The organism is Pseudomonas sp. GL_103, from assembly GCF_057835175.1.
This window is the reverse complement of the sequence record NZ_CM174420.1, coordinates 2,674,188-3,135,560: the sequence shown is the minus strand read 5'-3', so window position 1 is coordinate 3,135,560 and position 461,373 is coordinate 2,674,188. Positions and strand designations below refer to the sequence as shown.

At 58.9% G+C, this 461,373-nt stretch carries 368 protein-coding genes, 1 tRNA gene and 3 pseudogenes (2 of these 372 running past the window's edge); 185 read left to right on the top strand and 187 right to left on the bottom strand.

Translation table 11 applies throughout. The features are described 5' to 3' along the window. The 6 genes from AC3IP0_RS14190 to AC3IP0_RS14165 form a co-directional block, all read right to left on the bottom strand. Positions 1-242 carry the 5' end (the start) of an FAD-dependent oxidoreductase gene (locus tag AC3IP0_RS14190; RefSeq protein ID WP_489325037.1) on the bottom strand. Its footprint begins 1,015 nt before the window's first position, so only the first 242 of its 1,257 coding nucleotides appear in the window; its start codon is at positions 240-242; its stop codon lies beyond the left edge, outside the window. After that, positions 239-475 carry a 2Fe-2S iron-sulfur cluster-binding protein gene (locus AC3IP0_RS14185; protein ID WP_007994312.1) on the bottom strand — a complete coding sequence of 79 codons (237 nt, stop codon included), beginning with the start codon at positions 473-475 and terminating at the stop codon, positions 239-241. Before AC3IP0_RS14185 ends, AC3IP0_RS14190 begins: the two co-directional genes overlap by 4 nt. Next, positions 468-1,583, bottom strand: coding sequence for an NAD(P)/FAD-dependent oxidoreductase (locus AC3IP0_RS14180; RefSeq protein ID WP_489325035.1), 1,116 nt, complete (start codon positions 1,581-1,583; stop codon positions 468-470). The genes AC3IP0_RS14185 and AC3IP0_RS14180 overlap by 8 nt, the downstream gene beginning before the upstream one ends. Further along, positions 1,580-2,512 carry a 4-hydroxyproline epimerase gene (locus AC3IP0_RS14175; protein ID WP_489325033.1) on the bottom strand — a complete coding sequence of 311 codons (933 nt, stop codon included), beginning with the start codon at positions 2,510-2,512 and terminating at the stop codon, positions 1,580-1,582. Before AC3IP0_RS14175 ends, AC3IP0_RS14180 begins: the two co-directional genes overlap by 4 nt. Positions 2,513-2,626: 114 nt before the next feature. Continuing rightward, on the bottom strand, positions 2,627-3,310 hold the full coding sequence (locus tag AC3IP0_RS14170; protein WP_007994315.1) for a GntR family transcriptional regulator: 684 nt from the start codon (positions 3,308-3,310) through the stop codon (positions 2,627-2,629). 170 nt (positions 3,311-3,480) lie between these two features. Next, on the bottom strand, positions 3,481-4,395 hold the full coding sequence (locus tag AC3IP0_RS14165) for a LysR family transcriptional regulator (RefSeq protein WP_095942189.1): 915 nt from the start codon (positions 4,393-4,395) through the stop codon (positions 3,481-3,483). 270 nt (positions 4,396-4,665) lie between these two features. Here AC3IP0_RS14165 and AC3IP0_RS14160 point away from each other — a divergent pair, with 270 nt between their 5' ends. From AC3IP0_RS14160 to pgm, 4 genes are all read left to right on the top strand, one after another. Then, positions 4,666-5,688, top strand: coding sequence for a zinc-dependent alcohol dehydrogenase family protein (locus AC3IP0_RS14160; RefSeq protein ID WP_489325031.1), 1,023 nt, complete (start codon positions 4,666-4,668; stop codon positions 5,686-5,688). Positions 5,689-6,241: 553 nt separating this feature from the next. After that, positions 6,242-7,732 carry a hypothetical protein gene (locus tag AC3IP0_RS14155; protein ID WP_489327771.1) on the top strand — a complete coding sequence of 497 codons (1,491 nt, stop codon included), beginning with the start codon at positions 6,242-6,244 and terminating at the stop codon, positions 7,730-7,732. 40 nt (positions 7,733-7,772) lie between these two features. Next, a complete protein-coding gene (locus tag AC3IP0_RS14150; RefSeq protein ID WP_489327770.1) occupies positions 7,773-9,173 on the top strand; it encodes an aminotransferase-like domain-containing protein in 1,401 nt (466 codons plus the stop codon). Positions 9,174-9,286: 113 nt separating this feature from the next. Beyond that, the gene (gene pgm / locus AC3IP0_RS14145; RefSeq protein WP_489327768.1) at positions 9,287-10,933 is read left to right on the top strand and encodes a phosphoglucomutase (alpha-D-glucose-1,6-bisphosphate-dependent); all 1,647 of its coding nucleotides are present in this window, start codon (positions 9,287-9,289) and stop codon (positions 10,931-10,933) included. 133 nt (positions 10,934-11,066) lie between these two features. On the opposite strand, the gene AC3IP0_RS14140 is transcribed toward pgm, so the two are convergent. Further along, positions 11,067-11,762 (bottom strand): pirin family protein, encoded by a 696-nt coding sequence (locus tag AC3IP0_RS14140; protein WP_008002066.1) that lies wholly within the window; start codon positions 11,760-11,762, stop codon positions 11,067-11,069. Between the two features lie 279 nt (positions 11,763-12,041). On the opposite strand from AC3IP0_RS14140, the gene AC3IP0_RS14135 reads away from it, so the two are divergent. Further along, the gene (locus AC3IP0_RS14135; protein WP_489327767.1) at positions 12,042-14,516 is read left to right on the top strand and encodes a UvrD-helicase domain-containing protein; all 2,475 of its coding nucleotides are present in this window, start codon (positions 12,042-12,044) and stop codon (positions 14,514-14,516) included. 142 nt (positions 14,517-14,658) lie between these two features. Here the strand turns inward: AC3IP0_RS14135 and AC3IP0_RS14130 are convergent, their stop codons facing one another. Further along, positions 14,659-14,931 carry a DUF1652 domain-containing protein gene (locus AC3IP0_RS14130; protein ID WP_150755521.1) on the bottom strand — a complete coding sequence of 91 codons (273 nt, stop codon included), beginning with the start codon at positions 14,929-14,931 and terminating at the stop codon, positions 14,659-14,661. 266 nt (positions 14,932-15,197) lie between these two features. Between AC3IP0_RS14130 and AC3IP0_RS14125 the strand changes: the two genes are divergently transcribed. Genes AC3IP0_RS14125 through AC3IP0_RS14110 form a run of 4 tightly spaced genes read left to right on the top strand, consistent with a single transcriptional unit; the run spans position 15,198 to position 19,001 of the window. Further along, positions 15,198-16,013: a helix-turn-helix domain-containing protein gene (locus AC3IP0_RS14125; RefSeq protein ID WP_489327765.1), complete on the top strand. Its 816-nt coding sequence runs from the start codon at positions 15,198-15,200 to the stop codon at positions 16,011-16,013. A gap of 50 nt (positions 16,014-16,063) precedes the next feature. Further along, complete coding sequence (locus AC3IP0_RS14120; protein ID WP_489327764.1) at positions 16,064-17,470, top strand: NAD(P)/FAD-dependent oxidoreductase; 1,407 nt, start codon at positions 16,064-16,066, stop codon at positions 17,468-17,470. A gap of 43 nt (positions 17,471-17,513) precedes the next feature. Further along, positions 17,514-17,855 (top strand): cupin domain-containing protein, encoded by a 342-nt coding sequence (locus AC3IP0_RS14115; RefSeq protein WP_008050088.1) that lies wholly within the window; start codon positions 17,514-17,516, stop codon positions 17,853-17,855. A 60-nt stretch (positions 17,856-17,915) separates the two neighbouring features. Next, positions 17,916-19,001: a polyamine ABC transporter substrate-binding protein gene (locus tag AC3IP0_RS14110; RefSeq protein WP_489327761.1), complete on the top strand. Its 1,086-nt coding sequence runs from the start codon at positions 17,916-17,918 to the stop codon at positions 18,999-19,001. A 45-nt stretch (positions 19,002-19,046) separates the two neighbouring features. Here the strand turns inward: AC3IP0_RS14110 and AC3IP0_RS14105 are convergent, their stop codons facing one another. Continuing rightward, positions 19,047-19,718 carry an MliC family protein gene (locus AC3IP0_RS14105; RefSeq protein ID WP_489327759.1) on the bottom strand — a complete coding sequence of 224 codons (672 nt, stop codon included), beginning with the start codon at positions 19,716-19,718 and terminating at the stop codon, positions 19,047-19,049. A gap of 137 nt (positions 19,719-19,855) precedes the next feature. Beyond that, positions 19,856-20,083: a YgdI/YgdR family lipoprotein gene (locus AC3IP0_RS14100; RefSeq protein ID WP_150723809.1), complete on the bottom strand. Its 228-nt coding sequence runs from the start codon at positions 20,081-20,083 to the stop codon at positions 19,856-19,858. Positions 20,084-20,278: 195 nt separating this feature from the next. Between AC3IP0_RS14100 and AC3IP0_RS14095 the strand changes: the two genes are divergently transcribed. Together AC3IP0_RS14095 and AC3IP0_RS14090 are read left to right on the top strand one after the other, a co-directional pair. After that, entirely contained in the window at positions 20,279-21,946 is a 1,668-nt protein-coding gene (locus AC3IP0_RS14095) for a VRR-NUC domain-containing protein (RefSeq protein ID WP_489315803.1), read from the top strand. After that, entirely contained in the window at positions 21,943-24,303 is a 2,361-nt protein-coding gene (locus tag AC3IP0_RS14090) for an ATP-dependent DNA helicase (protein ID WP_489327757.1), read from the top strand. Before AC3IP0_RS14095 ends, AC3IP0_RS14090 begins: the two co-directional genes overlap by 4 nt. 62 nt (positions 24,304-24,365) lie before the next feature. On the opposite strand, the gene AC3IP0_RS14085 is transcribed toward AC3IP0_RS14090, so the two are convergent. Continuing rightward, the gene (locus tag AC3IP0_RS14085) at positions 24,366-25,520 is read right to left on the bottom strand and encodes a MalY/PatB family protein (protein ID WP_489327756.1); all 1,155 of its coding nucleotides are present in this window, start codon (positions 25,518-25,520) and stop codon (positions 24,366-24,368) included. Between the two features lie 254 nt (positions 25,521-25,774). On the opposite strand from AC3IP0_RS14085, the gene fdnG reads away from it, so the two are divergent. The 7 genes from fdnG to AC3IP0_RS14050 all read left to right on the top strand — a co-directional run bounded on the left by fdnG (position 25,775) and on the right by AC3IP0_RS14050 (position 34,869). Next, positions 25,775-28,840, top strand: a complete 3,066-nt coding sequence (gene fdnG, locus AC3IP0_RS14080; RefSeq protein WP_489315800.1) for a formate dehydrogenase-N subunit alpha — start codon at positions 25,775-25,777, stop codon at positions 28,838-28,840. Beyond that, positions 28,841-29,776: a formate dehydrogenase subunit beta gene (gene fdxH, locus AC3IP0_RS14075; RefSeq protein ID WP_489315799.1), complete on the top strand. Its 936-nt coding sequence runs from the start codon at positions 28,841-28,843 to the stop codon at positions 29,774-29,776. Continuing rightward, positions 29,773-30,438, top strand: a complete 666-nt coding sequence (locus tag AC3IP0_RS14070; protein WP_489315798.1) for a formate dehydrogenase subunit gamma — start codon at positions 29,773-29,775, stop codon at positions 30,436-30,438. The genes fdxH and AC3IP0_RS14070 overlap by 4 nt, the downstream gene beginning before the upstream one ends. A 3-nt stretch (positions 30,439-30,441) precedes the next feature. Further along, positions 30,442-31,368, top strand: coding sequence for a formate dehydrogenase accessory protein FdhE (fdhE, locus tag AC3IP0_RS14065; protein ID WP_489315797.1), 927 nt, complete (start codon positions 30,442-30,444; stop codon positions 31,366-31,368). 51 nt (positions 31,369-31,419) lie between these two features. Next, positions 31,420-32,850, top strand: a complete 1,431-nt coding sequence (gene selA / locus AC3IP0_RS14060) for an L-seryl-tRNA(Sec) selenium transferase (RefSeq protein WP_489315796.1) — start codon at positions 31,420-31,422, stop codon at positions 32,848-32,850. Beyond that, positions 32,847-34,754: a selenocysteine-specific translation elongation factor gene (gene selB, locus AC3IP0_RS14055; protein ID WP_489327754.1), complete on the top strand. Its 1,908-nt coding sequence runs from the start codon at positions 32,847-32,849 to the stop codon at positions 34,752-34,754. Before selA ends, selB begins: the two co-directional genes overlap by 4 nt. A gap of 19 nt (positions 34,755-34,773) precedes the next feature. Beyond that, positions 34,774-34,869: transfer RNA gene (locus tag AC3IP0_RS14050), tRNA-Sec, on the top strand. Between the two features lie 99 nt (positions 34,870-34,968). Here the strand turns inward: AC3IP0_RS14050 and AC3IP0_RS14045 are convergent. Next, the gene (locus AC3IP0_RS14045) at positions 34,969-35,259 is read right to left on the bottom strand and encodes a type II toxin-antitoxin system RelE/ParE family toxin (RefSeq protein ID WP_489315794.1); all 291 of its coding nucleotides are present in this window, start codon (positions 35,257-35,259) and stop codon (positions 34,969-34,971) included. Continuing rightward, positions 35,252-35,497, bottom strand: coding sequence for a type II toxin-antitoxin system ParD family antitoxin (locus AC3IP0_RS14040; protein ID WP_046043337.1), 246 nt, complete (start codon positions 35,495-35,497; stop codon positions 35,252-35,254). Before AC3IP0_RS14040 ends, AC3IP0_RS14045 begins: the two co-directional genes overlap by 8 nt. A gap of 318 nt (positions 35,498-35,815) precedes the next feature. Here AC3IP0_RS14040 and AC3IP0_RS14035 point away from each other — a divergent pair, with 318 nt between their 5' ends. Continuing rightward, a complete protein-coding gene (locus AC3IP0_RS14035; RefSeq protein ID WP_489315793.1) occupies positions 35,816-36,547 on the top strand; it encodes a hypothetical protein in 732 nt (243 codons plus the stop codon). Between the two features lie 74 nt (positions 36,548-36,621). On the opposite strand, the gene AC3IP0_RS14030 is transcribed toward AC3IP0_RS14035, so the two are convergent. From AC3IP0_RS14030 to AC3IP0_RS14020, 3 genes are all read right to left on the bottom strand, one after another. After that, on the bottom strand, positions 36,622-38,112 hold the full coding sequence (locus AC3IP0_RS14030; RefSeq protein WP_489315792.1) for a DUF1254 domain-containing protein: 1,491 nt from the start codon (positions 38,110-38,112) through the stop codon (positions 36,622-36,624). A 14-nt stretch (positions 38,113-38,126) separates the two neighbouring features. Beyond that, positions 38,127-39,617: a DUF1254 domain-containing protein gene (locus tag AC3IP0_RS14025; protein WP_489315791.1), complete on the bottom strand. Its 1,491-nt coding sequence runs from the start codon at positions 39,615-39,617 to the stop codon at positions 38,127-38,129. 114 nt (positions 39,618-39,731) lie between these two features. After that, positions 39,732-40,799: an alpha/beta fold hydrolase gene (locus AC3IP0_RS14020; protein WP_489315790.1), complete on the bottom strand. Its 1,068-nt coding sequence runs from the start codon at positions 40,797-40,799 to the stop codon at positions 39,732-39,734. A 353-nt stretch (positions 40,800-41,152) separates the two neighbouring features. Between AC3IP0_RS14020 and AC3IP0_RS14015 the strand changes: the two genes are divergently transcribed. From AC3IP0_RS14015 to AC3IP0_RS14000, 4 genes are all read left to right on the top strand, one after another. Further along, positions 41,153-41,662, top strand: a complete 510-nt coding sequence (locus AC3IP0_RS14015) for a cupin domain-containing protein (RefSeq protein ID WP_489315789.1) — start codon at positions 41,153-41,155, stop codon at positions 41,660-41,662. A gap of 1,311 nt (positions 41,663-42,973) precedes the next feature. Then, positions 42,974-44,272 carry a tyrosine-type recombinase/integrase gene (locus tag AC3IP0_RS14010; protein WP_489327752.1) on the top strand — a complete coding sequence of 433 codons (1,299 nt, stop codon included), beginning with the start codon at positions 42,974-42,976 and terminating at the stop codon, positions 44,270-44,272. A 170-nt stretch (positions 44,273-44,442) separates the two neighbouring features. Beyond that, positions 44,443-44,847 carry a hypothetical protein gene (locus tag AC3IP0_RS14005; RefSeq protein WP_489327751.1) on the top strand — a complete coding sequence of 135 codons (405 nt, stop codon included), beginning with the start codon at positions 44,443-44,445 and terminating at the stop codon, positions 44,845-44,847. Positions 44,848-45,002: 155 nt separating this feature from the next. Then, entirely contained in the window at positions 45,003-45,764 is a 762-nt protein-coding gene (locus tag AC3IP0_RS14000) for a hypothetical protein (RefSeq protein WP_489327750.1), read from the top strand. A gap of 246 nt (positions 45,765-46,010) precedes the next feature. Here AC3IP0_RS14000 and AC3IP0_RS13995 read toward each other — a convergent pair whose 3' ends face one another. From AC3IP0_RS13995 to AC3IP0_RS13980, 4 genes are all read right to left on the bottom strand, one after another. Then, positions 46,011-46,769 carry an HNH endonuclease gene (locus AC3IP0_RS13995; protein ID WP_489327749.1) on the bottom strand — a complete coding sequence of 253 codons (759 nt, stop codon included), beginning with the start codon at positions 46,767-46,769 and terminating at the stop codon, positions 46,011-46,013. Between the two features lie 74 nt (positions 46,770-46,843). Then, a complete protein-coding gene (locus AC3IP0_RS13990) occupies positions 46,844-48,385 on the bottom strand; it encodes an AAA family ATPase (protein WP_489327748.1) in 1,542 nt (513 codons plus the stop codon). Positions 48,386-48,740: 355 nt separating this feature from the next. Further along, a complete protein-coding gene (locus AC3IP0_RS13985) occupies positions 48,741-49,202 on the bottom strand; it encodes an antitoxin Xre/MbcA/ParS toxin-binding domain-containing protein (protein ID WP_489327746.1) in 462 nt (153 codons plus the stop codon). A 728-nt stretch (positions 49,203-49,930) separates the two neighbouring features. Then, positions 49,931-50,299, bottom strand: a complete 369-nt coding sequence (locus AC3IP0_RS13980; protein WP_223616280.1) for a hypothetical protein — start codon at positions 50,297-50,299, stop codon at positions 49,931-49,933. Positions 50,300-50,500: 201 nt separating this feature from the next. Between AC3IP0_RS13980 and AC3IP0_RS13975 the strand changes: the two genes are divergently transcribed. Continuing rightward, the gene (locus AC3IP0_RS13975; protein ID WP_489327745.1) at positions 50,501-52,072 is read left to right on the top strand and encodes a hypothetical protein; all 1,572 of its coding nucleotides are present in this window, start codon (positions 50,501-50,503) and stop codon (positions 52,070-52,072) included. 630 nt (positions 52,073-52,702) lie between these two features. After that, positions 52,703-53,593, top strand: a complete 891-nt coding sequence (locus tag AC3IP0_RS13970) for a Fic family protein (protein WP_489327743.1) — start codon at positions 52,703-52,705, stop codon at positions 53,591-53,593. Positions 53,594-53,760: 167 nt separating this feature from the next. Here the strand turns inward: AC3IP0_RS13970 and AC3IP0_RS13965 are convergent, their stop codons facing one another. After that, positions 53,761-54,384: a hypothetical protein gene (locus AC3IP0_RS13965; RefSeq protein WP_489327741.1), complete on the bottom strand. Its 624-nt coding sequence runs from the start codon at positions 54,382-54,384 to the stop codon at positions 53,761-53,763. 223 nt (positions 54,385-54,607) lie between these two features. On the opposite strand from AC3IP0_RS13965, the gene AC3IP0_RS13960 reads away from it, so the two are divergent. Both AC3IP0_RS13960 and AC3IP0_RS13955 read left to right on the top strand, forming a co-directional pair. After that, positions 54,608-54,811 (top strand): hypothetical protein, encoded by a 204-nt coding sequence (locus AC3IP0_RS13960; RefSeq protein WP_489327808.1) that lies wholly within the window; start codon positions 54,608-54,610, stop codon positions 54,809-54,811. Between the two features lie 137 nt (positions 54,812-54,948). After that, entirely contained in the window at positions 54,949-55,116 is a 168-nt protein-coding gene (locus AC3IP0_RS13955) for an SH3 domain-containing protein (RefSeq protein ID WP_489327807.1), read from the top strand. A gap of 133 nt (positions 55,117-55,249) precedes the next feature. Here AC3IP0_RS13955 and AC3IP0_RS13950 read toward each other — a convergent pair whose 3' ends face one another. From AC3IP0_RS13950 to AC3IP0_RS13940, 3 genes are read right to left on the bottom strand one after another with little or no spacing between them, the layout of a single operon-like run. After that, the gene (locus tag AC3IP0_RS13950; RefSeq protein ID WP_489327739.1) at positions 55,250-55,462 is read right to left on the bottom strand and encodes an AbrB/MazE/SpoVT family DNA-binding domain-containing protein; all 213 of its coding nucleotides are present in this window, start codon (positions 55,460-55,462) and stop codon (positions 55,250-55,252) included. After that, the gene (locus AC3IP0_RS13945) at positions 55,459-57,129 is read right to left on the bottom strand and encodes a UvrD-helicase domain-containing protein (RefSeq protein ID WP_489327737.1); all 1,671 of its coding nucleotides are present in this window, start codon (positions 57,127-57,129) and stop codon (positions 55,459-55,461) included. The genes AC3IP0_RS13950 and AC3IP0_RS13945 overlap by 4 nt, the downstream gene beginning before the upstream one ends. Then, the gene (locus AC3IP0_RS13940) at positions 57,126-59,081 is read right to left on the bottom strand and encodes an ATP-dependent nuclease (RefSeq protein ID WP_489327736.1); all 1,956 of its coding nucleotides are present in this window, start codon (positions 59,079-59,081) and stop codon (positions 57,126-57,128) included. Before AC3IP0_RS13940 ends, AC3IP0_RS13945 begins: the two co-directional genes overlap by 4 nt. 636 nt (positions 59,082-59,717) lie before the next feature. On the opposite strand from AC3IP0_RS13940, the gene AC3IP0_RS13935 reads away from it, so the two are divergent. The 3 genes from AC3IP0_RS13935 (at position 59,718) to AC3IP0_RS13925 (ending at position 60,997) form a co-directional block, all read left to right on the top strand. Continuing rightward, positions 59,718-60,413, top strand: coding sequence for a hypothetical protein (locus AC3IP0_RS13935; protein ID WP_489327734.1), 696 nt, complete (start codon positions 59,718-59,720; stop codon positions 60,411-60,413). 63 nt (positions 60,414-60,476) lie between these two features. Beyond that, complete coding sequence (locus tag AC3IP0_RS13930) at positions 60,477-60,686, top strand: hypothetical protein (RefSeq protein WP_489327733.1); 210 nt, start codon at positions 60,477-60,479, stop codon at positions 60,684-60,686. Positions 60,687-60,784: 98 nt separating this feature from the next. Beyond that, positions 60,785-60,997 carry a DUF7693 family protein gene (locus tag AC3IP0_RS13925; RefSeq protein WP_489327732.1) on the top strand — a complete coding sequence of 71 codons (213 nt, stop codon included), beginning with the start codon at positions 60,785-60,787 and terminating at the stop codon, positions 60,995-60,997. A gap of 166 nt (positions 60,998-61,163) precedes the next feature. Here the strand turns inward: AC3IP0_RS13925 and AC3IP0_RS13920 are convergent, their stop codons facing one another. Then, positions 61,164-61,871 carry a hypothetical protein gene (locus AC3IP0_RS13920; protein WP_489327731.1) on the bottom strand — a complete coding sequence of 236 codons (708 nt, stop codon included), beginning with the start codon at positions 61,869-61,871 and terminating at the stop codon, positions 61,164-61,166. Positions 61,872-62,287: 416 nt separating this feature from the next. Between AC3IP0_RS13920 and AC3IP0_RS13915 the strand changes: the two genes are divergently transcribed. Together AC3IP0_RS13915 and AC3IP0_RS13910 are read left to right on the top strand one after the other, a co-directional pair. Next, the gene (locus tag AC3IP0_RS13915) at positions 62,288-63,487 is read left to right on the top strand and encodes a hypothetical protein (RefSeq protein WP_489327729.1); all 1,200 of its coding nucleotides are present in this window, start codon (positions 62,288-62,290) and stop codon (positions 63,485-63,487) included. A 45-nt stretch (positions 63,488-63,532) separates the two neighbouring features. Next, complete coding sequence (locus tag AC3IP0_RS13910) at positions 63,533-63,712, top strand: DUF7693 family protein (RefSeq protein ID WP_489327727.1); 180 nt, start codon at positions 63,533-63,535, stop codon at positions 63,710-63,712. Positions 63,713-64,261: 549 nt separating this feature from the next. Here the strand turns inward: AC3IP0_RS13910 and AC3IP0_RS13905 are convergent. Next, positions 64,262-64,609, bottom strand: a complete 348-nt coding sequence (locus AC3IP0_RS13905; protein WP_489327806.1) for a reverse transcriptase domain-containing protein — start codon at positions 64,607-64,609, stop codon at positions 64,262-64,264. Positions 64,610-64,779: 170 nt separating this feature from the next. Here AC3IP0_RS13905 and AC3IP0_RS13900 point away from each other — a divergent pair, with 170 nt between their 5' ends. The 4 genes from AC3IP0_RS13900 (at position 64,780) to AC3IP0_RS13885 (ending at position 67,319) form a co-directional block, all read left to right on the top strand. Beyond that, on the top strand, positions 64,780-65,493 hold the full coding sequence (locus tag AC3IP0_RS13900; RefSeq protein WP_154909181.1) for an NYN domain-containing protein: 714 nt from the start codon (positions 64,780-64,782) through the stop codon (positions 65,491-65,493). Positions 65,494-65,571: 78 nt separating this feature from the next. Then, entirely contained in the window at positions 65,572-65,763 is a 192-nt protein-coding gene (locus AC3IP0_RS13895) for an antitoxin Xre/MbcA/ParS toxin-binding domain-containing protein (protein WP_489327726.1), read from the top strand. A 48-nt stretch (positions 65,764-65,811) separates the two neighbouring features. Continuing rightward, entirely contained in the window at positions 65,812-66,021 is a 210-nt protein-coding gene (locus AC3IP0_RS13890) for a hypothetical protein (RefSeq protein ID WP_261754472.1), read from the top strand. A 431-nt stretch (positions 66,022-66,452) separates the two neighbouring features. After that, positions 66,453-67,319 carry a patatin-like phospholipase family protein gene (locus AC3IP0_RS13885; protein WP_489327724.1) on the top strand — a complete coding sequence of 289 codons (867 nt, stop codon included), beginning with the start codon at positions 66,453-66,455 and terminating at the stop codon, positions 67,317-67,319. A 732-nt stretch (positions 67,320-68,051) separates the two neighbouring features. Here the strand turns inward: AC3IP0_RS13885 and AC3IP0_RS13880 are convergent. The 4 genes from AC3IP0_RS13880 to AC3IP0_RS13865 form a co-directional block, all read right to left on the bottom strand. Continuing rightward, positions 68,052-69,326 carry an OprD family porin gene (locus AC3IP0_RS13880; RefSeq protein WP_489327723.1) on the bottom strand — a complete coding sequence of 425 codons (1,275 nt, stop codon included), beginning with the start codon at positions 69,324-69,326 and terminating at the stop codon, positions 68,052-68,054. Positions 69,327-69,437: 111 nt separating this feature from the next. Beyond that, on the bottom strand, positions 69,438-69,917 hold the full coding sequence (locus AC3IP0_RS13875) for a DMT family transporter (protein ID WP_489327722.1): 480 nt from the start codon (positions 69,915-69,917) through the stop codon (positions 69,438-69,440). A gap of 12 nt (positions 69,918-69,929) precedes the next feature. After that, on the bottom strand, positions 69,930-71,231 hold the full coding sequence (locus AC3IP0_RS13870; protein ID WP_489327721.1) for an amidohydrolase family protein: 1,302 nt from the start codon (positions 71,229-71,231) through the stop codon (positions 69,930-69,932). Further along, positions 71,200-71,334 (bottom strand): hypothetical protein, encoded by a 135-nt coding sequence (locus tag AC3IP0_RS13865; protein ID WP_489327720.1) that lies wholly within the window; start codon positions 71,332-71,334, stop codon positions 71,200-71,202. The genes AC3IP0_RS13870 and AC3IP0_RS13865 overlap by 32 nt, the downstream gene beginning before the upstream one ends. 113 nt (positions 71,335-71,447) lie before the next feature. Here AC3IP0_RS13865 and AC3IP0_RS13860 point away from each other — a divergent pair, with 113 nt between their 5' ends. Further along, positions 71,448-72,350, top strand: a complete 903-nt coding sequence (locus AC3IP0_RS13860; protein ID WP_489327719.1) for a LysR substrate-binding domain-containing protein — start codon at positions 71,448-71,450, stop codon at positions 72,348-72,350. Positions 72,351-72,717: 367 nt separating this feature from the next. On the opposite strand, the gene AC3IP0_RS13855 is transcribed toward AC3IP0_RS13860, so the two are convergent. The 6 genes from AC3IP0_RS13855 to AC3IP0_RS13830 all read right to left on the bottom strand — a co-directional run bounded on the left by AC3IP0_RS13855 (position 72,718) and on the right by AC3IP0_RS13830 (position 78,194). After that, a complete protein-coding gene (locus AC3IP0_RS13855; protein ID WP_489327718.1) occupies positions 72,718-73,101 on the bottom strand; it encodes a hypothetical protein in 384 nt (127 codons plus the stop codon). Between the two features lie 217 nt (positions 73,102-73,318). Further along, positions 73,319-74,302: a zinc-dependent alcohol dehydrogenase family protein gene (locus tag AC3IP0_RS13850; RefSeq protein WP_489327805.1), complete on the bottom strand. Its 984-nt coding sequence runs from the start codon at positions 74,300-74,302 to the stop codon at positions 73,319-73,321. 535 nt (positions 74,303-74,837) lie between these two features. Continuing rightward, the gene (locus AC3IP0_RS13845) at positions 74,838-75,155 is read right to left on the bottom strand and encodes a LysR family transcriptional regulator (RefSeq protein ID WP_489327716.1); all 318 of its coding nucleotides are present in this window, start codon (positions 75,153-75,155) and stop codon (positions 74,838-74,840) included. Positions 75,156-75,738: 583 nt separating this feature from the next. Then, positions 75,739-76,533 carry an SDR family NAD(P)-dependent oxidoreductase gene (locus AC3IP0_RS13840; RefSeq protein ID WP_489327714.1) on the bottom strand — a complete coding sequence of 265 codons (795 nt, stop codon included), beginning with the start codon at positions 76,531-76,533 and terminating at the stop codon, positions 75,739-75,741. 74 nt (positions 76,534-76,607) lie between these two features. Continuing rightward, entirely contained in the window at positions 76,608-77,609 is a 1,002-nt protein-coding gene (locus tag AC3IP0_RS13835; protein WP_489327712.1) for a quinone oxidoreductase family protein, read from the bottom strand. Between the two features lie 147 nt (positions 77,610-77,756). After that, positions 77,757-78,194, bottom strand: a complete 438-nt coding sequence (locus AC3IP0_RS13830) for an LLM class flavin-dependent oxidoreductase (RefSeq protein WP_489327711.1) — start codon at positions 78,192-78,194, stop codon at positions 77,757-77,759. Positions 78,195-78,438: 244 nt separating this feature from the next. On the opposite strand from AC3IP0_RS13830, the gene AC3IP0_RS13825 reads away from it, so the two are divergent. Further along, positions 78,439-79,365 (top strand): LysR family transcriptional regulator, encoded by a 927-nt coding sequence (locus AC3IP0_RS13825; protein ID WP_489327709.1) that lies wholly within the window; start codon positions 78,439-78,441, stop codon positions 79,363-79,365. A gap of 24 nt (positions 79,366-79,389) precedes the next feature. Here the strand turns inward: AC3IP0_RS13825 and AC3IP0_RS13820 are convergent, their stop codons facing one another. The 8 genes from AC3IP0_RS13820 to AC3IP0_RS13785 all read right to left on the bottom strand — a co-directional run bounded on the left by AC3IP0_RS13820 (position 79,390) and on the right by AC3IP0_RS13785 (position 87,998). Beyond that, positions 79,390-80,484, bottom strand: coding sequence for an iron-containing alcohol dehydrogenase (locus tag AC3IP0_RS13820; protein ID WP_489327707.1), 1,095 nt, complete (start codon positions 80,482-80,484; stop codon positions 79,390-79,392). A gap of 204 nt (positions 80,485-80,688) precedes the next feature. Next, positions 80,689-81,399, bottom strand: a complete 711-nt coding sequence (locus AC3IP0_RS13815; protein WP_489327706.1) for an enoyl-CoA hydratase/isomerase family protein — start codon at positions 81,397-81,399, stop codon at positions 80,689-80,691. Positions 81,400-81,449: 50 nt separating this feature from the next. Next, positions 81,450-82,217 carry an enoyl-CoA hydratase/isomerase family protein gene (locus tag AC3IP0_RS13810; RefSeq protein WP_489327705.1) on the bottom strand — a complete coding sequence of 256 codons (768 nt, stop codon included), beginning with the start codon at positions 82,215-82,217 and terminating at the stop codon, positions 81,450-81,452. A gap of 90 nt (positions 82,218-82,307) precedes the next feature. Further along, the gene (locus AC3IP0_RS13805; RefSeq protein WP_489327704.1) at positions 82,308-83,372 is read right to left on the bottom strand and encodes an acyl-CoA dehydrogenase family protein; all 1,065 of its coding nucleotides are present in this window, start codon (positions 83,370-83,372) and stop codon (positions 82,308-82,310) included. Between the two features lie 8 nt (positions 83,373-83,380). Continuing rightward, positions 83,381-84,562: an acyl-CoA dehydrogenase family protein gene (locus AC3IP0_RS13800; protein ID WP_489327702.1), complete on the bottom strand. Its 1,182-nt coding sequence runs from the start codon at positions 84,560-84,562 to the stop codon at positions 83,381-83,383. Next, entirely contained in the window at positions 84,559-86,184 is a 1,626-nt protein-coding gene (locus AC3IP0_RS13795; RefSeq protein ID WP_489327701.1) for a class I adenylate-forming enzyme family protein, read from the bottom strand. Before AC3IP0_RS13795 ends, AC3IP0_RS13800 begins: the two co-directional genes overlap by 4 nt. Positions 86,185-86,246: 62 nt before the next feature. Then, positions 86,247-87,350: an LLM class flavin-dependent oxidoreductase gene (locus AC3IP0_RS13790; protein WP_489327699.1), complete on the bottom strand. Its 1,104-nt coding sequence runs from the start codon at positions 87,348-87,350 to the stop codon at positions 86,247-86,249. Positions 87,351-87,476: 126 nt separating this feature from the next. After that, a complete protein-coding gene (locus tag AC3IP0_RS13785; protein ID WP_489327698.1) occupies positions 87,477-87,998 on the bottom strand; it encodes a flavin reductase family protein in 522 nt (173 codons plus the stop codon). Between the two features lie 1,078 nt (positions 87,999-89,076). Between AC3IP0_RS13785 and AC3IP0_RS13780 the strand changes: the two genes are divergently transcribed. Beyond that, positions 89,077-90,738: a DUF1302 domain-containing protein gene (locus AC3IP0_RS13780; protein ID WP_489327697.1), complete on the top strand. Its 1,662-nt coding sequence runs from the start codon at positions 89,077-89,079 to the stop codon at positions 90,736-90,738. A 61-nt stretch (positions 90,739-90,799) separates the two neighbouring features. On the opposite strand, the gene AC3IP0_RS13775 is transcribed toward AC3IP0_RS13780, so the two are convergent. The 3 genes and pseudogenes from AC3IP0_RS13775 to AC3IP0_RS13765 all read right to left on the bottom strand — a co-directional run. Beyond that, a complete protein-coding gene (locus AC3IP0_RS13775; RefSeq protein ID WP_489327695.1) occupies positions 90,800-92,569 on the bottom strand; it encodes an acyl-CoA dehydrogenase C-terminal domain-containing protein in 1,770 nt (589 codons plus the stop codon). A gap of 277 nt (positions 92,570-92,846) precedes the next feature. Beyond that, on the bottom strand, positions 92,847-93,242 hold the full coding sequence (locus tag AC3IP0_RS13770) for a hypothetical protein (protein ID WP_489327804.1): 396 nt from the start codon (positions 93,240-93,242) through the stop codon (positions 92,847-92,849). 718 nt (positions 93,243-93,960) lie between these two features. After that, positions 93,961-94,161, bottom strand: a pseudogene (locus tag AC3IP0_RS13765) (efflux RND transporter permease subunit); the annotation flags it as partial. Between the two features lie 105 nt (positions 94,162-94,266). On the opposite strand from AC3IP0_RS13765, the gene AC3IP0_RS13760 reads away from it, so the two are divergent. After that, positions 94,267-95,166: a LysR family transcriptional regulator gene (locus tag AC3IP0_RS13760; RefSeq protein WP_489327694.1), complete on the top strand. Its 900-nt coding sequence runs from the start codon at positions 94,267-94,269 to the stop codon at positions 95,164-95,166. Between the two features lie 673 nt (positions 95,167-95,839). On the opposite strand, the gene AC3IP0_RS13755 is transcribed toward AC3IP0_RS13760, so the two are convergent. Together AC3IP0_RS13755 and glcC are read right to left on the bottom strand one after the other, a co-directional pair. Then, positions 95,840-96,484 (bottom strand): glutathione S-transferase family protein, encoded by a 645-nt coding sequence (locus AC3IP0_RS13755; RefSeq protein ID WP_489327693.1) that lies wholly within the window; start codon positions 96,482-96,484, stop codon positions 95,840-95,842. A gap of 246 nt (positions 96,485-96,730) precedes the next feature. Then, entirely contained in the window at positions 96,731-97,501 is a 771-nt protein-coding gene (gene glcC, locus AC3IP0_RS13750) for a transcriptional regulator GlcC (RefSeq protein ID WP_489327691.1), read from the bottom strand. Positions 97,502-97,705: 204 nt separating this feature from the next. On the opposite strand from glcC, the gene glcD reads away from it, so the two are divergent. The 6 genes from glcD (at position 97,706) to AC3IP0_RS13720 (ending at position 105,676) form a co-directional block, all read left to right on the top strand. Further along, entirely contained in the window at positions 97,706-99,205 is a 1,500-nt protein-coding gene (gene glcD / locus AC3IP0_RS13745) for a glycolate oxidase subunit GlcD (protein ID WP_489327690.1), read from the top strand. After that, positions 99,205-100,263 (top strand): glycolate oxidase subunit GlcE, encoded by a 1,059-nt coding sequence (glcE, locus tag AC3IP0_RS13740; protein WP_489327689.1) that lies wholly within the window; start codon positions 99,205-99,207, stop codon positions 100,261-100,263. The genes glcD and glcE overlap by 1 nt, the downstream gene beginning before the upstream one ends. A 2-nt stretch (positions 100,264-100,265) precedes the next feature. Continuing rightward, positions 100,266-101,498 carry a glycolate oxidase subunit GlcF gene (glcF, locus tag AC3IP0_RS13735; RefSeq protein ID WP_489327688.1) on the top strand — a complete coding sequence of 411 codons (1,233 nt, stop codon included), beginning with the start codon at positions 100,266-100,268 and terminating at the stop codon, positions 101,496-101,498. Beyond that, complete coding sequence (locus tag AC3IP0_RS13730) at positions 101,495-101,896, top strand: heme-binding protein (protein ID WP_489327687.1); 402 nt, start codon at positions 101,495-101,497, stop codon at positions 101,894-101,896. Before glcF ends, AC3IP0_RS13730 begins: the two co-directional genes overlap by 4 nt. An 11-nt stretch (positions 101,897-101,907) precedes the next feature. Beyond that, the gene (locus AC3IP0_RS13725; protein WP_489327686.1) at positions 101,908-104,094 is read left to right on the top strand and encodes a malate synthase G; all 2,187 of its coding nucleotides are present in this window, start codon (positions 101,908-101,910) and stop codon (positions 104,092-104,094) included. Between the two features lie 685 nt (positions 104,095-104,779). Then, entirely contained in the window at positions 104,780-105,676 is an 897-nt protein-coding gene (locus AC3IP0_RS13720) for a LysR family transcriptional regulator (RefSeq protein WP_489327684.1), read from the top strand. A gap of 167 nt (positions 105,677-105,843) precedes the next feature. Here the strand turns inward: AC3IP0_RS13720 and AC3IP0_RS13715 are convergent, their stop codons facing one another. Further along, positions 105,844-107,391, bottom strand: a complete 1,548-nt coding sequence (locus AC3IP0_RS13715; protein WP_489327683.1) for an MFS transporter — start codon at positions 107,389-107,391, stop codon at positions 105,844-105,846. 671 nt (positions 107,392-108,062) lie between these two features. Here AC3IP0_RS13715 and AC3IP0_RS13710 point away from each other — a divergent pair. Beyond that, positions 108,063-109,127, top strand: a complete 1,065-nt coding sequence (locus tag AC3IP0_RS13710) for an SDR family oxidoreductase (protein ID WP_489327682.1) — start codon at positions 108,063-108,065, stop codon at positions 109,125-109,127. 101 nt (positions 109,128-109,228) lie between these two features. Here AC3IP0_RS13710 and AC3IP0_RS13705 read toward each other — a convergent pair whose 3' ends face one another. The 5 genes from AC3IP0_RS13705 to AC3IP0_RS13685 all read right to left on the bottom strand — a co-directional run bounded on the left by AC3IP0_RS13705 (position 109,229) and on the right by AC3IP0_RS13685 (position 116,915). After that, complete coding sequence (locus tag AC3IP0_RS13705) at positions 109,229-110,737, bottom strand: efflux transporter outer membrane subunit (RefSeq protein WP_489327681.1); 1,509 nt, start codon at positions 110,735-110,737, stop codon at positions 109,229-109,231. Between the two features lie 10 nt (positions 110,738-110,747). Further along, positions 110,748-114,017, bottom strand: coding sequence for an efflux RND transporter permease subunit (locus AC3IP0_RS13700; protein ID WP_489327679.1), 3,270 nt, complete (start codon positions 114,015-114,017; stop codon positions 110,748-110,750). Between the two features lie 15 nt (positions 114,018-114,032). Continuing rightward, positions 114,033-115,217, bottom strand: a complete 1,185-nt coding sequence (locus AC3IP0_RS13695) for an efflux RND transporter periplasmic adaptor subunit (RefSeq protein WP_489327677.1) — start codon at positions 115,215-115,217, stop codon at positions 114,033-114,035. A 163-nt stretch (positions 115,218-115,380) separates the two neighbouring features. After that, complete coding sequence (locus AC3IP0_RS13690; protein ID WP_489327675.1) at positions 115,381-116,028, bottom strand: gamma-glutamylcyclotransferase; 648 nt, start codon at positions 116,026-116,028, stop codon at positions 115,381-115,383. Between the two features lie 539 nt (positions 116,029-116,567). Further along, complete coding sequence (locus tag AC3IP0_RS13685; protein WP_489327673.1) at positions 116,568-116,915, bottom strand: antibiotic biosynthesis monooxygenase; 348 nt, start codon at positions 116,913-116,915, stop codon at positions 116,568-116,570. Positions 116,916-117,223: 308 nt separating this feature from the next. Between AC3IP0_RS13685 and AC3IP0_RS13680 the strand changes: the two genes are divergently transcribed. Continuing rightward, a complete protein-coding gene (locus AC3IP0_RS13680; RefSeq protein ID WP_489327671.1) occupies positions 117,224-117,844 on the top strand; it encodes a glutathione binding-like protein in 621 nt (206 codons plus the stop codon). Positions 117,845-118,075: 231 nt separating this feature from the next. Here AC3IP0_RS13680 and AC3IP0_RS13675 read toward each other — a convergent pair whose 3' ends face one another. The 7 genes from AC3IP0_RS13675 to tnpA form a co-directional block, all read right to left on the bottom strand. Next, positions 118,076-119,221, bottom strand: coding sequence for an epoxide hydrolase family protein (locus tag AC3IP0_RS13675; protein WP_489327669.1), 1,146 nt, complete (start codon positions 119,219-119,221; stop codon positions 118,076-118,078). A gap of 762 nt (positions 119,222-119,983) precedes the next feature. Then, entirely contained in the window at positions 119,984-120,349 is a 366-nt protein-coding gene (locus AC3IP0_RS13670; RefSeq protein ID WP_489327668.1) for a histone-like nucleoid-structuring protein, MvaT/MvaU family, read from the bottom strand. Between the two features lie 272 nt (positions 120,350-120,621). Continuing rightward, on the bottom strand, positions 120,622-121,224 hold the full coding sequence (locus AC3IP0_RS13665) for a hypothetical protein (RefSeq protein WP_489327666.1): 603 nt from the start codon (positions 121,222-121,224) through the stop codon (positions 120,622-120,624). Between the two features lie 573 nt (positions 121,225-121,797). Beyond that, positions 121,798-122,082: a hypothetical protein gene (locus tag AC3IP0_RS13660; RefSeq protein WP_489327665.1), complete on the bottom strand. Its 285-nt coding sequence runs from the start codon at positions 122,080-122,082 to the stop codon at positions 121,798-121,800. Positions 122,083-122,131: 49 nt separating this feature from the next. Continuing rightward, a complete protein-coding gene (gene tnpC / locus AC3IP0_RS13655; protein WP_489327034.1) occupies positions 122,132-123,679 on the bottom strand; it encodes an IS66 family transposase in 1,548 nt (515 codons plus the stop codon). A 62-nt stretch (positions 123,680-123,741) separates the two neighbouring features. Beyond that, positions 123,742-124,077: an IS66 family insertion sequence element accessory protein TnpB gene (tnpB, locus tag AC3IP0_RS13650; protein ID WP_489327032.1), complete on the bottom strand. Its 336-nt coding sequence runs from the start codon at positions 124,075-124,077 to the stop codon at positions 123,742-123,744. Further along, positions 124,074-124,397, bottom strand: a complete 324-nt coding sequence (tnpA, locus tag AC3IP0_RS13645; protein WP_489327031.1) for an IS66-like element accessory protein TnpA — start codon at positions 124,395-124,397, stop codon at positions 124,074-124,076. The genes tnpB and tnpA overlap by 4 nt, the downstream gene beginning before the upstream one ends. A gap of 272 nt (positions 124,398-124,669) precedes the next feature. Between tnpA and AC3IP0_RS13640 the strand changes: the two genes are divergently transcribed. Next, positions 124,670-124,753: a type II toxin-antitoxin system CcdA family antitoxin gene (locus AC3IP0_RS13640; RefSeq protein WP_489327802.1), complete on the top strand. Its 84-nt coding sequence runs from the start codon at positions 124,670-124,672 to the stop codon at positions 124,751-124,753. A 744-nt stretch (positions 124,754-125,497) separates the two neighbouring features. Here the strand turns inward: AC3IP0_RS13640 and AC3IP0_RS13635 are convergent. From AC3IP0_RS13635 to AC3IP0_RS13620, 4 genes are all read right to left on the bottom strand, one after another. Next, positions 125,498-125,854: a hypothetical protein gene (locus AC3IP0_RS13635; RefSeq protein ID WP_489327663.1), complete on the bottom strand. Its 357-nt coding sequence runs from the start codon at positions 125,852-125,854 to the stop codon at positions 125,498-125,500. 39 nt (positions 125,855-125,893) lie between these two features. Then, a complete protein-coding gene (locus tag AC3IP0_RS13630; protein WP_489327662.1) occupies positions 125,894-126,334 on the bottom strand; it encodes a DUF6957 family protein in 441 nt (146 codons plus the stop codon). Between the two features lie 77 nt (positions 126,335-126,411). Further along, positions 126,412-127,140 (bottom strand): metallophosphoesterase, encoded by a 729-nt coding sequence (locus AC3IP0_RS13625; protein ID WP_489327660.1) that lies wholly within the window; start codon positions 127,138-127,140, stop codon positions 126,412-126,414. Between the two features lie 17 nt (positions 127,141-127,157). Beyond that, positions 127,158-127,649 (bottom strand): hypothetical protein, encoded by a 492-nt coding sequence (locus AC3IP0_RS13620; protein WP_489327659.1) that lies wholly within the window; start codon positions 127,647-127,649, stop codon positions 127,158-127,160. Between the two features lie 320 nt (positions 127,650-127,969). Between AC3IP0_RS13620 and AC3IP0_RS13615 the strand changes: the two genes are divergently transcribed. After that, positions 127,970-128,437 carry a helix-turn-helix domain-containing protein gene (locus tag AC3IP0_RS13615; protein ID WP_489327657.1) on the top strand — a complete coding sequence of 156 codons (468 nt, stop codon included), beginning with the start codon at positions 127,970-127,972 and terminating at the stop codon, positions 128,435-128,437. 469 nt (positions 128,438-128,906) lie between these two features. On the opposite strand, the gene AC3IP0_RS13610 is transcribed toward AC3IP0_RS13615, so the two are convergent. The 15 genes and pseudogenes from AC3IP0_RS13610 to AC3IP0_RS13540 form a co-directional block, all read right to left on the bottom strand. After that, positions 128,907-129,713 carry a hypothetical protein gene (locus AC3IP0_RS13610; RefSeq protein ID WP_489327656.1) on the bottom strand — a complete coding sequence of 269 codons (807 nt, stop codon included), beginning with the start codon at positions 129,711-129,713 and terminating at the stop codon, positions 128,907-128,909. 166 nt (positions 129,714-129,879) lie between these two features. Then, positions 129,880-130,083, bottom strand: a complete 204-nt coding sequence (locus AC3IP0_RS13605) for a hypothetical protein (protein ID WP_489327655.1) — start codon at positions 130,081-130,083, stop codon at positions 129,880-129,882. Next, positions 130,080-130,541 carry a hypothetical protein gene (locus AC3IP0_RS13600; protein ID WP_489327653.1) on the bottom strand — a complete coding sequence of 154 codons (462 nt, stop codon included), beginning with the start codon at positions 130,539-130,541 and terminating at the stop codon, positions 130,080-130,082. Before AC3IP0_RS13600 ends, AC3IP0_RS13605 begins: the two co-directional genes overlap by 4 nt. Before the next feature lie 112 nt (positions 130,542-130,653). Beyond that, a complete protein-coding gene (locus AC3IP0_RS13595; RefSeq protein WP_489327652.1) occupies positions 130,654-131,157 on the bottom strand; it encodes a hypothetical protein in 504 nt (167 codons plus the stop codon). A 990-nt stretch (positions 131,158-132,147) separates the two neighbouring features. Beyond that, positions 132,148-132,942, bottom strand: a complete 795-nt coding sequence (locus tag AC3IP0_RS13590; RefSeq protein ID WP_489327650.1) for a hypothetical protein — start codon at positions 132,940-132,942, stop codon at positions 132,148-132,150. Between the two features lie 30 nt (positions 132,943-132,972). Next, entirely contained in the window at positions 132,973-133,863 is an 891-nt protein-coding gene (locus tag AC3IP0_RS13585; RefSeq protein ID WP_489327649.1) for a TniB family NTP-binding protein, read from the bottom strand. A 302-nt stretch (positions 133,864-134,165) separates the two neighbouring features. Then, positions 134,166-135,962 carry a Mu transposase C-terminal domain-containing protein gene (locus AC3IP0_RS13580; RefSeq protein WP_489327647.1) on the bottom strand — a complete coding sequence of 599 codons (1,797 nt, stop codon included), beginning with the start codon at positions 135,960-135,962 and terminating at the stop codon, positions 134,166-134,168. An 814-nt stretch (positions 135,963-136,776) separates the two neighbouring features. After that, positions 136,777-137,675, bottom strand: a pseudogene (locus AC3IP0_RS13575) (IS3 family transposase); the annotation flags it as partial. Between the two features lie 346 nt (positions 137,676-138,021). Beyond that, positions 138,022-139,056: an arginine N-succinyltransferase gene (gene astA / locus AC3IP0_RS13570; protein ID WP_489315788.1), complete on the bottom strand. Its 1,035-nt coding sequence runs from the start codon at positions 139,054-139,056 to the stop codon at positions 138,022-138,024. Beyond that, positions 139,053-139,991, bottom strand: coding sequence for a citrulline utilization hydrolase CtlX (gene ctlX / locus AC3IP0_RS13565; protein WP_489327645.1), 939 nt, complete (start codon positions 139,989-139,991; stop codon positions 139,053-139,055). Before ctlX ends, astA begins: the two co-directional genes overlap by 4 nt. Before the next feature lie 253 nt (positions 139,992-140,244). Beyond that, a complete protein-coding gene (locus AC3IP0_RS13560; protein WP_007974731.1) occupies positions 140,245-140,724 on the bottom strand; it encodes an Lrp/AsnC family transcriptional regulator in 480 nt (159 codons plus the stop codon). 12 nt (positions 140,725-140,736) lie between these two features. Next, positions 140,737-141,498: an ABC transporter ATP-binding protein gene (locus AC3IP0_RS13555; protein WP_007986657.1), complete on the bottom strand. Its 762-nt coding sequence runs from the start codon at positions 141,496-141,498 to the stop codon at positions 140,737-140,739. A 56-nt stretch (positions 141,499-141,554) separates the two neighbouring features. Continuing rightward, a complete protein-coding gene (locus tag AC3IP0_RS13550) occupies positions 141,555-142,265 on the bottom strand; it encodes an ABC transporter permease (RefSeq protein WP_223448337.1) in 711 nt (236 codons plus the stop codon). Continuing rightward, positions 142,262-142,987 (bottom strand): ABC transporter permease, encoded by a 726-nt coding sequence (locus AC3IP0_RS13545; protein WP_150755302.1) that lies wholly within the window; start codon positions 142,985-142,987, stop codon positions 142,262-142,264. Before AC3IP0_RS13545 ends, AC3IP0_RS13550 begins: the two co-directional genes overlap by 4 nt. 59 nt (positions 142,988-143,046) lie before the next feature. Further along, the gene (locus tag AC3IP0_RS13540; protein WP_150755301.1) at positions 143,047-143,826 is read right to left on the bottom strand and encodes a transporter substrate-binding domain-containing protein; all 780 of its coding nucleotides are present in this window, start codon (positions 143,824-143,826) and stop codon (positions 143,047-143,049) included. Between the two features lie 634 nt (positions 143,827-144,460). Between AC3IP0_RS13540 and ocd the strand changes: the two genes are divergently transcribed. Both ocd and AC3IP0_RS13530 read left to right on the top strand, forming a co-directional pair. After that, positions 144,461-145,507, top strand: coding sequence for an ornithine cyclodeaminase (ocd, locus tag AC3IP0_RS13535; RefSeq protein WP_489315785.1), 1,047 nt, complete (start codon positions 144,461-144,463; stop codon positions 145,505-145,507). A gap of 325 nt (positions 145,508-145,832) precedes the next feature. Then, entirely contained in the window at positions 145,833-149,885 is a 4,053-nt protein-coding gene (locus AC3IP0_RS13530) for a glycosyl hydrolase family 28-related protein (RefSeq protein WP_489327643.1), read from the top strand. Positions 149,886-149,961: 76 nt separating this feature from the next. On the opposite strand, the gene AC3IP0_RS13525 is transcribed toward AC3IP0_RS13530, so the two are convergent. After that, positions 149,962-150,846: a LysR family transcriptional regulator gene (locus AC3IP0_RS13525; RefSeq protein WP_489327641.1), complete on the bottom strand. Its 885-nt coding sequence runs from the start codon at positions 150,844-150,846 to the stop codon at positions 149,962-149,964. 147 nt (positions 150,847-150,993) lie between these two features. On the opposite strand from AC3IP0_RS13525, the gene AC3IP0_RS13520 reads away from it, so the two are divergent. The 8 genes from AC3IP0_RS13520 (at position 150,994) to AC3IP0_RS13485 (ending at position 156,978) form a co-directional block, all read left to right on the top strand. Then, positions 150,994-152,094 carry an alkene reductase gene (locus AC3IP0_RS13520; RefSeq protein WP_489327640.1) on the top strand — a complete coding sequence of 367 codons (1,101 nt, stop codon included), beginning with the start codon at positions 150,994-150,996 and terminating at the stop codon, positions 152,092-152,094. A gap of 151 nt (positions 152,095-152,245) precedes the next feature. Then, entirely contained in the window at positions 152,246-152,533 is a 288-nt protein-coding gene (locus AC3IP0_RS13515) for a LysR family transcriptional regulator (RefSeq protein ID WP_489327639.1), read from the top strand. Continuing rightward, positions 152,514-152,810, top strand: coding sequence for a LysR substrate-binding domain-containing protein (locus tag AC3IP0_RS13510; protein WP_489327637.1), 297 nt, complete (start codon positions 152,514-152,516; stop codon positions 152,808-152,810). The genes AC3IP0_RS13515 and AC3IP0_RS13510 overlap by 20 nt, the downstream gene beginning before the upstream one ends. A gap of 137 nt (positions 152,811-152,947) precedes the next feature. After that, complete coding sequence (locus tag AC3IP0_RS13505; RefSeq protein WP_489327636.1) at positions 152,948-153,706, top strand: SDR family oxidoreductase; 759 nt, start codon at positions 152,948-152,950, stop codon at positions 153,704-153,706. Positions 153,707-153,772: 66 nt separating this feature from the next. Continuing rightward, positions 153,773-154,174 (top strand): nuclear transport factor 2 family protein, encoded by a 402-nt coding sequence (locus AC3IP0_RS13500; RefSeq protein WP_489327635.1) that lies wholly within the window; start codon positions 153,773-153,775, stop codon positions 154,172-154,174. 144 nt (positions 154,175-154,318) lie between these two features. Further along, positions 154,319-154,774, top strand: a complete 456-nt coding sequence (locus AC3IP0_RS13495; RefSeq protein WP_489319699.1) for a glycine zipper 2TM domain-containing protein — start codon at positions 154,319-154,321, stop codon at positions 154,772-154,774. A gap of 201 nt (positions 154,775-154,975) precedes the next feature. Further along, the gene (locus AC3IP0_RS13490; protein WP_489327633.1) at positions 154,976-155,791 is read left to right on the top strand and encodes an AraC family transcriptional regulator; all 816 of its coding nucleotides are present in this window, start codon (positions 154,976-154,978) and stop codon (positions 155,789-155,791) included. A gap of 113 nt (positions 155,792-155,904) precedes the next feature. Beyond that, positions 155,905-156,978 (top strand): threonine aldolase family protein, encoded by a 1,074-nt coding sequence (locus tag AC3IP0_RS13485; RefSeq protein WP_489327632.1) that lies wholly within the window; start codon positions 155,905-155,907, stop codon positions 156,976-156,978. A gap of 91 nt (positions 156,979-157,069) precedes the next feature. On the opposite strand, the gene AC3IP0_RS13480 is transcribed toward AC3IP0_RS13485, so the two are convergent. Beyond that, positions 157,070-157,807, bottom strand: coding sequence for an SDR family oxidoreductase (locus AC3IP0_RS13480; RefSeq protein ID WP_489327630.1), 738 nt, complete (start codon positions 157,805-157,807; stop codon positions 157,070-157,072). A gap of 235 nt (positions 157,808-158,042) precedes the next feature. Here AC3IP0_RS13480 and AC3IP0_RS13475 point away from each other — a divergent pair, with 235 nt between their 5' ends. Continuing rightward, complete coding sequence (locus tag AC3IP0_RS13475; RefSeq protein WP_489327628.1) at positions 158,043-158,501, top strand: metallophosphoesterase family protein; 459 nt, start codon at positions 158,043-158,045, stop codon at positions 158,499-158,501. A gap of 21 nt (positions 158,502-158,522) precedes the next feature. Here the strand turns inward: AC3IP0_RS13475 and AC3IP0_RS13470 are convergent, their stop codons facing one another. Beyond that, complete coding sequence (locus tag AC3IP0_RS13470; RefSeq protein ID WP_489319694.1) at positions 158,523-158,981, bottom strand: winged helix-turn-helix transcriptional regulator; 459 nt, start codon at positions 158,979-158,981, stop codon at positions 158,523-158,525. Between the two features lie 135 nt (positions 158,982-159,116). Between AC3IP0_RS13470 and AC3IP0_RS13465 the strand changes: the two genes are divergently transcribed. Further along, positions 159,117-160,349 carry an MFS transporter gene (locus AC3IP0_RS13465; RefSeq protein ID WP_489319693.1) on the top strand — a complete coding sequence of 411 codons (1,233 nt, stop codon included), beginning with the start codon at positions 159,117-159,119 and terminating at the stop codon, positions 160,347-160,349. A gap of 89 nt (positions 160,350-160,438) precedes the next feature. Here AC3IP0_RS13465 and AC3IP0_RS13460 read toward each other — a convergent pair whose 3' ends face one another. From AC3IP0_RS13460 to AC3IP0_RS13450, 3 genes are all read right to left on the bottom strand, one after another. Further along, positions 160,439-161,017 (bottom strand): eCIS core domain-containing protein, encoded by a 579-nt coding sequence (locus AC3IP0_RS13460; protein WP_489319692.1) that lies wholly within the window; start codon positions 161,015-161,017, stop codon positions 160,439-160,441. Positions 161,018-161,050: 33 nt separating this feature from the next. After that, on the bottom strand, positions 161,051-163,948 hold the full coding sequence (locus tag AC3IP0_RS13455; RefSeq protein WP_489319691.1) for a sensor domain-containing phosphodiesterase: 2,898 nt from the start codon (positions 163,946-163,948) through the stop codon (positions 161,051-161,053). A 192-nt stretch (positions 163,949-164,140) separates the two neighbouring features. Continuing rightward, complete coding sequence (locus tag AC3IP0_RS13450; protein WP_008053401.1) at positions 164,141-164,386, bottom strand: hypothetical protein; 246 nt, start codon at positions 164,384-164,386, stop codon at positions 164,141-164,143. 331 nt (positions 164,387-164,717) lie between these two features. On the opposite strand from AC3IP0_RS13450, the gene AC3IP0_RS13445 reads away from it, so the two are divergent. Next, positions 164,718-166,040, top strand: a complete 1,323-nt coding sequence (locus AC3IP0_RS13445; RefSeq protein WP_489319689.1) for a DUF1329 domain-containing protein — start codon at positions 164,718-164,720, stop codon at positions 166,038-166,040. Between the two features lie 140 nt (positions 166,041-166,180). Here AC3IP0_RS13445 and AC3IP0_RS13440 read toward each other — a convergent pair whose 3' ends face one another. Further along, complete coding sequence (locus AC3IP0_RS13440; RefSeq protein ID WP_489319688.1) at positions 166,181-166,342, bottom strand: DUF2986 domain-containing protein; 162 nt, start codon at positions 166,340-166,342, stop codon at positions 166,181-166,183. 57 nt (positions 166,343-166,399) lie between these two features. Continuing rightward, positions 166,400-166,966, bottom strand: coding sequence for a nucleotidyltransferase family protein (locus AC3IP0_RS13435; protein ID WP_489319687.1), 567 nt, complete (start codon positions 166,964-166,966; stop codon positions 166,400-166,402). A gap of 227 nt (positions 166,967-167,193) precedes the next feature. Between AC3IP0_RS13435 and AC3IP0_RS13430 the strand changes: the two genes are divergently transcribed. Beyond that, a complete protein-coding gene (locus tag AC3IP0_RS13430; RefSeq protein WP_489319686.1) occupies positions 167,194-168,531 on the top strand; it encodes an MFS transporter in 1,338 nt (445 codons plus the stop codon). A gap of 93 nt (positions 168,532-168,624) precedes the next feature. On the opposite strand, the gene rimI is transcribed toward AC3IP0_RS13430, so the two are convergent. Next, entirely contained in the window at positions 168,625-169,737 is a 1,113-nt protein-coding gene (rimI, locus tag AC3IP0_RS13425; protein WP_489319685.1) for a ribosomal protein S18-alanine N-acetyltransferase, read from the bottom strand. 92 nt (positions 169,738-169,829) lie between these two features. On the opposite strand from rimI, the gene AC3IP0_RS13420 reads away from it, so the two are divergent. Both AC3IP0_RS13420 and AC3IP0_RS13415 read left to right on the top strand, forming a co-directional pair. Further along, positions 169,830-171,416, top strand: coding sequence for a RimK family ATP-grasp domain-containing protein (locus AC3IP0_RS13420; RefSeq protein ID WP_489319684.1), 1,587 nt, complete (start codon positions 169,830-169,832; stop codon positions 171,414-171,416). Between the two features lie 66 nt (positions 171,417-171,482). Continuing rightward, the gene (locus AC3IP0_RS13415) at positions 171,483-172,433 is read left to right on the top strand and encodes a magnesium transporter CorA family protein (RefSeq protein ID WP_489319683.1); all 951 of its coding nucleotides are present in this window, start codon (positions 171,483-171,485) and stop codon (positions 172,431-172,433) included. Between the two features lie 59 nt (positions 172,434-172,492). On the opposite strand, the gene AC3IP0_RS13410 is transcribed toward AC3IP0_RS13415, so the two are convergent. From AC3IP0_RS13410 to AC3IP0_RS13390, 5 genes are all read right to left on the bottom strand, one after another. Further along, complete coding sequence (locus AC3IP0_RS13410) at positions 172,493-174,394, bottom strand: potassium transporter Kup (protein ID WP_489319682.1); 1,902 nt, start codon at positions 174,392-174,394, stop codon at positions 172,493-172,495. 267 nt (positions 174,395-174,661) lie between these two features. Beyond that, positions 174,662-175,567: an amino acid ABC transporter substrate-binding protein gene (locus tag AC3IP0_RS13405; protein ID WP_489319681.1), complete on the bottom strand. Its 906-nt coding sequence runs from the start codon at positions 175,565-175,567 to the stop codon at positions 174,662-174,664. A 48-nt stretch (positions 175,568-175,615) separates the two neighbouring features. Continuing rightward, positions 175,616-176,956: a putrescine-ornithine antiporter gene (gene potE / locus AC3IP0_RS13400; protein WP_150723891.1), complete on the bottom strand. Its 1,341-nt coding sequence runs from the start codon at positions 176,954-176,956 to the stop codon at positions 175,616-175,618. A 131-nt stretch (positions 176,957-177,087) separates the two neighbouring features. Further along, on the bottom strand, positions 177,088-179,271 hold the full coding sequence (gene speF / locus AC3IP0_RS13395; protein ID WP_489327626.1) for an ornithine decarboxylase SpeF: 2,184 nt from the start codon (positions 179,269-179,271) through the stop codon (positions 177,088-177,090). 224 nt (positions 179,272-179,495) lie between these two features. After that, a complete protein-coding gene (locus tag AC3IP0_RS13390) occupies positions 179,496-180,368 on the bottom strand; it encodes a DNA/RNA non-specific endonuclease (RefSeq protein ID WP_489327624.1) in 873 nt (290 codons plus the stop codon). Positions 180,369-180,698: 330 nt separating this feature from the next. On the opposite strand from AC3IP0_RS13390, the gene pdxR (AC3IP0_RS13385) reads away from it, so the two are divergent. The 3 genes from pdxR (AC3IP0_RS13385) (at position 180,699) to AC3IP0_RS13375 (ending at position 184,707) form a co-directional block, all read left to right on the top strand. Then, positions 180,699-182,207: a MocR-like pyridoxine biosynthesis transcription factor PdxR gene (pdxR, locus tag AC3IP0_RS13385; protein ID WP_489319678.1), complete on the top strand. Its 1,509-nt coding sequence runs from the start codon at positions 180,699-180,701 to the stop codon at positions 182,205-182,207. 112 nt (positions 182,208-182,319) lie between these two features. Then, the gene (locus AC3IP0_RS13380) at positions 182,320-183,390 is read left to right on the top strand and encodes a sugar phosphate isomerase/epimerase family protein (RefSeq protein ID WP_489327623.1); all 1,071 of its coding nucleotides are present in this window, start codon (positions 182,320-182,322) and stop codon (positions 183,388-183,390) included. A 51-nt stretch (positions 183,391-183,441) separates the two neighbouring features. Continuing rightward, entirely contained in the window at positions 183,442-184,707 is a 1,266-nt protein-coding gene (locus AC3IP0_RS13375; protein WP_056724954.1) for an MFS transporter, read from the top strand. Between the two features lie 67 nt (positions 184,708-184,774). Here the strand turns inward: AC3IP0_RS13375 and AC3IP0_RS13370 are convergent, their stop codons facing one another. Further along, the gene (locus AC3IP0_RS13370; RefSeq protein ID WP_489327622.1) at positions 184,775-186,565 is read right to left on the bottom strand and encodes an acyl-CoA dehydrogenase C-terminal domain-containing protein; all 1,791 of its coding nucleotides are present in this window, start codon (positions 186,563-186,565) and stop codon (positions 184,775-184,777) included. Between the two features lie 83 nt (positions 186,566-186,648). On the opposite strand from AC3IP0_RS13370, the gene AC3IP0_RS13365 reads away from it, so the two are divergent. After that, entirely contained in the window at positions 186,649-187,566 is a 918-nt protein-coding gene (locus AC3IP0_RS13365; RefSeq protein ID WP_489327621.1) for a LysR family transcriptional regulator, read from the top strand. Positions 187,567-187,657: 91 nt separating this feature from the next. Here the strand turns inward: AC3IP0_RS13365 and AC3IP0_RS13360 are convergent, their stop codons facing one another. The 7 genes from AC3IP0_RS13360 to AC3IP0_RS13330 are packed head-to-tail and all read right to left on the bottom strand — an operon-like array spanning position 187,658 to position 193,952. Further along, positions 187,658-189,025, bottom strand: a complete 1,368-nt coding sequence (locus tag AC3IP0_RS13360) for a sensor histidine kinase (RefSeq protein WP_489319673.1) — start codon at positions 189,023-189,025, stop codon at positions 187,658-187,660. Next, entirely contained in the window at positions 189,022-189,684 is a 663-nt protein-coding gene (locus AC3IP0_RS13355; RefSeq protein ID WP_056724962.1) for a response regulator, read from the bottom strand. The genes AC3IP0_RS13360 and AC3IP0_RS13355 overlap by 4 nt, the downstream gene beginning before the upstream one ends. Before the next feature lie 11 nt (positions 189,685-189,695). Continuing rightward, complete coding sequence (locus tag AC3IP0_RS13350) at positions 189,696-190,340, bottom strand: tetratricopeptide repeat protein (RefSeq protein ID WP_489319672.1); 645 nt, start codon at positions 190,338-190,340, stop codon at positions 189,696-189,698. Next, the gene (locus AC3IP0_RS13345; protein ID WP_489319671.1) at positions 190,337-191,146 is read right to left on the bottom strand and encodes an SDR family oxidoreductase; all 810 of its coding nucleotides are present in this window, start codon (positions 191,144-191,146) and stop codon (positions 190,337-190,339) included. Before AC3IP0_RS13345 ends, AC3IP0_RS13350 begins: the two co-directional genes overlap by 4 nt. Beyond that, positions 191,133-191,807, bottom strand: a complete 675-nt coding sequence (locus AC3IP0_RS13340) for an iron-containing redox enzyme family protein (protein ID WP_489319670.1) — start codon at positions 191,805-191,807, stop codon at positions 191,133-191,135. The genes AC3IP0_RS13345 and AC3IP0_RS13340 overlap by 14 nt, the downstream gene beginning before the upstream one ends. Continuing rightward, entirely contained in the window at positions 191,804-193,285 is a 1,482-nt protein-coding gene (locus AC3IP0_RS13335; RefSeq protein ID WP_489319669.1) for an AMP-binding protein, read from the bottom strand. Before AC3IP0_RS13335 ends, AC3IP0_RS13340 begins: the two co-directional genes overlap by 4 nt. Continuing rightward, positions 193,275-193,952, bottom strand: a complete 678-nt coding sequence (locus AC3IP0_RS13330; protein ID WP_489319668.1) for a thermostable hemolysin — start codon at positions 193,950-193,952, stop codon at positions 193,275-193,277. Before AC3IP0_RS13330 ends, AC3IP0_RS13335 begins: the two co-directional genes overlap by 11 nt. 322 nt (positions 193,953-194,274) lie before the next feature. Between AC3IP0_RS13330 and AC3IP0_RS13325 the strand changes: the two genes are divergently transcribed. After that, positions 194,275-194,553, top strand: a complete 279-nt coding sequence (locus AC3IP0_RS13325; RefSeq protein WP_489319667.1) for a DUF2790 domain-containing protein — start codon at positions 194,275-194,277, stop codon at positions 194,551-194,553. 138 nt (positions 194,554-194,691) lie between these two features. On the opposite strand, the gene AC3IP0_RS13320 is transcribed toward AC3IP0_RS13325, so the two are convergent. The 3 genes from AC3IP0_RS13320 to AC3IP0_RS13310 form a co-directional block, all read right to left on the bottom strand. After that, positions 194,692-196,818, bottom strand: coding sequence for a TonB-dependent siderophore receptor (locus AC3IP0_RS13320; protein ID WP_489319666.1), 2,127 nt, complete (start codon positions 196,816-196,818; stop codon positions 194,692-194,694). A 229-nt stretch (positions 196,819-197,047) separates the two neighbouring features. Further along, positions 197,048-198,403, bottom strand: a complete 1,356-nt coding sequence (locus tag AC3IP0_RS13315; protein ID WP_489319665.1) for a dicarboxylate/amino acid:cation symporter — start codon at positions 198,401-198,403, stop codon at positions 197,048-197,050. Between the two features lie 106 nt (positions 198,404-198,509). Then, on the bottom strand, positions 198,510-199,565 hold the full coding sequence (locus tag AC3IP0_RS13310; RefSeq protein ID WP_489319664.1) for a tartrate dehydrogenase: 1,056 nt from the start codon (positions 199,563-199,565) through the stop codon (positions 198,510-198,512). A 136-nt stretch (positions 199,566-199,701) separates the two neighbouring features. Here AC3IP0_RS13310 and AC3IP0_RS13305 point away from each other — a divergent pair, with 136 nt between their 5' ends. Together AC3IP0_RS13305 and AC3IP0_RS13300 are read left to right on the top strand one after the other, a co-directional pair. Continuing rightward, positions 199,702-200,625 carry a LysR family transcriptional regulator gene (locus AC3IP0_RS13305; RefSeq protein WP_489319663.1) on the top strand — a complete coding sequence of 308 codons (924 nt, stop codon included), beginning with the start codon at positions 199,702-199,704 and terminating at the stop codon, positions 200,623-200,625. 376 nt (positions 200,626-201,001) lie between these two features. Further along, positions 201,002-203,917: a multicopper oxidase domain-containing protein gene (locus tag AC3IP0_RS13300; protein WP_489327620.1), complete on the top strand. Its 2,916-nt coding sequence runs from the start codon at positions 201,002-201,004 to the stop codon at positions 203,915-203,917. A 159-nt stretch (positions 203,918-204,076) separates the two neighbouring features. Here AC3IP0_RS13300 and AC3IP0_RS13295 read toward each other — a convergent pair whose 3' ends face one another. The 3 genes from AC3IP0_RS13295 to AC3IP0_RS13285 all read right to left on the bottom strand — a co-directional run bounded on the left by AC3IP0_RS13295 (position 204,077) and on the right by AC3IP0_RS13285 (position 212,845). Next, positions 204,077-204,841: a tetratricopeptide repeat protein gene (locus AC3IP0_RS13295; RefSeq protein ID WP_489327618.1), complete on the bottom strand. Its 765-nt coding sequence runs from the start codon at positions 204,839-204,841 to the stop codon at positions 204,077-204,079. Positions 204,842-205,067: 226 nt separating this feature from the next. Continuing rightward, complete coding sequence (locus AC3IP0_RS13290) at positions 205,068-212,468, bottom strand: beta strand repeat-containing protein (protein ID WP_489327616.1); 7,401 nt, start codon at positions 212,466-212,468, stop codon at positions 205,068-205,070. An 89-nt stretch (positions 212,469-212,557) separates the two neighbouring features. Further along, the gene (locus AC3IP0_RS13285) at positions 212,558-212,845 is read right to left on the bottom strand and encodes a PilZ domain-containing protein (RefSeq protein ID WP_489327615.1); all 288 of its coding nucleotides are present in this window, start codon (positions 212,843-212,845) and stop codon (positions 212,558-212,560) included. Positions 212,846-213,046: 201 nt separating this feature from the next. On the opposite strand from AC3IP0_RS13285, the gene AC3IP0_RS13280 reads away from it, so the two are divergent. The 3 genes and pseudogenes from AC3IP0_RS13280 to AC3IP0_RS13270 form a co-directional block, all read left to right on the top strand. Then, entirely contained in the window at positions 213,047-213,712 is a 666-nt protein-coding gene (locus tag AC3IP0_RS13280) for a LuxR C-terminal-related transcriptional regulator (protein WP_489327614.1), read from the top strand. Positions 213,713-214,002: 290 nt separating this feature from the next. After that, positions 214,003-215,034, top strand: coding sequence for an IS110 family RNA-guided transposase (locus tag AC3IP0_RS13275; RefSeq protein ID WP_489327613.1), 1,032 nt, complete (start codon positions 214,003-214,005; stop codon positions 215,032-215,034). Between the two features lie 348 nt (positions 215,035-215,382). Further along, a pseudogene (locus tag AC3IP0_RS13270) lies at positions 215,383-215,615 on the top strand (molybdenum cofactor guanylyltransferase MobA); the annotation flags it as partial. Positions 215,616-215,643: 28 nt separating this feature from the next. On the opposite strand, the gene AC3IP0_RS13265 reads toward AC3IP0_RS13270, so the two are convergent. Further along, entirely contained in the window at positions 215,644-217,188 is a 1,545-nt protein-coding gene (locus AC3IP0_RS13265; protein WP_489327611.1) for a hypothetical protein, read from the bottom strand. Positions 217,189-217,770: 582 nt separating this feature from the next. Further along, entirely contained in the window at positions 217,771-218,001 is a 231-nt protein-coding gene (locus tag AC3IP0_RS13260) for a hypothetical protein (protein WP_032828974.1), read from the bottom strand. 175 nt (positions 218,002-218,176) lie between these two features. Between AC3IP0_RS13260 and AC3IP0_RS13255 the strand changes: the two genes are divergently transcribed. Continuing rightward, a complete protein-coding gene (locus tag AC3IP0_RS13255) occupies positions 218,177-219,838 on the top strand; it encodes a SulP family inorganic anion transporter (RefSeq protein WP_489316114.1) in 1,662 nt (553 codons plus the stop codon). Positions 219,839-219,859: 21 nt separating this feature from the next. Here the strand turns inward: AC3IP0_RS13255 and AC3IP0_RS13250 are convergent, their stop codons facing one another. Further along, positions 219,860-220,048: a ribbon-helix-helix protein, CopG family gene (locus AC3IP0_RS13250; protein ID WP_046043116.1), complete on the bottom strand. Its 189-nt coding sequence runs from the start codon at positions 220,046-220,048 to the stop codon at positions 219,860-219,862. Between the two features lie 460 nt (positions 220,049-220,508). Between AC3IP0_RS13250 and AC3IP0_RS13245 the strand changes: the two genes are divergently transcribed. Then, positions 220,509-221,975: a flavin-containing monooxygenase gene (locus AC3IP0_RS13245; protein ID WP_489319660.1), complete on the top strand. Its 1,467-nt coding sequence runs from the start codon at positions 220,509-220,511 to the stop codon at positions 221,973-221,975. Positions 221,976-222,284: 309 nt separating this feature from the next. Beyond that, complete coding sequence (locus AC3IP0_RS13240; RefSeq protein ID WP_489319659.1) at positions 222,285-222,749, top strand: hypothetical protein; 465 nt, start codon at positions 222,285-222,287, stop codon at positions 222,747-222,749. A 132-nt stretch (positions 222,750-222,881) separates the two neighbouring features. On the opposite strand, the gene AC3IP0_RS13235 is transcribed toward AC3IP0_RS13240, so the two are convergent. From AC3IP0_RS13235 to AC3IP0_RS13205, 7 genes are all read right to left on the bottom strand, one after another. After that, positions 222,882-224,378, bottom strand: coding sequence for a multiheme c-type cytochrome (locus tag AC3IP0_RS13235; protein ID WP_489327610.1), 1,497 nt, complete (start codon positions 224,376-224,378; stop codon positions 222,882-222,884). Positions 224,379-224,833: 455 nt separating this feature from the next. Then, positions 224,834-225,706, bottom strand: a complete 873-nt coding sequence (locus AC3IP0_RS13230) for an SDR family NAD(P)-dependent oxidoreductase (protein WP_489319657.1) — start codon at positions 225,704-225,706, stop codon at positions 224,834-224,836. Between the two features lie 74 nt (positions 225,707-225,780). Further along, positions 225,781-227,181 carry a DUF1329 domain-containing protein gene (locus AC3IP0_RS13225; protein ID WP_489319656.1) on the bottom strand — a complete coding sequence of 467 codons (1,401 nt, stop codon included), beginning with the start codon at positions 227,179-227,181 and terminating at the stop codon, positions 225,781-225,783. Positions 227,182-227,202: 21 nt separating this feature from the next. Next, the gene (locus AC3IP0_RS13220) at positions 227,203-228,765 is read right to left on the bottom strand and encodes a DUF1302 domain-containing protein (RefSeq protein ID WP_489319655.1); all 1,563 of its coding nucleotides are present in this window, start codon (positions 228,763-228,765) and stop codon (positions 227,203-227,205) included. 156 nt (positions 228,766-228,921) lie between these two features. Beyond that, positions 228,922-231,324 (bottom strand): efflux RND transporter permease subunit, encoded by a 2,403-nt coding sequence (locus AC3IP0_RS13215; protein WP_489319654.1) that lies wholly within the window; start codon positions 231,322-231,324, stop codon positions 228,922-228,924. 17 nt (positions 231,325-231,341) lie between these two features. Next, positions 231,342-232,406 (bottom strand): WD40/YVTN/BNR-like repeat-containing protein, encoded by a 1,065-nt coding sequence (locus AC3IP0_RS13210; RefSeq protein WP_489319653.1) that lies wholly within the window; start codon positions 232,404-232,406, stop codon positions 231,342-231,344. An 88-nt stretch (positions 232,407-232,494) separates the two neighbouring features. After that, positions 232,495-233,502 (bottom strand): helix-turn-helix domain-containing protein, encoded by a 1,008-nt coding sequence (locus AC3IP0_RS13205; RefSeq protein WP_489319652.1) that lies wholly within the window; start codon positions 233,500-233,502, stop codon positions 232,495-232,497. Positions 233,503-233,690: 188 nt separating this feature from the next. Here AC3IP0_RS13205 and AC3IP0_RS13200 point away from each other — a divergent pair, with 188 nt between their 5' ends. The 3 genes from AC3IP0_RS13200 (at position 233,691) to AC3IP0_RS13190 (ending at position 235,712) form a co-directional block, all read left to right on the top strand. Next, positions 233,691-234,035, top strand: coding sequence for a hypothetical protein (locus AC3IP0_RS13200; RefSeq protein ID WP_489319651.1), 345 nt, complete (start codon positions 233,691-233,693; stop codon positions 234,033-234,035). Continuing rightward, the gene (locus AC3IP0_RS13195; RefSeq protein ID WP_489319650.1) at positions 234,025-234,669 is read left to right on the top strand and encodes a Dabb family protein; all 645 of its coding nucleotides are present in this window, start codon (positions 234,025-234,027) and stop codon (positions 234,667-234,669) included. The genes AC3IP0_RS13200 and AC3IP0_RS13195 overlap by 11 nt, the downstream gene beginning before the upstream one ends. Positions 234,670-234,737: 68 nt before the next feature. After that, the gene (locus tag AC3IP0_RS13190) at positions 234,738-235,712 is read left to right on the top strand and encodes an NADP-dependent oxidoreductase (RefSeq protein WP_489327609.1); all 975 of its coding nucleotides are present in this window, start codon (positions 234,738-234,740) and stop codon (positions 235,710-235,712) included. A 63-nt stretch (positions 235,713-235,775) separates the two neighbouring features. Here AC3IP0_RS13190 and AC3IP0_RS13185 read toward each other — a convergent pair whose 3' ends face one another. From AC3IP0_RS13185 to AC3IP0_RS13160, 6 genes are all read right to left on the bottom strand, one after another. Then, positions 235,776-236,234: a MarR family winged helix-turn-helix transcriptional regulator gene (locus tag AC3IP0_RS13185; protein WP_008051025.1), complete on the bottom strand. Its 459-nt coding sequence runs from the start codon at positions 236,232-236,234 to the stop codon at positions 235,776-235,778. Positions 236,235-236,361: 127 nt separating this feature from the next. Continuing rightward, on the bottom strand, positions 236,362-236,814 hold the full coding sequence (locus AC3IP0_RS13180) for an Ohr family peroxiredoxin (RefSeq protein WP_489327608.1): 453 nt from the start codon (positions 236,812-236,814) through the stop codon (positions 236,362-236,364). Between the two features lie 78 nt (positions 236,815-236,892). Continuing rightward, a complete protein-coding gene (locus AC3IP0_RS13175) occupies positions 236,893-237,333 on the bottom strand; it encodes an Ohr family peroxiredoxin (RefSeq protein ID WP_489327607.1) in 441 nt (146 codons plus the stop codon). 571 nt (positions 237,334-237,904) lie between these two features. After that, on the bottom strand, positions 237,905-239,326 hold the full coding sequence (gene ltrA, locus AC3IP0_RS13170) for a group II intron reverse transcriptase/maturase (RefSeq protein WP_489319647.1): 1,422 nt from the start codon (positions 239,324-239,326) through the stop codon (positions 237,905-237,907). Positions 239,327-239,837: 511 nt separating this feature from the next. Next, positions 239,838-240,488 carry a hypothetical protein gene (locus AC3IP0_RS13165; RefSeq protein ID WP_150724312.1) on the bottom strand — a complete coding sequence of 217 codons (651 nt, stop codon included), beginning with the start codon at positions 240,486-240,488 and terminating at the stop codon, positions 239,838-239,840. 255 nt (positions 240,489-240,743) lie between these two features. Further along, the gene (locus AC3IP0_RS13160; RefSeq protein ID WP_489319646.1) at positions 240,744-241,118 is read right to left on the bottom strand and encodes a hypothetical protein; all 375 of its coding nucleotides are present in this window, start codon (positions 241,116-241,118) and stop codon (positions 240,744-240,746) included. Positions 241,119-241,220: 102 nt separating this feature from the next. Between AC3IP0_RS13160 and AC3IP0_RS13155 the strand changes: the two genes are divergently transcribed. Continuing rightward, positions 241,221-242,636, top strand: a complete 1,416-nt coding sequence (locus tag AC3IP0_RS13155) for a DUF2252 domain-containing protein (RefSeq protein ID WP_489319645.1) — start codon at positions 241,221-241,223, stop codon at positions 242,634-242,636. A gap of 100 nt (positions 242,637-242,736) precedes the next feature. Here the strand turns inward: AC3IP0_RS13155 and AC3IP0_RS13150 are convergent, their stop codons facing one another. Next, complete coding sequence (locus tag AC3IP0_RS13150) at positions 242,737-243,528, bottom strand: cysteine hydrolase family protein (protein ID WP_489327605.1); 792 nt, start codon at positions 243,526-243,528, stop codon at positions 242,737-242,739. Between the two features lie 193 nt (positions 243,529-243,721). Here AC3IP0_RS13150 and AC3IP0_RS13145 point away from each other — a divergent pair, with 193 nt between their 5' ends. Next, positions 243,722-244,711 (top strand): GlxA family transcriptional regulator, encoded by a 990-nt coding sequence (locus tag AC3IP0_RS13145; RefSeq protein WP_489327604.1) that lies wholly within the window; start codon positions 243,722-243,724, stop codon positions 244,709-244,711. A 30-nt stretch (positions 244,712-244,741) separates the two neighbouring features. Here the strand turns inward: AC3IP0_RS13145 and AC3IP0_RS13140 are convergent, their stop codons facing one another. Then, positions 244,742-245,437, bottom strand: coding sequence for a tRNA (adenine(22)-N(1))-methyltransferase (locus tag AC3IP0_RS13140; RefSeq protein ID WP_489319642.1), 696 nt, complete (start codon positions 245,435-245,437; stop codon positions 244,742-244,744). 111 nt (positions 245,438-245,548) lie between these two features. Then, positions 245,549-246,505, bottom strand: a complete 957-nt coding sequence (locus tag AC3IP0_RS13135; RefSeq protein WP_489327603.1) for a threonine dehydratase — start codon at positions 246,503-246,505, stop codon at positions 245,549-245,551. Between the two features lie 96 nt (positions 246,506-246,601). Between AC3IP0_RS13135 and AC3IP0_RS13130 the strand changes: the two genes are divergently transcribed. Beyond that, positions 246,602-247,423 carry a helix-turn-helix transcriptional regulator gene (locus AC3IP0_RS13130; protein ID WP_489327800.1) on the top strand — a complete coding sequence of 274 codons (822 nt, stop codon included), beginning with the start codon at positions 246,602-246,604 and terminating at the stop codon, positions 247,421-247,423. 157 nt (positions 247,424-247,580) lie between these two features. Here AC3IP0_RS13130 and AC3IP0_RS13125 read toward each other — a convergent pair whose 3' ends face one another. Then, positions 247,581-248,006: a DUF2628 domain-containing protein gene (locus AC3IP0_RS13125; RefSeq protein WP_489327601.1), complete on the bottom strand. Its 426-nt coding sequence runs from the start codon at positions 248,004-248,006 to the stop codon at positions 247,581-247,583. Between the two features lie 448 nt (positions 248,007-248,454). On the opposite strand from AC3IP0_RS13125, the gene AC3IP0_RS13120 reads away from it, so the two are divergent. Then, positions 248,455-248,970 (top strand): eCIS core domain-containing protein, encoded by a 516-nt coding sequence (locus tag AC3IP0_RS13120; protein ID WP_489327798.1) that lies wholly within the window; start codon positions 248,455-248,457, stop codon positions 248,968-248,970. 54 nt (positions 248,971-249,024) lie between these two features. Here the strand turns inward: AC3IP0_RS13120 and AC3IP0_RS13115 are convergent, their stop codons facing one another. After that, positions 249,025-249,981: an AraC family transcriptional regulator gene (locus AC3IP0_RS13115; RefSeq protein WP_489327599.1), complete on the bottom strand. Its 957-nt coding sequence runs from the start codon at positions 249,979-249,981 to the stop codon at positions 249,025-249,027. A gap of 199 nt (positions 249,982-250,180) precedes the next feature. On the opposite strand from AC3IP0_RS13115, the gene AC3IP0_RS13110 reads away from it, so the two are divergent. Then, the gene (locus tag AC3IP0_RS13110; protein ID WP_489327597.1) at positions 250,181-251,131 is read left to right on the top strand and encodes a diiron oxygenase; all 951 of its coding nucleotides are present in this window, start codon (positions 250,181-250,183) and stop codon (positions 251,129-251,131) included. 78 nt (positions 251,132-251,209) lie between these two features. After that, positions 251,210-251,632, top strand: a complete 423-nt coding sequence (locus AC3IP0_RS13105) for an MAPEG family protein (RefSeq protein WP_489319636.1) — start codon at positions 251,210-251,212, stop codon at positions 251,630-251,632. Between the two features lie 11 nt (positions 251,633-251,643). On the opposite strand, the gene AC3IP0_RS13100 is transcribed toward AC3IP0_RS13105, so the two are convergent. Together AC3IP0_RS13100 and AC3IP0_RS13095 are read right to left on the bottom strand one after the other, a co-directional pair. Continuing rightward, positions 251,644-252,036: a GFA family protein gene (locus tag AC3IP0_RS13100; protein ID WP_489319635.1), complete on the bottom strand. Its 393-nt coding sequence runs from the start codon at positions 252,034-252,036 to the stop codon at positions 251,644-251,646. 34 nt (positions 252,037-252,070) lie between these two features. Continuing rightward, positions 252,071-252,871, bottom strand: coding sequence for a transporter (locus tag AC3IP0_RS13095; RefSeq protein ID WP_489327797.1), 801 nt, complete (start codon positions 252,869-252,871; stop codon positions 252,071-252,073). Positions 252,872-253,179: 308 nt separating this feature from the next. Here AC3IP0_RS13095 and AC3IP0_RS13090 point away from each other — a divergent pair, with 308 nt between their 5' ends. The 14 genes from AC3IP0_RS13090 (at position 253,180) to AC3IP0_RS13025 (ending at position 278,293) form a co-directional block, all read left to right on the top strand. Then, complete coding sequence (locus AC3IP0_RS13090) at positions 253,180-253,860, top strand: DUF3313 domain-containing protein (RefSeq protein WP_489319634.1); 681 nt, start codon at positions 253,180-253,182, stop codon at positions 253,858-253,860. Between the two features lie 115 nt (positions 253,861-253,975). Then, complete coding sequence (locus AC3IP0_RS13085) at positions 253,976-254,437, top strand: hypothetical protein (protein ID WP_489319772.1); 462 nt, start codon at positions 253,976-253,978, stop codon at positions 254,435-254,437. Between the two features lie 656 nt (positions 254,438-255,093). Beyond that, positions 255,094-255,915, top strand: a complete 822-nt coding sequence (locus AC3IP0_RS13080; protein WP_489319633.1) for a winged helix-turn-helix domain-containing protein — start codon at positions 255,094-255,096, stop codon at positions 255,913-255,915. Next, a complete protein-coding gene (locus AC3IP0_RS13075) occupies positions 255,912-256,394 on the top strand; it encodes a hypothetical protein (protein ID WP_489319632.1) in 483 nt (160 codons plus the stop codon). Before AC3IP0_RS13080 ends, AC3IP0_RS13075 begins: the two co-directional genes overlap by 4 nt. A 193-nt stretch (positions 256,395-256,587) precedes the next feature. Next, positions 256,588-256,878, top strand: coding sequence for a hypothetical protein (locus AC3IP0_RS13070; protein WP_489319771.1), 291 nt, complete (start codon positions 256,588-256,590; stop codon positions 256,876-256,878). A 177-nt stretch (positions 256,879-257,055) separates the two neighbouring features. Continuing rightward, positions 257,056-257,388: a hypothetical protein gene (locus AC3IP0_RS13065; protein WP_489319631.1), complete on the top strand. Its 333-nt coding sequence runs from the start codon at positions 257,056-257,058 to the stop codon at positions 257,386-257,388. Between the two features lie 127 nt (positions 257,389-257,515). After that, positions 257,516-258,529 (top strand): helix-turn-helix domain-containing protein, encoded by a 1,014-nt coding sequence (locus AC3IP0_RS13060; protein ID WP_489327596.1) that lies wholly within the window; start codon positions 257,516-257,518, stop codon positions 258,527-258,529. 263 nt (positions 258,530-258,792) lie between these two features. After that, positions 258,793-260,388 (top strand): EAL domain-containing protein, encoded by a 1,596-nt coding sequence (locus AC3IP0_RS13055; RefSeq protein WP_489319629.1) that lies wholly within the window; start codon positions 258,793-258,795, stop codon positions 260,386-260,388. A gap of 70 nt (positions 260,389-260,458) precedes the next feature. Then, a complete protein-coding gene (locus tag AC3IP0_RS13050; RefSeq protein WP_150758085.1) occupies positions 260,459-260,959 on the top strand; it encodes an outer membrane beta-barrel protein in 501 nt (166 codons plus the stop codon). Positions 260,960-261,177: 218 nt separating this feature from the next. Next, the gene (locus AC3IP0_RS13045) at positions 261,178-272,487 is read left to right on the top strand and encodes a cadherin-like domain-containing protein (protein ID WP_489327595.1); all 11,310 of its coding nucleotides are present in this window, start codon (positions 261,178-261,180) and stop codon (positions 272,485-272,487) included. A 44-nt stretch (positions 272,488-272,531) separates the two neighbouring features. Further along, entirely contained in the window at positions 272,532-274,067 is a 1,536-nt protein-coding gene (locus AC3IP0_RS13040) for a TolC family protein (protein WP_489327594.1), read from the top strand. Then, complete coding sequence (locus AC3IP0_RS13035) at positions 274,048-274,854, top strand: efflux RND transporter periplasmic adaptor subunit (RefSeq protein ID WP_489319627.1); 807 nt, start codon at positions 274,048-274,050, stop codon at positions 274,852-274,854. Before AC3IP0_RS13040 ends, AC3IP0_RS13035 begins: the two co-directional genes overlap by 20 nt. After that, a complete protein-coding gene (locus AC3IP0_RS13030; RefSeq protein WP_489319626.1) occupies positions 274,851-276,197 on the top strand; it encodes an efflux RND transporter periplasmic adaptor subunit in 1,347 nt (448 codons plus the stop codon). Before AC3IP0_RS13035 ends, AC3IP0_RS13030 begins: the two co-directional genes overlap by 4 nt. After that, entirely contained in the window at positions 276,197-278,293 is a 2,097-nt protein-coding gene (locus AC3IP0_RS13025; RefSeq protein ID WP_489327592.1) for a site-2 protease family protein, read from the top strand. The genes AC3IP0_RS13030 and AC3IP0_RS13025 overlap by 1 nt, the downstream gene beginning before the upstream one ends. A gap of 97 nt (positions 278,294-278,390) precedes the next feature. Here the strand turns inward: AC3IP0_RS13025 and aspT are convergent, their stop codons facing one another. The 4 genes from aspT to AC3IP0_RS13005 all read right to left on the bottom strand — a co-directional run bounded on the left by aspT (position 278,391) and on the right by AC3IP0_RS13005 (position 283,030). After that, the gene (gene aspT / locus AC3IP0_RS13020; protein WP_489327590.1) at positions 278,391-280,082 is read right to left on the bottom strand and encodes an aspartate-alanine antiporter; all 1,692 of its coding nucleotides are present in this window, start codon (positions 280,080-280,082) and stop codon (positions 278,391-278,393) included. A gap of 25 nt (positions 280,083-280,107) precedes the next feature. Beyond that, the gene (locus tag AC3IP0_RS13015; protein ID WP_489327588.1) at positions 280,108-281,718 is read right to left on the bottom strand and encodes a mechanosensitive ion channel family protein; all 1,611 of its coding nucleotides are present in this window, start codon (positions 281,716-281,718) and stop codon (positions 280,108-280,110) included. Positions 281,719-282,006: 288 nt separating this feature from the next. Continuing rightward, the gene (locus AC3IP0_RS13010) at positions 282,007-282,462 is read right to left on the bottom strand and encodes a hypothetical protein (RefSeq protein WP_489327587.1); all 456 of its coding nucleotides are present in this window, start codon (positions 282,460-282,462) and stop codon (positions 282,007-282,009) included. 205 nt (positions 282,463-282,667) lie between these two features. Continuing rightward, complete coding sequence (locus tag AC3IP0_RS13005) at positions 282,668-283,030, bottom strand: DUF6124 family protein (protein ID WP_489319622.1); 363 nt, start codon at positions 283,028-283,030, stop codon at positions 282,668-282,670. Positions 283,031-283,553: 523 nt separating this feature from the next. Here AC3IP0_RS13005 and AC3IP0_RS13000 point away from each other — a divergent pair. Then, positions 283,554-284,624 (top strand): RHS repeat-associated core domain-containing protein, encoded by a 1,071-nt coding sequence (locus AC3IP0_RS13000; RefSeq protein ID WP_489327585.1) that lies wholly within the window; start codon positions 283,554-283,556, stop codon positions 284,622-284,624. Positions 284,625-284,707: 83 nt separating this feature from the next. On the opposite strand, the gene AC3IP0_RS12995 is transcribed toward AC3IP0_RS13000, so the two are convergent. The 14 genes from AC3IP0_RS12995 to AC3IP0_RS12930 all read right to left on the bottom strand — a co-directional run bounded on the left by AC3IP0_RS12995 (position 284,708) and on the right by AC3IP0_RS12930 (position 302,486). After that, the gene (locus AC3IP0_RS12995; RefSeq protein ID WP_489327583.1) at positions 284,708-285,412 is read right to left on the bottom strand and encodes an NAD(P)H-dependent oxidoreductase; all 705 of its coding nucleotides are present in this window, start codon (positions 285,410-285,412) and stop codon (positions 284,708-284,710) included. Positions 285,413-285,499: 87 nt separating this feature from the next. Beyond that, on the bottom strand, positions 285,500-286,915 hold the full coding sequence (locus tag AC3IP0_RS12990) for an aldehyde dehydrogenase family protein (RefSeq protein WP_489327581.1): 1,416 nt from the start codon (positions 286,913-286,915) through the stop codon (positions 285,500-285,502). After that, on the bottom strand, positions 286,908-288,098 hold the full coding sequence (locus tag AC3IP0_RS12985) for a pyridoxal phosphate-dependent aminotransferase (RefSeq protein WP_489327579.1): 1,191 nt from the start codon (positions 288,096-288,098) through the stop codon (positions 286,908-286,910). The genes AC3IP0_RS12990 and AC3IP0_RS12985 overlap by 8 nt, the downstream gene beginning before the upstream one ends. A gap of 24 nt (positions 288,099-288,122) precedes the next feature. Then, on the bottom strand, positions 288,123-289,730 hold the full coding sequence (locus tag AC3IP0_RS12980) for a 5-guanidino-2-oxopentanoate decarboxylase (protein ID WP_489319769.1): 1,608 nt from the start codon (positions 289,728-289,730) through the stop codon (positions 288,123-288,125). Between the two features lie 10 nt (positions 289,731-289,740). Then, positions 289,741-291,840, bottom strand: a complete 2,100-nt coding sequence (locus AC3IP0_RS12975) for an acetate--CoA ligase family protein (protein ID WP_489319617.1) — start codon at positions 291,838-291,840, stop codon at positions 289,741-289,743. Between the two features lie 18 nt (positions 291,841-291,858). Further along, positions 291,859-293,019 (bottom strand): acyl-CoA dehydrogenase family protein, encoded by a 1,161-nt coding sequence (locus AC3IP0_RS12970; protein ID WP_489319616.1) that lies wholly within the window; start codon positions 293,017-293,019, stop codon positions 291,859-291,861. Between the two features lie 40 nt (positions 293,020-293,059). Then, positions 293,060-293,851 (bottom strand): enoyl-CoA hydratase/isomerase family protein, encoded by a 792-nt coding sequence (locus AC3IP0_RS12965; protein ID WP_489327577.1) that lies wholly within the window; start codon positions 293,849-293,851, stop codon positions 293,060-293,062. 355 nt (positions 293,852-294,206) lie between these two features. Further along, positions 294,207-295,631 carry an amino acid permease gene (locus tag AC3IP0_RS12960; RefSeq protein WP_489319614.1) on the bottom strand — a complete coding sequence of 475 codons (1,425 nt, stop codon included), beginning with the start codon at positions 295,629-295,631 and terminating at the stop codon, positions 294,207-294,209. 208 nt (positions 295,632-295,839) lie between these two features. Continuing rightward, on the bottom strand, positions 295,840-298,095 hold the full coding sequence (locus AC3IP0_RS12955) for an ATP-binding protein (RefSeq protein WP_489327575.1): 2,256 nt from the start codon (positions 298,093-298,095) through the stop codon (positions 295,840-295,842). Beyond that, the gene (locus AC3IP0_RS12950) at positions 298,092-298,865 is read right to left on the bottom strand and encodes a substrate-binding periplasmic protein (protein ID WP_489319612.1); all 774 of its coding nucleotides are present in this window, start codon (positions 298,863-298,865) and stop codon (positions 298,092-298,094) included. The genes AC3IP0_RS12955 and AC3IP0_RS12950 overlap by 4 nt, the downstream gene beginning before the upstream one ends. 5 nt (positions 298,866-298,870) lie before the next feature. Then, entirely contained in the window at positions 298,871-299,587 is a 717-nt protein-coding gene (locus AC3IP0_RS12945; RefSeq protein ID WP_489327574.1) for a response regulator, read from the bottom strand. A 92-nt stretch (positions 299,588-299,679) separates the two neighbouring features. Continuing rightward, positions 299,680-300,327 carry a TetR family transcriptional regulator C-terminal domain-containing protein gene (locus AC3IP0_RS12940; protein WP_110659255.1) on the bottom strand — a complete coding sequence of 216 codons (648 nt, stop codon included), beginning with the start codon at positions 300,325-300,327 and terminating at the stop codon, positions 299,680-299,682. 245 nt (positions 300,328-300,572) lie between these two features. After that, entirely contained in the window at positions 300,573-301,361 is a 789-nt protein-coding gene (locus tag AC3IP0_RS12935; protein ID WP_489327572.1) for a class II aldolase/adducin family protein, read from the bottom strand. A 75-nt stretch (positions 301,362-301,436) separates the two neighbouring features. Next, positions 301,437-302,486, bottom strand: a complete 1,050-nt coding sequence (locus AC3IP0_RS12930; RefSeq protein ID WP_489327570.1) for an ABC transporter substrate-binding protein — start codon at positions 302,484-302,486, stop codon at positions 301,437-301,439. Positions 302,487-302,701: 215 nt separating this feature from the next. Between AC3IP0_RS12930 and AC3IP0_RS12925 the strand changes: the two genes are divergently transcribed. Both AC3IP0_RS12925 and AC3IP0_RS12920 read left to right on the top strand, forming a co-directional pair. Then, positions 302,702-304,663 carry an oxidoreductase gene (locus AC3IP0_RS12925; protein ID WP_489319608.1) on the top strand — a complete coding sequence of 654 codons (1,962 nt, stop codon included), beginning with the start codon at positions 302,702-302,704 and terminating at the stop codon, positions 304,661-304,663. Between the two features lie 162 nt (positions 304,664-304,825). Next, positions 304,826-305,422 carry a cupin domain-containing protein gene (locus AC3IP0_RS12920; protein ID WP_056725067.1) on the top strand — a complete coding sequence of 199 codons (597 nt, stop codon included), beginning with the start codon at positions 304,826-304,828 and terminating at the stop codon, positions 305,420-305,422. Here the strand turns inward: AC3IP0_RS12920 and AC3IP0_RS12915 are convergent. Continuing rightward, complete coding sequence (locus AC3IP0_RS12915; protein WP_489319607.1) at positions 305,419-306,351, bottom strand: helix-turn-helix domain-containing protein; 933 nt, start codon at positions 306,349-306,351, stop codon at positions 305,419-305,421. The two genes, AC3IP0_RS12920 and AC3IP0_RS12915, sit on opposite strands and share 4 nt — an antisense overlap. Positions 306,352-306,513: 162 nt before the next feature. On the opposite strand from AC3IP0_RS12915, the gene AC3IP0_RS12910 reads away from it, so the two are divergent. From AC3IP0_RS12910 to AC3IP0_RS12900, 3 genes are all read left to right on the top strand, one after another. Further along, positions 306,514-307,872 carry a glutamine synthetase family protein gene (locus AC3IP0_RS12910; protein ID WP_007974329.1) on the top strand — a complete coding sequence of 453 codons (1,359 nt, stop codon included), beginning with the start codon at positions 306,514-306,516 and terminating at the stop codon, positions 307,870-307,872. A gap of 183 nt (positions 307,873-308,055) precedes the next feature. Continuing rightward, positions 308,056-309,144, top strand: a complete 1,089-nt coding sequence (locus AC3IP0_RS12905; protein ID WP_489327569.1) for a polyamine ABC transporter substrate-binding protein — start codon at positions 308,056-308,058, stop codon at positions 309,142-309,144. Beyond that, positions 309,141-310,442, top strand: a complete 1,302-nt coding sequence (locus tag AC3IP0_RS12900) for an NAD(P)/FAD-dependent oxidoreductase (protein WP_489319538.1) — start codon at positions 309,141-309,143, stop codon at positions 310,440-310,442. The genes AC3IP0_RS12905 and AC3IP0_RS12900 overlap by 4 nt, the downstream gene beginning before the upstream one ends. A gap of 79 nt (positions 310,443-310,521) precedes the next feature. Here AC3IP0_RS12900 and AC3IP0_RS12895 read toward each other — a convergent pair whose 3' ends face one another. Beyond that, positions 310,522-312,174, bottom strand: coding sequence for an arylsulfatase (locus AC3IP0_RS12895; RefSeq protein WP_489319537.1), 1,653 nt, complete (start codon positions 312,172-312,174; stop codon positions 310,522-310,524). 371 nt (positions 312,175-312,545) lie between these two features. Between AC3IP0_RS12895 and AC3IP0_RS12890 the strand changes: the two genes are divergently transcribed. From AC3IP0_RS12890 to AC3IP0_RS12815, 16 genes are all read left to right on the top strand, one after another. Beyond that, positions 312,546-313,142 (top strand): paraquat-inducible protein A, encoded by a 597-nt coding sequence (locus tag AC3IP0_RS12890; RefSeq protein ID WP_489319536.1) that lies wholly within the window; start codon positions 312,546-312,548, stop codon positions 313,140-313,142. After that, entirely contained in the window at positions 313,139-313,795 is a 657-nt protein-coding gene (locus AC3IP0_RS12885) for a paraquat-inducible protein A (protein WP_489319535.1), read from the top strand. Before AC3IP0_RS12890 ends, AC3IP0_RS12885 begins: the two co-directional genes overlap by 4 nt. Continuing rightward, positions 313,776-315,452, top strand: coding sequence for a PqiB family protein (locus tag AC3IP0_RS12880; protein ID WP_489319534.1), 1,677 nt, complete (start codon positions 313,776-313,778; stop codon positions 315,450-315,452). The genes AC3IP0_RS12885 and AC3IP0_RS12880 overlap by 20 nt, the downstream gene beginning before the upstream one ends. 17 nt (positions 315,453-315,469) lie before the next feature. Continuing rightward, entirely contained in the window at positions 315,470-316,027 is a 558-nt protein-coding gene (locus AC3IP0_RS12875) for a PqiC family protein (protein WP_489319533.1), read from the top strand. Positions 316,028-316,309: 282 nt separating this feature from the next. Beyond that, entirely contained in the window at positions 316,310-316,960 is a 651-nt protein-coding gene (pmrG, locus tag AC3IP0_RS12870; protein ID WP_489319532.1) for a lipopolysaccharide core heptose(II)-phosphate phosphatase PmrG, read from the top strand. Between the two features lie 182 nt (positions 316,961-317,142). After that, positions 317,143-318,864, top strand: coding sequence for a lipid IV(A) 4-amino-4-deoxy-L-arabinosyltransferase (gene arnT, locus AC3IP0_RS12865; RefSeq protein ID WP_489327568.1), 1,722 nt, complete (start codon positions 317,143-317,145; stop codon positions 318,862-318,864). Positions 318,865-319,016: 152 nt separating this feature from the next. Then, positions 319,017-320,261, top strand: coding sequence for an MFS transporter (locus AC3IP0_RS12860; protein ID WP_489319530.1), 1,245 nt, complete (start codon positions 319,017-319,019; stop codon positions 320,259-320,261). Between the two features lie 78 nt (positions 320,262-320,339). Then, positions 320,340-320,855, top strand: coding sequence for a sigma-70 family RNA polymerase sigma factor (locus AC3IP0_RS12855; RefSeq protein WP_489319529.1), 516 nt, complete (start codon positions 320,340-320,342; stop codon positions 320,853-320,855). Further along, positions 320,856-321,833, top strand: a complete 978-nt coding sequence (locus tag AC3IP0_RS12850) for a FecR domain-containing protein (protein WP_489319528.1) — start codon at positions 320,856-320,858, stop codon at positions 321,831-321,833. Between the two features lie 99 nt (positions 321,834-321,932). Further along, positions 321,933-324,365, top strand: coding sequence for a TonB-dependent siderophore receptor (locus AC3IP0_RS12845; protein WP_489327566.1), 2,433 nt, complete (start codon positions 321,933-321,935; stop codon positions 324,363-324,365). Between the two features lie 65 nt (positions 324,366-324,430). Beyond that, positions 324,431-325,612, top strand: a complete 1,182-nt coding sequence (locus AC3IP0_RS12840; protein WP_489319526.1) for an ABC transporter substrate-binding protein — start codon at positions 324,431-324,433, stop codon at positions 325,610-325,612. Continuing rightward, on the top strand, positions 325,609-326,670 hold the full coding sequence (locus AC3IP0_RS12835) for a FecCD family ABC transporter permease (RefSeq protein WP_489319525.1): 1,062 nt from the start codon (positions 325,609-325,611) through the stop codon (positions 326,668-326,670). The genes AC3IP0_RS12840 and AC3IP0_RS12835 overlap by 4 nt, the downstream gene beginning before the upstream one ends. Further along, positions 326,664-327,419 (top strand): ABC transporter ATP-binding protein, encoded by a 756-nt coding sequence (locus tag AC3IP0_RS12830; RefSeq protein WP_489319524.1) that lies wholly within the window; start codon positions 326,664-326,666, stop codon positions 327,417-327,419. The genes AC3IP0_RS12835 and AC3IP0_RS12830 overlap by 7 nt, the downstream gene beginning before the upstream one ends. Positions 327,420-327,618: 199 nt before the next feature. Next, complete coding sequence (locus AC3IP0_RS12825; protein ID WP_489319523.1) at positions 327,619-328,632, top strand: iron ABC transporter substrate-binding protein; 1,014 nt, start codon at positions 327,619-327,621, stop codon at positions 328,630-328,632. Between the two features lie 3 nt (positions 328,633-328,635). After that, positions 328,636-330,234 carry an ABC transporter permease gene (locus AC3IP0_RS12820; RefSeq protein WP_489327565.1) on the top strand — a complete coding sequence of 533 codons (1,599 nt, stop codon included), beginning with the start codon at positions 328,636-328,638 and terminating at the stop codon, positions 330,232-330,234. Further along, positions 330,231-331,301: an ABC transporter ATP-binding protein gene (locus tag AC3IP0_RS12815; protein WP_489327563.1), complete on the top strand. Its 1,071-nt coding sequence runs from the start codon at positions 330,231-330,233 to the stop codon at positions 331,299-331,301. Before AC3IP0_RS12820 ends, AC3IP0_RS12815 begins: the two co-directional genes overlap by 4 nt. A 4-nt stretch (positions 331,302-331,305) precedes the next feature. Here AC3IP0_RS12815 and AC3IP0_RS12810 read toward each other — a convergent pair whose 3' ends face one another. After that, the gene (locus tag AC3IP0_RS12810) at positions 331,306-332,244 is read right to left on the bottom strand and encodes a site-specific integrase (RefSeq protein WP_489319520.1); all 939 of its coding nucleotides are present in this window, start codon (positions 332,242-332,244) and stop codon (positions 331,306-331,308) included. A gap of 387 nt (positions 332,245-332,631) precedes the next feature. On the opposite strand from AC3IP0_RS12810, the gene arnB reads away from it, so the two are divergent. The 12 genes from arnB to AC3IP0_RS12750 all read left to right on the top strand — a co-directional run bounded on the left by arnB (position 332,632) and on the right by AC3IP0_RS12750 (position 345,803). Continuing rightward, positions 332,632-333,780 carry a UDP-4-amino-4-deoxy-L-arabinose aminotransferase gene (arnB, locus tag AC3IP0_RS12805; RefSeq protein ID WP_489319519.1) on the top strand — a complete coding sequence of 383 codons (1,149 nt, stop codon included), beginning with the start codon at positions 332,632-332,634 and terminating at the stop codon, positions 333,778-333,780. Continuing rightward, complete coding sequence (gene arnC / locus AC3IP0_RS12800) at positions 333,777-334,796, top strand: undecaprenyl-phosphate 4-deoxy-4-formamido-L-arabinose transferase (RefSeq protein WP_489319518.1); 1,020 nt, start codon at positions 333,777-333,779, stop codon at positions 334,794-334,796. Before arnB ends, arnC begins: the two co-directional genes overlap by 4 nt. Then, complete coding sequence (gene arnA, locus AC3IP0_RS12795; protein ID WP_489319517.1) at positions 334,793-336,799, top strand: bifunctional UDP-4-amino-4-deoxy-L-arabinose formyltransferase/UDP-glucuronic acid oxidase ArnA; 2,007 nt, start codon at positions 334,793-334,795, stop codon at positions 336,797-336,799. Before arnC ends, arnA begins: the two co-directional genes overlap by 4 nt. After that, positions 336,799-337,683, top strand: coding sequence for a 4-deoxy-4-formamido-L-arabinose-phosphoundecaprenol deformylase (gene arnD, locus AC3IP0_RS12790; RefSeq protein ID WP_489319765.1), 885 nt, complete (start codon positions 336,799-336,801; stop codon positions 337,681-337,683). Before arnA ends, arnD begins: the two co-directional genes overlap by 1 nt. Next, a complete protein-coding gene (arnT, locus tag AC3IP0_RS12785; protein WP_489327561.1) occupies positions 337,680-339,329 on the top strand; it encodes a lipid IV(A) 4-amino-4-deoxy-L-arabinosyltransferase in 1,650 nt (549 codons plus the stop codon). Before arnD ends, arnT (AC3IP0_RS12785) begins: the two co-directional genes overlap by 4 nt. Beyond that, positions 339,326-339,670, top strand: coding sequence for a 4-amino-4-deoxy-L-arabinose-phosphoundecaprenol flippase subunit ArnE (gene arnE / locus AC3IP0_RS12780; RefSeq protein WP_489319515.1), 345 nt, complete (start codon positions 339,326-339,328; stop codon positions 339,668-339,670). Before arnT (AC3IP0_RS12785) ends, arnE begins: the two co-directional genes overlap by 4 nt. Further along, positions 339,667-340,068, top strand: coding sequence for a 4-amino-4-deoxy-L-arabinose-phosphoundecaprenol flippase subunit ArnF (arnF, locus tag AC3IP0_RS12775; protein WP_489319514.1), 402 nt, complete (start codon positions 339,667-339,669; stop codon positions 340,066-340,068). The genes arnE and arnF overlap by 4 nt, the downstream gene beginning before the upstream one ends. Then, positions 340,065-341,444 (top strand): UDP-glucose dehydrogenase family protein, encoded by a 1,380-nt coding sequence (locus AC3IP0_RS12770; RefSeq protein WP_489319513.1) that lies wholly within the window; start codon positions 340,065-340,067, stop codon positions 341,442-341,444. Before arnF ends, AC3IP0_RS12770 begins: the two co-directional genes overlap by 4 nt. A gap of 215 nt (positions 341,445-341,659) precedes the next feature. After that, entirely contained in the window at positions 341,660-342,838 is a 1,179-nt protein-coding gene (locus tag AC3IP0_RS12765; protein WP_489319512.1) for an MFS transporter, read from the top strand. Positions 342,839-342,998: 160 nt separating this feature from the next. Continuing rightward, a complete protein-coding gene (locus AC3IP0_RS12760; protein WP_489319511.1) occupies positions 342,999-343,706 on the top strand; it encodes an HPP family protein in 708 nt (235 codons plus the stop codon). Positions 343,707-343,803: 97 nt separating this feature from the next. Further along, complete coding sequence (locus AC3IP0_RS12755) at positions 343,804-345,276, top strand: nucleobase:cation symporter-2 family protein (protein ID WP_489319510.1); 1,473 nt, start codon at positions 343,804-343,806, stop codon at positions 345,274-345,276. Positions 345,277-345,332: 56 nt separating this feature from the next. After that, complete coding sequence (locus AC3IP0_RS12750; RefSeq protein ID WP_489319509.1) at positions 345,333-345,803, top strand: LEA/WHy family protein; 471 nt, start codon at positions 345,333-345,335, stop codon at positions 345,801-345,803. 35 nt (positions 345,804-345,838) lie between these two features. Here the strand turns inward: AC3IP0_RS12750 and AC3IP0_RS12745 are convergent, their stop codons facing one another. After that, positions 345,839-346,855 (bottom strand): AraC family transcriptional regulator, encoded by a 1,017-nt coding sequence (locus AC3IP0_RS12745; RefSeq protein ID WP_150724318.1) that lies wholly within the window; start codon positions 346,853-346,855, stop codon positions 345,839-345,841. 721 nt (positions 346,856-347,576) lie between these two features. After that, on the bottom strand, positions 347,577-348,920 hold the full coding sequence (pssA, locus tag AC3IP0_RS12740) for a CDP-diacylglycerol--serine O-phosphatidyltransferase (RefSeq protein WP_489319508.1): 1,344 nt from the start codon (positions 348,918-348,920) through the stop codon (positions 347,577-347,579). Between the two features lie 216 nt (positions 348,921-349,136). On the opposite strand from pssA, the gene AC3IP0_RS12735 reads away from it, so the two are divergent. From AC3IP0_RS12735 to AC3IP0_RS12725, 3 genes are all read left to right on the top strand, one after another. After that, positions 349,137-349,700 (top strand): TetR/AcrR family transcriptional regulator, encoded by a 564-nt coding sequence (locus AC3IP0_RS12735; RefSeq protein ID WP_489319507.1) that lies wholly within the window; start codon positions 349,137-349,139, stop codon positions 349,698-349,700. A gap of 55 nt (positions 349,701-349,755) precedes the next feature. Then, positions 349,756-350,232, top strand: coding sequence for a nuclear transport factor 2 family protein (locus AC3IP0_RS12730; protein WP_489319506.1), 477 nt, complete (start codon positions 349,756-349,758; stop codon positions 350,230-350,232). A 190-nt stretch (positions 350,233-350,422) separates the two neighbouring features. Continuing rightward, positions 350,423-351,202 (top strand): TSUP family transporter, encoded by a 780-nt coding sequence (locus tag AC3IP0_RS12725; protein ID WP_056727498.1) that lies wholly within the window; start codon positions 350,423-350,425, stop codon positions 351,200-351,202. Here AC3IP0_RS12725 and nudC read toward each other — a convergent pair. Continuing rightward, positions 351,170-352,000: an NAD(+) diphosphatase gene (nudC, locus tag AC3IP0_RS12720; RefSeq protein WP_489319505.1), complete on the bottom strand. Its 831-nt coding sequence runs from the start codon at positions 351,998-352,000 to the stop codon at positions 351,170-351,172. The two genes, AC3IP0_RS12725 and nudC, sit on opposite strands and share 33 nt — an antisense overlap. Before the next feature lie 6 nt (positions 352,001-352,006). After that, positions 352,007-352,819, bottom strand: a complete 813-nt coding sequence (locus AC3IP0_RS12715; protein WP_489319504.1) for a crotonase/enoyl-CoA hydratase family protein — start codon at positions 352,817-352,819, stop codon at positions 352,007-352,009. Between the two features lie 558 nt (positions 352,820-353,377). Between AC3IP0_RS12715 and glgA the strand changes: the two genes are divergently transcribed. The 8 genes from glgA to AC3IP0_RS12675 all read left to right on the top strand — a co-directional run bounded on the left by glgA (position 353,378) and on the right by AC3IP0_RS12675 (position 366,201). Next, entirely contained in the window at positions 353,378-354,961 is a 1,584-nt protein-coding gene (gene glgA, locus AC3IP0_RS12710; RefSeq protein WP_489319503.1) for a glycogen synthase GlgA, read from the top strand. A gap of 12 nt (positions 354,962-354,973) precedes the next feature. Beyond that, on the top strand, positions 354,974-356,770 hold the full coding sequence (treZ, locus tag AC3IP0_RS12705; RefSeq protein ID WP_489319502.1) for a malto-oligosyltrehalose trehalohydrolase: 1,797 nt from the start codon (positions 354,974-354,976) through the stop codon (positions 356,768-356,770). Further along, positions 356,767-358,845, top strand: a complete 2,079-nt coding sequence (gene malQ, locus AC3IP0_RS12700; protein WP_489319501.1) for a 4-alpha-glucanotransferase — start codon at positions 356,767-356,769, stop codon at positions 358,843-358,845. The genes treZ and malQ overlap by 4 nt, the downstream gene beginning before the upstream one ends. Next, a complete protein-coding gene (locus AC3IP0_RS12695; RefSeq protein ID WP_489327559.1) occupies positions 358,842-361,637 on the top strand; it encodes a malto-oligosyltrehalose synthase in 2,796 nt (931 codons plus the stop codon). Before malQ ends, AC3IP0_RS12695 begins: the two co-directional genes overlap by 4 nt. A 21-nt stretch (positions 361,638-361,658) precedes the next feature. After that, positions 361,659-361,976: a DUF2934 domain-containing protein gene (locus tag AC3IP0_RS12690; RefSeq protein WP_489319499.1), complete on the top strand. Its 318-nt coding sequence runs from the start codon at positions 361,659-361,661 to the stop codon at positions 361,974-361,976. Positions 361,977-362,168: 192 nt separating this feature from the next. After that, a complete protein-coding gene (gene glgX / locus AC3IP0_RS12685) occupies positions 362,169-364,331 on the top strand; it encodes a glycogen debranching protein GlgX (RefSeq protein ID WP_489327558.1) in 2,163 nt (720 codons plus the stop codon). A gap of 214 nt (positions 364,332-364,545) precedes the next feature. Further along, the gene (locus AC3IP0_RS12680) at positions 364,546-365,304 is read left to right on the top strand and encodes a PIG-L deacetylase family protein (RefSeq protein WP_489319497.1); all 759 of its coding nucleotides are present in this window, start codon (positions 364,546-364,548) and stop codon (positions 365,302-365,304) included. A gap of 96 nt (positions 365,305-365,400) precedes the next feature. After that, positions 365,401-366,201, top strand: a complete 801-nt coding sequence (locus tag AC3IP0_RS12675) for an endonuclease/exonuclease/phosphatase family protein (RefSeq protein ID WP_489319496.1) — start codon at positions 365,401-365,403, stop codon at positions 366,199-366,201. A 151-nt stretch (positions 366,202-366,352) separates the two neighbouring features. On the opposite strand, the gene glgB is transcribed toward AC3IP0_RS12675, so the two are convergent. The 3 genes from glgB to AC3IP0_RS12660 are packed head-to-tail and all read right to left on the bottom strand — an operon-like array spanning position 366,353 to position 373,982. Further along, a complete protein-coding gene (gene glgB, locus AC3IP0_RS12670; RefSeq protein WP_489319495.1) occupies positions 366,353-368,584 on the bottom strand; it encodes a 1,4-alpha-glucan branching protein GlgB in 2,232 nt (743 codons plus the stop codon). A gap of 2 nt (positions 368,585-368,586) precedes the next feature. After that, positions 368,587-371,928: a maltose alpha-D-glucosyltransferase gene (gene treS / locus AC3IP0_RS12665; RefSeq protein WP_489327557.1), complete on the bottom strand. Its 3,342-nt coding sequence runs from the start codon at positions 371,926-371,928 to the stop codon at positions 368,587-368,589. Between the two features lie 56 nt (positions 371,929-371,984). Beyond that, on the bottom strand, positions 371,985-373,982 hold the full coding sequence (locus tag AC3IP0_RS12660; protein WP_489327555.1) for an alpha-1,4-glucan--maltose-1-phosphate maltosyltransferase: 1,998 nt from the start codon (positions 373,980-373,982) through the stop codon (positions 371,985-371,987). Between the two features lie 546 nt (positions 373,983-374,528). Here AC3IP0_RS12660 and AC3IP0_RS12655 point away from each other — a divergent pair. From AC3IP0_RS12655 to mapR, 3 genes are all read left to right on the top strand, one after another. Continuing rightward, complete coding sequence (locus AC3IP0_RS12655) at positions 374,529-374,765, top strand: hypothetical protein (RefSeq protein WP_489327554.1); 237 nt, start codon at positions 374,529-374,531, stop codon at positions 374,763-374,765. Positions 374,766-375,023: 258 nt separating this feature from the next. Further along, positions 375,024-376,436, top strand: coding sequence for a cytochrome c oxidase accessory protein CcoG (ccoG, locus tag AC3IP0_RS12650; protein ID WP_489327552.1), 1,413 nt, complete (start codon positions 375,024-375,026; stop codon positions 376,434-376,436). Positions 376,437-376,580: 144 nt separating this feature from the next. Beyond that, positions 376,581-377,990, top strand: coding sequence for a GntR family transcriptional regulator MpaR (gene mapR / locus AC3IP0_RS12645; protein WP_489327551.1), 1,410 nt, complete (start codon positions 376,581-376,583; stop codon positions 377,988-377,990). A 152-nt stretch (positions 377,991-378,142) separates the two neighbouring features. Here mapR and AC3IP0_RS12640 read toward each other — a convergent pair whose 3' ends face one another. From AC3IP0_RS12640 to tpx, 7 genes are all read right to left on the bottom strand, one after another. Then, complete coding sequence (locus AC3IP0_RS12640; RefSeq protein ID WP_489319489.1) at positions 378,143-378,889, bottom strand: SDR family oxidoreductase; 747 nt, start codon at positions 378,887-378,889, stop codon at positions 378,143-378,145. An 85-nt stretch (positions 378,890-378,974) separates the two neighbouring features. Continuing rightward, positions 378,975-381,092 (bottom strand): putative bifunctional diguanylate cyclase/phosphodiesterase, encoded by a 2,118-nt coding sequence (locus AC3IP0_RS12635; protein WP_489327549.1) that lies wholly within the window; start codon positions 381,090-381,092, stop codon positions 378,975-378,977. A gap of 235 nt (positions 381,093-381,327) precedes the next feature. Continuing rightward, positions 381,328-382,809, bottom strand: a complete 1,482-nt coding sequence (locus tag AC3IP0_RS12630; RefSeq protein ID WP_489319487.1) for an efflux transporter outer membrane subunit — start codon at positions 382,807-382,809, stop codon at positions 381,328-381,330. Then, positions 382,806-385,913: an efflux RND transporter permease subunit gene (locus AC3IP0_RS12625; protein ID WP_489327548.1), complete on the bottom strand. Its 3,108-nt coding sequence runs from the start codon at positions 385,911-385,913 to the stop codon at positions 382,806-382,808. Before AC3IP0_RS12625 ends, AC3IP0_RS12630 begins: the two co-directional genes overlap by 4 nt. Beyond that, positions 385,910-389,014 (bottom strand): MdtB/MuxB family multidrug efflux RND transporter permease subunit, encoded by a 3,105-nt coding sequence (locus tag AC3IP0_RS12620; RefSeq protein WP_489327547.1) that lies wholly within the window; start codon positions 389,012-389,014, stop codon positions 385,910-385,912. The genes AC3IP0_RS12625 and AC3IP0_RS12620 overlap by 4 nt, the downstream gene beginning before the upstream one ends. After that, positions 389,011-390,327, bottom strand: coding sequence for an MdtA/MuxA family multidrug efflux RND transporter periplasmic adaptor subunit (locus AC3IP0_RS12615; protein WP_489319484.1), 1,317 nt, complete (start codon positions 390,325-390,327; stop codon positions 389,011-389,013). The genes AC3IP0_RS12620 and AC3IP0_RS12615 overlap by 4 nt, the downstream gene beginning before the upstream one ends. A 179-nt stretch (positions 390,328-390,506) precedes the next feature. After that, positions 390,507-391,007: a thiol peroxidase gene (tpx, locus tag AC3IP0_RS12610; protein WP_103393591.1), complete on the bottom strand. Its 501-nt coding sequence runs from the start codon at positions 391,005-391,007 to the stop codon at positions 390,507-390,509. Between the two features lie 308 nt (positions 391,008-391,315). Here tpx and AC3IP0_RS12605 point away from each other — a divergent pair, with 308 nt between their 5' ends. The 15 genes from AC3IP0_RS12605 (at position 391,316) to AC3IP0_RS12535 (ending at position 411,075) form a co-directional block, all read left to right on the top strand. After that, positions 391,316-391,741 carry a YciI family protein gene (locus tag AC3IP0_RS12605; protein ID WP_489319483.1) on the top strand — a complete coding sequence of 142 codons (426 nt, stop codon included), beginning with the start codon at positions 391,316-391,318 and terminating at the stop codon, positions 391,739-391,741. Between the two features lie 303 nt (positions 391,742-392,044). Next, positions 392,045-392,836, top strand: a complete 792-nt coding sequence (locus tag AC3IP0_RS12600) for a hypothetical protein (RefSeq protein ID WP_489319482.1) — start codon at positions 392,045-392,047, stop codon at positions 392,834-392,836. Between the two features lie 10 nt (positions 392,837-392,846). Continuing rightward, a complete protein-coding gene (locus AC3IP0_RS12595; RefSeq protein WP_489319481.1) occupies positions 392,847-394,298 on the top strand; it encodes a DUF1254 domain-containing protein in 1,452 nt (483 codons plus the stop codon). Between the two features lie 26 nt (positions 394,299-394,324). Next, positions 394,325-395,725, top strand: coding sequence for a DUF1254 domain-containing protein (locus AC3IP0_RS12590; RefSeq protein ID WP_489327545.1), 1,401 nt, complete (start codon positions 394,325-394,327; stop codon positions 395,723-395,725). 12 nt (positions 395,726-395,737) lie between these two features. Next, entirely contained in the window at positions 395,738-396,688 is a 951-nt protein-coding gene (locus AC3IP0_RS12585) for a SphA family protein (protein ID WP_489319479.1), read from the top strand. A gap of 8 nt (positions 396,689-396,696) precedes the next feature. Then, positions 396,697-397,677, top strand: coding sequence for an AAA family ATPase (locus AC3IP0_RS12580; protein WP_489319478.1), 981 nt, complete (start codon positions 396,697-396,699; stop codon positions 397,675-397,677). Next, positions 397,674-398,609, top strand: a complete 936-nt coding sequence (locus AC3IP0_RS12575) for a DUF58 domain-containing protein (protein ID WP_489327544.1) — start codon at positions 397,674-397,676, stop codon at positions 398,607-398,609. Before AC3IP0_RS12580 ends, AC3IP0_RS12575 begins: the two co-directional genes overlap by 4 nt. Then, positions 398,606-399,199 carry a DUF4381 domain-containing protein gene (locus AC3IP0_RS12570; protein WP_489327543.1) on the top strand — a complete coding sequence of 198 codons (594 nt, stop codon included), beginning with the start codon at positions 398,606-398,608 and terminating at the stop codon, positions 399,197-399,199. The genes AC3IP0_RS12575 and AC3IP0_RS12570 overlap by 4 nt, the downstream gene beginning before the upstream one ends. Beyond that, positions 399,186-400,178: a vWA domain-containing protein gene (locus AC3IP0_RS12565; protein ID WP_489327541.1), complete on the top strand. Its 993-nt coding sequence runs from the start codon at positions 399,186-399,188 to the stop codon at positions 400,176-400,178. Before AC3IP0_RS12570 ends, AC3IP0_RS12565 begins: the two co-directional genes overlap by 14 nt. Before the next feature lies 1 nt (position 400,179). Further along, the gene (locus AC3IP0_RS12560) at positions 400,180-401,760 is read left to right on the top strand and encodes a VWA domain-containing protein (RefSeq protein WP_489327540.1); all 1,581 of its coding nucleotides are present in this window, start codon (positions 400,180-400,182) and stop codon (positions 401,758-401,760) included. Next, positions 401,757-403,202, top strand: a complete 1,446-nt coding sequence (locus AC3IP0_RS12555; RefSeq protein ID WP_489327539.1) for a BatD family protein — start codon at positions 401,757-401,759, stop codon at positions 403,200-403,202. Before AC3IP0_RS12560 ends, AC3IP0_RS12555 begins: the two co-directional genes overlap by 4 nt. Continuing rightward, entirely contained in the window at positions 403,199-404,227 is a 1,029-nt protein-coding gene (locus tag AC3IP0_RS12550) for an HAD family hydrolase (RefSeq protein ID WP_489327538.1), read from the top strand. The genes AC3IP0_RS12555 and AC3IP0_RS12550 overlap by 4 nt, the downstream gene beginning before the upstream one ends. Positions 404,228-404,302: 75 nt before the next feature. After that, a complete protein-coding gene (locus tag AC3IP0_RS12545) occupies positions 404,303-405,883 on the top strand; it encodes an arylsulfatase (RefSeq protein WP_489327536.1) in 1,581 nt (526 codons plus the stop codon). Positions 405,884-405,991: 108 nt separating this feature from the next. Next, positions 405,992-408,505: a spermidine synthase gene (locus tag AC3IP0_RS12540; protein ID WP_489327535.1), complete on the top strand. Its 2,514-nt coding sequence runs from the start codon at positions 405,992-405,994 to the stop codon at positions 408,503-408,505. Positions 408,506-408,714: 209 nt separating this feature from the next. Beyond that, positions 408,715-411,075: a tetratricopeptide repeat protein gene (locus AC3IP0_RS12535; protein ID WP_489327533.1), complete on the top strand. Its 2,361-nt coding sequence runs from the start codon at positions 408,715-408,717 to the stop codon at positions 411,073-411,075. Between the two features lie 103 nt (positions 411,076-411,178). Here AC3IP0_RS12535 and AC3IP0_RS12530 read toward each other — a convergent pair whose 3' ends face one another. Beyond that, positions 411,179-412,081 carry a universal stress protein gene (locus AC3IP0_RS12530; protein WP_489319468.1) on the bottom strand — a complete coding sequence of 301 codons (903 nt, stop codon included), beginning with the start codon at positions 412,079-412,081 and terminating at the stop codon, positions 411,179-411,181. 273 nt (positions 412,082-412,354) lie between these two features. Here AC3IP0_RS12530 and AC3IP0_RS12525 point away from each other — a divergent pair, with 273 nt between their 5' ends. Genes AC3IP0_RS12525 through AC3IP0_RS12515 form a run of 3 tightly spaced genes read left to right on the top strand, consistent with a single transcriptional unit; the run spans position 412,355 to position 416,333 of the window. Further along, positions 412,355-413,650, top strand: a complete 1,296-nt coding sequence (locus AC3IP0_RS12525) for a sialidase family protein (protein ID WP_489327532.1) — start codon at positions 412,355-412,357, stop codon at positions 413,648-413,650. After that, on the top strand, positions 413,647-414,264 hold the full coding sequence (locus AC3IP0_RS12520; protein WP_489327531.1) for a hypothetical protein: 618 nt from the start codon (positions 413,647-413,649) through the stop codon (positions 414,262-414,264). Before AC3IP0_RS12525 ends, AC3IP0_RS12520 begins: the two co-directional genes overlap by 4 nt. A 32-nt stretch (positions 414,265-414,296) precedes the next feature. Continuing rightward, on the top strand, positions 414,297-416,333 hold the full coding sequence (locus AC3IP0_RS12515) for an LTA synthase family protein (RefSeq protein ID WP_489319466.1): 2,037 nt from the start codon (positions 414,297-414,299) through the stop codon (positions 416,331-416,333). 64 nt (positions 416,334-416,397) lie between these two features. Here AC3IP0_RS12515 and AC3IP0_RS12510 read toward each other — a convergent pair whose 3' ends face one another. The 4 genes from AC3IP0_RS12510 to AC3IP0_RS12495 all read right to left on the bottom strand — a co-directional run bounded on the left by AC3IP0_RS12510 (position 416,398) and on the right by AC3IP0_RS12495 (position 419,177). After that, positions 416,398-416,892, bottom strand: coding sequence for a hypothetical protein (locus AC3IP0_RS12510; protein ID WP_489327530.1), 495 nt, complete (start codon positions 416,890-416,892; stop codon positions 416,398-416,400). A gap of 186 nt (positions 416,893-417,078) precedes the next feature. Next, on the bottom strand, positions 417,079-417,600 hold the full coding sequence (locus AC3IP0_RS12505) for a GNAT family N-acetyltransferase (RefSeq protein ID WP_489327528.1): 522 nt from the start codon (positions 417,598-417,600) through the stop codon (positions 417,079-417,081). 82 nt (positions 417,601-417,682) lie between these two features. Continuing rightward, positions 417,683-418,663 carry a LysR substrate-binding domain-containing protein gene (locus AC3IP0_RS12500; protein ID WP_489327527.1) on the bottom strand — a complete coding sequence of 327 codons (981 nt, stop codon included), beginning with the start codon at positions 418,661-418,663 and terminating at the stop codon, positions 417,683-417,685. A 73-nt stretch (positions 418,664-418,736) separates the two neighbouring features. Further along, a complete protein-coding gene (locus tag AC3IP0_RS12495) occupies positions 418,737-419,177 on the bottom strand; it encodes a carboxymuconolactone decarboxylase family protein (RefSeq protein WP_489304272.1) in 441 nt (146 codons plus the stop codon). A gap of 205 nt (positions 419,178-419,382) precedes the next feature. On the opposite strand from AC3IP0_RS12495, the gene pdxR (AC3IP0_RS12490) reads away from it, so the two are divergent. The 5 genes from pdxR (AC3IP0_RS12490) to AC3IP0_RS12470 all read left to right on the top strand — a co-directional run bounded on the left by pdxR (AC3IP0_RS12490) (position 419,383) and on the right by AC3IP0_RS12470 (position 423,494). Beyond that, positions 419,383-420,816 carry a MocR-like pyridoxine biosynthesis transcription factor PdxR gene (gene pdxR / locus AC3IP0_RS12490; protein ID WP_489327525.1) on the top strand — a complete coding sequence of 478 codons (1,434 nt, stop codon included), beginning with the start codon at positions 419,383-419,385 and terminating at the stop codon, positions 420,814-420,816. 123 nt (positions 420,817-420,939) lie between these two features. Next, positions 420,940-421,233 carry a putative quinol monooxygenase gene (locus AC3IP0_RS12485; protein WP_046037161.1) on the top strand — a complete coding sequence of 98 codons (294 nt, stop codon included), beginning with the start codon at positions 420,940-420,942 and terminating at the stop codon, positions 421,231-421,233. Positions 421,234-421,393: 160 nt separating this feature from the next. After that, on the top strand, positions 421,394-421,804 hold the full coding sequence (locus tag AC3IP0_RS12480; protein WP_489327524.1) for a cupin domain-containing protein: 411 nt from the start codon (positions 421,394-421,396) through the stop codon (positions 421,802-421,804). 228 nt (positions 421,805-422,032) lie between these two features. Continuing rightward, positions 422,033-422,743, top strand: coding sequence for an ATPase (locus AC3IP0_RS12475; RefSeq protein ID WP_489327522.1), 711 nt, complete (start codon positions 422,033-422,035; stop codon positions 422,741-422,743). A 184-nt stretch (positions 422,744-422,927) separates the two neighbouring features. After that, on the top strand, positions 422,928-423,494 hold the full coding sequence (locus tag AC3IP0_RS12470; protein WP_489327520.1) for a hypothetical protein: 567 nt from the start codon (positions 422,928-422,930) through the stop codon (positions 423,492-423,494). Positions 423,495-423,611: 117 nt separating this feature from the next. Here AC3IP0_RS12470 and AC3IP0_RS12465 read toward each other — a convergent pair whose 3' ends face one another. Further along, on the bottom strand, positions 423,612-428,507 hold the full coding sequence (locus AC3IP0_RS12465) for an NAD-glutamate dehydrogenase (protein WP_489319458.1): 4,896 nt from the start codon (positions 428,505-428,507) through the stop codon (positions 423,612-423,614). 504 nt (positions 428,508-429,011) lie between these two features. Here AC3IP0_RS12465 and AC3IP0_RS12460 point away from each other — a divergent pair. From AC3IP0_RS12460 to AC3IP0_RS12415, 10 genes are all read left to right on the top strand, one after another. Beyond that, complete coding sequence (locus AC3IP0_RS12460; RefSeq protein WP_489319457.1) at positions 429,012-429,365, top strand: hypothetical protein; 354 nt, start codon at positions 429,012-429,014, stop codon at positions 429,363-429,365. Between the two features lie 289 nt (positions 429,366-429,654). Further along, the gene (locus tag AC3IP0_RS12455) at positions 429,655-430,614 is read left to right on the top strand and encodes an AAA family ATPase (protein WP_347912281.1); all 960 of its coding nucleotides are present in this window, start codon (positions 429,655-429,657) and stop codon (positions 430,612-430,614) included. Between the two features lie 5 nt (positions 430,615-430,619). Then, positions 430,620-431,564: a DUF58 domain-containing protein gene (locus AC3IP0_RS12450; RefSeq protein ID WP_489319456.1), complete on the top strand. Its 945-nt coding sequence runs from the start codon at positions 430,620-430,622 to the stop codon at positions 431,562-431,564. Further along, positions 431,561-432,055: a DUF4381 domain-containing protein gene (locus tag AC3IP0_RS12445; protein WP_489319455.1), complete on the top strand. Its 495-nt coding sequence runs from the start codon at positions 431,561-431,563 to the stop codon at positions 432,053-432,055. Before AC3IP0_RS12450 ends, AC3IP0_RS12445 begins: the two co-directional genes overlap by 4 nt. Continuing rightward, positions 432,048-433,130 (top strand): vWA domain-containing protein, encoded by a 1,083-nt coding sequence (locus tag AC3IP0_RS12440; RefSeq protein ID WP_489327519.1) that lies wholly within the window; start codon positions 432,048-432,050, stop codon positions 433,128-433,130. The genes AC3IP0_RS12445 and AC3IP0_RS12440 overlap by 8 nt, the downstream gene beginning before the upstream one ends. Next, positions 433,127-434,866, top strand: a complete 1,740-nt coding sequence (locus AC3IP0_RS12435) for a tetratricopeptide repeat protein (protein WP_489327518.1) — start codon at positions 433,127-433,129, stop codon at positions 434,864-434,866. Before AC3IP0_RS12440 ends, AC3IP0_RS12435 begins: the two co-directional genes overlap by 4 nt. Then, positions 434,863-436,512, top strand: a complete 1,650-nt coding sequence (locus AC3IP0_RS12430; protein WP_489327516.1) for a BatD family protein — start codon at positions 434,863-434,865, stop codon at positions 436,510-436,512. Before AC3IP0_RS12435 ends, AC3IP0_RS12430 begins: the two co-directional genes overlap by 4 nt. A gap of 54 nt (positions 436,513-436,566) precedes the next feature. Continuing rightward, positions 436,567-437,811 (top strand): exonuclease SbcCD subunit D C-terminal domain-containing protein, encoded by a 1,245-nt coding sequence (locus tag AC3IP0_RS12425; RefSeq protein WP_489327514.1) that lies wholly within the window; start codon positions 436,567-436,569, stop codon positions 437,809-437,811. Continuing rightward, complete coding sequence (locus AC3IP0_RS12420) at positions 437,808-441,449, top strand: AAA family ATPase (RefSeq protein WP_489327513.1); 3,642 nt, start codon at positions 437,808-437,810, stop codon at positions 441,447-441,449. Before AC3IP0_RS12425 ends, AC3IP0_RS12420 begins: the two co-directional genes overlap by 4 nt. Beyond that, positions 441,446-442,042: a glutathione S-transferase gene (locus tag AC3IP0_RS12415; RefSeq protein ID WP_489319450.1), complete on the top strand. Its 597-nt coding sequence runs from the start codon at positions 441,446-441,448 to the stop codon at positions 442,040-442,042. Before AC3IP0_RS12420 ends, AC3IP0_RS12415 begins: the two co-directional genes overlap by 4 nt. Before the next feature lie 11 nt (positions 442,043-442,053). Here AC3IP0_RS12415 and AC3IP0_RS12410 read toward each other — a convergent pair whose 3' ends face one another. The 6 genes from AC3IP0_RS12410 to AC3IP0_RS12385 all read right to left on the bottom strand — a co-directional run bounded on the left by AC3IP0_RS12410 (position 442,054) and on the right by AC3IP0_RS12385 (position 444,815). After that, entirely contained in the window at positions 442,054-442,311 is a 258-nt protein-coding gene (locus AC3IP0_RS12410) for a hypothetical protein (RefSeq protein ID WP_489319449.1), read from the bottom strand. Beyond that, positions 442,308-442,520 (bottom strand): hypothetical protein, encoded by a 213-nt coding sequence (locus AC3IP0_RS12405; RefSeq protein WP_489319448.1) that lies wholly within the window; start codon positions 442,518-442,520, stop codon positions 442,308-442,310. The genes AC3IP0_RS12410 and AC3IP0_RS12405 overlap by 4 nt, the downstream gene beginning before the upstream one ends. A gap of 115 nt (positions 442,521-442,635) precedes the next feature. Beyond that, entirely contained in the window at positions 442,636-442,761 is a 126-nt protein-coding gene (locus tag AC3IP0_RS12400) for a hypothetical protein (protein ID WP_256357088.1), read from the bottom strand. A gap of 217 nt (positions 442,762-442,978) precedes the next feature. Then, entirely contained in the window at positions 442,979-443,158 is a 180-nt protein-coding gene (locus AC3IP0_RS12395; protein ID WP_007979950.1) for a hypothetical protein, read from the bottom strand. A 156-nt stretch (positions 443,159-443,314) separates the two neighbouring features. After that, entirely contained in the window at positions 443,315-444,484 is a 1,170-nt protein-coding gene (locus AC3IP0_RS12390) for a lactonase family protein (protein ID WP_489319447.1), read from the bottom strand. After that, complete coding sequence (locus AC3IP0_RS12385) at positions 444,477-444,815, bottom strand: DUF5629 family protein (protein ID WP_489319446.1); 339 nt, start codon at positions 444,813-444,815, stop codon at positions 444,477-444,479. Before AC3IP0_RS12385 ends, AC3IP0_RS12390 begins: the two co-directional genes overlap by 8 nt. A 205-nt stretch (positions 444,816-445,020) precedes the next feature. Between AC3IP0_RS12385 and AC3IP0_RS12380 the strand changes: the two genes are divergently transcribed. Together AC3IP0_RS12380 and AC3IP0_RS12375 are read left to right on the top strand one after the other, a co-directional pair. Then, positions 445,021-445,740: a FadR/GntR family transcriptional regulator gene (locus tag AC3IP0_RS12380; protein WP_489319445.1), complete on the top strand. Its 720-nt coding sequence runs from the start codon at positions 445,021-445,023 to the stop codon at positions 445,738-445,740. Positions 445,741-445,882: 142 nt separating this feature from the next. After that, positions 445,883-450,772 carry a dermonecrotic toxin domain-containing protein gene (locus AC3IP0_RS12375; protein ID WP_489319444.1) on the top strand — a complete coding sequence of 1,630 codons (4,890 nt, stop codon included), beginning with the start codon at positions 445,883-445,885 and terminating at the stop codon, positions 450,770-450,772. A gap of 90 nt (positions 450,773-450,862) precedes the next feature. Here the strand turns inward: AC3IP0_RS12375 and AC3IP0_RS12370 are convergent, their stop codons facing one another. From AC3IP0_RS12370 to AC3IP0_RS12335, 8 genes are all read right to left on the bottom strand, one after another. Beyond that, positions 450,863-453,247 carry an efflux RND transporter permease subunit gene (locus tag AC3IP0_RS12370; RefSeq protein WP_489319443.1) on the bottom strand — a complete coding sequence of 795 codons (2,385 nt, stop codon included), beginning with the start codon at positions 453,245-453,247 and terminating at the stop codon, positions 450,863-450,865. Positions 453,248-453,289: 42 nt separating this feature from the next. Next, on the bottom strand, positions 453,290-454,342 hold the full coding sequence (locus tag AC3IP0_RS12365) for a WD40/YVTN/BNR-like repeat-containing protein (protein ID WP_489319442.1): 1,053 nt from the start codon (positions 454,340-454,342) through the stop codon (positions 453,290-453,292). A 1,274-nt stretch (positions 454,343-455,616) separates the two neighbouring features. Continuing rightward, on the bottom strand, positions 455,617-458,274 hold the full coding sequence (pepN, locus tag AC3IP0_RS12360) for an aminopeptidase N (protein WP_489319441.1): 2,658 nt from the start codon (positions 458,272-458,274) through the stop codon (positions 455,617-455,619). Positions 458,275-458,284: 10 nt separating this feature from the next. After that, positions 458,285-459,115 (bottom strand): DUF2797 domain-containing protein, encoded by an 831-nt coding sequence (locus tag AC3IP0_RS12355; RefSeq protein ID WP_489319440.1) that lies wholly within the window; start codon positions 459,113-459,115, stop codon positions 458,285-458,287. Then, entirely contained in the window at positions 459,112-459,372 is a 261-nt protein-coding gene (locus AC3IP0_RS12350) for a YeaC family protein (RefSeq protein WP_489327512.1), read from the bottom strand. The genes AC3IP0_RS12355 and AC3IP0_RS12350 overlap by 4 nt, the downstream gene beginning before the upstream one ends. A 32-nt stretch (positions 459,373-459,404) precedes the next feature. Continuing rightward, positions 459,405-460,274, bottom strand: coding sequence for a rhomboid family intramembrane serine protease (locus AC3IP0_RS12345; RefSeq protein WP_489319438.1), 870 nt, complete (start codon positions 460,272-460,274; stop codon positions 459,405-459,407). After that, positions 460,271-461,245 carry a metallophosphoesterase gene (locus AC3IP0_RS12340; protein ID WP_489319763.1) on the bottom strand — a complete coding sequence of 325 codons (975 nt, stop codon included), beginning with the start codon at positions 461,243-461,245 and terminating at the stop codon, positions 460,271-460,273. The genes AC3IP0_RS12345 and AC3IP0_RS12340 overlap by 4 nt, the downstream gene beginning before the upstream one ends. Beyond that, positions 461,242-461,373 carry the 3' end of an NAD(+) kinase gene (locus AC3IP0_RS12335; protein WP_008016128.1) on the bottom strand. 759 nt of this gene lie beyond the right edge of the window, so only the last 132 of its 891 coding nucleotides appear in the window; its start codon lies off the right edge, out of view; its stop codon occupies positions 461,242-461,244. Before AC3IP0_RS12335 ends, AC3IP0_RS12340 begins: the two co-directional genes overlap by 4 nt.

Below are 461,373 nucleotides of genomic sequence, written 5' to 3'. Positions count from 1 at the left end.
GGGTCGGCGATCACCCGAGTACCGGCGTGATGGCGGATGTTGTTGCACGACGCCAGACGCTCGCGCAGGCGCCGGGCCTGACCGGGCACGTTGGCTTGAGGTCCGTCGCGCCAGATTTGCCCGCCCGGCAGCGGGTTGTCGTCGAGCATGACAATGCGGGCGCCGCTGGGGGCGGCGGCAAGGGCGGCGCTCATCCCGGCAGGGCCAGCGCCAATGATCAACAGATCAGCGTATTCATTCATGGGCGAGTCTCCACCTGCATGCCGTCACGGCACAGGGTCTGGCAAGCCAGGCGACGCCGGCCATCGATGGTCACCCGGCATTCCTGGCAAATGCCCATGCCGCACAGCGGCGCACGGCGCTGACCGCTGACTGAGGTGCGCGTGCAGCCGTCACTGGCCAACGCCAGGGCCGCGGCGACGCTGGTGCCTTCGGCGACTTTCAGGGCGTGGCCGTCCAGCAACAATTCAGGCATAGACCGGTTCTCCAAGAAAACGCTGGGGCAGATAAGGTTCTGCGGCCAGTGGCGGGGTTTCGTTGAACAGTTGCGCCACCAGTAAATCGGCGGTGCCGGGGGCGGTGGTTACGCCCAGACCTTCGTGACCGACTGCCAGCCACAAGCCTTGACGTTGTGGATGCTGGCCCACCAGCGGCAAGCCGTCGGGGCTGGCGGCGCGCAAACCGGTCCAGGCACGGATGCCATTGAGCCGGGCCAGCCCCGGCATGTACTCGGCGGCACGCTTGAGCATTTTCGCGACCATCCAGCCTTCGACCTGCGGGTCGGTGGTGCCGAATTGCCGCGAGGCGCCGATGAACAGTTGCCCGGTGGGGCGCGGCTGGATATTGCAGGCGGTCGACGGCCCCGTGGCGTTGTGGGCACTGGTGACGTAACCCAGTTCCACCAGCGTATGGGTAACGCTGCCGGGGTAGCGGTCAGTGATCAGCAAGTGGCCTTTTTTCGGTTCGATGGGCAATTCCGGGCACAGCTCGCTGGCTTGAACACCGTTGGCCAACACCACGGCATCGGCACTCAACCAGTGACCATCATCGAGGCAGACGCGGTTGCCATCGACCGCACTGACCCGTGCCCGGCGCTGGCGGATGTTCGGTGTTTCGAGCATCCATCTGGCCGTCGCCGGGGCGTATAGAATGCCGTCGCCATTGATCAGCAAGCCGCCTTCCAGTCCTTCGCTCAGTTCCGGTTCGCGCTGGCGCAGGGCACTGGCGCCGATCAGTTCGCAAGCCACGCCCTGGGCTTGCAGGTTCAGGAATTTTCTGTGGGCCACCGCCATTTCTTCGGCATTCGCCGCCAGCCACAGCGTGCCGTTGCAGCGGTAGGCACAGCTGTCGGGCAGGTCCGCGCCCAGTTCGCGCCAGCGCTGCAACGAATATTGACTCAGGGCCAGTTCGGCGGGGTTGTCGTCGAGTACCAGCAAGTGGCCCATGCCGGCGGCGGTGGCGCCGTGCAGGCCGGCGTCCAGCACCAGCACCTGCAAGCCGCGACGGGCCAGCGCCTGGGCACAGGCGGCGCCGATAATGCCGGCGCCGATCACGATCACATCGGCCACCTGGCCCTCGTTCATGGACGAATGCCCCAGGCGAACGGGTCGTCCTGTTCGATGATCAGGCTCGCCTCGGCACTGATGAACGCGCGACCACGAATGGTCGGCACGATGCGCTCACCCTGCAGTTCGTAGGAACCCTCGAACTCGCTGCCGATGACGCTGGCCTGGCGCCAGATCTGCCCCGGTTGCAACTTGTCGTCGGCCGCCAGGCATGCCAGTTTGGCACTGGTGCCGGTGCCGCATGGCGAACGGTCATAGGCTTTGCCGGGGCAGAGCACGAAGTTGCGGCTGTCGGCGTGATCGTCATCGGCGAACAACTCGACGTGATCGATCAAGCCGCCGTCTTCACCGCGAATGCCTTGGGCTTGCAGTGCTTGCTGCACGGCGAAGGTGTAAGCGGTCAGCGCTTCGAGGTTGTCGCCGGCCACCCGCAGGCCATGCTCAGCGATCAGGAAAAACCAGTTGCCGCCCCAAGCGATATCACCGACCACTTGGCCGATGCCCGGCACCTGCACCGCCAGCGCCTTGCGATAACGGTAGGCCGGCACGTTGCGCACGCTCACCGAATGGTCTTCGTGCAGGGTTGCCTGCACCGTGCCCACCGGCGTTTCGATGCTGTGCACGCCGGGGCCGATCTTGCCCAAGTGCGCCAACGACGCCACCAGGCCGATGGTGCCGTGGCCGCACATGCCCAGATAACCGGTGTTGTTGAAGAAAATCACCCCGGCACAGGCGCCAGGGTCCACCGGCGTGCAGAGCAGGGCGCCCACCAGTACGTCACTGCCCCGTGGTTCCAGCATACAGGCGGCGCGCCATTGGTCATGCTGTTCGGCTAATACCTTGCGCCGTTCGGCCATGCTGCCAGTGCCCAGGTCAGGAAAGCCGGCGGTCACCAGGCGGGTCGGTTCGCCGCCGGTGTGGGAGTCGATCACAGAGATGCGTTTCATGGGAGGGCCACGTCCATTCGGTTGAGTGAACGCAAGAGTGGCCCGTGCGGCGGGGTGTCGGCTTGATGGATTTAGTCTGTGTCGATGACGAAATCGGCACAGCATCCGCAGCGGTCAGTGGGTGTGGGGCAGGTGCTCGAACAGGGTCGTGCAGACGCCGGCAATGTGCTCGTCCAGAAGCTTCACTGCCAGGTCCACATCCCCGGCGCGGCAGGCCGCCAGGATCTCGCGGTGTTCGTGATCGGCCCGTTCCTTACCGGCCGACAAGCTCATCTGCATGCGTAGATAACGCTCCAGCTTGTCGTTGACCGAACGGATCAGACTTACCAGAAACGGTCGCTGCGCCGGCTCGTACAGGCAGGAATGCAGCTCCCAGTTGAGCTCGGCCCAGCGCCCCACGTCGTCCTCGCCGATGAACTCCTGACAGATGCGCTCGGCACGGGCGAAGGTCTCTTCGGTCATGTTCGGAATGGCCAGGCGCAGAATCTTGTCCTCCAGCAACATCCGCACTTCGAACATCTGCGCCAGTTCCGCATCGGAAACCCGCGTGACCATCGCCCCGCGATTGCGCTGGAACATCACCAACCCTTCGGCCTCCAGCCGCTTGAGGGCTTCGCGCACCGGGATCTTGCTGACATTGAACTGGCGGGCGATGTCGTCCTGGCGGATCGGCTCATCCTCGGCAAAATGCCCGGCGACAATCGCATCCCGCAGATGACGGGTGATGATTTCCGAAGTCGAAGGCGTGTTACCAAGGTCGGGTGCGTTGAGTTTGGGTAGGTTCACGGCGGCGGTCATTTGGAGTGAGATAGCGCTAGGGTATACGAAATTCTTTTGCTGATCTTCCCCGGTTCGACGTCGGTGCACCCGTTTTCATTCAGGCCTGCGCCGCGCCCACTTCACCGTTTGCCATGGTTTTACGCTGGAAGGATTGCCCGCTGCATAGCCGATCAGGCAGCCAATCCTTCTCAGAGGCTATCCGGATCCCCGAAAAACATCTGGATCCGCGAGCGCAACCAGCGTTCACCCGGATCATTATCCTGCGATCCGCGCCAGGCCATGTGTAGTTCAAAGCTGCGCACCGGCAATGGCGGATCTTCGGCCCGAACACCGCCGGCGGCGGTCAGTGCATCAGCTGTGTAGTCCGGCACCGTAGCCACGATGTCAGTGCCAGCGAGCAGGGTACTCAACCCGTTGAACTGCGGCACGGCGAGTACCACATGCCGTTTGCGCCCGAGCTTTTCCAGTTCTTCATCGATGAAGCCGCTGAGGTCGCCGGCGAACGACACCAGTGCATGGGGGCGAGCGCAGTAATCATCCAGGCTCAACGGCCCCGGCACGGTGTCGGCGCGCAACAGCTTCGGCTGGCTGCGGCGTAGTACCTTGCGCTTGGCGTTGGCCGGCAGGTCGGTGGTGTAACTGACACCGATGGAGATCTCGCCGGATGCCAGCAACCCCGGCATCAGGATGTAGTTGACGCGGCGCACCACCAGCACAATCCCCGGCGATTCGGCACGCAGGCGCTTGAGCAGCATGGGCAGCAAGGCGAACTCGACGTCGTCCGAAAGGCCGATGCGGAACACGGCGGTACTTGTGGCAGGATCGAACTCGGCCGCACGGCTGACGGCGGTGGAAATCGAATCCAGCGCAGGCGAGAGCAGGGCGAAGATCTCGACCGCCCTGGCGGACGGCTCCATGCTGCGGCCGGTACGTACAAACAAAGGGTCATCGAACAACCCGCGCAGGCGCGAGAGCGCCGCACTGATGGCGGGCTGGCCGAGGAACAGTTTTTCCGCAGCACGGGTCACGCTGCGTTCGTGCATCAATGTTTCGAAAACGATCAACAGGTTCAGGTCGACACGACGTAGGTCATTACGATTCATCTGGAGTCCTGGCAGAGTCAGCAAGCTTGACGTGGGCGGCCATATGAGAACAATGGCCAGCAGGAATATTACGGGGAAAGGCTGGTACTCTGCACCGGGTAATTCAGTTTTTCCTACATGGGCTGCTTCGGTTTCTTACGACATTTGACGATGTTGCCGCCGCTGCGGAATCAATGACAGGCATGTCGACTATTAATAGCCACAGATAGTGTTGGGTTGAAAGCCCAGCTAGAGTTCAAGGCATTAGAGGTTCATTTGGCGAGGTTTGCGATGTCCCGCACGATCCGTTTTCACAAGTTTGGTCCAGCCGAGGTGCTCAAATGCGAAGAGCATGCGACGGCTCAGCCTGCACCGGGCGAAGTGCAGGTGCGCGTCGAAGCGATCGGCATCAGCTGGTATGACACTCTCTGGCGCCAGAACCTGGCCCCGTCCCATGCCCGTCTGCCTTCGGGCCTTGGCCAGGAGATGGCCGGTATCGTCACCGCTGTCGGTGATGGCGTCGATGACCTGGAAGTCGGTGACAAGGTCGCCAGCTTCCCGGCCCAAAGCCCGAACGACTACCCGGTCTACGGTGAGCTGATCGTTCTGCCACGCTCGGCGGTCACCCGTTATCCGGATGTGCTCAGCCCGATTGAAGCCAGCGTGCACTACACGCCGTTGTTGATTGCCTATTTCGCCTATGCCGATCTGGCTCGGGTCAAACCCGGGCAGTTTGCCCTGGTGACTGACGCGAGTCATTGCGCCGGACCTTCGTTCGTACAGCTGGGCAAGGCCTTGGGTGTTCGAGTGATCGCCGCGACCAAGACCGAGGAGGAACGTGAATACCTGCTGTCGCTGGGTGCCGAGAAAGTGATCGTCACCGAGGAAGAAGATCTGCTGATGCGGATCAACAAGATCACCGATAACCGCGGCGTGGACGTGGTGTTCGATGGTTTGGGCGGTCCGCAGATGTCGTTGCTGGGCGATGTGCTGGCACCTCGCGGCAGCCTGGTGCTGTACGGCCTGCAAGGTGGCAACCAGACGCCTTTCCCGGCCTGTGCAGCGTTCCAGAAGAACATTCAGTTCTTCGTGCACTGCATCGGCAACTTCACGGGCAAGCCGGAACTGGGCATCACCCAGGACCAGGCCGCACTGCAACGTGCCTTGCGCGACATCAATCAGCTGACCGCCGACCGCGTTCTGCTGCCGCTCAAGACCCGGGTCTTCCCGTTTGCCGAGTTTGTCGAAGCACACCGCTACATGGACGAATGCCCGTGTCGCGAACGGGTCGCGCTGCAGGTCGAACCGGCGTAATACTTGTTCAAGAGCCTGTCCAAGAGTCCGTGCCCGCACGGACTCTTTCGTTTCTGCCCCCCGCAATCCGTCGATCCGCAGACCGGTCCAGCAACTGAACTGGTTTTTGCCCGTAATCTGTAGCTTCTAATCAGCCACTAAGCCCTGATAATTGAATGATTACTTTCATCTCAAGGAATGAGTCATGGCTGGCTGTCAGGCTGCAACTTTTCACTGTGCGCTATCGGTGCAAATCTCCAAATTGGTTGGTTGTTGTTTAGTTGCCAAAAAGACAGCGACAACTTCCTTCCTTATTTCTTGTATTAAGTGTCTGTGGGACTTTGTCGGACATTTCCTAGGACTCCGGTTTAAAACGAGCAAACCCTTGCCAGTCGGGCGCTCTAGCCTCGCCTTTGTCGTTAAAACGAGGGGGTATTGCGATCGTTTCAAATGATTTCAAGAAAATTCAAGTGTTAGCATTTGGCAATAAAGTCCATGACTCCATTCGCGCCGACAGTCCAACGGGATTTGCTGTCTGCACGATATTGAACTTACGAGTATCAGGTAAATAAAGATGACCAGCATCCATGACCAAGCGATGAACTATGTCTATCAACAAGTGCTGCAGCGATTGCTGGGTTTTTTCTCCCGTGCCGAACGCACTGCATTGCAATTGTTGATTCAGCGCCTGGCAGTCGCGGCCGGGGGCATGGAGCGCATTGGCGATTACAAGGTATTGGCGATCCAGTCCGGGGCCCGAGACAACTGCTACACCCTGGCACTGTTGCGTGCTGCGCAGTTGACCATCGCCACCCGCACGCCAGCGACATTCCAGTTGCGCATCGCCTCGTTACGGTTGAACGGGGCAAGCGGCGCGGCCGTGGAAAACATGCACCGGACCAACAGCGCATTGTTTGTCTATGACGATCCCCGGGTCGAGGTGTTGATGGTCGATGATCGGGAGGTGTTGCCGTTCAACCACCTGACGCCGATCTCCGACGCCGGTCGCGAGTCCAGCCGCCTGAATCTGTTGATGATCGGCCATCGGCGGGAATGGCGCGACGGGTTCGACCTGTGGGATGACGGTTATCTGGCCACGGGAGAGTTCTACGGACAAATCGCCCGCTGGGACGCTGGTGTCGATGCCTTGCTCATCAGTGACACGCCGCGTCAGCAGAAGCAGTTCATCGAGGGTTTGAAACGTGCCGCCACCAAGGCAGGTCTCCAGCCTTCGCATACGGGCGAGGCCGGTTATGCGGGGTTGTATGCATTGCTCGATGAACTGGGCAGCGACTGTTATCACCGGTTCTACGCCGATTACGGCCAGGCCCCGTGGCGCCCGCAAGAGCGTTTCGAGACCTGTCGTCGTACGGCCTGCATCGACATTCACGACTTGCTGGTCAGCAACCTGGAAGAGCGCTGGCCGTTGCTGACTGAATTTCTCGGCTTCCAGCCAGACGAACTGTCCGCGCAGATCAGCGACAACGAATTCGTCAGCCCGTCGATCTCGGCGCACGTCAGGGGGTTGCAAGCGTGCTTCGTGCAGGGCCGTAACTACGAGTCCGGCATTGCGCAATACCTGCAACGTGCCTTGGTGATGATGCGTCGCAAGCGCTTGCCCGAGCGCTTGTGCGAGCAGGCCATCGAGCAATTCGGCAATCCGGCGACAATGACCGAACTGCGCGCCCGGGCGGCGGCCGAGGCACAAAAGAACCTCGGACTGAGCGAAGCACAACTGGTGTGCCTGCTGTTTGCGCCCTTTATCGAAAAAGGTGCGGGGCTCGAGCGTTTTCTGCGTCAGTGCCATCCGGGCATGCTGGTGGCCATGCCCGAGCTGCACAAGGCCATGCAGGGGCACCCGGTCGCCGAACAGATCATGCAATGGATGACTGATGTCAGCGGATTGCCCGTCAGCCTGATCGGCCAGCTTTACCGCATGGAGTGGACGCCCACAGGCGATGGCAGGGGGCCTGAAGCAATCATACAAAGGGCCGCGTCGCAAAATACGCCGGACGATCCTGATGCTGGCATCACGCTGGAGGATGAATGGTCAGCGGGCCACTGAACGTGGGTGGATTTTCAGCCAGTGCGGTTGGCTTTCGCCCATGAAAGGTCCACGAGAAACGGATTTCGCCTATCAGGCGGTGTATCGATACCTGGTCAGCCTGATCAACGAGTCTGAAGGGGATTCGCGCATCCGCCTGCCGTCGCTGCGGCACCTGGCGGAGCGTCTCAATGTGTCGATCTCGACCATTCAGTACGCCTATTCGCTGCTGGAGAAAGAAGGGCGGGTCTATTCGGTGGCCAAGTCCGGCTACTACGCGTTGCCGGTGTCCTCGATCAACCTGCAGGACAGCGGCAGCGATTTGCTGGAAGCGGTCTACGTCAATGCCAGGCGCCCGGGAATGCTGGTCCTGAGCACCGATGAACCGGCGTTGCTGCAACCGCTGGACAGTCCTTTGCTGCTGCTGGAGCGAGAGTTGCTGCGCCAGTATCCCCGCCAGCCGCAGTCGCCTTCGCAGCCCTGTGGCGAACTTGAATTGCGCACCGCCCTGGCAGCACGCTACACCACGTCTCCCATGCGTTACTGGCACGCCGACGATGTCTACATCGGCGCCGACCTGCGCGGTGTACTGGAAATCCTGATCGCTGTGCTGGGCTTGAAAGACGCCACGGTGGTGGTCGAATCGCCGTGCGACTGGACGATCCTGCGCTTGTTTCAAGCCGCCTGCGTGCGGGTGATCGAGTTGCCTGTGCAAGCCGATGGCGGCCTCGATCCGCAACGTCTGAAGTTGCTGCTCGATACCGAGCCGGTAAGGCTGGTGCTGCTGTCATCGGCCCTGAACATGCCCCGTGGCAGCCTGGCGCCTGACGAAAACAGGCAGGCCATTGCCCGGCTGTTGGCCGCGCATGGCAGCTGGGTGCTGGAAAACGACTGTTGTGGCGAACTCGGATTCGACCTGAACGCCGTGCGCTTTCGAGACTTGCTGGACCCCGAAAGGCTGATGGTGTTTTCCACGTTCGAGAAAATCATCGGGCCTGAGGCGCCCTATGGTTATCTGCTTTCAAGGCATTTGAGCGCTGAACTGCAACGGCATTTTCTGCTGCGTTCCTTCCGTCTCTCGCCGATTCGCCAGAAAGCCATCGCCCGCTTGTACAGCAGCGGTCGCATCGATCAACACCTGCTGGTGCTGCGCCGGCTGCTCAAGGAGCGCAAGAGTCAAATGACCCTGTTGTTGCAGGAACGATTGGGTGATGCCTTGCATTTCGTCGAGCCGCAAGGTGGTGCAACGGTCTGGGTGCGCTCGTTGCGACGGGTCAATGTCCGTCGAGTGTTCCAGCGCCTGCTGGCCCATCAAGTGGTCATTGCGCCGGGCGAGCTGTTCAGCCTCCACGGTCTGCACGGACAGCATTTGCGCCTGAGCCATAACTTCGGCGGCGATTACAACCTGGCGGCGGCACTGGGATTGCTGGGGGATGCGCTGCGCCTGGAATCAATCGAGTGAGTGAGACAAAAAATAACAACCTCCACTGCGTTGGATCGATCCCATCGCGTTGCGGTCAAACTGCCAGTAAACTGCGACCCAATTCCTGAACCACTCTATTCCAGAGGTTTTGCATGACACTCAGTCCTTTTGCGGGTAAACCGGCACCGGCACAATTGTTGGTCGACATCCCGCGACTGGTAACGGCCTATTACACCGGCCAGCCTGATGCCGCGATTTCGACCCAGCGCGTTGCCTTTGGCACGTCCGGGCACCGGGGCAGCTCGTTTGACTTGAGTTTCAACGAATGGCACGTGCTGGCGATCAGCCAGGCGATTTGCCTGTACCGCGAAGCTCAAGGCATCGATGGCCCGCTGTTTGTCGGTATCGACACCCACGCGTTGTCCACGCCGGCCGGCGCCAGTGCCCTCGAAGTGCTGGCCGCCAACGGCGTGACCGTGATGATCGCCGAAGGTGACGAGTACACGCCGACCCCGGCCATTTCCCATGCGATTCTCTGCTACAACCGCGGTCGCACCAGCGGCCTGGCGGACGGCATTGTCATCACGCCGTCCCACAACCCGCCGCAAAGCGGTGGCTACAAGTACAACCCAACCAACGGTGGCCCGGCCGATACCCACATCACCAAGTGGATCGAAGCCAAGGCCAACGAACTGCTGGCCAACAAGCTCGCTGGCGTCAAGCGCATCAGCTACGAGCAGGCACTGAAGGCCGGCACCACCCATCGTCACGACTTCCTCAACACCTATGTCGCCGACCTGATCAACGTGATCGACTTCGACGCCATCCGCGATGCCAAGCTGCGCCTGGGTGTCGATCCGTTGGGTGGTGCGGGGGTGCGCTACTGGTCGGCGATTGCCGAGCATTACCGCCTGGACCTGGACGTGGTGAACAAAGAAGTCGACCCGACCTTCCGCTTCATGACAGTCGATTGGGACGGCCAGATCCGCATGGACCCATCGTCCAGCCACGCCATGCAAGGCCTGATCGGCCTGAAAGAACGCTTTGACGTGGCGTTTGCCTGCGATCCGGACCACGACCGTCATGGCATCGTCACGCCGTCCGGTGGTTTGCTGGCGCCGAACAACTACCTCGCCGTGTCCATCAACTACCTGTTCCAGAACCGTCCGCAATGGCGCGCCGATGCCGCCGTGGGTAAAACCGTGGTCAGCAGCGGCCTGATCGATCGCGTGGCCAAGCGCCTGGATCGTCGCCTGTACGAAGTGCCGGTCGGTTTCAAATGGTTCGCCGACGGCCTGTTCGATGGATCCCTCGGTTTCGGCGGCGAAGAAAGCGCCGGTGCCTCGTTCCTGCGCAAGGACGGCAGCGTCTGGAGCACCGACAAGGACGGTTTGATTCCGGCCCTGCTGGCCGCCGAGATGACGGCCCGCACCGGTCGCGACCCGAGCCAGGCGTACCGTGCCTTGACCGACGAACTGGGTGAGCCGTTCTCGGTACGGGTCGACGCCAAGGCCAATCCGGAGCAGAAAGCGCTGTTGAGCAAACTGTCGCCGCAACAGGTCACCTCGACCCAACTGGCCGGCGAGCCGATCCAGAGCATCCTCAGCCACGCACCGGGCAATGACCAGGCCATTGGCGGTCTCAAGGTCATGACCGAGAACGGCTGGTTCGCGGCGCGTCCGTCGGGCACGGAAGACATCTACAAGATCTACGCCGAAAGCTTTGTCAGCGACGACCACCTCAAGCAACTGGTGGCCGAGGCGCAAACGCTGGTGGATGGTGCCATTTCCGCGAAGTGAGCGACGTAAGTCCTACTGGAGCTGCATATAACCCTGTGGGAGCGAGCAAGCTCGCTCCCACAGGGGGGGCGCTGCAGCCACTAAAAAGGGGCGACCAATACGGTCGCCCCTTTTTTGGATTGCACTCAGAAGATCAAGCCAGGTCCACCAGAACAATCTCGCTGTCCTCGATGGCCGTCACCCGCAGCACTTGCTCATCGGCAACCGCGACACCATCTCGAGCTTGTGCACGCAAGCCATTGACTTCAATGACCCCGGTGGCCGGCACCAGGTACGCACGACGGCCCTTGTCCAGCGGGTATTCGGCAGACTCGCCGGCCTTCAGGTTGGCCGCTACCAGCCGGGCATCGGCGCGGATGCGCAGGCTCTGATCGTCGCCTTCCTTGCCGCTGGCCAGGGTGACAAAACCTTCGCGGTTGCCCTTCGGGAACGGCTTGGCGCCCCAGGACGGGGCCAGGCCGGACTCGTTCGGGATGATCCAGATCTGGAAAATCCGGGTCGGCGTCGCTTCCAGGTTGTACTCGCTGTGGGCGATCCCGGTGCCGGCACTCATGACCTGGACGTCACCGGCTTCGGTGCGGCCCTTGTTGCCAAGGTTGTCCTGATGGGTAATGGCGCCTTCACGGACATAGGTGATGATTTCCATGTCCCGGTGCGGGTGTTGCGGGAAACCGGTGCCGGGAGCAATCACGTCGTCGTTCCAGACCCGCAGGTTGCCCCAGTTCATGCGCTTGGGATCGTAGTACTCGGCGAACGAAAAATGGTGGTGAGCATCCAACCAGCCGTGGTGAGCGCCGCCGAGCGAGTTGAAAGGTCTGAGTTCAAGCATGATCGTCTCCAGAAAAGGTTCGTCATGGGGCGATGCGCCTGGGCCACGAAGCGAGACCGGTGAGTGATGACGGCCATCATCCAACAGGCAACAATCGATAAAAAGCGTAAAAAACGCAGCATTCCCATCGAATGGATTGATATAAAACGAGCTCGAAAGTTTCTCATCCAGCTTTCACTTCATCGCATAAGCCAATGAGTCATAAGCAATTGACTAGAACTCGACGGCAAATGCAGACACCATAGCGCTCAACAGCCTCACACCCTGGAGTCAGTCCGCGTGCCGCAACACACCCCCGATCTTCCTCCTGAACTTCGCCCCCTGGCCGAGATGCCGCTGATCAAGCGATTGCTAGCCCGATTCTTCGGCTACAGCCTGACCCGCCTGCACGCACAGCATCGTGCGTCGTGGTTGCATGGCCAGGCCGACGGTTTTCGCAGCGGTCACAGCGCCGGGGTCGATTACGGCTACAAGGAAGGCAAGCTCGAAGGGCTGGAGGAGGGGCGGCAGGTCCTGCTGATCCGCGACTCGCGCTGCACTGAACACCGACCGCCGAATGTCGATGACCTGCTGTTCGACGATTGGCGCCTGCCATTGAGCGCCGAGTTGAAGAAGCGCATGAAGGCCGATGTCGCCCGCTTGTTGCCGGCCCATGCCCAACCCAGCGCCGCACAGTGGAAAATGATCTTCAGCGATACCCCGTCCACTTCGGTGATCGCGGGTGCCGGTGCAGGCAAATCCACCACCCTGGTGCTGCGTATCTTGCTGTTGACCCATTACCTGGGCTTTGAACTGAGCTCGATGACGGTGGTGACCTTCACCCGTGAGTCGCGCAAGGACTTCATCAACAAGCTGATCGAACTGTTTGCGCTCTGGGGCCGTGCGATCAGTTTCAAGGAGGCGCGGGATCTGGTGCGTACCTTTCACTCGCGAATCCTGCCGATGGTGCGCAGCCTTCCGGGCTTCGAGCGTTTGCAGGCTTTTGAAAACCTCAACCTGCGGGCCGCACAGGGTGATGAGGAGGTCGACAGCAATCCGTTCGATCTGCGCATCAACGACGCTCAACGCCAGCAGCTCAACGCCTGCTATCACCGGCTGCACAGTGACGATGAGCGTTTTCGCGGGCTGATCAAGCCATTGTCCCGGCATGCCCTGCAACTCAAGGAGCTGGAGCGCGATCACCCGGATGTGCAGAAACGCATGGGCGTTACCGAACTGGCGGCCAAACGTGATGAGGAACTGTGCGACGCCATCGAGGACCTGTGGTTTCGCGCCGGTGCCTGGCCCATCAAGGGCATCGAACCGAATCGCCAGTCGTTCGATATCAATGGTTCGACATTCCATTGCCACGGCTACATCCCGTCCCTGGATGCCTGGGTGGTGCTGGGGTTCGATCCTCGGGAAAACCCACAGGTCACGCGACCGAACGCCAAGCTGACGGTGCGTGCAGAGTGGGCAGTAAAGCGCACCCTGTTTCAAGCTTTCTGTCGTAAGCCATTGATATGGCTGGATAGTTACGAATCATCAAAGCGTGTCTTGGCCTCGCTCGCCGGCGATGCCAGCGCCGGGCCGGGCTTCGATTACAAGGTCAAGGGCGAGCTCGCTTCCGCGCCGCTGCTCGATTGCTTTGTCGCCGCCGCCGGGTTCATCGAAAACCTCGGGCTGGATGTGCCGAGCGCGGTAGGCCAGATGAGTTTCGCCAAGGACGATCCCGACCGGTTCTTCTTCGAAGCCTTGAGCCTTTACTGGCGGGCGCTGGACGATCACTTGCTGGATCAGAAGCCGCCGATCATGACCTACAACCGGATGTTCGCCCTGTTCAGCGAGCATTCTCCGGAGAACCTCAAGCTGCTCGGCGATGAACTGCTGCGGCCGCTGTCACACCTGATGATCGACGAATTCCAGGATGTCTCGCCGCAGATCGTCTCCTGGATCAGGGCCAGCCTGGCAGAGATCCGCAGTCGCGGGCCGGCCATGCACGTCGGGCGCGGAGCCCAGCGCTCCTCGCTGCTCTGTGTGGGCGATGACTGGCAGTCCATTTATGGGTGGCGCGGCAGTTCGCCGACCTACTTCATGGAGTTCAACAAGGAGTTCCCGTCGCCGAGCACCACCAAGGTCATGCTCAGCGACAACTACCGCAGCCACCAGCACATCATCGATGCCGCCGAGCACATCGTGCGTGCAGCACCGGCCATTGCCGGGAAGAAAGCCAAAGCCAGCGGTGAACCCAAGGCGTTGTTGCCGGTGAAGGTCCTCGATCGTGATGACCAGGGCATGGCCCAACGCCTGATGGAGCATTACCGAAAGGGAGATTCGATCTTGATGCTTTATCGAAAAAGTAGCGATAAGTTATTGATAGAAGAGCATATTCAGCCTGTAGTTAATGCTGATTCTAGCTTGCCGTATGAGGCTCGCAGGCTCAAGCAACTGACGTATCACAGCGCCAAGGGCCTCCAGGCCGATGCGGTGTTTTTGCTGGGCGACTGCCAGCACCTGACCAGTTCGCCTTACAAGAATCAGGTTTACCGGATGGCGGGCCTGGGCAAGGCCGGTGACAGCGAACCCTACGACAATGCCCAGAAGGACGAGATCCTGCGGCTGGCCTACGTCGGTATTACCCGCGCCGTCAGCCATTGCTACTGGTACGTCGATGCCCAAGACACCCAGGCCGCGAACATGCCCAAGGCCTCCGACCGGATCGGCAAGGGCAAGGCGTTCTTTGTCGACCATCGACAAGGCAAGGCCTCGGCCTGAATTGCAAAGATCGCAGCCTTCGGCAGCTCCTACGAATGAACGCAACCTTATGTAGGAGCTGCCGAAGGCTGCGATCTTTTGATCTTTTCTTTACCCACAAAAAAGCCCATCTGACGTGGGCTTTTTTGTGGCCGTTCAGCCTTCAGGCATAACTCCTGAACGCTTCTGGTGGAACGAAGGCTTCAAGTTCATCCTCCACCGCTTCGATTATCAGTTCTACATCCGCGGCATTCATGACGGTGGCGCACGGAATACCGGCAATGGCGATCATGGTCTCGCCAGTGGCACGATCAAAAAGACGGGCAATCATGCTGCCCGGCGCGTCCATGCTCGCCTCGAAACCCATGGGATGAAAATGCCAGCGCATCAGCTGGCAGGCGTTTGGAAATGTAACCTTGCTGAACCCTTTATTCATGTGTTGCCCGCCTTCATTATCGAGCGCGTCCGTTAGCTCATGGTAGGAGGGAAGAACCTTCATTGGTTCAACCAGTGACAGTTTTTAAAAGTAGCATCCGGATGTGAAAATAATGTGGAGTTTTCAGGTCGTTTGGCGATTGCCGGCGTTTTTTTTGATCCAGCTCACGCATATCGGCCGTTTGCGGGCACCCGCCATCATCGGTTTAGTCGTTGAAGACAAAACGGAAGTTGGGCAAGCTCGGTGTTTTTCCGTCGAGATGTCCAATGCACGCCGATGATGATGGCCCGCTGCAAACCCAGGTCACGGGCGAGACGGTCATGCGCTATCACTTGCGCTGGAAGCACCGGGATCTGGACGGCGTCATGGCGCTTTATCACCCTGAAGTGCAGTACAACGATTTCTTCCAGAACAAGGTCATGGGCCTGGCCGAGTTGCGCGATTACGTGCGCAGCAGCATGCCCCGGGATCCGGATGAGGCGCTGGAGCATTCCGACCGCATTCGACTGGACGGCAATACCGCGTTCATTCAGTACCGCATCACCCTGCGCGGCGGTGAAGGGCTGGTGTCGTTCCGCGCCAGCGAAGCGATCACCGTCAAGGACGGGCTGATCTGGCGGGTCAATGAATATGCTTCATTGGTGCACGAACAACCCGGTAGCAAAACGTCCGGCAATCAGCGCCCGGCGGTCAGCCGGCTCGGCCTGTCGCCGCGCCAATTGAGCTTCATGGCCGATGACCTGCAGCAGTATTTCCAGGGTCAACAGCCTTATCTGGACCCGGAGCTCGATCTGCAACGAGTGGCGAAGGAGTGTGGTTACAGCCGCAACCAGATTTCCTACCTGTTGAACCAGGTGCTGGGCCAGAGTTTCTATCGTTACGTCAACCAGGCGCGTCTGCAACATTTGCTTGCAGCGCTGGATGCCGCGACGCCGCCAGTGCGTATCGATGAACTGGCCTTCGCTGCCGGATTCAATTCACTGTCGGCGTTCTACAGCTGTTTCAGCCAGCACACCGGCCAGTCACCCAAGGCCTACGTCAAACAAATTTCTTTGCGTGCACGCGCGCAAGACAGCGCCTGAGCCCACGCACTAGGATCGACGCCATCGAAGTTTGAGTGGCGGAGTCTTGCATGCCGGCGTGGCGCACTATCAGTTTGTGGATGGACCAGCTCGACGAGCCGCTGTTGGCGCGTCCGGCGCTGGAGCGGGATCTTGATGTCGACGTGGCGATCATCGGCGCGGGCTACACCGGGCTCTGGACCGCGTACTACCTCAAGCAACACAAACCTGACCTGAACATTGCCATCGTAGAAGCGCAAACCGCCGGTTTCGGCGCGTCGGGGCGCAATGGTGGCTGGCTGATGGGCAATTTGCTGGGTGAAGATCGCCTGCTGGCCAAGCTGTCGGCCGAAGAACGCCGTGCCTCCTACGATTTGTTGCACAGCATTCCGGATGAAGTGGAGATTGTCCTCGAACGCGAGGGGATCGACTGCGATTACCGTAAAGGCGGGGTGCTGTATTGCGCCGCACGCTATCCGGAGCAGGAGGCCAGCCTGCGTCACTACCTGGACGATCTGCACCGCCAGGGCCTCAACGACAGCCACTATCGCTGGCTGACCCCGGAGCAACTGGCGCAACAGATCCGCGTCGCCAAACCCTACGGCGGTATCTACGCGCCGCACGTGGCAACCATTCACCCGGCCAGGCTGGTACGGGGGCTGGCCCGGGCGGTGGAGCGCCTGGGCGTCAGAATCTACGAAAACAGCCCGGTCACCCATTGGCAGTCCGGCAGCCTGCGCACGGCGAAAGCTTCGGTGCGCAGTCGCTGGGTGGTGCCGGCGGTAGAAGGCTACTCGGTCACGCTGCCGCCATTGGGGCGTTATCAGATGCCGGTGCAGAGCCTGATCGTCGCGACCGAGCCCTTGTCGGCGGCTACCTGGGACGAAATCGGCCTGAGCCGCGGCCAGGCGTTCAGCGAGGCCAGTCGCCAGGTCACCTACGGTCAGCGCACCGCAGACAACCGATTGATCTTTGGCGCCCGAGGCGGGTACCAGTTTGCCGGCAAGCTGCGCCACGACTTCGACCTGACCACTGACGAAATACAGCTGCGGCGCTACCTGTTCGGCGAACTGTTCCCGCAGTTGAAGAACGTGCAGATCACCCATTCCTGGGGCGGCAACCTGGGCATGTCCCGGCATTTCCAGCCGCACATGCTTTGCGACCGGGCCAATGGCATTGCCTTGTCTGGCGGCTATGGCGGGGAGGGCGTTGGCGCCAGCAACCTGGGAGGCCGCACGCTGGCCGACCTGATCCTTGGACGCGACACCGAACTGGTGCGCCAGCCGTGGGTCATCCCCCAGCGCGGCCTCGACGCACTGCGGGCCTGGGAACAGGAGCCGATCCGCTGGCTCGGCTACAACGCGATCATCCGCAGCTTTGTCCATGAGGACCAGACCCTGGCCAACCCGGCCACTGCGCCCTGGCGGCGCAAGCTGGCCAGCGGGGTCGCGGGTTTCATGGAAGGTTTCATGCACTAAACGGCGCGCTCTTCATCTACAGGCTACATCGACAGGTATTCCCATGAGCATCACGCAATTCAAGAACACCGCAACCCTGAAACTGGACGAATCCAATCCGGTCGCCGTGCCCCTGGGTACCCCGGTGGCCGTGGCTTCGACCACCAGCGTCGAACGCGACGACGGCGTCGAGACCGGCGTCTGGGAATGCACCCCCGGGCGCTGGCGGCGGCAGATCGTCGCCCAGGAGTTCTGCCACTTCATCCAGGGGCGCTGCACCTTCACCCCGGACGGCGGCGAGCCCCTGCACATAGAAGCCGGCGATGCACTGATGTTGCCGGCCAACAGCCTCGGCATCTGGGACATCCAGGAAACCGTGCGCAAGACCTACGTTCTGATTTTCTGAATATTCATTTTTGATCCTTTGATTGCCTGCCAACAAAAAAAACCCTACAGGAATCGACCCATGCTGCGAAAGACACTGACTCTGGCCCCGCTGATGCTGGTTGCATCGATCAGCCAGGCCGCCGAAACCGTCAAGATCTACAACTGGTCGGATTACATCGCGCCAGACACCACGAAAAACTTCCAGAAAGAAACCGGCATCGGCTTCACCTACGACGTCTACGACAGCAACGAGACCCTCGATGGCAAGTTGATGACCGGCAAATCCGGCTACGACGTGGTGTTCCCGTCCAACCACTTCATGGCCCGGCAGATTGAAGGCGGCGCGCTGAAGAAACTCGACAAGAGTCAGTTGCCGAACTGGAAGAACCTCAACCCGGTATTGCTCAAGGCATTGCAGACCAACGACCCGGGCAACGAACACGGCTTCCCGTACCTGTGGGGCAGCACCGGCATCGGCTACAACATTGCCAAGGTCAAGGCCGTGCTGGGGGACAACGCCCCGGTGGATTCCTGGGACCTGATCTTCAAGCCCGAGAACATGCAGAAGTTACAGAAATGCGGCGTGGCCATCCTCGACAACGGCCCCGAACTACTGCCGGCCGCGTTGAACTACCTTGGGTTGCCGCCTCACAGCAAGAACCCGGAAGACTACAAGAAGGCCGAAGCCCTGTTGCTGAAAGTGCGGCCGTATGTCAGCTATTTCCACTCGTCGAAGTACACCAGCGACCTGGCCAACGGCGATATCTGCGTCGCGGTCGGCTTCTCCGGCGACATCCTGCAAGCGGAAAACCGCGCCAGGGAAGCCAACAACGGCATCGACATCGGCTACTCGATTCCCAAGGAGGGCGCTGCGATCTGGTTCGACATGGTTGCCATGCCGGCCGATGCCCCGGATGAAAAGGCCGGTTACGCCTTCATGAACTACCTGCTGCGCCCGGACGTCATGGCCAGCGTCAGCAATTACGTGCATTACGCCAATGGCAACGAGACGGCCGACAGCCTGATCGACCCGGCGATCAAGAACGACACCAAGGTTTACCCAAGCCCGGAAATGATGGGCAAGCTGTTTGCGCTGGAAGCCATGCCGCTGAACATCGACCGGGTGCGTACCCGGGTCTGGAACAAGATTCGCACCGGCAGCTAAAGCGGTGAGCGGCCATCGGGACAGGACGTCCCGATGCCATCGTCATCAGCCGACCGGCTCGGCTGCGCAACTCATCTGGCCTGAACCGGGTATCTGGAAAAATACGTCATCGTCGATTTGCCAGAAGCTGTAGCTGCCTTTGTAGTCCTTGCCCGTGTACTGGGTTCCGGAATTGTTTGGCACCTGGTTCAGCGTCACCGAGGTGTTGGCCCATTTCAGGAACACCACGCCCGGCTCGACCGTAAAGAAGGTGGCGGCAACCAATGCGTTAAACCCTGCGCAACGATAAGCCAAGGGGCCTTCGGTGAGTCTGCTGGGGTCCTTGGTTCTCGCAATGGCCGAGCCCTGGCGCAGTTGGAACGCACGCTCGGCATAACTTCGCACGACGCACGCCTTGGCTTGAGTCCCGCCACCACATTGGTTACGGGACTCAAGCCAGAACCGCTGATCGATCTCGACTTTGTTAGGGCGCGGCACTGAATGTTCGTCGGTGAGCGCCAGGAGATAAAGACGATCGAGTTCCAGGTCCATGCGCGCCAGTTGAGCGTCGTGACAGATAAGCTTTTCGGCGGATGCCTGGGGCGTGGCGCAATCGAAACTGGTTTTGTACGTTGGCAAGGGCTTTGGCTTGGCCTTTTTGGCGGCTTCACACACGCTCGCCGTCACGCACGCGCTGACGGCGAGCACAGAGGCCAGAAGTGGCATGACCATTTTCATTTCGGCGTCACCTGAGTCTTTGCGTGATGCCCGTATTGCAACGCCTGTGTCGAAGCGTTGCACAGTCATTCGGTCGCACGGGGTCTATCGAGTGTAAAGCAGTGCTCGAAACCTGCCACATCGTGCCAGGAGAAACGTCAGTCTTCTTCTTCGCGAATCGTCGCCACTTCATCGGCCCTGACTTTCACCATCGCACCCGAAATGTCCTCAAACTCAAAGAACCCGTCCTTGGTTTTGGTTTTCGGTATGTCCTTGGTCAGGTATTGAGTGCCGTTCTGCAGCGTCACCACCGTTGGCGTCGAGCAACCGGCCAGCGCCAGCAGGGCCGCTGCAGCCAGGGGCAAGCCCAATGTCTTGATGTCCATGATCACCTCCCGTTCGTTTAAAGCAGCGCCATCAGCCCGAGGCTGTCACTGCACCTGTATGGCGGTTGGTGCCGCCAGTGGGCAGAAAGTTCTACTGCCCGGGGAAAATTCCGTACAGCGCCGCCATTTATCCTTTTCCGATTGCGCCACGCGGCGTGGAACTGGTATCTGTATGCATAACCAGTACCTATCGCCATGGCCCATTTCCCAGTGACCGCAAATCCCCTCGACGATCCGTTCTACTACTTGAACAACTTCATGCAAGTGCTTGATTGGCTTGAGCAACGCTTTGCCGATGTGCTGAGCGTCGAAGAGCTGCGTTTCATTAATCAGTTTAAGCGGTTGCCCCGTGAATCGCAGGCACTGCTGGTCAGAATGGTCATGCGCAAGGGCGTTCATTTCAGGGCGAGCAAACTGCATTACGAGGAAATTGGCGATACCGGCAGCGCTGTCAGGCCGCTGCTGGCGCTTGGTTGGGTCGATGAGCAAATGCCTTTGGCGGTCGAAGCGCTGTTCGAGGTGCTGCTCAAGGGTGAAATACTCCAGGCCTTTGGCCCGGTCATCGATCAACCCAAAGGCAAGAAAGCCGATTGGTTGCCAGCGCTGTGCGAGCAGTTTCCCCAGGTGCAAAGCTTCAACGACTGGTGCCCGACCCTGGACGAGCGGCTATTCAGCCTGACCATCATGCAATTGTGCGATCGCCTGCGCCTGATGTTTTTCGGCAACCTGTATCAGGACTGGTCGGAGTTCGTGTTGGCCGACCTCGGTATCTACACCTACGAAAAAGTCGAATTCTGCGCCGAGTCCCGTGGCTTGCGCAGCCGCGAAGACGTGGATGCCTGCGTCCTCCTGCACGCGTACCAGCAACAATTCGAGGCCGGTGAAGCGCTGGAGGAGGTGGCGGAGCGGATCAAGGGCCTGGCGCTGGATAATCCGTGGTTGCAACGCCGGCGCGGCAAGCTGCTGTTCCAGATGGCCCAGTACTGCGAACGCATCGCGGATTTCTCCCTGGCCCTGAGCCTGTACCGCGAATGCGCTTATCCGGGCGCGCGTGCGCGGCTGATTCGCGTGCTGGAACGCAGCGGCCAGTTCGAGCAGGCCATGGACCTGGCCGTGCAGGCCGAACAGGCAGCGGAAAGCGCCGCCGAACACCAGCAGTTGCTCCGCGTGCTGCCACGCCTGCGGCGCAAGCTCGGCGGGCCGCCCATCAAGCGGGCAGCGCCTCGGGAAATGCAGCGCCTTGACCTGCAATTGCCCAGGACAGACCCGGCGTTATCGGTGGAGTTCTACGTTCAGGCGCATCTGGCGGAGGATTCGGCACCGGTGCACTACGTGGAAAACAGCCTGGTCAATTCACTGTTTGGCCTGCTGTGCTGGCCAGCGATCTTCGCGCCGTTGCCGGGGGCGTTTTTTCACCCGTTCCAGCGCGGGCCGGTGGACCTGCTCAGCGAAGACTTCCAGGTCCGCCGGGCCGAACTGTTTCAGGCGTGCCTGGCCGAACTCGACGACGGGCGCTATCGGCAGACCATCCACGAACGGTATGCCGCCAAGTGGGGCGTGCAGTCACCGTTCGTGTTCTGGAGCGTGCTCAGCGAAGAGTTGCTGGAGCAAGCCCTCGATTGCCTTCCGGCCGAACACCTCAAGCACTGGTTCAACCGCCTCCTGCTGGACATCAAGGCCAATCGCGCCGGCATGCCGGACCTGATCCAGTTCTGGCCGCAGCAAAAGACCTACCGCATGATCGAAGTCAAAGGCCCGGGCGATCGCCTGCAGGACAACCAGTTGCGCTGGCTGGAGTTCTGCCACGAACACCAGATGCCGATCGCCGTGTGCTACGTGCAATGGGCGGAGCAGGACGATTGAGCTACAGCATTGCGGTGCGTGCGCTGTGCGAGTTCACCGCCAAGGTCGGCGACCTCGACCTGCGCTTCACACCGTCACCGACTGCGCTGGAAGGCATCGTCGGTCACCGTACGGTGGCCTCGCGGCGCAGCGACAGTTACCAGAGCGAAGTCGCCCTCGAGGGCCAGTATCAGACCTTGACGGTCAAGGGCAGGGCGGATGGCTATGACCCCGGGCAAAACTGCCTGGAGGAGGTCAAGACCTACCGCGGCGACTTGAGTAAACAACCGGCCAACCACCGTCAATTGCATTGGGCCCAGGTGAAAATCTACGGCTGGTTGATGTGCCGGAAACTGGATCTGGCACGGATCAATCTGGCTCTGGTGTACTTCGACATCGTCAGCGAAAAGGAGACCTGCCTGGTCGAGCCTTTCGACGCCACCGAGCTGCAACAATTCTTCGAACGGCATTGCGCGCGGTTCCTGCAATGGGCCGAACAGGAAGTCGCCCATCGAGAAGGGCGCAATCGGGCGGCCCAGGGCCTGGCCTTTCCCCATGCCGGTTTTCGACCGGGGCAGCGCCATCTGGCCGAATCGGTGTTCAAGGCCGTCAGCACGGGGCGCTGCCTGATGGCCCAGGCGCCCACGGGCATCGGCAAGACCCTGGGCACCTTGTTCCCCATGCTCAAGGCCCTGGCGCCGCAGCAACTGGACAAAGTGTTCTTCCTCACCGCGAAAACCCCGGGACGCCAACTGGCCCTGGACGCCGCGCAAGTGATACTTGCCAGCGCCGATGCGCCGCCGTTGCGGGTGCTGGAGATGATCGCCCGGGACAAGGCCTGCGAACACCGGGACAAAGCCTGCCACGGCGAGTCCTGTCCACTGGCCCGGGGCTTCTACGATCGCCTGCCCGCCGCACGGCAGGCGGCCAGCCAACTGAGCCTGTTGAACCAGAGCGCCTTGCGTGAGGTTGCCCTGGCGCACGATGTCTGCCCGTATTACCTGAGCCAGGAGATGGCGCGTTGGGCCGACGTGGTAGTTGCCGACTACAACTATTACTTCGATTTCAGCGCGTTGCTGTTCGGCCTGGCTCAGGCCAACAACTGGAAGGTCGCGGTGCTGGTCGACGAAGCCCACAACCTGGTGGAACGCGGCCGGCAGATGTATAGCGCCAGCCTTGATCAGGCGACCTTCAACGGCGTGCGCAAAACCGCGCCCGACGTGCTGAAAAAACCGATGCAGCGGGTCAACCGCGAGTGGAATGCCCTGCATAACGCACAAACCGGCGCCTATCAGGCTTATGACAAGGCGCCGGAAAAGCTCCTTCAGGCACTGTCATCGTGCAGCGCCAGCATCGGTGACTACCTCAACGATCACCCTCAAGGCCTGGACAGCGCGGTGCAGGGGTTTTACTTCGACATGCTGCACTTTTGCCGGGTCGCCGAACTGTTCGATGAGCAGTTCCTGTTCGACATCAGCAAGCGCGACCTCGAGCGCCAGCGCAACCTCTCGCAACTGTGCCTGCGCAATGTGGTCCCCGCCGGGTTCATCCGTCCGCGCCTGACCGCCGCGCGTAGCACGGTGCTGTTTTCCGCGACCCTCAGCCCCCGGCACTATTACGCCGATTTACTGGGAACACCGGTGGACACGGTGTGCATCGACGTCGAGTCGCCGTTTCACGCCGATCAACTGCAAGTGCACATCGTCGACCAGATCTCCACGCGGTTCGTACATCGCCAGGCGTCTCTGGAACCGATCGTGGACTTGATCGCCAGGCAGTTCTGCGAGCGCCCCGGCAATTACCTGGCGTTTTTCAGCAGTTTCGATTATTTGCAGCAGGTAGCGCAGTTGCTGGCCGAGAAACATCCGCACATCAGTCTGTGGTCGCAGTCCCGAGGCATGGGCGAAGCGCAGCGTCAGCAGTTTCTCGATCAGTTCCACGCCGACGGCCAGGGCGTCGGCTTTGCGGTGCTGGGCGGGGCCTTCGGTGAAGGCATCGATTTGCCCGGCGCCCGATTGATCGGCGCATTTATCGCCACGCTGGGGCTGGCGCAGCTCAATCCGGTGAACGAGCAACTGAAACGGCGCATGGCCGCGATTTTCGGTGCCGGTTATGACTACACCTACCTTTATCCCGGTGTGCAGAAAGTGGTGCAGGCCGCTGGACGGGTGATCCGTACGCAACAGGATCAAGGGGTGGTGATGTTGATCGACGACCGTTTTGGCGAGAGCAAGGTCAGGCAGTTGCTGCCGCGTTGGTGGGCCATAGCAGGCTTGCATCGGTTCAATCAGTCGGAGCATCACAGCATCGGGTTGTCGCCCTGTGGGAGTGAGCTTGCTCGCGATAGCGCAGGGTCAGGCAACATCATTGCCGACTGACAGGACGCCATCGCGAGCAGGCTCGCTCCCACAAGGAGATAGGCTATGGCTTGAGGGGCGGATCAGCCCTTGAGATGGCGCAAGCTGCGCTCCATCCGCGTAATGCCTTCTTCCAGCAGCGACCGTGGGCAGCCGAAGTTCAGGCGTACGAACTGCTTGCAGTCATCGCCGAAGTCCAGGCCGGCGCTCAAACCGACCTTGGCCTGTTCCAGGAAGAACTGCTGCGGGTCGTCCAGCCCCAGTGCCGTGCAATCGAGCCACGCCAGGTAGGTGCTTTGCGGCAGGTTCATGGTGATGCCCGGCAGGCGGGTGCGTACGGCCTCGGCCAGGAAGTCGCGGTTGCCTTGCAGGTAGTCCTTCAGCTCGGCCAGCCATGGCGCGGCTTCGCTGTAGGCGACGCGGGTGGCTTCCATGCCCAGCGGATTGACGCTGTCGACCATACCGCAACGGGCGTGGTTGACCTTCTCGTGCAGGTGGCGGTCCTGGATGATCATGAACGAGGTCTTCAGGCCGGCGATGTTGTAGGCCTTGCTCGCCGACATCAGCGTGATGGTGCGCTGGGCGACTTGCGGGCTCAGGGTCGCCATCGGAATGTGCTGGCGGCCGTCGAAGCACAACTCGGCGTGGATCTCGTCGGAAATGATCCAGGCACCGTGCTCAAGGCAAATGTCGGCAATGGCTTGCAGTTCTGCGCGGGGGAAGGCCTTGCCCAGCGGGTTATGCGGGTTGCTCAGCAGCAGTGCGCCACCACCTCGCAGCGACTGGCTCAGGGTATCCAGCGGCGTGGAGTAGGTGCCGTCGGCTTGCGCATCGAAATTCAGTTCGACCTTGTTCAGGCCCCAATGCCCGGGTGCATGGCGCAGCGGCGGGTAGTTCGGCACCTGCACAACGACATTCTGTGGCGCCTGCACCAGTGCCTTCAGTGCCATGTTGAAACCGGACTCGACGCCCGGCAGGAAAATCAGCTCCTGGGGCTCGACGCGCCAGGCGTATTTGTTCCAGAGGTCGGCAACGATCGCCTCGCGCAGGTCATTCTGGGCCACGCTGTAGCCGACCATCGGGTGTTCCAGTCGCTTTTGCAGGGCCTGGATAATCACCGGCGGCGCGGCGAAGTCCATGTCGGCGACCCACATCGGCAACACGTCGGCCGGATAGCGGCTCCACTTGGTACTGCCGGTGTGGTGGCGGTCGAACACCTGATCAAAATCGAAAGTCATGCGCAAATCTCATAAAGGCCGGGTTAAACATGGCTGCCATGATAAGCGCCAATCCCTGTGGGAGCGAGCCTGCTCGCGATCACTGACACCACAGGTTTTGTGTGTGCTGCAGGATTAGGGGCCGACGGTCGGCTGTCATGGTGAATTCGACAGCATTGACTACAGTTTGTAGTGTCGGCAGCCAGACTGCCCCGACCGTGGTTGTTCAAAAAAGCCCGGCCATGTACCGGGCTCCACCTGATCAGGAGTGCACGATGGATATCAGCCGTCGTCAGTTCTTCAAGGTCGCCGGTATCGGCCTTGCAGGCTCTAGCCTGGGCGCGTTGGGCATGGCCCCGACGACAGCCTTTGCCGAACAGGTGCGTCACTTCAAGCTCGCCCACACCCATGAAACCCGCAACACCTGCCCGTATTGCTCGGTCGGTTGCGGCTTGATCATGTATAGCCAGGGCGATGCGGCGAAGAATGTCGCGCAAAACATCATCCACATCGAAGGTGACGCCGACCACCCGGTCAACCGCGGTACCCTTTGCCCCAAAGGCGCAGGCCTGCTGGACTTCATTCACAGTCCCAGTCGTCTCCAGTACCCGCAGGTGCGCAAGCCTGGCACCAAGGAGTGGATACGAATCTCCTGGGATGAAGCCCTCGATCGCATCGCTGACCTGATGAAGGCCGACCGCGACGCCAACTTCATCGAGAAGAACGCCCAGGGCCAAACGGTGAACCGCTGGCTGACCACCGGTTTTCTCGCGGCGTCGGCCTCGTCCAACGAATCGGGTTATATCACCCATAAGGTGATTCGCAGTCTCGGCATGCTGGGGTTCGATAACCAGGCGCGTGTCTGACACGGTCCGACGGTGGCAAGTCTTGCCCCGACGTATGGCCGTGGTGCCATGACCAACCACTGGACCGATATCGCCAACGCGAATCTGGTTCTGGTGATGGGCGGCAACGCAGCAGAAGCGCACCCGTGCGGTTTCAAATGGGTGACGGAAGCCAAGGCGCACAACAAGGCGCGGCTGATCGTGATCGACCCGCGATTCACCCGAACCGCCTCGGTGGCCGACTATTACGCCCCGATCCGCACCGGCACCGACATTGCCTTCATGGGCGGGCTGATCAATTACTTGCTGACCGAGGACAAGATCCAGCACGAATACGTGCGGGCCTATACGGACGTGTCGTTCATCGTCAAGGCCAGCTACGGTTTCGAGGACGGGTTGTTCAGCGGTTACGACGCGAGCAAGCGCACCTACACCGACAAGTCCGGCTGGGGTTACGAAATAGGCGAGGACGGTTTCGCCAAAGTCGACCCGACCTTGCAAGACCCACGCTGCGTCTACCAATTAATGAAGCAGCATTACAGCCGCTACACCCTGGAGCTGGCCAGTCAGGTCTGCGGCATGCCCGTGGACGCGATGCAGAAAATCTGGGAAGAGATCGCCACCTGCTCGCAACCGGGCAAAACCATGACGATTCTCTACGCGCTGGGTTGGACCCAACATTCGACCGGCTCGCAGATGATCCGCAGTGCGGCCATGGTGCAACTGCTGTTGGGCAACGTCGGCATGCCGGGCGGGGGCGTCAACGCCCTGCGCGGGCACTCCAACATCCAGGGCCTGACCGACCTGGGCTTGCTGTCCAACCTGTTGCCTGGTTACCTGACCTTGCCGGCCGAGGCCGAACAGGATTACAACGCCTACATTGCCAAACGTGCACTCAAGCCGCTGCGTCCCGGGCAGATGTCCTACTGGCAGAACTACGGCAAGTTCCACGTCAGCCTGATGAAGGCCTGGTACGGCGCCAATGCCACCGCCGAGAATCACTGGGGCTACGACTGGCTGCCCAAGCTCGATATCCCCGGCTACGACATCCTGAAGATGTTCGACATGATGGGTAAGGGCGAGGTCAATGGCTACATGTGCCAGGGCTTCAACCCGATTGCCGCGTTGCCGGACAAGAACCGTGTGATGAAGGCGCTGGCCAAACTCAAGTGGCTGGTGGTGATGGACCCACTGGCTACCGAAACCTCGGAGTTCTGGCGCAACGTCGGGCCTTACAACGACGTGGAAACGGCCAACATCCAGACCGAGGTCATCCGCCTGCCCACCACCTGCTTCGCCGAAGAAAACGGTTCGCTGGTCAACAGCGGCCGCTGGCTGCAATGGCACTGGAAAGGTGCCGACGGCCCGGGGCAGGCGCGCACTGACGTGAAGATCATGAGCGAGCTGTTCTTGCGCCTGCGCAAGCGTTATCAGGCCAACGGCGGTGCCTGGGCCGAGCCGATCCTCAAGCTCAACTGGTCCTACAAAATACCTGATGATCCCACGCCGGAAGAGCTGGCCCGGGAATTCAACGGCTACGCCATCGCCGATGTCACCGACGCCTCGGGCGCGGTGGTCAAGGCCGGTCAGCAGCTGTCCGGCTTCGCCCAGCTCAAGGACGATGGCAGCACGGCGTCCGGTTGCTGGATCTTCTGCGGCAGCTGGACCGAGCAGGGCAACCTGATGGCCCGGCGTGACAACAGCGATCCTTTCGGCATGAAGCAGAACCTGGGCTGGGCCTGGGCCTGGCCGATGAACCGACGGATTCTCTACAACCGCGCCTCTTGTGACCCCCAAGGCAAACCGTGGGACGCGAACAAACGGCTGGTGTGGTGGAACGGCAAGGTCTGGACCGGCACCGACGTGCCCGACTACAAAGCCGATGCACCGCCGGAAGCCGGAATGAACCCGTTCATCATGAACCCCGAAGGGGTGGCGCGTTTCTTCGCCCTCGACAAGATGAACGAAGGGCCGTTCCCGGAACACTATGAGCCGTTCGAGACGCCCATCGGTATCAACCCGATGCACCCCAACAACAAGCAGGCGACCAGCAACCCGGCCGGGCGGATCTTCGATTCAGTTTGGGAAACCCTCGGGCAGGCCAAGGACTTCCCGTATGCGGCGACCAGCTACCGGCTGACCGAACACTTCCACTTCTGGACCAAGCATTGCCCGATCAACGCCGTTACCCAACCCGAACAATTCGTCGAAATCGGCGAGGTGCTGGCCAAGGAGAAGGGCATTGCTGCCGGTGACCGAGTAAGGGTCAGCTCCAAGCGCGGGCATATCGAAGCGGTGGCGGTGGTGACCAAGCGGATTCGTCCTCTGCAGGTCAACAATCAGGTAGTTCACCAGATCGGTATCCCCTTGCACTGGGGCTTCACCGGCGCCACCCGTCACGGCTACCTGACCAACACCCTGGTGCCGTTCCTCGGCGATGGCAACACCCAGACCCCGGAATCCAAGTCATTCCTGGTCAACGTGGAGAAAGTCTAAATGGCCAGCCAAGACATCGTCGCCCGTTCGGCCACCACCACCGTGCCATCCTCGGTACGCCAGCAGGAGGAAGTCGCCAAGCTGATCGACACCACCAAATGCATCGGCTGCAAGGCCTGCCAGGTCGCCTGCTCGGAATGGAACGAGTTGCGCGACGAGGTCGGCCATAACCATGGCACCTACGACAACCCGCAAGACCTCACCGCAGAAACCTGGACGTTGATGCGCTTCACCGAGCACGAGACCGACGCCGGCAACCTGGAATGGCTGATCCGCAAGGACGGCTGCATGCACTGCGCCGAGCCCGGTTGCCTGGCGGCATGCCCCAGCCCGGGGGCGATCATCAAGCACGCCAATGGCATCGTCGATTTCGATCAGGATCATTGCATCGGTTGCGGCTATTGCATCACCGGGTGTCCGTTCAACATCCCGCGCATTTCGCAAAAAGATCACAAGGCCTACAAATGCACCTTGTGCTCGGACCGGGTGGCGGTAGGCCTGGAACCGGCCTGCGTGAAAACCTGCCCGACCGGTGCCATCGTGTTCGGCTCCAAGGACGACATGAAGGAACATGCGGCCGAGCGCATCGTCGACCTCAAGAGCCGGGGCTTTGAAAACGCAGGCCTGTACGACCCCGAAGGCGTCGGCGGCACTCACGTGATGTACGTGTTGCACCACGCCGATACGCCAAGACTGTACGCCGGCTTGCCCGATCACCCGGCGATCAGTCCGTTGGTGGGGTTGTGGAAAGGCATCAGCAAACCCTTGGCGCTGCTGGCCATGGGCGCAGCGGTGCTGGCCGGGTTCTTCCACTACGTGCGCGTCGGCCCGCAAATCGTCGAAGAGGATGAACATCCGGAGCCGCCGGACAACGCCGTGCACGAAGTCGATCCGTCGGTGCACACCTTCGATCCCCGCGGGGAGGGCAGGCCATGAGCAACAAGACGATCCTGCGCTATACCAGCAACCAGCGCACCAATCACTGGCTGGTGGCGCTTCTGTTCCTCATGGCCGGGCTGTCCGGGTTGGCGCTGTTCCACCCGGCGCTGTTCTGGCTGAGCAACCTGTTCGGCGGCGGGCCATGGACACGCATCCTGCACCCGTTCATGGGCGTGCTGATGTTCGTGCTGTTCCTCGGCCTGGTGCTGCGCTTCTGGCGCGCCAACTACTTCATCGCCAATGATCGCCTGTGGCTCAAGCGCATCGACCGAGTGATGAAAAATGAAGAGGAGGGCGTCCCGCCTATCGGCAAATACAACCCCGGGCAGAAGCTGCTGTTCTGGACTTTACTGCTGTGCATGCTGGTGCTGTTGTTCAGCGGGCTGGTGATCTGGCGTGCGTACTTCAGCGAGTATTTCGGCATCACCGCGATACGCTGGGCGATGTTGCTGCATGCGCTGGCCGGTTTCGTGCTGATCCTGAGCATCATCGTGCACATCTATGCCGGCATCTGGATCAAGGGTTCGGTCAGCGCCATGTTGCACGGCAGGGTCAGCCGCGGTTGGGCCAGGAAACACCACGAACTCTGGTATCGCCAAGTGACTCAAGATGAGACCCGCGACGAATCTCCCGAACGACCGATCACCAAAAAGGGCTGACATTTGCCAACCATCCTGGAACCTGGAGAAATCGAAGCGGCGGCCAGTTCGCCGCCGTTTCTGTACATGACGCCGCCTAACCTGTTCAGCCTGCGCGCGCAGCGCCTGGAAACCCTGGCTGAAGGGCACCCGCTGGCCGATTACCTGCGCCTGATCGCCGGGTTGTGCCGGGTGCAGCAACAGGTGCTGGACGACCCGCCGTCAAGCGAACCCCTTGACCGACAACGCATCGAGTTGTGCCAGCAACACGGCTTGCCGCCGTTCGCGGCCGACAGCCTGGCGCGCGAAGACGATTGGCAGCTTTACCTCGATGCCTTGTTACAGCGCTATAACGCACCGCCACAATCCGCCGTGGCCGATGCCGTGGAAACCTTGCGCCTGGCCGGTGCCGGGCAACGTCGTGCCTGGGCGGTGGCGTTGGTCAGCGGCCAGTATTCGCTGGTGCCGGCAGCGCTGGTGCCGTTTCTCGGCGCGGCGCTGCAAATAGCCTGGAGCCATTGGCTGTTGAGTACGCCGAACCTGGCACTGACCGCCGGCGACAGCCTCAGCCAGTGCCCGGCCTGTGGCTCGCCGGCCATGGCCGGAGTGATCCGCCATCGCGGCAAGCACAACGGCTTGCGTTATCTGGTCTGTTCGCTGTGTGCCTGCGAGTGGCATGTGGTGCGGGTCAAGTGCGTGTATTGCGAGCAGAGCAAGGGCCTGGAATACCTCAGCCTTGAAGATGACCGCCATGCCGCCAACCAGGCGCCGTTGCGCGCCGAAATCTGCCCCGGTTGTAACTGTTATCTGAAGTTGCTCTATCTGGAGAACGATGCGGACGCCGAAGCGCTGTCGGCAGACCTGTCCAGCCTGATGCTCGACATGCGCCTGACCCAGGACGGTTATCAGCGTCTGGCACCCAATCTGTTGCTGGCGCCGGGAGACGAGTAACCGCAGCGTCTACACTCTGGCGCGAGGGTCATTCGTTTTCAGGAGCGCCAGATGTCTGCACGCAGTGCCAGCCACCCCCTGCGTCTACCTTCCATCGACAGTCTGTTGCGTCACTCGGCGTGCCAGCCGTTGGCCGAGCGCTATGGACGCGACGCCTTGCTGGGCGCCTTGCGGCAATTGCTGGATGAATTGCGCGAAGGAGTACGGCAGGGTTTGCTCGAACCTGCAGAAGTCGGCGCCGACGTGCTGGCGGGCAGGGTCGGCGAGCGATTGGCAACCCAGCATCGCAGCCAGGTGCGTCGGGTGTTCAACCTCACCGGCACGGTCTTGCACACCAACCTCGGCCGGGCGCTGTTGCCCGAAGAAGCGATTGAAGCGGTGCAAATGGCCGCGCGCTATCCGCTCAACCTCGAATTCGACCTGCGCAGCGGCAAACGCGGAGACCGCGATGACCTGATTGAAGGCTTGATCCGCGAACTCACCGGCGCCGAAGCGGTGACCGTGGTCAACAACAATGCCGCAGCGGTGCTCTTGACCCTCAACAGCCTGGGTGCGCGCAAGGAAGGGATTATTTCCCGGGGCGAACTGATTGAGATCGGCGGCGCCTTCCGCATCCCCGACATCATGGCCCGCGCCGGGGTGAAGCTGGTTGAGGTCGGCACCACCAACCGCACCCATGCCCGCGACTACGAGGCGGCCATCGGCCCGCGAAGTGGTTTGATCATGCGCGTGCATGCGAGCAACTACAGCATTCAAGGCTTCACCACGAGCGTGCCGACTGCCGAATTGGCGCAACTGGCCCACCAGCACGGTTTGCCGCTGCTCGAAGACCTTGGTAGCGGCAGCCTGCTGGACTTGACCCGCTGGGGTTTGCCGGCGGAACCGACGGTGCGTCAGGCCCTGCTGGATGGTGCGGACATCGTCACCTTCAGTGGCGACAAACTGCTCGGCGGACCACAGGCCGGGTTGATTGTCGGGCGCAAGGAACTGATCGCCAGGATCAAGAAAAACCCGCTCAAGCGGGCACTGCGGGTCGACAAAATGACCCTGGCCGCCCTGGAAGCAGTGCTGGGTTTGTACCGCAACCCGGACCGACTGGCCGAGCGCTTGCCGAGCCTGCGCCTGTTGACCCGGCCACAGGCCGATATCCTCGCTCAGGCCGAGCGTTTGCGACCAGCGCTGGCCCAAGTGCTGGGTGATGGCTGGAGCGTCAGCGCCATGCCGGCACTGGGCATGATCGGCAGCGGCAGCCAACCGGTGGCACGGCTGGCCAGTGCAGCACTGTGTCTGCGCCCGCTGACGTCCAAACGCTTGCGCGGGCGCTCCCTGTTGACGCTGGAAGAAGCCTTTCGCGCCTTGCCGATTGCGGTCCTCGGGCGCATCGACGATGACGCCCTGTGGCTGGACCTGCGGCAACTGGACGACGAACCGGCATGGTTAGCGCAGCTCGATCAATTACAGGTGGAGGGCCGGGCAGGGTGATTGTCGGCACAGCAGGGCACATCGACCATGGCAAGACGGCGCTGCTCCAGGCGTTGACCGGTCAGGCGGGTGACCGGCGCCGCGAAGAGCGTGAGCGCGGCATGACCATCGACCTCGGCTACCTGTATGCCGCGCTGGAGGCGGATGCGCAGCTGACCGGTTTCATCGACGTTCCCGGGCATGAGCGCTTCACCCACAACATGCTCGCCGGGGCGCAGGGCATCGATCTGGTGTTGCTGGTGGTGGCCGCCGATGACGGGGTGATGCCGCAAACCCGCGAGCACCTGGCGATTGTCGAGTTGCTGGGTATCCCTCGGGCACTGGTGGCGATCAGTAAGTGCGACCGGGTCGACAGCGCCCGGGTACAGGACGTGAGCGAGCAGATCCGTACCTTGCTGGCGCCCGGACCCTATGCCGATGCACCGTTGATTGCGCTGTCGAGCATGACCGGCGAGGGCATCGAAACCTTGCGCCAAGAATTGCTGCAAGCCCAGCGTGAAGTTCAGCAACGCAGTACCCAAGGTGGTTTTCGCCTGGCGATTGACCGGGCCTTCAGCGTCGCCGGGGCCGGTATCGTGGTGACCGGCACGGCGCTGTCCGGCCAGGTCGCAGTGGGCGATACCCTGCTGTTGGGACCACAAGGCAAACCGGTGCGCATTCGTGGCCTACACGCGCAAAACCAGGCCGCCGACCACGCCATTGCCGGCCAGCGCGTAGCGTTGAACCTGAGTGCCGAACGGCTGGCCCTCGAACACATCCATCGCGGCCACTGGTTACTCGCCGAAGGCCTGTATGCGCCCACCCAGCGCCTGGACATCGAAATGCAACTGCTGGCCGGCGAACCCCGGGCCTTCGAGCACTTTCAACCGGTGCATGTACACCTCGGCACCCAGGACGTCACCGGGCGAGTCGCCTTGCTGGAAGGCACCAGCCTGGCACCCGGTGGACGGATGTTCGCGCAACTGCTGCTCAACACAGCGGTGCATGCAGTGAAGGGTGATCCGCTGATCCTGCGTGACCAGAGTGCCCAGCGAACCCTGGGCGGCGGTCGGGTGCTCGACCCGTTTGCCCCTGATCGGCAACGCCGAAGCCCCGAACGCCTGGCTCAACTGGGTGCGCTGGCGAACAGTGCCGGGCTGGAAGATGTTTTGCCGGCATTGCTGGCCCATAGCGACACAGGGCTCGATCCGCAGCGCCTGGAGCGGCAGTTCAACCGACCGCGCAGCAGTTGGGTGTTGCCCGCTGACGTGCGCCTGATCGACACCCGCCAAGGCCCGTTGCTGTTCAGTGCCAGCCGTTGGGAAGCCTTGAAAGCGCCTTTAGTGGACCAGCTCGCGCGTTTCCATGAACTCGAACCGGATCAGATGGGCCCTGACCGGGACCGCCTGCGTCGATTCAGCGGCAGCACGCTGGAACGCCCGACCTTTATGAGCCTGCTCGACGAGTTGTTGGCTGGCGGCGACATCGCCAGCAGCGGACCGTGGTTGCACCTGCCCGGGCATCAGGTGCGCTTGAGCGAAGAGGACGAAGCCCTGTGGCTACAATTGCAACCGCTGTTCGACGCGGCGGAGTTTAATCCGCCCTGGGTGCGTGATCTGGGGCACGACGAAGCCACCGTCCGCGCATTGCTGCGCAAAATGGCGCGGCTGGGCTTGATGCACCAGGTGGTGCGCGATCTGTTTTACACCGACAGCATGATCCACCGATTGGCGGCTATGCTGTTGCAACTGGCGGACGCCAACCCGGTGATCCAGGTGGCGGCGTTTCGTGATGCGGTGGGCCTGGGGCGCAAGCGCAGCATCCAGATACTGGAGTACTTCGACCGTATCGGCCTGACCCGGCGCTTTGGTGATCGTCGGCAGATTCGCCTGGACAGTGCGTTGGCCCAGCGCACAGAGCACTGATTCAGATGCATGACTTCAAGGAAGGCAATCGCGCCCGGTGGCGCGGCCGGGCTTCAAACCCGGTTGGGGACGGCATCCGTTCCCGGGCAGGTTCGACTCCGGCTGCCTTCCGCCAATCAATCCTAATCCCCTGTGGGAGCGAGCCTGCTCGCGATGGCAGTTGGTCGAAGCAACACATTCGTCCACTTTTTCCACGAGGTTGTGAAATGGGTCATCAGAGATTGTGCTGCGCTTCCATCCGATCATGAAGGACCCTGATGATCGCAATTCCGTACGCAGTGATTCGAAAATAGATCATGTGCCGCTCCACACTGCAGCGCCGATAACCAGGACGGATAATGTCGCAGGCTGGCGCCTTTTTCGGGTGCTCGGCCAATTGCGCAAATGCTGAGATAAGGATGTCAATGTAGCGATTGGCCTGATCCAGGCCCCACTGGCGAGCGGTATAACTCCAGATTGCCTCAAGGTCACCCTCTGCGGCAGGCGTTAGACGATATTCAGCCATGCGCGGTTAACATTCTCTGTTTGAATGCCGCTGGATCGAATGGGCGAGGTTTTCCGCTGGATTCACCTTCCCGAAGGGCGGCACGGATCGTTTCGAGTTCAGCGCTGCGCTCCTGTTCACGACGGATCAGATCGCGAATATATTCGCTGTCGTTGGTGTAATGGCCCGCTTCTATCTGCGCTTTGATCCAGTTGTCTTGCTGGTCAGTCACAGTGATGGTTTTTCGTACGGTTCCCATGATTGGGCCTCCACGGAGATGGTCGACTGCGTGCAAATTATCATACTATTGGTGCGGTATCGAGCAATCGAGCCTCTATTGCGATCCATCCAATCCGAACAGAATTTGCAGCTTTGCGGCAAGCCCGCTCCAACAATTGAATGCATTCCAAACATTGCCGAATGCTTTCCTCAGAACCCCAGCGGGTACTGAATCACTACATATATCCGGTCTATGTCATCACCCGCCTGCGCCTCATCGGCCCGGTCCTGCATGCGGCCGGCTATCGATTATTCTGGTAATGATGCAACCGCTACCGGGCGAGGAGGGGACGCAATCATGTCTGTACAGGATCGCGAACTACTGGACCAGGTACTGACCGCCCATGGTGGCCTGGTGCGCTGGAACAGTTTCAATAAAGTCTGCGCCACGATCGTCACCGGCGGCTCGCTCTGGGGCATGAAAGGGTTGACCCAGGACAGCGCGCCACGCCAGATGACCGCGTGGCTGCATGAACAAAGAGCCTCGGTAAAACCCTTTGGCTCGCCGGAGCAATTCACGGCCTATACGCCGAACCGAATCGCCATCGAGAATACCGCGGGCAAGGTGATTGCCGAGCGCCAGGCGCCCCGGGCATCCTTCAAGGGCCATGGGGAGCACACGGCCTGGGACCCATTGCACCGCGCCTACTTCAACGGCTATGCGATGTGGTCCTACCTGACCATGCCCTTCCTGTTCACCTTGCCGGGCGTCACCTGCGAGGAAATCGAGCCCTTGCAAGAGGGCGCCGAGCTCTGGCGGCATTTGCGGGTGCACTTCCCCGACAGCATCGCAACCCACAGCGCCATCCAGGACTTCTACTTCGGCGATGACTTTCTGCTGCGCCGCCACGACTACAACGTCGATGTGAGCGGCGGCATGCCCGCTGCCCAATTGGTTGATGACTACATCGAAGCCGGCGGATTGCGCATGCCGGGCAAGCGACGAGCCTATCGGCGCAAGGCCGATGGGCAGGTCAACAAGGAGGCGTTGCTGGTGTCGATCGACCTGAGTAAGATCCATTACTCGTAGCAAAAGTCGTGTGTTGGCGTAATCCAAACGAAATGAGCGCCACCTGGGCGCTCATTTATTCACGGCATCACGGGTTACTGCTTGTGCAAATCGCCGGGTTTCCAGGCTTTGTCGAAAAACGCCTTGGTCGGGCCATACAAACGCAGGATCACGAAGAAGCCTTTGCCCGGCAGGGTGCGGATCCAGTTCTTGCCTTCACCCGGTGAATCCGGCCCGAAGTGCACGTCAATCGAACCGTCGGCATTCACCAGTGGCTTGTCCATGGCGTTCAACGACGGGAACGGCTGGCCGTTGTCCACGCCCGAGGCAGTGATCGAGTCGTACACGGTAACCGACCAGAACAACGCCGCCGGAATGCCTTTGGGCAGGTTCAGCGTGTAGGCATTGCTGCCCGAGAGGAACTCACCCTTGGCATCGACGAAGGTGGCCGGGTACTTGGCGCCGACGTTCTCCATGTTCACCGCCATACCCGGGCTGGCCGAGTAGGCATTGGTGAAGAAACCGGTGCGCGGGTCGATGTAGTTGAAGGTGTCGGCGGTGAACGTGGCGTTGCCCGGGAAGACGTTCAGCCACTTGCGGTCCGGATACCAGGTGCCGTTGGCGACGATGGTTTGCGGAGTGTAGGAAGTGGCGTGGCCCATTTTGCTCGCGGTCTTCGCGGCCTTGTCGAGCAGGTCGCGGGTCGCTGCATCCGGCTGGAACGGCTTGCCCTTGATGATGCCCAGGGCGGCAAGCATGCCACGCATTTCCATGTCCTGCGGGTCGACATATTCATGGTCGATAAAGCGCGACAGCATATCGAACGCGCTGCCATCGGTGGGGTAGAGCATGTTGACCGGGGTTTTCGAGGCGTTGGGGAACTCCATCTTCTTCGCCGTGGCTTCTTTGCCCAGCGGATAGATGCGCGTCTGCTCCATGAGCTTGACCGGTGCGTCGAGCTGTTTCGGGTCCTTGAAGAAGCCGCGCCAGAACACAAACACGTTGTAGGTGCGCGAACGGTAGGTCAGGTAGCCCGCAGGCACGTCACCCTTGTAATCCGGTGGCAGCACCAGGTACTTGGCACCCTTGCCTTTGTCCGGGCCGGGCAGGCCGACATCGCCGCACCACTGGCGACCTTCGATCTGGCCTTCGGAGCAGATCGGGCGCTGGAAGAAGTCGTCGAGAATGCCCTGCATTCCCGGCGGCACTTCAATCACCATCGGACCGTCCTGCTTCAGGTCCAGATAGCCCATGGCATAGATCACGTCGGAGTTCGGCGTAGTCACCAGCGTCTTGGCGTTGAGCCGGTCTTTCCAGATCGGCAGCACGTTGTAGCCGGCGCCGAAAGTTTTTTCCGAGCCTTCCTTCATGGCGTACATGTTCAGTGCCGGCAGTGCCCAGATGTAGGACTGCACGGCGCGCTGAAACAACAGCTCGTTCTTGAGTTGAGCCACGCCTTCCAGGGTTGGATAACCGCCGGCGAAGGGCAGGTCGGCCAGTTGTTCATAATGCGTGGCCGCCTGGGCACAGAAGCTGACCGAAACGGCCAACGCCAGTGCGGTCAGCGTTTTGCTGGCTGCGTTCATCGTCGAAGTCCTTTTCAATTGGTTTTCACTACGGCCGGTGGAGTCCAGTCGCCGTCGAGGGCGTCGGCTTGCGGCCAGTAGGCGCGGATGTACAGCGAAAATTCAGCGCCTTTGGGCGAGGGCAGCCAGTTGCTTTCCTTGTCCTTGCCCGGTGATTCGCTTTGCACGTAGATAGTCAGCGAGCCGTCAGGGTTGGTTTGCAGGGATTTGTTCTTGGTACCGATGGAGTAACGCTTGAGCTCGTTCGGCGAGAAAAAGTGCTGTTCGTTGTACAGCGTCAGCGACCAGAACCCCTTGACCGGCGGCAGCTTGCCTTTGGCGAACGTGACGCTGTAGCCGTACTGGCCGTTGAGGCGCAGGCCGTTCTCATCCAGGTCCTGGTAGAAGTATTTGGTCTCTTTCTGCTGATTGACGAATATGTTCGAGCGCGCGACGGCGGTACGGGTGAAATAGTCGGTGCCGAACGCTGCACCGTTGCTCACGGTGCTCCAGTGATTGGGCAATTGCAGGCCGTAGTTGCGGAACTGCAACAGCGGGTCGATCACTTCTTTGTCGGCCTTTTTCGCCTCGTCGATCATCGCGGCGCGTAGTTGCGGGTCGGCCTTGGCGATGGCCGCGAGGGCGGCCATTTGCCCGTAGCGGGCTTCTTCGCCCGGCAATGGCTTGGCGTCCTTGAGCAGGGCCGGCAGTTCATCGAAGAACTTTTCCGGCACTACCCATTTGGTTTCGGCATTGCCTTCAGAAGCCTGGGCCGGGAATTTCGGCAGCCTGGCCCAGTTGCGCTTCTTCATCTTGCCGTCGTATTGCGACAGCGGGTACATGTCGATGCCCGACAATGCCGGCTGCACGGCCTGGCGGTCGGCGGCGGTGTCGTCCTGGAATACCCGAGGGATCACGAACCCGGTGTTCGTGCGCGCCCGGTATACACGCTTGATGCCGGGCGGCACCTTGCCGTTCCAGTCCGGGCCGACCAGCAGGTAGAAACCCGGCTGGGTGTTATACATTTTGCCCATCTCGGCGAAGCTGTCGGAGCGCAGGTCGACCACCTGATACACCCAGAAGCGGCCGTCGAAGTCTGGTACTTGCAGCACCACTGGCTCAAGGTCCAGGGCGATGCTGCCGGCGCCGTACACCACGTCCTGGTTCGGGCAGGCCACCAGCCGCTCGGCCGGGTCGATGTAGTCGCTGAGCATCGACAGCCGATTGATCGGGGCCACGGGTACGATGCCGCCCATCAAGCCGGGCTCGGGCAGGTCCTTGAAGGCCTGGCGACGATTGAAGATGTTGGCCATCGGCCAGGCCCAGAAATACGCCTCGCGCGCCATCATGCGTACGTACGGTTCAGTTACTTTGGTGCCGGCGACAGGGCCTGAGACAGGGCTGGCGACCGGAGCGGCGCCAGTGGCTTGCGCTGCGTAACCCGGAGTACTCAATAGCGCTGCGGCTGTGAGTGTACTGGCGAAAGTCAAGGCGAAGAGGGCATGGCGCCGGGGCAAACGATTCATGAAGCGTCCTTACTTGTTGGCAGTCACCTGATGCAGGTGAGTCGCTGACAAGATAGCCCATCTTTACTCCGATGTTGTTGATGCGCATGGTGAATAATCGTCGATAGATCGACCTCAAAGATGATCGGCATCAATCACCGCCTTGGCGAACGCCTGCGGATCTTCCTGCGGCAGGTTGTGGCCGATGCCGCCGCTGATCAGCCGGAACTGGTATTTGCCGGTAAAGCGCTTGGCATAGTCTTCAGGCGCCTGGTGCGGTGCGCCGTTGGCATCACCTTCAAGGGTAATGGTCGGCACGCGGATGGACGGCGCCGTGGCCAGTTTCTGCTCCAGCGCTTCGTATCGGCTCTCGCCCTGGACCAGGCCGAGGCGCCAGCGGTAGTTGAACACGGTGATGTCGACATGGTCGGGGTTGTCCAGTGCCTTGGCACTGCGGTCGAAAGTGGCATCATCGAACGCCCATTTCGGCGAAGCCAGTTGCCAGATCAGCTTGGCGAAGTCGTGGGTGTTTCTCTCGTAACCGGCGCGTCCGCGGTCAGTGGCGAAGTAGAACTGATACCACCACTGCAATTCCGCCTTGGGTGGCAGCGGGTTCTTGCCGGCCGCCTGGTTGCCGATCAGATATCCGCTGACCGAGACCAGTGCCTTGACCCGTTCCGGCCACAGCGCCGAGACAATGTCGGCCGAACGCGCCCCCCAGTCGTAGCCACCGAGCACCGCTTGCTTGATCTTCAGGGCATCCATGAAGTCGATGACATCACTGGCCAGCGCAGCCGGTTGGCCATTGCGCAGGGTTTTGTCGGACAGGAAATGCGTATCGCCATAACCACGGGCATAGGGCATCAGCACCCGATAGCCCTTGGCAGCCAGCAACGGCGCGACCTCGTCATAGCTGTGGATGTCATACGGCCAGCCGTGCAGCAGGATCACCACCGGCCCGTTGGCCGGGCCTGTTTCAGCGTACGCCACGTCCAGCAGTCCGGCGTTGACATGCTTGAGCGGGCCGAACGGCGAGGGCGCCGCCTGGGTGGTACCGGCAGGGGGCACCGCCGGCTGCGCAGTGGCGGCCGTTTGTGCGTGGGCCGCGCCGAGTACGCCGAACAGCGTCAGCGCGAGGATCGAAGGGCCGACCAGGTGGCGGCGTGTCTTGCAGGGTTTGCTGTTGCGCAGTGCCATTTTCATGGGATCTCTCCTTTACCAGCCATGGGTCAGGGGTTCCGTCCGAGCCCCTTCAAACCTTGCTTGCATTGAAGCGCGGCAACGTATCTGGCCTGTGTCCAATCGTCGGCCGGATGAAAGTCTGTGTATCGAGGTGTCGTGCTGACACACTGTGATACACAGCGGGTCAGCAGAAACGCAGCCAGCTTTACCAATAACAGCCCATGAGGTTGCAGGAGAGGGGCTGACCATACAGTTGGCGGGCAGGGTGCCGGGCCAGGATAAAATCCAACTCGACTAAAGCACTATTTAGTCGAGTTATGTCGATAAATGCAGCGATTATGTCGTTAATATCAAAAAAGCGAGGGGCACGGCAGATGACTCAAAGCACCCTGAAAACTGGAGAAATCATCAAAGCCCTGGACCTTGAGCCCCATATCGAAGGCGGTTTCTTTCGCAGAACCTACCAATCGGACGACCAGAACATGATCCTGACGTCCGTTGGCCAACGACATTGCATGACGTCGATTTTCTATCTGTTGACCCAGGATTCTCCGATAGGCCATTTCCATCTCAACCAGTCAGACATCGTTCATTACTATCATCTGGGCGATCCGATTCAATACACGCTGATTTTTCCGGACGGCACATTGAAAACCATCGTGATGGGTCACGACGTTCTCGCCGGACAATGCTTGCAGTTGCACGTGCCCGGTGGCATCTGGAAAGCTTCGCAGGTGACGCACGGCGCGGCAGGATTCGGCTTGATCAGTGAAGCGGTTTCGCCAGGCTTTGATTTCGCGGATATGGAAATGGGTGACCGGCAAAAGCTCGGACAGCAGTTTCCCGAGCATTGGGCATTGATCGAAAAGCTGACGCGAGGATGAGGTGGTTGCTTGCTTCAAGATCTGTGTGTGTCGGGGTCAATCTGGTCATATCTCATTACGTGTAATGTATATTATGTTAAATTCTGTATTGAAGCAGATCCCCGCTTCAGGTTCTGAGGTCCAATCTCAAAAAATCGCAGCCGGCGGCAGCTGAGGCAATCGCGAAATAAAGAGACTTCACCTCGAAAAATGCTTAACTGATTGATTTTAATAGATATTACGAAAAATGTAGTGCGGGTCTCACCATCTGTTGCAACGTAATCATGAGACTGCCACGTAGCCGACAGTTGGCCTGTAAGCCTTTATTTACGAGGGTTTCAGCCGATTCCATCATTTTTGTTACTAGATCAGCGTCTATCAATTAATCGTGAGACAGCATCGTGTAACCACGCTTGCGAAATTGAGATAAAAACTAATAAATACAATCAGTTAGCTAGGTTTTAACGAAATCGCGAGACATAACCTGCAGCGTTTTTTGTGAAGATTTAACGAGACACATCTGGGCCCCAACCGCTCTGGTGGCGTAGGCAGAATTCCGCGCCAAACCAGCGCTCAGATTGCCGAAGACCAAGCCTGACGCGGGCTAGCAATATTTGCCCAAAATGTTTTTCGGAAAAACTGGGCTGAGAACTGCTCTGCACTAGACCCCTCCTGGGGCTGCGGCTTTGGCTTTCCGGACACGAAATCGTGAGATCTCACCAGTGGACTTACACCACCTGACTGCCCGCCACCCAGAAATTCCGGGCATTGGCGGGAGTGCGACGTTTTCACGATATTTAACCGTACCTACGGCGGGTAACGGAATCACGAGACTAAACGAGATTTTTTAACGAAACTACGAGCAATAACTAGAAGGTATGCGAAGAAATTACGAGACAAATTGGCGGCCTCATTCGCAACCTGGTTTTCTGTAAAAGGTGTGTCGTTCTAAATATGACCCGAGCCAGAGGTGGACGGCGCGTTGCTCCGTTCGGTTAGTGTTACTCGCGCGCCCGAATCTCCGCACGCCCAATGAATAATGATGTATTCGCAGATGCCACGTTTTCATCAGAGACGTCCGGCCCAATATCTGTAAAATAATCGGGAGACAAGTACTGGCTATTTAATGAAACTTTGAGATAAGTCTAGAAAGTTTGGGGTGGTAAGGAGCCATGGTTGCGCGATAGACACGCGCGCGATACCATCGGGCATTCTTAAATCCAAGTTGCATGAGAAGAGAGGCTGATTATGAAGAATAGGTCTCCGACTTCCGATTACTGCTATAACTGGAAGTCTCTTAATAGCACTAACTAACGTCTCTGGTGGTCATGAATGTCTCGCTCGCCGAAACCCTTATTCAATACATACGAGTCTTTCCTTGATCAGGATTTCAGTTGCAGCGAGCCAAGTACCCCGTGCGTCAAAGCTTACCTTGCTTCGTTCCCCCCTGCGCTAGGGGCTGTACGTGGTTACTTGGCTGTACGGTCTTTCCTGAGGGCATTTTCCGATAATGCTCAGACCTTCAGCTCATATCGCATCCATATTGAGCGGATGCTGTTGTGGTCATTGTTGATTAACGAGAAACCGCTGAATCAACTTAAACGCCAAGACGCCCAGGATTATTTGAATTTTTGCCGTAATCCACCTCGAGACTGGGTTGGGCCTGTGACGCGTAGCCGTTTCGTGAAAAATAATGATGCGCAGAGTACGCTCGAAGACCCTATTATCCCTAATCCTAGCTGGCGCCCATTCAACATTAAATCGTCGAAGCCGCTGATTGGCTCCGATGATCAAGAAAAAGCAATAATCGAGAACAAATACAGCGCAGCCAAAGGCACGATAAATCAAGTTTTCTCGATTTGCAGTCGCTTTTTCGAATTTATGGTTGAAGATGGTTATGCAGCGGCAAACCCTTTCCGAATGATCAAAAAGTCCGGCCGTTATAGCGAAGATGTGCAAGATGAGGGCGTTACGCGTGCATTGACGCCGCTGCAATGGAACTACGTGCTTGAAACGGCTGAAAAAATGGCGGAGTCCGAACCTGCTCGCCATGAGCGTACACTGTTTATACTTTCAACATTGTTTGCCATGTATCTACGCGTGTCTGATGTTGTCGGGCGACAAAACTGGAAGCCCTCTATGGGTGACTTCCGCCAAGACCCTGAGGGCAACTGGTGGTACCACGCCGTAGGCAAAGGTAACAAGGTCGGCAAGATTGCCGTCAGGGATGAATATATCAATCTCCATCTGAAGCGCTATCGTCGGTTCTTGGGTCTGCCCGAACTTCCTGAAATCGGTGAGACCACACCTCTGATCAAGACCCTCAGAGGACGTTCTGGCCTGTCGGATCGACAGGTACGCGCCCTCCTCCAGGTTGTCTTCGACAAGGCTCTTGAAAGTATGCGCATCGAGGGTCGTGCGGTTCACGAGATGGAAAGCTTAAAGGTGGCTTCTCTGCACTGGCTGCGCCATACCTCTGCGACCTTCGACGCGCCCTTGCGGAACGCCAAAGACCTGCAGGTCGATCTGCGTCATAGCAATCTCAGCACTACCCAGAACACGTACTACCACTCTCATGATCAAGAGCGTGCGCACTCGGTCAAGCGCTTGAGTTTACGCGACCGAGGTTGAATGCAGTCTCTGCAAGATCGTACGCGCTGAGAACAAACACCGCACCTGTATACACGTAGGGTGCGCTAATATTCGATCGGTATGCTGATTGATCCCCATGTAGACATTATGGAGGACGAACTCACGGAAGCATGGGATAGCGGACAGCTTGGCAACGCCAAGGAGAAATGATGATTGACACGAATCGTCTCTGGCAACGCGAAAGGAAACGACGCTACGCCTTGTGGGATTTAGAAAGGCTGCAGCCTGGATCTGATCGGGCTATTCAGTACCTTGCGATTCTAGATGAAATTGAGCGCGAAGATCGAGATGACCCAATTGGTGATGCAGTCGCAATGACAGTTGAGGAGCTACGAAAATGTGTCCCAGAAACCGAAATCGTGGGAGTCAGCGGATCCCACTTTGTAGTCGTGCTTGACGAGCACATACCAGAACCGTGGAAGACTCGTTTCGAAGAAGCTAGCACCGGCTCGACTCGATTGCGGCAGGGCAGTTATGCGAGAGATTGGCGCCGTTTTTTACGGATATGGGTACTTGAGATGCAGCACCTCTCAGCGCACAGGGAGATGCGCTGATGGGTACGGGCTGAAGACCTCATCATGACTCAGAATTGCAGCAAGGTAAGACTATCGCGTTTCGACTGCCGTAGATCATGCGTAAAGAGGAAGTGTTAAAATCCCCATTCTCCATTACCTGTAAGCCTCGAGCTCACCTACGCGGATCGAAAAACATGCTTCGATTGGTTGGTCATACCAAGGACGTTTCTTCTGCAATCAACGAGTTCAGATCGTCTTACCATGCGGATTTCGCGAATGTTCGAGCCGTCGCCAAACTCTATCTCGGTTCTGAACTGCCCGAGGATCATGCGCCGGTTCTGGCAGAAGCGCTTTACAGCGCACTCAGTAACTGGGGTGCCGGCTCGCGCAAGGCTCCTACCCTTCGCCTACCTCAACAGGCCGCACACAAGCTGGCAGACAAAGACCTACATCTTAAGCTTGCCACATTGAGCCGTTGCGGACTCGATTCGCTCAGCCTTGATGCCAAACGAGACCGTGTATTTACTCGCGGTACTACGTTCAAATCTTTTGATGCATTCGATATCGAGCTGCTAGACGTTCTACACACCTTGGCCGACGCCCTTTTTATCAACAACACCAATGTCACCTATCCGATGAAAGCGCTGCTTCTGATCACTGGACTGATGCCGGCACTGGATAGCCAGGTCAGGAAGGGATTGAAACGTGCTGGTATGGCGGGACTCAGTGGCACGCAGTTACTTCTGCCCAGAGATACCTCTAAGGCATTGGGGCAACGAATCTGCTGCCTTCCCTTCTACCTAGGACATTGTTGGCAGTTGAGCCAAGACGTCCTTCGCGACGCAATCGCGCAGAGTGATCATCCTGGCTTGAGCACCGAGCCTGGCCGGGTGTTCGACGTGCTGCTTTTCATGCAGCAAGAATCACATCGTGCTCCAATCCTGCAATTTGGGTGAAAAGCTTGCAGGCGCCTTGACGAAACTTAAGGGCGCCTCAAACCGTTGATCGCAAGCCGACCTATGGATCGGTGGCCTGATGGTAATACTCGCGTTGACAGTATTGCTTGGTTACAGGTCTCGCCGTTGCACCTTGTAAGAGCTTTGGAGCGCTTCAGTCAGCACCGAGCGTAGACTCTCAACGAAGCGGCATGTGAGCATCTTGAATGCATAGCCAGTTCAACCCTGGTACTGGCCAATAAGCTTTTAGCGAAGAGCGAATCCCCCATCACAAAACCAGGCACTCAAAGCGAAGCTTTCGTACGTTACTGCACGCCAGCCATTCAACTGTGCAACGCGAGCACTTTCGTAGCGGGCTTCAAGTTCTTCCCTGACGCCCTGAAGTCCTTCCCTCTGGTAAATTCCCTCTAGCTGATGACGAATGGACAGGAGCTCGTCAGCTGCCTCTGCGGAGTAGAGGTCTGCCAAGCTAAGTCCGTCGAAATGCAACCGAACACGGTTCGCAAGCTGTGGTGTCCAGACCGCAGGGGGATCGACCCGGAATTGAACCACAGCCGGAGTGCCAGGCATGACGCAGCCGTATAACCAGCGCGCACCATCAATGCTATCAAAATACGGGTGCAAAGCTGCCTCATCTGCACTCGCTGGGATGCTTGCAAGCTTCGCTTTGTTACAGCTTGCACATGCAGGGATTAAGTTGACGGGGGTTACCGCCAGAACTGGGTAATGAGCCTTGGGCAGATGATGATCAAGGGTGTCCACTTTTCGCTGAGTACAAAGGAGACATTTGGCCGAGGCATTGAATATCTTGTCATATGTAGCCCGACCTGGCGCGTTCTTACCAGCCATACGCTGGGTATACACTTTTTCCAATTCAGCCGTAGTTACACCTCCAACGGTTGAACGACGAACGATCTCATGCAATCGGTTATTGCGGGCCTTGTCGACGTAGTCGTCCGATGCCACCGTCACCTCAGTGGTTATAGCTGTCAGGCGTGCTTTCAATGCTACGTCCCGGACTCTACTGATACAGGTAGTAAAAACGTCGCCGGCATCCAACGTAGGGGGATCTATGGAATTCATTGAGTGCTCGCCTGGTTCAATACCAGCGCCCGTATCAGTGCCCTAGCCTCTCCACCTAACTCACCATCAAACTTGGCTAAAGCTTGCGCTAATGTGTCGGTACTTTGCACCGACTCCCGCAGCAGTCGATGAAAGCCAGCATCAGTCACCTCTAGGCCAAAAATCTCTCGGGTGAGAATCCCTACGTTCTCTCCAAATGTTTCAATTTCAGGCCGCTCTGCAGCCACAGAACGACCACTCCGCCTAATCTTCCACACGCAACTTTTCGGCACCTCTTGGACGACCACAGGCGAGTGGGTCGCAATGATGGCCACACCATTACGATTAACCAGCAGATCGGACAGTGATCTGACAAATGCAGAAAGCAGTGGCGGGTGAAGATGAGCTTCTGGCTCATCTAACAAGACAAGCGTGCGCTCTTCAACCGTCTCCACTAGCCTGGTGATCGTTAGTAGTACGATTTTGTGGCCAGAGCTTAATTTCCCGAACAGCTTACGGGCCGCGAATCTAATCTCCTTTTCATCCTGTGTGTCGTCGGCCAAGGATGCAACGTAGTTGGCTTTGAAAATCGGATCTGTCTCGAGCATTTGTAAAGCGCGGCGCCACCTTGAGAGTCGTGCACCTTGACTGCACACAAGGACGCTTGCGCCGAACTCTTCGGATAGCTTTTCGGGAGATTTAGGCGGCAGGGGGCTACCCTTTGCCGTTTTACCCGGCCGCTTCAGTCCGACGTAGGCACAAGGCAACCCATCCAAGCGATCTTTACGATTGGGTAGAGGCTCAAAGGGATCGAAGGCGCTAAACGTCACCGAGACAAGGTTGGCAAAAGAAGATTTATCGTCAGTCACACACTCGAAGATACCAACCTTGGTCTCATCAGGATTCTTTTCGATGATCGCTTTGGACATGTTGTTAAGCATGTGAGTCTTGCCCACGCCGTTGCGGCCGATCAACACATGAATGTTTGTAGGGGGCATAGAGTCTGGTTTGACCTCAAATGACAAGGTCGCCTGTTCAGTGGCAGGTCTCCGAACAGGGGGCGTGGTATAAACAAAGCGAAATTCATTAAGCCTGGCGCCCCCGGTCGCTAGGCGGCGAAACTGCCCTTCTACTGTTGAACGTGTTACTGACCGCAGGAGAGAAATACCTGTGACCTTCTCTTCCATGGCCCTCAAAAATCGATCAGCGTCTAGCGCGATATCCCCAAGCCCTTGAAGCACTCGGTCACGCGTATCCGTACCAAGTTTGGACAAGTTTTCGTAGTATTCATCATCTTGTCCGAGCGAGAAAAATTCATCCCCAATGTGCTCAAATTCGTCCGGCAAGTTAGGACGGCGCTGGTCTGGTTTCATACCAAATTGACCAATCTTCACGTTGCCGATTCGGTGGCGTGCTCCGTTGTCATCAAAGACGAACACTACATACTGGGTACTATAGGTAAACCAGTCATCCCAGTTATCTGTCCAGAGCAGCACCTGGCTTTTGCCAGTAGAGGGAAGGCCCGAGGCCACAGCTACAACTTTGAAATTTTCGAGCATTCACCGCCGTCCATGAGGTTTCTGATGTCAAAGAGGGCCTAAGCGAGCGGTTTAAGGCAGTTGCTCGCGGCAGGCCGATGGTTCATGCGCTCGAAGCTATCAAAATAGTGACATTTCAGTCTACTGGGCATCTTCACGGCAAAAGAGCATGAGCCGTCCATGATTAATCGAAGCTCGACGACACGCCATCCTTAGCGATGTTTTGCCGCACGACAAGGTATTGATGAGAGGACAGCGGAAGCACAACGTGGAAGGCCACATAACGTGAAGACGTGAGGTCAAGCCGGGCTTAAGCCCGAAGGAGCGATAGCCAATGTCGCTTAAGCTCCCCTATCCGACAGACCGTTGGTGAATCTCATACGAGCGCTCCCCTCTCCAGTCGACCGATAAGATCGAAGACGGCCCTCGTTTCCACCCTCGTCCCCATCATATCCAGAGGACGCTTCGAACCAAGCCCACGAACGGGCGTGCTGATCCATTCCGTTGCAGCGGCTTTATCGTTTTCGAAGAGGGATAAGGCTTCGTCAAAAAGAGTTACCAATGCAACTAGGCGGTCGCTTTCTATGGTGTTGAACCGCCCTGTTTTCTCCCTACGGGCCACCATTGTGAGTGACATGCAAATAGCTTTGGAGACAACCCCTCGCTGCACCTGCAAGAGGCTCGCTATCCGCTCGAGGTATTCGAAAGGCAGTCCTTCGTGAACTAGGTTATGAAGCCTGGTGCCGCGTGACGGCAGACCGAGGGTCATCCAAATGCTCGGTGGGATCTTGGGCTCGGGTTGGTATTCCTTGATCGATGACAGCACTTTCACCTCCATCTGAAAAACCTACCACCGAGCCGGGCCAGGTGGCCCGAACCAGCGACATCTCCAACCGTGCAGCAAACCTATAGGTTTATCCAAGTGTCGAGCCTACAAATTCAGGCTGGCAGCAGGTTTTCACCTCCAACCGTGCAATGAACCTACAGGTTTTGCCGGGCAGCGGGCCTAGAGATGCTGCTTGCCAGTAAGTCTTCACCCCCAACTGTGCAGCAAACCTATAGGTTTCGCCGGGTAACAGCGGGTCTGCATCTCCAACCGTGCAACAATCCTATAGGTTTTTCCGGGTCGCGGGCCTGCAAATACGGGCGATCAAATACAGGCGATCAGCGGGTTTTCACCTCCATCCGTGCAATGAACCTACAGGTTTACCCCAGCAAATTCTCCCCGCCGTAATCGTCGTTGTGGCACGTGCAGGCAATCCTGCTGCATCTGCAGCACGCTCGCTATCCGCTTGAGGAATTCGAAAGGTAACCGGGGCGAATGAAAAGCGCTTCAAGCACGGATGTATCCCGGTACAAGGCACCGGAATCCTGTGTACGCCGACCGCAATTTGCCGAGCGTTTCCTGGCCGAAGCAACCACCGGAATTTGGTGAGCGGCCCGGTTTACGTGGCCCGTAGCCGGCCCGAATCGAATATCGGGGGTTTTATCTCCCACCCTCCATCAGCACCATTCGCCTTCCATTCACCACTTAATGTGAGGGCCTCTAACGCAAAAGATTGTACGTTACTGGGTGGCTACACTCGAACCAGGAGATGGGCCTTCGCTGAAGGTGTAGTTGATGACGACATCATTTCTGATCAGGACATCCAGAGTTTTCTGAGTACCCGTTGTCGTAACCTTCATCGTCACGATATAGCTTTGCGCATGAGCTGAGCCGTTCGTGTATGTGTAGATCCACTTCTCGTCGGTTTCACTTACAGCACTTTTCGTGTAAGGCTCACCAAAGAGCGATTTCAGCTCCGTAGTTGTCGTCTTCCCCTTCTCTAACCTAGTCACATTTTCCGAGGAGAAGTCTCGGCCAGCGGTGTAGTGGGAAGTGGCGCAGCCCCCGAGGATGAAGCACATTCCAATTGCTACGATGAGCTTGTTCATGGTCGTCCTTGATGAAGTGAAAACTGGAGACTAACGTGCTCAGCACCAAAATGCCATTACGTAAAGGCAAGTTTTGACAGGTGGCAAGCACCCTTCGGGGTTGACGAAAGCGCCCGAAGTTACTTGGGCTTTTCCTAGGGGGTCAGGTCAAATTTTAATCGGTATAATCCACCTTATTGAGCATAGGGATGGATAGCACTGTTGGCCAAGAAGAACCGGGACGATTTCCTTCAATCTACTATCACAGTTATGCGTCAGCGAGCGGGCGAAGTTTGCTCAAACCCCGAATGCCTAGTACCTACCGCCGCTCCGTGCGGTAGTGACAAGGTCACGAGCATTGGCGTGGCGGCTCACATTCATGCGGCAGCACCTGGTGGAAAACGCTATCTCGCAGGAATGACCCGAGAAGAGCGGATACATATAGATAACGGTCTCTGGTTGTGCTCGAACTGCTCGATCATGATCGACAGGGACGTTGAAGTGTTTCCCGCAGAACGGCTTTTTGAATGGAAAGTAGCCGCTGAAAATAGGGCCACTGAGGCACTGGGCAAAAGACCCGAACGATCTGAGGATACGATAAGCAAGTTGATTGAGGCCCTGGATAACAGGCAACCTAAGCTCAGCCTCGCACAGGCAATCGCTAAAGCCCACCGTGATCAGGAAGAGTTCCTTGAGCGGCTAGATCCTCGCTTTGCTGTCACATCCCATCTTATAGATGGCAGGCCCTGCATCGAGATCAAGGCCAAGGAAACCGTAAACGTACGACTCGAAGTAAGCACGTCGCCAAGTAAAAGGTACGCAGAGGGGTTCAGGAATCTTTTCGACCATGGTAAGAAGTTTGAGATTGATCTGCTAGATGCTTCCATCCATGGTTCTGATCTTCTCTCTCACCTTTTTGCCGAAGACGCCAAGGAGGGCGGAAAGATGGTCTTTAGCCCATCAACCCGCACTGCATCTGCCCGGATCGAGCTCGTCGATCCGAAAACCAATCTGGTCGACCACGTGACAGAGGTGACTGGTGAGATTACTGCTGGCAAGAAGTCGATGCAGTTTGAGGGCAAAGCCTTTGAGGGTTTATTCACCGTTGGCTTCAATAAAAATCTTGTCGACGATGGTTCACCACAAACCATCACCATGCATATCGACCTTGATCAATGGGAGAAGCGACCACTTGCCTCCCTTCCGTACCTATCGAAGGTGGCAAAACTTTACCAACGCCTGGCAGACGGCTGGGAGCTCTCACTAATTATGGAGCACAAGGGCGACGTTGTTTTCAGTGGCACTGGTGATTTCAAAGCCTGTGCAGATGACATTCAGGTACTCAACGCCTTAATGATTTACACAACGAGAGCCCGCAGTGTTTCGATGCTGCTGCAAAAGCCGATCACCTTCACCAAAGGCATCACGTTCGACAGTCAGGAATTGACCAATCTCGAAGACATTCGCTTAATCCTAGAGAATCAAGGCCAGGTTCCAAGGGAAAATCTGACTAAGCCAATGATCGTCGATGTGATCTATGACGACAGCATCGATCAGCTTGAAATCTTGGGGGGAAACAGTCCGGGAACCTTGCGATTCATTGAAAACGAGCATGGGGCGGTTGCGGTTTTCGGTCAGGTAATCAGGCTGCCAAAAAGGGTTCTGCTTGTCGAAGGGTTTATTCCTCAGATCAAGCAGAAGAAGAGAAAGTGGAAGAACGGAGACTTCATCAAGCTGACCCTAAAGCCTATCGAAGGCTACGCTGTGACTAATCTCTACGATCAAGGTATTTGACAGAGTTGAAATCGGTGTAGGGTCAAGCTTTGCTTTGCGGATATCTGGCACCGTTCGGCGTGCAACAAACCAAACTATCGACATAGGGCACTGGAATCCTTTGTTCGCCGACCGGAATTTGGTGAGCGCTTCCTGGCCGAAGCAACCACCGGAATTTCGTGAGCGTCCCGGTTTACGTGGCCCGCAGCCGGCCAGAATCGAATACCGGGGGTTTTATCTCCCACCCGCCATCAGCAGCTTCTCTGGCACCGTTCGGTGTGCAATCGACCTCGGCACCGGAATCCTATGTACGCCGACCGAAGTATGCTGAGCGATTCCTGGCCGAAGCAACCACCGGAACTTGGTGAACGGCCCGGTTTACGTGGCCCGCAGCCGGCCAGAATCGAATATCGGGGGTTTTATCTCCCGCCCTCCATCAGCAGCATCTCTGGCACCGGATCGAAATAGGGCACCGGAATTCTGTGTACGCCGACCGGAATTTGCTGAGCGTTTCCTGGCCGAAGCAACCACCGGAGTTTGGTGTGCGGCCCGGTTTACGTGGCCTGCAGCCGGCCCGAATCGAATATCGCCCCAAACTCATCGGTGATGGCGGATGATGAATGAAACAATATCCTTTTATAGATATCTCACATGACCGCTGATCAATGGCTTATTCCGCCCCTGCCCGATTCGATTCCTCCGTCGATACTGGCGAAAGCAGACGTGCTTGTAACGAAACCAGCTTTCCTTGCCGGCCTGCTCGCACCTGAAACTGCAGCATGCTTGAGCAGACAGCTGAAGGTCTCTGACGCTGAGTACTCGAGGATCGTCGACGGGCACAACACTGACCTGGAGGTGCTGGAAGACGCAACCAACTTGGCTAGCACGCAGTCCACGTTGGGGGAAATCACTGAGCTTCGTCGACGTCTCATTGCGGCGCTAGCCCACCACTATCACCTTGTACAAACTCAACCGCTATCTGACGGTAGCGGGGCTGTGGCGAGGTTGATCGTTCATATGCATTTCGCTCAGATCGGACTGCATCCGCAGCTATGGTCGTTATCTCGCGGTATAGCTCGTAGACAGGAGGAGTATCACGCTGCGCTGGGCATAACTGGTGGCACGCAAGAGAGACAACTTGATGGTGGTTTCCAGCGAACAGACAAAGCCCTTCTCGGCTTCATCACGTTCATGCTTGATGTATGCCATGAAGAGGTCGACTACATGACTGCTGCCCTGAATCGCCGCAAGCTTCGTGTCTCTGTTACGAATGCGTTCAACACAAACTCACGCTTAACAGAGGCCGGGATCAGAGCAGAAATTGCACCAGCTTTCCTGGCGCTGTTGATCCAGGGCGCGCTTCCTCGCTCTGAGTTCAATACCTTTACTGGACTTCAGTCTGAAGCAGCAAGCAATCAAGTCGGCAGGTTGATCAACATCGGCCTGGTGGTGAGTCCGCCATCTGATCTCCTCACACTTGAGATCGCCTTACCAGACTGGTTTGTAAGGGAGCTTCTTCCGGATTTGCACGAGATTTGGTAGCTCTGATCGTCAAGATGCAGCCTGGCAGATACGACAGATGCTTCGGGCAGCATTGCCGTTCAGGGTTTACGTCGAGCCGGGCCATGAGGCCCGAAGCAGCGACATTTAGAAATGCCTCGACTAGCCACACATCGTACCTGCAGGCCCCCACGGCCCCGTCCTAATAGCTAGTAGCAAATGAGATGGCCGTCTTCGTCTATATACGGAGCATTCATCGTGGAGACAGTCGGTTGCTCGATCTGAGCCGCCAGATACCCAGCAACCCATAGCTGCTCCACCAGCCAGAACGCTTCCTCAAAGTTGAGCCGGAATGTCCTATCGTCAATGCCCAAGCATGGAAGATCGAGATCATCATCCAAAGCAATCACGAGCTTGTAATAGTCAGGCTCGCAGTGAGGAAATTCTGGGCGCCGAAAAGACCCAGATGCGCAGAACTCAAATCCTTTGTTCCTTGATTCATAAATTTGCAAGGAATCACGTTTAGTCGATAACGTTCGCGATTGGATCAATTGATACCAGGTAGCATAGGTTGCCAATCGCGATATAGATTCCGCACTACCTTCGCATATTCCGAGGTTCGAGTAGGTCAATAACATCTTCGCCAGACTTTTAGACACCTCAGCACACTGCTGCGCGGTGAAGCAATATTCGGAATCGTCAATGAGGAATGACACTTGGCCATCTATCACTTCGAGCGATGCCAAGTACTCTCCATCAGTACAACCGTGCCGCTTCATCGAGTGCTCGACCACAAAGACGACTTTGTTTTCATCAAAATTCTTAACCGTCATGAATCATCCACCAAGCAAGATCACATAAATATGTAATCGGCTCGCTGCCGATCAAACTTTAATAAAAACTAATAAATTACAGTTCACTGAACAAGCACACCCACTATCGTTCATACTGCATTTAATATAATGCAAAAGATGAAAACTCGTTATTACAGATCTGTCGATCTTCTCGCCCATGGAGCGTAGAGTTTTGAACGCTTGATCTCACCATCAACTAACGATTCAGGTAACGACTTATGCAGCCCAGCCTGTACCTAACCGAAAACCGTACACCAGCAAACCCACGGTTCAGGACAAGGCATTTCACAAAGAGCTCGAGCAGATGCGTGCAGATGCCGAAGCTGGGGTGATACACACGCCTAAGCGCGAGCCGGAGGACGGAGGCGCTCCTAGCCTTAGGCTTGATGATTATCCGGATCTGTAAACGTGCCACTGAGAACCTACAGGCGGAAACGGCTTACCAGTTCCTAACAACGGAGATCACATGTGAAAAAGCCACCTACGAAAATAACCATCGAAGAATGGGATGGTGACGGTGCAATTCGAATTCCCGATTAGGCGCTGCAGGAACTGGAGTTCGAAGACGGCGACCTGCTGTACCTGATCGAGGAGTTTGTCGGCAATACGCGCTGCCTTGTACTATCAAAAACGCCTCAAATTGCGGATCGAATAGACGAGCTCACTGAAGCTTGGACTAGCGGACAGCCAAGCAACGCCGAGGTGAAATAAAGCAGTCAATCGATGAGCCGGGCCTTAGGCCCGAAAACGCGAAAGCAACAACCCGTCTCAGAAGCTACCTTGGATGAAACGCGAAACAAACCTTAGCAGGCCTTTCTCATTGTGAAACGCTAGCGACGAGCATTTACGCCTTCATCGCAAAAACTGCGTTCATGTCATCGATGCTCACGGTGATCTTCTGCTTGCGAATCATGCCCTTCAGTCGCTCAACGGAGTACGTTGCTGCCACGATGGAGAACTGACCATTCTTTAGGTCGATGAACTCGATTTCATCCCTTGGTCGCAGGTCAAGAGAAGCTCTTACCTGGACAGGGATTGTGATTTGGCCTTGGGTCATACCCCCGCCGTTTGCCATTTCTCGACATACCCAAGAAACTCCCCATGTGGCCTACGAGCGGCACGCCAACTGTTGATGTCAGCAAGCTTGTCTCTCGTCTTAGCTGTCGTGACCACGAGTCGCCTCTTCGCGCGAGAGATGCCCACGAAGAATGTACAGCGGACTTCATGAGTGTCGTTACCCCAATATGCCTCCTGCTCCACACCGAGCAAGATGACCGAATCAAACTCAAGCCCTTTGCTCTTGTGGACGGTCAAGATCCGGATCGATTGATCATCAGACAGTTGGGAAAGGGCCTTGATCAAGTCGGGCTCCTGCTCCAGTGCCGCATCGATGTGTTTCTTAAGATCGCGGATGATTTCCTTCAAACGGTCACGAGATTCGTAATCATGGGAGAGCCCCGTCAGAAGGCTCACCCCCACCATGGACAGGAACTCTTTCAGCAAACTCCACCTCTGCGCATAGCTCTTGGCGGCCAGATCCTCGGCGGCAGATTTACGCGCCTCCTTGATGAACCTGTTCCAATCGCTTCGAACGGAGCCACCATGCTCGTCATCATCTGCAGGAATGATCCTCCGCAACAACCTTGTCCAGGCTTTCGGCTCACGCGAACCATAAAGGCATAGAAGAAAGTCCACGACCACCAAGGCAATTGGCTCAGTGGTTATGTCTTGCATCTGATTTTCGTTGCGGTACGCGATGCCCAGCGCATCAAGGGCAGAGGTCAATCGGGCTGTATAAGCCTCAGGATAGCTTCTCACCAATACTGCAATTTCGGCAGGGGCAACGCCTTCGACACTGATCCAGGTGTTGATTTGCTCTGCAAGGTTAAGGGCTTCTTCAGTGCAATCGTTGAATGCTTGTAGCAAGATTTCACCGCCTCGCCCGTCCAAGAGATCTTTGGACATTTCAGAACCTGGATCGAGGACTCTTATGAGCTCGTTCTGCAGCCTCAAAAGCTGCGGTTGCGAACGAAAGTTGCGGTAGATGTTAAGGTGGGCTGCTGCAAAATCTGCTTCAAACGTTGCGAACACGCCGTCAAGCGCGCCGGCCCATCCCATGATTTTCTGCTTAACGTCCCCAACCGCAGTAACACGGCGTGCCGTACCAACGAAGATTTTGCTGACCAGCGCGTATTGCTCGTTCGTACAGTCCTGGAACTCATCAAGGAACACGTCACTGTAGGTCTGCCTAATGGCAGTCACCGCCATCGGATAGGCGTCCAGTATTTTGAGGGCCAACGGGATGAGTAAGCCGAATTCAGTCTGTACAGGGTGTGCCTTCCCCTTATTCACAACCCGAAAGCCAGCGTCCAACGCATCATCGCCGGTGAGAACAGGGCGAAATCTCTCGATAATCCGCTTGGCGAAGCCATGGAATGTGTAGCTGTCGAAGCGGCTGGCGTATTCGGGCCCGCATCGCCGCCAAACCCGCTCTTTGAGGTTATTGCTTGCATCCACTTTGAAAGCGATTGCCAAAATCCTCTTCGGATAACGACAGGCCCCCGTGGTCAGCAAGAAGTCAGCCCGCTGGGCAAGCAGCTCAGACTTGCCGGCGCCTGGGCCGGCTGTCAACGCCACGCACCGATCGGTCTCCCTAACTGCTGCCTCCGCATTAGGTTCTAAAACGATGCCTTCGGACGACGTCCAATCACCTGGCAAAATCATTCCGACAGACCCGCAACTCTGGCGATCACAAAATCTGCCAAACGCTTCAGTGACGCCGGCATAGCTGCCGCCAGTTCCTCATCTGTAAGCTTGGAAAGCGCTTCGATATGCGACTTGGGCTTGCTGTCGAGCTTGAAGAGCTTGTGGTAGGCGACGAAGTGCTTACGCTCCTTCAATGAGTATTGAAAACGGTCGTGATGGCTATCGCCAAGCACAGACCTGGTTTGGGCCTGCTTCGGAACAACCAGGCCTTCAGGAGCCAAACCGTAGGCATGCGGATATGCCTTGAGCATCGAAAAATCCAGATCCATTGGCGCTGAAAAAAACACGCCCATAGGCTCAAGATTTGCTATGTAGGATTTGTATTTCGGATCTTTCTCAACCTGCAAAATTCCATGGGTAGGATGATTCCATATGGGTAGATTCTTTAGCTGATCGTCTGTCAGGTAAAGCTCGTCGGGGCGATGCTTCTTCAGCTCTGTGGCAACATATTTAATCCGGCCCCATCCACCGTTGTGCCGCGCCACATCCAGATCCAACAGCGTGACATAAGGGATCTTGAGGCCACTTAATAGCCTCCAGAAGTGATTGATATGGCGTCCCCCCAGAGGAGCGATGGTAATAGCTGCTTCGTCGACCAATAACCCCCTAGCAGCCAACAACCGTGGTAGCACGATCTCCTCGCTGTCCCCTTCTCCCAAGATAACCAGGCGCGAAAAATAGACCTCCGGATAGGCTTGAACGGCCTCCCTCACGAACTTGTACGCCTCGCCCTTCGTATTGGATGGCATTTGAATTGTCGTCACCACCGTGCAGCGAGATTCGTTCAACCTCAGATACCTGATGGAAGTAGGGTCAACGCGTCGGAGCATAGAAGGCGCATGAGTCGCAATGAGCGCCTGGGAGTCGGCAAATTTAGAGTCGCCTACAAGCGCTTTGAGAGACGATACGATTCGACCCAGGTAGTGAGGCGACAGGCTGTTCTCCGGCTCTTCCAATGCAACGATGGTAAAGACCGCAGGCCGAAGTTTTTCGGCGTCAAAGGAATCATCATCGCCATTGAGTACCGCTCTCCCAACAGCCTGTGAGGACAGAACCAGCGAGAGGTAAAGCATCGATTTCTGACCATCACTGAGCCTTGAGAAATCAACCAACTGCTCGCCATGGCCTGGGGAAAAGGACACTGAAAGATGGCGCAGGAGCGACTCGATTTCGTTGGCCATGAATGTCACGCTGGGTTGCGTGAAAAACTGGCCCTTATGAAGCTCTTTCCAAGTCTTGGACAGACCAGCGCTGAGGCTGAGCACCGACTCGTTCTCAGTTAGGCTTTGGGAGATATCGGTGGTGAGCTGCTGAATTGTCTCGCGTTGCTCTGACCAGTTCACCGCCCGTAGCAAACGGCCCAGCAAAGCATTTGCACCATATGCGATGTGATCGGCCGGATCACGACGTGCTGGAAGGTAGTGAACTTGGATGAAGTTTCGCTCGTCCCTGGGCACCGGGGAGGTCTCGACTGGATCGTCATCTTCATCTACGTCCAATACGTAGACGAGGCTTTGCTCAATTTCGTCATCAATGCCAATCGATGCATCTAGGCGATACCTCACGCGGGGCACACCATCCGGGACATCCAGCCGCATATGCCCAAAGTGGGTGGGGATCGTTGCGTGCTCATTCTCATCGTCACTGAGTTCAGGAAATGTGAACTCAGCCTCGATCCACAGCACTCGCTCGTCTGGAATCTCTGTTTCATCGTGTGGAACAGAGAAATCCGACTTACGTAGTCGCCGCTGATTGGGGTCAAATGAAAAGAGTCGGCAAAGCGCCTGGAGGGTTGCGGTCTTGCCAGAACCGTTGGGCCCGATCAGAAATGTGAGGTCAGACAGATCAACAGTGACTGGCTCTGCACCAAATGACTGAAAACCACAGATACGAACGAACTGAAGCTTCAAAATAGAATCCTTTCCACGTTGGGCAATCTGCGTTGAGAATATACGGATTCATCCTAAGCAGGCGCGAATTGTACCTTGGGATACGACGAGCAGTTGTTCGTAAGGTTGAGACGGTTTGATCGATAACAGCACCACACTACCATCGTTATTCAGCGCCTGAACGTTAAAGCTTCGAAGTCATTCAAGCTGGCTCAGCCGGGCCCACCGGCCCGAAGCAGCGACTTAAGGAGAAATTCATCGACACGCCACCTACTGCTGAGCCGGCCTCCCTGCAAAGACAAGCGCATTGCACCGTCATAAACTGTTTCAGTTGAAGCCCGTCCCGTTCTTGAAATCGTCTCCTTTTGCCGCTACTTGTAAGACACCAATCTCATGCACGGAAAGCAACCATGCACGCAAGATTCAGAGTGATTGAAACCACCACGCTGGACGATGGTAGCAAGCGATACAGGGTTGTCGACCTTGTACAGGGAGGCTCAGCCAGCAAGCATGGAGTGTTCAAGGTTAGGACAGAAGCAGACGCTGTTTGCTCGACACTGAATGCTGAAAATCCGAAGCAGTTGGCAGTGCGCGACGTTGCACCGCATAGCAGCTATTGAGCAGGTGCAACTGATATTGCTATAGGAGCGTCGCCTAGTGGGAAATCTGATTGGAGAGTTGGATGGTCAGCTCCTTGATGGCTTAGAGTTTTGCGCCAAAGCCTATGCATTGTTCGAGGCGCTGAGAAGAGAACCTGGTGGCATTGAGTGCCTACGGCTGAGAACCGGCGAGGATGAGAAACGTCTATTAGACGAGATTTTACCAATCTGCCGATACGTCCAGACCTACTACAGGCCCGGACGCTACATTTCCGTTCGTTGGGTCAACGGAAGACAGTCCTACGATGCTGAATTAACCCAGTCCGGAGACTACGTCACTCACGGGTACTACAAGCAGGAAGCCTTTCTCGAAATCACTAGCGCGATGCATCCAAACGAGCATTGGACATGGAAGCTTTTGAACCAAGGAAAAACAGTGTTTGCGCCCGAAGGAGTCGATGCACAAAGAGGAACACCTCTTACGTCGGAACCAGTGGTTTTCACCAACGCCGAGCATGTGCTTGGATTCGCTCCTTTTGTCGTTTCTTCTATTAGAAAAAAAATGGACATCACGTACCCAGAAAATACGTCGCTGGTCGTTCAGTGCCATCTGAATAATTTGTACGTGCCAAGCGATTGGCAATCACTCGTTTCTGAAGTTGAGCGTGCAGTAGTCGCAACGCCATTTTGCGAGGTACTTCTGATCGATAGTCTTACGCAGCGCGCGACTCCATTGGCATTGCAGGCACTTTGACTCAAGTCTTCCCTTCTTAAGTTTTTCCCCTGCTACGCTGACCTCTTCCATGGAGGAATCACAATGTCGAACGCAGACCTACTCCCTTCCCTACTCTTCAAGATCAATCAAAACCAACTCGCCCTCGAAGCCGCGATCATGGAGCTGACGCTCTGGGTCGAACAACGCGGCTCAGCAGAGGTCGCCGGCAATGTACGCGGTGCTTTGGCCACAATCAGCAAGAATGAAGAGTTCATAAACATGACGCTTGCGGTGCTGATGTCGCCGGAGTGAGTAGCTCTCGAACTTGTAGACTAGCCGGGCCCATCGGCCCGAAGGATCGACCTCCCCGTTGACGCCACTTCATACCGCAGCTTAGCTATGGGCACGCGATGACTCGAGCGCAGAATGGTTTGAACACAACCCCTCTCCTCCTGGCCGGCGAGGTTAGCCAAGTTCTGACGGACGTCTCCCTCGGCAATCGCATCATGATTCGAAGCTCCATCCAATCATGGAATGAGATCTATCATGGCCTCATACCCGTGAGGACTAGCGGTTGGCAGCTCATGCTTTTCAATGACTGTGACACCCTGGGCTACTGCTAGTACGGCGGATCGCCGATCGCAGATTCGGGGCACCCGAGCTTGGACAGCGTGCCGGAAACGATTCCGGCGATCTGTTTAATGCTTGAAAACGTAAGTATCTCGAGCATTTGTTCGTATCGTGGCGGGCCAGATGTGAAGTGGCTCGCCCGATACAGGTGAGACTTCATCAACCCTTAAGTGGATAACTTACATAGCTGCATATCAGCTGCGATATGATGGGTTCTTGAACATACGAGACCATCGCACTCAACAGAGCCATACCAATCACTGTTGAAAGGATCGCACGAATCCAACCGAAGTCATGCACTGAACGCTGCATTTTGGCGATGGCAAAGCCGATGAACATTACATAACCGATCAGCACTATATCATCTGAAGTCTTTGCCATTGTGCTTTGCTGGATTGCCGACGTGACCGCCTCGTCATAGTTGAAGGCACTACAACTCTGCGCCATTGCTTTAAATCGTGCACCCAAAGCGGGCATTTCGAATAACTTTAGTACCACCAGCCAACCCGAGACGTAAAAGAAGGTGTTAACGCTGACCAACATCTCGCGGTCACTTCCGAGTAGCCGAGATCCTATTGCGAAGCAAACCCCGTAGAACGCAACGAGGAGCCAGTTCATCATTGTCATCACGCCCGCAAACTCAAGGTTTGGAGTAATGCCTGCAGACCGAGACGCTGGCAGCCCTAGAACCCCCAAGCCAATCGCCACGAAGATGCCGAAGAGCCAGGCATTCGCGCAAACACCCTTGCGATCTCTCATGGTTGCGAAAAAGGATGAGTTCGACTGAATGAGCTCCCGCGCGTCCTGAGCGGATGCGCACAAGGCTGGCCAAATCTTCTCCAAGAAAAACCCTATTACTTTTTCCATCTTCTTATTCCTCTTAACTTCAATGGCCAGTCACCCAATAGCTGATGATCCAATCCTTGCCCTCTCATCATCGAAAAGCCGGAATTTAAAAAAGACAAGTACACGGATAGGGCATCACCTCAGTCGGTTGAACTTATAGCATCAATTTACATGAGAACCAGATCAAAGCATCTCATCTGGCTTACTTGGGCGGATGACCATAATGATCGAAATGAGAAGTTTGTACAGGCTACATTATGACGTTCTGGTGCTCTAAACGAAAAGCAATGAGGCATGCGCCAGATGTTCAAAAATGCATTACTGCCTAACGTGCGTCCTTGGGTCGAGCTACACGACATCCCCGACAGAGCGAACGGAGGCCCGACTGATCCGGGTGATTCGGGTTATTCCGGAGGCCTAGAAATCGAAGAGTCAATGTGGACGCGCGTAGCGATTACCCTGCCCTTTTTGCTCGTAAACGGTGTGCTGTTGAGCTTGATCGGTGGGTAGCAGATATGATGGCATCATTCGCAGGCCATTTTTCCGGAATCTCCATGCATTCATTTGAATTTCAACGCACCATCGAACATTTCTTCGGCGAATCCGAGAAATTTCAACCATTCATTACGGTCGTAGCTGAGCTTGCGAAAGCGGCAGATGGCATGACTGATTTTATAAAGAAGATTTCGCTCGGTGGAAGCTCACAAAACGATGGTGCAGCACACCTCCACAACCACCTTGCACGAGTACACCAAGCAACCTCCAGCATAAGTCAGCGACAATTCTTCAAGGCTCTAGAGCACTTCCAGAGCGCCCTCTCTCAGTTTCAACCTGCTCAATCGCAAAACTCAGACCTGATCCCTGACTTAAGACACGAGATTGAAAGATTTTCAGACCTTTATGATGTATTCATCACCAATGGCTCGGGCGTCAATGCTCTTCCGGTAATTCTCGCTGCTCGAGACCTGAACAACAAATTTCTGACACTGATGGGCTCACTCCAGATGGTTGATGAGTTTGTCGGCAACCATGACATTGCAGGCAGCGCCGAAGCAGCACTAGCCATTTGGTTGCCTGCACACTTCGATCTTGGGGATTTCGCCCGCCGTTTACTCGCGGTGCAGGGTCTCTACAGCGAGCTGTGCATGTTGCTTTCGGTGTCTGAGAGCGAGCATCCATTGCGCGTTTCGAAAATCGAGTCGGGAAGTTTATGGGCAAAGCTTTTCGGAGAGTCTCGAGTGATTGGCCTGCTCGTGTCTTTCGTCCAAGAAACAGCTTCGTGGATGTACCGAAATTTTACTGCAGAAGGAAAAGTCTCAGCGATCCCTTTAAAGATTGAGGCCATCGACGCCTTGCTAGGGCTTACATCCAGACTTAAAGAAGCCGGTATAAACACTTCAGAGATGGAGGCACATATCGAGAAATCTGCGTTCAAAATCTCTAGAGATCTGACCGCTCTCTTGGACGGACAGGCAAGTATTACTGTGAACGATAAAACCATTTCTGCAGGTGCCGAACTCACCAAAGCTATAAGTCAACAAGCTATGACACCCCGGATAGGCAGTTCGGGAATCGACACTCCGACCGGGGAATCGTCGCTCCTTGCATTAGATGACGCGAATGCTAACGGTAAGTAGTTATGCTGATGCCAATGCTCATTCGCTTCGACAGGTACGATAGTGATGATTGAAGCCCCTCCTCTCGCTGCCCAAGAGGTTTCCCTGGTTCTAAAGGACGTAGCACTGGGCGTGCACACGATGCACAGAGTCGGTCAGCAATCGTGGCGCGAGATCTATGAAGGCAACATGTCCGTTGAGGTCGACGGTGGCTTGTCACGCTATTCAATGACTGCAACACCCTAGATTACTGCGAAGAGTGGTCGCGGTAGGGATGGCAGTTACCTGCCACCCCCCGCACAGATCCGTACGTGCGGAACTACCGCATACGGCTCCTGCCTCAGGTACGTGACGCGAAGCGTTCTTCTGGGTAAGGATGAATGGTTCTGGGCCTTGGTATATAGAGGTCAGCAAGGCGTCCATATCGCGACCACTGAAGCCTGTTTCTCTGGCTACGTCGTTTGAGGGCTTGCCGCCATAAGCGGCAGACCGCAACTCGAAAACCATCAAGACGTAAGAGGTTTCCTGGCACAGCGTGATAGTTGAAGTATCCCCCAACAACACTGCTTAGCCATTGGCCTACAGCTTGAATAGGTTCATGTCGACGGCGATTTAGGGCGATCCTAATGGATTGTAATGTTGCACGTATTCGCTTCTTGACCGTCAGTCGCAGTATTTGAAACCCACCACTTCTGTTGGTAGTACAACAGTGCGTGAAGCCCAGGAAGTCAAATGTCTCCGGTTTACCTAAACCTCGCTTTCTACGATTTCTCGCAGCAAAACGACCAAACTCAATCAGTCGTGTTTTCGAGGCATTGAGGGACAATCCGAACCTGGCCAAGCGCTCCTGCAACTGCACCAGAAACTGCTGAGCCTCCATTGCGTCCTGAAACCCACCACACTGTCGTCCGCGTAACGCACAACGATTACATCGCCACGGGTGTGGCGCTCGCGCCACTGCCTTGCCCATAGATCCAGCACGTAGTGAAGATAGATATTCGCCAGCAATGGCGATATCACTGCGCCTTGGGGAGTCCCCTTGATCGCAGCCACCCTCCGGCCATCCTCCACAACACCCGCCTGAAGCCATTTGCAGATAAGTCCGAGCAGGCGTCGGTCTGCAACCCGGTGTCCTAGAAACATCAGCATCCATTCATGGTCGATCTCATCAAAGAACGACGTGATAGACGTTTGTGTTCAGTAGACTTCAACTCCGAGGTATCCGCCAAAGAGACGGCAGGATCGAGGTAGACGCCTCGGCGATTCAGCACCTAATATCTGGCAACACGCCATCATTCGAAAAGGAAATCATCTTGGCCTTATCTGACTCTCTTCGCCTCGCCGTACTCATCGATGCTGATAACGCGAGCTCGTCCGTCGTCAAAGAGCTCCTGGAGGAAGTAGCGAAATACGGTACCGCTACGATCAAACGTGCTTACGGCGACTGGACAACGCAAAACTTGGTTGGCTGGAAGAACCATCTGCACAAGCACGCCATCCAACCAATGCAGCAGTTCGCATACACCCAAGGAAAGAACTCCACCGACTCAGCCTTCATCATCGACGCCATGGATCTGCTGTATGCCGGCAACGTGGATGGGTTCTGCATCGTCTCAAGCGACAGTGATTTCACACGCCTGGCAACCCGGCTGCGGGAGGCAGGCAAGAAAGTCTACGGGCTCGGCGAACGCAAAACACCGGAGGCATTCATCGGCGCCTGCGACAAATTCATTTTCTTCGAAGTGCTGAAGAAACCTGCCCAAGATGAAGCACCGTTGGCCATGGATAACCTCCCTGACCTTAGAGAGATCCTTACACAAGCTATCGAAGAAAAGGCTCGAGATCACGGCTGGGCGCCGCTGGGAGCAGTAGGTGGCTACATCTCCAAAAACCATACCTCCTTCGATGCCCGTAACTATGGCTTCGCCAAGCTAGGGGCGCTTGTACGTGCTCAAGACTACATCGAAATCAAAGAAATACCGGATGGAGAAATCACACACATTCACGTGCGGCTGAACAATCACTAGCCTCAGCGCTTGCCTAGGATAAAAGCAGATTCAGAGTGATCGAAACCACGACACCAGAAAACTTCATGAGAGCCAGTGATGAATTACGTTGAGATGATTCGGCTTCAGGCCAAGCAGGTCTTTGGCAACAAAGCGAAAGCGGATATTTGGCTAAACCAACCGAAAACTGCCTTCGATGGAAGCACACCATTGGAGCTTGCTCACACTGAAGAGGGATACGAACTCGTAAAGGCTGAACTTGAGAGAGTCAGTCACGGCTACGCCTGTTAGCACGAGCCCCTTCCTTCAAAAACTGGGCTCTTCCACGGAGGAATCATAATGCCGAACGCAGACCTGCTCCCTTCCCTACTCTTCAAAATCAATCAAAACCAACTCGCCCTTGAAGCCGCGATCATGGAGCTAACACTCTGGGTGGAGCAGCGAGGCTCAGCGGAGGTTGCCGGCAACGTGCGCGGCGCTTTGGACACAATCAGCAAGAACGAAGAATTCATCAATATGACACTTGCGGTGCTGATGACACCGGAGTAATTCGTTTGCGCCAAATGATAGGTTTCGACCTAGCGGGTTAGAGAGGAGATCAGCGCGGCGAAGTTGGTCTGCGCGATCTGGCTGATGAAGCCCCCCGGCCTTGCCCTGAACTGGCCTAATGATTTTGGACACTTCCATCGGGCGCTATGATTGCGCCCAACTGGAGGCAGAATCAGTGCGAAAGTCTTACTCGACCGAATTCACAATCAATGCCGCTGAAATGATGCTAGACGCCGGAAAATCAGTTCCTGACGCATGCAAAGCACTTGGATTTGGGCACACATCGCTTCGTCGAGGGCTCGGAACGTACTAGACCGGCATCACTCGGAACTCGAGGCTTGCGCCATCTCGATCATGTGGCGAGCACCCGGAAGTAGCGCTGATCCGTCGACTACACTAATTCGATACATTTCTGCATTGAGACTTCGACCATGGCGACCAAAACCGCAATCGTATTCGCTGGCGGCGGCAGTTTGGGGGCGGTGCAGGTGGGCATGTTGCGGGCCTTGGTCGAGGCCAATGTTCGATTCGATATGGTGGTTGGCGCTTCGGTAGGCGCTATCAACGGTGCCTACTTTGCCGCAAGGCCCGATTCCGACGGCGTCGAGGCGCTCGCCGGTTTCTGGCGCGGGCTGTGTAAAACTGACATCTTTCCCCTCTCCTGGCTCGATACCTGTAGAGGACTGATCAAACAGCGTGGATTTCTGTTGCAGCCGGCGGCCTTGAACCGATTGCTGGGTCAGGCACTACCCATTCATCGTATTGAGGAGGCGGCGCTGCCCCTTCATATCGTCACCACCGACCTGCTCAGTGGTGCCGAGACCGTTCTGTCCAGTGGCGAACTCGAGCAGGCGTTACTGGCCAGCGCTGCCATCCCGTTGGTGTTCCCCTGCGTACAAATCGCCGATCAGTTCCTAGTTGACGGCGGCGTGGCAAGCAATACACCTATTTCGACTGCCGTAGCCTTGGGAGCCACCAACGTCGTGGTAATCCCCACCGGAGTGAGTTGCGCCCTAACACAACCGCCCCGAGGCTTGGTCGCCTTAGCTCTGCACACCGTCAATCTGATGAGCATGCGTCAACTGGTGAGCGACATCGAACACTTCCGCAATCTCACCAGCCTTCACATCGTCCCGCCCTTGTGCCCTGTGGATGTCTCGGTGTTCAACTTTGCACAGACCGAGTCTTTGCTGCAGCGCGCCTATAAACAGACCATCTGGTGGCTAGAAGGTGGGGGGCTCGAGCGCACCAAGGTACCGGGTGCCCTAACCATCCATTCACATGCCCATGAGCATTGAGGATGTGAATTACCTATAAAAGAGGCCCTCAACATCACTCAGTGCAATGTTGCGAGAGTACCTGGAGAGGTTGAGCATGCGCCACTTCAATGTTGACCTATTCCGGGTGTCCCGTGAGTACTACATCACTGGGAAAGCTGCGATCAATTTTCCAGCCACTGGAAGCACCACAGGCGGATGGCACTTACTACCTTACTTTGATCGAGAATCAGGCATTGCCAAGGTCTCGTTAGCTTGTATCCATTACCCGGACACCACAGGATATTTTGGTGCAACGGGGGATCTTCGATAGCACTGACCTGCTCGCTCGACGCGGATGGGCTTCAGAGGGGCGACCTCTGTTCATGGCAGATCACTGCCGGGCCGCAGCGGACATGACCGTAAGATGGGCACTTAGCGAGTTCCAACACTGCAATGTTGAGATCAACGAGTGGTTCTCGGCAGAGATGAATAGGTTGCTCGAACTCCTGGAAATTGGAAGGCCGAACCTTTGCGTTCTACGCAAGCAGGAAAAGGTAGACGCGTGCCTGCATCGCTGTCTCGGTATTAGTTTGGATCACCTCCGACTCAAGCCAATCACCTGTCGATACATATCAACGCGCCTAACTTGCGCGCTCAATATTGTGCTCCGAGCGTCTGAAAGCGTTACATCGAGCCGGGCCTTGCCCGAAGGAGTGATCCGGCATGGTCTGGTTTCGAGCTTCCTCGCCCTGAATCAGCTGTTTGTCTCGGTTACCGCAACGCGTTTGTGTACGTCAGCAAAATTCGGGTTTCATCAGCATCTCTAGCGAAAGACGATCGATAGGTCGCACTGCGCAAACGCAACGCCAGGTTCTTGAACGTGCCATTCTGGATTACATAGCGCACTTCGGTATTGCGCTCCCATTCGTTGCCCTGCCCTGTCGTGCCCGGTACTTCTGCGTTGTTGCCGGAGATGTAACGGCTCATGAAGGTAAGCCCCGGTATGCCCTCTTTTGTGAAGTCGTAATCGTAGCGGGCTTGCCAGGAACGCTCCTTGGCTTCAGCGAAGTCACCGATATGGGCGAAGTTGACCAAGTAAGCATCACAGCCCTCGATGTAAGGGAAAGCACTCTTCCCAGACATCTTCTGATAGCCGGCACTGAATTTATGACCGCCGATGGCGTAGCTGAACATGCCGTTAAGTGCCCGATTACTGATCTGCCCGCCTCTCACCTGACCTTGATCTTCGCTGGTGGAAAAACGCAAGTCGCCGCTCAAGGTGCCGGAGCCCAGTGGATGAGTTGCGAGTAGACCCAAAAAATGCTGGCTATAAACATCACTCAGGGCCGCGTAGTGATAGCTAAACTTGAGTTGCTCGGTCAGTTTCTGGTCGAAGCCTGCCAGGCTCAGGTGATCACCTGTTGCATTTCGGGAGAAACGTTTGTTTTTGTTATTCAGTGCAATGTCTTCGCGGCTCGTATCGTTACGCGCGATGACCTTCTGCAACTGACCTGCCGTCACTGTTAACCCGGTAAGTTCCTGTGAGGTAAGTAGCGCCCCCTGGAACGATTGAGGCAGGATCATTCCATCGTTGGGGCGTAGAGTCGGCAACGACGGAATCAATGTGCCAACTTTCAACTCCGTTGCTGAGACCTTTACCTTTGCGGTCAACCCCAGTTTGCTGTATTCCGACTCGGCGCGGCCGTTCGAGCCAACCGGCAGCAGACCACTGCCCGCCCGATCGGGGCTCGAATCCAGCTGCAACCCCATCATGCCGATCATATCCAAACCGAACCCGGCCATGCCCGGGGTGTAGCCCGACTCGAACTTGAGAATCAGGCCTTGAGCCCACTCCTCTCGCTTGGATTGTTGAGTGCTCGGCCCGTCTCTGAAGTCACGATTGAAATATACGTTACGGGTTTCGAACGACGCGTGGGAGTCACTTAAAAAGTCGGCCTGCACCCAAGGACTGAAACCCGCCAGCACAAGCGAACAGGCCAGCGCAGGTAAGACTTTGTGGGCGCCGGCACGAAGCAACGAAGCCATGACAACACCTTCATCGTTATCGGAGGCGAGAGCGTCCGAGGCAGAAGGCTCAGCCTCCGGCTCTAGTTCCATGAAAGGGGTATGAGGCCAGGCTGAACGCCCGGCCTCGATTCAAAATGCTCTGGCGAACAAGGCGATCATTCGTTCACCGAACAGCGTCACTGAAACGCCCAGCAGCATCACGCAGGCGCCGACAATCTTGACCGCCGCCGCAGGCCGCACCACCGTGCCCAACAAGCCGAAGTGATCGATCGCCACGGAAGACAGCAACTGCCCGGCAATGACCAGCACCAACAAGTTCGCCAGGCCGATGCGCGGTGCCAGCCACACGGTGCAGAAAATCGCACCGGCACCGAGGATGCCACCCACCAGGCGCCAGGACGGTTGGCTGGGAACAATACTGAGCGATTCAGCAAGACCTCCTCGAAAGAAAGCGATCACACCCAGCGCGATCATGCCGGTCAGGAACGAGTAAAACGCAGCGGCCATTGCGTTACCCGACATCGCACCTGCTAACTGACTGTTAACTGCCGCTTGGACTGCAATCGCGATACCGGCGATAAACGCTAACGCAAAGGAAACCAGGAACATGGCCATTGCCCCTTAGTGTGAGTGCAGAGGAGTGAACGATTCGGCGAACGGATCCGCTGTGTAACCCGCTACGTCAAACAGATACGCACGGGATTCTTCGGTGGCGACTTCCAGCTGTTGGCGATTGACGCCCAGCACCACACCGCCCTGCTTGCGGATCCGGCCCGCGATAATCACGGTATTGATGTCGCCCCGCTCCGCGGCGTGTACAACGGTGCCGAGTGCATTGTTGGACGGGTAGATGCTCAGGTTATCGGTGCGGATCAGAACGATGTCCGCTTGCTTGCCCGGTGTGATGCTGCCGATCTTCGATTCCATCCCGGCGCAGGCCGCGCCATCTACGGTGGCTGCCTTGAGCAGTTGGCGAGCGCTGACCAAATCAGAAACAGGCTGATTCCCGTGGAAACGCGCACTGTGCGCCGCTGCACGTTGCAGATAGAACGCCACGCGCATTTCTGTGAACATGTCGCCGCTGTAAGAGCTTTCGTTGTCCACGCTCAACCCGGGGTTCATGCCGTTGTCGACCGCTTTCTGCCAGGCGAATACACCGTCTTCGAGCCCGTAGTGCGCATCCGAACGTGGGCAGACGTTCACCTTCACCCCAGCGTGACGCAGGATCGACCACCCCTGATCCGGCATGCTGGTACAGTGGTTGAAGATATTGTCCGGCCCCAACAGACCCTCTTCCTGTAATGCGCCGAGCTCGGCGGCCATGCCCGCGCCAAAGAATTCGGTAACGATGTTAAGCCCCAGCTCACGAGCAACGGCCCATTGTTCCCGGTCGATCTGCGACATCATCGCCAAGGTGACCAGTGAATCCGACTCGGTGGCGTATTTGCTTTTCAGACGGCGAAGATCTCCGGGCCACTGAGCTGTCTCCCACTCGCCGGACAGAGGTGCCCCCGGTGCATGGATGGCTCGTATCCCAGCGTCCTGAAGCGCTTCGATTGCGGCGTCGGAGTGAGCGCCGCTGCGAGCGTTATGGGAGTTATCGATGATGGTAGTGATTCCGGAGTTGATACATCCGAGTGCCGTCAGCATGTTGCCGACGTACATGTCCTGAGGGCGGTAATACTTTGCAAACGAGAAGTGCGTAGCGTTGCAATAATCCTCGAGCGTAGGCGAATTGGGATTGATGCGACGCAACTGCCCCTCCCAAGCGTGACGGTGGGTATCGACTAGACCAGGAATAACGATCATGCCCTTGGCATCCATGACTTCGGCACCTTCGGTGGAGAGGTCGGTGCCGACTGAAATAATCTCAGTGCCGCGAATCAGCACATCAGCACTGGCAAAAATTACCCAGGCTGTCATCCATGGTGACTACCATTCCACCCTTGAGCAGCAGCAAACGATCGGCACCAGGCAGCGCACCGAGGGGTAAATTGATGGGGTCAAACTGCGCCTGAACTGACATGACGTCTCCTTGAGATATGCGGGCAAAATTGCCGGTAAATCGCATTGTCGGACTCAAGGGATTTATTTAGAATATCGCATTGACTTCAATCATTATGAAGAGGGCTATGCATAATGCGCGGAAGTGAGTTCGCAAATCTCAAAGCGTTTTTAGCAGTAGCTCACGAATGTAATTTCTCTCGCGCCGCGCAGTCCCTCGGCATTTCTCCTTCCGCCTTGAGTCAGACTATCAAGAACTTGGAAGAAGGATTAGGCGTGCGTTTACTCAATCGCACCACGCGAAGCGTTTCAACGACCGCTGCGGGGGGAAGGTTATTCGAACGGCTGCAAGTGGTTTTTACCGATCTAGATTCTGCGCTTGAGGAACTGAACGAGTACCGTGACACGCCAGCAGGTACGCTGCGCATCAGCGCGCCACAGGTGGCCATGCTTCACTTTATCCAGCCCATCCTGCCTGCCTTTCAGCTCGCTTATCCGAACATCAAGCTCGACCTCACCACCGACGACAGCACCACCGACATCGTTGCCCAAGGCTTCGACGCGGCCATCCGTTTGGGCGAGTTCATCGAGCAAGATATGATCGCGCTCAAGCTTAGCGAACCACTGACACAAATTGCCGTCGCCTCTCCCAAGTACCTGAAACTTCGCGGCACTCCGCAAAAACCTGTAGAGCTTCTACAGCACAGCTGCGTGAACTGGCGCCGATCGGGCGAAGCCGGCCTGTACAAATGGCGGTTTCTCAACGGCGATACGCCATTCGAATTGAGCGTGAAAGGCTCGTTGGTCGTCAGTGATTGTGCGGTGGCCTTGCAGTCCGCTGTTGATGGCCTTGGTATCACGGTATGGATTCGTGAATGGATAAAAGCTGAGCTGGACAGCGGAAAGCTGATTCCCTTGTTGGAAGAATGGTCGACCCCATTTCCAAGTTTTTACCTGTACTACCCCAGTAGTAAGCAGATGTCATCGGCATTACAAGTCTTTATTGCAACATTGCGATCACTGCACCGACCCATATAGCGTCAAGCTCTCTGATGGCAAATCACTCCTTCGATTTTCTGCATAACCGGCGTCAGAATTTTTGCAGTACGGCGAGCTCCGCTGGTAAGCTTTTGCTCAAGCGATAAACCTAGATTAATCATTATTTTATCTCGCCTGTCTTTTTTGTTCTTACTTCGCCTTCACCCCTGCCCAAAGTATAAATTCACGTAACAAAGACATCGATCACTTCTTAGAAAGAGCTGGCTAGCTATTCTTTTGGCCGGAATCATTAGTATCCCCACCTACGATCCAGCATAGAGATGTCGTAAGACATCCAAAGTTGCGAAAGATCATTCGTGACCCGCTTGCAAATTAAAAAGGTGAGAGGCGTCGGTAATATTATGCGTTACGCATCAATCTCAAAAGCGAACGCCCTCAAATTCCCAATCATACAAAAAGCCGTAACTATCTCGTACGACAAGTCTTCTTTGTTTACAAATATCTCTTCCAACTTGTTCCTCAACTCATCCTCTGCCTTCGAGACAAGCTTGTCTGTAGAGTCATTCCGTTCACCAAAATAGGCTTGCCAGTAAATCGTCGTATCTACGCACTCAATTTTCTGAAGGTAAAGACTGCTTTCTATGACACTGCGCACATGGCTATCTATCTTAGATCGCACCCCACTGATATCATAGGAAATGGTGATATGCATGTACTCCCCCCCATTTTGAGCGAGGTGCTCACCAGGCTCCCATGAGCTTTCTAATAGATCTATTTTGCGAATTGCCATGATCCCCCCATTGGAACCTTTCGGTGATTACATAGATGAAGATATTACTCTCTGCGTGAATTATGAAACATTTCCGCATAGCACTACGACTAACACGCACAGACAAATCCACGCAGATATAGCTACCAGTTGTGTTTTGAATTTAGCTCGCCGAGTGGAATCATTGGGAGGACTTCTCCCAACGATTTGCACCACCTTAATTGGTAGGGCCTAGGTATCAGACGATATCAATTACTAGTTTGCCGATAGTGTTTCCGGATTCTTGGTCGTCGTGTGCAGCATGTGCGTCAGCCAAACTGTAGTGACGTGAATCCAGCAATGGTTTCACCTTACCCTCCTCCACGAGTCGCGTAGCTTCTCGTAGAATGTCGCCATGGTGAGAGCGTCCTTCACCACTGAGCAGTGGCAGCAAAACGTAAATCCCAGAAAGCGTTACACAGCGAAGCGAGCCAGGCGCCAGATTGTGCGAACTGAACGCATAACAACTGAGCACGTGGCCGTAGGTGCGTATTGCAACAAGCGAGTCGTCCAGTGTTTGCCCGCCTACAGTGTCGTACACCACGTCGAAGCCAACACCATTGGTGTGTTCCGCGACATACTCTTCCACGGTGCTGCTGCGATAGTCGATTGCCGTTGCACCAAAGGACTCGACGATCTCACGTTTTTCAGCGGAAGCAGTAGCAAACACCTGCGCGCCATGAGCGCGTGCAATCTGCACGGCCATATGACCCACACCGCCTGCGCCGCCCTGGATCAAAATACGCTGCCCAGGCCGGACGCCGGCACGATCAACAAGACCTTCCCAGGCGGTGAGAAAAACCAACGGGATGGCAGCAGCCTCACGCATGCTCAAGTTCTTTGGCTTGAGTGCCAACATATCGGCATGTACCGCCGCGTATTCAGCAAGAGAACCTGGCAGACCGCGAATGCCACCGGTCATGCCATACACCTCATCCCCAACCTTGAAGTTTGTAACGCCCTCCCCGAGCACTTCGATTACGCCCGCCAAATCGGTGCCCAGAATCGCCGGCAATTCTGGCTCTGCGTAAGGTGCCACACCCGTGCGAATTTTGTAATCGATTGGGTTAACACCGCTCGCCATGATACGGACAAGCACTTGGCCAGGCTCTGCAACCGGCCTTGTAATTTGCATTTCGGTAAATTGACCATCGGCGTAGTCATTTAGTATCTGTGCGCGCATCTTTGGATGGTTATTCAAATCAATCTCCTTAAAGCACTCGGAATCTAAGACTCAAGTGAAGTTACTTTTTTGCCGACATAGATATCACCATGAAGCTCGGCTAGGAAATATGCGGAGGTAACAAATATGATAGGCAAGCAACCTCTCGGTAGAGAGCAAGCCCGGCTCGACGCCGGAGCGAGAGGTTCATAACCAAGCATTTAACTTAATCGAATGCTGGATTGTAAATTTAAACATAAGTCCTGGCACCGCTCAATTATTTTCAGGGCAATGGCACTCCACTTAAAATGCTACTTAGTTCCGTTTCAGAAATAAACCTTCCACCGAGCGACGCTCTGTCTCGCAAAAGGCGACGATCGGCAGCCCTATCGGCGTTTACTATTGGCCCTGCTCTATTCCGTCCAAAGGAGTTCCAAGACGGATGGCACGGCTCAAAAAAGGAAAGTATGGTGTGTCATCCCCCAACACCTAGCTCGTCCAAACATATATTCCATCTCTCAAGCAGCCAATATTCTGTTGATACGGACATGAGTGGTCACGGCTGGCAATGCTCCTCCTCGCCTGCTGTGAGATGAAGCCCCCCCGTTATTACGGCCTCAATTCTGCTTAATGCAGGCATTAGACTCTCCGCAATTTCAAACGCCTTCGCTGTTGGACGCACGCCTCTTCCCGTCCGAAGAAACAGAGGGTCGTCAAAATGCGCTCGTAACCGCGCCAGGGAGCCACTAACTGCAGGCTGCCCCACCTTCAAAAGTACTGCCGCTCGCGTAACATTTAGCTCACGATACAGCACCAAAAACGTCACCATCAGATTGAGGTCGACGTCATGAAAATTTCTCTCATTGATCGCCATAATCCTCTTTCCCCCCCTCTGAGTGAATAAAACCATGCATGGTTGTGGCAGACTGTGGAGGGGCAGTTTTTTCAGCGATTGAGAGCTACTGCCAATTTCGTAATGACTGCAATCCCAGTAAGCGCGCTTCAATCACTGAGCTTGGACATCTATAGTCTGCACCACCATAACGTAATCTGATTGTGCTCTAGGAGATGTCGCAGATAAACTGCCAAAATCGAAACGATTAGTAGTAGCACAGGAGACAATAGAGCAGTACCTTCATACTCGTCCCTACAGTACGACCCATGTTTCATTGCGGTACGAAACACTCTGTCATCATTTAAGAATGACGGCGACAAAAACCTTCATTGAAAACAATAGGCGCCATGTCACCCCTATCAGGATACCTACAAAAAGTACTATGGCGGCCCTAACTTAAACGAGATTCGGCATTCATCGAGCACCCTCTGGAAATACTTCGAGGCGTTGCGCCGGCTACGCCGGCGCAACCTTTACTGCATAAACATGATCGTTTAACCGTGGTACGAGCGACCCGCCACAATAGCGGCGGGGTCACTCGGCAACCAAGCATACGAAGGTGTTATGCAATGGAATCGACCACGCCCCCATCAACACGCAAGGCGGCTCCCGTCGTAGCAGATGCCTGCGTAGAAGCAACATAAATCACCATGTTCGCCACCTCCTCCATGCTTGATGCACGGCGGATTAGTGAACTTGGACGATGCTTCACCACAAAGGCCGCGGCCGTTTCTTCCATCGAGAGCCCTGACGCTTCTTTTTCATCCTGCAGTAACGCCTGCACCCCTTCGGAAAGCGTTGGCCCCGGCAACACCGCGTTGACAGTCACCCCCGTCCCAGCTACGCGTTTTGCCAAACCTCGTGAAACCGCGAGGTTGCTGGTTTTGGTGGTCGCATAGTGGATCATGTCCATCGGAATACACAATGCGGCCTCCGAAGATATGAAGACCACCCGCCCCCATGCACGCTCGATCATCGCCGGCAGATAGGCGCGTGATAAGCGCACCCCGGACATGACGTTGATATTGAAGAACCGAAGCCAGACATCGTCAGGTGTTTCGAAGAAGTCCTCCACACTGTAGACCCCCACGCTGTTGATCAAGATATCCACTGTTGGCACCTGCGCGACTAAGTCGGCACAACCTTGCGCAGTACCCAAATCCGCGGCCACGCCCTCAACCGTTGCCGAGGGAAATTCGGCTCGCAACTGAGTAACCGCTTTTTCTACATCACTATCCAAGAGGTCATTGATGACGACCTTCGCTCCTGCGTTGGCCAACCCCTTAGCAATGGCAAAACCAATCCCTTTGCCGGAGCCAGTGACTAAAGCTGTTTTTCCTGACAGTTCGATTTTCATAAATATCCCAGATAAAAGTAGAGGCCAAAAAGATGGCCTCTGACGTGGGGGGCTGACACTATTTCTGTTTGAAATTACACAGCTTCAGGCAACAGGATCAGCGAGCCCTGAGTGGTTCCGCTTTCCAGCGCTCGATGGGCTTCGGTCGCATCACGCAATGCAAAGCGCCCACCGATATGTATCTTCAATTGGCCGCTGAGAATCCGACCAAACACCTCGTCCGTTACACCCTGCACATTTGGGTGGTTGTTCAGATAAGGAGTCAGACCAGGAACCGAAACAGTCAGCGAGCGCATTGGCCCGAGATCCGCAATATTTACTTGCGGCAAACCTTCGGCGACCTGGCCAAGGTTGATCAGATGCCCGAATGGCTTGAGGCACTCCAAGGACTGATGGAACACCTTTCCGCCAAGACCTTCGTAAACGACATCAACGCCCTGCCCGTCAGTGAGTCGCTTTACCCCATCTACAAATGGCTCTTCTTTGTAGAGAATCACGCTCTCACAGCCGAGGCTGTAAGCTCGCTCTGCTTTCTCGCGAGAGCCAACGCTACCAATAACGCGGACACCCAACGAACTTGCCCATTGGCAAATAAGTGAGCCCAAGCCACCTGCGGCAGCGTGAACCAACACCGTCTGCCCGGCTTGCAGTGGGGCCACGCGATTGATCAACATGTGCGCAGTAGAACCCTGCAGAATGGCCGCAGCTGCAACCTCATAGCTGATGCCATCAGGTAGGTGCACCAAATAACGCTCTTCCAGATTGCGCATTCCCACGTAAGCTCCAGTCGGAGAACGCGGGTAAGCAACACGCTGGCCGACTTGGAAGCGAGTAACGCCCTCGCCCACAGCAATGACCTCACCAGCACCCTCTACACCTGGAGCTCCCGGTAATGCAGGCAAAGCGAACATGCCCCGACGGTGGTAGGTATCGAGGAAATTCACACCGATTGCATGTTGGCGAATCTGAACTTCACCAGCAGCGGGTGGAGGAACTTCGATCGAGGTGTACAGCATTTTCTCAAGGCCTCCGTACTCGTGAATCAGTATGGCCTCGGTGGTTTGTTTCGTATTCATTGAAGTTACCTGCCTGGTTAGAAAGTAAAATTTTGCAAAAGGTGCAAACACCTTTTGCGGTTGGAACGCCTACGTTAGCTGTGCCGCTGTGCCGCTGTGCCGCTGTGCCGCTGTGCGTCCAAGCGACGCGATATGTAGTCCCTTAGCTCAGGCTGCGCCATCAGTTCCATCGAGCGGCGCCACAATGCCCGTCGTCTCGTCCATGGAGTTGTTGTCATCAACGTACCAAACGGGTTGCCTTTTTCGCCGAATACCACCAACTGTTTTACGACGAGGTTTGAGTCTCCCCTTTGACATATGGTCAAACTTAGCGATAACCGTCGCGAGTCGGGCAGCCAAGCGCTTTGGCAAATTCACCACGCCGGTACACAATTTGATGCACCCGATAACCGGTATCAGACTGGACAGGAACTGCAAAGCGATCGTAATTGGCCCAGGGCGCCGCGAAGTATGTTTACCTACCCATACTTCATCGAACCTCACCTTGTCCGCATGTAAGACGCAAGCAAGCTCTTGATCATACATTTTTTGATACATCCAGCTCTTCGGGTGCGTAGGCTGCATAAACAACATAGCGAGCTTCATACATTCGCCCCTATTTTTGTCTTTCACGAGGGCGATTAATAAAGCCCTCAGATCTCATATTTACCACTATCACCGCGCAACCACTTGAAGCAATTCGTGTTTTCTTTAACATAGCACTCAATATTTCCGAAAACACCTAGTTTAATCCTGCGATAAAAATTTCCAAAAATTTACGCATCCGCTACAATATTATTCAATAGACGAGATCCGAACAGTAAAAAACAAAAAACTGAGTGAATCCATCATGGTTGACCGAATTCAAGATATGAAATTGTTCAGGCTAATTGTTCAAACAGGCTCACTTTCAGCGGCCGGTCGGCAACTAGGTCTTTCTCCAGCGGCCATGAGCGGACGCCTAAAAGCAATGGAAGACATGTACGGTTTACCTTTGCTTAATCGCAACACTCGCAGTTTGACGCCAACCGAAGAAGGCCTTTACTTTTATGAAAAAGCACTACTTATAATCGAACAGGTCGACATCCTGGATACCACAATTAAAAATGGTCAAACGGATCTCTCAGGCACTATTGGTTTGACATGTCCAACCGACCTCGGGCGACAAATAATCACTCCATTGATTGATGCTTTTATTAAGAAACATCCTCACATTAGTTTTAGATTGTTTCTGAGCGATCGTGTACTTAACTTTGTGGAATTCGGATTGGATCTCGCGATACGCTGGGGAACGCCTCCTGATAGCTCTCTCACTGCCTACCCTCTCGGTATCGACCGCCCTATGGTTTGCTGCTCTCCAACTTACATTGAAAACCATGGCACTCCTCGTCGTATTGAAGAGCTCCAGTTGCACAACTGCTTCGTCCAATTGCGCGCCGACGAACCGTTGGATCGCTGGAGCTTCATGCAAAATGGTGTTCAAACCGCTATACAGGTTAAGGGCAATCGGCTGACAGACGACGGCTCCACATTGCGAAGCTGGGCAGTGCAAGGCCTGGGAATCATTAGAAAAGGTGTCTGGGAAATAGCCGAAGATCTTGAGACCGGACGCCTTGTGCCACTGCTGGAAGAGTTTCGCTGCCCCTCCAGTGCCTTTCATTTGGTCACTAACGGCGGACGCAAGCTCCCTACTCGCGTCAGAACGTTCGTCGACTTCACCGTCGATTACTTCAAGCATCTCAATACTCCTGCGCGTCACCTTCTTGTCGCCGGTTAAATTGGAAGTGCCGAGTTCGCTTGGTCAAGCGCCCAAGGACATGAGCCGGGTCGCGGAACGCTTTTCGATCCCTTGCATGGCGCTGACCAACGCCATGCGGGTCGTTGATTTCGGAAAATTTTCACTGTATGAAGCCTCTAGAGCGATATCCGCGATCTGAGCAAAATCTTGTTCATTGGCCAGTTTTCCCGAGAGCGCGAACAACGAGGTCGGCAAACCAACCGCTTCGATAAAACCGGCGAGGTCGTCAAAAAAAGCTCTGGTGCGGCCTTCGACCCTGACTTGCACCAATACGCCATAAGCAACGTGTTCACCGTGGGTTGCATGTACCCCATGACGGGACTGAGTCAACCCGCGAGTTACAGCGTGCGCTATAGAGAGCCCACCATTCTCAAAACCTAGGCCTGACATCAACACGCAAGCCTCAACAAGCCTTTCAAAAGCTTCATCTGGCTCACCAAGCCCCATTGCAGCGAGTCCCGGCAGCGCGTTCTGCCGAATGGTGTCGAAGCACGCTCGCGCGATAACTTTGGCTAACGCAGGTGGTGTGCTACCTAACATATTGCTGCCACTTACATTCCACGCCGCCTCGGCTTCGAAAGTTTTTGCAATCGCATCACCTATGCCTGACCTCATAAAACGCAGCGGCGAATTAATGAGTAGTTTGGTATCCACGACTACCGCCATTGGACTTTCTTTCATACGCTCAATGGCAACGAGACGATGCTCGTCATCATAAACCGCATAAACTCGGGCTGTAGGCCCATCATTCGACGCAACTGTCGGCACTGAAATCATCGGGATATTTTTTGCGTCAGCCATGCCCTTGGCCATATCTATGGCTTTACCGCCTCCCAGGCCAATAACGACCGTTGTGTTCACCGGCATACGTGAACAGAGCGACTCGATCGCTGCGTAGGTGACCTCTGGGCCAATAAATATAATTTGCGGAGTCACTTCGCTACTAAATGCGGTAAGTAGTTGTGACCTGACTTTTGCAAGCACGATTTCGTCAGTAACGATTACAGCCATGCCACCCGCTTGCCTAGTAAAAAAGGGCAATCGAGATAGCACGCCTGGCCCTTGTATGTAGTCACCTGGAGCAACGAAATGAATCATACCGCCCTCCCTCTTTAAATTGGACGCGTGATACTCACCTGGTACTGGTAGTTTATCGAGCGAAATAGTCTATCGCTACGGAAGAGTTTCGCCCGATAATATCGCCACCTTAATCCTACATCGTATATAAACGTTGATAGAAGAGCATCCAGCGGATGCTCCACTGCTATAACTTATTACCGAATTTAATTCTCTTCGGCGCGGTCAGTTGCTGCTGGCTGTTCCCATGATGCGCGAAGCAAATTCACGCTCTAGCTCATACGAATCCCACAGAGAATGCTGTTCCTGATTATTCATCACAGCCTTAATTTCGTTACCCAAACGACCGGTCAACGTCGATGCAATCTCCGCCGCGAATGCCAATGCCTTTTCCAAGACGGCCGGTGCGTTGTCAGCGAGCTCCTGCACCATTCCTAGCTCGAAGGCTCGTGCGCCACTGATTGGTTTGCCCGAGAGCGTCATCGAGCGGGCTTCCCCTCGTGGTAGTGTTTCGCGCAGCATTGCGAAACCGCCATAACTGTTGACCTTAACCTCTGGAAGACCCAGGCGGGCATCTGCTGTTGCTAGTCTGATATCGCAAGCACAAGCCAAAATCAGGCCACTGCCCATAACCGCTCCGTGGAGCGCAGCGATGGCAGGCAAACGGCTTTCATGCACGGCTTTCACGGCAGCACGTACAGTAGCAATCCCACGCAACGTGTCTTCCGGAGTCAGATCTTTGAATTCGCGGACATCGTTACCGGCACAAAAGTGCTTATGGGGCTGCCCGCTGAACACAAGGGCCTTTGCACCTTGTTGCTCAGCTTCACGGATCAGGTCAGGTAACGTAGCCCAGCTGGCAAACGTCATGGCGTTAACGGGAGCGGCGTCCAAGTGAACGACGGCGATGTCGTCTGAAAATTCGAGTCGAAACATGGAGAAAACTCCTGATTAAGTAACCCTAAAAAATGAAAGTAGTCACTGTTTTAGCGACCAAACACCGGCTTGCGTTTCTCTGCGAATGCCTCGATGGCTTCGGCGTGATCAGCACTGAGGTTCGTCAAGCACTCGTACGCGGTGCCTGCATCCATATGTCCATGAGCCATCTGCCGCAATGGAATGGTGTAAGCCGCTTTCGTCCAACGAATAGCCTTGGTGGCGCCCTGCCGCAGTTTGTTGACCAGGTTTTCGACTTTGGCATCCAGTTCGCCCTCGGCGACCACGTGGCCAATGGCACCCAATCGATGCGCATCGTTGGCGCTGAGCAACTCGCCTGTCAGCAACAACTCCCGAGCCTTACCAAAACCTATTGCCTGAGGCCAAAGGAAGCCACCACCATCAGCGGCGTTGAGCCCAACACGCACATGAGGGTCGCCAATGCGGGCGCGATCGTCAGCCACCGTGATGTCACACAACAGTGCCAGGGTTGCCCCTAGGCCGACTGCATCACCGTTAATGCGGCCGATGATTGGGATTTCGCAGTCCAACATCGCGTAGACGATGCGCTTGGCTTCCCAAGTAATGATTTCGAAGCTTTCCGGATTGCGCACGCCGTCACGCATCCACTCAATGTCCCCACCTGCGCAAAATGCGCGACCAGCGCCGGTCAGTACGATGGCGGCCAAGTCACGGCGCTCACCCAGGTCGATAAAGATCCGCGACAGCGCCGTGTGTAATTCGGCGTTTACGGCATTCAGTTCATCCGGACGGTTGATGGTCAGGTAAGCAACGCGATCACGGACTTCAAGCAGCAAAGAGTTGCTCATGGCAGTTCACTCCAAATCATTCAGTTTTGTTTTCAGTTGCTAAGCCGGCCCGAAAGCCTTGTGTGGAACTTCTGTCGTTCAAGCACTCATCAACAGTGAGCGCGGATCAATACGGTGCAATTGTTCTTCAGCGTCGCCATAGACGGTGGAGGCGACCTGCAACCTGCGATAAAAATGACCAAGCTTGTACTCCTCGGTCATCGCAATACCGCCGGAGAGTTGGATCAATCGACCCACTCCGCGCAGCATGCGTCGGCCGACAAAGCTCTTCGACGCGGCAACCATCGGTGCGGCTTTCACCGGATCCTGATCCAGCTCATAACCCAGTCGCTGCATCAGGCTGATCGACAGTTGAAGATCACAAAACACGTCCGCCATCAGCTGTTGTACTGCCTGTAGACGCGACAACGCTTGTCCGAATTGCGTCCGTTGCTTGAGATAGTCCAGGGTCAACTCGAACGCACTTTCGAACGCACCAACCGAATCAGCGACCTGTCCAGCAGCGGCGAAATCGAGTGCACGTTGTCCCAACCCCGCTCCTTCCAATCCAACCCACTGCAATGGTGTTTGGTTAAAACTCACCCACCGGCTATCACGGCCGTCCAGCAATCGACCAGGCTGTACTTCAATACCGTCGGCGTCCCGGCTGACCAGGGCTAGCCGTAGGTCGTCACCTACTCGAATTGGAATCAACCAATCGGTCACGGTCACTTCATTGCCGAGCAAAAGTCCGCGCCCTGAGAGCAGCTCATTCACTTGCAAATCGAGCTTCCCTTTGGTTTGCAGTAGACCCAAACGTCGAGTACCGGTGCTAAGGCTCGCAGCCAACGCGGAGACTTTGGTGCGCTCCACATGGTTAAGTAAAAAAGGTGCAAGCAGCCAATGTTCTGACAGCGACTCCGGACGAGCCTCGCGGCCAGCCACGCGTATCAACGACAAACAATTTCTGACTGATGCACCGAAACCTTCCAGGTGTTCCGGGAGTGACAGGCCCAGCCAACCGAGAACCGCCATGTCCTCCCAGGTGCCCGCCGCTTCTTTGTGCCCTTGCTGATAGTTCGTGACCCGCTGCTCCAACGGTTGATGGTCACGATAAAAGCGCCGCATCGTATCGCTCACGGCATCAAGTGTTTCCTGATCCATGTTCGCTCCTACATGCCCAAAATTGACTTGGCGATGATGTTCTTTTGCACTTCATTGGCTCCGGCGTAGATCGTTACAACACGCCGAAACAAATGTCGATTAACCCAGCCCTTGGCCGCTGAATCCTCGGCACCAGATCCATATTCGAGCCCCAGTACCAAACCTTCAGTACCGAGTATCTGCATGGCGGTTTCGGTGATTCGTTGCTGAAGTTCCGAGCCGCGAATTTTCAACGTAGAGACCTCGGGGCCTGGAGCTTTGCCTTCAGCTTGATCCGAGAGGGCCTGGAGAACTGCAGATTGCAGCGCAATGTAGTCAACACAGAGCGACGCCAATCTGCGTGCTATACGAGGATCTTGATCCAAGGGCTTACCGTCACTATCACAGCGTTCTCGGGCCAAATCACATAACGCCAAAAGATCCCGCTTGGTTCTGGGCGCTTGGGCGTTGTTGGTACGCTCGAGGGCAAGCAAGTACTTGCCGTACGTCCAGCCCCGTCCCTCCAATCCAATAAGAGCATCACCAGGTAGTCGCACATTGTCGAAGAACACCAGGTTGACGCTGTGCCCTTCCTCCAGGGTGTGGATCGAGTGCATGTCAATGCCAAGCAATCGCATATCAACGATAAACAGTGACAATCCGGCTTGAGGTTTCACCGTGATGTCGGTGCGCGCCAGGAGGATCATGAAGTCGGCTTCGTGGCCATAGCTCAGCCATGTTTTTGAACCGTTTACGACCCACCCGTCACTGTCTCGCAGAGCAGTGGTTTTCAGCGAAGCCAGATCCGAACCGGCATCTGGTTCCGAGTAACCCTGGCACCAGTACTCCGTGCCATTGACAAGAGGCGGAAGGTAACGCTGTTGTTGAGCTAGGCTGCCAAACGCCATGAGTATCGGGCCGATCATGTAGAGGCCAAAAACGCTCAAGGACGGAGCATCTGCAATCGCGCACTCTTCCTCGAAGATGTAGCGCCGCGCTGAGTCCCAACCCGTGCCTCCGAACTCCGAAGGCCAACTCGCAGCTCCCCAGCCGCGGCTATCAAGGATGGCTTGCCACCGAGCGCTGCTAGCCCTAGGAATGTGCGAACAGGTACGTGTTTCTTCAGCCAACTCAGCTGGTAAGTTGTCACGAATAAAGGCGCGTACCTTCTCGCGAAAAGCGAGGAGCTCGGGTGTGTTTAATAGACTCATAACGCAATCTGACGAGCCATGGTTTGAACAACTCCGGGCGACAAGTCCGTAGGCGTCAGCACACTGATTTGATCACGTAGCTCACGTTTGAGTACTTTGCCCATCGGGTTTTTTGGCAACTCGGAAAGCACGTGCCATTGCCGTGGTCGTGCGAAATCGGCGAGATGCTGCGCGCAGTGTTCCGCCAGTGCTTTAAGGTCTAAGGCCTGGCCAAGACCTGAAACTACGCATGCGGCAATATCTTCGCCAAGCCCCGCATGTGGGATAGCGACAACAGCCGCCTCACTGATTCCGGGAAAGCGATAAAGCACCTCCTCGACAGAAGCGGACGAAATTTTCAGCCCACCTCGATTGATGATGTCTTTTTTGCGATCAACAAAGTGCAGCAGTCCTTCATCATCGAAGCGACCAATATCTCCCGTGTATACCCAACCATCCACGAAGGATTCAGCCGTAGCCTGTTCATTACGGTAGTATCCCAGCGCCATAGATGGGCCGCTGAACGCAATTTCACCCAGTTCACCCTGGGCCACCGGCGCGCCTTCGTCATCGACTACTCGCACCGAACAACCGGGCATGGGCTGGCCAATTGCACCCGCTTTGCGAGGCAAAAAGTGCGGAGCCAAATACGTACCTGCCGGGCCTGTTTCAGTCATACCCCAAACGTGAACCTGGTCGACCCAAGGGACTCGTTTGCTGATTTTTTCGATCACTTCGACAGGCATAACTGCCCCGCCATAACTGAAACGGCGCAACCGACTTAGGTCATAGGTGTCGCGTTGGTATTCATCGATCAGGAAGTGAATGATCGATGTCACACCGTGATATACCGTGGTCGCCTCTGTCTCGATCAAACGAAGCCGCTGAGCATTGCTCAAGGTAGCCTCCTCGAAGACCACACCGGCACCCGTCACCCAAGCAGACATACAGGCCATGCTCAGAACCGAACTGGTGAAGAACGGCCACGCTCCCTGATACTGATCACCCGATTCCAACCCGAGCGCCGCACTCATGGTTCGCCCAGCATGCAGCATGCTTCGATGGGTATGCATAACAGCCTTCGCTCGTGCCGTGGTACCAGAGGTAAACAGCAAGCAAGCCAGATCATCCGCCTTCGGTGCACTGGAAACCGAACTTGATTCAAAGGTGTCTATTGGATCAGGCCAACGCTGGTCGGCCGAGATTTCCGAAGCGTCACTTGCCCCCAATAGGAGCAACCTTGCAGATGGATAAAGCGCTTGGACGCGACCGGATTGATCCAGGGTGGTGACCACTGCAACCGGCTCCGTCAACGTCAGCGCATGATGTAACTCTTCGTCCGAGGAGCGGGTGTTGAGTGGCACAACCACCGCACCAATGTCCATGCAACCCAGCGCCGTAAGTACGCATTCACGTATCGCGTCGTTGGTCAGCAAGATGGCGACGCGTTCGCCTTGGCGAACACCCCGGGCATGAAGTAAGCGCCCCATACCCTGCATCCGCGCAACCAACTGGACGTAGCTCAATCGGTCACGTTGTCCGTGCCAGGAATGACCAGAGAACGCGAGCCGGAAAGGTTGGTTTGCCGCTTGCTGGCGCAGTAAGGCCGGAATGGTCAGACCCTGCAATGATTTGAGATTCATGGATACCCCTGATTTTCAGAAAGAACACGGGCGCAGCTTCGGGCTACGCCACTTAAGTCCCGTCACTGCGCGTCCAAAAGGGGCCCCATGTGGTCACTCAGGCGCGGCATTACGTGTTGCGCGGTCAGCTCCATCGAGCGTTTCCACAACGTTTCGTTATCCCACTCGTGGAAAGTGGTCATCAGAGTTCCGAACGGGCCGGTTAGCTCACTGAGTGCAACCAGTTGTTCGGTCACGGAATTCACATCACCGTAAATGACCATTTCTTTGAGGCAGTGCTCAATGGTCACTTCTGCATCAAGCATGTCGGGACTGGTTTTGAAGGCGCTTATCAGGCCAATAGTGCTCAAGTTTTTGACCATGAATTCAAAGCAGTAACGAACGGAGTTGCTTACATCAGCCATGTAATCCTCAGCCTGCGCCTGGGAGTCCGCAACAAATACCGATCGACCCACCTTCCAGTTACGAGCATCAGGCTTTATGCCTGCACTCTCTGCTCCTTGGATATATGCCTGCCACTGGGAGGCAACTGCGTCCTTGGTGCAGAAATAGGCCGACATTAGATCCCAGTCTTTGGCTCCAGCCAGCTTTGCAGTGCTGGACGCATGGGACATGGCTGAGGTGGCCACCCGAGGGAACGGGTTTTGGTACGGAACGGGCATGTAGCCGAGCTGCAGCTCGTGATTCACCGTATGTTGGATGCTGACCTTGTGATGGGCGGTGGCAAGGTCATAGGGAGGCATAGTGTCCCAAATGGCGCGAATCATCTCATAACAAGACAGCATCATTTCGGCCCCCAATTTGCGATCGCAGCCATAAACTTCAACATCAGAGGCCAAACCGCCAGGGCCAATTCCCATGAGGAACCGCCCTTTGGACATGTGATCGAACATCGCCACGTCGGCCGCAATACGAGCAGGATAGTGCTGAGGCAAGTTCAGCACACCCGTGCACAGTTTCATGTGTTTGGTCTGCGGAATCAGCGCGGAGAGAAACTGCAGAGCGTTAGTGATGGGTTCAGTGCGTTGTGTCGTATGTTCACCAACCCAAAGTTCATCAAATCCCACAGCATCAGCATGGACGGCGCCAGCAACATCCTGATCGTACATTTCGTGGTAGGACTGACCAGTCCGATGTAGAGGCTGCATAAACATGGCAAGTTTCATTTTTATTATCCTGCGGAAGTAATGAATACACAACTGTGAGCAACGTACATGCGCACTCGCACACGCCTGGGATACGCCACCCACTGCGAATACTGCTAATGAAGATTAGAACAACTCGTCAAAAGATCATTGGTTGTTATAAAGAGATCTGTACCGCCCCGCCATATAAAGCAACGGCTGCTCGGCGAGCTGAGTCACAACCTCAATCACATTACCAACAATGATGGTATGGGTTCCATGCTCAATTGTTTTTACGACTTCGCAAAAAATCGCTGCTTGGGCATCGGCGAGATAACGAATACCGTTAACTCCTGTTTCCCAATCACCTTCAGTGAAACGTAACTCTCGAAGATCCGCCTGACTAAAAATCTGACAGATTCTCTCATGCTGACTTTGCAGCATGTTAATGCAGAAAAAACCAGATTTTTTTATCACTGGAGAAGCGCCAGCCGTTCTATTGACACAAATCAAAACGGAAGCGGGATCCATGGACACAGAAGAGAACGCGGTAGCAGCTAAACCGTGCGGCGCATCAGCATCATCACTAGCGGTCACCAATGTAACCGAAGAGGCGAAACGACCCATCGCAGATTTAAAGCTGGCTACCATGCCGTCGCTTCCAACCTCATTTTTTAGAGTCGTAGACATTTTCTTCTACCTTATACTTGTTGTTGAAAAAAACTGTACGAGACAATTAGTACACTTCCCCTAGACACCCAGCTATTCATATTTTTCGTCGTCACCCTTCAGGAGAATTGAAAAGTTAAGGCCCTCACTCGAATAAAAAACCTGCCAACCCGCTTGTTTCATGGGCTTGAGCCACCCCCACCAACTCCATTCACTAACCCGATATAACTGATTGTCCATTTGGAGGCGCCTATCTGTATCCCTGGTAAATACAATCAAGGACTAGGGAATAAGAAACCGACTCTAATCAGGAAAATTCGAACAAATGGCAGACAAGACCGTAACGCGTCGGCTAAGCGCCTGAGAGACGCTCCCGCGGCGACTGTCTGTATCCAAGAAAGATATAATTGCACCGTGCAATTACTTTTTTTTGCCCCTTGAAAGCCACGAAATCAATACCGCCCTGGACAATCAAGGGTGAACTAAAAAACACCCGACGCTGTCTGGAACAACCTTTTCATTAACCAATCAGCTAAAAATTGCGGCGATTCTCTATCGACTCACAGAAAGCAGAACCTGTCACTTGCCTACCTATCTAATATTAAAAAACCGCCGACCTCCGACCAGCGAGCCGCTCGCCGGCAGTTGCGCAATATTATGCGACGGGATATCAATGTGTTCGCTAGGTCAATCCACAAATTTGACCTGGTGCATAAACAAAAAGATGAGACAGCGAGTCACGCTGTTCACGCCGGAGTAGCGGAAGATGCTCATATCAAAAGACAGCTCACTAACAAGCATTGGTATTCAGCAGTACCTTTTTGCCCCCCACCTAAAGCATATTCTTCTGAACGAATGCGGTCGGGGAACTTGTAGACCGCCAAATATTTCCCCATAGACGTCTTCTATTTTGTTCAATCGGGTCTACCTCAGCCGTCGATCGGTATCTGCGAGGCAAACGACGTTTGTTTAGCACGCTATTGCGTTGCCCGCAAAACAGACCACGGCATTTCCTCTGATCGCCAACACGTGAATGTGTATCAAAAAAGATAACGCACACACGAGCCATGACAAAAATAATAAAACTTAGGTCGGCGCAATGAATTCAAAAGTCAGAAGTATCAGTCCTTTGCTGTTTTTTGGTGGCATCAGTGCCCTAAGCTCCCCCCAGGCTACCACTTTATTCGAAAGTGAGACGGCATCAGCCCATCTAAACACTTCACTCTCCTATACGCTTGGTTGGCGAGCGCAGTCGCGAGACAGTGCCATCGGGAACAACTCCAACTATGATGAAAGTGACTATAAATTTAACCGCGGCGATATGGTCACCAATCGAGCTGAGGCGCTTGTCACCTTGGAAGGCAAGGCGACCCCACAGACTGCGTATCGTCTATCGGGTCTGGCGTGGAAAGACTTCGCGTACGACGATCACGTCGAATCCAATCCTGCGTATGTGGATCAAAAAAGTTATTCGGATGGCCGCTATGACAGTGGAACAAAAAAGTCCTTCTTACAGGGGGGCGAGCTTTTTGAGGCCTTCGTCACTCATGACCTTGCGATCGGACAAACTCCCTTCAATCTGAAAGCGGGCCGACTCACCGAACAGTGGGGCAACGCCAAGTTCTTCTACCTTTCCAGTATCGGCTATTCACAAAGCCCTTTCGATTACCGAAAGGCTTTTGGGACGCCGGGGCTTGATTCCAGCATGCTCTATCTCCCACGCACCCAAGTCATGGCCACCGTAGGCTTACGTCCCGATTTGTCTGTTTCTTTTCAATACATGCTTGAGTTTCGGCCTATGCGGTATGGCGAAGGCGGTACTTACCTGTCCCCACTGGACTTCGTTTTTTCCGGCCCCGACCAAGCCCCGGCACTAAACAGTGCCTTTGGCGGGCCTGTCACAGCGGGTGATGAGAATAGACCCAAGGACATCAACGATAATTTTGGTATCAAAGTCGTCTGGTCGCCGCAATGGGCACAGGGTCGTATAGGCCTGTATTACCGTCAGTTCGACGACGCCCATCCTTGGGTGCTTGCCGACTTGCATGAAGGTGGCGGTGCTCGCATCCATCAGGAATACGCAAGGAAGACAAAAATGTTCGCGGCGAGTTATGACCGAGCCATCGGCCCTGTGACTACGGGCTTCGAAGTGGCCTATCGCAAGGGCACCGCCTTGAGCAGCTCGCTCCAGAATGGGCAAGTGGGTGTTCCTTATACCAGAGGTGCGACTGGCGATTTGATCACAGCCATCATCAATGGAGTCTATTCCACTGGATCAACAGCGATGTGGGATGACGCGACAGTTATTGGTGAAGCAACCTATGCTCACTTAGTCAATGTGACGGGAAACAAATCGGTCTTCAACGGCGTAGGTTTCGACTGCGTAGCTGGCGGTTCACAGGCGGATGGTTGCGCCACCGTCAATGCCTACAACCTGGGTATTTACTTCGAGCCGCAGTGGAAAAATGTCATTTCAGGAATAGACCTCAGCGCTCCAGCATCCTTCTTCGTCGGACTTAAAGGCAATCCGGCCTTTGCTGCAGGCGGTTTTGTTGCCGAGGACTCAAAGGTTTACACGATCGGCATCAAAGCCACCTATCGCCAGTTACACTCCGCCACGCTGCAGTACAACGGGTTCCACTTCAACACCCAGCATAAACAGACCATACCGAATGTCGGGGAGGCCTATAGCGGGGGTAATGGCCCTATAGGTCTCAACGACAAAGGTTGGATCTCACTGCAGTTCAAGACATCTTTCTAAAGGCTCCATTCCAGGCCGCGACACGCGAAAAAAGTGAAGCGGCCAATTCAAGTGCATAGGCTCAGAACTGCTCGGCCTTTAACCCGTAGAGCGAGTCACTGCCCACCATGATTACGGCTTCTAGGGTCAGCACGCGCGGCAATACTCGGTCAAAGTAAAATGCAGCAGTGGCTAGTTTGGCACCGTAAAACTCCGGATCTCGGTCAAGGTTGATTTGCGCTACCATCGCCATCCTTGCCCACATATATGCATATGCCACATAACCAAACAGATGAAGATACTCAACTGAAGCGGAACCAATACGGTTGGCGTCATGGCTGGACTGTAGCTGCAACCAACGACTCACCTCTTCAAGCATCACCAATACATGGAACAATTGCCGGGCATAAAGCCCATCATTTTTGCAGAAGGTTTTGACTTCAGCCGTAAAGCTCTCCAAAGCCACACCGTCATCTGCAATGACTTTACGCCCAAGCAAATCCAGCGCCTGAACACCGTTAGTCCCCTCATAGATCTGAGCAATACGCACATCGCGTACCAGTTGCTCCTGGCCCCACTCGCGGATGTAACCGTGCCCGCCAAATACTTGCTGGCCGAGTACGCAACTCTCAAGCCCCGTATCGGTGAAAAAAGCTTTTGCCACAGGAGTCAACAAGGCCACCCGTTGGAGTGCAGCATCGCGCTCGTCAGCATCCTCGGTATACTTACTGATATCCAATTGCTGCCCGACATAGGTCGCAAAGGCACGCCCTCCTTCGGTCAAGGCACGCATGGTCAACAACATGCGACGCACATCGGGATGGACGATAATTGGATCTGCAGTTTCACCAGGCACCTGGGCACCCGTTGGTGCGCGGCCTTGGGTACGATCGCGAGCATAGTAGGCTGCGTTCCGGTATGAAGCTTCCGCGCAGCCAACACCCTGGATACCGATAGACAAGCGTTCGTAGTTCATCATCGTGAACATCGCCGATAGGCCACTGTGCTCTTTACCTACCAGATAACCGATAGCTCCCTCAAAATTCATCGTGCACGTGGCTGACGCTTTGATTCCCATCTTTTGCTCTACTGAGCCGCAGCTCACAGAGTTGGCGTCACCAAGTTGACCGTCGGCATCCACGAGAATTTTTGGTACAAGGAACAACGAAATCCCTTTGGGGCCAGCTGGCGCACCAGGAAGCCGTGCGAGTAGCAAATGGATAATGTTGTCGGTTAGATCGTGCTCGCCTCCGGTGATGAACATTTTGGAGCCAGTAACAGCGTAGCGGCCATCCCCTAACGGTTCGGCCCTGCATCGTATGATGCCAAGGTCTGTGCCTGCATGTGGCTCTGTAAGGCACATGGTTCCTGACCAGCGTCCGTTATACATCCGTGGAAGATATGTGGATTTCAACTCTTCGCTGCCATGGGCATCAATTGCCAAGCAACACCCCGCACTTAGGGACGAGTACAAACTGAAGCTGCTGTTTGCGGCGTACATCATCTCTTCAAACTGCACCGCCAACATCTTCGGCATTCCCATTCCTCCAAACTCTGGGTTGCCAGCAAGTCCGACCCAGCCGCCCTCTCGATACGTGCGGTAGGCGTCTTTGAAGCCCTTTGGCGTAGTCACCACCCCGGATTCAAAGTGGATGCCCTCTTCGTCACCACTTCGATTGAGGGGGGCAATCAGCAGCGCGGTGACTCTGGCTGCCTCGGCCAATATTGCGTCGGCGGTGTCGGCATCAACAGCCTCGGCCAAGGCGGGAAATCGAGACCAAAGCGCTGGCCCCTCAAATACTTCATGGAGAACAAAACGCATATCACGCACCGGTGCGTCGAACGTAGGCATGGTCGACCTCGTCATAGACCTGCGAACAGGTCATTAATGAACAGTTGGATTTGAATTTATTGTTTTCTCAGTCTGTCCCATCAGCCTTTTGTGCACTCACTGGTTCCGCAGACTCCGCTGAGGCGCAAATTCTGGTGGGCGGTTCACCTCGAAAGTGACCCCGGAGTATGCTGACCCACTACATCTCGATAAATGCTGAATTGGAAACAGACTGTCACTTCAAACAAGACAACAACACCGCACCGCTCTGCTAATTACCAGTGTGACCGGATCCTGTTCAAGCTATTGCTTGGCCAGTGTGGGATCCCTCGGAGCCTGCAAGAATCCCCACCCTTCCCCCAAGTCTCGGATTAGGTTGACTGTCGCTGCGGCTTGCGCCCCCTGCAATTGAACCGCTGTGCTCTGCACTTGCAGCACCGAACGCTGAGCATCCAGTACGTTGAGATATAGTCCGTCGACGCTGCACGCTTATGGCATCGAAACGGGCGGCGGCCAGCTTGGCTTCTGCCCGGGACACGCTTAGATTACTGAGGTCGCCCAACTCGTACTCTTGATGCACCAATCTCAACGCCTGCTGACGTAGGTCGACCGCCCCTTTAAGCAACTGGGTTTCGGCATCCAGTTTACGGAGAGCGAAGTAGTTCTGCGTCACGTCGGCTTGTACCGCCAGCATCACCGAATGCAACAACGCTTAGCCGCGTTCGATCTCAGCGTTGGTGGCGTCAACCGTATTGGCCACGCGGCTGAAAAAATCGACCTCATAAGATATCCCCCGCCTGCGCACGCCACATCGTTTGTTGCGCGCCATTGCCGCTGTCAGGCTGGAACTGTGAGGCCAGCGAGACTTTTCGCGGGTTGGGTCGAAACCTGCCGTCTCCGTAGGGAACAGGCCGGCGCGGGCGCTCTGGTTCTGCCCTCGCGACTCCCTCAAACGGGCAGCGGCAGCTTGCAAGTTCTGGTTGGCAGCCTAAGCCTGAGTTTTCAAGCCGTTCAATTCCGCGTCAATGAATACCACCTCGGATTACTGCTTCGGAGGGCTGGGATGTTTTCCAACTTCCTGCCACGGAGGGCTTGAGCGAGAGATCGGTATGCACCTACTTATATGCCGGCGGCATCGATAGCGGGGGCCTCTTGTAATTCGGTGTTAGAGAACACGCCGGAATGGCCAACAGCATGCTCGCGAGCATAGCTTGAACAGATTGGCTGATAAACGATTCATCATATCCTCCTAACTCGACAAGAACGGCACGTGCGTGGTGCGCAGCCATTTGCGGTTTAAACGCAGCGGCGTGAGGGCCAACCGTTGAGTCGGTATCGTCTTGGTGACCAGAACCAACTGTTGGGTCGGTTTCGTTTCGGTGACCACGGACTCCGTGCTTGTCTACCAGGTGTTCGACACCCGACAGTTTGCGCAGCAGTACATAGAACACCGGGGTCAACATCAGACCAAACAGGGACATGCCGAGCATGTCGAAGAACGCTGCAATACCAAAGGCCTGGCGTATTTCTGAACCGGAACCACTGGAAAACACCAGAGGAACGACACCGATGATGAAAGCGAACGACGTCAGATTCGGCCGCAGGCGCAGACGGGTGAAGAAGCCGAGCCATGCTTGGGCCGGTGAGTAGAACTTGATCTCCCCCAGTAGACTGATAAGCTCGCAGAAACGAGACTTTCTGTAGTTCCGGAGGCGACAATGATTGAGCGCACCGACGGCCCTATTCCGGACATTGCAGCCTTCGCCGCCGTGGCACGAACCGGCAGTTTTACCAAAGCTGCGGAAAACCTGGGCACCAGTAAATCCAACGTCGGCAAGGCCGTACAGCGACTAGAGGCTCGCCTGAGCACGCGGCTATTCCAACGCACCACCCGCGCAGTGCGTCTGACCGAAGACGGCGAAACGTACTTGGTGGCAACCCAGTCGGCGTTGGATTGTTTACGCGAGGCAGAGCAAGCTTTGGCGGCGCGTAGGGAAGAACCTATCGGTCGCGTACGCGTGGATTTGCCCGCCGGATTTGGGCGCCTGTTACTTCCTACTTTCTTACAGTTGCGGCAGCGTTATCCGAAAGTTACGTTGGAATTGAGCTTGACTGACAGCATGTCAGACGCGGTGGGCGAAGGCTGGGACATCGTGGTGCGTATCGGCGAGCTTCCCCAAGACAGCGAGATGACGGTTCGAAAATTATGCAATCTCCGCTTGGGTCTGTACGCCGCTCCCGAATATCTGCAACAACGTGGCGAACCGCAAAACGTATCAGAGTTAAGTGAACACGACGCGGTGATCTTCCGAGCCGCATCTGGTCGGTTGCGTCCCTGGACGTTACAAGATGGCAACATCGTGCGTGACATCAGCATCAACCCGGTGATGGTGTTGGCCGACGGTCATGCATTGGTGCAGTCCACCGTTCTGGGTTTCGGTATCTCGCAGATTTTTGACCACGTGGCAAAGCCCTATGTCGATACAGGAAGGTTGATACACGTGCTGCCCTTCACAGACGTCAATGGCCCACCGGTGCATGCAATGATCCCCCTAGGACAGAAAATGGGTGCAAAGACGCGCGCAGTGCTGAACTTCATCGCAGATAATTTGCGCTAACCAAAGCCGGATATTTGCTAGCGTATTATGGTGCTTCTGCAATGACAGGAACGTAATGGGGGCTTGCTTATGCATCCGATGAGGCAACGGCATAATCACTCATACCCAGCTCCCAACCGAAGTGTACATGTCGGACGATCCACAATCAGCTCACCCCGAAATGAACGACTAAGCGCCATCCCCGTTTTCTCCTCTTTGTAGCCTGGAGGCATCGATAGGGAGGGTAGTTCGTGGTTCAATGAAAGGGAGCAATTCACGATAATCAGCAGGGTAGTCAGAACAAGAAAATTTGGATGTGAACCGCTGGTCAGCACTTTCATTGCCTCTTTTCTCGAATAGGGATGAGCGTAATTAATGGCGTCGTCAACAGGTTGTTCACCATTGTGAAGCCCTGAGACTAAAGGACGATTATGAGATGCAAACACGGCGACAATTCCCTCATTCCACTCACTTGGTTTTCACGCCATTGAGCAAATTTTGGATCAAGCTGCGCAGAGGATAAACGAGGGTATTGGAGACGCTTCGTCGCGGTTGTTGCGACAATCTCTTCGGCCCATGACAGCCACTTTAACAACTGAGCAATGCTGTTCGCGTTACCTCGTGACATGCTTGAACACAACAAAAAAAGGGCCTCAGCTTTCGCCGGGCCCATTTGCGGTTGTGAAACCAATCATCAAGCAGTCGCTTGTGCCTTGTGAATAGCCACCATCTCGGCTTCATCTTTCAGAGCTTTTTGCACGGATGGGCGAGCGTCTACACGAGCTTTCCATGCCATTAGGTTTTCCAGATGACCAATCTCGGTACCAGAGCGCTCTTGCCACATGGTTGCCCATACATAAGCGTCAACAACGGAGAAGTTGTCACCAGTGAGGTAAGCCCAACCGTCCGCAAGACGTGCGTCAAGGGTGGTGTAAGCGGCAACCAATTTGGCACGAGTCCATTCAGTACCGAATTCGGTCATTAGTTTGCGCATCAGCGGGATATGTTTCTGCGCAATTTCAGTCGCAATAAAGGTCAGCAGTTGATCAATTTTGACACGATCCAAGGTGCCGCGTGCCGGGATCAGTCCTGACTCGGGATGCTGGTCGGCCAGATAGGAAGTAATAACGATTGTTTCGGTGATCTTTTCCTGCTGATCATGATCAAGGGTCAGCACAGGTACGTAAAAAAGCGGATTTACTTCGGCAAAAGAGTCGCCATTCGAAGTGGACTGATCGAACACGTCGTAGTGAACCAGCTCTGGATTCAGACCGATCTCATTTGCGATGATCTGGACGGCTTGAGAGCAGGTTTGATCGGCGATGTACAGCTTGGTCATGATTGCATTCCTCGGGAGACAGTCGTTTTCCGCGCCCTGAATCTGGGCTGGTAACCAAAGTCTGAGCCTCCCTCCGAAAATGATAAACCGCCCACAAGGATACGCTCTGTAGCTCGCTCAGATACAATCATCCCTTCGTTTTTAGAGATGCTGCTCGTCTATTAGCACTACCGGATGCCTGGTTCATTTCAGTGGAGTAAAGAAATCGCTAATTACCTGACATTGTTTTACACCACCACTGTGAGTTCACGTCCAGCCCTCTAATCGAAGAGTCGAGCGCACCAGACGCTGCTCTTCGTTCTCGATCTCCTTCAGGCTCTCGCTGATGCTCTGAATATGAGCCACAGCAGCCTTGCGCGCCTGCTCAGGCAAACGCCCTGTCACTGCGTTGTATAGGCGCGCGTGCTGTCGATCAATCTGACGTTTTTGCGCTTCTCGGTGATAGAGGTTGTTGACTGATGCGAACACCGAGCTGAGCAGCAAATCAGTTAGAGAGCCTAATGTCTGCACCAGTACCGGATTGTGCGAAGCCTCGCAAATGGCCAGGTGAAAAGCGTGATCCAGCCGCGCGTGGCCTGAAGCATCGTGCTTTTGATCATGCCCAGCCAGTAGCGCTTCATAGGCACGGGTGATCAACACAAAGTCCGCATCCGTACCACGTAAAGCCGCCAGGCGAGCAGACTCACCCTCTAACAGCGTGCGCACTTCAAAGAGGTCATACAGCGTTCGTGGTTGGGAGCTGAAAAGGTGCATCAGTGGAGACGTTGTCGGATGCCCTGATAGCTGTGCGACAAATGATCCTTTTCCCTGTTCGGTCTCGATGATCCCGCGTGCGCGGAGCAGCTTCAGACCTTCACGCAGGGCGGTGCGCGAAACTCCGAGCTTTTCTGTCAGACGCCGCTCCGAGGGCAACAGTTGGCCAGTCTTCAAAACGCCGTCGACGATAAGTCGCTCTATCCGCTCACAGACCACATCAGCCACTTGGGCAACACGCACGTCACTGGTATGACCAGTCATAACTAATTGCTCCTAACTTTCAAGCGCACTATGTAAACCATTGTTTTGATAGTTATTTATTACCCAATCACGCAATCAAACCGAAAAAAACTGGTTCGACCAGCACTTAAGAACGTAGACAGTATTCCCCTTGCCATCAATGATGCAAGCGCGCCCACATGGGCTGGCCCGTCATAACAATAAGCAAGGGATGTCTGCCCAGATATGAATATCCTTTACGACGAACGCGTTGATGGGGCTCTTCCGGCCACTAATAAACACGCGCTTTTACAGGCATTGCGTGAGCAAATGCCAGACTTGGAAATCCTTCACAGCGAGGAAGAACTCAGACCGTATGAGTGTGATGGTTTATCCGCTTACCGTACCACTCCGATGCTGGTGGTTCTGCCCCGCGAGATTGAGCAGGTTGAGACTCTACTGAGAATCTGCCATCAACACCGTGTTCCGGTGGTTCCTCGCGGTGCCGGCACTGGCCTGTCCGGTGGGGCCCTACCCCTGGAGAAAGGCGTCCTATTGGTGATGGCGCGTTTCAACAAGATTCTCGAGATCGATTCGGGTGGGAGGTTTGCACGTGCTCAACCGGGAGTACGCAACCTGGCCATTTCTCAGGCTGCCGCCCCCTATGGCTTGTATTACGCGCCAGACCCCTCCTCGCAAATCGCGTGCTCAATCGGCGGCAACGTCGCGGAAAACGCCGGGGGGGTGCACTGCCTGAAATATGGCCTGACCGTGCATAACTTGCTGAAGGTGGAAATGCTCACGGTTGACGGCGAACGCCTGACCCTGGGTTCTGACGCCTTAGACTCACCTGGCTTTGATCTACTTGCGCTCTTCACCGGCTCCGAAGGCATGCTCGGGGTTATCACCGAGGTGACAGTCAAGTTGCTACCCAAACCGCAGTCCGCCAAGGTGCTACTGGCAGCATTCGACTCCGTGGAAAAAGCGGGCCGTGCAGTAGGCGATATCATAGCCGCCGGCATCATTCCTGGTGGTTTGGAAATGATGGACAACCTGGCCATTCGCGCCGCCGAGGACTTTATCCACGCTGGTTATCCAGTAGATGCCGAAGCCATCTTACTGTGTGAACTCGACGGCGTTGAAGCTGATGTCAACGACGACTGCGAGCGCGTCCGACAAGTGCTGGAACAAGCCGGCGCCACTGAAGTGCGCCAGGCCAAAGATGAGGCCGAGCGTGTGCGTTTCTGGGCCGGACGCAAGAATGCATTTCCTGCAGTAGGTCGCCTCTCGCCGGATTATTACTGCATGGATGGCACGATCCCCCGTCGCGAACTGCCCGGCGTACTGCGAACAATTGCGGAGCTTTCCGCCGAATACGAGCTTCGGGTGGCCAACGTCTTCCATGCCGGAGACGGCAATATGCATCCGTTGATTTTGTTCGATGCCAACAAACCTGGAGAGCTCGATCGCGCCGAAGCCTTAGGCGGAAAAATCCTGGAATTGTGCGTGAAGGTCGGTGGCAGTATCACCGGTGAACACGGTGTCGGCCGCGAAAAGATCAATCAGATGTGCGCCCAGTTCAATAGCGACGAACTAACCGTTTTCCATGCGATCAAGGCGGCATTCGATCCTAGCGGCCTGCTCAATCCCGGCAAGAACATTCCAACCCTTCATCGCTGCGCGGAATTCGGTTCCATGCATGTGCACATGGGTAAGTTGCCCTTCCCTGAGCTGGAGCGTTTCTAATGACTGGTGAACATTCCAACGACGCTAGTACCTACCTTTTGCGCCAGGTTGAGCATGCTCTGCACAGCCGTACTCCATTACGTATCCAGGGCGGCAATAGCAAGGGCCATCTTGGCCGCAACGTATTAGGTCAGCTGCTTGATACTCGCACTCATCGCGGCATCATCACCTATGACCCCACCGAACTGGTGATCACCGCCCGCGCCGGTACACCGCTGGCCGAGCTGAATGCTGCTTTAGACGCCGCTGGGCAAATGCTGCCGTGTGAGCCCCCTCATGGTGATGACGGAGCGACCCTTGGTGGAATGGTCGCAGCCGGACTCTCCGGGCCACGTAGACCCTGGGCCGGATCAGTTCGCGATTATGTTCTGGGTACCCGTGTCATCACCGGCCACGGCAAGCACCTTCGCTTCGGCGGTGAGGTGATGAAGAACGTGGCGGGCTATGACCTGTCGCGCTTGATGGCGGGTAGTTTTGGTTGCCTGGGACTGTTAACTGAAGTCTCTCTCAAGGTACTGCCAAAGCCGCGACACAGTCTAAGCGTTTCACTAGAAATCAGCCGCGAAAAAGCCTTGCTGAAGCTAGCCGAATGGGGGCAGCAACCGATTCCCATCAGCGCGGCCACTCACGACGGACAAAAGCTGCACCTACGCTTAGAGGGTGGCGAAAGCTCGGTGACCGCTGCGTGTATCCGATTGGGCGGCGAGTTGCTTGACCCCCATTACTGGAACGAACTGAACGCCCATCGCCTGCCATTCTTCTCAGATATTCGTCCGCTCTGGCGCCTGTCACTGCCAACCAACACCGGCCCACTGCCCCTACATGGCGAACAATTGATTGACTGGGGTGGCGCTCAGCGCTGGCTCAAATCCAACGCAGAAGCCAAAACTATCCATGCTATCGCCACGCAGGTCGGCGGTCATGCCACCTGCTACGAAAATTGTGATCGTCCCTTCCAGCCGTTGGCAGCCTCGCTATTGCGCTATCAACGATACCTCAAGACGCAACTTGACCCGCTAGGGATATTCAACCCGGGCCGAATGTACGCAGAGATCTAATCATGCAAACAACCTTGAGCGAAAAAGCCCTGCGTCTGGAACGTGCTGAAGAAGCCGAGCGCATCTTGCGCAGTTGCGTTCATTGCGGCTTTTGTAATGCCACCTGTCCAACCTACCAAATCCTGGGCGACGAGCTGGACGGGCCGCGCGGACGAATTTACCTGATCAAGCAGGTTCTCGAAGGTAACGACGTCACAGCCAAGACACAGAAGCATCTGGATCAATGCCTGTCGTGCCGGAACTGCGAAACCACATGCCCATCCGGGGTGAAATATCACAACTTATTGGACATCGGTCGTGCCGTCGTTGACGAGGCAGTTCCTCGCAGCACCGGTCAGCGCCTGCTTCGCCAAGGCCTACGAGGCTTGCTACCGAATCCAGTGCTGTTCAAACCTCTGATGAAAATCGGAGAAATCCTGCGCCCCGTTCTACCGCAATCAGTGCAGCTGAAATTACCTCGGCGGATTACTCCGGCGAAACGCAGGCCAACTCGGCAGCTCGCACGAACCATGTTGATGCTCGAAGGGTGCGTGCAGCCGAGTCTATCCCCTAACACCAATGCCGCCGCCGCACGGGTATTGGATCGGCTGGGGATCAGTATTATGCCAATTACCCAGGCGGGCTGCTGTGGCGCAGTTGACTACCACCTCGACGCTCAGCAAGCAGGTTTGGACAGAGCTCGGCGCAACATCGATGCATGGTGGCCGGCAATCGAAAGCGGTGCCGAAGCGATCATTCAAACCGCCAGCGGTTGCGGCGCATTCGTCAAAGAGTACGGCCACCTGCTCAAGAACGACCCTCTGTACGCGCAGAAAGCCGCCCGGGTCAGCTCAATGAGCAAGGATCTCGTTGAGGTACTGCAGGAGGAACCCCTGGAACATCTTGGCGCCCGCAGTGACCTGCGTTTGGCGTTCCATTGCCCATGCACCCTTCAGCACGCCCTTAAGCTCGGCGGTGCAGTCGAAAGTGTATTGACTCGTCTGGGATTCCAACTCACGACAGTACCCGACAGTCACCTTTGCTGCGGCTCCGCAGGCACCTACTCCATTACTCAACCAGAGCTGTCGCGACAGCTGCGCGACAACAAGATGAATGCGCTGGAGAGCGGCAATCCCGATCTCATCGCAACCGCGAACATCGGTTGCCAAACCCACCTCGACGGTGCAGGCCGGACTGAGGTGCGGCACTGGATTGAAGTGCTGGAAGACGTCATTCACTCACAGGAGAGCCTATGAACAGCAAAGCCGTATTAAGCCAAAAAGAAGTCAGTCAGATTCTCGCCGCCGCGCGATCTGAGGCCCAAGCGAACCAATGGGAGGTCAGTATCGCCATCGTTGATGATGGCGGCCATCTCCTGGCTTTTGAGCGACTCGACGGTTGTGCACCGATCGGTGTCTATATCGCCACCGAGAAAGCCCGGACTTCCGCGCTCGGCCGACGCGAGTCCAAAGGCTACGAAGATATGGTGAATGGTGGCCGTAGTGCATTCCTATCCGCACCTCTGGTGACCTCCCTAGAAGGAGGCGTGCCCATCATTGTCGATGACCAAGTGATCGGTGCAATCGGAGTTTCTGGCGTCAAGGCGGATCAGGATGCACAAATCGCTAAGGCTGGCGCCCAAGCACTGAAATGAGAGAGAACGTGATGACAGATTACGCAAACCTTCATGGCCTGCAAGTCGCAGCTACTTTGCAGTCGTTTATCGAAGAAGAAGTCCTACCCGGTACCACCATAGACGCAAATACTTTCTGGAGCGGGTTTTCCGAATTAATCCAGGAATTGGCGCCCGTCAACCGCACCCTGTTGGCTGAACGTGACCGCCTGCAGCTCGAACTGGACAGCTGGCACAAAGCCAACCCTGGGCCGATTGCTGACATGCAGGCGTACCGAGCGTTCCTGACCTCCATTGGCTATCTGCAACCACAGCCCGTTGAGGTAAAAGCCAGCACTTCCAAGGTCGACAGCGAAATTAGCCAACAGGCCGGGCCACAGTTGGTGGTGCCTGCCATGAATGCGCGATACGCCTTGAATGCTGCCAATGCACGTTGGGGCTCATTGTATGACGCCCTGTATGGCAGCGACGTGATTAGCGGCGACAACGGTGCAGAGGCTGGAACCAGCTATAACCCCGTGCGTGGGGCCAAAGTGGTGGCCTATGCCAAAGCCTTTCTGGATGAAGCTCTGCCATTGGAATTAGGCTCGCACGCCGACGCCGCTTCATACCGCATCGAAGGTGCTGCATTGTCTGTAACGCTCAAAGATAATCAGTCAACTACACTGCGTCAGCCAGAAAAACTGGTCGGCTATCAAGGTGAAGCAGCCGCGCCAACAACGATCGTTCTAAAGAACAATGGATTGCACATCGAAATCCAGATTGATCCGGACAGTCCAATTGGTCGAAACGATTCTGCATCGGTGAAAGACCTGGTGGTCGAGTCGGCACTGTCGACGATCATCGACTGCGAAGACTCTGTCACCGCCGTCGATGCCGAAGACAAGGTGCTGGTTTACCGCAATTGGTTGGGTTTGATGAAGGGCGACCTGTTCGAGGATCTGGAGAAGAACGGTAAGCGTGTGACGCGTCGACTCAACCCGGATCGTGAATACACCGGTACCGATGGAGCTCCAGTTAAGCTGCACGGTCGCGCCCTGTTGCTCATTCGCAACGTCGGCCACCTAATGACCAGTTCGGCCATACTGGACGATAGCGGAAGGGAAATCCCCGAAGGTATTCTCGACGGCGTCGTCACCAGCTTGATCGCGCTGCATGATTTAAAGCGCCAAGGTAACTCGCGCACCGGCAGCATTTACATCGTCAAACCGAAAATGCACGGGCCAGCGGAAGTCGCATTCGCCGAACGCTTGTTCAGCTGTATCGAAGACCTGCTGCGGCTTGAGCGCCACACGCTGAAGATGGGCATCATGGACGAGGAGCGTCGCACGAGCGTCAATCTCAAAGCCTGCATTGCCGCGGCTGCGGCACGGGTAGCATTCATCAATACAGGCTTTCTCGACCGAACCGGCGACGAAATCCATACCGCTATGGAAGCCGGCGCCATGCTGCGCAAAGGCGAGATGAAAAGTACCGCTTGGATTCAGGCCTATGAGCGCAACAACGTGCTAGTGGGCTTGAATTGTGGGCTGCGCGGAAGAGCCCAGATCGGCAAGGGCATGTGGGCCATGCCCGACATGATGGCTGCCATGGTAGAGCAAAAAATCGCGCACCCAAAGGCGGGTGCTAATACTGCATGGGTACCCTCCCCCACGGCGGCGACTTTGCACGCATTGCACTACCACAAGGTCGACGTAGCGGCGATTCAACAAGAGCTGGAGGGGATTGACCAGGCAGCCGTCAGCAACGACCTGCTCGATGCCCTGCTGACCGTGCCGGTAGCCGTTGACGCCAAATGGACGGCGGAGCAGATCCGCGAAGAAGTCGAAAACAATGCCCAAGGTTTACTCGGATATGTGGTTCGTTGGGTGGAGCAAGGTGTGGGCTGCTCCAAGGTGCTGGACATTCATGATGTCGGCTTGATGGAAGACCGCGCCACTCTGCGCATATCCAGTCAGCATTTAGCTAACTGGCTGCGTCATGGGGTGGTAGACCAGCAACAGACGCTGGAAATACTTCAGCAAATGGCTCGCGTGGTGGATCAACAGAACGCGGGAGATCCAATCTATCGTCAGATGGCGACAGACTTCGATAACTCTGTGGCCTTCCAGGCAGCGTGTGCTCTGGTGTTTGAAGGCGCCAACCAACCGAGTGGATATACCGAGCCACTTCTCCATCGGTTCCGCGCCAAGTTCAAACGACAAAGTGAATCGGTATAGGCGGGCACTCTTAAAGTTGAAATAACTTGCAGAGACACCCCTTTAAAGCTGAGCGCTGTGTAGAGTACCTTCACCTCCAAGTCACCAGCGTGGCCAACACTGCCAGGCTGGTTGCACTTGCGCGCAACACGCCATGCCTGGCGCCCCCCCAAAAAAAAGCATGCGCGCGGGCCTAAATAACTAAATCAGAGCAGCGGGGGCAACGAGCGAACCGGGCCTGCAATCGGTCACTCAACTATCCGCGGGGAAACATTCTACCGATTACAGCCATCCATAAAAACATCGCCAATAATTCGTACTATCAAAATCAATCCCTCCACCAAAACCAACCTATAATTTCAATGTATGATTTTATATGATGGAGAGAGAGATCTCATGATCAATCTTTGTTATTGCTTTCATCGAAATCAATGCATCACCTGCACCCTATTGTCACTACTCTAGTGCCACTTCTGCGGCGACATCCTGTAAGATTTATAGTCCTAGGGTACACACGATAATAGTGACCCGGTCAAAATGGTTGCTTCAAGCCCCTAAATTAAAATCTGGCACATTAGCGATTTAAACTGGAGTATCACTAGGCACATTCGATATTTTGTGCTGCTTTCGGAATCTAAGCCATAGTTGATCCAGCGAACTCCGTGCGTCACATCACAATGATTAGACCGTTAAAAGAGAAACCGTAATGGAACGAGCCGACACTTCATTTCCAGACATCGCCGCCTTCGTTGGTGTCGCGCAGACCGGCAGCTTCACCCGAGCCGCTGAAAATCTCTCAACAAGCAAATCCAACGTCGGAAAGGCAGTTCAGCGCCTTGAGGTAAGGCTTGGTACCAAGCTTTTCCAGCGCACCACTCGCGCCGTACGCCTAACGGAAGACGGAGAGACCTATCTGAATGCTGCCATTGCTGCGCTGGATGGACTCCGAGACGCGGCCCGTGAGCTGGCAGCACGAAAAGATGAACCTATAGGGCGTGTTCGATTGGACATTCCATCCGGTTTCCGTCAATTGTTTCTTCCAACCATATCTGAGCTTCGTCAAAGGTACCCACAGGTAACGCTGGAATTGTCCATGACGGATAGGATGTCGGATGCTGTTGGTGAAGGATGGGATATCGTCGTTCGAGCTGGTGAATTACCGCAAGACAGCGAGATGACCGTCCGCAGGCTATGCAATATTACGCTCAGCCTTTACGCATCTCCCGACTACCTGACCCGTCACACGCCGATAGAGTCAGCAGCTGATCTGGTCAATCATGAGGCAATAATTTTTCGCGGCTTTAGTGGCCGATTACGACCTTGGTCGATTGCAGAAAATGGCCATATTCGGGAGTTTTCTCCGTCACCGGTTTTGATTGTATCGGATGGGCAAGCAGTGATTGATGCTACCGTCGTTGGGCTAGGTATTGCCCAGATCTACGACAAAGTGGCTCAACCCTACGTAGATTGCGGGAAACTTGTGCGCGTACTTACTGCGGTAGATTCACTTGGCCCTCCTGTCCATGCTCTCATTCCCTTAGGTAACCGGATGCCAGCAAAGACGCGGGCGGTACTGAATTACCTTGCGGATCGCCTGCGTTAGCTTGAACTCATTTCTGCAACCTTGGGATTGGCAGCCCTCATTACCCCTTAAAGACTAACCGAAAACGTAAAAAGCTCTCGGAGCAGAAGGAAGGCTTCTACTGCGAGAGCTTGAGAGCTCAAAGGTATTTCCCAGGTCAGCATCAACGCGGGCAACCTACCCAACTATTAAGCCGTCTCGCTAACACCATCATCAGCAACAGCGCGATTTTTACTCAGTAGTCCCAGCACTACAGCAGCGGAAGCTAACGTGATGATGGTCAGGATGTGCAACAAATACTGGAACGCCGAGGCATAACCTTGTACCAGACGCTCGTTAGCCAGACCTGGGACGGTGTTGATTGCGTGCACCATGTCGCCAGTAGTCACGCGGTGCGCTGTTTCTGCAATCAGCGCAGCATCGGCACTGCCAGCGACCACTTGCACCGCTTCAGACAGATTGGAATGCAACAATGAAGCAAGCGTTGCGGCAACACTCGCCAGCGCGATGCCTTCACCTGCCACACGGACAGTGTTGAAGATACCGGCAGCCATACCTGCACGTTCTTTCGGCACGACGCTGACCGAGAGACCATCCATTAAACCCCACGGCAGGCCTGCACCGATACCGATCAATAGCATTGGGACAACAAGGCCAAACTTCGGCTCGCCAACGTTGTACAGGCTCAACCAGTGCAGACCAATTGCAGCAATTAGGAAACCCACACCCGACAGGACACCGGCCGAGATAAAACGGGTCATGGAAGCAGCCAACATCGGCACCACAAGCATTGGCGCGGAAAGCGCCAGCAACAGCAAGCCCGCATCGATTTCACTCAGGCCTTCTACACCAATAAATCGTAGAGGCAACATTACTACCAGCACGATGTAGCAGTAGCAGGTACCGATCGGCAGTATTTGCACACCGATAAAACGCGGGAAACGAAACAGCGTCAAATCCAACATCGGGCGCTTAACGCGCATTTCGATCATCACAAACGCGACCAACAATATCGCCGACGCAGCCAACAGACCAACTACCAATGGGCTACCCCAACCGCTGTCTGGCGCCTGGATTACACCGAAGGTGAACAGTGCTAGAACTGCGCTGAAAGTGATGGTGCCAGGCCAGTCCAACCCCATCGCACCAGGATCACGGGTTTCACGCATGCGCGGCAGGCCAAAGACCATAGCTATAACACCAATCAACGCGGTAAAGACGAAGATCGCGCGCCAGCTAAAGGCTTCGATCAGCACACCCGCAACCAATGGGCCGAAGGCAAGACCAATACCAAAGGTTGTCCCCAACATACTGAACGCACGAGTTCGGGCATGCCCCTCAAACTCTTGCGCTAATGCAGCAGAACCACTGGCCAAAGCCGCAGCACCGGCAACACCTTGGATTGCCCGTAGGATGTCAAGCCAGAACACGGAAGGTGCCATGCTTTGTGCCACGGATGCGGCAGTAAATAGCATCATACCAATAGTGAAGAGACGCTTACGTCCATAAACGTCAGCCAAAGCACCTGCTGCCATCAGCAAACTGCCAAACGACAGCATGAATGAGTTGGTGATCCAGGTGAGAGCAACGGGGCTGCCCCCTAAATCTCGGCCGATGGCGGGCGTAGCAACAGCCCCTCCTGTAAAGCTCAATGGTAATACGAGTGCGGAAAGACAAATTGCTGCAAGAATGAGCAGTTTGTCTCTCGCCTTAGCGTCGCGATCTATTGATGTCATGATTTCACCGTTAGTGGGGTGGAGAGAGCTGCATGTACAGCATTTGAAGATCCGCACACGGGCGGGCGGCTGGCGGTCAAAGCCAGCCGTGCTGTCGTTCTTAGTTCTTCACTTTCCCGATTCCCTATGGGCATTGGCACGATACGAGCGACTGTTCGAGGCAGGTATCTGCTAGATGGTTGATCGCGGACTTTTTGAAACAGAAACACGTCCTACGATTGGGAGCAATTGTTACTTAAGGGAAGAAGCCAATAAACTCACCTTCGTGAGACACTTCGTCGCTCGGAGAGATACAATATTCCATCGCGCAAATATCTATCATTCACCCAATCTTGCTGACGAAATAATCACCACCTCTGTGAAGATTTCCCTGTGAACTAACCAGGACACAAAAAAAGCTCTCCATCACCCCAAGCGCTCCGCCTTTAAAATTCTAGTGTTTAAAACTCACTGTGTGTCGCCAGATGCAACCACAAACATCCCGCTCACACTTATATAAAAAGCACAACAGCGCACTGTCTCCCATAACGCTACACAGTGTCTCCGCCGGCTGGTTTATTAATCGCCATCTAGCGACTAGGTTGGTATTCGACTCAAGTAGCAATAGTCATTAATGACCATGCTTCATTCAATTCTGGTCACTTTGCATACACTCAAGATGAGGTATCAAGATGAATAGAAAGGCTTTGATTGTTGGAGTAACCGGCATTATCGGAAACAACCTGTCGCGACACCTGCTGGATAACGACTGGGAAGTCTTCGGGATTGCCCGCAAACCCGATGGCGTTGTCGATGGGGTCAAGCACATCGCTGCTGACCTGCTCGACGCATCGGATGTGAAGGCTGCTTTGGAGGGTGTTAATCCTACCCATGTGTTTTACACAAGCTGGAAACGCCATGAGACAGAGGCGGAAAACATCAAGGTTAACGGCTTAATGATTCGCAACCTGCTGAACGCCTTGCGAGGAAGCGAAACAGTGGAACATGTGGCCCTGGTGACAGGTCTGAAACACTTCCTTGGGCCATTCGAGGTGTATGGCAAAGGCGTAAACATCACCACGCCCTTCCGCGAAATCATGACCCGTCTCGACATTGAGAACTTCTACTATGAGCAGGAGGATGAACTGTTTGCCGCCGCTGAGCGCGAAAGGTTCACATGGACGGTTCACCGGCCGCACACCGTCATTGGCTACGCTCTCGGCAACGTAATGAACATGGGCATGACGCTCGCAACGTATGGGGCAATTTGCAAAGAAACCGGAAGACCGTTCATTTTCCCGGGCAGCAAGTCGCAATGGAGTGGTTTGACGGATGTCACCGACGCTCGCCTGCTCGCGGAACATCTTGAGTGGGCCGCGATCACCCCTGACGCTCACAACAAGCCATTGCACGTGGTCAATGGCGATACCTTCCGGTGGAGTTGGATGTGGGGGCGCATCGCAGAATGGTTCGACCTCGAAGCCGTGCCATTCGATGGCAACGGCATCTTGTTGGAAACCCAGTTGGCAGACGGTCATCAGGTATGGGGCGACATCGCTCGCAAGCATCAACTGGTGGAGGGTAAATTTGACCGCATGGCATCGCCTTGGCACACCGACGCCGACCTTGGCCGAACTTTTGAGTGCCTGACCGACATGTCTCACACTCGCGAGTTGGGCTTCACCGGATACAAAACCACCGATAAGGTGTTCTTCGATCTGTTCAACCGCCTACGCAACGAGCGCATTATTCCTTAACCCCACATAAACAAAAAAGCGTGCCCAAGGGCATGCTTTTTTTACAGCAGGGGCTGCAGTTGTCAGTGCAATTTTGGATCGCTTGATCGCGACAGGCTGATTTACCTCTGCGTGACCTCCTGAGATTTCACAGGCGAAGCATTACCCCAACCGCCTCCCAACGCGCGAATTAGGTTCACGGTTGCCGCAGCCTGTGCACCTTGCAACTGCACCGCTGCTCGACGAGATTGCAAAGCCGTACGTTCGGCGTCGATAACCGAGAGGTAGATGACATCACCTTCGGTGTACTGAGCTCGCGCTACTTTAGCGGCTCGGCCGGAAGCATCCACCGCTCGTGACTGAGTCTGGATTTGCTCTTCCAGCACGCGTAGATCAGAGAGGCTATCCTCCACCTCACGGAACGCCACCAACACCTGCTGCCGATAATTGGCTACATCTTCCTCATACTCGGCCCGTGCTTTGGCCAGGTTGCCCTCGCGCAGACCGCCATCGAAAATCGGCAGGTTCAGCGCCGTCCCGGCCAATGGGCCTAGCAGAAAGGTACGGCTGCTCCAGTGGAACAGATTACTCAGCGAGCCTGATTCGAAGCCAGCGTTGCCTGTCAGCGTCAACGACGGGAAGAAGGCAGCTTTTGCTACACCAATCCGCGAGTTGGCCGCTGCCATGGAGCGTTCAGCCGCAGCGATGTCCGGACGACGTTCTAACAGCGACGACGGCAATCCTGCAGGGATTCTGAGGTTAACCGGCTGCAATGGATTGGCCGCCATCGAGAACTCTGCCGGGGTCTTACCCATCAACACGGCAAGGCTGTGCTCAGAGGCAGCGCGCAAGCGCTTCACCGTCATGGCATCAGAACGTGCAGTCGCCAACTCGGATTCCGCCCGGGCGACGTCCAACTCGCTGATATCCCCAAACGAGTATTGCTGATGCACTAACTTCAGCGCTTGTTCCCGCAACTCGATCGCATGGGTGTATACCTCGATTTCTGCGTCCAGCTCACGCAACGCGAAATAGTTCTGCGCGACATCCGCCTGCAAGGCCAACAACACCGAGTGGTACAAGGCTTCGCTGCGTTGTGTTTCCGCGTCAGCCGCATCGACTTTGGAGGCCACGCGACCAAACAAATCGACTTCGTAGGACACACCGGCCTGGGCACGCCACATCGTTTGGCTGGCCCCTTGCCCACTATCCGACTGGAATTGCGAGGCTGGGGAAACTCTCTGTCGGGTCGGGCCGAAACCTGCGTCCACGGCTGGGAACAAAGCAGAACGAGCCGATTGATTAAGTGCCCTCGCCTCCTTCAACCGGGCAGCCGCAGCGACCAGGTTTTGGTTGGCATCCTGAGCCTGGCTTTCCAGGTGATTCAGGGCTTTGTCATTGAACACTCGCCACCACTCGCCCCTTGCGAACTCTTCCGACGGTTCAGCGGTTTTCCAGCTGCCTGCCTCTGAAGGCGTCAATGGAGACTGAGCCTTCTCCTCCTTGTAAACCTGAGGTGCCGACACTTCAGGTTCCTCGTAGATCGGTGCTAGTGAACAGCCCGCTGTCACCAACATCGTAGCCACCCACATTGACCCCAAAAGCATCCGATTCATTGCAAACACTTTCATGTCGTTCTCCTTACTTCAGGAACGCGGCTTTAGGCACGCGAGCTGACGTTTGAGTGTGATGACCATCATTCGAGTGGGACGTGTGATCTTGGCTGATGTCGAAACTGGAATTGAGATCAGCACCCAGGTGTGGGTGTTTACCGTGCTTATCTACCAGGTGCTCTACCCCAGACAGCTTGCGCAGCAACACATAGAACACAGGGGTCAACATGAGTCCGAACAGGGTCACGCCGAGCATGCCGAAGAACACCGCGATACCCATTGCTTGACGCATCTCTGATCCAGCCCCGGTGGAGAACACCAGTGGTACTACGCCCATGATGAATGCGATAGACGTCATCAGAATTGGGCGCAGCCGCAGGCGACTTGCTTCGATGGCAGCTTGCACAATGGTGCGGCCCTGCATTTCCAGTTCACGGGCGAATTCGACGATCAAGATCGCGTTCTTCGCTGACAACCCCACCAGCACCATCAAACCGATCTGGGTGAAGATATTGTTATCGCCATTGGTCAGCCACACACCTACCAGAGCAGAGAGAATGCTCATCGGTACGATCAGTATGATTGCCATCGGCAAGGTGAGGCTTTCGTACAGCGCAGCCAGTACCAGGAACACCAACAGCACGCTGATCGGGAAGACCCACAGTGCTGCATTGCCTGCCAACACCTGCTGATACGTCAAGTCAGTCCACTCGTACCTGATCCCGCGTGGAAACACTTCTTTGGCAATGCGGTCGACTGCAGCCTGGGCCTGTCCGGACGAGTAACCTGGTGCTGGGCCACCGTTGATGTCGGCGGCGGTGTAGCCGTTGTAACGTACAACCATTTCCGGCCCGTAGGTGGTGGTCACTTTAATCAGCGACGACAGCGGCACCATTTCACCCTTGTCGTTGCGAGTTTTCAGCACGCCAATATTTTCTGCGGTAGCACGGAACGGGGCATCGGCTTGCGCACGAACCTGATACACACGGCCGAAGGCGTTGAAGTCGTTGACGTACATCGAGCCCAGGTAGATCTGCAGCGTGTCGAATACATCTGTCACCGACACACCCAGCTGCTTGGCTTTGATCCGATCCAACTCAACGTTGAGCTGTGGCATGTTGATCTGAAATGTAGAGAATGCTGGGCCCAGTTCAGGAGCCTTTGCCGCTGCGGCTAGGAAGTCTTGGGTCGCCTTGTTCAGCGCCTCGTAGCCCAGAGCACCACGGTCTTCGATCATCAGTTTGAAACCGCCGACGGTTCCAAGCCCCGCCACTGGCGGTGGTGGGAATACGGCAATCGCGGCGTCCTTGATCCCGGAATATTTGGCATTCAACTGCGCAACAATGGCCGAGGCCGATTCCTCTTTGGAGCGGTACTTGGAAGGCTCAAGCACAGGGAATACCAGCGCACTGCTCGGGGAGTTGGCCAGGCTGACCGACAACCCTGGGAACTGCGGCAGGTTCTTGACCCCTGGAATGGCCAGGGCGATATCACCCATTTCACGGACGACTTTCTCGGTGCGATCGAGGGTGGCGCCGCTTGGCAGCTGTGCGATGGCGACCACGTAGTCTTTGTCCTGCGCTGGCACAAAACCGCCAGGAACAATTTTTCCCATCCAAACCGCGCCGCCGAGCAAGACGCCGTAGATCACCAGCATGACCAGTTTGCGGTTGACCACGCGGCGAACGCCATGGCCATAGCTTTCCGAACCTCGGTTGAAGACACGGTTGAAAACTTTGAAGAAGCCGCCGAACAATGCGTCCATGATCCGCGTCAAACGGTCTTTCGGCTCGTCATGTCCTTTAAGCAAAATGGCAGAAAGGGCTGGCGACAAGGTCAGCGAGTTGAACGCCGAGATCACGGTCGAGATCGCAATGGTCATCGCGAACTGTTGATAGAACTGACCGGTCAGGCCTGACATGAATGCCAGAGGTACGAATACTGCAACGAGTGTCAGCGCGATTGCGATGATCGGCCCACTGACTTCCTGCATGGCCTTGTAGGTCGCGTCGCGAGGCGTCAGTCCGTCAGCAATGTTCCGCTCGACGTTTTCCACTACCACAATGGCGTCGTCCACGACGATACCGATCGCCAACACCATGCCGAACAGAGACAACGCGTTGATGGTGTAGCCAAACCCCAGCAATAACGCAAACGTACCAATGATCGACACCGGCACAGCCAGCAACGGAATCAGCGAGGCGCGCCAGGTTTGTAGGAACAGGATGACCACCAGCACCACTAGGGCAATCGCCTCAAGCAGTGTCTGGATCACCGCGTGGATGCTGTCACGCACGAATTGGGTCGGGTCGTACTTGATGCCGTAATCGACACCGTCAGGCATGTCCTGCTTGATCTCTTCCATGACTTTGCGAACGTCATCCGAGATCTGCAACGAGTTGGCGTTAGGCTGCTGGAAGATGATCATCTGCACGGCAGGCTTGTTGTCGAGCAGCGCACGCAGGGTGTACTCGGAAGCCGCCATTTCAACGCGAGCGACATCCGCGAGGCGAGTGATCGCACCACCAGAGGACTTTAGAATGATGTCGCGAAATTCCTGCTCGGTTTTCAAACGGCCCTGGGCGTTGACGCTCAGTTGCATCGGAACGTCGGTCAGCATTGGAGCACCACCGACAATACCGGCCGCTACCTGCACGTTCTGCTCACGAATGGCTTTCACCACATCGAGGGCGGTCATGTTCAGGCGCGCGACTTTTTGCGGATCGAGCCAGATCCTCATCGAGTAATCGCCAGCGCCCCACATCACGACTTCACCAACCCCTGGAATTCGCGCCAGGCGATCCTTGACGTTGATCAGGGCGTAATTGCGCAGGTAGGTCAGGTCGTAACGCTGATTAGGCGACAGGATGCTCACGCCCATGGTCAGGGTCGGCGATGACTTGACTGTGGTCACGCCCAAGCGCTGCACATCTTCGGGCAAGCGCGGCAAGGCCTGAGCAACGCGGTTCTGCACGAACTGCTGCGCCTTGTCTGGGTCGGTGCCGAGCTTGAAGGTCACCGTGGTGGTCAACTTGCCATCGCTGTTGGCCAGCGACTGCATGTAGAGCATGTTTTCTACGCCGTTGATCTGTTCCTCGATCGGCGACGCGACTGTTTCAGCGATGACTTTCGGGTTGGCGCCAGGGTATTCAGCGCGCACCACGACCGAGGGCGGTACCACTTCAGGGTATTCGGCGGTAGGCAGTTTGGTCAGCGCAATAAGCCCCGCCAACACGACCACTACCGACAACACTCCCGCGAAAATCGGCCGGTCAATAAAGAATTTAGAGATATTCATACCGATCTTCTCTCGTTAAGCCGAAGGCTTTGCAGCGCGGCCGATGTTCGCCATCTCAACGATGTTGGCATGTACGGTGTCGTTAGGCCGTACACGTTGCACACCGCTGACGACCACACGATCACCTGCTTTTAATCCGGAGGTGATAATGCGCAGTCCCTCGTGCAGGTTGCCCAGCGTGACTTCGCGGTACTCGACAACATCACCGTGGCCAACCAACAGGACGAATTTTTTCGCCTGGTCAGTCCCTATTGCCGAGTCATTTACGAGCACAGCGTCAGTCGGCTTACCGCCACCAACCTTGATACGTGCGTATAGTCCTGGCATGAGAGCGCCATTGACGTTATCGATACGCGCACGAACTCGAATGGTTCCCGATTGTGTGTCGAGTTGGTTATCGATCGAATCGACCACGCCCGTGCGCGAATAGCCGGTTTCGTCAGCCAAGCCAAGTGATACTGGGGCAGGCTTGGTGGAAGCCTGATTCAGGTAGCGCAGATAGGTCTGTTCATCGACATCGAACGAAGCGTAGATTGGCGAAATCGATACCAAGCTGGTCAGCACAGGTGCAGCTATGCCCGCCGAAACAACGTTGCCCGCGGTCAGCTCTGCGCGAGAAACACGACCCGAGATGGGTGCCGTGATTTCGGTGTACGAGAGATTGACCTTCGCAGCGTCGAGTGCGGCCTTCGCGACCTTCACGTTGGCAATAGCTTCGCGCGAGGCATTTTGCTTTTCATCAAAATCGCGCTTTGAGATGGCGTTCGAATCGATCAGTCGCGCTGCACGAGCGGCATCGGTCGCAGTGTAAACAGCGCGGGATTCAGCAGCAGCCAATTGACCCGCCGCACGATCCACTTCCGCCAAGTAAGGGCGCTGATCAATGGTGAACAAACGATCACCTTTATTGACCAGAGCACCGTCTTTGAAATGCACAGCGACAATGGTGCCTGGAACCAGTGGACGAATGTCTACCTTGCCCACCGCCTCCAGGCGACCGGAGTAGTTCTGCCATTCGCTTACCTGCCTGAAGACGACGGTAGCGACGTCGACTTCTGCTTTATGGATTGCCGGCGCCTCAGTCGCATGAGCCGACTGAACCGGAAAAAAATGATCGCCATACTTCACGGCGATCCCGGCAGTGCCGGCCACTAAGAGCGCACTCAACGCAACGGAAAGACGTTTGTGATGGGCGATCATTTTTTTCTCCTACTTAGTAAAATTTCGTTAGAAAGGTAGTGATCGAAAAACTGCTCAGTTCTCCTGCTGCACTTCAAAAAGCCAACTGCACATATTTCTGGAGTAAAAACTATCTACCCGGAGCCTGACTAAGCGATATAACCTTCAAAAAAAGTAACTTGCTTCACGGCATTATCCCTGCCGACAGTGCTCCTATGTATTCGTCTACAACACCGTTTTCGCATAACGCATTATTAAGCTTGTGAACATAATCGGCATTCGTACCCATCGGCCCGGATGCGCCAGCAATGTGTTGACTAACTAGCTCAACACTCGCATCCTTCTCATATAATGGATGATCCGGCTCAGCTACAAATACAAGCGCCATTGTTTCAGTGCCATCATCCAGCGATAAAAGTGCCCAAACCGGACGATATGCGCCTGTGGGCATTTCACGTACCCAAAGCAATATTAATTCTTCCTGTGCGACCTGTTCAGTCAGTCGGAATGCTATGCCCTGAGTAGAGCCTCCTGGCTCTAGTGCTAACATGCGTCCCGGGGCTTCTACGGTGGCTCGTCCCGCAATTATTCGCATGCAAAAACTTCTGTGCCAACCATGTAACGTTGCGCGTTGTTGGCCCGCAAAGTTTAGAAGTGGATTCCAGAGTAATGAGCCGTAACCAAAGATCCACAAATCTCCACAAGTGGGTCGAATCGCTAGCGTTTCCTCCATGGATCGCTCGATCTGCTCTAGCGTCCACATGATTTCTCTTGGCACTTCACAAAAGTTTTCAAGGTAAGCACCGGAGGTAATTTGGTGTTTCGTCAACATCGCCACTGCCTCAGATTCTGCGCCAATTCTAGGAATCGATCCGGTTCAGCTTCCTTCCTGGAGCGCATAACGTGCGGCAGCCCAGATGCGAACCTTGTCGGCAGCCCAGTAAAAATCTGCCCATGGATAAATACTGCCGCAAGGCTACACTCCGATAAATAACGCGAATTTCTACTGTTAGTAGCTATAGAGGAGACAATCCATCGAGCAGATACCGCTTTCGCCGCACCTCGACAAAACAAGGGCCCGCTACTCCTTGTGTCATAGATAAATCGGAAGCATGACAGAGCTCTCAAATTTTTTACTCGTATTTTGAGCAATAAAAACTCGATTTTTTTCGAACACGGGAGGAGTAAATCGATTTGTAGCTCTTCTAACTATCATTGTCGAGTGTATGGTATTACTATCGCACACAACTGAGACTCAGCAACTGCCACCAGTCGCTCCCATGAGCAACTGGTGGAAGTCTGAGTTAGGCTTAGGATGTTTTCGTGCTACACACATTCACACTCAATACATGAAATACACCAGCATAAAACTCAATTTAGACCACCGGCAGGGGTGCCATCCATTTCCGTGACGAGATCGTCATTCGGATCGACAACAAAGCTATTGAAGTTAATTCGCCTCGCCATACCACTGCTTAACATGTCCATAAAACCAGCCAACTCTGGGTGATCAAAGTGCGCACGCATTTGACTTTCTGACTTCCAGTAACCGCTGACAATCCAAGAGTTTTTAGTCGCACGATTATCGGTCACTGCATAACCAACACACTCTGTACTGCTAAGCAGTGCATGGACTATCTGCGGGAGCTTCATGCAGACCTCACCCACCCATCCTGGGGCGGCATCTATTTCGACGGTATTGATTGCTGAAATTAACATCTTCAACCCTCCTACATGAGCTGCCAGAATTATGACTCCCGGCCAAACTCTCATAAATAACGCCGCAGTTATTTCACAGTTGCCACTGAAGCGACAATGCATTCCTGATGATTCGACAGCATCAAGCAATCTTCGTGTGGCCGCCCTCTACCGCTGCCAAGAGCACGGACAACAAAACCTCCAATAAAGCAGGTGTATAGCTGCGCTCCCTCGAGACCCAGAGCTTCTGAGAAAGCAATTCGACCGCGATATTTTCCCCCAGCGAGCTATCCTTTTATGTCCAACAACGTGTAATGAGAGCCCCATCTATGAAGCTCTATTTCACTCCCGAAGCCTGTTCAATGGCCCCCCATATCGTTCTGCGCGAGTTGAACCTGCCGTTTGAGTTAATCCAGGTTAACCACGCTACTAAGACCACCTCTGCGGGAGAGGATTACTGGAGCATCAATCCTCATGGATACATCGCAGCCTTGAAGCTCGATAATGGCGAGGTATTGACGGAAGGTTCGACCATTCTCGAATTTCTCGCCGACCTCAAACCAGAAGCAGGCTTGGCCCCCCCGATTGAAAGCTGGCAACGAGTGCGTCTGCGTGAGTGGCTGAGCTTCCTTTCATGCGAGCTGAACTGCGCGATGAGTCCCCTCTTCCGGGACATCCCGCAACAGGTGCGCGATCAAATCTTCACTCGCCTCTTCAGACGTATTGACTCGCTCAATGAAACGCTAAGCCAGCAGCCGTACTTACTAGGTGAGACGTTCTCCGTGGCGGATGCGTACCTCTACACGTTGTTAAGATGGCTCGCCTGGTTCTCGATAGATCTGGGGCGTTGGCCGGCTTTGGTGTCCTACCAAGAGCGTATCGGCACCCGACCTAGCGCTCAGGCTGCATTGGCTGCGGAGTTGAATGGGAAAAACCCGCGAACGCATTAAGTTCTCTCGTAGCGAACAGCAAATAAATGCCAGCATTTTTCCATCCGTGCCAGTGGCCGAACGATAGGTGCACACGCAACTCAGGTAGCGGCGCCTCCGCAAAGACCGGATGGGGATGGGGAGCAAAAGGCTTGACATGTAGAGGGTTGTTTTCACCCTCTGCACGTCAGACGCGACCTCAACGTTCAGCTGCCGAAGCGCGATCGCTTCGTGCATCAAGTCCATGGCCCATTAACGGACGCTTGAGAACGCCGCTCGTACTTCATCAACGAAAATCGCAGGCTGTTCAAAAGCTGCGAAATGGCCGCCCTTCGCCGTCCTGTTCCAGTAAATCAGATTGCTGTAAGCCTGTTCAGCCCACGCCTTCGGCGGCGTATAGATCTCTCCCGGAAACACCGATACGGCAACGGGCAGATCGAGTGGAACTGCACTGAAGTTAAGACCCGGATGCTCGGCGTACATACGCGCCGACGATGCACCGCTGTTAGTCAACCAATACAACATGATGTTGTCCAGAATCTGATCGTAGGAGAAAACACTCTCCGCTTGACCACCACTGTCGCTCCAAGATGCGAGCTTCTCGTAGATCCACGCAGCTTGGCCCACAGGGGAGTCCGCCAGAGAAAAGCCGATGGTTTCTGGACGAGTTGTCTGCAGGTCGTGGTAAGCGATACCGTCCGAGGCAAACAGCACGCACTGGTCGAGTACCTCTTGCTCTTCGGAACTCAACTCCGCTGGCAAATTGGCAGGGAGGATGAACGGCAGGTTCACATGAATAGCCGCCAAACCATCAAGCTTCTGGCGCCCCATCTCGGTCGTTACCACACTCCCCCAATCGCCACCTTGAGCAACATAGCGAGGGTAGCCAAGGCGCTGCATCAGTTCGTGCCAGGCGTTGCCGATGCGGGTGCGGTTCCACCCTTTACAAGTGGGCTTGTCGCTGAAACCGTATCCAGGAATCGACGGCAGAACCACATGGAAAGCGTCTTTCGCTTCCCCACCATGTGCAGTCGGATTAACCAACGGATCAATGGTATCGAGGAACTCGACTATAGAACCCGGCCAGCCGTGGGTCATGATCAACGGCAGGGCGTTTTCATGTGGAGATTTGATGTGCAAGAAGTGGATGCCCAAACCGTCTATTTCGGTTTTGAACTGTGGGTAGCTGTTCAAGCGATCTTCCAGTCGACGCCAGTCGTACTGGGTGCGCCAGTACTCAACCAAATCTTGTACTTTGGACAGTTGCGCACCTTGGGATTGGTCGGCAACGGTTTCTCGATCCGGCCAGCGAGTTCCATTCAGACGCCGCATCAACTCATCGAGTTCGACCTGTGGGATCTCAATTCTAAAGGGCGTCAATTGAGTGCTATCGGACATCGTGCATACCTCTGTGTCATCGTTTCATCGACAACCGTTTTGCTGTCGATTCAGTCGAGATCACTTTGCCTGTGCCGGTGGAAAGAATAAGCCCACCGGAAAGCAACGCTCTGTCGCAACAAAGGATACAAACGCCTATACGAGGCTCACACAATCAACAGAGGCTGCCACAGCAATACTCTCAAAGATGGACAGTAAAGAATCCGAACCTGCTAAGCAGGAGCGCTTCATTATTTCCACTGGGCCGGTCATGAATGATCGCCCATGTCCTGCGCAGTCCAAAGTTCCCTAGAAAATGCCGCGGGCACTGCGAGTCGTTCGACCTAACGTCTGACTTCAACCTTGTAGAAGAGGTTTTCTATCATCAGGCGACGCCGATCGGAAATGACCGCTCCCTTAATTTGACTCGCCAATCGCACATAAAACTTGCACTCTCGCTGATTGGCTAGATCAGAGATGGGACGTTCTGCTTGAAGAGAATCCTCATATTCCCGAGTGGTGTTTACCATCAATGCGGAGAAATTGTGGAGCGCTTCGGCGTCAGACTTGCGCGCCTGCTCGGTGGCAAGCGGGAAACCTTCGTTTGCGGATTAATGGCTACCCCAGGTGTTCAATTAGGCTAGTGCAAAACAGGGCTCCACAAGAAGCCAGCATTTACGTTCAGCTTCGGCGTATCACCTCCCCCCCCCAAAAAGGTCTTACGTGGCCCTGCATCGCTGCACAAAAAGGGCCCTCTCGGGCCCTTTTGTACTCAAACCAAAATCACTTGGTCAGCCAGGACTCGACAGTGTCAGAGCCATGTTCTGCTTTCCACTCTTTCAGAGTCTTGTGGTTGCCGCCTTTGGTTTCGACGACTTCGCCTGTATGCGGGTTCTTGTAGACCTTCACCTGGCGTGGCTTACGGCTGCCGGGTTTGGACTCGACGGTTGGAGCGCGACGACCAACCTTCGGATCAAGCAAGTTGATCACGTTCGGCAGGCTGTAGCCGTACTCGGCAAGCAGAGCGCGCAGCTTGGTTTCAAATTCGATTTCTTTCTTGAGGCCAGCGTCGCCTTTCAGCGCCTCTAGAGCTTGGAGTTGCTCGGCCAGGTGTTTTTCGAGCTGACGGAATTCTGCGAGTTTGGACATTGGAGAATCTCAAGGTGATTAGTTGCCTAACAGTACACCAATATAAACAGTTAAATCAGGAGTTTTGGCAGACTTCCGTTACTGCCTGCCGAAGTAAAAAGGACGCCTGTTGAGTGACCTCTTGGCTACGCGTCGTGTCGTAAACGCTGCTAAAGCTCAAACGATCCCGAGCAATAGTCGTCAGCAAGGGCGAAGGCTCAAGAGGCCAAGGCCGCGCTTGGGGAGCGTGGCCTGGTGTGCTGGGATGGTGGAGGGTACGCCCTCAACAAATATCAGGTCGCGTATGCTCCTTTTGCGTACTCCTGATTAATCTGCACTTTAGGCTTTGTTGCTAAAAAAACCGCAGTCCAAAGCTGCTCAGCTAACCACTGTGCTTCACTTCGGCTGAGACTCCAGCCAACCCAACCAAAACACATTAAGACGTATTGGCCATCTAGTCTGATCTGAAAATCATATATAGGCTCTTCACCGCCCTCAAACTCCACCACCGGCTCGGGATCAAGCAAGGCCCCTTTCATTAGGAAATTTCCACCAGTCATCACAACTTGAAGCAGATCAGATGTCTCCTGTGATCCAAACGACTCATGGCGCTCAATGAGAAAAGTCCAATGGTCGTGAGTTGTCTGGATATTAGACTTATCCTGCTTTGGGTGATTCTGATCAAACGAGTTAATTACTGCCTTGATTAGACCAGACGCTACATCATAAGCTTGCCGTGTGGTGAAGCATGCTTTGAAGTCGTCTAGGACTACACGAATGATTCGAGACGGGGTGAGTTTGACTGTCGCACGAAAATGCTCATCGGTTCCCGGAAAGGTGAAAATTTCGGTGGCCTTGAAGGTGAGGCGGGATTTCAAACGGTCGTGGTTGCTCATGGCATTCTCGAAAGATTGGCTTACTAAATCAAATTCGGCTCGATCCCGAAGAATTTTAACAATGTCAAAAATTTATTTAGTGGGTTAGCCTTCGGAGTAACCCGCCGCCCAGACTGATATAGATGCTTAAAAGAGTCGTAACGCTCTGGCTCCATCATCTCCTGACGCATTCCCCAATCTGGATTGGTCGGCACACTGGCCAAGCGCAGTGTTGCCCTACTCCTTCTGAGTGGCGACCGGCTCCGAGATCGAGGGAAGGTCTTCGGTGCACTCGCCTTTTTGACAGAGGGTGACGAAGAGAACTTCAGCCTTGCTGTATTTAAAAATCAGGTCGGTAATGCGATACGCCGCCTCCACGGCAGCTATTGTCATCAGCCGGACATCGTCGGTTGGGTTGCTGTCCGCTGCCTCTCCCTATGCGTTCACCAATTTGAGTATCTGCTCGAGTGCATGGAGCTCCGAATCAGTAAGGAGTTGTTGGCGCTGATGGGTCATTTGCTTTAGTCACTGCCAGCGGAGCGGTTGCCAGCAGTGCTGAGGCCCTTGCGTTTGGAATTGGAAGTCTAAAGGCAGTCAGTCATCTGACCAAGGATCGAATTTATCCCCGTACTTGGCGCGTAAGGCTCGATGGCGGTTGATCCGCCAGATCCATGGATCGTAGTCCTCGGGTAATGCGGCCAGTTTGTCGCTGATGATCATTTGCACCGCGTCGTCGCGCAAAAGCTGACTAGTCATCTCGCGGTATTCACCAAGCGTAGTCAAACCATAAATGGCGTGATTTTCTTTCACGTAAAGGTCGGTCATACCCACGCGCATATGGCCGTAGTCGGCTACGTCGCCGGGATAGATATCCTCCAAGCTGAGATGTCCCATATCGGTATGCGTCCGGGCATCACGTCTTGCGTGATTAAACCGGCTGCCACTTATGCGGAAGTAACTGCTCGATTTCGCTCGCCCGCTGCGTCGGCAGGCGCGTGAGAACATCCTTTAGATAGGCGTATGGGTCATGACCATTCAGTCGCGCAGACTGGATCAAACTCATGATCGCCGCAGCCCGTTTTCCGCTGCGTAGAGACCCGGCGAAGAGCCAGTTCTTGCGCCCAAGAGCCCATGGCCGGATCTGGTTCTCTGCCCAATTATTATCAATGGGTACAGCGCCGTCATCGAGGTAGCGCGACAGCGCTGCCCAGCGTTTCAGGCTGTAATCGAGTGCTCTGCTGATAGCCGAACCTTCGGGCACAAGATCACGCTGGGCGATCATCCAGGCATGCAGCCTATCCATCACGGGGACGGCTTTTTCTTGCCGTATTCGGCATCGTAAATCCGGCTCCAGGTCGCGCACTTCGCTCTCGATTTCGTACAGCAACTGGATGTAACGCAGGGCCTGCTCGGCGAGCTGGCTTTTATTCGTGGCGTGCAGTTCGAAGAACTTGCGCCGCGCATGGGCCATGCAGCCGATTTCGGTAACACCAAGTTCAAAACTGGCTTTGTAGCCGCCAAAATCATCGCAGACCAACTTACCTTTCCAGCCTTGCAGGAAGTTGCGAGCATGCTCACCGGCGCGGCTGGGGCTGAAGTCGTAGACGACAGCGGCGGTTTCGCAAAACTGGCTAGTGGCGTACGCCCAAACATAAGATCGGTGGGTTTTCTTCGAGCCCGGAGCGAGCATTTGCACGGGTGTTTCATCCGCGTGCACGACCTGCTGTCCGATCACTACGTCACGCAGGGCATCGACCAAGGGCTGCAACTGCACGCCCGTAACGCCCACCCATTGAGCCAAAGTCGAGCGTGGAATCGCCAAGCCTGCGCGACCAAAAATCGATTCCTGACGGTAAAGCGGAAGATGATCAGCGAACTTCGCGATCATGACGTAGGCAAGTAACCCGGCAGTCGGGATGCCCTTGTCGATGACCTGCGCCGGTACGGGTGCCTGGATCAGCGTTTCGCAGTCATCGCAAACCCACTTGCCACGAACATGGCGTTCAACGGTAAACACGCCCGGCGTGTAGTCCAGCTTTTCGCTGACATCTTCACCGATGCGCTTGAGTGCGCAGCCGCATGGGCAGTGGGTGTTGTCCGGTTCGTGGTGGATCAACGTGCGTGGGAATTCTGCCGGCAATGCCGTGCGCTTGGGCTTTTGCTTTTTCTCGGTCGCCGCTGGCGCTATTTGCAAGGCTTGAAGCTCGGCCTCAATCGCCGCGATATCGGTATCGATCAGGTCATCAAGCAGGCTGGCCTGCTCAGGATTCATCTGCTCGCTGCGCTTGGCAAACTTCAAACGCTTGAGTTGTGCGATCTCGTGGGTCAGCTTCTCGATCACCGTTTGATCGCGGTTGATCTTCTTGCCCATGGTTTCGACCGTCTTGCCCATGGTCTCGACTTGCGACAGCAACTGCGCAGCGAATGCACGCAGTTGGTCGGGAGTCATTTGATCGAGATTGGGCGAGAAAGTCATGCCGTGGATTTTACCAAAGCAGATCGCTTGCGGCAGTAGGCCAAGGCGCTAATTACAGCTTCTTAAAGCAGTGTGATTGCACCGCCAGCTCCAACACGTTGCCAAGGTAGGCCGAGCACCAAGGCCTGAAGTTGTTCGGTATCCAACTGCATTTCGCTGCCTGGTCGAATTCCTGGCCAGTGAAACTTGCCTTGGTTCAAGCGACGTGCAGCCAGCCAAACGCCAATTCCATCGTGTACCAGCACTTTCATCCGAGTCGCGCGGCGATTGGCAAACAGATAGGCACAGTGCGGCTTCGCCGCACCAAACACCGCGATCACCCTGGCCAGCGCCGTTTCAGTGCCGGCGCGCATATCCATGGGCTCGGTGGCGAGCCAGATGGCGTCGATGCGGATCATCGCACCAGGTCTCGAAGGAAAGCGGCGCAGGCAGCAGCACTATCGGCTGGCCAATTCACTTTGACAGTGCCGCGTGGGTGCAGAATCTCAACGCTGATATTCGATGAAGATACGTGCGCCGTTGTTTGCATAGGCAATGGGATGAATGCAGGTGGCAGCGCCGTGCTTTTCTGCGCGTGCAACCGAATCCATTTGTGGACGAGGTTTGCGTTAAGGCTGTGGCTGAGCGCGATACTGGCAATCGAAGCGCCGGGCTGGGCGCACTCTTGAATGACCTGGGCCTTGAAGGATTTGGAATAGGAACGGCGTGTTGGCTGCATGAAATACCCGCTTAAAAGGCTAGAACTGGTGCCCACTTAAATTTAAGTGCACACCATGTCTGGGCTTTGCAGGGCTAGGTAGATGACTTGGCCGGACGCATACCCATATCGAGCCCCAAGGCAAAATGTACCCGCTGGAAAGTAATGTTTGCGCTGTACATTTTCATTGTGCCGCCGGCGGAAAAGCAATCGCTATTCCGCGCGAGCGGCTAGCAGTACGGACTAAAAAATGAGGCTCTGGCCGAGGCCCTGAATACGATACAGCGCGAGAAATAGAAAACGGGGAAGCCGTAAATGCCTACAACGAAGACGTAGAAACTCACAGCGTTTTCAGCGACGACATACGGAGCTTCTGAAGCCTATCTCTCGCTACGTGGCTGTTTTTTAGCCTGCGACAACGGGCCTCAGATGAATATCGAGGGTTTCATCTCTCCCCACGTGACACGGGGCGAATTACCTGACTGATGCGAACATCGAGTTGTCTTTCCGCTTCAAGGCTGCTGCGACTCGCAACATGGGGTTCGGACGAATATCGGTAGGTTCATCTCCCACCTGGAGCGGCGTGCCGAATCAGCTGGCTAATAAGAATTTGGAGGGTTTTATCTCTCACCTCTCCATGGCCGTTTGACCCACAAACGAGGGTCTCAGGCGAATATCAGGAGATTCATCTCCGACTGTCTGGAGCGGGCCGAATCAGCTCGCTGAGACGAATACCGAGCGTTTCATCTCTCGGCTCTCCATCGCAGTTTGAGCCAGGAAAACGCGAGCATCAGATGAACATCAGGAGCTTCATCTCCCGCCAGCTGGTGCGGGATTAATCAGATGGCTGAGGCGAATATCGAGTTTCATCTCTCAGCTCCTCCCATGGCCGTTTGAGCCAGAAGACGCGGGTCTCAGACGAATATCAGCAGATTCATCTCCCGCCTGTGGAGCGGCTCGAATTAGCTAGTTCATACGAATACAGAGGGTTTTATCTCTTGGAGGCGAGGCTGTTGTCAGCAACACAAAAGCCAGTTACAGCCGTTTTATTAAACGCGTGACAGCCGCCGACCTACAGTGATTTAACAATCAACCCATCATAACGTTGCTGCATTTACCCCTCAGCAACGCTCACCTGATCGAAGCAAATCGCAAAAGCTACGCCGCCCAAAGCCTCGTAGGAAACTGCCAAGGACGTAGTTGCCATTTTGAGTCTCGAGAAGCCAGTAATCTCCCTCTTTCCATGCCCTTTGAATTTTCCCTGTTCGAATGAGGCCGCCATCTGCGGGGCGAAAAGCGTCACCTAGCCCAACGTGATCGAAAGAATCGCCAAGGCATGTGTCATTTGCGATGAAGGCATCACTGATAAACGCAGTGACCGGTACCGAATACTTTCGAGTGCTCGCTCGCCCGAGTCGACATAGCTGAAAGTCACTCAGCTCTTTACTATAAAATTCGACTTCGATGACTTCAGTCATTCAACCAATGCTCCAAACGACTCCAAAATGAATTTCCGCTTACCCGGCCGACATCGAAAAAGCAGCTCCCACAGTCGCTTCTTTTCGCTGGCCTGGGCCCCAGAGGAGGTACACGGTGTTCTTGGTTTCAAAAATACAGCCTTCAGTGAATGATTTTCCGAAGTAGCTGCGTGCCCACATGCTCGGCTCGAATCGGCCGGTGCTGTGCAGGACTACTTCGTGAGCAAACAGCGTCGCAGGAAACAGACCGAGCCTAGTCAGCTTTTCCTTTTCCTCAGGTGTCACGGTGAGGTCGATCAATATCCACTGCCGTACAATGCAAAATGCTTTTCCTGGGAATGACTTTGCTGCCAAAGAGATCAGGTCTTCCTGAGAGCCTTCCCAGCCCGGTGTCTCACCCCCTGCCCCGTAAAAGAGCTGAGAGATTTCATCCAGCGTGACCATATCAATCGCCTCATTCTTCCGCGGTAAAAACCACACTGGCGCTCCTTGCCCCCTGCTGCTTTGTACGCGAGAGAACAAGGCCGTGACGAAGGTTCATCCCTGAACCGATGCTCTCAAATCTCGATCAATAAATTCGGATCAAAACCTGTTTTTTGATTGGGGTACCCGCGTGGATTGGAAACCACACGGCAACCATTCTTGAGGAAATCGGCTGCGACGTGGGTATGCCCGTAGATCCAAAGATCCGCCTTACCCAAGAGCTCCGGCCAGTCGTTGGCATAGGCTGCAATCAGGTGCGCGGGATGATCATCACCCACGTAATCCAATGCTGGCGCATGGTGCGTAACTACAACGGTTTTGCCATCGAATGGCCTGTCCAGTTCCTTGGTGAGCCAGGCATAAGCTGCTTTAGATTTAGCGACCAAGTCATCGGGACGGAGGCGACGGTAACTCTCATCTGTTCTGATGACGGTGAAGTCGCTCATCCATTCCCACGCGACGCGCTTCGCGGCGTTAACGTCTCCAGTCGAGGTGTAATCTGTCCACGCTGTCGTGACCAAAAACCTAGTTTGGTTCAGGATCAAGGCTTCGTTTTCGAGGACGTGGACATGAGCCGCTGCTGCAGCTTTCATTTTGCGGAGCGTGCGCTCGGTGTGGCCGCCGTAAAACTCGTGATTGCCACACACGTAGATCACAGGGCACTGAAACACATCATTCGCCCAAGCCACGCCGCGTGATTTGATATCGATGTCGCCAGCAAGGATGACTAAGTCCTCGTCACTCAAGCAGGCATTGAACGGATCAAACTCGATGTGCAGATCTGAAAAAATTCTGAGTTTCATATCGTATCGGTCTCGAGTTACTCCGGATTTTTTGGCATCAATTCTGTGGAATATTCCGGAACTGTCGATGCGTTACGCTTTGGGTCTTCGTAGATGGTTTTCGCTTCCCTGAGAAGACTTGGGCCGCTCACACCACCAAAAGAGGTGCTATAAACCAAACCACACTCGACTTTGTGAAGTAACACGTACTCGCCTCTATGGTCGTAACCAGCAGTCAACTCGACCAAAGTCTCCATACGATCTAACGCGGTGGCGTTCATCCAGGGTGGGGTTATGACCTGAACGACCTCAACCGAATTGGATTCATTCCTATCCTCGAGTATACCGACCAACACAGAGGCGCTAGTCGCTAGCAATTTCTCAATGCGGTGCCCTGATCCTTCGCAGATCCGGCGTACGACTTGATACCAAGGATCCATCGATTGCCGCTCAAGCATTCTCCAAGCCGATTGCCCGTTTCCAAAAAATCCAGGCAAACGAACTGAGTAAGACTCATCTGAGATAAACATTTTTTAGATACTCGTCTGTGGTACGCACGTGCGCCACCACACTTGAATTTTCGCTTCCATGCCCATTTAACAATCAGCCCGCTGCTTCCATGACCGAAAGAAATCCCTACGCTTGCTTGATTGAGTCGCGTCAATTCATCTAATACGTTTACGATCCATCGAACTCGATTAGGTCAATGCGAGGCTCCATCGGACGCCTAGAGGCAGATACAACGGCAGCTCACGGGGCTTTCAATTGGCTTCGTCCAGAATAATAACACTAGTCGACGTTTATTTAAACACTTCGAGTGTGGCCCTATCCTCGCTTTTTAGGGGCAATCATGTCGCTCAAGAAAGAGATTGCCGCAACGATCCGGGTAATCCGGTCGGTGCGTGGGCTGGCATACGAAGACTTGGCGCCCGTCACTGCGCGCACGAACATCAGTGCCCTCGAACGTGGAAAGATCAACATCACCGTTGATAAATTGATCGAGCTTTCCGCGCCGATGAATTTCGACCCAGTGGCTCTTTTGGCCATTAGCATTTCCATGAGCAATGGCGAGCCTCCAGAAGCGGCTTTGGAACGAGCACGCGTTCAGTTGGAGAGTTTCCGATCAGAAGGAGGCCTAGGTCTTCTGGCAACGCAGATCGTTGACGAAACGCTTGTACAGCGGTCTCGGGGAAAGCCAGAAGGCTCTAAAAATGCCCAGGCTATCAAGGAGCTCAAGGCGGCAGGATTTAGCCGAAGAGAAGTGATGGAGCAGCTCGGTCTATCTAGGTCTACGGTGTATGGGCATTGGAAGGCATAAGGCAAGCAGGCATCGACCTGCCTCCTTGCTACTTTATGAAGCAATGGCGATCAGTGCCCACAGAAACGCAATCAACGTGCTCCCTGCCGAGTAGTTGCGGCTTGTTTTCGTGGTGTTCTGTTCGCCAACTGCTGAAGCAATCCCGCAATATCAGCCGAAGCGAACATTTCTTTCAGACGCTCATGGGAGTACTTCAGGCTTGGCTGGCCAGGAAGCCAAATAGCTCTAGCTATGTCTGCGCTTTTCATTAAGCCTCTCCTTTATTGTTGGCCGGAGCTTGGGCCCGTTTCGGGCCGTATGCAAAGATCTGGAGCAGCAAGCCCTTCGCCTGAAGGAGCTAGTCGGCAGCTTCCGGATTTAATCCTGGCCGAACGAAAGCCCCCCCTTTTGGGGGATTTTTTTGGATGCAAATTACGAAACACCGAGGCTGCGCGAGGTCACTGTGCGGAGATCGCCACAATTAATGCAGTTATGGGGTGGTTGTCGTCATAAATAGCGCGTAGGCGTCTTTGATGGCTTCCACATTCTTGGCACAGCCGGAATACGTTTTGCACTCTCTGGGCAGATCCGGCATCGGGATCGCCGAGTCGGGGGAACCAAGGCCGAACATATTGTGGTTGTTCAGGAAGACTTCCTTGCTGCCATCCATGGTGATGAACCAGCAATATTGTTCCAACTTCTCGCCGACAAAACGGGAAGCGCAGGCGGTGGCGACCAAGGGATTGTCGGCGGAAGACGCCAGGTTAAACTTGCCATCAGGGGCGGTCTGCGCCGTTAAGTATGGTTTCGGCAGCGCATTGACATAAATTTGTACATTGGTCTTCAAGAGTAGGGCGAAGTAGGCATCGTCCCGCTCGCTCTGTTTCTTAGACCAGGTATCCAGGGCATGCATCAGCTTCTTTGTGGAAGCTTTTTTACTCATTTTTTTATAGGCCTGATAGACAACCTCCTCGGCTTTTACTTTGTCTTCAAACACCAGCACCAGTTCTGCGACATCCTTGCCAATCTTTTGATAGATGCTCGGCAGCAGCTCCTGGAACTGCTTACTGGGGTAAAAGGACACGATGACCCCACCGAGGGGCACGCTCTCGCCGCCACGGGTGACGATGAAGATCTGTCCGCGAAAGTTCTTTTCCGCCTGCACTGGGCTCGGAGAACTGCTGTGGTCGGATGAAGTGCTGAGCTGGTTGCCATCTACCTTGAGGTACAACAGCACGGTGGTTGCGCCGAAGAGCACCATCAGTGTGCCAAATACGATCAGCAGAGCGTTTTTCATCGCTTCAATCCCCAGCATGAGCTGATTGAAGCCTAGCCAAGGATCTTAAAAAGGAGTGGCCGTCGCCGAGAAATCACGTCGGCATTGAAAGGTGTGGCGATGCTCGCCGAGAGAGGCGTTTTTTGTGGTCAAGACCTGTAGTTCTAGCGTGTCTGGATGGTGAAAACTACGCACTGCCATGCTGATCCATCTTCTGCCGTAACTGCGTGAGTTCTACAGAGAACTCTGTCAGTTGCCTCTTGGCTTGAGTCACCTCTTCAGCTGCCAGCGCTACCTCTTCTTCAAGCCGCTTGGCCTCATCACGTGATTGATCGAGCTGCTGCTTCAACATTTCCTTTGCCCCGTCCGCCTTAGCAACAGCTGTCTTCATCGAAGTGATTTCGCCCTGAGCTCATCCTGTTTGATGATGAGGGTCTGCTGAAGGTGACGTAGTTCAACCTGGACTTGCTGCACCTGCCCTTCGTGGCGGCGTTGCTCTTGATCACGCTGCTCCTTTACCGCGTTGCGGTAATGCTCAAGCGCATCCCGCGAGTGCAGGTGTTTTTCTTCCAAGGAGCGGTTCTGCTCATCTTTCTCCTGAACACGAAGCTCCAAGTCAATGCAGTTCTGACTAAGGCGTGCATTGCGGGTGATCTCAGCTTGCAGGCTTGTTTGACTGGTCTGCAACTCGGCAGTTTGAGTCTCCAGCGCGCTCCCTTGACTTTCAAACTGACGCCGCAGTGAGGTGAGCTCTGACTGCGACGCTTCTAATTTTTGCTCTAGGTCGGCTCGCTGCTGATCGAACGTCGCCTGGGCATTGCTAACGGCCGCCCCAGACTCCTCCGTCATGCGCTCGAGTACCCTCCGGCTGCAGATCCCCGAAGTACTCAGAGCCATCACCATTACCATGTAAGCAGTCTAAGGAACCCCCGCTGCGATGCTGCTTTTCATCGAGCGACTATCAAAGCTGGTTCATTCGCGTAACCGTGGCCGACAGGATCTTGAAAAGTGCTTCCAAACTGATGTTATAGGGATCGTTGATCAAAGCTAATTCATCGCGCCCCCAATCAAAAAAACAACGTAGCAAGCGGTTCTGAAACACACGCTCGTCGATCAAATTCAACTTTCGGATGTACCTCCAGTTGAGGGAGGCACGTAGCCAATCTGGCTCTAGGTACCGAGTCGAGAAATCAGGATCTACCGGCATAACGCCGGAGAAATGTCTGGCCAGCCGGGATACAGTTGAAGGCCATGAATGCTTCCCTAACTCCTGCCCTCGAATAGCGAGCAATGCTCGTTGGTAGAGATCCACACCCGGATAGCCGAATGATGACGAGTAAGTGAGGATGTGTCCGGTTCTCGCGTCTCCTACAAAGCACAGAGTCACTTGGCGTGTGTCGAAGCTCCTTGGTAATCTGACACGGATGGATGTCGTCAGATAAACAGGAAACAGATAAGTCAGCATCATTTCCTTCCGCATCGCGCTTAAACGCCTATGTCCGATGGTGCGAGTAGACCGGTCTCATACAACTCTAACTGCTGATGTAACCAGCTACCTAGCCGCGAATTTTTTTCGATGGTGCGCCATATCTGCGCGCGATCAGTGACCATATAATAGTCCGTCCCCCTTGCTGCTTTAGCATCGCAGGGTTCGATCCAACCGAGCAATAGCCCACTTAGATAAAGCGCCCTAGCTCTCGCACTGCACGACACCCTGTACACCTCGAAATACAGTTTCACATAGAAACTATGGCCATGCTTTGGAAAACAATCAGGGCCGCACCATCCCGACATATCCACATTGCGGTACGAAGAGCAGAAGCAAGGTAGAAGCATCGCCCTGATGAGAGTGAGCATAAAATTGTCCATCTGCTGGGCCACATCCCTATGGGGCGCCCGTAGCCGGAGATCCATGTACCGCCGCTGCACATCCCAAGACAGCCTCAGTAACTCTGAATCAGCCTCACATGCCAGATCATATTGGTCGAAAATCCTCACTCTATTATGGTGCGACATGAAAAGCCGGAGTCCAAAATCTTTGTTGGTGCAGTATTCCCCAGGTGCGTCTCGCAAAAGCACTCGGTGCGCAGCACAAAAGGGTTGAAGAAGATATCGCCACTCCAACTTGCACACAAAGTTGCGGGTGGCCTTCAGACCTTCTTCAAAACATGCATAACAATAAGAGCGCCGATATTGAATCGGGACTAACGGGTGCTCGCAAGGGCCGAATTTTTCGGTCAAGCGATCTCTCGCAATACCGTGGCGGCTAATGAAATATGGCAACTCCATGTTAGTCTCCAAAAAATCAGGATCGCCTGCCGCTGAAATCATTACATGCCCCCCCGTCTGGCCGCCCTCAAACTCCCCAATGCAACTCATCTCGTCATGCCTATTACACTTTCTCTGCAAAGCAACTCGAGACATCCAGGACGATAGGCTTTCTCCCTCCGAAACCTCAGGAATAGACATTGGATTGAACCTCAAATTTGATATCTTCCCTTGACATACATCTATCAATAATCTGTTGCGCGCGCTTCCCAAATAGAACTCCGAGCACATAAAAATCTTGAAGGATATCGATAACGTGATCAACCTCAAACTCTACCTCTTTGCAGAGGGTTAAAACTGAGCTGATCATGGGAACTTTTAACCGAAATTTTTTGTTATTCCAACTCCAAAAAGATTCGATTATTTCAGAGCAGCTAGAAATATTAAGTTGTCGCTTCAGCCCTACTCGGAAAAATTTTGAACTACTAATCTCTATCTGATGTTGCAACTCTGTTGAGCGTGTTGAGACAACAAAGCAGAACCGTGCGCGACAATCCGTCATTTTTTTTATCTGACCTGCGATATGCAGTAAGTCTCTATCATTTCGCACAAATAGATCCAAGTCGTCGATGGCGATCACTTTCCTGCCAGTAAGATATGAAAACTCTGCCAAGTAAGCTGGCACATCTTTCTGGGAAACGGAAGGCTCTATATATGAAAAGGCAGCACAGACTCTATCTATCAAAGTTACATCATATTCATATAAATCATACGTCACACTAACCCCAGAGAAAATAGGTTCGGACACCACAGCCCTTAAAAAGGTCGTAATGCCGCTTCCTGCAGGGCCGTCAACCAGTATCACTTGTCCACCCTCTTCGCCCTCAAAAAACTTTAGTATCTTAGAAAAAGCGATACGCCACGCCTCGCTAACATACTGGAAGCCGTGACGGCCTTCCAGTACAGTGCGAGCAACTTCCATGGAGTGCTCTAGATTCAAAATATACTCCCACTATGCTTCAGTATCTTCGGCTCGTAGGGCGAAGCTGAAGTCTTCCATGATCGATTCGATATTATCGATATGGGAATGAGTAATGTGCTCGCTCCCGTCGATGACCGCTGCCATCGCTGCACTCTGGAGAATCTTCACAATGTTGTCAGTCAAACCCAAACTTTTATCCATAATTTTCAAATACAGGATCTGGTCTTTCAGATTGGTCGATTTCTTCAAAGGCAGCCGATGGATGTAACTGGCGACAAAATTTCGGAACTCGGCGCCGTGTTGCCAACTGGCAAAATGTTTTACCGCATAGCGACGTTCCAATTGGGGATCGCGGCGAAGAACTTCCGCAGCATCTTCTACACCAAATGCGAAGACCGATAGCCCATAAATATCACTAGAAAGATTCTTCAAAAGTGACAAGTTCGCGCGTTGCTGTGCGGGCGTCAACGTCAACGCATCATGCACCTCATCGATAACAATGCCTCTGATGTTCTGCGATTGGATCCTGTTTTGTAGTTGTGGCGTAAGATTGCCACCTTGGCGTGCATTTTTGCCGACTCCAAGCCCCATCGCAACTAGAATTAAATCTCGCAGACTATAGTTGTTTGGGTTCTGATGCATGGTCACAAATATCAACTTGTCATCAGCGTATGAGTTACGCTCTTTAAGTTGATTGACCATAGCGGATTTGCCCGTGCCGCCCGCTGCCGCAATGATCATACAGGGCGCTACAATCCTGTTTTTCATTTTCATAGAGAAGTGGATCTGGCTGATAACTCGTTCCGCTGCAGGGTACGGTACCCAAAAATCGTTAGAGCACGCGATCATTCGATCTTCATCGGAAAGCTCAAAATGGTGCTGACCAGCCAAATGTACGTGCGGGTAAATAATTTCACTCACAATAGATATTTCCATTTAAATATGGTTTAAAAAATCGGATCGCCGTTACAGCCTATCTGCCATGGTAGTGCACACAAAAGTGGCCTCGAACAAGTAAGCCCCTTTCTTTAATTCTCGACATCTACATTAATGCGACACTCCTAATTAAAAATACAGACAATAAAAATCCCTGCTCGCAGAACTTGATCATGCAAGCGTTTGACGCTTTTAATTTAAGTCATAGATGGCGTTATTATGAATTATCTCATTTCAAAATTTTGGGGCAGCCGTCTGACTCGGGATATTCAAGCTAAGCTGTTGTCTCACCACCGAATCGGGGTGCTGTCGTAGATAACCGGGGACTCATCATCGCAAGCGAATCGCTGCTTACGCTGCAAGAACGATGTGACATCATAAACATTCGATTTTATCGTCGTGCCGACTCTTCCCGACTTCGGCTGTGTTTTGGGGCTGCCGGAAGTATGGGATTTTTCCGATTCAGTTGCTTTGTCGGAATTGGTCGCAACAGAGCCTAATTTAGCGTTTTGCTTTCTGTAGTCCTCCAGTCCTTTCTCACGCTTTTTCCTCGATTTCTCTTGGCGCGTAAGCTTGGATTCCTCTTTGGCAGCTTGGTGAAACTTCCCAGCCGACTGCGCCCCTGCTGTGCTCATGGTTCCATCTCGCTCTCCTCTCTGTTGACGCTGCCAACGATAAATTTCTAAGTCGGTGCTCCGGTTAAATTTGTTCCTTACGCATGGAATTTTCTCCCATTCACCATCAAACTTAACCATTACATAGCTCATATCGTAAGGGTCATATTTGACTAAAACCTTCTGTCGAACTTTACCCTTCAAGACTGATGAAGAATATTGCCTACGAAACATACCGATTCCGTCAGGGGTGATTTCCTTATCTGAGACTTCAGGATAAAAGGTATACTTAAAATGCTCATGCTGAGCTACTGGCAGGAGTCTATAAGCTGGATGCTTTTCGTAATACTTGTTCCAAGCTTGGCTAGGACTCTGATCTAATGCTGAGTGCTTCGTCTCATGATAAGCATGTATGGCATATACCATCATCTGACGAAGCCTTGTTAGCGTTATGCTGGCAGTTTTCTCACTGCTAAGTGACTTGCGTTGAACCGTGTTCGAACCAGTACTACCAGGTAGTTGGTGGATCAAATGGATCATCTGTTTGCCAATCAGGCTTTCAATGTGCCCACCCTGATGCTTCTTTCCAATCATCCTATGCTCAACCGTGATACCGAAGCCTTTCGCATTAAGAACGAAAACGTCCGACGTGAACTCCTTCGCGTTGTCGGTATGGATTGTCTCCGGCAACCCATGCATGGGCCACAAATACGCCGGTAATCCCCACCTTTCCAGCACTTCATCTTTCGGCAGGACGCAATTCTCCAATAACATGGCGACTGTCACAGCACTGGGAGGCAGGAAGGACAGGTAGAAACCAAGAATTACGCGGGTATGGATACAGATTGCCAAGCTGATGTAGGGCCGGCCAATGATTTTTGTCCGATCTTCCTCATCGACCAACAGCATATCCACGACCGTATGGTCAATCTGTACCCATTCCAACGGGCGTTTCGTTACCTTGTAGCCGGGACGAAGCTCAAAACGCTGAACGGCCGCTTCCTTCCCGTGCTTCATCTTGTAGAGAAGCTTATACGGTTGCTTTTGAATCCATCGTTTGACCGTATGGTAGCTCGGTCGCAAAATTTGTCGGTTGTCTCCCTCGGTCTGACAAGCTTTCCAGACCGCTGAATAGGTTCTCGCCTCTGGGTAGTGCTTAAGGAACATGTCCTCGATGAGCCTCTCCACGTCATTATGGATCGTATTTGCGCCGAATTTTCTTCCGCTTCGGTCAGATACAATGGCGCGGTAGCTGAGCGCCCCCTTTGTCCGTTTGAGCAATTTATAAAACTGTGACCGGCTAATCGAAAGGATTTCTAGAGCCTGCTGTAGTTCAAGTGCGCCCGCTTTGAAATCTCGAATGACCGTGTAACGATTGCTCGCCAACTCATGTCGTGCTATATCTGAGTCGAGGCTTCGTGAGTCTAAAGGGGGTGTTTCATGTAGCTTTGCGCTTTGGGATTCGTCCATTAACTTTCCTTCCATTATTTGCTCGACGTGGCACGTCATATTGCTCCGAAGAGCAGCAAGCGAGCGCACATCTGAGTCTGTACTTAGTTTTTAAAGAGCAAGGGTTGCAGCCAAAAGCAGCGCGTTACCGTCTACTAATTCTGGTATCTAAGGGCTAGCAGTGTCTAACCGAAGACCCGTATATTCGACCTAAGCGATGCCCTCGAACTTGAGCGTCGTCCGGCTTTTGGTTTGTGGTCTTTGAAGTTCCTACTCAACGTTTTCCTCCTCATTTAAATAATCTCTATTTTCTGCCAAATGGTATAATTTTCTTGCGAATTCGAAACCGAATGCATGGTCGCATCTAAGATAATTAACTTTTTCAGAGCACCTCTGAAGTCTAAAGTATTGTGCATCCGCCTGTCCTCATGTCGTGAAAGCCAATCTAGTAAAACTTTCGATAGCTCGACTTGTCAACTTTGACTTGCCGATCGAAATTCGACCGTTATCGATTTTTTTATTTATGTATGTATTGACTTAAAAGGCAATTTATACAAATTATTTTAAGACCCCAATCCCCGTAATCCGGGGCTTCTAGGATTTTTTGTTGAATATTCGACTCGAATAAATTCATCTATCACGACGATCCGATTATGACTTCCATTTTAAAAATTTGCACGATCAGGTATCGTAATCTGGCAAACAAATCGAAAAGTTCTATATAAAATTTTTTTCGCGACACCTTTCAGAATCGAGAGGAATATTTACCTATATATTGACAACTTAACGACTGAAACTGGCCAGGGGCGCTATGAACATTTAGTGTTTAATGACACCGAATGAAAGAGATCAATTTTGATAAATTGACGCAGTTACCTCGACGGCTCAGGCAGGCGACCAGGTTGTTGGCACTCGGAAAGAGGCGCGAATAAGAGCTGCTGCACTGCCTATCCTGATCAAAGTAAACCATTACCTACTGGTTGGGCTTACGCCTCCACACTGCCATCAACAGCTCAAATCGCTAGTCGCTTGTGACTTCATTGACCAATACTTGGCGTGGAACAGGTCGAGCATCACGACCAAATACAGTCAGCCTTCATATATTCGATGTAGGTGACCCAGATTTTGTTGGGCTCTCTGACATTGAACAGGAGCATGCCGCAGATTTTCCTAGTAGCCGCCGATATTGATGCGAACGCAGACTTCAACGCGCATTAACCTAGACCCGATGGTGGCCGCAGCTCTCGTCAACCTAGCGTAGGTCATCATGATCTTGCGATAGCCATAAACCCACCGCTTTCCAACCAGGAATGCATGATCAAAATGAGCAATTGTTGATCGTGGCTCGGGCACTTGATTCGGATAGCCACGCATAGTAGCCGCTGGGATGAACCTGCGACGTCAGACGAAGCCGTAAGACGGAGTAGTCACCTGCAAGCCTTGATAAAGGCGTACTTCTGCTGCACTCATTGGCAAAGTACGGGACGGCCTTTTTAAGATGTCTCGCTCCTCCGTCACCCGCTTTAGCACAGCACGTAAGCGGCGAAGTTCAGCGCTCTGATCGTCCTCCCGAAGGTGCTGCTCCTGGGGCGTGGTGTAGTGCTTAATTCAGGCATAGAGGCTGTACACGGACGCACCCAATCGTGCCGCCACCTCCGAAACAGGAAGTTACTTTGCGGTCACTTGGTTGACCACCTGGATTTTGAATTCTTCGGGATAACGCTGGTTGCTCATGGCACCTCCTAATGAGCCTCACTTTAAGGCTTGGAGGTGTCTACGAAACCAGGGGCGATTCAGGGGGCGTTAAAAATCATGTCAAACAATCGCGAGACTTTTTTGTAGTGCGGAGAGACAATGGCGAGAATTATCCGAAGAAATGGCTCTCTTCGTGAGACAAAACCAGAAAAAGTCTCAAGGTTAGTGCATTGGGGGGCTGAAATCCCCGGAATTCAGGGCTTAGGCAATGTCTCATGATTTCGCGACTGCCTCAGCAGCTCCATTCACGGCGCTCACCTCTAAAACGAGATGAACGCGGACATGCAGGAGCTGCCGCCGGCTGGGATCTTGTTCTGTTCGTTATCTAAGCCGCTGACTGTTGCAAGGCAGGCACTGCCAGACTCACCGCCCGCACCGAAGCCCCTGCACTCAAGCCCAACGCCTTGGCGACTTGAGCGTCGACAATCAGCGTACCGGCTGCAACTCGCGCCGCTGCCGCAGTGATCCGGCAATCGGCAAACTGACGGTTATGAATCAAGTAAGTCGCCGCGTGCTCACCCGGTGTGCCAATGCTCAGTTGCAGCACCTGGCTATCGCGCACCGCACGAATATCCCCGGTGGCGCACTCGATCAGCGGACCACCGTCGAAGATATCGATGTAGTCTCGATGCTCAAAACCTTCTGCCTTGAGCATACCCAGCGCCGGCTCTGTGCTGGGGTGAACCCTTCCGATGACCGTTCGTGCCCCCTCCGGCAACAGGCAGGTTGGCAGCGGAAACTTGGGCATCAGTTCCGCGATGAAGGTCTTGTTGCCCAGCCCTGTAAGGTAGTCGGCATCGGCAAAATCCATCTTGAAGAAGTGCCGTCCCAGGCCTTCCCAGAACGGTGAAACACCCTCTTCATCCGAATAACCGCGCATTTCCGCAATAACCTTGTCACCGAAGCGATCGCGAAACTCCGCCAGAAACAGGAAACGCGCCTTCGACAACAAACGACCATTCAGACCACTGCGGTGATCGGCGTGTAAAAACAGTGAACACAGCTCGGAATGGCCGGTCATGTCGTTGCCTAGAAACAACGTTGGCAGCTGTTGATTGATACCCAGGTTTTTCGACGCCGCGACGAACAGGCCCAAGCGGTAGTTGTACCAGGGCTCCCGCAGGCCGACAGCACCCGCCAGGGCACAGATACCCACCGCTTTATTGTGTTCGTTCTCCAGCACAAACAGGTAATCGGCATCGGCGCGCTCGGCTTCGCCGGCGAAGGTTTTGGCCGCCCATTCCAGGCGCTGGCGCAGTCGTGACGCATCAGCCGGCAAGGTGGTCAATCCGGTGCCGGCACTATGGGCCAAGGCCAGCAGAGCCGGCAGATCGTCAGGCGTTGCAGGGCGGATGATCATCGCACTTGTTCCTGGGTGGACGAATGCTTGGGCAGGAACACCTCGGCCAGCATGCAGCGCGCGCTGCCGCCACCGATGCGCTCGATGGTGTCGATGTTCACCGGCAACGGCGTGGTGTGGGTTTCGATCAAGCGACGCTGATCGGCGTCCAGCGATTGCCAGGCTGTGCGCGACATCACCAGCAGCGGCTCGCCCGCTGCGTTGTGCACTTGCAGCATGTTGCCGGCAAAGGACTCCAACTGTGCCCAGTTCAAATCAATGAGCTGTTTGTCGCTGGTTTCGAGCCGTTTACGCAACGCCGCACGCTCGTCCGGATGGGCTACCGACGCCAGGCAAACCACCGCCAGGCGGGTGCCGACGCTCATCATGACGTTAGTGTGATAAATCGGCACGCCCTGGCGGTCCACCGCGTTGAACGCACACAGTTCATAGCCCAGATGGGTGACCAACTGATCCAGTGCCCGGGCGTGGGTGCGGGTCGAGTACCCGGCGTAGCAGATCCGCTGTTGCCGATCCAGGACCATGCTGCCAGTGCCCTCCAGGAATACCTCCTGCTCTTCGAGGCTGGACAGGTCCAGCAACTGCTCGACCCGGTATTCACCCAGCAACCCGTCGAGTACACCTTTGTCCCGCTCCAGGCGCCGGTTGTGGCCTTGCATCGGATACAGGACCAAGGTGCCATCCGGGTGGCTGCTCCACCAGTTGTTGGGGAAGATCGAGTCCGGGGTATACGGCGCTTCGCGATCGTTGTGCACCAGGACTTCAACGCCGTGCCGACGCAACGCGGCGACATAGCCATCGAACTCGGCAAGGGCCTTGAGTTGTACGTCTTCGGCAACTGTTGCCGGACGCTGGAAACGGTTGTTCGCCGCCGTGTCCTGATTGAAGGAGAAACGTGTCGGGCGAATCATTAATACCGTATTGGTGGTTTGCATGGGCACAGACTCAATGAGGGGCGAGAGAGGCTCATTGTCTGTTTCGAAGCGGGAAAAACCCGGTTGATGACGGCTTTTACGCAGATGAAAACGGCTGAAGATTCTGACCCCTTCAGCCGATTCGGTGAACGACACAAATCAAATGTGGGAGCGGGCTTGCTCGCGAAGGCGATGTGTCAGTCGACATTGATGTTGGATGACACTCCGCCTTCGCGAGCAAGCCCGCTCCCACAGGTTGTACGTCGTTCGATGCCTATTCCATCGTGGTCTTGACCATCGCCAGCTCCGGGTGGCTGACGAGTTTGTCGATGTGCAAATCCGGGTCGTCAAACCAGACTTCGGTCAACACCCGGTAATGCTCCATGTCACGGCAGCGCATGCGCAGGCTGTAATCGAACGCGCCGCTGATCAGACGACATTCCAGCACCTGCGGGCAGGCGCGGACCTTGGCTTCGAAGGCCTTTTGCGCCGCGCGTCCGCTCTGGTTCGACAACGCCACCAGCACCAGCAATGACAAGCCCGGCGTCAGTTTCTTCTCATCGAGAATCGCGCCATAGCCGCGAATGACCCCTAGCTGTTCCAACTTGCGCACTCGTTCCAGACACGGCCTGGGGGTCAGGTGTACGCGTTCGGACAACTTTTGATAGGTGATGCGCCCTTCGTGGCGCAACACTTCAATGATTGCCTGATCGATACGATCAAGCACGATCGACAGATCGCGGATATCCGCCATGTACGCCTTGCCTCACTTCAAACGACCCGATAGAAATTGCTGCAAACGTTCACTGTTTGGCCGGTCGAGTATCGTAGCATCACCCTGCTCCTCGACCCGCCCCTGATGCAAGAACAACACCTGGCTTGAGACCTGCCGGGCAAACCCCATTTCGTGGGTCACCATCAACATGGTCCGGCCTTCTTCGGCCAGCGCCTGAATCACCTTCAGCACTTCACCCACCAGTTCCGGATCGAGCGCCGAGGTTGGCTCGTCAAACAACAGGATTTCGGGTTCCACCGCCAGGGCACGGGCGATCGCCACCCGTTGTTGTTGCCCGCCCGACAGAAACGCCGGGTACTGATCGGCCACCCGTTGCGGCAAGCCGACTTTGTCCAGATACGCCCGCGCGCTCTCCTCGGCGGCCTTGCGACTCATGCCCAGGACTCGACACGGCGCCAGCACGATGTTCTCCAGCACGGTCAGGTGACTCCACAGGTTGAAATGCTGGAACACCATCGCCAGTCGCGTACGCAAACGCTGCAACTGTTTTGGATTGGCAACGCGCATGCCACCAACGCCCTGACGGGTGAGAACTCGCTCGCCATCCAGAGCAATGGCGCCTTCGTCCGCCCGTTCCAGAAAGTTGATGCAGCGCAGCATGGTGCTTTTGCCCGAACCGCTCGCGCCGATCATGCTCACCACGTCCCCTGCCCTCGCGTTTAACGAGACGCCCTTGAGCACTTCATTGTCACCAAAACGTTTGTACAGATTTTCAACCGTGAGTTTGTACATGCGAATACTCCTGGAGCGGCACACTTATCGGCGCCGCTCTGGATAAAGAATGGAAGTCAGTGGGCCGGGCCGAGAAAGCTCAGCCAGCGTTTCTCAGCCAGGCGGAACGCACCGACCAGCCCGAACGACAGCACGAGGTACAGCAGACCGGCAATGCCGAAGGCCTGAAACGTCATGAAGGTCGCGGCATTGGCGTCCCGGGCGATTTTCAGGATGTCCGGAATCGTTGCGGTGAACGCCACTGAAGTCGCGTGCAACATCAGTATCACTTCGTTGCTGTAGTAAGGCAGCGCGCGGCGCAGCGCCGAAGGCAGGATCAGTTGCAGATACAGGCGCCAGCCACTCAGGCCATAAGCATGTGCCGCTTCGATTTCACCGTAGGGAATGCTGCGGATCGCTCCGGCGAAAATTTCCACGGTGTAGGCGCAGGTGTTGAGGGTGAACGCCAGCAAGGTGCAATTCATTGCGTCGCGGAAAAACGCTTCGAGCAATGGCTGCGAACGGACCACAGCAATGCCGTAGATCCCGCTGTAGCAAATCAGCAACTGGATATACAACGGCGTGCCGCGAAAGATGTAGGTAAACAGCTGAACCGGCCAACGCAAAACGCCCCAGCGCGAGACGCGCAAGATCGCCAGGGGCAACGACAGGAAAAAGCCCATGGCAATACTCGCCACCAACAGCCACAGGGTCATGGCCAACCCGGTGAGGGTCTCGCCGTCGCTGAACAGAAAGGGCCTCCAGTATTCGGCAATCAACTCGATCATCGCGCCATCCCCCGCACACCCTGGTTGTAGCGCCGCTCCAGCACGCGCAAGACATAGTTCGAAGCGCTGGTGATCAGCAGGTAAAGCGCTGCGGCCAGCAGCAGGAAATCAAGCATATTGAACGTGCTTTTGCCGGCCTCCTGCGCGACTTTGACCAGGTCCGACAAACCGATGATCGATACCAGCGCCGTGGCCTTGAGCAGCACCAGCCAGTTATTGCCCAGGCTTGGCAAGGCGAAACGCATCATTTGCGGGAACACCACGAAACGGAAGCGCTGCCAACGGTTCAGACCAAAGCACGCCGCGGCTTCCTGCTGCCCGCGTGGCACACTCAGAATCGCCCCGCGAAAGGTCTCGGTGAAATACGCCCCGTAGATAAAACCAAGGGTGATGATGCCGGCCACGAATGGGTCGATTTCCATGTAGGGCCAGCCCATGGACTCGGTCAGGGCGCTGAGCCAGCCTTGCAGGCTGTAGAAAATCAGCAGCATCAACACCAGGTCGGGCACGCCACGGATCAGTGTCGTGTAAATGGTCGCCGGCAGATTCAACAGCTTCAGCGGCGACAGCTTGGCCGCCGCGCCGAGCAGTCCCAGCGCCATGCTCACCAGAAGCGCGAGTGCCGACAGTTTGAGGGTGACCCAGGTGCCGTGCAGCAACAAAGGGCCATAGCCTTGCAGGGCCGAAAGATCGACCCCCAGAACATTCAGGAAGGAATTCACGCCAGTCACCTGTCTTGATGCGCCCCGCTCGCTGCAACACAGCGACCGGGGCGCGAGGATCAGTTGTTGTAGAGGTCCAGGTCACCGAAGTGTTTCTGCTGGATCTGCGCGTAGATACCCTTGTCGTGCAGGGCCTTGATGGCGGCATTGAGCATGCCTTTGAGCTCTTCGTTGTCCTTGCGCACACCAATGGCGATTTCTGCCGGCACCAACGGGTCGCTGATGCCTTCACTGTTGTGGAAGTCCGCCCCTTGTGGCGAGGTCAGGAAACTCATCTGCGCTTGCAGCTTGTCCTGGATCGACGCATCGAGACGGCCAAATACCAGGTCGGCATAGACCTGATCCTGATTCTGATAGGCCCGCAGTTTCACCCCGCCCGGCGCCAGTTTGGCCTTGGCGTAGGTTTCCTGAATCGTGCCCTGCATGTAACCGATGGTTTTGCCGCGCAGCGACTCGGCGGTAGGCAGCAGTCCGGAATCCTTGCGGGTAACGATGGCGGTCGGTCCGGCGTACAGGCGATCGGTAAAGTCGATCTGTTTTTTACGCGCGTCGGTAACGGTCATCGAAGATTCGATGGCATCGAACTTGCCGGCCTTGAGCCCCGGAATCAGCCCGTCGAAATCATTGCTGACCCACACGCAGGTCAGCTTCAGCTCGGCACATATTGCATTGCCCAGATCCACGCCGAAGCCCTGGACCCCACCATCGGCCGTGGTGGATTCAAAGGGTGGGTAGCTTGGGTTGACGCCAAATCGCAGCTCCTTCCATTCCTTGGCACTGGCGCCCGTGGTGCAGCACAGCAACGCGAGTGCCGGCAAAGTCAGCCATTTGATGTTCATTTTCTTGAGTCCCGGATTATTTGGATTTATCGCGATCCGGCGCCTGCGTCGGACCACACTTTTTGACAGGGGCAGAGAGTCGATGCGGTTTTCACCGCAGCCGTTTTTGTTGTTGTTATCGACTGGAAGCAGCCAGTCGTCGGAGTTGCACTCCATTTCAAGCAGCGATCAACAAGCGCTTGAAACGGACCGTCAGAATGCCAATTGCCGGGAGGGTGCTGGTGTCGTAACCCCACGTTCAAACAGCGTGCCTGTGCTGAACGAAGGGCTTTCACAGCCGATTCTGTCGTCTGCCGTAAGTCACTGTTTCTCCACTTAAAGGGAGCGGCACAGGAAGTGTGATTGTCTTTGAGGCCGTCTACTTCATCTGCATAGCGATGCGTCGTGAAGCACATTGCGCTTGAGCCGCGCGAGCGAGGTGCGACTGGTCAGTGTCTCCCGGCCGATTCCGCTGTGCGCCCTCTGTTTTTCGACTTCTCTCGCTGTGTCCAGGGTCGGTATTGGCCGAAATCCTCTCTCCATTGCCTCGACAATAGGTCGGTAGCAAATACATGGACCACCTCCTGAGTCTCAGCCGCCAAAGCGCAAGGTAGTCCAGACCGGCACACCAAAAAAACGCCCAAAGGAACCCAATATGACCCGTTACATTGACGTCAATGATCTGAGCCGTCTCGTCCAGGAAAAAGGCTTGCCCCGTTGCCTGATCGAAATGGCCGAGTACATCCGTCAAGACTACGTACGCTGGCCGGATTTCGAAAAATGCGCGCGCCTGGCGAACCACTCACCCGAGGGCGTCATCGAGCTTATGCCTGTGTCTGATGCCTCGCTCTACGCCTTCAAGTATGTCAACGGACATCCGAAGAACACCCACAACGGCATGCTGACGGTCATGGCGTTTGGTGCACTGGGAGACGTCGATACCGGCAAACCTGTTTTACTGAGTGAAATGACGCTGACTACCGCCATTCGCACCGCTGCCACTTCTGCACTCGCGGCCCGCTACCTCGCCCGACCGGACAGTCGCCGAATGGCACTTATCGGCAACGGCTCACAGAGCGAGTTCCAGGCCCTGGCATTCCATACATTGCTCGGCATTACTGAAGTCAGTCTCTACGACATCGATCCTGCCGCGACGGCGAAGCTGGTAGCCAACCTGCGGGCCTACCCCGCCTTACAGGTGACGGTTGCCAATAGCGTCGCGCAAGCGGTACATGGCGCCGATATCGTGACCACGGTCACGGCCGACAAAGCCTACGCAACGATTTTAACCCCTGAGATGATCGAGCCCGGGATGCACCTCAACGCAGTGGGCGGCGACTGTCCCGGCAAGACCGAACTGCACCGGGACATCGTGGAGCGTGCGCGGGTCATGGTTGAGTACGAACCACAAAGCCGCATTGAAGGCGAAATTCAGCAGATGCCCGTCGACTCACCGGTTATCGAGTTCTGGAAAGTCATCAATGGTCAGACTCAAGGTCGCCAGCATGCCGAGGAAGTCACCCTGTTTGACTCGGTCGGCTTCGCCATCGAGGACTACTCCGCCTTGCGCTATGTGCTGGATGTTGCAAGAACGCTCAACATTGGCAGCGACATTCAACTGGTGCCGGAGTTGCAGGATCCCAAGAACCTGTTCTCGCTGCTGCAGCCTTCAGCAACTGACGATGTAAGGCTTCGGGCCTGACTCTACCGGCACTTCAACGCGTTCACCTGGCGGCCCCTTCGGCTGCCAGGCGCAACCCTGAACAATCCCTCGGTCGTTTGAGCCTTTTTTACAGCGCCATCCGCTGCGCGAGCCGCCCGGTCCAATTCGACCTCGCTACCCGAGCGGGCGTCAACAAAGCGTTATTTTTTCGAAACATCTCATAACCGCTAATCAGTTTGATCTGTTTTTTGACGCCTCACCGATATGCGGTCACAACTTTTGCGCTCCGTTGGGTCATAACACGGTAGCTGCCGATGGAATATTGGCATCTGCCGAGGTTTTCGCCTGATACGGAGCTAAGCTCATGATTTTCAATGTAAAAGATTTTGGCGCCAAAGGAGATGGCCTCACTGACGACACGGCGGCGATTCAAAATGCAATTGATGCGGCCGCCGCTGCAGGCGGGGGGCAGGTGTACATGCCGACCGGAACTTATATCGTTTCGGGAGGTGAGGAGCCCTCCGACGGCTGCCTGATGCTCAAGAGCAACGTCTACCTGTACGGCGACGGCATGGGCGCAACCACCGTCAAGGTGGCTGACGGCTCCGACACCAAGATCACCGGAGTCATCCGCTCCGCCTATGGCGAGCAAACCCACGACTTCGGTGTCAGCAACCTCACCATCGACGGCAACCGTGACAACACCACGGGCAAGATCGACGGTTGGTTCAACGGCTACATTCCCGGCGAAGCGGGCTACGACTCCAACGTCACCCTCGACAGCGTCGAGATCAAGGATTGCTCCGGGTACGGTTTCGACCCCCACGAGCAGACCGTGAACATGGTCATCAAGAACAGCGTGTCCCACGGCAACGGCCTGGACGGTTTCGTTGCCGACTTCCTCAGCGACAGCACCTTCGAAAACAACGTCGCCTACGACAACGACCGGCACGGTTTCAACATCGTTACCAGCACCCACGACTTCACGCTCACCAATAACGTTGCCTACAACAATGGCGGCACTGGCATCGTCGTGCAGCGCGGCAGTGAGGACATCCCCTCCCCCAGCAACATCACCATCACCGGAGGCGAGGTGTACGGCAACGGCGCCGAAGGGGTGCTGATCAAACTGTCCAGCGAGGTGACCGTCAGTGGCGTCGACATTCACGACAACGCCGGCGCCGGGGTGCGCATCTACGGCAGCAACCACGTCGAGATCATCGACAACACGCTCAACAACAATTCCCTGGGCAACCCCGTCCCGGAGATCATCATCCAGTCCTACGACGACACCCTGGGCGTGTCCGGCAAGTACTTCAACGGCAGCGATAACACCATCCAGGGCAACCTCATCAGCGGCAGCGACCTGTCGACCTACGGCGTTGCAGAGCGCAATGAAGACGGCACCGATCGCAATGCCATTATTGGCAACATCATCAGTCACACCAGCAACGGCGCCACGCTGATCTATGGCGACGGCAGCTACTTCAGCGCCACGGTGCCGATGACCATCGTGCAAGGTACGGCTGGCAACGACACCCTGCCGGGCAGCGCCGCCAGCGAGATTTTCTTCGGCGGTGCCGGCAACGACACTATCAATGGCGGGGCCGGTGGCGACATTCTGGTGGGGGGTGCTGGCATCGACAAACTCACCGGCGGTACCGGCGCCGATACGTTCCGTGTCGTCGCTCAGTCCGACAGTTACCGCAACGCAACCACAAGCTTCGATGACACCCTCACCGACTTCGACGTCACCCAGGACAAGATCGACCTCGCCGGCCTCGGTTTCACAGGCCTGGGCAATGGCCGTGGCGGCACCCTGCAGGTCAGCTACAGCGCCAGCAGCAACCGCACCTACATCAAGGACTACGATGCCGATGCCAGCGGCAATCGCTTCGAATTGATTCTCTCGGGTAACTTCACCAGTACCCTGACCGCCAGCCACTTCATCTTCAATCGTGTGATCACCGGCACCAGCGCCAGCGACTCGCTGCTGGGTAGCGATTCGGCCGACACCCTGCTAGGCCTGGCGGGTAACGACAGCCTCAGTGGCGGCGCTGGCGACGACAAGCTAGACGGCGGTGCCGGACGCGACTCGCTGTACGGCGGCGCCGGTGCCGACACCTTCCGCTACAGCAACGCGCTCGACAGCTACCGCGACTACGACACCGGTGGTATCACGGCCACCGACACGATTTATGACTTCACCGCGGGCGTCGACAAGATCGATGTTTCGGGCCTGGGCTTGCTCGGTCTCGGCGATGGCAGCAATGACACGTTGTACATCACCCTCAACGCGGCCGGCGACAAGACCTACATCAAGTCCGCCGAAGCGGATACCGATGGCAATCGTTTTGAAATCGCGCTCATCGGCAACTACCTCAACACCCTGACCGCCAGCGACTTCGTGTTCGGCGAGAGCGCCCAGCAGGACATCCTCTACCTGCCCACCCTCGGCCAATCCAATGCGCGCCTGCTGCGCATGACCGAGGACGACGGTCAGTCCGGCACCTCTATGCTGGTCAACGACCTGGACCGCTACACCCCCTATGACGTGCGCAGCCAGTTCACCGATGCCAATGGCAACGGCATCGACATCGCGGTGGGCGGCAGCACGGTCACCGGCCTGTCGACGCTCAGCGCCGGGGAACTCGAGTTGTGCTGGTGGCTGACCGACACCAACCAACCCGGGGCCGCGTTGTTGCGCGCCGTGACGCTGCTGCGGAACCAGCTCAGCGAACTGCAATCGATCAATAACGTCACCATGGGCATCATTTGGGGCCAGGGCGAGGAAGCTGCCCAGGAGATCGCCCGCGCCACGGACAAAGCCGCGGCAGCAGCGGCGTACAAGGCCGCGACCCTGAAGGTGTTTGATTACCTGCATGCCCAGTTCGGCAACTTCAGCGTGTACATGATGGAAACCGGTCACTACGATCAGGACGCGGCGCGTGCCCGTGGTTATTCGCAAGAGAAGATTGCCTCCATCGTCGAGGGGGCTGGCTATGTCCGCGCCGCCCAGGAAGCCATCGCCGCCGAGCGCACCGACGTCAAGCTCGCGGTGGACTACACCGACCTCCCCTTGCGCCACGAAGTCGATCCGCTGGCGTATCCCGACGACGTCTGGCACCTGCACGAGGAATCGGCGGAGATCGTCGGCCAGCGTTTGGCCGACTACATTGCCGGTGACCTTGGCTTCCAGGGCGACCCCAGCGACAACAACAGCGTGCAGGACATTTTCGACAACGCCCGGAACATGATTTCCGGCACCAACCAGGCGGATACCCTGGTGGGCAGTTCGGGCAACGACACACTGGATGGATCCCTTGGCGCCGACACCATGACCGGTGGCAATGGCAACGATATCTATGTGGTCGACAACGCGTTCGACCGCGTGGTGGAAACCAGCACCTCGACCTCGCAGATCGATACGGTGCAAGCCTCGGTCAGCTGGACCCTGGGCGCCAATCTCGAAAACCTGGTGCTCACCGGCGTGTCGGACATCAACGGCACCGGCAATGAGCGGCACAACTTCATCACCGGCAATGCCGCCAGTAACGTACTCGACGGTGCCGCAGGGGCCGACAGCATGAGCGGCGGCGATGGCAACGACACCTATTATGTCGACAACGCCGATGACACCGTGATCGAGACCAACAGCAATGCGGTGCCAGGAGGAGTCGACAGTGTGTACAGCAGTCTGGCGGCCTATACCCTCGGCAACAACGTCGAGCATCTGTATATCGACAGCGCTGGTGCCGCCAATGGCACGGGCAATGCGCTAGACAACACGCTGTTCGCCGGTGCCGGCAACAACGTGCTGGACGGGCGCGATGGCATTGACACGGTGTCCTTTGAGCGCACCTTGTCCGGCGTTACCGTAAACCTCTCGACCTCCGCGCAACAAAACACCACGGGTTCCGGGCTCGATACCTTGAAGTTCTGCGAAAACCTCACGGGAAGCGCCTACGCCGACAGTCTCTCGGGCAACAGCGCCGCGAACGTTTTGAACGGTGGTGCGGGCAACGATACGCTGGTGGGCGGTTCGGGCGATGACCGGCTGATCGGCAGCGCAGGCACCGACAACCTCACCGGTGGCACTGGCGCAGATACCTTCGCGTTCAGTGCGATGTCGGACATGGGCGTCGGGGCTTTGCGCGATGTGATCAACGGTTTCAAGAGCACCGAGGGCGATCATCTGGATTTCACCGGCCTTGACGCCAACCCGCTGACCGCCGCTGTCGACGCCTTCACCTTCATCGCCAGCAACGCCTTTGACCCTGCCAATGCCACCGGCCAACTGCGCTTTGCCGATGGCATTCTCCAGGGCAGTGTCAACGCCGACGCCACCCCCGAGTTCGAAATCCAACTGGTGGGCGTCCAGCAGCTGCACGCCAGCGATTTCACAACCTTGGGTTAAGCCCACACCCTGCGGGAGCGGGCTCGCCCTGATGCCGGTCAGTCAAGGGTGATACTGAACCTGCAGGCGTAAGCAATCAGATGCGCAAGTGCGCACTCATGTAGTCAATGAAAACGCGCAACTTGGGCGAGGCATAACGGCTGGCTGGCCACAGCATCCAGAAGACGACCTGACGGTCAATGTAATCATCCAGCACTGTGACCAGTTGGCCGCTTTCCAGCGCTTCGCGCACCAGGAAAGTCGGTAGAAAGGCAATGCCCCTGCCCCGGATTGCGGCATAGGCAAGAGGCTCGATCGTGTTCGACGTCATCGTGGCGGGCAGCACCAATTCAGCCTCGGAGGCTTCGAGCCGCAGCGGCCAACGCTCCAGCTTTCCCGTTGCGGGGAATTTGTGTTGCAGGCACAAATGACGTTCCAGTTCACGCGGATAAGTGGGTACACCCTGCCGCTTGAGATACGCGGGCGACGCCACCAGCACATGTGCGCAGGAACCCAGGCGGCGCGCGGTCAAGCGAGAATCGTTTTGCTCGCCGGTCCGAATCACCGCGTCGAACCCCTCCTCGATCACATCGACCATGCGGTCGCAAAAATCGATATCCAGTTCGACTTCCGGATACCGCTCCATGAACCCGTCAAAGGCCGGCATCATCAGGTCGCCCAGTAGCGGCGTGCCCACGCGAAGTCGTCCTCGTGGACTGCCAGCCAGGCCTGACAGTTCGGACTCGGCAGCGGTGACCTCGCTGAGGATGCGCCGGCATCGCTCAAGGAACAGGGTGCCCTCGGCCGTCAGCGTGATACTGCGTGTGCTGCGATGAAACAGCCGCACATGCAAGCGCTCCTCCATGCGGGCGATGGTTTTACCCACGGTCGAGGACGACACCCCCAACTGGCGGGCGGACTCGGTAAAGCTGCGCGTTTCGGCAACCTGCACGAAAATTGAGATGCCATTCAGACTTTCCATCACTTTTCCTGCCTGCTCCGGTAGACCCCCGCCAACAAGACGGGATTACGGAAAAAACATCCGAAATGTTCGGCATCGCGGGATATTTTTCTCCGCGAATTTTACGCCTACATTGGCCCCATCCCACCACTGATAGGTATCGTTGTCATGTCCAGATTGCATACGAGCATCCAGATAGGCCCACACCGGATTTCCCATCGCGTCGTTCTGGCGCCACTTACCCGTATGCGTGCCGAGCCGGGCGCAATCCCTGGCCAGTTGATGGCCGAGTACTACAGCCAACGTACCACCGCCGGTGGCCTGCTGATCGGCGAGGCCACTATCGCCGCCGCCAATGGTAATGGCTACCTCGGTGCTCCCGGTCTGTATGACGACAGCCAGATCGCCGGCTGGAAGCTCGTGACCGATGCGGTTCATGCCAAGGGCGGCAAAATCTTTCTGCAGCTCTATCATGCGGGGCGCCAGTCCAATGTCCTCTTGCAACCGGGCGGCGCCCAACCAGTGGCCCCTTCCGTCGTGGACCACGGCGGCCTCGCCTTCACCGAGACCGGCTGGACCCCCGGCTCCCCGGCGCGCGAACTGACCGTCACTGAAATCCGCGACCTGGTAGAAAGCTTCCGCGCCGCGGCCGAACGCGGTATCGCAGCCGGATTCGACGGAGTGGAACTGCACTCGGCCAACGGCTACCTGTTCGATCAATTCCTCCAGGACGGCAGCAACAAACGTACGGATATCTACGGTGGCTCGTTCGAGAACCGCAGCCGGTTCCTGCTCGAAGCAGTAGAAGCGGTGATCTCCGTCTGGGGCAGCAATCGGGTGGCGGTGCGCCTGGGGCCGAGCGGCAATTTCGGCGATATGTCCGACAGCGACCCCATTGGCCTGTTCACCTATGTCGCGCGCGAACTGAACAAGCTCGACCTCGCCTATCTGCACCTGATCGAGCCGCGCATCCTGGGTGTCGCCGAAGACGAGCGCCGCGACCAGAATCCGGTGGCGTCCCAACTCATCCGCCAGCACTACAAGGGCACCCTTATCGCGGCGGGCGGCTTCTCCGGTGAATCGGCCAACGCGATCCTTGAGGCCGGCGATGCAGACCTGGTCGCGTTCGGCCGCCACTTCATCGCCAACCCTGACTTGCCGGAGCGCCTGCGCAACGGCTGGCCGCTGAACCCGTACGACCGCGAGTCGTTCTTCGGTGGCACGGAAGCGGGTTACACGGACTATCCTTTCCATACCGAAGTTGCGTGATCATTTGCACCACTGGTAACTGGGGTCATAGTGCCCCAGCTGCCTCCCCTCAAAAAAAACACTCACCCAAGCAGCGATGCGCCAGCTTACTGTCCGTTTCACCGTAGCTTTTGCCAGCGGGGGCATTCTGACTGTTGGAGGGAGCTAACGCATGAAGGACCTTTTCTCCTACAGGCTTTTCACAAGGGTGGCGCGACTGGGCAGCTTTTCGGCCGCGGCACGCGAAGTGGGTCTTTCTCAATCCCAGGTCTCCAGGATTATCGCCGAGCTCGAAGCCGATCTCGGCACCCTGCTGCTGGCGAGATCGACACGTGCCGTCGTACCAACTGAAGCTGGGGCGGACTTTCTGGCTCGCATGGAACCCATCCTCGCCGCGGTGGAAGAAGCCGAGCAAAGCGTTCGCGGTGGCCTGGAGTTGCGTGGAGACCAGGACCATTGAGCTCGATGCGCACTTCTCGACCGACGAAAACGAGGGCGCTGTCGCAGCGGCAACGGCCGGGTTGGGGATCACCTCGACAACGGCATGGGCGTGTCGACGGGAGCTCGAAAGCGGTGAACTCGTCGCGCTGCTCACCGATTGGGAGACTGAATCCGTACCTGTTCATGCCTACTTCCCCCACGGCTCGCGGACCCGCAGAGCCGGCCGCGCCCTGATCGAACACCTTATCGCCAGCCTGCTTGACGATGCCGGCGGTGCTTATGCATCCGACGCATAGAAGATAGCCAGCCACAGCGTCTACTCCTATCCCGCCGAAGCTGCCAATTTAGCGACATACCCCGCGACGCAGCGGTCGAGCTGATCGACCTGGCAGCGTGGCGGACGCCCAGACTTTTCCGTTCAAGGAAATCCCTCATGCGCAAGACTGGCAACACGATCTTCATCACTGGCGGCGGCTCCGGCATCGGTCAAGGCCTGGCCGAAGCCTTCCACAAACTGGGCAATCGAGTGATCATCTCCGGACGGCGCAAGGAGAGACTGCAGCAAACACTCGACGCCAACCCCGGCATGGCCGCCATCGAACTCGACATCAACGACACGGCCAGCATCCAGGCAGCCGCGCAACAGCTCATCGCCAATGACCCTGAGCTCAATGTGCTGATCAACAATGCCGGCATCATGCTGCTCGATCATGCAGAAGGTCCGGTGGACGATGAGCTTGCCCTCTCGACCGTCACCACAAACCTGCTGGGTCCGATCCGCATGACCTCGGCGCTGGTCGAGCATCTGAAGGCCAAGCCGGATGCGGTCATCGTCAACGTCTCCTCGGTGCTCGGCTTCGTGCCAATGGCCGTGACGGCGGTCTATTCGGCGACCAAGGCAGCGTTGCACTCCTACACCTTGTCACAGCGCTACCTGCTGCGCGAACACGGCGTCCAGGTGGTCGAGATCGCACCACCATGGGTACGTACCGAGTTGCTCGACAGCAGCGAAGAGGAACGCGCCATTCCCCTCGACCAGTTCATCACAGAAGCGATGAAACAGTTCGAAAGCGGTGCCGACGAAATCCTCGTCGCTCCGGCCGAAGCCATGCGCGCCAATCCTGGCCCGAACGAGCATGCCTGGGTGAACGCGTTCAACGACATGATTGCAAACGGACCGGCTTTCGGCTGAGACCACAAGGCGATATTGGGCGGCCCTGCAGCCGCCGACCTTTTACATTGCAAGCAGGATCAGACCATGACTTCACGTACCCCCGCCGAGAACAAGGCCATCGTCCTCGAAGGCTTCGCAACCCTGTTCAATCGCAAGGATCTGGCTGCGGCCGAACGCTTCTGGTCACCCTCCTATATCCAGCACAGTGCCCATGTGCCCCCTGGTCGCAAGGGTCTGTTCGAACTGGTCGCCGCAGGATCGCCCGATATGCTTTACGAATGCCAGCTGGCGGTAGCTGAAGGCGACTTCGTCATGTTGCACGGTCGCTTCACTGGCCTCGGCCAACCGGCGAACTGGGTCGTGGTCGATATCCTGCGCCTTGAGGACGGCGTGCTGGTCGAGCACTGGGATGTGATTCAGGACGAGGCGAGGCGCGAAGGTTCCGCCGGCGGGTACCCTATGTTTGGGGATCAGTTCCCAGGCTAATGTTCCATACCACCTCGCCTGGCGTTCTGATTTACCAACCTCAAGCACTGTGCGCAGCCAAACAAGCGCATGAACCGGACTTTTTCGTCTAACGTCATTGGATGCGTTTGCATGATCCACTTCCTCTGAAAATGGAGTTCGACGATGAAAACAATCGCTTCCTGGCTGACGATTACGCTTTTTGGTCTGGTGCTTGGCGGCTGTGCCGCTGTGGGCGCCGGGAGCGGGGGCGCTGGCGAGATGGAAATTCGCTCGGGGAAAATCGAGCAGATTACACAGACCCAGATGCAGACCAATCACGATAGCGGCGTCGGTGCCATAATGGGGGGTATTGGCGGTCTGGCCCTGGGAAGCCTGATCGGCCAGGGTACCGGCCGGGATGTGGCCATGGTCGCCGGTGCCCTCGCGGGTGCGGCAGGCGGCAACTACGTCGAAAAGAAAAAATATGATCAGCCCGTGGACGCACAGCAGATCATCGTTCGCACCCAGAGCGGCGTACTGGTTCAGGTGACCCAGCCGATCAACCCGGTGCTGAGAAAAGGCATGAACGTGTATGTCGAGGGTGCCGGAAACGAAGCGCGGGTGGTGCCACAAAGCTAGGGGTGGCTACCGGATGTTGCGCAGCGGACAAATGAGCCGTCGTCACTTGCTGCGCAACATCATCATGTCGAGCAAGTTCGGTTGACACTCAATGACTGATGCACGACCTCAGGCCAGTTGCTGGCACCCCATGGATCTATGCGTCCTGTGGACCTAAACTGTGTGGTCCCTGCCCTCCTCGCCGATTGTTGAACGGGTTTCATGACTGAGCATGCCAAGTACCATCACGTGTCCGAAGTACCTGGCCTGGTGCTGGGGTCCGCACGTTTTGCGGATGTCGGCTTCGATCGTCATTACCACCTCGATTTCCACATCGGCTTTGTCACCGAAGGCATCCAGCGTCATCGATCGAAGGGCGAGTCGTTTCTTTTAGGTCCGGGAAGTGTTGCCCTGATGCCGCCGGGTGAAATCCACGATGGGATGTCCGAGGGCGGCGGCGCTTATACGCTCAAGACATTCCGTCTGTCCCAGGCGTTGGTCGCAAGCCTGTGCGAAGAGATCAGCGGTCAACCGAAGGAGCTTGAATTGGCCGGTGTGTTGCTCGAAGACCCCGGGCTTACTGGCAACCTGCTCGGGCTGCACGAAGCGATGCAGCAGGCCATTGGCCCCGGCAGCCTCGCGGTGCAGACGCAATGGTTCACCCTGCTTGAACACCTGTTGAGCCAGTCACGGGCGATCAAGCCCGAAACGATTACCGGCACACTATCGCCCCTGCAATGGTCTCGCGTCAGGGACTATTGTTTCAGCCACATCGATCAGCGAATCACCCTCGATGATCTCGCCGGACTCTGTGGGCTGGGCCGCTTCCCGTTTCTCAAGCAGTTCAAGCGGACCATCGGCATGACGCCCCACGCGTGGCTGCTTCGCCTGCGTCTCGAACGGGCCTGTGGCCTGCTGTCTGGCAGCGAGCAACCGATCATCGATGTCGCCCACGCCGTCGGCTTTTACGATCAAAGCCATTTCAACCGCGCCTTTCGGCAGGCATTCGGCGTCGCGCCATCGCGCTACAGGACTTAGTCCGTCGTCCACCAGGCGACCGTCAATTTTTTACAAGCGCAACAACCTTCCCTCTCCATAGGATGCGCCAATCCGGGCGAAACACCTTCGCCTGGGCAGCCGAGAACTGGATGATGAACGGTGAGACAAACAGACCGCCCGCGCTGGGCTTTTCAAGTGACAACATCGCCGGTGCATCGCCGGAGGTGGCACAAGCCCTCGTCAAACACAGCACGGGCCAGGCGAGTCCCTATGGCACCGACGAGTTGACGGCGCAGGTCCAGCGCAAGTTCTGCGAGATCTTCGAACGTGACGTTGATGTGTTACTCGTACCCACCGGCACCGCCGCCAACGCCCTGTGCCTGAGCGCGATGACGCCACCCTGGGGCAACATCTACTGCCATCCGGCCAGCCATATCAACAACGATGAATGCGGCGCGCCGGAGTTCTTTTCCAACGGCGCGAAGCTGATGACCGTCGACGGCCCGGCGGCCAAGCTGGATATCGTCCGACTGCGCGAGCGCACTCGCGACAAAGTCGGCGACGTACACACGACCCAGCCCGCCTGCGTCAGCATCACCCAGGCCACTGAAGTCGGCAGCATCTACACCCTGGACGAAATCGCAGCCATTGGCGACGTCTGCAAGTCCTCATCCCTGGGACTGCATATGGATGGGTCGCGCTTTGCCAACGCCCTTGTGTCGCTTGGCTGCACTCCGGCCGAGATGACGTGGAAGGCCGGCGTGGATGCGCTGTCGTTCGGTGCCACCAAGAACGGCGTGCTGGCGGCGGAAGCCATCGTCCTGTTCAACACCTCCCTCGCCACCGAGATGAGTTACCGGCGCAAGCGCGCAGGCCATCTCTCTTCCAAGATGCGTTTTCTGTCGGCGCAGATCGATGCGTACCTGACCGACGATCTCTGGCTGCGCAATGCACGCAAGGCCAACGCTGCCGCCCAGCGACTGGCGCAGGGACTTGCCGGCCTGAGCGGGGTTGAGGTGCTCGGCGGTACCGAGGCGAACATCCTGTTTTGTCGGTTGGACTCGGCAATGATCGATGCGCTGCTAAAGGCCGGGTTCGGGTTCTATCACGATCGTTGGGGACCGAACGTCGTTCGCTTTGTCACCTCGTTCGCCACCACCGCCGAGGATGTCGATCACCTGTTGAACCAGGCAAGACGTGCTGTTGACCGGCCACAAGAACGATAGTCGATGGCAGGTGGCGGCTGTGCTTGCTCTGGTTCCAATTCGCAGCCGCCACTACAGCGCTCGGCTTCTAAGGCTCGCGAAAAAGAACGATTCAGAACGGGCTGGCCGTTGGACGGACAATCAGTTCACTGACGTCCACATCGGCAGGCTGCTCGATGGCATACGCGATAGCGCGAGCAACGGCCATTGCAGGGATGGCGATCTTGCGGAACTCGCGCATCTCGGCCCGCCCGCCTTCATCGGAAATGCTCTCGGCCAATTCGGACTCGGTCACGCCGGGCGAAATCACCGTGACACGAATGTCCCCGCCGACCTCCTGACGCAATCCTTCCGAGATGGCGCGCACTGCAAACTTGGTCGCGCAGTAGACCGATGCCGTGGGGCTGACGGTGTAGGCGCCAATCGACGCGATATTGATGAACTGGCCTGATCGCTGTTTTTGCATCAAGGGCAAACCGGCCGCGATACCATGCAAGACGCCGCGAATATTGACGTCGATCATCTGATCCCATTCGGCGACCTTCAGTGCCTCGAGTTTCGACAGCGGCATCACCCCGGCGTTATTGACGATCACATCGACCCGGCCATGCAGGTCCAGGGCAAAATCGACAAACCCTTGAACATCGGCTCGCCGGGTGACATCCAACGCCTGAAAGTGGGCACTTCCACCGCTGGCGTTGATCTCGGCACAGAGTATTTCGAGGCGCTCCGTACGACGTGCGCCGAGTACGACATGCGCGCCCTTGCTGGCTAACAGACGTGCGGTCGCTTCGCCTATACCGCTGCTCGCGCCCGTGATCAGAACGACTTTTTTCGAGATGTTCGACATGACCCTGATTCCTCACTTGAGTGCCTGGTGACGCGAGAGCGGTGTCTCGCTGCCAGTCCAGAGTAGGGATAATGCCGGTCAGCCAGTTAGTCAGATCCTTCCGACAACTTGCCTGATCCTGTCGGGGATCGTGCCAGGTATCAACGACGGCGCTTCATTTTTGAATTCGCCGAGCGCGGCAGGAAACTTCACGGATACCCGGTTAATATTGGCCGATACGTTCGAGGAAACAGGCATGAAAATCGGCGTCATCTCCGACACCCACGGCTTGCTCCGCCCCGAAGCCATTGCCGCCCTGCAAGGCTGTGATCGCATCCTTCACGCGGGCGACATCGGCAGCGCGGCGATCCTCGACCAATTGGCCGCAATCGCGCCGGTGGATGCGGTGCGTGGCAACAATGACCTGGACGCACCCTGGGCGCGGGAGTTGCCCGATTGTCTGCGCCTGGAGCTCAACGGCTGGACGGTTCTGCTGGTGCATGACATCGCCGACGTGGCGGCCGATCCTGATGACGGTATCAAGCTGGTGATCACCGGTCATTCGCACAAACCGTGCATCGACTGGCGCGGTGAACGGCTGTTCCTGAATCCAGGCAGCGCCGGACGTCGCCGCTTCAAATTGCCTGTCACCCTGGCGTTGCTGGAAGTGGTTGGGCAGTCAATCGAACCGCAGCTGGTGTCGCTGCTCGACTGACTCGCCCTTCAACCGTTCGATTCACGACTCGTCGGCAACCACCCTCACTCGGTGGCAGTCGGACGGTCCAAGTTTTTGACCGCTCAAGGAGCGAACTTCAATCGGCATCAGGGACTGGCCGTACTCATTGTCCAGCAACACCGAACGGGTCTCGTCCCGCGTGAACAGGAACCGTTCGCCCCACTGCCTCATACTGACCACCACTGGAAAGATCTCCCGTCCTTTTTCCGTCAGGACGTATTCCTTGTAGGCACTTCCATCCGACGCAGGTTGAACGTCGAACACACCGACCTCAACCAGCGTCTTCAGGCGCGATGCCAGAATGTTCCTGGCCACCCCCAGGCTTTTTTGAAATTCGCTGAATCGGCGAATGCCGTCAAATGCGTCGCGAATGATCATGAGCGACCAACGATCCCCAATGGCTTCCAGTGTTCGTGCTACCGGGCATTCGCTGCCTTGCGATGAAGGGTCTACGACCATCGTGTTTACCTTTTGGATAAGGACAGCCAGGTCTGTCGTCTGGCCTTGAGCAACGTGGTTGCAATTTGAAACCTGATTCGATAACAATTGAATCAGGTTGCTAATTGAAACCAGTTTAGCGCCACGGAGGCTCACGTGAAAGCAGATACCGATTCAGCCACCCATCCTTTCGTCGCGCAGACTTCGGGGCTTTCTGCGCAACTCACGTTTCTGTTTTCTGTCACCTGTGCGCTTGCCGTCGCCAACGTCTACTTCGCACAACCCTTGCTCGATTCAATGGCCCGGAGCCTGGATGTTGCCCCATCAATGATCGGGTTTGTGGTGACGGCGACTCAAGTCGGTTACGCGCTGGGGTTGCTGTTCATCGTCCCTCTGGGCGACTTGTTGAACCGTAAAGGGCTGATTTTGACGCAAATGCTGCTGTCTGCGATTGCGCTGGCGGGAGTCGGCGCCGCACAGCAATGGCTGACTCTGTTGGGGACCATGATCGCTGTGGGTTTGCTGGCAGTGATGGTTCAAGTGCTGGTGGCCTGCACCGCCGCGCTGGCAACGCCGTCACAGCGCGGCCAGGCTGTGGGGACCGTCACCAGCGGCATTGTCCTGGGCATTCTTCTGGCGCGGTTCACCTCCGGGCTGATCGCCGATCTGGCGGGCTGGCGCGCCGTGTATTTCGTTTCCTCGGGATTGATGCTGACCCTCGCTGCGGTGTTCTGGAAAGTCTTGCCTCCCGCAGCGACGCCACGCAGTCGATACACCTACCCGGCACTCATCCGCTCGCTCTTCATGCTGTTCATGACCGAACCGGTGTTGCGAACCAGAGGCCTGTTGGCCTTGCTGATCTTTGCCGCTTTTTCCGTGCTATGGACATCCATGGTGCTGCCGCTGAGCGCCCCACCGCTGTCGCTATCACACACGGTCATCGGCCTGTTTGGCCTGGCGGGCGTCGCCGGCGCCCTTGCTGCCAGAAGATCCGGTCGCTGGGCCGACCAGGGGCTGGGGCAACGCGTCACCGGCATTTCGCTGGCGATCCTGACGCTGTCCTGGCTGCCCATCGCCTTTGCACAAACATCACTGATCGCGCTGGTTGGCGGGGTGGTCTTGCTCGACTTCGCGGTGCAAGCCGTACACGTCACCAACCAGAGCCTGATTTTCGCGGCCCGGCCCGACGCGCAAAGTCGCATGGTCGGCGCCTACATGTGCTTTTACTCGGTGGGCAGCGCGCTGGGTGCCGCCGCCGCGACGCAGGTGTATGCGCTATGGGGCTGGATTGCCGTCAGCCTGCTGGGCGCCTTGATCAGTGCGACTGCCCTGGTGCTGTGGTTTCTCACATTTCATTTCTCAACGAACCATCAAGGAAGATCCCTATGAAAGCCCGGACTGCTCGGTTCTGTCACGATGTTCAATGAGAACCTGTCGCTCAATAAAATCATTGCAGTTGTTTTTAAGTACGCTGCCCTTCAGTAAATCCCCGCCCGCACCGAGCGCCTGACCTCAGCCTGTATGGCATAAGCCGGCGCCTCTACCGCATTGAAATCCTGCGTATACCGTTGGGCAAATCCCAGCACCCCCCACTCCTGATACTGCTGCACATGTTTGAGTTCGTGAGCCCAGAGCGCGATGTCCTGTTCTGCGGATTGCGCGTCCCGGAACAGGATGATGTCGATCAGCGTCACGGCACCGACATCGGGGTTTTGCAGCATGGCGGTGGCGGCGTTGAATTGGCCGTCGTCGATGATTTTGTAGCGCGCGGTATCGAGGACTCCGGGCTCGTACCAATGCAGCAGCTGCTCGCGGATGTGCGGTGGAATGGGTTGGGTGCCGGCGTTCGCTGTTTCAGCACGGGCCTGGGTCAGCCACAACGCCAGGGCAGGCGCCGCGATCTGGTCGATGCCATCAGGCACCACGTCCGGCAGGCAGATGCAGCCATCCAGGCACACTGGCTTCTCGCCAGCCGGGCAGTCGTTGGTCTGGGCCGGCACTTCAAGCGCCAGGCAAAGAATCAGCAGCGCCAGCAGGCGCGTGATGATGGGCGACATTGGACTCTCCAGGTCGCGGACAGTGGTGAACCCCTAGCGACCGAGCAGTGAACTGGCCAACAGTGCCTTCAAGCTCATCGGCTTGGCAAAATGATAACCCTGGGCCTGCCCTGCCCCGATTTCACGCAGCAACTCCAGCGTCGCTTGATCCTCGACGCCTTCGGCCACCACACTCAGGTCCAGCGATTCGGCCATCCGTACAATCGCCCGGACGATCGCGCGACTGCGGGGGCTGGTGGTCAGTTCGAAGATAAACGACTTGTCGATTTTCAAGCCGCTGAAACGGTATTGATGCACATAGCTCAGGGATGAAAACCCTGCGCCGAAGTCATCGAGCACCACTGACATGCCGTTGTCGGCCAGTTGTTGCATGGTCTGTCGGGCAATCGCGGGCTCGGCTACCAGTGCCCCTTCGGTCAACTCCAGGCAGATTCGCGATGGCGAAACCCGGTGCTGCGCCAACAGTGCCAGCACCTCACCGGCGAATTCGGGACGGGTCATGCTGTAGCTGGAGCAATTGACATGCACCGGTGGCCAGTCGGCGTGTTCGGGCTGTGCGAGGATTGCGGCAATGCTGGCGAGCATGTACAGGTCCAGTCGACCGATCAGGCGCAACCCCTCGACATCCGGCAGGAACTCGCCCGGTGCGATCACCCGGCCGCCCGGCTGGTGCCAGCGGATCAGCGCTTCAAGGGCCAACAGTTCGCCGGTGTCGACGCTGACGATCGGCTGGAAATACGGCAGCAGTTCGTCGGTGCGTTTGAGTGCGTTGCGCAAGGCCCCTTCTCGCTCGACCTGGTCCGAGACTTCACGGCGCACTTCCTGGTTGAACACCGCGTAGCTGTCGCGCCCGGCACTCTTGACCCGGTACATCGCCGCATCGGCATCGCGCAGCAAGTCAGCGGGCTCGTGATGGAACTGACTGTCGGCGCTGACGATGCCGATACTGCAGGACGAAAAAACCTCATGGCCATTGATGAAGAACGGCAGGTCGAATGCCACCAGGATCCGTTCGGCGATTTCAATCACCACCTCCAGCGACGCCTCGGGCGCCAGCACCGAAAACTCGTCGCCCCCCAGGCGCGCCAACATGTCGGTGTCGCGCAGGCAACCGCGCAAACGGTGGGCGGCCTGCATCAACAGCAGGTCGCCAAAATGGTGGCCGAGGCTGTCGTTGACCATCTTGAAGCGGTCGAGGTCGATGAACATCACCGCCAGGGGCCCGGCTTCGCGGCCGAACCGCAACCAGGCCAGGTTGAGGCGCTGCTGCAGATAGGTGCGATTGGGTAGCCCGGTCAGCGCATCGTGAGAGTTTTCGTGCTGCAACTTGGCATTGGCGTGATCGAGTTCGCGGGTGCGGCTCTGCACCCGGGCTTCGAGCTTGAGGTTGGCGGCATGAATCGCTTCGGCGGCCGTGCGTCGCGACAACGCCGTGTCTATGTGCCGCGACACGAAGGTCAGCAGTTCCTGGTCGCGCAGGGTATAGCGCACCTGCGAGGTATAGCTTTGCACCGCCAGCACACCGCGCACCACGTCGTCTTCGAACAAGGGAATGCCCAGCCAGGAGAAGGAGCGCACAGACTCATGGGCAATTTCGATTTCACCTTGCGCGGACAATCGTTCAGCCTCCACGACGTCAATCAGGCAGGGGCGGCGCTGACGGATGACGTACTCGGTCAAGCCCCGGCGCCCTCGGCGTGCCGCCGGGCAGGTCGTCTGCCGTTCATCCACATAATAGGGAAACGTCACTTCGCCGGTCGCGTCGGCAAACAGCGCAATGTAGAAGTTCTGCGCGAACAGCAGCTCACCGACGATGCCGTGCAGGGTCCGGAACAACTCGGCCATGTCACCCGGCTGGCTCGACAGTTCTGCAATCTGGAACAGCGCGCTTTGCAGATGTTCGGCACGCTCTCGGTCTGTGACTTCCTGGCGCAATGCGTCGTTGACTGCCGAAAGCTCCAGGGTGCGACGCAACACCGTTTCTTCCAGGTCCTCCCGGTGCAGAATCCGGTCCAGCGCCATGGCCACGTGGCGGGCGACCACCAGGAACAGCGCGCGGTCTTCAGCGCTGTAGACACGAGAAACGTCGTAGACCTGCATCGCCAGCATGCCAAACACCTCGTCCGAGGCATTTTTCAACGGTGCGCCCATCCAGAACTCGGGACGATCACCCACGCAGTGGAAACGGTTCTCGACCTGGGCCGCGAGAATACCGGCGGCATCGATCAACAACGGCTGGCCGGTGGTCAACACCTGGCCCGTCAGCGACAGGCGCGAGGGGTCAAGGTATTCGTAGTTTTCGGACTCCAGGGCATCAACGTCGATGATGTCGACGTAATACGGGTAGTCGATCTTGCCAGTGTGCGGGTTATACAACGCGAGATAGAAGTTCTCGGCGTCGATCAGGCTGGCCAGCAGCCGGTGAGCCCCCACCAGGAACTCTGACCGGTCACGGGTCGAGCTGGCCAGATAGGTAATTTCATACAGCACACGCTGAGTGATCTGCGCACGGGCCAGGGTATTGGTCTGTAGCTCAATGCCCAGGCGCTGGGCAAGTTCAGCAAGCGCCGGTTCTGCAGCATCGGCGACCGGCGCGAGCAGCCAACCGAGCTCACTTTCGCCCCTGCCGGTGGGCCAGCGATGCAGGTTCGAAGCCAGGCAAAAGGCTTCAAACTCGTCATTCGCAACGCTTGAAGGCCAGTGTCCCCGTGGGTCGCCCTGACCAACCCGATGCAACTGTTCACCGGCGCGGTAAAACACCCACGCGGTGGTGTGGGCCCAGTTGCGCGCCGAATCCAGCAGTTGTCCGATCCTGTCCTCGTTGCCGGGGCAAGACACGCCGACAGTATCCGGGTTCCCTGGGGGGTGAAATGCGGCAACTGCGTCATTGCTCGATTGCCGCGGAGAGCCGGTCAATGTACGAAAACTCATCAGCGCTCCCTGAGCCAAAACGGCTGAAACTCACTGGCTGATTGCTTGCAATGTGCCATTTGGCTTTCCGTTTAAAGCTTATGGCGGCTTTTTTCAATGATTTTATTCACTTTAGTGCCAGGTATGAGACGGGCCACTAATTATTCGCGGTGTGTAGTCCAGACCTGGCTTCCATCGCTCGAAGTCAACGTATCAATCGTCGTTGTCATCGCGATCACGGTAGCGACGGTGATCGCGATCATAGTCACTGCGATCATAGCCACGACGATCATAGTCACGGTCATAACCTCGGTCATCGTCCCCTCTCTGGTCGTAACCACGTCGATGGTCATGATCGTGATATCGCCCGTACCGTTCTCCGTCATCCCAATGCGGGCCGCAGCCTCCCAACAAGACGGCGCTGGAAATGGCCACGATCAAGATTACTGCGCGATTCATAAAAACGTCCTAAACGTCGGAGGTATGGAAGGGGCATGGCTGCTCGAAACTTTCATCCGGGCAGTGTTCAGCCATGGCTATGACCATTCGGTAACCCGATGATTCCTCTGTTAAATACAAACAAGTGATGGTCACTCTCCCCATCGAATGCCCGCCGAGACAGCCCGGGCCTGTCATCAATAGCCAAGGGGCTGTCGTCGAATGAAAAGCGCCCCTGATATGGGGGCTATCTAATGGCAGTACTGAAAAGGTCTCTGGCGAAGAGCAGACGTAAGCGACTGCTGCGCCTGAGTCACGAGTTGCCTGGTACGCCAGGCAGGAGAATAACAATATGAAATTCGTGAAAAGTCTTCTGGCTGCTGTACCCCTCATGGCGCTGGCCATCGATGCCCAAGCCTATGTATCGAGCCAGGAAGCCGCCCGGCTGGGCACCAGCCTGACGTGGGTGGGAGCCGAAAAGGCCGGTAATGCCGACGGCTCCATTCCGCCCTACAACGGTGGCCTGACCACGGCCCCTTCCAGTTTCAAGACCGGCGACAGCATGCGCCCGGACCCCTTTGCGGGCGAAAAACCGCTGCTGGTGATCAACGGCAGGAACGTCGACGCGTACAAAGGCATGCTGACCGCCACCACAGTGGCGTTGGCCAAGCGCTACCCCGACTTTCGCATCGACGTCTATCCGACCCACCGCACCGCATCGCTGCCACAGGCGATACTGGACAACAGCCGCAAGAATGCCACCAACGCCAGGTCCCTCAACGGCGGGATTGCCATCGACAATGTGATGCCCGGGGTGCCTTTCCCGATCCCGCAATCCGGCGCCGAAGCGATGTGGAATTTCCTGCTGCGCTACCAGGGCGTCAACATCCATTCCAAGTACGACTCCTGGAGCGTCGACACGGCGGGCGTACCGAGCCTGGCGGTCACCGGCGAGGCATTCATCTCCTTCCCGATCTACGAGAACCTGTCGAAGCCGTTCAACAGCTCCGACATCTACTATCAGTTGAAACTGTCCTATACCGGACCTGCGCGCCGAGCCGGCGAGTCGATCATGCTCAAGAACGCCACCAACCCGACGCAGTTCCCTGGCCGCGCCTGGCAGTACATGCCTGCCCAGCGCCGGGTCAAACAGATTTCGATCCTGGCCTACGACACCCCCAACCCCGGTACCGCCCGTGCGCTCGAGCTGTACGACTGGACGCTGGTCGGCAAGCAGGAAATGATCGTGCCCTACAACACGTACAAACTTACCTACGCTCGCGCTGCCAAGTCGCTGACCACGCCCAACTTCATTGCCCCGGACTTCGTACGCTGGGAAAAGCACCGGGTCTACGTCGTGGAGGGCAACCTCAAGCCTGGGGCGAAGCACATCTACCAGAAGCGCCGCTTCTACCTGGATGAAGACACCTGGGCCGCGGTGGCCTCCGATCAGTACGACACCCGTGGCCAGCTATACCGTGGCTCCTTCGCGTTCTTCAGCCAGAGCTACGACCAGCAGGTCCCGGACGCCACTCCTTTCATGACTTACGACCTGTCGAAAGGCACCTATAACATCAATGGCGTGGTGGGCCCGCATGGCGGTATCCGCTACATCGAGCCGCTATCGACGGCGCAGTGGGTGCCAGAGTCCATGGCGGGTGCTGGTATCCGCTAGGTCCGTAACGACTTTCGAGACGGCAGAAATCGTCCCGAAGTAGCCGGTCAAATGTAACGAGGGGATCTGGTCATTCAAAGCCGCGAAGCGGCTTCGACTTGAAGGAAGGGGTCGACCACGTCTACGCAGTCCGACCTGAATCAGCTCTCAGAGGCGATCGTTGACTCGTCACTGGTTTGTGCAGCCAGCTTCAATCGGTCCGCTTTACTGATGTAGGTCGACTTGCTCTTCGGTGCCAATTTGGCACTGGCCTTTTTGGCCTTAGCCTTGAACAGCTGCTTTAGTTTCTTTTGACGGTTCATGTTGTTCTACTCAGCCTGTAATTCTTGAATGATATCAGCTTGAGACATTTAACCGATTCAACTTTGCGGCTCCATGATCCTGAGCCAGGGCCAGCGAGCCTGATAACTTCTCGCCTTCTGATCGAACAGCTCTGGCTTGGAATTTTTTGGATTGATCCGAAGTAACCCGTGCTCTGTGTCGGCCAGGCCGTTGGGCGCATAGATCTCGCCAGTTTCGATGTCCAGGCCAATGCAGGTGCCGGCAACCAGGTAGCGATCAATCCCGTCTTTTGCCGACTCAAGCCTTGGATAATCCCCGCCAAAGCGCTGGCCGTACCACAAGTGGACGCGAGCCTGATTCTTGATCTCAATGTTCACGTCGAGGTCCTGGAACAGACGCTGACCTGATTGGATGACCTCATTCTCTGCTTCCCACGACAGGTCATCATCGAAGTAAAAGACGTCGTAATCCTTCACGCCCCACTCTGGCGGTCGCTGAGCCTGATGATTCCAGACGGCCTGGAACAGGCAACCGGCCGTGAGCAGGCATTGGTTCAAACCGAGCTCAGGCAAGCGAGTGGAAATTTCTACGTTTACCGGATTGGTCATTGCGATCCTGACCAGGCTTTCGACAGTCAATGTCATTTTCGTCCCTTCTGATTGATCTGATCCTGGCGACCGACAATACCTCGACGCTTTTCAGATTTGCGAAAAAATCGCCCGTTTCTCTCCCTCGGCCAATCTGGCGCGAATCCTGCCTCATTCAACGGCATGAAGTCGGTACTGACTATGTGGGTGACACTTTTGAAGTGAACCACCTCAGGGCCAACCCCGATAATCGATAGCTTACTGACGAATTGTCGAGGTCAAGCATGACGAACGCAACTATGGAACAAGTCAGCCCGCAAACGCTGAGAAGAGTGATTGTGGCCGCCGGCATCGGCAATTTCGTCGAGTGGTTCGACTTTGCCGTCTACGGTTTTCTGGCCACGACCATCGCCCAGCAATTCTTCCCCAGCGGCGATGCCAGTGCCGCGCTGCTCAAGACCTTTGCGGTATTCGCCGTGGCCTTTGCGTTTCGGCCCCTTGGCGGGATTTTCTTCGGCATGCTGGGCGACAGGATCGGCCGCAAGCGTACCCTCGCGATGACCATTCTGCTGATGGCCGGTGCCACGACCTTGATCGGTCTGCTGCCTACTTATGCGGCGATCGGGGTCATGGCGCCGATCCTTCTGTCCCTGATCCGTTGCGCCCAAGGCTTTTCCGCCGGCGGAGAATACGCAGGCGCCTGTGCCTACCTGATGGAGCACGCACCGAGTGATAAACGCGCCTGGTACGGCAGCTTCATTCCGGTGTCGACATTTTCCGCCTTTGCCGCAGCCGCCGTGGTGGCCTACGCGCTCGAGGCGTCATTGCCGGCCGAAGCAATGGGGAGCTGGGGCTGGCGCCTGCCGTTCCTGATTGCCGCGCCCCTGGGCCTGGTGGGGCTTTACCTGCGCTGGAAGCTCGATGAGACACCGGCATTCCAGGCGGTGACGCAGGAACATGCTGTCGCACACTTTCCACTCAAGGAAACCTTGCGCAACCATGGTGCGGCAATCTGTTGCCTGGGCGCTTTTGTGTCACTCACGGCACTTTCGTTTTACATGTTCACCACCTACTTCGCGACCTACCTGCAAGTCGCCGGTGGCCTGAGTCGCGCAACAGCCTTGCTGGTGTCACTGATTGCATTGCTGTTCGCTGCGGCAATCTGCCCGCTGGCCGGGCTGTATTCGGACCGGGTCGGACGGCGAATCACGGTGATGACCGCTTGTGCGCTGTTGATCGTGGTCGTGTATCCATCGTTCCTGATGGCCAGCTCCGGGTCGTTCGCCGCGTCCATCGTCGGCGTCATGCTCCTGGCGATTGGCGCGGTGTTGTGTGGCGTGGTGACCGCGGCCTTGCTCTCGGAAACCTTCCCTACCCGTACTCGATACACCGCCTCGGCTATCACCTACAACATGGCGTACACCCTTTTCGGCGGCACCGCGCCGCTGGTGGCGACGTGGCTGATCAGCACCACCGGCAGCAACCTGTCGCCGGCGTTCTACCTGATTGCGATTGCATTGCTCGCATTGGCGGGCGGGCTGGCATTACCGGAGACTTCAAGGATTTCCCTGCATGACGTTGCGGCGCAGGAGAAAGCCGAAGGCTTGGGCGCATCCGCCTGAAAACACGAAACGAGCCGGCAGAACAGGCAGCAATCGGCCACAATGTGGCCCAGCCGCGACACCCCATCACCGAAACGGGGGTTGGGTATCGCTTCATTCCTTGCCGGACTGTTCGCGCGCGTAAAGCGTCACTGAGGCGCGCAGCTTGTTGCCGCCGAAAACACACATCTTGTCGAACGCCTTGTGACTGACGGGTAGATGCTGGCAGTCGAGTGCCTGACGGTGCTGACTGTGATCGATGTCCGGGTCATGCAGGTAGACGAAGTCTTCATCGTAGTCAGTGACAATGACCCAGTGCGGGGCTTTGGAGCGGGTCAGACGGTAGCTGCTGATCAACACCAGGGGCTGACCACCGGCCTTCAGCGTGAGCGCCAGATCCAGCTGGTTGCTGCTGACATGCTCCACATCGCTGTGCCGAAGTTCCATGCAGAACTCTTCGTGTACCAGGCGAATGACCTCCTTTTTATGTTCGTCGCGCACCCCGTCGAGAAATAGCGGGCCGGCGATACTGACCTGCAGGCGCACTCGAAACCCTCGGCGCCAGGCCGCCAATGCCAATCCTTGGGGACTGCACCCGCCGTGTCCCGACGTCATGAACACCGTCGTGGCTTCACGCCAGATTTGCAGTTCGTCCCTGCGCTCGATCAAACGATCGGGTTGCAACGCCCTCATGGCCATCAAGAGGCACGCCGGGCCGCAGGTAAACTCAGTGGTTTGTTGGTAGTAAGGCACCTGGAATTCACGGCTTTCGCGATGTTGCAGAATGCGCTTCTCCAAACGCAACGCATGCGCATGGTCTTCGTAATAGTCGTGAACCACAGCGAAACGTCGGTAACCGTTACGCTCATAAAGACTGATAGCGACGGGATTATCCGGGCGCACTTCCAGTCGCAGGTAGGCGCAGTCGTGAGCGCGAGCGCAATCTTCCGCCTGATCCAACAGCTGTTTTCCAAGACCGAGGCCGCGACTGTGGGTGGCGATAGCGATTGAATACAGACGCGCCAAAGAGGTGCCACGGTGAAACAGGACCAGACAGTAGCCCATCAGTTGGCTCCCGTTCTGCGCAACGATCAGGCTGGCATGGGCTCGGCTGATCATCCACTGGAAACTGCGCGGAGTCAGTCGATCAGAGGTAAAGCATTGGTTCTCCAGTTCCAGCAGAGACTTCAGATCATCCTGTGTAGCATTGCGAAATAACAGACTCATGGCCCCACCGTAAAAGTTGCGTAACGAAACGAGACTTTTTAAAAGTACCGTGCTTAATAGATAAGGACTTGTTCTCCAACGGACCTTTTCATATGTCAGCGGTACAGGGTGGCTTGCGTGAAGTATCAGAGCAAAATCGGTTAGCGGCAATATCAAACCTGACTTATTTACCGGAGGCACCGGGAAGATCCAGCCAGGTGATTATTATTGTTGAACGAAAAGAAGACTGGGCCTCTTACTTCCCATCAGAGGATGTGATGAGTGCGCAGGAGTACCTGGAACAGCCTCTTGAAATCGAAGCCGGCAAGCGCGTCCAGGTTATTAATCTGTGCCGAAGCTACAAGTATCTGGGGCACGGGTATTACTGTTCACTGCTGGCAGAAGCACGCGGCCATAAAGTTATTCCGTCTGTGCGTACTATCAGCGAACTTACCAAAAAATCACTGTATGGCCTGGCGCTGGATGATCTGGGCAAAACACTGGACAAAGCACTGAACAACCATATTTACAGTAATACCGAAGGATTCACGCTTACCTTGTACTTCGGTAAAACCAACCTTGAACCATTACAGGATCTGGCGCGGCAAATCTTTGAAATCTTCCCATGCCCGATCCTCCTGGTAGAGTTCCGTAAAAGTAATAGTTGGCGGATCGACGGAATAAAGTCCGGCGTCTTGCAAAAGTTGCGCGAAGACCAGGAAGATCAGTTTTCCAACTCGCTGGACAGCTTCAGCCGCAAGATATGGCGTATGCCACGTTCACCCCGCGTGGCCCGCTACGACCTGGCCATTTTGCATGACTCGCAAGAAGCGCTGCCGCCTTCCAATGCCAAGGCCCTGGAGAATTTTATCCGGGTCGGCAAAGGCTTGGGTATTGATGTCGATCTGATCGAAAAGAAAGACTATTCACGAGTCGCCGAGTATGACGCCCTGTTGATTCGCGAAACCACCAGCGTGGATAACCACACCTATCGCTTCGCCAAGAAGGCGGAAAGCGAAGGTCTGGTAGTGATGGACGATCCCGCTTCAATCCTGCGCTGTACCAATAAGGTTTACCTGACTGATCTACTCAAAAGCCATCAATTGGGTATGCCGGCAACCGAGATTCTCTACAAGGAACGACCGGAAGACTTCGAGCGAGTGGGTGAACGCCTGGGCTTCCCATTAGTGCTGAAGATTCCCGATGGCTGCTTTTCCCGGGGCGTAATCAAGGTCGAAAGCCAACAGGTACTGCTCGAAGCCACCGCTGAGCTATTCGAACACTCTGTGCTGCTACTGGCTCAGGAGTTCTTTTACACCGAGTACGACTGGCGCATTGGCGTGCTCAACCGCAAACCGATTTTCGCCTGCCAGTACTTCATGTCCAAAGGTCACTGGCAGATCTACAACCACAAAGCCAAGGGCCAGGACATCAACGGCGAATGCCGCACGCTGGCGGTTCACGAAGCTCCCCGGGCGGTGGTCGAACTGGCGGTGAAGACAGCCAACCTCATTGGTGATGGTTTGTACGGGGTCGACCTGAAACAGTCGGGGGATAAGGTGGTGGTAATCGAGGTCAATGACAACCCGAACATGGACGCGGGCATCGAAGACGCTTACTTGCAGGACGACCTGTATTGCCTGGTTCTGGAAGAGTTCATTCGCCGTCTCGAGCTGAAACGTCGTGGCCAGGCGTGGTAAACGCATGCTCCGATACCAGCTTGCATGACACTGATTTTTCCAAGTCGATAACGCCATAGGTCAGACGTGATCAAGAGTTTTCAACTCGCCAATGGGGCGCTGGTATCGGTTGAACACCTCGATACCGATGTGATGTTGTTCAGTAATCCCGATGCGGCAGAACGGGATCTATTGCGCAGCGATTTCAAACTGGATGATCACGCGCTGGCTTCGGCGCTGGACCCGGACGAAGTTTCACGCATCGAATTCCATCCGGATAACCTGTTCTTGATCTGGAAGCGTCCAGAGAGTTACTCGGGCGGAGATAGCCTGGCCTTCGAGGTCTCGTCGTTCGGCTTGCTGTTCTCTCAATCACGCTTGCTGGTAATCGCGACTGACGATTCCCAGTTGAGTGGCCTGGGGCAGCGGCTCCCCTTGCACACACCGCAGGATGTGCTGCTGGACATACTGTTCAACAATCTCCACCACTACCTGGGTCACCTCAAAGTGATCAAGATGGTGGCTCGCGAGTTGCAGCAGAAGTTCAACGCCTCGATGGAGAATCGGCATCTGATCCAGATGTTTAATCTGAGCGAAAGCCTGATCTATTACATCAATGCGATTCACAGCAATGGTGCTGTCCTGACCCGGCTGCGCAATCATGCAGAAAAAGAGCACTTCAGCGTCGAGGCGATCGCGCTGATCGACGATCTGATCATCGAGAACACCCAGTGCAACAAACAGGCGGAAATCTACTCCAGAGTGTTTGCCGGCTTGATCGATGCACGCGGCAACTTGATGAACAACACCATGAACAACCTGCTGCGCAAACTGACGTTGATCAATGTGGTGTTCCTGCCTCTCAACCTGATTGCCAGTATTGGTGGCATGTCAGAGTTCAGCATGATGACTTCCGCCGTCCCCTGGTGGGTTGCCTATCCGCTTTTTCTCACGGGAATGCTGGTTGCAGGGGGCCTGATGGTCCTCGCGCTCAAGCGTCTGACGCGGGGTTCATCCAGCATGAATGGTCCGCATTGAACGCGGCGGCTTCGAACTTCTCGCGCCGCCCCCTGCCCCCTCGGATACTCGATGACTCTTTACATCTCAACCTGTGTGCCCAGCTCAATCACCCGATTCAACGGCAACTTGAAGTACCTCAGGTTGCTATTGGCGTTCTTCAGCAAAAACGCGAACAGGCCTTCTCGCCAGCGGGCCATACCTATTCGTTTGGTCGGGATCACCGTCTCTCGGCTGAGGAAATAGGTCGTGCGCATTGGACTGAAATCCAGCTCAGACAAATGACAGAGACTCAACGCCAAGGGGACATCGGGCTCCTCGATAAAGCCAAAGTGCAGACTGACCCGGAAGAAGCCTTCACCATAGGCCTCAACCTCGAACCGCCGTTCAGCACTCACGCGAGGGCTGTCTTCAGACACTACTGTGAGCAATACCACTTGCTCATGCAAAACCTGGTTATGCAGCAGGTTGTGCAAAAGTGCATGAGGAACAGCATCGGCCCTGGCCGTCAGAAACACCGCCGTGCCTTGCACTCGATGGGGAGGTTGCGTACGGATGCTGCCGATGAACAGCGGTAGAGGCAGCGCGGTTTCATCCAGCCGTTCAACAATGATCTTGCGGCCCCGTTTCCAGGTGGTCATCAAAATGAACAGGCCAATACCGGCAATCACCGGGAACGCACCGCCCTGGAAAATCTTTGGTGCGTTGGCCGCGAAGTACAGGCCATCGACCAGCAAAAATCCCAGCAACATTGGAATGGCCAACCAGCGCGGAGTTTTCCATAGGAGCAGGACCACCGCCGAGGACAGGATTGTTGTGATCAACATGGTCCCCGTCACCGCGACACCATAGGCTGCGGCCAACGCACTGGACGACTCGAAACCGATGACCAGCAGAACAACACCGACCATCAATGCCCAGTTAACCGTGCCAATGTAAATCTGTCCCTGCTCCTGACTGGAGGTGTGCTGGATAAACATGCGGGGGACATACCCAAGCTGGATGGCCTGGTGAGTCAGGGAAAATGCGCCGGAGATCACGGCTTGAGAAGCGATGATGGTCGCCAGTGTGGAGAGTGCGACCATCGGCAGCAGGGCCCAGCCCGGTGCGAGCAAATAAAATGGATTGCGCACCGCCTCCGGATTCTCGAGGATCAAGGCACCTTGGCCAAAATAATTGAGTACCAGTCCTGGCAACACCAATATGAACCACGCGCGGGCAATGGGCTTGCGACCGAAGTGCCCCATGTCGGCATACAGTGCTTCGGCGCCCGTCAGCGCGAGTACCACTGCACCAAGGATGGCCACACCGATTCCCGGATGAGCGATAAAGAAATGCGCTCCCCAGTATGGATTGAGCGCTTGCAGTACTTCCGGCCGCTGCAAAATCCCGTAGATCCCCAGCGCACCCAGCACTACAAACCACAGCACCATCACTGGGCCGAACAAGATACCGATGCGTGCCGTACCGTGTTTCTGTATCAAGAACAGCGCCACCAGCACGATCACTGACAAGGGCACAACCCAGTGCTCGATTCCGTCAAACGCCAGCTGTAGTCCTTCAACCGCAGAGAGCACCGAAATAGCCGGGGTAATCATGCTGTCCCCGTAAAAAAGTGCCGCACCGAAGAGGCCAAGCAGAACGAGTATTTTACTCATGTGCGGATAAGGTGTGGCCGCGCGGCGGGCTAACGCCGTCAACGCCATGATGCCGCCTTCGCCCTGATTGTTGGCACGCAGAATAAACAGCACGTATTTGATCGAGACCACCCAGATCAGCGACCAAAAGATCAACGACAGAATGCCCAGCACGCCGTCGTGATTGGCCTGAACGCCGTAGTGGCCGGAAAAGACTTCTTTCAGCGTGTAGAGGGGGCTGGTACCAATGTCCCCGTAAACCACTCCAACGGCGGCGACGAGCAAGCCCACTCCTGACGTTCTGGATGGGGAATCTGCATGCGCACTGGTCACATTTTCACTCAAGGGTCGCTTCTCTCAAATTGCGGGGGGAGAAAGTTCACGCCATCCTTGGGCGATACATTGCCAGCGTCATTAGAAACGCAGACGCATGGACGGTCTGAAAAATCGCGGCCAGTATCGTTGCGGACAAAACCGCCTACCGTAAAGAATGCGTAAAAATTAAACGGTGAGCGGACTCGCGAAGAAGTCGGCCGCCAGTGGCCCGATGACGCGTGCGAATGCGCGCGCTCTGGAAGGCCGCCCGCAGGCGGCCTTTGATTCACGATGGCATCAGGGCAATGCATAGACCCTGAACAGTCTCTTCACGGTAAGGTTGCTCCCGCCCAGATACTGGTCGTAGGCCTTTTCTACAAAGCCCGAGTAATAGGCTTCACTCAGGGCCGTATCGACCAGCAAGCGGAAGTCTTCGTCGTTGCGATCCACGATCATCGCCACCGGCGAGTACTCGAAGATGCGGTCCAGGATCATCAGGTTTTTGGCCGCACCTTCCTTGGCGATTTCGTTGCGCAGCAGCATGCGTTCGGAGAAGAAGGCATCGGCCTTGCCCTCGGCGACCAGCTTGACGCCTTCGTCGTTGTTGGCCACGGTCACCAGCGAGGCGATCACGTTGAGCAGACGCATCTGCTCGCGAATCCAGTCTTCGGTCACGCCCCCTTCCAGGGTCGCGTAGGTTTGGTTGGCCAGGCCGTTGTTGATGCTGGCACGCCAGGTCGGGCCGGCATTGGCGACCTTGCCATTGAGCACATTGAGCAAGGGTTCGCCAGCATCGTTGCGCACCACCACCGAGAGGCCGGCGGTGTAGACCGGTATGGAGTAGCTGATCATCTTGCGCCGTTCCAGGGTAGGCGCTGTCGGCGTGCAGAGGATATCAACCTTGCCCTGGCTCACGGCACTGACCTGGTCCGAAACCGTTACGGGCTGATAGTGCACTTGCAGGTCAGGCAGGCCCAGTTCGCTCTTGAGCTTGTCAGCGACTTTCAGGCACAGGTCGATGGCATAACCGCTGGCCTTGTCGCCCTCCTGTTTGCTGAAAGGGGCCAGGTCAGGCAGGTAGCCCAGGGTAAAGGTGTGGCTGCTGCGCACGCGTTCGAGGGTGTTGGCTCCGGCCACTAGCGGCAGCGTCGAGAGTGCGAAGGCCAGCAGCAGTCTGGTGGTTGTGGCAAATGGTACGTTCATGTCCGGTTTCCCCGTATGCAGATGTCTGTGCAGTCCTGTTGGCCACGCCTAAGGGTTTGCGGCCCTGGCCTGGTTGGCCGCTGGCGCTTCGGTGAAGCGCTTGGCGAGGAATCCATAGAGCAGGTAGCCGACAGCGAGCACCAGGGTGCCGCCCATCACTGCATCCTTGCCGCAGGCATACAGGGCGTACAAGGAGTACGTTATGGCAATCAGCAAGACCACCAGGTTACGCGAGTATATGGCCGACGAGACCCCGGCCTTGTGCATGATCACCAACAGGCCGGTCATCGCCGTTATATAGGGGATCAGGTTGGTGACCGCCGCCAGGCTGACCAGCTTGCTGAACTGGGCGGCGGCATCGGGCGAGATGGTCGACAGGGCCATGAGGGTCTGCAGCACGCCGCAGACAATCATGCCGACGACGGGCGCATTCATCGAGTTGACCTTGCTGAACAGCTTGAGGAACAGGTTCTGGTCAGCCGTCATCTTGGCCGTTTGCGCCAGGGTGAATTGCCAGCCCAGCAGCGAGCCGACACAGGCCATGACCGCCAGCGCCATGACGATATTGCCCACCATCGGGCTGAACATCGTGGCGTAGACCAACGCGAAGGGCGCCGAGGATTTGGCCAGTTCGTCATTGGGAATGATGCCCTGGATGACGGTGGTCGACAGCACATAGACCACGGCGGCCCCCAGGGTGCCGAACAGGCAGGCCAGCGGCACATTGCGCTTGGGGTTTTCCACGGCATCAGTGGCCTGGGCCGCCGATTCCATGCCCAGGAAGGCCCACAGGGTCAGGGGTATGGCTTTGCCGATGGCTTCGGAAATCGGCAGGCTGTTGGGGTTCCAGGCGGCGGCCAGCACATCGGGCTTGAACCAGAACCAGCCGATGATGCTCAGGCCCGCGACCGGAATGATCACCCCCCACACCGTGAACGCACCGATCTTGCCGGTAATGCCAGGGCCACCGAAGTTGGCGAAGGTGGTCAGCCAGATCAGCCCGATCGTGCCGACGCACAATGGAATGGCACCCGTGCCCAGCCAGGGCACGAAGGCCGTCATGTAGCCCACCGCCGAAATGGCCACGGCCACGTTGGCGATGGCCAGTGACAGGAAGTACAGGTACGAGCAGAGGAAAAACCCCGACTTTGAATGAGCTTCTTCGGTGTAGGCGGACAAGCCGCCGGAGCGCGGACAGAAGACCCCGCACTGGGCAAAGCAGTAGGCGATGGCCATCGAACCGATCGCCGTGAAGATCCATGACAGCAGCGAGACGGCACCCAGTTGAGCCATGTTGGTGGGCAACATGATGATGCCCGAGCCCATCATGTTGACCGTTACCAGCGTCGTGAGCCCCATCAGACCCATTTTCTTGCTTGAATCAGCCATCGCAAACTCCTTGCCTTTTGCAGAGTTTTGAACCTGGGTCTGACGACGTGCAGCACGCGGCCGGACAGGGGCTAATGCTTATTGCTTGACCACATGAACTTTGTAGGTTGGGCGCTCTGACCCGTGCAGCATCAGGCCTTGAGCACGTACCCATACGCCCGGGTACGACCGCCCTCCTGCTTCAGGTACACCCCCTGCAACTCCGGGGTGAAACCGGGCAAGCGGTTGATGCCTTCTTCCAGGGCCAGGAAGTACTTGAGCACCGCGCCGCCCCAGATCTCCCCGGGCACCACGCACAGCACACCCGGTGGATACGGCAACGCGCCTTCGGCGGCGATACGCCCGTCGGCCTCCGCCAGCGCCACCAGTTCGACGTTGCCGCGGATGTACTCGATCTGCGCTTGCTGCGGGTTCATGGCCTTTTTCGGGAAGTGCTCCTTGCGGAACATGTCCTTCTGCAACTGCTGCACGTTGTGATGGCGGTACAGGTCGTGCATTTCCTGGCAGAGCTGGCGAATGGTGTAGTTTCGATAGCGTTCCTGATGCTGCGCGTAGATGGCCGGCAGCACCCGGCTCATCGGCGCGTCATCGCTGATGAAGCGTTCGAAACGGGCGATTTGCGCGGCCAGGTGAGTCATCTTCGCCCAGTCTTCGGCCGGGGTGAGCAGGAACAGGATCGAGTTGAGGTCGCACTTTTCCGGGACGATGCCGTTCTCGCGCAGGAAGTTGGCGAGGATGCCGGCGTGAATCCCGAAGTCGGTGTAGCTGCCGTCCACCGGGTCGATGCCCGGCGTGGTGAACAGCAACTTGCACGGGTCGATGAAGTACTGCTTCTCGGCGTAGCCGGCAAAGGCGTGCCAGCGATCCTTCGGATGGAACTCGAAGAAGCGGATGTCGTTGGCGATTTCTTCCGTCGGATAGTCTTCCCACGCGCGGCCTTCAATGGTGTGCGGCACGAACGGGCGGACCATGGTGCAGGCTTCGAGGATCAACTTGCGCGCTTCGATGCCGAACTTCACGCAGTCTTCCCACAGGCGCAGGCCGCTACGGCCCGAGTGAATGCGCGCATTCACATCCAGCGAGGCGAACAGCGGGTAGAAGGGGCTGGTGGAGGCCTGGGCCATGAACGCGTTGTTGAGCCGGTGATGGTTGCAATAGCGCGCCTGGCCTTTGATGTGGCGGTCCTTCTTGTGCACCTGGGAAGCCTGGGAAAAACCGGCCTGCTGCTTGTGCACCGACTGGGTGACAAAGATGCCCGGGTCGTTCTCGTCGAGATCGAGCAACAGCGGCGAGCAGTCTTTCATCATCGGGATGAACTGCTCATAGCCGACCCACGCCGAGTCGAACAGGATGTAGTCGCACAGCTTGCCGATGCGGTCGACCACTTGCCGGGCGTTGTAGATGGTGCCGTCGTAGGTGCCCAACTGAATGATCGCCAGGCGGAACGGCCGTGGCAGCTGCGCCTTGTCCGGGGCGACTTCGGCGATCAGTTCGCGCAGGTAGTCTTCTTCGAAACAGTGGGCGTCGATGCCGCCGATGAAGCCGTAGGGGTTGCGCGCGGTTTCCAGATAGACCGGCGTGGCACCGGCCTGCAACAGCGCGCCCTGGTGGTTGGATTTGTGGTTGTTGCGGTCGAACAGCACCAGGTCACCGGGGGTCAACAGGGCGTTGGTCACCACTTTGTTCGAGGCCGAGGTGCCGTTGAGCACGAAGTAGGTTTTGTCCGCATTGAACACTTGCGCGGCGTGTTTCTGCGCCAGCAGCGCCGGGCCTTCGTGGATCAGCAAGTCGCCGAGCTTGACGTCGGCGTTGCACATGTCGGCGCGAAACAGCGTCTCGCCGAAGAAGTCGAAAAACTGCCGACCCGCCGGGTGCTTGCGAAAGAACTGGCCGCCCTGGTGACCGGGGCAGGCAAAGGTGGCGTTGGCCGCCTCGGTGTAGTGCTTGAGCGCATCGAAGAACGGCGGCAGCAGGCTTTCTTCATAGGCCTTGGCGGCGGTTTCCAGTTGGTTGCCGTGGTATTCGGCATTATTGCTGGATAAGTCGAAGACACCATTGACCTGCAAGATGACATCCTGCAGTTGCTTGTAGATCGCCAGGGAGCGATTGCTGCGGCCCTGAGAGGCCACCAGGAAGATCGGGATGTCGAAACCGGTACGCTTGATGGCATCCAGCGCCCCGGCTGCCAAATCATCTTTCGAGAGTACGGCGACAGCGACATCGGTAAAGTCAGTCTGGTCGAGCCGGACGATTTCACGGGAATTACGAAAGCAAGCTCGAACCGCATCGCTGGCAGCGATTTTCAAAGCGTTCATAACCAGAATCTCTCGGTCTGTCTGACGTTGAAGTTCCTGGGACGAGTATTTGTGGAGGCATCATGTCCCGGGGTCAGGAGCGATTGCCCTATTGGGTATAGTTCATTTTTACTAATTGTTACTTCTTGCTGAATTTATTTCCTTGACCTTGTTTTTGCGTGGTTCATGGCAATGAAACACCCCATCGGTTGCCTCCAACCTTTGGGGTGCTGCTCATCCAGCCATCAACTGCGCCCTGCGGAACCTGTAACGGGCAGGTTCCCGAGCAGCTTGAGCCCGGTACTCTTCACGAACGTCTCATAGTCCATCGGCTTCTCGATCCGGGTTTCTGCGTTAGGCAGCACGTAGGCCCAGGCACGTTTGGACGATGCGTCGTACACCAGCTTGAACAGGCGGGTCGGCACCCAGACCTGGTTGTCGCCGATGGTCGAGTGACCCGGGTCAAAGAGCGGACCGGTAAAGACAAACACGTTGCCATCGGCGCGCTTGGCAAACTTGCGGACATCAGACTCGACCTTGCTCCAGATCTTCCGGTTGTTGGTCGGGTCTTGCGGCACCATGTTCGACAGCGCAAAGGATTGGGCCATTGCCTTGGGGTTCGGCGCATCGGCTGCCGGGGATTGATGGCCACGGTCCACGGCCGGATGCTGGCTGCGGTAGTCGCTCAACTCGGCGCGCCCACTCTTGGGAATGCGTGGGTCCGGGTAGAACTGGTTGGTGCGCTCCTCCCCTTTGGCATCCTGCAACTGGGCCGCATTCAGGCGTTCGACCACCACCAGCGGGGTCTTGCTGGTTTGCGAGTACAGCACCGCGAAGTTGTCGGAACACAGCGCCAGGGGTTTCATGGAGGCAGGCACTGTGGCCGTGTTGATCGGTTTCGCTGCCGGGAACAGGTCTGCGCAGCCGTCAAACGAAGCCTGTTTCTGTTTGCTTGAATAGAGGTCCAGGGCCGCGTTCTGGCTGATCGAGCCGGAGCGGGATGTTTGTTCATGTTGCGCGGTGGGTGGCTTGAGGATGTCCAGCAGACTGCGGGCTTGCGCCCCGGTCGAGAGCAAAACAAGGGCCGACAGCCCAACTGCAATTTTGCGTAGGTACATGGGTTAAATCTTCGAATGGAATTGAGGGATAAACGTACGGCGAGGCCCGATTCACGGAACCCGGTGGAGGGCGTTGCTGATTATGTGGCGGCGATCATGCTTGCGCTGTCCTTGATCAAGTTACCGATGTGGGGCCGGTCGGTTCGACCGCTGAGAGTCGTGCGGGGTGTATGGACCATGACAAGATCGGTTAGTGCAATGGCGTACTCGACAGCCATATTATTGTGACGCTGTGGTGGATGACTTATCCAGCACCCCTCGATACCCTTTCGCACCCGGGTGCCTGACGGCAGTTCAGGCCAAACCACATTTCTTCCAGACGAACCAAAAATGAAATCCTCCGCAGGTTTGCTGTTGTCAGGTATCGAGCTGGACCGTGCCAGTTCCATCCCCTTGTACCGCCAACTCTACTTGCAGATTCGCAAACAGATTCTCAGCGGCAGGATTCAGGGCGGCGTGCGCCTGCCTTCTACCCGGACCCTGAGCAAGGAACTGCAGCTGTCGCGAATCAGCATTCTCAATGCGTTCGATCAACTGATTGCCGAGGGTTTCCTGACGTCGCGGACCGGGGCCGGGACCTATGTCGGCCATGAATGGGAAAGCCGCGGTATCGATGACGATGAGCACAAGCGCCAGCCTCCTCGCCTGTCCGACCTGAGCCAGTCCATGCTGTCATTGCGCAGCGATCATTTCCGTGGCGTTTCCTATGCCGACTGGGCGACCGGCAGCCCGACCTCGTTCCTGCCCAGTCACAGCGCCTACGATGCGTTCCCGCAATCGGTCTGGAAGCGGCTGTTGAACCGCCACCTGCACAAGCCGACCAAGGCCATGCTCGGCTATGGCGAACTACAGGGATTGCTGGCCCTGCGCGAGGCGATTGCCGAGTACGTCTTCGATGCCCGTGGCATTGATTGCAGCGCCGATCAGGTGGTCATCGTTTCCGGGGCCCAGCAAGCCTTCAACCTGCTGGGCATGCTGTTGCTCAATCCGCAGGACAGCTTCTGGATGGAGGATCCGGGGCATATCGCGGCGCGCATTGCGCTCCAGGCCCAAGGTGGCCGGGTCGTGCCGTTGCGTATCGACGAACAGGGGATCGATGTCCGGCAAGGCCTGGCCCTGTGTCCTGACGCCCGCCTGGTGTTTACCACTCCTTCTCGCCAGCATCCCCTGGGCGTCACCATGAGTTATGGGCGACGCCAGGAACTCATCGACTGGGCCGCGCAGAATCAAAGCTGGATCATCGAGGACGACTGCGACAGCGAGTTTCGCTACAACGGTCGCCCCCTGCCGGCACTCTATGCCATGGACCAATGGGCCCGGGTCATCTACGCCGGAACCTTCAGCAAGGTGCTCTTCCCCTCGCTACGACTGGGTTACGTGATACTGCCGAACGCCTTGATCGAACCCTTCTGCACCCTGCGTGCGGTCATGGATCGCAGCCCGCCTACCCTGCTCCAGGCCGTCACGGCGGACTTCATGCGCGAAGGCCACTTTCTCGGCCATATTCGTCGAATGCGTGCCCTGTACCAGGCTCGCCAGCAGGCACTGGTCGAACAACTGCAGAAACGCCTGGGGACTTTCTTCAGGATCACGCCGGTGGAAGCCGGCATGCACCTGATCGCCTGGTTACCCGCGCATCTCGATGACGACGCCCTGGCCAGGGAACTCGGCCAGCATGGCATTCATACCTATCCCCTGAGCGACTACTGCGTCGAACATGTCTTACCGCCGGCGCTGCTGATCGGCTTTGCCAGCACCCCTGAGGACCAGGCCGAAGCGCGTGTCGAAGCGCTGGTGCAGGCCCTGGACAAAATGGGCTACCTGCAGCCGGCCACTTGACCCAAGGCAAGTGGTCTTATGATTTAACTGATAATGGATCTATCGAGAGTTCCTGACTGGCGCGATAAAGGCTGCGCCGGTAGACCCGGTGTCTGAACCAGGAACGACTCGAATGAACAATAAGATCCAGGAACGATTCAACGCCTTGCTCAGCCATAAGGCTGTCGAGGCCGAGGCTCCCCCCCTACTGACCGAGGCACTGGCCCGCCAGTTGCTCGACCGACTGGCGCAACTGCGCCTGTTTGCCCATGCCTATCCCTTGCTGACCAACCTGACCCACGGCCGTGTCACCCCTGGCGACCTGCTGGATTTTGCCTATCGCCACGAACTGCAGGGCCTGAGCCTGCACTTGCTCGACGGTGAGGAAAACAGCCTGAGTCAAATGACAGCCGCGCAGCTTCAGGCGTTCGCTGCCAAGGCCCATGCACTCGGGCTGGACGTGCATCTGGAAATCAGCAGCACCCTGAAAAAGGATGTCGATCAAGTGATCGCCATTGCCAAGGCGCTGGGTACCCGCAACATCCGTGTCTACTCACGCTACGAAGGGGCGCTGTCCCGGGTCATGGACGTGATCGAGTCAGACCTGCACTACCTCGCACAACAGGCAGACAAGCACGACCTGTTCTTCGACTTCGAGCAGCATGAAGAACTCAAGAGCGCCGAGATCGCGCAATTGCTGAGTCGGCTGAACCACCCTCGCCTGCACGCCCTGTTCGACTTCGGCAACATGATCAACGCCTGCGAACAGCCCCTGGCGGCACTGCGCGCCTTGGCGCCGCACATACGCCAGACCCACCTCAAGGGCGTGCGCATCGTGCCTGAGCAAAACGGCTTCGGGCATTACGGCGTGCTGCAAGGCTGTGCCGAAGACGACCTGCCCAACGCACGCATGTTGTTCGAATTGCTGATGCTCGGCGAATCAACCCCGCAGGTGATCGCCTTCATTCTTGAGCAGGAAAACCACTACGTCGCCCCGGCGTTCCGCCAGTTCGACGAAGCCGCCGACCCGTTCATTGCGTACCGGGAAATGAGTGACACCGCGCTGCCGGAAGGCTTCTCGCTGGAGCGAATGCTGGCCGATGAGCACCGCTGGGCAAACAACCAGGTGGCCTACGTACGAGGTCTGCTGGCCGAGTTCCGCACCCTGGCCGAGTTGACCCTGGCCCAATGCCCTAACGCCTGAACCTGACGTGCCCATCGGCACTGCCTACCCAACTACGCCTGGAGAACAATAATGACATCCCAAGACAAGGCCAAATGGCTCAGATTCCTGATACTCATCCTCGGTGGCGGCACCATCTACAAGCTGGCGAATCTCAAAGACGCCTTCTACATCCCCATGCAAGAATTCATGGGGCTGTCCCACACTGAAATCGGCGTGCTGCTGAGCGCCAACGCCATCATCGCCACCGCGCTGTTCGTGGTGGGCGGCATGCTCGCCGACCGGTACGACACGCGCAAGCTGATCCCCCTCGGCCTGATCGGTACCGGCGGCCTCGGGCTTTACCTGGCGACCTTTCCGCCCTTCAGTAATCTGCTGGTGGTGTTCTGCCTGCTGGCCGTGTGTGCCGACTGCCTCTTTTGGCCTTCGCTGCTCAAAGCCATCCGCAACCTGGGCGACGATAAGGAACAGGGTCGCCTGTTCGGCCTGCTCGAAGGCGGGCGTGGCGTCATCGATACTCTGGTCGCCTTCTCTGCGCTGGGCGTCTTCGTCGCCATGGGCTCCGGTGAAAACGGCCTGAAATCGGCGATCCTTTTCTACTCGGTCATCGACATTCTTGCCGGCACCCTGACCTGGCTGCTGCTCAAGAGCGGCAAAACCCAGTCGACCGTCAAGCCAAAGAACGGGTTGTCCAACCTGCTCGAGGCCATCAAGGTGCCGGGCATCTGGCTGGTCAGCCTCAACGTGTTCATGGTCTACATCGTGTACTGCGGCCTGACCTATTTCATTCCCTACCTCAAGGAAATGTACGAACTGCCCGTGGCCCTGGTGGGCGCCTACGGCATCATCAACCAGTACTTCCTCAAGATCCTGGGCGGCCCTGCCGGTGGCTTCATCGCCGACAAACAGTTCAAGAGTTCCAGCCGCTATCTGAAGTGGGCATTCCTGGCGTTGTTGCCGCTGATGGGCGTCATCATGCTCATCCCGAAAAGCCCGGATTACATCTACGCAGGCATGGCGGCCACCCTCTCCTTCGCGCTGATTGTGTTTTCCATGCGCGGCGTGTTCTGGGCACCCATGGGTGAAGTCGGCATTCCCCAGCACATCACCGGTTCAGCCTTCGGGATCGGTTGCCTGATCGGCTATGCGCCGGGCATGTTCGCCTACGTCATCTATGGCGCAATCCTTGACCACTTCCCGGGTCAACAGGGCTACAACTACGTGTTCTCGTTGATGAGCGTGTTGGCCATTGTCGGGTTCATGGTGTCCAGCCTGCTGTATCAAGCGGTGCGCAAAAACGCCACGATCACTGGCAAGGTCAGCGCCGCGCAAGCCTGAACATAGGTGGGTGTACGCGCTGCGGCGGTAACCGAAGCCTCTCGGTTATCGCCGCACTGCGCCGTCATCAAAATGCGAAATCGGCCTCGTCCATGGCCATCAGGCAATGGGCTCCGCCCTGCAGGCTTTCGCGGTGGCCACTGGCACGGGGCAGCACCCGGCGCCAGTAAAAGTCCGCCGCTTGCAGCTTGGCCCGATAGAACCCGGGTTCGTCGGTGCCTGCATCCAGTGCGGCCTGGGCACGCACAGCCGCCTGCAACCACAGCCCGCCCACCAGCACGTAAGCGCTGTACGCCAGGAAGTCCACCGACATGGCGCCGATTTCCTGCACATCACGCTGGCAGGCCTCGACCACCTCGGCACCCAGTTCACGCCACTCGGCGAGACGCTGCTGCATGGCCTCGGCCATTTCCCTCAGCGCTGCTTGCGAGCCGGCCGCGTCGACATGCACGACCAGTTCATCGATCAGGGCGCCCAACTCGGTGGCGCCATCGCCCAGCACCTTGCGCCGAAGCAGATCCAGCGCCTGGATACCGTTGGTACCCTCGTATAGCTGAGTGATGCGGCTGTCGCGCATCAACTGCTCCATGCCCCACTCGCGGATGTAACCGTGGCCGCCGTACAACTGAACGCCCAGGCTGGCGACTTCCTGGCCGACATCGGTGAAGAAGGCCTTGACGATCGGAATCAGCAGCGCCGCCCGACGACTTGCCTTCTGGCGCGCCTCGGGTTGCGGGTCGCCGTGTTCGAGGTCCAGTTGCAGGGCGGTGTAGGCCGCGAGCAAGCGGCAGCCTTCGCTCAAGGTTTTTTGCGTCAGCAGCATGCGGCGAACATCGGGGTGCACGATGATCGGGTCGGCACTCTTGTCCGGCGCCACCGGACCGCTGATGGCCCGCGACTGCAGGCGCTCGCGGGCATAGGCGAGACCACCCTGGAAGGCGGCCTCGGCGATGCCCAGTCCCTGCAGGCCAACCTGGAAGCGTGCATCGTTCATCATGGTGAACATGCAGGCCAGCCCCTGATTTGCTTCACCGATCAACCAGCCTTGTGCGCCGTCGAAATTCATCACGCAGGTGGACGCACCCTTGATGCCCATCTTGTGTTCCAGTGCGCCACAGCTCAGCGAATTGCGCAGCCCCGGTGTCCCATCGGCCGCGGCAATGAACTTGGGCACCAGGAACAGGCTGATGCCCTTCACCCCGGCCGGTGCATCCGGCAAACGGGCAAGGACCAGGTGAATGATGTTGGCGGTCAGGTCCTGCTCGCCGCCGCTGATGAAAATCTTGCTGCCGCTGACCTGATAGCTGCCGTCGGCTTGAGGCTGGGCACGGGTGCGCAACAGGGCAAGGTCGGTACCGGCCTGGGGCTCGGTGAGGCACATGGTGCCGGACCATTCACCGCTGACCATTTTTTCCAGATAAGCCTGTTTGAGCGCCTCGCTGCCATGGCGATGCAGAGCCAGCACCGCGCCTTCGGTGAGGCCGGAATAAATGCGAAAGGACAATGAGGCGGCCATCAGCATTTCGTGGAAACTGGCCGAAATCAGCTGCGGGAAACCCTGGCCGGCGAACTCCAGCGGTCCGGTCATGCTCGCCCAGCCGTTATCGACGTACTGCCGATAGGCGTCGCGAAACCCCTGGGGCGTGGTGACGTGGCCGTCGATCAGCTGACAGCCCTGCTCGTCACTGTTGCGGTTCAGCGGTGCGACTACTTCGGCGGCGAAGCGGGCAGCTTCTTCGAGGACGCCGTCGATGGTTTCCCGGTCCAGGCCGTTGTTCAAGCGTTCGCAATGGCCGCTGACATCGAACAGTTCGTGGAGCACAAAACGCATGTCGCGCAGGGGAGCTTGATACTTCATTGCGGGCCTCATGGGTTGGCTGAGTGGAAAAGATTGCCGTCACCCTAAGCAGGCGCCTACTATTTTTGAAATTTCATTTTCATATGCCTGGTATTTGTAATTTGAATTTAAAAAGCTTCGATCTGAATTTGCTCCGGGTACTCGATATGCTGCTGCGCGAACAGAACGTGTCGCGAGCGGCCGAGCGCCTGGCACTCAGCCAGCCCACCGTCAGCAATGCCCTCGCCCGCCTGCGTTCACTGTTCGACGACCCCTTGCTGGTGCGGGTTGGCCGCCACATGCAACCCACCTCCCGGGCGCTGGCGCTTGAAGGGCCGATTCGCGCGGCCTTGCAACAGATCGAACAGACACTCAATGCCGGGGAATCCTTCGACCCACGCCTGAGCCAGCAGCAGGTGCGCATCGCCCTGACCGACTTTGTCGAACAGCTGTGCATGCCGCCCTTGCTGGCGCGCCTGGGAGAACTGGCGCCAAACCTGCGTATCGACGTTGCTCACCTCGCCCCCAGCCTTCCTGCCGAGTTGCTGGATCGGGGTGAACTGGACATGGTCCTGGGACGCTTCGAAGAAGTGCCGGCGCGTTTCACCCGCCGGGCGTGGCACAGCGAAACCCTGCGACTGGCGGTGCGCAAACAGCATCCGCTGGCACACGACACACTCACGCTGGATGACTTCCTGGGGCTGCGCCATCTCTGGGTGAGTGGCGGCCAGTCGCGCGGCATGGTCGACCAATGGCTGGGCAAGCAAGGCCTGTCGCGGAAAATCGTCTACACCACACCCAACTACCTGCAGGCGGCGCACCTGGTCGCCCATTCAGACTTGAGTGTCGTCCTGCCGACCCAGTTGGCCAATCAATTCGCGCAGTTGTTGCCGCTGCAGGTGTTTGAATTGCCCTTCGACGTCGGCTCGTTCCACCTCGAACTGGTGTATCTGGCGCAACGCCAACATGAGCCGGCACTGGCGTGGCTGATCGAGCAAATCCTGGCCGTGCAGCCGGCTTGAACGGACGCCCGGCATAACGCCTTGCCTGAGCCAGCACCAGGGGGTTGCCGAAGTGATTTTTCGGTTGCGCCAGACAACATCAGGCACAACGTCAAAAGCGACGAATTTCCAACGTAGCGCGTAACCCTCCAGGGCTGCGGTTCTCCAGTTTGATCCGCCCACCAAAGCGATCGGCAATGGCCTTGACGATGGTCAGCCCCAACCCTGCACCCTGGTCATTTCCGCGGCTGTAGAAACGCTCGAAAAGCCGATCGCGATCCTGCTCATTGATGCCCGGCCCCTCATCCTCGACAGACAGTTCGTAGCTGGTTTCCTTTTCGACCAGCCTTACAGTGATGACTCCGTTCTGGGGGGAGAAATTCGCCGCATTGGTCACCAGGTTGTTCAAGGCAATATCGATCGCGGCCGGGTCGACTCTCGCAAGGCTGATGTCGTCGCTGACATCAAAAACCAGTTCAAGCCCCTTGCTCAGCAACCAGGGCGTCAACTGAACCAGGCTGCCGCGAACGGTGCTGGCCAGATCAATAGGTGCAGGCGGTTCAGTCCCTGCTCCAGGCTCAATACGAGCCATCGTCAGCAATTGATTGACCAGTCGGCTGGTACGGTCAACGCCGGCAATCAGGAATTCGAGCGATGCGCGACGATTCTCTTCACTCCCCGCCTCCATCAGGTTTTGCGCGTGGATCCTGAGCACGGCCAGGGGTGTACGCATTTCGTGGGCGGCGTCGGCGATAAAGCGTCGCTCGCGCCCCATGACTTCCTGAATTTGCGCGAGCATGCGATTGAGGGCTGCCTGCATGGGCTCAAGCTCAGTGGGTAGCGGCGTCAATTGCAAGGGTTCGAGTGAGCCGGGCTTCCGGGCCCGCAGCGTTGCAGCCATATTGACCAGCGGTTTCAATCCCCAGCCGATGGCCAACCAGATCATGGCGGCCAGCAACAGACTCCCCAGGATATTGGGCCACAGCGTGTGGCGTACGATCCGGTCCACCAGGTCCATTCGCACGTCGTCCCGTTCACCCACCCAGATGCGCAGGTTGCTCTGCTTGTCTTCAAGCAGGAAGGCGCGCCAATGCCGGTTGTTCAGGTCAACTACATCGCTGAAACCTGGTTTGACCGCAGGTGTGCTGAAGGACGGAGAACTGGCCGTATGTACCAGCACTTCGTTCCTGGCGTTCCAGACCTGAAACGCAATCTTCGTTTCATACGGATGCCCCTCGGCCCCGGGTGTCGCCTCGTTGAGGGCCTGGTTGAAAGCCTTGTACAGATCCGCATGGTCCTTGCTCACCATGGGCATACGCATGACGCCTTGCAGCAGGCGAGCGTTCTGGGCCAGATGGGCATCATAGACTTCGGCGATTTCGTGGTTGCTGTCGTGCAGATTGAACACACTGATCACGGCCAGTCCGGCGAGCATCAGGCCGATGATCAGGACCAGGGTACGACGCCGGATCGAGCTCATCGACGCTCCTCCACCAGGTAACCGATACCACGGACGGTGCGGATCAGATCGGTGGAGAATTTCTTGCGCAGGTGATGGATGTGCACTTCCAGGGTGTTGCTTTCGGCCTCCTCGTTCCAGCCGTACAGCAACTGCATCAGATGATCGCGAGTCATTACCCGGCCCGGTGGCGAAAGCAGTTCGTGGAGCAACTGGTATTCCTTGGGTGTCAGGGCCACCGGCTCGCCTTTGTAGCTGACTTGCTGGGTGCCGGGGTTCAGGCTGATACCGGCGTGCTCGATCAGCGATTGTCCACGCCCGGCGCTGCGCCGAAGCAACGCACGTATGCGCGCCTTCAATTCTGCCAGGTCGAAAGGCTTGATCAGGTAGTCATCGGCGCCGGCATCCAGGCCGGCGATGCGGTCTTCGGTGGCATCGCGCGCGGTCAGGATCAACACCGGCAGGTTGGAACCACTGTCGCGCAAGCGCCTCAGCACTTCGAGGCCGTCCATGCGTGGCAGGCCAAGGTCGAGCACCGCCAGATCGAAGATTTCACTGAGCAACGAGTGCAAGGCGCTGTTGCCGTCCTGCAACCAGTCGACGGTATAACCTTCACGGCCGAGGGCCTGATGAATGCCCTCGCCGAGCGCCACGTCATCCTCTATGAGTAATAAACGCACAGGGTCTCCTGTCAGCCGAGTTTCTTGTTCACGTCCACCAACAGCGTCTCGATCTCCTTGCGGCGCCCGGCATCAGCGCTCTCGCGGCCAGGTCGAGGCGCAGCCAGCAAGGCTTTTTGCAGCGCTGCCCTAGCTTCGACATAACGCTTCTGACGGTAGAGGTGATCGCCCCAGAAGTACAGGCTATCAATGCCGTTGGGGTTCATTTGCAATGCCAGCTTGAGCAACTGCTCGGCCTTGTCCGAATCGCCGAAACCGATGGGCCAACCCGGTACGCGGTCATAGAGTGCCCCCAGGCTGGTATAGGCTGAACCTTGCAGGGCCTTGGGGTCCAGCGTAAGCGCTTTTTCCAGGTCAGCTTTGGCATCCTTGACCTTGCTCAGCGCACCCAGCCCTCCCTGGGCGCCTGCCCAGCTACTGGTGACAATGCCAGACCAGATCCAGGCCTCAGCCACCGTTTGGCGTTCCTGCTTGAAGCTCGAAGCCTGGGCGGCCAGTTTTTCAAAAGCGTCGGTTCGTTGCCCTTCGGGCAACTCGTACTGAATGTGCGCCCAGCTTTGCTGGATACCGTTGAGACGCTGCTGGTCGGCAGCATCCAGTGCCCAGACACTCTGGCTCAATGCGCCGAGCAGCAGGCAAGCGATGATCTTTTTCATGGTTCGAGATTCTCCTGGTCGGGTTTCTGGCTCAGGCGGCGGATCAGTGGCAATTGTTTACGTAAACCACGGTCCACCAGATGGGGCAGGAGGCTGTTCAGGCGTACAAAAAAACGTTCAGGCCAGCCCAGGTACAAGTCGCGACGTTCACCGGCAATGGCGTGAATGACCGCAGCCGCCACGGTTTGCGGATCGTCGACATTGGCTTTGAGCGCATCGTTCAGCGCCTGGGCTGCCGGGCTGTTCATGCTGGTACGGGTCGCTCGCGGGGCGACGTAAAGCACGCTGACCCGCGTGTCCGCCAGCTCCCGGCGCAATGCTTCAGAGAACCCGCGCAGGGCGAACTTGGTGGCGCAGTAACTGGCGTAGCCGGGGTAGCCAATGGAGCCATAGGTCGAACCGACGTTCACCACCATGGCACTGTCGGCTTGCTTGAGCAGAGGCAACATCAGTTTTGTCAGGCACATCGGCGCACTGATGTTCACCGCGAGCATCGAATTGATCTCACTGTCGTCCAATTGTTCGAGCATGGCGAAATGGTTGACCCCGGCGGCATTGATCAGCAGGTTGATGCCGCCGATGCCCTGGGCCCGCGCCAGTACCTCGCGGCGGTCGGTGAGCAGCGTCAGGTCCGCACGGACCCAACTCAGGTTACCGGGATAAAGCTCAAGCAGCGGCACCAAGGGTTCCCGATGCCGAGCAACCGCCAGCACCTGGGCACCACTGGCGCACAGTGCGGTGGCGATGGCCAGGCCGATGCCGCCGCTGGCACCGGTCAACACGACGCGAGCTTCAGACAGGCGCATGCAGGTTCTCCCCGTTACGCGGCAAGCCACGAAACATATCGGCGTAGAGCCGGTACACCACTTTGGAGGCGTGAATGACGGCGGCCTGGTCGCCCGGGTCATCCAGACTGTTCATCAGCCGACGGTAGGTCTGCATATGTTCGATATCCAGCGAGCCGTGGGAGCTGAGGTAGCTGAAGGCGCTTTCCGGCAAGTCCAGGCGCTGGCGAATGCTGCCGGCGGCGTGTGTGGCCAAGGCGATGCTCGTGCCTTCGAGTACATTGACCATGCCAAACAATCCCACCGGATTGTCCCTGGCAATCAGGTCGTAGAGGAAGCTGACCATCAACTCGATCGGCAATGACGGGCGCCCGTCGCGTACAGCGTCCCTGTCACCGCCGCAGGCTTGAATGTCATCGAGTACCCATTGTTCGTGGCCGTATTCGTCCTCGATGTATTCACATACCGCTTTGCGCAGCCATTCCAGACGTGGTGGCAGGCGCGCACCGCAGGCCATCATCAACGGCACGGTATGGCGCACGTGGTAATAGGCCTGTGCCAGAAAGTCCCGATAACTTTCCAGGCTGACATCGCCCTGCAGTGCATCACGGATGATCGGCAGGTTGAACAACTCATTGCGTTCTTGCTCAGTGGCTTGTTGCAGCGTGTCAAAAAAACTCATGGTGCGGATTCCTCGGAAAATGCAGATTCGGTGAGTTGCCCCCGGTAGCGTTCGACGATGGCATCGCGGCGGGGCCGGCCATTGGCGGTGAGCAAGCCGTTGCCGGGAGTGAAGGGTTGGTCGAGCCGGCTCCAGTGATGGACCTGGGCGTACTCGGGCAACGCCTTGTTGGCCTGGGCCACCGCGGCGGCCAGTTGTTCGTCGGTACAGTCCGGGCGATGGGGCCAGAGCAACGCATGGTTGTGAGGCATCGCCTCGCCATAGACGAAGGCCTGGGCGACAGGCCCGCGCTGGGTCAATTCGGCTTCCACCCACTCGGGGTTTACGTTGCGTCCGAAACTGGTGACGAATTGATGTTTCTTGCGTCCCTTGAGGTAGAGAAAACCCTCAGCGTCGAACTCGCCGAGATCGCCGCTGGGCCACCACTGGGCGGTGTGCGGCGCCTCTCCCAGATAGCCCAGCAAGGTTGAACCCTTGATCAGCACTTCGCCGTCGTCCGCCAGGCGAATCTCCACATGGGGCAATGGCCGTCCGACACTGCCGGGGCGCCGTGCTTGCGGGCGATTGAGGCACACCACGGATGCGCATTCCGACAGTCCGTAACCCTCGTAAACCGGTACACCCACGCGTTGAGCGCGATGCAGTAGATCTTCGCTGACCCGGGCACCGCCCACGGCGGCAAAACGCAGGTGCTGTGGGTCGAAAGCCTTCTGCTCGGCAGCACTGACCAGCATCAGCAACAACTGCGGCACCAGAATCAGGCTCTGGGGCGATCGGCTGGCCAGGCAACCCAACAGTTTCGGCACATCCACACCGCTGGCGCCTTGAATCCCCAGGGTTTTCTGGCTGGGCAGGCTCAAAGTTGCGCCGGCATACAGCGCGGCGTAACAACCGATGTTCTCCAGCAAAATGGCCAGCGGCAGCAGCGCCAAGTGGTGTTGCGGGTCGGTGGGTTTGCTGGCCAGATCCAGCTCGCGAGCGACCCGCAGAATGCTGTCGGCACTCAAGCACACGCCCTTGGGTGTGCCTGTGGTGCCCGAGGTGAAGGTCAACTTGGCGGTGCCTTCAGGCATCCGGTTCGGGCCACTGAACGTGCGGTGCCAGAACTCGCCACACGTCTGATATCCAGCCGCTTGCAGTTCGTCGTGCAGTTGCGGTTCGGCAATGACGTGTTCGGCCTGGCTCTGCTCCAGGCAATGCTTGCGTTGCGCCGGACTGAAAAAAGGCGGCAAGGCCACGCAGCTCAACCCCTCGAACAACGCGGCCAGGTCCCACAACATGGCTTCGACACCATTGTCCAGCGCCAGGGCGACCACCTTGACCCGCTCATCGCGCAGGCGCTGCTGGCGATAAATGACCTCGGCATACAGCGTGGCGTAGTCCAGCTTCAGATGATCGCCCCACAACGCAATGGCATTGTTTTTTTGCTCCGCATGATGACGCAGGGTCTGTTTGAAACGCTCCATTTCAGGCGACATGGCAGGCCCCTTCAATAGAGGTTGGCAAGCCCAGGCGACTGAACAGGCCAATGTTGCGCAAATGAATGAATCCGGAGCGGATATTGCCGACGTGAACCCACGGTTTGCTTTCGTAGTAACTGCCCCAGGCGTGGCGGTCGTCGCCCAGACGCGCCGGGTCGGCAGCACACAGCGTCACGGGCTTCAAGCCAAGGCGATGAAAGCTGTTGACCAGCCCCAGGTTCCCGGTGAAGGCGACCCACTCCAGCCCCCCCATGGCGAGCAGGTAGGTCATCGCGATGATGCTCATCCGTGCGCTTCCGGTGTCGCTGGCAGCCAGGTTGCCTACCTCGACGATGGCTGACCGGCCTACTGGGTGGTCGGCCGCGGCACTGATCAGCGGATCAATCGCCTCGTCCAGGTAACCTTCCAGAAACAGCGGCCCGGCGCTCGCCAGACGTAACCCGACCACCGCACAAAGCGCGCCGGACGCATCGCTCATGCCAAACAGCTCCGGCATGAAATGGCGAATATCGGCACCGTGGGCCTTACGAAAACGTTGCTGGATAAAGGCTTCGAAGGCGCACCGTTGCGGAGCGTCCGGCAAGGCCCTGACGAGATACATCTGTTGTGCTTCGGCCAGGCCAAAGTGCAGCGGCAACTGAACGTTCCAGTTGAAATCGGACATTGAAAAACATCTCCCCCGGATCTATTGGGGAGAAGTATCAAAGGCATTTCTTAACGAAGTCTGAAGGTGACAAAACGATTGTCGCCTTGGGTGACAGTCCGTCATGACATGTCATGACCTCCTTCAGGAACGGACTTTGGCCAACAAATACGGGGTTTAAAGGACGAATGGTCGAGAGGCGTCAAGCGCGGGGAATTGCCGGGAGCTTGCAGCCACTACAGGCTTTTCAGGCAGGCACGTTCGTCGCGGTGAAGTGAACTTCACTTTCATCGCGTGCCACATTAGGTCCCTGTCAGGCGAACTTCAGTAGAGGTAAAGCCTTATGAGCATGGCCACAATTGTCAGTGCCGTGATTTCCAGTCTTGCACCCAGTGTCTTCGACCAGAACAGCCTGCAAGAACCCGGCGCGCATGTCTCAGCCGTCGATTACCACTACGGAATGGAAATCGATGTGAAACAGGTGCTGCAGCGCACCGATACATCCGACAAGACCGGCGTGGTACCAGTGACTGTGGTCTACCTGGACAGCCAGGGCGAGGTTCACAAGATCCGTTTCCTCGAATGGGGTGGAAGCCCCGCCGACCCTACCAGCATTGCCTGATCCGCTCGCCGAATGGGTTCCAGGCCAAGCTTGCGCGGCGCAGGCCGGAACCCCCGACTGGTTGGCCACGAGAGACTCGTGGCGCGGATGGTCCGGGAGCAAGCCTGAAGGCGCCGCAACGCGCGGCATTCATCCGGACTACAACGTGTAGGAAACACCGACCTGCACCGTTCTCGGTGCCCCTGGATAGGCGTAAACGTTGCCGAATGCGCCCTCCTCATAGTCTTCGTCCGTCAGGTTCTTCACATCCAGGTTGAGCCTGATCCTGTCGTTCACCTTGTAGTAGCCCAGCAGGTCGACAACGGTGTAGCTGCCCATCGAAAACGCCGTGTTGGCCGTCTGCCCGGCACGCTCATCGACGTACTTGAGCCCGGTGCCAAGCCCCAGCCCCTTGAGCGCGCCATCCTGGAACTCGTAGACGTTGAGCAGGCTGAAGCTGTTTTGCGGAATGTTCATCAGCCGGGTGCCGGACTTGATGACGTTGTCCTTGGTCACTTCGGCATCGACATAGGCGTAACCGCCAATCACCCGCCATTGCGGGGAAAGGTTGCCAGCGATGTTCAGGTCGAAACCACGGCTGCGCACCTCGCCTGCCGCCACGCTGAACGTGGAGTCCACAGGATCGGTGGTGAGTACGTTGCGCTTTTCGATCTGGTAGATCGCCGCGTCGACACTCAATTGACTGTCCAGCGCTTCCCACTTGATACCCAGCTCATAGGATTTGCCCTTTTCCGGTTCGAAACCACCGCCCTGGCGACTGGCACCGGTATTGGGCTTGAACGAGCGAGCCGTATCGGCATAGATCGCCACGGTGTCGGTGAGGTCATAGGTCACCCCAACGCGCGGGGTCACCGCGTTGTCGCTGGCCTCCCAGCTTCTGCCACCCGGCACAAAGGTTTGGTAATCATGCTCGAAGCGCTCGAAACGGGCCCCGGCCAATACTCTCAAACGCTCGGTCAAGGCCACCTGATCCTGGACGAATGCCGCGTAGGTCTTGAGGTTTTCCTGGTCGTTGGTCGGGGTACGGGTCAAGGCTGGACGCGGCTGGCCATACACCGGGTTGAAGATATCGATCGGGTAGGCACTCACGGCCCCGCTGGAGCGCTGGATGATCGACTGGTAGTCGTAATCCTCGTACTCGACGCCGGTCAGCAGGGTGTGATCGAAACCACCTGCGGTGAAATGTCCGGTGAGGTTGAGCTGGGTATCCTTGTCCGTCCACTCCAGCTTGCGGTAGTTGAAGTTACGGCCCAGGGTGCGCCCGTCCGCGGCCACACCGTTGGCTTCGACTGCATTCCCCTCGAGGGTGCCGTCGAGCCATTGGAATCCGCCGCCCAACGTCCAGTTATCGCTCAGCAGATGCTCGAATCGTAGCTGCGCCATGTTGTTGTCGTTGTGCAATTTGCCAACGTCTTTTTCGCCGAAGAAGGTGTCGCGCGAGGCTGTGCCGATCTGGTTTGGAAAGCGCGTCAGGCCGCGGTCGAGCGGGTGATTGTTGCGCATGAAGTCGCCTTCGAAAATCACCTTGGTGTCGTCGGTGGCCTGCCAGGACAGCACCGGGGTCACGCCGTAACGTTCGGTTTCGACATGATCGCGGAAGGTATCACCGCCCTCGCCCACCACGTTCAGGCGATAGGCCAGACGGCCCTCTTCGTCCAACGGGCCGGAGGCGTCCAGCGTGCCACGCTTCATGCCCTGGTCGTCGAGTTGGCTACCCAGGGTCACAGTGGGCACGGCCAGGGGTTGTTTGGAGATGACGTTGAAGGTGCCACCCGGATCGCCTCGGCCATAGAGCATGGTCGCCGGCCCTCGCAGTACTTCCAGCCGCTCGATGGTGTTGGCATCGGGCATGTTCGGATAGCCACGGTTGATCGGGAATCCGTTGCGATAGAACTCCCCGGTGGTAAAGCCACGCACGGTAAAGGTGGTCAGGCCCTGGCCGCCGAAATTGTTGGCCCGCCCCACCCCGCCGGCGTAATCGAGGGCGTCCTGCAGTCGGGTGGCACTGATGTCTTCCACGACATCCCTGGTGACCACACTGATGGACTGTGGCGTTTCGTGGATCGAAGTGTCGGTGCGCGTGGCGCTGGCCGAACGCGTCGCGCGATAGCCGTCAACTGGCCCCAGGGCGGTTTCAAAGTCTGCTGTGCCAACGATGTCAGTCGCTTGCAACTCCAGACTGGATTTATCGGTAGTTGCTTGCTCCGCCCAAGAGGAAGCGGAAAACGCCTGAAGCACGCAGATAGACACCAGAGTACGACGCATCTAGGAAACCTTGTGGAAATAGCCAAATGGGACGGCATACATGCCAATAAATCGCGGCGCATGGTATACCGTATCACTATGTTTTGATACGTATTCTCATTTGTATTTTCTGAACGCGACCTGCTCCATTTCAACTCGTGATGGTTCAAGCCTCCCTGGCGTAATCAAAAAGGGCCCCGAAGGGCCCTTAGTACTCAAACCAGATCCACTGGGTCAGCCAGGCCGCGAGTTACACTCGTGAAGCTTGGTCAAGGCCGGGCAGCAAGGGACTGCTCGTTGCCGATGAATGGGCATGAACCACCTCCGCCCGCACTTCCTCGGGCTTTTGCTCCTCGATCTCACCATTGAGTGCCTTGTGCATCTTGACGGTGTCCAGCGCCCCGACCCATTTGGCGATCGCCATGGTGCCCACACCATTGCCGATGGTATTGGTGATTGCCCGCGCTTCCGACATGAACCGGTCGACGCCCAGCAGCAACACCATGCCCGCCACCGGTATGGTGCCCAGGGAAGACAAGGTGGCGGCCAGAATGATGAACCCGGAACCGGTGACACCTGCCGAGCCTTTGGAGGTGAACATCAGCACCGCCAGCACGATCAGTTGATCGGTCAGGGTCAGCGGCGTGTTGGTGGCCTGGGCAATGAATATCGCGGCAATGGTGTAGTAGATCGCTTGCCCGTCCGGGTTGAAGGTCAGGCCGGAGGGAATGATCATCCCGGCGACGGGTTTGGACACACCAGCCTTCTCCATTTTGGAAATCATCTGTGGCAGCACCGACTCCGAAGAACTGGTACCCAGCACGGTGAACAATTCTTCCTTGATGAACTTCAAGAACTTCCACAGGCTGAAGCCGCTGTAGCGGCAGATCGGGCCGAGGACGAAGATCACGAACACGGCACAGGTGAGATAGACGCAAGCCATCAACTTGCCCAGGGAGAACAGCGAGCCGAAGCCATACTTGCCGATCGTGAAGGCGATGGCACCAAATGCGCCGATCGGTGCCAGGCGCATGACCATGTTGACGATGCGGAACATACCCTGCATCAGGCTATCCAGCGTATCGACGAATGCCTTGCCCCGTGGCCCTACATGAGCCAGGGCAATACCCAACAGAATGGAAAACAGCAGGATCTGCAGCACATTGCCCTTGGCGAAGGCATCCACGATGGTGTCAGGGATGATGTTCATGACGAAGTCCATGAACGATGCATGTTTCACCGCCGTGGTGTAGGTGGCCAGGCTGGAAGTGTCCAGGGTGGCGACATCGATGTTCATGCCGGCACCGGGTTTGAACACATCGACCACCACCAGGCCGACCACCAGCGCCAGGGTCGAGACCACCTCGAAATAGAGCAAGGCCCGAAAGCCCACACGCCCCAGTTCCTTCATGTTTTCCATGCGGGCAATCCCTGTGACCACGGTCAGGAAGATCACCGGAGCGAGGAGCATCTTGATCAATTTGATGAAGGCATCGCCCAAGGGTTTGAGCGCAGCGCCGGTTTCGGGAACGAACACCCCGACGATGGCGCCGAGGATCACGGCGATCAGCACTTGCACATAGAGTTTGCCGAATATTCTTTTCATGACAGGGCCCTGATTTTTTATTGTTGTCAGGAAATGCCAAGGAGTCAGATCAACTGACCTGCCCCTTGGCGTTGTGCCGCAGTACTGCCTGGAAGCGCTGTATAAATCAGCGGTTGATCAATGCGATGACCGCATCCGTGATCTGGCGGGTGGTGGCGTTGCCGCCAAGATCCGGGGTATGCAAACCACTTTCGGTCACCGCTTCGATCGCGGACATCAACTGCTTGGCGCTGGCATGTTCGCCGAGATGCTCGAGCATCATTGCCGCCGTCCAGAACGTCGCGATCGGGTTGGCCACACCCTTGCCGGTGATGTCGAAAGCCGAGCCGTGGATCGGTTCGAACATCGACGGGAACTGGCGTGACGGGTTGAGGTTGGCGGTCGGTGCGATGCCCAGGCTGCCGGACAGTGCCGCGGCCAGGTCAGACAGGATGTCGGCGTGCAGGTTGGTGGCGACGATCACATCCAGCGTCGACGGTTTGAGCACCATGCGCGTGGTCACCGCATCGACCAGTTCCTTGTCGATCCTGACGTCCGGGAAATCCTTGGCCACTTCGTAGAAAATCTCGTCCCACAACACCATGCCATGACGCTGGGCGTTGGACTTGGTGACCATGGTCAGGTGCTTGCGCGGACGACTGCGCGCCAGTTCGAAAGCGAAACGGTGAATGCGCTCGACGCCGGCACGGGTGAATACCGAGACTTCGGTGGCGACCTCTTCCGGCAGGCCACGGTGTACACGACCACCGTTGCCGGAGTACTCACCTTCGGAGTTTTCCCGCACCACCACCCAGTCAATTTGATCGCCGTTGTGCAGCGGGCTTTTCACCCCAGGCAGTACCCTGGCAGGACGCACGTTGGCGTATTGGTCGAAGCCCTGGCAAATCGGCAGGCGCAAACCCCAGAGTGAAATGTGGTCCGGCACGTTGAGCGCGCCCACTGCACCGAAGAAGATGGCATCGAAGGTTTTCAGTTCTTCCAGGCCACCTTCGGGAATGTAGTAGCCGTTTTTCAGGTAGTTATCCGAGTTCCAGTCGAAGTGTTTGAAATCCAGCTGGAAGCCGGACTTTTTCGACAGGGCTTGCAGCACCTCGACGCCAGCGGCAATCACTTCGACACCGATGCCATCACCTGGAACCGCTGCAATCTTGTATGCGCTCATGGTCAACTCCACTCTCGTAAGTTTCTTGTTGTGCCTGTCGAACGGGCTGTTCAATCAGGGTGTGAGCGGAGTATATGTAGTGAACAAATAGGTGTGAGTTACTCATAATCACTACATAAATAACTTTGAGTTACGAATGAGCCAGACCCTGGATTTGTCGTTTTTCTACCTCTTGGCCAATAAAGGCAGTCTCGCCGCGACCGCACGGGAACTGGGTATCACGCCGCCGGCGGTCAGCAAGCGTCTCACCGCGCTGGAGGCCCGACTGGGCATCCGCCTGGTCAATCGCACCACGCGCTCCATGAGCCTGACCTCGGAAGGTGAACTGCTGTTTTCCCACGCCGCCCGAATCCTGACGCAGATCGATGAGGTCGAGCAGTTGATCCACAGCAGTCGGGCTACCCCCAAAGGCCTGATTCGGGTCAACGCGTCGCTGGGATTCGGTCGCCGATACATCGGCCCTGCCCTGGGTGCATTCTTCGCCCAGTACCCAGAGGTAGAGGTGCAGCTGGAAATCAGCGATCACCCCCTGGACCTGACGACCCATGGGTTTGACCTGGGCATACGCTTCGGTACCCTGCCGGACGCCGCCTTCCATGCACGCAAGATCGCGTCCAATCGCCGTCTTCTATGCGCTTCGCCGCTGTACCTGGAAAAGCATGGTGTGCCGCAACGCCTGACAGACCTGCAGCAACACAACTGCATCTTTCTCAGGCAAAACGAAACGCCCTACGGTGTGTGGAGTTTCACCAACGGGGGGCGCACGCAAAACATCAAGGTCCGTGGCGCACTGGGCTGCAACGACGGCGAAGTGGCCCTGAATTGGGCGCTTGAAGGCTACGGCATTCTGTTGCGGGCCGAATGGGACATCGCCCGATACGTGCGCAGCGGCCGCTTGCGACTGGTGCTGGAAGACCAGACCCCGACACGCGCCGACGTTTATGCGGTGTACCCGCAACAGCTACACCTGTCAGCCCGTGTGCGCAGCCTGATCGATTTCCTGGTCGAGCGTTTCAGGCACATTGACCACCTGGATGAAACGGCAGGCCTGCACGACTGAACAGCCTGGGCCCGCAGCCGCTTCGGCCAATAGCGAACACCGATGAAGTCGGTGCGAATGACAGCAGTCAGCCATCGATACATTCAGAAAGTGGCCACGTCTCTTAACCCGGACACCCCGCACAATTGCACCCGGTATTGGGGGATATTCCCCGTCATCGGGGCTTTCATCCTGGCTGCTCATACGCCTGCTTGAAGCCAGCAGACAAGGGGAACGCGGCGTAGAGCCATCAGTCACCTCCTGTCACTTTCGGCGGGAAATATGCATCGTTCCCATCCCGGCTCGAAATCAAACGTTTCGCCAGCCGGGCCAGGAGCAGTGGCTCGTTGCCGATGTATTGCCACGCGCTCCGAGGAACCCGTCAGAGGTGATTGCGATGAAACTGGATACCGGAAGGTTGAATCCTAGTCCATTGTTCAAAACCAGGCTGGCGCTGAGTATCTCTGCTGCCGTGATCATGTTGGGGCTGGGCTTGTCCCAGACCCAGGCAGTGCCCCTCGACAACACCGACCCACCGCCTCCTACCGACCCATCGGCGTTCACCAATCCGCCCGCCGACCCCGATGCCGCATTGCGGGACTTGCTCAAGCTGCCTCCCGCAAACGTCGGCGCTTTTGACTTACCCAATGGAGTCGTCGGTAACCGCCAGACCCCCTTGGTCGACAATGTGCTGCCACCCGACCTGCAACCCAGCTTCAACATCCCCACTAACGGTAATGCCAGCCCGGTGTTCGGGGTTCAACCGTTCTCCCAGAAGCTTGAACTGTTCGAGGAATTCGGCTCGAACAAACTGGATGCGACCGACCCGCCATCACCCGTTCCGTTTCCGGTTCCGACGCTGGGCCCCGCACCGGCGCAAGATCCATTGAACGTGGCGCGTAGCGGCCCGTCGCCGGCTGCGCTGGACGCCTTTCTCAGGGAGCCAGCCTTGACGCCCTTCCCGACAGAATTCTCCAATGTACTGGACCGCAACCCCTGGAAGGCGCAGATCGAGCTTTTCCTCAACCGCCGAGTCGATTCGCCCGCAGAAGGCCGGCCACCGGGAAAAGGCTGGTCGCACCAGCGTTTCAATGAGTTTTTCCCGCGCGACGCCTTCAAGACTGTGCAAGCAGGCGCACACGTCAACAGCGGCCTACGTGATCGGATGCAACGGCATAACTACGCCGTGGGGGAATTTGCGCCAGGCGGGCTCTATCACAATCCCAACGGCAACCCGGCCAACGAGGGCACCACCAAGGGCATTCAAGTGCAGTTTCACCCCAACTTCCCTGTCCAGGACCATAATGCGTTGTGGACATTCGACGGCACCTTTCCGCCAAAACTGCTTCTAGTACGCTATGGCCAGGCGATGCTGATGCGTCATTACGATGCCTTGCCCATTGACCCATCGGCCAACCGGGGCTTTGGCCTGCACACCATCACCACCCATGAACATAACGGCCACTCGCCCGCGGAAAGCGACGGCTTTGCCAACGCGTTCTTCTTCCCGGGCCAGTACTACGACTATCGCTGGCCGATCCAGTTGGCCGGTTACGACAGCATCAACACCACTGCGCAGGACCCACGGGCAGCGTTCCCGTGCGACCCCGGTGAAATCCTTTTCGTCAACGACGCCACCCCCGGCTTCAAGACCTGCGACAACGGCACCATCAAGATCCGAGGCGACTGGCGCGAAACCATGAGCAGCCACTGGTTCCACGACCACATGCTCGATTTCACCGCGCAGAATGTCTACAAGGGCAATGCCACGATGATGAACTACTACAGCGCCGTGGACCGTGGCAACGAGTCGGTCGACGACGGGGTCAACCTGCGCTTGGCCAGCGGTTCGGGACTGGGGTGGGGTAACCGCGACTATGACGTCAACCTGACGATCGCCGACAAGGCCTGGGACCAGGCCGGCCAATTGTGGTTCAACCCCTTCAACACCGACGGTTTTCTCGGTGACCAGATGCTGACCAACTGGGAGTACAAGCCCTTCCTGGATGTACGTGCCCGCCGCTACCGTTTCCGCATTCTCAACGGATCGGTGTCTCGCTACTTCAAGCTGGCGGTGGTGCGTCAGGTCAATGGTAATGGTGGGGAGTTTCCTGGCCCGAACAGCTCCGGGGTTTCATACAACCGGGTGCCGTTCCACATGATTGCCAACGACGGCAATATCATGGAGCACGCGGTGCCGTTCGATGGCAGCCTGGACCTCGATGGCGACGGCGACACGCAGGACCACAATGCCATTCTGCCGATACAGGGCATTTCCGAACGCTATGACATCGTCGTCGACTTCGCGACAAACGGCATCAACCTGGGTGACAAGATTTTCTTCGTCAACATCGAGGAGCATGAAAACGGCAAGCGTCCCGAACGTGACATTCCATTGGCGGATGTACTCTCCGGCAAGTACCTGCCCGTTGTCCGGCAAACCAGCCACGGGCCACAGTGGGTCAACGGTGACCCGGGCGTGGGCCTGTTCCTGCAACTGAACGTCCAGCCTTACACCGGCCAGGATGTCAGCATGAATCCGGTCGACTTCGAGCCCGCCAAGCCTGGCAAGCCCGAGGGCAAGTTCATGATCCCCCTGCCCTTGAACCGTGATGACCCTGCCGATATCGCCCGGCTTGCCCAGGCGCGGCACCGCACCTTTATCTTTGGCCGCTCCAATGGCACGGATTTCAAGCCCTGGACGATCAAGACCGATGGCGGCGAAGGTTTCACCATGGACCCGCGCCGGATTTCAGCCGCGCCACAACTGGCCACTGGCCCGACGCCGGCGGGGTTCAAGGGTGAAGGCACACTGGAAGTCTGGAAGATCGAGAACGGCGGCAATGGCTGGAGTCACCCGGTGCATGTGCATTTCGAGGAAGGGATCATTCTCACTCGAGGTGGAAAACCACCACCAGAATGGGAAAAAGGCGCGCGCAAGGATATCTACAATGTAGGCCGCCATCCCGAGAGCCTCGACAATGTCGAAATGGCCATACGCATCCGTGAGTTTGCCGGTACCTACATGGAGCACTGCCACAACACACAGCATGAGGACACGGCGATGCTGCTGCGCTGGGACTCCGAGCACCCGGGCCAGTTCCAATTGATGCCCACGCCATTGCCCAGCTGGGACGGCGTGAAATTCGTGGCCTCGGTTGCGTTACCGACATTCCGTACGGGAGATGGCGTCGGGCCACAGGTCGAGGTCGACAATGACCAGGAAGATAGCAGTGGCAGCGGCAGCGGCAGCGGCAGCGGCAGTAACGGTAGCGGCAGCGGAGGCAGCGGAGGCAGCGGAGGCAAAGGCTAGCGTCGTCTATCAAACGGCTGGTCATGTCGTCAGCAAACGCAAAGAACCGCTTGCATGATCGTTTCAATCCCAAAGCCGCCTGTCATCACGGTCGGCTTTGGGTCGTTTTCGGCCCTTCGCGACGGATAGCCCCCTAGCCAGAAGTGGACACTCAGAAACTCAACCGCGCACCAGGTAGGCCCCTGAGGGAACCCGATATCGCAGCTTCTTGCATTTGCCGGGTGCGGGCTGATGCCCCGGCGAACGATCAGGAAACCAGATTCGGCATTTGCCCGGAGGCGGCATATGTCCGCGGGGAATCTCAACCTCAACGTACGCCCGCTCTGGTTCGACATTAGCCATTTGTAATTTTCCTTCGGGCCTGGCTCTGCCAGCCGTCGGCGCATCCGAAACCCGATCTGTCTCTGCGCTAGCGAAGTTGCCAGCGTCGCGCCCAGTGTCCGGAGTGGATTGCTCAACAACCGCCATTTCCGCTTCGCGGCGCCTTTGGGTCTCCGCTTCACGCCCCTTCTGCACTGCGATCAGGTCCTCTTTGGCATTGGGTGGGGTACCCGAAGCCTGGGCCTGCTGCGCCGCCTGGATCAGTTGGAAGTTGCGGTTGCGTAACTCGACATTGCGACCAACCCGCATGTTCGAGCGCGCCGCCAGGGTTTCAGCCTGCTGGTACTGCCCCTGCTGAAGACGCAACACACCGAGGTAATGCAGCGTCGCGGGATTGTTCGGCTGGATATGCAGGGCACGCTCCAGCGTGGCGGCGGCTTGGTCCAGTTGGCCATTTTCATACTGCCGCGAGGCGGTTTCGATCAGGGTGGTTGATGCGCTGTTGCTTTGCGCGGGCGCTCTTCGCTCGGCAGCAACCGAACAAAACGACGCGACGGCGCAGAACGCCAGGATGAGACCCGACAGAAAACTCTTGGTTGGCATCAGGGGGGCGAACTCGACTGATCTCGGACGGCACTTAAGTAAAACAGGCCAAAGCGCTGTTCGGCATCTGCGATACGGGGCCCCAATTGACCTGACCAGTACCCTGAAGTTCCCGCTGCAACGGCCACCGTAACCGGGACTTTACCGCCCACAAACCCCATCGCGGATTTGTTCGCGATGGGGTCTGCAACCCCGTAGCAACGTGCGGCCAGCAGCAGCAACAGCATCATGTCATCAGGATAAAGTCCGCCTGATCGATACCTGCACTGTTAACACCGACAAGGCGAATAGTGTCCACTCCGATCCCGATCACTGTGTCCGCCCCGTCAGCCGCAATGCTCACGTTGGCAGCGAACGTCTCGCTGCTGATCCCCAGCCCCGCGATATTGAGCAAGTCCTGCCCTGTGGCCGGATCGATATCGAAGTCCTGGATCGAGTCGTTGCCGAACCCTGGCGCAGCAAACATGAAGGTATCGTTGCCGAAGCCGCCGTTGAGTGTGTCGTTACCCAGCCCGCCGAAGAACAGATCATCACCCGCACCACCGACCAGAATGTCGTTGGCCTGGCCGCCCAGCATCGTATGGTTAGCCGACGCTGCATCGTAGGCCAGCTCACTGCCGCTGCCCTCGGCGTTCGCCTGCAAACCCGCCGCCGCGTATTGGCCATTCATCGCGAGCTGCGCCACATGCGCACCGTCGCTCACGCTCAGCATGCCGCCGGTGCCTGTGTCATTCGCTGCATAGGTGATCTGCGTATTGGCGCCGAACGCAACATCGCCAAAGTCCAGCTTGTCGCCCGAGGCAAAACCGCTGACGCTGCCACTGAACGTCGTCGACACATCAAGCTTGAGCGTGCCTGCCGCGCCGCTGTCGAACGTCACATGCTGATCGGAGGCAGCACCGAATTCCAGTATCGCCGAACCGCTGATTGTCGCGCTTCCCGCGCCACTGGCATCTGCGTGGATGATGATGTTGCCATCGTTCGCCCACAGGCTGCCGCTGTTGACGAGCGCACTTTCAATCACCAATCCGCCGCTGCCGCTGGCTTGCAGCACACCCGTGTTGGTGACGGCGCTGCTGCCGGTATCGATCACCAACGCATTGACGCCGCTGGCAAGGATCAGGCCGGAGTTGACCAGCATCATCTGCCCCGCTCCCAACTGGCCGGCACCCGAGATGGTGTTGTTGGCATTGGTGAGCACCGTGTCGGCGCTGCCGCCGAAAATCACGTTTTGCTCGTTGTCGGATAGCAGCACCTGGCCGCCACCGGTCAAGGTCGCGCCACGGAACAGAATCTCAAGGTTGGTCGCGCTGCCGGTGGAGCCGAGCTCGATGGTGCCGCTGTTATGGATGCTGCCACCGAACGGCATGATCGCGCCGTCGGCAATGGTGAGGGTACCGGCGTTGTTGGTGATCGGGTCCACATCGAACTGGAAGTTCGCTTCGCTCAAGTTCGCTGCATCGACACCTTTCAGGGTGATCGTCTGGCCGGAGCTTATGCTGACCAGTGCATTGCCATTGGCGTCGTTAGTGATGCTCAAGTCAGCAAAACCGGTGACACCCGTGAAGCCGATCATGTCGATCTTGTCTGCCATGGCATCGAAACTGTAGATCTGATTGTTGCCGATCGGCTGGGCGAAGACGAAGGTGTCGGCACCGGACGAACCGGTCAGGTTGTCGTCAGCGGACAAGGCGAAGATCGGCGTGCCGGGGGCAAAGGCCTCGACGTTATTGAATACATAGGAACTGCCCACACTGCCGTCGGCGTTAGTCCAGGTCATGTTGATGTGGAGTACCGCAGCGCCCGCGAAGCCTTCTGGTGTTGTCACGGTCAATGCTCCGGGATCGCTGGTCTGCACGGTCCAGGTGCCGTCGCCGTTGTTGATTCCGGCGTTTAGAGTCCAATTTGACGGAACGTCGGCAATTGTGACAACAAAGCTATCGCTCAGGCCTGCCGATGGATCAGCAATCGCAAGGTTTATTGCTTCTCCGGACACTCCCGCAGGGTAAGTCAGGTTAATGCTTGTTGCAGCACTAACGTTGCCTGCCGCGTCCATAGCCGTGACAAATAGCGTCTTGGCACCCGTAAACTTGCCAGTCAAATCAATATTGGCGAATTGACCGCCGGTATTGGTCGTTCCGGTCCCAATTTCTGTGTCGCCGGCGCCAAACACGCCATTGCCATTGTCCAGGTAAACCTTAATGAATGAATTAGCTTCGGCGCTCCCTGAAAGCTTATGGTTTGTACCGGAGTTGTTGTAAGTCAGCCCAGTCGGTGACGCTGGCGGTGTTGTATCAATCGGAGTTTCAACGACGTTCTGCACGTTTACCGTAATCGTCTGCGTATCGATTCCGCCACTGGCGTCGGCCACCTGAACATCCACAACGTAGGCGTTGTCGCCATCGGTACCACCGACATCCTGGGGATTCTCGTAATCGGGCGCCGAATTGAACGTCAGCACCCCGCTCGAACTGATCGAGAACTTGCTGAAGTCCGTCCCGGCCGTATTCAGGAGCGAGTAGCTCAGCGTCTGCGCCGGCAGATCAGCATCGGTCGCCGCCACCGTCGTGACCGCCGTGGTGTTCTCCGCCACGTTGATCGAAGCCGTCGCACCACCGCCGTTGGAGGTGATCACCGGGGAGTTATCGTTGACTCCCGTCACGGTTACCGCGATCGCCTGGTCGTCAAACAGCGTGCCGTCCGACGCCCGCACAATCACGTCATAAACGTTGTTCGCTCCCGAATCAGTCGGCGCTTCAAAGTTGGGCGCAGAGACAAAGCTCAGTACGCCTGTGCCTGAAGCGATCGAGAACTTCGCGGCATCCGCTCCGCCGAAGATGCTGTAGCTCAGCGTTTGCGCCGGCAGATCAGCATCGGTCGCCGCCACCGTCGTGACCGCCGTGGTGTTCTCCGCCACATTGATCGAAGCCGTCGCACCGCCACCGTTGGAAGTGATCGTCGGTGAGTCGTTGCTGCCGGCGATATGCACGGTGACCGAAGTGAGGGTGCCGTCGGCACTGCTCACCGCGAAGGTGTCGGTGTAGGTGGTGCCGGCGGCGAACTCGTTGTGGGCGGAGTTGGCGACGTAGGTCCAGGCACCGCCGGTGCCGATGGAGAACTGGCCGTAGCTGCCGGCGGTGTTGGACTGCGCCTGGAAGCTTTCCGGGCTGTCGATATCGCTAATGGTCAGGCTGCCGCCGGTGGTCAGCGGAGCATTGGTTTCGCTCAGCGTAACGCTGGCCGAGGACAGCACGGCGGCGTCGTTGCTGCCGGTGACGGTGATAGTCACCAGTTGGGTGTCGACACCGCCGAGGCCATCGCTGACCTGCACCGTAAACACATCCGCATGACTCTCGCCCGCCTTCAGTGACTGCACCGCACTGGCGACACCGTCGGTGCCATTGGCCAGGGTGTAAGTCCATTGGCCGGTGCTGTCGACGGCGATCGAGCCATAGGTTCCAGTTGGCGAACCATTGATGGTCCAACTGGCGGTGGCATTGTGATCGATGTCGGTCGAGCTGAACTGGCCATTCACGCTGAGTATGGTGTCTTCCTGCACCGCGCCGGCAGCATTGCCGGTCGCGAAACTGAGCACGGGTGCGTCGTTGCTGCCGCTGACGGTGATGGTCACTAGCTGGGTGTCCACGCCGCCCAGGCCGTCGCTGACCTGAACTGTAAACACCTCATCATGACTCTCGCCCGCCTTCAGCGACTGCACCGCGCTGGCGACACCGTCGGTGCCATTGGCCAGCGTGTAGATCCACTTGCCGGTGTTGTCGACTTCGATCGCGCCGTAGATGCCGGTGGACGAGCCATTGATGGACCAGGTCGCCGTGGCATCGTGATCGATGTCGGTCGAGCTGAACTGGCCGCTGACGCTGAGCTTGGTGTCTTCCTGCACCGCGCCGGCCTCGTTGCCGGTCGCGAAGCTGAGCACGGGCGCGTCGTTGCTGCCGCTGACGGTAATCGTCACCAGCTGGGTGTCCACGCCACCCAGGCCGTCGCTGACTTGCACCGTAAACACATCCTCATGACTCTCGCCCGCCTTCAGCGACTGCACCGCACTGGCGGCACCGTCGGTGCCATTGGCCAGCGTGTAGGTCCACTTGCCGGTGTTGTCGACTTCGATCGCGCCGTAGATGCCGGTGGACGGGCCATTGATGGTCCAGGTCGCCGAGGCATCGTGATCGATGTCGGTCGAGCTGAACTGGCCATTCACGCTGAGCGCGGTGTCTTCCTGCACCGCGCCGGCAGCATTGCCTGTCGCGAAGCTGAGCACGGGCGCGTCGTTGCTGCCGCTGACGGTAATCGTCACCAGCTGCGTGTCGACGCCAGCCAGGCCATCGCTGACCTGCACGCTGAACACTTCATCGTGACTCTCGCCGGCCTTCAGCGATTGCACGGCACTGGCAACGCCATCGGTGCCATTGGCCAGCGTGTAGATCCACTTGCCGGTGTTGTCGACTTCGATCGCGCCGTAGATGCCGGTGGACGAGCCATTGATGGACCAGGTCGCCGTGGCATCGTGATCGATGTCGGCCGAGCTGAACTGGCCATTCACGCTGAGCGCGGTGTCTTCCTGCACCGCGCCGGCCTCGTTGCCGGTTGCGAAACTGAGCACTGGTGCATCGTTGGTGCCGGTCAGGGTGATCGTCACCGTCTGCGGTGCCGAGGTCGCATTGCCCGTGCTGCTGTCGTCGGTGGCCACCACGGTGTAGGAGAAGCTGATGGTTTCACCGGTGCTTAGGAAGTCCAGGTTCTGGTTGCTGCTGTAGGTCCAGCCGGTCTGATCGACCGAGAAACCGGCGACCAGCGCCGCGGCTTGCGCCGCACCGAGGGTGCCGCCGCTCCAGACGAGGTCGTTGTTGGCGGTCTGGCTGACCGTCACCGCGTCATTGCTGTCCAGATCGGCGAAGCTCAGCGTACCGCTGTCGCTCAGTGTGGCTGCGTCGTTGCCTTCGTTCATCGCCCCGGTCGTGTCGTCGATGGTCAACGTCGGCTGGTCGTTGGTGCCGGTCAGGGTGATCGTCACCGTCTGAGGTGCCGAAGCGGCGTTGCCCGTACCGCTGTCGTCGCTGGCCAGCACGGTGTAGGAGAAGCTGATGGTTTCACCGGTGCTTAGGAAGTCCAGGTTCTGGTTGCTGCTGTAGGTCCAGCCGGTCTGATCGACCGAGAAACCGGCGACCAGCGCAGCGGCTTGCGCCGCACCGAGGGTGCCGCCACTCCAGACGAGGTCGTTGTTGGCGCTCTGGCTGACCGTCACCGCGTCATTGCTGTCCAGATCGGCGAAGCTCAGCGTACCGCTGTCGCTCAGCGTGGCTGCGCCGGTGCCTTCGTTGATCGCCCCGGTCGTGTCGTCGATGGTCAGCGTTGGCTGGTCGTTGGTGCCGGTCAGGGTGATCGTTACCGTCTGCGCTGCCGAGACCGCGTTGCCCGTACCGCTGTCATCAGTGGCCACCACGGTGTAGGAGAAGCTGATGGTTTCACCGGCGCTCAGGAAGTCCAGGTTCTCGCTGCTGCTGTAGGTCCAGCCGGCCTGATCGACCGAGAAACCGGCCACCAGTGCTGCGGCCTGCGCCGCACCGAGGGTGCCGCCACTCCAGACGAGGTCGTTGTTGGCGCTCTGGCTGACCGTCACCGCGTCATTGCTGTCCAGATCGGCGAAGCTCAGCGTACCGCTGTCGCTCAGCGTGGCCGCGCCGTTGCCTTCGTTCATCGCCCCGGTCGTGTCGTCGATGGTCAGTGTCGGCTGGTCGTTGGTGCCGGTCAGGGTGATCGTCACGTCCTTGGTCACCGTCGCCCCGAAGTCGTCGGTCAGTGTCACCGTGAACACTTCGGTCTTGGTCTGGCCCGCGGCCAGGTACTGCGCCGCGCTGTTGTTCAGCGTATAGGTCCAGCCCACGCTACCCGCCGCGTCGCCGGTGACATTGGCTACCAGCGTACCCAGCGCACCGGACGGCGCGCTCACGCTGGCCACATGTGCGTCATCGGCCAGGTCCACGTCGCCGAAGGCGAAGCTGCCGCTGACCACTGGGTTGCCGTCTTCGGTCACCGCAGCGCTTTCGATTTCTGCCGCCGTCAACGTCGGCGCGTCGTTGGTGCCGGTCAGGGTGATCGTCACGTCCTTGGTCACCGTCGCCCCGAAGTCGTCGGTCAGCGTCACCGTGAACACTTCGGTCTTGGTCTGGCCCTCGGCCAGGTACTGCGCCGCGCTGTTGTTCAACGTATAGGTCCAGCCCACACTGCCCGCCGCGTCGCCCGTGCTCTCGTCGCTGACATTGGTCACCAGCGTACCCAGCGCACCGGCCGGCGCGCTCACGCTGGCCACATGCGCGTCATCGGCCAGGTCCACGTCACCGAAGGCAAAGCTGCCGCTGGCCACCGTGGTGCCGTCTTCGGCCACCGCAGCGCTTTCGATTTCTGCCGCCGTCAACGTCGGCGCGTCGTTGGTGCCGGTCAGGGTGATCGTCACTTCCTTGGTCACCGTCGCCCCGAAATCGTCGGTCAGTGTCACCGTGAACACTTCGGTCTTGGTCTGGCCCGCGGCCAGGTACTGCGCCGCGCTGTTGTTCAGCGTATAGGTCCAGCCCACGCTACCCGCCGCGTCGCCGGTGACATTGACCACCAGCGTACCCAGCGCACCGGACGGCGCGCTCACGCTGGCCACATGCGCGTCATCGGTCAGGTCCACGTCGCCGAAGGCAAAGCTGCCGCTGGCCACCGTGGTGCCGTCTTCGGCCACCGCACCGCTTTCGATTTCTGCCGCCGTCACCGTCGGCGCGTCATTGGTGCCGGTGATCGTGATGGTCACATTCTGCGTAACCGACGAACCATGGCCATCGCTGATGGTGACCAGGTAAGTTTCGGTTGCTGTCTGTCCCTGGGCCAGGTACTGCGCCGCCGCATTGCTCAGGTTGTACGTCCATTGCACCGAACCGTTGGCCGCGTTCGCTGCTTCGCTTACCGCCGAGAGCTCGAACGTACCAAGATGCGTAGCGTTGCCCCCCGCCGACGCGAACGTCGCCGTGTGCGCGTCGCTCAGGTCGACGTCATTGAAGGTAATCGTGCCGCTGGTCGTCAGCGAGTCGGTCGTGCTCGCAGTGGTGTCGGCGTCTTCGGTCACCATGCCGGCCTGCGCGCCGAGGCTGAGCGTCACACAATCATTCTCGCCCGAAAAACGCACTGTCGCGGTGGCCCAACTGAGCGTTCCGTTGCCCAGACGCATCGCATAGGTAAAGCTGTCCGTCAGGAACTCGCCAGTCGCAAGCGCCTGGAGTTTTGCCTTGAAAGCAGTGGTTAAAGTAGCGTCGTCGTAGCCGACCTTGCCGTCCGAGGTGATCCAGATCTTTGCACCATTCAAACTGGTGTCAGAACTCGTCGCCTCAGCCCCCACCGTATCCTGGGTCAGGAGGTCGGCCGGAGCATAAACCTTGGTGGCAGTAGGATCGCTCACCGCATTGTCGAGTGACCAGAGTGTCTTCGCGTTACCGCCGAGGTCATTGGACATGACGTCCCAATACCTGACCCCCAACAGATTTTCAGTGGTGGTAAGTACGTCATCCTTCGCCTGCGGCGTGTTGGAAAACGAGGTAACGGTTCCGCCGCTGGTAGTTGTAGTGCTAGCCATGTCTTTCTCCCTAAGAAGTCACCCTGAGCAAAAAGCCGCTGTGGTCCGCTGACAGCCACAAGCCGATTCTTCCTCAACCCACGAACACTTCACTCCACCGGTACCAGCCGGCTGGCCAGCAGCTTCACACCCACCCCCGCCCTGCCGCCCTGCGGCTCAATGCGCACGATTTGCCCTTGCGCCTTGAACTTCATGGGGCCGCCGGGAGTGTCGAACTCGATCTCGAAGTCAATCAAGCTACCCACCTGCTGCTCGCTATCGGTTTCGAAATACAAACCGGAGGCGCTGATGTCACGGGTGACACCGTTGCCCCCGCCGATCAGTTGCAGCGACAGGGTGACTTGTTCACGGGGCTCAATTCGGTGTGTGTCTTTCATGGTTGCAGTCTAAAAACGACCGCTGTGTTTTACATGAGTGCGCTATCCCTTTTTTCTGGGAGTCAATCACCCATGAAAACAGTGTTTTACGGGACAAATGTCATGGGAGGGGGTGCCTGAAGCGCTATAGAAAAAGCCAGGATCTGCAACGATTGCTATCATGATCAGCTAACACAACCGCCTAAAGAGGCAGCGAGCCGCATGCCAATTCAAGTCCTGTTAGTAGCTCTACCGCTCGTGGCCTGGGGCCTTGAGCGTCTGGTGGAAAGCGCTCAACCGAAGTTGATGTTGGCGGGTTCGACGGCGTCGGTGGCGCAATACCTGCTTTCGCTGCACCTATACACACCAGATGTGGTGGTATTGGACCTGGACAGCGAGGACTGTATCGAGTCGCTGGCCGAACTGCACAGCCGGACCAAAGCCAAGATTCTGGTAGTGACAGGGTCGAGCGACGAGGCACTGCATGACCGTGCGGTGCTGGCGGGCGCACGTGGCGTGGTGGATAAGCGGGAATCGGCATCCGCATCAACCTTGCTCAAAGCCATAGAAAAAGTGCATGAAGGCGAACTCTGGATTGACCGCAATGCGACCAGCCGTATCTTCCTTGAACTGGCGCGCAAAAAAAACGAGCGCGATATAGACCCGGAGCAACACAAAATCGCCAAGCTGACGCGCCGCGAGCAGCAAACCATTGCGTCGCTGGCCAGCGACCCCTCTGCCCCTGGCAAGTTGGTGGCCGAGAAACTGCACATCAGCGAGCACACGCTGCGCAACCATTTGACATCGATCTACAGCAAGCTGGGCCTGACGAACCGCGTAGATCTCTACGCCTACGCGCACAAGCATGGGCTTTCCACAGGCGACTGAGGACTGCGGCAACACGCCCGACCTACCCCACCCATCTCCTGCATTGGGCCACAGTGGGAGGCACCACTTCATTCCAATCGGTGGCGACCAGACTCTCGCAACAGGTTGTTGCAAGCCATACGCCGGGAATCGGATTGCGAGCGATAGGCACGACATGCCAATGGGGGTTAGCTGAATGTTGACAGACAGTTATCGGCCAGAAGCAATGGGATGGACTCCTCCTCACCTCGGCATCTTGAGTGCCAGACTGAAAGTGCGAACCACAGTCAACAGTGAGAAGGAGTCCACATATGAAGCTTATGCGCATTGGGGTCGACCTGGCCAAGAACGTGTTTCAGATCCACGGCGTGGATTGTCATGAGCGGCCAGTCTGGCGACAACGTTTACCTCGTGATCGCTGGCTGCAAACGGTGCTGGAGAAGATCGAACCGGGCTGTGAGATCGGCATGGAAAGTTGTAGCGGTGCGCACCATTGGGCGCGGCAACTACAAGCACGTGGATTTCGGGTGAGGCTGATTGCGCCGCAGTTCGTCAAACCGTACGTCAAGAGCAACAAGAACGACGCCAACGATGCCGAGGCGATCTGCGAAGCGATGAGTCGCCCCAGCATGCGCTTCGTCGCCGTCAAGACCATCGAACAACAAGATATCCAGGCGACGCATCGCATCCGGGCCGGCTTGATCGAACAGCGGACGGCCAAAGCCAATCAGATTCGTGGGCTGATCGCCGAGTACGGCCTCGTTGCGCCGAAGGAAATACTGATGCTGCGTCGCGCAATACCGTGCTGGTTGGAAGATGCAGATAACGGTTTGACGGCACGCTTTCGTCGTCTTCTGAATGGCTTGTGGGACGACCTGCGCGTACTTGATGAACGCGTGAGCGAACTCGATGGCGAGATATCTACGATCGCGGCAAGTGAGCCAACGGCCGTCCGTTTGCAACAGCTGCGTGGTGTCGGCCCGATGATTGCCACCGCGCTCGTTGCTGCCATCGGTGATGCCAGTCAGTTTGCTAATGGCCGACAGTTGGCCGCTTCGCTGGGACTGACGCCGAAGCAGCACAGCTCCGGTGGTAAAGATCGGCTACTTGGCATCAGCAAACGTGGCGATGCTTATCTGCGAACACTGATGATCCACGGTGCGCGCTCGGCCCTGCGTACAGCCAAATCCAAAGACGATCGGCTCAGCCAGTGGGCTGTTCGTTTGGCCGAGCGATCACATCCCAATGTGGCCGCTATCGCGCTGGCCAACAAAACCGCACGCATGGCTTGGGCGATGCTGCGCAACGGGACCGATTACCAACCGGATCGGGCTGCGGCCTGATCTACCAAACCGTCACGTCCAGCGAGTAAACAAACCGTCTACCCAGATTGCTAAGCAACCCGAACGATGGCAAACCGGTCGAACCGGCGTCGGCAAAACCCTCAAATGTCCAGGTGCGTAAAGCACGTAGAAGCGATTGGGAGCCGACGCGCGAATAGCCCATCATGGCCCTGCATCGAATCGATGCCGAAGTCAGAGGCCGAATATACGTGTGCAGTCGGCACGGGGGCCAAAGCGAAGGGGCTTGCAATGAGGAGGAGTCCATATACGGACATTCGAGGCGTATTAAACGCCTGTTCCGGAGAGTTGTCGTTTCGCAGCCAACATCTCTACCCACCTTCGATTAACCTGCTCAGCGCCCTGCTCAGTCTTGCAGCGACTCGTGACAGCGCTGCCATGGTGTGTCAAGGCGGTTACTGGCAGCCGATGTTCAGCGTGTTGCCGCGCCGGTTTCTATCTGGGCTCGTGCAAGGGTGGAATGCCGGAGAGCGCAGCCTGCAGAAAGCCTTGTCCTGCGAAGGTGTGGCCGGGCTGGAATGCCCGGATGGCGATACTCGCTGAGTAACTTCAACACCCCCTAGGCCCTGCAAGGCTGAGCGCCTCTTCAAATCATAGGTAGTCTTCATAGACGCGCATTTGATAGGTCAGGCTTTTCAACAACTGAGGATCAAACGACAGTTGGAAAAGGCTCTTTGGCAAGCGCTGCGGTGACTCGATCACGCTTGCCGATATCCGCCCTGTGTTCGCATCGCGCCAGGTCGCGCTAAGCCGATGCCCCCCTGGAACGGTTTCAACCCTCAACCACACCTGGCCACGCACGTCGCTGGCGCCGACGGCACCCTGTTGCGTCAGCAGGCGGTCCTTGTCTCGAAGCGTTAGTTGCAGCGTCGCCAGTTCGTAACCTTGGTCATTGACCTGGAAGAACGAGACCACCCTGGCCAACCAATCAGGTGAAAGTGGCCGATGTCGGATAATCGCACCAATCACGCGTGGCTCATCGAGCCAGCGGCCGGGCTCGACCAGCGCCGCGTAGCCTCCATCCAACTCGAGCGCCAAGCGTCTGGAACCTAACAGATCAGTCAGGCGAATGCCTGCCCCCAGCAGCACGCTATCACCGATCAGGGCGCTGATATCCTCCAGCGGCAACTCACCAGTGCTTGGCAAGATTCCACCCAGGCCTCCCACCAGTTCCAGAAGATCGGACTGCCACAGCTCTGGCTTTGTCTGGCGCAGGAACTGTGCATATTCGTTCACCGCCGCATAAGACCCTGTCTTCTGCGCGATATAGAGCGCCAGCTTGGAGCGATAGTAACGGTCCACCTTGCCCACATTGGCTTGGGCGAACGCCAAGGCCATAGGATCTTCGAACAGTTTGAGGTTATCGAATGCCAGCATTTTCATAGACCAAACGTTATCTGCGTCAGCGATGAGGGTGCGCGAGAACGGTAGGAAAGCACGGTCTAATTTCAGCCGCTCCAGCAGCAACACCCGCTTGTGCTGGCTCAAAGATGAGTCGTTTACCAGTTGGGCAAGGGCTTTACCGGTTGGGTCCTCCATCCAGGCCGGTGCGAACAGCCCACGACTACGGGTAATGATGGTCAACGCGTCGGAGAACTGCCCGACGTCCGATGAGGGATCTTGAAGGATCACGAGTAGACGCTGCCGCTCAGCTTCTGTCAGAGACAATGAACCATTGCGCCCATCCAGACGCTCACGCGCGAAACGCACCATGTAGGCGTCCAGCAGCGCTTGGGTGCGCATTGCATCAAGCGCCTTGCTTTCATCGCTATCACCGTCCTCGAAGCGTAACCACCGATCAACCTTGTTCGTGAAGGTGTTCGTCAGGCTGTCGGCAAGGTTCTTGTAGCCAAAGAATGCTCCCACGGCCAATGCCAGGGTGATGAAGGTTCCGACCGCGAGAATCCACTGCTTGATGTGATGAAGAATCGACAGTGTCTTCTCAATGGCCCGCTCGGAGACCTTCGCCTCGGCATTGCCGATCTGGCTCTGGACTTCGTGGAGCAGACGAGCGCTGGACGCCTTGAGCTCTTGCAACTCCAGGTGGAGGGCCCGGTTTTGCTCAAGCGCCTCGGCACGCAGTTGCGCCGCTGCCTTATCCAGGTGCAGGGAAATGAGGTCCTTGGTAGCAGACAACAGCATTCTTCCTTATATATTCGGAGCGACCAATAATTCCATATCCACCGCTCTATTGACATCCTGTAACCAGCAGCAGTTATTCAGTGCCGGCGGGGGAGTGAATCGCCCCGGAGTGTCTAGACACATCGAACGGCTGCTTTTGGCCGATTTCTGCCTGAGGCCAGGGGGCAGCAATCGACCCTAAGCGGCCTGTCATGTCAGGCATCAATCGGTAAAAAAACAGTCACTCCCTTATAGTTACACACCTATATGACCGGTGATTAAGCTACTCGGCCTTTTTACCGGAAGTCACGAGTTCAATCGGATCCGTTATGTAGAACAAACAGGTAGATATGCAGGGTGAGGTTCAATCTGCCTGTACCGATCAACTAAGATTTTTCGCTGGCGGATCACGTTGAGGGTAAACATGCGGAGCCTCGATTCTCTCCTTGAGCTTGGCAGCAAAGTCGTGAGCACTTTTTTCATGCCGAAACTGAACTCGTCTGATGCCAAAACATACAGACCAAAGAGCTTTGCTTTGACTGGATAGGTACTCGATTTTCACTGACATGATCATGTCTCCAAGGCGCGATCCAAGGGTTAAAAGTGGATTTCAGCGGTCTTGAGGCCCAAGTCTCGAAGCTCGGCGATCAGGTCATCCAGATGCCCGAAGGACTCGACTTCCTCGTTGTCATCAACCAAGAAATAACTTCTCCCGGCGTCCTTCTTGAAAAACACGATCCACTCCTTGGGGTTGGTCGGGTTTGCGATCACATGGGTGTCAAAGGTCACGCCTTCGGCGTGTTTGCTTTTCACAGCTTTACGATTCATATCAGTCACCACGCTACACGCGCTCTCAAGATTCTCTATTTGCAGTGCATGCCCGCCCAGCTCCATCTGAACTTTCTCTATAAACATTTCCAGCCGCCCGAAGCGGTGGATCAAGGGCATTTCAATTATCACTGTATGTTAATATTATGCACATGCATCCACTGAGGAGCTAGCCATGATTGCGATAGGTGAGGCATGGAAGGCGGGGTTGTTGGGGCGAGAGCATTGGCTCCGCAATTTGGTGTCTGGCGTGATCGTCGGGGTCGTGGCGCTCCCTCTAGCAATGGCGTTTGCCATTGCATCTGGCGTCAAACCTGAGCAAGGCATCTACACCGCAATCATCGGTGGCCTGCTGGTTTCGCTCTTTGGGGGAAGCCGCTTGCAGATTGCCGGGCCGACAGGTGCGTTCATCGTGATTCTGGCGGGAGTCACGGCCGAGCATGGTGTTGACGGTCTGCAAATCGCCACGATGATGGCAGGTGCCATGTTGTTATTGCTGGGGATGGCCCGGCTCGGTGCAATCATCAAGTTTATCCCCGATCCGGTGATCGTCGGATTCACCGCAGGCATCGGCGTGATCATCTGGGTCGGACAGTGGAAAGACTTTTTCGGTTTACCGAAGATCAGTGGAGAGCATTTCCATGAAAAGTTCTGGCATTTGCTCCAGGCGCTCCCGGATCTTCATATGGCCACAACCCTGCTGGCTGTTCTTAGTCTTTTCCTGGTCATCACCGCGTCCAAAATTCCCGGACTCAAACGGGTACCTGGCCCATTAGTCGCAATGGCGGTAGCTACAGCGATACAGTCAACCTTTCATTTCGAGGGGGTAGCCACGATTGGCAGTGCATTTGGGGGCATACCTCAAGGCCTTCCAACGTTGAGCCTGCCTGAAATCACGTTGTCTCGCGTCATCGATTTGATTGGTCCGGCGTTCACTATCGCCATGCTAGGAGCAATCGAATCGCTGCTGTCCGCAATGGTGGCCGATGGCATGGCGGGCACTAAGCACGATTCCAATCAGGAACTGATCGGTCAGGGAGTGGCTAATCTGGTCACGCCATTGTTTGGTGGCTTTGCAGCTACCGGAGCCATTGCCCGTACTGCAACCAATATCCGTAACGGCGGCACGAGCCCGCTGGCCGGCATTACGCACGCGGTCACGTTGGTGCTTATTATTCTGTTTCTGGCACCTCTGGCCTCAAACATCCCACTGTGCGCTCTGGCCGCCATTCTTTTCGTGGTCGCGTACAACATGAGCGAGTTGAAGCACTTCAAACGCATGGTCCAGCGGGCCCCACGCGCAGACGTAGCTATTCTGCTCATCACTTTCAGCCTCACAGTGTTCAGTGACCTGGTGATCGCCGTGAATATCGGTGTCATTCTTGCGATGCTGCACTTCATGCGCCGCATGGCCTCATCTGTGGAGGTGCAACAGGTAATCGAGCACGAGCTTGAAGAAGAGCTGAGGGCCAATGGGCACACTCGCCTGCCGCCAGGGACATTGATCTATACGATTGAAGGGCCATTGTTCTTTGGCGCGGCTGAGACCTTCGAGCGAGTCTTGGCACAGACCCATACCGATCCACGTCTGCTGATTATTCGCTTGAAGCGTGTACCGTTTATGGATATCACTGGCTTGCAGGTGCTGGAGGAGGTCATTCAGCAACTGCACAAGCGCAATATCGTGGTGAAACTCTGCGAAGCGAACACGAAGGTGCTCAACAAGCTCGATAGGGTGGGTATCTTGCAAGAAATCGGCACGGAGCATTACCACGCCGACTTCAACACCGCGCTGGCTAAAGCGGTCAGCCTCGCAGAGAGTCCGTCGACCCTTTAGAGGCTTGCTGCCCGTGTCAGGTTATGACTTGGTACTGGCGGCATGCTTACTTTTGGTCGAATAGGTGGCACCGTGGGTGTCCAGGTAGTCACGAATCAGTTGACGGACCACCTGAGAAGGCGTCAGGTCTTGTGCTGCACAGAGTTCCTCGAAGGCTTTTTTCTTGACGGGATCAATGAGCACAGTGAGGCGTGCAGTCTTGCTTTCCATGGGGTATTCAATCGCTCAAGTCGCTAGATGTTAATCAAATTGTAATTGCCTTGTCCGGTGCTGTCACTGTGCTGCTCGTTACTTCGACTTTACTCACAAGAAAAGATTTGGCTCTCACGGTGGGTGATGAGGCGGATCTGCTTCGACTCAGCGTGGATAATCCCCATCCGCGAGGAAGGGAGCAAATTTATTCTAAGCTAGCCGACTGCCTGCAACGGGTAGACTGTGGGCAGTCACGAGCGACCGGATATGGCCGTTCTCAGCCCATCATGGTTACAACGCGTGCTGGTCAAACCCGATGCAATCGGGCGGTCAGAACGAATGCAAATGAATGCTCAGATCGAATTAAAACGGGTGGACAAGTGTGCCGAACATACTACTTGCGGCGAATCTGGCAGGTATCGGGCTTGTGGTCTTGAATCCATGGATCGCACCCAGGCCCATCGACCGAGGAACCCCCATGTTTGTTGAACATCTGGACGTACTGATCATCGGCGCCGGCCTGTCCGGCGTCGGTGCTGCCTACCACTTGATGCAGCAGTGCTCCGGCAAGAGCTTCGCCGTCCTCGAAGGGCGTTCCGCTCTCGGCGGCACCTGGGACCTGTTCCGCTACCCGGGCATCCGCTCCGACTCGGACATGTACACCCTCGGCTACAACTTCAAGCCCTGGAGCGACCCGCAGGCCATCGCCGACGGCCCGTCGATCCGCAGCTATATCGAGCAAACGGCGCGGGAAAACGGCATCGACCGCAAAATCCGTTACCAGCACAAAGTGCTCAAGGCCGACTGGTGCACCGACAGCGCGACCTGGACCCTGGAAGTGCAGCGCGGCGACGAGCCAGAGCCGCTGCGGCTCAGCTGCCAGCACCTGCTGATGTGTACCGGCTACTACCGCTACGAAGCCGGCTACACCCCCGATTTCCCCGGCCGCGAACAGTTCAAGGGCGAACTGATCCATCCCCAGCTGTGGCCCGAGAATTTCGATTACACCGGCAAAAAAGTGGTGGTGATCGGCAGCGGCGCCACCGCCGTCACCCTGGTGCCGGCGATGACCGACAAGGCCAGGCACGTCACCATGCTGCAACGCTCGCCCTCCTACGTGATCAACCTGCCCAAGGAAGACGCGGTCTCCAACGTCCTGCGGCGCTTCCTGCCGGAAAAATGGGTTTACCGCTTGGCGCGCGGGCGCAACGTGGCCCTGCAGATGGTCTTTTTCTACCTCTCCAAAGCCTTCCCCGACCAGGTACGCAAGGCGCTGCTGGACAAGGCCCGGCGCCAACTCGGCCAGGGTTTCGACATGCGCCATTTCAGCCCGAGCTATAAACCGTGGGACGAACGCGTCTGCGCGGTGCCCGACGGCGACCTGTTCAAGGTATTGCGCCAAGGCAAGGCTTCGGTGGTTACCGACCATATTGACACCTTTACCGAAACCGGCATCCGCTTGAAGTCTGGCCAAATGCTCGAAGCCGACGTCATCATCACTGCCACCGGCCTGGACCTGGTGTTGTTCGGCGGTATGCAAGTGGCGGTGGACGGCAAACCCTTCGATGCCGCGCAGAGCATGGGCTACCGCGGCATCATGCTGCGCGACCTGCCCAACGCCGCAGTGGTGCTCGGCTACACCAACGCCAGCTGGACGCTCAAGACCGACCTCTCCAGCGAATACTTCTGCCGCCTGATCAACCACATGGACGCCATCAGCATGCGCCAGTGCACGCCGTGCAACACCACCGGCGAGGTCAAGACAGCCCCCTTCCTCAACCTGAACTCCGGCTACATCCAGCGCGTAGCGCACAAGCTCCCCAGCCAGGGCGACCGCGCACCGTGGAAGCTGTACCAGAACTACGTCCTCGACCTCGTCCTGTTGCGCTTCGGCAAAGTCGAGGATGGCTACCTGGTGTTTTCCTCGCCGAAGGGGCAGCCATAACCGCGAGCTGCGCTGTTGGTTCCCACACTCCGCGTGGTAACCCAACCGTTCTACGGCTACTACCCCATGTCTGCCTCAGGCGGCAGTTCTGCGACGGTATCTGCATTTTCACCTACTGCCGCATCCATACGTTCACCTCTGCGCTCTGCCCCTGATCAAGAGCTACTGCTGCGAGCGTAGACCGGGAATTTATGGACGAGCTATAAAACTCTTAGTTCAAAATGCTATCACGGCATTTTATGTTTAGAGCCGATCATTGCTCGTCCGCTGCACTTCTACACCGCCATCGTCAGCGACCACGGGCGCCTGATGAACTTCTACATCTACGCCGACAACGGCAACCGCCCGATACCCACTGGCAACAGCGGCGGTTCCTCGACAACGGACCACGACAGCTCCACCGCAACCGCCATGGCCAACGGGCTGATGTTGCAGGCCTACCAGAACCTGATGCCGCTCTTCTGGGCAATCGCCTGGGCCTGCTCCGATCCGCTCGACGGCCCGGGATATAGTTCTTACTCGACACTCACCATTCCCGAAGCGCCCGAGGGCACCTATGTCGAGGGGACGTATTACGAGTTCGCGATCATCTGGAGCAGCAGTGGCATTATCAAAAGCTATCCGACGCCGGCGATGATGACGGACCTCACCGGCACACTGAACGTCAACCTGATGGACATCATGGCGCGGACCGATCCCTGGCTCGGTGTCGCCTCCTGGTTTGGCTGGTTCCTTGGCACCCAGGTCAACTTGCAAGGCCCCTATACGCGCTGATCCGTCATCGCTGCCCCCAACGACGCGGCGGCCGCGCCGTTGGGGATCTAATTCGCCATGGTAATAGCGCGAGTTACTGGATGCGGTCGCTGTCCGGGACGCGTTGCCTGTTCGATGACGGTAATGACATGTTCATTCTTTGTAGTAGGCGCTAACGTCGTCGAGTTTCAACTTCGCGGGTACCGTCCGCTTCGCCGTCTCGGATCCGGTCGACAGGGGTACGCTCTGCGTGACGTTAGCCATCCGGGTGATTTCCACCTGCACTTTATCCTTGCCGAGCAGATAGTCGGCCAGTTTCTGGGAAAACGGCCAGTAGTTCAGATCGGCCATCAGGGTCAGCGGCCCGACGGCGTCGGCCGGCACCAGGAAGGAGAACTCCCCGATATCGTAGCCCTTGGGCAGAATGCGGTTGTCCGAGAGAATCTGCGTGGCATTCCAGACCTCGACGTCCAGCGGGTTGCCATCCTTGTCGCCGATGTGCACCTTGAAATTTCGCGTGTTGACCTCGGTCTTGCCGTCCTTGATCGAACCCAGGCGATAGATCTCGCGACCATTGGCATCCTGTACCCGAAAATCGATCCACATTTCCCGACCCTCGGGAAAGCCGGTCGGCAGCTTGTGCCCGGCGCCGACGTTGGTCACTTTGACCGCTACCGAGGTGTATTGCCCGGGCGTCATGGCTGCCGGCACTTGCTCGAACTTTATGTCGCCGGCGCTCGCGAGCATGTCCCGTGCGCGTTGCGCGCCCTCCTCCTGACCGAGATGCTGGAGCATCATCGCATTGGCTCCGCTGAACCAATGCGAGGCGACCGACTCGCGGTCTGGCCCCATGATCGCGGCCTTGCCCGCAAAACCCGGCATGTGGCAGCTCTGGCAGGTCACATTGTTGAGGCTGTAGGTGCTCTCCTGCCATTCGTCATAGGTGCGCTCCACCGCCACGCTGCTGAAGGGGTGCGTGACGTTGTGGCAGGTGCCGCAAAAGTCCGAGCGCGTGTGCAGGGCGGAATACACGGTGTCGTGATAAGGCGAAACGGCATCCCTGCGCGGGCCGAACTTGGTCGGTTTACCGTTCGCTCGAGGACTCAGGACATAGGCGCCGTTATCGAGGCCCGTGCGGGCACTGATGTTGTGGCAGGTCTCGCAATCGACACCGGGCATCGGATGATTCTTCGCACTGTCTTCAATCGAAGAGCGGTTGACTTGCGAAGTGATCTGCCCGGTCGTGAGACCGATCGGGGTATGGCAGCCGGTGCAGAAGTTATCGACCTTGCCCTCGGTGGCCGTACTCGCACGCTTGAGCAAGGCCCGATAGATGGGTTCATCCCAGGCCTGGGACATCATCGATGAACGCCACTGCCTGTAGATCTCCGTATGGCAAGCACCACAGACCTGGGCATTGTCGAAGTCCTTCACATTCAAGACCAGGTTGCCGGTGGTATTGGCCCGATGGGGAAAGAACGGCATCCCGCCAATCACATGCATGAGCCTGGAGCGCGCCGGCTCCACCCACTTATCGTTACTTTGACTGTCATTGCCCTGAGGTTCGTCTGCCGCAACCAGCGTGGTCGTCAGCAGGCAAACCAGCAAGCACAACAGACGGCGCAGCAGCACTACCTTGGAGTGGTTCATAACGACTTCCCCTGGACAGTTGCAGAGGATGACCGCAGCACTTCCATTGAGTCGCCAGGGGTATTTCGTGATGCAACCCGACGGTCACATCAATCACTCAATGGGGGTACTTGCAGCTCCACGGCGTCCCGACACCTTTCATGAACGGGATAGCCTCGCTCAGCAATTACCCTGCCATCGATGTGACAATATTTGTCGACATACCTGAACGCCCCGCAAACATTGCTCGGAATTTGAAATGCCTGAGCTGATGCAGACGCTAATCCTGCTGGGGAATCGCGCCCACTAGCGGGGGGAGTTCACTCCGAAAGCGGGGAGATTCAGATCAAGGGCCAGTCCTGCGGTACAACCGCCGCACAACATCCGATAGCCGAACTGCTCCCCCGGATTTAATGAGCCGCTCAGATCTGAACCATCACCTGGGCCGCCAACTCCATCGCTGCAACCTGCTTAACTTATGCACCTGTCGGTTCGATGGCCGGATGCGCCCATGCAGGAATGACCGGCGCCGGCAGCCTCTCGCGGCCGTCCAGGGTGAAGACCGGCAACCCGTGAACCAGGGGAAAGTGCAGGCTGTGGGTGATCAGTCCGGTTCGGTCGCGAGCAGGTAAATGGCACAACGCCAATGCGCTTTCCACCAGGTATTCGACGGGCTCGGTCGGGTAGTCGTCGGGGATATAGCGCCCGCCACCCGGGGTACGAATCGCGGTGCTCGGCCCCACGGTGTTCACCGCAATATTGTCGGCCTCAAGCTCAGCCGCCAGGCTCTGGGTGAAGCGGTTTATGGCCGCCTTGACCGCGGCATAGACGGAAATCCCGCCGAATCGTTCGAAATCGCCATAGGGGCGCAGCGGTGGCAGAGCTGTAACCGATCCCAGGTTCAGAATCCAGCCGCCACCCCGAGCCCGCATCAAGGGTATTGCGGCCTGGCTCAGCGCGAATGGCACCCGCAAATAATGATCGAGCGTGCGCTCGAACACACTGAACTTCATCGTTTCAACGTCGCAGTACTCGGCGAAACCCGCGTTGTTGACGAGGATATCCAGGCCGCCCGCGACGGCAACGGCGCGAGCGACCAAGGTGTCGCGCTCGGCGGGTAGTTCCAGGTCGGCCGCCAATGGAATGGCCTGGCCGCCGGAGCGCCTGATCAGTTCGACCGTCTCGGCCAATGTCCCCGGCAGGCTGGCCGTCTGCTCAAGGCTGCGTGCGCTCACCACCACGGTCGCCCCTTCTGCCGTGAAACGCTGGGCGATGGCGCGGCCGATACCCCGGCTGGCACCGGTGACCAGGGCAACCTTCCCGGCCAGTTTTAGAGATGTTTGAGTCATGGGTACTCCTTGGGATCAAGTCGAGTGCAAAGCCATCCCCGTATCGAGCCGATGGCTTTGCTGTTGCGTGAAGATCAGTGTCCGGCCCGGGCCGCCGCTTCCGCGGTGAACATCGCCGGCGTCCAGTCCTTGCCGGCGTTGAGCAACGGCGCACCCCGTTCGTTCGGCACGTTGTCGATCAGGTAGGCACCGGAGATCAGGTCCTGGTGAGCGGCGATGCCCCAGTACGGCGTTTGTGTTTCGTAGGCCCACATCCAGTTGCCCAACACCGTGCGCCACAGCTGGCCGCGACCGTCGTACTGGTCTGTCATCACCGCCGACCAGGTGTCCTCGTTGATGTAAAACACGCGCTTGGAATACTGATGACGGAAGCCTTCCTTGAGCGTGGCTTCCAGCACCCACACACGTTGCAGTTCAAAGCGCATGTAGTCGGTATTGATGTGGCCCTTGTATTTGGCCAGGTCAGCCATTTTCACATCGCTCTGATTGGTGCTGTAGGCGTTCCAGGGAATGTAGATTTCCTTCTTGCCGACGATCTTCCAGTCGTAGCGCTCAGGCGAGCCGTTGAACATGTGGTGTTCGTCCACCACCCGGAAACCACCGACGCCCAAGGGCATGTCAAAACCAAACGAAGGCGCCTGTCGAACCCGTCGTGTTCCGGGGTTGTAGAGGTACACGTCACGCGGGCTTTCCTTGTAGTTGAAGGACTCCAGCGAGACGTTCACGCTGCCCTTGTCGCGCAGCGGCAGGATGGTTTTGGTCAGCGACAGTGCATTGAGCCTGCCGTACTTTGCGCCGGCATCGGCGGTATCGCGCATGACCCCGGGGTCACTGCGCAGCCCGAGGAATCTGGACAGGGTTTCACCCCATGCCAGATTGCCATCCGGGTACACAACCAGTTCCTGGGTGGTGACTTCCGTGGTGTAAGGCTGGGCACCGGTGTTGTTGATGTTCCACAACAGTTCCAGGCCGGTTTTCGGGATAGGGAACGGACTTGATCCAGTGACCGCTGCCAGGCCCAATCCATCGTCGACCAGTTGTGCCGTGACCGCGTTTTTCTTGAACGCTGTACACACCCACTGCGCAAAGTCGAAATCGCGATGGCTGGTGTAGACCGGGATGTGGAAGGTATCAGGGTACTTCGTCAGCAAGGCCTTCTGGCCATCGGTGAGCTTGTCGGCGTACTGCGACATGTTCCTGGCGGTAATGTCGAACAGCGGTTTTTCGGCGGCGTAAGGGTTCGGCCAGAAATGCCCGGTGCCCTCGTATTTCACGGTGTCGGGCTTGCCTACCCACTTGCCGGAAAAAGCCGGGATCGTGCCCTCGGCATTACCGGCACGTTCCGCGCCAGCGCAGGTCAGTTCGTGCCCAAGCCTGGCCGCTTCTTCGGGAGAAACCTTGGCCCAGGCCGATGGACTCAACGCGGTCAGAACACCGACAGCGAGCAGACTTGCACGGAAAATCGAAGCCTTCATCACATGCTCTCCTGATGGATCTTATAAGTTGTATTTGAAGTTAATCGCCACGAAATCGCGGTCGGCCAGCGGCTTTTCCAACGGGTCTGCCGAGCCGAGATAGGCGTTGTAGGTCACACCCACCTGGAAGTTGTTCAGGTACTTGAACACGCCACCGAGGCTGGCGCGTGAGTCCCCGTCTCCGCCGAAACCAAAGGAGCTGACAGCGGACTGATTGAAGGAGCGGCCATAGGTGAAGGGCACGTCCATGTCCCAGCCCACGAAAACGTTGGGGTACGTCAGGGTGACGTTGAACTGGCCAAATTGGGCGTTGCGATCGTAGGCCAGACTGGAGAGTCCACCCTCGTCGACGTCGTTGACGTGGACCGCGCCAAGCTCGCCGGAAAAACTCGCTTGAGGTGAAATCCAGGTATTACCCCAGGTTTTCAGCGCCGACACTTGCACCTGAGTGGCGTTGCCGCGAGAGACACCGGTTTTGGTCACCAGCGGCGTGCCGTCCTTGTAGCTGACCTCGCCGGACACCTGCCAGTCGCCCAGCCGGGTGGAGAGGCTGGCGCCGGTCAGGTCGATGTCTTCAAAGTATTTGAGGTGATAGCTCAGCGTCGCAAAATCGGTGATCACACTGGGGGTGCGATCGTGGTAGCGCAGGCGGTACACCCCCACTTCGGTAAACGGCGTGACCTTGTAGCGAGCACCGACGCCCCACTCCCCGCCATCACGGGCATTTTCGCTCGGCCCTCGGGTCAGCGCCCCACCATTGCTGACCAGTGTCGCGAGATCACCGGGCGCCAACCGTATGAAATCAGAGCCCGGCCCGATCATGTCGGCATAGGAAAAATAGTCGCCTCCGGGTGACAACTCATAAGGATGATTTTTGAATTGGGTATAGCCAAGCAGGGTCAAGTCATTGATCGTGAACTTGCCGGAGGCTTGCAGTTCTGGCAGCAGGACTTCCTTGATCTCGGTGCCTGGAATGTTGGTCTTGGTGGCATCGACGGGGCCCTGCACCCCGGAGATGCCGGAGATGTAGAGGCTTTCACCCCAGGCGACAACTTGATTGCCCAGGCGCAGGTCAAGGTAGCCATTGTCGCCGACGGTCTGGGTCGTGTAGGCATAGGCGTCGAGCAGGCGTGTGCGCGTGCCGCTACGATCTTGCGCCTGGGAGGTGAAATGATCGACCGCGCCCAGTTTGTTGATCGTCGCGGCCGAGTTGTTGTCGTTGGAACTGTTGTAGGCAAAATCGTAGAAGGTCGAGCCCCGCAGCAGGACACCATTGTCACCCTTGTGAATGTTCAGTTCGCCAAGGGCGCTGACGCGATTGTTGAAGAAGTTGCCGCGGTCAAAGTTGCGATCTCCGTCATCACCGTTGATGTTGCCCAGCAGCTTGTCGGACTGCTTTTGCGTCCGGGTGTTGAGGGCATAGTTAAGCGTCGTGAGGTAATCCGCTTCGATCCCGTCACCAAACTCGAATGTTCCTGCCTGTACGGATGGCAACGCAAACGTGGTCAAGGCACACGTCACGCAGCTCAGTTTGAAACGGCGCGACAGCATGCGACGCCTGTTCTCAGGTTTTGTATCGTTCATCTAGACAGCTCCACTGGGACATTCTTGTGAGTTGTTGTTGTCCTGTATCAACCGTGATCTGCTTTTTTTTGGCGCAGCGACGCCCACGGTCAGGACGCCATTGCGCTACCGGAAAAAGGTGTTGTCGGAGGAGGTTTTTTGTAGCGTGTCGCCCGGCTAGCGAGCGACGGGTGTTCGTGTCCGTGCAGCAGAAGCCGTGTGCCGGCGGCCCACGTTCAGCCAACAGGCCAACGCCGGTAGCAACAGCACCGCCGCAAACACATTGACCAGGAACATGAAGGCCAACAGCAGGCCCATGTCCGCTTGAAACTTGAGGGGGGAAAAGGCCCAGGTCGCCACGCCAATCGACATGGTCACAGCAGTGAACACCGCGGCAGTGCCACGCTGGCGAAAGGCTTCATAAAAGGCCGTGCGCAAATCCTGCCCTGCCCGTTCGAGCTGATGTTCGACCCGTTCGAACAGATAGATCCCGTAGTCCACCCCTACCCCGACGCCCAGGGCTACCACAGGTAGCGTCGCCACTTTCAGACCGATCCCCAACAGGGCCATCAAGGCATTGCACAGCACCGATACCACCGCCAGCGGCGCAATGATGCACAACACCGCCTTCCAGGAGCGAAAGGTCAAAAAGCACATCAGGGTGATTGCACTGAAGATCGCTACGAGCATTTCGACTTCAGCTTTTTCGACGGCTTCATTGGTCGCCGCCATCACCCCGGCGTTGCCGCCCGCCAGTTGGAAGGCCTGGTCGACGCGAAATCCCGTAGCGGCATCATCGTGCGCTTGCAGGGCGATGTAGCGCTTGATCTCCCGGGTCAGGTGGCCAAGTGTCGCGCCCTCGTGGTTCCGGGTGTAGATCAACACCTGCATGGCCGAACAACCCTGGGTGTTCATGCCCATGTCCGGGTTGTAGGCCTCGGCACCTTGTTGCAGGGCCTGGCTGCTGCGTGGCAAGGCCGACCAGCGCGGATTGCCTTCGTTGTTGGCGGTGATGCCGACCTTGGCCAGGTCCGGCACACTGACCACTGACTGCACACCCGGCACACCGCGCAAAAAGGTGGCGAACTTGTCCACGGCGTTCATCACGTCGTAGTGCAGGCAGGCGTCATCGCCAGCGAATTGTTTCGCTTCGACCACCACCGTCAGCACGTCCACGCCAATCGCGTAGCGGTCGACGATGCTGTGGCTGTCGACGTTGTACCGCGAGCCGTCGCGCAATTCCGGTGCGCCGCTGCCGATGTCCCCGACCACCAGTTTGCGCGACTCGACAATGCCCACCGCCAACAGGCACAGGGACACACCGATCACCAAAAGCGCCGGCCCCGGTCGGGTCACAGTGGACAGCGCCCACCAGAACGGATGGCGCCCGCCCGCGGTAACCCTGGCACGCCGCGCGGAATCTTCCAGGCGCATGTTCGACAGCAGGATCGGCAGCAGCATCTTGTTGGTGACGATCATCAGCAACACGCCCAGGCACGCCATGATCCCCAACTCACGGACGCTGTCGATCTGAATGCGCATGATCACCGCAAATCCCAAGGCGTTGGCCAGCAACGCCAGGGCGCCGGGCACGAAGATACGGCGGAAGCAGCTGTGGGCTGCCGTCAGCGAATCGGCACCGGCCAACACTTCAAGTTTCCAGGCGTTGGTCATCTGTACGGCATGAGAAACACCGATGGAAAAGATCAGGAACGGCACCAGGATCGACATCGGATCGATGCCAAAGCCGATCAATGGCAGCAACCCGAGCAACCAGACCACTGGCAGCAGCGCCACGGTCAGCGCCAGCAGGGTCAAGCGCAGGGAGCGACAGTAGAAAAACAGCAACACCGTGGTGATGACAAAGGCCACCAGGAAGAAGGTGAAGACGCTGGACAGGCCGCTGATGATGTCGCCGATCAGTACCGGAAAACCGATGACGTTTACCTCGATCTGCTCGCTGGCGTACTTGTCCCGGATCTTGTCCAGGGCTGCGGCGACTTCGGCGTAATCCACCTTGCGCCCGGTTTGCGGATTGATTTCCTGCAGATCGGCACGTATCAGGGCGCCCTTCAAATCGTTCTGCACCAGCCGGCCGATCACCCCGGATCGCGCTACGTTGCGTCGCACCACGTCCAGGTCCGCCGGGCTGCCGTTGAAACGCGCGGGTACCACCACGTCGCCGTAGAAGCCCTGCTCGGTCACTTCGACATAGCGGGTGTCCGGAGTGAACAGGGACGACACCCGGGTACGCTCGACCCCCGGGATGAAAAACACCTCATCGCTTGCCGCATGCAGCGCCTTGAGGAACACCGGGTTGTAGATGTCACCCTCGCCCTTCCAGCGCAGGTTGAACAACACCCGGTTGGCCCCCGGAAACGCATCCAGGTACTGGACGAATGTCTGCATGTAAGGGTGTTGCAGGGGGATCATTTTGTAGAACCCGGGATCGAGCTTGATCCGTGTTGCCGTGCCGGCGAACACCACGGTCAGGACGACGAACAGCGGCAGCAACCAACGTCGGTGAGCCATCAAAAGGTCGGCGCAACGGTCGACCAGCAGCGTTTTATTGTTATTCATTAGAGTGCTCGCATCCGTCAGTGATTCGACGTTGCCAAGGGGAGGTTTTCGAAGGTGATACCCTGCTGCCCGGTGTAGATCAGGCGCCCGTCAGCGGTCTGGCCCACACTGGAGAAACTGGGCCCGCCACCGGCGTGCAGCAACTGGAAGGATTCACCGCGATCGGCTGAAACGATGACCACGCCACCCTCCCCGACCAGCACCACCTGGCCATCGCGGGTCAGCGTGCCGCCGTATAGCGCCCGTTCCGTGCCCGACTCGATCGCTGTCCAGGACTGACCAAAATCGCTGCTGCGAAACACCTTGCCGCGCATGCCATAGGCCAGCCAGTCGTTGCCCGACAAGGCAACCAGGCCGAACAGGCTGCCCGTGTAAAAACCGCTCAGGCGGGTCCAGTTCTGCCCACCATCGGTGGAGCGCGCGGCCAGGCCGCTTTCGCCGACCAGCATCATCCTGTCGGGACCGCTGCCGGCCACGCCATACAGATGCCGATCCCCAAGTCCGACGTTGCGCTTTTGCCAGGTTCGGCCCTGGTCGGTCGAAAGACGGAAATCGCCAAAACTGCCAATGGCGAAGAACGGACCGGCGGGGTTTCCCCAGACGCTCATCAAGGCATTGCCGGCTTCACCGTCGAAATTCGCTTCTTTCCAGGTTTGCCCGTCGTCCTCACTGCGCAAGATCCAGCTGTCGTGTCCGACCGCCAGGGCCAGGGTCTTGCTGGCAACGAACGCATGCGTCAGGGTCGAGCCACGCGGCGGGCTGACGGTGGCCTCGTCCCATTGCCGGCCTGCATCCCGGCTGACGAACAAGTGGCCCAACTCGCCGGCAGCCACCAGGTTGGCACCCGCTTGAGCCACGCCGTTGATCAGCATCTGCTGGGGTTGCACACGGGTCGGCGCCACTGTCGGGGTGGGTCGCGGCAGAAACGAGGCGACCGAACCCACGGCCACCATGCCAACCAGACACAGGCCCAGCCAGGTTCGCGATTGGCCGCACCGGGCCCCCGGTGCGGCACCGATGTTCAGCTCGACCGGGGTTTGCCGGTTGCTGACCGGCGCACGGCATTGCTGTTCACTGCCCATACCTGCTGCTCCTGATGCCTGTTCGATTGACACCAGTAGAGCCGCGCTGCGCAGGGGCAGCCATCGTCCATTTAGACGATAGCTTCGGCTAGGCGCTGTTGGTATTCGCGCGATAACGGCTGGGGGCTTGACCGGTCCAATCCTGGAAGGCACGGCGAAATGCCGCCTCGCTGCTGAAGCCCAGATGGTCGGCAATCCGGCTGATGGTCCAGTCGGTGTCGCGCAAGCAGCGCTGTGCCGACTCGCACAGGCACAGCCTGCGCAGTTGCTGGTAGCTGGCACCTTCGGCCGCCAGATGGCGGCGCAGGGTAGGCTCGCTGAAGCCCAGCGCCGTGGCAATCTCGCCCAGTGTCGGCAACGCCTGCGCGTGGCTCAGCGCAGCTTCGATAAACCCGCGAACCTGTTGCGTGACAGACACCACGCTCGGTGCGGCGCCAACCAGGCGAAAGGGAAAGTCCACCAGGAACGCGGCCAGCTCGACAGGCTGGCGGATCACCGGGCGCGTGAGCAGGCCGGCCTCGAAGCTGAAGCCGTAGGTGCGTTTGCCGACCGCGACCGGCGCGTCGAACAGGCCGAGAAACGGCATGGCATCTTCGCGCTTGGGATGGGCCAGAAACACGCTGTCCACCTGCAGAGTCTTGCCCGTCAGCCAGGCGAACAGTTGCAAGTAGCAAAACAGCCCGGTCAGATCGACCAGGCAGGCGGCCGAGCTGCGTTTTCGCCGTAGGGAGTCCATGTGGAAAACGGCCTGTTCGCCGCGCCTCTCCAGGCTCAGCTTGCCGGCACGGGGCTGCAGCATTGCGCAGAATTCGGCGGCGCAATCGATGGCCTCGCCGAGGGTGCTGCAACTGAGCAGGCAGCGGCACATCAGGTCCACTTCCTGCTTGCGCATCGGTGGATGACTCTCACCCTTGGCCACCTGGGCTTCCAGCTGCTCGATGGCCTCACGAAACAGCTTCACGAAGCCATCGGCCGAGAGCGCGCGGTCTGCGCCGCGCTTGCCGGCGCCGGGCAGGCTATTGCGCTGCAATTCGTCGAGCAATCGAGTGCTCAGCCCATGGGGTACCCGAACGGCCTGTGGTGATCGCAAAACCATCGTCCAATTCTCATATTGATCGGTGCAGTAGCGGTTACTGATTGATCCGGTGACGGTGCTGCAAAAAAACGTGTGGATTAATGGCGTCCGACCCAAACGAATCATCGGAGCGCGCAAAAAATGACTTTCGCCATCACCCGTTTGCCGGCTCATGTCAGCCTGACGCCGGATCACAGTACAGGCAAGCCATGATCCAGATACTCGACGAAATCCTCCTCGACGCCGAACAACTGCCCGCATTGCTGACCTTGCTGGACCAGCGCTACCTGCCCACTGCAGGCCCCCGCGGGCTGACGTTGCTGCAACGCTGGGTTTCGCCCCCCGTTGCCGTGCCTGGCGAGCGCAACCGGCTCTGGTTGCTGTGGCAAGTGCCCGACGTGTGGGGCTACTACGGCATGCGCCTGGGCGCCGGCGCCGAAGTGCTGGCGTTCTGGGCCGACGTGGACAAGCTCAGTTTGCATCGTCAGCGGCATGTGTTGGGCGATGCCGATCAACCGTTGGCCAGCCCAGAGGTGGCGCAGCATGTGGAATGAAACCGTGCAGCTTTACCTCAACCCCGGTGTCGCGCCCGAGGCGCTGCAGGATGAACTGCGGCAACACCTGAAAAACCTGCCCGGCCTCAGCCACTTCCAGCTGGGCCGCAACCTTGAAGGCAGCTGGGGCGCAGGCGACTTCACCCTGGACTTGTCCTTTATCAGCGACACCCACCAGGCGAACACCGCCGAAAGCCTGGCACGCTTGCCTGCCCTTGCACGCGTCGACCGCCTGGCGTACCAGCGAATTGGCGGTGGCCAGCGTGCCGTGGGCCTGGAAAACGGTATCTGGCGCACCTTGTTGCTGCGCGTCCGCCCGGAGCAGGACCCAGCACTTGTAGTGGCGCTGGAACGTGACCTGCTGCGCATGCCGGCATACATCGCGAGCATCGGCAACTGGCAGTTGAGCCGCGTTTGCTCGGACAGCACCTGGACGCACGTCTGGCAGCAGGAGTTCGCCGGCGTCGAGGGGCTGTTGGGTGAGTACCTGACCCATCCGTTCCATTGGGCTTGGGTCGATCGCTGGTTCGATCCGGAGTTTCCCGAATGGACCGTGGAAGCGATTGCCCATGCTTTCTGCGCGCAGACAACCAGCCTCCTGATGCTGCCTGTTAATAGAAAGGCATTGCAATGACTGGTGCATCACAACGTCGCGGCCCCACCACCCTATTTTATAAAACGACTCCAGAGAGAGGAACAACGATGCGCGCCATAGTGATAGATCGCCTGGGCGGTTCCGAGGTTTTGCAGCTGTCCCGAGTCCAGCGGCCCGAGCCAGGGCCGGGAGAAGTATTGATTCGTGTCCATTGCGCAGGCGTCAATCCGGCGGACTGGAAATGTCGCCAAGGCAATCTCAGCCACTTCATCACCTATAACTTTCCTTTTGTCCTGGGCTTCGACCTGGCCGGGACAGTCGCGCAAACCGGTGAAGGGGTTTCAGGCTTTCCCGAGGGCACACGGGTTTTTGCCCAGAGTGATGTCGGAGCCGGAAAGTGGGGATCCTATGCCGAGTTCGTCTGTGTTTCCCGGGACTCGGTGGTGCAGATGCCCGAAAGCCTCGACTTCGCCCAGGCGGCGGCAGTGCCGACGCCCGCCTTGGCGGCCTGGGCCGGGTTGTTCGAGGATGGCGGCCTGGAAAAAGGTCAAAGGGTATTGATCCACGGCGGTGGCGGTGCCGTCGGCAACTTCGCGATCCAGTTCGCGAAAGACGCTGGAGCGCAGGTCGCAGCGACCTGTGGCGCCACTAATCGCAGCTACGTCGAGTCCCTGGGGTGTGAACTGAGCATTGACTACCGCACACAGAATATTCTTGCCGCCATCCGCCAGTGGTCTGCCGACGGAGTGGACCTGATACTCGATTGCGTCGGGTGCGGGAGTTTGCCTGACGGTCTGGACCTGCTGCGGCCGGGTGGCATGCTGGTCTCGATACTGACGCTGGCCGAGGGAGATACCGGCCCGGATCACGTTGGCGCAGCACAGCGTGGCCTGCGTACTGCGGTGACCTACAGCAAAATGCCCAGCGGTGCGCCTTTGGGCAAAATCGCCGCCTTGCTGGCAAGCGCCCGGGTCCAGCCACCACGCATTGAAGTGCTGCCGCTGGAACAGGCAGCAAAAGCCCACGATCTGCTGCAGAGTGGCAACGCCAAAGTGAAGATGGTTCTGCAGGTTGCAGAATAAAGAAGGGTTTCTGCGCGTAGTGCATCTCGCAAATCCGGGGCCTCTCGCTTTATTGGGTACGACTTACTCTCTGTCTTTGGTCGACCGGATGAGACTGCCCCGTAACTTCACAATCGCCTTCTGCATCTGCACAAAGTCGTCGGGATCAAGTCCGGTTTGCGGGAAGCCGTCTTCGGTCAGGCCTTCGCGCAGTTTTCGCCCCTCTTTGGTGAGACTGATCCGCACCTGGCGTTCGTCTTCCGGGTCGCGCTGGCGCAGCAGATAACCCATCGCTTCCAGCTTCTTCAGGATCGGCGTAAGGGTATTGGATTCGAGAAACAGCTTTTCGCCGAGGCTGCCAACGGTCTGGTTGTCTTCCTCCCACAGAGCAACCAGGGTGATGTATTGCGTATAGGTCAGGCCGAGCCGTTCGAGCATCGGCTTGTAGGCCTTGCCGAAGGCCAGGTTGGTGGAATAGACCGCAAAACACAGGAACTCGGAGAGTTTGAGATCCAGGGCGGATGTCTTGTCGGTGTTTTTCATGGACGTTCTCTTGGGCCGATCTGGTGAGGCTGAAACTATACGTCGTACGCGATGGTATCGGTAGTGCGCATAAACACCGACGGCCGGCTCACCGGGAAGATCCCCGGTGAGCCGGCCGTGCAGTGGGTTATGCAGTCAGGACGTTGATGTCGACATCAATGTTGCCGCGTGTGGCCTTGGAGTAAGGGCAGATTGCATCGGCGCTGTGGGCCAACTCGGTCGCCACTCCCTGGTCCAGCCCCGGCACCCGCAAGGTCAGTCGGGCCTGGAGGAAGTAAGCCGCGCCGGTCTGGCCCAGGTCCACTTCAATGTCGACGGCCGTGTCGGTCGGCAGTGTCACTTTCATCTGTTGGGCGGCCAGCCCCACCGCTGCGATGTAGCAGGCCGACCACGCTCCGGCGAACAGTTGCTCGGCTTTTGGGTGCGGCTGGACAGCGGTGAGCACGTGTGCCGGTGTGTCGCTGCCGGGGGACGACAGCACGATGTCGAGGTTGCCGTTATGGCCGCGCGAGGTGTTGCCTGCACTGTTATGAGTGGTGTGGGTTTTGCCGCTGGCCAGTACTTTTTCGATCTTGCTCATGATGGTTCTCTCGGGATTACAGTGAGTTATGTTCGCATGCGCTTGTATCGCATGCGATTTTTGTGATGCATCCGCGCATCACGCCGTAATCACGTTCAGGGCAACGTCGATATTGCCGCGTGTGGCTTTGGAGTAAGGGCAGATGGAATCGGCAATGTGTGCCAGTTCGGTCGCGACATCGTGTGCCAGCCCTGGCACTCGCAGGGTCAGTCGGGCCTGAAGGAAATAGGCCAGACCAGTCTGGCCCAGGTCCACTTCGATGTCGACGGCCATATCCCCCGGCAACACGATATTGCGTTCCTGGGCCACCAGCCCCACTGCCGCGGTGTAACAGGCAGACCAGGCCCCGGCAAACAGTTGCTCGGCTTTCGGGTGTGGCTGTGTGGCGGTAAAGACGTGGGCCGGTTCGGCAGAACCAGGAGACGACAGTTCGATATCGAGGTTGCCGTTGTGACCGCCGACACCGCTGTGAGTGGTGTGGGTTTTGCCGGTTGCCAGTACTTTTTCGATCTTGCTCATGGGGATTTCCTCAGGATTTAATATTTCGTACGATCTTATCGCATACGATACTTGTGACACTTAAAAAGACAACGTTCATCAATTGGCCTGTGCAATGATCCAGTTGTTGCCGTTTTGGCCATGGGAAGCGTGAGCGGTCGAGATAAAGATTGTGCGGCGGCTTCCGGTGTTCATGGCTGAGTCTCCAAACGGCAAGGGTTGTTGTCACTTCTTATCGCTTTCGATTAGATCGTATGCGATGGATGAATATTCTACCAAAGCCCCAATGATGTCAAAGCCTGTTTTATGCCTTGGCGATGAGCGGTAGACGCGAGGTCAACCCCGCTACCCTCCCCCTTGCCGAACGCATGATGGGGTTCTCACCGTCTGGGCCTTTGGTTACGCGCTTCGGATCGCTTTCACACACAACGATCAATTCTTTGGCGCTGAAATGAAATGGACGTATTTCACTCGAAAAAAAACCGGCCAATCGAGCCGGTTTTTTTGACTTCCTGATACCCGCACGATCGAGTAGGAGGCGGATTTACATCCGCCGTCCTCTCACCGTACGTACGGTTCCGTATACGGCGGTTCAGGCTATACGGCTAAGCCGGTTGATCGTATCCAGTATCGAGACCAGTCCAAGTCGATCCCACAGCTTCTTCGGCAACGCCTGATTCATATGCGATGCTCCCGAGTTCCACCATGGACCTCGGCCATTGAGCGCGGATTTGCGGGCGCGCGCTTCGCTCAGCCCCAGACGCATCAGGTTGCGCACCCTCGTAAAGGGCTGCTTCCATTGGCGCCAAATGACACAACGAAGCTTATGCCGTATCCAGCCGTCGAACTCTTCCAGCGGCCGCTTGCTCTGGCTCAGTTTGAAATAGCTGCTCCAGCCGCGCAGCACAGGATTCAGTCGCTCAACCGTACTGGACAGCTTGCGCCCTTCTGCGTTGCGCATCAGCTCTCGGAGTCTGTCTCGCAGACGCCGCAGACTGAGGGTCGCCACCCGAAGTTTCGGCTGTTGGTGCCAGCTCATCCCGTAACCCAGGTAGTCACAGACCCAAGGCCTCGCCACGCGGCTCTTTTCCCGATTAAGGGTCAGTTTTAAGCGCCGGTTCAGGAATTGCTCAACGCTGACCATCACTCGTTCGCCAGCCCGCTGACTACGTACATAAATGTTCGCATCATCGGCATAACGCACGAAACGGTGACCCCGTCGTTCCAGCTCACGGTCGAGTTCGTTGAGCAGGATGTTCGACAGTAATGGCGAGAGCGGGCCGCCTTGCGGTGTCCCTTCCGGCCGTCGGCTGGCGATCCCGCCCGACATCACGCCGGCCTCGAGATAACGGCGAATGAGCCTGAGCACCTGTTTGTCTTCAACTTGACGCTGCACATGGGCCATCAACACATCGTGGTTGACCCGATCAAAGAACTTCTCCAGATCGAGCTCCACGCACCAGCGGTAACCCGCCGCTACATGGCCGCGGGCTGTTTCGATAGCTTGGTGGGCGCTTCTGCCCGGACGAAAACCGTAGCTGTAGTCCGAGAACAGCGGATCAAAGATCGGCGTGAGCTGTTGCAGCAGCGCCTGCTGGATCAGGCGATCCACGACGCTGGGGATGCCCAACTGGCGGGTTCCGCCTTTGGGTTTGGGAATGTCGACGGCACGCACACCTTGCGGGTGATACTCATCGGCCAGCAACCGGACCTTGAGGGTCGGCCAATACTGTTTCACGTAGCCCGCCAATTCGTCGACCGTCATGCCATCGGCACCCGGCGCACCCTTGTTGCTGACCACGCGGTGATACGCACGCTTGAGGTTGGCCGGTGCAAGCACCCGTGCCATCAGCGTGTCCGGCTCCGCTTTCGTCCACGCCACAGACGCCGCCGATGCCTGTGCACTGCCAGCCGTCGCCCGCGGATTCTGTCCGGAACTAGGGGTCACAGTTCTCCCTCGGAGAAATTTCTGCTTTTCGACATTCGACGAGACTCTGACGCCTACTGGCGGCATAACCTGTTCGGCCCTTGGTGACGGGGTTATTCGTCACTTACTACGGCTTCGGCTGACTTCTGCTCGTTCATCCCGGCGCCTAACGACGCTCGGTAACACACGGTCAAACGTGCAGATCTCCCAGGGTAATTCGCGCGACCTTCCTGCTTATGCCTGTCGGATCTACGTCGTAGCGCTCCGTGCAAGTATTGGGCTTTGACGATTTGGGCCGTCTTACCCCGCTACGCCGCCTCATCCGCTTCCTGTTCGTCAGGCCAGCATTTTGCCTAAGGCTTCCTTCAGATTCGCGGTCGCCCGCGACACCCTTGCCTCTGGCTAACACTTCCCCTTGCCGGGTGTGTAGAGGACTTTCACCTCCAAGTCACCAGCGAGGCCACCACAGCCAAGCTGGTTGCGCTTGCGCGCAACGCGCCATGCCTGGCGCACCACAAAAAACCCCCTCACAAGGAGGGGGTCTGATGTTTCAAAGGTTCAGACGGTTTCAACCGTCCTTTCCCGGACTCTCGTCAGCTCAGCGCAGCGCAGGAATACCCGCAAACAGCCACGAAGTCTCTTGAACCGGAGTTGCTTCGTTACGCTTACGCGCCCACTGGGTCAGTGCCACCATCATCGCAAAGCCGAGCACGATCAACACCGGATAGGCCATCAGCAACTCGGTCAGCGAATACTTCCAGGCCAGCGGTCGACCGACACCGAGCATGGCGGCATACAGCCAGGACACGCCCGACAGTGCGCCAGAGAACAGGGCAAACATTCGCACATTGATCTGGAGATCAAGCAGCGAACCGGCCTTCAGCATTGCCGGCAATACATAGCGGTGCAACAACATGCCGTTGAACGTCAGCAGCAATACAATAATAACTTTGGCTTGAAGTTTCGGATTGGCAAAATAGGTCATGCCTTTTTCAAGGTAATCAATACCTATAATCGCAGCTCCGGTGACCCACAAGAATATCAACGCATTGGCAACAGACTTCTGAAGACTGGCCATATGTTCATTGTCGTGACCCGACGACACGCGACCTTTCAACAAGTCCTTTACCATTGCCGCATCGCTGGCAAACACCAGGCCAATAGCTACGCAGCAAGCCAACAGATGAACGTACACAACGCCTAAACGCAAAAACTCCATGGATTCTTTCTGGCCGATCAGGCCGATCATTGTATTAATATCCAAGACTACATCTCCACTTATAGCAGCAGTGCAAATTGACCATGCCCCAGGCATGCGAATTATTGATTCGCACCTGCAAGGTCAAGTTGGCAAAGATTGAAGCAATTAAAAAATTTGGTATTACAAGAGAGAGCGACTCGCCCAGCGAGTCAGTGATGACGGCATACTATCACTCCAGGTCTCAGGTAAAAAAAATCCCCATGTGCATTCCATTCAATGCAGATGAGGTATACGTCCATTTTTCTAGTGAGTGCAGCGCGTCCCGAAGGATTCGCCTGCTGGAAAATCAGAGCCCAGCATATCCCGATCGTTCAATTTTTGAGCAAAAACATCGACAAACGGTACCGTTTCCAGCACCTGGGGACACCTGCCTGTTTGGCTGAAACCCGCGTCGCTACGCCGCTGAATCGTTTCTTGTTCCACGCCGAAAAAAAATCCGCTTTTGCGCTGAACTTTCGTCGCCAGACCCGACCAGCGGTTCAATTTCCTACCTGTCACCGGCAAGTTCGAGTCGCTGCAGTCATCCGAAAACCACTTCGAATCGAGCGCACATTCAGTACTGGCAATACGGCATCCAGGATCGGAACTGCTACGCTTGAAAAACAGCTTCGACAACATTCCAGGATGCCAGTGCACGCGCGCCCCGGGGGCTGATGGAACAGTCGCATTACCAGATCCTGTGCCCGAGCGAGTCAGACTTCGTTGAGCAAAGGAGTGGACATGCCCCCCCGCAAAAGCAAATCTGCCGACGGCTTGGCAAAATCGTCGGACGGCACCGGTGACGAGTCGGTCTTTCTCTCGCGCAAGGAGCGTCTGTTTGCCGGTGAGCAACTACGCGAACGCCTGCCGCATTCGGTTCACGCCGAATGGAAACCACCGAGCAAACACCGCGACCCTATCGCACTCCTCGAAGAGTCCAACCGCTATCGACTGCCCAACCTGGTGCCGCTGCGCTACGGGCGCATGCTGCGCAGTCCATTCACCTTTTTACGCGGCTCCGCAGGGTTGATGGCGCACGACCTGGCCACGACCCCAACCACTGGCGTAAAGGTACAGGCCTGCGGGGATTGTCACCTGATGAACTTCGGGTTGTTCGCGACACCTGAGCGCAACCTGATTTTTGACATCAACGACTTCGACGAAACGCTCCCGGCCCCCTGGGAATGGGATGTCAAACGCCTGGCGATCAGTTTTGCCGTGGCCGCGCGCGATAACCGACTCAACGATAAAGAAGCACGGTGCATTGCCGTCAAATGCGCTTGCGCTTACCGCGAGGGCCTGCGCAAATTCTCGAAAATGGGCCCGCTGGATGTCTGGTATGACCGCCTGGATGCCCAAACGATCATCGATATGGCGCCCAATGCCGAGATCAAGAAGATTCGCGAGCAAGTGATCGCAAAGGCCAGGTTGCGCCTCGGTGATTACCTCTATCCCAAGATCAGCAGCGAAGTTGGCGGGCGGCGGCGACTGATCGATCAGCCGCCCTTGCTTTTTCATGTGTATGAAAAGGGCTTCAAGCAGCGAGTCCGTATCGCTCTGCGTGATTATCGACTGTCGCTACCCCATGAACGGCGCGTGCTCTTCGATCGTTATCGCCTCGAAGACATTGCGGTCAAAGCTGTCGGGATCGGGAGCGTGGGGACCTATTGTTTCGTCGGGCTGTTCTTTTCTGCGGAAAACCACCCCTTGCTCCTGCAATTCAAGGAAGCCTGTCCCTCGGTGTTGGCACCCTATGCAGGCACCAGCGACTACGAGAACCAGGGGCAGCGTGTGGTCACGGGACAGCGACTGATGCAGTCCTCCAGCGACATCTTTCTGGGCTGGACACGCGGGCAAAATGGCCGGCATTTCTTTGTGCGCCAGTTGCGGGACATGAAAATGTCAGCGCCCATCGAAGGCGTTTCCGCCGCACGGATGAAGATGTACGCCGAATGGTGTGGTCATACCCTCGCCCGTGCCCACGCCAAATCCGGGGATGCGGCGCTCATCAGTGGCTACCTGGGCAAGCTGGACTCCTTCGACCAGGCCGTCGGCAAGTTCTCCATCGCCTATGCCAATCAAAATGCGAAAGATCATGCCGCGCTGATAGCTGCAGAAAAATCAGGGCGGATCCATGCACTCAGAGAGGAAGAGTGATGAGGCGGATCCTTCGCTCTTGGGTGATTCCGGGTCAGTCAGCGGGCACGGGAGCCACAAGGACTCCCGTGTCTGTTCAGCGGATGGGTCATACCGCAGATCAGCGCCCTTCCAGCTTTTTCACGACCTCGTCGGTGGTCATCAGGCCGTTGGCGATGTAGCGGAAATTGACCAGCGCGCTCCCGTATCCGTCGCCATCAGGCAGCTTCGGGCCAGCGACGGCGTCACGTACGACAACCACCTCGAAACCGCGCTCCAGAAACTCGCGAAGGTGCGATTCGACGCACAGATTGGACGCCATGCCGGCCAGGATGATTTTGTCGACCCGCTGCTTGCGCAACTGCAGCATCAGGTCGTTGCTTTGCGGGCCATACAACTTGTGCGGTGAGGCGACGAGGGTCTTGCCGTCTTCGATGAAGGGTTTGAACTCCTTCATGAAGTCGGCACCCGAATTGCGGAATCCATCCAGCGTCAGGGCGCCCTTGCGGTCGAACATACCCAGCTTGTGCTGAACGCTCTCCGCCGGCGCTTCAAACTCCCACTGATGATCGTGGGGATAGTAGTAGTGCGGCGAGATCGCTACGGTCGCTCCGGCCTGTTTGAACGCCGTGAACAGCCGGGTCAGATTCGGCACCAGGTTCTGCTCGGTAACGCTCTGGCCGAAGACTGACCATCCAGCACCCTCCGGGCTCATGAAGTCGATCTGTGGGTCGATCACGACCAGTGCGGTTCGACTGGCATCCCATTGAAAGGTGGAGGCCGGCAGCGCCGGTTTGGCTGGATCGGCGTAAGGGTTCTCGGCGGCGACGCCGATGCCGGACGCCATCAGGATCGCCCCCAGCAAGGTGGCGCAGGAGATGAGTCTGGCGGGATGAATTCGGTTGAAGGTCATGTTGCACGTCCGCAATGTGGGGGTGGTGCATTTACGGTACGGCGAGAAGACCGCACGAAATGGACATATATCCCTGGATTTCGGCCGACTAGTTCGGGCACCTCGCACGAGCCGCTTGAGCTCAATGCTCCCCGTGACCTTCCCGACAGCAAGCGCGTACCATGGCCCCAATCAGACTTTGGATGTTCCGTGCATGCAGCGTCACATATGCTTCCTGGTCTACCCGGGCTTCGTATTGCTTGATCTGAGTGGCCCGCTCGAAGCCTTCTCCAACGCCAATCGTGCGCGCCCTCCCGGTTATCGATTCACAGTCGCTTCCCTTGAAGGCGGTTTGATCAGCGCTTCGAGCGGACTGCAAGTCGCGACCGACGCCTTGCAGGTGGTCGAACACCTGGACACGCTGATCATCGTCGGCGCCCCCACCGCGCCGATCGATGACAGGATGCTGCCGATGGCAGCGGCGATACGGCAGATGTCCCCGCGCGCTCGCCGCACTGCCAGCGTCTGCACCGGTGCCTTCCTGCTGGCCGAGAGCGGCCTGCTCGACGGTCGTGTCGCGACCACGCACTGGAACTACGCGCCGCAATTGCAGGCACGCTATCCGTCACTGCGCGTGGACGGAGATCGAATCTGGACCGAAGACGGGAATGTCTGGACGTCCGCCGGCATGTCAGCGGGCATCGACATGGCCCTGGCGATGATCGAGCAGGACCTGGGCAAGGACGTGTCACGCTCCGTCGCGCGCATGCTGGTCGTCTACTATCGGCGACCCGGTGGCCAGTATCAGTTCTCTTCGCTGCTGGATTTCGACCCAGGCTCGGATCGGATCCGCACGGTGTTGAGCTATGTGCGCGATCATCTGCGTGATGATCTGTCGGTCGAACGCCTGGCAGACGTCGCACATATGAGCGTGCGCCAGTTTGGCCGCGTGTTCGCGGCATCGGTCGGGGTGACGCCGGCGAAAGCTATCGAGCGCCTGCGTATCGAGTCGGCGCGGCCACTGGTCGAGGACGGCCTGCAGACATTCGAAGAGATTGCCAGGTGCTTCGGATTCGGCGATGCCGACCACATGCTTCGCAGCTTCGTGCGAGTCGTGGGGCGCACGCCACAGGAACTGCGTCGCAGCGCCCGTCAGGCCAAAGGCAATGGGTCCGGGAAAAAGGTCGATCCATCGCCCGAGTAAGCGAAGACTCGTACAAATCCCGGACCTGGCTCAAGCCAGCAACTCGGTAATCCACCGGGCCTGCCGCGCGATGTCCTGCACCGTCTCCTCGGGCACGGCCTGCTGCGCCTGGGCAAAGTGGCTCAGGGTCTTCTGTTTCTGGCGCAACTTGCGCTGCCACTTGACCAGGAACGCCGGACTGCGGGCCTGCATCTGCAACGGGCCGAAGTACAGCTCTTGGGCGGTGTAGATCACCGGTCCGGCGCACTCGGCGACGATGATTTCGTAGTCGAATCGATTTTCCCGCAGCACTTCCTCGCAGAGGATGCGGTAGCCATTGTCCATCAGCCATTGGCGCAGTGGCTGCTCGCCACCGTTGGGTTGCAGGATCAGGCGCTCCTGACCGCTCAGGTACGCCTTGCCGCTGTCGAGGATGTCGCGGATGGTTTCGCCGCCCATGCCGCAGAGGCTGACTGCTGTAATTCCATCTCCCGGCTCGATTGCCGCCAGGCCGTTGGCCAGGCGCACGGTGACTTGCGAGTCCAGGCCGTTCTCGCGAACGGTGCGGTTGGCCGCGTGGAACGGCGTCAACGCCACCTCGCCGGCCACCGCCGCCGCGATGGCGCCCCGGCGCATCAATGCTACCGGCAGGTAGCCGTGATCCGAACCGATATCGGCCAGGCGCGCACCGGCTGGCACATGTGCTGCCACGCGCTCCAGGCGCATGGACAATGTCTGTTCGTTCAACTGCGGCCCCTTTTCACCACGAACGCCCGGCGCCTTCGGCCGGATCGGGGCGTGATTCTGTCGGGCAATGCCGTGCATTTCAAATTTATGTGACCAGAGTCATGGCCCCCTTCACGCAATCACTCGCGCATACACCGATCTGTCGACGTTGCCACCGGACAGAATCACCCCCACCCTTTTTCCCGACATGGCTTCACGCTCCGAGATGAGCGCTGCCAACGCCGACGCACCGGCCCCTTCGGCAAGGTTATGGGTATCGGTGTAATACACACGCATGGCTTCGGCGATCTGTTCATCGCTGACCGATACGATCCGCGCCGCACCTGCCGCGTAGACGGCAAAGGCTTCGGGAATCGGCTTGCGCACGGCCAGGCCGTCGGCAAAGGTGTTGGCCGAGACGGTTTCGCATATCGCGCCAGCGTCAAACGACAACTGTGCAGCCGCCGCCTCCGTGGAAACCACGCCAACCACCTCTGTTTCCAGGCCCAGCGCGTCGCGGGCGGCGATCACCCCGCAAATCCCCGACCCACAGCCAATCGGTACATAAACGGTGTCCAGGTCCGGCGCTGCATTGAACAGCTCCAGCGCATAAGTGGCGACGCCTTTGACCAATTCTGTGTGAAACGGCGGAACCAGGAACAGGTCATGCGCTTGCGCCAGGCGGGCAGCCTCTTCGCGGGCATCATCGAAATCGCGGCCATACTCGACCACTTCAGCGCCAAAGCCGCGCATGGCGTTGTTCTTTTCTACCGAGTTACCTTCCGGCACGACGATCAACGCCTGCAAACCCAGTGTGCTAGCCGCCAGCGCCAGGCTCTGGCCATGATTGCCGCGGGTAGCGCTGACAATGCCCCTCGCGCCCGGGTGCTCGCGCTTGAGCCAGTGCATGAACGTGATACCGCCGCGCACTTTGAAAGCGCCGGTAGGCGTGTGATTTTCGTGCTTGACCCACACCGTGCAACCCAACCGCTGAGCCAGCAAGGGCCAAGGGTACTGGGCGGTGGCGGGCATGACCTGGTAAACGTGGCGAGCGGCTTGTTCGATATCTTCGCGAGTCAGTCTGTGCATGAGAGGTCCCCCTGAGGTTTTGCCCAGTCTGTACAACGGCGCAGTACTCCGGCTTTCAAAAAACTGACCTGACTTTTGTCCCCTCTCTTCACTACTATGGTGTCCATGAGTCATCGAAATCGCCCGCCGCCACCACTGCTGTCCGAACCGGTCCGTCGTATCGAGGCCGGCCCCTGGGCGATCGAATTGCTCCCCGGTTGCGCCTACGCGACCCGCTATGTCGCGACCCAGGCGGGAATCGGCTTCGCCTTCGACAGCCAGCGAGGCCTGCACGCCATCGGCAGCGACCGAATACGCCCCTTCGATGCCGTGCCCAACGGCCTGGCGTTTGTCCCCGTCGGGTGTGACGTGTTGTCCGAATCACCCCAGGGCGGTGAATACCTGCGGGTGATTCGCACCGACGGTATGGCGTTGGTAGGGGATCGTGCCTTCAACAATCGCATCGACCGACAGGCCACTGCCCTCGCGTGGCGAATGCGCGCCGCGCTGTTGCTGGCCTCCGTGGAGGACGATTGGGAAGCCTGGGCACTGGCATTGTCCGAGCGGGCGACGGGTAGCGAAGCGGTGTCGACTGCACCCCTTGGCTCGATAACCGGCAGCCGGATGCGCTTGCTCGATGAGTTCATCGATGCAGGCCTCGAAGGCCCTTTAAGCGTACCGGCGATGGCGGGCCTGCTTGGATTGTCCGAAGGGTATTTCATGCGGGCCTTCAAAAACGCCACCGGTAAAAGCCCGCACAGTTACCTGATCGACCGACGTCTCGCCAAGGCCCGCGCCCTGATGCGCGATTCGACCGCCACCCTGACGGAGATCGCCTACGCCTGCGGTTTCAACTCCCAGGCGCACATGGCGACCACCTTCAAGCAACGCCTTGGTGTGAGTCCGGCGCAGCTGCGTCAGTCTTTGGGGTTACGTTAGCGCCTGGTTATCAGCCGGCTTTCGCCGGTTCATGAGACAGCCTTACTTGAGGGGCCAATCAAGTAGGTGAAAGCGCGCATAAGGAAAACGCACTCGATCCCGACTCAACTACAGGGCCATGTTTTGTCATGACCCTGAGTTGTGTTTGCAGAATTGTTTACCAGCGCATGCCTTTAAACGGGTTCCATCCCTGTTCGCCCTTTTGTTCCTTGAGGTAGTAGGCGTAGTTGGTCGAAAGGGCATAAACCAGATTGAAAGCGAAGCCCACGCCAAAGTTGACCTGCTTGGCGTAGCCAAAGTCGACCAGTGCGTATACCGCGTCCAGAGCGAAGGAAATTGCAACCATGAGCGCAATCAGCGTCAGGTTCTTTTTCCACAGTCCCAGCACAAACAGGTAAATCGGCCCGAAGAAGAACGCAATGATGTTTGCGTTGATGCTCATCTTCTGTTTCAGGGGAAGTTGCTGCAGTGCCGGTTTGTAACCCGGTGCATTGGGCGCACCATGAGCATCGAAGAACGCAAAACGCGCCTGCCATTTTGCGCTGTACTTGCTGCTGCCTTGCACTTGATCTGTAGTGTTCATTCGATAAGTCCTTTAGTCCCTGAATGGTGTGTTACTTCCAGATATCCTTGGAGTTGCTCCATGCCTGGCCTGGCAGGCATGTCGAGTGGCCACCAGGACAGCCTATGGAAGCGATTTCCGAAGTAAAGTTCCCATGCAAAACCGATTTTTTACACACCCGTTACAGTTTCCGGCGCAAATGTGCTGCATTCGGCCAGGCACGGCCTTTCAGGCAATGTTGAAAATACTCTGGAACCCAGGGAATCGAACGGTGTCGCAGCGGTCCAACACGCGGCAGGACAATGGGCGCGAGACGCCCAACGTATCGTCTGCCGACCGCCATTGCCCAGGGGAGAACCCATTGTCAGCTGTATTTTTGCGTCAGGTTTTCCGGTTAGCGATCGTGCTCTTTTGCGCAGGCACCTCGTCCTCGGTTTTCGCCTGCCCGGCCGGGCAGTCCCAGGTCTGCATGGTCGCTTGTTTTTGTGCTCCAGGTTCCGAAGAGGAAGCTGGATCGATCTTCGACGACATGAACCAGATGGCGGCCTCTGGATTACAGAACTGGATCGTGCAATCGCGCAACTCCGCGGCAACGGGCGATATCCGGCCAATCCCGCTGAATATCCGGGCCCAGCTCGAACCCTTCTATGACATTCAAGTGCTCGATTCGGCGCGCTACAAGGTCGGCGATGATGTGGAGCTGAACGCCGCACATACCATGCTGCAGAATCCCGATGTACGTGCGGTCACCCTGATAGACATCATCGTCTTTCGAAATGCCGATGATGCACTTAACGATGTCGCGTTGTGGGCGCATGAGTTGAAGCACGTGCAGCAGTACCAGCAATGGGGCGATCGCGAGTTTGCCACTCGTTATACCCGTGATTACGATGCCGTCGAGGCGCCTGCCTACGAGATTCAAGCCCAGGTCTCCAGAACGCTGCGAGCCAGCCAGGCTCGGGCAGAATTGCCTCGGCTTCCTTGAGTTCAAAGGGTCAAGCCTGGTCAGGTAAACATGCAGAGGTGGCACCGGCCCCTCTCATGCTGATTGTCTGCGCCAGGTGCCGGGGGATGTGCCGAACTGGCGTTTGAATGCACGACTGAACGCGGCTTCGGAGTCGTAGCCAACGGCAAAGCCGATTTGCGCCACATTGCCGCGGCCTTCGCGCAGGTGTTGAGCCGCCACGTGCATGCGCCACAGCGTCAGGTATTGCATCGGTGGCTGTCCGACCAATGCCGTGAAACGCTCGGCGAATACCGAGCGCGACATGCCCACCTCAAGCGCCAGGGCTTCTGCCGTCCAGCCCTCGGTTGGACGAGCATGCAGTAGCGCCAGTGCGCGCCCAATATGGGGATCGCGCAAACCCGCCAGCCACCCGCGCCGCTCAGCGGGAAGGCTGGCGACATACTGACCGACGGCTTCGACGAACAGCAGCTCCGATAGCTTGGCGATGACCGTTGTCGAGCCGACGCGTCCCGCCGCGATTTCACTGACAGCAAAACGGAATGAGCTTTCGATCCAGGTGCCCGAAGCTGTCGCCCGCAGGTCCAGTTTCAATAAGGAAGGCAGCGACGAAAGCAGCGGACTGAAGGGGGTTTCCGAACCGAGGAACCCGCACAGCAACTGCGTGGCCTCGCCGCCCCCGCCGTACTTGATCCGTGAAATGCCGCCGACTTCTGGCGGCTGGATGACTTCTCTGGCCGGCATGGGCGCAATGCTCAGGTCGCTGCCAAAGGAATGGGCGTCGTTGCGGGGAAGCAGAACGAGTTCGCCTGCCCCTACCTCGATGGCGGCACCACCGCCGATTTGAATTTGCATGCGCCCAGAGGCGACAAAGTGCGACGCAATGATGTGTCGAGGTGCCGCCAGGAACGGCTTGCAATCATCCGCCGAGATTCTGCCATTGATGCACCAGGGCGCAGTGAGCTCCGCCTCGAGGAAGACCCCTCCCGACAGCCGAATCACACGCAAGACATCAGAAAGCGCATCCAACACTTGACCGCCCTCCTTTCCGGAGTCCGGAGCAGGTTTTCAGGCGCACCGGTCATTCACCGCCCGAACTGCGACGCCTAGATTAGCACCAACGCGGACTCAGCGATCGAGATTGTCCCCAGAGGTTTCACCTGAGGTCATTGGCTCCGACGTCACCCGAAATTGCCCTATTCCAACTCAACCAGGGCAGCAGGAGATCCATATGAACAGCGTCGTTACTCTACCCGGCTCAGCGACAGGCAACACCGCCCGTTATGCGCAAATGGTCAGATCTTCGAAAAAGACCGAATGGCAGATCGATCGCGATCTGCTCCAGGACCGCCGTTTCGACTTCTCGCGCAAATTCCTCCCCGACGGACTGTCGCAGGTCGACCGCCTGACCTTTCTCGATGGGGCCGAGGCGCGCCTGCTCAGTCAGGTCCAGGGCCGGACCTATGCGTACATCTTTGGCCTGGTCGAGCGTTTCATCAGTGCCAAGATGCTCGATCAGGGTCGCGCCCATGTATTTGACAATCAACTGGCGCTTGAAGCGCTGGTGCGTTTTTCCAACGACGAGATCAAGCATCAGGAACTGTTCCGGCGCATGGAGACGATGATGAGTTCCAGATTGCCAGCGGGATATCGTCAGGTTGCCGATCCAAACGAGGTGGCGCGCGCGGTACTGGCGGCCAGTACCTGGTCGGTGCTGGCGCTGACCTGTCATATCGAGCTGTTCGTTCAGGCGCACTACGTGCAAAGCATCGCCCCGCGCGAGGACCTGTGCCCGTTGTTCAAGGATGTCTTCAAGTTTCACTGGAAGGATGAAAGCCGGCACGTCGTACTCGATGAACTGGAGTGGCGGGACGAGCACGCGAAACTCACCCCGCCCGAGCGCGACCAGGCAGTGAATGACCTGATTGCGCTGGTGGCGGCCGTCGACGCAATCCTGCAGGCACAAGCGGCAGCCGATGCCGACTACTTCATCAGTAATGCTTCACGATCGTTCAGTTTCGATGAAACGGCGCAAATCAAGGCCAGCGTACTGAGCGCCTACCGCTGGCAATACATTATCTCGGGCGTGCAGCATCCACACTTCGGCCGTTTGCTGACGCAGATGACAACGCCCGCACAGATGTCCCGGATTCAGACTGCGCTGGCACCCATCATGAGCTGACCGACAGCGTGCGACCGACTGCTCGTCGGTCGCACTGCGGGATGACGTGCTGATAATGATCTATCGAGGATGGCGGCCATGACGATACCGATGTGGATGCTGCTCGGGTTTGCGACCTGGACCTTGCTGCTGTTGATGGCTACCGTCGGGGTTTATCGCTGGGTAGGGATCCTGTTCTCCAGTGTTCCGATCGCCTCTTTCCGCAGCGATCGGCTCGAAGGCGAAGATTGGTATAGGCGCGGGACCAGGGCACACGCCAACTGTGTGGAAAACCTGCCTGTCTTTGGCGTCATCGTATTCGTGATTACAGCCCTCGATGTCAATGGCGCTGCAGTGAACTACTTGTCCACGCTCGTCCTGATCGCTCGCGTGTGCCAGTCACTGGTTCACGTATCCCATGAGCAAACCAATGCATTCGTGGCGGTTCGGTTTACTTTCTTTAGCGTTCAGTTGGTGTGTTTTCTCGCGCTCATTGTCATAGCCGCTTGTCATGGCATATGAGTATGTGCCCGTTAGTCCTCAAAACGCCCCGTGCTGTCTCGATCGCGTTCGTAGTGTCGGGTGAGCGCGAACGCCGGCAACCAGGCCTCGCGGCGCACGGTCCAGCTCTCGTAGGTTGGCGTCAACTGGTCAGGGGCATCCAGGGAGCCGAGGTTCACTTCGATTTCGTCTGCGCTGCGTGAGAACACCGACGAACCGCACTGCGGACAGAAATGCCGCCCGGCGTAGTCACGGGTTTCGCCCTCGATTGTCACGGCATCCTGATGAAATATCGCGGACGCGTGGAACAGTGCCCCATGATGCTTGCGGCAGTCGAGACAGTGACAAACGCCAACCCGGAACGGGCGCCCCGAGGCGACAAGGTGCACCTTGCCGCACAAACAACCGCCAGTGTATCGGTCCATGGGGTGTCTCCTCCAGGCCGTCCGAATCGGCGTATCAGCGTGGAAACAGTAACGTCACGGCGGCGCGAAAGCCCCAGCCTTGCGGGCCGTCTTCCGGACTGTCGAGCCAGTAGCGCGGGCCGGCCTGGACCGTCAGCGGTTGACCGCCGATCCTCAGCAGTTGGGTGACCGTGAGGTTGACCGGTACCGACCATTCGCGCGATTGCCAATTGTAGGTCGACTCGGTGTTCACCCCGTAGGTCGTGTACGTATGGGTGGTGTACGAGAGGAAGGGTTGCAGGAAGGTCTGGTTGACCTTTTCCTTGTCATCCGGCGGGCTGTCGTCCAGGCCCCAGATATGGTTGGCCAGAATGCCTCGGGTCCAGCCATTGGACTGTTTCAACGCCACCGCCGTCGGGCCGATGCCCCACTGCTCGCTGCTGAGCAATTCGTCACTGCCGGTCGGTATCAACATCGCAGGGCCGGCACCGAGTATCCAGCCACTGTCCGTGGGCCTGGTCGGCGAGAAGAAAAAACTCTGCGTGATGTCGCCGCTGCCGGATTTGTCCGCCGCGCCATTGGGGGCCAGGCCGTGCTGGTCGATGATCGGCAGAATGGTCCGGGAAATGAGGTTCCAGTCTTCGTTCAAGGCAAACGGCAGCACAGGCTGGATATTGGTGACGCTGTGCATGCCCTCCCCGGTCGGCCCCATCTTCTGATCCCAGTTGTACTGCACCGGCAGGCTGTACATCGCCGCGACCGGGTTGAGGGCTTTCTTCGCCAACTCCGCCGAATCGTCGGCCTGAGCCACCGGGATGAAGCCCAACGCAACGACGAGTGTCGATGCGGTACCCATCCATCGTTCTTTCACATCCATTCTCAATCACCTGTAGACGCCAAAACCGGCGTTGCAAAGGGTTAGCGTAGGCAACTGTGATCGATGTGCAATTTTTCCTGGCCGCGTGTTTAACAGTTTTTGAGAGTTATTGATTCGGATTATCCCGCCGCTACAGGCAGCATTCGGCCCGCATTGACCGGCGTGCAAGCACCTGCTTTGCGTAACCGACCGGCGAGTACCAGTGCCTGAATACAAGGTGCCCGGACCAATGCCCGGGGCACGGTCGGAACCCGAATGACAACTTTCATCACTTGAGAACCAAACACATGGGCATGTCGAATAAATGGATTGCGGGTATTGCTTTGAGCTGTGTATTTCAGGTCGGCTGTGTCTCGAAAGTGGCGCAGCAAGAGCAATACTCGGGCTTCCTGGGCAATTACCAGGGCCTGGAGGAGCAAACTACGCCGAGTGAGCAGAAAGTATTGCGCTGGGTATCGCCAGGGTTCGATCCTCGCGCGTACTCCACTGTGGTGTTCCGGCAGATGGAACTGTATCCATCGCCGCAGCCGACTGCACGCGTCAGCCTGAAGACCCTGCAAGACCTGCAATTGATGGCCAGCAACAGCGTCAAGACCGCCTTTGCCCGCCGCTATGCGGTCGTCCCTTATCCGCAGCTGGCGCCAACCGATTCGCGGTCGCTGATCCTGCAGGCGGCGATCACTCACGTCAGCGCCAACAATGAAGGCATGCACTGGTATGAGGTCGTTCCAATCGGCGCCATTGTCGGGGCGACACAAGCAGCCACCGGGCATCGGGATCAGACCGCCGAGATGTACATCGAAGCCAACCTGATCGACGCCAAGACCGGTATGCCGGTCGCGAAGATCGTGCGCAAGGTATTCGGCGAGACCATCAAGAATGCCGAGCAACCGATTGTTGCCAATGACTTCAAGGTTGCACTCAAAGGCATGACAGACGATATGCAGGCCCTCCTCCTCAAGCGTTGACGCTCAGGCAAACCCCATCGCAAGCAGACCGGCATGGGGTTTCAATGTGATACCCCGCCGCGTTTTCCCTCTGACAAACCGTTAGCCGTGCCAACGCCTGACGCGAGACTCAATGATGAAAATTCCGGCCCATACCCTGGCGATCCTGATGCTGTTTCTGAGCACCAGCACCCTGGCGGCGACAGTGATTCCCCTCAAAGGTCAGACCTCCCAGACCATCCAGCAGGACACCAGTGCCTGCCAATCCCAGGCCAACGCGCAACATCCGGTGCAAAGCACCGTGCCATCCGGTGGCCGGGTCAAGGGCGCCGCAACCGCCGCGGTCGCCGGGGCGGCCGCGGCAGAAGTTCGGGGTCGCCAACATGAAAACGTCTATGACCAGATCGACGACGATACCAAGCAAGACTATCGCCAGAACCGCGCACACAGCGCCGCGGCTGCCGGCGCCGTCGTGGGGGGCTCCAGGCAACGCCAGGAACGCCGGCAGGATCTGAGTGAGAGCGAACAAAGCCTCACCGCAAACAACTCCGTCTACAGCAGTTGCCTACAACAACGTGGCTACGATGTCCTGCCTTGATCGGCGGCGACGATGGCCTTAAGTGTTTGTGTCCCTGTCGTTTTACTCCGCTCAAAAAAAGCCCCGAGCCCTTCATGAAAGGACTCGGGGCAAAGCCGTAGAACGAGAGGTGAGGATCGTTTACGCCGCGATAAACAAACCATGACCGCGATGTGCGTCAACGCTCCTCGAGAGCCATTTAAATCGGTAACGCCCCTGGTTCAAAGCTAATAAGAATCAAAAATAATCTTCAACAAGCCAGGCGCACAAAGACACCATCATTGATTTGTATCCTGATAGTTCAGGCTGCAATTGAAGCCTGTCGCAACAGCGAAGTTAGTTCATTCAGGCGTGGCTGCGCGCAAACCCACCTGCCCGAGCTTGCAGTTTTCGGATAGCGCAGTTAATCCATTCCAAGCATTATTCATGGTGTCCAAATCGAAAACCATGGGTCATCCAGCAATGCTTTTCCTTTGCATGATTGAACTGATACCTCCGACAGTCAGGGCTGTTTGCCGCACGGCACGCCTCTGAAACGAGCCATTCCAGCATTGTAAATGCGACACACAGTGCACCTTCCGCCTGGCCCTCATCTTCGTTCACTTCCCAGACCAGAATGTACCGAGCCAAATCCGGCCCCTATACTCAGGCCAGCACCGCCTGAACGGAAGATTTCTATGAGCTACACCTTCAAGTTGAAAAATGGCGCCGTGGCGGTATTCGACCCGGACAGCGCCATGCTTTCCATTACAACACCCCATGGAGATGTACAGAATTCCACGTTAGGGAGAGCTGAGTCGCGCCTGTTGGATCTGCTGCTCATGGAGCCAGGTGTCACCAAAAGCCGCGATGAAATCATCGACTACACCTGGAATGACCGCGTGGTTGCCTCCGGCAGTTTGAACCAAACGGTTTTCTCACTACGTAATATTCTCAATGACAGTCGGGATCACGAGATTTTGATGACTGTTCCTCGACGAGGATATTGCTTCAACCGGCAATGTGTAGTCGATGCAGAAGCTGATGTACCCGCACCCCGAGAAGAAACAGCACAGCCACCCGCGCCCGTCACTGAGCAACTACCGCCACCGGGTGGTGATGAATTATTGGTACCTTCAGGTAAAAGCAGTAAATCCACCCGCATTACAAAGGCCCAGCTGATCGCTTATGTCGTTACGCTGGCAGTCGTTGCCTTTACTATTTTTCAGTTCGACTTCGACGCGCCAAAAATTGAAATTTCCAGTATCGACAAGAATGGACTGGTCATACACGCCGTGGGCAGCGATCTTGCCGAGGCTCAAGCGCTGATGGAGTTGTCGGCCAAACAAACTGAACAGCTACCACCAAACCTGAAGGGCCAGGTCTGGATCAACCTGTATAAAGCCAATTATTCCGTTTCGTGCATCCGCCAGGATCAAAGCACTGCAAATCTGCAATTGAACAGCAGCGAAAGAGACCTCGCCTTGATGATTCGTCAATGTCTGGAAGTCACCTTATGAAGTTTGAAATTCCGCAAGCCGTTCACTGGCCTCTTATAGGTTTGATCAATGCACTGTGCATTTTTTCCCTTTTTTACTCTCCTTCGCATTACATGGAAAATATCAGCTACCAGACAAAGTCCCGACAATGGCTGGAGGATCTCAACCAACTCAACACCGAAGAGTACCTCACTATCGGGCATGGTCGACTCACCGGGACCACGCTGGAAAGCCTGAATGGAAAAATCCGCAACGCGACCATCTCGGCCAATATAATCGGAGAAAGCAATACACACGTCGAGATCAAAGTCAGCAATATCAAACTCAGCCAGGACAATGAGCTTTTTGCCATTGAAAAGACCCCTGACCTGTTCTTCAGACGGCAATACGTCTTGCAAGAAGGCGCCATTCTAAACTACGAGTTGATCCCGACCCAGGATAAAAACGCCGTGTGTTTTTACATCCATGAACTTGGCCGCTTGCGCTGCATGAACCATTGATCGACCTTCCGCAGCGACTCGACACCCGCCTGGCACAGGTTCATATCAAAGAAATCATCAAACAAAAATAACACTTATTGATTTGAATCAAACGTCTCTCCTGCCAAAAATCCCTCGCCGATAATCCTTGGAATCGAGCCTGCTTGATTCTCGCCCGGGACAATGCCCTATACAGGAGAGTCAAGTGAAAACCATGCATTTCCTGCGAACCCATAAATCGACGACTTTCGGATTCCTCACGGTCCTGTTTCTGTCTGCCATGCCACTTTATTCGTTGGCGCACGACGAGCGCTCCGTCGAAAGCACGACCATTGAATATTATGAAATTGAAACAAGCCCGGATGACAGCCAGAAACTGTCGCATCTGAAAATTCACAGTGAGAATGAGTATCAAACGGACGAGCAAAACAGTGATTCTGCTCTCCCTGCCCCACCACAAAGTGATACCGGCATGAGCTACGCCAATTCGCTCATACAGCTTTGAGGAGCGTGGTATTCGCAGGGGCAAGCGCTGACTGGCCTCTTCCGGCGACCTGGTAAATATGAGTTATTGACTTTGGCAGGCACCATCGAAGTGAGATTGTTTGCAGCCCAAGTCGTGGCAGAGATACAGCTGACATTCTGCTCTGCCTGAATAAACTGTTAATAAGGAATCGCCTCGATGCTACTGAAAAACTTCGTCACCGTGTCGTTTGGTTTATTGCTTTCCCTCAAGGCCATGGCCGACGACAAGGGCGTCTACAGTGCCAAATTGACGAGTGTCGAAACCAACAAGAAGGTCCCAAGTACCGTGAAAAATGGCTATCAGGTAAAAACCGGTTATCGTATTGACGACTTTTACTCCTTTACAGCAGCCGCCATTGACCCGATGAAACCCCAATCGCAGATCTTCAGTTCGAAAATCGATCCGCGCAATGTTCAACACATGGACGACTCACCGTTGGACAACAAGTACGCATTTTCGGCGGAGCTGGAACTGATCCGGGGACTCTGACAACCCGTTCAAAGCCGATGGAAACGGGGTCGAACTCACCGACAGAAAGAACGCCCAATCGCGTATCTTCTCCATGACTGCCCGTCAGGCTTGACCCTAATCATTTAACAGATGAGCCTTAAATTTCATGAGTATCGCACCGCCCGACGAGATCTTTCATTTGTCTTCTGCCTTGCCGAGCCTACTGAATAGAACAATAGGCAAATGGGAAATGAGCCTTATCCCGATTGAGCAGGAAGCGTGCATTCGGCAACACAAACTGTTTCACAGCCCGGAACTGCAGTGCAGTCGCCTTGAGTTCGACTCATCCGTGACCCTGGTCAGCTCTGTCCCTGCCGGATTCGTGACATTCGCCATCTCCCTGGCTCCGATTGGTCGTCCCGTTGTAAACGATCACAAACTACGGCCTAACGAAGTCATCGTATTGCACAGTGATGAATCAGTGCATTACACCTGCGAACCGAATGAAACCCTGTTTACCATCACCACGACACTGGAAAACTATAACCGGTGCCGCCAACATCACTCCGTCATAGATATCCTTGCAAACCGGACAAACCACAGTTATCAGGTTGAAAACTTTCAATTCATACAGTCGGCCATTCAAACCATCAACGCTTGCTGTGTCGACATCAACGACGCGGCTTCAGCACAACGGCGCGAAGCAGAGGGACCAGCGATCGAAAGTGCGGTACTCGCCTCTCTATTGCAATCGTTGACACCCGCAGGCGGTGTCAGCCGCAAAGTCCCGACAAGAAGAAAGGTGGCGATTCAAGCCATACAGTACATCCATGAAAACACAAAAAAAACGCTCACTATAAAGTCGCTCGTAAGGCAACTTGAAACTACCACTCGCACCCTGCATTTTGGCTTTATTGAAACGTTCGGCATGTCGCCAATCGCTTATATCAGAAACTTGAGACTCGCAAGCGCCCGACGCGACCTGATCAATAAAACGTGGCCCACCGTCACAGAAACCGCGATGTTCTGGAACTTTCATCATTTGGGCCGGTTTTCCAAGGCGTATCAGATGGCTTACGGAGAGACGCCGTCGGAAACGGCCAGGCGCAACTCAGCCAGGCCAAGGAACACGACCTCACCCGTTTACAATCAGGTCGCCGGGGATAGAAATTATCGTTAACAGGCATTTATCAATGCCCCGTAAATGATGATTAATGATTTTTCTTGATTAACTACAGCTATCCACAATTGCTTATTTGCCTACTCAAGGAGATAAGCATGCATCATCGAGTAAACACACTGCCACTCAAGCAGAAAATCGCACTGTGCATTGCCGTCTATGCAAGCGGCATCTTATTGGCCTGGGTAATTGACTGGTACTGAAGCCGTTTAATCCGCGACTACAGGATGCACAGTGAAATAATGATACCTCGGGGTTTTTCGATGTTTGCCGCATATAAAGCGTTACGTGGAAGGCACGCAGTCACTGTCTGTCTGATTGCTGCAGCGGGCTGGGCCGCATGGCTCTGCGCTGGTGGACTGGCAGACCAATTCATTGCACGGAAGTTGAATAACGTTTATGCCGATCTGCGTGCTGCTCAAGTGGAGCCCAATGCGCAGATCGACAAAGTACTGGAAACCCTCGGCGATCTTGATCGTTCGGGTCAGGAATGCTCCGTCGAGCAATACTCACAACTGGCTGACCTGGTCAAGAACCTGCGATTTGTTGATCAAGCGGCGGTCCAGTTGCCCAATGGCAAGATCTGTTCCTCCTACGGACAAGAACTCTCGTCGATACTGGCCGGTAGCGAGAAACGCAAGTTCTCCGTTGGAAAGCGAACCTACTGGGTAGATGCTGGCCACAGGGTTTCTGCGGACACCGATTTTATCATTGTGTCGGAACAGTCAACCTACGTCTGGGCAAACAAGAAGATCCTGCTCGACAATTTGAAGTTTCCCGAGGACCTGCAACTGGACCTCATCGGCCCCGGCGGCGCATTGCCCATTGCCTCCACGGGCCACAAACCGCTGACGATGCGCAAGCCGTTCCACCTGGAAGAACTGGTTACCTCGGCAGACAAGGTCCTGATCGCCTTTGCGGGCAACCGAAATGAACTGATCGCTGTCATTTCTCTTCCGCTGAGCTACCTGACAAGTCTCAAATTCAAATTATTCATTGGCCTTGTGTGCGTGTTCGCAGCGCTGCTCTTGCTCGCAAGGTGTATTCAACGACATTACACCTCTACTGCCGTACGGCTGCGCAATGCCCTTAAAGCCAACACGCTGGGGGTTCACTACCAGCCTATCGTCAATTTGACGACGGGCTATCTGGTGGGCGCCGAATCACTTTCTCACTGGAACGACAACGGCACCCAGGTGCCTGCGGATGTTTTCATTGCGGTGGCGGAGAAGTCTGACTTGATCCGCAAACTTACGCGCTCGGTGATTCGACAAGTGGCGGAGGATTACAGCACCTACCTTTGGGCCTGCAAGGACTTCTACATTACGGTCAATCTTTGCGCCCAGGATATTCAGGACCCGAGCTTCCCGGACTATGTGGCCAGCGTGCTGGCAACCTACAACATGCCTGTGTCCGCCATGGCCTTTGAAATCACCGAAAGGACCATGCTCGATCAGAAGCCTGCCGCCATGCAATTGCGACGGCTTCGAGCGTGCGGACACCGCATTGCCGTGGACGACTTCGGCACCGGCTATTCCAACCTCTCGCTCCTCGACTCAGTGCCTTTCGACATTCTGAAAATAGATCGCTCATTCATCGCAGACGACAAGATTGCGGCCAAGGACGCCCTGTGGCGCCACATTGCGCAGTTGGCCAAGTCGCTAAGGCTCAAGGTCGTAGCCGAAGGTGTCGAGAGTCAGGAGCAACTGCCGCATCTGGTTTCGGAGGGAGTTCTATTGGCGCAAGGCTGGTTGTTCTCCAAAGCGCTGCCCATTCAAGCGTTGGCAAGACGCTACTTTCAATGCCCGGCAAACATCCCGCCCTACGACCCAAAAATATCAATCAATGACTTCTATTAACCCCTCATGGCCCCTCAAATGCTCGCCGAACCCTAACACCAGACAACCCTGTACAAGGACTCCACCACACATGCTACTTCGAAACCTTGGCTTCGCTTCACTGCTATCGCTGCTGTCTTTTCAGGCGCTCGCTGATGACAAAGGTTTATATCTTGGAGCTGGCGTAAGCAGCATACAGACCGACGAATCCAGACTGGACGACGACGACACCAGCTACAAGGTTTATGCCGGGTATCGCGTCAATAGCTACCTGGCCTTCGAGGGTGCCTACGTCGATCTCGGTCAATTCAAGGACAAGAATGTCGATTTCGATGGTAAATCGGCTCAGGCTGCCGCCCACGTCGGCTTTCCGCTGGGCGATCGGGTGCGGGTATTCGGCAGTGTCGGTGCTCACGCCTGGGACGCCGACGGCAATGCCACCGACGACGATACCGGGGTTGACCTGACCTACGGTGTTGGCGTCGAAGTCGATGTTTTTCGCAACATCGGCCTGCGCGCTGAATACGAAGTCCTGGAGGTCGGAGAGATCGACCTGAATCAGACGACCGCATCCGCCTACATGCTTTTCTGACACCGCTGCAACTGAGCGACCTTGCCGGTCGCTCAACGCCCTCCCTCCCCGCATAGTTCCAAAAAGCCACTTACCCCCAAATTCCCGGAGTCCTTCCCGGGAATTTTGAACAGTCCTCTAACACGCTGGAAAAGCTACAGAAACGTCCTACGCTCCATGAGTCCAGTAGTGGGCTTGGTATCAATGGATTGTTAACCGCGTAGGCAGAGGGCCTCACTATGCAAGGGTCAGGGCATCCACGTTTCGGCTCCCATTTGCGTCCGCAACGCCAGGCGCTTGCGCTGGAACCAAGGATTCTTTTCGACGGTGCGGCCGCTTCGGCGGCGGCCGATCAGCAGCATACGGACCCGACCGCCACGCCTGCAGCGGTTGACGCCCCCGTTCCTCATGCGACCCCGACCGAAGGCCGTGCCGCCACAGAGCAGGCGCCATCGGCGGCGCGCAGCCTGCTGGTGCTCGACAGCCGTATCGAAAACCGCGATCAACTGCTGGCCCAATTGCCGGGCAACGTCACCGCCATAGAGGTCAACGCCGGCGAGGATGGCCTGGCGGCTATTTCCGCGGCGCTGGCGCAACTGGGCAAAGTCGAATCGATCCAGGTCATGTCCCATGGCGCCGCCGGGCAATTCACCCTGGGCAATCGCACCATCACCTCGGACAACGTCGACCAACTCGGGCAGACCCTCGGACAATGGCGCAACAACCTGACCCAGGGCGCGGATATCCAGCTCTATGGTTGCGACATCGGCGCGGGTACGGCCGGCAATACACTGGTCACCGAACTGGCCCGCTGGACCGGCGCCGATGTGGCCGCTTCCAGCAATGACACCGGCAGCACCCGGGCCGGCGGTGACTGGACACTGGAAACCAAAGTCGGCGATATCGACAAGAGCATCGCGATCAGCAGTGCCGCCATGGCCAGTTTCGACGGTTTGCTGGCCGATGCCGCACCCACCGCGAGCCTGCCCGTCGCCGGCAGCAATGTTTTGCTGGGTGACAACTTCTCGTTTACCGTGAACTTCAGCAACACATCCACCCAGACCGGCTTTGCACCCTTCATCAACCTGGCGCTACCGACCACCGGCCGGGACGGTAATGACGGCGTGAACTTCATATCCGCCAGTTACCTTGGCCAAAACCTGGTCAGCCACCTGGTGACGTTCGATGCGTCGGGCAACGCCACCCACCCTTTGGCGAAAGACGCCAACGGCAATTTCCTTGTCATCAACGCGTCGACCTACGGCATGCGCGCTGGCGACACCCTGGTGGTCATTGAACTGCCCTTTGCCAGCGTCACCAACGCACAACCCGTCATCCCGGTACAGATCAACGCCAGTCTCAGCAACCTGGCCGACACCAGTTTTTCCAATGGCACCCCGGACCTGACCCTGCGCACCAGCGGCGGCTTTGAGTTCGGTAACGACGCCCTGGACAACCCGACCAACGATCCCAGCCTGATTCAGGCCGGTACCGCCGCATTTGTGGTGCATCCGACGGTCATCACCTTCGATGAAACCCTGAGCACACCGGAGGGTGAAACTGCGACCGGGCCGAACTATGGCCGTACCTTGACCCTATCCGTGACCCCGGCCCCGGGCCAGACGCTGTCCAACGTCGTGGTGACCCAGCCGTTACCGGACAATGTTCAAGTCACCGCCATTACCCCCGGCCCCGGTGGTCGCCTGACCTCCATTACCCTGCACGATGGCACGGTGGTCACCAATGCGGCACAAATCGCCGTGCTGATCGCCGCCGACGAAGTGTTCATCGACTCGTTTTCCGTGACCTACGACAGCCTGACGGCCCAGACCGATACCGTGGTCGCGTTCTATGTGCCAGAGGTCGACGCCAACGGCCTGCCGGTCATCAACCCGGTAACCGGCGACGCGGTGACCATCACCCTCGACGCCCCAGGTGCGTCCGGTCAATGGGTGCCGCTCGACCCACGGGACCTCACCGCGCCGAACACCACCATCGATTTCAGCGGCTCCGGCGTCACCACGCAATTCATCGCCAAATCGATCACGCTGCTCAAGACCGTCACCGTGCAGACGGATATCGGCCACAGCGGCATCACCCCCGGCGACACCTTGCAGTACAACCTGAACCTGGCCGTCTCCGACTACTTCGCTTTCGGCAAAGACGCCTTCAACGCAGGTCAGCTGATCATTCGCGATCAGCTCAGTGACGGCCAGACACTGACCGGCACCCCGGCCATGACTGTCACAATCAACGGCGTCACGCAGAACATTACCCTGGTCACCACCGTCGTCAACAATGCCGACGGCAGCACATCGATGGCGTTCGACATTGCCCAGTCGTTGCGTAATTCGTTTGCCCTGCGTGGCTGGCTCAATGGCGACCTGGCGTTTGACCAGCAGCTTCAAGGCGCGATGCTGGCGGTGCTCAGCTATTCGGCCATCGTCGGCCAGACCTACAAACCGCCTTCCGGCAACCCGCAGCCGGAAATCAATGAAGGCGACGAGCTGGGTAACACTGCGGTGGTCGATGGCACTCTGCTGCAAGATCCCCTCAACCTCACCGGCCAGAGCGAAACCGATGGTTCGGCGACCACCAGCGTGATCCCGACCAGCGTCGTCGATATCAGCCTGGTCGAGGTCAATAACGGTACCCCGCCGGCCAGCGGTGAGCTGCGCCCTGGCGATGAAGTGACGTTCCAGCTCAGCTACGACCTGGTCACCGGTGATTACGAACAGTTCAAGCTAACGGCCTATCTGCCATTGCCATTGTTCAACGTGACCGGCGTGACCTGGGCCACGGGCAGCGATGTCGGCCAATGGCAACTCGGTCCTGGCAACACCAATGCCGGCGGCGTGGTCAGCGTCACCAGTGCCAACGGCAACTCGGTGGTCTTCGATTTCGGCAGCTTCACCACGGCCGACACCACCGGCAGCCGCATCGTCATCCGTTTTACCGTGCGCGTGGGCGACCAGCCCTTTGCCGACCAACGCTCGCTGGACGTACTGGCGCAATCGAGCCAGCAAACCACCCTCACCGACCTTACGCTGATTTCCTCTGATGTCGCGGTGATCGTGTCCGTGGCCGAGCCGGTGCTGAATATCAAACACGGCGTGGTTTCCGGCACCAACGGCACTGTCAGCAACACCACCGGCAGCTGGAACCCCCCGGGCAGCACCGGCGTGCCCTTCAATGGCAGTGTCACCAGCCTGGCGGCCGTAGACGGCAATATCATCAATATCGACGGCGGCGATCGGCTGCGCCTGGTCACCGCCATTGAAAACAGCGGCGGTGGCGGCGCCTTCGATGTCAGCACCAGCATCACCCTGCCGACCGGATTGAGCTTCGTCGGCGGCAGTCTGGCGGCAGCGAACCTGCAGATCTACCGGGGTGACGGCACACTGCTGGTGCTGGGTACCGACTACAGCGTGAGCGGCAACCAGATCACCTTCCTTGACGCTGGCGGCCAGGCCACACTCCTCGCCGGGCGTAGCAGCACCGCCGCCGACACCAGCGGCGCCAATCTGGTGGTGATCAGCTACGACGTAGCGGTCAGCAATACCATCGAGGCCAGCCGTACCCTGCAATCCACCGCGACCCTGAGCAACTATGCCAGCGTCAACGGCGGCACCGATTTCACGCCGGCCGACCTGACCGACCTCGCCAACCAGCAAGTCGCCGCGCCGGTCATTCGCAAAGTGTTTGCCGATGGCACACTGGACAATGGCGACTCCAGTGCCAGCCACACCACCGGCAGCGACCTGGTGATCGGCGAAAGCATGCGCTACGACATCGTGATCACCCTGCCTGAAGGCAGCACGCAAAACCTGCGCATCGACGACCTGATCCCGCCGGGCATGCGCCTGGATACCTCGTTCAACGGCGGCCTGGGTTACCAGATCATCACCACCCGCACTGGCAGTGGCGCCCTGGGTGCTGACTTCGCCGGCAGCGTGCTGGTCAGTGGCTTCGGCGGACAGGGCGGCACATTGGGTAGCGATGGCGTGGATGCGCGCTGGACCTTCAGCGTGTCGAGCGTGTCGGCGGACAACCGGACCGGCAACAACACCTTCGTGATACGCCTGCAACTGGTGGCCAACAACGTCATCGGCAACCAGGCCAACGTGTCCCGGCAAAACAACGCGCAATTGATCTACAGCGACCCGGACACCAACACCGCCAACGGCAATGTCGCGGTGGATCGCACGGTCGCAGTCACCGGCGGTCGACCTACGGTGATCGTCCGTGAACCCACCCTGCAGATAAGCCAGGCACTGACGACAACCACCGGCAACGGCGGCTATGACCAGGGCGACACCGTCAGCTTCACGATCACCATCAGCAACGGTAACGCCGCCAGCGACTTCACGGCCTTCGACATCAGCTTTCTCGATAACCTGCCGACCCAGCTCAGCAACATCACGCTGGTTGGCGTGCTGTACCAGAACGGCGCCACCAACAACGGCGGCGTGGGTTTCGAGATCGTTGGCGGCCAGTTGCGCACCGCCGACGGCGCCAATATCGACATTGCCAAGGGTGGCAGCATCGTCTTGCAGGTGACCGGCGTGGTCAATGCCACGGCAGCGGCCACGTCCAACTTCGCCAACGTGGCAACGGTGCAATGGACCAGCCTGGATGGCACCCAGGGCGGCGAGCGCACCGGGGTCAATGGCCTGATCAACGGCGGCACGCTCAACGACTACCGCAATGCTTCGACCCTGCTGGTGCCCGTGGCGCAGTCCATTGAAATCTCCCGGGTCGGCGGTTTGCCCGACACGGCGACCCCGGCCCCGACCACGACCGCTGTGGAACAGGTGACCATCGGCGAAGTGATTCGCTACCGGGTGGTGGTATTGGTGCCCGAGGGCAACAACCCCAATTATCAGATCCAGATCACCCTGGCCAACGGCCTGCAGTTCATTTCACCGGACGCCCTGGTGAATGCGTTGCGCATTGCCTTCATTTCCAACGGCGGGCTGACCAGCGACGCCAACCTGATCGTCGGCGGTACGCTCGACATCAACGGCAACGAGAACAGTCCCCAAGCCTTGCCGATCACTCCCGACCTGTCTGGCCTGGCACCCACCGGCGTGTTCGACCCCAGCCGGCTGACCGTCGTGACCAATCCCGACGGCAGCCAGGTCGTGACCTTCAACCTCGGCAACGTGGTCAACAGCGCCGACGACGATGATCTGGAAGGCATCGCCATCGAGTTCAACGTGCGGGTCAGCAACACCGCCAGTAACATCAGCGGCGCTCAACTGGCGGTCTCGGCCCACGAAATCGTCAACGGCGCGGGCCGTGCCAACAGCGACACGGTTTTCGAACGCATCGTCGAACCGAGCTTCGGTGGCCTGGACAAACAGATCGTCGCGTTCGACCCCAACCCGAGCGGCACCACCGGCAGCGCCACGGTGCAGCTGAGTTTCACCCAGAACGGCGGCCTGCCGGCATTCGATACGCAAGTCGGCGACAGCTTTGCCGGTGGCAGCAACTACACCTTGCTCAGCGTCACCCTCAACGGCACCAGCTTCGGCCCCGGCAACCTTCCTGCCGGCGTGAGCTTCAGCACCACCGGCGGATTGAGTGTCAACTTCGATCAACTGGACGTGGGCGCACAGATTCAGGTGCGCTATCAGGTTACCCTGCCCAATGCCTCGATAGTCGCCAGCAGTAACGCCACCCTGACCTGGAGCAGCCTGCCGGAAGACTTCACCAGCTGGGGCGGCAACTTTGTCGGCATCGATGGGACGGCGAACGGTGAACGCACCGGCAGTACCGTCGGCCCGAACCAGTACATCCTGCGCGACAACGCCGGGCTCGGCGTCATAACCGGCACCCTGTGGAACGACACCGCCTCGCCAACCGCCAGCGCCACGCCCGACGGCGCCGGACTGGCCGGGCAGACCGTCACCCTGACCTGGGCCGGCGCCGACAGTTTGCTCAACACCAGCGCCGACAACCTGACATTCACCACGGTCACCGACGCCAACGGCCAGTACCACTTTGGCGTGCTGCCCCTGGGCGTGTTCCGCATTGATGTTCCGGCCGGACTGGTCAGCTATCCACAGCCGCTGGGCGATTTGCGCGTGCGGGTCGACACCGATGCCGGCACGCTCGGACAGATCACCATCACCCTGGGCGACGCCGCCACACAGGCGGCCAATGCCGGTTATGTCGAACAGAACGACGCACCGGTCAACACCCTGCCCGGCACCCAGAACGGCCAGGAGGATGTGCCGCTGAGCATCGGCGGCATCAGCGTCGCCGACGTCGACGCCAACCGCGACCCGAATGTCGCCGGCCGCAATCTGAGCGTGACCTTGAGTGTGCTCAACGGCACGTTGTTCCTCGGTGCAACCGTTCCAGGCGTGACGGTGACCGGGGCCAATACGGCCACCCTGTCCCTGACCGGTACCCTCGCCAACCTCAACACGGCGCTGGCCAGCCTACGCTATCTGGGCAACCTGAACTTCAATGGCAGCGACACCCTGACCGTGGTCAGTAACGACCAGGGCAACTATGGCGATGCCAATGGCTCTGGCCTGCCCGGCACTGCTGCCGATGCCCTGAGCGACACCGACACCCTGCAAATCATCCTCGCCCCGGTCAACGACCCTCCGATTGCGGTCGATGACAGTGCCATCGCCGTTGAAGCGGGCGGCACCAATAACACGGTCATCGGGGTCGACCCAAGGGGCAATCTGCTGGTCAACGATACCGATGTCGATATCGCCACCAACGCCGACCGGTTGCACGTGCTGTCGGTCGGCCCGGGCGCCGGCATTCAGACGCCGATCGTCGGCGTGGTGGTGATCAACGGCCAGTTCGGACAGTTGCTGGTCGGCAGCAATGGCTCCTACGAATACATCGTCGATAACAACAATGCCGCCGTACAGGCCCTGCGCCTGTCGGGCCAGACCCTGACCGATCGTTTCGATTACATTGCCAGTGACCTGGCCGGTGCCACCTCTACAGCCACCCTGACCGTGACCATCGAGGGGGCCAACGACACGCCGGTGGGCGTGGATGACAATGACGTTGCCGTCGAAGCCGGAGGCGTGTTCAACACCACCCCGGGCAGCGACGCGGTCGGCAACGTGTTGACCAATGACACCGATGTGGACAGCACCGTCAATGGCGAAACCAGGACCGTGACCGGTATCCGTCCGGTCCCGGAAGTGATTGCAGCTTCTTTCACGCCTGTTACCGCCGCCACCAGCGTCGTCGGTCTGTACGGGACCCTGACCATCAACCCCGATGGCACTTATCGCTACGTGGTCGATAACAACAACACCAGGGTTCAGCGCCTGAGCGCCGGTGAGCAACTGGTTGATTTCTTCAGCTACCGGGTCACCGATACCGGCGGGCTCGACGACGTCGCGCAATTGCGCATCGTCGTGCAAGGGGCCAATGACAACCCGGTGGCCAGTGATGACCAGGCTGAAGCCCAGGCGGCTTCCACCAACAACAATGCCAGCGAAAGCAATCCGAGTGGCAACGTCGTGCAGTTCCCGAGTCGCCCCGGACTTGTCGATAATGGTATCGATGATGACGTCGACGCGGCTGACCAACCCAGCAGCCAGTTGCTGGTCAATGGGGTGATCAATAAAAGCGAAGCGACTTACAACCCGGCCGTCGATGTCCTGAGTGGCGTCGCCACCGGCACTACCTCAGCCGACGGCACGGTGGTGACCGGTCTGTTCGGCACTTTGCGCATCGGCGCCGATGGCTCGTATTTCTACGATGTCGACAGTACCAACACCAGTGTCCAGGCACTCGCCGCGGGACAGACCCTGACCGAATTCTTCACCTACCGGATCACCGATACCAATGGACTGACCGACACCGCACAACTGGTCATCACCGTGCATGGCGTCAACGACCCACCCGTGTCGCAAAACGTGATTGCCATTGCCACTGAAAAAGGCGGCCTGGACAACGGCACCGCTGGCCGCGATCCGTCCGGCGATGCCACGGCCAATGACTTCGACCCCGATGGCGACCCGTTGACAGTGATCTTGATCAAGCCCGGTGAAGAGGCTGGTGCAGGCACGCCAATCGCCGTCAATGCGGGTGGCACGGTGATAGTTGGCCAGTACGGAACGCTGACGATTTTTCCAAACGGCAGCTACAGCTACGCGCTCGACAATGGCAATGCGGATGTCCAGGCGTTGCGCCGTGGCAGCGATCTACTGCTGGAGCGCTTCACCTACACCGTCAGCGACAACGTCAGCCCTGCGCCGGAAACCGACTCGGCGGAAATCATCGTGCTGATCCGTGGCCAGAACGACAACCCGGTCGCCACCGATGACACCTCCATCGCCATTGAATCCGGTGGCACCAATAACAATCAGCCCGGCCAGGACCCGATAGGCAATGTGCTGGACAACGACACCGACGTCGACGGTGGCGAGGTGCCCGCCGACCTGCCCGCCCACGACTATGGCGAGACCCGCGCCGTGTCCTCGGTGCGCACCGGCAACGAAGCCGCAACCGGCACAGCCGGCGCCCTGGGCAGCGAACTGCGCGGTACCTATGGCTGGCTGACCCTCAATGCCGACGGCAGCTACAGCTACCGGCTCGACAACAGCATGGCCGAGGTCCAGGCGTTGCGGTTCGGCGAAAGGCTGGTGGACGCCTTCAGCTACACAGTGATCGATGCCAGCGGCGCCGAAGATCGCGCGACCTTGAACATCGATATTCGCGGTCGCGACGACACGCCGCTTCCGCGCAACGATATCAATATCGCCTTCGAAGCGGGCGGGCTGAACAACGGCACACAGGGAACCAACCCTTCCGGTAACGTGCTGCTCAATGACACCGACGTCGACGGCAATACCGAAAGGCTCAGCGTGACCGGATTCAACGAGGGGACTTCCATCGGCGTGCTCGGCAGCGGTCTGGTCGGCAAGTTCGGCACCCTGACGTTGAACGCCGACGGGACCTTCAGTTATCTGGTGGACAACAACAACCTGCGGGTCCAGGCCCTGCGCACGCCTTTTGACGTGCTGACAGAAACCTTCACCTATCAGGTCCGCGATCTCTTTGGTGCCAGCAACACGGCCACGCTGACCATCATCATCCGCGGCGCCAACGACAACCCGCTGGCGGCAGACGACAGCACGGTGGCCGTCGAGGCTGGCGGCACCGCCAATGCCACTCCGGGGCTGAACCCTACCGGGAACGTCCTGGCCAACGACCGCGACGTCGACGCCAATGACAGCAAGACCGTCACCGATATCCGGGGAGGCAGCGAAACCGCTGCGGGCACCTTCACCACGGTCGGCACCACACAGACCCTCGATGGCCTGTACGGCACCCTGACCATCAACGCCGATGGCACCTACAGTTATGTGATCAACAATAACCTGGCCGCTATCCAGGCACTGAAGCCCGGTGATTCGCTGGTGGAAACCTTCACCTACCGGATGCGCGACACCGCCGGCGCCACCGATGTCGCCCAACTGAACATCCGCATCGACGGTGCCTGGGATGCCCCGGTGGCGACCAACGACGTAGCACTCGCCGTCGCCGATGACGGCAATGGCAACAGCATCAACCCGACCCGCAACGTGTTGCCCAACGACACCGATGTCGATCAGGGCGACAGCCTGCAAATCACCGGTATCCGCTTCGGCACTGAAGCGGCGGGCGGCACCCTGGACGCCGTCGATCCAGGCACCGACAACACCAACGGCACCTTGATCAATGGACTCTACGGGCAACTGATCATCGGTGCCGACGGCAATTACACCTACGTCGTCGACTCCAGCAACCCCACGGTACTGGCGCTGGGACCGCTGCAATTTCTCAATGAGCGCTTCACCTATCAGGTCACCGACCTTGGCGGGCAAAGCGATCTGGCGGAAATTCACATCATCATCCGCGGGCGCAACTCGGCACCGGTGGCCGGCGGCGATGCATCGACGGCTGTCGAAGCCGGTGGCCTCAACAACAGCCAGAGCGGCATCGACCCCACGGGCAATGTGCTCGGCAATGACACCGATGCCGAAGGCGACGCCCTCAACGTATCGGCGATTCGTACCGGCGGGCTTGCCGACACCGGCACCGGCGGCACCGTGGGTACTGTGTTGCGCGGGCTTTATGGTGATCTGGTGATCAATGCCGACGGCAGCTACACCTACACCGTCGATAACAGCCTCGCGGTGGTCCAGGCCCTGCGTCAAAGCGGCCAGACCCTGACGGACGTCTTCAGCTACACCCTGTCCGACGTCTTCGGTGCCAGCAGCCAGGCCGAATTGCGCATCACCGTCGATGGCCGCAATGACACCCCCATTGCCCGGGACAACAACTCTGTCGCCGTCGAAGCGGGCGGCGTGGCCAATGGCACGCCGGGCAGCAACGCCACGGGCAACGTGCTGGCCAACGATGGTGATGTCGATGGCGTGGCCAATGGCGAAAGCAAGCAGGTGCTGAGCGTCACCGGCGAAAACGGCCAGTCCGCCAGCGCAGGGCAAGTGCTGGCCGGGCACTACGGACAAATGATCATCAACGCCGACGGCAGCTACACCTACCTGATCGACAACAGCAACCCGGTGGTGCAAGCGCTACGCACGGCGGGCGAAACCCTCAGCGAGACCTTCACCTACCGCATGACCGACACCGCCGGGGTCACCTCGGATGCGCGCCTGACCGTGGTTATCCAGGGGGCCGACGACAACCCGGTGGCGCAAAACGACAGCGCGGTTGCCAGCGACCAGACACCGGCACCGCAAGTGACCGGCAATGTGTTGCCCAATGACAGTGACGTGGATGGCAACGATCACCTGCAAGTGGTCGCGATACGCACCGGGGCCGAGAACGGCACAGGCACGGCGGGCGTGATCGGCCAGCCGATCCGCGGCCTCTACGGCACCTTGGTGCTCAACGCCGATGGCAGCTACACCTACACCATCGATCAGAGCAATCCACAAGTGCTGGCAGCCGCCGGTCTTGGGCAGGTGCTTCGTGATGTCTTTACCTACACCATCAATGATCTGAGCGGAGCCAGCGATCAGGCGGAACTGGTGATTCTTCTGGACATTGCCACACCGTTTATCCCGGCACCGGAAGGCAATCACTTCGATCGTGACCCCGACCGCCAGAGCAGCAGCCTGCTTATCCCCGATCCGGTGCCGGCAATCTTCGTGACACCGGTGGTCGAGCGCAACGCCCGGTTGAATGAACTCTCCAGCTGGAACGCCGATGGCAGCAACTTGCGCATCAGTTCCAGCGGCGAGTTCACCAGCGATTCGCTGGGCAATGGACTGGGGTTGGTACCCGGCCAGTTCGTCGCCGAAGCCGTGCGCGACAGCCGGCTCGACAGTGAACTGGAAATGGCCTGGATTCTCGGACGACATGGCCGCGTCGGCCTGAGTGCCGATGGCCTGCTGCCTGATCCATCGTTGTTTGTCGTCGATCCCGCGGGCATGACCCACGGCCCGGCCCAGGGCGAAAAAGCCCAAGAACCACGCCCGGCCCGGGGGTTCAGCGCGCAGGTACGCAATGCCGCCCAGCGTCTGCACCCGACCAATCGGGGCAGTTGATGCGACCGAACAGAAAAAAACTCAAAGAGCACAAAGGATTGAAAATGCCGATACATGCGACGAGGTTCATCAGTTCCGCCATCGTTTCTGCATTGCTGCTCAGTGCCTGTTCGTCACTGGAGCCCAAGCCCGCCACCGACGAAGAGAACCGGCAGCGCATCCTCGCCGATCAATCGCGCATGTATTCCGGACAGGAGCCGGTCACCGCGCCCATCAACTTTTATGAAGCGGCCGCCCGGGCGTTGAAATACAACCTCGACTACCGCCTCAAACTCATGGAAAGCGCCCTGGCGTCGGACCTGCGCGATGTCTCCAGCCATGAGATGTTGCCCAAGCTGGTGGCCTCGGCCGGTTATGCCGGGCGTAACAACGATTCGGGCGGTACCTCCATCGGTATCGAAGACCGCCAGGTCAGCTTGCGTCCGTCGACCTCCGAGGAGCGCTATCGCGAGCTGTATGGCCTGGGCCTGAGCTGGAGCCTGCTGGATTTCGGCGTGGCCTATTACCGCACCCAGCAAAAGTCCGATCAGATCCTCATGGCCGAGGAGCGTCGGCGCAAAGTCGCGCAGAACGTCTTGCAGGATGTGCGCAACGCCTACTGGCGCGCCCTCGGCGCGCAACGGCTGATGCCCGAAGTGGACAAGCTGCTGATGCGCACCCACACCGCGCTGACCTCCGCCCGTGAAGCCGAAACACGTGGCCTGTTGCCACGCCAGGAGATCCTCGCCTACCAGCGCGCCCTGCTCGACTCCATCTACCTGCTGACTGTGCGCCGCCAGGACCTGGAATTCGCCCAGGCCGAACTCGCCGCGCTGATGTCATTGCCGCCGGGCTCGAAAATGATCCTGGCTGACATGCCGGATCCACCGCTGCCGGAAGTGCGTCAGAGCATGGCGCAGCTGGAGCAACTGTCTCTGGAACACCGCCCGGAAATCATGGAAGAGTGGTATCGCAAGCGGGTCAACCAGAAAGACCTGGACATTGCCAAGGCACAGTTGTGGCCTAACGTCACCGCGGATTTCGGCTACCGGTACGATACCAACAAGTACCTCTACAACAGCGACTGGAACGCCACCGGGCTGCAAGTCTCGATGAACCTGCTGCGCCTGCTGCAATTGCCATCGCTCAATGCCGCGCAAAAATCCCAGAGCGAAACCGACGACAACCGCCGGGTGGCGCTGTCCATGGCGATCCTGACCCAGGTGCGGGTCGGCACCCTGCGCTATCAACTGGCGCGCCAGGAAGTGGAGTTCACCGAAGACAGCCTGCGGGTCGACCGCAGCCTGCTCGACTACGCCCAGGCGGCGAAAACCGGCGCCCTGGGTTCCGAGCTTGAGGTGATCCGCTCCGAAGGTCGCTACCTGCTGTCGCGCTACCAGCGTGAAGCGGCGTTCTCCAGTGCCCAGGCGGCGTGGGGTCGCTTGTACAACTCCGTAGGGCTGGACGTCCTGCCGGATGAAATCTCCAAACACGACGTCAAGACCCTGGCCCGGGAAATCCAGCGCACCTTGAACGAACAGGAACAGCAACGTCTGCTCATCACCCAGCAAGGAACGCCGAATGTGCAAAACCGCCCTTGAGTCCCGTATCGGGGCCCTGTTGTTGGCCTGTCTGATCCTGCCCGTCAACGCCGATGACACACCGTCGGCCCCCACCCTCGATAGCGCCAGTGCCATTCGCGTGTTGCTGGCCGCTGAACTGGAAACCACCCTGTCGAGCCAGATGAGCGGCACCCTGGGCGAGATGAAAACCGGTTTCGGCGAGCATGTCGCCAAAGCCGAAGTGCTCGCCCGTTTCAACTGCAACGAAGCCGAGGCCCGCAGTAAAGTGGCGGCCGCCGAACTGGCCATGGCCAGGCAGAACCTGGAGGCGAAAAAACAGCTGCGTCAACTCAACGCGGTGGGCGACATCGAAGTCTCCATGGCCAACACCGAGGTGCAGAAAGCCGACGGCGCGCGCGCCATGGGCGTGGCCCAGAGCGGCTACTGCCAGGTGCTGGCGCCGTTTTCCGGGCGTATCGCCAAGGTCTACGTCAAACCGTTCCAGACCGTCACCGCCGGTACGCCACTGTTCGATCTGGTCAGCGACGGCGCCTTGAAAGTCCGGCTCAACGTACCTTCCAATCTGCTCAAGACCCTCAAGCCCGGCTTGGCGCTGCAAGTGAGCATTCATGAAACCGGCAAGACCTACCCAGCCCATGTCAGCGCCATCAACTCGCGGGTCGATGCGGTGGCCCAGACGGTCGAACTCGAAGCCCGGCTCGACCAGAAATACCCCGACCTGATGGCGGGCATGAGCGGCACGGCGCGGTTCAACCAGGAAACGGCCCAGCAAAACAATGCAGTGCAAAACAGTGCCCAGCCATGACCATGAACGAGCCGCTGCCCCACTCTCACCTGCTGCTGGAACTCGATGCCCTGCGGGACAAGGCAATCGCCGCCGACTCGCTCAATGCCCTGGCGTTCAGCATGGCCAACGATCTGTACCCGCTGTTGCCGTTTCATCAGGCGCTGGTCTTTGCCCAACGGGAATCGTCGCTGGAGCTGCTGAACGTTTCCGGGCTGTCACGCCCCAGCGAAGATTCGCCGTACCTGGTCTGGCTGCGCCGGGCCAGTCGCTGGATCGCCACTCAGGTTGCCGATGGCGAACCGGTGTGGCTGACACCAGACACCACCACCCCGCCGCCGGACGTCGTCGAAGGCTGGAGCGAATGGTGGCCGTCGGGCCTCTGGTGCATTCCGGTCCAGGACCGTGAAGGGCAACGCCTGGGCCTGTTGGTGTTGCTGCTGGAGCAAGCGCCGCCGGCCGTGTTGTGGCAGCACCTCAAAGGCCTGGTCAATACCTGGGGCTACTGCTGGGCCGCGCTGACCCGGCATCGGCGCCTCGGCCGCTGGCGCCCCAACCGCAAGCAACTGCTATTGGGCCTGATCGTGCTCGGGGCCTTGTTGTTACTGCCAGTGCGGCAAACCGCACTGGCCCCGACGGAGATCGTGTCGCGCCAGGCGCAAATCATCAGTTCACCCATCGACGGCGTGATCGAGCAGATCCAGGTGCGCCCCAACCAACCGGTGGAAACCGGTACACCGCTGTTCTCCCTGGACGAAACCACCCTGCGCAGCCGCGCCGAAGTATTGGGCAAGGAAGTGGCGGTAGCCGATGCCGAGTTGCAGGCGGCCAGCCAGCGGGCGTTCGATAACCCACAAAGCAAAAGCGAGCTGACCCTGCTCCAGGGCCGGGCCCAGCAACGCCGGGCCGAACTGGCGGCGGTGCAGGCCCAACTCAAGCGCACCAAGGTCCTGTCACCGCGCGGTGGCGTGGCGGTGTTCAGTGACCCCAACGACTGGCTGGGCAAACCGGTGGTCACCGGCGAACGCATCATGCAAGTGGCCGACCCGAGCCAACCGGCCATGCTGATCCAGCTGGCGGTGGCCGATGCCATCGCCCTCGAGCCCGGGGCGCAAGTGACGCTGTTTCTCACGGCGTACCCGCTGACCCCGCTCAAGGGTCAAATCCTCGAAACCAGTTACCAGGCGCGCCCCAGCGATGAAGGCGTGGTCGCCTATCGTCTGCTGGCAAGCATCGAGGGTGCGCCGGAGCATGCGCGCCTGGGCCTGCACGGCACCGCCAAACTCTACGGCGGCCGTGTGATGCTCGGTTACTACTTGCTGCGCCGGCCGCTAGCGACGCTGCGGGCGTGGAGTGGCTGGTAATGCTCGATCCCGCTGACTTGCCCCTGCCGCCCTTGCGCGAAGACCTGCGCCTGAGCGAAGCCGCCAACGGCAGCAACGGCGAACCGGCCTGGGTGATCCAGGACACGGTGATCAACCGTTTTTACCGCATCGGCTGGCTGGAGTTCGAGTGTCTGCTGCGCTGGGGGCAGTCGCCCCGGCAGATCAGCGAACAAATTTCTGAAGGCACCGCGCTCAAACCGGATGTCGAACAGATCCTCGACTTCCGCCAGTTCCTCGAACAGCACCAACTGCTGCGCGCCGGCCCCGCGGCCCTCGAACGGCTAAAGGACAAGGACGAGGCAGGCAGTTGGCTGAGTTGGCGCTGGTGGTTGCACCATTACCTGTTCTTCCGCATTCCGTTGCTGCGTCCGCAACAGCCGTTGCAACACTTGGCCCGCGCGCTGGGCTGGCTGTTTCACCCGCTCACGGGCCTGCTGGTGTTTGCCCTGAGCCTGTGGGGGGTGATTCTGGTCCTGCAGCAATGGGATGTCTTTACCCACGCCGTGGTCGAGTCGTTTTCCACCGAGGGCCTGTTCAGCTTCGCCCTGGCGCTGATCGTCGCCAAAACCCTGCATGAGCTGGGGCACGCACTGGTGGCGACGCGCCTGGGCTTGCGGGTCGGGCACATGGGCATCGCCTTCGTGGTGTTGTGGCCGATGCTCTACACCGATACGGGCGAGAGCTGGAAACTCAGTCGTTCGCGCCAACGCCTGGCGATTGCCTCGGCCGGTATCGTCACCGAGTTGTCCCTGGCCGGGTTGTCGACCCTGGGCTGGGCGCTGTGTGATCCAGGCCCGCTGCGCAATGCCCTGCTGTACCTGGCGACCACCAGCTGGCTGCTGTCACTGGCGCTCAATGCCAGCCCGTTCATGCGTTTTGACGGCTACTTCATCCTCTCCGACCTGCTGGACTTTCCCAACCTGCACGAGCGCGCCTCGGCCCTGGCGCGGGTCACCCTGCGCCGTAATCTGCTGGGTTTGCCGGAAGACTGGCCGGAAGCGTTCCCGACCGGGCAACGCCGACTGCTGGTGACGTTCGCGATCTTCACCTGGCTGTATCGGCTGGTACTGTTCCTGGGGATTGCCCTGGCGGTCTACCTGTTCTTCTTCAAACTGCTGGGGATCATCCTGTTCATGGTCGAATTGTCCTGGTTCATCGCCATGCCGGTGGTGCGCGAATTGAATCATTGGTGGCAACACCGCGCAGGCATCCCCAGCCGGCGCAAACTTGTGTTCTACGGCGTGCTGGCGCTGATTGTCGCCGGGCTGGCGATCCCTTGGCACAGCCAGATCGACGCGGTCGGCGTAGCCCGTGCCGAACACCAGTTGCGCGTCTATGCACCCTACCCGGCGCGCCTGCAATCGATTCATGCCGAAGGCCCCGTCAATGCCGGCGAAACCCTGATCGTGCTCGACGAACCGGACATTGCCTCGCGCCTGCAAAGCAGCGAAGCCAATGCCCGCAGCTATGAGGCGCGCCTGTCAGGATTGTTGGCCGACCCCGGCGGACTGCAGGAAGACGCCGTCACCCGCCAACGCCTGAATGTGCAATTCGAAGAAGCCCGGGCCGCACGCTCGGAGATCGCCCGGCTTAACCTGCAAACATCCTTCGCCGGGCTCTGGCTGGACGTCAATCCGGACTGGAAAGCCGGCCAGTGGGTAGGTCGCCAGGAATCCCTGGGCATGTTGATCGACCCGCGCAGCTGGCAAGTGGACGCCTATGTCGCCCAGGATCAGGTGCATCGCATGGTCACCGGCGACCCCGTGCGCTTTTACCCGGACGGCCAGACCACCCCGCTCACTGGCCGCGTCCTGGTGATCGGCAGCACCCGCGCCAGCCAACTGTCGCACCGCATGCTGTCCTCACGCTTCGGCGGCCCGGTGCCGACCACCTCGGCGGAACACGCACTGATCCCCAGCGCAGCAGTGTTCCAGGTACTGATTCAACTCGACGAACCCTTGCCGAGCCTGCGGGAAACCAGGGGGCATCTGAAGATCGAAGGGGAACGGCGCAGCTTGCTGGCTGATGGTGCGACGCATTTGATGGCGGTGTTGATGAGGGAAAGCGGTTTTTGAGAAACAAGGCGCCTATGAAAATCTGTAGGAGCTGCCGCAGGCTGCGATCTTTTGATCCTGGAAAACAAAATCAAAAGATCGCAGCCTTCGGCAGCTCCTACCCTGCCACCACAAACACAATGATCGGCCCACACACCGCCAGCAACACATTGGAAATCGCATAACACACGGTAAAACCGATCACCGGGGTGTTGCTGCCGGACTGTTCGATAATCTTGTTCATCGACGCCGCTTCGGTCTGTGCACCGGCCAGGGCACCGAACAGGATCATCGGGTGCAGGCGCAGCACATAGCGGCCGAAGTACAGCGCCACCAGCGGCGGCACTATGGTGACCACGGCGCCGGACAGCAGCAATGCCAGGCCTTGTTCCTTCATCGCGGCAAAAGCCGCGGGACCGGCCAGCAGGCCGACCACCGCTCCGAACGCGGTCAAGCCGAACTCGGAAAAAGCCCATTGTGCGGCGGGCGGCAACGCGCCGATTTCCGGGTGGCGCGAGTTGTACCAGCCAATCACCAGCGCGGCGACCAACACCCCGCCACCGATGCCCAGTTCCACGGGGATCATCCCGATATGGGTCGACAACAGCCCCAGCAACGAGCCCAGCACCATGCCAAGGGTGTGCACGGCGATGTCGCTCTTGTAGTTGTTCTCGCGAATCCGCCCTAACCGCTTGGCCACAGCTTCGACACTGGCGGTGCGGCCGGTCAGGGTAATCACGTCGCCTCGACGCAGCACGGTGTTGGGCAGCAAGGGCAACTCGTAGCCCTGGCGGGTGATGGTATTGATGAAGCAGCCCAGGCGCCTGGCGCTTTCCATCCGGCTTTTCGCCTGATGGATCGTCTTGCCGGCGAACTCAGGCGAGGTCACGACGATGTCCACCTCGCGGGTCGGGAAAGACAAGGATTCGGCATGATCGATTTCCGGCCCGATCCATTGGGTGAGCGTGCCCACGGCTTCGCGTAAGGCATAGACCCCGACGATATCCCCGGCCATCAGCGTGAAAGCTTCGTCACGCTCGATGACTGTTCCCGCACGCACCACGCGCTCAATGGTCAGCGACTCATACTGTTTCTCCACATCGGCAATGCGCTGCCCATTCGCCGAACCATTGGCGGCCACCTGATGGGCACGCACGACAATGCGGGTGTACGGCACGGTGATCGCATCTTCTTCCTTGGCGATGCCCAGTTCCAGTTCCAGCTCCCGTGCCGACGCCTTGAGGTCCACGCCCAGCAGCTTCGGGGCAATGCTGCCGACGAAGACGATCAGGCCGATGGTGCCGAACAGGTACGTGATCGCGTAGGCAATCGCCATGTGGCTGTTGAGTTGGGCCCTGGCCGCGGTGTCGATCGACAGTTGATTGATGGCGCTGGTGGCGGTACCCATGATCGCCGTATCGGTCAGTGCGCCGGCGCCGAGCCCGGCGGTGAAACCGGCGTCGAAATCGAAGAGCGCATTCATCAGCAGGATCGCCGCCAGCGCCGTACCGCACAGCACCACGCTCAACACCACCAGTTTCAGCGTGCCGCGATTGAGGCTGCCGAAAAACTCCGGCCCGCTCTTGAAGCCGACCGCGTAGATGAACATCACGAAAAATACCGACTTCAATCCGGTCGGCACTTCCAGCCCGATCTGGCCGATCAGCAGCCCCATCAACAGCGCACCGGCTACGGAACCGAGGTGAAAACTGCCGATGTGGATGCGGCCGATGAACACGCCCAGGGCAATGGCCAGGAACACCGCGATTTCCGGGTCAGTTCGCAGGGCGTGGAGAATGAACTCAAGCATGGTGCGAACTCCCTTTCAAGCGTAATCAGGATTCCTTCGTTTCTTGCGCGGGGGCCGGGTACCACTTGTCCCTGGGCACCCATTTCTCTTGTTGCGGATCGCCCAGATAGTGCGGCGACATGATCTGCACGCCGTACTCGTTGAACACATCCTGGATGTTGGCGTGCAGCATGCTCAGCAGCACGGCGCGCGGCCGAGGCTGGCTGGGAATGGCCTGGGCCACCAGGCGGTATTCCGGGTAGAAGTCCGACAATGCCGTCTGGAACACCTGGGCCGGCGGCACTTCGAGAATCCCCGGCGTGCGTTTCGCGGCCTCCAGCAACATCGCCTCCACCTGCCGCCACGGCGTGTCGTAGCCGATGGTCACGATGGTGTCGACCACGTAGCCGGGGCCTTGTACCACTCGCGAGTAGTTCTTGGTGACGGTGCCGGTGATCATCGAGTTGGGCAGGGTCAGCACCTCGCCCAGGCCGGTGCGAATGCTGGTGGTGAACATACCCAGTTCGGTCACCGTGCCTTCGTAGTCGCCGATGCGCACGAATTCGCCGGGGCGCAGGGTTCGGGTGTAGGTCAGGATCAACCCCGCCGCCGCCTGGCCCACCACGCTGGTAGCGCCCAGGGAAATCATCAGGCCGATCAATACCGACAAGCCTTTGAAGGCATCGGTACCGGCACCCGGCAGGTACGGATAGGCCATGGCCAGGGCAAATAGCCAGATCGCCAGGGACGTCAGGCGTTGGGTCGGTTGCAGGGTTTCATGGTTGAGCCAGCTGAGGGTTCCCGGTGCAGCCATGCGCCGCAGTATCCGGCGCATGAACGCGGTTGCGCCGCGGGCGATGAAGAAGATCGCCAGCGCCACGCCCAACCCGGGTATGGCGCCGACGATCCCTTGCAGCAGATAGCCGCCGAGTTCCAGCAGATAGTTGTTGAGGCTTTCGCCCCAGGGACGGGTATAGGGAAAGCGCGACAGCACAAAACCCAGCCATTCGTACGTCAGCAGCAACACGAGGAACCAACGCACCAGCTCCAGCAGCCGGCTGGCCAACGGATACAGGTAATTGGCGTCGACCAGCGGAACCCGTCCGACTTTCAGGGCCTGGGTGTGCCGATGCATCAGTTCGGGCAGTTTCTTCAGCACTCTGCGCCGCAGGTACGACATGCCGAACAGCAGCGCGATGTAAATGCCGGTGGCGATCAACGCGGCGACCACGGAGCGCAGGATCAACTGCAGGCTGCGGGCTTCCCGGGTTTCGGCGACGACCTGGCGCAGTTTGCCGGCCGCCGCTTCGGCGGCCTGCTGTACCGAGTCGTATTCAGTCTCGTCGAAATCCTTGGGCGAAACGATAAAGGCGCGCCGGCTGCCCAGCAGCACCATGTAGCTTTTCATGATCGGATCGATGGAGACATTGAGATCGTCGGCGTCGTCCAGCGCTTCACCGATCACCGCTTTCGCCCGTTTGACCCGCGAGGCCGGGGCTTCTCCGAGGATGGTCGCGCGAAACACCATGATGCTGCGGTTGGCCACTTTCAATTCAACGGGAGCATCAACCACTTTCGGCGCATCTTCGGCCCACAGTTGCACCGACCAGAACATCCCGAAAACAGTAAACATTACAGCGAGCAGCCTGCTCCGCATGTGCCAGATCCTTACTTCACAAAATTCAAATCGAGGGTACGTAGCGCAGCGTAGTTCACCGATGAACGGTTGTCAGATTTGTGCTACAGGCAGTTTCCTTATCCGTCTGATTCCTTGAAACAGCGAACTCAAGCCCCAGAAGTTGTGCGCTTGACCGGATTCTCGAAACATTGAAGATCCCTGTGGGAGCGAGCTTGCTCGCGATAGCGGTGGATCAGGCACCGGGATGTCGAATGTGCCGCCGCCATCGCGAGCAGGCTCACTCCCACAGTGTGCTCCGTACCTGACTCAAGGGTTGACCTGATAACCCTTGCCCTGCAAACAACTGCTGTAAGCCGACGCGGTGTTTGCCTGTGTGGTTTTCTCGTCCGCCCGACGTTCCTGGCGCTGACGTGAACCACCGACCACCATCCCGGCCGCCGCCGTCTCCTTGGCGCGGTTCTGGCGATAGTCCTGTTTCCTGTCATCGTCGACGCGATCATAAGCATCGTCGTGCTGATTGCCGCGCACCTGGGCAGCCGTCGCGCCAGCGGCCGCCCCCACAGCGGCACCCTTGACCCTCCCGCCGGAAGACGAGGAAGACGTCGAGGTGCTCTGGCTGGCGGCGATGCTGTTGCATTCGTTGATGTCGGCCTGGGTTTGTTGCGAACTTTGCCCTTTCATCGGCACCACCGATTGTGCCCAAAGCGGGGCACTCAAAACCGATAAGGCAAGGCACAGGCTAAGCGATGAAAACCTTCTCATGATGACCTCCGACAGGCTTGCCACAATGGGCAAGCCTTGGGGCGACTGGCGGATGGCAAGCGACGTCATGCGTCGCCCTGCCGATCGGGTGGAGCAACTGAAAAGTGTAGTTCAATGGCCCCGCAGAGAAGGACTTCCGAACAAGCGGAGGGTGTTTTGTAGGAGTGAGCCTGCTCGCTCCTACAGGTTTACTGGTGATGTGCGGTTACTCCGGCGGATCGAGCTGATCCAGCGCCCGGTTCACCGCCAGCTCTCCGAGCATGATCACTTGCGCAATCCCCAGCAGCGCGTTGCGGCTTGTTCCTTGCAGATGATCCACCAGATCGTTGGCCATGACATGGGCCGATGCCAGCGATTCACAGGCATGCACCAACAGGGTTTCGGTACAGAGTTCGGGGTTGACGATGAACATCGTGCTAGGTGCGCGTGGCGTGGCCATGATGCCGGGGCCGGGGTTGAGGTAATGATCGAGGGCACGCTCGGCGGCTTCGTGGAGTTTTTGGGAGTCGAGGCTTTCGTACGGGGATGTCGGATCGGTGTCCGGGGGATTGGGTGTGACTTTGAACATGGACGTAACTCCTGGATGTAGATGAGGAGCCATCAACCTTCGCTACCAAACGATGGGTGGCGGCCATACGCGGGTTGGTAGACCGGCATCCAGGACCCGGCGCATCCGAAGATGCCCTGCGCATGGCCACCATTAAGCAGAGCAAAAAAGCTCTGCAAAGCGTGGTGCCCTGCGACTGGATAACCGGGCTACCAAACCCGATCGCTGTTGTTTTCCAGCGACCGGCCAACGATAAAACCCGCCTCCAAGACGCACAAGCCGGCGGATTCTGGCGTAGCTGTAGGCAAAGACGCAAGCCGTCGTAGCTTGCGGGAAGTAACGCTGACAGCCGTTAAACAGATTTCGCACAGCAAGCTGCAGAACATCTGGCACACACCAAAAAACCTGTGGGAGCGAGCTTGCTCGCGATGGCCTCAGTACAACCCGCGCAGCTTTCGGCCCCCGCCTATCAGTTCTGCTAGTACCCGCCAAAAGCAATTGAACCCAAATTCAGGCATTCACGTCCATGAGAGTTGGAGTCGCCATGTCTTCCCCTCAAAAAGTCCTGATTTGCCGTTATCGCTATGATCCTCTGGATCGCCTCACCAGCCACACTCAGTCCGATACCCCGGAACGTCATCGTTTCTACTGCAAAAGCCGCCTGGCCACCGAGGTACAGGGTGCGGTCGGACACTCAATCGTCCAGCACGATGACTTGTTGCTGGCGCAACATCAGCGCCAGAACGGAGTGCTCGAACCCACCCTGCTAGCCACGGACCTGCAACGCTCGGTGCTGAACACGCTCAAGAGCGGCCGGCAACCACAACCCATCGCCTACTCCCCCTACGGCCATCGCCCCGCCGAAAGCGGCCTGACCAGTTTGCTGGGGTTCAACGGTGAACGGCCGGATCCGGTGACTGGGCATTATTTGTTGGGGAATGGGTATCGGGCGTTTAATCCGGTTTTGATGCGGTTTAACAGCCCGGATAGTTTGAGTCCGTTTGGGAAGGGCGGATTGAATTCGTATGCGTACTGCAAGGGGGATCCAGCCAATCTCACCGATCCTTCCGGCCATGCTTTCGAGTTTATGAAACACCCCGTTCAAAGCTTCATGAAATACATGAACAAAGCGAAACTTAACAAGGAAATCGACAATGTAGTTTCGAAAATGATAACCGAGCGCACTCAACTCTCCCAGTTAATCCCCAAAGAAACAACTAATGAGCAAGTCGAATTAATTTACCAAAGGCACCCAACAGGACTAAAGATTGACGACCCCGGATCACTTACAAGCCTCGCATTGAAGGCTACTCCACCGATTGAAACCTTAAAAATAACTCCCGGCATAATTAATCGCGACTTAGTCCGAGAGGTATTTTTTATTTCTTTACTAGATGACCCAATAACGAACAACAAGGCATTCAGAAACATGCATAGTTATTTCAGCAGCCCTTTTTGGAACGAGCGGTACGGAGATCAACTGCCATCGGTGATTGCATACGCCGAACAAACCAACCTCAAACTCCTTGAGATCGCAGAAAAGCAATCGGATCGATTGCGCACGGTGAGCAAAATCATAAGAGATGCCTATGCGCGTAAAGCTCGTGTTTCTTAATCTGAGCACCAACAACATCATAAAGTCGGGCTAGTGTTTGAAATTGGGTCTGCGGCGCACCGCAGACCTCGTCTATGGAAAATTTAACAGCTAAGCGGATACAACCGCTCATCAAACTCCGCCAACTTCGGAAACACCAGCGGCTGATCATCACTCAGATGCTTCAACCGCTGCCCGTAATCAACCAGAAATTGCTGGCGCGCTTCCTCGCTGATGTACGGCACATGCCAGGCCACAAACGGTTCCAGCACATCAAACCCGACATATGCCAGCGTCCCGCGCAAAATCGGCCGCAGCATGTCCTCCAACGGGCCATGAATCGCGCCCTCGCCAAACATGTGTTCACGCCCGCCCAGGGTCAGGGTCACCAGCGCCTTCTTGCCGGCCAGACCACCCTGATCATAGAAACGCTTGCCGCCATAGCAGATACCGGACACCAACACCCGATCAATCCAGCCCTTGAGCATGGCCGGGGTGGAGAACCAGAAGATCGGGAAGTTGAGGATCAGCAGGTCGGCCCACAGCAGCTTGTCCAGTTCCGCCTGGATGTCCGGCGCCAGTGACTGGCTCTTCACGCCCAGGCGTTGTTCCAGGGCATAGACCAGGTACTCGGGGTTTTCCCGATTCGAGAAGTCCGCGTCGCTGGCCACCGGGTTCCAGTTCATTTTGTACAGGTCGCTGACCTGCACTTCGTGGCCCTGGGCTTCGAGGCTGGCGACGGCCTGGTCACGCAGCGCGGCGGTGAAGGATTGCGGCTCCGGATGGGCGTGGACGATCAGTACTTTCATGGTGATTCCTTAGACTTTTTCCAGCGAATCGGTTGAAGGTGTGGAGTAGCAACATCGTGGTTGATGAACAGTTTGAATCGCCAACCGTCACACCTGGATCGCCTTCACTTCGACGAACTCGTTCAGCCCCTCCTCACCCCATTCGCGACCGTTACCCGATTGTTTGTAGCCACCGAACGGCGCCTGATAATTGAACGCCGCGCCATTGAGAAAGCACTGACCGGCGCGCATCTGCCGCCCCAGGTGCAAGGCGCGCTCGGCACTGCCGGCCCAGACGCCGCTGGACAGGCCGAACGGCGAGTCGTTGGCGATCTGTATCGCTTGCGCTTCATCGGTATAGGGAATCAGGCACAGCACCGGGCCGAAGATTTCTTCCTGGGCAATGCGCATGCGGTTGTCGACATCGGCGAACAGCGTCGGGCTGACATAGAACCCGCGCTCGAACGTTGATGGCGTGTCACCGCCGCACAGCAGTCGTGCGCCTTCCTGTTGGCCGACCTTGATGTAGTCGAGCACGGTGCGTTTTTGCCCGGCCGAACACATCGGGCCGAGGAAGCTTTGCGGGTCGAGGGGATCGCCCATGCGCAGGCTCAGGGTTTCGGCCAGCGCCAGTTCGACGGCCTCGGCGTAACGGCTGGCCGGCAGCAGCATGCGGGTCAGCGCGGTGCAGGTCTGGCCGGAGTTGATCATCACGTCCTGCACGCCGTAGCGCACGGCCGCTGCCAGATCGGCATCCTCGGCGATCAGCAGCGGCGACTTGCCGCCCAGTTCCAGGCACACCCGTTTGACCGATGGCGCCGCCGCTTGCGCGACTCGCACCCCGGCGCCGGTGGAGCCGGTGAACGACACCATGTCCACGTCCGGGTGCTTAGCCAAGGCTTCACCGACTTTCGAGCCCGGTCCGCTGACCAGGTTGAACACCCCGGCTGGCAGGCCGATGTCCTCGATCATTTGCGCCAACAGGAAGGCATGCAGCGGGGTCTCCTGGCTCGGCTTGACCACCACCGTGCAACCGGCGGCCAGGGCTGGAGCGAGTTTGCCGATCAACTGGTGCAACGGGTAATTCCATGGGTTGATGAACGCGCAGACACCCACGGCCTCGCGGATCACCAGCGAATTGCCGACTTCGCGAACCTCGTCCATGAGATGAGCCAATTCGACGTACTGCTCAAGGCCAGTGATCGGTCCGTCGACCTGCACCGAGCGGCACCATTGCACCGGCATGCCCAGTTCCGTGGTGATGACCGCGGCCATCTCATCGGCACGATTGCGCAGTTGATCGGCCAGTGCGCGGATGTAACCGGCACGCACGCTGGACGGTGTGCGCGACCATGAAGCGAAGGCCCTGCGTGCAGCCGCAACGGCGTTTTCGACATCCAGTTCATCGCCCAGAGGAACGCTGCCGCAGACTTCCTCGGTGGCCGGGTTGATCACCTCGGCGATGCCCTGCCCCGACGGGGTTTGCCAGCGGCCATCAATAAACAGTGTCTTGTGATTAAGCATGAACCTTTGCCTCCATCAGTTCTTGAGCACAACGGGCAATGCGCTGGCAGGCATCGCGCAGCGGTTCGGCGCCGACCACCAGACCGAGGCGAATATGCCCCGCTGCGCTCGGACCAAAGGCCTCGCCCGCCAAGACCGACACACCGTGGCGATCCAGCAGACGGTCGGCAAACGCCTGGGCGCTGAGCCCGGTCTGGCGGATGTCGAGCATCACGAACATCCCGCCATCGGGTTTCAACGCCCGCACGCCGGGGCAATCGGCCAGGCTGTCGCACACCAGGTCGCGACGCTGGCGATAGGCTTCGCGCATGGCCTCGAGTTCCGGCAGGTTGCTTTCCAGGGCCACCACGGCGGCGTCCTGAATGAAGTCCGGCGAGCCGTAGAGCATGCACAACGCGAGGTTTTCCAGGTGCGCGGCCAAGGATGGCGGGGCCACCACCCAGCCGACGCGCCAGCCGGTCATGGCGTGGGATTTCGACAGGCTGTTGAGGGTCGCGGTGCGCTCGGCCATGCCCGGCAGGCTCGCCGGGCTGACGTGTTCGCCTTCAAACAGCAGTTCGCTGTAGACCTCATCGGAAATCAGCCACAGGTCGTGGGCGATGCACAGTTCGGCCAAGGCTTGCCAGGTGCTACGCGGAAGACTTGCGCCAGACGGGTTGTGCGGGCTGTTCAGTGCCAGCGCCCGGGTGCGCGGGGTGATGCGCGCGGCGACGTCTTCGGGCAACACGCGAAAGCCGTTTTCCGAGCGCACCGGCACCGGCACCACCACGGCGCCGCAAGCCCCGAACACCGCTTCGTAGGTGACGTACATCGGTTCGGCGACGATCACTTCGTCACCTGGATTGAGCACGCATTGGGCCACGCTGAACAGCGCACATTGCGCCCCTGCCAGTACGGTGACCTGATCCGCCGAAACGGATTGGCCGCTGCGTTGCTGATGACGCCTGGCAATGGCTTCACGCAGGGCACGCTTGCCGCGCACCTCGGCGTAGTGAGTGTTGCCGCTCAGCAGGCTGTCGATGGCGCCCTGCACGATAGGCTGTGGCGTGTCGAAATCCGGATCGCCCACGGACAACAGCAGAATGTCTTCGCCTTGCTCGCGCAGTGCCAGGGCGCGGTAGTGGATATCCCACGCGGCGGCACCGTCACCGGCGATTCGTTGAGTCAGATCGGAAAAGCGCATGGCTTCATCCCCTTGAAATGCAGATCAATGCGCACAGGCATGTTTGAGTTCGATCAGGGTCACGCCGTTACGCTTAAAGCCTTGGCGCAGGTCGGTCTGCAACTCGGCCAGGCTTTGCGGCTCAGTCACGGTGCAGCCGAACGCGCGAGCGAGGGCGGCGAAATCCGGGTTGCGCGGCAGCACGCCGATGGGTTCGATATCCAGGCCGAGCATGTCGTCGCGGATCTGCCCCAGGGCGTCGTTGTTCCACAGCAGCACCACCAGCGGGCTGTCCAGTTCTTCAACAGCCGTGGCCAGTTCCTGGGCGGTGTAGAGGAAACCACCGTCGCCCACCAGCACCAGGCCCGGCCGCTGCGGCGCGCCGAATTTGGCGCCGATGCCGGCCGGCAGGCCGTATCCCAAGGTGCCGTAGCCGGTCGGGTGCAGCCAGCTGCGAATTGCGAGGCTGTCGAAGGCGTAGTTGCCGGTGTAGGCCAGTTGGGTCATGTCGGTGCTGATGAATGCGTTGTCCGGCAGCTCTGCAGCGATACGGTCGAGAATCGATTGATGGATCGACTGCAACGGGCCATGGCTGGCCTTGACTGCTTCGCGCAGGGCGGCGACCGAGGCAATCGCAGCGCTGGCATCGCGCACATCAGACGGCAGACGCTCAAGCACACCGCTGAGGGTTTGTTGTGCATCGCCGTGCAAGGCAACCGCGCACGGGTAGAAGTCATTGAACTTGCGCGGGTCGATGTCGATGCGCAGCAGTTCGCCATTGAGCGGCAGGCGTTCGCGCCAGAAGTCGGTGTCGGCCATTTCAGTGCCGACCGCGAGCACCACGTCGGCCTCGGCGATCAGGTTCCAGCCCGGTTCTACGCACAGGGATGAGCCGGCGTTGAGCGGCGCATCCGGCGGCAGCAGGCCTTTGCCGGCGACGCTGGTGAACAGCGGCGCGGCGAGCCGGGTGCTGATGTCTTGCAGCTGCGAAACGGCATTCAGCGCACCACCACCGGCGATGATCATCGGTCGCTTGGCAGCGTTGAGTCTGGCCACGGCTTGATCGATGGCGGTGGCGGATGCCGGGCCGCGACCCGGGCGACGCACCACCTCATTGCTCCAGTCACGGGCAATCGGCGCCGACAGCACGTCCAGCGGCACCGAGATGTGCACCGGGCGCGGGCGCTCGCTGTCGAACACCGCGTAGGCACGGGCGATCAGTTCCGGCAGGTCTTCGGCGGTCAGCGCCACTGCGGAGAACGCAGTGATCGGCGCGGTCATCGCCCGTTGATCCTGGCACTCGTGCAGGCTGCCCCAGCCCTTGCCCAGGCTGGCGCTGTGGTTGACGCTGGAAATCACCAGCATCGGAATCGAGTCGGCGTAGGCCTGGCCGATGCCGGTGGCGGCATTGGTCACGCCGGGGCCGGTGATGACGAAGCACACACCGGGTTTGCCGCTGACCCGGGCATAGCCGTCGGCCATGAAACTGGCGCCCTGCTCATGGCGGGTCAGCACGTGGCGGATGCCGCTGCCGGGCAAGCCGCGGTACAGCTCCAGGGTATGTACGCCGGGGATGCCGAACACGGTATCGACGCCGTAGTTGGCCAACAGACGCACCAGGGCCTGGCCACCGGTCAAGGTTTTGCTTTGCATATTCATGTCCTCACTCGTGGCCGAGGCGAATCAACGCATCGACCGCAGTCGTGCCTTGGGCACCGACCAACAATGGGTTCACATCGAGTTCCAGCAGGTGTGCGGCGTTCTCGCAGGCGTAGTCGGCCACCGCGCGGATGGCGGTCACCAAGGCGTCCAGGTCCGCAGATTCGCGACCACGGAAACCTTGCAGCAACGGTGCGCTGCGCAGGCTGAGCAAGGCATTGCGGATCGCGCCGTCGGTGGTCGGCAGCAGCAGGCTGCGACTGTCCTTGAGCAACTCCACGAGAATGCCGCCGGCACCGATCACCAGGGCGAGGCCGAAATCGTTTTCGCGCTTGATGCCGACAATCAGTTCAGCCAGTGGCGGCTTGGCCATCGGTTCGAGCAACAGTTGATCGAAGTCTACGCCCGGGGCGTAAGCGGCAATGCTGCCGCGCATCTTCTCCAGTGCAGCACTCAATGCCGCGCCATCCTTGAGGTTCAGCGCCACGGCGCCAGCCTCGGTCTTGTGTGGCAGTTGAGCGCTGACCGCTTTGAGTACCAGCGGATAGCCCAACGCTTCGGCGTCCTTCAGGGCCTTGTCCGGGGTGCTCAAAACGCCGTTGGGCGTCGGCAGGCCAAAGGCTTTTAACGCCTGTTTGGAATCCCACTCATTGAGCAAACGCCCCTCGCCTTCCAGCACATGCGGGCACAACGGCACCAGCGCCGATTCGCCCAGCGCCAGCAACACCTGGCGGTTGCGTTGATAACCGGCGATGCGACCCCAGGCGGCCAAGCCGTCTTCAACGCCTTGCAACGCCGCAACACCTTGCGCATGCAGACGCTCGCGGGCATGGGCCGGCAGCAGCTCGGGGAAGGCCGAGGTGACAAAACCGGTCTTGCCGTGGCGTTGCAGTGCCGCGCAGTACAACTCCAGCAGCAGGTCGCATTCCTTGCGCTCGCCGGTGAACTCCGACGGGTAGTCGAGCACCAGCATCGCCGCGTCGGCTTCGGTGCGCAGCGCGCTGTCGAGCATGCGGTTCAAGGCTTCGCCGTCGCCCCAGATCGCCGTGGTGAAATCCAGCGGGTTGACCAGGTTGGCGTAGGTCGGCAGCACTTGCGCGAGCTCGCCGACCTGCCCTTGATCGAGTTTCGGCAGGCCCAGGTCGTTGCGTTCGGCGTAGTCGGCAATCAACCCGGCGTCGCCGCCGGAACAGGCCAGCGCAATCAGGCTGTTGCCCGCTGGCAGGTTGCCGCAGGCGGCGGCCTTTAGGGTTTCGACAAAACTCACCGGGCCGCTGACGCGAATCACCCCAAGACGGTCGAACACCGCGTCATACAGCGCATCGGAGCCGGACAGCGAACTGGTGTGACTCAGGGCCAGTTCGGCGCCGATCTGCGACACGCCGGTTTTCAGGGCGATGATCGGGATGCCCTTCTCCAGCGCCTTGTGCGCAGCGCGGGCAAAACCCGGAACGTTCTTCAAGCCTTCGAGGTGCAGGCCGATGGCAGTAACACGCGGCTCGTCGAGCAACACGTCCATCAGTTCAGCCACGCCCAGTTGCGCCTGATTGCCCACCGAGGCCATGTAGGCCACCGGTAGCGAGCGGTCGCTCATGGACAGGTTGTAGGCGAAGTTGCCGCTCTGGGTCAGCACCGCCACGCCCTTCTCCACCGCTTTGCCGCCATGGGCCACTGGCCACAGCGCGGAGCTGTGCAGGTAGTCGAGCAGGCCGTAGCAGTTGGGGCCGAGCAAGGCCATGTCGCCAGCGGCCTTGAGCAGTTGCTGTTGCAGGGCCTGGCCTTCGGCGCCGGTTTCAGCGAAGCCGGAGGCGTAGCAGATCGCGCCGCCCGCGCCGATGGCGGCCAGTTCGGCGACGCAAGTCAGCGTCAGTTCGCGGTTGGTGGCGATGAATACCGCGTCCGGGCCGCAAGGCAGCTCGGCAACGCTGCGCACGCACGGCACGCCTTCAAGGCTGTCGTGCTGCGGATTGACCAGCCACATTTGCCCTTGGTAGCCGCCCTCGGCACAGCGCTTGAGGGCGCGGGCCATGCTGCGGCCGCCGACGAACGCCACGTGTTGCGGCGCGAGCATGCGTTTGAGGTTGTCACGAATGGTTTGGGACATGGGAATTCTCCAGACCGATCAGCGCAGCAGCGGCCGCAGCAGCTCGCGGGAAATGATGTGGCGCTGGATTTCCGAAGTGCCTTCCCAGATCCGTTCGATCCGCGCGTTGCGCCAGATGCGCTCCACCGGACCTTCGTCCATCAGGCCCATGCCGCCGAAAATCTGCACCGCTTCATCGGCGGTACGCCCGAGCACTTCGCTGGCGAACAGCTTGGCCATGCCGGCCTCGCCATCGGTCATGGTGCCCTGGTCCATTTTCCAGGCGGTGTGCAGGGTCAGCAGTTCGGCGGCGCGGATTTGCGTGGCCATGTCGGCCAGTTTGAACGACACGCCCTGGTAAGTACCGATGGGTTGGCCGAATTGCTTGCGGTCCGCCGCCCATTGCAAGGACACGTCCAGTGCGCGCTGGGCCTGACCCACGCAGTTGGCCGCGACCATTACGCGCCCGGCGGTCAGCCAGGCGTTGGCCACCTCCCAACCCTTGCCGACTTCGCCCAGCACTTTGCTGGCCGGCACGCGGCAGTCGTCGAAAAACATTTCGAAGGTGTGATAACCCCGGTTGCTCACGCACTTCGGTCCACGGCGAATGGTCATGCCCGGGGTGTTGCCGTCGACCAGGAACGAAGTTACGGCGTTACGCTTTTTGCCGTTGTGTTCGTAGGTGTCGGTCACGGCGAAGACGATGGCGAAATCGGCATGACCGGCGTGGCTGATGAAATGCTTGCTGCCGTTGAGAATGAAGTCGTCGCCTTCACGCACGGCGCGGGTCTTGATTGCATTGGCATCGGAACCGGCACCCGGCTCGGTCAGGGCGAAGCAGTCGATTTTCTCGCCCTGGATGCACGGCAACAGGTAATCGTTGATCTGGTCGCCGGTGCAGGCCATGAGGATTTTCGACGGCCGTGCGACGAACACGTGCAGTGCCCAGGACACCTTGGACAGTTCACGCTCGATCAGCGCCTGGGACAGGTAGTCCAGGCCTCCACCACCCACTTCTTCGGGCATGTTGAAGGCGTAGAACCCGGCGGCGATCGCCTTGCCGCGAATCTGCGCCGCCAGTTCCGGGGAGACCTCGTCGGCGCGGTCGACTTGCTCTTCATAGGGCAGCAGTTCCTTCTCGACGAAGCTGCGTACCGAGTCCACCAACATTTCTTGTTCTTGGGTCAGTTGGAAATTCATGCTGCTACCTGTTGTTCGTGTTCTGGGAGATGGAGAGGAATCAACGACCGATGAAGCGTGCCGGGCGTTTTTCCATGGCGGCGCGCAGGGCTTCGTTGCCGTCTTCGCTACGACCGCAGAGCAAACCGGCGGCGAGCTCGGCTTGCAGTTGTTCCGCCAGGCTGCGTTCGGCGCCTTCACGCATGAGTTTTTTGGTCTGGGCGAAGGCAAAGGTCGGGCCGGCGGCCAGGCGTGCGGCCAATTCGCTGGTGACCGTCAGCAGTTGATCGTCGGCACAGACATCGCCGACCAGACCGGCGTCGAGGGCACGGTCAGCACTCCACAGTTCATCGAGGAACAGCAGGCGCTTGGCCTTTTCGCTGCCGATCAGCCGTGGCAGGTGCCAACTGGCGCCGGCGTCCGGCGAGTACGCCATGCTGGTGTAGCCGGCCTTGAAGCGCGCCGATTGCCCGGCGATGCGCAGGTCGCAGCACAGGGTCAGGTCCATCCCTGCGCCGACGGCGGTACCGTTGATGGCAGCGATGGTAGGTTTTTCCAGGCTGTGCAGGCGGGTCATCAGGGCGTGGGCGGTTTCGGTCCAGCCATAGGTTTCCAGCGAACCCCGGGCTTCGGCATCGGCCCATTCATTGAGGTCGGCACCGGCGCAGAAGCTGCGGCCGCTGCCGGTGAGCACCACCACGCGCACCGCTGGGTCGGCGTTGTAAGCGTCGAGCAGGCCGTGCAGGTTTTTCAGCGTCGGAATGTCCAGCGCATTGCGCTGGGCAGTGCGATTGAGGGTGATCCAGGCAACGCCTGCTTCGACCTGACTGAGCAGCGACGATTGAGTGGTCATGGGAATCCTCGAATTATTGTGATTGGTCTGAGGTGATGCGACTTGAGGCCATACTAAACGAGTGTTCAGTAAGGCGGCAATCGGCGGGGGAATGGGCTGTAACAAGCTCATAATTTCAATAACACATTGGTTTTATTGAATTATTTCTAGATGCGCGAGCGTAAGTCGTTAGCGCTGTTACAACTTCGAACAACTGGTGACACGTGGTATGTCGCAGCTTTCCCATCCACCACAAAACAACTGTGGGAGCGGGCTTGCTCGCGAAGAGGCCCTGTCAGTCAACATTGATGGTGACTGACAGGGCCTCTTCGCGAGCAAGCCCGCTCCCACAGGGGACGGTGTTTAGTTCAAGGGATCAGGCAGTCGGCAAGCTCGGCGCCAATACGCCCTGACGCTTGCGATGGATCAGGAAGTACGCGCCATAGCACAGTGCAATGAATCCAAAGCCCCAATACAGTGACGGACGCTGGGTTTCATCCAGGGCCAGGAATACGAACAGCGAGCAGCACAGCGTGATGCACATCAGCGGCAGCACCGGGAACCACGGCGCGCGGTATTTCAGGTCGCTGAGTTTGCCGCCGTCACGCAAGTACGCCTTGCGAAACTTGTACTGCGCCAGTGCGATGACAATCCAGGTCACGGTGCCGGACATGCCGCTCACCGCCATCAGCACCATGAACAGGGTGTCGGCGGCGACGAAGCTGGTCATCAGCGACACCAGCGCGAAGCACAGGGTGATGCTCAAGGCGCGCAGCGGTACGCCACGCTTGCTCAAATGCGACAGGCTTTTCGGCGCCATGCCGGTTTTCGACATCGCCCACAGGATGCGCGTCGAGGCATACAGGCCGGAGTTGCCCACCGAGAGGATCGCGGTGAGGATCACGAAGTTCATCAGGTCGGCGGCGTAGGGAATGCCGACCATGTCGAACACTTGCACGAACGGGCTTTCCATCAGGCCCGCCTGCTGCCACGGCACAATGGCCGACAGCACGATGATCGCCAGCACGTAGAAGATCAGCACGCGGAACACCACGTTGCGCACGGCACGGGGAATACTTTTTTCCGGCTGATCGGTTTCACCGGCGGCCACGCCCATGATCTCGCAACCCTGGAACGCGTAGACCACGGTCATCATCACCGCGAACACCGCCGACAGGCCGTTGGGGAACAACGAATCGCCGATCAGGTTGGTCGCCATCGGTGCCGGTGCGCCGCTGCTCAGGGGCATCACGCCGAAGATCACCAGCACGCCGACCACGATGAAACCGAGAATCGCCGCGACCTTGATCCCCGAGAACCAGTATTCGGCTTCACCAAAGGCGCGGGTCGCCATGGCATTGATACCGAACAGCACCACCACGAACAGCGCCGACCAGTACCAGATCGGCACCTCCGGGAACCAGCGGGTCATCAGCATGCCGGCGGCGGTGAATTCCAGGCCCACGGTGGTGGCCCAACTCATCCAGTACACCCAGCCGATCATGAACCCGGTGGCCGGGCCGATGTATTTGGTGGCGTGGGTCTGGAACGAACCGGACACCGGCATCTGCACCGACAGTTCACCCAGGCAGACCATCACCAGGTACATCAGGAAACCCGCGACCAGGTAAGCCAGGATCGCCCCCACCGGGCCGCCCTGATTGATGGTCACGCCGGAGCCCATGAACAACCCGGTGCCGATGACGCCGCCCAGGGACAGCATGAAAATGTGCCTGCTCTTCAGGGCGCGGGTCAGCTGGATGCCTTTATGATCAGTGCTGCGATCAGTGTTTTCGTTCATGTCGGCACCTCAGCAGTCAGTGAGGTGTACAGCGCGCGACAGGACGTCACGGCGCAGGGAGGGATCAGCTTTACGGCAATTCATTATTATTATCTCCAATAAGCTTCGAAGACCGCGCTGCGGCGGTTGCGTCGATTATTGGAAAGCCATGTAAGTTCGCGTTGACCGTAAAGATCGAAGTTGTACAAAGTCGTAACAAACTTGTACGTCAGCTCTGCAACAGGCCTTTGAGGGTATCGAGCGAGTGCTGCAATTGCTCATCGAGCGTGGGGCTCATGCGCTGGATCGCCGATTCATCGTTTGCCAGCGCCAAGGTCTCCAGCGTCCTTAACGTGGCAGCCAAGGCCCGAAAACCCAGGGAATCGCAACTACCGGCCAGGCGGTGAGCCAGTTGCGCGACCTCTGTGCAGTCGTCGGCGGCCATGGCTTCATGCAGCGCATCGCGGTGTTGCAGGATCGAGTCACGCAGTACCGCCAGCAAACCCTGGACCTTTTGCGCACCGAGCAAGCTGCGATGGGTCTGCAACAGCGGCCAGTCCATTGCCTCATCGCTCGGCAGCGACTCGGCCACAGGCGCCTGCCCTTCCAGCACCTGGCGCAGGTTTTCCAGCTTCAAGGGCTTGGCCAGGACACCGTCCATGCCGGCCTCCAGATAACCGCGCACCAGTGCCGGCTGCACGCTGGCTGTCAGGGCGAAAATGCGCGTATGGCGGTTCGGCCCGTCGCTGAGGCGGATCTGCCGGCACAGCTCGACACCGCTGATGCCCGGCAGATGCACGTCCAGCAGCATCAGATCGAAAACCTGCGCCTTGCAGTGCTCCAGTGCCTGCTCCGCCTCTTCGGCCAACCACACCCGGTGGCCGTCCCGTTGCAGCAAGCCCTTGGCCACTTCGCGGTTGAGCGCCACGTCCTCGACCACCAGGATGTTCAGTGCCGGCCCCGCCGCCCGCACCGGCGGGGCCTCAGTCACGCCGCTGGCCGGCTGCAAGGACAGCTCGAACCAGAAGCAACTGCCGCGCCCCTCTTCACTGTCCACGCCGATGCAGCCGCCCATTTGCTCCACCAGATGTTTACAGATTGCCAACCCCAACCCCGTGCCACCAAAACGTTGCGCGACTTCTTCGCTGGCTTGGGTGAAACGCTCGAAAATCTTCGCCTGCATCGCCGGGGCAATGCCGATGCCGTCGTCCGTGACACTGACCCGCAGCCGCTGCCCGGTCTGCTCGCCCGTTTCGGTGAGAAGCGCCACCTCGACGCTGACTTCGCCGCCTTCGGTGAACTTGATCGCGTTGGCCAGCAGGTTGCTCAGCACCTGACGCAGGAACTGCTCGGCGCCGTGGTGATGCTCGGCAATCCGCTGATCGATGCGGCAACTGAGGATCGTGTCGTTGTTCAGCGCTCGCGGTTCCAACAATGTCAGCACTTCGTCGAGCAACTGGCGCAACGAGAAATCCACCGGTTCGGGATGGCTGACGCCCTCCTCCAGCTTGGCGAAATACAGCACTTCGTTGAGGATCGTCAGCAAGCCTTCGCCAGCCTTGTGCAAGGCATCCAGGCGTTTGCCGTCCTGGGCATCCAGACGCGCGCCGCGTAGCAATTCGGCCATGCCGAGAATGCCATTGAGGGGCGTGCGCAGTTCGTGGCTCATGGTCGCAAGGAACCGCGACTTGGCGAGGTTGGCCGCTTCCGCCTCGTCTTTGGCACGCATCAGGCTGGCGGTGCGGCGCTCGACCATTTTCAGCAGCTCGTCACGGTTGTCCTGCAAGGCCAGGCGATCGGTTTCCCGACGCTCGATGTCCCGCAGGATCGCCCGGCGCATGTCGTCCAGCGCATGGGCCACGGTGTCGATTTCGTCGCTGCCACGACGCTTGTCCAGATGCAGAGGTTCGTGCCACTCACCGGCGGCGATGCGCCGTGCAAACTCGGCCATGACTTTCAGGTGCCGGGTCACCAGTCGATAAAACAAGCCAGACAGAGCCACGGCCAAGCCGCAGAGGAACACCGCCATCCACAACAGGCTGGTCAAACCGGTAGCGTATAGACGCTGGTACACCGCCCCCAGATCCGTACTGACTTCCAGCTCGCCAAGGTTGCGCAAAGGACCGGACGGCGGCTGATAGTCCAGGACAAAGCGCTCGATGCGCAGCGGCCCCGTGGGGTGCGGATTGCCCTGTACCAGGTCGAAATCGGCGCTGGTCAAGTGCACCCGCGCGACATCGGAGAAGTCCACCAGCCCGCGCAACTGCACGTTCAACTGTTCCTGGTTCAAGTCCCAGAGGCTGCGTTCCAGGCTGGCCAGGTAGCCGGCGCGGATCAGCTCCATGCGCGAATCGATGTCGCGCATTTCCCGTCGATACTCGATGTACAGTTGCACGCTGCTGGCCAGCACAGTGAAGCACAGGCTGAACAACAGAATGAACAGCAACAGGCGTCGCAGCAGTCCACCGGGACGGGCGCGAATCATTGCGCATCTGCCGGCAGGTTGATCATGTCGCGGTAGGTCACTTCGCTTTCGTTGAGCCAGCGCTCGATATCACCGGCATCGACCATGCGCTGCAACTGCGCATTGATCTCGGGCATGCGAGTGGCCAAGGGCGAGCGCCGCGACACGGCAACCCGCAAATAGTCCACATTCAACGCCTTGGGCAAGGCGACGATGTCCTGGCCGCCGGGCAGGTTTTCCACGTACAGCTGGCCAGTGCGTCGCTCCTGGGTGATGAAATCGATGCGCCCGCGAATCAGCTTGCCGAAGTTCTGGTGGCTGTCGGAAACCCATTCGATATTGTTGTTGCGCGCAACCATGCGATCGAACTCCACGCCGTAGCTCTCGCCGAACAACAGGCCGCCACGGTAACGGGCCAGGTCGTCCAGTTGTTCGAATTTCACCGGGTGCTGGCGGTTGACGAACAACGCCACTTCTTCACGCAATACCGGCACCGTCGAGAACAGCATGCTTTGCTCCCGTTGCGCGGTGCTGTAGGCCAGCACCACATCGACCCGGCCTTCGGCGGCGTCCAGCAGGCAGCGTTTCCAGTTGCCCAGCACCACCATCTCGACCTCGTAACCCAACTGCCCAAACAGGTTTTTCACCACGTTCGGCGCCAGGCCGCGCACCTGCTTGCCGTCGCTCCAGGAGACCGGCGGGTACACCGGGTAATCGCAATAGCGAACCTTGTCCGCCGCGACGGCATGGCCGGCCACCAGCAGCGCCAGCAGGCAAAGCCATCGCGCCATCAGGTTCAGGCCGCCACGCTGGCGGTGAACAGGTAACCGGCGCCGTGAATGGTGATGATCAACTGCGGTTCGGCCGGATCGTCGTGCAACTTGCGGCGCAGGCGCCCGACCAGCACATCGATGGAGCGGTCGTTGGGCACCCATTCGCGGTTGCGGATCTGGTCCATCAACTGGTCGCGGCTGAGGGTGTGGCCGCTGTTGCGCAGGAACACGCTGAGCAACTGGTATTCGCCGTGGGTCAGCAGGGTTTCGCTGCCGGACGGGTCGATCAGGCGACGGCGGTCGGTGTCCAGCGCCCAGTCGGCGAACTGCTTGACTGGCTTGGCCGTCGCGACGGCCGGCGCTGGCGTTTGCGCATGACGGACCCGGCGAATCAGGTTTTTCGCCCGGGACACCAGTTCCCTTGGATTGAGGGGTTTGATCACGTAGTCATCAGCGCCGCATTCGAGGCCGACGATGCGGTCGATTTCGTCGTTGCGCCCGGTGATCAGGATGATCCCGACTTCCGAACGCACCCGCAGCTCGCGGGTCAGGGTCAGGCCGTCCTTGCCCGGCAGGCGAATGTCGAGCATCACCAGGTCGACGCTCTGGCTCGCCAGGAAGGTTTCCGCCAGTTCTGCCGTGGCGGCGCAATGGACGTCGTAGCCTTCCTGGGACAGGTAGGCGTGCAGCAGATCGCGAATCAGCGGATCGTCATCGACGATCAATACCCGAGGAGTCATCGCTTGGTGTCCGGCATAGGCCCGAAGGCCAGTTTCTTATTAGAGTGTTTTCCTGCATCGGCGCCAGAGAGTATCGATTGCTGAACGACTGATCAACAGTCGCTCGTCTGCACGCAGAAGCGCTGGCGTCCGCCGGCCTGCAAACCATCGACCCAGGCCTCGCAAATCTGGATGCCCTGCTCCGGGGTGAAGGTGCCGGGGTTCAGCCCGGACTCCAGCCACAAGCCGTCGAGCAAGGCGCTGAGGCTGATGGCGGCGAGGTCGGCGTCGAAGTTTTCCCAGCCTTCCTCCCGGGCCAGTTCCGCCAGCACCTTGCGCAGGATGCCGCGATACTCGCCATAGGAATGATCGTGGGCTTGGTTGATGGCCTCGGCGGTTTTCACCGCGCCCCAGAACGCCAGCCACGCATCGATCAGTTGCGGATCGAGCAGCTCGGCGGAAAACGATCCGCGGAAAAACGCCGACAGCCGTTCTCTGGCATTCGGCGCCGCTTGCTCCATGGCGTCGCGCAGCAAGGTCATGACCCGCCCGGTGATCGCCATGTAGGCCTCGGCCACCAGTTCATCCTTGCCGGAATAGTGATGGCTGATCAGCCCCACCGAGACCCCGGCCTCAGCAGATATCTTGCGGATCGACGCGCCCTGGAAGCCGTGACGCTTGAGGCACACCAGCGTCGCCTCGATCAGGTTGGCTTTGCGCAACTCCGGTTCCATGCGGGAAAAACGGGCTTCCTGGTTCATGGGCGACACGCTCCTTGGTTCAATCGTTTAGGCCTGTGCGGGTTAGCGGCGGGCTGAACGACTGTACAGCAAGAGCGGGCCAATTCTCCAGTCAGTTGCCAGTCTGGTAGACCGTGGCGCCTGCTTCGCGAGCAAGCCCGCTCCCACAGGGTTAACGGGTGTACGCAAGATCTGCGAACAACCCAAACCACTGTGGGAGCGAGCTTGCTCGCGATGACGTCAGTCCATACAACACAAAATCCGGATCAGTCGCGGTAACCCGGCGCCACACGATCCAGCATTCGCAACAACGCCGCCCAGGCCAGTTGCATGGCATCCGGATCACTCAGCTCACCCTCCTCCAACGGTCGACCCGGATCATTGAACTGGCGCTCGGTATGCGCGCAGACCTCGTCCGACGGCAGAACAACTTCACCGGCGGCTTGGGCGGCCAACTGGATTTCACAGGCCTTTTCCAGGTAATACATGCGCAGGAACGCCTGGCTCACCGTCTCGCCGACGGTCAGCAAACCATGGTTGCGCAGCATCAGTACCGGCTTGTCGCCCAGGTCCGCCACCAGCCTTTTTTGCTCGCTCAGGTCCAGCGCCACGCCCTCGTAGTCGTGGTAGGCAACACGGCCATAGAACTCCATGGAAATCTGGTTCACCGGCAACAACCCGCACTTCAACGCCGCCACCGCGCAACCGGATCTGGTGTGGGTGTGCAGCACGCATTGCGCATCTTCGCGGGCGCCGTGGATGGCGCTGTGGATCACGAAGCCGGCCGGGTTGATCGGGAACGGCGACGGCTCCACGGCGTGGCCATCGAGGTCAATCTTCACCAGATTGGACGCGGTGATTTCATCGAACATCAGCCCGTAGGAGTTGATCAGAAAGTGATGCTCCGGCCCCGGAATGCGCACCGAGATGTGGGTGAAGATCAGATCGGTCATGCGAAAGTGCGCAATCAAACGGTAACAGGCCGCCAGTTCCTCGCGCAGGCGCTGCTCGATGGCGCTGCGCTCGGGGGCCAGGTGAGTGGCGATTTTGTTCATTGTCGTGGTTTCTCCAGGCTGATCGGCTGGGCAGACAGTAAGGCTGGACGCTTGGACACGTCCAGCCGTCCGTGTTTATTTGCTGGCCCAGGCGTTGAAGCGCTCTTCGAGCTCTTCGCCATGATCGACCCAGAAACCGACGTTCATCGACAGTGCGCCCTTGAGGTTCTGCGGCGCCGTGGGCACCCATTGCGCCAGTTTGTCGTCCAGCCGTGCGGCGGCCTGGGTGTTGGTCGGGCCGTAGGGGATCTGCTGCACGTAGTTGACCTGTGCGTCCGGCTGGTTGGCGAAGGCAATAAAGCGCTTGGCCTGATCCACATGTCTGGAGCCTTTGATGATCGCCCAGTAATCCATGCCGTACAGGCTGCCAGGCCAGACCAGACCCAGGTGGCTGCCCTTCTGCGCGGCGTCGGCGATGCGTCCGCTGTAGGTCGAGGTCATCACCACATCGCCGGCGGTGAGCCATTGTGGCGGTTGCGCGCCCGCCTCCCACCACTGGATGTAAGGCTTGAGTTCAGTGAGTTTGGCGAATGCCCGGTCCACACCCTGTGGGGTGCTGAGTACCTTGTAGACGTCTTCGGTTTTCACTCCGTCCGCCAGCAAGGCGAACTCCAGGTTGTACACCGCGCGTTTGCGCAGCCCACGCTTGCCGGGGGTTTTCTTCACGTCCCAAAAATCTGCCCACGAGGTCGGGGCCTGGGCCAGTTTGTCGGTGTCGTAGGCAATCGCCACGCTCCACACCAGCGCCGCAGACCCGCATTCCTGCGCCGCTTCGGGGATCAACTGGTCGGCGTGGCCCAGGCGGATCCAGTCCAGGCGCTCATACATGCCTTCCTCGCAGCCGCGCATCAGGTCCGGGCCTTCGATCTGCACCACGTCCCAGTCGACGTTGCCGGTGTCGACCATCACTTTGATTTTCGCCATTTCGCCGTTGTATTCACTCTGGATCACCTTGCTTTGATCCACGGCGGCGAAGGGTTGAAAGAACGCCACGTCCTGGGCTTTTTGTCCGGCTCCGCCGTATCCGACCACCACCATGTCCGATGCTGCCTGAGCGCTGCCCAGGCCTATGGCCACGGACAACACCAAGGGATAAAAACCGTGCTTGAGCGTGTGCGATTTCATCAGTGGTTCCTCTTGCAGGTGCCACGGGACCCAAGGCCCGCGCAGCCCTTTTTATTGTTGTGAGGTTCGGCCCAGGAGCGGGCTCGAGACGAAATTACTGCAAGGCGCAGTAAAAAAACAAGTTGATTTTTTACTGAAGGTAAATTTCTATAGCGCAATAATAACAACGCCGAAACCCGGCCTTTCGGCTTCAGCCTGCCAGGAGTACCCGCCCCATGCCGACCTCGACACCCGCCTTCGCGCACCTGTTCGAACCCCTGGAGATCCGTGGCAAGCGCCTGAAGAACCGCATCATGTCCAGCGGACACGACACCTCGATGCCCACCAACAACCTGGTCAATGAACAATTGATCGCCTATCACCGGGCGCGCGCCGAAGGCGGTGCCGGGCTGATCGTGCTGCAAGTGGCCGGCGTGCATGACAGTGCGCGCTACACCTCCCACGTGCTGATGGCCACCGACGATGCGTGCATCGAGGGCTACCGCAAACTGGCGCAAACCTGCCACGCCCACGGCACGGTGGTGTTGTCCCAGGTGTTTCATCCGGGGCGGGAGATCATGGAGTCCAGCGATGGCTTGCTGGCGGTGGCCTACTCCGCATCGTCAGTGCCCAACGAACGCTTCCGGGTGATGCCCCGCGCGCTGGACCAGGCGATGATCGACGAGATCGTCGCCGGTTATGCCGCTGCCGCCCGCCGCCTGCATCAGGCAGGCATCGATGGCGTCGAGGTCGTGGCCAGCCACGGTTACCTGCCGGCGCAATTCATCAATCCGCGGGTCAACCGGCGTACCGATGGCTACAACGGCGGGCTGGAGCAGCGTTTGCGCTTTCTGCGCGAGGTCATAGCCGCTGTGCGCGAGGCGACCGACGAGCAGTTCATCGTCGGCCTGCGCATCTCCGCCGACGAGCGCGACCCGGAAGGCCTGACCGAAGACGAATCCCTGGCCGCCGTGCAGTCACTGCAAGCTCAGCTCGATTACGTGCACATCGTCGCCGGTACCTCGGCTTCCCTTGGCGGCGCGGTGCACATCGTGCCGCCGATGGCGATCGAAGCAGCGTACCTGGCTAAAGAAGCCGGCACGTTCAAGGCCAGTCTGAACATTCCGTTGTTCGTTACCGGGCGCATCAACCAGCCCCAGGAAGCCGAGCTGATTCTGGCTCGCGGCCAGGCCGATGTGTGCGGCATGACCCGGGCGCTGATCTGCGACCCGCAAATGCCCAACAAGACCGACACCGGCCGCGTCGAAGACGTGCGGGCGTGCATTGCCTGCAATCAGGCGTGCATCGGCCACTTCCACAAGGGCTTGCCGATTTCCTGCATCCAGCACCCGGAAACCGGGCGCGAGCTGATCTTCGGCGAACGCCGACAAGCGCCACAGCGCAAACGCATCATGATCGCCGGCGGTGGTCCGGCCGGGATGAAAGCCGCCACCGTCGCGGCCCAGCGCGGGCATGAGGTGACGTTGTACGAAGCCAGCTCGCAACTGGGCGGTCAGGTGTTGCTCGCGCAACTGCTGCCACGGCGCAGCGAATTCGGTGGTGCGTGCACCAACCTGCAACGGGAAATGGAACTGGCCGGCGTGCGCGTGGTGCGCAACACCCGAGTCGACCGGGCACTGGTGGAGCAGGAAAAACCGGACGTGGTGATCGTCGCTACCGGAGCCGAGCCGTACTGGCCGCCCTTCGAGCGCGGTGGCGAGTTGCAGGTGGTGGACGCCTGGCAAGTGCTGCGCGATGAAGTACAGGTCGGCCGTTCGGTGGTGGTGGTCGACTGGCGCTGCGACTGGATCGGCCCCGGTATCGCCGAGCGCCTGGTTCGCGCCGGGCACCAGGTGCAACTGGCGGTCAACGGCACCCATTGCGGGGAAAACCTGCCGCTGTACGTGCGAGATCAACTGGCCGGCGAGCTGCATAAGCTGGGCGTGCCGATCACGCCGTACGCGCGGTTGTATGGCTGCGATGACAACACGGTGTACCTGCAACACACTGCCAGTGGCGAACCGATGCTGATGGAGAACATCGATACGCTGGTGCTGTGCCAGGGCCATCAACCGGTGGATACCCTGGGCACAGAGTTGCAAGGGCTGGTGGAGTTTCGTCGCATCGGCGACTGCCTGGCGCCACGTACCGCCGAAGAAGCGATTTATGAAGGCCTGAAAGTCGCGTGGGAGCTTTAAGGCTGTTTATACTCCGGGGCTTTACATTCAAATGATCGCTCTCTGTAGGAGCTGCCGCAGGCTGCGATCTTTTGATTTTGCTTTTCAAAAACAAGATCAAAAGATCGCAGCCTGCGGCAGCTCCTACCAGGGCGTAGCGTAGCCCCCGGTTCGGAATTTTCCATGAGCAACAACAGCAAGACCCCGCCCGCATCAGGCAGCGCCGAACCGCATTTTCTCGGCACGCGCATTCGCGGCCTGCGCAAGCGCCGGGGCATGACCCTGGCGGAACTGGCGCAACAGAGCGAACTCACCGCCGGCTACATCAGCCAGCTGGAACGCAACCTCGCCTACCCGTCGATTCCGGCGCTGTTCAACATTGCCCGCAGCCTCGGCGTCACCATCCAGTGGTTCTTCGCCAGTGAAGCGGTCACCGCGCCCGAAGACGATGGTGTCGTGGTGCGCAAGAACAGCCGTCTGAACGTGCATTACGAAGACGGCATCGTCGACCAGTTGCTGACGCCGCAAGCCAACCGCCAACTGGAAATGCTCCACTCGCGTTTCCCGCCTGGCACCTACAGCCAGCAAAGCTACAGCCACGACGGTGAAGAAGCCGGCTACTTGCTCTCGGGGAGTTTCGAGTTGTGGGTCGGCGAGCGCCACTTCCAGCTTAATGAAGGCGACAGCTTCAGCTTTTCCAGCCAGGAGCCGCACCGCTACGGCAACCCCGGCGATGTCGATGCGGTGGTGATCTGGGTGATTACGCCGCCGACGTTCTAACGTCGGCGGCGACCGCTTGACTGAGTGGTACTCGCACGCTTGAGGGTGTCGCTCGGCAGCTCGTTGAACAACGCGCGGTAGCTGCTGGAAAACCGCCCCAGATGCCAGAACGACCAATGCATCGCCACCTCGGCCACGGTGGTTTGCGTCGGCGTGCGGCTCAGCAGTTCGCGACGCGCGCTGTTGAGTCGGCGCAGGCGCAGCCACTGGGTCGGCGACATGCCGGTGTAGGTCTTGAACGCATGCTGCAACTGGCGCAGTGAAACCCCCGCGACCTGGGACAACTCCAGCAGGTTGAGGTGTTCTTCCGGGGTGTCCGCCGCCCATTCCCCTACCCGCTTCATGATCGACCGCTCCCCGGCCCGACGCTGCAGGGACCCCTGGTCGAGGCCGACACAGGCGTTGTCGAGGATGAACAGGCAATCTTCCAGCAGTTGCTGGGTCAGCGCTTCGCGGCTCGGTGGATCGAAGGTCTGCGACAGCCGCGTCAAGGTCCCGCTGAGCCAACGGCAGAACAGCGCGTTCTGCTGGGAGTTGAGCGGTGCCATGAACAGCCCTTCGAGCCTGGCGATGTCGAGGCTGTGGCGCTTTACAAACTCCGGCCCGAACACCACGGCGATTTCCTGGTAGTTCTCCGGGGTGATCCAGATGTTGCGGCTTTCGCCATTCAACACGTACAGCGCGTTGTCGCCGCGATCGAAACAGAACGACAACGAACCCTGGGGCGCGCTGAAATTCTGCTCGACCCGGGTGTTCATCGACTCTTCGTAAATCTCCACGCCCTGCAGATCCAGATAACGCACCCTACCCGCGAAATGCCCCGGCGACATCTGCTGGTATTGCTGCACCCAGCCCGGCGTGGCGCGGATTTGCTCGGCGACATCGGCGGTGTTGAACGCTTGGACCTGGAGGGAATTGGAACCTGTCATGGGGCGACCTTACGCACTCTTTTGGTGCGCTTTGTGCTGCTTAAAGTGGATAGATGGAACTGCAAGGCTCGCACAAGATAGTCGTCAACGCGCTACAGGGGAAGTGTCCGGCGGATGAAACCGGTCTCTCCTGGCGTTAATAAAACCAATAACGAGGTCTTTATGAATGTCCCTTTCGATCAGCTGTTCACTTGGCTGAAAGATCACAAGATTACCGAAGTCGAGTGCGTCGTCAGCGACCTGACCGGCATTGCACGCGGCAAAATTGCACCGACCAACAAGTTCCTGCATGAGCGAGGCATGCGCCTGCCGGAAAGTGTCCTTCTGCAAACGGTAACCGGGGACTTTGTCGACGACGACATCTACTACGACCTGCTCGACCCGGCCGATATCGACATGGTCTGCAAGCCGGACGCCGACGCTGTCTACGTGGTGCCATGGGCCATCGAGCCGACCGCCATCGTGATCCACGACACTTTCGACAAGTTCGGCAACCCGATCGAACTGTCGCCGCGCAACGTGCTGAAGAAAGTCCTGCAGTTGTACACCGACAAAGGCTGGCGGCCGATTGTCGCGCCGGAAATGGAGTTCTACCTGACCCAGCGTTGCGAAGACCCGGACCTGCCGCTCAAGGCGCCGATGGGCCGTTCGGGCCGCGCCGAAAGCGGTCGTCAGTCGTTCTCCATTGACGCGGCCAACGAATTCGACCCGCTGTTCGAAGACGTCTACGACTGGTGCGAACTGCAAGGTCTGGACCTCGACACGCTGATCCACGAAGACGGCCCGGCGCAGATGGAAATCAACTTCCGTCACGGCAACGCCCTGGACCTGGCCGACCAGATCACCGTGTTCAAGCGCACCATGCGTGAGGCGGCGCTCAAGCACAACGTGGCGGCAACCTTCATGGCCAAGCCGGTCGGCGACGAGCCTGGCAGCGCCATGCACATTCACCAGAGCGTGGTGGACATTGCCACCGGCCAGCCGATCTTCGCCGATGCCGATGGCAACATGAGCGAGCTGTTCCTGCATCACATTGGTGGCCTGCAGAAGTACATCCCGAAAGTGCTGCCGATGTTCGCGCCGAACGTCAACTCGTTCCGCCGCTTCCTGCCGGACACCTCGGCACCGGTGAACGTCGAATGGGGCGAAGAAAACCGCACCGTCGGCCTGCGCGTGCCAACCTCAAGCCCCGACGCCATGCGCGTCGAGAACCGTCTGCCGGGCGCTGACGCCAACCCGTACCTGGCCATCGCCGCCAGCCTGCTGTGTGGTTACCTGGGCATGGTCGAGCGCATCGAGCCGAGCGCTGCGGTACAGGGCCGCGCCTATGAGCGTCGCAACCTGCGCCTGCCGATCACCATCGAGGACGCCCTGACGCAAATGGAAGAGTGCGACACCATCAGCCGTTACCTGGGCAGCAAGTTCGTGCGGGGCTATGTTGCGGTCAAACGCGCCGAGCACGAGAACTTCAAACGGGTGATCAGTTCGTGGGAGCGTGAGTTCCTGATGCTCAGCGTCTAAGGCCCCAGCTCCCCCAGGCATCACACATTCCCTGTGAGAGCGGGCTTGCTCGCGAAGGCGGCCTGTCAGTCAACGATGATGTTGAATGTACCGGCCTCTTCGCGAGCAAGCCCGCTCCCACAGGAGGCAAGTGATCACCAAAGAATCACCTGAAGAATCCAATAATTCCAAGAAGGTATCGACATGCGTCTATTGAAATCCGTGGTCCCGGCCGCACTGGCGGTTCTGTTCAGCGCCGTTGCCCAGGCCCAACCCCAGGTCAGCGTCTACAACTGGACCGACTACATCGGCGAAACCACCCTCGCCGACTTCCAGGCCAAGACCGGGATCAAGGTGATCTACGACGTATTCGATTCCAACGAAACCCTGGAAGGCAAACTGCTTGCCGGTCGTACCGGGTATGACGTGGTGGTGCCGTCCAACCACTTCCTCGCCCGCCAGGTGAAGGCTGGCGCGTTTCTCAAGCTCGATCGCGAACAACTACCGAATTTCAAGAACCTCGACCCGAAACTGCTGGCGCTGCTGGAAAAAAACGATCCGGGCAACTCGCACTCGGTACCGTACCTGTGGGGCACCAACGGCATCGGCTATAACGTCGACAAGGTCAAGGCTGTGCTGGGCATCGACCAGATCGACTCCTGGGCCGTGCTGTTCGAACCGGAAAACATCAAGAAGCTCAGCGCCTGCGGCGTGTCGATGATGGACTCGGCGGACGAAGTGTTCCCGGCGATGCTCAACTACATGGGCATGGACCCGCGCAGCGAAAACCCCGAGGACTTCAAGAAGGCCGAAGCCAAGCTGCTGCAGATCCGCCCCTACATCACCTACTTCCACTCCTCCAAGTACGTCTCGGACCTGGCCAACGGCGACATCTGCGTGGCGTTCGGTTACTCGGGTGACGTGTTCCAGGCCGCCAACCGTGCCAAGGAAGCCAAGAACGGCGTGAACATCGCCTACGCCATTCCCAAGGAAGGCGCCAACCTGTGGTTCGATCTGCTGGCCATCCCCGCCGACGCCGGCAATCCGAAAGAAGCCCACGCCTTCATCAACTACCTGCTGGACCCGCAAGTGATTGCCAAGGTCAGTGAGTCGGTCGGCTACGCCAACCCGAACCCGGCCGCCAAGCAGTACATGGACCCTGAGCTGGTCAGCAACCCCGAGGTTTATCCGTCCCAGGAAGTCCTCGACAAACTCTACATCTCCACCACGCCGCCGCAGTCGATCATGCGCCTGATGACCCGCTCGTGGAGCAAAGTGAAGTCCAACAAATGAATCAGTACACCAAGGAACACACCCACTCCTATTACGCAGCGTCCGCCAAGGGCATGAGGCAGCGTCCCGCGCTGGCTTCAGACCTTACGGCCGATGTCTGCGTGGTCGGTGCGGGTTTCACCGGCATCAACACTGCCATCGAACTGGCCCAGCGTGGCCTCTCGGTAGTCCTGCTGGAAGCCCGGCGAGTTGGCTGGGGCGCCAGCGGGCGCAACGGTGGTCAGTTGATTCGTGGTATCGGCCATGACGTCAGCGGTTTCGCCAAGCACATCGGCGCCGATGGCGTGCAATACCTGGAACACGCCGGGACCGAGTCGGTGCAAGTCGTGGCCAACCGGATCCGCGAGCACGGCATCGATTGCGACCTGAGCTGGGGCTTCTGCGAACTGGCCAATACCCCGGCCCAGTTCAAGGCGTTCAAGGCCGAGCAGGCGGAGCTGATTGAATCCGGCTACGCCTTTGAAACCCGACTGGTCGCGCCGCAGCAGATTCGTGAACAGGTGGTGAACTCCGGTGTGTATGCCGGTGGCCTGGTGGACATGGGCTCGGGGCATTTGCATCCGCTGAACCTGGTCCTTGGCGAAGCGCAAGTTGCCGAGTCCCTTGGGGTGCAGATTTTCGAACAGAGCCCGGTGCTGGAGTTGATCCATGGCAGCACGGTGCAGGTTCGTTGTGCTGGTGGCACGGTGCGCGCCGACACGTTGGTGCTCGCCTGCAACGCGCACCTCGAAGAGCTCGAACCGAAGCTCAGCGGCAAGGTGCTCCCGGCGGGCAGCTACATCATCGCCACCGAGCCATTGTCGGAAGACGCAGCCAAAAAACTGATCCCGCACAACGTCGCGCTGTGCGACCAGAAGGTCGGCCTGGATTACTACCGGCTCTCGGCTGACCGGCGTTTGCTGTTCGGCGGTGCCTGCCACTACTCCGGGCGCGATCCTTCGGACATCAGCGCCTACATGCGCCCGCAGATGCTCAAGGTGTTCCCGCAACTGGCCGATGTGCGCATCGATTATCAGTGGGGCGGCAAGATCGGCATCTCGGCCAACCGCTTCCCCCAGGTCGGGCGCCTGAGCCAGCACCCGAACGTGTTCTACGCCCAGGGCTACTCCGGCCATGGCCTGAACGTGACCCACTGGTGCGCAAAGTTGTTGGGCGAAGCGATCCATGCCGGCCACAGCAAAGGCTTCGACGTGTTCAGCGCCGTGCCGCACATGACCTTCCCCGGCGGACGCGCCCTGCGTTCGCCGTTGCTGGCCCTTGGCATGTTCTGGTATCGGATGCGGGAAGTGCTCGGTTGACCGGGTAGCCGTGGCGAGGGAGTTCCCCCGCCTGGCTGACAGAAATGCAGCGGTCTTGAGCAAGACCGCTGCCGCACCGCTAGTTAGGCACCGGGATATTGACGCCCTCCTTCTGCAAGCTTTCCCGTATCGACTGGAATTTCTGGTACTTGGACAACTCGATCGGCCCGTCATAGCCCATGCTTTGCAGCTTGCGTGGCGGGTATTTGATGTAGGTCTGCATCAGCTTGTTGATCGCCTGGCTGATCGGCACCATGGTCCAGGTGCGCTCGGTGACGTTACTCATGAATATGTCGTAGCGCTCCTGTGGATCTTGCAGCAAGTCAAAGACTTGCGGTACGACCGCCACGTACTTCGACTCCCCTTTCCAGCCCAGGTTGGTGTCCACGGCCAGGCCGCCGGTCGGTACACCATTGTCGCCACGCAGGTTGAACACGGCCTTGTAGTTGCCTACGCGGGCCGCCCCCGGCGACAACTCGTTTTCGGTGAAGTAGAACCACTCTTTACGTGGGTCGGGGCCCGTGCCGGTTATCACCGGGGTCATGTCATAGCTGTCGAAATAGATCGGCTGACCTTCGCGATCCTTCTCCGGCAACTTGATGCCGGCCACCGAGGCGAAGGTCGCCATCAGGTCGAGTCCGCCGAGAACGTCGTGGTTCTTGGCATTGGGTTTGATTTTTCCGGGCCAGGTCATGATTGCAGGGACCCGGTTACCGCCCTCGCGTACGGTGCCCTTGGTGCCACGAAATGGCGTGTAGCCAGCGTCCGGATAAACGTCCTGCCAGGCGCCGTTGTCGGTGGTGTAGACCACCAGCGTGTTCTTATCCAGGCCCAGCGCCTTGAGCTTGTCCATGATACGACCGATGCGCGTATCCAGTTCGACCACCGAGTCGGCGTACTTGGACTTGGAGATCGACTTGTGAACGAACTCCGGTGCCGGCAGGTTCGGCTGGTGCACTTTCATGAAGTTGACGTTGATGAAGAACGGCTTGTCGGATTTGGCGGCGGTGTCGAGGAATTCCAGCGCGGCTTTTTCGACATAACCATCAAAGTAGGGAATCCCGACAACACCGGGTTTGCCGTCGATGACCGGCGTATCAACATACTGGCCGTTGATCTTGAACTCTTCGACGGCCTTTTCTCCCGCTTTGCCCGAGAGTGCGCCCTTGGTCACCTTGGCAAACATCGCCCGGGTTTCCGGGTCCATGTCGGGGAACCAGGTCGGGTCGGCGTAAGTGTAGGCATTGAGGTGATAGAGGCCGACGTACTTCATCACGTCATAACCCTGGGCATTGGGCAACGCATAGTCGGCTTCACCCAGGTGCCACTTGCCAGTGAAATAGGTCTCGTAACCGCCGGTCTTGAGCACCGAGGCCAGTGTCCACTCGGCGGCGGGCAAACCACCGCCCTGGCCCTGGAAGGCCACGGTGGTCATGCCGCTGCGATTGGGGATGCGCCCGGTCTGCATGGCGGCTCGCCCTGGCGTGCAGCTCGGTTGTGCGTAGAACGAGTAAAAAGTTGTGCCCTCAGCGGCCAGTTCGTCGATGCTGGGTGTCGGCATGCCGCGGCCGACGCCGCCACCATAAGGGCCCAGATCGCCGTACCCGGTATCGTCGGACACGATGAACAGGATATTGGGCTTTTCTGTTTGTGCAGCCTGGGCCATGCCGTTAAGCGCTATCAGTAATGAACCTGCAATGTAAAACCTTGAGCGATGCGAGAGTCTTTTCATGGCGACCTTCCTTTATCGGGACGGATCCTTGTGGTCGGCTACCTGTTTTCAAGTAGTTTGTGACCGGACCCTGGTGAGTTACCCCCAAACCATGCCCTCTGGTTAGTTCAAGGCGTTCAACTGACCAGGCAATTGAATTCCTGTAGCTACTCAAGGCACCCGAGTCAGCGTAGTACGGTTATTTTCATAACGCGCATTGCAGGCAGAAGAATACAAAGTCGTTCGTCGCTTGCTTCCCATGTAATTTCGTGTGTCGATTCATCCCCTACGGCGGATAGTGCTCAGGTTGCAACTTTCGATTTGCTCAATTGCGAGTCACCTCTATATTGAGGGGGTGCTCTGAACTTCCTGCCTTCTGTTGAGCTTGACCCATGGCAACTACTGATCAGCTGATCATCTGCGAGCACTGCGACAGCGTGTACCAAAAAGCAACGCTCGCCAAACACCAAAAAACCCTGTGTACGCGCTGCGGCGGCGTACTTCAGCGCTATAACGGCCTGACAGTGGAACAGCGTCTGGCGTTGACCTTCACGGCGTTGATGCTGTGGATATTCGCCAATTTCTATCCGGTGATGAGCATCAACCTCAAAGGCGTGAAGAACAGTGCGACGCTCTGGGACTCAGTGCTGGCCCTGAGCCTGGGGCCTATCACCTTCATCGCCATGGTGGCGGCAATCGCCATGATCATCGCGCCGATTTTCCAATTGCTGCTGCTGATCTGGGTGCTGGGCTTCGCCCTCAGCGGGCGACGCTCGCCCGGATTCAGGTTCTGCATGCGCTGGCTGGAAACCCTGAGGCCCTGGAGCATGCTCGAAGTCTGCCTGCTGGGTGCCATGGTCGCGGTGATCAAACTCGCCGGACTGCTCGACGTGCTGCCCGGCATCGGGTTGTTTGCCCTGGCTGCGCTTAGCCTGATGATGATCCGCATCGCCGGACGCGACATCCGCGAACTATGGGACCTTGTATGAGCACGCCTCCTTACGCCGATGAGCTCAACCTGTGCCTGTGCCACACCTGCGGCCTGGCCTGCGACATGACTTGCGAGCCCCACGAATGCGAGCGTTGCGGTGCGCCGCTGCACCGGCGCAAAACCAATTCGTTGACCCGCACCTGGGCCTTCATGATCGCGGCCCTGGTGTTCTACATCCCCGCCAATTTGCTACCGGTGATGAACACCGAAATGGTCGGCAATGGCGCCGACAGCACGATCATGAGCGGCGTGCTGGAGTTCTGGGAGGCCGGGGCCTGGGACATCGCCTTGATCATTTTCATTGCCAGTATCGCAGTGCCGGGCATCAAGTTCGTCGCCATCACGCTGCTGCTGGTCACCGTGCAACGGGACAGCGAATGGGCACGCAAAGAACGGTCGACGCTGTACCGCTTCGTCGAGGTCATCGGTTACTGGTCGATGCTCGATGTGATCGTGGTCGCCCTGGTGGCCTCGCTGGTTAAATTCCAGGCCCTGGCCGATATCGAACCGCGCCCGGGCATTCTGTTTTTTGGTTTGGTGGTGGTATTTACCATGTTGTCGGCAATGAGTTTCGATCCACGCTTGATTTGGGATAAAGAACGGGAAACCCCACACAATGAGGAGGTCACGGATGAAGTCACAAGCCACTGACGGGCCGCAAGCCCCCGGGCAGGCGCCGATCAAGACCCGCCGCTTCAGCGTTTCGCTGGTCTGGATCGTCCCGATCGTCGCGGTGCTGGTGGGTATTTCGCTGGTGGTTCACAGCATTTTGCAGCAAGGCCCGACCATCGTTGTCACGTTCAAGACCGGGGACGGCCTGACCGCGAACAAGACCGAGGTCAAATACCGCAATGTCGTGATTGGTCATGTCTCCGATGTGGAGCTGAGCGCTGACCAGAAGAGCGTCAACGCCACCATCAAACTGGAAAAGCAGGCCGAAAGCTTTACCCGCGAAGATTCGCAGTTCTGGGTCGTGCGGCCGCGCATTGGCGCGGGCGGTGTGTCCGGTATCGATACGTTGCTGTCGGGCGATTACATCGGTGCCGATATCGGCCAGGCCAATGGCCGGGCAAAAAACTTCAAGGGCCTGGAAAACCCGCCACCCATCACCTACGGCGAGCCGGGCAAGCGTTTCACCCTGTTCACCCAGGACCTGGGGTCGCTGGATATCGGCTCTCCCGTCTACTACCGCAAGATCCCCGTGGGCCAGGTGGTGGCCTACGCGCTGGACCCGGATGGCAAGGGCGTGAACATAGAACTGTTCATCCATGCCCCCCATGACAAGTACGTCACCGAAAACACCCGTTTCTGGAACGCCAGCGGCATTGATGTGAACGTCGGCGCCAACGGTTTTGCGGTCAAGACCGAGTCGTTGTCTTCCTTGCTGGTGGGCGGCATTGCCTTCCGCGCGCCCGACTACAGCCCTGGCGATAAACCTGCTGCCGCTGAGTACGCCTACGAACTGTTCGAAGACCAACAAACCGCCCTCGCCCCGCCAAACGGCAAGCCGCAGTACCTGGCCATGCGCTTCGACCAGGCACTGCGCGGGCTCAAGGTCGATGCCCCGGTGGAATTCCTTGGCGTGGAAATCGGCAAGGTGGTGGCGGTCAATCTGGATTACGACGAGACAAAGCGTTCCTTTCCAATCAACGTCGGTATCGTGATCTACCCGCAGCGCCTGGGCCAGGCCCACATCAAAATGCTCAAGGCGCTCAAGCATGATCCCAATGACGAAGCCGCTGGCGTGCGGCTGATCGGCACCTTCATCGAAAACGGCCTGCGTGCCCAGGCCCGCACCGGCAACTTCCTGACCGGCCAGTTGTACATTGCCCTGGACTTCTACCCCAAGGCCGACAAAGTCGCCTTCGATGCAAGCGCACGCCCGGTCATGATTCCGACCATTCCCGGAAGCCTCGAACAATTGCAGGAAAAACTCGAATCCATGGTCGACAAGATCAACAAACTGCCGATCGAGCGTATCGCCGGCAATCTCGATGGCAATCTCATCGAACTGCGCAAAGGCATGATGCAATTCAACGGCAAGATCTTGCCCGGCGTGCAAACCACCTTGTCGGATGTCAGCAAGACGCTGGAAACCGCCAATTCGACCCTGCAATCGGCCAGTTCGACCCTGGCCGAGGATTCGCCGCAACGGGAAAAACTGGGGCAAACCCTGGATGAACTGGGACGCACGTCGAGATCCTTGCGTGATCTTTCGGATTACCTGGGACGGCATCCGGAATCGCTGCTTCGCGGCCGTCCGAACAATGCCGCACCCATGGATCTGCAAGGGCCACCGCGCAACTGAACACAGGAGCAACACCCATGGCTTTACCGCTGAAGTTCACCCTGGTCACCGCGATGTTGCTGCTCGCCGCCTGCCGCAGTGACCCGATTCAATTCCACACCCTGACCCCGGCCCAGGAGGGCGATCACTCAAGGACCACTGTCGGGGTGATCCAGATCGAGACGATCAGCGTGCCGCCCCAGGTCGATCGAGCGCAGATCGTCATTCGCGAGGGCAACAGTGGCCTGGCGATCCTGGAAACCCAATGGTGGGGCGCCACCCTCGTGGACGAATTGCGTAGTGCGCTGGCCGACCAACTGAGCAACAGTCCTGTGCAAGGCCGACATTCGGTGCGGGTCGATGTGCAGCGTTTTGATTCGGTCCCCGGCCAGTACGCCTTGATGGACGTGGAATGGCGCCTGCGCAGTGCCAGCACCGGCGACACGGCACGGGTGATTTGCCGCAGCGCCTTGCAAACGCCTTCGGGCGCGAGCGTCGATGACCTGGTGCTTGCCCAGCAAAACAACGTCAAACGCCTGGCCGCGCTGATCAGCCAGGCGGCCGCCAGACCACAGGCGAGTTGCCCCGCGCCCTGACCCCCTTCCCCCCGGATTAACGGCGACAAGTTTGCCGTTAATCCGTCCCTTCTCCTGCTGTAATTCCGCGCAACAGAAAAATATAACAGTTCCCAGTAACTGACTAATGAAGCGCCGTTATGCCCCCTGCAATTTTTTTACATTCCTTTCACTGAACTGACACTAGCAAAGATGTAATTTTGGCTGCAGTTAATTCTCCGAACCTGGTCTCGGCGGAATTGCTTTGTGCTGTTTCAGGTTTTGTTTAACAGCACTTCCCTTGCACGCCAATGGTGGACAAACTTGGTCAACTCCGTCTTGCGTAAACCGTCTTCGCGCCTGCCCAGATCGGTCGTGGCCATTGGTGCACTGGTCGTCGCCGTGCTGGTCAGCGGTTTTGTCCTTTGGCCGAAATCACCGACCCGCCTGGCCCAGGAGGACGCGCAAGCCCGGGCCCGATTGCTGCAACACTGGAGTGCCGGCGAGATCGCGGTGCTGGTTCGTCATACCGAGCGGTGCGACCGGTCCGGCAACCCATGCCTGGGCCCGGCTGACGGCATTACCCGTATCGGCAGTGAAGCGGCGGCCGGTGTTGGCCAAGGCCTGGCGCGCCTGGGTCTGTCGCAGACCGATATCCTGACCAGCCCCGTTACGCGCACGGTGCAGACCGCGCATTACATGTTTAACAGCGACCCACGGACCCAGGAATGGCTGGCGACCTGCGGCACGACCCTGCGTAACGATGTGGTGGCACACAAGGTGGCCCATCGCAACCTGGTGCTGGTGACCCACAGCGGTTGCATCGCTGACTTTGAAAAGCAGAGCGGCCTCAAGCAGGCGGCGAAGGACGCCGAGTACGGCAGCGCGTTGTTTGTCCGCATCGATGGCAATGGACAATTGCAAGTACTCGGTATTGTGAATGCCGAAGACTGGAACACTCTTTTACAAAAATGAAACTTTGGCCATTACGATTTGAGAACTTTGGCAATAAGTTAATTCAAAGTTGACTGAATAACACCTGAACAAAAGGCGAGAAGTATGAAAAGAACTTCTCGCCGTCCAATATCATTCCGATTTTCTCTCTAGCAAGTTCCCCATCACTCTTTAATCAGCCATCTGAGTGCCAAGGTCGAGTCATGACGACAATTCAGCCATTGCCCAAATTTGCCGACCATTCTTCCCCCCTGCACGCCCCAACGACGCCTGCCAGCGAGCGCTGGATGCTGTTGGCCCTGTTCCTGGCGTTCATCGCGTTCTACTTGCTGCCGCTGATGAGCCACGGCCTGTGGATTCCCGATGAAACCCGTTATGCCCAGGTCAGCCAGGAAATGCTGCAGGGCGGGAACTGGATCTCGCCGCGCTTCATGGGCCTGCGCTATTTCGAGAAACCCATTGCCGGGTACTGGATGATCGCCATCGGACAGGCGGTGTTTGGCGACAATCTGTTCGGGGTGCGTATCGCGTCGGCACTGAGTACCGGGCTGAGCGTATGGCTTACCTACCTGATTGCCCGCCGGTTCTGGAGCGATCCGCACAAAAGCTTTGCCTGCGCACTGTTGTACATGAGCTTCGGGCTGATTGCCGGTCAGGCCGGGTACGCCAACCTCGACCCGCAGTTCACCCTGTGGGTCAACCTGAGCCTGGTCTGCCTGTGGATCGCCATCGACAGCCGCAGCAACCGTGCCCGGCTGGGCGCCTGGGCAGTCCTGGGCATTGCCTGCGGCATGGGCTTCATGACCAAGGGCCTTCTGGCCTGGCTACTGCCGGCGGTGATCGCCCTGCCCTACATGGTCTGGCAGCGCCGCATCGGCGAGTTGTTGCGATACGGGCCACTGGCTGTTGTGGTCGCTGCGGCCGTCTGCCTGCCCTGGGCGCTGGCCATCCATCATCAGGAACCGGATTTCTGGAATTTCTTCTTCTGGAATGAGCACGTACGCCGCTTCGCCGCCGACAATGCGCAACACGCCCGCCCGTGGTGGTTCTACCTGCCGATGCTGGTGGTTTGCGCCCTGCCCTGGGCTGTGTTGTTGCCGACGACGTTCATCCAGGCCTGGAACAACAAGCACCAGCCGGTCGGCGGTTTTCTCCTACTCTGGTTGTTGCTGCCATTGGCGATTTTCAGCATGAGCAGTGGCAAGTTGCCGACCTACATCATGCCGTGCCTGTTGCCGCTGGCGCTGCTGATGGGTCACGCGCTAACCGGTCTTTTGGATCAATCCAAATCACGGACAATTCGCTTCAACGGATGGCTCAACGTTGCAATCGCCACGGCGGCCCTGATTGCCTTGCTGTACCTGCAACAGAGCAAGGAAATCTACGAGAACACCGAGATGTTCAGCCTGTCCCTGGCATTCATCGTGCTGCTGGGCTGGATCATCGCCAACGCCCTGCAAATCCTGCGTCCATTGACGTTATGGGCGATGCCGGCCCTCGGCATCTGGCTGCTGGTGGCGCTGCTTCCCGCCGCCATGCCGGGCCGGATCGTCGACAGCAAGATGCCCGACCGGTTTATCTCCGAACACCTGGACAGCCTGAACCAGGCCACCACGCTGCTGAGCAACGACCTGGGAGCGGCCTCGGCCTTGTCGTGGCTGACCAGGCGACCGGACGTTGCGCTGTACAACGTGGTCGGTGAAATGAAATACGGCCTCCAGGATCCCGCGGCGGCCTCGCGCAAGGTGACCCGGCATGACATCGGGCAATGGATGACCGAGGCGCGCAAGAAAGGCTCGGTCGGGGTGGTGATGAGGGTCAACAGCGTCGCGGAGGTTCAGGAAGTCGAGGCGTTGCCCTCCGACGGCAAGCGCTATCAGCGCGGCGACATGCAGGTCCTGATCTTCCCGCAAATCCAGCCCTGATCGCCGAGACGAAAAAAACCCGAGTGGCCCGGCCGGTCTCTAGGGTTTTTCGTTTGTGCCAGCGATCTTCGCCGATGGGGTGTTCAGCACAGCGGCAACGCCGGTACTCTTCGCGCCATTCATCGATAGCGTTTAACCACCGAGAGCCGTCAATGCCCGTTGCAGGTACGTTCCAGGGATCGAGCGTCAGAATCCTGATTTATCTCTTGTTCACGATCCAGCTTGTCTCCATGGGTGCGATGGAAATGAGCGGCCCGTTCTGGCCCCTGTACCTGCGTGGGCTGACCGACTCCGAAGCGCTGCTCAGCTTCGCCAGCATTGCCGTGTACATCGGTCCCATGCTGGGCATCATGCTCACCAGCGCGTTCTGGGGTCGCATCGGCGACCGCCATGGACACAAGCTGATGATGATCCGCGCCCTGGCCGGTTTGTCCCTGACCCAGCTTGGCCTGGCCCTGTGCAGCGATATCTGGGTCATCCTGCTGTTGCGTTTTTTGCAGGGCGCGTTCGCCGGCTACATTGCCCCGGCCCAGGCCTATGGCGTGAGCATCGAAGCACCGGCGCGGCGGGCGCGACTGTTCGCCATCCTGCAGATTTCTACCAATGTCGGTTCCTTGCTCGGTGCGGTGGTCGGCGGTCTGATCCTCGATTACGCGACGTTTTTCTGGATCAATCTCATTGCCTCGGCGCTGTGCGCGGTGTGCACCGTCGTGGCCGCAATGACCTTGCCGAATGTGCCGCCTGCACCGAAAGTGCCGGTGGCGGATGCAGCAGCGCAGTCCAATCGCTCAGGCGGTCTCTGGCGACATTCACCGCTGCTGCCTCTGTTGGGCGTCATGGGCATCCTGTTGTTGGCACGAATGCTCCCGCAAACCTCGTTCGCCCTGTATGTCAGCTCGGTTTTCCAGGTCAGCCATTCGCTGGTGGGCCTGTGCTACGGCTTGCTGGCGCTGGGTTTCATCCTGTCGGCAAGCCCATGGTCGCGGTATTTCGAAAACAGAAACCGCCAGCAGACACTGCACCGCCTCACCTACATCATCCTCGGCTGCGCCGGCCTGAGCGCGGTTGCCGCCATCACCCGCCAACCGCTTGTGTTCGTCAGCGCCTATTTCATCTGGGGTGTGCTGCTGGGGGCGACGACCCCGGTGCTGATGGCGCAGATTTCAAAAGCGGTTGGCAACGCTCAACAAGGTTATGTAATGGGAGTGGCGCAAAGCGCCCTACAACTGGCGTCCATCGCCGGCATCTCGGTCGGCGGGCTGCTCAGCCAGGTGTATGGCTTGCAGTACACCTACCTGTTCGTTTGCGCCGCCTATCTGCTGGCGTTGATTCCCATTGTCACCCTGCGCACACGCGGCACACCCGCGCCATCGGGGGAATCCGCAACGGGCGACTGACCGGACAGGACGTGCTTGCGTCAGAGGCAGACTGTCCATTAGCATTGGGAATACTTCTCAATTACAAAAAAGTCATCCATGAGCGACGCCCTCCCCGCACCCCACAACAACCACCTGGCCGTGATCGAGGCGCTGTACAGCGGCCATCACGGCTGGCTGTACGCCACGTTACGGAAAAAACTGGGCAACGCCATGGATGCGGCGGATCTGACGCAGGACACCTTCACCCGCATTCTGGCTTCGCGGGTTTCGGTCATTGAACAACCTCGGGCCTACCTCAGTTGCGTGGCCAAGGGCATCCTCGTCAATTGGTATCAGCGCAAGGCACTGGAGCGCGCCTACCTCGACGCACTGGCGTTGCTGCCCGCCCCGCAAGTGCCCTCACCCGAACTGCGATTCATCCTGCTGGAAACCCTGCATGAAATCGACGCGATGCTCGATGCCTTGCCGCCGCTGGTCAAACGGGCATTCCTGCTGTCGCAGATCAGCGGCCTGAAGTACGACGATATCGCCGGGCAACTCGGTGTTTCGTTGATCACCGTCAAACGCTACATGAAGCAAGCCTTCGTGCAGTGCCTGCTGCTGGTGGAATGAATGTCGACTTTGCGCAGTGATATCCAGCTCGATCGACAGGCCCTCGAAGAGGCCGCTGAATGGCTGATCCGCCTGGGCGAAGGCGAACTCGACGAAACCGAACGCGCCGAATGGGAATGCTGGCAGGTCAGCACGCCTGAACGCCATCGCGCCTGGGCCCGCGCCCAATTGCTGCAAACCAAGCTGGGCGGGCTGCCGCCGTCGCTGGCGATGTCGGCACTGGACCGCCCGAGCAGTCCGGCACGCCGGGTGGCGCTGGGCAAACTGGCGATGATCCTGGCAGCGTTGCCCGTGGGTTGGGGCAGCTGGAAACTGGTGGAGTCGCAACAGTGGACCGCCGATTACCGCACCGCCGTCGGCCAGCAACGCCAGCTGACCCTGGCCGACGGGTCGCAGATCACCCTGAACACCGACACCGCCATCGATGTGCTGTTTGATGCCAACCAGCGACTTATCCGATTACGCGAAGGCGAAATCCTGGTGCAGACCGCAGCCGACAGCCTGCCCCAGGCGCGGCCATTCCTGGTGAGCACCCGGCAGGGGCTGATGCAGGCCCTGGGCACCCGCTTCACCGTACGTGAACTGTCGACCCGAACCCAACTCGCGGTATTGGAGGGCGCGGTCAAGGTGCAGTTGTCCGACGCCAGTCGTGCCGCGCCCTTGATCGTCAACGCCGGAGAACGTACCGACTTTTCGTCGCGCAGCTTTGGTCAACTCAGTCCCGTCGACCGCTCCGTCAGCGCCTGGACCCAAGGCATGTTGATGGCCGACAACCTGCGGCTGGCGGATTTCGTGGTCGAACTGGCGCGTTATCGCAGCGGAATCGTGCGCTGCCATCCGGCGATTGCCGAGCTGCGGATCTCCGGCGCCTTTCCCATCCGTGAGACCCAACGCACCCTGAACATGCTGGTGCAGACCTACCCGGTCATCGCCACCGGTCATTTAAGCGGTTACTGGGTGACGCTCTACCCCGCCTGACCCTGCAAAAAAATATTGCTGCGCGGGTGATACTTTTTTTGATCTCGACTGGCAAGGAAAGGAAGAACTTCTCAATCTCGTCGATAGGGTCATCACTCCATGTTCGTTGCACGACCTCTGCGTTCGGATCGCTCACTCAAACTGGCGATCCGCAGCGCACTGCTAAGCCTTGCCCTGACCGGTGCCGCCAGCCCGTACGCCCAAGCCGCCGAGCCGGCGCAACTGGATGCCACGGCCACCCGCATCTACAACATTGCCCCTGGCCCACTCGGTACGACCCTGTCGAAATTTGCCGTGGAGGCCGGTATTGCGCTTTCGTTCCAGCCATCGCTGACCGATGGCCTGAGCAGCCCGGGCCTGTCCGGCACCTATTCGACCCAGGAAGCCATCAGCAAGCTGCTGGCTGGCAGCAATCTGCAAATCGTTGCGCGCAGCGACGGCAGCTACACCCTGGCGCGACGCACGGCTGACAGCGCGGGCACCCTGACACTGGGTGCCACCACGGTCAGCGGCACCGATGGACGCACCGACGGCTTGCCAGCGGTGTACCCGGGCGGTCAGGTCGCCCGAGGTGGCCGGCTCGGCCTGCTGGGTAACACCGATGTGATGGACGCACCTTTCAGCGTCAGCAACTACACCTCGACCCTGATGAAAGATCAACAAGCCGTGACCGTGGCTGACGTACTGGAGCGCGACTCTTCCGTGCGCTCCACCGGCCAGACCGGTGGCGTGGTGGATTCGTTCTTCATCCGTGGCTTTCCGGTGGGTGAAGGCAACCTCGGCGAACTGGCCTTCGATGGCGTGTACGGTGTCGCGCCTAACTATCGGGTGTTTACCGAGTACGCCGAGCGCATTGAAGTGATCAAGGGCCCTGGCGCGCTGCTCTACGGCATGTCGCCCAACAGCGGCATCGGCGGCGTGATCAACGTGGTGCCCAAACGCTCGCTGGACGAAGACCTGACCCGCTTCACCGCCAGCTACGCCATGAACTCCCAGGTGGGCGGGCATATCGATGTCAGCCGGCGCTTCGGCGAAGGCCGCGAATTCGGCGTGCGCATCAACGGCAGCACGGCAACCGGCGACACTGCCATCGACGAACAGTCCCGGGACGTCGATATCGGCGCCATTTCCCTGGATTACCAGGGTGAACGCCTGCGCACCTCCCTGGACCTGATCAGCCAGAAAGAAGAATTCGACGCCCCTTCGCGGCCCTTCCTGATTGCCAAGGGCGTCGACATTCCTTCCGCCGCCAACGGTCGCACCAACGTGACACAGGAATGGGGCTGGTCCGAAACCCGCGACAAGTCGGCACTGCTCAGCGGCGAGTACGACCTGAACGATGCACTGACCGTGTTCGCCCATGCCGGCGGCGGCAAATCCGATGTGTCGCGGATGTCCGACCAGACCCCGACCATCCTCAACAGCGCCGGCGACACGTCCTCGATTCCCGGTTACTACAAGTTCGAAGTCCAGCGCTACACCGTCGACGCCGGCGCCCGGCTGCGCTTCGACACCGGCCCGATCAGCCACAGCACCACCCTGCAAGCCACCCGTTACCGCGATGAATTGTCCCGCGGCATCATTTCCGGGCCACCGGTGCTGTCCAACATCTACCACCCGATCGATCGTCCAAAGCCGAACATCGCAACGCCTGCCACACCGAAAGTTTCAGAGACCGAGTTGTCCGGCGTGGCGCTGGCCGATACCCTTTCGGTCCTGGACGAGCGCGTGCAGGTCACCCTCGGTCTGCGTAACCAGAGCATCAAGTCCGACAACTACAACGCGGCCGGTTTCGTCACCACGTCCTACGACGAAAGCGAAACCACTCCGTTGTTCGGGGTGGTGGTCAAACCCTGGGACCATGTTTCGTTCTACTACAACTACATCGAGGGCCTGAGCAAAGGCGATATCGCGCCGGCCACCGCGTCGAACTCGGGGGAGATCTTCGCGCCCTACATCTCCCGGCAACAGGAAGTCGGGGTCAAGGTCGACTACGGCACCTTCACCTCGACCCTCAGCCTGTTCCAGATCAAGAAGCCGAGCGGCGAACTGGCCAACGGCGTGTTTTCGGTGCAAGGCGAGCAACGCAACCGCGGTGTGGAGTTGAATGTGTTTGGCGAAATCGCCCAGGGCACTCGCCTGCTCGGTGGCGTCACGCTGCTGGACGCCGAGCTGACCGACTCCGGCACGCCCGCCAACCGGGGCAACAAACCGGTGGGGGTGTCCGACGTCCAGGCCAACCTCTGGGCGGAATGGGACACCCCCTGGGTCGAAGGCCTGACGCTCACCAGTGGCGCGATCTATACCGGCAGCCAGTACGTCAACCAGGCCAATACCCAGGAGCTTGACGCGTGGACCCGTTTCGATGCCGGCGCGCGCTACACCACGCGTATCGCCCAGCACCCGACCACGTTCCGGGCAACCGTGCAGAACGTGTTCGACCGTGAGTACTGGTCCGGCGTGGCCTCTTACGGTGCGTTCTCCCAAGGCGCGCCGCGCACTCTGCTCATGTCGGCCACCGTCGATTTCTGAAACGCCCGGCCCCGGACAGCGGCCTGAGCCGTTGTCCGGGCTGGCCTTTGGCAAAGGTTTCAACCATGGCATCTGTACATCGACGCAGCCTCGCTGCGTTTTTGCTTGTCGGGCTTCTCATGATGGCGGCGCTTGCCCTGACGCCGCGTTCCGCCAATGCGCTCGATCAAGACCCTGCCGCCGTGACCGTGACTGACCTGCTGGGTCGCAAGGTCAAGGTTCACGTGCCGGTCAGGCGGGTCATACTCGGCGAAGGTCGCCAGTTGTACCTGGTTGCCGCGCTGGACACGCAAAACCCCATCCAGCGTATCGTCGGCTGGCGCAAGGATCTGATCCAGTCCGACCCGGATACGTACAGCGCTTACCTGCGCAAATTCCCGGACATCGCGAAAATCCCGACCTTCGGTGGCTTTGAAGACGGCACGTTCGACATCGAGCAAGCCATTTCCCAGCAACCCGATGTGATCATCCTCAACATCGAAGCGCAGCACGCCACCGAAGACGCCCGTTACATCGAGAAACTCGATGCGCTGGGCATCCCGGTGGTCTATGTCGACTTTCGCAATAACCCCATGCAAAACACCGAGCCGACCATGCGCCTGTTCGGCCAGCTGTTTGGCAAGGAAGATCGCGCCGAGGCGTTCATCGATTTTCGCAACCAGCAGATTCGCCGGGTCACCTCGCTCATCGAGGCCCGTCGGCCAACGCGACCCAACGTCTTCATCGAGCGCATCGGCGGTTACACCGACGATTGCTGCCTGAGTTTCGGCGACGAAAATTTCGGCCGTTTCGTCGAAATGGCCGGCGGCAACAACATCGCCAAGGGCATCATCCCCACGACCTTTGGCCAGTTGAACGCCGAACAGGTAGTGGTGGCCAACCCGGACCAGGTGGTGATCACCAGCGCCAACTGGCAGGCCTTTGCGCCGGGAGGACACTGGGTGGGGGTCGGGCCTGGTGCCGATCTGCAACAGGCGCGCGGCAAACTGGCGTGGTACACCCGGCGCCCGGCCTACACCGGGATCAAGGCGCAGGACGATCAGGCCTTTCACGCCATCTGGCATCAGTTCTACAACAGTCCTTACCAATTCGTGGCCATTCAGCAACTGGCCAAGTGGTTTCATCCGCAGCTGTTTGCCGACCTCGACCCTGATGCCTCGTTCCGCGAACTGCATGAGCGGTTCCTGCCGGTCCCCTACGAGCCGGGCTATTTCGTCAGTCTGAAGAACCCGGAGGTCACGCCATGAGCTCCCTCGGCGAAGCCCCTGTGGTACAGCGCGATGTCTACCGGCATCTGGTGTTGCGCAAACGCTTGATCCTCGTGGCGCTGGCTGTTTTGCTGCTGTTCAGCGTGCTGCTGGACCTGGCGCTGGGACCGGCGAGTTACAGTCTGAGTGAAGTGCTCGGCGCGCTGTTTTCGCCGGACAGCGCGCCGGCACAAGTGCGCGTGGTGATGTGGGACATTCGCCTGCCGGTGGCATTGATGGCGGTGGCGGTCGGCGCCGCGTTGTCCCTGGCCGGTGCCCAGATGCAGACCATCCTCAACAACCCCCTCGCCAGCCCTTTTACCCTGGGCATTTCCGCCGCGGCCAGCTTTGGCGCGGCCATGGGCCTGGCCTTCGGTGTCGCGCTGTTTCCCCTGGCGGCGCAATACATGGTCCCGGTCAATGCGTTCATCATGGCGATGCTCTCGGCGCTGCTGATCCACTTCCTGAGCATGCGCCGCGGCGTTACGGCCGAAACCATCGTGTTGCTGGGGATTGCGCTGGTGTTCACCTTCAACGCACTGCTGGCGCTGGTGCAGTTTTTCGCCACCGAACAAGCCGTGGCGGCCGTGGTGTTCTGGACCATGGGCAGCCTGACCAAAGCCACCTGGCCCAAACTCGGCATCATTTGCCTGGTGATCCTGATCACCCTGCCGATCTTCGCCCGGCGGGCCTGGGCGTTGACCGCCCTGCGCCTGGGCGATGACAAGGCCGCGAGTTTCGGCATCAACGTGCGCAGCCTGCGCTTCCAGACACTGATCATGGTCAGCCTGCTCGCGTCGTTTCCGGTGGCGTTTGTCGGCACCATCGGTTTTATCGGGCTGGTCGGCCCGCACATCGCGCGGATGCTGATTGGCGAAGACCAACGTTTCTTCCTGCCCGCATCGCTGTTGACCGGGGCGCTGATCCTGTCCGCCAGTTCGGTGGTCAGTAAAACCCTGATTCCGGGTGCGATCTTTCCGATCGGGGTGGTCACCTCGCTGATCGGCGTGCCGTTCTTCATTTCTCTGATTCTGGGCGGGAAGAAAAACTCATGGTGAAGATACAACTCGAGAACCTCGGTGCCCGTTACGGTCAGCGCGAGATCATTTCCGGTGTCACCACCTCGACCTTTATCGGCGGCCAGGTGGTCGCCGTGGTCGGGCCGAATGCCGCCGGTAAGTCCACCCTGTTCAAACGCATGGCTGGGCTGATCGACGGACCTGGCCGGGTGAATTTGCAAGATTCGAAAAAGGGCCCACAGGGCATCAGCTACATGCCCCAGGGTCTGAATGCCAGTGCCCGCCTGACGGTGTACGAATCGGTACTGCTGGCGCGCAAGCAACTGACTCCCGGCTGGACCGTCGACGACGACGAGTTGAAACGGGTGGACCAGATCCTCGGCGCACTAGCCATCACTGAGCTATCATTTCGCAACCTGGGTGAACTCAGCGGAGGCCAGCAGCAACTGGTCTCGATCGCGCAAACCCTGGTGCGCGAACCTGAAGTGCTGCTGATGGATGAACCCACCAGCGCCCTGGACATGCACCGTCAGGTGCAGGTACTGAACTTCATGCGCGAGCTGGCGCGAAAGCGCGAGGTGATCGTGTTCATCGCCATCCATGACCTGAATCAGGCGCTGCGCTTTGCCGATCAGGTATTGGTGATCGCCGAGGGCACGACAAAAGGCAGCGGTCCCAGCGAAGAAGTGATCACCGGGCAGATGCTGCGAGACGTCTACAAGGTCGAGGCCCGGATCGAAACATGCAGCCGGGGCCAGCGCCATATTCTGATCGACGGCATCGTTTGATCGACGAGTCGAACCACACTGGGCACAGTGCTGCTAATCTGAATGAAAATTACATGTATTAACGGTTTTTTTGACGTTATTTTCTCATTTGGATCTCTACATTTCCCGCACTTCAAAAACATGCAAATGATTCGCATTGGTTAACTGGCGTTTGAATGCGCATGACTTTCAAAAAAATGCACCAGGAGCAGCCCGCAGAATGATTCCAAAAATCCCTTCGTTCTTGAAAAAAGCCCTGCTGGCCACCGCTTTGCTGAGCGCTGGCCAGGCCTATGCCGCTGACTCCGTCGGCATCGTGGTGTACAACGCGCAACACGCAGGCCTGACCAAGGCCTGGGTCGAGGGTTTTACCCAGGAGACCGGTATTCCCGTCACCTTGCGCAACGGCGATGACACCGAGATGGGCAACCAGATCGTGCAGGAAGGCGCGGCTTCTCCGGCGGACGTATTCCTGACTGAGAACTCCCCGGCCATGGTCCTGGTCGACAACGCCGGGCTGTTTGCGCCTGTCGATAAGGCCACGCTGGAGCAGGTTGACTCCGCCTACCGCCCGGCCCACGGCAAATGGGTCGGGATTGCCGCGCGCTCCACGGTGTTCGTCTACAACCCGAGCAAACTGCCGGAAGCCGACCTGCCGAAATCGATCATGGACCTGGCTTCGTCGAGCTGGAAGGGTCGCTGGGGTGCATCGCCGGGTGGTGCTGACTTCCAGGCCATCGTCGCGGCCATCCTCGAACAAAAGGGTGAAGCCGCCACGCTGGATTGGCTCAAGGCGATGAAAACCAACTACACCAACTACCGCGGCAACAGTTCGGTACTCAAGGCGGTGAATGCCGGGCAGATCGACAGCGGCGTGATCTACCACTATTACAGCCTGGTGGATCAGTCCAAGACGGGCGAAAACAGCAAGAACACTGCCCTGCACTATTTCAAGCACAAAGACCCCGGCGCTTTTGTTAGCATCTCCGGCGGCGGCGTCCTCGCCTCCAGCAAACACCAGGAACAAGCCCAAGCGTTTCTCAAATACATTACCGGCAAGGATGGCCAGACTGTCCTGAAGAACGGCAAGTCGTTTGAATACGCCGTGGGCAAAGGCGCTGAATCCAACCCTAAATTGGTGCCTCTGAATCAACTCGATGCGCCGACTGTCGATGCTTCAAAACTCGACAGTAAAAAAGCCGTGGAGCTGATGACACAGGCCGGACTGCTCTAATTGATGCCAGAAACCCTGCCTGCGGGGGTCGCTGAGGCGACACCCGCACATTTGCGTCGACGATCCCGTGGAATCTTTGCGGGACGTGGCGGTGTATGGGTGATCGGTTTGTCGGTGCTGGTTTCATTACTGGCACTGCTACCGATCGCTTACGTTATTGGCGTGTCCCTGCAGACCGGCTGGTCAACCGTTGTGACCCTGGTGTTCCGACCTCGTGTCGGTGAACTGCTGGTCAACACCGTGTTGCTGGTGCTGCTGACGATTCCCTTATGCGTGGCGCTGGGGGTGACGCTGGCGTGGCTCACGGAACGCACGAATCTGCCGGGGCGGCGCTGGTGGTCGTTGCTGGCCACCGCGCCGCTGGCGGTGCCTGCGTTCGTTCACAGCTACGCCTGGGTCAGCCTGGTACCACCGATTCACGGCTTGTTTGCCGGCGTCCTGGTCTCGGTCATCGCCTACTTCCCGTTTCTGTATTTGCCGGTAGCGGCCACCTTGCGCCGGCTCGATCCGGCGATCGAAGACGTCGCCGAGTCCATGGGGCTCAAACCCTGGAAAGTGTTTTTCCGCGTGGTGTTGCCGCAATTGCGTCTGGCGATCTGCGGGGGCGCCTTGCTGGTCGGCCTGCACCTGCTGGCCGAATATGGCCTGTACGCCATGATCCGCTTCGACACCTTTACCACCGCGATCTTCGATCAGTTCAAATCGACCTTCAACGGTGCGGCTGCGCACATGCTGGCCAGTGTGCTGGCGCTGTGCTGCCTGGCGATGTTGACGGCCGAATCCGCGGCACGGGGCTCCGCACGTTACGCTCGAGTCGGTTCGGGAAGCGCCCGGGAGCAACGGGTCGTGCGCCTGAACCCGACCTCCACCCTGCTCTCGCTGACGCTGCAAATCGTGACCTGCGCCCTGGCCTTGGGCGTGCCCTTGATTACCCTGGGCAAGTGGCTCATCGCCGGCGGTGTGGAAGTCTGGGACATGGCCGAATTGTTGCCCGCACTGGAGCAAACCCTGCTGCTCGGCATCGCCGGCGCGGCGCTGACCACCTGCGCGGCGATCCCGATTGCCTGGCTGTCGATCCGCTACCCCGGCCGACTGCAACGGGTGCTGGAAAGCTGCAACTACATCACCAGCTCCTTACCTGGAATCATCGTCGCGCTGGCGCTGGTGACCGTCACGATCCACTTTGCCCGGCCGATCTACCAGACCACCTTTACCGTCCTGCTGGCGTACCTGTTGATGTTCTTGCCTCGCGCCCTGGTGAGCCTGCGCGCAGGCATTGCCCAGGCCCCGGTGGAACTGGAAAACATGGCCCGCAGCCTTGGCCGCTCGCCGGCCCGGGCACTGTGGCTGATCACCTTGCGCCTGGCCGCCCCGGGGGCTGCCGCCGGTGCGGCGCTGGTGTTCCTGGCGATCACCAACGAATTGACCGCCACCCTGCTGCTGGCCCCGAACGGCACGCGGACCCTGGCGATCGGGTTCTGGGCCTTGACCAGCGAAATCGATTACGCAGCCGCTGCGCCCTACGCCTTATTGATGGTTGTGCTGTCGCTTCCGTTGACCGGACTTCTTTATCACCAATCGAAAAAAACGGCTGGCCGATGAATACTCTTGAATTGAATGCCCTCTACAAGTCCTATGGCGCCCATTGCGCCCTGGACAACGTCAGCCTGTCGGTGCCCAGCGGCAGTCGCACCGTCATCGTCGGCCCTTCCGGCTCGGGCAAGACCACGTTGCTGCGGATGATTGCCGGCTTCGAGTTCCCCGATTCCGGACGCCTGTCGCTCAATGGCCAGACCCTGGTCGACGGCACCCACGAAGTGCCGGCCCATCAACGCCTGATCGGCTATGTGCCGCAGGACGGCGCACTGTTCCCGCACATGACCGTGGCGGCGAACATCGGCTTCGGTTTGTCCATCAAGGGCACTGAAAAACGGCAGCGAGTCGCCGAACTGATGGACAGCGTGGCCCTGGACGCGAAGATGGCCGGGCGCTGGCCCCATGAATTGTCCGGTGGCCAGCAACAGCGCGTGGCCCTGGCCCGAGCCCTGGCGCAACAGCCACGGCTGATGCTGCTGGACGAGCCGTTCTCGGCGCTCGATACCGGATTGCGCGCCGCGATGCGCAAGATGGTTGCGCGGCTGCTGGAGGACGCGGGCGTCACCACCATTCTGGTCACCCATGACCAGAGTGAAGCCCTGTCGTTCGCCGACCAGTTGGCGGTGATGCGTCATGGCCGACTGGTACAGTCCGGGCATCCGCTGGACCTTTACCGCTATCCCGAAGACGAACAGACTGCGCTGTTCCTGGGGGATGCCGTAGTGATGCCGGCACGTATCGAGGCCGGTTGGGCCCATTGCGACCTGGGGCGGATCCCGGTCAACAACCACCGCAACAACAGTTCGGCGCAGATCATGCTGCGTCCCGAACAACTGCAACTGGCCAGCATCCTCCCCAGCGACCCGGAAGCCAGCGGTTGCCGGGCCGTGGTCACCGATCGAGACTTCAGCGGCAACACCTGCACGCTGACGGTGGAGCTCCAGCCATTGACCCGCAACGAGCAGTCGGGCCGATCACTGCTGGTGCGCAGTTCAGGCATGTATGCCCCACCCGCCGGCAGCTCGGTTCAGGTCTCGACCATTGGCCATGCCCATGTACTGAGCGAGGTGTGATCGTTCACAGATCGAATCGATCCACCGCCCGACGCCGCTCGTTGTCATCGCGCACATCGTAGTTGGCCGTGGTCTGAATATTGCTGTGGTGCGCCAGCTTCTGTGCAATCGACAAGTCATGCTCTTCGATCACCCGGGTGATGAATGAACGCCGGAAGTCATGGGGCATGATTTTCACCCCGACCTGCGCGCCCCGTTGCCGGGCGATGTAATAAATCGCATGTTTGGTGATGCGCTCGCGGGTGATGTGGCTGCCACGGCGGATGCGGTTGAACAGAAACGGGTCGTCCGACTCACCGTCCTTGAGCAATGAACGGCGCAGCTCGAGCCAGGCTTCAAGCTTTGCGAAGGCCCAGGCCGGGGCGTACTTGATCAACTGTTTGTTGCCCTTGGCCGTCACCCGCAGGCTGCGCTCGGTGAAATCGACTTGGTCAAGCTCCAGGTTCACCGATTCGGATTTGCGCATCCCGGAACCGTACAAAATCCCGATGATCGCTGCATCCCGCAGGCCTTGCGGCCGCGGATCGGCAGCGCAGACCGCCATCAGTTCCTGGATCAGCGTGCGCCTGAGATTGCGCCCCTGGGACAGTCGTGTACCGGCCATCCCCTTCACCGTACGCATCTTCAACAGATGCTCCTGAGAGATCAGGCTCATGCGCCATGCTTCGTTCATCACCCCGCGCACCGCGTTGACATAGAGCGAAGAGGTGTTCGGTGCATAGCCGTCCGAACGCAAGGTGGCCACCAACGCAATGACGTCCTCTGGCTGCAAATTGTGCCAGGGAATTTCCTCGATATCGTGGTCTTCGAAGCCCAGGCGGTCGGCGGCATCCTGCAGCACATAACGCATGGTCAGTTGGCTGGAGGGCGCCAGTCGCGCCAGATACAGGGTGAGCGGATTGGTGAGGGGTGCGCGTGAATCAGTTACAGATAAGTCAATCAAACGAAACGGCCTTGAATGAAAACAGTTAAATGAAACAACTAATAAATAAAAAACAATGATGCAAAAGACATTACAACTGTAGGACTTTTCCCAAAAACTACCATAAACGCCGGAAGTCTGAACAGCAGCTTAATAGCTTTCAGATAAACGATTCCCCAACCGTTTTTTCATGTTCCTTTCACAAAATCGAGCATAACCTTCTGTAAGGTCAGCGCAACCCGGATAGACGTCCAACCTGCCGCCCATGGCGAAAAAAGTCAACGGATGCAGCTTTTACCTCGTCACGTTAACTATTTGTTTTATTAAGGTTTTTATTAGCGTCCAGGCTGATTTCTGGATCTCTTTCAGCCTCAAAGGCTATTTACGTTTACAGCCCATGAGTTGCCCATGAGTAAGGCGTTTCTCCCTTTCTCCCGTCCCAGTATCGGCGACGAGGAAATCGCAGCCGTAGAGCAAGTATTACGCTCTGGGTGGATCACTACCGGGCCGAAGAACCAGGCACTGGAAGAACACTTCGCCAACTATGTCGGTTGCCGACATGCCGTGGCACTTTCCTCGGCCACCGGCGGGATGCATATCACTCTGCTGGCATTGGGTGTCGGTCCCGGCGATGAAATCATAACGCCATCGCAGACCTGGGTTTCCACCGCCAACATGATCACCCTGCTGGGTGCCACGCCGGTGTTCGTCGACGTCGACCGCGACACGCTGATGGCCGACGTGGCCACTATCGAGGCTGCGATCACGCCGCGCACCAAAGCCATCATCCCGGTGCATTACGCCGGTGCGGCATTCGACCTCGACCCTCTCTACGCCCTGGCCGACAAACACGGCATCGCCGTGATCGAAGACGCCGCCCACGCCGCAGGCACTTTCTACAAAGGTCGTCACGTCGGCTCCAAAGGCACGGCAATCTTTTCGTTCCACGCGATCAAGAACATGACTTGCGCCGAGGGTGCCATGTTCGTCAGCGACGATGAAGCCCTGGCCTCCCGGGTGCGCATGCTCAAGTTTCACGGGCTCGGGGTAGATGCCTACGACCGCCTGACCCACGGCCGCAAGCCCCAGGCCCAAGTGGTCGAACCCGGCTTCAAGTACAACCTGGCCGACATCAACGCGGCCATCGCGCTGGTGCAACTGGAACGCCTGGACGAGATCAATGCCAAGCGCACTCAACTGGCCCAGACCTACCTGCGGCGTCTGGAAGGCTTGCCGGTGCAGCCCCTGGCTGTTCCCGCCCATTCGCAAAAACACGCCTGGCACCTGTTCATCCTGCGTATCGACGCCGAGCGGTGCGGGCTTGATCGCGAAGCGTTCATGAATGCCCTCCAGGAACAGAATATCGGTACCGGCATTCACTTTATTGCAACGCACCTGCACACCTACTACCGCCAACGTTTCCCCAACCTGTACCTGCCCGCCACCGAATGGAATTCGGCGCGGCTGTGTTCGATCCCGTTGTTCCCCGACATGACCGCCGATGATGTCGAGCGCGTCGTCGGCGCCATTGAAAACTGTATGGACAGAAGCCTTTGAGACCTTACCCAATCAACTTCGTTTCGATCGTCATTCCGGTCTACAACGAACAGGAAAGCCTGCCAGAGTTGCTTCTTCGCACCGAAGCAGCGTGTCAGCAATTGACCCATCCCTACGAGATCGTTCTGGTCGACGACGGCAGCCGCGATGATTCTGCGCAGATCCTGGAAGATGCCGCCTCCCGCGAAGGCAGCCCTGTAGTGGCGGTCATCCTCAACCGCAACTACGGCCAGCATGCGGCGATCATGGCCGGTTTCGAGCAGTGCAAGGGCGATGTCGTCATCACCCTGGATGCCGACCTGCAAAACCCGCCTGAAGAAATCCCGCGTCTGATTGAACAGGCCGAACTTGGCTATGACGTCGTCGCGACGGTGCGCAACAACCGCCAGGACTCCGCCCTGCGCCGCTGGCCATCGAAGCTGATCAACCTCGCCGTGCAACGTTCCACCGGTGTGGCCATGAGCGACTACGGCTGCATGCTGCGCGCCTACCGACGCACCATTGTCGACGCCATGCTTGCCTGCCGTGAACGCAGCACCTTCATTCCGATCCTGGCCAACAGCTTTGCCCGCCATACCACGGAAATTCCCGTGACCCACGCCGAGCGTGAACACGGCGATTCCAGGTACAGCCCCATGCGCCTGATCAACCTGATGTTCGACCTGGTCACCTGCATGACCACCACGCCGCTGCGACTGCTGAGCATCGTCGGCGTCGGCATGGCGACCCTGGGCATGTTGTTCGCCATAGCCTTGATCCTGCTGCGCCTGGTGTTCGGCGCCGGCTGGGCCGGTGGCGGTACCTTCGTACTGTTCGCCGTGCTGTTCGTCTTCACCGGCGGGCAATTCATCGGCATGGGCCTGCTGGGTGAATACCTGGGCCGCATGTACAGCGACGTGCGCGCACGTCCGCGCTTCTTCATTGAAAAGGTGCTGCGCAGCCAGCCCGCCGCCCCTGCTTCCGTTGTTACCGTCGACGGCCTTACTTCCACTTCTTCAGATCAGGTTCCTTCATGAGTGCAAAAGCTGTTGTGTTCGCCTATCACGATATTGGCTGCGCCGGCATCGAATCCCTGCTCTCTTCCGGTTTCGAGATCGCTGCGGTGTTCACCCACGCCGACGATCCGAAGGAGAACGCGTTCTACGGCTCCGTCGCGCAACTGTGCGCCCGCCACGGCATCGCCGTGCATGCACCGGAAGATGCCAACCATCCCCTGTGGATCGAGCGTATCGCCAAGCTCGATCCCGACTACATTTTCTCCTTCTACTACCGCAACCTGCTGAGTGAGCAGTTGCTGGCCACGGCCCGTAGAGGCGCGTTCAACCTGCACGGCTCCCTGCTGCCGCGCTATCGTGGTCGCGCACCGGCCAACTGGGTGCTGGTCAACGGCGAAACCGAGACCGGCGTGACCCTGCACCGCATGGTCAAGCGCGCCGACGCGGGCGCCATCGTTGCTCAGCAAAAGGTTGCGATCGAGCGCAGCGACACGGCGCTGAGCCTGCACGTCAAACTGCGCGCGGCGGCCTCTGACCTGCTGCGCGACACCTTGCCGGCGCTGCTCCAAGGCAGGGCCAGCGAAACACCGCAAGACGAATCCAGGGCCACGGTATTCGGCCGTCGCACCCCGGCTGACGGCAAACTGGTCTGGGCCAGGCCGGCCGAAGAACTGTTCAACCTCGTCCGCGCGGTTACCCAGCCGTACCCGGGCGCCTTCTGCGCGGTGGGCGAGCACAAGCTGATTGTCTGGAGCGCCGAAGTCGCCAAGGGCAACGAAGGCCTGGCACCGGGCCGCGTCATCAGCGTCGACCCGCTGCGCATCGCCTGCGGTCAAGACTCGCTGGTCATCAACGCCGGCCAGCGCAACGACAACGGCCTGTACCTGAGCGGCCCGCAACTGGCCAGCGAACTGGGTCTGGTGGACGGTTCCGTGCTGCGCGGTGCCGAATCCGGTCGTGCCCCGCGGCGCACCCGCGTGCTGATCCTCGGCGTCAACGGTTTCATCGGCAACCACTTGTCCGAGCGCCTGCTGAGCGACGACCGTTACGAAGTCTACGGCCTGGATATCGGTTCGGACGCCATCGACCGCCTGCGCAGCCACCCGAATTTCCACTTCGTCGAAGGCGACATCAGCATCCACTCCGAGTGGATCGAATATCACATCAAGAAGTGCGACGTGGTGCTGCCGCTGGTGGCCATCGCCACGCCAATCGAATACACCCGCAACCCGCTGCGGGTATTCGAACTGGACTTCGAAGAGAACCTGAAACTGGTTCGCTACTGCGTCAAGTACAACAAGCGCGTGATCTTCCCCTCGACGTCGGAAGTCTATGGCATGTGCCAGGACCCTAACTTCGACGAAGACAACTCCAACCTGGTGGTCGGCCCGATCAACAAGCAGCGCTGGATCTACTCGGTCTCCAAGCAATTGCTGGACCGTGTGATCTGGGCTTACGGCCAGAAGGGTCTGAACTTCACCCTGTTCCGTCCGTTCAACTGGATGGGCCCACGCCTGGACCGCCTGGACTCTGCCCGTATCGGCAGCTCCCGCGCCATTACCCAGTTGATCCTGAACCTGGTGGAAGGTACGCCGATTCGCCTGTTCGACGGCGGCGAGCAAAAACGCTGCTTCACCGACATTGCCGACGGTGTTGAAGCCCTGGCGCGGATCATCGACAACGACAACGATGTCTGCAACGGCCAGATCATCAACATCGGCAACCCGGACAACGAGGCCAGCATCCGTCAGTTGGGCGAAGAGCTGCTGCGTCAGTTCGAAGCTCACCCGCTGCGGGCCAACTTCCCTCCGTTCGCCGGTTTCCGCGACATCGAAAGCAAGGCGTTCTACGGCAACGGTTACCAGGACGTGTCCCATCGCAAGCCAAGCATCGCCAACGCCAAGCGCCTGCTGGACTGGACGCCAACCGTGGAGATGAGCGAAACCATCGCCAACACCCTGGACTTCTTCCTGCGCGAGGCCATGCTCGAAATCGCGGAGCGCCCTACAGAAGAATCATGCTGATGCAGGCCGGACTGCGGATCGATGTCGACACCTTCCGGGGTACCCGTGACGGGGTGCCCCGGCTGCTGGAAACCCTTGATGAAGCTCAGGTCAAGGCAACGTTCTTCTTCAGTGTCGGGCCGGACAACATGGGACGCCACTTGTGGCGTCTCATTCGTCCAGGGTTTCTCTGGAAAATGCTCCGCTCGAACGCAGCCAGCCTTTATGGCTGGGACATTCTGCTGGCCGGCACCGCATGGCCTGGAAAACCGATCGGCCGCGACCTGGGGCACTTGATGCGCCAGGCCCGGGATGCCGGGCATGAAGTTGGCCTGCACGCCTGGGATCACCACGGCTGGCAAGCCAATGCCGGGCGCTGGAGCGACGCACAACTGGTCGAGCAGATACGCCGTGGCGTTGACACCCTCAACGACATTCTCGGGGAAAAGATCACCTGCTCGGCCTCCGCTGGCTGGCGTGCCGACGAGCGTGTAATCGAAGCCAAGCAGGGCTTCGGCTTTCGCTACAACAGCGATTGTCGTGGCCAGAGTCTGTTCCAGCCGCGACTGGCCAATGGGCAATTGGGTACGCCGCAAATCCCGGTGGGCCTGCCGACCTTCGACGAAGTGGTCGGGCCGACCGTCGCCGCCAAGGACTTCAACACATTCATCCTGGACCGGTTCACCCCGGAAAAACTCAATGTCTACACGATCCATGCCGAGGTAGAAGGGATTCTGATGGCCAACGATTTCCGTCAACTGCTGAGCGATGCCCATCAGCGAGACATTCGTTTTCAACCCTTGGGCGACTTGTTGCCCCAGGCCCCTGGGAGTTTGCCGATCGGCCGCGTGGTACGCGGTGCGCTCGAAGGTCGCGAAGGCTGGCTGGGAGTGCAAGGCGCATGAGCAAACGCTGGGCTTTGCCGTTATTGCTGGCCATGATGGCGCTGGCGTACCTGCTGCCTTTGGGCAGTCATGGCTTATGGATTCCCGATGAAACCCGCTACGCCCAGATCAGCCAGGGCATGCTCCTGAGCGGCAACTGGGTGTCGCCGCATTTCATGGACGTGCGCTATTTCGAAAAACCCGCGGCTGGCTACTGGATGATTGCCACCGGGCAGGCGCTGTTCGGCCAGAACCTCTTCGGGGTGCGCTTTGCCTCGGCACTGAGCACCGCTCTGGGTGTACTGCTGTGCTATCTGGTCGCCCGCCGGATGTGGAACGAGCCGCGCAAGAGTTTCGCCTGCGCCGTGATCTTCATGAGCTTCACCATCATTGCGGCTATGGCGGGGTATGCCAACCTCGATCCGCAATTCACCTTCTGGGTCAACCTGAGCCTGGTGGGGTTATGGTTCGCGCTCGACAGCACGAGCCGTGGACAACGCCTGATAGCGTGGGCGGTGTTGGGCCTGGCTTGCGGCATGGGCTTCATGACCAAGGGCTTCCTGGCCTGGTTACTGCCGGTGCTGATCGCCCTGCCCTGGGTGATCTGGCAAAAACGCTGGCGTGAACTGCTGGTCTACGGCCCCGTGGCGGTCGTGGTCGCCATCGTCGTCAGCCTGCCGTGGGCACTGGCAGTACACGCCCAGGAGCCCGACTACTGGCGATTCTTCTTCTGGCACGAGCACATCCGCCGTTTTGCCGGGGACGATGCCCAGCATGACGCGCCATGGTGGTACTACCTGCCGCTGCTGGTGGGGTTCAGCATGCCGTGGGTTGCCTTGCTGCCACCCGCGCTCAAGCAAGCCTGGCAGACCCGCCGCCAGTCCAGTATCGGGTTCCTGCTGCTGTGGCTGTGGATGCCGCTGTTCTTCTTCAGCCTGAGCAAGGGCAAGTTGCCGGCCTACATCCTGCCGTGCCTGCTGCCCCTGGCGTTGTTGCTCGGCCATGCACTGGCTGACCGATTGAAGCTGGAGCAAGGTCGCGTCCTGGGCATCAACGGCCTGCTCAACCTGTTGGTGGGTGTGGTCACCCTGCTGACCCTGGTTTATCTGCAACTGAAAAAGCCGATTTACGATCATGAACTGCACAACCTGGTGTTGGTGTTCATCGGCTTGATCGGCTGGATCATGGCCAACCTGCTGCAGGCCTTCCGCCCGTTGCAGTGCTGGGCGGCCCCGGCTTTTGGCAGCCTGTTGCTCGCCGCCGTGCTGCCCGCCGGACTGCCCAACTCCGTAGTCGCCAATAAGACCCCTGACCAATTCATCCTCGATCACGCCCAGGAACTTGGCCAGAGTGCCAAATTGTTGAGCAACGACCTGGGCGCCGCGTCGGCGTTGTCGTGGCGGGTGAAGCGGCCGCAAGTGGCTTTTTTCAACACGATAGGCGAATTGAAATATGGCCTTGCCTATCCTGACTCGCTTAAGCAACGCGTCGACTCCGATCAGGTGCAACAGTGGATGCGCGACGCCCGTCAGCAAGGCTCGGTGGGGGTGGTCATGCGGGTCAAGGGCGAAGAAGAGCTGCGCGAACTTGAACAGTTGCCCAAGGAGGGCAAGCGGTATGAACAAGGCAATCTGGTGATTTTGATTATTCCTCAGGCGGCACCATGAGCCTGCTATTGCTACTGGTGGCCTGCCTGCTGACCTGCCTGGGCCAGATCGCCCAGAAATCTGCGGTAGAAAGCTGGCGCGGCCAACCTTCCGGGTGGACGGACAAACTGCGCTCGCCCTGGCTTTGGCTGGCCCTGGCCTCTTTGGGCCTGGGTCTGCTTGTGTGGTTGCTGGTACTGCAACGTATGGAAGTCGGGATTGCCTACCCGATGCTGAGCCTGAACTTCGTGCTGATCACCCTGGTGGCGCGTTTCGTGTTCCACGAAACCATCGACCGCCGCCACTGGCTGGGTGTGGCGCTGGTGATCGGCGGCGTGGCATTGCTGGGGCAACACGCATGAACCTGAGTCGCGGCATCACCTTCGCCCTGGGCAGTGTTTTGCTGGTCAGCGCCGCCCAACTGGGCATGCGCTGGAGCATGAGTCACCTGCCACAACCCGAACAATGGCTCAGCACTCCTGTCGACCTGACAGCCGTTGCCGTGGTGCTCCTGGCCATCTTCGCCTACGCCCTGTCGATGCTCTGCTGGCTCGCCGCTCTGCGGGACTTGCCCCTGGGCCGTGCCTACTCGTTGCTGAGCATCAGCTACGCCTTGGTGTACCTGCTGGCCGCCAGCCTGCCGCTGTTCAACGAAACGTTCAGCCTTGCAAAAAGCCTTGGCGTGGCATTGGTCATCCTCGGCGTCATTACCATCAATTCTCGACCTGCTCGCGCGCCCGAATCAAGGAGTGCCCCATGAAAATAAGTGTGTTTGGTAGCGGTTATGTCGGCCTGGTGCAGGCAGCGGTATTGGCGGAAGTCGGCCACGATGTGGTCTGCATGGACGTTGACGAGAATAAAGTCGAACTGCTCCAACAGGGCCACGTGAGCATATTCGAACCCGGGCTGGCCAGCCTGGTACGCGAAGGTCTTGACGCCAGGAGGTTGCAGTTCACCAGCGACGAAAAATTCGCCGTCCAGCACGGACAGGTGCTGTTCATCGCGGTCGGCACTCCGTCCCGGGACGACGGCTCGGCGGACTTGCGCTACGTGATGTCGGTGGGCGACGCCGTGGCCCGTCATCGCGAGCAACCGGCGATCCTGGTGGAAAAATCCACCGTCCCGGTCGGCACCGGCGATACTTTGCGTGCACACATCGACAAATGCCTGCTCAGCACCGGGCGCGTATTGCAGTTCGATATCGTCTCCAACCCGGAGTTCTTGAAAGAAGGTTCGGCCGTGGCCGACTGCCGACGCCCGGACCGTATCGTCATCGGCTGTGAACGCGAAGAAGTGCGTGACGTGATGCGTGACCTGTACTCGCCCTTCAACCGCAACCATGAACGCATCATGTTCATGGACCTGCGCAGCGCCGAGCTGACCAAGTACGCCGCCAACTGCATGCTGGCGACCAAGATCAGCTTCATCAACCAGATCGCCGAGCTGGCCGAACACCTGGGTGCCGACATCGAATCGATACGCCTGGGCATCGGCGCCGACTCCCGCATCGGCTATCACTTCATCTATCCCGGTTGCGGCTACGGTGGCTCATGTTTCCCCAAGGACATGCGCGCCCTGATCCACAGCGCCGAGGAGGCCCATTGCTCCAGTGACCTGCTGCAAGCGGTGGAAGCCATCAACGAGCGGCAGAAATACAAACTGTTCGAGCGCATCAACGCGTTCTACAAGGGCGACTTGCATGGCAGGACCTTTGCCTTGTGGGGCCTGGCATTCAAGCCAAACACCGACGACATGCGCGATGCGCCGAGCCGGGTGTTGCTCGAATCCTTGTGGGCCGCCGGGGCGAATGTCCGTGCGTTCGATCCGGAAGCCATGCAGGAAACCCAGAAGCTGTATCCCGATGAATCGAAGCTGATGCTCATGGGTACGCCCGAGTCGGTCTTGTCCGGCGCCGATGCACTGATCATCTGCACCGAATGGCAACAGTTCAAGGCACCGGACTTCCAGCTGATCCAGCAGCGGCTCAACACACCGGTGATCTTCGACGGCCGCAACCTGTACGACAAGGACCGTCTGGCACGCATCGGTTTCACCTACTTCCCGATCGGCCGGGGCGAGTCGAGCAAATTGCCGATTCCGTACCAGCAATGGTTTGCCGAGTCAGTGGTCGCCTGAACACCATGTTCCCTCACATCCGCCAACAGTCCCTCGCGCCGGGTGTGCACGGCTGTTGGCGCATTGCCGCCAGTGCTCAGCGGGCGCTTCGACAAGAATGACTTCGTGCTGCTGCACCTCAAGAAAATCCCGTAGCAACGACCGAGTGTCCGACTGCTAGAGTAGCGCTCACGATCAGGCTGATGCCGGCCCTATCGAATAAGGACATTCACCCCGTGACCAGCTACTCCCCCCTCATCCGCCGCCTGCTGGTCTGCTCGCTGACCATCGTCGTCAGCCGCGCGATCACCAGCCCGTTGCTCACACTGTTCGTCAGCGACAAGCTTGGCCTCAACCAGCAGGACGTTGGCTTGCTGCTCGGCATTGCAGTGTTCATCGCCACCCTGCTCTCCCTGTATGGTGGCTACATCATCGATCGATTCGAAAAACGCCGGTTGCTGATTCTTTCGATGGCGTCCAGCGCTGTCGGCCTGGTGTTGCTGACCTTTGCTGAAAACCTCTACCTGACTACCATCACCCTGATCGTCACCGAAACTGCTTCATCGCTGTTCCTCATCGGTTCGAAAGCGATCCTCAGCGACAACCTCCCGGTGGGCCAGCGCGCCAAGGCGTTTTCCTTGAGTTATACGCTGACCAACATTGGCTACGCCGTCGGGCCGATGCTCGGAGTGCTGATTGCCGGGGCCTTTGCCAGTGCACCCTTCCTGATCGCTGCGGCCATCGCCTTTTTCAGTATTTTCCTGATGACCGGGATCGCGAAGGACCCGGCGCGCTCGCCTGTCAGCGGCCAGGCGCAGAGTTTCCTCAAAACCCTGATCACCCTGAAAAACGACCGTACCCTGATCCTGTTCACCGCCGGTTGCCTGCTCAGCACCGTGGTGCACGGGCGATTTACCTTTTACCTGTCGCAGTACCTGCTGGTGACCAGCAATCCCCAGCACACCATGGAAATCATGGCCGCCCTGCTCGCCTGCAATGCCATCAGTGTGATCCTGCTGCAATACCAGATCGGGCGTTTTCTCAAGCGCGAGCAACTGCGCCAATGGATCGTGGCCGGCACCGGCCTGTTCATCCTCGGGCTGATCGGCTTCAGCCTGGCGGACAGCCTGGTGAGCTGGTGCGTGGCGATGTTTGTCTTCACCCTCGGTGAAATCATCATTTACCCGGCCGAGTTTCTTTTCGTCGACACCCTGGCGCCGGAAGAACTGCGCGGCAGCTACTACGGCGCGCAAAACCTTGCGGCCCTTGGCGGTGCGTTGAGCCCGGTGATTTGCGGCTTCATGTTGATGCACACCCCGGCGCCGACGATGTTTTATGCCTTGAGTACACTCGCGGCCCTTGGTGGTTTGCTGTGCTACACAAGCGGCCGACGGGGCGTTTTAAAGCAAAATTAATGCACTGAAAGCTCATTAATATGAATTTGTCAGTAGCTGGATTGAACGGCACACTGTGCGCGTTCCTCCCCCAACAGTTGGAACAACTTCAAGGGCTTTCTGGGTTCCCCAGCTAAGCCTTTTTTTTGCATGGATTTTTTCTGCCGGAGTTTTTCTCAGAATGCTTGCTCGCTGGTTGCCCGCCGCCATCAATACCCGCCCCACCGAATGGAGCCGTGCCGCCATCGGCATGGCCTTGGGGACACTGATGAGCGTGTGGCTCAGTAGCCAAGTGTTTAGCATCGAGGTGGCCCAGCACCTGATCGGCCCGCTGGGGGCCTCGGCGGTGCTGTTGTTTGCCGTGTCTTCGGGCGCGCTCGCCCAGCCCTGGTCGATTCTCGGCGGTTACTTGAGCGCCGGGGTGATTGCCTTGCTGGTAGCCCATGTATTGGGCCGAACCCTGGGTAGCGCTTGCCTCGCGGCGGGCATGGCGTTGATCCTGATGTGCTGGCTGCGGTGCCTGCATCCACCGGCCGGTGCATTGGCCCTGACCCTGGTGCTGGCCGATCCGGCAACCATTGCCATGGACTGGAGAGCCATCGGACCGGTGATGCTCAGCGCGGCGACGATGCTGCTCTGCGCCCTGGCCTACAACAACCTGACCCGCGTTCGTTACCCCAAGAGTGCCAGCGAACCGGTGGCCAGGATTCCTGCCGATCATCCGCCGGTCGACCGTCAGGCCATCACCGCCGAAGACCTGAAACTGGCGTTGGCCGACATGGAAGCGTTCTATGACGTCACGCCCGAAGACCTCGAACAGTTGATCCAGGCCAGCCAACTGCACGCCAAACGCCGCAGCGTTGGCGAGGTGCTTGCCCCACGGCTGTAAGTCGCTGATTTGGAGGTTCTTTTGCCGTGGCCGGGCGGTTCTGGCATCCTGCGCCTCCATTTTCTGACCCGGCCCGCCTTCTGGCACGCAAACCACCATGACCGCCTCCGAAAAAGCCCCTGCTCCACGCCACAGCGACCTGATCTACGGCCTCGATGACCGCCCGCATCTGACCGCCACCGTCTTCGCCGCCCTGCAACACGTGCTGGCAAGTTTCGTCGGCATCATCACCCCGACGCTGATCATGGGCAGTGCCCTGGGCCTGCAAAGCGAAATTCCCTACCTGATCAGCATGGCGCTGTTCGTTTCCGGCCTGGGCACCTTCGTGCAGGCGCGGCGCTTCGGTCCGGTGGGCTCGGGCCTGTTGTGCCTGCAAGGCACCAGTTTCTCGTTCATCAGTGTGATTCTCAGCGCCGGCTTCATGGTCAAGGCCCGGGGCGGCGGTACCGATGAGATTCTCTCGACCATCTTCGGCGTGTGCTTTTTTGCCGCGTTCATCGAGGTGGTGTTGAGCCAGTTCATCGGCAAACTGCGCATGCTGATCACCCCGGTGGTGACCGGCACGATCATCACGCTGATGGGCTTGTCGCTGATCAAGGTGGCGATGACCGACATCGCTGGCGGCTTCGGCGCCCCGGATCTGGGGGCGGCCAGTCACCTGGCCCTGGCGGCGCTGGTGCTGGGCACCATAGTAGTGTTGAACCGGGTGGACGTGCCGTTTCTGCGCCTGGGGGCGATTGTCATCGGCCTGACCCTGGGCTACGGGGTGGCATGGCTCATGGGCCAGGTCGATTTCAACAGCCTGCCCGAAGTACCGCTGATGAGCGTACCGGTACCGTTCAAGTACGGGTTCTCCTTCGATTGGGTGGCGTTCATTCCGGTGGCGGTGATTTTCCTCGTGTCGCCGCTAGAGGCCGCCGGCGACCTCACGGCCAACTCGATGATCTCCCGGCAACCGGTCAAAGGCCCGGTGTACATTCGCCGGATCAAGTCCGGCCTGCTCGCCGATGGCCTCAACTCGGCCATGGCCGCGGTGTTCAACAGCATGCCGATGGTGACCTTCGCCCAGAACAACGGGGTGATCCAGCTCACCGGCGTGGCCAGCCGCTACGTGGCGTTTTTCATTGCCGGATTGCTGGTGGTGCTTGGCCTGTTCCCGATGATCGGCGCGGTACTGCAACTGATGCCGAAACCGGTGCTGGGTGGCGCGGAACTGGTGATGTTCGGCACCGTCGCGGTGGCCGGGATCAAGATTCTCGCCGAGGCCGGCCTGCATCGGCGCAACATGCTGATCGTGGCGATTTCCGTCGGCATGGGCCTGGGCGTGGCCGCCGTGCCGGAAGTCTTGCGGGAACTGCCCAAGGCACTGCACAACATTTTCGAATCGCCCATCACTGTCGGTGCGCTGTGCGCTATCGTTCTTAATATCTTCCTGCCCGAGGAATTCATCGAACTGGAAGAAGACGAATTCGATCCGGAGGCCTCCGTGCTTCAGGTCATGCAGAACCCCGATGTGACCGCCAGGGATGAAACCGCAAAGGCTGCGGTGGTCGCACAGTCGAACCACTAGACGGGCTCAAGGGCTGAGCCGCTGGCGGTTCAGCCTTTTCAGATGAGAGCACGTCCATGCGCAGCCTCCACGCAGTCCTGATTTCCCTCCTGCTCTGCCTGAGCGCCTGTTCCTCGCTGCCCAATCGAGACCCGTTGAGAATCAACGTCGTGGGTGTCGAGCCCTTGCAAGGCGAGGGCATGGAAGTGCGCTTTGCCGTGAGAATCCGCGTGCAGAACCCCAATGACACCACCCTTACCTACAGCGGCGTCGCCCTGGACCTGGACATCAACGGCCAGCCCTTCGCTTCCGGCGTCACCGATGAGAGGGGTACGATCGGGCGTTTTTCCGACATAGTCGTGAGCGTGCCGGTCAGCGTTTCGGCGTTTTCGGTGATCCGCCAGACCTATGGCATCAGCCAGATGAAAACGCTCAACAACATGCCCTACGTCCTGCGCGGCAAGCTTTCGGGTGGGGTGTTCAACACGATGCGTTTCGTCGACAGTGGCACGCTCAATCTGCCAGGACCGACCACTGGCAGCCGTTAAACGCCTGCGAAGAAATGGCTATTGCGCCGCTGAATTCACTCGGTGTCATTGAGAATCAGGCTGCGGTAATGCCCCGGATTTGACCCCGACCATTTGCGAAACGCCTTGTAGAACGAGCTGACGTCAGCGAACCCCAGCCGCGTGGCGATTTCGCTGAAGCTGATCGCCGGCTCGGCCAGCCAGACAATCGCCAGCTCCTTGCGTACGCCGTCCTTGAGGCCTTGGTAGGTTTGTCCTTCTTCGGCCAGTCGGCGGCGCAAGGTTGAAGCCGACATGCACAGGCGTTGCGCCAGGGCTTCGGTTTCCGGCCAGTGTTCGGCCGGCAGGTGGCGCAGATCGTGTTTGATGCGGCTGGCCAGGCTCTGCGGATCGCGGTACTTCACCAGAATGTTCGCCGGCGCACGGGCCAGGAATCGCTCGAGTTCTTCAGGGCTGCGCTTGATGGGCAGGTCCAGGCAATCGGCGGAGAAAATCATCCGCGTGCGCGGGCGGTCGAAGCGCAGGTTCTCGGAAAACATCACCTGATAGTCATCGCAGAAATCCGGCTTCGAACAGCGCAGTTCAATGGCCAGGATCGGAATCCGCCGCCCTGCCAGCCAGCAGGCAACACCGTGCACGATCATCCAATAGGTGAAATAGGTGAAGGCCCGGCGCGGGTCCTTGTCGTCCTCCAGCAGGACGATTTCCGCCAGGCTTTGCTGGCGCACCAACTGCGCCGGCAGGTGTTCGAGGATCAACGACAGAAACCCCAGTCCGCTGGCCACTCCCGCCGCCACGTTGGGCTGGAGCATCGCGCTGCGACACAGGAACGCAAAGCTGCCGGATTTGAGTTTGCGCGGGTCCATGCCAAAGAACTCATCGTCCCCGCGCCGTGCCAGCAACCGCCACAGGCGCGCATAGGCCGTGGCCGGAACACGGGCGTCGGTGCTGCCCAGCAGTTGCGGGTCGATGCCAACCTTGCTCAACACCTCATCCGTGGCGATGCCTGGCGCGCAGCTTTGCAACAGTGCTTCACGCACCAGTTGAATGGAGATGGTGTCTTTTTCCGACATGGATCGCGGCAAGCCCTGTTCTTGTTCGAGTGGGGGGCATATTAGCCGAAACCGCTACCTCAACGCAGATCCCTTGTGGGAGCGGGCTTGCTCGCGAAAGCAGTGTGTCAGTCGCTGATGTACTGAAAGTGAAAACGCCTTCGCGAGCAAGCCCGCTCCCACACTGGATCTGCGTCGTTCACAAATGCTGTGAACAGCCCGGATTCCTGTGGGAGCGAGCTTGCTCGCGATGGCTGTGTGGCAGGCGACATGGATTTTTGAGGGTGTACATATCCGTTTCTGCGGTAACGGCGACTTAGGGTTCCGCCTTTACGGCGGGTCACTTTGAAAAGCGCAAAGTAACCAAACGCTCTTGCCCCTGACATTCGGTGCCTCGCTGTGGCTCGGCATGCCCTCGCTCCGGTACTGCTCCGTGGGCCCGCCGCCATCGGCCATCCATGGCCGGGGGTGGCTAACCCGGCATCCATGCCGGGTTGCCCACTACGCAGAACCTGCGCTCGGCCTCACGAGGGGGCGCGTACCGCAACAGCGCTCGAGGCGGCCTACCGGCCGGCCTGTTTGTTGGGTTCGTTCGTCTGTGGTGTATTTGATCGACTGACAGGCCGCTTTCGCGAGCAAGCTCGCTCCCACAGGGTTTGTGGTCGGCCACAATGTTGTGTTCGACCCCGATCACCTGTGGGAGCGAGCTTGCTCGCGATTGCTTTTCTGAGACCCACCGGGTTTACAGAATGCGATAGAGCAACCGCTCGATCCGCACGCGACTCACGCGTTTGAGGAACTTGGCCACGCCCGCCGGGTATTCGGCCAGGGTTTCCAGGTTCTGGAAATGCTCGATTCGCCGGGTGTGCTGGAAGATCTCTGCCAGCTCTTTGCGACGCGGCTCCAGCAGTTCGCCATGGGGATCATCGATCAACAAGGCGTTTTCCAGATCGAGTCGAAACGCCCGCGGGTTGAGGTTGTTGCCGGTCAGCAAGGTATAGCGCCCGTCGATCCACATGCCCTTGAGGTGGTAGGTGTTGTCACCATCACGCCACAGGTGCAGGTTCAACTGCCCGCTGTCGATGTTGCGCTGATGACGCTTGGCAAACCGGCGCAAGCTGATTTCGTACAGGTACGGCAGCGCCGAAATGACCCGGAACGGTTCGCTCGGCGGAATGTAGAAGTCGTTGGCCGTCTTGTCACCAACCACAATGTCGATCTTCACCCCACGGGCCAGCGCGCGGTTGATCTCGCGGATGATCGCCAGCGGCAGGTTGAAGTACGGAGTGCAAATGGTCAGTTGCTGCTGGGCACTGGCGATCAGTTCGCAGATCACCCGGTTCAGCGGATTGTTCTTGCCGACGCCGAGCAGCGGGCTGACGGACAAACCGGTCCTTTCGGTAGTGCCCTGCGTGGTGTCGTATGCCGCGTGCTTTAGACGGCTGCGCAAGTCACCGATGTCATTGCGCAGGCTGCGGGTGGTCGGCAGGTTCGGCAGGTCGAGGCGGTGCACCGCCTTGGACGCCACCAGGCCGTGCTGCACCAGGTGCTGCATCGAATCGGCCAGTTCACGATTGTGCAGCAGGTGATAGCGGTCGTAGCGGTACTTGTCGAACTTGTGCAGATAGACGTTGTTCAGGCTCGCGCCGCTATAGAGCACGCAGTCATCGATCACGAAGCCTTTAAGGTGCAACACACCGAACAGTTCGCGGGTTTGTACCGGGACGCCGTAGATCGGCACATCGCTGGCATGGGTGCGGGTTATTTCCTGATACCAGGCAGAGTTGCCCGGTTGCTTGCCGGCACCGATCAGGCCGCGTTGGGCGCGCAGCCAGTCGACGACCACCACCACGTCCAGTTCCGGACGCGCCAGTTTGGCCGCGTGCAAGGCATCGAGAATTTCCTGGCCGGCTTCATCCTGTTGCAGGTACAGCGCAACGATGTAAATGCGCCGGGTCGCGCTGGCGATTTTCTCCAGCAGGCAACGACGGAATTCGGCAGCGCCGGAGAGGACGCCAACGGCATCGGCCGTCAGCGGAAAACTGCGCAACTTGGGCAGCAGGGAGCGTTTGAAAAACGACGGCATAGGGCTCGCAATGGGTCGAATCCGAAGAACCCGTGAGCTTACACCATGCAAAGGTTCGGGTCTTGTTACTGTCTGTAATGTCCTCTTCGCGAGCAAGCCCGCTCCCACAGGGGACCGTATTTCAATTGTGGGAGCGAGCCTGCTCGCGATGGCATTTGCGCGGGCAGCAAAAATATTCACTTGACCAAGGAGAACGATCATTCTACTGTTTGCCACATGAACGAAATCACTAGCAATGACACACGCGACATCATTCTGGATGTCACCGAAAAGTTGATCTACAAAAGTGGCATAGCCGCCACTGGCATGGATCTTCTGGTGAAAACCGCCGGCGTCTCCAGAAAAAGCATCTACCGCTACTTCGCCAACAAGGACGATCTGGTGGTGGCCGCCCTGCAACGCCGCGACCAGCGCTGGATGCACTGGTACAGAAGCGCAGTCGGCCAGGCACAAACCCCGGCCGAGCGACTGCTCAACCTGTTTACCGTACTCAAATCGTGGTTCGCCTGCGAAGGTTTCCGCGGCTGCGCTTTCATCAACACCAGCGGTGAAACCGGCGACCCGCAGGACCCGGTGCGCCTGGTCGCCAAAGAGCATAAACAGAAGCTGCTCGACTACCTGTGCGAGCTGTGTACCGAACATGGCGCCGAGGATCCGCAGCTGCTGGCCAGACAGCTGCTGATCCTGATCGACGGTGCCATTACCGTGGCGCTTGTAATGGGTGATCACAGTGCCGCCGATAATGCGCAATGCATGGCGCGAAAGTTATTGGACCTGTAGCAACCTGATCAAGCTCGACAATTGTTTGAACATTAACTTGATACGGAGACTTTAAATGTCTAATGCCGAAGTTCGTCCGCCATTACCCCCTTTCACCCGTGAATCGGCCATTGAAAAAGTTCGCCTGGCTGAAGACGGCTGGAACTCTCGCGACCCGGAGCGTGTGTCCCTGGCCTACACCCTGGACACCCAATGGCGCAACCGCGCCGAGTTCGCCCACAACCGCGAAGAGGCCAAGGGTTTCCTGACTCGCAAATGGGCCAAGGAGCTGAACTACCGGCTGATCAAGGAGCTCTGGGCATTTACCGACAATCGCATCGCCGTGCGTTATGCCTATGAATGGCACGACGACTCGGGCAACTGGTTCCGCTCCTACGGCAACGAAAACTGGGAGTTCAACGAGGACGGCCTGATGGCCCGCCGCTTCGCCTGCATCAACGACATGCCGATCAAGGAAAGCGAGCGCAAGTTCCACTGGCCGCTGGGGCGTCGGCCTGACGATCATCCGGGGCTTTCGGGTCTTGGCTTGTAATTCAGCTTCACGCTAAACCCTGTGGGAGCGGGCTTGCTCGCGAAAGCGGTGTGTCAGCCAGCATTTATGCTGAATCTGACGGCCTCTTCGCGAGCAAGCCCGCTCCCACAATGGTTTTGTGTTGTGCAGGTGGTTAAGATGCTGCCCTTCCCCGCAGCCTCTTTCTGCACCCGCCGAATAAGCCGATCCCATGCCTTTCGAACTCAGCGTTGACCTCTCCACCCTGGCCATCCTGGCCCTTGTCGCTTTTGTTGCCGGTTTCATCGACGCCATCGCCGGTGGCGGTGGGCTGTTGACCACTCCGGCCTTGTTGACCGCCGGCCTGCCACCGCACCTGGTGCTGGGCACCAACAAGCTCAGTTCGACCTTCGGCTCGGCGATTGCCAGTTTCACCTTCTACCGGCGCAAGCTGTTCCACCCCGCACAATGGGTGCACGCCATCGTCGGCACCCTGGTCGGTGCGCTGACCGGTGCCGTGGTCGCCCATTACCTGCCGGCGGAATGGCTGAACAAAATGCTGCCGGTGATCGTCTTCGCTTGCGGTGTCTATCTCTTGTTTGGCGGCACGCCGAAAGCGCCGCTGGACAGCAACGCACCGATCAAGAAAAAGTGGCAGTCGACCCAGGGCTTCAGCCTCGGCTTCTATGACGGCGTGGCCGGTCCGGGTACGGGCGCGTTCTGGACCGTGAGCAGCCTGCTGCTCTACCCCATCGACCTGGTGAAGGCCAGCGGCGTGGCGCGCAGCATGAACTTCGTCAGCAACGCGGCGGCGCTGTCGATCTTCATCTTTTCCGGTCAGGTGGACTGGGTCATCGGCCTGTGCATGGGCTCGTCATTGATGGTCGGCGCCTTCTTCGGCGCCCGCACCGCCATCAGCGGCGGCGCGAAATTCATTCGTCCGGTGTTCATCACCGTGGTGCTGGGCCTGACCGTGCGCCTAGCCTGGCAGCACTGGTTCAGCGTGGCCTAAACGCCGGGCCACGTAGACGTCGATCAGGTAACGGGCAATCGAGCGTGACGCCGGCAACGGCGGCAGCTCGTGCACGTTGAACCACTGGGCGTCCTCGATCTCGTCTTCCTGACAGACGATCTCGCCACCGGCATATTCGGCGTGAAAGCCGAGCATCATCGAGTGCGGGAACGGCCAGCACTGGCTGCCCATGTACTGGATGTTCCTGACCTCGATGCTCACCTCTTCACGAACCTCGCGAATCAGGCAGTCCTCGGCCGATTCGCCTGGTTCGGCAAACCCCGCCAATGTGCTGTAGACACCGCTGACAAAACGCGGCGAGCGTGCCAACAGCACTTCATCGCCTCGAGTGACCAGTACGATCATGCTCGGCGAAATCCGTGGGTAGCTGCGCAGATCGCACGGTTGGCAATACATCGCCCGTTCGCGCGGCACCTGGGTCATGGCCTGACCGCAATTGCCGCAAAAGCGATGTTCACGGGCCCAGGTGCCGATCTGTGCGGCGTAACCGAGCACCTTGTAGAGCGTGTGGTCGCCTTCGAGCATGAACGCCCGCAGGCCTTTCCAGTTGCAACCCGGCAACTCGCTGTGACTACGCAATTCCAGCAGATAGACCGGCTCGCCATCAAGATGACCGATGCCATGTTCGGCAAGAATCGACAGGTCCTGGCGCTTCAGCCATTCGCGCGCGAACAGTGCGCCATTGTCATCGAACAGAAAGCCTTCGGGGCTGCGCGCGATGGCCCAGCCGCCGGGTTGATCGGTGTCCAGTACTGCGGTGGTCCAGCGAGGAATCATGGTTAATCAATCCAGAAATTCGGGTTTCTGTTTGCTCATATGGGCGGCCATGGCCACGCGCAGATCGGTGGATTGCAGCATGGCGGCGTTCCAGGTGGCGATGTATTCGAGGCCGTCATCGATGCGATGGTCACGCATGTAGCTGATCATCTCCTTGGTGCCGGTGACGGCAATCGGCGACTTGCTGGCAATTGTGTAGGCAATGCCCATGACGCCGTCGAGCAGGCTGGCGTTGTCGCTGTAGACGCGATTGACCAGGCCCATGCTCCGCGCTTCGTCGGCGCCAAACGTGCGACCAGTGTAAGCCAGTTCGCGCAGCATGCCGTCACCGATGATCCGCGGCAAGCGTTGCAACGTGCCAACGTCGGCAGCCATGCCGATGTCGATTTCCTTGATCGAGAACTGTGCACCCTCGGCGGCATAACGCATGTCGCACGCAGCAATCAGGTCGATGGCCCCCCCAAGGCAGTAACCCTGAATGGCCGCAAGCACCGGTTTGCGGCAGCTATCGACGGCATTGAACGAGGCTTGCAAGTTGAGGATCTTGCGCCGCAACAGGCGCGCATTGCGGCCCACGTCCTTGCCCAGTTCATTGGCCACACCGGCCAGCATCATCAGGTCGATACCCGAGGAGAAATGCTTTCCTGCCCCGCTGAGGACCACCACCCGCACTTCATCGGTGTCGTCGATCCACTGGAAGATCTCGACGATCTCGCTCCAGAACGCCGCGTTCATCGAGTTGATCTTCTCCGGACGGTTGATCTGCACATGGGCGATTTTATCCACCAGTTCGACGTTGAACGCAGTGTACTGAGACATGCCAATGATCCTTTTGCGGGCAAAAATGAGGCCCGAACTATAACAAGGCACCAAGGTGGGCAGTAAGGCAGCGGTTCGGCCAAATGCGGGACTCAAAAGCGCGCACCACAACGGTGCGCGCCTGATAAATCACCTCGCACATTTATGTGACTGCCCAGTGACTTTTTGAGCCAGAAACGCAAAAAAACATGCACTTCGTCGGGGCGTTTGCACCTCGATCAGGCACGTCCGTACCGCTACAAACCGATTGTCGAACAATTTTGCCATCTGCCCTTTACCGCTCTAAGTTCTGGCCTAGACTCACTTTCTCAAAGCGAAACCGGTCGGTCACAAAATGGAAAAATAGTCGAAACTTTTTCCAATCCCGATCGGTCCTCTGACAAGAAGGTGCGTTGCGACTGGTGCAATCTTTGCAACGGCTGATTCAACCCTTTTGCTTCGACGCATTGGGCAGCGCTTGCTCACTGATGCGCAGCGCGTTTGCGCCGGCCACGGGAATCGGCCATGAAACACCGTTTGCCAGACCTAAGAATTAGATCAACAACACGGGAGATTCATATGATCAGTACGGCTTTGGAAATACAGGGAGAGCGTGCTCATCAGGTCGGCGAATCGAGCGCCGTTACTGCCGCAAACACCCAACCCGTCAGCGTTCCAGGCACCAGGACCCTGACCCCGGCAGCCAAGCACAATCCGAACCGTAAGAAAGTCCTGTTCGTCACCTCGGAAATTGCCGACCTGGTGAAAACCGGTGGTCTGGGCGACGTTTCCGCGGCGCTGCCACGGGCCATGGCCCATCTGCACGATGTACGGGTGTTGATCCCCGGTTACCCGCAGGTGCTGCACAGCGAGAACCCCATCCATATCATCGGTGAGCTTGGCGGTCATGCGGCGTTGCCACCGTGCAAGATCGGGCGCATGGACATGCCCGATGGTCTGGTCATTTACGTACTGATCTGCCCCGAACTCTACGAGCGCGAAGGTTCACCTTACGGCGCCAACAACGGCCGCGACTGGCCGGACAACCATATCCGATTCGCCCGCCTGGGCCTGGCGGCCGCCGATATTGCCGCCAACCTCGCGCAGATCCACTGGTGCCCGGACCTAGTGCACGCCCACGACTGGCCAGCCGGCCTGGCCCCGGCCTACATGCACTGGCGTGGGCAGCGCACACCGACGCTGTTCACCATTCACAACCTGGCCTATCAAGGCGTGACCAGCCTGGGCTCGTGCCCCGAACTGGGCATTCCCCATCACGCGCTGCAACAGGAAGGCATGGAGTTCTACGGCAAGATGTCGTTCCTCAAGGCCGGCATGGCCTATTCGAGCCACATCACCACGGTCAGCGCGACCTACGCCCAGGAAATCACCACCCCGGATTTCGGCTGCGGCCTGGACGGTTTTCTCGCCGCCAAGACCCAGCAAGGCCTGCTCAGCGGCATTCCCAACGGCATCGATGAAAGCTGGGATGCGGCGACCGATCCGCACCTGTTCCGCCCGTTCAACATCGGCGACTGGGATGGCAAGGCCGTGAACGCCGCCCATGTCCGCGAACTGTTCGGCCTGAAAGATTCCGAAGGTCCACTGTTTGCGGTGGTTTCGCGGCTGGTTTATCAGAAAGGCCTGGACCTCACCGAAGCGGTGTCCGAGTACATTGTCAAAAACGGCGGGCAGATCGCGATCATCGGTCGCGGCGAGCCGGAAGAAGAACAGTCGATGCGCGAACTGGCCCTGCGTTTCCCCGGGCAGATCGGCGTGCGCATCGGCTTCAACGAAACCGACGCCCGGCGCATGTTCGCCGGCAGCGACTTCCTGCTGATGCCTTCGCGTTACGAGCCATGCGGCCTGAGCCAGATGTACGCCCAGCGCTTCGGCTCGTTGCCGGTGGCGCGCAATACCGGTGGCCTGGCCGACACCATCGAAAACGGCGTGACCGGTTTCCTGTTCGATGAATCCACGGTGCAGAGCTACCAGGAAGCCCTGAGCCGCGCGTTCAAGGTGTTCGCCTTTCCCGACCTGCTGCACGCGATGCGCTGCCGGGCCATGGCGGCGCCGTTCAACTGGTGCAAGGCGGTCGAACCCTACGCCGAGCTCTACGAGCAGCTTGTGGCTAAAGCATTGGGGAAATCGCACAAACAGTAAGAGGCTTTCAAGATGCCGTTACGGACCCTTGAGACCTGGCCCCACGGCGCAATCATGCTGGACGCAGAGCACACGCGATTCGCGTTGTGGGCGCCAGATGCGTTCTACGTCAGTGTCGAACTGGAAAATGGACAATCCTTGCCGTTGCTGCCCCAGGCCGACGGCTGGTTCGTGAGCAACATCCGATGCGCGGCGGGCACGCGCTACCGCTACAGCATCGACGGCGAACTGGAAGTGCCCGACCCGGCCTCCCGCGCTCAAGCCGGCGATATCGACCGGCACAGCGTGGTGGTCGATCCGCTGGCCTATGCCTGGCAACACAGTGCCTGGTTGGGACGGCCGTGGAGCGAAGCGGTGATCTACGAGTTGCATGTCGGTGCGCTCGGCGGCTTCAGTGCCGTCGAGCAGCATCTGGCACGCCTGGTCGAACTGGGTGTGACCGCGATCGAACTGATGCCCATCGCGCAGTTTCCCGGTGAGCGCAATTGGGGTTATGACGGCGTCCTGCCCTACGCGCCCCAGGCTTCATACGGTTCACCCGAGCAGCTCAAGCACTTGATCGACACCGCCCACGGCCACGGCCTGGCGGTGATTCTCGACGTGGTCTACAACCACTTCGGCCCGGACGGCAATTACCTGCATCGTTATGCCAAGGGCTTTTTTCGCGAAGACAAACACACGCCGTGGGGCGCGGCCATCGACTTGCGCCGTCGCGAAGTACGGGACTTCTTCATTGAAAATGCCTTGATGTGGCTGCTGGAATACCGTTTCGACGGTTTGCGCCTGGACGCGGTGCACGCCATCGAAGACCCGGATTTCCTCCAGGAGCTGGCACGACGGGTGCGCCAGCAGACGGGACCGGCGCGGCATGTGTGGCTGATGGTGGAGAACGAACACAACCAGGCCAGCCTGCTCGAACAGGGTTACGACGCGCAATGGAACGATGACGGCCACAACGCCCTGCATGTGTTGCTGACCGGCGAAACCGACGCTTACTACGCCGATTACGCGCAAAACCCCACCGAACAACTGGCGCGCTGCCTGAGCCAGGGTTTCGTGTTCCAGGGCCATCTCAACCGCCATGGTGTGGCGCGGGGTGAACCCAGCGGGCATCTGCCGCCCAGTGCATTCATCCTGTTTTTGCAGAACCACGACCAGATCGGCAACCGGGCGTTCGGCGAGCGCCTGCATCAACTCGCCCACCCGCAAGCGCTGCGGGCCGCCACGGTGTTGCTGCTGTTGTCGCCGATGATTCCGCTGCTGTTCATGGGCGACGAGTTTGCCGTCGAGCAACCCTTCCTGTTTTTCACCAGTCATCACGGTGAATTGGCCAAACAGGTTCGCGACGGCCGGCGCAACGAGTTCGCGGCGTTCAGCGCCTTTGCCGACCCAAACCTGCGCGAACACATTCCGGACCCGAACGATCCGCAGACGTTTGCAGCGTCCCGCCCGGTCCTGTCATCGACCGGCCATTGCGAGATACACGACCTGTATCGCCGACTGTTGCAAATCCGTCATCGGCACATCATCCCGCGCCTGCCCGGCGCCCAGGCACTGGGAGCCGATGTGCTGGGCGAAGGCGCAATCAGTGCATCCTGGCGCTTGGGCGATGGCAGCCAACTGCGCATTGACCTGAACCTCAGCGCCAGGCCCGTAGTCCACACCTCACAGACCGGTGCCACGCGGTTGTTCGAATACCCGCCACAGAGCCCCGACCTGCACGACCAAAACACCCTTGCCGCGTATTGCGCGCTCGTCAGCCTCGCCGCCGCAGCCCCCTTTGCTACCTCGTTTGGAGAGCGTCCATGAGTGATGCGCAACTGGAAATCCTGGCCAGCCGTGCCGGCCTCGCTGTCGATTGGCTCGACGCCAACGGCCGCCCGCAAAAAGTCGCGCCATCCGTGTTGCGCAACGTGCTGACCGGCCTTGGCCACCCGGCCGGCAGTGCCCAGGAAATCGATGCCAGCCTGCTGGAACTGCAAGCGGTGCAACAGACCCATCACTTGCCGCCATTGATCACCGCCGATGTCGGGGCGGGCCTGGACCTGGCGCGTTATTTCGAGCCCCAAACCCCTTGCGAAATCCACCTCGAGGACGGTTCGCGGCTCAACCTGAAACTCGACACCAACGCGGTGCTGCCGGGGCTGGTACCGGTCGGCTATCAACAGGTCAGCATCGACGGACAAAACTTCACCCTGGCCGTGGCCCCGGCCCGTTGCTACAGCGTGGCCGATGCCGTGGACAATCCGATCCCCCGCGCCTGGGGCCTGAGCGTGCAGTTGTATGGATTGCGCCGCCCCGGCGATGGCGGGTTTGGTGACACCCAGGCACTGGAGGACCTCGCCCGGGTGGCCGGTGAGCGTGGCGCCGAGGCGCTGGCGATCAGCCCGTTGCATGCGATGTTTTCCAGTGACACCCAACGCTACAGCCCGTATTCGCCGTCCAGCCGCTTATTTCTCAACAGCCTTTACTGCGCCCCCGGCACCATTCTCGGCGAACGCGCGCTGCGTACCGCCATTGATGCAACCGGACTGGCGATTGAACTCAAGGCGCTGGAAGAGCGTCCGCTGATTGACTGGCCGGCCGCCGCCGAAGCCAAGCATCGGTTGCTGCAGTCGCTGTACGAAGGTTTCGTCCAGGGTGAACACCCCTTGCACGAAGACTTCAGCAGTTTCCGTCACGCCGCCGGCGAAGCGCTGGAAAACCACTGCCGCTTCGAAGCCATCCAGGAGGCGCGCGCCGCCCGGGGTGAACACCTCGACTGGCGGCAGTGGCCCGAACCCTGGCGCAATCCGCGCAGCGCCGAACTGGCGGCCTTCGCCGAAGAGAATGCAGGGAGCATCGGTTTTTTCGCCTTCTGTCAGTGGCTGATCACGCGCTGCCTGGAGCGTGCGCAAACCGCCGCCCGCGCCAGCGGCATGAGTATCGGCCTGATCGCCGACCTGGCCGTTGGCGCCGACGGCGGCGGCAGCCAGGCCTGGAGCCGTCAGGACGAACTGCTCGCCGCCCTCACCGTTGGTGCGCCGCCGGACATTCTCAACCGCACGGGCCAGGGTTGGGGGATTTCCGCGTTCTCCCCTGAAGGCCTGGTGCGCAATGGATTCCGGGCCTTCATCGAAATGCTGCGGGCCAATTTTGCCCACTCCGGTGGCTTGCGCATCGATCACGTCATGGGCTTGCAGCGTCTGTGGGTAATCCCCAACGGCTCGCCGCCGGCGGACGGCGCTTACCTGTATTACCCGGTGGATGATCTGCTGCGTCTGCTGACCCTGGAATCCCATCGTCACCAGGCCATCGTCCTCGGTGAAGACCTCGGTACCGTACCGGACGGCCTGCGGGAGAAACTCATCGCCCGCGCGATGCTGGGCATGCGGGTATTGCTGTTCGAGCAGGACAACACCCACTTCAAGCCGATCCTCGACTGGCCGGATAATGCCCTGGCCACCACCAGCACCCATGACCTGCCCACCCTCAACGGCTGGTGGCATGGCCGCGATATCGACTGGAACGCCCGGCTCGGCATGGTCGATGCCAGCGGTGAAATCGAATGGCGCCAGCACCGCGAGCGCGAGCGCGAAGGCCTGCGCCGGGCGTTGAGCCAGGACCCGCAGAACTTTCGCGAAGAGTCCCACGAAACCGACCAGGTGCTCGATGCCAGCGTGCGCTTCCTCGGTCATACCCGGGCACCCTTGGTGCTGCTGCCCCTGGAAGATGCCCTGGGTGTCGAACAGCAAGCCAACCTGCCCGGCACCATCGACACCCACCCCAACTGGTCGCGGCGCTTGCCGGGCTACAGCGAAGCCCTGCTCGATGGCGCGGATGCCGCGCGACGCCTGGAACTGCTCGCCTGTGCGCGGCTCCAGGCGGCCGAGCGTGATCGATGACCCAAGTGCCGACCCGACCACTGCGCGCCACCTTGCGCCTGCAATTTCACAAAGGCTTCACGCTCGAAGATGCGGTGCCACTGGTGCCGTATTTCGCCCGTCTCGGCATCAGCCATGTCTACGCCTCCCCGCTGTTGCGTGCCCGCGCCGGGTCGATGCATGGCTACGACGTGGTGGACCCGACCCGGGTCAATCCGGAACTGGGCGGTGAGACGGCGCTGCGCAGCCTGGTCAGTGCCTTGCACGGGCACAACATGGGGTTGATCCTCGACGTCGTCTCCAACCACATGGCGGTCGGCGGCAGTGACAATCCCTGGTGGCTGGATTTGCTGGAGTGGGGACGCCTGAGCCCCTACGGCGAGTTTTTCGACATCCAGTGGCACTCACTCGACCCGTTGATGGAAGGCCAGTTGCTCCTGCCGTTTCTCGGTAGCGACTACGGCGTCGCGTTGCAGGACGGCACCCTGCCCCTGCGCTTCGATGCCTGGCACGGCAGCTTCCATGTCGAGCACTACGAACACCGCTTTCCGATTTGCCCCAGCGATTACGGGGAACTGCTCAGGGCCGATGCACCGCTCGATACGCAACAGGCCGAACAACTGAAAAACCTGGCCGATCGCTTCAGCACCCTGAGCTACCAGACCGACGCCCACAGCCTCGCCATACCGCTGAAAGCAGAACTTCGCGATCTGGTCAGTGACCCGGCCCTTGCCCACGCCATTGAGCAGCATCTGAACAATTACGACTCACTGACCGGCGAAGGCTTCCAGCGCCTGCACAACCTGCTGGAGCGCCAGAGCTATCGCCTCGCCAGTTGGCGCACCGCCGCCGATGACATCAACTGGCGGCGCTTCTTTGATATCAATGAACTCGGCGGGCTGCGCGTCGAGCGTCCCGCCGTGTTCGAAGCCACCCACGCGAAGATCTTCCAACTGGTGGCTGAAGGGCTGATCGACGGGTTGCGCATCGACCACATCGACGGCCTCGCCGACCCACGGGGCTACTGCCGCAAGCTGCGCCGCCGGGTGGACAGCCTGTCGGCGGGCCGCCACCTGCCCATCTACGTCGAAAAGATCCTCGGCGAAGGCGAAACCCTGCATCGCGACTGGTCGGTGGACGGCACCACCGGCTACGAATTCATGAACCAGTTGTCACTGCTGCAACAGGATCCACGGGGCGCGCAGACACTGGCCGAACTCTGGCACCGTCTCAGCGAGCGGCCCGCCGACTTCGGCCAGGAAGCACAACTGGCCCGCCAGCAAATCCTCAGCGGTTCCCTGGCCGGAGATTTCGAAAGCGTCGCCCAGGCCTTGCTGCAAATGGCCCGGGACAACCTCATGACCCGCGACCTGACCCTCGGCGCCATTCGCCGGGCCTTGCAGGCGCTGATCGTGCACTTCCCGGTGTACCGCACCTACATCAGCCCCCTTGGCCGCTCGGACCAGGACGAGATGTTTTTCCGCCAGGCCATGGACGGCGCCCGCCAAACCCTCGGCGAAGCGGACTGGCCGGTGCTCGACTGCCTGGCCGGCTGGCTCGGCGGTGAACCCTGGCGGCAGCGCCCGGCCGGTCGCGAACGCAAACGCCTGAAGCACGCCTGCGTACGTTTCCAGCAACTGACCTCGCCGACAGCGGCGAAAGCGGTGGAAGACACCGCGCTCTATCGTTCGGCGGTCCTGCTGTCGCGCAATGACGTTGGCTTCAACACCGAACAGTTCAGCGCACCGCTCGCCGACTTTCATCAGGCCTGCATCGAGCGCCTCGACACCTTCCCGGACAATCTGCTGGCCAGCGCCACCCACGACCACAAGCGCGGGGAAGATTCACGAGCGCGGCTGGCGGTACTGAGCGAGCGCAGCGGCTGGTACGCCGACCAGATCGGCCTGTGGCGCGCCCTCGCCCGGCCCTTGCGCAACGACGATCAAATGCCGTCGACGGGGGATGAATTGATTCTGTACCAGGCGACCCTCGGCAGTTGGCCGCTGGCGTTGGGGATCGATCATCCTTCGGCCCTCGAGGACTACGCAAAACGCCTCTGGCAGTGGCAACGCAAGGCCCTGCGCGAAGCCAAACTGCAAAGCAGCTGGACTGCGTCCAATGACCCTTACGAGCAAGCGACCGAGGACTTCATCCAGCGCCTGTTGCTGAGCCCCGAAGGCGAGTTGTTGCGGACCGCCCTGGCCAAGGCCGCCCGCTCGATTGCCGCCCCCGGCGCACTCAACGGTTTGGCGCAAACCTTGCTGCGCATGACCGTGCCCGGCGTACCGGATTTGTATCAGGGCAACGATTTCTGGGACTTCAGCCTGGTCGACCCGGACAACCGTCGCCCCGTGGATTACGCCAGCCGCCAGCAGGCACTGCGGCAAACGGTGGACCTGCCGGACTTGTTGCAGAACTGGCGTGACGGGCGCATCAAGCAAGCCTTGATTGCGCGCACGTTGAGCCTGCGCGCCGAGCATGCCGAGCTGTTTCGGCGTGGCACCTACCAGGCCCTGGAAGTGGTGGGCTGCGAGGCCCATCGAGTGCTGGGATTTGTCCGTGAACGGGAGGGAAAACGCGCCATCGTGATTGTGCCGATACGTTGTGCCGATCTGCTGAAAAACAGTGCCCAACCACAGGTCCACGCGCCGCTGTGGGGCGATACCCGGGTCAAATTGCCGTTCACCGTCCCTGACGAACATCTGCAGGGACTTTTTTCCGGCATCACAGTCACAAAACACAGGGAGCTGCTGATCAGCGCCGCGCTGGGGGATTTCCCGGTCAACCTCATTTTTCAAACTGCCCACACTTGAGTTCAGTTCAGGAGCATTACGATGAGTACCGACGATAAACGCATCCGCGAATTCGCCTATCAGATCTGGGAATCCGAAGGAAAACCCGAAGGTCAGGAAGCCCGCCACTGGGAGATGGCGTGCAAACTGGCGGAAGCCGAAGCCCTGGCCCCGAAAAAACCGGCCAAGGCAGCTGCGAAAACCCCAGTCAGCAAAACGGCCAACGGCAAGGCTGGCGATGCCAAGGTCGCCGCGCCAAAAACCAGGGCCAAACCGGCGGCGGCTTCGAAGGTGATCCCGCCGGGAGAAAAAGCTGTTGAGAAAAAGCCCCGGGCTGCGCGAAAACCGCCGGCGGTTTGATCCGCACGGCGTTTGACCTGATTGGGCTCGTGACGCGATCGCGTGCCCAAAAACATACCTGTGGGAGCGGGCTTGCTCGCGAAGAGGGAGTATCCGTCGACATCAATTTTGTCTGACATACCGCTTTCGCGAGCAAGCCCGCTCCCACAGGTTGCGGTGCTGATCAGCGAGTATTTTTACCCAGGAGTACCTATGACCAGTCCGAAGAAAGCCTCCGCGCCAGCCCCTCGTGCCGAAACGACACGAATCCGCGAAGGCCTGCCCTTTCCGCTGGGCGCCACCTGGGATGGCCTGGGCGTCAACTTCGCCCTGTTTTCCGCCCACGCCACCAAGGTTGAACTGTGCCTGTTCGACGACGCCGGCGAGGTGGAGCTCGAACGCATCGAACTGCCCGAATACACCGACGAGATTTTCCACGGCTACCTGCCCGACGCCCATCCGGGGCTGATCTACGGCTATCGCGTCTACGGCCCCTACGACCCGGCCAACGGCCATCGCTTCAATCCCAACAAACTGCTGATCGACCCCTACGCCAAACAACTGGTGGGCAAGCTGAAATGGTCCGAAGCACTGTTCGGTTACACCATCGGCCACCCCGACGCCGACCTCAGCTTCGATGAACGGGACAGCGCGCCCTTCGTGCCCAAATGCAAGGTCATCGACCCGGCGCACACCTGGGGCCACGATCATCGGGTCAGCGTGCCGTGGGACAAGACGATCATCTATGAAACCCATGTGCGCGGCTTCAGCATGCGTCACCCTGCCGTCCCCGAAAACCTGCGCGGCACCTTTGCCGGGTTGATGGTCGATGATGTGGTGGAGCACATCCGCAAGCTCGGCGTCTCGACCGTGGAGCTGCTGCCAATCCATGCGTTCGTCAACGACCAGCATCTGCTGCACAAGGGCATGACCAATTACTGGGGTTACAACAGCATTGCGTTCTTCGCCCCCGACCCGCGTTACCTGGCCAGTGGCAAGATTGCCGAGTTCAAGGAAATGGTTGCGCACCTGCACGAAGCCAATCTGGAGGTGATCCTCGACGTGGTCTACAACCACACCGCCGAGGGCAACGAGCAAGGCCCGACCCTGTCCATGCGCGGCATCGACAACGCGTCCTACTACCGCCTCAAGCCCGATGACAAGCGCTTCTACATCAACGATTCCGGCACCGGCAACACCCTGGACCTGAGCCACCCGTGCGTACTGCAAATGGTCACCGACTCCCTGCGCTACTGGGCCTCGGAGATGCACGTGGACGGCTTCCGCTTCGATCTGGCGACCATCCTGGGCCGTTACCACGACGGTTTCGACGAACGCCACAGCTTCCTCGTGGCCTGCCGCCAGGACCCGGTGCTGCGCCAGGTCAAACTGATCGCCGAACCCTGGGACTGCGGCCCCGGCGGTTATCAGGTGGGCAACTTTCCGCCGGGCTGGGTCGAGTGGAACGACAAATTCCGCGACACCGTGCGCGCCTTCTGGAAAGGCGACGATGGGCAACTGGCGGACTTTGCCAGCCGCCTGACCGCTTCGGGGGAGATGTTCAATCAACGTGGTCGGCGGCCTTACTCATCGGTGAACTTTGTCACCGCCCATGACGGCTTCACCCTCAACGACCTTGTGTCATACAACGACAAGCACAACGAAGCCAACGACGAAGACAATCAGGACGGCAGCAACAACAACCTGTCCTGGAACCACGGCGTCGAAGGCCCCACCGACGATCCCGACATCAACGCGCTGCGCCATCGGCAGATGCGCAATTTCTTCGCCACCCTGCTGCTGGCCCAGGGCACGCCGATGCTGGTGGCCGGCGACGAGTTCGCCCGTACCCAGGACGGCAACAACAATGCGTACTGCCAGGACAGCGAGATCGGCTGGGTCAACTGGGACCTCAGCGATGACGGCAAGGCCCTGCTCAAGTTCGTCAAACGCCTGATCAAGTTGCGCCTGACCTACCCGGTCCTGCGGCGCGGGCGTTTCCTGGTGGGCAATTACAACGAGGACATCGGCGTCAAGGACGTGACCTGGCTGGCGCCGGACGGCACGCAAATGACCACCAAGCATTGGCACGATGCGCACAATCGTTGCCTGGGCATGCTGCTCGATGGCCGCGCCCAGGAAACCGGCATTCGCCGCAAAGGCATCGACGCGACGTTGATGCTGGTGGTCAACGCGCATCACGACATCGTCAATTTCCGGCTACCGGAAGTGCCTGACGGCGGTTTCTGGACCTGCATGATCGACACCAACCAGCCGTCGATCCGTGGCCAGGAGCGCTTCGAGTTTGGCCACGAGTACTCGGTCACCGGCCGCTCGTTGCTGCTGTTCGAGTTGCAGCATGAGGAAGAAGAGTAAAAAAAACCTACAGGCATTTATGGCCACTACACCGCAGAGCGGAAAAATCATTCTGGACAGGCTCGCGGCGCGACGAATAGCGATACATGGGCAATACTCGATTCGCGGCAATCCAGGGTTTGGCTTGTCGCACCGCTATCAACGAGCCCTCACGGGTCTGCCGGGCTTGTCCCATGCACGACTGAAGGCGACGCAGAACAAGGACGTATCCACCATGAAACCCGTTTCCCTGAGCGAAGCCAGCCTGCCATCACAGATCTGGAACAGCGCCCCGCAACTGGACAGCATTCCGGTCATCAGTACCCAGTCGCTGGTGCCCACCGGCGCACGCGCAGTGCTCATTGCCCCGCACCCCGGCGATGAAGTCGTGACCTGCGGTGGCCTGCTGCAATTGCTCAGCAACCTCGGCCACCCGCTGCAATTGATCTCGATCACCGACGGCAGCGCCAGCCATCCGGGCTCTCGGCAGTGGTCGGAAAAACGCCTCAGCGTATTTCGTCCCCAGGAAAGCGTGGAAGCCATCCGCCGGCTCGGGTTGCCGATGCACAGCCTGAAGTGGATTCGTGGCGGGTTTACCGACAACGCCCTGGTGGAGCACGAAGACCAGATCGCCCAATTCATCACACGCTACCTGCGCCCCGGTGATGTGGTGTTCAGCACCTGGCGCCAGGACGGCAACGTCGACCACGACACCGTTGGCCGCGCCAGCGCCAGGGCGGCGGCCAGTACCGGGGCCACCTACAACGACGTACCGTTCTGGGCCTGGCACTGGCCGGCACGGGACCGGGAGCTGATTCCCTGGCACCGTGCCCGCAAGGTGCGCCTCGATACCTGGACGGTCGCCCGCAAGAGCCACGCCACCCATGCCTACGCCAGCCAACTGGACGGCGAACCGGCCATCGGCCTCGCACCGTCGCTGACCCGGCCACTGCTGGAGCGTATCCGTTTGCCTTATGAAATCGTGTTGGTATGAAATCATCGATTATCGGTTCGGCGCAGCCCATCGGACTGAACTGCCTGCCGTCGCATCAGTCGCATACATAAGCAGCCCTGAGTCAGAGGAGTGCAAGTGGCCAGTCATTCAAAACAGCAGGCAGCCGAATCGACACCCTTGAACACGCCCCCGGCGATTCATCGGCTTCGCGTGCTGACAGTCAACACCCATAAGGGTTTTACCGCACTCAACCGGCGTTTCGTCCTCCCCGAGTTGCGTGAAGCGGTGCGCAGTACGTCGGCAGACCTGGTGTTTCTGCAAGAAGTCGTCGGCGAGCACGACCGCCACTCCTCCCGCTACAACGATTGGCCACAAACCTCGCAATATGAATTCCTTGCCGACAGCATGTGGAGCGACTTCGCCTATGGACGCAATGCCGTCTATCCCGACGGTCATCATGGCAATGCTTTACTGTCGAAATACCCGATCCGCGAGTATCGAAACCTGGATGTTTCCATTACCGGTCCGGAACGCCGTGGCTTGCTGCATTGCGTGCTGGACGTGCCGGGGCATAGCGAAGTGCATGCCATCTGCGTTCACCTCAGCCTGCTGGAAAGCCATCGTCAGCTGCAGTTGCAATTGCTCTGTCAACTCCTCGAATCCCTGCCGGATGATGCGCCGGTGATCATTGCCGGCGACTTCAACGACTGGCAGATGCAAGGCAATGCCACCCTTGCCCGCCGCGATTACCTGCACGAAGCCTTCGAACGCCACCTTGGTCGGCCGGCCAAAACCTACCCGGCGCGGTTTCCCTTGCTGCGCCTCGATCGCATCTATCTGCGCAACGCCAGCAGCCATGAGCCACAAATACTGGGAAACAAGCCGTGGACGCACCTGTCTGACCATTTGCCGCTGGCGGTGGAAGTGCATCTGTGAATCACGGCCATTCATTGCCAGGTGCCAAGTGTGGGCGGCTACTGCACCGGCCCCTTCGCGAGCAGGCTCGCTCCCACACTGGATTGATGTCGGACTCAAAACCCGTCTGGGAGCGGGCCTGCCCGCGAATAGCAGCACCGCCGACTTCGGATCAGCCCTGTGGCCTTAACATCAACACCGCCAACGGCGGCAAATTCAGCACCAGCGACAATGCCTGGCCATGGCTCGGCACCTCTTCGGCAACCGCCCCCCCACTGTTGCCGTAGTTGGAACCGGCATAGATGGACGAATCGCTATTGAACACCTCGTTCCACTGCCCGGCAAACGGCACCCCGACGCGATAAGCCTCGCGTGGCACCGGCGTAAAGTTGGCCACCACCAGCACCGGCTCGCCGTCCTTGCTCCAGCGCATCCACGCATAAACGCTGTTGATCGCGTCATCGCCGATCAGCCATTGGAAACCCTGTGGCACATCGTCCTGCTCATGCAGCGCCGGCGCTTCGCGGTACAAGCGGTTGAGGTCGGCCACCAGTTTCTGCACCCCTTTGTGCTCGGGGTATTGCAACAGGTACCAGTCCAGTTGCTGGTCATGGTTCCACTCGCGCCACTGGCCGAATTCGCAACCCATGAACAACAGCTTTTTGCCCGGATGCGCCCACATGAAACTCAGGTAGGCCCGCAGGTTGGCGAATTTCTGCCAGCGGTCGCCGGGCATCTTGTCGATCAGCGAGTGTTTGCCGTGCACCACTTCATCGTGGGAGATCGGCAGGATGAAGCGCTCGGACCACGCATACACCAGGCCGAAACTCAGCTCGTTGTGGTGGTGGGCGCGATACACCGGGTCCTGCTGGATGTAATGCAGCGAATCGTGCATCCAGCCCATGTTCCATTTATAGGCAAAGCCCAGGCCGCCCTGTTGCGTGCCCTGGCTGACACCCGGCCATGCGGTGGATTCCTCGGCGATCACCAGCGCACCGGGCGCTTCAAGGGCCACCACGTCATTGAGGTGACGCAGGAAGTCGATGGCTTCCAGGTTCTCCCGTCCGCCATGGCGGTTCGGCACCCACTCGCCGGCCTTGCGCGAGTAATCGCGGTAGAGCATCGAGGCCACCGCATCGACCCGCAGGCCATCGACATGGAAATGCTTGAGCCAGTGCAGCGCCGACGCCAGCATGTAGCCGTGCACTTCGGTGCGACCCAGGTTGTAGATCAGCGTGTCCCAGTCCTGATGGAACCCTTCCTGCGGGTTGCCGTACTCGTACAGCGCCGTGCCGTCGAACTGGGCCAGGCCGTGGATATCGGTGGGGAAATGCGCCGGCACCCAATCGAGAATCACCCCGAGTTCGGCCTGGTGGCAGGCGTTGATGAACGCGGCGAATTGGTCCGGCGTGCCATAGCGCGCACTCGGCGCGAATTGCGACAGCAACTGATAGCCCCACGAACCGCCGAACGGGTGCTCCATGATCGGCATCAGTTCGATGTGGGTGAAGCCCAGGTCTTTGACATAGGGAATCAGCCGCTCGGTCAGTTCGGGCCAGGTGTACTGGCGGGCCACTTCACCCAGGTCGTCCAGTTCGCATTGCCACGAGCCGGCGTGCAATTCGTAGATCGACAACGGCGCCGTCACCCGCTGCCGGTCGCCCCGGGACATCATCCAGTCCTGGTCCTGCCAGTCGATGTTCAAGGGTGAGGCGACTTTCGAGGCGGTGTCCGGTGGCAGGCTGGTGGCCAGCGCCACGGGATCGGCCTTCAGCGGCAGAATGCCGTGGGCGCCGAGAATCTCGTATTTGTAGGTGTCCCCGGCTTGCAGGCGCGGGATGAACAATTCCCAGACACCGGTGGGATGACGCAGGCGCATCGGATGCCGGCGCCCGTCCCAGACGTTGAAATCGCCGACCACCGACACCCGCCGGGCATTCGGTGCCCACACGGCGAAACGCACGCCGTCGACGCCGTCCACGGTTTTCAGTTGCGCGCCCAGGCATCCGCTGAGGTCGCGGTGATTGCCTTCGGCAAACAGGTACAAATCCATTTCGCCCAACAACGGGCCGAAGCTGTAAGGATCTTCTGCGGTTTGCTCGCCGCCGGCCCAACGGGTGCGTAGCAGGTACGCTTGCGCTCGATCGAAATGCCCGACGAATAACCCCGGTGTCTGCGTGGCTTCAAGTTGACCCAGTTCTTCGTCGGAGTCCCTGGCCAGTACCTGCACACTCAGGGCGCCCGGCAGATACGCGCGAATGAATTGCCCGCCGGCACCATCAGCGTGGGGGCCGAGAATGGCGAAAGGATCGATATGCTCGGCACGTACCAATGCATCGATATCCCGCGCCCTGGGCAGCAGCGCTTCTTTGTGATGACCCTGTTCCTTGTTCGAGACACTCATGACTACTCTCCACCAAGATCGGAAAAGGGTTTAAGCCCACTCAATAATCCATATAAACCGTGCAACGGCACGGGCAACCAGGCGGGGCGATTTTCCGCCTCATAAGCCACTTCATACGCCGCCTTCTCCAGACCGAACAACGCCAGCGCGGCATCCTCGCCTTCGGGATCTTGCCATGCATGGGCAAGACTAGCTGCCGCCAGCCGATAAGCGTCGACAAATGCTTGCCGCGCCTCGTTCAAGTAGCGATCGGTGACCCGCAAGCGCGCGGCATCGGCCGCCGCGGTGTTGTCGACGCTCTGCACATTGATCGCCATCGCCGCCGCGTAATCGAAAGAACGCAGCACGCCGCTGACATCCTTGTACGGGCTGTGTCTGCCCCGCCGTTCATGCAATGGCCGGGCCGGTTCGCCTTCAAAGTCGATCAGGTAGGCATCGCCCTTGATCACCAGCACCTGCCCCAGATGCAGGTCGCCGTGTACACGAATGCGCAAGCCGCCCGCGGTCTTTTTGCCCAACGCTAGTACATGGCCGAGGATGGCTTTCCTGTTGTCCAGTAAACGGCCGACCAGGGTCTGGTCCGCCGGGTTCAGTTGATTTTTATGCTGCTTGAGCAAGTTCAGCGCGTGCTCGATTTGCACCGCGACGTCCTTGGCCGAGGCCAGCGCCTCTTTCTGCGTGGTGACCTGGGGCAAGAAGTCAGGGTTGGCACTCGGCGCCGCCAGCACCTGATGCATTTCCCCCAGGCGCTGACCGAGCATACCGGCGAAATCTTTCAGTTCGCCGAGCGCGTTGTAATGCTGTTCCTGCTCGGACACGGCGTCGGCCAGTTCATCGCGAAGCGCCCGTTCGAGGTTGTTCTGCGTCCACTCCCAGGCGTCGCCCTGATTGCTCAGATAACCTTGGGCGATCATCAGCAAATTGTCTTCGCCCGCCCCGTCCCGACGCACCACCGCACCCAGCAATGGCGAGATATTGCTGAACCCGGCTTGCGTCAGGTACGCGCTCATTTCCAGTTCCGGGTGCACGCCGCAGGCGACCTTGCGGATCAGCTTCAGCACCAGGCTGTTGCCGATCACCACCGAGCTGTTGGACTGTTCGGCGGACAGGTAACGTACCGACGACTCGGCATTGAGGCCGAGTTTTTCCAGCTCCGCGGTGGACTCGAAGCGAATGTCGCCCTCGCTGGAGGCCAACACGGTACCGGCCTGAATGCCCTGCAATACCGCATGCACAAAGGTCTCCAGGCTGAAGGCATCGGTGATCAGGCCGACCTGGCGTCCGCGCCGTACCCGCGACAAAGCCAATTGCTGCGGCAACGGCGTACCGACCTGATCCTCCGAGATAAAGCCGAACGGCAACTGGTAGCGGCTACTCTGGCCAGCGCTGGTGACATTGATCTCGCCGAACAGCACCGGATGCTGCGGGTCGCCGAACCGCACGCCATAGGCCAGATCGACCTGTTCGATGGCGGCGTCCTTGCCGGCAAACCAACGGCGATTCTGCAACCAGCTCGGCAGGATGCTTTGCTCCAGCGTGGTGCGTGACGGCGCTTCGAGCAGTTCCTCCATGCGTTTTTTCAGCACCAGCGTGGTGAAGTCCGGCAGGCTTTGTGCGGGCTCCACGTGCCAGCTCGGCATCTGGTTCTCCGCAGCAAGGCCGAACCAGTAGAAGCCATAAGGCGCCAGGGTCAGGAGGAAGTTCAGCTGGCCGATGGGCGGGAACGCGTTACCCCCGAGCATTTCCACCGGCACCATGCCGACGTAGGCCGACAGATCCAGCTCGGCGGCCTGGGCACTGCGCGACACATTGGCCACGCACAGAATGACTTCGTGCTTGCCATCCACCCCGGTGTATTCGCGGGTGTAGGCCAGAATCCGTCGGTTGCTCGGCGACAGCATCTTCAACGTACCGCGCCCGAAGGCCTTGGATTGCTTGCGCACGGCGAGCAGGCGCCGGGTCCAGTTCAGCAGCGAATGCGGGTCGCCGGCCTGGGTTTCGACGTTGACCGACAAGTAGCCATATTGCGGGTCCATGATCGGCGGCAGCACCAGGCTCGCCGGATCGGCCCGGGAGAAACCGCCGTTGCGGTCGATGGACCATTGCATCGGCGTGCGCACACCATCGCGGTCGCCGAGGTAGATGTTGTCGCCCATGCCGATCTCATCGCCGTAATACAGGGTTGGCGTGCCGGGCATGGACAGCAGCAGGCTGTTGAGCAGTTCGACCCGACGGCGATCGCGCTCCATCAGCGGCGCCAGGCGACGGCGAATCCCCAGGTTGATCCGCGCGCGACGGTCGGCGGCGTAGTAATTCCACAGGTAGTCGCGTTCCTTGTCGGTGACCATCTCCAGGGTCAGTTCATCGTGATTGCGCAGGAAGATTGCCCATTGGCAGTTGGCGGGTATATCCGGGGTCTGGCGCAGAATGTCGGTAATCGGGAAGCGATCTTCCTGGGCCAGCGCCATGTACATGCGCGGCATCAACGGGAAGTGAAAGGCCATGTGGCATTCGTCGCCGTTCAGGCCTTTCCTGTCGGTGTCGCCGAAGTACAACTGGGTGTCTTCCGGCCACTGATTGGCCTCGGCCAGCAGCATGCGGTCGGGGTAGTTGGCGTCGATTTCCGCGCGGATCTTTTTCAGGACGTCGTGGGTTTCCGGCAGGTTCTCGTTGTTGGTGCCGTCGCGCTCGATCAGGTAGGGAATGGCGTCCAGGCGCAGGCCGTCGATGCCCATGTCGAGCCAGTAACGCATCACCGACAGCACCGCTTTCATGACTTGCGGGTTATCGAAGTTCAGGTCGGGCTGGTGGGAGTAGAAACGGTGCCAGAAGTATTGGCCGGCGACCGGGTCCCAGGTCCAGTTGGACTTCTCCGTATCGAGAAAGATGATGCGGGTGCCGTCGTATTTCTGATCGTCATCGGACCACACGTAGAAGTCCCGCGCCGCCGATCCGGGTTTGGCCTTGCGCGCCCGCTGGAACCAGGCGTGCTGGTCGGAGGTGTGGTTGATGACCAGCTCGGTGATCACCCGCAGGCCGCGTTTGTGCGCCTCGGCAATGAAACGCCGGGCATCGGCCATGGTGCCGTAGTCGCTGTGTACGCCGCGGTACTCGGCGATGTCATAACCGTCGTCGCGTCGTGGCGAGGGATAGAACGGCAACAGCCAGATGGTGTTGACGCCCAGGTCGGTGATGTAGTCGAGCTTGGCGATGAGGCCGGGAAAGTCGCCAATCCCGTCGTTGTTGGAGTCGAAATACGATTTGACGTGAACTTGATAGATCACCGCGTCCTTGTACCAGAGCGGGTCCTTGATGAACGTGGCTGCCTTGGGTTTCTTCGCCATGTGAAACTCCTGGTGAATTCATCTTGGCCACAGGCTGAGAATCCTCTGTGGTGTTCTCAAGAGGCGGTAATTCTCCAAATCCCGAACGGCTGATACGCCGGGTCGATCCGCATGAATTGCTGCTTGCCGTGCCAGGTCCAGCGATGGCCATTCATCAGGTCTTCGCCATGGGTGCTGGCGTAGTCCGGCAAGCCCATTTCCCACAACGGCAACTCGAAGTTTGCCTCCTGCACGTTGTGCGGATCGAGGCTGACCGCCACCAGAATGAAATTGCTGCCGTCAGAGCTGCGTTTACCGAAGTACAGGATGTTGTCGTTCCAGGCGTTGTAGACCTTCAGGCCCAGGTGCGTGTGCAACGCCGGGTTCTGCCGGCGGATGCGGTTGAGTTGGGCGATCTCGGCAATGATATTGCCCGGCGCATTGAAGTCCCTGGGGCGAATCTCATACTTCTCGGAGTCGAGGTACTCCTCCTTGCCCGGCACCGGCGCCGACTCGCACAACTCGAAACCCGAGTACATGCCCCACAGGCCCGAGCCCATGGTCGCCAGCACGGCGCGGATGAGAAACCCGGGGCGCCCGGATTCGTGGAGGAACGCCGGGTTGATGTCCGGCGTATTGACGAAAAAATTCGGCCGGTAGCATTCGCGCCACGGCGATTCGTTGAGTTCGGTGAAGTAGGTCGCCAGTTCGGCCTTGGTGTTGCGCCAAGTGAAATAGGTGTAGCTCTGGGAGTAACCGACCTTGCCCAGGCGCGCCATCATTGCCGGAGTGGTAAAGGCTTCGGCGAGGAAGATCACTTCGGGGTACAGCGCCCGTACATCGGCGATCAGCCATTGCCAAAACGGCAACGGCTTGGTGTGCGGGTTGTCGACGCGGAAGATCTTCACGCCCTCCTCGACCCAGCCGACCACGATGTCGCGCAGTTCCACCCACAGGCTCGGAATCGCCTCGGGGGCATAGAAGTCGACGTTGACGATGTCCTGGTACTTCTTCGGCGGGTTCTCCGCGTACTTGATCGTGCCGTCCGGCCGCCAGTTGAACCAGCCGGGGTGTTGTTTGAGCCACGGATGGTCCTGGGAGCACTGGATGGCAAAATCCAGGGCGATTTCCAGGCCATGGGCCGCAGCGGCCGCCACCAGTCGGCGGAAGTCTTCGCGGCTGCCCAACTGCGAGTGAATCGCCTCGTGCCCACCCTCCTCGCTGCCAATCGCATAGGGGCTACCCGGATCATCGGGGCCCGCCGTCAGCGAATTGTTCGGGCCTTTGCGGTAGCTGCGCCCGATCGGGTGGATCGGCGGGAAATACAGCACGTCGAAACCCATGTCCTGGATCATCGCCAGCCGCGAATGCACGTCATTGAAGGTGCCATGGCGCGCCGGACTGTCGGTGATCGAACGCGGGAACAATTCATACCAACTGGCGAACTGCGCCAGTTCGCGCTCCACATCCACCGGGTACTCCGGGCTCAGGCTCAGGTAGGCGCGATGATCGACGCGGGCCATGAGGTCGGCACTACGCGGGTGCAAAAACAGTGCAATCTGCTCGGTTTCAAGCAGCCCTGACAGTTCATGGTGCAAGGCCGCCAGTTGCTCGCTGAGTTGCCCTTCGCTGCGTTCGGCGGCCTGCTGGACATGAATCCGCCCTTCCTGCAGTTCCAGGCTGACGGGCACCGCCGCCGCATGCTTCTTTTCCAACTCGTAGCAAAAACTGGCGAACTGATCGATCCAGGCTTCGATACAGAACAGATAACGGCCCTGGCTGTCGACCCGGAACTGCCCTTGCCAGCCGTTGTTCCCCAGGTCGTTCATGGCCGCGCTTTGCCAGACGTCCTCGTCTTCGGCCCGCCAGCGTACGCGAACCGCCAGCTTGTCATGCCCGTCGGCGAAGACCTTGGCCGTCACCACCACGTCCTGCCCTACCACGGCCTTTACCGCGAACTGCCCGCCTTCAAGGGTCGGCATGATGTTTTCAATGACGATACGCGGCAGCAACAACGCCTGCGACAGCGGCATGTGCGGGTTGTAGCTCAACTCAGTCGGTTTTTCAGCCGTCATCGAGCCTCTCTCCTTACGCCCCATGGACGCGCTTGTGTCTGGTCGCCACCCCGCCGGGCGATCCACCCCGGGATGAAGTCCCTTAGGTTCCGAGCGACAGCCGCCGGGAAAGTTTCATCGGCAGTTTCCGGAATCAAGTCCTTCGCGCCGCGGTCAACCAACCAGTCCACCTACTTAAGCACGACTCACGCCATGTGCCACTGGAGGCTTGAACATTGAACAATCCATTCCTGCCACGACCCCACCGCCAAAGGAAGAACCTCCAACGACGATACCGCCGGTGATTGTGAATCCTGAATGACGACAATTGGTCGTTCCTGCGTAGAAACCAGGGACGACCATAAAAATGAATGACATTTCCCAAGAACGCGTAGTACCGGTCCTGAAGCGGCAATTCTGCCCGCCCGACACTTTACGAAACTTACACCCCCCACCTTAAATAGCCATCACTCCGTCAGCCTTGAGCGTGGCCAGCCATGAAAACGATTTTTTCCAGCGTCAGCGAATTCACAAGCAAAGCTAGCGCACAGCACCACGCGCTCAACCGTGAACGACCAATCGACGGCTGGCCTTCCTTTGAAAATATTCAACTACGAACTTCTTTGCTTCGAAGCCGAACGCAACCCCTCAGAACCATCAACCAGAAGCTCAATCATCAGGGATCTGGAGAATCATCTGTTGCAGGGTGATATTGACTACAGCCAGCACGAGCTCTCACAAACGCAAAGCAACGAGCAGGAATCAGGTTGTGAAACAACCTCCGCAGACGGGGTGAATCCCTGACAGGCAGGCGCGGAGGATGGACGCCGGCACTTGAAAGCCACCGACAGTGGTTCGGTTATTTGACCCAGATTGATCCGCACCTGCCGCCGCTGTTTTGGAAAGGCCCCTGGACCCGGCAGCGGCGGCTGCTTCAAGTTGTCGCAGGCTGCTTAAACACGGCCATCTGATCCGCTTTTTAATGCAATACCTGAGTCTGTTATGCAAACAGATCGCCGCTCATAGTGCTCATGCCTGATGGAGGCTGATGAGCGAAAGACCATGAGCGAGAGAATCCCCGTCCGAACCGTAGAAACATTCGAGCCTTCGCGTGCAAAGATGAAGGCCAAATCCAGCGACAACCTGATCCATACCCGCAGCTTCACCGGGCTGTTCCGCAACCTGCGCATCAGCGGCGCCGGTTTTCTGTTCTTGCTGTTTTTCGGCACCGTGTGGTTGAACTGGGGCGGCCGTCAGGCGGTGCTCTGGGATCTTTCCGAAAGCAAATTCCATATCTTCGGCGCGACCTTCTGGCCGCAGGATTTCATTCTGCTCTCGGCGCTGTTGATCATTGCCGCGTTCGGCCTGTTTGCGATCACCGTGTTCGCGGGACGGGTCTGGTGCGGCTACACCTGCCCACAAAGTTCGTGGACCTGGATCTTCATGTGGTGCGAGAAGATCACCGAAGGCGAACGCAACCAGCGGATCAAGTTGCAGGCCGCGCCGTGGGGCCTGAACAAGCTGATGCGTCGCTCGGCCAAGCACACCTTGTGGCTGGCCATCAGCCTGCTGACCGGCCTGACGTTCGTCGGCTACTTCACACCGATCCGGCCGTTGGCTGAAGAGCTGCTGACCTTCCAGATGAGTGGCGTCAGCCTGTTCTGGGTGCTGTTTTTTACCGGCGCCACGTACATCAATGCCGGTTGGCTGCGTGAAGCGGTGTGCATGCACATGTGCCCCTATGCGCGGTTCCAGAGTGTGATGTTCGACAAGGACACACTGACCATTTCCTACGACGTGGCCCGGGGCGAAAACCGTGGCCCGCGCAAACGCGAAGTCAAACCCGCCGAGGTCGGTTTGGGCGATTGCATCGATTGCCAGTTGTGCGTACAGGTCTGCCCCACCGGCATCGACATTCGCGATGGCTTGCAGATGGAATGCATCGGTTGCGCCGCGTGCATCGACGCCTGCGACTCGATCATGGACAAAATGGGCTACGCCCCTGGATTGATCAGCTACACGTCCGAGCATCAGTTGCAGGGTGGCAAGACACACCTGTTGCGTCCACGCCTGATCGGCTACACCGCCGTGCTGCTGGTGATGATCGCCGCCCTGGTGGTGGCGCTGGTGGAACGGCCGATGGTGTCCCTCGACGTCAGCAAGGACCGGGGCCTGTTCCGCGAGAACAGCCAGGGGCAGATCGAAAACATCTACAGTCTGAAGGTGATCAACAAAACCCAGCAGCGTCAGGACTATCAATTGAGCCTGGTGGATGCCGATGATTTCCAGTTGCAGGGCAGGACCGAATTCAGCCTGGCGCCGGGGGAGATTGTCGATGTGCCGGTGTCGGTGGCGATGCTCACGGAGCGTCCGGCCAGCAGTTCACAGAGCATCGGCTTCAAGGTGGTCGACAGCGATGAGCCTGGCGTCAACAGCGTGGCGAAGAGCCGGTTTGTTGCGCCGATGAATCGCTGAGCCTTTAAGATGCAAAGCTTTAAAGATCGCAGCCTTCGGCAGCTCCTACGCACGCAAGCCGATCCATTGTAGGAGCTGCCGAAGGCTGCGATCTTGGCGGTACGACCATCCCCTTTTTCCAAATGACACCCAACCGGGCTTTTGATGAAACGCTACGAAAAATTCGCCGACGACATCGCAGAACTGATCCGCTCCGGCGTCCTGGGTCCCGGCCAGCGGGTGCCTTCGGTGCGCTACGCCAGCCAGACCTACGGCGTCAGCCCGTCGACGGTGTTCCAGGCCTATTACCTGCTGGAACGTCGCGGCCTGATCCGCGCCCGTCCGCGCTCCGGCTATTTCGTCAACGCCCATGCACCCCGGCCGTTTTCCGAGCCGGTGATCAGCAACCAGGTCAACGAGTCGACGGAAGTCGACGTCAGCGAACTGGTGTTCTCGGTGCTCGACTCGATCAAGGACCCGAACACCGTGCCCTTCGGCTCGGCGTTCCCCAGCCCGACGCTGTTTCCACTGCAACGTTTGTCCCGCTCCCTGGCCAGCGCCAGCCGCGAGATGGACCCGCGCATGGTGGTCACCGACATGTCGCCGGGTAACCCGCAACTGCGCCGGCAAATCGCCCTGCGCTACATGGTCGGCGGGCTGATGTTGCCCATGGAAGAGTTGCTGATCACCAACGGCGCCCTGGAAGCACTCAATCTGTGCCTGCAAGCGGTGACCCAACCCGGCGATCTGGTGGCCATCGAAGCCCCGGCGTTCTACGCCTGTCTGCAAGTGCTCGAACGCCTGAAACTCAAGGCTGTGGAAATTCCCGTACACCCGCGAGACGGCATCGACCTCGGCGTGCTTGAGCAAACCCTGGAGCGCCATCCGATCAAGGCCTGCTGGTGCATGACCAGCTTCCAGAACCCCATGGGCGCGACCGTGCCCGAGGCCAAGAAACAGCAGCTTGTGGAACTGTTGCGCCGCCACCAGGTGCCGCTGATCGAAGACGATGTCTACGCCGAACTCTATTACGGCCAGCAAGCACCAAAGCCGGCCAAAGCCTTTGATACCGAAGGCCTGGTGATGCATTGCGGCTCGTTCGCCAAGAGCCTGGCCCCCGGCTACCGCATCGGCTGGGTCGCCGCCGGGCGTTACGCGCAGAAAATCGAACGACTGAAACTCATGACCTCGCTGTGCGCCTCGATGCCGGCCCAGGCCGCCATCGCCGATTACCTGCAACACGGTGGCTACGACCGGCACCTGCGTAAATTGCGTCACGCGCTGGAGGATCAACAGAGCGCCATGCTCGCCGCCATCGCCCGCTATTTCCCGGCGCAAACGCGGGTCAGCCAACCGGCGGGAGGGTACTTCTTGTGGCTGGAATTGCCGGAACAGATGGATTCGTTGAAGTTGTTCCAGATGGCATTGGCCCAAGGCATCAGCATTGCCCCGGGGCCGATCTTTTCACCGACCCAGCGCTTCAGGAATTGTATTCGGCTCAATTACGGCAGCCCGTGGACCGAGGACTCGGAGAAGGCGATGGAGACATTGGGGCGGATTGTGCGGTCGTTCTGATGGTTGGATGTTGCCTGCTCTATTGCCTTCGCGAGCAAGCCCGCTCCCACAAGGGTTTATCGGTGTACACAATATCTGTGAACACTGGAGATCCACTGTGGGAGCGAGCTTGCTCGCGATGAGGCCAGCGCAAACAACGCCTGTTTCGGGAGTTAACGCCCACCACCAAGATCGACAAAAGTCCCCGTCGCATAAGAAGCCTTGTCCGACAGCAACCAGACAATCGCCTCCGCCACTTCATCCGGACGCCCGCCCCGGGCCATCGGGATTGCCGACTCCAGTTTGCTGACCCGATCCGGATCGCCGCTCAAGGCATGGAAATCGGTATAGATGAAGCCGGGGCGCACGGCATTGACCCGAATCCCCTCACCCGCCACTTCCTTGGACAGGCCGATGGTGAAGGTGTCCAGCGCGCCTTTGGACGCTGCGTAATCCACGTACTCGTTGGGCGATCCCAAACGCGAGGCGACCGACGATACGTTGACGATGCTGCCGCCCTGCCCGCCATGCCTGGGCGACATGCGCAGGATCGCGTGCTTGGCACAGAGGATCGGCGCCAGGACGTTGGTTTTCATGATCTTGAGAATGCGGAACTCGGACATCTCGTCGACCCGGGACTTTTGCCCGACCGTGCCGGCGTTGTTCACCAGCGCGGTGACCCGACCCAGTTCAGTGTCTACCCGGTGGAACAGTGCGATGACTTCGTCTTCGATGCTGACGTCGGCCCGTACTGCAATGGCTTGCGCACCGAGGGCGCGGACTTGCTCCAGCACGCCGAGTGCGGCCTTTTCGTCCGCCTGGTAGTTGATGCAGATCCGATAGCCCTGCGCGGCGGCCAACAGCGCGGTGGCGGCACCAATGCCGCGGCTACCGCCGGTGATGACGATGACTTTGTCCATGCGAGCTTTCCCCCAATCAAAGCTTAAGCGGTCGGGGGCAAGAATAACCGCCATTGGCGGTTTTTGCATGGCTTCACATCAGCTGTCATGTCATCGACATCTCGCGCCCGGCACTGGCTTTCAACTGCTCGACCAACTGCTCCCCGCGATGGATTTCCACCATGAAACCCGCGGCCGGCAGCGGATGCCCCAGCAGGTAACCCTGCAACGAATCGCAGCCGAGCTGAGTCAGGAAGTCCTGCTGCACACCCGTCTCCACACCTTCGGCGACAATGCGCAGCCCCAGCGCCTGGCCGAGGGCGACGATGGCCGAAACGATGGCAGCGTCGTCGCTATCGTGCTCCAGGTCCCGGACAAAACCGCGGTCGATCTTCAGCTCGTTGGCCGGCAGGCGCTTGAGGTACATCAAGCTCGAATAGCCGGTACCAAAATCGTCGATGGACAGGTCGACACCCATTTCCGACAGTTCCTGAAGCACCGTCATACTCGCGTCGGCATCGCTCATGGCGGTGGTCTCGGTGATTTCCAGGGTCAGGCTGTTGGCCGGAAGATGGTGCGTCGCCAGCGCCTTGGCGACGCTCTGGACCAGCCCGGCATGGCAAAACTGAATGGCCGACAGGTTCACCGCGATGCGCCAATCGGTGTAGCCCAGCACGTACCACTCGCGCATCTGGCGGCACGCTTCGTTGAGCACCCACTCGCCGATCGGAATGATCAGTCCGGTTTTTTCCGCCAGTTCGATGAATTTGTCCGGCAACAGCATCCCTTGCGTCGGGTGCTGCCAGCGCAACAAGGCCTCGGCGCCCACTGGCCGGCCATTGGCGGCGTCGAACTTGGGCTGGTAATACAGGCTGAATTCCTGCTGTTCCACGGCGTTGCGCAAGTCCTGCAGCAATTGCAGCTGTTTGCGGGCGTTGGTGTTCATCGAGACATCGAAAAAGCTGTAGCCGTTTTTACCCGCGCCCTTGGCGTGATACATCGCCGCGTCGGCGTTCATCAGCAATTCGTGGGCGGACTGCCCGTTACCCGGGTAGAGCGCGATGCCGACGCTGGCGGAAATGTGCAAATCATGTTCGGCAACCCGGAACGCGCGCGCGATCAACCCGACCTGACGGGCCGCCAGGTTCAAGGCGTCGTTCTGTTCGCTCAATTGCACCAGCAACACGAACTCATCGCCGCCGATCCGTGCCAGGGTGTCCTGGCTGCGCAAGTCTTCGCGCAGGCGCAGGGCCACTTCGCGCAACAGCAGATCACCCATATGGTGGCCGAAGGCATCGTTGACCGGTTTGAAGCCGTCCAGGTCGATGAACATCAGGGCAAAGCACCCCCCTTCTTCCCGGACCCGCGACATGGCCTGATCGATTCGATCGGCGAGCAGCGTCCGGTTCGGCAACCCGGTGAGGGTGTCGTGCAGGGCCAGTTGGGTCAGTTCACGGTTGGCCTCGGTCAGCGACTGGGCCAGGCTCGCGGTGCGCGCCTCCAGGCGTGCATCGAGGATCGAGGTCAGCAAGGCAATGCTCAGCACTGCCAACGTGGTGATCAGCACCAGGTTGTCCAGGCCATTACCGCTCAATCCATTGGCCGCTGCTCCACAAAAACTGCCGTCGGCAAAGCGCGCGGCGGCCATCCCGGTGTAGTGCATGCCGACGATGGCGATGCCCATGACCACGGCGGCACCACCACGGATCAGACGGACATAAGGCGTGTGCTGGCGCAGATGGAATGCAATCCACAATGCCGCGCCCGAAGCACCGACAGCGATCAGCAGCGAGGCGCCAAACAGCGTCGGGTCATAGTCGATGCCCGGTTGCATGCGCATGGCGGCCATGCCGGTGTAGTGCATCGCGCTGATGCCGGCGCCCATGACCAACGCGCCAAAGGCCAGTTGCCAGACCGGCAATTGCGGCTGGCTGACCAGCCACAGCGCAAAACCGCTGGAGAGCACACCGATCAGCAGCGACAACAGGGTGATGGTGCCGTCGTACCCCAGGTCGATCGGCAACTTGAACGCGAGCATGCCGATAAAGTGCATCGACCAGATGCCGATGCCCATGGCAATGGCCCCGCCCGCGGTCCACAAATGCACGGCACGGCCTTTGGCGGTGGCAATGCGTCCAGTCAGGTCGAGTGCGGTGTATGAGGCGAGAATCGCTACACAGAGCGAAATGACAACCAGGGTGGGGGAATAGCTACCGATGAGCATGGGGACTTCTCGCGAATGCCCCCCCTTATTGGTATTGATTCTTGCTGGGGGGAAAATGCGGCGATTGTACTGATTCCAAAGGAGAACGCACTCACAAAATGAGCAAAGGGCCATCAGTCCGATAAAACGCTTGTTTTAAGGTTTTACATTAACTCGCTTCAAGCTGCTGGCGCCTGCCACAAGGAAGGCGTCGAGAGCACAAAACCTGTGGGATTGCAGCGTGCGTTAGATTGCGCTATCGGTTTTCGCTCACCTCAAGCTGCCCATCCCAGCCACCTCCTAATGCGGCAATCAACTGCACGCTGGCTATCAGGCGGCTTTGCAACAGGTCCAGGTTGCTGCGCTCATTGCTCAGCGCCGCCGCCTGGGTCACCACCACATCGATGTACGCAATCAAACCGGCCTTGTACTGGTTCTGGGTCAGGCGCAACGATTCACGGGCGGCATCCAGTGCCTGTTGGCGCACGACGGCCTCGTCCTGAAGCACCTTGAGCTGCACCAGGAAGTTTTCCACTTCGCGGAAGCCGTCCAGCACGGTCTGGCGGTACTTGGCCACCGTTTCGTCATAGGCCGCTTCACTGCGGTCGACTTCCGCCGAGCGCTGGCCGCCGTCGAACAGGGTCATGGCCAATTGCGGTCCCACCGACCAGAAGCGGTTCGGCAGGCTGATCCAGTTGGAATAGGTGCTGCTGCTGTAACCGCCGTTCATGCTCAGGGTCAGGTCGGGGTAATAGGCGGCCTTGGCCACGCCGATATTGGCGTTGGCAGCCATCACCGAGCGCTCGGCCGAAGCGATGTCCGGGCGACGCTCCAGCAACTGCGAAGGCAGTGCCGGCGGTACTTGCGGCAACTGCGGGATGTCCTGGCTTTCCGCCAGGCTGAACTGCGCCGGCGGCAGGCCGATCAGCACGGCAATGGCGTTTTCGAACTGGGCGCGTTGCCAGATCAGGTCGATCATATCGGCTTCGGTGCCTTTGAGCTGTGTCTGGGCCTGGGCCACCGCGTCCTTGCCCGATACGCCTGCGCGGTACTGGTTCTCGGTCATCTTCAACGAACGCTGATAGGCCTCGACCGTGTCCTGGAGCAAGCGCTTCTGGCCATCGATCACGCGCAGTTGCAGGTAATTCTGCACCAGCTCCGACTGTTGACTCAGGCGCATGGCCGCCAGATCGGCAAAGCTTGCCTGGGCATTGGCGGTGTCAGCTTCGAGGCCACGGCGCAGCTTGCCCCACACATCCGCTTCCCAACTGACGCCCGCCTGGGCCGAGTACGTGTCGCGAATACCGCTGGACGAACTGCTCAGGCTGGAGCTGCTGCTGCCGGTGCCCTGGCTTGAACGGTTCTTGCTGACGTTCAGGTCCACCGTCGGGAAAAACGCCCCCCGTGCGCTGCGCACCAAGGCCTGGGCCTGGCGGTACTGCGCTTCGGACTGGGCGACGGTCTGGTTGGCGCTGTTGAGTTTTTCGATCAGGTCGTTGAGCTGCCGGTCGCCATACAACTCCCACCACGCGCCGCGCGCCAGGGCATCGCTCGGATTGGCCTGACGCCAGCCCTCTGCCGCCTTGTACTGCGCAGGTTCGGCGGTTTGCGGGCGCTGGTAATCCGGGCCGACGGCGCAGGCACTAAGCATCGCCACGCACAGTGACAGGCTCAACAGGCGCGAGCCTCGGGCCGTGAGCAGCGGTGCAGCCAGGTTGAAAAGCGAACGGTCAGTCATAGCGGAGTTTCCAGAGCAGCATCGGTACGCACCCCACGCCATTTATTGAAGCGATGGCGCAGTCTGTCGAGATAGAGGTAAACCACCGGGGTGGTGTAAAGCGTCAGCACCTGGCTGAAGATCAGCCCGCCGATGATGGTCAGGCCCAGCGGCTGGCGCATTTCCGCCCCTTCGGCGCGGCTCAGCAGCAACGGCAGGGCACCGAGGATCGCCGCCAGGGTGGTCATCAGGATAGGTCGCAAACGTTGCAGGCAGGCGCTGCGAATCGATTCCAGCGGGGCCATTCCCTGGTGTCGCTCCAGCTGCAACGCCAGGTCGATCATCAGGATGGCGTTTTTCTTCACTACCCCAATCAGCAGGAACAACCCGAGCAACGAGATCAGGCTGAATTCGCCACCCAGCACATAGATCGACAGCAACGCGCCGACCCCGGCCGACGGCAAGGTCGAGAGAATCGTCAGCGGGTGAATGTAGCTTTCATACAACACACCCAACACCAGATACACCGCCACCAGCGCCCCCAGAATCATCCATGGCTGACTTTTTTGAGTCGCCGCGAAAGCGTTGGCTGTGCCGGCCATTTTCGCGATCACGTCTTCCGGCAGGCCGACCTTGGCAATCGCCCGCTCGATGGCGGCACCGCCCTGCTCCACGGTCACGCCTTCGGCCATGTCGAAGGCAATGCTTTCCGAAGCAAACTGGCCTTCGTGGCTGACCCGGTCGTTTTCCAGGCTGTTTTCGTAATGGGCGATGGTCGACAGCGGAATCCGCGCGCCGTCAGCGGTGATCACCTGGACCTGCTTGAGGGTGATCGGGTCCTGGGCGTACTTCGGATTGACCTCCATCACCACCTGGTACTGGTTGAGGCTGTCGTAGATGGTCGATATCTGCCGCTGGCTGTAGGCGTTGTTCAGCACCGCCGTGACCATGTCCATGTCGACACCCAGGCGCTTGGCCTGGTCACGGTCGACGATCAGGGTCACTTGCCGCGCGCCGCGGCCTTCCCGCGCATCGATCGCCGTCAGCTCCGGCAAGGCCCTGAGCGCGGTGACGACTTTCGGATACCACTCGCGCAATGCCCCCAGATCCCCGCTCTGCAGGATGTACGAGTACTGCGAGGTGGTCTGCTCGCGACCGCCACCGAATTGCAGGTCCTGGTCCGCCATGAGCATCAGTTGTGCCCCGGGCACCTTGGGCATTTCCTTGCGCAGGCGTTCGATGACTTTCTGCGCGGAAATGCTGCGCTCCTTGATCGGCTTGAGGCGCACCAGCATGAAGGCGTTGTTGGTGCCGTTGTTGCCGCCAATGAACCCGGCGACGCTTTCTACCGCTTCATCCTTCAACACAGCCCGACGGAAAATCTCCATCTTCGGCTGCATCACGCTGAAGGACAGACCGTCGTCGCCGCGCACGAAACCGATCAGCTGGCCGGTATCCTGCTGTGGTAAAAACGTTTTATGAACAACAACATACAGCGCAATATTAACGCCAATTGTCACGAACAGACTGAACAAGGTCAGGCGCTTGTGGCGCAGCACCCAGTCGAGGCTGGTGGCGTATTTGCCGACCATCCAGTCGTTGGTCCGCCGGCTCCAGCGTTGCAGGCGGTTCTCCTGCCCCGGCGTGTGCGGCTTGAGCCAGCGGGCGCAGAGCATCGGCGTCAGGGTCAACGACACCACCAGCGAGACCACGATGGCCGCCGCCAGGGTGATGGAAAATTCGCGGAACAGGCTTTCAATGATCCCGCCCATGAACAGGATCGACAGGAACACCGCCACCAGCGACACGTTCATCGACAGCAAGGTAAAACCGACTTCCTGGGCACCCAGGTACGCCGCCCGCATCGGCCGCACGCCTTCGTCGATGTGCCGGGAAATGTTCTCCAGCACCACGATGGCATCGTCCACCACCAGCCCGGTGGCCAGGATGAGCGCCATCAGTGACAGGTTGTTCAGCGAAAAGCCGTAGAGGTACATCACGGCAAAGGTGCCAACCAGCGACACCGGCACCGCCAGGGTCGGGATCAGCGAGGCGCGGAAGTTACCGAGGAACAGGAATACCACCAGGATCACCAGCGCCACCGCGATCAGCAGGGTCATTTCCGCTTCGTGCAGCGTGGCCTTGATCACCGGCGAGCGGTCCATGGCCAGGTTCAGCTTGACGCTGGCCGGCAGCACCGCCTGCAACGCCGGCAACTGCGCCTTGATCTCATTGACCGTCTCGATGATGTTGGCGCCGGCCTGCCGGTTGATCACCAGCAGCACCGCCGCGTCATCGTTGAAGAAGCCGCTGTTGTAGCGGTCCTCGACCCCATCGCTGACCTTGGCCACGTCCTTCAGGCGCAGGGCCGCGCCACCGTTGTAGTGGATGATCAGCGACTCGTAGTCCTTGGCTTTTTCCAGCTGGTCGTTGGCCTGGACCTGCCACAACCGCTGATCGTCTTCCACCGAGCCCTTGGGCCGGCGCACGTTGGCGTTGGCGATGGTATTGCGCACATCGTCCAGGGCCACGCCGTACTGGTTCAGCGACTGCGGTTCAAGCTCGATACGTACCGCCGGCAGCGAACTGCCGCCGATCTGCACCTCGCCGACGCCCTGCACCTGGGACAGGCTCTGGGACAGGATCGTCGAGGCCAGGTCATAGAGCTGGCCTTTTTCCAGCACATCGGACGTCAGCGACAGCACCATGATCGGCGCCTGGGACGGGTTGACCTTCTTGTAGGTCGGCATGCTGCGCATCCCGCTCGGCAGCAGGGTGCGCGAGGCGTTGATGGCCGCCTGCACTTCCCGCGCCGCGCCGTTGATGTCGCGGTCGAGGTCGAATTGCAGGATCACCCGGGTCGAACCCTGGCTGGAGCGGCTGCTCATGGTGTTGACCCCGGCAATGCTGCCGAAGGAGCGCTCCAGAGGCGTGGCCACGGTCGACGCCATCACCTCGGGGCTGGCCCCGGGCAGGCTGGCCTGGACCACGATCACCGGAAAGTCCATTTGCGGCAGCGGCGACACGGGCAGTAAACCGAAGCTCACGCCGCCCAGCAGCATGATCGCCAGGCTCAGCAACATGGTCGCGACCGGGCGCTTGATGAAAGGACCGGAAAGGTTCATGGCTGCTCTACCGCTTCCACGGACTCAGGCTTGCGGCCCCAGCGCCGACCGAGACGGTCGAAATACAGGTAGATCACAGGCGTGGTGAACAGCGTCAGAATCTGACTCAGCAACAGGCCGCCGACCATCACCAGACCCAGCGGCTGGCGCAGTTCCGCGCCGGAACCCGTAGCCAGCATCAACGGCACGGCACCGAACAGCGCGGCCAGGGTGGTCATCAGAATCGGCCGGAAACGCAGCAAGGCCGCCTGATAGATCGCCGTTTGCGGGTCCATGCCCTGGTTGCGTTCGGCGTCGAGGGCGAAGTCGATCATCATGATCGCGTTCTTCTTCACAATGCCGATCAGCAGAATGATGCCGATGATCGCGATCATGCCCAGGTCGTTGCCGCTGAGGATCAACGCCAGCAAGGCGCCCACCGCCGCCGACGGCAGGGTCGAAAGAATGGTGATCGGGTGGATGTAGCTCTCATAGAGCACGCCCAGCACGATGTACATGGTCACCACCGCCGCCAGGATCAGCAGCAAGGTGCTCGACAGCGAGGCCTGGAAAGCCTCCGCCGCGCCCTGGAACTGGGTCTGCACGCCAATCGGCATGCCGATGTCCTTCTGCACCTGCTCGATGATCTCGACCGCATGCCCCAGCGCCACGCCGGGCGCCAGGTTGAAGGACATCATCACCGCCGGGAACTGGCCGATGTGGGTGATGGCCAGTTGCGCCTGACGCTCTTCGATGCGCGCCAGGCTGGACAGGCGCACCTGCCCGCCATCGGTGGTCTTGACGTGAATCTGGTTCAACGCATCCGGGCCGATCTTCTCGCCGGACTGCGATTGCAACACCACGCGGTACTGACTGGCCTGGGTGTAGATCGTGGAAATCTGCCGCTGACCGAAGGCGTCGTACAGCGCATCGGTGATGTTCGACACCGACACCCCGACCCGCGACGCCGCATCGCGGTCGATCACCAGATAGACTTGCAAGCCCTTGTCCTGCAAATCGCTGGCAACGTCGGTCAATTCCGGCCGGTCGGCCAAGGCCTCGACCAGACGCCCGCTCCACAGGCTCAGCAACGCCGAGTCCGGCGATGACATGCTGAACTGGTACTGCGTGCGGCTGACCCGGTCTTCGATGGTCAGGTCCTGCACCGGCTGCATGAACAAGCGGATGCCGACCAGTTTGTCCAGTTCCGGTTGCAGCCGGGCAATCACTTGCGTGGCGCTCAGGTCGCGGTTGTGGTGCGACTTGAGGTTGATCAGCAACCGACCGCTGTTGAGGGTCGAGTTGTCGCCATCCACGCCAATGTAGGAAGACAGACTCTCGACCGCCGGGTCGGCCAGGATGACCTTGGCCAGTTCCTGCTGGCGCTCGCTCATCGCAGCGAAGGAAATCGATTGCGGCGCTTCGGATATGCCCTGGATGACGCCGGTGTCCTGCACCGGGAAGAAGCCCTTGGGCACCACCATGTACAGGAATACCGTCAGCGCCAAAGTGCCAATGGCCACCATCAAGGTCAGCGGCTGGTGCTTGAGCACCCACTGCAATTTGCGTCCGTAGGCGGCGATCATCCAGTCTATGAACGCGCCGCTGGCACGGTAGAAGCGGCCCTGCTCTGCTTCCTTGGGTTCACGCTTGAGCAACCGCGCACACATCATCGGCGTCAGGGTCAGGGACACCACCAGGGAAATCAGGATCGCCACCGCCAGGGTGATGGCGAACTCACGGAACAAGCGCCCGACCACGTCCGCCATGAACAGCAGCGGAATCAGCACGGCGATCAGCGACAACGTCAGGGAGATCAGGGTGAACCCGATCTGCTTGGCGCCCTTGAGCGCCGCGTTCAGAGGGCTGTCGCCTTCTTCGATGTATCGGGAAATGTTCTCCAGCATGACGATCGCATCGTCCACCACGAAACCGGTGGCGATGGTCAGGGCCATCAGGGTCAGGTTGTTGACCGAGAACCCCGCCAGATACATCACGCCGAAGGTACCGATCAGCGACAGCGGCACGGCCACCGACGGAATGATCGTGGCGCTGGCGCGACGCAGGAACAGGAAGGTGACCATGACCACCAGGGCGATGGCGATCAGCAATTCGTGCTGCACGTCCTTGACCGAGGCGCGGATGGTCTGGGTGCGGTCGGTCAGCACTACCACGTCGAGACCGGCCGGCAGGTTGTCGGTGATGCTCGGCAGCAGGGCCTTGATCCGGTCCACCACCTCGATCACGTTGGCGCCGGGCTGACGCTGGATGTTCAGCAGCACGGCCTGGTTCTCGTTGGCCCACGCAGCCAGACGCTCGTTCTCGGCGCCGTCGACGATTTCCGCCACGTCCTTGAGTCGCAATGGCGCGCCGTTGGCGTAGGCCAGGATCAGGTTGGCGTAGTCCTTGGGCGACGTCAGTTGATCGTTGGCATCGAGCATCGAGACCCGGGTCGGGCCGTCGAAGTTGCCCTTGGGCTGGTTGACGTTGGAGGCGCCGATCAGGGTACGCACGTCCGATAGGTTCAGACCATTGGCAGCCAGCGCTTCCGGATTGACCTTGATGCGCACGGCCTGGCGTTGACCACCGGCAATGCTGACCATGCCGACGCCGCTGATCTGGGCAATCTTCTGCGCCATGCGCGTATCGACCAGGTCATTGAGCTTGGGCAGCAGCATGGTCTTGGAGGTGATGGCCAGGGTCAGCACCGGCGTGTCGGCCGGGTTGACCTTGTTGTACACCGGCGGCGCCGGCAGGTCCTTGGGCAACAGGTTGGTCGCGGCATTGATCGCCGCCTGCACTTGTTGCTCGGCAACGTCCATGTTGATGTCGAGGCTGAAACGCAGGGTCAGCACCGATGCGCCGCCGGAACTGGTGGAAGCCATTTGTGTCAGGCCGGGCATTTGCCCGAACTGCCGCTCAAGCGGCGCAGTCACCGCGCTGGTCATGACATCCGGGCTGGCGCCGGGGTACAGGGTCATGACGCGAATGGTCGGGTAATCGACCTGGGGCAGCGCCGACACCGGCAGCAGCCGATAGGCGATGACGCCGGCCAGGATAATGGCCAGCATGCTCAGCGTGGTGGCTACCGGGCGAAGGATGAACAGCCGCGAGAGATTCATGCGCCGCCCTTTTTCGCCTTGTCGGTGGTCGCAGGCTCAGCCGCGTTGACCGCCGACTTTCCTTGCAGGTGTTCGGTTGGCGTGGTCGGCACGTCCTGGCTGTCGTTGACCACCTCCACGTCGCTGCCGTCCTTCAGGCGGTCGGTGCCTTCCAATACGACCCGATCGCCTGCCGACAGGCCTTCGGTGACCACGGTGCTCAGGCCGTCACTGGCGCCGACTTTCAACTGACGGATCTTGACCTTCTTGTCACCGTCCAGGACATAGGCGAACGTGCCGTTGGTGCCGAACTGGATCGCGGCGGAAGGCGCCAGTACGACGTCTTTGAGGGTGTCGGCCAACAGGCGCACATTGACGAACTGGTTGGGGAACAGCGACTGATCGCGGTTCTCGTAACGGGCCTTGAATTTCAGGGTGCCGGTGGTGACGTCGATCTGGTTGTCCAGGCTCTGCAGCACGCCAGTCGCCTGTAATTTGGTATCACCGCGATCCCAGGCTTCAGCCGGCAACTTGGCGCCGCTGCGATAACGGGCAAGCACGGTGTCGAGGCTGTTTTCCGGGAGGGTGAAGGCCACGCTGATCGGTTGGGTCTGGGTGATGATCGCCAGTGCGGTGGTGTCGTTGGCCGCGACCAGGTTGCCGACGTCCAGTTGACGCAGGCCGACGCGACCGGTGATCGGTGCGCGGATCCGGGTGAATTCGAGGTTGAGCCTGGCGTCGTTGACCGCCGCCTGATTGGTCTTGACCGTGCCCTGGAACTGACCAACCAGCGCTTCGGCGGTGTCCAGGGTCTGCTTGGCAATACTGTCTTCGCGGTACAGGCCGCGATAGCGCTCGACGTCGACCTGGGCATTTTTCAGCTGCGCCTGATTCTGCAGCAAGGTGCCCTCGGCCTGAAGCAAGGCATTCTGGTACGGGCGCGGGTCGATTTCGGCGAGCAGGTCGCCGGCCTTGACCATCTGCCCTTCTTCGAAATGGATCTTGACCAGCTCACCGCCGACGCGGCTGCGGACATTGATGGTGTTCAGCGCCGTGACCGTGCCCAGCGCCTTGAAATACAGCGGGAAATCCCCCTTGACCGCCGGAGCCACGCGCACCGGTACCGGTCCGGACGCGCCACCGAATCCAGGTCGCATCCCGCCTGACCTGCCGGTTTGCCCGGCGACGGCTTTCTGCCCCGCAGCCTCTTTGGGTGCAGCGCTGCCGGGCCAGAATTTCCAGCACAGGGCGGCGATGACCAACAAGACAAGCAGGCCGAACAGCCAGCGACGAGGACTACGGGAAGCGGAGGATTGCATTGAGTGATCAACCATTGGGCGCGTGGGCTTTTTTACATGAGGCTGAACGATAAGCACTGGCGGGTCTGAAGCAAAGCGCCTTTACCGGCAATTTACCTTCGGCTTACGTAGCAGGAGATTTATCCAAGACACTGAAACACAAATGAAAACGGCCTGGACAGAGCCAGGCCGTTAACAATTGTAATGGAGCTAACTTACTTGAGAACAGCAAGTGCCGCTTCGTAGTTCGGCTCGTCAGCGATTTCGCCAACCAGTTCGCTGTGCAGCACGTTGTCGTTTTCGTCCAGAACCACGACGGCACGGGCGGTCAGGCCTTTGAGTGGGCCGTCGGCGATTGCAACGCCGTAGTTCTGGATGAACTCGGCACCGCGCAGGGTCGACAGGTTCTGTACGTTTTCCAGGCCTTCGGCGCCGCAGAAGCGGGCTTGGGCGAATGGCAGGTCAGCGGAGATGCACAGTACGACAGTGTTGGCCACGTCGCTGGCCTTGGCGTTGAACTGGCGCACGGAAGTGGCGCAGGTCGGGGTATCGACGCTTGGGAAGATGTTCAGCACTTTGCGCTTGCCGGCAAAGTCTTTCAGGGTGACGTCGGACAGATTGCCGGCAACCAGGGAAAAGGCTGGCGCCTTGGAACCGGCTTGTGGCAGTTGGCCGTTGACTTGAACCGGGTTGCCTTTAAGAGTGACTTGAGCCATGAACGGAGTCCTTCTGTACGTTGTGGTGGAGAATTTTGACGAGGCCGAAGTTAACCATGAAATTGTCCTGCGACCTATGGCCAAACATAAATTGTCATGTAACAGGGCACAAAACTGGATACAACCCACAACCCTGTGTTAGCCGAACAGGTCGGCAAAAGTACAGAGTACGCCCTCACCCGCTGCTTCCCGAGGTTCATGACGAAAGGCACACGTCATGGACGAAAACTTTTGTTAACACTCTGTCGAATTGCTCCACCGTCGTTCGACTATAAATCGAGCCACTCAACTGCAACGGAGACGAAACCATGCGATTCATGATCATCATCAAGGCCAGCCTGGATTCCGAAGCCGGCGTGATGCCCAGCCAGGAACTGCTGACGGCCATGGGCAACTACAACGAAGAACTGGTCAAGGCCGGCATCATGCTCGCGGGCGAAGGCCTGCACCCGAGCAGCAAAGGCGCACGGGTAAAGTTTTCCGGTAACAAGCACACGGTGATCGACGGTCCCTTCATCGAAACCAAGGAACTGATCGCCGGTTTCTGGTTGTGGAAAGTGAAGTCCAAAGAAGAAGCCATCGAATGGGTCAAGCGCTGCCCCAACCCGATGCCGGGCACCGAGGCCGAGATCGAGATTCGCCAGGTGTTTGAAGCTGAAGATTTTGGCGCTGAGTTCACACCGGAACTGCGCGAGCAGGAAGAGCGGGTTTGGGAGCAGGCGAAGAAGAACTGAGGTTGGCTGAACCGGCTATCGCTTCAGTTTCCTGTGGGAGCAAGCCTGCTCGCTCCCACATTGACTAGATAGTCACTTAACTTGTTCGGGCAAGCCTTTGATCCGTATTAACTTTTTAGTACACGAAATTAACGAGAAACTGCACACAAAACGAAAGAATTAATCCATTCAACTGGATAACCCGTGGTTAACTGCTAACTTAATCCGACGAGTCCTACAGGCTTGATCGGAAAGGGATTACGCAGTTATGGCTGAACATAAGGGGCCGTAGGCCCAGTCAGCCACCAGGGAACCGGGGGATTAATGTCTAAGAATTTGGGGAAGTACGCCTTTGTCTGGGTGACTTCACTCACGCCTGCTTTTTGTGCTCACGCGGATAACGCCGAGACCGCCAACAAAAGCAACAACCCGCTGAACCTGGCACCAGGTGTCAACCTGCAGGATTACTACACCCCCAAGCTGTTCGATACCAACGCTCACACCAACGATGCGCTGCTGCGCGGCGCCCTTCCGATGGCAGCCAATGACGTCATAGGCGTCCCGCAGTTGCTGCGCGTCACGCTCCCCGTCAGCACCCGTCCCGATCCGCACAACGGCTACAGCACCGGCATCGGCGACCTGAACGTATTTGATATTTTCCTGCTCAAGACCGAAGGCGTGCAGTTGGGCGTCGGCCCGCAAATCACCGCGCCGACCGCCGAGCAGGATGAGTTGGGAACCGGCAAATGGCAGGCCGGACTGTCCGCCATCGCCATCGACTCCTCGCCACGCGGACTGCTTGGCGCACTGGTGCAGTACCAGAGTTCGTTCGCCGGTGATCACGACCGTCCTCACGTGGAATCCGCCACCTTCCAGCCGTTCATCATCCACAACCTGGAAAAAGGCTGGTACCTGCGCTCCACCGGCACCTGGACGTTCGACCTGAAGAACAACACCCATTACATCCCACTCGGTTTGGGTGGCGGCAAAGCCTGGAAATCCGGGTCCAATATCCTCAATGCCTTTGTCGAGCCGCAGTGGACCGTCGCCCGCAAAGGCGACGGCTTGCCGCAATTCACGCTGTACGCCGGCATCAACGTCACCTTCGGTAAATAAGGACTTGAAAATGAACGTTGCCCTTCGCGCAGCCGGCTTCAGCCTGATGACCATGTTCGTCAGCTGCGGCGTGGGCGCCCAGGAGCTCGATACCCGCATCGGCAAAATTGCCATGGACGGCGAACTGCCGGCCCATGAATCGATTGCCAGGCTCTATGCCGAACTGGACTTCCAGCAGGCCACCCAGAGTTATCTGTGGGCCTTGCCACTGGTGTCCTACGCCCAGTGGCAGGAAGAGTTTCGCGACAAACTGGGCGCCCACAGCGGCGACCTGATGGTGCTCGACAGTTACGAAGACAAGCTCGGGGTGATCACGGCCAACGCCACCACGCCGTACATCCTCGGGTTTGTCGATCTCAACGAAACCGGGCCGCTGGTAATTGAACTGCCGCCTGGCCCGACTGCAGGTGGCGTGGGCGACTTCTGGCAGCGGGCGATCATCGACATGGGCCAGACCGGCCCGGACAAAGGCAAGGGCGGCAAGTACCTGGTATTGCCACCGGGTGCCGAGCCGCCGGCGGACGCCCATAAATACTACCTGGCCAAATCCGAAACCATGAACGTGCTGGTGGGCTTTCGCGTACTGGATCCGGACCCGGCCAAGGGCAAGGCGCTGGTCGAGCAATTCAGGATGTACCCGTACGCCAGGCGTGCGGAGTCGCCCGGGACCAGGCTGCTCTCCCCTGGCGGCAAACCCTGGTCGGGCACGCAACCCCGTGGCATGGCGTACTGGGAGCGTTTGCATCAGATCATCCAGAAAGAACCGGTCAATGAACGCGACCGTTTCTACATGGCCATGCTGGCCAGCCTGGGCATCGAGAAGGACAAGCCGTTCAACCCCAACGACAAACAACGCGCGGCCCTGGAACAGGGTGCACAGGTCGGTGAACTGATCGCCAAGGCCAACACCTTCGCCAAGCGTTTCCCCAATGCCCAATTCTGGCCGGACCGGCAATGGGACAGCGTGCTGAACATCGCCGATCCGTCCCAGCGCGTGGCCTATTACGACCAGTTGTGGGAACGCAGCGCCTGGTTCTACGAGGCGGTGACCAACACCAAAGGCATGGTCTCGAAGACCCCGGGGCTGGGCCAGACCTACCTCGGTGCCTACACCGACAACAAGGGCAACTGGCTCGATGGCGGCAAAAGCTATCGCCTGCACGTCGACGCCAACCCGCCGGCCAGGCAGTTCTGGTCGATGACCGTATACGACATCGACAGCCGCTGCCTGATCGACAACCCGCAGCGCAAGGCCGACCTGTCGTCCCGTCAGGACTTGAAGAAAAACGCCGACGGCTCGGTGGACCTGTACTTCGGCCCGACCGCGCCAAAAGGTTTCGAAGACAACTGGGTGCAAACCCTGCCGGGCAAACACTGGTTCAGCTACTTCCGTCTGTATGCGCCGACAGAAGCCTATTTCGACAAGAGCTGGAAACTCGACGACATCACGGCTGTGCAATGACGCCGGACGCTCAATAAGGGATGTATATGAATCACCGCATTTTGTTCACCGGCCTTGCACTGACCCTCAGCACCAGCGCCTGGGCCGACTTCACCGCCACGCCGGAGGAAGCCCGGGCCATCGCCAAGGAGGCCTACCTGTATGGCTTCCCGGTAGTGGAAATGTACAAGACGCTCTACACCCAGGCCGTGGACAAGAAGAGCCCGAACTTCAAGGCGCCGTTCAACCAGATCGGCAACACCGCCAAAGCCTTCACCGCCAGGGACACCGCGTTTGTCACGCCGAACGCCGACACGCCCTACTCCTTCGTCTGGATGGATTTGCGCGCCGAGCCACTGGTACTGACCCTGCCGCCCATCGAAGAGCATCGTTATTACTCGGTGCAACTGATCGACGCCTATACGCAGAACTTTGCGTACCTGGGCACCCGCAGCACCGGCAACAACGGAGGGCATTTCATGATCGCCGGGCCCAACTGGCAGGGCCAACAACCGCTGAACATCGACCGTTTGCTGCGCAGTGAAAGCAACATCGCCTATGCGCTGTACCGCACACAACTGTTCGATGAGAAGGATCTGGCCAAGGTCAAGCAGATCCAGAAGGGTTACAAGGTTGAACCCCTGAGTCATTACGACAAACATAAGGCCCCGGCCGCCGCACCGAAGATCGACTGGCCAAAACCCACGCCGACCATGAGCGAAACCCCGGACCTGTTCCGCTACCTGAATTTCATGCTGGCGTTCGCCCCGGCCCAGGACGTGGAAAAGGACCTGTTGGCGCGCTTCGCCAAGATTGGTGTGGAGGCTGGCAAGCCATTCAACGTGAACACACTCAGCGCCGAGCAGCGCAAAGCGCTGGAGGACGGCATAAGCGATGCCAAGGCCGGGTTTGCCGAGTTCAAGAAAACCAAAGTCGATACCCACGAGGTCACCAGTGGTGATTTCTTCGGCACCCGCGATCACCTCAAGGGCAATTACCTGTACCGCTATGCCGGCGCCAACATGGGGATTTTCGGCAACTCCGCCGAAGAGGCGAACTACATCGGTTATTTCGTCGACAAGAACGGCAAACCGGTCGACGCCTCGAAAAATGACTACACCCTGCATTTCGACAAGGGCGCCCTGCCCCCGGCCGATGCGTTCTGGTCCCTGACCATGTACGACGGCAAGAACAAGCTGCTGGTGGCCAACCCGCTCAATCGCTACCTGATCAACTCGCGCATGCTGCCTGACCTCAAGCTCGATGCCGATGGCGGCCTGACGCTGTACGTGCAGCACAAGGCGCCGGCCAAAGACCTGCAAAGCAATTGGCTGCCGGCACCGAACGGACCGTTCTACGGGATATTGCGTCTGTATTTGCCAAAACCGGAAGTCAGCAACGGCGAATGGAAAATGCCGCTGTTGAACCCCGTCACTCAAAAACAATAAGTGGAGTCAGTCATGATCAGGCCTTTCGTAGTGCGCCCCCTGTTGTTGGCGCTGTGCATGGTCAGCGGCAGCCCGTTGGTACTGGCGGCTGAAGGTGGTGTCGGACGGCCGATTACCGGCCAGCAAGTGTTCTCCAATGCCGGGATCGTGCCCCCGGAGCCCGGCTGGGTCATGTCCCTGACCAGCATCTGGTATGACGGTGATCTCAAGGGCAACGCCCAGGTGCCGATCGTCGGTGCCCTGAGTACCGGGCTGGACATGAAAGTGTCTTACACCATGGCCAACTTCACCCATGTCTGGGACACCGGCAAGGGCCGCTGGAATTACGCCTCGGCCATTGGCGTTCCGGTGCAGTACACCGACATCACCGCGAGTATCACCGGACCTCGCGGCAGAACCCTGGGCACCTCGGACACCGGCACCCAGTTCGCCGACATGCTGGTGACGCCGATTGCCGCCGGCTATCACTTCGACGAACTCAACCACATCTCGTTTTCGCTGCCGATCTACGTGCCGACCGGTGCCTACAACGACGATCGCCTGGCCAACCCCGGTCAGAACAATTACACCTTCATGCCGACCGTGGCGTTCACCCACCTGGACGGCAAGGGTGGCGAATTCACGCTGTCGAGCGGCCTGGAGTTCTACACCGAGAACGACGCCACCGATTATCGCAACGGCAACATCTACACCCTCGATGCGTTGTGGACCCACGGCTTTGGCAACGGTTGGAACGCCGGTATCGCCGCCGGTTACATCCAGCAGATCACCGATGACTCGGGGTCGGGTGCCGACAGCGGCTTCCGCGGACGCTCCGTGGGTGCCGGCCCGACAGTGGGCTGGACCGGCAAGTTCGCCGACGCCCAGGCCAACTTCAATGCGCGCTGGGTGCCGGAGTTCGACACCAAGAACCGCCCTGAAGGCAATGGAATCAGCGTCAACATGACCCTGGCGTTTTTCTAGGAGACCCCATGAGCACACTCGACGACCTCAACGCCCTGCAAGCCAGCATCGCCGAAGCGGTGCTCGGCCAGGACCAGGTGATCCGGCAGATGCTGGTCGGTTTGCTGGCCAACGGGCATTTGCTCCTCGAAAGCCTGCCCGGCCTGGCCAAGACCCGCACGGTCAAGTCACTGGCCGGACACCTGGACGCGAAGATGAGCCGCATCCAGTTCACCCCGGACTTGCTGCCGTCGGACATCACCGGCGCCGAGGTGCTGCATCAGGTCGAAGGCAAGAACGAAATCCGCTTCCAGCCCGGTCCGCTGTTCGGCAACCTGATCCTCGCCGACGAAATCAACCGTGCGCCGGCCAAGGTCCAGGCGGCGTTGCTCGAAGCCATGGAAGAACGCCAGATCACCGTGGCCGGCAACAGCCATGCGCTGCCGGACCTGTTCATCGTGGTCGCCACCCAGAACCCGATCGAACAGGAAGGCACGTACCCGCTGCCGGAAGCGCAGATGGACCGCTTCCTGATGAAGGTTCTGCTCGATTACCCGAGCGCGGAAAACGAAAGCCAGGTGCTGCGTCTGCTGCGCGAAGAAGAACAGGCCCTCGGCACCAAAACCGCTGCCGTGCAGGGCTTCTCCCTGTCTCAGGACGTGGTGTTCGCCGCGCGCCGTGAAGTCAGCGCCGTACACGTCTCCCCGGCCATCGACCGCTACCTGATCGACCTGATCAACGCCACTCGCCACCCGGCCGATTACGACGCCGACCTCGGGCGCTGGATCAGCATCGGCGCCAGCCCCCGCGGCGGCATCGGCCTGGATCGTTGCGCCCGGGCTGACGCCTGGTTGCAGGGTCAGGATTTCGTTTCCCCGGACAACGTCCGCGCCGTGGTGCACCCGGTGCTGCGCCATCGTCTGCAACTGAGCTACGACGCGGTGGCCGACGGCGTGAGCGCCGATCAGGTGCTCGACCGTCTGCTCGATAAAGTGGCGATTCCGGCGTGAACACCGAAGGCCTGGTGTATGTCTCTCTGGCGCAACTGATGGCCCTGGAGTTCAAGGCCCGTGACCTGAGTTTTCTGGCGCGTCAGCCCCAGGGCAGCATCCTGGCCGGCAACCATGCTTCGCGCTTGCGTGGCCGGGGCCTGAACTTCGATGAACTGCGCCGCTATCAGCCGGGGGACGATTTGCGTCACCTCGACTGGCGCGCGTCCCTGCGCACCGGCAAACCGGTGGTACGCACGTTCACCGAAGAGCGCGACCGCCCGGCGCTGATCCTCATAGACCAGCGCATGTCGATGTTCTTTGGCTCGCAACGCAGCTTCAAATCCGTCGTCGCCGCCGAACTCGGCGCCCTGGCGGCGTGGATGGTGTTCAACGCCGGCGACCGCGTCGGTGGGCTGGTCTTCAACGATCAACGCATCGACAGCATCGCCCCGCTGCGCAGCCGCAAACGGATCGAAGCACTGTGCAGCCGCATCGCCCAGCAGAACCAGGCACTCAATGCCGCCAACCCGGACGCCGAAGGCGAAGACCAGCTCGACAAGGTCCTGCAGCATTGCCTGGCCGTGGCCGGTCACGATCACCTGATCTGTATCGTCAGCGACTTTGCCGGGGCCGGCGAACGCACCTTGCAACTGATGCGGCAACTGGCGGCCCACAACGATGTGATTGCCATGCAGGTCTACGACCCGCTGGCGCTGAACCTGCCGAAAAACGGTCGCTTACTGATCACCCAGGGGCAATTGCAGGTGGAGCTGGCGGTGGATCGGCAACAGGTGCATCAGCCGCTCGGGGATTTTCTCAGCGGGCGGCTCAAGGACGTCGCTACCTTGCTGCGCCGCAGCCAGGTGCCGTTGATGATGTTCAGTACTGCCACAGAAGCCCACGAACAACTGCGTGCCGAACTGGGCAAGTTTGCCGGAGGGCGCCGATGAATCCCGCTATCCCGAGCATCGACCAACTCAAGGAAATGGCACTGCCGGCGCCGGTCAGTTATGCACCGCAAACCTGGGGTTGGTGGGCGTTGCTGGCGCTGTTGATCGTTACGCTGCTGGTGCTGGGTGCGCGGCGCTACTGGCAATGGCGGCGCGATCGTTATCGGCGCGAGGCGTTGGTGCGCCTGGAGGAACTTCAGCAGCGCAGCAATGACCTGAGCGCGTTGCGCGAGCTTCCGGAGCTGCTCAAGCGCGTGGCCCTCTCAATGCCCTCCCGACAAAACACAAAACCTGTGGGAGCGAGCTTGCTCGCGATGGCGTCGGGTCAGCCGACATCATCTTTGAATGTAATGGCCTCATCGCGAGCAAGCCCGCTCCCACAGGGGTCTCCTGCGACGTTAGGAAATGGGGATTGGCAGGCATTTTTGCAGCGGCACAGTAAACAGCCGCTACCCGTCGATTTCAGCCAACAACTGTCGCTACTGGCCTACGCCCCCGACGCAACATTGCGGGCCATGCCCACCGAGCAGCGCCAACAACTGTTCAGCACCTGCAAAACCTGGGTGGAGCGTCATCATGTGGCAGCTTGATTACCCCTGGCTGCTGATCCTGCTGCCGCTGCCGTGGTTCGGCTATCGCTACCTGCCCGATTACCGCGAGGCGCGCAGCGCCGTGCGTGTACCGTTTTTCGCGGCAATGAGCCGTGCTGTCGGCCAGGCCCCGAGCCAGGCCGGCACCCGCAGTAACCGCTGGCAATTGCTCTTGAGCCTGCTGGTCTGGACGCTCCTGCTGGTGGCGGCAAGTCGGCCGGTGTTGGTGGAAAAACCCATCGAACGCCAGCAGCCGGTGCGGGACCTGATGTTGGCCATCGACATTTCCCAGTCGATGGAAACCACCGATTTCACCGACGCCAACGGCCAGCAAATCAATCGCCTGGCCGCGGTCAAGGAAGTGGTGCACGGGTTCATCGATAAACGTAAGGACGATCGAATCGGACTGATCGTGTTCGGCACCGGTGCCTATCCGCAGGCGCCGTTGACCCTCGACCACGCGAGCCTGTCACTGCTGCTGGACGACACCGGCATCGGCATGGCCGGCCCCAACACCGCCATCGGCGACGCCATCGGCCTGAGCCTGAAACTGCTGGACCAGGCCCACGAGCAGGAAAAAGTGCTGATCCTGCTCACCGACGGCAACGACACCAGCAGCGCCATCACCCCGGATCACGCGGCCGCCATGGCTGCGGCCAAAGGCGTGGTGATTCACACCATCGGCATCGGCGACCCGAATGCCGAGGGCGAAGCCAAGGTCAACCTGCAAGGCTTGCAGGAGATTGCCCAAGCCACGCGCGGACGCTTCTTCCGCGCCGAAGACCGCAACGCCCTGGATCAGGTCTACAGCACCCTCGACAAACTCACCCCGCATCAGGTGAAAACCCTCAGCCACCAGCCCAAACGCGATCTGTTCTGGTGGCCGCTGGGCGCTGCCATCGCCCTGCTGGCGGTTTATCACCTGGGCGCCCTGCTGCTTCCACGGCTGATGCTCGCCCGTCAACGGCAGGAGGCCTGACATGGACATCAACCTCAGCGACTTCCATTTCCTGCGCCCTCTGTGGCTGTTGCTCGCGGTGTTCGGCGCATTGCTGCCATTGCTGTGGCGGCGCAACCAGGACCTGCAACGGCGCTTGCGCAGCAACATCGCCGCGCACCTGCTGCCGCATCTGCTGATCACCCCGCAAGACCGGCAACGCCTGCGTCCGGTGCATCTGGTGTGTGCGCTGTTGGTACTGGGCGCCATCGCCGCCGCCGGGCCGACCTGGGAACAGGATCGGCCGGACTTTCTGGAAAACCGTGCGCCACTGATCATCGCCGTTGACCTGTCGCCCTCCATGGACGCCAGCGACGTTCCCCCCAGTCGCCTGGAAGCGGTCAAGCACAAGCTCCACGACTTGATCCAGCGCCGCGCCGGTTCACGCAACGCCTTGATTGCCTACGCCGGCAGCGCGCATCTGGTGTTGCCCGCCACCGACGACCCGGCGCTGCTCGATACGTTCATTCAGGCCCTGAGCACCGACCTGATCAACAAACCGGGGAAAAATGTCAGCGCGGTCATCGATCAGGCCAAACGCCTGCTCGCCGCCGAGAAAACACCCGGCACCCTGCTGCTGATCACCGATGGCGCCGACACCTCGGCACTGGCCGGGCTGGACAAGCAACTGGCGGACAGTGCGCTGCAAGTGCTGATACTGGCAGCTGGCAGCAGCGACGGCGGGATCATCCGCGATGCCAGCGGCCAGCCACGCACCGACAGCAACGGTCGCCCGCAAATGGGCAGCTTCGATCAGGACGCCCTCAAGCAGCTTGCATCATCGATGGATGCCCCGCTGGGCAGCCTGACCCTCAACGATGACGATCTGGACTGGATCGAACTGCACGCCGAACAACACTTCCAGTCAGCCAGTGACGAACAGCGCGAACTGCACTGGAAAGACGCCGGTTACTGGCTGTGCTGGCCGCTGTTGCTGATAGCCTTCTTCAGCGTACGCAGGGGCTGGAGCCTGAACTGGATGGCCGCACTACTGCTGGCGGTGGGCCTGGGCCTGCAACCGGCGCCGGCACAGGCCAACGCGCTGACCGATGCCTTTTTCACCCGCGACCAGCAAGGTCGCTGGGCCTTCGAGCATGAGCACTACCCTCAGGCCGCGGCGCTGTTTGTCGATCCGTACTGGAAAGGCGTGGCCGCCTACAACGCGGCCGATTTCGACCTGGCACTGGCCAGCTTCGCGCGGCTCAATACACCACAGGCGTATTTCTACCTGGGCAACATCTACGTGCGCCGCTTCAAGTTCGATCAGGCCATCGCGTCCTATACCCAGGCGCTGAAATTGCAGCCGCAATTCCCGCAAGCCTCGGCGAACCTGGCCCTGGCCATTGCCTTGCAGAAAGACACCGAAAGCGCCGAGAAAAACACGCCAGAGGTCAAACCCGACGAAATCAAGATGGACAAGGCGCCGGGTAAAGGCCAAAGCAAAAAGGTCGAGACCCAGCAAGCGGCCTCGGATGAGCAATGGTTGCAGAACCTGACCACATCGCCGGCGAAATTCCTCAAGCAGAAATTCAGTCTGCAGGATCAGGCGGGGGCCAAGCCATGACATACAGTCTGGTAGACCGTGTCGCGGCCTTCGTCGGATCGCCGCCCGGAGACAAGCCCGCTCCCACAGGGGACTTGTTGTGCACACAAATCCAGTGTGGGAGCGGGCTTGCTCGCGAAAGGGCCCGATCAATCACCACAACACTCGGCGCCCTGCTCATTGGCCTGGTCAGCCTCAACACATTCGCCGCCGACCCTCAACTGAAAGTCCGGGCCAGCCTGCAACCCGCCACCCAGGTCATGGTCGGCAGCCTGGTCGAGTTGCAACTCGATGTCTTCACCGACACCTGGTTCACCAGCGCTCCCACCCTGCCCGACCTGAAACTGCCCGGCGCATTGGTGATGCCACCGGACGGCCATGCCCAGCACATCAACCAGACCTTCGACGGCCAATCCTTCAGCGGCATGCGCTACAGCTACCTGATCACCCCGAACCTGGCCCAGGGCTTCGACATTCCAGCACTGACGGTACAAGCCACACCGGGTCAGGCCAGCCACGCACTCAGCGCCCAGAGCCAGCCTTTGCATTTCAACGCCGCACAACCACCGGGGTTCCAGCCCGGTGAGGCGGTGCTGGTGGCCCAAGGGATGCGGTTTACCCAGAAGACCCTCAATTCGGCCACGCCGCTGAAGGTCGGTGACAGCATCACCCGGGAACTGACCTTGCAGGCCGACGGTGCCCTGGGCATGTCACTGCCGACACCGACGCTGGACGACATCAAGGGCCTGAGCCGCTACCCGAAAGCACCGCAAATCCGCAATCTGGATGACGGTCGCGGCAACTTCAATGGCGGCCAGCGCATCGACAGCGTGACCTACCAAATCGACCAGGAAGGCCACTACAGCCTGCCATCCGTCGAACTGAAATGGTGGGATGCCGGCAGCCAGCAAACCCGCACGGCCAGGGTGCCTGCCGTGACCTTCGACGCGGCGGCCAACAGCGCCTACAAGCCGGTGTTTTCAATCACCGAAGACCTGAAAAAACTCGGCCAGCAGAATCGCCTGCACCTTTCCGGGCACTGGTTCGGACTATTGGCACTGGTGTTGGCGGTGGTGGCACTCGGCTGGTTCAGTCGCCCGCTCGTACGCCGCGCGCACCTCAAGTGGCAAGCCCGACGCCGCGCCCGACACGCCGCCTGGCTCGAGTCCGCCGACTACGCGTGGCGGCAGATCCCGGCACAAATCGAAGGCAAACCGGCGCAACTCAGCGCCCTGTACCTGTGGACCCGGCGCAGCCGCCACGGCCTGAAACTGACCGGCCTCGGCCCGCGCCTGCAAACCTTCCTGCGCGACTGTTATGGCCGCGAACCGGACAAAGAGCAGGCCCTGCGCCAAATCGGGGAATCCTTGTCTACGCTGCATAGTCAGGCCGGGCGCAACAGAGAATCAGTCTCTTCTGCACTTCACCCGCTCAACCCCGTTCACGAGAAGGACTTCCCATGACGAATCCGATATCGCTACGCCATCATCGCGCATTCAGCTTCCTGTTGACTCTGGCCTTGAGCCTGCCGCTGCTGGTGCAGGCCGCCGAACCGTTGCCCTCCTGGAACGACGGGCCGTCGAAAAAGCAGATCATCGAATTCGTGCAGACAGTCACCGATCAAAACAGCAAGGACTTCGTCAAGCCCGAGGAGCGCATTGCCGTGTTCGATAACGACGGCACCTTATGGAGCGAGCAGCCGATGTACTTCGAGTTGCTGTTCGCCCTGGAGGAAGTCAAGCGCACCGCGCCGCAACACCCGGAATGGAAAACCACCCAGCCGTTCCAGGCGGTGCTGGAAAACGATCACAAGGCCCTGGCTGCCAGTGGCCTTGAGGGCATGATGAAAATTTTCGGTGCCACCCACACCGGGATGACCACCGAAGCCTTCGATGACTACGCCAAGACCTGGCTGACCCAGGCCCGTCATCCGAAAACCGGCAAGCCGTACACCGAGATGATCTTCCAGCCGATGCTGGAGATGCTCGACTACCTGCGCGGCAAGGACTTCAAGACCTACATCGTCTCCGGCGGTGACACCGGGTTCATGCGCGCCTTCGCCGAGAAGGTCTATGGCGTTCCGCCCGAGCAGGTTATCGGCACGACCTTCGTTACCACCTTTGATTACAAGGATGGCAAGGCGTCGATCCTGCGCACGCCGAAACTGGCCCACAACGACGATGGCCCGGGCAAACCGGTCAGCATCGACGCGGTGATCGGTCGTCGGCCAATCCTCGCCTTCGGCAACTCCGACGGCGACCTGCAAATGCTCCAGTGGACTGCCGCCGGACCGGGCAAACGCTTCATGGGCCTGGTGCATCACACCGACGCCAAACGCGAATGGGCTTACGACCGGCAGTCACAGATCGGTCGTCTGGACAAGGCCCTGGACGAAGCAGACAAACGCGGCTGGACGGTCGTCGACATGGCGTCCGAATGGCGTCGGATCTATCCGTTCGATGCCGCCACATCTGAGCAAGTGCAATAAAAAAAGACGTAATGCAGGACCGCAGTAAACGTTTGTCGCAGTACGCGACGCAAGTGAGCATAAGGAGCCAGTCAGATGACTCGCATACGTAAGTGGATACCGAAGCTCGCCCTTGTGGCAGCGTCGGTCATGGCAATTTCGGCAACTGCCGGGGCCGCCGAAAAACCCAACATTCTCGTGATCTTCGGCGACGATATCGGCCAGACCAACATCAGCGCCTATTCCATGGGCGTGGTCGGCTACAAGACTCCGAACATCGACCGCATCGCCAAAGAAGGCATGATGTTCACCGACTACTATGCGGAGAACAGCTGCACGGCCGGACGGTCATCGTTTATCACTGGCCAGACACCATTGCGCACCGGTTTGTCGAAAGTCGGCATCCCGGGTGCTCCGGTGGGTTTGCAAAAGCGTGACATCACCATTGCCCAGGCACTCAAGTCCCAGGGCTACGCCACCGGCCAGTTCGGCAAGAACCACTTGGGCGACAAGGATGAATACCTGCCGACCAACCACGGTTTCGACGAGTTCTTCGGCAACCTGTACCACCTCAACGCTGAAGAAGAACCCGAGCGCCCTTACTGGCCCAAGGACGACGCTGCCTTCGTCAAGGCCAACACCCCGCGTGGCGTGATCCACAGCTTCGCTGACGGCAAGATCGAAGACACCGGCCCGCTGAACACCAAGCGCATGGAAACCATCGACGACGAAACCACCGCCGCCGCACAAGCGTTCATCGAGAAACAGGCCAAGGCGGACAAACCGTTCTTCGTCTGGATGAACACCACCCGCATGCACTTGTTCACCCACGTGCGCGAGTCGATGAAGGGCCAGAGCGGCATGCCCGGCAACGATTACGCCGACGGCATGCTCGAGCACGACGGCGACGTCGGCAAACTGCTGAAAACCCTCGACGACCTGAAAATCACCGACAACACCATCGTCGTCTACACCACCGACAACGGTCCGAACCAGTTCTCCTGGCCGGACGCGGCGACCACGCCGTTCCGTAACGAGAAGAACTCCAACTGGGAAGGTGCCTACCGGGTGCCGGCGATGATTCGCTGGCCTGGCAAGATCAAGCCGGGTGAAGTGTCCAACGAGATGTTCTCGGGGCTTGACTGGTTCCCGACCTTGCTCGCGGCGGCAGGTGATGCCGAGGTGAAGGACAAACTGCTCAAGGGCTGGGCTCCAACGTCTGGCGGCAGCAATTTCAAGGTTCACCTGGACGGCTACAACCAAATGCCTTACCTGACCGGCCAACAGCCTAAAGGCGAGCGCAAGGAGTTCTACTACTTCAACGACGACGGCATGCTGGTTTCCATGCGTTTCGACAACTGGAAAGCGGTGTTCTGCGAGCAGCGTGCACCGGGTGGGTTCAAGGTCTGGAGCGAACCGTTCGTGTGCCTGCGGGTGCCGAAAATCTTCAACCTGCGCATGGACCCGTATGAACGTGCCGACGTGGTTTCCGATCAGTATTACGATTGGCAAACCAAGAACGTCTACCTGGCTGCGGTTGCCGTGGGCAAGTCGGCGGTATTCCTGCAAACCTTCATCGACTATCCACCTAGCCAGAAACCGGCCAGCTTCAGCATCGACCAGATCCGTGCTGCGGTAGACGCCAAAATCGCTGAAAAAATGAAAGCTGCACAGTAAGACCGCTGGACCACCGCTCGCCTTCACCGGCGAGCGGTACTGTTTCCGACTTGCCCGCGAAGAGGCCCGCACAGTCGCAGTTTTCTTGAATTGGAAAGGCAATCCGCAATGACCTCACGTGTCGCCAGCAAGTCGTCGGCCATACCTGCCCCTCAAGTCGCCTCCCCGGCGCTGTTGATCCCCGCCCTGTTGCTGTTTGTCTCCGGCGCCGCCGCGCTGGTGTACCAGGTGCTGTGGATCAAGCAGCTGTCGCTGGTGGTGGGCGTCGAGGTCTATGCCATCACCACCGGGATCAGCGCGTTCTTTGCCGGGCTGGCCCTGGGTGGCTTGCTGTTCGGGCGCTGGGCGGACCGGATGCAGCAACCGGTTGTGCTGTACGCCGGGCTGGAAGTGCTGGTGGCGGTGCTCGGTGTCGGCGCGACCTTCGCCATGAGCCTGGCGGCCAGCCCCTTTGCCTGGCTGGAAGAACACGTGGGTTTGCTGGCCTGGGTACTGCCGTTTGCGCTGGTGGGTATTCCCGCGCTGTTGATGGGCGGCACCCTGCCGGTGCTGGTTCGCTCCCTGGCCACTGACCCGCAACACCTGGGCAAGGCTGGCGGGCAGCTGTATGCGGCGAACACCGCCGGGGCCATTGCCGGCACCCTGCTCGCTGCGTTCTTGCTGATTGCCACCCTCGGCGTGCGCGGCAGCGCGCTGGTCGCCGCCATGCTGAACCTGCTGGCCGCCGCAGGAGCCTTGTGGTTCCAGCGCCAGCGCGTGGCACCCGTCGATACCCCGGTGAAACATCACAGTGAAAAAGCCCCCGACCGCCTGGCCCTGTGGCTGTACTCCATTGCCGGTGGCGTAGCCCTGGGCTACGAAGTGGTGTGGTCGCAATCGATCGTGCAATTCATGAGCACTCGCACCTACGCCTTTGCCGTGGTGCTGGCGACTTACCTCACCGGGTTGTTCCTGGGCAGCATGCTGCTGGCCCGTCGGGTCGATCGCCTGCGCGATCCCTGGGGCGTGTTCGGTTTGCTGATTGCCGCAGCCGGAGCGATTGCCTTGCTGGAAGTGGCGTTGCTCGGACGCTGGCTGGTGCTCGCCCAGACCCTGGCCGAATCCTGGGTATTGTCATTGGGCGGCAGTGAACTGGCGGGCATGAGCACGCGCTTTGCGGTGGCCGCCTTGAGCATCGTGTTTGTACCGACCCTGTTGCTGGGGGCTGCGTTCCCGTTGGCCCTGCGCTTGAGTGTCGGCGGCGAACAGGTGGGGCGCAACGTCGGCGAAGTCGTCGCGTTCAATACCCTTGGCGGGATTGTCGGCGTGATGCTCTGCGGCTTTGTCCTGATCCCGATGCTGGGACTGGTACGGACCCTGGGCCTGCTGGCGATGATTGCCGCCGCTGTCGCCTGCCTCGCCGTGCGCAAGGGCCATGGGGTGAAGAAAGGCCGGCGTCAGGCGGTGGTTGCCATCGGGCTGGTGTCCCTGGCACTCGCCGTATTCACGCCGGTCAACAAGCTCGCCAGCCTGCTGCCGGGTGCGCGCAATGGCACGCTGACGTTCTACGAAGAAGGCCGTGGCGGGACCGTCGCCGTGGTCACCCAGGGCAAGGGCGAAAGAGCGTTCCAGCGTTTGTACATTCAAGGCGTGTCCAATACCGGCGACGCCATGCCGTCCCTGCGCTACATGCGGATCCAGGCGTTGCTGCCCCTGTTGATCCACAACGGTGAGCCGCGCTCGGCACTGGTGATCGGTTTCGGTACCGGCATCACCGCGGGCGCCCTGACCCGCTATCCCGGCCTGGAACATCGCGTGGTCGCCGAACTGCTGCCTTCGGTGGTCAAGGCGGCCCCCTTGTTCAAGGGCAATTTCAATGCCGCGGCCGATCCGGGCGTCGATGTGCGCTTGCGTGACGGTCGCCAGGAACTGCTGCGCAATCCGCAGCGCTACGACCTGATCACCCTCGAGCCGCCTCCGCCCTCCGCTGCCGGCGTGGTCAACCTGTATTCCCGGGACTTCTACCAACTGGCCGCCAGCCGTTTGCACCAACAAGGCCTGGTCGCCCAATGGCTGCCGCTGCCGACGCAGAACATCGACGACTCGCGCTCACTGGTGCGCAGCTTCCTCGACGTGTTCCCGTACGCGACCCTGTGGACCAGCGAATTCCACGAGATGCTGCTGGTAGGCTCGATGGAGCCGATTGAACTGGATGCGGCGAAGATCAACGCGCGCTTCCAGCAGGACAGCGTTCGCAGCACCTTGCAGGATGTCGGCGTCGGTTCGGCCGCGGCATTGCTCGCCACCTGGGTGACTGACCGTGCGGGGCTTGAACGCTTCGCTGGCGATGCGCAACCGGTGACGGACGATCAGCCCAGGATCGAATACGCGCCCTGGGTTCGTTCAAAAGAGATCAGCCGCGTGCTGCCGGCCCTGCTCGACTTGCACCAGCCGCCAGCCGTGTTGAACGCCGACGCCGGGTTCATCGAGCGCATGAACACCCAGCAACAACGCCTCATGCAGTTCTATCGCGCGAGCCTGCATGCCTACGACGGAAACCGTGACGCTTGGGCCAGGGATATGCGCGAGGTGATGCGCGGGGATTCCGGGAATCCGTATTACCGGTGGTTTGTCGGGGAGTGATGTGGCGCCTGATAGATCGCCTTCGCGGGCAAGCCCGCTCCCACAGGGGACTTGTGGCGCTCACAGATCCAGTGTGGGAGCGGGCTTGCTCGCGAAGGGGCCATCAGCCTCGAAACAATGTTATTTGACACACGCCGACCATCCGACAAAGCTGCATCAAGCTTCATCACGCGCCGCAAGGCAAACGCACCTGGACCATGGAAGTCGTAATGCCGAAACATAAAAATAAAGGTGCACCCCCAAACCCTGATTCGCAACCGACCCTGATCAATCGTTACCTATTCCCTGTCACCATCGGCATCTTGCTGCTGGCCGTGGCGGGTATTGGCTGGTTTTTGCTGGGCAGTACACCGACGCCGCTCAAGCCAGTCCCCGTCAGCGCCCCTGCCGTGCAACCGGCCAAACCGCAACCGGTCGCTGTCGCGCCGGCGAAAATGGTCGATGAGCAACAATGCCAGGGTTGCCACGGCGAGCAGGTCAAGGACTGGCAAGGCTCCCATCACCAACTGGCGATGCAGCAAGCCAACGCGGACACCCTGCTCGGCGACTTCAACAACGTCATCTTCAAGGCCGAAAAAGAGACCACGGTGTTCTCGCGCAAAGGCGACGAATTCTGGGTCAACACGCCGGGAATCGATGGCAAGAATGCCGATTTCAAGGTGGCCTACACCTTTGGCATCGCCCCCTTGCAGCAATACCTGATCGAGGTCGGCGAAGGTCGCTTGCAGGCCCTCGCCGTGGCCTGGGATACCGAGAAGCATCGCTGGTTTCACCTCTATCCGGGCCAGGGCGTCACCTTCAAGAACCCGCTGCACTGGAGCAAGCCGAGCCAGAACGCCAACTTCATGTGCGTCGAGTGCCACACCACCGGTTACAAGCGCAATTTCGATGCCGCGAAAAACACCTTCGACAGCCACTGGAACAGCCTCGGCGTCGGCTGCCAGGCCTGCCATGGCCCGGCGTCCAATCACCTGGATTGGACGGCGAAGAAAACCGACCTGATCCATGCTGGCTTTGCCGTCGATCTCAAGGACAAGAACGCCACCGTCGAAATCGAAACCTGCGCCCGCTGCCACTCGCGCCGCGCGCCCCTGGACGATGGCTACACGGGCGGCAAGCGGCTGATGGACGACTACCTGCCGAGCGTCCTGACTCGCGAACTGTACGCGCTGGACGGCAAGATCAAGGACGAAGTGTTCGAACACGGCTCCTTTGCCCAGAGCAAAATGTCCGAAAAGGGCGTGCGCTGCAGCAACTGCCACAACCCCCACAGCACGCAGCTAAAGGCGCCAGGCAATGGGGTTTGCCTGCAATGCCACAACACCGCTGGCAAAACCAATGCGGAGGGCGTCGACGGCAAGGGCCTGCAAGCGAAAAACTACGATTCCGTCGAACACACTCGCCACACCATGGGCCAACCGGGTTCGCAGTGCGTGGATTGCCACATGCCCGGCAAGTTCTACATGGGCAACGACTTCCGGCACGACCACAGTTTCAGCATCCCCAACCCCGAGCGGGCGAAAAAACTGGGGACGCCTGACGCCTGCCTGACCTGTCACCAAGGCAAGGCCGGCGACAAGGTCACCGAGCAGTTCAAGCTGTGGAACACCGCCAACGCCAGCGCGGTACAGGCCCCTCGCTACGACGAAAGCCTGTGGCTGATTCGCAACGGTCAGGCCGGCGCTGCGCAGGCATTGTTCGAGCAATTGCAACGCAGCAACCTGCCGGCGATTCAACGGGCGACGCTGCTGGCCGAACTGCCGGCATACCCGAGCGAACAGGCGTTGAAACTGGCCACCAAGGACCTGAGCAATCCGGCGCCGCAAGTCCGCGAGAGCGCGGTGCGAGCGGTCAGCGCGTTCCTGCCGCCAGCGGAGCGCGCACCGTTGCTGACGCCGTTGTTGAACGACCCGGTGCGGGCTGTACGCATCGCCGTCGCCCGGGACCTGCTGAGCGTGGCACGCAATGGCCTGGGCACCGCCCAGGACAGCTGGAATGCCGCCATTGCCGAGTACGAAGCGGTGCAAAAGAGCCTGGCCGAGCGTGCCGAGGCCAACCTGAACCTGGCCATGCTCTATCAGGCCGATGGCCGCAGCACGGAAGTCGAAGCCCTGCTGCGTACCGCGCTGCAGCGCGATCCGGATTTCTACCCGGCGTTGGTCACCCTGGTGCAATGGCTGGAGGCCAACGGTCGCAGCCAGGAAGCCCATGCCCTGCTGGCGCAAAGCCTCAAGGACCACCCCGACTCAGGCCTGCTGCAACACACCCAGGGCCTGGCGCTGATTCGTGCGGGCCAGGCCGCTCAAGCCATGCCGTACCTGCGCAAGGCCGCGCAACTGGAGCCACAGAGCGGACAGTTCGGTTATGTGCTGGCGGTGGCCCTGCATGACAGCGGCAAGATTGACCAGGCGTGCGCAGAACTGGAACGGCTGTTGAAAGAACAACCGGCCAACCGCAATGCCCGCTTGTCGTTGATCCAGTACTACCTGGACAACGGCCAGGAGCCCAAGGCGCAAGTGCTGTTGCAGGGCTGGAAGAAAATGAACATGGGGGATCCGGCGTTGAAATGACCGAGGGCTGACTCGAAGGCCTCTCACGAGCAAGCCTCGCTCCTGCGAAATCAATGTGATCGCTGTAGGAGCGAGTCATCTGGCTGCGTAATAGCCAATCCATTCACTGATCCGCAGATCCCGCAACGGCGAAAATGTTGCAGGGCGCTTGATACAGGACATGCTCCGTCGTACTGCCCACCCATTTGCCCAGTCCCTTGCGATGTGCATTTCCCATGACGATCACATCGGCCCGGTGATGCGCTGCAAAGTCGGCCAGCGCTTTGCCAGGCGGCCCTTCAACGAAGTGTTGTCGCTCATTGGGCACGCCGTAGTGGTCGGCCAGTGCGATAAATGACTTTTGCAGTGACTTGCGCACATCGCTGCTGAAGCCCAGCATCGTCACTGCACCAGCACCTGCGTCGGATATATGTGTCTGCGATAGATCGTAGGCATGCAGCAGATGCAGCTCCGCGCTGCATTGCATCGACAATCCGTTCGCCGCCTGGATGATGCGGTCGTTGATGCCGGTGATCTGAGTCTCGGGTTGTGACGGATCGACTGCCGCCACTACCACCCGCGGAAGTGGGCACCTGACTTCGCTGACCAGATGCACAGCCACCGGACATTCGCGCAACAGGTGCCAATCCAGAGGCGTAATGAAAACGCGTTTGAGCGCTGACTCGTGGTGCACGTCCTTGATCACCAGATCCGGCTGCATTTCTGCCACGTGCTGAAGTATTTCTTGCAGCGCGGTTCGCGTAACAAGCACTTCAGTACTCACCGTGACCCCGCGCCCGCGGATAAGATCGGCCTCATCCTTCAGCCACTTTTCATTCTCTTGCTGACAGGCCTCACGAAAACGTGCACCTGCGCTCATCAAACCCATCAGGTTGGAATCTTCGATAAACACCGTGATGTGCAGCGCAGCGCCAGTGGCCTCGGCAATGGCGACGGCTCGCTCCAACGCCGGGGTGTGGCGCATGGCTGGACCGACTATCAGAAAAAGTCGTTGATACTGGCTCATGTAACACCTCCAAACGTTCCGGGATATCTGGCTCCCCCAGCGCACTGGCCTGTCACACCACCGACGATTTACTATCGCCTCAACTGTCTGGATCGACACTATCAATATACGCCTGGATTCGATCAATTCCCCACTTCACCGGGTCGACTTTTTCAACAGCGGCGACACTGCAAACACATTTACTTACAAATACTTCATTTGCAAAAAACCGGTCTTGCAACTATAGGTGATAAGTTATGGCCCTCGATCGGGCCAAGAGATGCCTAGCCTCACATGCGCATCAAGCTACCCAGTATTCCTGCCCTCTGTGTTTATCTCGCACTGTCCTGCCTCTTTGTGACCGCATGGTTGCTCAATCCTGGCCACACGCATTCATCCTTTGCGGTGAATCCAGTGAAGGCTGTGACCGATCAAGTGGCCAGGCCCATTTATACCAGCCGTTTCGCCTCGTCCGGGCTGGTGGACTTCGTGCACTCCTCGGCCGTAACAGCCTTGCCTGACGGTAGCTTGATGACAGCCTGGTTCGCTGGCTCTCGCGAAGGCGCAGCCGATGTGCAGGTGCGTTCCGCCCGCTTCGACGTAAAAACCGGCGAATGGGGTGCTGAACAGGTATTGGCGACTCGGAGCTCGACCCAACAGGGCACCCAAAGATACATCCGCAAGCTGGGCAATCCGGTGATTGCACTGGCACCGGATCAACGCCTGTGGTTGTTCTACGTATCCGTGTCCATGGGCGGCTGGGCCGGCAGTGCAGTCAACGTGATGGTTTCCGACGACTTCGGTGAAAATTGGTCCGCTCCGCGCCAACTGATCACGTCCCCCTTTCTGAACATCAGCACCCTGGTCCGATCCGCACCCGTGTTTCATGCCGACGGTTCCATCGGTTTACCGGTCTACCACGAATTCCTGGGCAAGTTTGCCGAATACCTCTACTTGAGCGCAGACGGTGATGTGATCGACAAATACCGCATCAGCCACGGCAAGAACTCATTGCAACCCACGGTGGTACCGCTGGATGGGCAGCGCGGCATCGCCTTGTTGCGATATGCCGGCAACACCCACCACCGTGTTCTGGCGACCCGCACTGAAGATGCCGGACAAACCTGGAGTGAACCTTATCCGCTCGACCCATCGAATCCCAATTCCTCGCTGGCGGCCGTCGCAACCCCCGAGCATGGGTTGCTGGTAGCGCTCAATGACCTGCAAGAGGGGCGCTTCAAGCTGAGCCTCTATGGTACCGACGAAAAAATGGACGATTGGCGCTCGTTGCGTGACCTGGACAAATCACCTGATCCGGAAGGCGATCCGTTTTCACCCCTGGCCTACAAAAAAATCATAGGCAATGAGTTCCGCGGTTCCAGTGGCGCGCTCCGCCAACCGCTGGAGGCGCAATTCCTGAAGAATCTCGACACACGTGTCTGTAACCCCCGAGGCTGCGAGTTTGAATATGAATATCCATATTTCATCCGCAGCCCGGACGGCATGTATCACCTGGTTTATTCCTGGAACAACACTTTCATCAAGCACGTTGCTTTCAACGATGCGTGGCTGTCCGAGCGACTCAAATGATTAACCTTTGGCAAGCCCATGTCAGCTTCGCGATGATCATCTTCCTCGTGCTGCCGTCTTTCGGTTTGAACAGGAACTGGCGTATCGCTCTGCTTGCCGCCTTGCTGGCCGCCGGCTTCATACCACTGGATGGGTTGTCGTTGGCCACGTATTTGCGCAGCCACATCGATGACCTTGCGATCACGTCACTGGTGTTCATGGCATGGGGCTGTTTACGTCGGCTGGGCTTCCTGTCGCCTGCGCGGCAGGGTAAAACCTGCATTCTGATCATGTTCGCCCTATTGGCCCTGGTGCTGTACCCGGCAACCCTTGGTCTGAGCGATCTGGATCCTTATCGGCTTGGATACAACCCGCGCCCGATGTTGATTTTCTTCGCACTGCTCACTCTGGGCCTGTTTTACCTGCGCAACAGCCTGGCCGTCGTGATGCTGGCCAGCGCGACCCTGGCCTTTATCACCGGGATAAAACCTTCGCAAAACTATTGGGATTACCTGATTGATCCGCTTCTGGGTCTGTTTTGCTGCGCGGCACTTCTGATGCTTTTCACACGCTGGACGTATGGTTACCTGAGCAAACAACTCAGCCCAGTGTGTAACGTATCCAGATCCGTTTGAGCTTCAACGACATATTTAACAGGGGAACTTGGATGGGTTGGCTGCAATCGAGACGTTTGCACTATTGGCTAGGCGCAACAGCGATTCTGTTTGCGTTGTTTGCTCTGCTACGGGTGGTGTTCTTTTTCGGCTACTCCGGTTTCGACGCTAATGCCCTGATCGACGACAAGACCGTACGGGAAACCCTGGGCATCGGCTTTCGTTTCGATCTGCGCCTGGCCATTCTGGTAATGCTGCCGTTGGCTTTGCTGGCCTGGATTCCTCGCTGGAACCTCATCACAAGCCGCTTGCTGCGCTGGATCGCACGCCTTTATATTTTCGCGGTTCCAGGTGCCCTGCTGCTGATCTACATCATCGATTTCGGGCATTACGCGTACCTGGGCGTGAGGATCAACGCCACGGTATTGCGCTTCATCGAGGATGCACAAATATCCCGTGACATGGTCTGGCAGACCTACCCGGTCATCTGGATTTCTCTGGGTTGGCTGGCAACGGTAGTGTTGGTGGCACTGGCCCTGGTGCGTCTGGAACGAGTGACGCTGGACCGCCCTCGCAAACCGATTCACCCGCTCTCTGCCACATGGGGCGGCGCGTTGATGGTCATGGTGGTATTGCTGGGCATTTTAGGCCGTGTCGAGAACATGAACCTGGAAAACCCAGTGCCATTGCGCTGGAGCGATGCCTTCTTCTCGGGCAATAACCAGACTGCCGCACTGGGGCTCAACCCGGTGATATTCCTCTATGACACGCTCAAGGTCGGCCAGTCGCGCTATGACGAAGCGCAGGTGCGCGAGCACTATTCAGTCATGGCCAACTACCTGGGCGTTGACCAGCCCGATCCGCAAACTCTTAATTTTGTTCGCCACCAGGCACCACAACCCTACAAAGTACCGGGATCACGACCGCCGAACGTGATGTTTGTCATGCTTGAATCCCTGGGCACCAGTGCCGTCGGGGCTTACGGCAACCCGATCAATCCGACACCCAATCTCGATCGCCTGGCCACGCAGAGCTGGTTCTTCGAGCACTTCTATGTGCCGGTGACAGGCACCGCAAAAACCGTATGGGCCAGTATTTCCGGGGTCCCGGACGTCACGCGTCAGGAGACTGCGACGCGTAACCCGTTGATCACCCGACAGCACTCCCTGGTCAATGCCTTCACCGGCTACGAGAAGATCTACACCATCGGCGGCAACTCCGGCTGGGCCAATATGAATGCCTTGATTCGGCAAAGCATCGACGGCGTTCGCTTGTACGAAGAGCGGGACTGGAAATCCCCGGTGGTGGATGTCTGGGGCATTTCCGATCTGGACCTGTTCAAGGAAACCGACCAGCTCCTGCAGGCACTGCCCAAGGACAAACCGTTCTTTGCGTATGTACAGACCGCCGGCAACCATCGTCCCTTCACCATTCCCAAGACCAATGATGGATTCGAGGTCAAGCACCCTACCCTCGAGGAAGTCCAGGCCGCAGGATCGCGCAGTGTCGAGCAATACAACGCCGTGCGCCTGCTGGACTTCAACATCGGACGCTTGATGGAAATCGCCAAGGCTGGCGGCTACTACGACAACACCATTTTTGTGCTGTTTGGCGACCATAACACCCGTATCGCGCAAATCCCTTTCCTGGCCCCTGCCTATGAGCAACTGGGCCTGGAAAGCAATGCGGTGCCGATGATCATCCACGCCCCGGGCTTGCTCGGAACGCGCAAGGTCCAGGAGGCGGTTGGCCTGGTGGACTTGCTGCCAACGGTGGCGGGCATGGCCGGTCTTGAGTTCCGCAACAGCGGCATGGGTCGTGATATCCAGCAGCCAGCGCCCGAGGGTGAACGCGTGGTACCGCTGGTATTGCGTGAGGGAACGTTCCCGTTGATTGCCGGCGTGACTCAACATTACATGGTGCAAATGGAGCACGACGGCAGCTCGCCAACGCTCCACGACCTTGCCTCGAAAACGCCTCTGGACAACGTGGCGGAGCAAAACCCTGAAGAGTTCAAACGCCTGGTGCAGTTGACCCGCGCCATGCATGAAACCTCAAGGTTAATGCTGTATCAGAACGTGCGACAGTAACTGCTGGCGCCAGCGAGCCCGCGCCTATGGTCCAGATAGACGCGGGTCGCCCTGACAGAAGAAATCAGCTGCGCTCGCGGGGAATCAGGCTCTGCAGCTGTTGCGCCAGAAAGTTTGCATCGAACTCAAAGGTATCCGGGTCCTTCAAGCCATTGGTCTTGCGCCACTGCCAGCCAGTGGCCGGCGGCACGCACACCAGTGACACACTGCCATAACGCGCTGCGGTAAACCCCATCACTGCAACGGAAATCTGCCCGCCGACACCCATCACATCCGGCACGAACTCCACCGGCTTGCCAGCAATCACAATGGACAGTTTTTCGCTCTTGAACGTCGATGTCTCGACTGGCACGCTCGACCCCGATGCGACATAGGCCTCACGGCTCACTTCCAGCAGATGCGGTACCAGCACCGGCTCCAGCCACTGCTGGATCTGATCGAACAGTTCAGCAATGCGCGTCGCCCATTGTGCCGATTGCGACTCGAACAGCTGTTTCTTGTGCGCTTCGCTTTCTGCGTAGTGACGAAGCATCTCGCCCAGTTGCTGTACATCGTCCATTGCGGTGGTCCTTTGGTTGAAGCAGTACTGCGGACTTTCAGAATGGCAGATGCGCGTTGCCAGCGTACGACTAAAAGTGCGAACGGTATTGGCTTGCCGATCAAACCCGAACACAGTGCCCTGCCCTTGCTCGAAACCACCGAGCTGCCTACCAAGCTGCGGTGGCGTCTGCCCTGGGCGACTGACTCAACCGGTCTTGGGCCTGCGACGCAGGCGCGCCATGCTCAAGGTATCCACCAGAACGCCGTCGCGCACGGCGTAATCACGGAACAAACCCTCGGTTTCAAAGCCGAACTTGCGGTACAGGGCAATGGCCGCTTCGTTGTCGGCATACACCGAAAGTTCGATGCGCTGCAGATTCATCCAGTTGTCGGCGATATCCAGCGCCGTTGCGAGCAGCTTCGAACCTACGCCCTTGCCCTGCCACGCCACCGCAACGCCCATGCCGAAACTGCCGGCATGGCTGCGACGAATGCGTGAGAACTGCTCCAGGCCAATGTTGCCGACGACCGTACCTTGATGCAGGGCCACCACTTTCACCAAGCGTTCGTTATCCAGCGCCAGGCGACTGCGCCAGAGTTCGCTGGACTGAAACGGCATTTGCAGGGTTTGACGGGCGATTGCCGGATCGTTGTACAGCGCCGTAATGCCTTCGATATGGGATTCGTTGAAGCGTTCGAGGGTGATGACGGGTTCGGTGGTTGGCATGGGTGAATCATCCTTGAAGCAGACATGGCCGTTCACTCTATAACGCTACCTTCGGGTGTGGCGAGAACCAATGTGGGAGCGCTCAGCTTTCGAACCACTCCCGGCGCTCGCTGAAGGTGTTTTCGATCAATTCGACGACCATCCGTACCTGCGCGTCGTCCCCGGAATCGGCATTGACCGCCATCCACACCTGACGCCGCATTGGCTGGCCAAACAGGCCCGGCAAGGCAATCAGCCCGCGGTCGAAGTGGCTCATGTAGTGTGGCAGCAGGCCGATGCAGGCACTACAACGGATCATCTCCAGCATCAGCTCCCAGGATTGCAGCTGCACCGCCCCGGCCAGGCGCTGATCCACCAATGCATTCCATGGCCGGAAGCTTTCGACCTGGATGTCCTGCCGCCATTGCACCAGGAGAAAATCGGCCAGGTCATCCAGGCATTCCGGCCTGGAAGCAACCCGCGAATAGCGCTTGGCAATGTGCGGCAGGTAATCGAGTTGCGCCAGGCGTCGGGGTTCGGTGATGGCAAAGCTCGGCCCCGGTAACGGCGACCCGGTCTCACCCAGCCACACCACCACGTCGGCGCTGACTGCCTGCAATGCCAATTCGCTGTCGAGCGTGATGATGTCCAGGCGCACGCTGGCGTTGCGCCGCAGCAGTGCAACCAGGTCACGTCCGAGAATGTCATGCAGGATCGAATCCGCCACGGCCAGGCGAATCAACGGCTGCTCGATCACCGGTAAATCGCGCTCATGGGCCAAGGCGATCAATTGTGCGTGCAAGCGCAAGCCATCACGGCTGAGGCTGAAACCATTGTCGGAAGGGTTGAACAGCGAACACTGGAGTTGCGCTTCCAGCAGCACCAGTTGTCTGCGCAGGCGGGTGGCCTTGATGTTGAGACTGCGGGCGGCCTGCATGAAGCAACCGCAACGGGCGCTGACGGTGAAACACAGCGCCAGTTCGGGTTCGATAGACGCCGCCAACTGGCGCCAGGACGCGTTTTTATCGATAGCTACACGATACTCCGCAGCCCCCTGGTGGGCGCTGGCTTCCATGAATGACATCGAGGACTCCCTGTCGATCTGACACTGACAGTTGCATCCTGCGGATCCTTCATGAACCTGCTGTGACAATGCCTCAGGCGCTGGGTGTCTGCCGAAAGCTCACGGCCAGGCGATTCCAGCTGTTGATGGTGGTGACGGCGATGGTCAGGTCGACCATTTCGCTTTCGCTGAACTGCTCCCGGGTCTGGGCGTAGACATCGTCCGGCACGTGGCTTTCGGAGAGCAAGGTGACCGCCTCGGTCCAGGCCAGCGCGGCTCTTTCCCGGGGGTTGAAAAAGTTGCTGTCGCGCCAGACCACAATGGAATACAGACGCCGGTCGCTTTCGCCCAGGCGCCGTGCATCCACCGAGTGCATGTCGGTACAAAATGCACAGCCATTGAGCTGCGAAGCACGAATCTTGATCAGGTGCAGCAGGCCCTGCTCGATGCTCAGGCTGCTGGTCAGGGCCTCCATGGCGATCATGGCTTTCATCGCCTTGGGGGACGCGCTGTAGTAATCCAGACGTGGGTTCATGGAGCGATCTCGTGCAGGCGTGAGGTGATCTTCACGGTAGTCGCTGCCGCGCCGGCATGACAGATCCAATCAGGCGATTTCCCCGGGGACCATCGCCGCCAGACCAATCGACGGTTTTTCCACTGCGCAACTTCTGTACCACAAGCGTATAGGGGTAATCTTGCGCGACGCACACGCGCCTCAACAGCCCCGGAGCCTCGCCGGTATGGAACTACATGTTGTCATCAACGGCCGCAAGGACCTGGCCAGTCAGCTGTACAACCAACTGCGCAGCGCCATCGAGTCCGGTCGCCTGGCCGCCGGGACGCAACTGCCGCCCAGCCGCTTGCTGGCCGAACAACTGGGCATTTCGCGCAAGACCATTTCCGACACTTACGCCCAACTGACCTACGAAAACTTCCTCACCGGGGTGGTCGGCAAAGGTACCTACGTCAACGCGCGCTCGTCGAAGGTGCAGCGTAAACAGAGCCATACCGAGCTAGGCGGCTTCGAGGTGATCGAGTCCTGGCGCAACCTGCCGGTGTTTCTGCGTCATCCGACCCTGGAAGGCTCGCTGCGCTACGACTTCATTGGCGGTGCCACCAGCAAGGGCCAGTTTCCCCAGGATGACTGGCGGCGCTGCACCTCCCATGCACTGCGCCAGATTGCCGGCTCCAAGGGCTTGTATAGCCTGCCCGAGGGCTTGCCGGCGCTGCGTAATGCCATTGCGCAGCACATCGCGTTCTCCCGCGGGGTCAATTGTCAGGATGAGGATGTAGTGGTGTGCAACGGTGCGCAGCAGGCGCTGGACCTGATTGCCCGGGTGCTGATCAGTCCGGGCAGCCTGGTCGCCATGGAGGACCCCGGTTACCCGCCGGCACGCCTGCTGTTCGGCACCCATGGCGCCACGGTGATTGGCGTGCCGGTTGACGCCGAAGGCATTGTGGTGGACCGGATTCCTCGCGGCACGCGCCTGATCTATGTCACCCCGTCGCACCAGTTCCCGCTGGGCATGCCCATGAGCCAGGCGCGCCGGGAAGCACTGCTGGTCAAGGCCCATGAGTTGGGCGCGATCATCATCGAGGACGACTACGACAGCGAATTCCGCTATGAAGGCCGCCCCACCGATTCCCTGCAAAGCATGGATGAACGGGGGATCGTCGCGTACGTCGGGACGTTCTCCAAAACCCTGTTGCCGGAACTGCGGCTCGGTTATGCGATCCTGCCGCCAGCGATCCTCGAGGCCGTGGTGCGCGCCAAACAGCTCACCGACCTGCACACCTCGACCCTGCCGCAATGGGCGCTGGCCAAGTTCATCGCCGAAGGCTGCCTGCTCAAGCACATCCGGCGCTGTCATGGGATCTATGCCGGGCGCCGCGAGCGGATCCTGACGCGCATGGCGGGCGATCTTTCGCCCTGGCTGGAGGCGGTGCCGTCCACCGCCGGTTTCCACATGGTGGTGATGTGCAAAGTGCCGATGGATATTCCATTGGTGATCGAACTGGCGAAAAAAGTCGAAGTCGGGCTCTATGCCATCGACAGCTTTTTCTATCAGCAAGCGCCCAGGACCGGGCTTTTCTTCGGTTTTGGCGCCATCGAAACCCTCGACATCGACATCGCCCTGGACCGTTTGCGCGACATCCTGCAGCAGGTGGCCTGACGGATTGGCCTGCGGTTTTATCCGGCGATTGGCTATTGGCGGTCCCGGGGGCCGGGCCTATCCTGCATAGGCGTTATCCCTCAATGAGCAGGATTCGTCCGGCCTGATTCAGGAGTGTGAGCAATGTCCCATGAAGTGATCAATACCGTACAGGTACAGGCCGCCGCCGGCCGCTCGGATGAACTGGGCAAGCAACTGCAGAAGATTGTCGAAACCCTGCGTGAACTTCCCGGCTGCGAATCCTATATGGTCGACCGCTGCCCCGAGGACACCAATCGCTGGACCGTTAGCGCCCACTGGCAATCGGAAGCGGCCATGCGGTCGCATTTCAACTGCCCCGAGGTCCAGGGTTTTATCAGCCTGATCGATAGCCAACTGGCCAATGCCGTGGACTTCAACAGTTTTCCGATCGTTTAACCATTTCCTGTGGTGAGGGAGCTTGCTCCCTCACCATCATTTTTTCTCCGTTGGCCCTTCTGCAATTGGTCCCCTCGCCTTCCAGAATATTGGCTGTTTAACCTCTACAGCTTGCGCACTACTGTGGTTTGCAACAACCAACCACCGCAGGTAAAGAACCATGAACATGTTGCGCTTCTGTGCTACCCCCCTTGCCGCCCTGGCCCTGATGTTTTGCGCATCGGCCTTTGCCCATGACCCCTCGGAAAAGGTCACCGTCTTGCAGGAGGAAATACTGAAGAACGTACCCGGCAAGAAAGCGCTGATGATCGAAGTCGATTACCAACCCGGTCAGTCTTCCGTCGCCCATAGACACGATGGCACCACCATGGCCTATGTCCTTTCCGGAGAAATCACCTCCCAGGTGAAGGGCCAGCCGGCGAAAACCTACAAGCCTGGAGAGTTCTGGTATGAGCCGGCGGGTTCGGAACACATGGTGTCGAAAAACGCCAGCGCAACCCAGCCGGCCAAGTTGCTGGTGTTCATGGTATTGGCCCCGGACGAGAAAGTGTTGATCCCACTGGAACACTAATGGCTGCACGTACAGCTATAAATAAAAAGGCTCGAATCGCGAATTCGGGCCTTTTTATTTCCTCACGCAATTAACCGAAGACCTTTAAACCAAACAAAACTATTGCTCACCTGACAAGTGAGGATATTGGCTATTTAAATAAATCATCCAGGGTTTAGTCTTGAGTCACCGCCGGCAGATCGCCGGCAACTTCAACTTTCGACCAAGTTGTTTCACTGGAGAAACACCATGAAACTTGCGCTTGTCAGTACGTTGACGATGACCGCTCTCTTGGCTGGCTGCTCGATTCCCACAGCACCTTCCGCGGTATCTTCACTGGACGGAGTCTTCACCGAACCGGTGGGCCGCAGCAACGCGACCCGCATTCCCAACGGCAACCAGGTGTCGCTGGGCGTCGTGTACAGTCGCAACACCCAGGCCAACCGTGCCTATCTTCAGGACTACCAGGCCAACGCCGGCACCGGTTTCGGCCAGAGCCTGCTGGTACAACCGATTCACGATGCCTATGTCGCCACCTCAAAACCCGATCTGGCAGTGGACTGGGTCAAGGCTTCGCTGCAACGCCAGTTTGGTTCAGTGACCGTTTACCCGGACATGCAAAGCCTCAGGGCTGCGAAACCGGATGTGGTGGCCATCGTCGACAGCCGCAGCCAGTTGATCACCTCACGCAGCTCGGATGTCGAGTCCAAAGTTAGCGCGGACTTCTATGATCGCAACTTCAACTACATCGCAACGGCACAAGGTCATGACGCCAAAGCGCTGAGTCCGGTATGGGCCGACTACAAGCGCAGTGAAGAGATCGTTGCCGATATCAATGAGCAACAGAATGTGCAGGTTCGGGCGCTGCAGAAGTTTGATCAGTCGCTTGACAGTATGATGACCCACCCGTCGAACAACCTTTCGGCAACTGAAACCGCAACAGACCGCAAGACCTTCTGAGCGCACAGTTATGATGATCAGCCTTGCTCTTCAAACGACGGGGCTGATCACATAGATGCAGACATGGAATCACGAGTTAGCCCTGCGAAAATATACGAAACAATTAATTAAAGCGCCACTCATCTGGCCGACATTATTCTGGGCGCCCACTCAGGGAATACAAACATTAAATAAAGGACTATTTATGAATACAAACGAAGAACGCTCATTTATCGCACACCTTACTTGCAACGGCAGTCCCATTACCTTTCTCCAGGAACTCATGTTACCGGCCCTTCTCAATAGCGAAGCGTTGCCGAAAAACATCATCACGGCTCAAAACGACTATCGTCGAGCCCCCAAATTTGTTCGTGATCCTTTCACTAACGAAATGGTTCCCGTTGGTAGTTCCATCCCAACCAAAGATACCGTGGTCGTGCATTTCGAATGCTATGACGACTATTACAATATGAAAATAGTCAGCAACCCCTATGATCAACAGTACATCAGCAAAAACGACAAGGGCGTTCTGGCGGCCCTTCCGCCCGCTGGAGGGAACACCACGTCATTCAACTTGCTGGATGCTGATTACAACATCATCACCCTCGGTGATTTGAGCTCCGACACGTCTACCGTTTACTTGAAAGCCCGTCATGCGGGGGTCATCAGAACACAAATAAATACGAACACGGACCGTTACTCGACTTTCAATGATCGCTCGGGAGACATTGTGAAATTCGAGTTAAATATTCTCAAGAGACATGCGGTCTGACCTCAACGCTCAACAGCTTTTCCTTGATGTAGCGACTTGCACTCAAACCAATCACTACCTCTTGAACAAAAAAAGCCCCGCATCTCTCAATGCGGGGCTTTTTCATTCAGCGCCTGATCAGGCAGCCGGTTCCAGCTCGGCGGCTACAGCGGCAGGCACTACCGCTTGACCGCTCAACGCCAGGTCCAGCAGTTCGCGGTTGGCCACCGCGTACATGGCGTAGTCGGTGCCGCTGGCGGCACGGATTTCCACCAGCATGACGCGCCAGCGCTCGATCATGCTCTCGTGCTGCGCCATCCACAGCGACAGGCGTGTTTCCACGTCCTGGGTGCCGTCGCCCTGTTGCAGGACCGAGATGGTGATCGCACGTTGCTGCCAGTCCACATCATCACGGAACGCTTCACGGGCCAGGGCCTGCCAGTTGTTTTCAACCGGCAGAGCGCTGATCTGTTGCATGTACCAGGTGATGTCCAGCGCACTGCCTACGGCGAAGTAGGCCTTGGCCACTTCGGCCGGATCCTGGCCAGTCACGTCGGAAGCCTCGATGATCGGCAGCAGGGTGTACAGGTGCGAAGTACCAGCCACCATGCGCGCCAGCAACTCCGGCACACCGGCTTCGACGTACGCCTGATAACGGGTCTGCCAGGTTTCGCGGATCTCGCCACTGAGCAACTCGTCGAGCTTGAGGCCCAACTCCTTCAGATGCGGACCGAAGTGCGCTACGTCACGGGCAGCGTTCTGCTCGTTGCGACGGGCACGCAGGAACCAGCGCGTAGCGCGACGGCCCAGGCGCATCAGCTCGTCCATCAGCTCCAGTTGCACGTCGGCGGAGACCTGGTAGTCCAGGTTCTCGATCTGACGGAACCAGTGCGGGAGGTGGAAAATGTCGCGCACGATCACGTAGGCGCCGGCCACGTTCGCCGGGCTCATGCCGGTCGACTCTTTGAGTCGTTGAACGAAAGTGATGCCCATGTGGTTGACCAGATCGTTGGCGATCTGGGTGCTGACGATTTCGCGCTTCAGACGGTGACGGCGCATGGCCGCGGAGAACTTGCTCACCAGCGTTGGCGGGAAAGCGGTTTCCATGTCGCGGGTCAGGTAGTCGTCGTCCGGCACCAGGGAGCCCAGCAGCTGCTCCTTGAGGTCGATCTTGCTGTACGAGATCAGCACCGACAGCTCGGCACGGGTCAGGCCATGGCCTGCCGCGATGCGCTCGTTGATGGCTTCTTCGGCCGGCAGGAACTCGATGGCGCGATCCAGCTTGCCGCGGCCTTCCAGGTCGTTCATCAGGCGCTTGTATTCGGCAATCCGCGGCAAGGCGCGACGGGCTGCCAGGGACAGGGCCTGAGTCTGCTTGTAGTTGTTGCCCAGCACCAGACCACCGACTTCGTCGGTCATGCTCGCCAGCAACTGGTTGCGTTGCTTGTCGGTCATGTCGCCGGCCTGAACCACTTCGTTCAGCAGGATCTTGATGTTCACTTCGTGGTCGGAGCAGTCCACACCACCGGCGTTGTCGATGAAGTCGGTGTTGGAACCGCCGCCATTGAGGCCGAACTCGACGCGACCCAGTTGGGTCATGCCCAGGTTACCGCCCTCGCCCACGACTTTGCAGCGCAGTTCGTTGCCGTTCACGCGCAGTGCATCGTTGGCCTTGTCGCCGACATCGGCGTGGGTTTCGCTGCTGGCCTTGACGTAAGTACCGATACCGCCGTTCCACAGCAGATCCACCGGTGCCTTGAGCAAGGCATTGAGCAGTTCGGTCGGGGTCAGCTTGTCGGCCGAGATGTCGAAGCGTTCCTGCATTTGCGGGGAAATCGCAATGCTCTTCGCGCTACGGGAGAAGATGCCGCCACCTTCGGACATCAGGCTGGTGTCGTAGTCCGACCAGGCCGAACGCGGCAGGTCGAACAGGCGCTGACGCTCGGCGAAGCTCGACGCCGGCTCAGGGTTCGGGTCGATGAAGATGTGCAGGTGGTTGAACGCTGCGACCAGTTGCAGCTTGTCGGACATCAGCAAGCCGTTACCGAACACGTCACCGGCCATGTCGCCGACGCCGACCACGGTGATGCTGTCTTCCTGGACATTGATGCCGCGCTCGCGGAAGTGGCGCTGTACGCCGACCCACGCGCCCTTGGCGGTGATGCCCATCTTCTTGTGGTCGTAACCGGCCGAACCACCGGACGCAAACGCGTCACCCAGCCAGAAGCCGTAGTCGATGGCGATGCCGTTGGCGATGTCGGAGAAGGTCGCAGTGCCCTTGTCCGCCGCTACTACCAGGTACGGGTCATCGTGGTCATGACGCACGACGTTGGCCGGTGGCACCAGGGCGCCGTCTTTCAGGTTGTCGGTGATGTCCAACAGGCCAGAAATGAAGATGCGGTAGCAGGCGATGCCCTCGGCCGCGATCTCGTCACGGCTGCCGCCCAGTGGCAGGCGACGCGGCAGGAAGCCACCCTTCGCACCCACCGGCACGATCACCGAGTTCTTCACTTGCTGGGCTTTTACCAGGCCCAGGACTTCGGTACGGAAGTCTTCTTCACGGTCGGACCAGCGCAGGCCGCCACGAGCCACGTTGCCGAAGCGCAGGTGCACGCCTTCGACGCGCGGCGAGTAAACGAAGATTTCGAACTTCGGTACCGGCTTTGGCAGCTCGGGAATCAAGTGCGGGTTGAACTTGAAGCTGAAGTACGACTTGTTATGGCCGTTGGCATCGGTCTGGTAGAAGTTGGTGCGCAGAGTGGCCTTGATCAGGTCGAGGTAGCGACGCAGGATGCGGTCTTCGTTCAGTACCTGGACGTCGTCCAGGGCGCTGTGAATCGCGTGTTCCAGGCGTTGCTGCTTGTCGTCCAGATCGTCGCCGGTCAGCTTGCGCGCCAGGTAGAAACGGGTCTTGAACAACCGGGTCAACTCGCGAGCGATGTCGGTGTGGTTGTTCAGGGTGCTGGCGATGTAGCCCAGGTCGAAGCCCAGACGGATCTGTTTCATGTAGCGGGCGTAGGCACGCAGCAGCGCCACGTCGCGCCATGGCAGGCCGGCGGTCAGCACCAGACGGTTGAACGCGTCGTTCTCGGCTTCGCCACGCACGATGTGGACAAAGGCGTCCTGCAGCGTGTCGTTGAGTTGCTGGATGTCGAGTTCCAGGCCTTCGGCGGCGGTGAACGCGAAATCGTGAATCCAGAACTCGCGGCCACTGTTGTGGCGCAGGCGATACGGGAACTCACCCAGCACGCGCAGGCCGAGGTTTTCCAGGATCGGCAGCACGTCGGACAGCGCCAGCGGGGTATCGGCGTGGTACAGCTTGCAGTGCAGCATGCGCTGGCCGGACACCTGGCCCAGCGGCTGGTAGAAGCTCATCACCAGCGGATTTTTTTCGTTGAGGCTCAGCAGGTGCTGCATGTCGACCACAGCCGAGTGGGCTGCGAAACGCTCGCGGTAACCGGCCGGGAAGCCTTTCGGGAAGTCGGCCAGCACGTTGGTGCCGTGGGCTTCACCGAAGCTTTCAATGGTCAGGGCGGCGTAGTCGTCCTGCCAGCTGCGGCAGGCCTGCACCACTTCTTTTTCCAGCAGCAGCGGGTCGATGTCGAGGCGGTTTTTCGGGTCGACGCGCAGGATCAGCTGCACGCGGGCCAGCACGGACTCGGAGAAGAAGGTCCAGAACTCGCAGTCCGAGGCTTTCAGGCGATCCATCAGCACTTGCTGGATCTTCTGGCGCACTTCGGTGGAATAGATATCACGCGGCACGTAGGCCAGGCAGTAGCAGAAACGGCCGTACGGGTCTTTGCGCAGGAACACGCGAATCTTGTTGCGTTCCTGGATCTGCACGATCGACATCACGGTGCTGAACAGCTCGTCCACCGGGGTCTGGAACAGATCGTCGCGCGGCAGCACTTCGAGTACCTGCGCCAGTTCCTTGCCCAGGTGAGCCTTGGCCTGGAAGCCGGAACGGTGTTCGATTTCCTCGACCTTGCGGCGGATGTACGGGATCACCCGCACGCTCTCGCCATACACCGACGAGGTGTACAGGCCCATGAAACGGCATTCCTTGATGACCTTGCCGTCGGCGTCAACTTCACGGATCGACACGAAATCCGGGTAAGCCGGACGATGGACACGGCTTGGGTGCGAAGCCTTGGCGAACGACAGCAGGGTCGGTTCGCGCAGGTAGTTCACGGCATAGTCTTCGATGCGCAGGTCATCGTAGGTCAGGCCGGCACGCAGCAGTTTGGTCAGGCCGAGGAAGGAGTCCTTGTCGTAGACGATATGGCCGCCATCGGCTTCATCGCTGACCACGAACTCTTCATAACCGAGGAAGGTGAAGTGGTTGCCCACCAGCCATTCCAGGAAGCTCTTGATCTCGCTCTTCTCGTCGCCATCGACGGCGAACTGGCTGTTGTCCAGCTTGGTCAGGATGTCCTGGACCTTGGCCTTCATCGGCTCGAAATCGCCGACGGCCACGCGAACTTCACCGAGCACCTGCTCCAGCTCTTTGCTCAGCACATTGAGCTCGGCGGTGTTGGCGCAGCGGTCGATTTCCAGGTACATCAGCGATTCTTGCTGAATGTCGTCGCCCTGGGTGCCTTTAGGCAGGATTTCCAGCAACTCGCCCTTGCTGCCACGACGCACGCTCAGCACGGTGGTTTGCAGGGTATGGATGCTGTAGCCGCGGCGGTTCAGCTCGGTACGCACCGAGTCCACCAGGAATGGCAGGTCGTGGTGCAGCACTTCGACCGCGGTGTGGGTCGACTGCCAGCCGTGGCGTTCGTAATCGGGGTTGTAGACGCGCACTTGCGGCTGCGCGTGATCAAAGCGCTCAAGCAGGCGCCATGCAGAAAGGGTGCAGCCAGCGAGGTCGGACAACCGACGCTGGGTCAGCTCGTCAAGGGAAATGATGCCGAAGAATTGTTCAGCGAACAGCGCCACTTGTGGCAGTGCCTGTTCACTGATGTGCTGCGCCAGTGCCGCTTGCAGTTGGTGCTGGAAGTCGGCTTTGCTGGCTGCGGTGAAGAACGCCATCTGTGGTACTCCGCTTGGGCTTGTTATTGATGGAAGCGTCGCGTGCAAAACCCCTGTTCGGGGCTACCCGTCACCCCGTTCCTGATTCTCGGGCAGAGGAAACAGGGTGACAGGTGGGTGAAGCTGGACGGGACACTCGGGTCACATTCACCTTCCGTGAATGGGCATCTGCAAAAACGACTGGGCTGCGGACAGCGCAATGTCTTTACGGGTGCTCATCCGTTGCGCAGCTTAACCAGTGCGGCAAGGCCCGTGCTTGCGGTGCTGCGACATATTCGGTCAACGGTACGCAGCTTGAGGGCGGCGCATCGAACAACACTAGCATTCGCACAGGAAAATGACGGTTTTCCGTCCGGTTTTACGGGACATCCGTACCAGAAATGACCAGCAACACTTTGCTCGGTCACGACACATCCTTTGACACTCGGACGAGCAGAAATGTGCGCGGGCTGGCAGAATCGCCCTTTGCTGCGTTTACCACGCCCGTCGAGCCAGGAATTTCCCATGAAAATGAAAACCGCCCTCTTGATCGTCAACCCTTGCGACGACGAAGAAGACAACATGGCCATGCTCTGCTGCCACAGCGACCAGGGCGAAATGTTCCTGATGAGCCGCTACCCGGATGAAGACGAGCTGGAAATCACCCTCGACGGCGAACCCTCGACCCTGGACGGCGTGAAAGTCACCCTCGGCCCTTCTCTGCTGAAGATTGAAATTGCGGCGGCGGATGCTGATGCGCTGAATGGGGATGATGTGCTGGAGATCACCTTTGATGCTGATATGGTAGATCTGGCCGAAGTGGAAGAGACCTTGCAGAACATTCTTAAAGGCACCGGGACGTACATCCGCCAGCTCTGAATATCAGCGCACCTACTGACGCCTTCGCGAGCAAGCCCGCTCCCACATTTGATCGCATTCTTACTGGAAGAACACGGTCGACTGTGGGAGCGGGCTTGCTCGCGAAGAGGCCCGAGAGAACACCGCCACCCTGTGACCTGTAGAAAATTCCTACAACGATTGCCAACCAATTCCCGCACTTTGCGCAAAATGCCGTTAGTCGGCGCCCCCCGCGATGGATTAAAGTAACGCCCCCAGCCCTGGCGTATTTCGAACGTCCTCGGCCACCCTTTTGCAGGAACAGTCATCGATGGAACATCGTGAAGCGCTGCTGGCGCTGCGAACCTTTCTTTCAACGCAGATTCTCGGCCAGGAAAAGCTCATCGAGCGCTTGCTCATCGCCCTGCTCGCCGACGGCCACATGCTGGTCGAGGGTGCTCCTGGCCTGGCCAAGACCAAGGCCATCAAAGAACTTGCCGAAGGCATCGAAGCTCAGTTCCACCGCATCCAGTTCACCCCCGACCTGTTGCCGGCCGACATTACCGGTACGGAAATCTATCGTCCGGAAACCGGCAGCTTCGTGTTCCAGCAAGGTCCGATCTTCCACAACCTGGTGTTGGCGGACGAAATCAACCGTGCCCCGGCCAAGGTTCAGTCGGCCTTGCTCGAAGCCATGGGCGAGCGGCAAGTCAGTGTCGGGCGCAGCACCTATGAGCTGTCGCCGCTATTCCTGGTGATGGCCACGCAGAACCCGATCGAGCAAGAAGGCACCTACCCGCTGCCCGAAGCCCAGCTCGACCGCTTCCTGATGCACGTGAAGATCGGTTTCCCGGACGCGACGGTTGAACGCAAGATCCTGCAACAGGCCCGTGGCGAAGCGCTCAACGGCGAAACGAAGCCTGAGCGCCGGGTTACTCAACAGACGATTTTTGTCGCACGCAAGGAAATCCTCGGTTTGTACATGGCCGACGCCGTGGAGGAATACCTGGTGCAACTGGTCATGGCCACCCGCACACCGGCCAAATTCGATCCGGAGATGGCCGAGTGGATCGCCTACGGCGCCAGCCCCCGCGGTTCGATTGCCCTGGACCGCTGTGCCCGCGCCCACGCCTGGCTGGCCGGGCGTGATTTCGTCAGCCCGGAAGACATCCAGGCCGTGCTGTTCGACGTGCTGCGCCATCGCATCATTCTGTCCTTTGAAGCCGAAGCCGCTGGCATCGATCAGGACCGTGTGGTCCAGCGGATTCTCGACGTCGTAGCCGTCGCTTGACCTCGATGAACGCCAGCCTGCCGCCCGAGCCGGGCATCCGTGTCAGCCTCGCCGACCTGATCGAGATGCGCCATCGCGTGCGCGAAGTGCAGCTGTTCTCCACGCCGAGCCAACGCAGCCCGCTGATCGGCCTGCACCATTCCAAATTGCGCGGGCGTGGCGTCGACTTCGATCAGGTACGGGTCTATCAAGCCGGCGACGATGTGCGCACCATTGACTGGCGCGTGACCGCGCGCACCCAGGAACCTCACACCAAACTGTTCCACGAAGAACGTGAGCGGCCGATTTTCATCATGGTCGAACAAAGCCGCCGGCTGTTTTTCGGCTCGGGCCTGATGTTCAAGTCGGTGCTCGCCGCCCAGGCCGCGAGCCTGATCGGCTGGGCGGCCCTGGGTCACAACGACCGGGTCGGCGGCCTGGTGTATGGCGACAATGTGCACTACGAAATCAAGCCTCGGCGCAGCAAGCAAAGCCTGCTGCAGTTGCTCAACCGGCTGGTTCGGGTCAACCAGTCGCTGACCACCGAAGGCGAGCCGGACCGCGACGCCTTTGGCATTGCCTTGCGCCGAGCGCGGGAGGTGTCACGTCCGGGCAGCCTTGTCATTGTGATTTGCGATGAACGCGCGCTATCGGAAAGCGCCGAGCAACAGTTGAGCCTGTTATCGCGCCATTGCGACCTGCTGCTGCTGCCGGTGTCCGATCCGCTGGATCACGCCCTGCCCGCTGCTGGCCTTTTACGCTTCGCCGAGCATGGCGCACAACTGGAGCTCGATACACTGAATTTCGACCTGCGCCAGGCTTACCGGGCCCAGGCCGAAGCACGCATCGCTCGCTGGGAGTTGCTCGCGCAGAAACTGCGGGTGCTGATGATGCCGTTGAGCACTCAGAGCGAGATGGTCGAGCAATTGCGCGAATACCTGAACCCACAGAAACCGGGGAAAGGTCGATGAGCAGCCTTGATCAACTGCAACCACTGATATCCCCGCCACCGGTTGAATTCTGGCCTCCGGCACCGGGTTGGTGGTTGCTGCTTCTATTGGTGCCACTGATCGGTTTGGGCCTGTGGAAGCTGCGGCGCTTTATTCCGGACAAGCGCCCAGTGGTACGTGCTGAACAACCGCTTGACCCGGTGCGCCTGGCCGCACTGGCCGAATTGGCAATGATGCCCAAACCCTACGACGGCGCGCCGGCCGGTGCCTGGCTGCAGCAACTCAACGGCCTGCTCAAGCGCCTGTGCCGCAACCATTACCCCTACAGCCAGAGCCACACCCTCAACGGCCGCAAGTGGCTGGCGTTCCTCGATAACCGCTGCCCGGCCGCCGGGCTGACCCGCTGGATGGTGCTGGTCGAAGGCGCCTACAAACCCGAATGCAAACTCGACGACAAGGCCATCGCCGGCCTGACCCAGGCCGTCGACACATGGATTCGCAAGCATGTTTGAGTTCGCCTGGCCGTGGATTTTTGCCCTGTTGCCGCTGCCGTGGCTGATGCGCATCGTATTGCCGGTGGCCGACAGTGGCGAACCGGCGCTCAAGGTCAGCTTCCTCAGCGATCTGGAAGGCCTCGCCGGACGTCGCGCCCGGGCCAACCTGCCGGCATGGCGCCAGCAGGCTCCGTTCATACTGCTGTGGCTGTTGCTGCTGGTCGCGGCGGCACGCCCGCAGTGGCTCGGCGAACCCTTGCCGATTGCCGCCAGTGGCCGCGACTTGCTGGTGGCGGTGGACGTTTCCGGCTCCATGGATTTCCCTGACATGCAGTGGCAGGACGAAGAAGTGAGCCGACTGGCGTTGGTCCAGCACCTGCTCGGCGATTTCCTCGAAAGCCGCGAAGGTGACCGGGTTGGCCTGATCCTGTTCGGTAGCCAGGCCTACCTGCAAGCCCCGCTGACCTTCGATCGCCACACCGTACGCGTCTGGCTCGACGAAGCTCGCATCGGCATTGCTGGCAAAAACACCGCCATCGGCGATGCCATCGGCCTGGGCCTCAAGCGCCTGCGCTCGCGTCCGGCAACAAGCCGCGTGCTGATTCTGGTCACCGACGGCGCCAACAATGGCGGTGAAATCGACCCGCTCACCGCTGCGCGGCTGGCGGCCAAGGAAGGGGTGAAAATCTACCCGATCGGCATCGGTGCCGATCCGGAGCAAAGCGGCTCCGTGGGCTTCCTCGGCGTCAATCCGAGCCTGGACCTTGACGAACCGTCCCTCAAAGCCATCGCCGAAGCCACCGGCGGCCAGTATTTCCGCGCCCATGATGGCAAGGAACTGCAATCGGTCAAGGACACCCTTGACCAACTGGAGCCCGTGGCCCAACAACCGACCCAGGCCCGCCCGGCCCAAGCGCTGTATTACTGGCCGCTGGCCCTGGCGCTGTGGTTGAGCATGCTGCTGCTGGCCCCCGTACTCTGGCCGGACAACCCCTTGCAACGCCTGCTTACCAAGGATCTGTTTTTGCAAACGCAATTGCTGCCCGACTGGCGCCAGCGTCTCAAACGCCTCCGTCTGCGGAGGCGCCGATGAGCGTGCTGTGGCCCTACTGGTTCCGCCCCTGGTGGCTGTTGTTGCTGCCGGTGCTTGGCTGGTTGCTCTGGCAACTCTGGCACCGCAAGAAGCGCGCCGGGCGCTGGCAGATGATCCTGCCACCGGCCTTTCACGCGGCATTGCTCAGCGGTGGCAGTGGTCGCGACAGTAAATTGCCCTGGATCGCCCTCGGTCTCGCCTGGCTGTTGACCGTGCTCGCCCTGCTGGGACCGAGCTGGCAGCGTGTCGAACAGACCAGTCAAAAGCCCGCCGATCCGCTGGTGGCGATTCTCGAACTGACCCCGGAAATGCTCGCCACCGACGTCACGCCCAACCGACTGGAACAGGCACGACGCAAGCTGCTTGACCTGCTAGAGATTCGCAGCGACGCGCAAACCGCCATCGTCGTCTACGCCGGCAGTGCCCACACGCTGGTACCGCTGTCGGATGATCTTGCCACCAGCCGCAACCTGTTGGATGTGCTGAAGCCGTCGTTGATGCCAGAGGCCGGTCATCGCGCCGATCTGGCGGTGCTCAAGGCCCTGGCGCTGCTCGATCAGGCTGCTTTGGGCGACGGCCGTATCCTGCTGGTTGGTTCGTCCCTGACCGATCAGGAGCGGCTGGGCATCCGTCGCGCGCTGAGCGGCAAATCGACGCAATTCCTGATGCTCGGCATCGGCACCGCCGAAGGCTCGCCGATCACCCAGGAAGACGGTAGCTTCCTCAAGGATGAACAAGGCGCCATTCTCGTGCCGCGCCTCGACGAGCCCGGCTTGAAAAGTTTTGCCAACGACCTGGATGGACGCTATCGCCAGGCGCGCCTGGACGATAGCGACCTGCACGCCCTTGGCCTGCTCGACGGTCCGCGCAACTTGCGCAACGACGGCCAGACCTTGCGCCTGGACACCTGGGCCGATCAGGGTTACTGGTTGCTGCTGCCACTGTTGCTGCTCGCGGCCTGCGCGGGACGTCGCGGTTGGCTGCTGTGCCTGCCGCTGCTATTGGCGCTGCCTCAACAGAGCTACGCCTTCGACCTCGCGGACCTGTGGCTGCGCCCTGATCAACAAGGCTTGCACTTACTCAAGCAGAAGCGTCCTGCAGAGGCCTCCCGACGCTTCGAAAACCATCAGTGGCAAGGCGTGGCGCTGTATGAGGCCGGCGACTACGCAGGCGCCGCCGAGCGGTTTGCCGAAGGCGACGACGCCCACGCCCACTACAATCGAGGCAATGCCCTGGCCAAAAGCGGTGAGCTGGAGGCGGCCCTGGACGCTTACGAACAGGCACTGGAACGTCAACCGGATCTGCGTCCGGCACTGACCAACAAGGCGCTGGTCGAACGTCTGCTCAAGGAGAAAAACACGCCACCCGCTCCTGAGCCAGACGCCGCCAGCAACGCCCGGCCCGAAACCGAATCGGCGGAGCCACCGCCCGGTGCCGCCGCCCAACCCTCGAGCAGCGGCGAACCGAAAACCGAGGGGCAACCGACCCGCCCGGATGAGGAACAATCACCCACCAGACCGCCGAAACCGGGGACCAACGAGGTACCGGGCAGCGAACTGGGTGACGAACAACACACCACACCACCCTTGCGCCCGGCCACCGACAGCATCGAAGGTGAACAGCGCCAGGCACTGGAGCAGTGGCTGCGGCAGATCCCGGATGACCCCGGTGAACTGCTCAGGCGCAAATTCTGGTACGAACAGCAACAACATCAGGATCAGGAAGAAACTCGATGACCCGCTTCACCGTTTTATTGCTCGCGCTGCTGCATGGCCTGTTGTTCTGCACGGTTCAGGCACAGGCAGCGGAACTGGTCGCCAGTGTTGATCGCAGTCGCCTGAGCTCGGGCGAGACGGTCGAACTGACCCTGGAATCCAGCGATGTCACCCAGTTCGGCAAACCTGACCTGACAGCGCTGGAGCCGTTGTTCGAAGTGCGCGGCACACGCCAGGTCAACCAGCTGAACACCCTGAGCGGTGAAAACCAGGCCACCACCCGCTGGATCGTCACCCTGCTGCCCCGGCAAAACGGCAGCGTGGTGATTCCGTCATTGCAACTGGGCGAACTGCAGAGCCAGCCGATCACCCTGCAAGTGGTCGAGAGCGAAACACCGGACACCCCGGACAAGCGGGCCGCGGTGTTCATTGATGCCAGCCTCGATCAAACCAGCGTCTACGTGCAGGCCCAAGCGGTCCTGACCCTGCGCATCTACCATTCGGTGTCGCTGTACGACGACAGCAGCCTGCCACCCTTGCAGATATCTGATGCACGCATCGAACAGTTGGGCGACTCACGCACCTACGAAAAGGACATCGACGGCCTGCGCCACGGCGTGATCGAAATGCGCTACGCGATCTACCCGCAACACAGTGGCGAACTGATCATTCCGGCACAGGTCTTCAACGCCGCGCTGGTCGACCCACAACCGGTACAGGACGCAGCCCAGGGGCCCAAAGCCGGCAAGCTGATGCGCGTCACCTCGGCCGAATTGCTGTTGACGGTCAAGGCCAAGCCCATCACCTATCCGGCCGATGCCCCCTGGCTGCCTGCGCGCAGCCTGACCCTGAGCGAAAGCTGGAACCCGGAACCGGATCACACCCAGGTCGGCGATTCACTGACCCGCAGCCTGACGGTGAAGGCCGAAGGCTTGTCCAGCACCCAACTGCCACCGCTGCCCGGCACCGATGTCGGCGGCCTGCGCCGCTACCCGGATCAACCGGTACTCGGCAACCAGAACAGCGAACGCGGCCTGGTCGGCAGCCGTGAAGACCGGGAAGCCCTGGTGCCGACACGGACTGGCGCCATCGAGTTGCCCACCGTCGACGTGGTCTGGTGGAACACCTTCGAAGACCATCTGGAACACAGCAGCCTGCCCGCTCGCACACTGCACGTGGCGGCCAATCCGAGCCTGGTGGTCGACACCCCGGCCGGCGCCTCACTGGTCGATGCCGGCGCCGACAGCGAAGCACTCTGGCGCTGGAAGCTCAGCACCTTGATCCTGGCCTGCACCACCCTGCTCGGCTTCGGCCTCTGGTGGCGTGGCCGCTGGCAACCGGCAGTGGCACGTGTCGTTCAAACCGGCCCGAGCCCGCGCACCGTGCTCGACGACCTCAAGCGCGCCTGCCAGGCCAACGACTCCCACGCCACCCGCCAGGCCCTCGACGCCTGGGCCCGGCAACAGCCGGAAACCCTGGCCGACATGGCCGCCCGCTTCGTGCCACTGTCCAACGCCCTCGACGGCCTGAACGGCGCGCTGTACAGCGAAACCGGCCAGTACTGGCAAGGTGACGAGTTGTGGCGGGCGATCAAGGCGATCCCGATGGCCGAACGGGTCCAGGACCCGGTCGGCGACAGTGGGTTGCCGCCGCTTTATCCCAAATAATCTAAAAGCAGCGTCAGTGTCTGACACTGGCGCTGCTTCTGTATGGAATTGCTCATGCGTCTGTTTCACACCTCCGACTGGCACCTCGGGCAGAACCTGCACGGCCAGGATCGCGATTTCGAGCACGGCTGTTTTCTCGACTGGCTGCTGCGCCAGCTGAAACTGGATCAACCGGACGTACTGTTGATCGCCGGCGATATCTTCGACACGGTCAATCCGCCGGTCAAAGCCCAGGAGCGCCTCTACGACTTCATCGTCAGCGCCCACGAACAGCAGCCGTTGCTGACCATCGTGATGATCGCCGGCAACCACGATTCCGGCTCGCGGATCGAACTGCCCGCGCCCTTGATGCGCCGCTTGCGCACCCATGCCCTCGGCCGTGTGTTGTGGCTGGATGACGGTCAACTGGACGCCGAGCGCCTGTTACTGCCCTTGCCGGATGCCAGTGGTGAAATCGCCGGCTGGTGCCTGGCGCTGCCATTCCTGCGCCCGGCGGAAGTCACCGGCGCGCATTTGGGTGACAACTACCTGCGCGGGATCGGTCAGGTGCACGAGTGGCTGATCGCAGCGGCCAACGCCAAGCGCCAGCCGGGCCAGGCACTGATCGCCATCAGCCACGCGCACATGGCCGGCGGTTCGGTGTCGGAAGACTCCGAGCGCAGCCTGATCATCGGCAATGCCGAAGCCCTGCCCGCCAGCCTGTTCGGGCCGAGCATCAGCTACGTGGCCCTCGGCCACTTGCACAAGCCGCAGAAGGTCAACGGCGAGGAGCGCATCCGCTACAGCGGCTCGCCGATTCCGCTGTCGTTCTCCGAGATCAGCTATCAGCACCAGATTCTCGACATCAAGCTCGACGGCGAAACCCTGGTCAGCGTCGAGCCGAAACTGATCCCCCGCGCGGTCAACCTGCAACGCATTGGCCCCGCGCCATTGAGCGAAATCCTGCTGCAACTGGCCGACCTGCCGAACATCGATCTGTTGGCCGACATCCAGCGCCAGCCATGGCTGGAGGTGCGGGTGCGCCTCGACGAACCGCAACCCGACCTGCGCAATCAAGTGGAAACCGCCCTGCAAGGCAAGGCCGTGCGCCTGGTGCGCATCGCCGCCGAGTACGCCGGCAACGGCGGCCGTGACGGTGCCGACGAAGGCAGCACGCTGATCGAACTGGACCAACTCACGCCTCAGGAACTGTTCAGCCGCGCCTGGCAGGACAACTACGGCAGCGAGGTCGACGAGCAGACCCTCAAGGACTTTGCCGAGCTGTTGCAGGACGTGCAGATGGAGAGCGAACAACCATGAAAATTCTCGCGATCCGCCTGAAAAACCTCGCCTCGCTAGCCGGGCCGTTTGAAATCGACTTCACCGCCGAACCCCTGGCCAGTGCCGGACTGTTCGCCATCACCGGCCCCACCGGCGCCGGCAAAAGCACCTTGCTCGATGCCCTGTGCCTGGCGCTGTTTGGCGCCGTACCGCGCCTGAACAACACCGGCCGCGACGCCAAGGTACCGGACGCCGACGGCGAAATCGCTACCGGCGACCCGCGTACCCTGCTGCGTCGCGGCACGGGTGAAGGCTATGCGGAAGTGGATTTCGTCGGTGTCGACGGTCGCCGCTACCGCGCCCGCTGGGAAGCCAATCGCGCCCGGGACAAGGCCGCCGGCAAGCTGCAGGCCAGCCGCCAGAGCTTGCGTGACATCGATCAGGATCAATTGCTCGCCAGCCAGAAAGGCGAATACAAGACCCAGCTCGAAGCCGCACTGGGCCTGAATTTCGAGCAGTTCACCCGCGCGGTGATGTTGGCGCAAAGTGAGTTCAGCGCATTCCTCAAGGCCGACGACAACGACCGCAGCGAACTGCTGGAAAAACTCACCGACACGGCGCTCTACACCCGCCTCGGTCGTCGGGCCTTCGACAAGACCAAGGAAGCCCGCGAGGCGCACAAGCTGCTGCAGGATCAGGCCAGTGGTGTGACGCCGCTGTCGCCGGAAGCCCGCGCGGAACTGGATGCGCGCTTCAACGAAACGCAGCAGCAACTCAAGACCCGACAGGCGCAACTCAAACAGCTTGAACTGCAGGACACCTGGCTCAAGGACCTGCGTCGCTTGCAGGACGAACATCTGGCCGCCAGCGAACAACTGCAATCGGCGCAGACCCACTGGGAGGCCTTGACCAGTGAACGCTTGAGGCTCACCCGCCTGGAACAGCTGGCCCCGCAACGGCACCAGTTCGCCCGTAAAGCCGAGGTCGATGCGCTGCTGACACCCTTGGCGGCGCAAATTGCCTTGCACATGCAGCAGCACGGCGAACTCGGCGAGCGCCAGACGCAGCTTGAGCAACAACTCGGCAGCGTCCGGATCGCCTTGAGCGAAACCCAACAGCGACAAGTCGACAGCGCGCCGTTGCTGCGTCAGGCCTTCGAAGCGCAAAGCACCCTCGCCCGCCTGGCCAAGGACACCGCCCTCAGCGCCGAAGCCAGGCAACAGGCGCAACAGGCCTGCACCCAGGGCCAGGGCACGATTCAGACTTTGCTCGACCAGCAAGCCCGTGGCGCCAGCGACTTGCAGCGCATCGCCACCGGGCTGGAGCAAAGCACCCATCTGGCACCGCTGAGCGATGCCTGGAATGCCTACCGCGATCGGCTGCAACAGTTGATGCTGATCGGCAATCGTCTGAATCAGGGCCAGGCCGAACTGGCCAGTCTCGAACAAAACGCTGCGAGCACCGACCAGGCACTCACCGCGCAGAAGCAGCAACTGGAGGTGCTGTTCAAGGAGGCCGGCGCCGAACCGGATGCCGTCGCCGAGCAGATCGGCATTCTGGGCAGTCTGTTGCAGGACAACCGCAAGCAACTGCGTGCCGTCGAAGACCTTGCGCGCCTGTGGGCCAGCCAGCAGGACCTGGACAAACGCGGTGCCGAGCTGCAACAACGCCAGTCCACCGCGCAGCAGGAACGCGAACGCCTGACCCAGGACGGGGTCAAGGCCAAGGCTGATCTGAGCGTTGCCGAACAGACCCTCAACGTCACGCGCGAACTGCTGGAGCGTCAGCGTCTGGCGCGCAGCGCCAGTGTCGAAGAGCTGCGCGCGCAATTGCAGGACGATCAGCCATGCCCGGTCTGCGGCAGCAACGAGCATCCCTATCATCAGCCCGAAGCCCTGCTGCAGAGCCTCGGCCGTTTTGATGAAAGCGAACAGGCCAACGCGCAGAAGGCCGTCGACCTGCTCAAGGAAAAACTCACCGACTTGCGTGCCGAAGTCGGCGGGCTGATCGCCCAGCAAAAGGAACTGCTGCAACAGCAGGAGCATCTGGCGACCCTGCAGCAAGCCCTCGCCCCGAGCCTGGAAGCGCATCCGCTGGCTGCCCAACTGCTGGGCCAGGATGCCGCCAAACGCGATGCCTGGCTCATCCAGCAAAACAGCCAGCTTAACCAGAGCATCAGCCAGGACGAGCAACGGCAGAGCGCGCTGCTCACCCTGCAACAGGATGCTGCACGCCTGACCCAACAATTGCGCCATGCCGAAACCGCACACCAGCAAGCGGCCCAGCACCTGAGCAATCAACAGCGTGAGCTGGGCAACGACCGCCAGCGCCTGGACGAAGAACTCAGCGCATTCGCCAACCTGCTGCCGGCCGAAACCCTGCAAGCGCTGCGCGTCGAACCGGCCGCGACCTTCATGCAGCTCGACCGGCAGATCGCCGAGCGCCTGGCGCAACTCGAGCAACAAAAGGAAGAACTGGCCGAGCAGCAACAGCGCCAGCAAAACCTGGAGAAGGAGCAGGACCGCCAGCAAAGCCGCGTGCAGCAATTGCAGGCCGCCGAACAGCAGTTCACCGGGCTGGCCGAGCAGCAACAGGCGAGCCAGCACACACTCGGGCAATTACTCGGCGAACACAGCAGCGCCGAGCATTGGCAGCAGCAACTGGAACAGGCCGTGGAACAGGCGCGCAGCGCCGAAGCCAGCACCGCGCAGACGCTGCAAAGCGTCCTCACGCAGTCAGTGCAAATCGCTGCCGAGCTCAAGGCCCAGCAGGAGCGCTTGCACGCACTGGAAGGCGAAGAACGTGAGCTCGCCGGCAAGATCGGCGACTGGCGCGCCCGCCATCCCGAGCTGGATAACGGCGGCCTCGAAGACCTGCTGCGCGTCGACGACACTCAGGTCAGCGAACTGCGCCAGCGCTTGCAGCACAGCGAAAAAGCCATCGAACAGGCCAGCGTCCTGGTACAGGAGCGCGACAAGCGCCTGCTGGATCATCAGGCGCAACACAACGGCAACCTCGATGCCGAGCAATTGGCCGGTGCGCTGATCGACCTGCAAAACCTCGCCACCATCAGCGAGCAACACTGCGCCGAGTTGCGCGCCGAACAGGCCGAGGACCAGCGCCGGCAGAACGCCAATCAGGCCCTGGCGCAGCAGATTGCCGATGCCTACAACGAGTATCAACGCTGGGCACGCCTGAATGCTTTGATCGGCTCCGCCACCGGCGACACCTTCCGCAAGATCGCCCAGGCCTACAACCTCGACCTGCTGGTGCACCACGCCAACGTGCAACTGCGCCAACTGGTGCGTCGCTATCGCCTCAAGCGCGGCGGCAGCATGCTCGGCTTGCTGGTGATGGACACCGAAATGGGCGACGAACTGCGCTCGGTGCATTCGCTGTCCGGTGGCGAGACCTTCCTGGTGTCGCTGGCGCTGGCCCTCGGTTTGGCGTCGATGGCGTCGAGCACGTTGAAAATCGAGTCGCTGTTCATCGACGAAGGCTTCGGCAGCCTCGATCCCGAATCCCTGCAACTGGCCATGGACGCCCTCGACGGCTTGCAGGCCCAGGGCCGCAAGGTCGCGGTGATTTCCCACGTACAGGAAATGCATGAACGGATTCCGGTGCAGATTCAGGTCCAGCGCCAGGGCAACGGCCTGAGCACCCTGGAGGTGAAATGAACACCCTGTATTCCTTCCGCCGCTGCCCGTACGCCATGCGCGCACGCATGGCCCTGCGCTACTCGGGCGTGGCCGTGGACATTATCGAAGTCAGCCTGAAGGCCAAGCCCGCCGAGATGCTCGCGCTGTCGGGCAAAGGCACGGTGCCGGTGCTCAGCGCCGATGGTCGGGTGATCGACGAAAGCCTCGACATCATGCGCTGGGCCCTGGCACAGAACGATCCGCAGGACTGGCTGCTCAAGGATGATCCTGACGCAGCGGCGCAAATCGCCCCCCTGATCGAACACAACGATCAGGTGTTCAAGGTGCACTTGAATCGCTACAAGTACGCCGAGCGTTATCCCGAGCAGCCGATGGAGGTTTATCGCGGTGAAGGCGAGGTGTTTTTGCAAAGGCTGGATGAATTGCTGGAGGGACGCGACTACTTGCTGGCCAGCCATCCAAGCCTGGCCGATGCGGCGTTGATGCCCTTCGTGCGCCAGTTCGCCCACGTCGACCGCGACTGGTTCGCGCAGACGCCGTATCGGCGTTTGCAGGATTGGTTGCAGCGGTTTCTGGAGTCGGAACTCTTTACTTCAATCATGAAGAAGTAGGCCAGGCACTTTTACGCCAACACCTTACACATCCCGATCGCCGAGCAATCCACCTGGAACGGCCCGAAAACCACGCCTTCATTCCTGATCGGCGGATTGCCGGCCAGCATCCCCTGGGCACTGGCGTTTTCGATGCTGCGGGCAATGTTGTGGTTGGCTTCGATGGCCCGTGCCACCGAGCCCGCCGAGCCCTGGCCGATCCCCAGCAGGGAGGATCCGTTGGTCATGAACGCCAGGAAGGCGATGACCCACAGTCTGTGCCCTTTCATGCGCCGACGACTCCTGCGAACTCAGCCTGATCAACGCCCGCGTTTTGCGCACGGTGTTCAAACTGGATGCCGGGATGAGCGACCTGGATCGGTGCTTCGAAGGTGGATTGCGACTGCGCTGAAAGGCTGACCAGCAGCACCATGGCAAGGTAAAGACCGATCGCCACATAGGCGCCGTGTTTGGCAGAAGTGAGAATTGCGCTGGCCATGATGTTCTCCGCAGGCATGTTTCAATGCCCACAGAATCGATCAAAAAAGCCTGGGTAACCACTCAGGGTTATCCATAGTGACCATCAACTTCATTGATCATTAAGCCAGACTATTTCAGTCTTCAATAAAACTTATCAAGCGTTCGCGAGCAGCATCCGGCTCACCCGGAACAGGCTCTGCCGCCGACAGAATGGGGGTGGAATAGAGAAAAAGAACAACCAATGCCAGACGCGTCACCATGCTGCCGATCCTTGCCGTGAGGAGGAGTCAAAAAATCAGCGTCAATTTAAACGCATGGCAATATGATATCAAGCACAACAATGACGGCAAACTGATGCTGTCGCAAATGCGTTATGCAGGAGCGACATCACTCTGATCGTTTTCAACACCTGTGTTTCAACATCAGGGTCTTCGATCATCAGTGACTTCGCTCCTGCATAAAGGCAGGGGTGAACGTTCAGGCCTGGGTTTTGTGATCCAGCGCGGCGTAGAAGTTGGCGCTCTGTTGCAGGTACTTCTGGGTGTAGCTCTGGGTGTGGGCTTTTTTGTCGCTGATTTCAACGTTGGCACTGGCTGGCAGTGCAACGGTGGCAGAAATGGCGGAAGCGGCGATGACAGAGAAGATGTTGAAGTTCATGGCGGTATTCCTCGGATTCAGTTGGCTTGCTTGCCCGGTGGGGCCGTGAAGCAAACTTAACCCTCGAGGGTTCATGCCTTGAAATGCTTTGTAGCAGTACCAGATATCAGCGTCATTGATAAAAGCAGGCAGGCCCCATCAACCGGGGCCTGCGGCTTATTGACGCAGCAGAAACCTGAGGTCGCTCGGGGCGTCCATCGGCAGTTTTTGCACGGTCTTGCCCAGCAGGCCGGTCCTGGCATCACGCTCGACGACGACAATCTGGTTGCTCTTCTGGTTGGCGATCAACAGGAATTTGCCGCTCGGATCGAGGCTGAATTCCCGCGGATGATCGCCCTCCACCGCCCGACGTTGCAGCTCACTGAGGTGGCCGGTCGCCGGATCGATGGCAAACACCAGCAGTTGATTGGCGGTGCCACGGTTGCTGACGTAGAGGAACTTGCCGTCAGCCGAAGCATGCAAGGCCGCCGCAGCCTTGTCCGAGACCGGTTGCCCGGCAGCCAGATCGACCATCTGCGTCTGTTCGAGTTGACCGTCATGGTAATCGAACACCGCCACTTGCGCGCTCATTTCCATGGTCAGCCAGGCATGTTTGCCATCAGCGCTGAACAGCAGGTGGCGCGGCCCGCTGCCCGGTGGCAGCTGCACGAATGCCGGGTTGGCCGGGGTCAACGGCAGCTCCGGGTTGGCCTTGGGGTCGAAGCGGTAGGCAAACACCTTGTCGGCGCCCAGGTCATTGGCGAACACGTATTGGCCGTCCGGCGACGGGATCGTCGAGTGCACGTGGGCCGAGGCCTGACGCTCGGGATTGACCCGGCTCGCCGGGTGGCTGCTCATCTGCACCACCGGTTTGAGCTTGCCATCGGCCGCCACCGGCAATACCGCGAGGGTGCCGCCCGGGTCTTCGGCCACCGAGTAATTGCTGACAAACAGATGGCTGCCATCGGTGCTGAGACTGGAATGGGTCGGCTCGTTGCCCAGGCTTTGCACCTGGTTTTCCAGGCTCAGCGCACGGGTCTTGGGATCGATCGCGAAACTGCTGACGCGCCCTACCGGGTCGGTCTGGCCCGGGCCGTTTTCGTTGACCACGAACAGGTGTCGCTGATCCTTCGACAGAGTCAGCCACGACGGGTTTTCGCTCTTGATCACTTGCAGGGGCCTGGCATCGATCTGCCCGGTGCTGCTGTCGAAAGCCAGGCGGTAGATGCCCTGGCTTTGACCGGCGGTGTAGGAACCCACCAGCAGTTGGACACTCTCGGCTATCGCCGTTTGTACGCCCATGGCGCCGATGCTGCCGGCCATCAACAGTGGCCAGAGGTTACGCATCGTCTTGGTCGTCAGCTTCGTTGTCACCGCTGACGACATCGCCCAGGCACACCAAACGGTGTTCACCCGAGTCACCGGTGATCAACCAGCTTTGCAACGTGGTGTCGAAGGTCGCGGCCTGGATCTGCGCCGGGGTGAACTCCCAGTGTTTGGCCGCACGGCCATCCATGCATTCAATGTGCAGGTTATCAAACTCGTCGAGGGCGAATTCGAAGGCATGCAGCCCGTCGATTTCCACCATTCCGCAGTGTTCGAGGGCATTGAGCAAGGTGTCGGTTAGGGAAGTCATGGCAATCAGTCTTTGAATGAGAAAGACGCAATGATAGCTCATAGCACCCCATTTCCCTCGGTTGGAATGACCAACCTGTGGGAGCGGGCTTGCTCGCGAATGCCGTTTATCATTCAACATCTCTGTTGGCTGACACTCCGCTTTCGCGAGCAAGCCCGCTCCCACATTTGATCTACGCCCGCCTTAAGTTCGCCCCGCGCCTGCTATCATGCGCGACACCTATTCGCACAGGACTGCGCCGCTCCCCATGGATTACCGCAAACCCTCCGACCGCAAAAGCATGCACTCGCGCATCGTCCAGGAACTGGGCATGCAGATCGTCTCGGGACGTTTCCTGCCGGACGACAAACTGCCCGCCGAAGCGCTGTTGTGCGAAGAATATGCGGTCAGCCGGCCGGTGCTGCGTGAAGCCACCCGGGTCCTGGTTGCCAAGGGCCTGGTGTATTCCCGCCCGCGGGTCGGGACCGTGGTCAAGCCGCGCAAGGACTGGCACATGCTCGATCCGGACGTGCTGCACTGGTTGATGCAAAGCAGTCCGCAGAATCAGTTCTTTGACCTGCTGACCAGCGTGCGCAGCATCATCGAACCGGCCGCTGCCGCCCTCGCCGCGCAATTCGCCACGGAAGCGGACATTGCCTCCATCGGCGAGGCCTACCAGCGTATGGAAGCCGCGCCGACGCCGGAGGCTCTGTTGCAACCGGACCTGGATTTCCACAGTCGCATCGCCGATGCCACGCACAACGACCTGCTGGCCAACCTGTGCAACATGCTCTCGGTGGCCATTGCCGAAGCCTTGAAGCATTCCAACCAGCGGCCGAACCTGCATGAACTGGCGCTGCCCCGGCACAAGGCGATCCTGACCGCCATCGAAAACCGCGATGCCCTCGGCGCGCGGCATGCGACGCTGGTGCAGCTGGACGATGCCCGCGGCGCGCTGAATGTCGTACTCGGCTCCGAGCTGTCCTGAGCGACACATCGGCCGATCGCCAGGCACGATCCGACACAACTCTCGAGTGCCCAGGTGGTAGCGGGATACCGCACTCACCTGCAACAAACTCACCATTCTGGCAGCGAAACCACACTTCTTTCGCTACAGAACGGTATCCGATATGCAGAATCAATCCTCCGTCCCGCCAGACGAAGCTCAGGGACAACCCACACACCCCGCTACCAGCGACGCCCCGGCTCAAGCGGTCGCCCGTCGATTCGCCAGCCGACCGACATTGCGCCAGGTCGCCGGACAACTGCTTCACGCCAGTATTCTGGAGCGTTACCCGCCTCTGGCCCTGGATCTGGATGTCACCCGGCTGGCCATACCCAACCGGACGGGAGGATGGGACCTCAAGCTATTGATCGACGTGGCCCTGGACTATCTGGGCAACAACACATCCCTGAATCTCACGGCAGAAATTGACGGACGCGTACACTTCCTCACCAACCGCGCTCCCTCGCGTCTGACCTACGAAGCGCAAGGGCCGAAACGTCCCGACATGGGCGTTATCCAGGAAAAAATCCAGTCATTGGCATTGACCCTGGGCACACAATTTCAAGATGCCCTGACGGCCTGCTGGAACCAGACGCACGACACCAGGGCCAGCCACTGGCAATGGCTGGGTGACCTGCTGGCAAGCGGTCTGAACAGTGCCGCGAGCCTTCTTCCCGCCGCTCAAAAAGATGACCGGGCCGCACTTTACGAACTGGCTCGATATCCCGACCGTCGTGAGCGCCAGGCCATCCCCCACCCTGACGGCTTTGTGCATGCCTATTGCCTGGAAACCTGCGTGATCCGCAACGGCGAAAGCACGTCCTTCACCACGCCGGACCTGCTGGTGGTGCAAGGAAACCGGACATTTTTGTACCGTGTTTCAGGCCGTCTGGAATCGTACCCGAGCATGGAAGCGTTCAATCAGGCCTGGGGGCGTGAGGTGGAGCGCCAGTTCATCGCCGACAAAGTCGTCATCAAGCGTTCCGAGCCCGATGGAAATATCTTCGATACTCAGGCCGCGTTGCTGCTGGAGCGTCAGTTGGAGAACCTGGATGCCATCCGGCTTCCCGCCGACCAGGGCATTCGCGCACTGGAAGAACGCTTCGCGGCCAGTACCGACCCGGCCCCTTACTTCAGCCATGCTCCGGCGCCTGGCCAGCAACCTGTCGAAAAGATACGCGCGACCCTGCCCCAATGGCTCAAGGACGCCAGCGACAGCGAGCGTGCCGAATATCGTCAATTGCTGGTCGAGCAGGCGCAATGGCAACGACAGACAGGCGGCAAGTCCTTCCTCGACGGCATCGAAAACCTGCATGATTTCACCAACAACGCCTTGCGTGATCAGTTACGCCTGGACCATCCCGATTCCGATTGCGAACCTGGCGATCTGGTGCTCAATTTCCGGGTGGCGGCTGGCGATCTGGGCAGCGGCTTCATCACCCGCGTCCCCATGACGCTGACTGAACTGGCCATCCAGAACCTGAGCGCCACGCCCTCGGGCAGCATGACCATCACGGACAAGACTGGCAAAGCCGTCCCGTCGTGGCTGACCACCGACTACATCCTGGGCGAAAAAGGTCTGTTCAGCAGTACCGAAGGGCTGATCAGCCGGGTGAACATCGGCGAACGCTACCCGCACACCCTCAAAACCCTGCTGCTCGATGACAACAGCGAATCGCAACATCGCGTAATCCTGTTTGGCCAGGCGCTCAAGGTACACCTGCCGCTTCAGGCGTTGGAACACACGATCCGCGGCGAGCACGGATTGAGCTTCCAGGGCTACCGTTACATCAAGGCCGTCTTGCACACCCATGCACCCGAGCGCGTCGTCGACGGCCAGGACATCGTCGTCCGCGCGCTTGCCTTTACCCGCAAGGCCGGCGCGGGCGCCGATGTCGTCGACAACATGTTCATCATTGAACCGCGGGACACCGCCATCGGCCCGCACATCCTGTATCGGCCCGTGTACCAGGACGCCTTGCAGCAATTCTCCAGCCGTGAAGCATTGTTCAACGCCGTTGCACAAGCCGGTCCACTGCAAGACAGCGTACTGGGCTGGTTGCCGGACAGGGCCCGGCCGATCTACAGCAATGACGGGTTCAACAGCCCCCACATCCTTCGTTTCGGCCTGGGAGACGACACCGTCCGTTGGGAAAAACCAGAGCCGGCACAGTTGGCTCAGGACTCACGCACCGAAGAAGCACCTGGTAGCCTGGCACAGGCGCTGGCCACCGGGAATCTGACGCAGTACCTCTACGCCAGCAACGCACGGGCGCTCATTGACCTGGCTGACAGAGAATCGGTTTCCAACGCCGAAAACCGCTGGGCCATCGTGCGCGAGGGCGGCTGGTTGCTGTTCAACGCCTTGCTCCTGCCGGTGCTTCGCGGCCCGGCGATGCTGGCCGGCTGGATGTTGCAGCTGGCCGTCGCCCTGAAAAGCGATGTGACGGCGCTGCACGGCAATGACCCGACGGCCCGGGAACTGGCCTGGGTCGATCTGCTGCTCAATGTCGGGTTGATCCTGTTGCATGTGTCGCCCCAACCCCATCCGCCCGAGCTTTCAACACCGGCACCCCGGCCGGCAGAGCCGCCACCGCGTCTCGTCCGCCTGCGGCGTCCACTCCAGGATGTCGCTCCTCTGACGGCCGTCATCGAGCAAGGCGTGGTCGGCTTGCCCGCAGAACCGCCGGCCGCTGACCGCACCCGGATCGATTTCATTCACTCCACCGCCAGGGATTCGTCAAGCCGGCGCCTGTTGAATGCATTGCTCGAACTCAAGGTCGCCTGGCCCGTCCCGGTTCCCGCCCCCGTTGAAATCGGCATGTTCAAGGGGCTGTACCGTATCGACCATCAATGGCATGCCTCACTGGGAGGATTGCTGTTCAAGGTCAGTATCGTTCCAGGGTTCGGCGACGTTTACATCGTTCACCCCGAAAAGCCGCTCCATCCCGGCTTCAAGCTCAAGACCGACGGACAAGGCAGATGGTCGCTGGACATGGGTCTGAAGCTGCAGGGCGGAGGCCCCAAGAATCGACTCAAAGCCAAACTGGCGGAAATAGAAAACAAACGTGAGCAAGCCACCGTTGAGGTCAACCAAATCGGTGGGAGCGTATCGACGCTGGCAAGACAGGCAAAGGATATGGACCGGCAACTGGAAGCCGCCAGAATCGCGTACGACAGCGCCGACAACGAACTGGAAACCGCCCGTATACGTCTTCGCGCATCGCCCGAGGATCAGGCCCTCCAGGGCGACCATCGGCTCAAGGCTGTTGCGCGATCCCGCAGCCGGCTGAATTTCCAGGTATTGCAGGAAAGAGATCAGGTCATTGTCGATCAGTTGATCCAGGCCCGTCGCGATTTGATCCAGGCCTATCGACAACTCAAGGACGTTGACGTGCGCTTCGAATACGAGGCAAAAGCGACCGGCGAGTACACGGCGATCCTGTCCTCCTATGGACTGAGGATCTATCGACTGGCGACCCTCTACCTGGCCAGCTTCGTTTCCGAGCAAGGCGAGTCGCTGATCGAGTTGCAACACAACAGCAATGACATCGAATCCGCCCAGCGCATGTACGACCTACTGCAAACCCTTTTTGCCGCCTCCGAGCGACATACCCAGGCAATCATCACGCAGGATGGGGTACTTACAGAGCTTGCGCAGGACTTCAAGACCGGGCCGGCACAACGCCTGAAATACCTCAAAAGCCATCCTGACCGAAGGTTTTCCAACCGGGTCACCGCCATCCTCGAATCGCTCGACGTACTCAATATCTTGAGCATTGACGCCACCGTCGAGACAAAAACCCCGCAAGAGCAGTACTTTCTCAAGGTACATGAAGACCGTCTGGGCACCATGTCAGCGCTCGAAGACTCCCATCTGGAGCTGCTGAGCACGGATGGTTTTACCTCCCGGGAGCGCAAGGACGTCCTGATCAACCTGATCAGGCACTACAAAAGACGCCTGCAAATCAACACCTCACTGCTGGAGCTTGAGTCCCCGTTGATCCGCCCCCGCTATATGTCGCTGCTGATGGAGCGTCTGGAGATCGCACGGGACAGTGCCGAGAGCGAACTGGCCGATCTGTTGCGCGAGGACGAATTTCTGCCGGTATTGCCCGGCGCCTTCAAACCCGTCAAAGCACCGTCCAAGACCAAACGGGTGTTCAAGTCACGGGATAACGGCGCCTTGGTGGGAGAGCTGGAACCGGCGAGCGCAGGCATGCCGTTTCCGACAATCGTCACCCGAAACCCGGTCACCCTCCAGGTCAGTGGACGGTTCATGGAGCACCCCAATGAAGGATGGGTGGAAATTGTCGAAGCCGCGCCGGTGCGGCCTGTGCACGCCGCGCAACCGCGTACTGTTGCCGCGCTACGCACGGAGGGGCAGCGACTGATCGACGAAATCCCGGCCATTGAGCGGTCAATCGAATTTCAGAAAAGAAAGCTCAGTGATCCGCAACGGCGGGATGAACTCAACCCCCGCGACTGGAGCGATATGCTGGAACACCAGGCCGAACGGATCGAAACCCTGGCCAGCGAACTGGAGCACGCCCAGCCAGACAACCCGCAAATCAGCAACGTGCTTGAATCATTGCGCAACACCGCCAGCGAAACCCGGCTCAAAGGCCAGCAACATTGCATCGAGGGATACAAGGCCCAACGTCCCCGACAGGAAAATATCGAGTACCTTCGCGACCACCAGGCGGTGGACATCGGGCTGGTACAGGCACTCAAGCGGACGGCTGTCAAAGACTATCTGACGGAATTCGCCATTCGGGAGAAAAACTCGGAAACGGTGCTTTGGTACGCGCATTTCCACTATGCCCAGGCGAACAGCGCGCCCTCGACCTACACCATCGCCCACCTCAAACGCCCCGAACATCGCTTCATGACCCTCAAGGATCTGATCGCCCAGGCCGGGCCGGACAACAAGGTGATCATCCGCGACCTCTACCGCCCCATTACCCCACCACGGGATCAAAGGCTGTTTCTGGACCTGTTGCCTGTTCGGTAGTCGAGTCGCCAACTGCGAAGTACGCCGCCAGAAACGCCGAAAGCCGCGCCTTTTCAGGTCGCGGCTTTCGGTGTCAGGGCAACGAAACGGTCAGTGGGCGAACAACGAATTGCCCTTCTGTCCCGCCAGTTTCTCCGGCTTGATCAGGAACCGCGCCAGTGCCGGCAACAGCCACAGCGCACCGAACATGTTCCACAGCAACATGAAGGTCAGCATCAGACCCATGTCGGCCTGGAACTTGATGGCCGAGAAGATCCAGGTGCACACGCCGATGGCCAGGCACAGGCCGGTGAACAGCACCGCCTTACCGGTGGACTTCAGCGTCTGGTAGTACGCCTCTTGCAGCGGCAAGCCGGCACGCAGGAAGCTTTCCAGGCGGCTGTAGATGTAGATGCCGTAATCCACACCAATCCCCACCCCGAGCGCCACGACCGGCAGGGTCGCCACTTTCACGCCGATGCCCATGAAGGCCATCAGGGCGTTGCCGAGTACCGAGGTCAGCACCAGCGGCAGCACGATGCACAAGGTCGCCGCCCACGAACGGAAGGTGATCATGCACATGACCGCGACGCAGATGTACACCAGGACCAGGATGGTCAGCTCGGACTTCTTGATCACCTCGTTGGTGGCCGCCTCGATCCCGGCGTTACCGGCCGCGAGGATGAACTCCAGGCCTTCCTTGTTGTTTTCCCTGGCGAACTCCTGCACTGCATGCACCGCACGATCCAGGGTCTCGGCCTTGTGATCATTGAGGAACACCAGCACCGGCGCCAGGGAGCAGCTGTTGTTGTACAGGCCGTCAGCGCGGGCAATGGAGTTGTTCAGCACATCAGGGTTACGCGACAGGGATTCCCATTTCAGGTTGCCCTCGTTCATGCCCTTGATCATTTGCTTGGACACGGTCACCAGGGAAATCGCCGACTGCACGCCCTCGGTGTTCTGCATCTTCCACATCAGCTCGTCGATTGGCGCCATGGCCTCGTAGCGCGAGCAGCCTTCGGACTTGGTCTTGACCATCACCACCAATACGTCGGAACTGGTGGAGTAGTTGTTGATGATGAAGTTGTTGTCCTTGTTGTAGCGCGAGTCCGGACGCAGCTCCGGGGCACCCTGGTCGAGGTCGCCGATTTTCAGGTTCTGGCTGTACCAGAGGCCGCCGCCAAAGGCGATCAGTGCCAGCAGAATGGAAACAGGGGCCACTTTCGCGCTGGCGAAGTTCGACAGCAGGCGCCAGAACGGATGCTCGCGAGTCGCGTCTTTCTTGCTGCGGTCGACGGCACGCTTGCTGATGCCGACATAGGAAATCGCCACCGGCAACAGGATCAGGTTGGTGAACACGATCACTGCCACGCCGATGGATGCGCCGATGGCCAGTTCACGGATCACACCGATATCGATGATCAGCAGCGTGATGAAACCCACGGCATCGGCAAGGATCGCGATCATCCCCGGCAGGAACAATTGACGGAACGTACGACGCGCTGCCGTCAGGGCGTTGTCCGCCTCGCTCGATTGCAGGGCGATCCCGTTGATCTTCTGCACGCCGTGGGAAATACCGATGGCGAAGATCAGGAACGGCACCAGCATCGAATAGGGGTCGAGCCCGAAGCCGAAGAAGTGCATCAAGCCCAGTTGCCAGACCACTGCCACCAGCGTCGTGCTCAACACGGCGACGGTACTGCGCAGGCAGTTGGTGAACCACAGCAGGAGGATCAGGGTAATGACGAAGGCGACGCCGAAGAACATCACCACCATCACCAGGCCGTCAATCAGGTCACCGACCTTCTTGGCGAAACCGACGATGTGGATCTTCACGTTCGGGTTCTGTGTTTCGAACTTGGTGCGGATCTTGTCTTCAAGCTCGTGGGAGAACTGGCGATAGTCCAGCGCCAGCAATTTGCCCTGGTCCTGCGGGTCCGGGTAGGACTCCAGCAATGGAATGTCAACGATGCTCGACTTGAAGTCGTTGGACACCAGCCGCCCGACCTGACCGGACTTGAGCACGTTGTTGCGCAACAAATCGAGGCTGGCCTGGGAGCCGTTGTAGCTTTGCGGAATCACTTCACCGCCGGCGAAGCCCTCTTCCGTCACTTCGGTCCAGCGAACGCTCGGGCTCCACAGCGACTTGAGGCCGGAACGGTCGACACCGGAGATGTAGAACACCTCGTCGTTGATCTGACGCAGGGTCTCCATGTACTCCTTGGAGAAGATGTCGCCATCGGTGGCTTCCACCGAGATCCGCACGGTGTTGCCCAGGTTCGCCAGATCGTTGCGGTGCTCCATCATCTTCTGGATGAAGGGATGCTCCAGCGGGATCATTTTTTCGAAGCTGGTGGACGGACGGATCAGCGTCGCCTGCCAGAACAGGAAAATGCTGACCAGCAGGCAGATCGTGATCACTGCCGGGCGGTTGTTGAAGATCAGGCGCTCGAGGAACGTCGCCTTGTCCTGGTGATGAGTACTTAAAGATGTCATACGCCCGCCTTGTTATTATTAGCTCGACTCATTTGCCCGCTTTTATTTGCCAAGCTCAGTGCCGTTTGGCGAAGTGACGCGAACGCCGCCCTGACCTGCCAGAACCAGATTGCCATTGCCTGTCGCCGTCACTGCCGAGACCGAAATACGGTCCGGACGGTTGACCACCTTGAAGGTTTCGCCATTGTCGCTACTGCGAATCACCGAACCGCCGTTGCCAACGATCACGATGGAACCGTCGTCGAGCAGCGTACCGCCGGACAGCCCGAACTCCAGGTCGCCACGTTCAGCCTTGAGCTCGACTTGCTCCCAGTTGCTGCCGAAATCCGTGGAACGGTAAAGGTTGCCGCGCAGACCGTAGGCCAGCAGCGTATTGGGCTGCGCCGTGCCGATCACGCCGAACAGCGAGCCTTCGTACGGACCTTCGAGTTTCTCCCAGGTCTGGCCCCAGTCCGCGGAGCGGAACATGCTGCCCTGCTCGCCGACGATGAACAGCCCGGCGTCCTTGACCGCGGCAATTGCGTTCAGGTGGTACTGGTCTTCGTTGTCGAGGCGGTCGCTGGCGTCTTCCCAATGCTTGCCACCGTCGGTGGTTTCCATCAGCGAGCCATATGCACCCACGGCAAAGCCGCTGTCGGCGTCCTTGAACCAGACATCGAGCAGCGGCGATTCGCGTGTCAGATCTTCGAACTGCTTGGTCCAGGTCGCGCCGCCGTCCTCGCTGGCGAGGATCTGCGCGTCATGGCCGACAGCCCAGCCGTGCTTGTCGTCGACGAAGAACACCGACGTCAGCAAGGACCGGGTCGGGACCTTGGCCTGAGTCCAGGTGGCGCCCTGGTCATCGGAATACAGGATGTGCCCACGATCCCCGACCGCCACCAGACGCTTGCCGGCGTGGACGACATCGAGCATCAGGCTTTTGGCAGCCTTGGCGGATTCAATTGAATAAACAACGTCGGATGCTGGCGCCGCCGCGGCCAGCGCAGGTGCCGACAGCATGGCAGAGCCCAACAGCGAGAGCGCTGTGGCCAGCAACGCGAATTTGCGTAATGCCGGCGGGCGGCAGATACCCACACCCATGACAGGCTCACTCATAGACCTTCTCCCATTATTATTGTTAGGTCATTCAACCTTTCTGGGCGCCGCAAGGGTGCGTGTCTGGACCGGTTGTTTCAGAGCATAGTCCTGAAACCCGCAATCCAGAGCCCCTTCGGAAGCTGGCCTATCCTATCGGTGTTTTTTCATGTCTGACAATCGACGCCACGTTATCTTTTGTTAACCGGGGGGGATGGGGGGTGTTCTGAATGGTTGGGTATCAGGTGGGGTGATTGGGGGTTTTGGTGATTGGTGTTCGGTGTTCGGTGTTCGGTGTACATATCCATTTCTTCGGTAACGGCCACCTATGGTTCCGCTCTTACAGCGGGTCACTTGGAAAAGCCCCAAGTAACCAAGGGCTCTTGCCCCTGACATTCGGTGCCTCGCCTAGGCTCGGCATGCCCTCGCTCCGGTCCTGCTCCGTGGGCCCGCCGCCATCGGCCATCCATGGCCGGGGGCGGCTAACCCGGCATCCATGCCGGGTTGCCCACTGCGCAGAACCTCCACTCGGCCTCACGAGGGGGCGTGTACCGCAACAGCATCCGAGGCGGCCTACCGGCCGGCCTGGTTGCTTGGTTCGTTTGTCTGTGAGGTACCTGGTCGACTGGCAGGCCGCTATCGCGAGCAAGCTCGCTCCCACAGAGGATTGGGTACATCTGCAAAATTTCGGTCGGCTGGCAGGCCGCTATCGCGAGCAAGCTCGCTCCCACAGTTGATCCGGGTATGCCTGCGAGAGATTGGTCGGCTGGCAGGCCGCCTTCGCAGGCAAGCCAGCTCCCACAGGGATTGGGGACATCTGCAAAAACCAGGTCGGCTGTCAGGCCGCCATCGCGAGCAAGCTCGCTCCCACAGAAAAGCAAAAAGCAGAGCAGCCCACACCACCGCGTCGCTTCTCACCACTCATCAGGCCGAGCGTTAGCTCGCCTGCAGCTCTTGATCTTGATCCACCCGCCCCCTCGGAAGGCTGAGCGGAGGTGTTCATCCGGGGATTGGCGCGCAGCGCCGTTCGACGCAGTCGAACTCATTGCATGTAGGTCGAAGCGAAGCCGACCGGAGGGCAATGCCCCCGGATGAATACCGCAGCGAAGGAACGCCGAGCCTAAGCGAGGGGCCGTACGTAAGGGGCGAGACCTTTTGGTTCCTTTTGGGGCGTTTGCCAAAAGGGACTCGCCGTAAGGGCGAAACCGCCAGCCGCCGTTACCGCAGGAATGGATATGTACTCAATCAACCCACGACCCTGGTCGGCCCGAAGGCCGCCAAGGTCAACAACAGACTCAGGCCAAACTCTTGCTGACCACTTCAAACACATCACTGGACAACTGCCCCGAAGCCCGAATCCGCTCCAGCTCCCCCTTCATCAAAGCCTGACGAGCGCTGTCGTACTTGCGCCAGCGAGTCAAAGGCGCCAACTGGCGAGAAGCAATCTGCGGATTGAAGCCATTCAACTCGATCACCAGATCGGCCAGGAAGCGATACCCGGAACCGTCGGCCGCGTGGAAGTTGATCAGGTTCTGCCCGGCAAACGCACCGACCAGCGCCCGCACCTTGTTCGGGTTCTTGATGTTGAACGCCGGGTGCTGCATCAACGCCTTGGTCCGCGCCAAGCCACCGGGCAACACGCTGCCGGCCTGGACGCTGAACCACTGATCCATGACCAGAGGGTTGTCCTTGAAGTGTTCGGCGAAGCTGGCCAGCGCCTTGGCCTTCTCGGCTTCGAACGGTGAATTGACCAACACGGCAAGTGCGGTCAGGCGCTCGGTCATGTTGTCGCACGCATCGAACTGCTCCAGAGTCGCAGCCACAACTTCCGGCTTGCCGCTGAGCATCAGGTACGACAGCGCAATGTTCTGCAACGCGCGGCGAGCGAAGTGCTCAGCTTCGGCCACGTACGGCGTCTGCTTGGACAGTTCGCGATTGCCCTGATAACGCAGCCACAGACCTTCGAACAACGCATCGGCCAGTTGCTTGCGGGCAAACTCGCGAGCCGTATGAATCGCTTCGACATCCGCCACTTCGCTGATTTCAGTCAGGTACGCCTCGCTTGGCAGCGACAGCATTTCGGCGACCATGGCCTGATCCAGCGACTCATCCGAGAGCACCGTGCGCAACGCAGACACCAGACGCTGATCGAGTACCAGCGCTTCGCCCTTCTGTTGCTGGCCGATCAACTCTTGCAGCACCTGCACCGACAGCTGCTGGCCGGCATCCCAGCGGTTGAAGCCGTCGCTGTCGTGCTGCATCAGGAACATCAACTGGTCGCGGTTGTACGGGAAGCTCAGTTTCACCGGCGCCGAGAAGCCGCGCAGCAATGATGGCAGCGGTTGTTCGGCGATGTCGACGAAGGTGAAGGTCTGCTCGGCTTCGGTCACGGAAATGACCCGCGAAGTGCCTTGCGCGATGGCTTCACCGGACAGACGCAGGGCAATCGCTGCCCCTTTGGAATCCAGCAGACCCAACTCGACCGGGATCACGAACGGCAGTTTTTGCACCTTGTCCGGGGTTTCCGGGCAGCTCTGGCGGAAGGTCAGGCTGTAGGTTTTCGCCGCTGCATCAAAGGACTCGCTCACCGCCAGACGCGGTGTACCCGCCTGGCTGTACCAGCGTTTGAACTGGGTCAGGTCAACGCCATTAGCGTCTTCCATGGCCTTGATGAAGTCATCGCAGGTCACGGCCTGGCCGTCGTGGCGTTCGAAGTACAGGTCACTGCCTTTGCGGAAGCCTGCGGCGCCGAGCAAGGTGTGGATCATGCCGACCACTTCCGAGCCCTTTTCATACACGGTCAGGGTGTAGAAGTTGGAAATCTCGATGAAGCTGTCCGGGCGCACGGCGTGGGCCATGGGGCCGGCGTCTTCGGCGAACTGGTGGGTGCGCAGGTACGCGACGTCCTGGATGCGCTTGACCGTGGCCGAGTTCATGTCCGAGGAGAAACCGGCATCGCGGAACACCGTGAAGCCTTCCTTGAGCGACAGCTGGAACCAGTCGCGGCAGGTCACGCGGTTGCCCGACCAGTTGTGGAAGTATTCGTGGGCGACGATCGCCTCGACCCGCTGGTGCGCGGCATCGGTGGCGGTTTCCGCCTTGGCCAGCACGGCGCTGGAGTTGAAGATGTTGAGGCCCTTGTTCTCCATGGCGCCCATGTTGAAGTCATTCACGGCGACGATCATGAAGATGTCCAGGTCGTACTCGCGACCGTAGACCTCTTCGTCCCAGCGCATGGATTTCTTCAGGCTGTTCATGGCGTGCTGGCACTTGTCGATGTTTTCCGGCTCGACGTAAATGCGCAGTGCCACGTTGCGCTCGCTCAGGGTGGTGAAGCTGTCTTCGACGCACCACAGGTCACCGGCCACCAGCGCGAACAGGTACGCCGGTTTCTTGAACGGGTCTTCCCAGGTCGCCCAGTGCCGGCCCTCTTCGCCAGGACCGGAAGCGATCGGGTTGCCGTTGGACAGCAGCACCGGATAGCTGTGTTGCTCGGCGACCACAGTGGTCGTAAACGTGCTCATCACGTCCGGGCGGTCGAGGTAATAGGTGATCTTGCGAAAGCCTTCGGCCTCGCACTGGGTGCAGAACATCGTGCCGGACTTGTACAGGCCTTCCAACGCGGTATTGGTTTCCGGGTGGATCCGGACGCTGGTATCGACCGTGAAGGTGGTGCTGGTCGGGTGCAGGGTCAGGTGATTCTCGGTCAGCTGATACTGCGCCTCGGAAAGCGCCTGGTCGGCCAGGGTGACCGACAGCAGTTCCAGCTGCTGGCCGTCCAGCACCAGCGGCGGCAGGCCCGGGCCACGCTCGGGGTTACGGCGCATCACCAGTTGCGCATGGACCAGGCTGTGGTCCTCGTACAACTCGAAGGTCAGGTGCGTTTCGTCGATCAGGTACTCGGGCGCCTGATAGTCCTTGAGGTAGATCATCTTCGGTTGTTCGGTGCGCATGCTGGAGTCCTTACTGATGCACGGCGAGCTGGTAAGCCGTGTATTTACGAATATTGATCACGCCGGTGTCGAAGATCAGGTACTGGCCCTTGACCCCCATCAGCGTGCCTTCGGCAATCGGGTTCTTGTCCAGGTTGAAGCTGACGATCTTCGCCGGGTACTGCTCGACCGGGTAACGGATTTCCAGCGGTTCGACGTCGGTCACCGGCTGGATCGCCTGCAAGCCAAATCGCTCCTGCAAACCGAGCAAGCCTTCAGCGCAGCTGTCGAACAGTTGATCGCGGACCTCGGCCAGGTTCACGGCCGCCGCATCGCCCTTGAGTAAAGCACGCCAGTTGGTCTTGTCGGCCACCTGGCTGCGGAACAGGTCTTCGACAAAACCGGACTGCTGGCGGGTCGATACGCGCATGATCGGCAACGCCTGGCTCGCACCCTGGTCGAGCCAGCGGGTCGGCAACTGGGTGGCGCGGGTAATCCCGACTTTCACCCCCGAAGAGTTGGCCAGGTACACCACGTGGTCGGTCATGCAGAACTTCTCGCCCCACTCGGGTTCCCGGCAGGTGCCGGCATCGAAGTGGCAGCGCTCCGGGCTCATGATGCACACGTCGCACTGGGCCAGCTTGGTCATGCACGGGTAGCAGTAACCCTGACTGAAACTGGTCTTGGTCTTGCGTCCGCAATGGATGCAGTGAATCGCGCCCAGGTATTCCAGGCGCACCGTGGTGCCGATCATCGGATTGACCGGGACCTCGGTTTCGCCCAGACGGAAAGCGTATTGCACGTTCGGCCCGTCCAGGCGCGCCGACATTTTGCTGATTGCACCGCGGCCAATCTCGATCAATGGATGGCATCCGACTTGAACAGGATATTGGGCACTTGAATCGACTTGGAGCTGCATTCCTGCGGGCCCATGTAGCCCGTGCGCTGGTCCTCGGGCAGGTTCTGGATTTCCCAGGCGATCATTGCCTGCAACGACAGTTTGCGTTGTTCGGCGGTGAGTTTGCCACCGTCGGACCATTTGCCGATTTCCACGGCCAGTTTCAGGCTCTCGTAGATATCGTGGGTGATGTTCTTGATCATTTCGTTAAAAGAGGACATTGGGTCTCCGTCTCTTTATTGCATGTTCTGAATTAGGCGGCCAGTTTACGGCGGTTATACAAACCGCCCAACAAACCGGTGAAGCATCCGATGAGTAACCCGCTGACGTGGGCCGCGTTGGCGATTTCGCCGAAGCCGATCATCGACACCAGCCCGGACAGGCACAGCAGCAACCACACCAGCATCATCACCAGCACGCCACGGGGCAGGCGATAGGCCGGGTTCGGTGCCAGCAGCTGGAAGATCCAGCAATGCCCGAGCAGGCCGTACAGTACGCCGGACAAACCGCCGAACAGGGTCGGGCCGCTGAAGAAATACTGGGCGAAGTTGGACACCAGGCTGAACAGCAAGGTCAGGCCGATCAGGTTGATACTGCCCTGGCGCGACTCGATGCGCCGCCCCAGCTCCCAGTACCACATGCCGTTCATCGCCAGGTGCAGGATGCCGAAGTGGATCAGCATCGGCGTGACCAGGCGCCACCACTGCCCCGCCGCCAGGCTGTCGGCCAGTGGCGTGAAGTGGATGTACTCGCCGACCACGCGGAATTCGAGGAAGGTCAGCCAGCGCATCGTTTCAAGGTTGTCGCCCAGCATGGTCACCGCGCCGACGATCATGCTCAGCAGCAATACCAGCGCGGTGGCCCTGGCGTACTTCAACTGCTCGACGAACCCCGGACGCTTGATGGTTTGCGCCACCGGAATGTCCAACTGTTGGTCGGGATCGCCCGCCGGAAAACGCTCGTACAGCGCACGCACGTCTTCGCTGATGTTGTCCGGCACCCACAGCACCTGTTCGCCAGCTTCCTCGCTGACCCGATGGGGCACTTGCATGCGCTTGAGCAGGGTGACGAACCCGCTCAAGTCCACCGCCAGGGGCAGACGCAATACCGCTACAGCACTCATTGCAGCACCTCCGGCCGCTCGACATCGACCCAGACGAATTTTTGCGGATCCAGGCGGGTTTCCTGATCCAGTCGGTAGGCAACCAGTTTGCCGTACAGCACCGCGCTGTAATCCAGACAGGCCAGGTTCGGCCGGATCGGCGCCGGCTTGCCGCTGCGCCAGTAATGGCCGACGAACAACAGCGGCTCATCGATGCCATAGCGCAGCAAACTGTTCTTTTCGGTGGACGTCAGCGGCGTCCGGGCCACGGGTTCGGGCAGTGCATCCGGCTGGAACACGATGTCGCCGTAGGTTTTCGGATCGTCTTCCCAGAACTTGGTCCGGAAGAACGAACGCACCAGGCCGTCGCCGCTGGTCATGGTCAGGCCATGGGGCAAGCGCATGTCAGTACCGCGCAGCAGCCGGTCGAATACGGTGCAGGCAAAAGAGCCCGACTCCGCCGAGGCCTGGAGAAAATGCTCGTCGATGCAGCCGTTGGGGAACAACGCCCGCAGTGGCTCGATCAGCCCGGCGTCCCAACAGGCGTGGACCACGCGAAAACGCCCGGCATCGACGAACAATGGCAGCTTATAGAACCATTGCTGGAAGTCGTGCCAGTCACCCGGATGGTGTTCGAACTGGGTCAGGGTTTCGTGCAGCAGGCGGGCATGGCGCGGCGTGTGCTCGCGCACGAACTGCTTGCCGCTGCCGGGCAGCGCCGGCGTGCTCCAGCCCAGCGCATTGAACTCGTGGTTGCCCATGATGCACAGCGCCTGACCGGCCTCGACCATGTCGTGAACGATGTGCAGCGCCTCGCGAATCCGCGGGCCGCGGTCGATGATATCGCCGACGAACACCGCCATGCGCGAGTCATGCCGCCAGACGCCACCCTGCTTGTGATAACCGAGTCGGTCGAGCAAGTGCTCCAGGGTCAGGGCGCAACCGTGCACGTCACCGATCAGGTCGTAGCTACGCGCGGGATCAAGCATCAGTCGCCTCCACCCCCCAACTTGCTGCCCCAGCCGAGCTTGGTCCGGCAGACTTCATAGTAGTTGTGGTCCAGCGGGTGGATCAGCCGCAGTTTCTGGGCTTTTTTGCTGACGGTAATGGTGTCGCCCGG

Coding starts and splice junctions, on each gene's coding strand:
- AC3IP0_RS12550 (WP_489327538.1), top strand. CDS start 403,199: ATGACGAATCCGATATCGCTACGCCATCATCGCGCATTCAGCTTCCTG.
- AC3IP0_RS12950 (WP_489319612.1), bottom strand. CDS start 298,865: ATGGCGCGATGGCTTTGCCTGCTGGCGCTGCTGGTGGCCGGCCATGCC.
- AC3IP0_RS13605 (WP_489327655.1), bottom strand. CDS start 130,083: ATGAAGACAGCTGTTGCTAAGGCGGACGGGGCAAAGGAAATGTTGAAG.
- AC3IP0_RS13075 (WP_489319632.1), top strand. CDS start 255,912: ATGAAGTTTGAAATTCCGCAAGCCGTTCACTGGCCTCTTATAGGTTTG.
- AC3IP0_RS13175 (WP_489327607.1), bottom strand. CDS start 237,333: ATGAGCAAGATCGAAAAAGTACTGGCAACCGGCAAAACCCACACCACT.
- AC3IP0_RS12400 (WP_256357088.1), bottom strand. CDS start 442,761: ATGGTGACGCGTCTGGCATTGGTTGTTCTTTTTCTCTATTCCACCCCC.
- AC3IP0_RS13460 (WP_489319692.1), bottom strand. CDS start 161,017: ATGTCGCCCATCATCACGCGCCTGCTGGCGCTGCTGATTCTTTGCCTG.
- AC3IP0_RS13665 (WP_489327666.1), bottom strand. CDS start 121,224: ATGAGCAACCACGACCGTTTGAAATCCCGCCTCACCTTCAAGGCCACC.
- AC3IP0_RS13760 (WP_489327694.1), top strand. CDS start 94,267: ATGATTGAGCGCACCGACGGCCCTATTCCGGACATTGCAGCCTTCGCC.
- AC3IP0_RS13890 (WP_261754472.1), top strand. CDS start 65,812: ATGCCGAACGCAGACCTGCTCCCTTCCCTACTCTTCAAAATCAATCAA.
- arnA (WP_489319517.1), top strand. CDS start 334,793: ATGAGTGCAAAAGCTGTTGTGTTCGCCTATCACGATATTGGCTGCGCC.
- AC3IP0_RS13235 (WP_489327610.1), bottom strand. CDS start 224,378: ATGAACCACTCCAAGGTAGTGCTGCTGCGCCGTCTGTTGTGCTTGCTG.
- AC3IP0_RS12455 (WP_347912281.1), top strand. CDS start 429,655: ATGGAACATCGTGAAGCGCTGCTGGCGCTGCGAACCTTTCTTTCAACG.
- AC3IP0_RS12770 (WP_489319513.1), top strand. CDS start 340,065: ATGAAAATAAGTGTGTTTGGTAGCGGTTATGTCGGCCTGGTGCAGGCA.
- AC3IP0_RS14150 (WP_489327770.1), top strand. CDS start 7,773: ATGAAAGGTCCACGAGAAACGGATTTCGCCTATCAGGCGGTGTATCGA.
- AC3IP0_RS13800 (WP_489327702.1), bottom strand. CDS start 84,562: ATGAGTCTATTAAACACACCCGAGCTCCTCGCTTTTCGCGAGAAGGTA.
- AC3IP0_RS13625 (WP_489327660.1), bottom strand. CDS start 127,140: ATGAAACTCAGAATTTTTTCAGATCTGCACATCGAGTTTGATCCGTTC.
- arnT (WP_489327561.1), top strand. CDS start 337,680: ATGAGCAAACGCTGGGCTTTGCCGTTATTGCTGGCCATGATGGCGCTG.
- AC3IP0_RS12405 (WP_489319448.1), bottom strand. CDS start 442,520: ATGGCCAGCGCAATTCTCACTTCTGCCAAACACGGCGCCTATGTGGCG.
- AC3IP0_RS14035 (WP_489315793.1), top strand. CDS start 35,816: ATGTCTGTACAGGATCGCGAACTACTGGACCAGGTACTGACCGCCCAT.
- AC3IP0_RS13780 (WP_489327697.1), top strand. CDS start 89,077: ATGAATTCAAAAGTCAGAAGTATCAGTCCTTTGCTGTTTTTTGGTGGC.
- AC3IP0_RS13295 (WP_489327618.1), bottom strand. CDS start 204,841: ATGCCAACCAAGAGTTTTCTGTCGGGTCTCATCCTGGCGTTCTGCGCC.
- AC3IP0_RS12890 (WP_489319536.1), top strand. CDS start 312,546: ATGGCAACTACTGATCAGCTGATCATCTGCGAGCACTGCGACAGCGTG.
- AC3IP0_RS13195 (WP_489319650.1), top strand. CDS start 234,025: ATGTGGAATGAAACCGTGCAGCTTTACCTCAACCCCGGTGTCGCGCCC.
- AC3IP0_RS12445 (WP_489319455.1), top strand. CDS start 431,561: ATGAGCAGCCTTGATCAACTGCAACCACTGATATCCCCGCCACCGGTT.
- mapR (WP_489327551.1), top strand. CDS start 376,581: ATGAAACGCTACGAAAAATTCGCCGACGACATCGCAGAACTGATCCGC.
- astA (WP_489315788.1), bottom strand. CDS start 139,056: ATGATCATCCGCCCTGCAACGCCTGACGATCTGCCGGCTCTGCTGGCC.
- AC3IP0_RS12430 (WP_489327516.1), top strand. CDS start 434,863: ATGACCCGCTTCACCGTTTTATTGCTCGCGCTGCTGCATGGCCTGTTG.
- AC3IP0_RS13680 (WP_489327671.1), top strand. CDS start 117,224: ATGAAGCTCTATTTCACTCCCGAAGCCTGTTCAATGGCCCCCCATATC.
- AC3IP0_RS12820 (WP_489327565.1), top strand. CDS start 328,636: ATGCCAGAAACCCTGCCTGCGGGGGTCGCTGAGGCGACACCCGCACAT.
- selA (WP_489315796.1), top strand. CDS start 31,420: ATGTCTGCACGCAGTGCCAGCCACCCCCTGCGTCTACCTTCCATCGAC.
- AC3IP0_RS12420 (WP_489327513.1), top strand. CDS start 437,808: ATGAAAATTCTCGCGATCCGCCTGAAAAACCTCGCCTCGCTAGCCGGG.
- AC3IP0_RS12440 (WP_489327519.1), top strand. CDS start 432,048: ATGTTTGAGTTCGCCTGGCCGTGGATTTTTGCCCTGTTGCCGCTGCCG.
- ltrA (WP_489319647.1), bottom strand. CDS start 239,326: ATGCCGCCAGTAGGCGTCAGAGTCTCGTCGAATGTCGAAAAGCAGAAA.
- AC3IP0_RS14040 (WP_046043337.1), bottom strand. CDS start 35,497: ATGGGAACCGTACGAAAAACCATCACTGTGACTGACCAGCAAGACAAC.
- AC3IP0_RS13325 (WP_489319667.1), top strand. CDS start 194,275: ATGAGCATGGCCACAATTGTCAGTGCCGTGATTTCCAGTCTTGCACCC.
- nudC (WP_489319505.1), bottom strand. CDS start 352,000: ATGATTCCTCGCTGGACCACCGCAGTACTGGACACCGATCAACCCGGC.
- AC3IP0_RS12755 (WP_489319510.1), top strand. CDS start 343,804: ATGACCGCCTCCGAAAAAGCCCCTGCTCCACGCCACAGCGACCTGATC.
- arnD (WP_489319765.1), top strand. CDS start 336,799: ATGCAGGCCGGACTGCGGATCGATGTCGACACCTTCCGGGGTACCCGT.
- treS (WP_489327557.1), bottom strand. CDS start 371,928: ATGGCGAAGAAACCCAAGGCAGCCACGTTCATCAAGGACCCGCTCTGG.
- AC3IP0_RS13300 (WP_489327620.1), top strand. CDS start 201,002: ATGAAACTGGATACCGGAAGGTTGAATCCTAGTCCATTGTTCAAAACC.
- AC3IP0_RS12760 (WP_489319511.1), top strand. CDS start 342,999: ATGCTTGCTCGCTGGTTGCCCGCCGCCATCAATACCCGCCCCACCGAA.
- AC3IP0_RS13135 (WP_489327603.1), bottom strand. CDS start 246,505: ATGCACAGACTGACTCGCGAAGATATCGAACAAGCCGCTCGCCACGTT.
- AC3IP0_RS12930 (WP_489327570.1), bottom strand. CDS start 302,486: ATGAAATCGCACACGCTCAAGCACGGTTTTTATCCCTTGGTGTTGTCC.
- AC3IP0_RS13970 (WP_489327743.1), top strand. CDS start 52,703: ATGACCGCTGATCAATGGCTTATTCCGCCCCTGCCCGATTCGATTCCT.
- AC3IP0_RS12900 (WP_489319538.1), top strand. CDS start 309,141: ATGAATCAGTACACCAAGGAACACACCCACTCCTATTACGCAGCGTCC.
- AC3IP0_RS13220 (WP_489319655.1), bottom strand. CDS start 228,765: ATGAACGATACAAAACCTGAGAACAGGCGTCGCATGCTGTCGCGCCGT.
- AC3IP0_RS12505 (WP_489327528.1), bottom strand. CDS start 417,600: ATGCCAACCACCGAACCCGTCATCACCCTCGAACGCTTCAACGAATCC.
- AC3IP0_RS13475 (WP_489327628.1), top strand. CDS start 158,043: ATGAAAATCGGCGTCATCTCCGACACCCACGGCTTGCTCCGCCCCGAA.
- AC3IP0_RS12995 (WP_489327583.1), bottom strand. CDS start 285,412: ATGAAAGTACTGATCGTCCACGCCCATCCGGAGCCGCAATCCTTCACC.
- AC3IP0_RS13950 (WP_489327739.1), bottom strand. CDS start 55,462: ATGACCCAAGGCCAAATCACAATCCCTGTCCAGGTAAGAGCTTCTCTT.
- AC3IP0_RS12475 (WP_489327522.1), top strand. CDS start 422,033: ATGAAACTTGCGCTTGTCAGTACGTTGACGATGACCGCTCTCTTGGCT.
- AC3IP0_RS14165 (WP_095942189.1), bottom strand. CDS start 4,395: ATGAATCGTAATGACCTACGTCGTGTCGACCTGAACCTGTTGATCGTT.
- AC3IP0_RS13280 (WP_489327614.1), top strand. CDS start 213,047: ATGCCAATTCAAGTCCTGTTAGTAGCTCTACCGCTCGTGGCCTGGGGC.
- AC3IP0_RS12880 (WP_489319534.1), top strand. CDS start 313,776: ATGAAGTCACAAGCCACTGACGGGCCGCAAGCCCCCGGGCAGGCGCCG.
- AC3IP0_RS13495 (WP_489319699.1), top strand. CDS start 154,319: ATGAAAACAATCGCTTCCTGGCTGACGATTACGCTTTTTGGTCTGGTG.
- AC3IP0_RS14130 (WP_150755521.1), bottom strand. CDS start 14,931: ATGAATAAAGGGTTCAGCAAGGTTACATTTCCAAACGCCTGCCAGCTG.
- AC3IP0_RS13000 (WP_489327585.1), top strand. CDS start 283,554: ATGTCTTCCCCTCAAAAAGTCCTGATTTGCCGTTATCGCTATGATCCT.
- AC3IP0_RS13080 (WP_489319633.1), top strand. CDS start 255,094: ATGAGCTACACCTTCAAGTTGAAAAATGGCGCCGTGGCGGTATTCGAC.
- arnB (WP_489319519.1), top strand. CDS start 332,632: ATGAGTAAGGCGTTTCTCCCTTTCTCCCGTCCCAGTATCGGCGACGAG.
- AC3IP0_RS13910 (WP_489327727.1), top strand. CDS start 63,533: ATGATTGAAGCCCCTCCTCTCGCTGCCCAAGAGGTTTCCCTGGTTCTA.
- glgX (WP_489327558.1), top strand. CDS start 362,169: ATGACCAGTCCGAAGAAAGCCTCCGCGCCAGCCCCTCGTGCCGAAACG.
- pepN (WP_489319441.1), bottom strand. CDS start 458,274: ATGCGCACCGAACAACCGAAGATGATCTACCTCAAGGACTATCAGGCG.
- AC3IP0_RS12940 (WP_110659255.1), bottom strand. CDS start 300,327: ATGAACCAGGAAGCCCGTTTTTCCCGCATGGAACCGGAGTTGCGCAAA.
- AC3IP0_RS13310 (WP_489319664.1), bottom strand. CDS start 199,565: ATGAGCGCATACAAGATTGCAGCGGTTCCAGGTGATGGCATCGGTGTC.
- AC3IP0_RS13985 (WP_489327746.1), bottom strand. CDS start 49,202: ATGGAGGTGAAAGTGCTGTCATCGATCAAGGAATACCAACCCGAGCCC.
- AC3IP0_RS13315 (WP_489319665.1), bottom strand. CDS start 198,403: ATGAAAAGAATATTCGGCAAACTCTATGTGCAAGTGCTGATCGCCGTG.
- AC3IP0_RS13435 (WP_489319687.1), bottom strand. CDS start 166,966: ATGACATTGACTGTCGAAAGCCTGGTCAGGATCGCAATGACCAATCCG.
- AC3IP0_RS12495 (WP_489304272.1), bottom strand. CDS start 419,177: ATGAACCCACGTCTGGATTACTACAGCGCGTCCCCCAAGGCGATGAAA.
- AC3IP0_RS13805 (WP_489327704.1), bottom strand. CDS start 83,372: ATGGATCAGGAAACACTTGATGCCGTGAGCGATACGATGCGGCGCTTT.
- AC3IP0_RS12915 (WP_489319607.1), bottom strand. CDS start 306,351: ATGACAGGTTCCAATTCCCTCCAGGTCCAAGCGTTCAACACCGCCGAT.
- AC3IP0_RS12955 (WP_489327575.1), bottom strand. CDS start 298,095: ATGATTCGCGCCCGTCCCGGTGGACTGCTGCGACGCCTGTTGCTGTTC.
- AC3IP0_RS12735 (WP_489319507.1), top strand. CDS start 349,137: ATGAACGAAATCACTAGCAATGACACACGCGACATCATTCTGGATGTC.
- AC3IP0_RS12500 (WP_489327527.1), bottom strand. CDS start 418,663: ATGTCATTCATGGAAGCCAGCGCCCACCAGGGGGCTGCGGAGTATCGT.
- AC3IP0_RS13050 (WP_150758085.1), top strand. CDS start 260,459: ATGCTACTTCGAAACCTTGGCTTCGCTTCACTGCTATCGCTGCTGTCT.
- AC3IP0_RS14020 (WP_489315790.1), bottom strand. CDS start 40,799: ATGAAAATGGCACTGCGCAACAGCAAACCCTGCAAGACACGCCGCCAC.
- AC3IP0_RS13180 (WP_489327608.1), bottom strand. CDS start 236,814: ATGAGCAAGATCGAAAAAGTACTGGCCAGCGGCAAAACCCACACCACT.
- AC3IP0_RS14045 (WP_489315794.1), bottom strand. CDS start 35,259: ATGGCTGAATATCGTCTAACGCCTGCCGCAGAGGGTGACCTTGAGGCA.
- AC3IP0_RS13965 (WP_489327741.1), bottom strand. CDS start 54,384: ATGACGGTTAAGAATTTTGATGAAAACAAAGTCGTCTTTGTGGTCGAG.
- AC3IP0_RS12910 (WP_007974329.1), top strand. CDS start 306,514: ATGAATGTCCCTTTCGATCAGCTGTTCACTTGGCTGAAAGATCACAAG.
- fdxH (WP_489315799.1), top strand. CDS start 28,841: ATGGCCAGCCAAGACATCGTCGCCCGTTCGGCCACCACCACCGTGCCA.
- AC3IP0_RS13815 (WP_489327706.1), bottom strand. CDS start 81,399: ATGTTTCGACTCGAATTTTCAGACGACATCGCCGTCGTTCACTTGGAC.
- AC3IP0_RS12485 (WP_046037161.1), top strand. CDS start 420,940: ATGTCCCATGAAGTGATCAATACCGTACAGGTACAGGCCGCCGCCGGC.
- AC3IP0_RS14030 (WP_489315792.1), bottom strand. CDS start 38,112: ATGAACGCAGCCAGCAAAACGCTGACCGCACTGGCGTTGGCCGTTTCG.
- AC3IP0_RS12470 (WP_489327520.1), top strand. CDS start 422,928: ATGAATACAAACGAAGAACGCTCATTTATCGCACACCTTACTTGCAAC.
- AC3IP0_RS13945 (WP_489327737.1), bottom strand. CDS start 57,129: ATGATTTTGCCAGGTGATTGGACGTCGTCCGAAGGCATCGTTTTAGAA.
- AC3IP0_RS14110 (WP_489327761.1), top strand. CDS start 17,916: ATGCTGCGAAAGACACTGACTCTGGCCCCGCTGATGCTGGTTGCATCG.
- AC3IP0_RS13865 (WP_489327720.1), bottom strand. CDS start 71,334: ATGTCAGTTCAGGCGCAGTTTGACCCCATCAATTTACCCCTCGGTGCG.
- AC3IP0_RS13255 (WP_489316114.1), top strand. CDS start 218,177: ATGATTGCGATAGGTGAGGCATGGAAGGCGGGGTTGTTGGGGCGAGAG.
- glcF (WP_489327688.1), top strand. CDS start 100,266: ATGCAAACAACCTTGAGCGAAAAAGCCCTGCGTCTGGAACGTGCTGAA.
- AC3IP0_RS13700 (WP_489327679.1), bottom strand. CDS start 114,017: ATGAATATCTCTAAATTCTTTATTGACCGGCCGATTTTCGCGGGAGTG.
- AC3IP0_RS12970 (WP_489319616.1), bottom strand. CDS start 293,019: ATGAATTTCCAACTGACCCAAGAACAAGAAATGTTGGTGGACTCGGTA.
- pdxR (WP_489327525.1), top strand. CDS start 419,383: ATGGAACTACATGTTGTCATCAACGGCCGCAAGGACCTGGCCAGTCAG.
- AC3IP0_RS13895 (WP_489327726.1), top strand. CDS start 65,572: ATGAATTACGTTGAGATGATTCGGCTTCAGGCCAAGCAGGTCTTTGGC.
- arnF (WP_489319514.1), top strand. CDS start 339,667: ATGAACCTGAGTCGCGGCATCACCTTCGCCCTGGGCAGTGTTTTGCTG.
- AC3IP0_RS13490 (WP_489327633.1), top strand. CDS start 154,976: ATGACTGAGCATGCCAAGTACCATCACGTGTCCGAAGTACCTGGCCTG.
- AC3IP0_RS13095 (WP_489327797.1), bottom strand. CDS start 252,871: ATGGGTACCGCATCGACACTCGTCGTTGCGTTGGGCTTCATCCCGGTG.
- AC3IP0_RS14185 (WP_007994312.1), bottom strand. CDS start 475: ATGCCTGAATTGTTGCTGGACGGCCACGCCCTGAAAGTCGCCGAAGGC.
- AC3IP0_RS12535 (WP_489327533.1), top strand. CDS start 408,715: ATGCCGAAACATAAAAATAAAGGTGCACCCCCAAACCCTGATTCGCAA.
- AC3IP0_RS13715 (WP_489327683.1), bottom strand. CDS start 107,391: ATGACATCAATAGATCGCGACGCTAAGGCGAGAGACAAACTGCTCATT.
- AC3IP0_RS12465 (WP_489319458.1), bottom strand. CDS start 428,507: ATGGCGTTCTTCACCGCAGCCAGCAAAGCCGACTTCCAGCACCAACTG.
- AC3IP0_RS13540 (WP_150755301.1), bottom strand. CDS start 143,826: ATGAACATCAAATGGCTGACTTTGCCGGCACTCGCGTTGCTGTGCTGC.
- AC3IP0_RS14115 (WP_008050088.1), top strand. CDS start 17,514: ATGAGCATCACGCAATTCAAGAACACCGCAACCCTGAAACTGGACGAA.
- AC3IP0_RS13485 (WP_489327632.1), top strand. CDS start 155,905: ATGAACGGTGAGACAAACAGACCGCCCGCGCTGGGCTTTTCAAGTGAC.
- AC3IP0_RS12845 (WP_489327566.1), top strand. CDS start 321,933: ATGTTCGTTGCACGACCTCTGCGTTCGGATCGCTCACTCAAACTGGCG.
- AC3IP0_RS13110 (WP_489327597.1), top strand. CDS start 250,181: ATGAACAGCGTCGTTACTCTACCCGGCTCAGCGACAGGCAACACCGCC.
- AC3IP0_RS13770 (WP_489327804.1), bottom strand. CDS start 93,242: ATGCTGGCGGTACAAGCCGACGTGACGCAGAACTACTTCGCTCTCCGT.
- AC3IP0_RS12560 (WP_489327540.1), top strand. CDS start 400,180: ATGGACATCAACCTCAGCGACTTCCATTTCCTGCGCCCTCTGTGGCTG.
- AC3IP0_RS13100 (WP_489319635.1), bottom strand. CDS start 252,036: ATGGACCGATACACTGGCGGTTGTTTGTGCGGCAAGGTGCACCTTGTC.
- AC3IP0_RS13480 (WP_489327630.1), bottom strand. CDS start 157,807: ATGTCGAACATCTCGAAAAAAGTCGTTCTGATCACGGGCGCGAGCAGC.
- AC3IP0_RS13250 (WP_046043116.1), bottom strand. CDS start 220,048: ATGGAAAGCAAGACTGCACGCCTCACTGTGCTCATTGATCCCGTCAAG.
- AC3IP0_RS12375 (WP_489319444.1), top strand. CDS start 445,883: ATGCAGAATCAATCCTCCGTCCCGCCAGACGAAGCTCAGGGACAACCC.
- AC3IP0_RS12945 (WP_489327574.1), bottom strand. CDS start 299,587: ATGACTCCTCGGGTATTGATCGTCGATGACGATCCGCTGATTCGCGAT.
- AC3IP0_RS13515 (WP_489327639.1), top strand. CDS start 152,246: ATGAAGGACCTTTTCTCCTACAGGCTTTTCACAAGGGTGGCGCGACTG.
- AC3IP0_RS13880 (WP_489327723.1), bottom strand. CDS start 69,326: ATGGCTTCGTTGCTTCGTGCCGGCGCCCACAAAGTCTTACCTGCGCTG.
- AC3IP0_RS12885 (WP_489319535.1), top strand. CDS start 313,139: ATGAGCACGCCTCCTTACGCCGATGAGCTCAACCTGTGCCTGTGCCAC.
- tnpB (WP_489327032.1), bottom strand. CDS start 124,077: ATGATCCGCATCGACGCCATCTGGCTCGCCACCGAGCCCATGGATATG.
- AC3IP0_RS12540 (WP_489327535.1), top strand. CDS start 405,992: ATGACCTCACGTGTCGCCAGCAAGTCGTCGGCCATACCTGCCCCTCAA.
- AC3IP0_RS14005 (WP_489327751.1), top strand. CDS start 44,443: ATGATTGACACGAATCGTCTCTGGCAACGCGAAAGGAAACGACGCTAC.
- AC3IP0_RS12460 (WP_489319457.1), top strand. CDS start 429,012: ATGAAAATGAAAACCGCCCTCTTGATCGTCAACCCTTGCGACGACGAA.
- AC3IP0_RS13560 (WP_007974731.1), bottom strand. CDS start 140,724: ATGGCGGATATCCGCGATCTGTCGATCGTGCTTGATCGTATCGATCAG.
- AC3IP0_RS13470 (WP_489319694.1), bottom strand. CDS start 158,981: ATGGTCGTAGACCCTTCATCGCAAGGCAGCGAATGCCCGGTAGCACGA.
- AC3IP0_RS13920 (WP_489327731.1), bottom strand. CDS start 61,871: ATGGAAAAAGTAATAGGGTTTTTCTTGGAGAAGATTTGGCCAGCCTTG.
- AC3IP0_RS14175 (WP_489325033.1), bottom strand. CDS start 2,512: ATGAAACGCATCTCTGTGATCGACTCCCACACCGGCGGCGAACCGACC.
- AC3IP0_RS13155 (WP_489319645.1), top strand. CDS start 241,221: ATGCCCCCCCGCAAAAGCAAATCTGCCGACGGCTTGGCAAAATCGTCG.
- AC3IP0_RS13130 (WP_489327800.1), top strand. CDS start 246,602: ATGGTGTCCATGAGTCATCGAAATCGCCCGCCGCCACCACTGCTGTCC.
- tpx (WP_103393591.1), bottom strand. CDS start 391,007: ATGGCTCAAGTCACTCTTAAAGGCAACCCGGTTCAAGTCAACGGCCAA.
- AC3IP0_RS12425 (WP_489327514.1), top strand. CDS start 436,567: ATGCGTCTGTTTCACACCTCCGACTGGCACCTCGGGCAGAACCTGCAC.
- AC3IP0_RS12625 (WP_489327548.1), bottom strand. CDS start 385,913: ATGAACCTTTCCGGTCCTTTCATCAAGCGCCCGGTCGCGACCATGTTG.
- AC3IP0_RS13790 (WP_489327699.1), bottom strand. CDS start 87,350: ATGAAACTTGCCATGTTTATGCAGCCTCTACATCGGACTGGTCAGTCC.
- AC3IP0_RS13825 (WP_489327709.1), top strand. CDS start 78,439: ATGGTTGACCGAATTCAAGATATGAAATTGTTCAGGCTAATTGTTCAA.
- AC3IP0_RS13455 (WP_489319691.1), bottom strand. CDS start 163,948: ATGAGTTTTCGTACATTGACCGGCTCTCCGCGGCAATCGAGCAATGAC.
- AC3IP0_RS12660 (WP_489327555.1), bottom strand. CDS start 373,982: ATGACGGCTGAAAAACCGACTGAGTTGAGCTACAACCCGCACATGCCG.
- AC3IP0_RS13525 (WP_489327641.1), bottom strand. CDS start 150,846: ATGGAAAGTCTGAATGGCATCTCAATTTTCGTGCAGGTTGCCGAAACG.
- AC3IP0_RS13005 (WP_489319622.1), bottom strand. CDS start 283,030: ATGTTCAAAGTCACACCCAATCCCCCGGACACCGATCCGACATCCCCG.
- AC3IP0_RS13860 (WP_489327719.1), top strand. CDS start 71,448: ATGCGCGGAAGTGAGTTCGCAAATCTCAAAGCGTTTTTAGCAGTAGCT.
- treZ (WP_489319502.1), top strand. CDS start 354,974: ATGCCGTTACGGACCCTTGAGACCTGGCCCCACGGCGCAATCATGCTG.
- AC3IP0_RS12565 (WP_489327541.1), top strand. CDS start 399,186: ATGTGGCAGCTTGATTACCCCTGGCTGCTGATCCTGCTGCCGCTGCCG.
- AC3IP0_RS12725 (WP_056727498.1), top strand. CDS start 350,423: ATGCCTTTCGAACTCAGCGTTGACCTCTCCACCCTGGCCATCCTGGCC.
- AC3IP0_RS13505 (WP_489327636.1), top strand. CDS start 152,948: ATGCGCAAGACTGGCAACACGATCTTCATCACTGGCGGCGGCTCCGGC.
- AC3IP0_RS13620 (WP_489327659.1), bottom strand. CDS start 127,649: ATGTTTATCTCAGATGAGTCTTACTCAGTTCGTTTGCCTGGATTTTTT.
- AC3IP0_RS13440 (WP_489319688.1), bottom strand. CDS start 166,342: ATGAACCGTCAAAAGAAACTAAAGCAGCTGTTCAAGGCTAAGGCCAAA.
- AC3IP0_RS13530 (WP_489327643.1), top strand. CDS start 145,833: ATGATTTTCAATGTAAAAGATTTTGGCGCCAAAGGAGATGGCCTCACT.
- speF (WP_489327626.1), bottom strand. CDS start 179,271: ATGAACGCTTTGAAAATCGCTGCCAGCGATGCGGTTCGAGCTTGCTTT.
- AC3IP0_RS12555 (WP_489327539.1), top strand. CDS start 401,757: ATGACATACAGTCTGGTAGACCGTGTCGCGGCCTTCGTCGGATCGCCG.
- AC3IP0_RS12350 (WP_489327512.1), bottom strand. CDS start 459,372: ATGTCCTCTTTTAACGAAATGATCAAGAACATCACCCACGATATCTAC.
- AC3IP0_RS12480 (WP_489327524.1), top strand. CDS start 421,394: ATGAACATGTTGCGCTTCTGTGCTACCCCCCTTGCCGCCCTGGCCCTG.
- AC3IP0_RS12415 (WP_489319450.1), top strand. CDS start 441,446: ATGAACACCCTGTATTCCTTCCGCCGCTGCCCGTACGCCATGCGCGCA.
- AC3IP0_RS12345 (WP_489319438.1), bottom strand. CDS start 460,274: ATGAGTGCTGTAGCGGTATTGCGTCTGCCCCTGGCGGTGGACTTGAGC.
- AC3IP0_RS12390 (WP_489319447.1), bottom strand. CDS start 444,484: ATGCGTAACCTCTGGCCACTGTTGATGGCCGGCAGCATCGGCGCCATG.
- AC3IP0_RS12570 (WP_489327543.1), top strand. CDS start 398,606: ATGAATCCCGCTATCCCGAGCATCGACCAACTCAAGGAAATGGCACTG.
- AC3IP0_RS12515 (WP_489319466.1), top strand. CDS start 414,297: ATGGGTTGGCTGCAATCGAGACGTTTGCACTATTGGCTAGGCGCAACA.
- glcC (WP_489327691.1), bottom strand. CDS start 97,501: ATGACTGGTCATACCAGTGACGTGCGTGTTGCCCAAGTGGCTGATGTG.
- pdxR (WP_489319678.1), top strand. CDS start 180,699: ATGAAATCCTCCGCAGGTTTGCTGTTGTCAGGTATCGAGCTGGACCGT.
- AC3IP0_RS14180 (WP_489325035.1), bottom strand. CDS start 1,583: ATGAACGAGGGCCAGGTGGCCGATGTGATCGTGATCGGCGCCGGCATT.
- AC3IP0_RS13580 (WP_489327647.1), bottom strand. CDS start 135,962: ATGGACGAATCCCAAAGCGCAAAGCTACATGAAACACCCCCTTTAGAC.
- AC3IP0_RS13030 (WP_489319626.1), top strand. CDS start 274,851: ATGACCATGAACGAGCCGCTGCCCCACTCTCACCTGCTGCTGGAACTC.
- AC3IP0_RS13670 (WP_489327668.1), bottom strand. CDS start 120,349: ATGTCCAAACTCGCAGAATTCCGTCAGCTCGAAAAACACCTGGCCGAG.
- AC3IP0_RS13595 (WP_489327652.1), bottom strand. CDS start 131,157: ATGCTGACTTATCTGTTTCCTGTTTATCTGACGACATCCATCCGTGTC.
- AC3IP0_RS13875 (WP_489327722.1), bottom strand. CDS start 69,917: ATGTTCCTGGTTTCCTTTGCGTTAGCGTTTATCGCCGGTATCGCGATT.
- AC3IP0_RS13145 (WP_489327604.1), top strand. CDS start 243,722: ATGCAGCGTCACATATGCTTCCTGGTCTACCCGGGCTTCGTATTGCTT.
- AC3IP0_RS14000 (WP_489327750.1), top strand. CDS start 45,003: ATGCTTCGATTGGTTGGTCATACCAAGGACGTTTCTTCTGCAATCAAC.
- AC3IP0_RS12730 (WP_489319506.1), top strand. CDS start 349,756: ATGTCTAATGCCGAAGTTCGTCCGCCATTACCCCCTTTCACCCGTGAA.
- AC3IP0_RS13165 (WP_150724312.1), bottom strand. CDS start 240,488: ATGATCGGCCTGATCGGCCAGAAAGAATCCATGGAGTTTTTGCGTTTA.
- AC3IP0_RS13685 (WP_489327673.1), bottom strand. CDS start 116,915: ATGTTAATTTCAGCAATCAATACCGTCGAAATAGATGCCGCCCCAGGA.
- AC3IP0_RS12380 (WP_489319445.1), top strand. CDS start 445,021: ATGGATTACCGCAAACCCTCCGACCGCAAAAGCATGCACTCGCGCATC.
- potE (WP_150723891.1), bottom strand. CDS start 176,956: ATGGCTGATTCAAGCAAGAAAATGGGTCTGATGGGGCTCACGACGCTG.
- AC3IP0_RS13905 (WP_489327806.1), bottom strand. CDS start 64,609: ATGTTTCTAGGACACCGGGTTGCAGACCGACGCCTGCTCGGACTTATC.
- AC3IP0_RS12745 (WP_150724318.1), bottom strand. CDS start 346,855: ATGTCGGAAAAAGACACCATCTCCATTCAACTGGTGCGTGAAGCACTG.
- AC3IP0_RS14015 (WP_489315789.1), top strand. CDS start 41,153: ATGACTCAAAGCACCCTGAAAACTGGAGAAATCATCAAAGCCCTGGAC.
- AC3IP0_RS12960 (WP_489319614.1), bottom strand. CDS start 295,631: ATGAACGAAAACACTGATCGCAGCACTGATCATAAAGGCATCCAGCTG.
- AC3IP0_RS12545 (WP_489327536.1), top strand. CDS start 404,303: ATGACTCGCATACGTAAGTGGATACCGAAGCTCGCCCTTGTGGCAGCG.
- AC3IP0_RS13285 (WP_489327615.1), bottom strand. CDS start 212,845: ATGAAAGACACACACCGAATTGAGCCCCGTGAACAAGTCACCCTGTCG.
- AC3IP0_RS13795 (WP_489327701.1), bottom strand. CDS start 86,184: ATGAATCTCAAATCATTGCAGGGTCTGACCATTCCGGCCTTACTGCGC.
- AC3IP0_RS12690 (WP_489319499.1), top strand. CDS start 361,659: ATGAGTACCGACGATAAACGCATCCGCGAATTCGCCTATCAGATCTGG.
- ccoG (WP_489327552.1), top strand. CDS start 375,024: ATGAGCGAGAGAATCCCCGTCCGAACCGTAGAAACATTCGAGCCTTCG.
- AC3IP0_RS14095 (WP_489315803.1), top strand. CDS start 20,279: ATGGCCCATTTCCCAGTGACCGCAAATCCCCTCGACGATCCGTTCTAC.
- AC3IP0_RS12980 (WP_489319769.1), bottom strand. CDS start 289,730: ATGCAAAGCAAAACCTTGACCGGTGGCCAGGCCCTGGTGCGTCTGTTG.
- AC3IP0_RS12840 (WP_489319526.1), top strand. CDS start 324,431: ATGGCATCTGTACATCGACGCAGCCTCGCTGCGTTTTTGCTTGTCGGG.
- AC3IP0_RS13360 (WP_489319673.1), bottom strand. CDS start 189,025: ATGAGCTCGATCCGGCGTCGTACCCTGGTCCTGATCATCGGCCTGATG.
- AC3IP0_RS12925 (WP_489319608.1), top strand. CDS start 302,702: ATGCCGACCTCGACACCCGCCTTCGCGCACCTGTTCGAACCCCTGGAG.
- AC3IP0_RS13610 (WP_489327656.1), bottom strand. CDS start 129,713: ATGAAAAACGCTCTGCTGATCGTATTTGGCACACTGATGGTGCTCTTC.
- AC3IP0_RS13600 (WP_489327653.1), bottom strand. CDS start 130,541: ATGACGGAGGAGTCTGGGGCGGCCGTTAGCAATGCCCAGGCGACGTTC.
- AC3IP0_RS12895 (WP_489319537.1), bottom strand. CDS start 312,174: ATGAAAAGACTCTCGCATCGCTCAAGGTTTTACATTGCAGGTTCATTA.
- AC3IP0_RS13245 (WP_489319660.1), top strand. CDS start 220,509: ATGTTTGTTGAACATCTGGACGTACTGATCATCGGCGCCGGCCTGTCC.
- aspT (WP_489327590.1), bottom strand. CDS start 280,082: ATGCTTGAGTTCATTCTCCACGCCCTGCGAACTGACCCGGAAATCGCG.
- AC3IP0_RS12860 (WP_489319530.1), top strand. CDS start 319,017: ATGCCCGTTGCAGGTACGTTCCAGGGATCGAGCGTCAGAATCCTGATT.
- AC3IP0_RS13330 (WP_489319668.1), bottom strand. CDS start 193,952: ATGTCCGATTTCAACTGGAACGTTCAGTTGCCGCTGCACTTTGGCCTG.
- AC3IP0_RS13520 (WP_489327640.1), top strand. CDS start 150,994: ATGTCCAGATTGCATACGAGCATCCAGATAGGCCCACACCGGATTTCC.
- AC3IP0_RS13925 (WP_489327732.1), top strand. CDS start 60,785: ATGACTCGAGCGCAGAATGGTTTGAACACAACCCCTCTCCTCCTGGCC.
- AC3IP0_RS13550 (WP_223448337.1), bottom strand. CDS start 142,265: ATGATCGAGTTGATTGCCGAATACTGGAGGCCCTTTCTGTTCAGCGAC.
- AC3IP0_RS14140 (WP_008002066.1), bottom strand. CDS start 11,762: ATGCTTGAACTCAGACCTTTCAACTCGCTCGGCGGCGCTCACCACGGC.
- AC3IP0_RS12620 (WP_489327547.1), bottom strand. CDS start 389,014: ATGAATCTCTCGCGGCTGTTCATCCTTCGCCCGGTAGCCACCACGCTG.
- AC3IP0_RS13785 (WP_489327698.1), bottom strand. CDS start 87,998: ATGTCTACGACTCTAAAAAATGAGGTTGGAAGCGACGGCATGGTAGCC.
- AC3IP0_RS13230 (WP_489319657.1), bottom strand. CDS start 225,706: ATGACTCAAACATCTCTAAAACTGGCCGGGAAGGTTGCCCTGGTCACC.
- AC3IP0_RS12435 (WP_489327518.1), top strand. CDS start 433,127: ATGAGCGTGCTGTGGCCCTACTGGTTCCGCCCCTGGTGGCTGTTGTTG.
- AC3IP0_RS13025 (WP_489327592.1), top strand. CDS start 276,197: ATGCTCGATCCCGCTGACTTGCCCCTGCCGCCCTTGCGCGAAGACCTG.
- AC3IP0_RS13820 (WP_489327707.1), bottom strand. CDS start 80,484: ATGATTCATTTCGTTGCTCCAGGTGACTACATACAAGGGCCAGGCGTG.
- AC3IP0_RS13335 (WP_489319669.1), bottom strand. CDS start 193,285: ATGTCGCCTGAAATGGAGCGTTTCAAACAGACCCTGCGTCATCATGCG.
- AC3IP0_RS13120 (WP_489327798.1), top strand. CDS start 248,455: ATGGTCGCTTGTTTTTGTGCTCCAGGTTCCGAAGAGGAAGCTGGATCG.
- AC3IP0_RS13590 (WP_489327650.1), bottom strand. CDS start 132,942: ATGGAAGTTGCTCGCACTGTACTGGAAGGCCGTCACGGCTTCCAGTAT.
- AC3IP0_RS13340 (WP_489319670.1), bottom strand. CDS start 191,807: ATGAGTTTTTTTGACACGCTGCAACAAGCCACTGAGCAAGAACGCAAT.
- AC3IP0_RS12835 (WP_489319525.1), top strand. CDS start 325,609: ATGAGCTCCCTCGGCGAAGCCCCTGTGGTACAGCGCGATGTCTACCGG.
- AC3IP0_RS13775 (WP_489327695.1), bottom strand. CDS start 92,569: ATGCCTACGTTCGACGCACCGGTGCGTGATATGCGTTTTGTTCTCCAT.
- AC3IP0_RS13840 (WP_489327714.1), bottom strand. CDS start 76,533: ATGAAAATCGAACTGTCAGGAAAAACAGCTTTAGTCACTGGCTCCGGC.
- rimI (WP_489319685.1), bottom strand. CDS start 169,737: ATGAGTCTGTTATTTCGCAATGCTACACAGGATGATCTGAAGTCTCTG.
- AC3IP0_RS14160 (WP_489325031.1), top strand. CDS start 4,666: ATGTCCCGCACGATCCGTTTTCACAAGTTTGGTCCAGCCGAGGTGCTC.
- AC3IP0_RS13090 (WP_489319634.1), top strand. CDS start 253,180: ATGGGCATGTCGAATAAATGGATTGCGGGTATTGCTTTGAGCTGTGTA.
- AC3IP0_RS12715 (WP_489319504.1), bottom strand. CDS start 352,819: ATGTCTCAGTACACTGCGTTCAACGTCGAACTGGTGGATAAAATCGCC.
- AC3IP0_RS13990 (WP_489327748.1), bottom strand. CDS start 48,385: ATGCTCGAAAATTTCAAAGTTGTAGCTGTGGCCTCGGGCCTTCCCTCT.
- AC3IP0_RS13185 (WP_008051025.1), bottom strand. CDS start 236,234: ATGAAAAACACCGACAAGACATCCGCCCTGGATCTCAAACTCTCCGAG.
- AC3IP0_RS13980 (WP_223616280.1), bottom strand. CDS start 50,299: ATGAACAAGCTCATCGTAGCAATTGGAATGTGCTTCATCCTCGGGGGC.
- malQ (WP_489319501.1), top strand. CDS start 356,767: ATGAGTGATGCGCAACTGGAAATCCTGGCCAGCCGTGCCGGCCTCGCT.
- AC3IP0_RS14025 (WP_489315791.1), bottom strand. CDS start 39,617: ATGAATCGTTTGCCCCGGCGCCATGCCCTCTTCGCCTTGACTTTCGCC.
- AC3IP0_RS13675 (WP_489327669.1), bottom strand. CDS start 119,221: ATGTCCGATAGCACTCAATTGACGCCCTTTAGAATTGAGATCCCACAG.
- AC3IP0_RS12750 (WP_489319509.1), top strand. CDS start 345,333: ATGCGCAGCCTCCACGCAGTCCTGATTTCCCTCCTGCTCTGCCTGAGC.
- AC3IP0_RS12920 (WP_056725067.1), top strand. CDS start 304,826: ATGAGCAACAACAGCAAGACCCCGCCCGCATCAGGCAGCGCCGAACCG.
- AC3IP0_RS12615 (WP_489319484.1), bottom strand. CDS start 390,327: ATGGTTGATCACTCAATGCAATCCTCCGCTTCCCGTAGTCCTCGTCGC.
- AC3IP0_RS12585 (WP_489319479.1), top strand. CDS start 395,738: ATGATCAGGCCTTTCGTAGTGCGCCCCCTGTTGTTGGCGCTGTGCATG.
- glgA (WP_489319503.1), top strand. CDS start 353,378: ATGATCAGTACGGCTTTGGAAATACAGGGAGAGCGTGCTCATCAGGTC.
- AC3IP0_RS13635 (WP_489327663.1), bottom strand. CDS start 125,854: ATGACTGAAGTCATCGAAGTCGAATTTTATAGTAAAGAGCTGAGTGAC.
- AC3IP0_RS13695 (WP_489327677.1), bottom strand. CDS start 115,217: ATGATCGCCCATCACAAACGTCTTTCCGTTGCGTTGAGTGCGCTCTTA.
- AC3IP0_RS13730 (WP_489327687.1), top strand. CDS start 101,495: ATGAACAGCAAAGCCGTATTAAGCCAAAAAGAAGTCAGTCAGATTCTC.
- AC3IP0_RS14100 (WP_150723809.1), bottom strand. CDS start 20,083: ATGGACATCAAGACATTGGGCTTGCCCCTGGCTGCAGCGGCCCTGCTG.
- tnpC (WP_489327034.1), bottom strand. CDS start 123,679: ATGACTTTCTCGCCCAATCTCGATCAAATGACTCCCGACCAACTGCGT.
- AC3IP0_RS13275 (WP_489327613.1), top strand. CDS start 214,003: ATGAAGCTTATGCGCATTGGGGTCGACCTGGCCAAGAACGTGTTTCAG.
- AC3IP0_RS13375 (WP_056724954.1), top strand. CDS start 183,442: ATGACATCCCAAGACAAGGCCAAATGGCTCAGATTCCTGATACTCATC.
- AC3IP0_RS13010 (WP_489327587.1), bottom strand. CDS start 282,462: ATGAGAAGGTTTTCATCGCTTAGCCTGTGCCTTGCCTTATCGGTTTTG.
- AC3IP0_RS13430 (WP_489319686.1), top strand. CDS start 167,194: ATGACGAACGCAACTATGGAACAAGTCAGCCCGCAAACGCTGAGAAGA.
- AC3IP0_RS12410 (WP_489319449.1), bottom strand. CDS start 442,311: ATGAAAGGGCACAGACTGTGGGTCATCGCCTTCCTGGCGTTCATGACC.
- glcD (WP_489327690.1), top strand. CDS start 97,706: ATGAATATCCTTTACGACGAACGCGTTGATGGGGCTCTTCCGGCCACT.
- AC3IP0_RS13615 (WP_489327657.1), top strand. CDS start 127,970: ATGTCGCTCAAGAAAGAGATTGCCGCAACGATCCGGGTAATCCGGTCG.
- AC3IP0_RS13320 (WP_489319666.1), bottom strand. CDS start 196,818: ATGCGTCGTACTCTGGTGTCTATCTGCGTGCTTCAGGCGTTTTCCGCT.
- AC3IP0_RS12605 (WP_489319483.1), top strand. CDS start 391,316: ATGCGATTCATGATCATCATCAAGGCCAGCCTGGATTCCGAAGCCGGC.
- AC3IP0_RS14070 (WP_489315798.1), top strand. CDS start 29,773: ATGAGCAACAAGACGATCCTGCGCTATACCAGCAACCAGCGCACCAAT.
- AC3IP0_RS12680 (WP_489319497.1), top strand. CDS start 364,546: ATGAAACCCGTTTCCCTGAGCGAAGCCAGCCTGCCATCACAGATCTGG.
- AC3IP0_RS12590 (WP_489327545.1), top strand. CDS start 394,325: ATGAATCACCGCATTTTGTTCACCGGCCTTGCACTGACCCTCAGCACC.
- AC3IP0_RS13350 (WP_489319672.1), bottom strand. CDS start 190,340: ATGAAAAAGATCATCGCTTGCCTGCTGCTCGGCGCATTGAGCCAGAGT.
- AC3IP0_RS14120 (WP_489327764.1), top strand. CDS start 16,064: ATGCCGGCGTGGCGCACTATCAGTTTGTGGATGGACCAGCTCGACGAG.
- AC3IP0_RS12935 (WP_489327572.1), bottom strand. CDS start 301,361: ATGAACAAAATCGCCACTCACCTGGCCCCCGAGCGCAGCGCCATCGAG.
- AC3IP0_RS13500 (WP_489327635.1), top strand. CDS start 153,773: ATGACTTCACGTACCCCCGCCGAGAACAAGGCCATCGTCCTCGAAGGC.
- AC3IP0_RS14105 (WP_489327759.1), bottom strand. CDS start 19,718: ATGAAAATGGTCATGCCACTTCTGGCCTCTGTGCTCGCCGTCAGCGCG.
- AC3IP0_RS12905 (WP_489327569.1), top strand. CDS start 308,056: ATGCGTCTATTGAAATCCGTGGTCCCGGCCGCACTGGCGGTTCTGTTC.
- AC3IP0_RS13045 (WP_489327595.1), top strand. CDS start 261,178: ATGCAAGGGTCAGGGCATCCACGTTTCGGCTCCCATTTGCGTCCGCAA.
- AC3IP0_RS13160 (WP_489319646.1), bottom strand. CDS start 241,118: ATGTTGTCGAAGCTGTTTTTCAAGCGTAGCAGTTCCGATCCTGGATGC.
- AC3IP0_RS13370 (WP_489327622.1), bottom strand. CDS start 186,565: ATGAAGTATCAAGCTCCCCTGCGCGACATGCGTTTTGTGCTCCACGAA.
- AC3IP0_RS12600 (WP_489319482.1), top strand. CDS start 392,045: ATGTCTAAGAATTTGGGGAAGTACGCCTTTGTCTGGGTGACTTCACTC.
- AC3IP0_RS12580 (WP_489319478.1), top strand. CDS start 396,697: ATGAGCACACTCGACGACCTCAACGCCCTGCAAGCCAGCATCGCCGAA.
- AC3IP0_RS13365 (WP_489327621.1), top strand. CDS start 186,649: ATGCCTGGTATTTGTAATTTGAATTTAAAAAGCTTCGATCTGAATTTG.
- AC3IP0_RS12595 (WP_489319481.1), top strand. CDS start 392,847: ATGAACGTTGCCCTTCGCGCAGCCGGCTTCAGCCTGATGACCATGTTC.
- AC3IP0_RS14170 (WP_007994315.1), bottom strand. CDS start 3,310: ATGACCGCCGCCGTGAACCTACCCAAACTCAACGCACCCGACCTTGGT.
- AC3IP0_RS13725 (WP_489327686.1), top strand. CDS start 101,908: ATGACAGATTACGCAAACCTTCATGGCCTGCAAGTCGCAGCTACTTTG.
- AC3IP0_RS13070 (WP_489319771.1), top strand. CDS start 256,588: ATGCATTTCCTGCGAACCCATAAATCGACGACTTTCGGATTCCTCACG.
- AC3IP0_RS13345 (WP_489319671.1), bottom strand. CDS start 191,146: ATGCGCCTGTCTGAAGCTCGCGTCGTGTTGACCGGTGCCAGCGGCGGC.
- AC3IP0_RS12450 (WP_489319456.1), top strand. CDS start 430,620: ATGAACGCCAGCCTGCCGCCCGAGCCGGGCATCCGTGTCAGCCTCGCC.
- AC3IP0_RS13885 (WP_489327724.1), top strand. CDS start 66,453: ATGGCGACCAAAACCGCAATCGTATTCGCTGGCGGCGGCAGTTTGGGG.
- AC3IP0_RS12530 (WP_489319468.1), bottom strand. CDS start 412,081: ATGAGCCAGTATCAACGACTTTTTCTGATAGTCGGTCCAGCCATGCGC.
- AC3IP0_RS13555 (WP_007986657.1), bottom strand. CDS start 141,498: ATGTACAAACTCACGGTTGAAAATCTGTACAAACGTTTTGGTGACAAT.
- pssA (WP_489319508.1), bottom strand. CDS start 348,920: ATGCCGTCGTTTTTCAAACGCTCCCTGCTGCCCAAGTTGCGCAGTTTT.
- AC3IP0_RS13240 (WP_489319659.1), top strand. CDS start 222,285: ATGAACTTCTACATCTACGCCGACAACGGCAACCGCCCGATACCCACT.
- AC3IP0_RS13420 (WP_489319684.1), top strand. CDS start 169,830: ATGTCAGCGGTACAGGGTGGCTTGCGTGAAGTATCAGAGCAAAATCGG.
- AC3IP0_RS14010 (WP_489327752.1), top strand. CDS start 42,974: ATGTCTCGCTCGCCGAAACCCTTATTCAATACATACGAGTCTTTCCTT.
- AC3IP0_RS12985 (WP_489327579.1), bottom strand. CDS start 288,098: ATGCGCTTTTCCGATCTGACTCAACGAATCGCCGGTGACGGTGCCGCC.
- AC3IP0_RS12875 (WP_489319533.1), top strand. CDS start 315,470: ATGGCTTTACCGCTGAAGTTCACCCTGGTCACCGCGATGTTGCTGCTC.
- AC3IP0_RS13015 (WP_489327588.1), bottom strand. CDS start 281,718: ATGCGGAGCAGGCTGCTCGCTGTAATGTTTACTGTTTTCGGGATGTTC.
- AC3IP0_RS13445 (WP_489319689.1), top strand. CDS start 164,718: ATGAAATTCGTGAAAAGTCTTCTGGCTGCTGTACCCCTCATGGCGCTG.
- ocd (WP_489315785.1), top strand. CDS start 144,461: ATGACCCGTTACATTGACGTCAATGATCTGAGCCGTCTCGTCCAGGAA.
- AC3IP0_RS13065 (WP_489319631.1), top strand. CDS start 257,056: ATGCTACTGAAAAACTTCGTCACCGTGTCGTTTGGTTTATTGCTTTCC.
- AC3IP0_RS13405 (WP_489319681.1), bottom strand. CDS start 175,567: ATGAACGTACCATTTGCCACAACCACCAGACTGCTGCTGGCCTTCGCA.
- glgB (WP_489319495.1), bottom strand. CDS start 368,584: ATGAGTGTCTCGAACAAGGAACAGGGTCATCACAAAGAAGCGCTGCTG.
- AC3IP0_RS13835 (WP_489327712.1), bottom strand. CDS start 77,609: ATGAATACGAAACAAACCACCGAGGCCATACTGATTCACGAGTACGGA.
- AC3IP0_RS12395 (WP_007979950.1), bottom strand. CDS start 443,158: ATGAACTTCAACATCTTCTCTGTCATCGCCGCTTCCGCCATTTCTGCC.
- AC3IP0_RS14085 (WP_489327756.1), bottom strand. CDS start 25,520: ATGACTTTCGATTTTGATCAGGTGTTCGACCGCCACCACACCGGCAGT.
- AC3IP0_RS12855 (WP_489319529.1), top strand. CDS start 320,340: ATGAGCGACGCCCTCCCCGCACCCCACAACAACCACCTGGCCGTGATC.
- AC3IP0_RS12370 (WP_489319443.1), bottom strand. CDS start 453,247: ATGACATCTTTAAGTACTCATCACCAGGACAAGGCGACGTTCCTCGAG.
- AC3IP0_RS13035 (WP_489319627.1), top strand. CDS start 274,048: ATGTGCAAAACCGCCCTTGAGTCCCGTATCGGGGCCCTGTTGTTGGCC.
- AC3IP0_RS12640 (WP_489319489.1), bottom strand. CDS start 378,889: ATGGACAAAGTCATCGTCATCACCGGCGGTAGCCGCGGCATTGGTGCC.
- AC3IP0_RS13125 (WP_489327601.1), bottom strand. CDS start 248,006: ATGAACACTACAGATCAAGTGCAAGGCAGCAGCAAGTACAGCGCAAAA.
- AC3IP0_RS13060 (WP_489327596.1), top strand. CDS start 257,516: ATGAGTATCGCACCGCCCGACGAGATCTTTCATTTGTCTTCTGCCTTG.
- ctlX (WP_489327645.1), bottom strand. CDS start 139,991: ATGCAAACCACCAATACGGTATTAATGATTCGCCCGACACGTTTCTCC.
- AC3IP0_RS13200 (WP_489319651.1), top strand. CDS start 233,691: ATGATCCAGATACTCGACGAAATCCTCCTCGACGCCGAACAACTGCCC.
- AC3IP0_RS13755 (WP_489327693.1), bottom strand. CDS start 96,484: ATGACCAAGCTGTACATCGCCGATCAAACCTGCTCTCAAGCCGTCCAG.
- AC3IP0_RS13380 (WP_489327623.1), top strand. CDS start 182,320: ATGAACAATAAGATCCAGGAACGATTCAACGCCTTGCTCAGCCATAAG.
- AC3IP0_RS13205 (WP_489319652.1), bottom strand. CDS start 233,502: ATGGTTTTGCGATCACCACAGGCCGTTCGGGTACCCCATGGGCTGAGC.
- AC3IP0_RS12830 (WP_489319524.1), top strand. CDS start 326,664: ATGGTGAAGATACAACTCGAGAACCTCGGTGCCCGTTACGGTCAGCGC.
- AC3IP0_RS13690 (WP_489327675.1), bottom strand. CDS start 116,028: ATGTTGACGAAACACCAAATTACCTCCGGTGCTTACCTTGAAAACTTT.
- AC3IP0_RS12510 (WP_489327530.1), bottom strand. CDS start 416,892: ATGGACGATGTACAGCAACTGGGCGAGATGCTTCGTCACTACGCAGAA.
- AC3IP0_RS14155 (WP_489327771.1), top strand. CDS start 6,242: ATGACCAGCATCCATGACCAAGCGATGAACTATGTCTATCAACAAGTG.
- tnpA (WP_489327031.1), bottom strand. CDS start 124,397: ATGCAGCCAACACGCCGTTCCTATTCCAAATCCTTCAAGGCCCAGGTC.
- AC3IP0_RS13290 (WP_489327616.1), bottom strand. CDS start 212,468: ATGGCTAGCACTACAACTACCAGCGGCGGAACCGTTACCTCGTTTTCC.
- AC3IP0_RS13870 (WP_489327721.1), bottom strand. CDS start 71,231: ATGACAGCCTGGGTAATTTTTGCCAGTGCTGATGTGCTGATTCGCGGC.
- AC3IP0_RS12525 (WP_489327532.1), top strand. CDS start 412,355: ATGCGCATCAAGCTACCCAGTATTCCTGCCCTCTGTGTTTATCTCGCA.
- AC3IP0_RS13085 (WP_489319772.1), top strand. CDS start 253,976: ATGAAAATTCCGGCCCATACCCTGGCGATCCTGATGCTGTTTCTGAGC.
- AC3IP0_RS13210 (WP_489319653.1), bottom strand. CDS start 232,406: ATGGGCAGTGAACAGCAATGCCGTGCGCCGGTCAGCAACCGGCAAACC.
- arnT (WP_489327568.1), top strand. CDS start 317,143: ATGACGACAATTCAGCCATTGCCCAAATTTGCCGACCATTCTTCCCCC.
- AC3IP0_RS14125 (WP_489327765.1), top strand. CDS start 15,198: ATGCACGCCGATGATGATGGCCCGCTGCAAACCCAGGTCACGGGCGAG.
- AC3IP0_RS13305 (WP_489319663.1), top strand. CDS start 199,702: ATGAGCCAGACCCTGGATTTGTCGTTTTTCTACCTCTTGGCCAATAAA.
- AC3IP0_RS12965 (WP_489327577.1), bottom strand. CDS start 293,851: ATGACCACTCAATCGTCGCTGCTCAGTCAGGTCGAAGCAGGCGTTGCC.
- glcE (WP_489327689.1), top strand. CDS start 99,205: ATGACTGGTGAACATTCCAACGACGCTAGTACCTACCTTTTGCGCCAG.
- AC3IP0_RS13845 (WP_489327716.1), bottom strand. CDS start 75,155: ATGGCGATCAATGAGAGAAATTTTCATGACGTCGACCTCAATCTGATG.
- AC3IP0_RS13055 (WP_489319629.1), top strand. CDS start 258,793: ATGTTTGCCGCATATAAAGCGTTACGTGGAAGGCACGCAGTCACTGTC.
- AC3IP0_RS13105 (WP_489319636.1), top strand. CDS start 251,210: ATGACGATACCGATGTGGATGCTGCTCGGGTTTGCGACCTGGACCTTG.
- AC3IP0_RS13450 (WP_008053401.1), bottom strand. CDS start 164,386: ATGAATCGCGCAGTAATCTTGATCGTGGCCATTTCCAGCGCCGTCTTG.
- AC3IP0_RS13190 (WP_489327609.1), top strand. CDS start 234,738: ATGCGCGCCATAGTGATAGATCGCCTGGGCGGTTCCGAGGTTTTGCAG.
- AC3IP0_RS13390 (WP_489327624.1), bottom strand. CDS start 180,368: ATGTACCTACGCAAAATTGCAGTTGGGCTGTCGGCCCTTGTTTTGCTC.
- AC3IP0_RS12365 (WP_489319442.1), bottom strand. CDS start 454,342: ATGAGTGAGCCTGTCATGGGTGTGGGTATCTGCCGCCCGCCGGCATTA.
- AC3IP0_RS12385 (WP_489319446.1), bottom strand. CDS start 444,815: ATGAGCTATCATTGCGTCTTTCTCATTCAAAGACTGATTGCCATGACT.
- AC3IP0_RS12635 (WP_489327549.1), bottom strand. CDS start 381,092: ATGCTCATCGGTAGCTATTCCCCCACCCTGGTTGTCATTTCGCTCTGT.
- AC3IP0_RS13720 (WP_489327684.1), top strand. CDS start 104,780: ATGGAACGAGCCGACACTTCATTTCCAGACATCGCCGCCTTCGTTGGT.
- AC3IP0_RS13150 (WP_489327605.1), bottom strand. CDS start 243,528: ATGACCTTCAACCGAATTCATCCCGCCAGACTCATCTCCTGCGCCACC.
- AC3IP0_RS13225 (WP_489319656.1), bottom strand. CDS start 227,181: ATGAAGGCTTCGATTTTCCGTGCAAGTCTGCTCGCTGTCGGTGTTCTG.
- AC3IP0_RS12520 (WP_489327531.1), top strand. CDS start 413,647: ATGATTAACCTTTGGCAAGCCCATGTCAGCTTCGCGATGATCATCTTC.
- AC3IP0_RS12825 (WP_489319523.1), top strand. CDS start 327,619: ATGATTCCAAAAATCCCTTCGTTCTTGAAAAAAGCCCTGCTGGCCACC.
- AC3IP0_RS13215 (WP_489319654.1), bottom strand. CDS start 231,324: ATGAATAACAATAAAACGCTGCTGGTCGACCGTTGCGCCGACCTTTTG.
- AC3IP0_RS12850 (WP_489319528.1), top strand. CDS start 320,856: ATGTCGACTTTGCGCAGTGATATCCAGCTCGATCGACAGGCCCTCGAA.
- AC3IP0_RS12815 (WP_489327563.1), top strand. CDS start 330,231: ATGAATACTCTTGAATTGAATGCCCTCTACAAGTCCTATGGCGCCCAT.
- AC3IP0_RS13260 (WP_032828974.1), bottom strand. CDS start 218,001: ATGAATCGTAAAGCTGTGAAAAGCAAACACGCCGAAGGCGTGACCTTT.
- AC3IP0_RS12630 (WP_489319487.1), bottom strand. CDS start 382,809: ATGACTGACCGTTCGCTTTTCAACCTGGCTGCACCGCTGCTCACGGCC.
- AC3IP0_RS13705 (WP_489327681.1), bottom strand. CDS start 110,737: ATGAAAGTGTTTGCAATGAATCGGATGCTTTTGGGGTCAATGTGGGTG.
- AC3IP0_RS13830 (WP_489327711.1), bottom strand. CDS start 78,194: ATGAAGCTCGCTATGTTGTTTATGCAGCCTACGCACCCGAAGAGCTGG.
- AC3IP0_RS13710 (WP_489327682.1), top strand. CDS start 108,063: ATGAATAGAAAGGCTTTGATTGTTGGAGTAACCGGCATTATCGGAAAC.
- AC3IP0_RS13850 (WP_489327805.1), bottom strand. CDS start 74,302: ATGCGCGCACAGATACTAAATGACTACGCCGATGGTCAATTTACCGAA.
- AC3IP0_RS12975 (WP_489319617.1), bottom strand. CDS start 291,840: ATGTCCCAAACCATTCGTGACAACCTCAAACGCATGCTCGCGCCGCAA.
- arnE (WP_489319515.1), top strand. CDS start 339,326: ATGAGCCTGCTATTGCTACTGGTGGCCTGCCTGCTGACCTGCCTGGGC.
- AC3IP0_RS13930 (WP_489327733.1), top strand. CDS start 60,477: ATGTCGAACGCAGACCTACTCCCTTCCCTACTCTTCAAGATCAATCAA.
- AC3IP0_RS13040 (WP_489327594.1), top strand. CDS start 272,532: ATGCCGATACATGCGACGAGGTTCATCAGTTCCGCCATCGTTTCTGCA.
- AC3IP0_RS12695 (WP_489327559.1), top strand. CDS start 358,842: ATGACCCAAGTGCCGACCCGACCACTGCGCGCCACCTTGCGCCTGCAA.
- pgm (WP_489327768.1), top strand. CDS start 9,287: ATGACACTCAGTCCTTTTGCGGGTAAACCGGCACCGGCACAATTGTTG.
- AC3IP0_RS12990 (WP_489327581.1), bottom strand. CDS start 286,915: ATGCTTAATCACAAGACACTGTTTATTGATGGCCGCTGGCAAACCCCG.
- AC3IP0_RS13855 (WP_489327718.1), bottom strand. CDS start 73,101: ATGGCAATTCGCAAAATAGATCTATTAGAAAGCTCATGGGAGCCTGGT.